This is a genomic window from Plantactinospora sp. WMMB334, from assembly GCF_049179095.1.
Lineage (GTDB): Bacteria > Actinomycetota > Actinomycetes > Mycobacteriales > Micromonosporaceae > Plantactinospora.
On sequence record NZ_JBMHME010000002.1, the window covers coordinates 4,310,553 to 4,771,925 of the forward strand.

Genomic DNA, 461,373 nt, shown 5'->3' on the forward strand with positions numbered 1-461,373 from the left:
TGGCGACCAGCAGCGCCGCCTCGTTCGCCTCGGTGCCGGAGTTGGTGAAGAAGACCCGGGCGTCCGGGATGCCGGAGAGTCCGGCGATCTTCTCGGCCAGCTCCACCTGCTGCCGGATCAGGTAGAGCGTCGAGGTGTGCACCACGCCGGTGTCGAGCTGCCGCCGCACCGCCTCGTTCACCTCGGCGATGTCGTAGCCGAGCATGTTCGTCAGCACCCCGCCGAAGAAGTCCAGGTAGCTGCGGCCCTGCGCGTCGGTGACCCGGCGCCCGGACCCTGAGACGATCTCGATCGGCTCGGCGTAGTAGAGCGGCATCCAGGACGGCAGGACGGCCCGGTGTCGCGCCAGCAGCTCCTCGGTGGTCATGCGTGGTCACACCCCTTCCCGGGTACGCGGACCACTGCACGCTCCCACCGCACCGGCACGCCGGGCAACTGCCACCCTGTCGGGCACCGGGGCCCGGACGTTGACATCCCGTCAACCGGAGGCCGACCGCTCCGGAGGTTGCTTACTATTGCGTGTGCCCAACGAGCTATTGCCCGCGCCCGGAGAGCAGCTCCGGCGGATGGCCGCCTTCTCCTTTCCGGCCCGCTCCTTCGACCCGGCCACCGGGGAGGCCGCCCTCGGCTACGCGCTGACCGGCCCGGACGGCGAGCTGCGCTTCACCGAGCGGATCACCTTCCCGCTGCCGGAGGTCCCGCCGACGCCCGCGACCCTGGCCACCTTCGAGCGGGTGCTGGAGCTGCTGCACCTGGTCGCCGGGGTGAGCTACTACAAGGCCGCCGCGCCGCCCCGGCTGGTCCTGCCGGCGCCGCTGGGCGAGGCCGCCGTCGCACTGGTCACCGCCGTCTACACCGCCGGCCTTGCCGAGTACGCCTACCGCAACGACCTGCCGCACGTGCTGGGTCTGGTCCCCGAGCTGCCGGACGGCGAGGTCACCGACCCGGTCGAGCTGGACAACTCGGACCGCCGGCCGCTGTCGACGGTCGGCGGCGGCAAGGACTCCATCGTCAGCCTGGAGGCGCTGCGCCGCGCCGGCTTCGGCCCGGTGCCCTTCTCGGTCAACCCCAACCACATCATCGTCAGCGTCGACGAGGCGTCCGGGCTGACCCCGCTGGCCGCCCGGCGCCGGCTGGACCCGGCGTTGATCGAGCTGAACGCGGCCGGGGCGCGTAACGGGCACATCCCGGTCACCGCGATCAACTCGCTGGTCGCGGTCGCCACCGCCGTGCTGCACGGGCTCGGCCCGGTGGTGATGTCGAACGAGCGCTCCGCCTCCGACCCGAATCTGCTCTGGCACGGTCACCCGGTCAACCACCAGTGGTCCAAGGGGGTGGAGGCGGAGGGGCTGCTCCGGGCGGCGCTGGCCGGGCACGCCGGGCTGACCGAGCCGTACTTCTCGCTGCTGCGCCCCCTCTCCGAGCTGCACATCGCCCGGCTCTTCGCCCAGTTCTCCCGCTACGACGACGTGGTGACGAGCTGCAACGCCGCCTTCAAGCTCCGCGACCCGAGCGACCGGTGGTGCGGCAACTGCCCGAAGTGCCGCTTCATCTTCCTGGCCCTGGCCCCGTTCATGCCCCGGGCCCGGCTGGTCCGGATCTTCGGCGCCGACCTGCTGGCCGACCCCGCGCAGGTGCCCGGCTATCTCGAGATCCTCGGCATCGACGCGCACAAGCCATTCGAGTGCGTCGGCGAGGTCGAGGAGTCGGTGGTGGCGCTCGGCCTGGTCGCCGAGCACCCGGACTGGCGGGACGCCGCAGTGGTCCGCACCCTGCTCGACGCGCTCCCGGAACAGGCGTGGACGGCCGCCAACGCCACCGACGTCTTCACCCCGACCGGCCCGCACTTCGTCCCACCGGCCTACGCCAAGGCGCTCACCGCGATCTCCTGACCCGCCCCCGCCGGCCTGAGCTCGCCCGCCCCGACGGCGTGCTCAGTCGTCCCGGACGGCGTCCAGGGCGAGCAGGGCGACGTGCAGCGACAGGCAGTCGTCGACCGAGTCCAGGTCGACCCGGAGGATCCGGGAGATCCGGGCCAGCCGCTCGTAGAAGGCCGGCCGGGACAGGTGCGCCGCCGCAGCCGCCGCCGACTTGTTCCGCCCGCTCTCCAGGTAGCCGCGGAGGGTGTCGAGCAGGTGCTCGCGCGGGTGTTCGGCGTCGTGCGCCAGCAGCGGTCCGAGTTCCCGTTCGACGAAGGTCTGCAACCTCGGTTCGTCCCGGAGCAGGTGCAGCAGCCCGGCCAGCCCGACCTGCGGCAGCCGGAACACCGGGAGGTCCCGTCGACCGCGCCGGGCGGCGTCGGCGACCTGCCGGGCCTCGATCAGCGAGCGCCGGGCCTCCCGTACGCTCGCCACGCCCGAGCCGGCCGCCACGATCACCGCCCCCGGGGCGGGGTAGGGCCGGGCGGCGTGCGGCCCGGTCACCGGTGGACTCGCGTCCGGGCGTATCCGGTCCGTGGCTGCCGGGCCCGCGTCCAGGCGTACCCGGTCCAGGGCCGCCGCGAAGGCGGCCAGGGCGGGCTCCTCCTGCCCGGCCTCCCGCAGCGCCAGCAGTGCCCCGACCGCCTGGTCGTCCAGGGTGCTGGTCAGGCCGCTCAGCTCGGCCTCCCGGAGCGCCTGGCTGACCGCCTCGGCCAGGTCCCGCAGCCGGGCCTGGCTCGCCGGGCCGGCGGCCACCGGGCCGGTCCCGCCCGGCTCGTCGGCGCGGTACCGCACCACCACCCCGACCAGGTGCCGCCGGTCCAGCGGTACGCCGAGCGCCCGGGCCCGCAGCGCCACCTCGTCGACCGGCCGGGTGTGGTCGAGCAGGGCGGTGAGCAGGGTGCGGTGGATCTGCCGCTCCAGCCCCTCGGCGTCGCGCCGGATCAGCCGGCCCAGCGCCAGGGTGGAGGCGGCCCGCTCGATCAGGATCGTCAACCGGGTCGGCGGGGCGTCCGGCGCGGCCGGCAGCTCACCGGCGGGCCAGCGCAGCAGCAACCGCCCCCAGTCCTGCCCCCGGGCGCCGACCGTGGTGCAGAGCCAGCCGGCGTCCGGGTCGTAGCCGGTCCGGCCGGTCGTCGGGCGGATCCGCCGGGAGTGCTGTTCCCAGCCCCGGAGCAGCAGCTCGGCGCTCTCCCCCGCCGGGTCGTGGCAGAGCACCTGCCGGGAGAGGTTCTCCAGCACCACCGGGCAGCCGGCCAGCTCGGCGGCCTGCCGGACCACCTCGGCCGGCTCGGCGCCCTCGACGGAGAGCTCGGTGAAGCGCTGGTGGATCTCCTCGGTGGCCCGCAGCTCGGCGAGCTGGGCGTCGACGATCAGCCCGTGCACCGCCTCGGTGATCCGGACGAAGGGCGTCACCCGGCAGAGTTCGACAAGGGGAAGCTGCCGGCGCTCGGCCGCCGCGACCATCGCCCGGGGCACCGCCGCCGGATAGCGCCGGCCCAGCTCGACCACGAGTCCGGAGACCCCGACGTCGGCCAGCTCACCGACGAAGGCGCGCAGCCCGGCGTCGTCGGCCGGCAGCCCGATCCCGGTGGTGAGGACCAGCTCACCGCCGCTGAGCAGGGCCGCGATGTCCGGCACCTCGGCGGCGTGCACCCAGCGTACGGCCCGGTCCAGCCCGGCCGCCCCGGCAACCACCCGGGGCCCGCCGTGCCGGACCGGGGCGAGAGCCAGCACCTCACGCACGGTGGGAAACACGGCCCCGACGCTACCCTCCGTGCCGCCCCTCCCCCGCCCCCGGCGGCCGCCCGATGATCAGGGAGAGTTCGGCCCGCCCCCACCGGCCGGACGCTACCCGGTCATTCGACCGGCTGCGGTGGGTCGTCGCGGGCCAGTTCCCAGAGGGCCACGGCGGCCGCCGCCGCCACGTTGAGCGAGTCGACACCCCGGCGCATCGGGATGACCACCCGGGTGTCGCTGACGGCCTGGGCGGCGGGGGTGAGACCGGCGCCCTCGGCCCCGAGCAGCAGCGCGGCCCGCTGCCGCTGCCCCGGGGTGAGCCGTTGCAGCGGCACCGCGTCCGGGGCCGGCGTCAGCGCCAGCAGCGCGAACCCGGCCGCGCGGACCTCGGCCAGCCCGGCCGGCCAGCGGTCGAACTTCGCGTACGGCACCGCGAAGACCTCGCCCATGCTGACCCGGACGCTGCGCCGGTAGAGCGGGTCGGCACAGGTCGGCGAGAGGAGCACGGCGTCGACCCCGAGCGCGGCGGCGCCCCGGAAGATCGCCCCGAGGTTGGTGTGGTTGTTGACATCCTCCAGCACCACCACCCGGCGGGCGTCGCGGAGCACCTCCGGCACGGCCGGCAGCGGGCGGCGGTGGAACGACGCGAGGACACCCCGGTGTACGTGGAAGCCGGTGGCCCGCTCCAGCACGGCCGGACGTGCGGCGTAGACGGGTGCGCCGCCGGTTGCCAGGTCGCCGAGCTGGTCGAGACGCTTCTCGTCGACGAGGAAGGAGCGCGGCCGGTAGCCGGCCCGGAGCGCCCGGCGGAGCACGAGCTCACCCTCGGCGATGAAGAGCCCGTTCGGCGGCTCCCACCGGGTACGCAGCTCGATGTCGGTCAGCGCCCGGTAGTCGGCGATCCGCGGATCGTCCGGATCGGTGATCTCGGCAACGGAAACGGCGATCGGTAGGTCGGACACGCCGCCGATTCTTCCTGGTCGTGATCCGGCCCTTGGCTCTCGGCCCAGCCCCAGCCCCAGCCCCAGCCCCAGCACCGAGCGCTATCGAGTGACCACCGCGGATCTCGTCGAGGGCTCGTCCCACTCCGCGCTGACCCGCTGCCGGCCACGCGCCGCCGCCTCCGCGCCGCCGCCTCCGACGCGGTGGATCAGAGCGGATGGCCATGACCCGGAAGCCTCACGGCCGGGTACGACAGCGTTTCCGGTGGGACCGTCGACCTGCCTGGTCAGTGACGCTTGGCGAAGGTCACGAAGGCGCGCCATGCCGGCGGGTCGAAGGTGAGCGCCGGTCCGTCCGCGTCCTTGCTGTCCCGGACGCCGACCACGCCCGGCAGGTTGCTGGCCACCTCCACGCAGTTGCCCGAGTTGCCACTGCTGCGGGTGCTCTTCCGCCAGGTCGCGCCGGTCAGCTCCATGACTTCGCCGCCTCCGAGATCAACGTGAGGGTGGCCCCGTGGGGCATCGCCTCGGCTCGCACAGACTCCCAGGTCTGCCGCACCGAGTGTACGTCCGCGGTCCGCTCCACGATCGTGCCGTGCAACTGGTTGTCCAGATAGGCCAGGTCGCCGCCCTCCGGCGGAGTGGCGATCACGAAGGCCCCGTTCAGGCCCGGGTACGCCCCGACCCCCTTCGGCACGACGTGCAGGTGGACCCTGGGCCGGGCCGCCACCTCCAGCAGGTAGCGCAACTGCTCCCGCATCACCTGCGGGCCACCGACGGGGCGCTCCAGCGCGGTGTAGTCGAGCACCGCGACGAGCTGCGGCGGCGTCTCCCGGCGCAGGATCTCCTGCCGGGCCAGCCGGGCGGCCACCTGCTGTTCCATCGCGTCGCCTACGAGCTGACTTGCCCCCTCGTGCAGCGCTCGCGCGTACGCCTCGGTCTGGAGCAACCCGGGCAGGACCATCGGCTCGAACGAGCAGAGCGCGACCGCCTCCTGTTCGATCGTCACCCACTCCCGGAACCAGGGCATCAGGCTCTCCCTGAGGACCGCCGCCCGGATCCGCCCGAGCAGCCCGTCCGTGCCCAGGGCGTCGTCACAGCGGAGCGTGAACTCCTCCCGGGGCGGTCGCCGGCACTGCTCGACGCCGGCCACCAGGGAGGCCGAATACCTGATCCGCTCCCCCAGCGCCTCCTGGGAGAGACCGGCGGCCGTACGCAGCCGGCGGAGCTCTCCGGCGAAAAGCTCCAACATGGGCGGGTGATCCATCTGTACACCTCTGCACATCGGCGGAAAACTGCTGCGCCCCTGGACCGAGCAGCACGAACGCCTTCCGACAGTAGTGGCGACATCAGCAGACTGTCACCCATGCGGGCTCGTTTCGTGCCGGAGAGGGCCGAACCGGGCTCCTGCCGAGGGGGCCGTCCGGGTCCTTCCCCGTACCCGGGGCGGCCCCCATCCAAAGCTCTCGACGGGAGTTGGCCATGACGGCTCACCGCACCGTTCCGCACGAGCCGATGCGCCCGCTCTGGCGCTGTCGGAACTGCGCCGCCGAGTGGCCGTGCCAGCCCGCCCGCCTGGCGCTGCTGAAGGAGTACGAGGACGACGTCACCGCGCTGCTGCGCTATCTCGGCGGTCAGCTGCTGGAAGCTCGTGAACAGCTCCTTCAGCTCAACCCGAACCACCCGGTCGACCTCACCGCGCGCTTCATCACCTGGGCCAGGCGAGGGGTGACGGAACCTGAGTGAGCATTGCCCCAACCCGAGGTGCGGGGCCCTGACCGGCGTCAGGGCCCCGCACCGAATACGGACGACGAGATGCGGTTGGCGGTCGTAGCGGTTGATGGTCGTAGCCGTCGGCCTCGTCGTCGGTCAGGCGACGGCGTCGACCCGCTCCGGCGCGGGCGCGGGCGCGGCGAACGCCTCGCTGGGCGGCGTCCGGAAGGCGTGGACCAGACCGGCGATCGAGAGCAGGAACAGCAGTGCGGCGCCGAGGTACATGGCCAATGCGGCCTGGCCGGCCTTGGCTCCCATCTCACTGAAGCCGTAGGAGGTCAGCAGCAGACCGCGCAGGGTCTCGCCCTTGAACACGGTGTCCCGCTGGGCGGTGACCTCGGCGAGCTGCGCCTGCAGGTCGGCCAGCGCCGGGTCGTTCGCCTGCTGCGCCGCAGCAACCTGCTCGCGCAGCTGCGTCTGCGGCTCACCCAGGTCGGCGTAGGTCCGCCCACCGGCCATGTTCTTCAGGTGCAACCCGATGTACTCGTTGGCGTAGCACTCCGCCTGCTTGCCGGTGGTGAGCTCCTGCCCCGCGTTCTCCACGAGGCACTCGACCTGCTTCTCCTCGTCGCCAAGCTGGTCCGCCGGGGTGAAGGTGATGTTCTGCGCGCCGAGTTGGTCGCGCACGTAGTTGTTGGCGAAGTTGGCGTTCGAGGTCAAGACGATCCCGATGACAAGCAGCAGGGCTGCAAGGCCAAGCCCACCGATGCTGAACAGAAGGTCCAATGTCCTGCGCTTCACGCGATGCTCCAAGAGGTCGGCAGCCCGAATATCGACACGAACATCGTGGCTTCGCCGGCCGGCCGGACGGCAGGGTCGATCTTCCGCACTCACCAGGACCTTCGGCCCCCGGACGCCCACGAGCACCGCCAGCGGCGGAGCGAGCTGCCCGACGGTGACCCGACCGAAGAGGTCCGGTCAGGACGGGGTGGGCCCGGTCGTCGCCGGGCCGAGCCCGCCCGCCGCCGGCACGACGCCGGCTGCGCCGCCACCCGAAACCTTCGCGGCCACCGCACCGGCGCTGCTCGGCCGGGTCAGCGTGGCCCGGCGGACCGCCGGCACCAGGTGCCGGGCCCGCCAGACGATCCCGATGCCGGCGGCGAGCGCGACCATCGCGCCGAGGCTGTGCAACGCCGAGGCCAGCATCCCGCCGACCCCGAGCAGCGGCGCCGCGATCATCAGCAGAACGCCGTCGGACTGGCTGAACACCCCGGACCGGTACAGCGCCAGGCCGGTCAGCCACCAACCGACGGAGTGGAGCACGGCTCCGCCGACCGCGATGACCTGACCGGCCCGACCGAACGCGGCCGTGGCCTCGGGCAACCCACCGAACGGCAGCACCAGCATCGTCCCGGCGACCGCCACCAGCAGGCCCGCCATGCCGGTAACGCGGGACCGGGTAGTGATCAGCAGGCTGGCGAGTGCCATCAGGGCGAGGAGGCCGAGCCAGAGCGCGCCGACCCAGCCGAGCAGGTGCGCCGGGCGCTGCTGGGTGCGGAACGGCACGTCACCGGCGCCGACCAACGTCACCGAACCGTACACAATGGCATAACCGGGCAGCGACCAGACGGCGAGCCGGGCGAGCCGGCGCATCGACCAGGCCCAGCTCGCGTCGCTTGCCGGTGCTGTCGCGGCGCGTTCCACCACGAACGGCAGCCGGGCGAAGCCGCCGTACGGCCACCGTCCGGAGACCGGGTCGGCGGCGTTGCCGGCGACGGGGCCAGAGGCGGGAGCAGGGGTGACTGTCCGGCTCGGGACGCCGGGCGCCCGCTCCGTGGCTGTCTGTCGCGTTGCCGGCCGGACGTCGGGCTCGGGATTCGCGGGGGGATTCGAGGGGTGTTCTTCCGGTTTCGAGGGGTGGATCACGCGCCGTCACCTCAGCTCCACGTGCTGCACGGGCGGGCGCGGACGCGTACCCCGTCGACGCCCCGCTCCTGGTCACCGCCCGTCGCTAGACCGATCGTGTCAGGTGTCGGGGGGTCACGCGGATGCTTTGCTGGAATATGCCGTGCCGGCCGGGCGCGGCCCCGGCCGGCACGGTCGTCAGCCGCGCTCCGGCTGCTGCCGGTCCACAGTAGAGTCGTTCAGCAGGTCGGCCGGCGGGACCGGTTCGGGCGCGGGCAGCCCCTGCGGGGCAGCGGCGGGCCGGGAGGTCACCTGCGCCTCCGCGGCGCGTACCTCCGCGTTGACCTCCTGGGCCGCCGCGGCGGCCGCCTCGGCCGCCTCGGCCGCCTCGCGTTCCACGGCGCCGGAGTCGACCGCGGCGTGTGGCTCGTCGCCGACCATCCGGCCCAGCCCGCCGAGCGCGCCACCGAGCCCCTCGAGTGCCTTGGTCATCTCGGCCGGCACGATCCAGACCTTGTTCGCCTGCCCGTTGGCGATCTGCGGCAGCGCCTGGAGGTATTGGTAGGCCAGCACCTTCTGGCTCGGGTTGGCCTGGTGGATGGCGTCGAAGACGGTACGGATCGCCTTCGCCTGACCCTCCGCCTGGAGAATCCGGGCCTGCCGGTCACCGTCGGCGCGGAGCACCGCCGCCTGCTTCTCGCCCTCGGCGGAGAGGATCTGCGACTGCTTGTGCCCCTCCGCGTTGAGGATGGCGGCCCGGCGGTCCCGCTCGGCGCGCATCTGCTTCTCCATCGAGTCGCGGATGCTCGGCGGCGGCTCGATCGCCTTGATCTCCACCCGGGTCACCTTGATGCCCCAGCGTCCGGTGGTCTCGTCAAGCACGCCGGAGAGGTGCCGGTTGATCTCCTCACGGCTGGTCAGCGCCCGCTCCAGGTCGAGCGAGCCGATGACGTTCCGCAGGGTGGTGACGGTCAACTGCTCGATGGCCTGAAGGAAGTTGGAGATCTCGTAGGTGGCCTTCACCGAGTCGACGACCTTGAAATAGAGCACCGTGTCGATCGAGACGACCAGGTTGTCCGAGGTGATCACCGGCTGGGGCGGGAAGCTGACCACCTGCTCCCGCATGTCGACCTTGGTCCGTACCGCGTCGATGAAGGGCACCAGGAGGTTGAGCCCGGGGTTGAGGGTGCGCTTGTACCGGCCGAGCCGCTCGACCACGTCCTCCCGCTGCTGCGGCACGATCCGCACCGCGCGCACCAGGGTGACCACCGTGATCAGTGCCACGGCGGCCAACAGCAGACCGATCACCGTATCCACGTCGAGCTCACCTCTTTTTATCTGTCTTTATCTGGTTTTATCTGTCTGTATCTGGTTGCTCATCAATTGTGAACTCGTCCTGCCACACCAGAGCCGTCACGCCCTTGACCTCGATCACCCGCACCCGCGCACCGCTCGGGATCACCTGGGTGGCGTCGTAGGAGCGGGCGGTCCAGATCTCCCCGTCGATCTTGACCACACCGCGGTCGGCGTCGACCTGCTCCAGCACCAGGGCGCTGCTGCCGGTGATGGCGTGCACCCCGAAGGGCTGCTCGTCACCGGTCAACTCCGCCGCCCGGTGCCGCTGGATGGTCGGCCGGGCGAACGCCACGGTGAGCGCCGAGACCGCAGCGAAGACGATCGCCTGGACGGCGAACGGAGCGCCGAGCGCGGCGGCACCGGCGGCGGCGAACGCCCCGACCCCGAACATGACGAGGAAGAGCGTCGTCGTGAAGATCTCGGCGATCACCAGCACGACGCCCAATACGATCCACAGGAGCGGCTCCACCCTTCGATCCTGGCACGGGTACGCACATGTCGGCGACCCACGATCGACGCGCATAAGATCTCGCATCGAGTGGGGGCGATCGGTCCCCGCCCGACCGGGGCCCGGTTCCGCCATGACCGGGGTACGGTTCCGCCCAGCCGGGGATAGGTTCCGCCCGGCCGGGGTCCGGTTCCGTCCGGCCGGGGTCCGGTTCCGTCCCGGTCGGTTCGGTTCGGATAATCCGGTCAGGTTCGGATCGTCCAGTCCGGTTCCCGTACCCGACGTTCGAGGAGGCACCCTTGGCCCCGCTGCCGCCGCAGACCGGCCTGCCGCCGGAGACCGCCCGCCGGGTCGACGCGCTCGTCGCCCGGGCCCAGGCCGTGGGCCGGGCTCCCTCGCTGATCCTCGGGGTGCTCCGGGCCCCGGCCGGCACCAGCGGTGCCGGGAGCGGACGGGACGCCGCAGCCGGCGGGCTCGTCCACGTCGCCGCCGCCGGCGAGACCCCGGCACCCGAGCCGGACACGCAGTACCGGATCGGTTCGATCACCAAGACCATGACCGCCGTCCTCCTGCTGCGCCAGCGCGATGACGGGCTGCTCGACCTCGACGACCCGCTGGAGCGGCACCTGCCCGGCACCCCGCTCGGCGCGCTCCGGGTGCGCGAACTGCTCGGCCACGCCGCCGGACTGCAACGCGAGCCGGACGGCGAGTGGTGGGAGCGGTCCGCCGGCGCCGACCTGGCGACCCTGCTGGCCGGCCTGACCGGTGCCAAACGGGCCTTCCCGCCGCACCGCACCTTCCATTACTCCAATCTGGCGTACGGGCTGCTCGGGGCGGTGCTGGAACGGTGCACCGGGGAGTCGTGGTGGAAACTCGTCCGGTCCCGCCTGCTCGATCCGCTGGGCATGACCCGCACCTCCTACCAGCCGGCGGAACCGTTCGCCCGCGGCTACGTCGTGCATCCCTGGCACGGCACGCTGCGCGAGGAGCCGCGTACCGACACCGGGGCGATGGCCCCGGCCGGGCAGCTCTGGGCCAGCCTGACCGACCTGGCACGCTGGGCCGGCTTCCTCGCCGACCCCGATCCGGAGATCCTCGCGCCGGGCACACTCGCCGAGATGTGCGTACCGGTGGCGATGGCGGATCTGGACTCCTGGACCGCCGGCTACGGGCTCGGCCTGGAACTGCACCGGGCCGGTGACCGGGTCTACACCGGGCACGGCGGCTCGATGCCCGGCTACGTGGCGACGCTCTCGGTGCACCGCGCCTCCGGCACCGGCGTGGTCGGATTCGCCAACGCGTACGGGCTGCGCAGCGGCTCCCTCCCGATGCTCGGCCGGCAGGTGCTCAGTACGGTGCTCGACGCCGAACCCGTGCCGGTCCGGCCCTGGCGACCGGCGACCGTCGTGCCGACCGGGGAGATCGCCGAGCTGACCGGCCGGTGGTGGTGGATGGGCCGGGAGTTCGAGGTGGCGTGGGAGCCGACGGCCGAGGAGCTGGTGATCAGCCAGCTACCGCTCGGCCCCGTCCCCGCCTCCCGCTTCGGCCGGGACGCCGCCGGCCGCTGGCAGGGCCGGTCCGGCTGGAACGACGGCGAGATCCTCTCGGTCCGCCGCGACCGGGCCGGTGCTGTCATCGCACTCGACATCGCCACCTTCGTCTTCACCCGGGACCCGGACCGCCTCGACTGATCCCGGGCCGCGCAGCCCGGGTCAGGGCACGACCGCGCAGCCCGGGTCAGGGCGCGGTGACGAAGTCGATCAGGCGCTCCATCGCGTTGATCAGGGGCGTCTCGACGTCGTGGAAACTGTCGACCCGGGAGAGGATCCGTCGCCACATCCCGGCCGGCTCGGCGACCCCGAGAGCCGCGCAGACACCCTCCTTCCACGACTGTCCCGGCGGCACCACCGGCCACTGCCGGATGCCGAGCGCCGCCGGCTTCACGGCCTGCCACACGTCGACGTACGGATGGCCGGTGACCAGCACGTCCGGCGAGCTGACCGCCGCGACGATCCGGCTCTCCTTCGAGCCGGGCACCAAGTGGTCGACGAGCACACCCAACCGCCGTCCCGGGCCGGGGCCGAACTCGCGGACCCGCTCGGCGAGCGCGTCGATGCCGTCCAGCGGCTCCACCACCACGCCCTCGACCCGCAGGTCGTCGCCCCAGATCCGCTCCACAAGCGCGGCGTCGTGCACGCCCTCGACCCAGATCCTGCTGGCCTTGGCCACCTGGGCGCGTACTCCGGCCACCGCGACCGAGCCGGAGGCGGTCCGCCGACGCGGTGCCGGCGCGGCCGAGGGCGCCGGCCGGCGCAGCGTCACCGGCTCGCCGTCGAGCAGGAACGCCGCCGGCAGCAGCGGGAAGTTGCGCCGCCGTCCGTGCCGGTCCTCCAGCACCACCGCGCCGGACTCGAAACCCACCACCGCGCCGCAGAACCCCGAATCGGCGTCCTCCACCACCAGGTCGGGCTCGGCCGCCACCTCGGGTACGACCCTGCGCCGCCGCCAGTCCCCGGCGAGCACGTCGTCGCCGTATCGTCTCCCCATGGTGGCGACGCTAGCCGCCACCGGCCGGCCGCCCGACGTTGACGCGCCGCCGGCTGTCACGTTGACGCGCCACGGGCCGGCACCGAGACAGCCGGCGCGGGAAGCACGTACCCTAACCGCATGTCCCCCGCAACGGGCGCGGCAACTCTCGTGGCGCGCCGGTCCAGCCGCTTCGTGGCCTGGGTACGCGCCTGGCGTGCCGGGCTGGTGCCGTACGACGAGATCGCCGACGAGATCGCCGCCGGTGAGGAACACCTCGTCGCCGACGCCCCGGGCGCCTGGACCGACGTTCCGCTGCGGGACGCGCTCTCCGCCTTCTCCAAGCTCTCGCCCGACGAGATCCGGCTGGTGCTGCCCGCCCCGGGCGACCCGCGCGGGCTGCCCGGCCCCGGCCCGTTCGCCTCGGCGGCCCTGCTCGCCGGTGAGGCGGTGGTGGCCCGGGGGCTGGGCGTGATCCCCGAGGTGCGCACGCACACCAGCGGGTCCGGCGTGACGTTCGAGACGGTGCTGTGGCGGGTCCATCCGCTGCCGGAGAGTGCACCGGCCGCCTCGCTGGCCGGCCCGTGTGCGGCCGAGGCCGAGGCCGAACTCGCGGTCTCCCTGGCGGAGGCGACCGCGGCGCTGACCCGGCTCGACGTCGCGCAGTGGCGCCCGGAGCTGGCCGGGGCGCTCGCGGCGCTGCGCCGGCCCGACAGTGGGATGGACCTGCCGCCCGGCTTCGACCCGCGCTCCCGGCGGCTCTTCGCCCGGGCCAGCGTGCTCGACCAGGTGCTCGCGCTGGCGGAGCACGTCGCGCCCGGCGGTTCGGTCAACGGATACGAGGCCCAGCAGCGCGACGCCGCGCTCCGCCCGCTCACCGCCGCCTGCCGCCGGGCGGTCGTGGCCGCCTGCAACGCCCCGCTCTCCGCCTGAGCGCCCCGGGCCCGGTCCCGGTCCGACGGGACCGTTGCCGGGTGGAATCAGATCTCGTCGATCAGGTCGGCGACCGAGGAGACGATCCGGGACGGCAGGTACGGGTAGCGCTCGGCCTCGGCCCGGGTGCTGATCCCGGTGAGCACCAGCACGGTCTGTAACCCGGCCTCCAGCCCGCAGAGGATGTCGGTGTCCATCCGGTCGCCGATCATCGCGGTCGTCTCGGAGTGCGCGTCGATGGTGTTCAGCGCCGAGCGCATCATCATCGGATTGGGTTTGCCGACGAAGTACGGCTCCACCCCGGTCGCCTTCGATATCATCGCCGCGACCGAGCCGGCGGCCGGCAGCGCGCCCTCGGTGGAAGGGCCGGTCGGATCCGGGTTGGTGCAGATGAACCGGGCCCCGCCGTCGATCAGCCGGACCGCCTTGGTGATCGCCTCGAAGCTGTAGGTCCGGGTCTCGCCCAGCACCACGTAGTCGGGGGCGAAGTCGGTCAGCACGTACCCGACGGCGTGCATCGCGGTGGTCAGCCCGGCCTCGCCGATCACGTACGCCGTGCCGCCGGGGCGCTGGTCGGCCAGGAACTGGGCGGTGGCCAGCGCCGCGGTCCAGATCGCGTGTTCGGGGACGTCGAAGCCCATCCGGTTCAGCCGGGCCTGGAGGTCGCGGGCGGTGTAGATGGAGTTGTTGGTGAGGATCAGGAACGGCTTGCCGGAGGTGCGCAGCGCGCGGACGAAATCGGGCGCGCCCGGCACCGGCTGCCCCTCGTGCACCAGTACCCCGTCCATGTCGGTGAGCCAGCTCTCCACCGGCTTCCTGTCGCTCACGCCGGGCCTCCGGGCCGGGCGGCGAGCGGGGTGTTCTCGCTCATAGCTCTCCTGTGGATGACCGGGGACGCCGGATGTTACCGGTCAGGGGCGCCGGACCGGCTGGCAGCAGCCGGCCGGACAGGTGTCCCAGGCGGGCAGCGTACCCAGCCGGCGTCGCGGGGCCGTGTCCACCGGGTTAAGCCGCTCCGTCACGAGTTCCCGGACCATCGCCACGAACCGTGGATCGGTGCCGGGGGTGGCGGCCCGGACGAAGTCGAGACCGAGCTGCTTGGCGGTCGCCGCCGCCTCGGTGTCGAGGTCCCAGACCACCTCCAGGTGGTCGGAGACGAAACCGATCGGGCTGACCACCACCGAGGTCACCCCCTCGGCCGGCAGCGCCCGCAGGTGGTCGTTGACGTCCGGCTCCAGCCACGGCACCTGCGGCGGGCCGGACCGGCTCTGCCAGACCAGGTCGTAGGGGAGGCCGGGCGCCGCCCGCTCGGCCACCAGCGCGGCGGTCTCGCGGAGCTGTGCCTCGTACCGGCCGCCCGACGGACCGGCGGAGGCGGCCATCGAGACCGGGACCGAGTGGGCGGTGAAGACCAACCGGGTGCTGTCCCGCCGGCCGGGGTCGAGGGTGGCCAGCGCGCTGGCGACCGCGTCCGCGTGCGGCTCGACGAAGCCGGGATGGTCCCAGTACTGCCGCAGCTTGTCGATCCGCGGCGCGTCCGGCCCCACCGCCGCCCGGGCGGTCGCGATGTCCTCCAGATACTGCCGGCAGGACGAGTAGCCGCCGTAGGCGCTGGTCACGAAGCCGAGCGCGGACCGGATCCCGTCGTCGCGCAGCTGACTCACCGTGTCGGCCAGCAGGGGGTGCCAGTTCCGGTTGCCCCAGTACACCGGCAGGTCGAGGTCGTGGGCGGCGAAGTCCGCCCGGATCGCGGCGAGCAGGTCGCGGCACTGCTGGTTGATCGGTGAGACGCCGCCGAAGTGCTGGTAGTGCTCGGCGACCTCGGCCAGCCGGTCCGGCGGCACGTTCCGCCCCCGGGTGACGTTGGTGAGGAAGGGCAGGACGTCGTCGGGCCGTTCCGGCCCGCCGAACGAGATCAGCACCACGGCGTCGTACGACATGCCACCATTCTCCCCGCCGCTCCGAGGTGCTTGCCGGGGGCCCTGATTGGCGGGGGCCCTTCCTATACAAAAAGCGATAAGAAGGGGCCCTTCCTTGCACTACATCGCGGCGCCGAGGGCGTGGTAGCCGCCGTCGACGTGCACGATCTCGCCGGTGGTCGCCGGGAACCAGTCGGAGAGCAGCGCCAGGCAGGCCCGCGCGGCCGGCTCCTGGTCGGTCAGCACCCAGCCCAGCGGCGCCCGCTCGGCCCAGGCGTCCTCGAACTGCTGGAAGCCGGGGATCGACCTCGCCGCCATGGTGCGCAGCGGCCCGGCCGAGACCAGGTTGCTGCGGATCCCCTTCGGGCCCAGGTGCAGCGCCAGGTAGCGGGAGGCGGACTCCAGACCGGCCTTGGCCACCCCCATCCAGTCGTACACCGGCCAGGCCTTGGTGGCGTCGAAGGTGAGCCCGACCACCGCGCCGCCCGGGCTCATCAGCGGCAGCGCGGCGACCGCGAGCGACTTGTAGGAGTACGTCGAGACCTGGACCGCGGTCGCCACGTCCTCCCAGGGCGCGTCCAGGAACCCGCCGCCGAGACAGCTCTGCGGGGCGAAGGCGATCGAGTGGACCACCCCGTCCAGCCCGTCGACGTGCTCGCGTACCCGGTCCGCCAGGCTCGCCAGGTGCGCGGGGTCGGTGACGTCGAGCTCGATCACCGGCGCGGGCTGCGGCAGCCGCTTCGCGATCCGCTCGACCAGGGACATCCGGCCGAAGCCGGTCAGTACCACGGTCGCGCCGTTCTCCTGGGCGAGCTTCGCCACCGAGAACGCGATCGACTGGTCGGTGATGACACCGGTGACGAGCAGCCGCTTGCCGGCCAGCAGTCCAGACACGTGCAGATCCTCCGTTGCCTCGTGGTCCCCGCGTCCCGTGGCCGGTCCCGGGTCCGTCCCGGCCGACCGACGGCGCCTGGGCGATTGTGCCAGTCGGTGCCCCATGCCGAGGCCGGTCGGTGCCCCACGCGGGGGCGGTCGGTGCCCCACGCGGGGGCGGTCGGTGCCCCACGCGGGGGCGGTCAGTGCCCCATGCCGAGGCCGCCGTCGACCGGGATGACCGCACCGGAGACGTAGCCGGCGGCGTCGGAGGCGAGCCAGGCCACCACCCCGGCGACCTCGTCCGGGCCGGCCATCCGGCCGGCCGGGATGGACTTGGCGATTTCCGCCCTGCGCTCCTCGGAGAGCACGGCCGTCATGTCGGTATCGATGAACCCGGGCGCGACGACGTTGGCGGTGATGTTCCGGCCGCCCAGCTCCCGGGTGATCGACCGGGCCACCCCGACCAGACCGGCCTTGCTCGCCGCGTAGTTCACCTGGCCGGCGCCGCCACTCAGCCCGACCACCGAGGAGATGAAGATCATGCGGCCCCACCGGGCCCGGAGCATCTTGGCGGAGGCCCGCTTGGCGCACCGCCAGGCGCCGGTCAGGTTGGCGTCGAGGACGCCGGTGAACTGTTCCTCGGACATCCGCAGCAGCAGCGTGTCGTCGGTCATGCCGGCGTTGGCCACCAGCACCTCGACCGGGCCCAGCTCCGCCTCGACCGCCGAGAAGGCCGCGTCGACCTGGGCGCTGTCGGTGACGTCACACCGTACGCCGAAGAGGTCGGCGGGTGGGCTGCTGCCCCGGTGGGTGACCGCGACCCGGTCGCCCTGCTTGGCGAAGGTCTGCGCGATGGCCAGGCCGATGCCCCGGTTGCCTCCGGTCACCAGCACGGTTCGGGCCACGGGTGTCCTCCTCACGGACGGTACGGATGCTATGCGGTCTGCTGCGCGGTCGGGGCCTCCCGCCCGGGTGGATCCGCCGGTCGGCAGCGCGTTGACGTGCGGTTGGAGACTAGGCGCTACCGGCAGGTAATCCGTAACCCGGGTGCCGCGTGCGCCCCCGGCGCGACCGGGCGCGGCGTGCTACCCGGGTACCCCTCGACTGCTACCCCGGTACTACCGGCCGGCCGCGACGGATCGTCCCGCAGGGGCACGACCGCTGCCCCCCGGACGCCGTACCCTGCCCCTGATGGAGATCGGCCCGGCCGGCACGCTGCGCGGCGCACTGGACGACCTGCGCCGGCTGCTGGTCGGCGCGGACTACCCGCCGTCCCCGCCGGTCGGACCGCCCGGCCGGTGGCGGCGGCGGTGGCACCGGATCCGGCCGCTCCTGACGCCGGTGCTGGTCTTCGCGACGATCGGCCTGACCATCGCCGGCGTACAGCACCTGACGGACGTCCGGGATCTGGCCACACCGGTGGCGATCGTCCTCGGCATCGCCGGGAGCCTGCCGGCCGTGCTGGCCCCGTTCCGCCCCCTGCTCGCCTGGCGGGTCGGCTACCCCCTGCTCTACCTGGGCGTGCTCGACGCGCGGCCGGACGAGGCGTGGCCGTGGAGCCCGGTGCAGATTGTCGCCTTCCTCTTCGTCCTGCTGCTGCTGGCCGGCCGGACCACGCTGGGGATCGCTGCCTGGGCGGGGCTGCTCAGCGTGGTGCCGGCGTACCTGTTCGTGCCGACGGCGGCGAACGCGCACGGCGTCGCCATCCTCTTCACCGCGGTCGTGCTCGTCGGCGATCAGGTACGCCGGCGCCGGCAGAGCCAGCGGGCCCTGGCCGAGCAGGCCGAACGGAGCGAGCTGGAGCAGGCCCGGCGCGCCGTGCTGGAGGAACGCACCCGGATAGCCCGGGAGATGCACGACGTCGTCGCGCACCACATGTCGATGATCGCCGTGCAGGCGGAGACCGCCCCCTACCGGCTGGCCGAGCTGTCCGAGCCGGCCCGCGCCGAGTTCACCGCGATCGCCGGCTCGGCCCGGGAGGCGCTGGCCGACATGCGCCGGCTGCTCGGCGTGCTGCGCAGCGAGGCGGCCGCCGCCCCGGAGACCGCGCCGCAGCCGGGCCTGGCCGACGTGCCGGAGCTGGTGGAGGCGGCCCGCCGGGCGGGCATGGCGGTGACGGTGGCGGCCGGTCCGGAGCCGGCAGCCGGCCGGGCCGTGCCCGAGGCGGTCGGGCTGGCGGCGTACCGGATCGTCCAGGAGGCCCTGGCCAACGCGGCGCGGCACGCCCCCGGCACGGCGGTGCGGGTGTCGGTGGACGCGGACGAGCAGGCCCTGAGGATCGGCGTCTGGAACGACCCGGCGGGCAGGCCCGGCCCTGGCAGGCGGGCGGAGGCCGCCGCTCCGGCCGGGCACGGCCTGACCGGGATGCGGGAGCGGGCCCGGCTGCTCGGCGGCCGGCTCCGCGCCGGACCGACAAGCGACCAGGGGTACGCGGTGACCGCCTACCTCCCCTACGACGGACCGGCGGAGGCGGCCGGATGACGATCCGGGGCCGACGGTACGGAGGTGTGGCCGGATGATCCGGGTGCTGATCGCCGACGACCAGGCGATGGTCCGGCAGGGGTTCGGGGCGCTGCTGGCGGCCCAGCCCGACCTGCTGGTGGTCGGGGACGCGGCCGACGGGCAGGAGGCGGTCGCCGCGGCCCGGCGGCTGGACCCGGACGTGGTGCTGATGGATGTCCGGATGCCGGTGCTGGACGGGCTGGCCGCCACCCGGCAGCTCCTCGGCGACCGGCGGGATTCCGACCGCCCCCGGGTGCTCATCCTGACCACGTTCGACCTCGACGACTACGTCTACGACGCACTCCGGGCCGGAGCCAGCGGCTTCCTGCTCAAGGACGCCCCCGCCGCCGACCTGGTGCACGCGGTACGGGTCGTGGCGGCCGGCGACGCGCTGCTGGCCCCGGCCGTGACCCGCCGGCTGATCGCCGAGTTCGCCGCCCGACCCGGCCGGGACCGCCCCCGGCCCACCAGCCTGGCCGGGCTCACGCCCCGGGAGACCGAGGTGCTGCGGCTCATCGCGCGGGGCCGCTCCAACAGCGAGATCGCCGAGGAGCTGGTGGTCGCCGAGCAGACCGTGAAGACCCACGTCGGGCGGATCCTCGGCAAGCTCGACCTGCGCGACCGGGCCCAGGCGGTGGTGGTCGCGTACGAGTCCGGCCTGGTCACCGCCGGCGACCACCGGTAGGCGTCGGCGCCGTCGCGATCCGCCGCCGGGGCGCCACCGTCGGAACGGCGCGCCGCCGCACTCGTAGCGCCGCCGCACTCGTACGTGGGTAGCCCGGGTAGTACCGGGGTAGGTCGCCGGAAGCCGTTCCGTGGCGTGACGCGCCGGCCCCCTCCCGCCGAGCATCCTCGGCTCGTAGCTGAGCGGAGGGAGATGGGGATGGGCCGGCGGCCGACGATGCGGGGCACGGTGACGACACGGGCTGCGGTGACGACACGGGCTGCGGTGACGACACGGGGTGCGGTGGCGGGACTGCTCGCGCTGGGGTTGGTGGTGCCACCACCCGCCGCGTCGGGCGGGACGGCGGTGGCGCCGGCCGGGTTCGTCGAGGCGTACCCGGCGGTGGCGGCGGCGATGCGCGCGGCCGGGAACCCGTACGCCCACTGGGTCGCCGCCGGCCGCACCTTCCTCGCCTTCGATCCGCGCGGTGACGGGCTCGCCGTCGAGGTGCTCGGCGATCTCCGCACCGCCGACCGGATCGCCGTACTGGTGCCCGGAGTGGACAGCACGCTGCGGGACTTCGACTCCGGGCTGGGCGGGGTACGCCGACGCGCCCCCGCCGTCCAGGCCCGGGCCCTCCACCGGGAGATCCACGCCGCCCGCCCCGGTGCGCACGTCGCGGTGCTGGCCTGGCTCGGCTACGACCCGCCGGACGGGCTGGGCCGGGCGGCCGCCCGCGCGGAGACCGCACAGGCCGGCGCGGTCGCCCTGGTCGAACTTGCCCGGACGCTGGCCCGGCACCGTCCCGACGCGACGATGACGCTGATCGGGCACAGCTACGGCGCGCTGGTGGTCGGGCTGGCCGCGCCCGCGTTGCCCGCCCAGGTGACCGATCTGGTGGCGCTGGCCGGCATCGGGATGGGCGTCGACCGGGTTGCCGGACTGCACACCGGCGCACGGGTCTGGGCCGCCGAGGCCCCGGACGACTGGATCCGACGGCTGCCTCCGGTGCGGCTCTTCGGCTTCGGGCACGGCATCCGGCCGGCCGCGCCGGCGTTCGGGGCCCGGCCGCTTCCGGTCGACGGGGTGACCGGGCACGACGGCTACCTGGCGCCGGGCAGCACGACGCTGCACGCGACGGCCCAGGTCACGCTCGGCGCGACCCGAACGGCAACGGGCGGGTCGGCGGGGGGCGCCCGATGAGCATCCTCGGCCGGAGGCGCGCCGGCAGCGCGCCGGGCCGGCCGGACCGCGGTACGGGCAGCCCGTCCCCGGACGACCGGGACCGGGCGACCGGCGGGCAGCGGCGGGAGACCGACGGGCGGGACCGGGGTATCGACGGGCTGCGGGCGTACGCGATCGGTGGTGTCGTCGTCGGACACTGGCTGGTCACCGCCCTGGTCCTCGGCGCGGACGGCGCGTTGCGCACGGCGAGTCCGCTGGCCGCCATGCCGGCGCTCGCTCCGGCGACCTGGCTCCTCCAGACGCTCGGGCTCTTCTTCTTCGTCAGCGGGTACGCCTCGGCCCGGTCGCTCGGCTCGGCAACCGCCCGCGGTCTCACCCCGGCCCGGTGGCTGCGTCGGCGCCTCGGCCGGCTGGGGCGGCCGGTGCTGTTGCTCCTCGGCGGCTGGCTGGTGGTGCTTACCTCTGCCGCCCTGCTCGGCACACCGGCGGCCACCCTGCGGACCGCCGTCACGCTGGTGGTCAGTCCACTGTGGTTCCTACTGCCGTTGGTGGCGCTGGTCGCGTCGACCGGCCCACTGGCCCGGGCACTGCACCGGTACGGACCGCTCCGGCTGGCGGCGCTGGTGGTGACGTTGGTCACGCTGAGCGACCTGGCCGGGTGGGGCGTCGACCCGTCGGACTGGCCGGTGCCGCTGCCCGGGGACGGGGCGTGGCGGGTACCGGTGGCGGTGCTGGCGGCCTGGCTGCTGCCGTACCTGCTCGGGATGGCGCTCGCCGGTGGTCGGCTCGGCGGCCGGTCCACCGCCGTCGGGCTGCTCCTGGGCGGAGCCGCCGGCATGGCCGGCCTGGCACTCGCCGGGTATCCGACCAGTGCGGTGGGGGTGCCCGGGGAGGGAATGTCCAACCTCGACCCGCCGTCCCTCTTCGCGGTCTGCCTGGCATCCGCCCAGGTCGGCGCCGCGTTGCTGGTCCGACCGGTGCTGGCCGGCGCGCTGGCCCGGCCGCGCCGGTGGGCGGTGGTACGCCGGCTCAACCGCGTCGCGATCAGCGTCTATCTCTGGCACCAGAGCATCCTGCTCGGGGTCACCGCGCTGGTCGCGCTCGCCACCGGGCTGGCCGGTGCCGGTGCCGTACCCGGGCTGCACACGGCGCCGGACGGACCCGGCTGGCTCGCTGCCCGGCTGGTCTGGCTCCCGGTGTTCGCTCTGGTCCTGACCGTGCTGCTCGGACGCGGACGGCGGCGGGCCCGGAGCGACCCGGAGCCCGCGTGACGTCCGCCCCCGGTGACCGCGCCGGAGTCGGCGGGCCGACAGTCGACACCACACCGCCGGCTGCGGCCGCTCCACCGCCCCGGTGTAGGATGGTTCAGGTTCCAGGTCCGGTCGACAGATGGAGGTGATCGCTGTGCGAGATAGCGATCCTCCCAGTCGTGGCCGGGCCTCTGGTCAGTCCGCCTGAGCCGTGACGTCTCCCGCCGACTGACCCAGTTCCCGCTCCACACCGCACCCCGGCCCCACTCCGGCCTCGCTCCGGCAGTGCCGGTCCCGGTCGTGCGTGCCGACGGCTGTCGCCGAGCCGATCGCGTGGAGTGCCCGGTCACGACTTCGTGTGCGCGTCCGCTGATCCCCGAAGACCCATCCCGTCCGGCCCTGCGCCGGCCCGGGACGTCTCAGTCGCCACCCGGAGAGCAGAATCATGCAGCGTTACGTCGCCCCGCTGGGCTTCACCCTCGCCGCGGCCTGGGTCGTGGTGCTCTTCATCCTGGTCCGCGCGACCCCGTGAGGGCCGCCCGGCACGCCGAGGGACGCCGCGCCCGTCGCTTCGTCGGCGCGGCCGGACACGGTCCAGCTAATACTCCAACGTCACTTGATCTTTCGGCTGGTGGAGTGGCCGAGTCTGCGCTGGTAGTGGGATCGTCGCGCTCGGGCTCGGGAGACGCCACTCCGTGTGGGGCCCGGTGGCGCCACCGGGCCCCCTTGCCCGATAGTGGGAGTCATGAGGTGGTTGCGGCGCTCCCGCCCTGCCTACGCGGTCCGCGGTGTCGAGCCGCAGCGCAGCAGCGACGGTTGGGACGTCTTCCCCGGCGACGCTCTGGCCGGGCTCCCCGCAGTTGCCGAGGCCGCCGCGCGCCTGCCGCAGGACCCCGTGCTGGAGGATCTGCCGGACTATCTGTCGGTCGCCACGAGAGACGGCCGGGAGTGGACCCTTGGCTTCGACGACGGCATGCTCATCGTCTTCGACCTGTCACATCCCGGCACTGACGTCTTCGAGCAGGTGCTGAAGGCCGCGCCGTGGACCGAGTCGGTCGAACGCGTCGACCGCGAGGTCTTTCTGTTCACCACGACCGGGGTACTCACCGCCGACGTGGTGCTGGCGCACTGCGTCGACGTCTGCGGCGAGGTCTTCCGCAGGCTCGGCGGTTCGTCGCCGACTTAGCATTCCACGTCACCTGATCTTTCGGTTGGTGGAGTGGTCGAGTCTGCGCTGGTAGTGGGATGCTCGGGCTCGGGATGTTCGTCGCCAGATCGACCAGTGCAGGGTGTGCGCTGGTGGGAGTGGTTGGGTGAGGATGAAGGCGTTGAGGAGTCGGCGGATCTCGGCGACGGTCAACGCGATGATCTCCGGGCCGGTGTCGGGTTGCTGCGCGGCGAGGATGGTCAGGACGGCCAGGGCGAGCATGGCCAGGGTGATGAACCGGTGCCAGCCGGTCCAGCCGCGGACCTGGTAGTGGTCCAGGCCGACCTGGCCTTTGCCGGTCTGGAACCACACCCTTCCTCGGCCTGCGCGGGCCGTCACACCTGCGCGGGCCGTCACACCAGCCGGGACGTCCAGAGCAGGCTCAGCCCGGCGGCGCAGAGCGCGAAGAGCAGCGCGATCCCGGCGTACCACTGGGTTATCTCCCGGGCCTCGGTGCGGAACCCGATCGAGCTGCCCATGTCCTGGTACACCTGCTTCAGCTCGTTGACCGAGGCCGCCTCGTAGAAGAAGCCCTGGGTCGTCTCGGCGAGTTCGGCCAGGGCGAGCCGGTCGACTGGCACCCGCTGTAGCTGGCCGCCGATGTCGACCGAGCCGGAGTCCGTGCCGAACGCGATCGTCGAGACCGGCACGTTCGCCGCCTGAGCGGCCGCACCCGCCTCCTCGATCGAGCGCCCCGAGGTGCGGTAGCCGTCGGAGAGCAGCACGATCCGGGCCGGCGGGATGCCCTGGGCGCCGTCCGCCGGCACCGACCGGATCGCCTCCAGACAGGTGAAGACCGCCTCACCGGTCGCGGTCGCCTCGGCCAGCACCAGACCGTCGATCGCCTGGATGATCGCCGGGCGGTCCTTGCCCGGCGGCACCAGCACGTTGGCGGACTTGGCGAAGGCGACAAGTCCGAGGTTGTAGCTCGGCGGCAGCTCGCCGACGAACTGCTTGGCCGCCTCCTGCGCCGCCTCCAGCCGGTTCGGCGTCACGTCGTTGGCCTCCATCGACAGCGACACGTCGATCGCCAGCATGATGGTGGCCCGCTCCAGCGGCCGTTTGACGTCCACGGCGGGCCGGGCCATCCCGGTGGCCAGGACCAGGAGGCTGAGCAGGAAGACTCCGGCGGCGGCGTGCCGGCGCCAGCCGATCCCCTTCGGCGCGAGGCTGCGCAGCAGTTCGACGTTGGTGAACCGCATCGCGTACGTGCGGCGGTGCAGTTGCCGCCAGACGTACGCCCCGGCGAGCAGCAGGACCGGCACCACCGCGAGCAGCCACCACGGTTGCAGAAAACGGATCATCGTGTCGTCCCTCCGGTACGGGCGTGGCGCTGCGCCGCGACGAAGCGCACCATGTCCAGCAGCCAGTCGGAGTCGGTACGCAGCCGCAGGTGCGCGGCTCCGGCGGCGCGCAGCTCGTGGGCGATGGCGGCGCGTTGGGCGGCCGCCGCTTCGGCGTAACGGCGCCGCAGCCGTGGATCGGCGGTCTGCACCTCGTGCAGTTCACCGGTCTCGGGGTCGACGACGGGCAGCACCCCGACGTCCGGCAGCTCCAACTCGCGCGGGTCCAGCACCTCGACGGCGAGCACCTCGTGCCGGACCCCGAGCTTGCGTACCGGGCGGCCCCACTGCTCGGGCGGGGCGAGAAAGTCGGAGATCACCACGGCCATACCCCGGCGCCGGGGCGGGCGGTTGAGGGCGTCCACCAGCCGGCCGAGATCGGTACGGCCGGGGCGGATCGGCGTGCCGGCGATGGTCCGGAGCAGTCCCTGCGCCTCCTTCCGGCCCGGCCGGGCCGGCAGCCGCAGCACCTCCGGCCCACCGAGCGCCGCCCGGCCAGGGCCGCCGAACGCCGCCCGGCCCGGCCCACCGAACGCCACCGGGCCCGGCCCGCCGGAGGCCGGTCCGATCCCGCCGCCGTCCCGGGACGGGCCGGTGCCGATCACCGCGCCGATCCGGTTGCCGCCCCGCACGGTCAGGTGGGCGATGGCCGCCGCCGCCGCGATCACGAGTTCCCGCTTGAGCCAGCGGCCGGTGCCGAAGTCGAGGCTGGCCGAGAGGTCCACCGCCAGCCAGGTCTCCAGCTCCCGGTCGGCGACCGTACGCCGCACGTGCGGCACGGTCGTCCGGGCGGTCACCGGCCAGTCCATCCGGCGTACGTCGTCGCCGGGGCGGTATTCCCTGGACTCCCCCGCCTCGGTCCCCGGCCCGGGCAGCAGCCCGAGATAGTCGCCCTGGAGCAGGCCGTCGAGTTTGCGGGTGACCAGCAGCTGCAGGCGGGAGAGTACGGCCTCGGCCCGGGCCGGGTTGGTGTCGGTCACCGCCGTCATGCCGGCGGGTGCCCGGGCCACGCCGGACCGCCCGCGCCGCCGGGCGCGGGACCGGGAGCGAGGCCCGGTGCCGGACCGGCCGGCGGTGCCGGGCTGGCGTTCTGCCGGGGGGCGACCGTCGGCAGCGGGATGGTGGACATCACCCGGTCGACCACGTGGTCGGCGGGGATGTTGTCGGCCAGCGCGTCGTAGCTGAGCACCAGCCGGTGTCGCAGGATGTCCGGGGCGATGTCCTGCACGTCCTGCGGCAGCGCGTAGTCGCGGCCACGCATCAGGGCGAGTGCCCGGGTCGCCCGGACGATGCCCAGCGAGGCGCGCGGACTGGCGCCGTACTGGATGAGCTGGGCCACGTCCGGCATGCCGTGCTCGGCCGGCGCACGGGTGGCCAGCACCACCCGCACCGCGTAGTCGACCAGGGCGTTGTGCACGAACACCTTGTCGGCCTTCTGTTGCAGCCCGACGAGCTCCAGCGGGGTGAAGACCGATGCCGGCTCGGGAGGGCTGACCCCCATCCGGTAGACGATCTCGCGTTCTTCGGCGTCGGTGGGATATCCGACGAGGATCTTCATCAGGAAGCGGTCCCGCTGCGCCTCGGGAAGCGGATAGACGCCCTCCTGCTCGATCGGGTTCTGGGTGGCCATCACCAGGAAGGGGTTCGGCACCCGGTGCGTCTGGCCGCCGATCGACACCTGCTGCTCGGACATCACCTCGAGCAGTGCCGACTGCACCTTGGCCGGTGCCCGGTTGATCTCGTCGGCGAGGAGGAAGTTCACGAAGACCGGCCCGAGTTCGACGTCGAACTTCTCGCTCGACTGTCGATAGATCCGGGTGCCGACGATGTCGGCCGGGACCAGGTCCGGAGTGAACTGCACCCGGGCGAAGGTGCCGCCGACCACCCGGGCCAGGGTCTCCACCGCGAGGGTCTTGGCCACCCCCGGAACCCCTTCGAGCAGACAGTGTCCCCGGGCCAGCAGGGCGACGAACATCCGCTCCACCATCCGGTCCTGCCCGACGATCACCCGCTTGACCTCGAAGAGCGCGCGTTCGAGCAGGGTGGCGTCCTCGGCCGGGGTACTGTCCCCGCCGGGGACGGCGACGCCCGGCTCGGGCGACTTCGGGGTGTCGGGCGTCGTCGGCTGGGCCACCGGTCCTCCACAGCAGGTTCACGGGATCAACGGGTCGGCGCGAAGCCGACGACCCCAAGCGTCGCATGTCCGGCTGATCGACCGCGAAGCGGAACGGGATTTGCCGCTCCCGGCCGACCGGCCGGGCCATCTGGTCACCCGCAATCCGCGAAACGGCCGAGGGCGGGTAGACATAGGGGGGTTTTCTCCGGGTACGATGCAGCGGATCGCCGGGCGGCTCCCCCCGTGGCCGCCCGGCGGTCTATCTACCCGGGCCCGCTCGGCACACGCGGCCACCCGTGCGCCCCGCACGCGAAGCGCCAATCGAGCCGGCGCTGTCCCCCCGCCCCGGGCGATCTCCGCCCCCGCGGGCCCGGCGCCGTCGGCTCGCCGCCGTAGACTCGCCGCCGTGAGCGACGGGTTCCCCACCGTCGGCGGCCCTCCGCCGGTCGACGGTCCGCACCGGATCTGTTCGGCGCGCGGCTGCCGGGCGCCGGCCGCCTGGGCCCTGCACTGGAACAATCCCCGGCTGCACACCGCCGAGCGGCGCAAGACGTGGCTCGCCTGTCCCGAGCACCGACGGTCGCTCGGCGACTTCCTCGGCGCGCGGGGGTTCCTGCGCGAGGTAACACCCGCCGACGGATCGCCTACGCTCGACACGTGAGCGAGCGAGGCGGCGACGGCAGCGGACACGGCGACCACCCACCGACCGGCGCCCCACCGGCAACCCCCCAGCCACCAACCGGCGCCCGGCCGGCGCCCGGCGGCGGGGCACCGGCCGGCGGCGCGGCGACCGGGCCGGCCGATCCGCTGGAGCCGTGGCCGGAGACCGTACACTGGCAGCCGGTCTCCTCGGATCTGATCAAGGTCGAGGCGCTGCGACTCGGCATCGGGGTGCTGGTCGTCCTCGCCGGACTCGGGCTGGGGCTCGCGCTCACCGGTCACTGGTTCTTCGGCCTCGCGCTCGGCGTGGTGGTCCTGTTGACCCTCTGGCGGCTGACGGTGATCGTCCGTGCCGTCCGGGCCTGGGGATACGCCGAACGCGACAACGACCTGCTCGTCCGGCACGGCCTGCTGGTGCGGCGGCTGTCGATCGTGCCCTACGCCCGGATGCAGTTCGTCGACGTCACCGCCGGACCGCTGGAGCGCGCCTTCGACCTGGCCACCGTGCAACTGCACACCGCCGCCGCGGCGAGCGACGCCCGGGTCCCCGGGCTGCGCCCGGCCGAGGCGTCCCGGCTGCGTGACCGGCTCACCGCGCTCGGCGAGGATCGGGCGGAGGGTCTGTGACGCCCGGAGAGGTCACCGAGCCACGGAAGCGGCTGCACCCGCTGAGCCCGCTGCTGCACGGGGCCAAGTCCCTGGCCGTGATCGTCGCCGCGCTCTCCTGGTCGACCCTGTCCCGGGTCGGGCCGGGCTTCTTCGCCCTGCTGGTGGCGGTGCTGCTGGTCGGGGCGCTCGCGCTCTCCGTGATCAGTTGGTACAACACCGGCTACCACGTGGTCGGGCGGGAGTTGCGGATCCACGAGGGCCTGCTGTGGCGGCGCACCCGGGCCATCCCGCTGGAGCGGTTGCAGTCCGTCGAGGTGGTCCGGCCGCTGCTGGCGCAGCTCAGCGGGCTCGCCGAGCTGCGCCTGGAGGTGGTCGGCGGCGGCAAGACGGAGGCGCCGCTGGCGTACGTCACCGTGGCCGACGCGGTGTCCCTGCGTGACCGGCTGCTGGCGCTGGCCGGCCGGGCGCCGGCCGGGGCTCCCGGCACCCTCACCGGAGAGCCCGGTCCCGGCCCGGTCGCGCCCGGTCAGCCCGGTGCGGCCGGGCCGGTCCAGCCCAACGCGCCCGTGCCGGGCCGGCCCGGTGCACCGTGGGCGGCCGGTGTCGCCGCGCCGCCGCCCGGCCGGCACCTGCACGCGGTCGCCAACCAGGACCTGCTGGTCAGCCAGCTCCTCACACCGCAGGCATTCCTGCTGCCGTTCGGTGTCGCGTTCGTGCTGACCCAGTTCTTCACCGAGGGCTCGTGGTCGTTCATCGCGGTCGCGAGCACCCTCACCGCGATGGCCGGGGTGATCCTCCAGCCGATCCGGCGGGTGCTCGACGACTGGAACTTCCGGCTGGCCCGCGACGAGTCCGCGCTGCGCGTCCGGCACGGCCTGCTGGAGACCCGGGCCCAGACCGTCCCGCTGGACCGGTTGCAGGCGATCGGGGTCACCTGGCCGCTGTTGTGGCGGATGAAGGGCTGGCTGCGGATGCGGCTCTCGGTCGCCGGGTACGCCAGCGCCGAGCTGGACCAGCGGAGCCACCCGGACCGGTTGCTGCCGGTCGGCGACGTGGCGACCGCACAGATGGTCATGTCCGAGGTGCTGCCCGGGGTGTCGATCACCGGCGCCCTCACCCCGCCACCGGCCCGGGCCCGCTGGGTGCACCCGTTGGCCCGTACCGCGCTCGGCGCCGGGCTCTCCGCGCGGGTCTTCGCGGTCCGCTCCGGGCTGCTGACCCGGGAACTCCTCGTCGTGCCGTACGCCCGGATCCAGAGCGTGCGGGTCGTGCAGGGTCCGGTGCAGCGGCGGCTGCGGCTGGCCACCGTCTACGCCGACACGGCCGGCGGACCCGCCGCGGCCGCCCGGGACCGCGACCTGCACGAGGCGTGGGCGCTGGCGGCCGAGCTCACCGCCCGGGCCCGGGCCGCCCGGGTCAGCGGCCGAGGCTGACCCGGCGCTGCGGAGCCGGATCCGGCTCCCGACCCGTCTCGCCCTCCGGCCGGCCGCCGGGAGGGTCCGCCGGACCAGCGGCGCTGTCGGGAGTCCCGGCCGAACCGGCAGCTCCGTCGGGTGTCCCGGCCGGACCGGCGACGCCGTCGGGGGTGCCCGCCGGAGCAGCGGCGGCGTCGGGCTCCGGGCGGCGGGCCCGCCAGGCCGCCCACCAGCGTTCGGCGAGCCCGACGACCAGGAAGGTCAGTCCGACGTACGCCCAACCGACCAGCACGTCGATCACGTAGTGCTCGCCCGCGTAGACCAGGGTGAAGGTCATCGCCAGCGGGTAGCAGAGCAGCAGTGGCCACCAGCGTCGCCGGGTCGCACCGAGGAAGAAGACCACCACGAAAAGGGCCCAGGCGGTGTGCAGCGAGGGCATCGCGGCGACCGGGTTGGCGGCGATCTGGCCGGCGTTGAGCAGGTTGCCGGCGCCGTGCATGCCGAACTCCCGCCACCCCCGGGTGGAGATCCGGGCGACCTCCTCCAGCATCCCGTACTGCGCGGCCCACCAGGGCGGAGCGGCCGGGTAGATGAAGTAGGTGACCAGGCCGCTGGCGCAGAGGAAGCCCCAGCGACGCATGAAGGCTCCCCACTGCCGCCGGGAACGCAGCCAGAGCACCACCGCGGCGGCCAGGGTGACCACGAAATGCGAGAAGTAGACCCAGCTGACCAGCACGTCCCACCAGTGGATGCCGTCCGGGTCGTAGAGGTGCTGTTGCAGCCAGACGGTCGGGACCTGCCCGTCCATCGCCCAGCCGAACATCCAGCGGTCGGCGACGATCAGCTCCATGGCGTGCGGCGTCGCCCCGTTGTCCGCGAACCCCCGGGAGAGGTTGTAGAGGGCCAGCAGCACCACGACCGGCAGCCAGTCCCGGGCGAACCCGAGATGCGCCCGCCAGGGCCGGTCGCTGCGCCAGGCAACGGTGGCGGCCCAGAGCCAGGCGAAGGCGTACAGCGGGTCCGTGGGGAGACCGATCAGCAGCCATGCCGCGACGAAGGCCACCGTCCAGATCGACATGCCGACGACCCGGCGGCGCCGGCTCTCCGGGGTGGGCGGGCCGGGCGGTGGTGTGCGCGAGGTGTCGGTGGCGGTAACGAGCATCGCTGTCCAGGTTAACGGCGGCGGTACGGCGCGCGACGGGAGGGACGCGGGGACCGCGCCGGTACGGGTGTCGGCCCCGCTCGACTAGCAACTCACTTGCTAGATTAACAACTCGGTTGCTAGATTTCCCGGCATGTCGGTCTCCCGGATCCTGCTCGGTCTTCTCGAACCGCGCTCCCAACACGGCTACGTGCTCCGCCGGCGCTACGACGAGTGGTTCGGCACCAGCCGTCCACTGAAGTCGGCGCAGGTCTACGCCACCCTGGGCCGGTTGGACCGGGACGGGCTGATCGAGCTGGCCGGCGTGGCCAGCGGGGTCGGCCCGGACCGTCGGGTCTACGCCATCACCGAGGCGGGCGTCGGCGAACTCGGCCGCTGGCTCGACGAGCCGGAGGTGCCGGAGGTGACCGCCAGCCGGCGGGTGCTCTTCGCCAAGGTGCTGATCGCCCTCTCCAGCGGCCGCCCGGCCGAGCCGATGCTCGACCGGCAGCGCCAGGCACATCTGGCCCGGATGCGGGAGCTGCGCGCCCAGCGGCAGGCCGGCGACCTGCTCGGGCAGCTCGACGCGGACTTCGAGATGTACCACCTCGACGCCGACCTCAAGTGGATCGACGGCGCCGCCGCCCGGCTCGCCCGGCTCGCCTCGCTGGTGACCCGCGCCGACGGCGAGAGGGAACTCCGATGATCCTCCAGGGCAGCGACCTGGCTCTCCACTTCGGCCGGACCGTCGCGCTCGACGGCGCCGACGTGACGGTCTCCCCCGGCGAGATCGTCGCCGTGATGGGACCCTCCGGGTCCGGCAAGTCGACCCTGTTGCACGTGCTCGCCGGCATCCTCCGCCCCGAGCGGGGCGAGGTACGCCTCGACGCGGCACGCATCGACAACCTCTCCGACAGCCGGCGCAGCCGCCTGCGCCTGCGCTCCTTCGGCTTCGTCCTCCAGTTCGGAGACCTGGTCCCCGAGCTCTCCCTGCGGGAGAACGTCGCACTGCCGCTGCGCCTGCTCGGCGCCTCCCGGGCGCAGGCCCGGCGCCGGGGCACGGAACTCCTCGGCCAGCTCGGCGTCGCCGAGCTGGCCGACCGGCGCCCGGGGCAGGTCTCCGGCGGCGAGGCGCAGCGCGCGGCGGTCGCCCGGGCGCTGGCGCACCGGCCCGCCGTGATCTTCGCCGACGAGCCCACCGGAGCGCTGGACAGCGCCGCCGGGGAGGTGGTGCTGGACGCCCTGACCGGGCTCGCCCGCCAGGAGGGGAGCGCGGTCGTGATGGTCACCCACGAGGCCCGGGTGGCGGCGTACGCCGACCGCACCGTCTTCCTCCGCGACGGGCGGGTCGCCGCGTGACGGCGCGGGAGGAGCCGCAGCAGAGGCGGCCGGGGATCGGGCGGTGGATCTGGCTGGGGCTGCGGCTGTCGATCGGCTCCGGGCGGGGCGGGCTGTTGCGTACCGCGCTGATGTCGTCCGGCGCGGCGCTCGGCATCCTGCTCGTGCTCGCGTCACTCGCCACGGTCTCGGTCGCCGGCGCCCAGCACGAGCGGGCCGAGGCACGCACCCCGGTCCGGGACGCCTCCGGGTCCAGCCCGGCCACGCTCCGGATCCACGCCATCGAGGACGCGATCGGCGGGCGGGTGCTCCGGCGTACCGCCGTGGTGGGTGCCACCGCGACCAGCCCGCGCCCGCCCGGGGTGGTCGCACTGCCCCGGCCCGGGGAGATCGTGGTCTCACCGGCGCTGCGTGACCTGCTCGCCACCGACGCGCGGGCGGCCGGCCGCTTTCCGCAGCGGGTGGTCGGCACGATCGGTCCGGCCGGTCTGCTCTCGCCGGACGAGCTGATGGCCTACGTCGGCGCCGCACCGGCAGCGGTACCGGCCGACGACGCGGTGTTCGAGGAGCACCAGCCGGTCACCGCCTTCGGCGGTCCGCTGCGGTACGCCCTCGGCGGGGCCGGCTCCGGCCCGGACGTCTTCACCCCGGCCCGGATCCTGGCCGGTGCCTTCGGGCTCTTCGTGCTGGTGCCGTTCGGCGTCTTCCTGGCCACCTGCGCCCGGCTGTCGGCCTCCACCCGGGACCGCCGGATCGCCGCGCTGCGCCTGCTCGGCGTCTCGGCCCGGCAGGCGACCCTGGTCAACGCCGTGGAGACCGGCGTGGTCACCCTCGGCGGTGCGCTGCTCGGCCTCGCCGGCTACGCCCTGCTCGCGCCGATCTCCGAGGGCTGGCGGATCGGCCGGCTGCACTGGTACGCCAGCGACCTCGCCGTGCCGCTCCCGGTGATCGTGGCAATGGTCGCCGTCACCGTCGGGTACGCGGTCGCCATCGGCGTGCTGGCCACCCGTCCGGCCCGGGTCAACCCCCTGGCGGTACGCCGGGGCGCTCCACAACGCCGGCCCGCCGCCTGGCGGGTGCTCCCGCTCCTCGCCGGCCTCGGCGGCGCGCTGCTGGCCGGCTGGCACGGCGGCGACGCACCCGGCCGGACCCACGCCCTGCTCTTCGCCGGTGCCATGCTGCTCACCGGGCTGGCCCTGCCGCTCGCCCTGCCCACCCTCGGGTACGCCGCCGCCACACTGCTGGCCCGGCTGCCGCGCATCCCGGTCTGGCTGGAACTGGCCGCCGCCCGGCTGCGGCACGCACCCGCGGTCGCGCCCCGGCTGGTCGCCGCCTTCACCGTGCTGATCTACGTGGCCGGACTCGGTTCGCTCGCCATCGGCCTGGTCGTCAACGACCGTGAACTCAACCCGGCCGGCGACCCGACCGGCGCCCGGATATACCAGGTGCTCGGCCCCGACCCGGCACCCGCCGCCGAGCTGCGGCGGATTCCGGGGGTACGGATCGCCGAGCTGAGCAGCATCCGGGCCACCGTGGCGGGCGAGCGGGACTACGTGCTGCTCGGCGGCTGCGCGGAACTCACCGCCGTGTACACCCTCGATCCGGGCGAGTCCTGCCGGGACGGCGAAACCTACCGGCTGGTGCAGGAGCTCGCCGGTGGGCAGGCGCCGCTGCCGCGGCCGGGGACCGAGGTGGTCGCCGAGGGCGGCGCCCGGATCCCGGTCCCCGACCAGACCCTGCACATCTCCATGCGGTTCGGGATCGGCATGGGCGGAAGTCTGCTGGTCACCCGGCAGGCGCCCGTCGCCGCCGCCCTGCGGGCACCGGAGACCCCACCGCCCTTCCTGGTCACCGCCGACCTGGCGACCACCGACCGCGTCGCGCAGCAGCTGGCCGTCGACTCGCCGACCAGCTATCTCAGCGGCGACCTCGGGGCACGGCAGGGCTTCGATCCCGAACTCCTGGTGACCGTCCTGGTCACCGGACTCACCCTGAGCTTCGTCCTCGGCATCGGCGCGTTCGCCGCCGCCGCGATCGACCGGACGATGGAGCGGCGCCGCGACAACGCCACGCTGGCCGTCGTCGGCACCAGCCCGCGCACGATCACCGCCGGCGAGGTCGGCTTCGGTACGCTGCCGCTGGTCATCGGTCTCGGCCTGGCCAGTCTGGCCACGGTCACCATCGCCGCCGTACTGGCCGGGCTGCTCGGCCTCGACCGGGCCGGGGTGTTCGACCGGATCGCGCCCACGCTCTGGCTGACCGGCGGCGCGCTGGCGGTCGGGCTGGTGCTGATCGCGGTACCGGCCTGGGCGACCCAGCGGATCAGCGCCGAACAGCTCCGCCGACCGTGACTGTGTCCGATAGCCGTCCGGCGTGTCGCCGCGTGTCGACAACGCCGGCCGGTGGAACATCTACGCTCTTCCCATGGATCAGCAGCATCCGGCGGAGCGGGCGCCGGAGTCGGTGTCCGGGCCGGAGCACCCGCAGGGCGGCACGGCCGCGACCGAGCCGCAGAGTGTGTTTCCACCGGGCCTGAGCGCCCGGGTCGAGCTGACCGTCACCGACGTCGACACCGCGCAGGCGGTCGGCTCCGGCGACGTGCCGGTGCTGGGCACGCCGAGGGTGCTGGCATTGGCCGAGGCTGCCACCGTCGCCGCCACCGCGAGCCGGCTGCCGGCCGGGATGACCACCGTCGGGATGCGGGTGGAACTCGACCACCGGGTGCCGACCCCGGTCGGCCGGACCGCCGTGGCGCAGGCCCGGCTCGCCAAGGTCGACGGCCGGCGGCTGCTCTTCGAGGTGGCCGTCACCGAGGGGACGACGACGGTGGCGGAGGGCCGGGTGGAGCGGGTCCTGGTCGACCGGCACCGGTTCGTGGAGCGGGCGCTCCGCACGCCATGACCACGACCGTCGCCTTCACCGAGATCGCCGACCGGGTGTACGTGCTGCGCCAGCGGACGCTGGACGTCAACGTGACCCTGGTGGTCGGCGACGGCGCGGCGCTGCTGGTGGACACCCTCTCCACCGCGGGCCAGGCCGCCGAGCTGCTCGGCGCGCTCCGGGAACTCACCGCCGACCCGCTGATCGTGGTCAACACGCACCACCACTTCGACCACTGCTTCGGCAACGCCGCACTGGCCGCCGACGGTCCGGTGCCGATCTACGCCCACGACGAGGCCGCCCGGCTGCTCCGCGAACAGCCCGCCCTGCTGCGCCGGCAGGCGTACGACGAGGTGCTGCCGGCCGATCCCGGGCTCGCCGCCGAGCTGGCCCGGACCACCATCCTCGCCCCCACCCATCCGGTGCGGAAGGAGGCCACCGTGGACGTCGGCGGCCGGACGGTGCTGCTGCGCCACCTCGGCCGGGGGCACACCGAGGGCGACCTGGTGGTGCAGGTGCCGGACGCGGACGTGCTGGTCGCCGGGGACCTGATCGAGGAGAGCGGCCCACCCGCCTTCGACGACGCCTTCCCGCTGGAGTGGGTGGAGACCGTCGCCGCGCTGCTGGACTGCCTCACCCCGGCGACCGTGATCGTGCCTGGGCACGGCGCGGTGGTCGGCACCGACTTCGTCCGCGTGCAGCACGACGACCTGGCCACGATGAGCTGGCTGATCCGCAACGGGGACGCCGACCGGGCACCGGCCGAACGGGTCGCCCAGCGTACGCCCTTCGGCCCGGAGGCCGGGCTCGCCGCCGTCCAGCGCGGCTATGCCGAGCTACGCGGCGACGCCTGACCCTGCGCCGTCCGACCCGGGCAGCGGAGCGCGGGCGGTCAGCCGGGGAAGCGGAGCGCGACCTGGGCCCGGGTGGGCATCGCGACCGCGCCGCCGGGTGACTCGCAGACCAGGCCGGCGACCTGCAGGGCGTACCGGACCCGGTCGGACCAGCCGGCCGGCTCCGGCGGTACGCCGTCGGTGAGCAGGTCGGCGACGAGCGCCGCCATCACCGAGTCGCCCGCTCCGGTCGCGTCGACGGCCCGCACCGCCGGCGCCGGCAGGCTGACCCGGGTACCGCCGGCATCGGCCGAGACCAGCGCGCCGCGCGCGCCGAGGGTGACCACGACGGTGCCGGCGCCGAGGTCGTGCAGCCGTCCCGCGGCGGCCTCGGCTGAGCTGTCGGCGTAGAGCACCTCGGCGTCGGCCAGGCTCAGCTTGACCAGGTCGGCGGAGGCGACGAAGCCGGCCACCACCTCCCGGAGCCCGGTCACCGCGGCCCGGTCCGGCAGCAGCCGGGGCCGGACGTTGGGGTCGAAGACCCGCAGGCCGGTGGTGAGCGACCAGGCCCGTCGGGCGGCGGCGAGCACCGGCGGGCAGAGCAGCACGATCGACCCGGCATAGAGCACCGAGGCGCCCTCGACCAGCGGTACGTCGAGATCCTCCGGCCCGAGCAGCCCGTAGGAGAGCGGTTCGCCGTAGAACCGGAAGTCCGGTTCCGCCCCGGCGAAGGTGGCCACCGCCAGCGCGGTCGGCACGGGACGGACCACGACGCCCCGCCGGCCGACTCCGGCGGCGGTCAGGAAGCCGGCGATCCGCCCGGCGAGTACGTCGTCACCGAGCGAGCCGACGAACTCCACCTCCCCGCCCAGCCGGGCCACTCCGACGGCGACGTTCAGCGGCGCGCCGCCGATCGCCTGCCGGTAGACGGGCTGCCCGTCGTGCTCGCCGTCCAGCAGGTCGACCAGGGCCTCCCCCAGCACCACCGCGTATCCCATCAGAGCCTCCTGGAGCAGCACCGGCCTTCTCCTGACCCTGGCACACCGGATTTCCGTCGTGTCCGGCGGGCAGCTGACCGGCAGGTGGGCGTCTCGAACGGCCGTCCCGCCCGGAAGCATTTCATCGAGGGTTTCCTATTGCATCGGGCCGGGTTCCGTGATGCGATTGCCGGTACCGAGCCAGTGCGGGGGCTGACGCGCTGTGCCGGGTGCCGGCAGGGGCCACGCGAAGGGCACACATCCGTGATCGGACTGTGCGCCGTGTCGCCCGTATGCCATCCGGCAGATCACAGCCCACCACCTCTGGCGGGGGCGGACCGGCGATACCGCAACCAGTGTCGGAAGCGGGCGTCCGCCGTGTCGCGGGTCCCCCGCAGGTCATCCGCAGCGTGACTCGGCTGCGGCACCGCCCCCAGAAGGAGAACTCGGTGAAACGTCTACGCAGGATCGCGGTGCTCGGCGCCGTGGCCGCGCTCACCGCCGGTGTCATCACGGTGGTCAATCCCTCTCCCGCCGCCGCGCACGGTGCCGCCATGGCGCCGGGCAGCCGCACCTACCTCTGCTGGAGAGACGGACTCAGCCAGACCGGCCAGATCATTCCGCAGAACCCGGCCTGTTCGGCGGCGGTCGCGCAGAGCGGGGCCAACTCGCTCTACAACTGGTTCAGCGTGCTCCGCTCGGACGCGGGCGGGCGGACCACGGGGTTCATCTCGGACGGTCAGCTCTGCAGCGGCGGCAACAGCAGCTTCAGCGGCTTCAACCTGGCCCGCAACGACTGGCCGCTGACCCACCTCACCGCCGGTGCCAACTTCAACTTCAAATACAGCAACTGGGCCCACCACCCGGGCACGTTCTACTTCTACGTGACCCGGGACGGCTTCAGCCCGACCAGGGCGCTGGCCTGGGGCGACCTGGAGTCGACGCCGTTCCTGACCGTGACCAACCCGCCGCAGAACGGCGCGGTCGGCACCAACGAGGGTCACTACTACTTCAGCGGGCGGCTGCCGAGCGGTAAGAGCGGCCGGCACATCATCTACTCCCGCTGGGTCCGCTCGGACAGTCAGGAAAACTTCTTCGGCTGCTCGGACGTGGTCTTCGACGGCGGCAACGGCGAGGTGACCGGGCTCGGCCCCGGCAGCAACCCGCCGCCGACCAACCCGCCGCCGACCAACCCGCCGCCGACCAACCCGCCGACCGGCAACCCGACCAACCCGCCGACCGGCAACCCGGGCACCGGCGCCTGCACCGCCACGTACCGGTCGACCGGTAGCTGGAGCGGCGGCTTCCAGGCCGAGGTGACGGTACGCAACAGCGGCACCGCCGCCCTGAGCGGCTGGACCGCCCGGTGGACCTGGGCGAACGGTGAGACCATCGGCAGCCTGTGGAACGGCACGCACACCCAGAGCGGCAGCACGGTCACCGTCCGGAACGCCGGGCACAACGGCAGCCTCGCCCCGGGTGCCTCCGCCAGCTTCGGTTTCGTCGGCAGCGGCAACACCAGTGGCACACCGACGCTGACCTGCACCAGCCCGTAACACCACCACCGCACACCGCAGCGGGCCCGGCGTCGGCGGCGCCGGGCCCGTTCGCGTCCGCCGCGGCTGCCCGCGACGCGACGGCCCACCCGCCGCGCCGCGACACGCGCCGCCGCTAGCGCACCATCGAGCCGACGACCGGCTTGGTGAGCAGGGCGGACTGGTTGCGTGCGATGCCGGGGTCGAGGGTGCGGGCCACGAAGATGGCATGCCAGACGCAGAAGATCAACACGGTCCAGATCTTGCGGGAGTGGTCGGCCTCGCCCCGCCGGTGCTCCTCGAGCAGTCGCATCGCGTACGAGAGGTCGAGCAGGTCACCGGCGCCGGAGATCGAGAAGATGTGCCGGGCCCACTCGTACATCTCGCCGGCCAGCCAGACCCGGGTCGGGGTGGGGAAGCCGAGCTTGCGCCGGTTGACGATGGCCGGCGGGACGACGCCCTGCAACGCCTGCCGCATCGCGTACTTCGTCGCGTCCGAGCGGGGCGGCAGCTTCAGCTCCACCGGGATGCCGGCGGCGACCTCGAAGACCTCGCGGTCGAGGAAGGGCACCCGCACCTCCAGGGAGTGCGCCATCGAGATCCGGTCCGCCTTGACCAGGATGTCGCCGCGCAGCCAGGTGTAGAGGTCGACGTACTGCATCTTGGTGACGTCGTCCAGCTCGGTGCACTCGGCGTAGATCGGCGCGGTCACGTCGGTGTAGCGCACCCCCGGGTCGTAGCGGCGGAGCAGCTGCTCCTTCTCCTCCTCGGTGAACATCCGGGCGTTGCCGTAGTAGCGCTGCTCGATGGGGGTGGTGCCGCGCTCCAGGAAGCTCTTGCCCTTGACCCCCTGCGGGATCGCCCTGGAGACCGCGCGCAGCCCCTTCTGCATCCCGCCGGGCAGGCCGTTGACGGTGCCGAGCGAGAGCGGCTCCCGATAGATCGTGTACCCGCCGAAGAACTCGTCCGCGCCCTCGCCGGAGAGCACCACCGTGACATGCTCGGCGGCCTTCTTGGCGACGAAGTAGAGCGGCACCAGGGCCGGATCGGCGACCGGGTCGTCGAGATGCCAGACGATCTTGGGCAGCGCCTCCATCATGTCCCTAGGCCCGATCTTGGTCGGGATGGTGGTGACCCCGAGATGCCGGGCCGAGTCCTGGGCGACCTCGATCTCGGAGTAGCCGTCGACGTCGTAGCCGACGGTGAAGGTGAGGATGTTCGGGTTGAACTCGCGGGCCAGCGCCACCACCGCGGTCGAGTCGATGCCGCTGGAGAGGAAGCAGCCCACCGGCACGTCGGCCCGCATGTGCATCCGGACGCTCTCCCGCAGCGTCTCCCGGATCCGGTCGTAGAGCTTCTGCGGCTCCGGCACGGGCGCCGGGCGGAAGACCGGCCGGTACCAGCGACGTACCTCGATCTGCCGGCCGGGGGTCCAGGTCAGGTACTCCCCCGAGCCGATCCGGCTGATCCCCTGGTGCAGGGTGCCGGGCTCCGGGACGTACTGCAACGTCAGGTAGTGCGAGAGGTTGGCGGTGTCCACCCCGGCGTCGCCGGCGTGCGCGGCCGGCGCGAACGGCAGCAGCGCCTTCTTCTCCGAGGCCAGGTAGACGCCGTCGCGGGTCTGGAGGTAGTGCAGCGGCTTGATCCCGAAGTAGTCCCGGGCGCCGAAGGCGCGGCGCTGCTGCCGGTCCCAGATCACGAACGCGAACATCCCGCGCAGCCGGGTGAGCACCTGCTCGCCCCAGTAGTGGAAGCCGGCGACGATCACCTCGCCGTCGCCCTGGGTGGCGAACTGGGCGCCGTAGTCCCGGGCCAGCTCCTCACGCAGCTCGAGGTAGTTGTAGATCTCACCGTTGAAGGTCAGCAGGTAGCGGCCGTTCGCGTACGGCAGCGGCTCGTGGCTGAGCGCCACGTCGATGATCGACAGCCGCTTGTGCGCGAAGACGGCGTCGGTGTACCCCTCCGGGGTGGAAATCACCTCTACGCCGGTCTCGTCCGGTCCCCGGTGGTGCAGGCATTCCAACGCACCGGCCAGGGCGTCCTGATGTGCGCCGGCGTTGCCGTGCGCGCTGAAGAAGGCCAGGAGTCCGCACATGGCGGTCATCTTTCCACGCGGACCGGGCCGCTGTGCCGGCACCGCCACCGAGACCGATCCGCCCCCCGCACGGTACGGTCGGAGCACCGCAGCAGCACGGACCGGGTCAGCCGGACGAGGGAGGAGCGGCGATGTCAGACGAGCGCACCGACATCACGGCGGAACCGGCGGTGACGGAGCCGGCCCGGACCGAGCCGGCCCGGACCGAGTCGCACGACCCCGACTTTCCGGAGAAGTTCCTCGAGTTCATGCGGCAGGGCTGGCGGGACAGCACGCTGCCGGTCGGCCCCCGGCCGGAGGTGCCGAACCACGCCAAGCGCCGGGCCGCGCTCTCGGCCGCCCTTTCCGGCGAGACCCTGGTGATCCCGACCGGCCCGGAGAAGGTACGCGCCAACGACACCGCCTACCGCTTCCGCCCCGGCAGCGACTTCGTCTACCTGACCGGTGACCACGACCCGGACGGCGTGCTGGTGATGCGCCCGAACGGCTCCGGCCACGACGCCGTGCTCTACGTGCGGCCCCGCTCGCCCCGGGACAACGACGAGTTCTTCCGCAGCCGCGACGGCGAGCTCTGGGTCGGCCGCCGGCACACCCTGGCGGAGAAGTCGACCGAGCTGGGCGTCGAGACCGCACCGCTGGCCGACCTGCCGGCCGCGCTCGCCGACTGTGCGCCGGGGCGGACCCGGGTGCTGCGCGGGCTGGACCCGTCGGTCGACGGCGCGGTGCGGCCGTACGAGCCGCCGAAGCGTGCCGCGGCGGAGGGCTCCGGCGACCGGCCGGCCCCGCTCGGCCGGGACCGTGAGCTGGCCGCGCTGCTGGCCGAGCAGAAGCTGGTCAAGGACGAGTGGGAGATCGCCCAGCTCCAGGACGCGATCGACGCCACCGTACGCGGTTTCGAGGACGTCGCCCGGGTGCTGCCGGCCGACCGGCCGGTGCGCGAACGGCTGCTGGACGGGGTCTTCGGGCTGCGCGCCCGGCACGACGGCTACGACGTCGGCTACAACTCGATCGTCGGGGCCGGCGAGCACGCCACGATCCTGCACTGGATCCGCAACACCGGTGTCACCCGTCCGGGTGAGCTGCTGCTGATGGACATGGGCGTGGAGGGCCGCCACCTCTACACCGCCGACGTGACCCGGGTGCTGCCGGTCTCCGGCACCTTCACCCCGCTGCAACGCCAGGTCTACGACATCGTGTACGCCGCGCAGCAGGCCGGCATCGACGTCATCCGGCCCGGGGTGAGCTTCAAGGACGTGCACCGCACCTGCATGCGGGTGCTCGCCGAAGGGCTCGCCGACCTGGGGCTGCTGCCGGTCGGCGTGGACGAGGCGATGGACGAGCAGTCGATGGTCTACCGGCGGTGGACGCTGCACGGCTTCGGGCACATGCTCGGGATCGACGTGCACGACTGCGCCAACGCGCGCAAGGAGAACTACCGGGACGGCACCCTCGGCGAGGGGTACGTGCTCACCGTCGAGCCGGGGCTCTACTTCCAGCCGGAGGACGACCTAGTGCCGGCGGAGCTGCGCGGGATCGGCGTCCGGATCGAGGACGACGTCCTGGTGACGGCGGACGGCGCGGTCAACCTCTCGGCCGGGCTCCCGCGCCGGGCCGACGAGGTGGAGGAGTGGCTGGCGGCCCAGCGCGCCGCCGGCTTCCGGCTCCCCGGGTAGACCCGTCCATCGCTCACGTTCGCTGTCGGCAGACTGCGACGGTACGATGGCGCTGCGTCGTCACACCCGGAGAGCAGGAGAGGTGTGGTGCCCGGAAACAACCTCGGCGAGCCGCCCCGCGCACCGACCAAGAGTCTGCTCAGGCTGGTGTTCGCGCTCGCCGGGGTGGTCGCCTTCGTCTGCGGCTATATCGGGCTCGCCCAGCACATCGGCCGGATCGGCGGCTACGGCGACACCCCGTTCGACCTGTTCTACTACGATCTGCAGCTCTTCGTGCTCGGCTCCCCGCCGCTGGACGAGGGCGGGCCGTTCCCGCCCCTGCTGGACGTCGCCCGGTTCGCGGCGCCGGCCGTCACCGCGTACGCCGTGGTGGAGGCCTGCCGGCTGCTCTTCGCCACCGAGCTGCGCCGGCTGCGCGACCGCAATGCCCGGGGCCACGTCATCGTCTGCGGCGACGGGCTGGTGGCGGACACCCTGGCCCGGCGGCTCCAGGCGGCCGGCCGCCGGGTGGTGACGGTCCGCTCCGAGAGCGCCACGCCGGCCGGCTCCGGCGGCGTGGCCCGGGCCGCGCGGGATCCGAGCGTGCTGCGTGGCGCCGGCATCGGGCGGGCTCGGGCGGTCTACGCCTGCACCGACGACAGCGCCACCAACGCGGCGATCGGGCTGGCCGCGGCCCGGCACGGCCGCTCGCCGCTGGCCGTCTACGCCCAGGTCGCCGACCCCGAGCTCTGCCTGGCGTTGCAGGCCCGGCATCTCGGGTTGGCCCGGCAGCCCGGCGCCCGGCTGGACTTTTTCAACATCGACGACCTGGCGGCCCGGAAGCTCTTCGCCGAGGATCCGCTGACCGCCGTCGACGGGCGTCCGCCCCGGGTGGTGGTGCTCGGCGCGACCGCGTTCGGCCGGGCGGTCCTGGTCGAGCTCGCCCGGCGGTGGCGGGTACGCGATCCGCACGGCGCCCGGCTGGTCCCGCTGATCCTGGTCGACGAGGCGGCGACCGACGCGGCGGCGCAGCTCACCAACAGGTACCCGTTCCTGTCCCGGGTCTGCCGGATCATCCCGCTCGACGGCGGCCTCGGTGATCTGCTGGCCAGGCTCCCCCGCGACTTCCCGCTGCCGCCGGACCGGGTCTTCATCTGCTACGACGACGAGGAGCAGGCGCTGAAGACCGCGCTCACCGCCGAGCAGCTCTGGCACGGCGGCCCCGGGTCGATGGTGGTCCGGCTGGACCGGCTGGCCAACCTGCGGGAGGCGTTCGGCAGCGAGCACGGCATCAACCTGCTCGACGACCTCTCCGGCGCGCTCCGCCTCTACGGCGTGGTGCACGCGGCCTGCGACCCGGCGCTGATCGGGGACGACCTGGTGGAGCGGCTGGCCAGGGTGATCCACGAGAGTTACCTGGTGGCCCGGCGCCGGCACGGCGAGCGGCCCGGCGGCAATCCCGCGCTGGTGCCCTGGGAGGAACTGCCGGAGTCGCTGCGTCGGGCCAACCGGGCCCAGGCCAAGGACATCGGCCGGAAGCTGCGGGAACTCGGCTGTGCCCTGTCGCCCCGGGTCGGGCCCGGTGACGAGCACGCCCTGGCGGAGCCGGAGGTCGACCGGCTCGCCAACCTGGAGCATCAGCGATGGCTGGCCGAGCGGGTGGCGAACGGCTGGCGGTACGCACCGGACCGGGACGACGATCGCCGCCTGCACCCGGCGTTGAGCCGCTGGGAGGATCTACGCGAGGATCTACGGGAACGCAACCACGAGGCGGTCCGGGAACTGCCGGTCATCCTGGCCGACGCGGGCTTCAGGATCGTCCGCGTCGGGCACGCGTAACCACGAACGGACGGTGCTCGATGACCCGAATCGGCGTCACTGGGCATGTGGTGCTCGCCGACGGAACCGCGGAGTTGGTCTACCGCCGACTCGTCGAGGAGCTGCGCCCGTACGTCGGTCCGGAGCTGCACGGTGTCACCTGTCTCGCCGACGGTGCGGACCAGATCTTCGCGCGGGCGGTGCTCGCCTGCGGCGGCAGCTACGAGGCGGTGATCCCGGCCCGGGACTACCGGCTGCGGGCGGTACGCGCGCACAACCTGACGGCGTTCGACGACCTTCTGGGCAGGGCGAGCGCGGTGTCGTACATGCCGTTTCCGCGATCGGGACGGGACGCGTACCTGGCCGCGAGCCTGGAGATGCTGCGCCGCTGCGATCGCCTCTTCGCCGTCTGGGACGGATGCCCGTCGGCGGACATAGGAGACACCGCGGACGTGGTCCGAGCCGCCCAGGATCATCACCTGCCGGTCACCGTGCTCTGGCCGACCGGGGCGCGGCGGCACTGACCGGACGGCGGCGCAGGCCCGACAGCACGGCCCGGACGAGAACGCCCGGCCGGTCCGGGCAGGCCCGACTCCCGATGCCCGCCATCGACGTCCACTCCTAGACTCGGCTCCGTGCCCGAACCCCAGCGGATGCGGATTCCGGTCTTCGTCTCCACCCCGACCGCCCTCTCCGACGACCAGTTGGCCTCCCGGAGTTTCGTGGAGAAGGCCCTGCGTCGCAGCGGGCTGGAGCCACGGACGCTCGGTGCGACCGACTATCCGAACGACTTCCCGCTGAAGGAGGTCCACGCGATCGGCCGGCACTGTTCGGGCGGGGTGATCCTGGGCTTCGAGCAGATCCGGGTGACCGCCGGGATCAACAAGCCCGGCACGCCGAAGGAGCAGAAGATCACCGAGCCGCTCGGCATCCCGACGCCGTGGAACCAGCTGGAGGCGGGGCTGCTGTTCGGGCTCGGCCTCCCGTTGATCATCTTTCGCGAGCAGGGTGTCTCCGGTGGCATCTTCGACACCGGCGTCACCGACGTCTTCCTCCAGCCGATGCCGGACGGCAGCCCGCGCGGCGCCGCCGGGCGGAACGGATTCGACCAGGTTCTCGAGAAGTGGCGGGCGGCGGTGGTCAACCACTACTACCGGGACCTGCGCTGAGGGCGCCCCGGCCGCGCACCGCCGACGGCGACCCCGCCGTCGCGGTCACCGCCGGCTGACGGCGTCGTTGCCGGTGAGCAGGGCGCGGGCCAGCGGGGTGAGGGTGTGGTGCGCCGCCTTGCCGTGCCGGGTGGTCCGCAGCAGTCCGGCGTCGCGGAGCACGCTGGCGTGCTGTGACGCCGACGGTGTGCTGATCCCGGCCCGCCGCGCCAGGTCGGTGGTGTTGGCGCCGACCAGCGCGGCCCGGAGCACCGCCGCCCGGGAGCGGCCGAGCAGCGCGGTCAGCGGGTCGTCGGTGGTCGCGCCGGCACCCAGCGCGTACGCCGGGATGGGCCGGTGCCCCGGAGCACGACCGCCGAGGCCCCGGGGGCGGCGTACCGGATAGGCCAGCACCACCGACTCGCTCTGGCCGCCGACCCAGAGCTGGCGGGCGAAGACCGACGGCACCAGCAGCAGGCCGGCGCCGTTCGGCCGCAGGTCGAGGTCGGCGGTGGAGACGACCGAGAGCACCGGGTTGCGCCAGGTCGCCCACGGGTCGAACATCGCCAGCAGGGCCTCCACGCCACCGGTGGCCAGCGCCCGGCTGCGCTCGTTGACGTCGAGCCGGACCACCGACTCCCAGGCGGTCAGTTCGGTGGCGACCCGACGGTCGTGGTAGCTGCGTACGGCCGCCGCCAGGCTCCGGGCACGGCGCACGGAGGTGGTGACCAGCCAGGCCAGCGCGCCCTCCAGAGTACGGGCCGCCGACAGCGGCGCGAGCAGGTCGGCCGAGCCCGCCGTGCCGGCCGGTGCCGTGGCCGGCTCCCGACGCCCGCCCGGTCCGGTGCCGGCGACGCCACCCAGCTCACGCAGCCAGCGGGCCAGTTCCGCCCCGCTCACCGTGTCCGCAAGGGACGACGGCGCTCCGTCCACCACCGACCTGGGCGCTCCGTCCACCACCGACCTGGGCGGTCCGTCCGCCGGTGCCGGGGGCGGTCCGCTTGCCGGCGCCACGGGTGGCAGCTCCGTGGGCGGGCGGGCGAGGCTGACGAAGACCTCGTAGAGCGGCAGCGGCGCGGGCGCGATCCGGGTCCGGGCGATGTCCTCGGGGCCCAACCAGATCCGGATCATCACCACCTCCACGCCTCGTCCCCGCGCCGTTTCCGGCTGTGTCTGGTCACGAAACGCGGTGGCCCCGCCGCGTCGTTGTCGGCTCTCCGGTCGGTTTGGACCCAGTCAAAAGCATTGCCGGAACGGCCTGGTCGGCTCGTAACTGGGAGGCGGGAGCCGGCCGGTGACGGCCCGGCCCGGCCGGGCGTACGACGGTGTCGTCCGGTGAGGTCGCGCCGCCGGCGAGGTCCCGGTAGGGCGCCGATACCGAGGAGGCTTCATGCGGGTGTCCAGACGGATGACCTGGGGCGCGGCGGCAGCCGTGGCGGTCGTGCTCGCCACGACGGCGTGCAGCGGCGACGGCGGGGGCTCGGAGACTCCGGACGGCGACGCCGTGATCCGGATCGGGATCGCCGAGCCGCAGCACATGATCCCCTCGAACGCCACCGAGAGCGCCGGTGCCCAGGTGCTGGCCGCCCTCTACACCCCGCTCGTCGAGTTCGACGCCGAGCGGAAGCCGGTCGAGGTGGCCGCCGAGTCGATCGAGTCGGCGGACAACGTCCTGTGGACGGTGAAGCTGAAGGGCGGCTACACCTTCCACAACGGCGAGCCGGTCACCGCCGACAGCTACATCACCGCGTGGAACCACGCGGCGTACGGGCCGAACGGCAACGGCGGGGCATACTTCTTCGGCCAGATCGAGGGGTACGACGACCTGCAGTCGACCGACCCGGACGGTGAGGAGGGCCCGCAGAAGGCACCCGAGCCGAAGGCGAAGACGCTGACCGGGCTGAACAAGGTCGACGACCTCACCTTCACCGTCACCCTCTCCGGGCCGTTCGCGGAGTTCGAGTCGGTACTCGGCTACCACGTCTTCTCGCCGCTGCCGGCCGCCGCCTGGGCCTCCGACGGGGTGTTGAAGGAGGGCTTCGAGGAGGCGCCGATCGGCAACGGCCCGTTCAGGATGAAGGGCACCTGGCAGCACGACAGCCGGATCGAGGTCGAGCGCTACGACGCCCACCCCGGCCCGAAACCGAAGATCGGCGGCGTGGTCTTCCAGATCTACCAGCAGGTGACGACCGACTACGCGGACCTGCTCGCCGGCAACAACGACGTGACCCGGCAGGTGCCGACGGAGAGTCTGGGCAGCGCGCCGACCGACCTCGGCGACCGGTTCAGGAAGAGCCCGCTCTCGTCCTTCCAGTTCCTCGCCTTCCCCACCTTCCAGCCCGAGTTCGCCAGGGCGGAGGTACGCCGGGCCATCTCGATGGCGATCGACCGCGACGAGATCGTGCGGACCATCTTCAAGGACTCGCAGACCTCGGCCCGGTCCTTCGTCTCCCCGCTGCTGGCCGGCGCCCGCCCGGACACCTGCGGCGAGCCCTGCCAGTTCGACCCGGCACGGGCGAAGACCGACTACCAGGCGGCCGGCGGCCCGGCCCGGTTGCAGATCTCCTACAACGGCGACGGCGGCCACAAGGACTGGGTGGAGGCGACCTGCAACCAGCTCAAGAACAACCTCGGGGTGGAGTGCGCCAGCACCCCGGAGGCGAAGTTCGCCGACCTGCTGAACAAGGTGGAGGCGAAGACCCCGGTCGGGATGTTCCGGATGGGCTGGTCGATGGATTACCCGTCGATGCAGAACTACCTCGGACCGATCTACACCACCAAGGGGTCGTCCAACTACTACGGCTTCAGCAATGCCGAGTTCGACCGGCTGGTCGAGGAGGGCGAGCGGGCGCCGAACCAGGAGGAGGCGATCAAGAAGTACCAGGAGGCGGAGCAGATTCTGGCCCGGGAGATGCCGGTGATCCCGCTGCGCTTCGGCCAGAACAACTACGGGCACTCCACCCGGGTCGGCAACGTCGAACTCGACGCGCAGGGCCAGGTCGACCTGCTGAAGATCGAGGTGACCGGCTGAGGGTCACGGTGCCGGGCTGACGATCGGGGTCGCCGGCTGACGGGGGCGGCCGGCGGAGGTGGTCCCGATCCGGCTGACGCCGTCGAGATCGCTCCGCCGGCCCGGTGCCGCCGCGTCCGCGATCGTCAGTCCGTCACCGGAAGTCCGTGCCGGTGCGCTATGGCCGCAGCCTCCGTCCGGCTGGACGCATGCAGTTTGGTCAGGATGTTGGAGACGTGGTTGCTCGTCGTCTTCTGCGAGATGTAGAGCTGATCCGCGATGCGGCGGTTGCTGTACCCGCGGGCGACCAGTCGCAGCACCTCGGCCTCGCGCGGGGTGAGCCCGAAGGAGGCGAGGTCGTCGGCGGGCGGCGCGGCCGGCGACGTGACGGCCGTCCGGATCGGTGCCCCGGAGTCGCCGGTCAGCGCGGCGATGTCCGAGAGGATCGGGGCGGCCCCGAGCGAGCTGGCGATGTCGTACGCCCGGGCCAGCCGCTCGACCGCCACCTCGCGACGCCCGTGCCGGCCGAGCAGGGCCCTGCCCTCCCCGAGGAGTGCGACCGCGAGCTCGTAGGGGCGGCTCAGCGGCGCGAAGGCGGCGACGGTGGCCGCCCACCGTTCCGGGTCGTCCGTCCCCTCCGCCCGACGCACCTCGGCCCGCAACAGCGCCTCGAACGCGCGGGAGACCGGAAACACGACCTCCAGCCGTCCGGCGGCCCGCCGCACCGCATCCAGAACCCGCACCGATCGCTCTCCGGGGGCGGACGAGGACGACCGGGCATCCGCCTCCATCGCGGCGGCGGCGCAGAGCATCGGCAGCGCGTACCGGACCGGCCCGGCCGTCAAACCGTCGGCGTCGGCGCGGAGGAACTCCTCCCGGGCGGCGTCGAGGCGGCCCTGCCGGGCGCTGACCACCATGCTGTGGTGGCCGAGGGAGATCAGCAGCTGCGGTTGGACGTCCCTGCTGCCCAGCAGCTCCCGAGCGAGTGCCACCTGCCCGGCGGCCCGCTCGACGTCCCCGCGGACCAGCAGGCCGTACGCGCGGTGCCCCGCGACGGTGCCGCGGGTCCTGTACGACCGGGCCACCGCCGCCGCCCGGTCGAGTTCCGCTGCCGATTCCGGCCAGTGGCCGATCGAGAACAGGGACAGCGCCAGGTTGATCCGTACCCAGGCCTCGGTGTCGGCCATGCCGAGCGCCCGGCACACCTCGATGCCGTGCCGGGCCGTGGTGATCGCCTCGTCGGATCGCCCCATCCCCTCCAGGACCCACGGCAGGTTCTGGTTCACCCGCCCGATGATGTCGGCCATGCCGAGCGTCTCGGCCCGTTGTCGTACCTCGTAGAGCTCGGCGACGCTGTCGCCGGCCAGGTCGGACTCCGCGCCGAGCGAGGATCGGGTGATCCGGGCCCGCAGCTCCGTCTCCTCGGTACCGACGCGGGTCGCGCACACCACCGCCCGCTCGGCGATCGCGAGGCTCTCCCGGCCCGGCCGGTGCCGCGCGCTCCAGTTCGCGACGTACGTCAGCAGGGTGGCGTGCATCGAGGAGGGCGGCAGGCCACGGAGGAGTTCCTCCGCCGTCTGCAGCTCCTGCCACCCGTCCCCCAGGTTCAGGTCGTGCACGAGTTGTGACCGGCGGACCCAGAACCACGCGGCGTGCAGTGGTCGGGTCCCCGGGCCGGCCGACAGCGACTCCAACGCGTTGCGGGTCAGGTGCAGCGCCCGGTCGAGGCTGCCGCTGCACCGGGCGGCGTCGACGGCGGTGGCGAGCAGGTCCAGCCGGTCCGGTCCGGCGCCGACCGGCAGCGGGTCGCCGGGCGGATATCCGGCCGGCAGGCGTACGGCGGGCAGGGTCGCGCGCACGTCGTCCGATACCTGGTCCCACAGCTCGAGGGCGCGTTCCAGCAGCTGTTGCTGCTCGGCGGCGGCGTACCGGCTTCCCGCGGTGTCGGCCGCGACGACGCTCATCCGCAGCGCCTTGACGGTGTCGTGCGCGGCGTACCAGTGCTGGGCGAGGCGACCGGTGAGTTCCGCGGCGGGGACGAGCGAGGCGTCGGCCTCCAACGCCTCGGCGTACTGTCGGTTGATCCGGGCCCGCTCACCCGGCACGAGGCTGTCGCTGACGGCCTCCCGCGCCAGCGAGTGGCGGAACCGGTACTCCGTGCCGCTCGGCTCGGCGACCAGGATCTGGGCGAGCGTGATCGCCCGCAGTCCTTCGATCAACTCGTCCTCGGCGAGGCCGGCCACGGCCCGCAGCAACGGGTAGCCGACCAGGCCGCCGCTCTGCGAGGCCACCTGGGCGATCCGCTGGCTCGTCTCCGGCAGCGCCTCCAACCGGGTCAGCAGTACGTCCCGCAGGTCGTCCAGCCGCATCCCCGCCCGTTCCCGGTGCAGCCGGGCCAGTTCCTCCACGAAGAACGCGTTTCCGTCGGAGCGGAGGAAGATCTCGTTGAGCATGGCCGGATCCGGCGGAGCGCCGAGGAGGCTGTCGAGCTGCCTGGTCACCTCGACCCGGTCGAACCGGGGCACGTCGATCCGGCGTACCGACCGCAGCCGGTCCATCTCGGCCAGGAAGGGGCGCAGTGGATGACGGCGGTGGATGTCGTCGGAGCGGTAGGTGGCGATGATCATGAGCCGGCCGCCGCAGGAGGTGCGCACCAGATACTCCAGCAGGTGGCGGGTTGAGGCGTCGGCCCAGTGCACGTCCTCGATGATCAGCACGAGCAGTCGCTGGGCGGCGAGCCGCGCCAGGATCCGGGCAATGAGCTCGAACAGCCGTGGCGCGTCGTCCTGGTGCCGGTCGGGCGTGCCCGCGGGCACGTCCAGGCCCGGCACGATCCGCGCGAGCAGCGCCTCCTGGCCCCGGCCCGCCGCGTCCACCTCGTCGGGCAGGCGCTGCCACAGCGAGCGTAGGGCCGCGGTGAACGGCGCGAAGGGAAAGGCATCGCCGCCGAGCTCGACGCATCCGCCGGCAATGGTCACGGCCCGCCCGGGATCGAGCGTACGGACGAACTCCTCCACCAGTCGGGTCTTGCCCACCCCCGCCTCGCCCCGCACGAGAACGGACCTGCTCTCGCCCCGCTCCGTGACCTCCGCCGCCCGCCGCAGCTCCGCCAACTCCGCCGTCCGGCCGACGAAAACGGAACTGACCGGGGCATTTTCCACGACCCAAGAATGGCATAGCCCAAAGCGACACGGTCCAGGAACAGTGTCGAAGTCCACTCCCCCGGAATCCCGCCCCGGATCCGGGTAACGCCGCCGCCGGATCGCGGTATGACCGGCGGGAAGCTCTCCTCGCTCTCGCCCGGCGCGTCTCCTGGGGATTATGTCCCGGCCGCCCTGCCGCTGCCGCGCGGAGCAGGGTGCCCTCCGTCACGGACAGCTGGGAATTCTTCCCGATGTCGGGATTCCGAATGCCGACGACGATCGATCAGGCGCCGGTTCACGAGCCCGTCGCCGGGGCTCTCTCCGCAAACCCAACTCCGGGTCACGAGCCGGCCGATTCTGAAGGAGGACCCACGTGTCTGACGACGTCAACATCGCCGTCATCTACTACTCGTCCACCGGCACGGTGCACCAGCTTGCCGAGGCCGTCGTCGCCGGTGCCGCCGAGGCCGGAGCCACCGTGCGACTGCTGCGGGTCGCCGAGCTCGCGCCCGAGGAGGTGGTCGCGAGCAGCGCGCCGTGGGCCGCCCACACGGCGGCGACCGCACACGTCCCGGTGGCCACGCCGGAGGACGTCCAGTGGGCCGACGGCATCGTGTTCGGGTCTCCCACCCGATTCGGAAACGTCGCCAGTCAGCTCAAGCAGTTCCTGGACACCCTCGGCGGACTGTGGGGCCGGGGAAGCCTGGCCGACAAGATCTACAGCGGGTTCACCTCCACGTCCCAACTGCACGGCGGTCAGGAATCCACCCTGCTGGCGCTCTACAACTCCGTGTACCACTTCGGCGGGATCGTGGTCCCGCCGGGCTTCGCGGACCCGATCAAGTTCGTCGACGGTAATCCCTACGGCACCTCGCACGTCGTCGGTGGCCAGGGGGAGATCCCGGTCGACGAGACCGCCCGGTCCGCCGGTGTCTTCCAGGGCAGGCGGGTCGCGGACGTCACCAGGGCGCTGAAGGCGGGGCGGCGCGCCTAGCAACCGCGGACAGGCGGCGATGCCGCCGGACGTCCCCGGCGTGGTCGCGTGGAACAGGTCCACGGCGATCGAGGAATTCGACAAGGGAGTCAGAGCAATGTCCGATTTTCCGACACACGACGGCCGGGTTGCCGTGGTCACCGGGGCCGGGCGGGGCATCGGTCAGGCCATAGCCCGGCGTCTCGGCGAGCGTGGCGCGACGATCGTCGCGATCGACCTGAAGCAGCCGGACGAGACGGTGAGCCAGCTCACCGGGAACGGCCGGACGGCGATCGGTCTGACCGCCGACGTCTCCGACCCGGAGCAGACCGCCGCGGCCGGCGCCGAGATCGCCCGCCGGTTCGGACGGGCCGACATCCTGGTCAACAACGCCGGCATCTTCCCGTTCTGGGACATCGAGGAGCTCGACTACGACAGGTGGCGGCGGGTGCTCGCGGTCAACCTCGACTCGCAGTTCCTGATGGTCAAGGCCGTCCTGCCGACGATGAAGAAGGGCGGTTGGGGCCGGATCGTGAACCTGACCTCGAACTCGATCGTGACCGCCGCTCCCGGCCTGTCGCACTACATGGCGAGCAAGATGGGCAACATCGGGTTCAGCCGGGGCCTGGCCAACGACCTCGCCCCGTTCGGCATCACCGTCAACGCGGTCGGCCCGACCCTGACCCTCACCCCGGGGGTACGCGAGGTCCACCCGCCGGAGCACCTCGAGGCGGCGGCCCAGGCCCAGGCGATCAAGCGCAACGGCCAGCCGGACGACGTGGTCGGCACGATCGCCTTCCTGACCAGCGACGACGCCGCGTTCGTCACCGGCCAGACGATCATGGCCGACGGCGGATACGCCCGCTGACCGCCCGCCGGGGCCCGAATCGGCAGTCCACATACGAGAAAAGAGATGGAAAACATGCGTAACGTCAAGCGCGCCGTGCTGGTCAAGCCGGGTTCGCCCCTGGAGATCTGGGAGCGTCCCACCCCGTCCGCGTCCAGCCGCGACGTCATCGTGTCCGTGCAGATGTCCGGAGTCTGCGGCACGGACCACCACCTCCAGTCCGGTGACATCGAACTTCCCAACCCGATGGTCCTCGGGCACGAGGCCATCGGCCGCATCGAGGAACTCGGCCCGGACATCACCACCGACAGCGCCGGCGAGCCGGTCGCGGTCGGCGACACCATCTACTGGCAGCCGGCGCAGCCGTGCTACCGCTGCTACTACTGCACCGTCCTCGAAGACGTGTCGATGTGCCCCAACCTGGTCACGTTCCAGCTGCACCAGCACGCCGACAAGCCGCCGGTGGGGACGTACACGCAGTACGCCTGGCTGCCGGACCGTACGGCGTTCTTCAAGGTTCCGGCGGACGTCCCGGCCGAGGCGCTCATCGCGTTCGGTTGCGCCATGCCCACGGTGCTGCACGCGCTCAACCGGCTGGGCGGCATCCGGTACGGGCAGAACGTCGTCGTGCAGGGATCCGGGCCGGTCGGCCTCGCCGCCACGCTCCTGGCGCACCTCGCCGGTGCCGGCACCGTCACGGTCCTCGGCGCCCCGCCGAACCGGCTCGCGATGGCCAGCAGGCTCGGGGCGACGAGCACGATCGACGTGACCAGCACCGACGAGCGCGACCGGGCGGCCGCGGTACGGGAGATCACGGACGGGCGCGGCGCCGACGTCATCATCGAGGCCGCCGGCAGGGTACCGGCGTTCACCGAGGGTCTGCCGCTCGTCGCTCCCGACGGTACGTACGTCATCATCGGCCTCTGGTCCGCGCCGGGCACGTCGCCGGTCGAGCCGCGCTATCTCAACAACCACAACATCAGCGTCATCGGCTCGGCGTACACGACGCCGCGGCACATGTACGACACCGTCCGGATCACCCGCGCGGCCCACCAGCGGTTCCCGCTCGCCGAGATGGTCACGCACCGCTTCTCGCTCGACCAGGCCCAGGACGCGATCGACGCCGTCGGGCGCGGCGAGCCGCTCAAGGCCGTGATCGTGCCGTAACGGCCGGAGCCGTCGCGCCGGTGGCGCGGCAGCCCGCTCGGCTACCCGGGCGCGACGTGTCGTCGCGCCCGGGCCGATCGCGTCGTGGGCGACGACGCCGAGGCGACCGGCGTGCCACCGCTGCCGGAGATGCCGGAGCTCTATCGCATCTGGTGGCACCTGTGCGACATCGCGATCGGGGCGAGCCGGATCCGCGCCCCGCACACCGGCGCCGAGAGCCGACGACGAGTCCTTCGACATCCTCCGCAACGTGCTCGACCACATCAGCACCCGCCCGGCGCCGACCCGATGATCAGGTAGCGTCCGGCCTGCTGGGGCCGGCCGGACGCTACCTGACATGTGCCGCCGGAGGGTGCTGCGTGGCGTCAGGCGGTCGGTTCGACGTAGACGGCGAGGGTGCGGGGCGGGACGGTGAGGGTGCCGGTGGAGGTGTCGAAGGACGCGGTCCGGAGTAGCGGGTCCGCCGAGGAGCGCAGCACCGGATGCAGCGCCACGTCCGCGCCGCGCAGCGCGGGGACCGTCTGGGTGGCCGCCGCCGGGGTGGCGTTGAAGACCACCGTCACCGAGCGCCAGCGCCGGTCGAGGCCGGTGCCGTCCAGCGTCATCGTCAGCACCCCGGGCGTCTCGGCCGCCCCGGAGAGCGGGAACGACACCCGGCGCTGCACCTGCGCCGCGTCGGCGAGGCCGAAGACCGGCGACGACGCGCGCACCCGCAGCAGTTCGCGGTAGCGCTCCTCGGCCAGCGCGATCGCCGCACAGTCCGGCACCAGCGCCGGGTCGGCCAGCAGCGGCCGGGCGTACGGCCACTTGTCAGCGTTGTCTTCCGCCGGTGGCAGGCCCGCCCCGAACCCGTTCCCCTGCGCGCAGTCCCAGCGGATCTGGTTGAACCAGTCGCCGCTGTTGTAGGAGTTGCGGTCCAGCGACTTCGAGCGCAGCCGCTCGCTGCCGGCGGTGACGAAACCGGTCCCCTGGCTCAGCACCGCGGCGCCCAGCGAGAGCACCTGCATCCGCGCCCGGTCCACCGCCGCCGTTTCGGCCGGCAGCTTGTAGGCCAGCGCGTCGTAGAGGATCTCGTTGTCGTGCGCGTCCACATAGCTGACGGCTTCGCCGGGTGCGGCGGTGTAGCCGGCCGGGGCGCCGTTGTAGTCGACGTCCGCCCCGGTCACCGTCTCCCCCGACGACGCGACGAAGCGATAGCCCGCGAGGTTGCCGGTCAGGCCCACCTTGATCTGGTCGTGCTGGTGCAGCAGCCGGGCCCGCTGCTCGGCGGGGGTGCCGTTCACCGGGTCGCCGTTCGGGTCGGTGAAGAGCCCGGAGCCGAAGCCCTGCCGCCGGGGGTTGGCGTCGAAGGGGCCGCCGCCGCGTACCGCGTCGCGCAGCCGGTCGTTGAAGGTGCCGATCCCGGTGCCGGCCATGTTCGCCTGGGTGGCCTGGACGAAGCGGACGTCGCCGGTCACCTCGCCGAAGTCCCAACCCTCGCCGTAGAGCAGGATCGCCCGCCCGTCGACACCGTCCCGGGCCACCGTCAGCCTGTCCAGTGCGGCCCGGACCGCCAGGATGTTGGCCTTCGGGTGGTGGCCCATCAGGTCGAACCGGAACCCGTCGACCTTGTATGCCTTCGCCCAGGTGACGACCGAGTCGACCACGAGCCTGCCCATCATGGCGTGCTCGGGGGCGGTGTTGGCGCAGCAGGTGGAGGTGGCGACCGCACCGTCGTCGAGCAGCCGGTGGTAGTAGCCGGGGACGACCTGGTCCAGCACCGACTTCGGGTCGGTGCCGGCGGCCGAGGTGTGGTTGTAGACCACGTCCAGCACCACCCGCAGCCCGGCCGCGTTCACCCCGGCGACCATCTGCCGGAACTCGACGGTCCGCCGGTCCGGGTCGACCGCGTAGCCGCCCTCCGGGACGGTGTAGTGCAGCGGGTCGTACCCCCAGTTGTAGCCGTCGGTGTCCCGGACCGCGCCGACGCACTCCTGCTGGCGCTCGGAGTCCGGTGGCAGCGCCGCCAGGTCGCAGGGCGGCTCGGCCTGGTCGGCCCGGCGCTCCGGGATGGTGGCGAAGTCGAAGGTCGGCAGCAGGTGCAGGTGGCTGACCCCGGCGGAGGCCAGCGACCGCAGGTGCCGCATCCCGGTGCTGGCCGGGTCGGTGAAGCCGAGGTAGGTCCCCCGGCGCTCCGCCGGCACCGACACGTCGGCGATCGAGAAGTCCCGGACCGAGACCTCCTGGATCTGGGTACGCGTCGGCGGCACCGCCGCCGGCTTGCGCAGCCCCGCCCAGCCGGCGGGGGCGAGGGCCGGGTCGGCCAGGTCGACGATCCGGCTGTGCGTGGAGTCGGCGGTCAGCGCCAGCGCGTACGGGTCGGTGACCGAGGCGGTGACGACCCGCTGGGCGGCCGGCTGCCAGACCTGTACCCGATAGCGGTAGTAGCGACCGAGCCAGCTCCGGTCACCGCGCACCGACCAGACGCCGGTGCGGTCGTCACGGCGCATCGCCACGATCCTCGGCGTCGCCGAGGGCGAGTCGGAGAGTTCGAGGGCGACGGTGCGGGCGGTCGGTGCCCAGACCGAGAGGGTGGGGCGTCCCCGCTCGACGGCCGGGCCGAGCCGGGCGGCGGTGGCCGGGGCGTAGAGGTCGTCGAGGACGCCGGGCAGCTGCACCCCGGTCGCGCCGAGCAGTGCTCCAACGTGGTCCCGCTCGGTCAGCACGAGCTGGCCGCGCAGCGCCGCCGGCACCCGCGCCAGGTCGCGCCGGTCCAGGTGCAGGGCGGTGTACTGCCACAGGTGCGGGAACCGCGCCCGCTGCGCCTCCGTCGGCCCGTCCGGCGCCGCCCGCAACGGCAGTTCGGCGTACGTGCCGACGAGCTCGCCGTCGACGACCGTCAAGCCGCCGGCCGGGGCGCTGACCAGGTCGTACCGCCGGCCGTCGGTCGGCTGCCCGGGTGGGCGGAGCACGGTGGTGCGGTCGATCCAGTGTGCCCGCTGCTTCGTGATGTCCAGGTCGGGCGCGGAGCTGCCGGTTGCCGGCAGCAGCCGGCCGGGGGTGCCGGCGAGCAGCCAGGTCTCCCGGCCGGCGCTGGCGAAGTCGAGGCGCTGGTCGTCGGGAAGGTCCTTGGTGTCGCCGTGGTGGACGATGTAGCTGAGCCCGGTCGCCCCGGCGGCCAGCGGCACCCGGAAGGTGATCCCGAACTCGTCCCGGCCGGCCGGCGGCAGCGGGTCGGCCCAGTCGGTCGGGGTGGCCGCACCGTCCCAGACGTGCAGCCCCCAGCCGTCGTAGTCGCCGTCCGCCCGGCGGTAGTGCAACACCGCCGTACCCTCGTCGACGGGTGGGTCAGGCTCCCCGGTGGCCGCCTGGCGGCTCGGATAGACGGTCGGGTCGCCCTGCTTGAGCCAGACCTCGCCGGTCTGCCGCACGTCGACGGTGCGGTCCGCCGGCACGTCCTTGTTGCCGGCGGCGTCCACCACCAGGAAGCCGACGCCGGCCGCGCCCGGCTTCAGCCTGACCCAGGCGAACCGGCCGTAGGAGTCCTCCCCGGCGAACGGCTGCCCGGTCGGCCACGGCGTCTGGTACGCCGGGTCGATGTCTCCCCAGGCGTGGAGCTGCCAGTCCGGATAGCCGCCGGCCGGCCGCTGGTAGTGCACCACCAGCCAGTCCCGGGCGTCCGCCCGGGGCGGCGTGCCCACCACCGCCGTCGACCTGGCCGTGGCGGTACGCCCGGACGAGTCCCGCACCACCGCCTTGTACTCGATCCGGGCGCCGCCCGGCAACCCGGCCAGGTCGTGGTACACCCGGTACGGCACCGACCCGCCCTGGTTGCGGGCCTGGCCGAGCAGCGTCCACGGGCCGCCGTCGACCCGGGCCGCGACCGTGACGGTGCCGAGCGGATCCCCGGTGACCTGGGCGACCACCCCGGCCCGGGTCGGCACGGCGGCGTCCGGCGCCGGGTCGGTGATCCGGACGGTGGGGCCGGTCGAGGGTCGGGCGATCGGGGCGGCGGCCCGGAGCACGACGGCGCCCAGCGGCGGCACGGTGATCGTCAGCCTGCCGTCCGGGCCGGCCGTGGCGGTGGCGTCCGTGCCGTAGACCCCGCCGAACCGGGACCCGGGCGACCAGGTGTCGACGGTGACGGTCCGGGTGCTCGGGGCGTTGTTGACGGCGGCGACGTACTCGACCCGGTCGGCGGGGGCGATCCGGGAGAAGGCGAAGACGCCGGGACCGTCGGCGGCATAGCGGGTGACCTGGATGCCGTCGCGCAGCGCCGGATGCGCCCGGCGGAGCGCGCCGAGCCCGGCGATCGTCCGGTAGAGCGGGTGGGTCGGGTCGTACTGGTCGACGGCGTGGCTGCGGTCGGTGCCGAGCAGGTCGTCGTCGAGGTAGTCCGGGGTGCGGGAGGCGAACATGTCCTGCCGGGCGTCCCTGTCGCCGCCCGGCCCGGTGAAGCCCTGCTCGTCACCGGAGTAGACGATCGGCTGTCCCCGGGTCAGGAACATCAGCTCGTGCGCGAGCTGGTCCCGACGCAGGTGGCTGGCGGGGTCGGTGTCGCCGTTCGCGATGAACGACCCGATCCGGCCCATGTCGTGGTTGCCGAGAAAGGTCGGCAGCCGGCCGGCGGAGGTGTCCCGGGCGGTGTAGAGGTCGTCGGCGGCGAAGCCGTCGGCCAGCGCCCTGGCCGAGCCGCCGCCGCTGGCCACGTAGCCCCGGGCCGCACTCTGGAAGGTGAAGTCGAGGGTGGCCGGCAGCCCGCCCCGGCGGACGTAGGTCGAGGTGACCTCGGGGTTGGCGTCGTAGACCTCGCCGAACATGAAGAAGTCCGGCTTGCCGGCCCGCTGTGCGGCGCGCTCGACCCCGGCCCGGAACTGCGGCCAGAACTCCAGGTTGACGTGCTTGGCGGTGTCCAGCCGGAAGCCGTCGACGCCGAGCCCGGTGACCCAGTCGGCGAAGATCTTCGTCATCCCCCGGACCACCTCGGGGCGCTCGGTCCAGAGGTCGTCGAGGCCGACGAAGTCACCGTACTCGCTGTTCTCGCCGACGAATGTCGAGTCGCCCCGGTTGTGGTACATGGTCGGGTCGTTCAGCCAGGCCGGCACCTTGACCCGCCGGTCCGCCGGGCTGGCGAAGGTCGGGGTGTAGGGGAAGGAGCCGGCGGCGTCGACCGCCGGGAAGTCGCGGCCGCCGTCGGCGTAGTTGCGGTCCTCGAAGGGCCGCCCCTGCGCGTCCCGGTACGGCCGGTCCGCCTTCTCCCGGTAGGAGGTCTCGCCTCCGGCGTATTGGATCACGTCGGCGGTGTGGTTGACGATGACGTCCAGATAGATCTTGATGCCCCGCCGGTGCGCCTCCCGGACCAGCCTCCGCAGCTCCTCGTTGGTGCCGAAGTGCGGGTCGACCCGGGTGAAGTCGGTGATCCAGTAGCCGTGGTAGCCGGCCGAGGCGTCCGCGCCGCTGCCCTGCACCGGGCGGTTGACGAAGACCGGGGCCAGCCAGATCGCGGTGGTGCCCAGCCCCTGGATGTAGTCCAGCCTGTCGAGCAGGCCGCGCAGGTCGCCGCCGTGGTAGAAGCCCTTGTCGGTCGGGTCGTGCCCGGTGCGCAGCCGGTCGCCGGTCAGCCCGCCGCGGTCGTTGCCCGGATCGCCGTTGGCGAACCGGTCCGGCAGCACGAAATAGAACTGTTCCGCCCGGCCGGTGTCGGCGGCGGCCGCGTCGAGCAGGTCACCGGGCGACGGCTCCGTCCTCCACTCTGCGGCGCCAGCGGCTGCCATCCGCCGCGCCACGTCACCGGCGGCCGGGCTCGCCGGCAGCGCCGCACCGGCCGCCGTGTGCCGCTCCGGTCCGGTGGGGACGGTGCCGCCGGCCAGGGCGGGCGTGAGGACGGCGGCGAGGACCAGCAGGACGGTACGCGGCACGGGCAGCGGCTTCATCGACGGCCTTCCTCGGGTCGCTGAACTGCCCGCACGCTAGTCCTTTGCGGAAAGTTTATGCAAGACCTTGCAGGACAAGCGTCCGCCATCCATCATCTTGCGCAAGACGCGGCGCCGACCGCCGGGAGACCGCCGAGCTGGCAGGACGGCCGGTCAGCGGATCTCGCAGGGCCGGCCGTTGACCGTGCAGCTGATCGGCCGCTCGCCGTTCCCCCACCGGTCGAGGTGGAACCGCAGCGGATCGGAGCGGTTGCCCTGCAGGGGTGCCCCGCTGCGGAAGACGTACCGGCTGCCGTCGCGGTCCACCGAGGGGCGGGGCGCACCCTCGACCCAGAAGGCGCGCAGGCCGTGCACCTCGGACCGGAATCGCAGCTCCACTCTCCACGATTGTGCCGAGCCGCCGTCGTTACGGATGAAGACCTCGGCGATGAACGAGTCGCGGTAGTCGGCGAGCACCCGGTAGCGACCGGTCAGCGGAGGCTGCGGCGGCGGCTTCGGCGCGGCGGTGGTCGACCGGGGCGGTGACGCGGTGGTCCGGGTGGGGGTGGCCCGGGACTCCTCCTCCTTGTCGCCGCCGCCCTGCCGGTCCGCGGCGGACGTCGGTTGGTGGGAACCGCTCGCCGACGATCTGGCCGGGCTCGGCGCGTCGTCGCCGGAGGCCGCCGAGGACGGCGTGGTGCCCGGCGCGAACGGCCAGGCCGGGTCGGGCGCGCCGGAGCTGTGCCGGGAGCCGCCGGTGAGGTATCCGGTGGTGAGGGCGAAGAGCACGATCATGACCAGGACGCCGGCCAGCACCACGACCCACGGCGCCGCCGGGAGCACCCGCGGGCGGGTCGGTTCGGGCGTGCTCACCGAGCCGGGATCCGGACCGGGATCTCGTTGCCGAGTCTCCGTCCGGCCAGCAGCCTCAGGTCGTCGCCGCTCCAGAACCGGCCGGGGTCGTACCAGTTGGGTCGGCGACCGGCCGGGAGCAGTCCCATCGCCTGGTAGGTGGCGGCGACCACCTCGGCGCAGTACGCCGTCTCCAGGGTGCTCTCGTTCGGGCGGCGGCGCGGCGCGGGCGTCCGGCCGCGCAGCCACCGCCAGGCGAGCTGGGCGGTGGACGGGAAGGGAGTTCCGTCCAGGCGGGCGATGGTACGCAGCACCCCGTTCTCCATCTCGTCGTCGGCCGGCGGTTCGAGTTGCCGCAACCAGGCGCGCTGACCGTACCGGACTCCCCAGACCCGGACCGCGTCACGCAGGTCGTGCAGCTGCACCCCCCGGTGGTGGCCGCCCGACCACATGTCGGGCAGCGACCGGCCGAGTTCGGCGTGCCACATTAACGGCGGCAGGTCCTCGATGACCACGGACATTCCGACATGGTTCACCGGGCTGTTCGTGGTCAACTGGATCGCCCGATCCGGCACACTGCGCCCCCGGAAGACCCAGACGTCGCCGGTACGGGTCAGCTCGACCGCCTCGTCGAGACCGAGCCCGCCGGCTGCGCCGAGCCCGCCGGTGCCGCTGGTCTCGCCGCGCTCCTCGGCCATGCACCCACCTCGGTCCGCCAGTCCGCCTGGGTCTGGCGACTACCCTAGGCGGATGCGGTGGTGGAAGGTAATCGGCGTGGCGAGTGTCGTCGGGGTGGCAGCCACCGGGGTGGTGCTGGCCCGTGCCGAGCGGCGCCGCCGGGCGTACACCCCGGAGCAGATCCGGGACCGGTTGCGGGAGCGGCACGCCGAGGCGATCGGCGCGGCCGAGACCGACGCCGCCCGGCCCGACGGCCCAAACAAATCCCAAACCTCACAGTAAGTACGGCCACCACCCCGCACGGTTGCGGGTTCCCGGACGAGTCACCATTATCGATGGATGGCGGCGCCTCGGCCGGACCCGGCACGGGTGGGTGGGGGTAGCGCCCCGGACCCACCCGAGGTCGTCGGTTTCGGCGCGCTCAACGTCGACTACATCGCGAGCGCGTCACGGCTCTCGCAGCGGATGGCGGAACGGATCACCGAATCCGTGGCGCGATTCGAGTGGAATCGCGAGGGCCCGGTAGACGAGGACGTCATCGACGAGGCGATCCAGCATCTCGGGGTCGCCTCGCTCGGATACTCCCTCGGCGGTTCGGCCTGGCTGACCATTTTCGCCCTGGCCCAGATGGGAGTCAGTCTCCGGCTCGGCTACGTCGGGGTGGTCGGCCGGGTGGAGGCACCCGGGCTGTCCTTCATCAGCCAGATGGACGAACTGAAGATCGACCATCGCTGGGTCAGCCAGCGACCGGACCGGGTCAGCGGGCTGTGTCTGTCCTACATCGACGACACCGACCGGGTCATGCTCACCCATCCTGGCGCGAACTTCGAGATGTGCGGCTTCATCCGGGAGAACATCGACGAACTGGCCGCATATCTCGCCGCCGCCCGCTATGTCCACGTCACGTCGTTTCTCGACGAGGAGACCCCGCCGCAGGTGCTGGCGGTGTTGACCCTGGCCAAGCGCATCAACCCGAAACTCTGCCTGAGTTTCGATCCGGGCTTCGACTGGGCCGAACATCCCAGCGCGGCAATCGAAGGGATTCTCCGTCTCACCGACCTGTTGTTCCTCAACTACCGCGAGTTCAAGGCCCTGGGTCGTTACGTGTACGGCGAGCCGGACGATCTCATCGCCAGCAAGACGCTGGCGCGCTGCGGGCCGGGGTGCACCGTATTCGTCACCAAGCGCTATGACGTGATCGAGGTCTTCCGGGCCGTGCCGGCGGGTGTACGCGCGTCCCGGTTCCAGTTGCAGCGGCCGGTACGGGAGACCGATCTCGAGGACGCGACCGGGGCCGGCGACGTGTTCGCGGCGGGCGTGCTCTCCGCGCTGGCGTCCCGGCGCCTCCAGATCGGGTTGGGGGCGTTCGTCGGGCTCAGCCTCGCCCGGCAGAAGGCGCGACACCGGACTCCGCTGGGCGACGATTCCGGAATGCCCGACCTCAGCAAGGGCTTCCTGCAGAAGACGGAGCGGCTGGGCAGGAGCCGACCCGGGCCACCCGGCGTCTTCATCGCGCACGACGACCATCCGCAGTGGAGGGTGGTACGCCGCTTCATCGAACAGGACTGCGGGCTCTCCACATACGAGTTGAGGTCGTCGGATGTCGACCAGCACAACCTGGCCGATCTGATGCGCCAGACGCTGGCCCGGTGCAGTTTCGCCGTCTGCCTGCTCAGCGCCGGGGGCGCCGACGGGGGTCGTGCTCCGGCCGACCAGAACATTGTTCACCAGGCCGGCATCTTCCAGGGGCGTTACGGCTTCGGGCGAGTCGCGATACTTGCCGAAGAGGGCTGCGATACGTTTTCGAACATCGCGGGCCTGATCCGTATGGACTTCCCTCCCGGCCGGATAACCAGCACGTTCCTCGAGCTGGAACGCATGTTGCGGCGCGAGGGCCTGATGCGGCGATGGGGTGGCAGACGTGACAGATTCTCCAATTCACATTGACGATTGTGCCGATGTTGAGGGTTTTACCCTTGATGTCGTCGGCGTTGGTGCACTGAATCTCGACTACCTGGTCAGTGTCCCACCGGCGGTCGGCTCGGGTCCGCCACGACCGCTGATGGAACGACTCTCCCGACTTGTGGAGCGGGACGGGCCGCCGATCGAGGCGGGCACGGAGCGGGCCGTCGACGCGGAGACCATCCACGCCGCGATCGAGACCGCCGGCTTCGCCCGTCCGGAGAACCCGCTCGGCGGCACGTCGTTCAGCCTCGGTGGATCGGCCTTCAACGCGATCTTCGCGATCGCGCAGACCCAGGTGGGGCTCCGGCTCGGGTATGTGGGGGTGGCGGGGCGGGTGCCGGTGATCGGGCTCTCCACCATGGCGCAGTTCGAGGCGCTCGGCATCGACCACCGCTTCGTCTTCCAGGACACCGAGCACCTCTGCGGCATCTGCCTCTCGCTCGCCGAGGACGGCGACCGGACCCTGCTGACCCACTCCGGCGCCAACGAGTTCCTCGCCGACCACCTGGACCGGGACTTCGGCCGGGTGGTCGCCTATCTGGCCAGCGCCCGCGTGGTGCATGTGACCTCCTTCCTGGACGACCGGACCCCGGGGCGACTGCTCCAGGTGCTGCGGGCGGTGAAGGAGACCGCCAGCGGCACGGCGATCTGCTTCGACCCGGGCCACGTCTGGAGCGCGTCACCCACCGACGAGATCGAGGCGCTGCTCGGACTGAGCGACTACCTGCTGGTCAACTACCGCGAGTTCCGGACGCTCGGCGGGCATGTCGAGGACGAGGCGGACGAGAGCGTCGCCGCACGGCTGGTCGCCAGGACCGCTGGCGGGCAGGGCGTGGTGGTGGTCAAGCTGCCCACCGGGATCTGGTCCCACCGGCGGGAGAACGGCAAGCTGGTGAGCGACTTCTACGCACAGGCGCAGGTGGCACCGGCGGAGATCAAGGATGCCACCGGAGCCGGGGACGTCTTCGCCGCCGGCCTGCTGATCGTGCTGACCAGCGACAGACTGCAGGTCGAGCTGGGCTCGTTGCTCGGGATGCGGCTGGCCCGGCACAAGCTGCGGCACGTCGGCAGCGCCGGTCACGCCCAGTTCGCCGAGGTGACCAAGGAGTTCATCCGCTCGCTGGCCGACGGGCGCCGGACGGCGGGGTTGCCCAACGGCGTCTTCATCGCGCACGGGGCGCACCCGGAGTGGCTGGCCGTGCAGCGCTTCATCGAGGAGCGGTTCGAGCTGCCGGTGTACTCGTTCGAGAGCGGGTCCTGGGGCGGACGCCAGGTGACCGAGGCCCTCGCCGACTATCTCGAACGGTGCGGGTTCGCGATCTGCGTCCTGACGGCGGAGGACTTCACCGGGGACGGCCGGCGGCTGGCCCGACACAACGTGGTGCACGAGGTCGGACTCTTCCAGGGGCGGCACGGCTTCGACCGGGTGATGGTTCTGGTCGAGGAGGGCTGCGACTTCGTGCCCCAGGCGGCCCAGCCGTACACGATCTCGTTTCCGCGCAACGGCATCAGCCGCACCTTCTACCAGCTCGACGAGATGATCCGGGCACAGGGTTCGGCTCCGTGGGACGCTGACACCCACCGGGCTCCGGCCCGGCGTCCGGGACGGGCTTGCGCTTATAGCAAGACGGACGTACGGTTTTGTTGGACAGGGACGCAGATTGGTAAGGGTTACCTGAGCCAGCAGCCCCGGTAGTGGGTAGGAAAGACTTGCTCAGGACTACGCCCGGGCACCCGCCGGTCGCCGGTCGGTGCCGCGCGACCGGTCGGCACGGACCGGGACGAAGACAGCGTGAAGGAGTACGACGTGGCGAGCCTCGACACCTTCGGTGCGAAGAGCCAGCTGCGCGTCGCAGACGCGAGCTACGAGATTTTCAAGATCAATACGGTACCCGGGCACGAACGCCTGCCGTACAGCCTGAAGATTCTGCTGGAGAACCTGCTCCGCACCGAGGACGGCGCGAACATCACCGCCGAGCACATCCGGCAGCTGGGCGACTGGGACCCGAACGCCGACCCCAGCGTGGAGATCCAGTTCACCCCGGCCCGGGTGCTGATGCAGGACTTCACCGGTGTGCCCTGCGTGGTCGACCTGGCCACCATGCGTGAGGCGGTCCGCGAACTCGGCGGCGACCCCACCAGGGTCAACCCGCTCGCGCCGGCCGAGCTGGTGATCGACCACTCGGTCATCGCCGACCTCTTCGGCCGCCAGGACGCCTTCACCCGCAACGTCGAGCTGGAGTACGGCCGCAACAGGGAGCGCTACCAGTTCCTCCGCTGGGGCCAGAACGCCTTCAACGAGTTCAAGGTCGTCCCGCCCGGCACCGGCATCGTGCACCAGGTCAACATCGAGTACCTGGCCCGCACGATCATGGAGCGCAACGGCCAGGCGTACCCGGACACCGTGGTCGGCACCGACTCGCACACCACCATGGTCAACGGGCTCGGCGTGCTCGGCTGGGGCGTCGGCGGCATCGAGGCCGAGGCCGCGATGCTCGGCCAGCCGGTCAGCATGCTCATCCCGCGCGTCGTCGGCTTCAAGCTGCACGGCGAGATGCCGGCCGGCACCACCGCCACCGACCTGGTGCTGACCATCACCGAGATGCTGCGCAAGCACGGCGTGGTCGGCAAGTTCGTCGAGTTCTACGGTCCCGGCGTCGGCGCGGTGCCGCTGGCCAACCGGGCCACCATCGGCAACATGTCACCGGAGTACGGCTCCACCGTCGCGATCTTCCCGATCGACGAGGAGACCGTCCGCTACCTGAGGCTGACCGGACGCAGCGAGCAGCAGGTGGCGCTCGTCGAGGCGTACGCCAGGGAACAGGGCATGTGGCACGACCCGGCCGCCGAGCCCGACTACAGCGAGCGGCTCGAGCTCGACCTCGGCAGCATCGAGCCGTCGCTGGCCGGCCCGAAGCGCCCGCAGGACCGGGTGCCGCTCGGCAACGCCAAGACGCTGTTCCGGTCCGCGCTCGTCGACTACGTCGGGGACGGCGCCGACGGCGCGCACGGCCCGGCCGACGAGGCGAGCGAGGAGTCCTTCCCGGCGAGCGACCCGCCGGCCAACGACACCAACGACCCGGCCGACGCGCCGCGCGACCTGGTCTCGGCGGCGACCGGGGCGAAGGGCCGGGCCAGCAACCCGATCCGGATCACCGGTGACGACGGCGTCGAATACGAGCTCGACCACGGCGCCGTGGTGATCGCCGCGATCACCTCCTGCACCAACACCTCCAACCCGCAGGTGATGATCGGCGCGGCCCTGCTGGCCCGCAACGCCGTCGACCGGGGGCTGTCCCGCAAGCCGTGGGTGAAGACCACCCTCGCCCCCGGCTCCAAGGTGGTGATGGACTACTACGAGCGGGCCGGCCTCACCCCCTACCTGGAGAAGCTCGGCTTCCACCTGGTCGGCTACGGCTGCACCACCTGCATCGGCAACTCCGGCCCGCTGCCCGAGGAGGTCTCGGCGGCGGTCAACGAGCACGACCTGTCGGTGGTCTCGGTGCTCAGCGGCAACCGGAACTTCGAGGGCCGGATCAATCCGGACGTCAAGATGAACTACCTGGCGTCCCCGCCGCTGGTGGTCGCGTACGCGCTCGCCGGCACGATGGACATCGACCTGGCCAACGAGCCGATCGACACCGGCGCTGACGGGCAGCCGGTCTACCTGCGGGACATCTGGCCCAGCACCGCCGAGATCGACGACGTGATCGCGAACGCGCTGCGCAGCGAGATGTTCACCAAGGACTACTCCGACGTCTTCGCCGGGGACGAGCAGTGGCGCTCGCTGCCCACCCCGGAGGGCGACACCTTCGCCTGGGACGCCGGGTCGACCTACGTCCGCAAGCCCCCGTACTTCGAGGGGATGGGGCGCCAGCCGGCGCCGGTCGCCGACATCGGTTCCGCCCGGGTACTGGCCAAGCTCGGTGACTCGGTCACCACCGACCACATCTCGCCGGCCGGCTCGATCAAGCCCGACTCCCCGGCCGGGAAATACCTGGCCGACCACGGCGTGGCCCGGCACGAGTTCAACTCGTACGGCTCGCGGCGCGGCAACCACGAGGTCATGATCCGGGGCACCTTCGCCAACATCCGGCTACGCAACCAACTCGTGCCGGGTGTCGAGGGTGGGTTCACCGTCAACCACCTGACCGGCGAGCAGACCTCGATCTACGACGCCTCGGTGGCGTACCAGGAGGCGGGCGTCCCGCTGGTGATCCTGGCCGGCACGGAATACGGCTCCGGCTCGTCCCGGGACTGGGCGGCGAAGGGCACCATGCTGCTCGGCGTCCGGGCGGTGATCGCCCAGTCCTACGAGCGGATCCACCGGTCGAACCTGATCGGGATGGGCGTGCTGCCGCTGCAGTACCCGGCCGGCAGCGACGCGGCATCGCTCGGGTTGACCGGCACCGAGACGTTCTCGATCAGCGGGGTGACCGCGCTCAACGAGGGCCGGATCCCGCGTACCGTCCGGGTCACCACCGACACCGGCGTCGAGTTCGACGCGGTGGTCCGGATCGACACCCCTGGCGAGGCCGACTACTACCGGCACGGCGGCATCCTGCAGTACGTGCTGCGCAAGATGCTCACCAGCTGAGCCCCGCACCCTCCGTTCCGATCCCGGGCCGGGCCGGTCGCCGAGCGGCACCGTCCCGGCCCGGTTCCGCGACCGCGGTGCCGTACCGTTGCACCATCCACCAGTGGAAAGACCGGGAGGAGCCGTCCATGGGGCACGATCTGGTCCGACCGACCGGCATGCCGGGGGCGTTCGCGTCCGCGCTGGCGGCCCACCCTGGCCGATCGCTGCTCACCTACCACGACGGCGCCACCGGGGAGCACACCGAACTCTCCGCCGAGGCGCTGGGGCAGTGGGTCGCCCGCACCGCGAACCTGCTGGTCCGGGGCTGCGGGCTGGGCGTCGGCGCCCGGGCGGCGGTGCTGTTGCCGCCACACTGGCAGACCGCCGCCGTCCTGCTCGGCACCTGGTCCGCCGGGGTGTCGGTGAGCTTTCACGGCGCGGCGACGGCCGGGCTGCCCCGACTCGGCCCCGGCGTCGAGGAGCCGTTCGACGTGACGTACGCCGCGCTGCCCCGGATCGACGACTGGCTCGACCAGGTGCCCGAGGCGCACCACCGGTTCGCGCTCGGTCTCGCCCGGGACGCCGCGCCGCTGCCCGAGCCGCCGGCCGGTTACCGGGACTACCTCACCGAGGTACGCCGGCACGACGCCGACCTGCGGCCGTACGTCCCGCTCCGGCCGGACGACGCGGCCAGTGTCGACGGCACCAGCTACGCGGACTGGGGCCGGCTGGCCCGGGAGCTGGCCGACCTCTTCGGGCTCCGCCCCGACGACCGGGTGCTGGTCGACGCGGCCGAGCACGAGCACCCGGTGAAGTGGCTGCTGGCACCGCTGGCGGCCGGTGCCTCGGTGGTGCTCTGCGCCAACCTCGACTCCCACGCGGTGCGGGAGCGCGGCGCGGCCGAACGGGTGACCCGGGTGCTGTGACCGGCACCGTGCTCACGGTGCGGTGGAGGTGTCCGGCAGCAGGCTGGTGGCGCCCGGCACGTACGGGTCGAGCAGGTGCGTGGCGAGCACGATCCGCTGCCACCGGCTCACCGGGGTCCCGCTCGAATCGGCGAGCCGGACCACCGCCCGCCAGTCCCGGGAGCAGCGGTCGCGGATCCGGGCGATCGCCGAGAGCAGTTCCCGGGCCGGTGCGTCCGGTCGGCCCTGCATGCGCGTCCGCGCCGCGTCGGCCAGCTCCTCGAGCGTGCGGTCGAGTTCGAGGTCGACGGCGGGGGTGGCCGCCTCCAACCGGTCGACCAGGGCGAACGCCTCGGACCGGCGGTCCGCGCCGGCCGAGGCGTCCAGGGTCCGCCGGTAGAGCGTGGCCCGGGTCTCGTGGTTGCAGAGCACTGCCAGCTCCCGCAGCAGGTCGGCCGGCTCGTCGGCGGCGTGCACCAGGTTGAGCTGGTAGTTGAAGCTGCCGACGTCGTGCCGGAGCTGGCCCGGGCGGCAGCGGACCGGGTCCGCCGGTCCCTTGGCCGCACTGAGCACCAGCGAGGCCGGTTGGGGTCGGCCGGGCAGGGCGAGCAGCAGGAGCAGGCACTCGCATGCCGTGACGTAGAGGTCGGCGGCGTCCCGCCGGTCCCGGCTGGCGGCGTTGAGGCCGTACTGCCAGAGTGCCCGTACGCCGTGCCGGTCGATCGTCACCGTCGCGGCCCAGACGATGCTGAAGCCGTACGCCAGCACCCAGCGCAGCGCCGGGCCGAGCCGGCGGCTGACGACGGCGTCCGGTTTCAGCAGCAGCAGTGCGTGGTCGTGACAGAACTCCTCGATCCGGCCACCACCGACGGCGACCAGGTCCTCGAAGCTCTCCCGGAAGTAGGTGTCGACCGCGTAGAGGGACCGCTTCCGGGGAAGCGTCGTCAGGAAGGCGGGAATCTCCTGGGCGCCGGGGGTGGCCATCGTGGATCACTCACGCAGTTCCGCGGCTCGGCGGCGAACCTCTCCCGGGCTGAGGATCTCACCGTCGAGCACCACGCCGACGAAGCTGTCCAGCGGGATGTGCTCGAAGACGGGCGCGCCGAGCCGGGCGAAGACGGGTTCCGGGACGAGCTTCAGCGCGGTGGTGACGATCAGGGTCGGCAGCCGCTCGGCCAGCTCCCGGGTGCCCCGGATGTTGAGTACGGTGCCCGGGCCGATCGCGTCGGCGCCGGCCAGCGCCACCACCGGCTCACCGGTGCGCATCGACTCCGGCAGCTGGGCCAGGATCTGCTTGACGATCGAGCTGCTCGGCGCGCACGTGACCGGGCCGCCGTGCTCGCCGACCCAGCCGAGCCCCGCCTTCACGGTCTTCTCCACCGCGTGGTCGAGCTCGGCCCGGATCCGGCGGAGCGACTCGGCCGGTTCGTCCGAGCGGACCGCGTTGGCGATGTGCCACATCGGCGCGTAGCCGGGCAGCTCGGCGGTCAGGAACTCCGTCGCATCGGCTGCCGCGGCGGGATCGTCGATCAGCTCCAGCAGGCCCTCGATCACCAGCCGGGCAACTCCGGTGGCCCCGGCCGTGGTGACCGTGACGGCCTCCCGGAGCGATGTCGGCAACGAAGCTTGGTCCATGATGCGGGCTCTTTCCGTTCCGGGTCTGGTCCCCTGAGGACAGGACTACCTACCCGGCATCGAGAATGCCCGATTGATGGGCTTCTCGGCACCGAGTTTGGTAGTTCATATCAAACGGACATGCCCATCGGAGTGAAATGACCAAATGGCAGCACCGGTCACCGCCCGGTGACGCGCGGTGCCGCCATGAGCCGACCGAGAGCGGGCACCCGCAGGGCGGGCCGACAGTGCGGTGCCCGCAGGGCGGGCCGACAGTACCGTGCGCCCGGGTGGGGCTGCGCGGGGGCGACGGAGACGGCGGACGGCCGGGACCCACCTCCCGGCCGTCCGCCCCGGCTGGCCACAACCTGACCGGTCACTCACGAGACCCGGTCAGGCGGGGGATCGGGTCAGCCGGAGTTCCTTCCGGTGCCGGCACCGGCCCGGAGCGAGGTGGGCGGTGGTGACCGGAGCAGGATGGTAAGGAAAGCGCTTTCCTAGAACCACCATAGGAACCGTCGAGAGCTGTGTCAACGACTACGTCCCGGCCCGGCGGTACGCCGGCACGTGCCGGCCGTCACCGGCGGATGGTGGGCGGCACGTGCGGCACTGTGCCAGGATCTTGGGCATGGACGACAGGACCATTCTGAGCCGGATCTCCGAGCTGGTCGACGAGGAGCACCGGCTCCGCACCCACGCCCAGCAGGTCGAGAACTCCACCGACGAGGACCGGACGCGGCTGCGGGACCTCGAGGAGTCGCTCGACCAGTGCTGGGATCTGCTCCGCCGCCGCCGGGCCGCCCGGCAGGCCGGCAACGACCCGGACACCACCGGCGTGCGCAGCGTGAACGAGGTCGAGAAATACCTCCAGTGACCGGTTGACCCCGGCTACCGCAGCCCCGCCTCCCGGAGCAGCTGCCCGGTCAGCGCGGCCGGGTCGACCAGGTCACCGGGAAGTCCTCGCGCCACGAACCAGTCCGCCACCACCCGTACGTCCCGGGCCAGGAACTCCGGCCCGCCCGGGTTGGCGACCACGTCCACGACCTGCGGCAGGTCGATCAGCACCAGCCGCTCCCCCTGCACCAGCAGGTTGTACGGCGACAGGTCGCCGTGCGCCAGCCCGGCCCGGGCCAGCACCACCAGCGCGTCCACGAGCTGGTCCCAGAGCCGGCGCAACAGCGTGGGACCGGGACGGAGCTGTGCCAGGCGCGGCGCCGCCTCTCCCTCGACCGGGTCACCGACGAATTCGAGCAGCAGCTCGGTGCCGATCAGTTGCACCGGATACGGCACCGCGATGCTGCCCAGCTCCCGCCCCACCTGCCAGAGCCGGGTCAGGGCGGCGAACTCGGCGGCCGCCCACTGTCCGGCGATCATCTGCCGGCCGAACGCGGTGCGCCCGGCCATCGCCCGGTTCTCCCGGGACCGGCGTACCCGGCGCCCTTCGAGATAGCCGGCGTCGCGGTGGAAGAGTCGGTGGTCCGGGTCGCGGTAACGCTTGGCGGCGAGCAGGCAACTCCGGTCGGTCTCCGGGACGGCCCGGCGGACCAGGTGCACGTCCGCCTCCTTACCGGTCTTGAGCACGCCCAGCTCGGTATCGGTGGCGGCGAGTTCGGTGACCAGCCACTCGGGGTGCGGCTCGGGCCCGTGCACCGCCTGGTCCCAGCTCGACCAGCGGTCACCGACCTCCGGAACGTCGGTGTCGGCGTTGGTGTCGAACGCGGGCGCCGTCGCGTGCCGCGTCCGTTTCAGAAACCGCGGCTCGTCGTCGTCGAACCGGCGGGCGGCACGGCGACCGCCACGGGGGTGGCGGGCCGAACCCGAACTGTCGTCGTGATCGTGTGACACGTGGTCGTGTGGCACTGGAGTATTCCTCTGGTCGAGTCGGAAGAAGACAGGCGAGAGCGCAGCGCGAAGACAGCCACAGCCATCCCTCCTTCCACTCGGCCGGGCGGACGCCCGGGAACGACTCCGTCGGCACATGCTCGCCAACCCCGCTTCCCGGCGTCAACCGAATAACCGCCGCCGGGTAACGGCCGCGGGCCACCGGCCGGAGATGCACGCAGAAGGGACCCGTCGGGGTGGGGACCCGGGGGACGGGGTGGGGAGAGCCGCTCAGGCGGCGAGCACCGTGGCGACGGCGGCGATCAGCCCGTCCACGGTCCTGGTCGGGGCGTACCGGCGCTCCATCCAGCGGCGGCCCCGATGCAGCCAGACGCTCGGCAGCCCCACCGCGGCCGCGCCGCCGATGTCCGCCTCCGGGCTGTCGCCCACCATCCATGCCCCGCGCAGCCGCATCCGGACCCGTTCGGCGGCGAGCGCGAAGATCCGGGGATTCGGCTTGCTGACCCCGACCTGCTCGGAGATCACCCAGTCCGCCAGATAGCGGTCCAGGCCGGTACGCCTGATCTTCATCTCCTGTAGCCGCTCGCTGCCGTTGGTGACCGCCACCGGCACCCAGCCGGCGTCGTCGGCGATCCGCAGTGCACAGGCGATCAGCGGGTCCAGCCGGGTGTACTCCACCACTCCCTCGTGCAGCGCCTCGACCAGATCGATGGAGGGGATCCGGAGCCGATAGCGGTCGCGGATCGCATCCGCCACGTCCCAGCGATTGGTCAGGCCGTCGGCATCCACCGACAGGAGCCAGTCGATGTCGCTCTCCGGTGCGCCGATCTCGTCCAGGAATCCCTGCGCCCAGGTCCGGAACGGCCCCGCCCGGTCGAGCAGAGTGTTGTCCAGATCAAGGAGCAACAGCGGCACTTGCGCACAGTACGGGACGCACCCGGTCGGACAACAGTCCCAGCATGTAAACAACCCGGGTTGTCCGGGCTGACAAGCAGTGGTCAACCGGTCAACAGTGTCCGTACGCCACCCTGGTCCGGCAGGCGGTCGACGAGCATCCGGTGCGCGTCGCGTACCCGATGGAGCTCGGCCGGGTCGAACCGCTCGACGACGACGGCCTCACCCGAGTCCGCGGCCCGGTGCAGTGTCCGCCCCTCCGGATCGTAGATCGCCGCACCGCCGTTGAACCGCCACGGCGGCGCCCCGCCGACGGCGTTGGCGAAGGCGACGTAGATGGTGTTGTCCAGTGCACGGGCCCGGTAGTAGAGGTCGCGGCGGTGTTCGGAGCCGACCAGGTAGCCGCTCGGGCAGAGGTAGCCGTGTGCCCCGTCGGCCGCGGCCGCCCGCGCGTGCTCCGGAAAACACGCGTCGTAGCAGACCCCGAGGCCGAGCCGCCAACCGTCGACCAGCAGCGTCGCGCCGCAGCGCCCCGGCGTGAACAACGCGTTCTCGTCCGGCCCCCAGAGATGCTGCTTGGCGTATCCGGCGCCGACCCGGCCGGCGGCCTCGACAAGCAACGACGAGCAGGTCCGCCGGCCGTCCGGATGGCGGACCGCCGCACCGATCACCACCACCACGCGGCGCTCCCGGGCCACCTCGCGCAGCGGATCGAGTCGGGGATCCGCGACCCGGCCCGCGCCGTCGGCGACCACGTCCGCACCGGCCGGATCGGCGGCCAGGGTCGGCGGATGGTAAGCCGGCAGGAAGAGCTCCGGCAGTACGACCACCCGGGCGCCGCTGGCGGCGGCCCGCTCGACGAGCCGGGCGGCCGAGCGGGCGTTGCCGGCCACGTCACCGGGGACCGGTCCGGCCTGGACCGCGGCGACGGAGAGCGGCGCCGCGGGCAGCCCGGCGGTGGGGTTGGTCACGGCCGCGATGATAGCGGCCCCCGGCCACCGCGCCGATCTTGCCAAAGCGCCACCGGGGAGGACAATCGGCGCGTGCCCGACGCCTTCTATCAGCCCACCGACGATCCCGGACGGTTCGTCGCCACCGGCTCCACCGAGGGGCCGTGGAGCAACGAGCTGCAACACGCGGGACCGCCGTGCGCGCTGCTGGTCCGAGCCGTGGAGCAGGTGCCCGGCTCCGTGGAGGGGCCGGCCCAGGTCGCCCGGCTGACGGTGGAGATCCTCGGCGGGGTGCCGGTCGGCGAGGTCACGGTCCGGGCCTCGCTGACCCGCCCCGGACGCTCGGTCGAGCTGGTCGAGGCCGACATGCACGCCGCCGGGCGCCCGGTGCTACGGGCCCGGGTCTGGCGGGTGCGGCGTACGCCGGTCGGGCTGCCCGCCGAGGCGCTCACCGACCCGGTCCCGCCACCGCCGCGGCCGGCGACCCCGTCCCGGTTCACCGAGCCGCGCTGGCAGGTCGGTTACCTGCGGGCGATCGACTGGCGGTTCGTCGACGGCCACTTCGAGCGGCCCGGCCCGGCGTCGGCCTGGGCGCGGCAGCGGATCCCGCTGGTGGCCGGGGAGGAACCGAGTCCGCTGCAGCGGGTCGCCCTGGTCGCCGACTCCGGCAACGGGCTGAGCCGGCTGCTGGACATGGAGCGGTGGTGGTTCATCAACACCGAGCTGACCGTGCACCTGCACCGGCAGCCGGTCGACGACTGGGTGCACGTGCAGGCCCACACCGTGCTGGACGAGCACGGCTCCGGTCTGGCCCGCACGGTGCTCTCCGACGTCACCGGCCCGCTCGGCCAGGGCGCCCAGGCCCTGATGGTGGGTCGCCGCCCCGGCTGAGCGGCTCCGGCCCAGCGGCTCCGGCCGAAGCGCGCCGGCTCAGTGGCCCCGGCTTGGCGGCCCGGGCCGAGCCGCGCGCGGTGGGGGAAACCCAAGACGTACGTACGGATTGCACAGCCGGTCGTCGCCTGGCACCATCGGGTGGTGCCCAGGGTAAGTCAGAACCAGCTCGATGCCCGCCGCCAGGAGATTCTCGGCGCGGCCCGGGCCTGCTTCGCCCGGCACGGTTACGAGGGCGCGACCGTACGCCGACTCGAAGAGGCGACCGGGCTTTCCCGGGGAGCCATCTTCCACCACTTCCGCGACAAGGACTCGCTCTTCCTCGCGGTCGCCGAGGACGACGCCGCCGCGATGGTCGCCACGGTGGCCCGCAACGGCCTGGTGCAGGTCATGCGCGACCTGCTGGCCGGCGCCGCCTCGCCGGACACCACCGGCTGGCTCGGCAGTCAACTCGAGGTGTCCCGGCGGCTGCGCACCGACCCGGCGTTCGCCAGGCGCTGGGCGGAGCGCTCGGCGAGCCTGGCCGAGGCCACCCGGGAGCGGCTGGCGCGGCAGCGGGACGCCGGAGTGCTGCGCGACGACGTGCCGATCGAGACGCTGGCCCGGTTCCTGGAGCTGGCCTACGACGGCCTGGTGCTGCAACTGGCGATGGCCCGCCCGGCCGGCGACCTCGGCCCGGTGCTCGACCTCGTCGAGGAGGCGGTCCGCCGGCCGGGCCGCTGACCCGGGCCGGGCCACTGACCTGCTCCGGCCACTGACCTGGGCCGGATCGCGGAGCTGGCGTGCCGGATCCACAATGGTGGTCCCGATCCGCACGGTTGGAGTGACCCGATGGACGTGTTGGTGGGAGCGAGAAGACCGGAACCCGACTACGGCGTGGGGATCGGCTGGCGACCGGAGATCGCCGGATTCGTGGCGGACCTGCCCGGCCTGCGGTTCGTCGAGGTGATCGCGGAGTCGATACCGGCGGCCGGACCACCGCCGGCCCTGGTCGAGCTGCGCCGGCGCGGCGTCGCGGTCGTACCGCACGGGGTGCGGCTCTCGCTCGGCGGTGCCGAGCCGGTCGAGCCGGCCCGGGTCCGGCAGTTCGCCCGGGCCGCCGAGCTGCTGGAGGCGCCGATGGCCAGCGAGCACATCGCGTTCGTCCGGGCCGGCGGGGTGGAGGCGGGACATCTGCTGCCGCTGCCGCGTACCCGGGAAGCCGTCGACGCGGTGGTCGGGAACGTTGCCCGGGTACGTGCCGAACTGGCCGTGCCGCTCGCCCTGGAGCCGATCGCCGCCATCTTCGACTGGCCGGACGACGATCTGGACGAGGCGGACTTCCTCACCGAGATCCTCGACCGCACCGACGCGCTGCTGCTGCTCGACGTCGCCAACGTGTACGCCAACGCCCGCAACCGGGGCAGCGATCCGCTCGACCTGCTCGACCGGCTGCCGCTGGAGCGGGTCGGCTACGTACACGTCGCGGGCGGGGCGGTCGACGACGGGATCTACCACGACACGCACTCCGATCCGGTGCCGCGGGAGGTGCTCGACCTGGTTGCCGAGGTCTCCGCCCGGCGCCGGCCACCCGCGCTGCTGTTGGAGCGCGACGGGCGCTATCCACCGGCCGCCACCCTGCACGCCGAGCTCGACGCGATCGCCACCGCCTCCGGCTATCCTCCGGTCACCCCGCGATGACCGGAGGCACGACCAGCGGGACGCGGTCCGGCGGAACCGGGCCAGGCGGAACCGGGCCAGGCGGAACCGGGCCAGGCGGAACCGGGCCAGGCGGAACCGAATTCGGTGGGACGCTGGCAGAGCGGCAGAGCGCGCTGGTGGCCGCACTGGTCGCGGGCGCGCCACTGCCGCCCGGCTTCGACGCCCGGCTGGCCGGCGTGACCCGCGCCGCGCTGCTGGGGAAGCGGGCCGGCGAGGTCGCCCGGCACTGGCCGCTGCTCGCCGCCGGCCTCGGCGCGCGCTGGCCCGGCGAGTTCGCGGGATGGGCGGCCGATCGCCCGACCGCGGGCTCGATCCGGGACGGCTGGGACCTGGCCCGGAGGCTCGCGGCCGAGGGCGGGCTGCCGGCTGCCGCCGCCGAGGAGCTGGCCGTCCGGGACGCGGCCTGGCGCTACGACGGCCGGAACGCGCCCCGGCGTCGCCGGCTGCCGGCGCTGCGCCGCACCGGGAACATCCTGGTGACGCAGATCGCCGGCCGGATCCGGATCTGGGTCCTGCCCTTCCCCTGGAAGGCGAAGATCGACTCCCCGCCGGCCACACCATAGAATTTCCTCCATGGACCTCGGACTCGCGGACCGGGTGTACGTGCTGACCGGCGCCTCGAAGGGACTCGGCTTCGCCACCGCTCGCGCCCTGGTGGCCGACGGCGCCCGGGTGGTGCTCTCGGCCCGGGATCCCGACCGGGTCACCGCGGCGGCGGAGCAGCTCGGCCGGGACGACCGGGTGATCGGACTCGCGGCCGACCTGGCCGACCCGGACACCTCGACACGGTTGGTCGAGACCGCCCTGGAGCACTTCGGTCAGCTCGACGGCGCGCTCGTCTCGGTCGGCGGACCGCCCCGGGGCACCGCCGCCCAGGCCACCGACGCACAGTGGCGCGCCTCCTTCGAGACCATCTTCCTCGGCACGGTCCGGACCGCCCGCACGATCGCGGCGGCGCTCCCGGACGGTGGCGCCATCGGCCTGGTGCTCTCCAACTCGGTCCGGGCGCCGATCCCGGGACTCGGCGTCTCCAACGGGCTGCGGCCGGGGCTGGCCGGGGTGGCCAAGGACATGGCCGACGAGTACGGCCCGCGCGGCGTGCGGGTGGTCAGCCTGCTGCCCGGCCGGCTCCTCACCGACCGCAACCACGAACTCCTCGCCGCCAGCGACGACCCGGAACGGGCCCGGGCCGAGATCGAGGCGGAGATCCCGCTGCGCAGGATGGGCGACCCGGAGGAGTTCGGCCGGGTGGCCGCGTTCGTGCTCTCCCCCGCCGCCAGCTACCTGACCGGCGTCGCCATCCCGGTCGACGGCGGGGCCCTACGCGGCATCTGAGGCTTCCGCCGATCCGCTCGCCCGTCGACCCGACCCACTGACCGGCTGACCCGCCGTTCGCGCCTTCGGTGGGCCCGCTGGTTCCCTCGTCGACCGGGATAGAGTTGCCAACCGTCGACACGTGGCGGTGGGCGACATCGACCTGCTGGCTCCGGCGGTTGCCGCCGCCGCTGCGCTCTGCCGTCCGATGACGGTCACGACGGTGGTACTGGTGGTGATATGGGCAGTCCGACGACGCCGACAGGGCTGGCGGCCCCGCGACCGCGCGGGTTCCGGCCGACCCCGGCCGAGGTCGCGGCGGCGGCCGACCGGCTGCTCTCCGACCTGATCGGCCCCGACCTCGACGTGCTCTTCTGCGGCATCAACCCGGGCCTCTACTCGGCGGCCACCGGGTGGCACTTCGCCCGCCCGGGCAACCGGTTCTGGCCGGCCCTGCATCGGGGCGGCTTCACCCCGCACCAGGTCGACCCGGCCGACCAGGCCGAGCTGCTCGGCTACGGTCTCGGCATCACCAACCTGGCACCCCGGGCCACTGCTCGGGCCGACGAACTGCGCCGGGACGAGCTCGCCGAGGGCGGCCGGCAACTGCTCCGCAAGGTCCGGCGCCACCGGCCGCGCTGGGTGGCGGTGCTCGGCGTTACCGCGTACCGGACGGCGTTCGTCCGGCCGTCGGCGGCGATCGGCCGACAGCCGGAGACGATCGGGAGTGCTCGGCTGTGGGTGCTGCCGAACCCGAGCGGGCTCAACGCCCACTTCACGGCGGCCGGACTCGCTGCCGAGTTCGCGGCGCTACGCGCGGCGGTCCTCGACGGCGGGAACGGCTCGGATCCCCGCCGGGGCGCCGGTCAGACCGGGTCGTAGTCCGGGCGGGGCATCGTGATCACCGGCTCCGCGCCCACCGCGTCGACGTACGGGGCCGGGGAGTCGGCGACCGCGAACTGCGTCCGGTACAGCTCGGCGTAGAGGCCGCCCGCGGCGACCAGCTCGTCGTGCCGGCCCTGCTCGACGATCCGTCCGTCGTCCAGCACCAGGATCTGGTCGGCCTCCCGTACGGTCGAGAGCCGGTGCGCGATCACCAGCGCGGTACGCCCGCTGAGCGCCACCGAGAGCGCCCGCTGCACCGCCGCCTCCGACTCGGAGTCGAGGTGTGCGGTGGCCTCGTCGAGGATGACGATCGACGGGGCCTTGAGCAGCAGCCGGGCGATGGCGAGGCGCTGCTTCTCACCACCGGAGAAGCGGTAGCCCCGCTCGCCGACGATCGTGTCGAGCCCGTCCGGCAGCCCTCTGACCAGGTCCTCCACCTGGGCACCGCGCAGGGCGGCCCAGAGTTCGTCGTCGGTCGCGTCCGGCTTGGCGTAGCGGAGGTTCTCGGCGATCGTCTCGTGGAACAGGTGGGAGTCCTGCGTCACCACCCCGATGGTGTCGCGCAGCGAATCCAGGGTGGCGTCCCGGACGTCGACGCCGCCGACCCGCACCGCACCCTCGGTCACGTCGTAGATCCGGGAAACCAGCATCGAGGTGGTGGACTTGCCGGCACCGGAGGGGCCGACCAGCGCCACCATCTGGCCCGGCTCGACGGTGAAGGAGACCCCGCGCAGTACCGGCTCGGAGGCCGTGCGGTCGAGTGTGGCCACGTCCTCCAGCGAGGCGAGCGACACCTCGGCGGCGGTCGGATAGCGGAACCGGACGTCGTCGAACTCCAGCCGCCCGGCACCGCGCGGGATGGCCACCGCGCCCGGTTTCTCGGCGATGGCCGGGCTGAGGTCGAGGACCTCGAAGACCCGGTCGAACGAGACGAGTGCGCTCATCACGTCCACCCGGACGTTCGAGAGCGCGGTCAGCGGACCGTAGAGGCGGGTGAGCAGCAGGGCGAGCGTCACGACCGTGCCGGCGCTGACGTCGCCACGAACGGCCAGCCAGCCGCCGAGGCCGTAGGTGAGGGCCTGGGCGAGCGAGGCCACCAGCAGCATGGCGACGAAGAAGGTGCGGGAGTACATCGCCGACTGGATGCCGATGTCGCGGACCCGTTCCGCCCGGTCGCCGAAGCGCCGCGCCTCCACGTCCGGCCGGCCGAAGAGCTTGACCAGCAGCGCCCCGGCCACCCCGAACCGCTCGGTCATGGTGGCGTTCATCTTGGCGTCGAGGTCGTACGACTCCCGGGTGATCTCCGCCAGCCGGTGACCGACCCGGCGGGCCGGGATGATGAAGATCGGCAGGAGCACCAGGGAGAGCACGGTGATCTGCCACGAGAGCGTCAGCATGACGGCCGCGGTGAGCACCAGCTGGATGATGTTGCTGACGACCCCGGAGAGGGTGCTGGTGAAGGCCCGCTGCGCGCCCGTCACGTCGTTGTTGAGCCGGCTGACCAGCGCGCCGGTCTGGGTACGGGTGAAGAACTGCAACGGCATCCGCTGGACGTGGTCGTAGACCCGGGTCCGCAGGTTGAGGATGATCCCCTCGCCGATCCGGGCCGAATACCAGCGCTGGGCCAGCGAGAGCAGCGCGTCGGCGACCGCGAGACCGGCGATGATCAGGGCCAGCCGGACGACCAGGCCGCCGGCGTCGGCACCGCCGCCTGAGATGGCGTTGATCACGTCACCGGCGAGGACCGGCGTGGCGACACCGATGATGGCGGCGAGGATGACGGTGACCAGGAACACCGCGATGTCCCGCCGGTAGGGTCGGGCGAACTCGACGACCCGCCGGACGCTGCGCCGGCTCACCCGATGCCCGGTCACCTCGTCGCGGTTACGCAACGAGCGCAGCATGCTCCAACCGCCCATGCTGGCACCGGCGCCCATCGGGTTCACCACCCGCAACCTCCCCGTCGTCCATGACGACTACGACAACCGGAGCGGCGGCCCGAATCTTCCCGATTGGCGCTCCCGGTCGTCCGGCCCTGCCCGCTGATCGCCCTGCCCGCTGATCGCCCTGCCGTTCAGCGGAGATCATCCGGCGGATGACGTGTCGTCGGCGTCCAGCCTATTCGCCGGCTCCGACAGGTTTCCCGCTCCCGGCCGCAGCGGAGTCTCCCACCCGCCGACGCCGACGGACATTCCTTCTCGCCGGCGCCGGCGGACATTCCTTCTCTCCGACGCCGACGGACGTTCCTTCTCTCCGACGCCGGCGGACGTTCCTTCTCTCCGACGCCGGCGGAGTGGGCCTACTCGCCGACGCCGGCCAGGTCGCGGAAGCGGCGGGTCTGCGCCTCGCGCTCGGCCCGCTGCTGGTCCGCCGGGGAACGGCCGGATGCCCCGGCCAGCAGGGCCTTGATCTCCACCACCGCGTCCCGGCTCCCGTTCAGGATCGCCGCGGCCAGGTCCTGGACCGCCGCATCGAGATCCGCCGGTGGCACGACCACGGTCGCCAGGCCGAGCCGCTCGGCCTCGGGGGCGTCGATCCGCCGGCCGGTCACGCAGATTTCCAGGGCCCGGGCGTAGCCGACCAGTTCCACCAGCCGCCCGGTGCCGGCGAGGTCGGGCACCAGGCCCAGGGTCACCTCGGCCATCGTGAAGGTGGCGTCCGTGGTCAGCACCCGGAGGTCACAGGCCAGCGCGAGCTGGAACCCGGCGCCGATGGCGTGCCCCTGGACCGCCGCGATGGAGATCAGGTCGGGACGGTGCAACCAGGTGAAGCCGGCCTGGAGGCCGGCGATCCGCTCGGCGCATTCCTCGGGGGGCAGCGCGGCCATCTCCGCCAGCGAGTCCCCGGCGCCGGAGCGTCCCGAGACCACGGAGAGGTCGAGCCCGGCGGAGAAGGCCCGACCCTCGCCCCGTACCACCACGATGCGTACGTCTCCCGGAAGCTCCCGGGAGAAGTCGTACATCGCCCGCCACATCTGCGGCGTCTGTGCGTTGAGTACGTCGGGCCGGCACAACGTCACTGTCGCGACCGGCCCGTCGCAATTCAGTCGTACGCCCGGGGTCACGAATGACTCCGCAGGCGTTCGGCTCCGGACCAGGCTGTTGAGCGGGTCACGCCTTCTTCCGACGACGAGCGCCGCCACGCTGACGAAGCTGTACACCAGACTCGGTGAGCACCCGGTGGATGAACCCGTAGGAACGGCCGGTCGAGGCCGCCAGGGCGCGGATGCTTTCGCCGGAGGTATACCGCTTGACCAGGTCCTTGGCGAGCGTCTGGCGCTCGGCTCCGACGATCCGGCGACCCTTCTCAGTGCTGGTGGCTGTGCCGGTGGCTGCCATGTTGATTCCTCACGTCCCAGACTGTGCGGTTCGATACGGTCCCACCTATTAGACCGCCTCGAACGATCATGCGCTAGATATCAACTCTTCGCCAACCGACACGCACAGCAGTGTCAGTTTCCCGATTGAGTGATTGCGCCAACGAGGCCGTCCACTCCCGGACGCCATGGGTTTCCACCCCGCCCCAACAGGGATTTCACGGCGCGGGGCCCTGCGGGCCCGCCCGGGCCATGCGGCCCACCGGCCCTCGGTTGAGTTTCCTTCCACCTCAGCCGAGTTCAGCTTCATCATTCGGCGAGTTTCGTTCCGTCGTCGTCAAGTTTCGGCTCTCGTCTCGCCGGGTTTCGGTGACCGCTCGATTCGGTCGGACGGGATTCGCAAAATGGTGTTCGACCGCTGAACTGTCACATGTATGAGACCAAGTCCGCAGCGAGGCACCGCAGCGGGCTCCTCCGCCGCGGCATCGTGATCCGAGACATTGTCAGGCGAGTTCCACGAGCTCGAGCAGGTCGTCGCTCCAGGCGTCCTCGTCGCCGTCGGGAAGCAGGATCGCCCGATCGGGCTTGAGCGCGAGCACCGCCCCCGGATCGTGGGTTACCAGCACGATCGCCCCGGGATAGCGGGCGATCGCGTCGAGCACCTGCTCCCGGCTCACCGGGTCGAGGTTGTTGGTCGGCTCGTCCAGCAGCAGCACGTTGGCGCCCGAGCAGACCAGGGTGGCCAGCGCGAGCCGGGTCTTCTCGCCGCCGGAGAGCACTCCGGCCGGCTTGTCGACGTCGTCACCGGAGAAGAGGAACGCCCCGAGGATCTTGCGCAGCTCGGTGTCCGACTGCTCGCTGGCGGCGCTGCGCATGTGGTCCAGCACGCTGCGCTCCACGTCGAGCGTCTCGTGCTCCTGCGCGTAGTAGCCCAGCCGCAGTCCGTGGCCGGGCCGGACCTCGCCGGTGTCCGGCTCCAGCAGCCCGCCGAGAATGCGCAGCAGGGTCGTCTTGCCGGCACCGTTGAGCCCGAGGATCGCCACCCGGGAGCCCCGGTCGACGGCGACGTTGACGTCGGTGAAGATCTCCAGGGAACCGTACGACTTGGAGAGCCCGGTGGCGGTCAGCGGTGTCTTGCCGCACGGCGCCGGGCTGGGGAACCTGACCTTTGCCACCTTGTCGGCGACCCGGGCATCCTCCAACCCGGAGAGGAGCTTCTCGGCCCGCCGGGCCATGTTCTGCGCGGCCACCGTCTTCGTCGCCTTGGCCCGCATCTTGTCGGCCTGGGCCATCAGCGCGCCGGCCTTCTTCTCGGCGTTGGCCCGTTCCCGGCGGCGGCGCCGCTCGTCGGTCTCCCGCTGCTCCAGGTATTTCTGCCAGCCGACGTTGTAGACGTCCACCACCGCGCGCGTCGCGTCGAGGAACCAGACCTTGTTGACCACGGCCTCCAGCAGCGAGGCGTCGTGACTGATCACGATGAGGCCGCCCTTGTGCGCGGCGAGGAAGCCGCGCAGCCAGGTGATCGAGTCGGCGTCGAGGTGGTTGGTGGGCTCGTCGAGCAGCAGGATCCCGCCGCCGCCCTCGGCGGCGTCCCGGAACAGGATCCGGGCCAGCTCGACGCGGCGGCGCTGGCCGCCGGAGAGGGTGCCGATGGTCTGTGCGAGGACCCGGTCCGGCAGGCCGAGGTTGGCGCAGATCCGGGCCGCCTCGGCCTCGGCGGCGTACCCGCCGAGCGAGGCGAACTGGTCCTCCAGGGCGCCGTACCGGCGGACCAGCCGGTCGTCCTCGGCGCTGTCCGCGAGCCGCTGCTCGATCTCCTTCATCTGGGCCATCAGCACGTCGAGGCCCCGGGCGGAGAGCACCCTGTCCCGGGCGGTGACCCCCAGGTCGCCGGTGCGCGGGTCCTGTGGCAGGTAGCCGACCGGGCTGCGCCGGTCGATCTGCCCGGCGTAGGGCTGGCCCTCGCCGGCCAGCACCTTCAGCGTGGTGGTCTTGCCGGCGCCGTTGCGGCCGACCAGGCCGATCCGGTCGCCGGGCTGGACCCGGAGCGTGGTGTCGGACAGCAGGATCCGGGCGCCGGCACGAAGCTCCAGACCGGTGGCAGTGATCATGTCGGAGAACTCGCTCTCGGGGTTGAAGGCTGACTCAGGGCACACGAACGAGCCGGCGGTCCACAGATCCGTCGGCTGCGGGGCGTTCAGCCTTCGCAGAGCAGCACGGTCCGATTGTACCGGGCGCCCCGACGCACCGGCGCCGGATTACCGATCAAGATCACCGGGTATCGACACCGGCGACATCGAGCGACGAGACAGACATCGAGCGACGAGACAGTCGGCGCCATACGGGCGACGAACAGACGGATACCCGGGGACGCCCGGCGACCAGGCGCTCGACCAGGGATTCGACGATCGGAGCGATCGGGGAACGGCATGGAACTCAACGACGACGCACGGATCGACACCAGCCAGATCGAGGACCGGCGGGGCTCTGGCGGCGGGCGGGCCGGGATCCCGATCCCGATCGGCGGTGGCCGGGGCGGGATCGTCGGCCTGGTCATCTTCGTCCTGATCACCCTGGTCGGCGGCGGTTTCGGCGTCAGCCAGCTCACCGGCGGCGACGGTGAACAGCAGGGCGACAACACCGCCCTGGAGCAGCGCTGTGCGGCGTCCGACGCGCTCCAGCAGCTCGACTGCCGCAACACGCTCTTCGTCAACTCCATCCAGGCGTACTGGGAGCGGGCCCTGCCGGAGCACTTCGACCGCCCCTACGAGGAGTCCGACACCGTCTTCTTCGAGCAGGCGGTCAGCAGCGGGTGCGGGCAGGCCGACTCGGGGGGCGGGCCGTTCTACTGCCCGCTCGACGACAAGATCTACATCGACCTGAGCTTCTACCGGGTACTCGCCGAACAGCTCGGCGCCCCGGGCGAGTTCGCCCAGCCCTATGTGCTGGCGCACGAGTACGGCCACCACGTGCAGGACCTGCTCGGCACCGAGCAGCGGGTACGCGACCAGCGGCAGGCCGAGCCCGGCGAGGCCAACCGGCTCTCGGTGCTGCTCGAACTCCAGGCGGACTGCTACGCCGGAGCCTGGGCCCGCAACGCCACCGGCACCGCCGACGATCGGGGTGTGAAGATCTTCACCAGCCTCACCGAGCAGGACATCCAGGAGGGCCTGGACACGGCGGCGGCGATCGGCGACGACGCGATCCAGCAGAAGTCCGGCGGCCGGATCGACGAGTCGCAGTTCACCCACGGCAGTTCAGCGGACCGGCAGAAGTGGTTCGGCACCGGCTACTCCAGCGGTGACCCGACCGACTGCGACACCTTCGGCGCCGCCCGCTGACCGCCGCCGCCCGCGGCCCGTCGCCCACGGCCCGCCGCCCGCTGACCGGACCCGCTGACCGCCGCGGCCCGCTGGCGACACCGGTCGACCCGGCGAGCCGTCAGGGGACGGGATCGCGGACCAGCACGCGTACCGTCCGGGCGGCGACAATCGCCTCGACCAGCACGGCGTGCCGGGGCTCGGGCACGTCCAGCAGGCGTTCGGCTCGCAGCGCCGCCACCGACGCCAGCCGGCGGTCGGCCAGGATCGCGTCCACCGCACGCCGGTCGCCGCCGGCCACCAGCGCGGCGAGCCGACCGGCCTCGGGCAGCAGCAACCGGACGGCCAGTTCCGCCCCGTCCGCGACGGCGGCCTTCGCCTGGTTCTCCCGACGACGGGCGAAGCGTTGCTGGGACCAGCCACCGGCGGCGGTGCGCCCCTGGACGTACCGGCTGTCCACCTTGGAGACGACGAGCCGGTCACCGTCGGCCACCCCGACCGCCACCGCTCCCTTGCGGGCCAGCAGCAGGCCCAGCCGCCGGGGTGCCGTGACGGCGGAGAGGAAGGCCGGCAGGTCGGTCGCGGCTGGCGCGCCCGGCGGCGGAGAGAGCACCGCGACGGTGCCGTCCGGTGCGCTGAGCCGGAGGCCCTCCGGTCCGGCGGTGACCTGCGGCGGCCCGCCGTGCCGCTCGGCAAAGCCGTCGAGCCAGCGGGTGAGCCGGGCCGGCGCCACGTCCACCCACCGGCCGCCACCGGCAGCGGGTCGGCTGTTCATCACGGAACGGTACGACACCGGGATCGGTCCGGCGGCACGACGGGTCGGCTCCGCACGACCGAACCGCCTACCCGGCCCGAACCGAGCAGCAGCACCCCGGTCGGCACGGAGCAGCAGCACCCCGGCCCGAGCCGAGCGGGCAGGCACCCCGGTCTCGGCTCGACGGCGGCAGTCCCGGACACGCTCGGCGGCAGCAGCGCGGCTCACCCCAGGAGCACCTTCAGGGCGAGCACCGTGATCAGCGCGCTGGAGGCGAGGGCGGTGCCCAGCCGGCCCCGGGGTCCGGAAAGCATCCGGCCGACCAGCGAGCCACCGGAGGCGATCAGCAGCTGCCAGCTCGCCGAGGCGGCGAACGCGGCGACGACGAAGAGCAGCTCGCCGCTTGCCGGCCACTCCTGCGCGGCCCGCCGGCCGAGCACCAGGGCGGCGAAGTAGAGGATCGTCATCGGGTTCAACAGGGTGAGCGCCAGCAGGCCGGCGTACGCCCGGGCCGGCGTGCCCAGGCTCCGGCCGGTCCTGGCCGCCCGCGCCGGATCCGCCCGGTGCCGCAGCGCGCTCCAGGCGCCCGCCCCGGCCAGCGCCAGCAGTACGCCGACGGCGATCCAGCGCAGCGCTCCGGCGACCGGCTCGACCAGCCCGGCCAGCGCGGCCCCGCCGAGCACGGCGATCCCCGCGTACAGGCCGTCGGCCGTGGCGACGCCGAGTGCGGCGGCCGCCCCGACCCGGATCGAGGTCCGAGCGGTCAACCCGAGCACGAGGATCGCGATGGCACCTACCGGTACGGCGACGCCGTACCCGGCGAGCAGGCCGGCGACGATGGCGTCGGTCATGACCGTGTCGGGGTGACCGTGGCCGGCCCGGTGCACCAGCGCTGTCGCCGGGTGGCCCGAACGGCCACGACGGCGGTTGCGACGGTCCACAGGGTAGGCGCGATCACGCGACGATTCTGGACCGGAACCGGCCGTTCCGCGACGGAATATCCGCGTGACGCGCGGGTGTGCGCCGGCCCACCGAGCCGATTCGAACCCATCTTTGCTGATCCAGGGCTATCTATCGACCACTCCGAGTGGTTACCATCCGGTAGCCGAAGGTCTCTCATGTTCGTCCGTACCGGCGGAAGGATTCCCGATGGCTCACCGTCCCCGTCGTCGCGCCGCCGCCGGGGTCGCGGTGCTCAGCGCGGCCGTGCTCGCGCTGACCGCCGCCCCCGCACCCGCCGCCCCACCCGCCAGCACCCGCACCGCCCACGCCAGCACGCTCACCGCCACCCTGACCGCCCACGCCGGCACGCTCACCGCCGCCTTCGCGGCCGGCGACCACTGCCTCGGTGAGTGCGCCGACATCCTGCCCCCCGGCCAGAACGGCAACGCCACCCTGGTGGAGATCCTCGCCAACCAGACGCTGGGCGTACTCCCCCGGCACGCCGGCGACCAGCTCGACCGCTACGCCCGCCTGGTCTACGGGTACGCGGGGCTGCGCGAGGAGCAGCTCGGCGAGTTCTTCAACGACGCGTCCTTCGGGGTGCCGCCCGGCCAGGCCGAACGCACCTACTCACCCCGCTCCGACGTCACCGTCGTCCGGGACCGGGCGACCGGCATCCCGCACGTCACCGGCACCACCCGGGCCGGCACCGTCTACGGCGCCGGATACGTCGGGGCGGAGGACCGGCTCTTCACCATGGACCTGCTCCGGCACGTCGGTCGGGGCACGCTCACCTCCTTCGCCGGCGGCGCACCGGGCAACCGGGCCCTGGAGCAGAGCGTCTGGCGGAACTCGCCGTATACGGACGCGGAGCTGGCGGCCCAGGTCGAGGCGCTGCGCGAGCGCGGGCCCCGGGGCGAACAGCTCTACGACGACGTCCGCGAGTACATCGCCGGGATCAACGCCTACATCCGGCACTGCATGGCCAACCGCAACTGTCCCGGCGAGTACGTCCTGGCCGGACACCTGGACGCGATCACCAACGAGGGCGGGCCGGAGCCGTTCGAGATGACCGACCTGATCGCGATCTCGGGTGTGATCGGCGGGTTGTTCGGCGGCGGTGGCGGCCACGAGATGCAGTCCGCGCTGGTCCGGATCGCCGCCCGGGCCCGCTACGGCCCGGTCGAGGGGGACCGGGTGTGGACGGCGTTCCGGATGCGGAACAACCCGGAAACGGTGTTGACCCTGCACGACGGGCAGAGCTTCCCGTACGGCGATGCCGACCCGGACGCGCCGAGCGTCGTGCTGCCGGACGCCGGCTCGGTCCGGGTCGAACCGGTCACCGAGAACCCGACCGGCTCGGCCCGGCGCTCCACCGGCGGAGCGTCCGAACTGGCCGCCGCGCTCTCCGGGCTGACCATCACCCCCAGGGGCATGTCCAATGCCGCCGTGATCTCCGGGGCGCACTCCGCCACCGGCCATCCGATCGCCGTCTTCGGCCCGCAGACCGGATACTTCGCGCCGCAACTGCTGATGATGCAGGAGTTGCAGGGGCCGGGGATCAGCGCCCGGGGCGCCGCCTTCGCCGGGGTCAACCTCTACGTGCTGCTCGGCCGGGGCCAGGATTATGCCTGGAGCGCCACCTCGGCCACCCAGGACATCACCGACACCTACGCCGTGCCGCTCTGCACGACCGACGGCAGCGCGCCGACGCTGGCCAGCGACCATTACCGGTACCGGGGCGAGTGCCTGCCGATGGAGGAGATCGCGCACGTCAACTCGTGGCGGCCGACATTGGCGGACGACACGGCGGCCGGCTCGTACACGCTTGTCGCCAGGCGCACGAAACTCGGGCTGGTGGCCTGGCGGGGCACCGTGGCCGGGGCGCCGCACGCCTTCACCCAGCTCCGCTCGACGTACCGGCACGAGGCCGACTCGGCGATCGGGTTCCAGATCTTCAACGACCCCGCCGCGATGGGCGACGCCGGCCGGTTCACCGCCGCGGCCGCCGAGATCGGGTACGCTTTCAACTGGTTCTACGTCAACTCGCGCCAGGCGGCGTACTACAACTCCGGGCTCAATCCGATCCGGGCCGCCGGCGCCAACCCTCATCTGCCGATGCGGGCCGAACCGGCGTACGAGTGGCAGGGCTTCGACCCGGAGACCAACAAAGCCGACTACCACCCGGCGTCGGCGCACCCGAACTCGGTCGACCAGGACTACTACGTGAGCTGGAACAACAAGCAGGCCGCCGACTACAGCGCGGCGGACGGCAACTTCAGCTTCGGCCCGGTGCACCGGGGCGACCTGCTGGACCGGCCGATCCGGGCGGCGATCGAGGCCGGGCAGAAGTTCGACCGCGCCTCGCTGACCGCCCTGGTGCAGCGGGCCGGCCTGACCGACCTGCGCGGGATCGAGGTGCTGGACGAGCTGCTCCGGGTGCTGGAGAGCCAACCGATCACCGACGCCGCCCTGGCCGGGATGGTCGACCGGCTCAGGGCATGGCGGCAGGTCGGGGCGCTGCGGGTGGAGACGGCGGAGGGCTCGGAGACCTACCAGCACGCCGAGGCGATCCGGATCTTCGACGCCTGGTGGCCGCTGCTGGTCCGGGGCCAGTTCGCCGGGCCGCTCGGCACCGACCTCTACGGCGCGCTGGTGAACGCGATGCAGATCAACGAGTCACCCTCCGGGCACCAGCAGGGCGACGCCTCGGACCTGCCCGGTTCGGCCGCCGCCGGCCAGACCCACAAGGGGTCGTCGTTCCAGCAGGGTTGGTGGGGCTATGTCGACGCCGACCTGCGGGCGGTGCTGGGCGAGCCGGTCTCCGGTGGGCTCGGCCGGACCTACTGCGGCGACGGAGACCTGGCGGCCTGCCGGCAGATCCTGCTGGACACGCTGCGCACCGCCGCCGGCACCCCGGCCGCCGAGGTCTACCCCGGTGACGAGTACTGCGCGGCCGGCGACCAGTGGTGCGCGGACGCCATCGTGCACTCCCCGCTCGGCGGCATCCGGCAGGACATCATCGCCTGGCAGAACCGGCCCACGTACCAGCAGGTGGTCTCCTTCCCGGCCGGACGCGGCGACGACCTGACGAACCTGGCCCTGGGCCGGCCGGTGAAGGCGTCGAGCACCCAGCTCGGCCGGCCGGCGGCCCGGGCGGTCGACGGCGACCTCGACACCCGTTGGGCGAGCTCCTGGTCGGACAACCAGTCGATCACCGTCGATCTCGGCGCCGTCCGGCAGGTGAGTCGGGTGGTGCTGCGCTGGGAGGCGGCGTACGCGCGGTCGTACCGGATCGAGGTCTCCACCGACGGCACCACCTGGCGCACCGTCTGGTCGACCACGGCCGGCGACGGCAACACCGACACCGTCGCCTTCCCGACAACCTCCGCCCACCACCTCCGCCTACACGCCCTCACCCGCGCCACCCCCTACGGCATCTCCCTCTGGGAACTCGAGGCATACCCGCACTGAGTTACCGCGTAGATCTTGACGATCTGTTGTCGTTCCCGCGACAACAGATCGTCAAGATCTCCTACTCATCGGGCCATGGGCGCCAGCCGGCGGCGGTGAGGGCGCGGCGGAGTTGCTCGGCGACCTCGGCGGGGCGGTGACGGATCTGAGCGGCGGAGAAGCGCAGCACCCGGTCGCCGTCGAGCCACACCTCGTTCTGCCGGCGCATGTCCGCCTCCCAGTGGCGTACGTCCATGTGGTGCGCACCGTCCACCTCCACGTGCAGCCGCCACCGCCGCCAGCACGCGTCCAGATAACGCATCCGACCGGCGGCATCCCGGCGCCGCTCCTGGAGGTCGGGCCGGGGCAGCCGGTAGCGGCGGCAGAGCCGGACGAAGTCGATCTCGGAGAGCGCCTCCGCGCCGCCCTGCGCGTCCCGGGCCGTCTCCAGCACCAACGCGCGGCGGCGTGCCCGGGGCAGCACCCCGGCCACCTCGACGATCTCCTCGGGGCGTACCAGGCGTTGCTGGCAACCTGCCGCGATCATCGACCGCGCCTCGTCGTCGCTGCGCGCCCAGCCGGCCGCGTCCACCAGGGAGCGGGCGGTACCGGTCCGGGTCGGACGTGCCGCCTGCACCTGATCCGGCGGCAGCGACCTGGTCCGGTGCACCCGCACTCCGGGCATCCCGGGCTCGAGCCGGCGGCGGGCGGTCGAGGTGCTGTGCCCGTCCGGAACGAGTACGTCGATCGGCTCCCGCCGGAAGCCCCGCAGCCCCGCCTCGGCCGCCGCGGTGAGGCCGGCCAGCACCGCGTCCGCGCCGACCGAGAGCACCGCCACCCAGAGCTGTTGTGGCCGGGTCAGCTCACCGGGATGCGCCACCAGTACGCCGCGACACCACCGCCGCCACCGCCCTGTCGCCAACAGGTGCCGCACCCTGCCCGGCGAGAGCGCCCGGCTGGCCTGCGCCCAGCTCACCACCTGCGACTGGTTGAACAGCAACCAGTCCAACTCGCTGTCGTCGTCCCCCGGCATCCGCACCCGGAAAGCTCAGCCGAGATCTTGACGATCTGTTGTCGCGGGAACGACAACAGATCGTCAAGATTCACGACATCCGCGAAGCGCCCAGCGCGGCGCGGGCGCGGCGCGGGCGCGGCGCCGCGCGGGCGCGGGCGCGGGCGCGGGGCGGGTGGGTCAGACGTTGAAGCCGAGGGTGCGGAGTTGGTCGCGGCCCTCGTCGGTGATCTTGTCGGGGCCCCACGGCGGCATCCAGACCCAGTTGATCCGGAGGTCGGAGACGATGCCGCCGCCCGGTCCGGTGGTCAGGGCCTGCCGGGCCTGGTCCTCGATCACGTCGGTCAGCGGGCAGGCCGCCGAGGTCAGCGTCATGTCCAGGGTCGCCACGTTCTCGTCGTCGACGTGGACGCCGTAGACCAGGCCCAGGTCGACCACGTTGATGCCGAGCTCGGGATCGACGACGTCCCTCATCGCCTCCTCGACGTCGGCGACCGCCGCCCTGCCGGCCGCACCGGCCGCCCCGGCCGCACCAGCCGACCCCGCCGCAGCGGCCGACCCCGCCGCACCGGCCGACCCCACTGCGCCGGTCGGCTCCACGGCACCGGCCGGCGGGGTCACCGCCGTCGACGCGGCCGTCGTGTCCTGATCGGTCATGCCGTCTTCACCTCGTTCCGCTCGTTACTCTCTCCGGCACCGGCCTCGACAACACCCATCCCGGCCCGGGCCGCGGCGTCCTTGAACGCCATCCACGGCAGCAGCGCGCACTTCACCCGGGCCGGATAGCGGGCCACCCCGGCGAACGCCACCGCGTCGCCGAGCAGTCCCTCGTCCGGGGTGACCTGCCCGCGCCCCGACATCAGCTCCACGAAGGCGGCGTGCACCTCGAACGCCTCGCTGCTCTCCCTGCCGGTGAGCAGCTCGTGCAGCACGCTCGCCGACGCCTGGCTGATCGAGCAACCCAGGCCGTCGTACGAGACGTCACTGAGAGTGTCGCCGTCCAGGGTGACCCGGACGGTCACCTCGTCCCCGCAGGTCGGGTTGACGTGGTGCGCCTCGGCGGCGTACGGCTCGCGCAGCCCGCGCCCGTGCGGATGCTTGTAGTGGTCCAGGATTATCTCCTGGTAGAGCTGGTCGACCTGCATCACCCGAACACCTTCCGTACCTGTTCCAGCCCCCGTACCAGGGCGTCGACCTCGCTGGTCGTGGTGTACAGGTAGAACGACGCGCGGGTTGTCGCCGGTACGCCGAACCGCACGCACACCGGTCGCGCACAGTGATGACCGACCCGCACCTCGACGCCCTCGGCGTCCAGGATCTGGCCCACGTCGTGCGGGTGGACGCCCTCCAGCGCGAACGAGATCGTCCCGCCCCGGCCGACCGGCAGCTCCGGGCCGAAGACCCGCAGCCCCGGAACCGTCCCGAGGGCGTCCAGCGCGTACGCGGTCAGTTCCCGCTCGTGCCACTGGATCGCCCGCATGTCGAGCCCGGTCAGGTAGTCCACCGCCGCGCCCAGCGCCACCGCCTCGGCGATCGGCGGTGTGCCCGCCTCGAACCGGGCCGGCGGCGGCGCGTACGTCGAGCCGGCCATGCTCACCGTCTCGATCATCGAACCACCGCCGAAGACCGGCGGCATCGCGGCGAGCAGCTCGGCCCGGCCCCAGAGCACCCCGATCCCGCTCGGCCCGCACATCTTGTGCCCGGTGAAGGCGATGAAGTCGGCGTCCAGGTCGACCACGTCGACCGGCAGGTGCGGCACCGACTGCGAGCAGTCGAGCAGCAGCAGCGCGCCGACCTGGCGGACCCGTTCGGTGATCCGGGCGGTGGCGTTGATCGTGCCGAGGATGTTGGACATGTGCACGATCGAGACGAGCCTGGTCCGCTCGTTGACCAGCTCGTCCAGCCCGGACTCGTCGAGCCGGCCGCCGTCGGTGACCGGGAACCAGCGCAGCGTGGCGCCGGTCCGCTCGCAGAGGAGCTGCCACGGCACGATGTTGGAGTGGTGCTCCATCTCGGAGATCACGATCTCGTCGCCGGGGCCGAGCCGGAACCGCGGGTCGCCGGCCGGGCCGCCGAGCGAGGCGTTGGAGAAGGCGTACGCCACCAGGTTGATCGCCTCGGTGGAGTTCTTGGTGAAGACCACCTCGTCGGCGCTGGGCGCGTTGACGAAGGCCGCCACCTTCGCCCGCGCGCCCTCGTACGCCTCGGTCGCCTCGGTGCCGACCGTGTGCACCGAGCGGGAGACGTTGCCGTTGTGCCGCTCGTAGTGCTCGCGCAGCGCGTCCAGCACCTGCCGGGGCTTCTGCGACGTGTTCGCGCTGTCGAGGTAGACCATCGGGTGGCCGTTGACCTCGCGCCCCAGGATCGGGAAGTCGGCGCGTACCGCCTCGACGTCGTAGCGCGGCACGTCGTCGTACTGTGGCATCCCCGGTGGGATCGCGATGGTGGTCATCTCGACGGTGCCCTTCCGGTCTCTCAGGCCCGGGCCACGCCGGCGCCGGCGACGTAGCGCTCGTAGCCCTCGGCCTCCAGCTTCTCGGCCAGCTCGGGGCCGCCCTCCTCGACGATCCGGCCGGCGACGAAGACGTGCACGAAGTCCGGCCTGATGTAGCGGAGGATCCGGGTGTAGTGGGTGATCAGCAGCAGGCCGGTCTCTCCGGTCTCGCGGACCCGGTTGACGCCCTCGCTGACGACGCGCAGCGCGTCGATGTCGAGGCCGGAGTCGGTCTCGTCGAGGATCGCCACCTTCGGCTTGAGCAGCTCGAGCTGGACGATCTCGTGCCGCTTCTTCTCGCCGCCGGAGAAGCCCTCGTTGACGTTGCGCTGGGCGAACGCCGGGTCCATCTGCAGCCGCTCCATCGCGCCGCGCAGCTCGCCGGCCCAGGTGCGCAGCTTCGGCGCCTCGCCGTCGATCGCGGTCTTCGCGGTACGCAGGAAGTTCGCCACCGACACGCCGGGCACCTCGACCGGGTACTGCATGGCGAGGAAGAGGCCGGCGCGGGCCCGCTCGTCCACGGCCATCGAGAGCACGTCGGCGCCGTCCAGCAGCACCTCGCCGCCGGTGATCTCGTATTTCGGGTGGCCGGCGATCGAGTACGCCAGGGTCGACTTGCCGGACCCGTTCGGGCCCATGATGGCGTGCGTCTCCCCCGCCCGCACGGTGAGGTCGACCCCGGCCAGGATCGGCTTCAGCTCGCCCTCGGGCAGCCGGACCGACACCTGCAGGTCACGGATCTCCAGAACGCTCATGGTGCGGCAACTCCATTGCTCGGTGTGAGACTCAGGTAGACGTCGCCGTCGCGGATCTCGACGGGGTAGACGGGTACGGGTTCGGTGGCGGGCAGCCCGGTCGGCTCGCCGGTACGCAGGTCGAAGCGGGAGCCGTGCAGCCAGCACTCCAGGGTGCAGCCGTCGATCTCGCCCTCGGAGAGCGGCACGGCGGCGTGCGAGCACTCGTCGTATACGGCGTAGAAGTTGCCGTCCTCCGCGTGTACGACGGCGACCTCGGTCCCCTCCACCTCGGCCTGGATCGCGGTGCCCTTCGGCACGTCCTCGGTCGAACAGATCCGGATCATCAGGCCCCGGCCCTCGTCAGCCCTGCTTCAGCATCGACCAGCCGCGCCTCGATCTGGTCGCCGAGCCGCTGCCGCAGCTCCTCGGCCGGGATCTTCTGCAACAGCTCGGCGAAGAAGCCGCGCACCACCAGCCGGCGCGCCTCCTCCTCCGGGATCCCCCGGGCCATCAGGTAGAAGAGCTGCTCGTCGTCGAAGCGCCCGGTCGCGCTGGCGTGCCCGGCGCCGGCCACCTCACCGGTCTCGATCTCCAGGTTGGGCACCGAGTCGGCGCGGGCGCCGTCGGTCAGCACCAGGTTGCGGTTGATCTCGTAGGTGTCGGTGCCGGTCGCCTCGGCCCGGATCAGCACGTCGCCGACCCAGACGGTGTGCGCGCTGGCGCCCTGGAGCGCGCCCCGGTAGCCGACGTAGCTGCGACAGTCCGGCACGCTGTGGTCGACCATCTGCCGGTGCTCCAGGTGCTGCCCGGCGTCGGCGAAGTAGAGGCCGTAGAGCTCGGCCTCGCCGCCCCGGCCGGTGTATTCCACGCTTGTGTACTGCCGGACCAGGTCGCCGCCGAGGCTCACCTGGATGTGCGTCACCTTGGCGTCCCGGCCGAGCCGGACCTTGAGGTGCTGGGCCTGGACGGCGTCCGGGGCCCAGTCGGCGACGGTGACCAGGGTCAGCTTCGCGCCCTCGTCGACGACCACCTCGACGTTGTCGGCCAGGGTGACCGAACCGGTCTGCTCCAGCACCAGCGTCACCTCGGCGAAGCGGCCGACGTCGACGAAGGTGTGCCCGAACGAGGCGCCGTCGGCACCCTGCCCGACCAGCCGGAGGGTCACCGGCTCGGCCGGCCGGGTCTCCGGGGCCACCGCGAGCACCACCGCCTCGCCGGTCCGGCCGTGGGCCAGCGCGCTGATCCGGTCGAACGGGGTCAGCACGCTACCGATCCGGGCGTCACCCTCGTGCACGCCGCCGAAGGTCACCCCGTCCGGCAGCGCGGTGACCTCGTAGCGCAGCCGCCCGGCGACCGGGGTGAACCTGTCGTCGGCGAGGCCGCGCAGCCGCTTCAGCGGGGTGAACCGCCACTCCTCCTCCATGCCGGTCAGGGCCGGGAAGTCGCGGACGTCGTACGAGCGGAGCGTCTGCGCCTTGGTCTGCGCGACCGGTACGGCGGGCGCCTGGCGCGCTCCGGGCGCCTCGGGCGCGAATGCTTCGGTAGTCATCTCTTCCTTGGCCTTGTCTGCGAGAGCCGGGGGGCGGGATCGGGCGTCGGCGTCAGCCGACCGCGCCCTCCATCTGCAGCTCGATCAGCCGGTTGAGCTCCAGGGCGTACTCCATCGGGAGTTCCTTGGCGATCGGCTCGATGAAGCCGCGCACGATCATCGCCATCGCCTCGTCCTCGGTCAGGCCCCGGCTCATCAGGTAGAAGAGCTGGTCCTCGCTGACCTTGGAGACGGTCGCCTCGTGCCCCATCGCCACGTCGTCCTCGCGGATGTCGACGTAGGGGTAGGTGTCCGACCGGGAGATGGTGTCGACAAGCAGCGCGTCGCACTTGACGGTGCTCCTGCTGTGGTGCGAGCCCTCCAGCACCTGGACCAGGCCCCGGTAGGAGGTCCGGCCACCGCCCCGGGCGATCGACTTGGAGACGATCGTGCTGGAGGTGTGCGGCGCGGCGTGCACCATCTTGGCGCCCGCGTCCTGGTGCTGGCCCTCGCCGGCCATCGCCACCGAGAGCACCTCGCCCTTGGCGTGCTCGCCGGTCATCCAGACCGCCGGGTATTTCATCGTCACCTTGGAGCCGATGTTGCCGTCGATCCACTCCATGGTCGCGCCCTCGTGGCAGACCGCCCGCTTGGTGACCAGGTTGTAGACGTTGTTCGACCAGTTCTGGATGGTGGTGTAGCGGCAGCGGGCGTTCTTCTTCACGACGATCTCGACGACCGCGCTGTGCAGCGAGTCGGAGGAGTAGATCGGCGCGGTGCAGCCCTCGACGTAGTGCACGTACGCGCCCTCGTCGACGATGATCAGCGTCCGCTCGAACTGCCCCATGTTCTCGGTGTTGATCCGGAAGTACGCCTGGAGCGGGATCTCCACGTGCACGCCCTTCGGCACGTAGATGAACGAGCCGCCGGACCAGACCGAGGTGTTCAGCGCGGCGAACTTGTTGTCACCGACCGGGATCACGGTGCCGAAGTATTCCTTGAAGAGGTCCTCGTGCTCCTTGAGCGCGGTGTCGGTGTCCAGGAAGACGACGCCCTGCTCCTCCAGGTCCTCGCGGATCTTGTGGTAGACCACCTCGGACTCGTACTGGGCGGCGACGCCGGCGATCAGCCGCTGCTTCTCGGCCTCCGGGATGCCCAGCTTGTCGTAGGTGTTCTTGATGTCCTGCGGGAGGTCGTCCCAGCTCGCGGCCTGCTTCTCGGTCGAGCGGACGAAGTATTTGATGTTGTCGAAGTCGATCCCGCCGAGGTCGGCGCCCCAGTTCGGCATCGGCTTGCGGCCGAAGAGCCGCAGCCCCTTGAGCCGCAGGTCGAGCATCCAGGCGGGCTCGTTCTTCTTGGCGGAGATGTCCCGGACCACCGCCTCGTTCAGGCCACGCTGGGCGGCGGCACCGGCGATGTCGGAGTCGGCCCAGCCGTACTCGTAACGGCCCAGGGCGGCGAGCTGCTCCTCCTGCGTCATGGGCTGGACGATCTGGTCGGTCATCTATCTGTCCTCACACTGCTGACGGAAGGTTTGGGCTGGGCCGGGATGTGCGTGGTGCACACCCCGTCGCCGTGGGCGATGGTGGCGAGGCGCTGCACGTGGGTGCCGATCAGGCGGGAGATGACCGCCGTCTCGGCCTCGCACAGCTGGGGAAACTCCGCGGCCACGTGGACCACCGGGCAGTGGTGCTGGCAGAGCTGGCCACCGGAGGCGATCGTGGACGCGTTGGCAGCGTAGCCCTCCGCGGTCAGCGCCCCGGCGAGCGCCTCGGCCCTGGCCAGCGGATCGTCGCCGGCATCCTCCAGGGCCGCCCGGCAGCGGGCCTCCAGCGACGCGACCTGTTCGGCGGCGAAGGCGTCGACCGCGTCCGGCCCGCCGTGCCGGAAGATCCAGCGGAGCGCGGCGGTGGCCATCCCGTCGTAGGTGTGCGTGCCGCAGCGCCGCCGGCCGGAGTCGGTGAGCCGGAAGATCCTGGCGGGCCGGCCACGGCCCCGCTGGCCGTGCACGACCTGGTCGCGGGCGACCACGTCGCCGTCGGCGAGCATCGCGTCGAGGTGCCGGCGGATCGCCGCCGGGCTGAGCCCCAGCTCCGCGCCGAGCTGTGCGGCGGTGGCCGCACCGTGCTCCAGCAGCAGCTGGGTCACCCGGTCCCGGGTCGGTCGGCCGTCCGGACCGGCGACCCCGGTGGGGACGGTCGCAGCGGCGGGCACGGCGGAGCGGGCGACCGGACCGGTCACCCGTTCCTGCTCCGAGTACGCCGCCAGGTTTTTCACTACGCCAACGTTACGTATTTCGTCCAAGATCCGCAAACCCGGGCCCCGGTGATCCGGACCACCGGACGGCGGATGCGCCGTCCAGCATGATCACATTTGCACGTACGATGGCCGGCGTGAGCCGATTCGGCGAATTTTCTGGCAAACCCACCCTATCGCGACTCGCCCTCGCCTCGGTGGTGGGCAACGTGCTGATCGTCGGGACCGGCGGGGCCGTCCGGCTGACCAAATCCGGGCTCGGCTGCCCGACCTGGCCCCGCTGCACCGACGAGTCGTACGTGACGACCGCCGAGATGGGCCTGCACGGGATGATCGAGTTCGGCAACCGGCTGCTCACCTTCGTGCTCGCCGCCGTGGTGATCGCCGGGGTGATCGCCGCCTGGCAGCAGCGCCCGGCCCGCCGAGGGCTCCGGCTGCTCAGCGTCGGCGCCGCGTTCGGCATCCCGGCGCAGGCGGTCATCGGCGGGATCACCGTGCTCACCGACCTGAACCCGTGGGTGGTCGGGCTGCACTTCCTCGCCTCGATGGCGGTGATCGCCGCCGCGTACGCGTTCTGGCGCCGGACCCTCGGGTCGGACGGGCCGGCCCAACCGACCGTGCCGACCCCGCTGCGTACGCTCGCCCGGCTCACCGCGGTGGTCACGGCGGCCGTGCTGGTGGTCGGCACCTGGGTGACCGGCAGCGGCCCGCACTCCGGCGACTCCGGCGCGGCCCGCAACGGCCTGGATCCGGAGAGCATCTCCCAGGTGCACGCCGACACCGTCTTCCTGCTGCTGGGCCTCTCGGTCGCGATCTGGTTCGCGTTCCGCGCGGTCTCCGCGCCACCGGCCGCGATCCGCGCCGCCGGCCTGCTGATCCTCGCCGAGCTCGGCCAGGGTGTGATCGGCTTCGTGCAGTACCTCACCGGCCTGCCGGTGGCGCTGGTCGGCGCGCACATGCTCGGCTCCTGCCTGGTCTGGCTCGCCGCTCTGGCGGTGCTCTGGTCGACCCGCGAACGCACCGCCGCCGCCACCCTCCCGCCCACCCCCACCGACACCCGCCAGCTGGAACGGGTGTAAGGAAGGGCCCCCGCTTATCGTTTTCTGTTGTAGCGGGGGCCCTTCCTAACCGTTCAGCCGAGCCGGGCGGCGATGGCGTCGGCGAACCGGCCCGGTGCGGCCGGGTCGTGGGCCAGGAAGAGGGAGGGCTCGGTGAGCTCCACCTCGACCAGCACCGGGGCGCCGTCCGGCCCGGGGATCAGGTCGACCCGGGCGTAGAGCGGGCGCGCCGTCCCGCCGGGCAGCGCCGCCAGCACCCGCCCGGCGACCGCGAGCTCGGCGTCGGCGGGCGTACGCGGGGCGATCTGCTCCGGCCGGAACAGCCCGTCGACACCGTGGTCCGGACCGACCAGCATCGGCCCCTTGCGGATCGCGTGACTGAACCGCAGTCCGTCGGGGCCGGACCGCAGTCCGTCCGGGCCGGCGACGAAGAGCAGGGCGGTCTCCCCGGCGGTGTCGACGGCGCTCAGATACGGCTGCACCATGACCCACCGGCCGGCCGCCTGGAGCCGCTTCACGTGTGCGGTGGCGAGTTCCCGGTGTTCGGCGTCGGCGAGGTCGTAACGGCCGGTGTCCAGGCTGCCCGCGCCGACGACGGGCTTGACGACGTACTCGCCGTGCCGCGCCGGGAGGCTCCAGTCCGCGTGGGGATCCAGCCAGTCGGTCGGCACCGTCGGCACCCCGACCCCGGCGAGCTCCCGCAGATAGCGCTTGTCGGTGTTCCAGCGCACCAGATCGGCGGGATTGGCCAGCCGGGGCACGCGCTCGGCCCAGGCGACGAACTCGGCCCGCCGGGGCGGGTAGTCCCAGGGCGAGCGGAGCATCGCCAGCCGGTAGCCGGCCCAGTCCACGGCCGGGTCGTCCCAGACGACCGCGTCGACCCGGATGCCGCGCTCGGCCAGCGGCGCCAGCAACAACCGGTCGTCGGGGTCGAGTCCGGGTAGTTCGGCACAGGTGATGAGAGCGACCCGGGGCTCGTCGCCCCGGGTCGCGCGGATGTTATCGGACAAAATTCATCAACGAGCCAGGGTACGCCGAGACATCGACCGCCATAGGTCGTGACTCGGACGCATCTGGTCCATCAGTTCCCGCTCCCATTCGTTCTCCACGGCGACCCCCGCCTTGGCGCAGGCCAGTCGCGCGACGTCCGTGCTGTCTGCGAACTGGTCAGCCCACGCGCCGTCCTCCCCCACCAGGACAATGCGCGCGCCCCGCTTGCCGACGTACTCGATGACCGCCTTCGCGCCGCCGTGACCGGCGGCAAACGACTGGATGCCGGCGACCAGACCGTTGGGGGTCTGACCCGCTACGGTCTGCTCGGCCGTCGGCGTCGTATCGGAACCATCTGCCATAACGCGAAGCCTAAGCAGACTTCTGCATGAACGAGGGGCAGCTACCGATAATTTGTGATGCCGATTACGGTGAGGTTTACCGAAAGGGCTGGCGGCCTTTGGGTGATTTTTCGGATATAGATGTGATCAATTCACAACCGATATTCACGTTATAGCTCGACAAACGGGATGAAGGGGATAAACGGTCACAAAGTGACCGCCGACCTCGGTCCTGCCGGGTACGCCATGCCGGTCAGAGCAGCGCGTCGACGGCGACCGCGACGAAGACCAGCGTCAGATACGTGATGGACCAGTGGAACAGCCGCATCGGCTTCACCCGCTCACCCCGACCGGCCCGCTGGCGCAACCGGTGCGCCTCGGCGACGAAGACCCCGCCCGTCACCAGAGCGGTGATCCCGTAGACCGGGCCCATGCCCAGCGGCCAGACCAGCACCGAGGCCAGCACCGTCAGCCAGGTGTAGACCACGATCTCCGCCGAGACCCGGCGGATCGACGCCACCACCGGCAGCATCGGGATGCCGGCCCGGGCGTAGTCGTCCCTGAACTTGATCGCCAGCGCGTAGAAGTGCGGCAGTTGCCAGAAGAAGACCACCGCGAAGAGTCCCCAGGCGGCCGGCGCCAGCGAACCGGTGACCGCCGCCCAGCCGATCAGCACCGGGGCCGAGCCGCAGATGCCGCCCCAGAAGGTGTTCTGCCAGGTGGTCCGCTTCAACCACATGGTGTAGACGAGGTCGTAGTAGACGATGGCGCCCAGGGTCAGGCCGGTGGCCAGCCAGTTGGTGAAGACCGCCATCAGGATCACCGAGACCGCCGCCAGGACCAGCCCGAAGACCAGCGCGTTGCGGGGGGCCACGGTGTGCGTGGGCAGCGGACGGCGCTTGGTCCGCTTCATCACCTGGTCGATGTCGCGGTCGATGTAGCAGTTCAGCGCGTTGGCGGCTCCCGCGGCCAGGGATCCGCCGACCAGGACCACCGCGACCAGCCCGAGCGGGGGCAGCCCGTCGGCGGCCAGCATCATCGTCGGCACCGTGGAGATCAGCAGCAGCTCGACGATCCGTGGCTTGGTCAGCGCGACGTAGGCCCGGACCCGGGCCGCGACGTCGCTACGCCGAGCCACCTCGCCCGGGGTCCCCGCAGCCGGGACACCGCCGGTCACGGGGCGCTCGGTGATCATGCTCACGGATTGCCACCTCCGGCGTCGGGCACAGACTGGTCGCTGCGGAAAACAGCTCGGGCCGGCGGATGGCCCGGAGCCAGCACGCCGACCGACAGCCTACGCGTCGTCGTTTTCGCTGCCCGGGCGACCCTTCTCCGGTGCGAACGATCACACTTCCGGCGAACCGCACCACCAGCCCCGAGGTGCGGAGGTACGGCGAGCGACGGACCTGTTCAGCTGCCGGACACCCGACCAGGCGAGGATCCAGACACCACCGGGGGATCCGGTGAACGTTTATGGACGCCGCACTAGGGTCATCAGTGAGGGTTCCGCCCATCCACGCCGAGGAGCACACGATCGTGGCCGACAGTCGACGCGAGCAGACCGCGCTGACCTGGTCCGATCTCGACCGGCGCGCCGACGGCACCGGCGAGTCGGCCGGCCCGGCGATCCAGGTGGGCGAGATCACCGGCGGACCACCGGCAACCAAGGGAGCGTTGCAGTCATGACGGACCGATTGGGCGAGTTGACCGCCGCAGGCGTGGCGGTCTGGCTCGACGACCTTTCCCGGGTACGGCTGAGTTCGGGCAACCTGGACCAGTTGCGCAGGGAGAAGCACCTCGTCGGGGTGACCACCAACCCGACCATCTTCGCCAAGGCGCTCAGCGACGCCGACGAATACAACTGGCAGCTACGGGACCTGGCCGTGCGCGGGGTCGACGTCGACGAGGCGGTACGCGCGCTCACCACGTACGACGTGCGGTGGGCCTGTGACGTGATGCGTCCGGCGTACGACGGCAGTGCCGGGGTGGACGGCCGGGTCTCGATCGAGGTGGACCCCCGGCTGGCGTACCGGAGCGAGCCGACGCTGGCCGAGGCGAAGGCGCTGTGGTGGCTGGTCGACCGGCCGAACCTCTTCATCAAGATCCCGGCGACCGAGGCGGGGCTGCCGGCCATCACCGCGACCCTGGCCGAGGGGATCAGCGTGAACGTCACCCTGATCTTCGGGCTGGACCGCTACTCGGCGGTGATGGAGGCGTTCCTGGCCGGCCTGGAGCAGGCGAAGGCGAACGGGCACGACCTGTCGACGATCGCCTCGGTCGCCTCCTTCTTCGTCTCCCGGGTCGACACCGAGGTCGACAAGCGGCTGGACAAGCTCGGCGCGGGCGGCCGGCCGGACCTGGCGGCGCTGAAGGGCAGGGCCGCGGTCGCCAACGCGCAACTGGCGTACGAGCGCTACTCCGAGGTCTTCTCCTCCGACCGGTGGCAGGCGCTCGCCGACGCCGGTGCCCACCCGCAGCGCCCGCTCTGGGCCTCCACCTCCACCAAGAACCCCGAATACCGCGACGTCATCTACGTCGAGGAGCTGATCGCGCCCGGCACCGTCAACACGATGCCGGAGCCGGTGATCGACGCCTACGCCGACCACGGCGAGACGCGGCCCGACACGGTCACCGGCGCCTACGCCGAGGCCCGCGAGGTCCTCGACGGGCTGACCGCCGCCGGCATCGACTTCGACGACGTCATCGCCACCCTGGAGCGGGAGGGCGTGGAGAAGTTCGAGGCCAGCTGGCTGGAGCTGCTGGACGGGGTACGCAAGTCGCTGGAGTCGGCCGCGGAGGGCTCCGGAAAGCCGAACCGGGCCGCCGAGGAGAACGCCGAGGCCGCCGGCCGGGCCGGAGGCAACGCATGAGCGACCGCAACCCCGAGGACCTGCTGGAGGGCGGCTGCGAGGCGGCGGCCGGGCTCGCCGTCCACGGTGCGGAGGCGGTCGACGCCACCGCACCGGCCTCGGCCCGGGCCGCGCTGCTGGCCGAGGACGTGCCGGCCCGGCTGGTCGCCAAGGACGCCACGCTCTGGGGTCCGGAGGCGCAGGACGAGGCGGCGATCCGGCTCGGCTGGGTGGACACCTTCCGGCGCAGCCGGGAGCTCCTCCCCCAGCTCGCCGAGCTCAGGGCCGAACTGGCCGACCTCGACCACGTGGTACTGGCCGGAATGGGTGGCTCCTCCCTGGCCCCCGAGGTGATCACCCGTACCCTCGGGAAGTCCCTGACCGTGCTCGACACCACGGATCCGGGGCAGGTCCGGTCGGCGATCGCCGACCGGCTGGACCGGACCGTGGTGGTGGTCTCCAGCAAGTCCGGCTCGACGGTGGAGACCGACAGCCACCGCCGGGCCTACTGGCAGGCGTTCCTCGACGCCGGGCTCAGCGAGGCCGAGGCCGGCCGGCGCTTCGTCATCGTCACCGACCCCGGCTCGCCGCTGGCGGAGACCGCCGCCGAGATGGGTGCCTTCGTGGTGTTGGCCGACCCGGACGTCGGTGGGCGCTACTCCGCGCTGACCGCGTTCGGGCTGGTGCCGTCGGCGCTGGCCGGCGTCGAGGTGGTCGAGCTGCTCGACCAGGCCGAGGAGCTGCTCGGCGCGCTCGGCGGCCCGCGGGACAACCCGGGGCTGGCGCTCGGCGCCGCGCTCGGCGCCGCCGCCACCACCGGCCGGGACAAGGTCGCGCTGGTCCCGGACGGCACCGGCATCGACGGTCTCGGCGACTGGGCCGAGCAGTTGATCGCCGAGTCCACCGGCAAGAACGGCATCGGCATCCTGCCGGTGGTGGTCGAGGACCCGGGCAGCCCGGGTGCGACCGGGCCGGACGTGCTGACCGTCACCTACGGCGGCGGGCTCGCCGCCGGTGCCGTGCCGGGCAACGGCGTCCGGCCCGACCTGGCGGTCAACGGCCCGCTCGGCGCGCAGTTCCTCGCTTGGGAGTACGCCACCGCGGTCGCCGGGGTGGTGCTCGGGATCGACCCGTTCAACCAGCCGAACGTGACCGAGTCCAAGGAGAACACCAACCGGCTGCTCGGCTCCGGGCTGCCGATCGAGTCGCCGACCTTCGTCGACGCCGGTGTCGAGGGGTACTGGTTCCCGGGCGGGCCGCAACAGGGCGACCCGCTCCCCGGCGATCTGGCCGGTGCGCTGCGGCTGCTGCTGGACGGGCTCGGCGGGGACGGCTACCTCGCCGTCATGGCCTACCTGGACCGGTTCGCCGACGCCAAGACCGCGCAGGTGCGCCCCGGTCTCGCCGCCGCCTCCGGCCGGCCGGTCACCTTCGGCTGGGGGCCCCGGTTCCTGCACTCGACCGGGCAGTACCACAAGGGCGGGCCGCAGCTCGGCTCGTACCTGCAGATCACCGGGGACGTGGCCGAGGACCTGCCGGTGCCCGGCAGGGCGTACTCCTTCGGGCAGTTGCAGGCGGCGCAGGCCGCGGGCGACCGCGAGGCCCTCGCCCAGCGCGGCCGGCCGGTGCTCCGGCTGCACCTGACCGACCGGGCCGCCGGAATTCCACACCTGCTCGACGCGGTACGGGGACTGCGGAGTTGACCACCACCGGGCATGCTGACAGTGACCGACTGAGCGAGGAGGGGGAGCCGTGAATCCGCTGCGCGACCCGCAGGACCGGCGGTTACCGCGGATCCCGGAGCCGTGCGCACTGGTGATCTTCGGCGTCACCGGGGACCTGGCCCGCAAGAAACTGCTGCCCGCCGTCTACGACCTGGCCAACCGAGGGCTGCTGCCCCCGGGTTTCGTGGTGCTCGGGTTCGCCCGTCGCGACTGGGGCGACGGCGACTTCGAGTCGATGGCCCGGGACGCGGCACAGGCACACGCCCGGACGCCCTGGCGGGAAGAGGTCTGGGGCCGGCTGGCCGGCAACATCAAGTTCGTCGGCGGCGCCTTCGACGACGACGCCGCCTTCGACAAGCTGGCCACCTGCCTGGACGAGCTGCGGGAGAGCCACGGCATCGGCGGCAACGCCGCGTTCTACTTCTCCATCCCGCCGGCCGCGTTTCCGACCGTGCTCAAGCAGCTCGCCCGGACCGGCATGGCCGACAACGACAAGTGCGGCGGCTGGCGGCGGGTGGTGGTGGAGAAGCCGTTCGGCCACGACCTGCCCTCGGCGAAGGCGCTCAACGACCTGGTCGACGACGTCTTCACCCGGGACGACGTCTTCCGGATCGACCACTACCTGGGCAAGGAGACCGTTCAGAACATCCTCGCCCTGCGCTTCGCCAACAGCCTCTTCGAGCCGCTCTGGAACTCCAAGTACGTCGACTCGGTGCAGATCACGATGGCCGAGGACGTCGGGATCGGCACCCGGGCCGGCTTCTACGACGCCACCGGCACCGCCCGGGACGTGCTCCAGAACCACCTGCTGCAACTGCTCGCCCTGGTGGCGATGGAGGAGCCGACCAGCTTCGACGCCAGCGAGATCCGGGCCGAGAAGCTGAAGGTGCTCCGCGCGATCACCCTGCCGAAGGACGTGCAGAGCGGCACGGTACGCGGGCAGTACCTGCCGGGCTGGGTGGCCGGCAAGCGTGCGGTCGGCTACCTCGACGAGGAGGGCGTGCCGGCCGACTCCACCACCGAGACCTACGTGGCGGTCCGGCTCGGCATCCAGAACCGGCGCTGGGCCGGGGTGCCGTTCTACATCCGGGCCGGCAAGCGGTTGCCGCGCCGGGTGACCGAGGTCGCCATCATGTTCAAGAAGGCGCCGCACCTGCCGTTCAACCCCGCCGACATGGAGATGCTCGGCAACAACCAGCTCGTCATCCGGGTCCAGCCGGACGAGGGCGTGGTGCTGAAGTTCGGCTCCAAGGTTCCGGGCACCACCATGGAGGTCCGGGACATCGCGATGGATTTCCAGTACGGCGAGGCCTTCACCGAGTCCAGCCCCGAGGCGTACGAGCGGCTGGTGCTCGACGTGCTGATCGGTGACCGGACGCTCTTCCCGGACGCCGCCGAGGTGGAGCAGAGCTGGCAGGTGATCGATCCGCTGGAGGATTCCTGGGAGGGCGTCCGGCCGGAGCCGTACCGGGCCGGCGAGTGGGGTCCACGGGCCGCGGACAAGCTGCTGGCCCGCGAGGGCCGGGCGTGGCGGCGGGCGTGACTCCCGGAGCACCGACAACGACAGCACCCCGGAGCACCACAACAACGACAGCACCCCGGAGCATCGCAACAACGACAGCAACCAGGAGGCACCGTTGATCGGCTTGTGGGACACCACCGGTAACGAGGTGGTGAAGGCCCTGGCCGCCGAGCGGCGCAGTGCGGGCGGCGTGGCCAGCGGGATGGCGCTGACGCTGATCGTCGTGGTGGACGAGGCCCGGGTCCGGGAGGCCGAGGCGGCGGTGACGATCGCCTCGGCCGCACACCCGTGCCGGATGGTGGTGGTGGTCCGCTCCGACATCGAGCGCGACCGCAACCGGCTCGACGCCGAGATCGTCGTCGGTGGCCGGCTCGGCCCCGGCGAGGCGGTGGTGACCCGGATGTACGGCCGGCTCGCCCTGCACGCCGAGTCGGTGGTGATGCCGCTGCTCGTACCCGACGTGCCGGTGGTGACCTGGTGGCACGGCGAGCCGCCGACCGAGATCGCCAACGACTTTCTCGGCGTGGTGGCTGACCGGCGGATCACCGACTGCGCGCAGGCGCCCGATCCGGTGGAGGCGCTGCGGCAGCGGGCCCGGGACTACGCGCCCGGCGACACCGACCTTGCCTGGACCCGGATCACCCCGTGGCGCACCCTGGTCGCCGGGGCGTTCGACACCACCGAGGGCAGCCAGGTCACCTCGGCGACGGTGGTGGCACCGCACACCGATCCGACCGCGGCGCTGATGATCGGCTGGCTCAGGTCCCGGCTGGGTCTGCACCCGCACTGGGAGCACACCAGTGAGTTTCCCCGGATGCGCGCGGTCGAGCTGAGCTGCGCCAACGGTGAGCAGGTCGTGCTGACCCGGGACGACAACCGGGCGACGTTCCGGCGTACCGGGCAGGCCGACCGGCAGCTTCCGCTGGTCCGCCGCCCGCTCGGTGACGAGCTCGCCGAGGAGCTGCGCAGGCTCGACCCCGACCAGATCTACGCCGAGGCGCTCGGCGCCGCCGCCGGGGTCGCCGGTCTGCAGGCCCGGCCGGCGCAGCGGGTGCACGTCTGGAAGGACCCGACGAAGCAGCCTCAGGGCGTCGCGTGACCGGGACCGCGGTGGTGGTGCACGCCGACCCGGAGCTGCTGGCGCAGGCGGTCGCGGCCCGACTGCTGGTCCGGCTGATCGACGCCCAGGCGGAGCGGGGGGAGGCAGGTGTCGTGCTGACCGGGGGCCGGATCGCCGCCGCCGTCTACCGGGCGGTCCGGGAGCTGCCGGCCCGGGACGCGGTCGACTGGTCCCGGGTCGACGTCTGGTGGGGCGACGAGCGCTTCCTCCCCGCCGGAGACCCGGACCGGAACGAGACCCAGGCCCGGGAGGCACTGCTCGACGCGCTGCCGCTGGCCCCGGAGCGGGTGCACCCGATGCCCGCCTCCGACGGCCCGGACGGCCCCGACCCCGAGGCGGCGGCGGCGCGCTACGCGGCCACCCTCGCCGCGGCGGCCGGGGCGGGCACGCCCACGCTGCCCTGTTTCGACGTGCTGATGCTCGGGGTGGGCGAGGACGGTCATGTCGCCTCGCTCTTTCCCGGGCATCCGGCCGGCGGCGAGAGCCGCCCGGTGAGCGCGGTCCGGGGCAGCCCCAAGCCGCCACCGGTGCGGATCACCCTGACCCGGCCGGCGATCAACCTCGCCGAGGAGGTCTGGCTGATCGCCAGCGGCACCGACAAGGCGCGAGCGGTCGGCATGGCGCTGCACGGCGCCGGGCCGGAGCAGGTGCCGGCGGCGGGTGTCGCGGGGGTGCGACGGACCCGGTGGCTGTTGGACCGGGCGGCGGCCGCCGAGGTGAAGCCGAGCTTCTAGGCCGGCTCAGGTGACGCCGGATTTCCAGGTGGGCGCGCCGCGGCGGCTCTAGATCGACTCGCCGCGGCGGCGGGCCCGGAGGGCGGCCAGCGCCTCGGCGAGCAGCGCCTCGCCGTCCGCCTCGCTGCGCCGCTCCTTCACGTACGCCAGATGCGACTTGTACGGCTCGGTCCGCGCCCGCCCCGGCGGGTTGTGCGCGTCCTGCCCGGCCGGCTGGCCGCAGTGCGGGCAGTCCCAGGTCTCCGGAATCTCGGCCTCGGCGGCCAGCAGGATCTTCAGCATGTGTCCCTTGCCGCACCAGTAGGTGACCGGGCGGCGGGGGGCGGGTTCGCATCGTTCGGTCGGGCGGGCCGGACCGGCACCGACCCGACTGCCACGGATGGCGCTGCCACTTGGCACGGCTCTTCGCTCCGTTCGTCAGAGGGGGGTCCCATCAGGGCATGACAAACTGCGCGCGGCCCACGTTAGCGGACCGCGCGCGGTTTGTACGCCCTGGTTCGTGGTGCACCCGAGGTTTGTCAGGTGGTCTCGGCGAGCCGCAGCCAGAGACCCAGCCCGACGATGCAGGCGAACCAGACAAGACCCACCAGAACGGTGTATCGGTCGAGGTTCTTCTCGGCCACCGAGGAGCCGGCCAGGCTGGAGCTGACCCCTCCGCCGAACATGCTGGACATGCCGCCGCCCTTGCCCCGGTGCAGCAGGATCAACAGGACGAGCAGCACGCTCGTGATCACCAGCAACACGATCAACGTGTATGCGAACCAGATCGGCATGGCAGGGGTCAGTCCTCTCAGCTACGCGGGGCCCGTCAAGGATAGCGACCTGTCAACGGGTGATGTGCTCCGGGAACCGGCAGATCTGCGCGAACTCCTCGGCGTCCAGGCTCGCCCCGCCGACCAGTGCGCCGTCGACGTCCGGTTGCGCCATGATCGCCGCGATGTTGGCCGCCTTCACCGAGCCGCCGTAGAGGATCCGGATCCCGTCGGCGGTCTCCTGGCCGTGCCGCTCGGCGAGGCGCTGCCGGATCGCCCCACAGACCTCCTGGGCGTTCTCCGGGGTCGCGGTCTTGCCGGTGCCGATCGCCCAGACCGGCTCGTACGCGACGACCACCTTCGCCACCTGCTCGGCGCTCAGCCCGGCCAGTGAGCCGTCGAGCTGGTCGCGGACGTACGCCACCTGGCCCTCCTGCTCGCGGATGTCCAGCCCTTCGCCGACGCAGAGGATCGGGGTCAGCTCGTTTGCCAGCGCCGCCTTGACCTTGGCGTTGACCAGCGCGTCGTCCTCGTGGTGGTAGGTCCGCCGCTCGGAGTGGCCGACCACCACGTAGCCGCAGCCCAGCGCGGTCAGCAGCGGGCCGGAGATGTCCCCGGTGTACGCCCCGCCCTGGTGCGGCGAGAGGTCCTGCGCGCCGTACCCGATCATCAGCTTGTCGCCGTCGACCGCCGTCTGCACGGTGCGCAGGTCGGTGTAGGGCGGCAGCACCACCGTCTCGACCTCGGTCAACTGCTTCTCGTTGAGGCTCGCGGCGAGCTTCTGGATCAGCAGGTTGGCGTCCCGGTGGTTGAGGTTCATCTTCCAGTTGCCGGCCATCAGCGGGCGGCGGGCGGGTGCGGGGGTGGCCACTACTGCTCCAGAGCGACGATGCCGGGGAGGGCCTTACCCTCCAGGTATTCCAGCGAGGCGCCCCCGCCGGTGGAGATGTGCCCGAACGACGACTCGTCCAGACCGAGCGCGCGGACCGCCGCGGCGGAGTCGCCGCCGCCGACCACGGTGAAGCCCTTCACCGTGGTGATCGACTCGGCGATCCCCCGGGTACCGGCGGCGAACGGGGCCAGCTCGAAGACGCCCATCGGGCCGTTCCAGAAGACCGTACGGGCGGTGCCGATCGCCTCGGCGAACTCGGAGACCGTCCGGGGGCCGATGTCCAGGCCGAGCCGGTCGGCCGGGATCGCGGTCACCGGCACCGTGTCGTACGCCGCCTCGGCGCTGAACTCGGTCGCCGCCACCACGTCCACCGGCAGTACGATCCGCCCCTCGCCCCGGGCCAGCAGGTCCCGGCAGGTGTCGAGCATCTCCTCCTCGAGCAGCGACTTCCCCACCTCGTGCCCCTGGGCGCGCAGGAAGGTGAAGCACATGCCGCCACCGATCAGCAGCTTGTCGACGGTCGGGAGCAGCGCCTCGATCACGGCGAGCTTGTCGGAGACCTTGGAGCCGCCGAGCACCACCACGTAGGGGCGGTCCGGCTCGTGCCGCAGCCGGGCCAGCACCTCCACCTCGCGCAGCACCAGCCGGCCGGCGACGTGCGGCAGCCGGGCCGGCACGTCGTGCACGCTGGCGTGCCTGCGGTGCACGGCGCCGAACGCGTCGTCGACGTACGCCTCCGCGAACGCGGCGAGCTGGTCGGCGAAGGCACCCCGCTCGGTCTCGTCCTTGCTGGTCTCGCCGGCGTTGAAGCGCAGGTTCTCCAGCAGTGCGACCTGCCCCGCGCCGAGTTGCTCGACCGCCTTGCGGGCCGACTCGCCGACCGTGTCGGTGGCGAAGGCCACCTCGGCGCCGAGCAGCTCACCGAGGCGGTCGGCGACCGGGGCGAGGCTGTATTTCGGGTCGGGCGCGCCCTTGGGGCGGCCCAGGTGCGAGCAGACCACCACGGCGGCCCCGGCGTCCCGCAGCGCGGTAAGCGTCGGCAGCACGGCCCGGATCCGGCCATCGTCCGTGATCTGCCCGGTCTCCTTGTCGAGGGGCACGTTCAGGTCGGCGCGCACCAGCACGCGCCGACCCGAGACCCCCTCGGCGAGCAGATCGTCGAGGTTGCGGATGCTCACAGCCCGGCACCGACCAGCTTGACCAGGTCGACGAGGCGGTTCGAGTAGCCCCACTCGTTGTCGTACCAGCCGACGACCTTGACCTGGTCGCCGATCACCTTGGTCAGGCCGGAGTCGAAGATGCAGGAGGCCGGGTCGGTGACGATGTCGCTGGAGACGATCTCGTCCTCGGTGTAGGTGAGGATGCCCTTCAGCGGGCCCTCGGCGGCGGCCTTCATCGCGGCGTTGACCTCCTCGACCGAGGTCTCCCGGCCGGCGGTGATCGTCAGGTCGGTGGCCGAGCCGGTCGGGATCGGCACCCGCAGCGCGAAGCCGTCGAGCTTGCCCTTGAGGTCGGGCAGGACCAGCCCGATCGCCTTGGCGGCACCGGTCGAGGTCGGCACGATGTTCAGCGCGGCGGCCCGGGCGCGGCGGAGGTCCTTGTGCGGGCCATCCTGGAGGTTCTGGTCCTGGGTGTACGCGTGGATGGTCGTCATCAGGCCGCGCTCGATCCCGAACGTGTCCTGCAGCACCTTGGCCATCGGCGCGAGGCAGTTGGTGGTGCAGGAGGCGTTGGAGATGATGCTGTGCTTGGCCGGGTCGTAGGACTGGTGGTTGACCCCCATCACGACCGTGACGTCCTCGTTCTTGGCCGGCGCCGAGATGATGACCTTCTTGGCGCCGCCGTCGATGTGTGCCTTCGCCTTGGTGGCGTCGGTGAAGAAGCCTGTCGACTCGATCACCACGTCGGCGCCGAGGTCGCCCCAGGGCAGCTTGCCCGGGTCCTTCTCGGCGAAGACCTTGATGCTGTGCCCACCGACGCTGATCTCGTCGGCGCTGGCCTTGACCTCCTGCGGCAGCCGGCCGAGGATGCTGTCGTACTTGACCAGGTGCGCCAGCGTGGCGTTGTCGGTCAGGTCGTTCGCGCCGACCACCTCGACGTCGGCGCCCGACGCGAGCACCGCGCGGAAGAAGTTGCGGCCGATCCGGCCGAATCCGTTGATGCCAACCCGGATGGTCACTGGGTCCATCTCCTCGTGTTCTGGTTCGCCGCCGACTGACCGTGCGGCGGCGAGGATGGGTGCGCCGACCGTTGGAGCCGGCCGCTGGATGTCACCCCGGCCGTCTCACCGCGAACCATGGGCGGTCAGCACGGCGGAGAAGGCCGGTCCCGGCCCCGTCGCCGTACGCTGCGACCTTATCCGAGCGCGCCGCCCCGCGTTGCGTCGGGGCACAATCCGGCCAATCGACTTCACCGGCGGGTGTGTGACGCCGCCCCGGCCCGGATCAGACCGCCAGCATGTCCGGGGTGACCGCCGCCTCGGTGTCCGGGATGCCCAGGTCACGGGCGCGCTTGTCGGCCAGCGCCAGCAGCCGGCGGATCCGGCCGGCGATGGCGTCCTTGGTCAGCGGCGGGTCGGCCAGCGCGCCCAGCTCCTCAAGGGACGCCTGCCGGTGCTCCAGCCGCAGCCGGCCGGCCGAGGTGAGGTGGTTGGGGGCGTCCTCGGCGAGGATCTCCAGGGCCCGGGTCACCCGGGCGGCGGCGGCGACCGCGGCCCGGGCGGAGCGGCGCAGGTTGGCGTCGTCGAAGTTGGCCAGCCGGTTGGCGGTGGCGCGCACCTCGCGGCGTACCCGGCGCTCCTCCCAGGAGAGCACGCTGGAGTGGGCACCGATCCGGGTGAGCAGTGCCGCGATCGCGTCGCCGTCCTTGACCACCACCCGGTCCACACCGCGCACCTCGCGGTATTTGGCGGTGATGCCGATCCGGCGGGCCGCGCCGACCAGGGCGAGTGCGGTCTCCGGGCCGGGGCAGGTGATTTCCAGCGCGCTGGAGCGGCCTGGCTCGGTCAGCGAGCCGTGCGCCATGAAGGCGCCCCGCCAGGCCGACACCGCGCAGCAGACGTTCGCCGAGACCACGTGCGGAGGCAGTCCGCGTACGGGCCGGCCACGCACGTCGAGCAGGCCGGTCTGCCGGGCCAGCGCCTCGCCGTCCTTGACCACCCGGACGATGTAGTGGCTGCCCTTGCGCAGCCCGCCGGAGGCGAGGACGTGGATCTCGCTCGAATATCCGTAGACCTCGGCGATCTCCCGGCGGAGCCGGCGGGCCACCGCGCCGGTGTCGAGCTCGGCCTCGACCACCACCCGGCCGGAGACGATGTGCAGTCCGCCCGCGAAGCGCAGCAGGGCGGCCATCTCCGCCCGCCGGCAGCAGGGCTTGGGCACGTCCACCCGGCTCAGCTCGTCCTTGACCGCAGCCGTCATCGCCATCTTGTCGTCACCTCGGAGGCCGGTCCCGGCGCGTGCCGGTGATTGCTGGGTGCTTCGTCGTCGTTCGTGGATACTCAACGGTGATTCGTAGGTGCTTAACGATCGGCGCCCAGGAGAGGCACCAGTGCGGCGCCGAGCGCTGCCGGATCGTGCTGGGGACCACCGTCCGGCACGGCCACCGGGGCGAGCACCAGCCGCGCACCCAGCGATTCTGCCGCACGGTGCACCGGTTCGGGGTCACCCACCGCCTTTCCGTCCGCCAGCACCATGTCCACGGTGAGGCCGGGCAGATACCAGCCGAGTGCCGCCAGGTGGTCGGCGAGGGAGAGGCCGAGCGTCTCCGCCTCGTTGGCGAGGTTGAGCGTGACCAGCCGGCGGGCCGGGCTGGCGACGATCGCGGCGGCCAGCTCCGGCACCAGCAGATGCGGGATCACGCTTGTGTACCAGCTCCCCGGTCCGAAGATCAGCCAGTCGGCCTCGCCCACCGCCGCCACCGCCTGCGGGCAGGCTGCCGGGTCCTCCGGGGTGAGCCGGACCAGCTCGACACGGCCGTCGGTGACCGCCACCGCGTGCTGGCCGCGCACGGTCTGCACCGCACTGGGCCGGCGCGGGTCGGCGCCGCGTACCCGGGCCTCGATGCCTACCGACTGGCAGGCCATCGGCAGCACCCGGCCGATCGCGCCGAGCATCGCGCCGGCGTGGTCGAGCGCGGCCACCGGGTCGCCGAGCAGCTCCATCAGCCCGCAGAGCACCAGGTTGCCGACGGCGTGCCCGGCCAGCGGGTCCGGCCGGGGGCCGCCACCGGCGAAGCGGTGCTGGAACAGCTCCGCGCTGCGCCGGGTGCCGGGTTCGTCGGCGGCCAGCGCGGCGAGCGCCTGCCGCAGGTCACCGGGGGGCAGGGCACCGCGCTCCAGCCGCAGCCGTCCGCTCGATCCACCGTCGTCGCCGACCGTCACCACCGCGGTGATTTCCAGGTCCAGCTCCGGCGCGCAGCGGCGCAGCGCGCGCAGCGACGCCGCCAGGCCGTGCCCGCCGCCGAACGCGACGACCCGGCGCCTCACTCGCGCCCCAGGTCGCGGTGGTGCGCGGTGGCGGCCAGCCGGGCCTGGCGCAGCCGGGCGGCGAGCTCCTCGGAGATCGCCACGCTGCGGTGTTTGCCGCCGGTGCAGCCCACCGCCACGGTCAGGTAGCGCTTGCCCTCCCGTTCGAAGCCGGGCGCCGTGGCGTTGATCAAGCGGGCGTACGTCTCGACGAAGGTCACCGCGCCGCGCTGGCCGAGCACGTACCGGCTGACGTCCTCGTCCCGACCGGTGTGCTCACGCAGCTCCGGCACCCAGTAGGGGTTGGGCAGGAAGCGGGCGTCGAGCACGAAGTCGGCGTCGGGCGGGAGGCCGTACTTGAAGCCGAAGGAGAGCACGGTGACCCGGAGCCGGCGGGCGTCCTCGCCGCCGAAAAGCTCCTCCACCCGGCTGCGGAGCTGGTTCACGTTCAGGTGCGAGGTGTCGATGATCACGTCGGCCTGGTCGCGGGCCTCCTCCAGCAGCCCACGCTCGACGGCGATGCCGTCGGCGAGCCGGCCGTCGCCCTGCAGCGGATGCGAGCGCCGGACGCTCTCGAAGCGGCGGATCAGCACCTCGTCGTCGGCGTCCACGAAGACCACCCGGGGCTGGAAGCCACGCTCCTTGAGCGCCCGGATCGCCCCGGCGAGGTCGGTGGAGAAGGCCCGGCTGCGCACGTCGAGCACCATCGCGGTCTTCCGGGCCGCCCCGCCGGCCTTGAAGGCCAGCTCGGCCATGTCGAGCATGAGCGCCTGGGGCAGGTTGTCCACCACGTAGAAGCCGACGTTCTCCAGGGCCCGGGCGACGGTGCTGCGCCCACCGCCGGAAACGCCGGTGACCACCACCAGGGTGGTGTCCGACCGGGTCGGTTCCGGCCCGGCCGGGACCTGCTCCGGGGCTGCCCCGTCCGGTGACGGTTGCGCCTCGTGGTCCCGCTCCGTCGGCGACCCGTCCGTCGCCACCCGCGTCTCGCTCATGTTTCCACCCCCCAGCCGCACCGCCTGCCGGATCGACGGTACGCGCCCGCGGGCGTGTACCCGAGGGTCGACCACCCGGCGAGGTTTGGAGACGTAATCTACCCGGCCGTCGGAATCTCCCGAGCCACCGGCCCGGCCCGGTCGCCGGAGACAGTTGCTAAAGAAATCTTTCTAGAGATAGCTTTAGGGTATGTCGTCCAGGCCCGAGGTCCGACTGACCGACGCCCGAGCCCTCCGGGGCTATGCGCACCCCCTCCGGCTGGCCCTGGTCGGGCTGCTGCGCCGGGAGGGTCCACTGACCGCCACCCAGGCCGCCGAGCGGCTCGACGAGAGCGTGCCGAGCTGCTCCTACCACCTGCGACAGCTCGCCAGGTACGGCCTGGCCGAGCGGGTCGAGGGTGCCGACGCCCGGGAGCGGCCATGGCGGGCGACCGCCCAGGTCACCTCCTGGGACGACCTATCCGACGACCCGGATGCCCGGGTGGCGGCCAACGAGCTCAACGCGATCATCCTGGACCACTACGTCGCACGGGCCCGGACCCACCTGGCGCGCCGGGCGGACGAGCCGGCGCAGTGGCGGGCCGTGCTCGGCTTCGGCGACGCCCTGGTGCACGTGACCGCCGCCGAGCTGGCCGAGCTCTCCCAGCGGATCGAGGCGCTGCTCGCCGAGTACGACGAGCGGCTGACCGACCCGGCGACCCGACCGGAGGGCTCGCGGCCGGTCGGCGTCATCCAGCTGCTGGTCCCCACCGATCCGCCACCACCGTCGGCCGCACGATGACCGGCGGCCCGCCGCGACCCGAGGCGACGCGATGACCGGCACACTGCCCCGGCCGGCGGCCGGGCGCACCCGGCGCTGGCTGCCCGAGCTGCTCCGTCAGGCACCGTTCCGGCGGTACTGGTCGGCGCAGACCGTGTCGCTCCTCGGCGACCAGATCTCCGCGATCGCCCTGCCCCTGTTGGCGGTGCTCGGCACCGGAGCCGGTCCGGCCGAGATGGGCTACCTGACCGCCGCCGCGCTGATCCCGAACCTGCTCTTCTCGCTGCTCCTCGGCGCCTGGGTCGACCGCTACCCGCACAAGCGGCGGGTGATGGTCCTCGCCGACCTCGGCCGGGCGGTGCTGCTGGCGGCCGTGCCGGTGGCGTACCTCGTCGGGGTGCTCTCCCTCGGGCAGCTCTACCTGGTCGCCTTCCTGACCGGCACCCTGGCCGTGCTCTTCGAGGTCGCGCACGGCGCGCTCTTCGTCTCGCTGGTGCCCCGGCGGGACTACGTCGACGCGAACGCGCTGACCAACGGCAGCCGGGCGATGTCGTACGTCGCCGGGCCGAGCGCGGGCGGGCTGCTGGTGCAGACCCTCAGCGCGCCGGTCGCGCTGCTCGCCGACGCGCTGTCGTACCTGGTCTCCGCGCTCTTCCTGGCCCGGGTCCGGCCGGTGCCGGCGCCGGAGCCGCCCCCGGCCGACGGCGGCGGGCTCGGCATCGGCCAGGGCCTCCGGTTCGTCGCCCGCTCCCGGATCCTCCGGGCGGTGCTGCTCGGCACCACCACGCTCAACCTCTTCAACTACATGTTCGCCGCGCTCTTCGTGCTCTACGTCAGCACGGAGCTGGGGCTCTCCCCCGGGCTGCTGGGCCTGGTGATCGGTGTCGGCTCGGTCGGTGCGCTGCTCGGCGCGGCGGTCACCGGCCGACTCGTCCGGCGGTTCGGCATCGGCCGGACCGCGCTGGTCGGCTTCGTGCTCTTCCCGGCCCCGCTGGTGCTGGTGCCGCTGGCCGGCGGGCCGACCCCGGTGGTCGTGGGCGCGCTCGTCGTCGCGGAGTTCCTCTCCGGGCTCGGCGTGATGGTGCTGGACATCACCGTCGGTTCGCTCCAGGTCGCGGTCACCCCGGAGCGGCTGCTGGCCCGGGTCACCGGCGCCAAGCGGACCGTCAACTACGGCATCCGGCCGATCGGCGCCGTCCTCGGCGGCAGCCTCGGCGCGGCGATCGGGGTGCGGCCCACGCTCTGGATCGCCACCGTCGGTGCGGTCGCCGGGCTGCTCTGGCTGCTGCCCACCCCGATCCCGGGGATGCGTGAGCTGCCCGAACCCGACACCTCCGCGGCCGCCTGACCGGCGGCGACACCCCTACGGTTGCCCGGGCCGGGGCCGGCAGACGCGCTGCACGAGGTCCCGCCACCCCTCCGTGAGCTGCCGTTCCGCGTGCCGGACCTCGGCCGCCGAGACGTAGAGCAGCAGGGGCCCGTCGAGAGCCGCGGTGAGCTGGATGGCGAGCAGGTCGAGATCGGCCGGGCCGAGGTCGATCCGGCCCAGGAGCATCCGGATGTGGGTCTGGGACATCGGGGTCTGCGCCCCGGCGGGGATGGGCTGGCGGCTGTCGAGCGCCGCGCGGGCGATCTCGTGGTACTCCAGCATGAATCGGATCCGCGCCCGGCCGTACGCGATCAGGCGGTCGAGCGGGGCGGCGCCCGGACCCAGCGGCGGCGGCCCGGCGAGCACCTCCGCCTGGAAGGCGCGTTCGCCGTCGTCCAGCAGTGCCTGGAAGACGCCGGCCCGGGTGCCGAACCGGCGGAACACCGTGCCCTTGCCGAGCCCGGAGCGCTCGGCCAGGGAGTCCATGGTCAGCCGGTCGGCACCCTCGGCGAGCATCTCGCGGGCGGTGGCGAGCAGATGCTGCCGGTTGCGCGCCGCGTCGGCACGTTCCGGGCGTGGTGTGCCCCACGACACGTCGACCCTTCGCACCGCCTCACCCTACCGACGGAAATATAAGCGGGGTAAAGTCCGCTTATGCCTGTCGGAGTTCGACTCCGCAGGCGCGATCCGGCGTCGCGGACCGCCATCCGTCACGCACAACCCAGAGCAACCAGGAGAGTCCCCGTGACCACGACCGATCCTTCGAAGCGCTTCACCACCCTGCCCGACGACGCGACGCTCTCCGCGACGGTTGTCGCACTGGAGGAGCACGGGTTCAGCGTCGAGGTCGTCGACGACCTCGACGCCGCCCGCAAGGCCGTGCTGGCCCGCATCCCGTACGGCTCGTCGGTGATGACGAACACGTCGATGACGCTTACCGACACGGGCATCGAGGACGCCGTCAACGGCGACGGGCCGTACGAGTCGGCCCGCCGGAAGATGCTCGAGCTGGACTTCCAGACCCAGGCGCAGGAGATGAAGGTGATCTCCGGCCAGAGCGACTACGCCCTGGGCAGCGTGCACGCCATCACCCGGGACGGGACGCTGGTGATCGCGTCGGCCTCCGGCAGCCAGCTCGCCGCGTACGCCTGGGGCGCGGCCAACGTGATCTTCGTGGCCGGCGCACAGAAGCTCGTCCCCACCCTGGAGACCGCCCGCGAACGGGTCTACCAGCACAGCCTGAAACTCGAGGACGTCCGGGCGCAGGCCGTCTACGGGCAGCACAGCAGCGTCGGAAAGATCCTGGAGATCCACCAGGAGCTGCCCGGACGCATCCACGTCGTGCTGATCCGGCAGGTGGTCGGCTACTGAGCTGAGCCGGCACGTCGTCGGCTACCGAGCCGGCCGGAACCGGATACGAGAAAGGCCGCGGCGGTGACATCGTCGTCACCGCCGCGGCCGGCGTTCCCGCGTCGATCCGGTCAGCTGCGGGCCCAGGCGTCCGCGACGAGGTCGGCGGCCTGGTTCTCCCACTTGGCGTACGCGTCGGGGTAGGCGGAGACCTGCACCTTCTGCGCGGCCACGGTCAGCGGCAGCTCATGCCAGCCGTCGACCTGCCGCAGACCCTTCAGGAACGCGGTCGTGGCGTACTCGGGGTCGGTGATCTGCTCCACCGTGCCCCAACCCGACGACGGCCGCTGCTGGAACAGGCCCTGCGAGTCGTGGTCGTTGCGGGCACCGAGGTGGCCCAGGTTCTCCAGCTTCGACTCCTGCAGCGACGTGCCGACCGCGATCACGGCGGCCCGCTCGTCCAGACCGGCCTTCCTGGTGGCCTTCACGATCTCCTTGACGTTGTCGGCCTGCTCGTCGGAGATGTCGATCCGCGACTGGGCACCCTGCACACCGTGCGGGACGAGCTTGTCCCGGGACGGCTTGCCCTTGCCGTCCTGATGGTCGCGGTCGGCCATCACCGAGTACGACGCCGGGGTGCCGACGTGCTCGGCGGTGGTCTGCGCGGCGATGGCCGGGGCGGCCACGGCGCCGGTCACGAACGCCAGGCCGGCCACGCCCAGTCCGGTCCTACGGATGATCGGAGTCTGCTCGATGGCCGGGAGCCATCGGCTGAACAGCTTCGTGTTCATGATGGTCTGCCTTCCATTCGGGGATGAACACCCCACGGGGGACGCGAGGTGTCAATGGATGTCCCGAGGCCGTGGTGGCCTCCAGGGACGAAGATCCGCCCGGCTTACACGGTGAGGTGCTCGCGTGCTCGTGCTCGGGCGAACGCTATATGTAACGACCGCCGCCCCCGGATCATTCCCGGAGGGCTGCCTAAGCTAGCTGGTCAATGGCGGTCCCACTCGGTCGCACACTGTTGTAACGACCGATGGGGGGTCACCATTCCGGCTGGGTACAGTTGAGCATGAACCGAAGCGGATATCCGGCCCATATCACCCAGCGAGGCCACTTCCGGGGTGCCGGTAGGGATCCGCAGCCGCCCATCCAGCCACGCGGCGGTCGAGCTGGCGCCGTGCGCGCGGGCCAGATTCCGACCGTCGACCTCGCCGACCCTGATCGCCCGTCGTGGGTCGTACGGCAGCCGCCAAGGCCACACTGCCCTGGCTGATGGCACCGCGCCATGGTTCGCGCCATAGTCGTCCCCGCGCCCGGACACGAGCGACGTCTGCGCTCAGCGGCTGAGCCGCGCTAGCTCGGCAACGCCATCCGGGCCGAGGTGCGGAAGATACTCCTCTGGCGAGTCGAGGCACGAGCTGAACTCGGCCGCCGTAATGACCTCCAGCAACCGGTCCCGCAGGTCGTCCGGATCGGGGCGCAACGCCGCGCAGAGCCGGAGGTGGGCCGCGCGGACGGCGGCACCGATCTCCTCCGCTTCGTCGTCATAGCCGGCACGTGCGTCGGAGAGCTCAAAGGCCAGGCCGTCCCAGACCTCGGCGGCGTGCTCGGCCACGGCGAGGGCTCCGTCGGTGGCCGAGCGCTGAACGAGAAGTTCCAGCTCGTCCACGATCCATTGACCGGCCTTCACAACATCGTGCAGATCCCACTCGCCCACCATCGCGTCGTTCGCGAAGTTGTCGATGGCGCGTCGGACGTTGGCCAACTCCTCGTCGGTCGGTGCTCCCAGCCGTCCGGCGTAGGTCAGCAGTCGGGCCGCCAGGCGGCGGTCCTCCGCCGCGTGCTCGGCAACCAGCATGGCCAGCCGCCTGGCCGGTAAGGTGGCCGCGATCTCGGCCAGTCGGCGCACCTCGGGGTCGCTGCCGATCTGTGACGGCGGGGTGGCTGCCGACAGCCACACGAAGTCGTCCCGGAGGGCACCGAGGGTCAGCGCCACGGCGTGCACACAGAGCTCGTCGGGGTCGGTCTGGTCAGCACCGCAGTCGCACTCGGTGGTGAACTTGCCGCCGACCACTCCCACCCACACCTCGATCCCGGGTTCGCTGCCCCGGTCGAGCAGGCAGCACGCCCCACCGCCGAACGGCGTGATCTCCCCCAGTTGGCCCGACTCCAGCAACGTCTCCGCCTCCTGGAAGGTCGAGGATGTTGCAGCGTCACGGATCGCATCGATGGTCAGTCGCACAGCCACGCGGTACATCTAACGGGATGCGCCCACCGGCCGACGCCCCGGGGCTCGGGGCGGCACCAGAAGAGATGGGGCGGCACCAGAAGAGATCCTGACAAGACGGCTCAACTTGCCGCGATGCGGCGCAGAGCGGCTCCGTTGACCAACTCCGGGCGGTCCGAGGGAAAAACGATGTAGTGTGCCAGCGCTTGGAGAAGCAGAGCCGGATCGGCGGCAAGCCAGCGACCGCTGATGGTGTCGAAGGGGGACAGCGCCTGCGGGCCAGTTGTAGATCGACCGAGGTAGTTCCGGGTCCTGGTCGCCGGCGAGCCGATCGTGCGGACAAAGATGACCGGCGAGTGAGACCAGAGGGCCGCCACGTCAACGACCGCGTCCCACGGCACGAAATGCGTGAAGGTCAGTCCTCGGTGGTGAAACCCGTCCGGGCCGATGACGACCCGACCAGGCGCGAGCTTGAGGAACACCGTGAGAAACGCAGCCATGAAGAGTGCCAGAACGCCGAAAGCGCCTGCAATGACGTATCCCTGGGTGGTGGCCTGGCCAGCGGCGACGACACCCATGAGGAAGAGCGCCACGGTCGTCATGGCCAGAAAGGCGCCGAGCAGATAGGTGGGCGCCGCTCCGTAGCGGAATACCACACCCTCACGTTCTTGGAGTACGCCGGTGGTGTCGCTGCGATGCCGGCCGCCACGATAGGAGTACAGGCTGAGCGCGGCCAGGTGCCCGACGTAGATTGCGATTGCTCCGAAGATGACGGCGCCGACCGTGTCGCCGTGGCTCAGTTGCAGAACAGCCCCGGCAGCCATTGCTGCAGTCACCAGGCCCAAAAAGAGAGTGCCAAACAGCAACAAGCCCGAGCGGCGCTGTCCAGTCCATTCGGTGGGCCACGTGGATGCGTACGGCAGACTTCCCATCAGAATATGGCGTCCCATGCCTTCTTCGCACCGCTGCCGAGCGCGTCGCCTACCTCACCGACCGCATTGCCAGCGGCGGTCTCCACGACTGGTTGTTGAGGTAGCGCGACTGCGCGGTGCCGCCGGGAGTCTTGAGGTAATGGTCGGCAAGTCGCTTCGAGTCGTCGAACAGCGCGGCCGCCTGCGCCTTCAAGATACTGTGTATGCCAGCAGCGCCAGCTGTCCATCGCGGGTCTGCCGTAGGTCCACATTCAACTGCTGGTCCTCAGCCTGCGCCGGAGCGCATGGCACATAGACGACCGGCGGGACCACCACTTGAGGCGAAGGTGGAGGCAGCGCCTGGGCGGACGGCCAGCTGACTGCGTCAGGCCGTGGCGTCCTCACCATGCACAGCAGTCTATACACGGAGTTCGACCAACTTGCGTCCCGACGCGGAGCCGTCACAGTTCCGAACGTCCCGCGATCTCAGGATTGCAGGAGTTGGTGCGCCAGGGCCGCCACGGCCCCCGACCCGACCGTCAACGACTCTCCGTGGCCTGCGCTGGGTTCAGCGCCGCGACGATCGCCTCCGCCGTGCGCCGGCCGACGCCCGGCACCTCGGCGATCTCGTCCACGGTGGCGGCCGAGAGCCGCTTCACCGAGCCGAAGTGCCGCAGCAGCGCCTTGCGGCGTACCTCGCCGAGGCCGGTGACCTGGTCGAGGCCGGAGACCGTCATCCGCTTCGAGCGCCGCTCCCGGTGGAACGTGATGGCGAACCGGTGCGCCTCGTCCCGCAGCCGTTGCAGCAGGTAGAGCCCCTCGGAGGCGCGGGGCAGGATCACCGGGAACTCGTCGCCGGGCAGCCAGACCTCCTCCAGCCGCTTGGCCAGCCCGCAGAGCGCGATGTCATCGATGCCCAGCTCGGCCAGGACCTGCGCCGCCGCCGCGACCTGCGGTTGCCCGCCGTCCACCACCACCAACTGCGGCGGGTACGCGAACCGGCGCGGCCGACCCGTCGTCGGGTCGATGCCCGGCCGGTCCGGGTCGGCGGCCATCTCGTCGCCGATCTCCCCGGTCTCGCCCCGCGCCTGCAGGTAGCGGGCGAAGCGCCGCCGCAGCACCTCGGAGAGCGCCGAGAGGTCGTCGGTGGCGCCACGCACCACGAAGCGCCGGTATTCGCTCTTGCGGGCCAGGCCGTCCTCGAAGACGACCATGCTGGCCACCACGTCGGTGCCCTGGATCTGCGAGACGTCGTAACACTCGATGCGCAGCGGTGCGCTCCGCAGCCCGAGCGCCTCGGTGAGCTCGTCCAGCGCCTCGCTGCGGGTGGTCAGGTCGCCGGCCCGGCGCAGCTTGTGCCGGGTCAGCACCTCTCCGGCGTTGCGGGCCACCGTCTCCAGCAGGGCCCTCTTGTCGCCGCGCTGCGGCACCCGCAGCGTCACCCGGCTGCCCCGGCGGGCCGACAGCCAGTCGGCCAGCGCCTCCGCGTCGGCCGGCAGCGCCGGCACCAGCAGCTCGCGGGGCACGTCGCCCTCGCCCTCCGCACCGCCGTAGACCTGCGAGCAGAAGTGGTGCACGAGATCGCCGGTGGTCAGCTCCTCGACCTTCTCCACGATCCAGCCGCGCTGGCCGCGCACCCGGCCGTCGCGGACGTGGAAGACCTGGACCGCCGCCTCCAGCGGGTCTTCGGCAAAGGCGACCACGTCGGCGTCGGTGCCGTCGCCGAAGACCACGGTCTGCTTCTCCATCGCCCGGCGCAGGGCCGCGATGTCGTCGCGGAGCCGGGCCGCCAGCTCGAACTCCAGCGCCTCGCTGGCCTGGCGCATCTCGCGTTCGAGCCGGCGGACCATCTGGTCGGTGCGGCCGGCCATGAAGTCGCAGAACTCGTCGACGATCCGGCGGTGCTCCGGCGCCGAGACCCGCCCGACGCAGGGCGCCGAGCACTTGCCGATGTCACCGAGCAGGCACGGCCGGCCGATCTGGGCCTGCCGCCGGAACACCCCGGCCGAGCAGGTCCGCGCCGGGAAGACCCGGAGCAGCAGGTCCAGCGTCTCGCGGATCGCCCAGGCGTGCGAGTACGGCCCGAAGTAGCGCACCCCCCTGCGCTTGGCGCCCCGCATCACCTGGAGCCGGGGGAACTCCTCGTCGAGGGTGACCGCGAGATAGGGGTAGGACTTGTCGTCGCGGTAGCGCACGTTGAACCGGGGGTCGTACTGCTTGATCCAGTTGTATTCGAGCTGGAGCGCCTCGACCTCGGTGCCGACGGTGACCCAGTCCACGCTGCCGGCGGTGGTGACCATCTGCTGGGTGCGCTGGTGCAGGTTCCACAGGTCACCGAAGTAGGAGTTGAGCCGGCTGCGCAGGTTTTTCGCCTTGCCGACATAGATCACCCGGCCACTGGGATCGGCGAAGCGGTAGACCCCGGGCGCCTCGGGGATCGTGCCCGGAGCCGGGCGGTAGGTAGCGGGATCGGGCACGGCGCCAAGCCTAATCCCCGGCTGGGACAACGCCCGGCGCTGCGGCGGCGAACGGCCGGCCGCAGCGCCGGGCGCCCCGGCTCGTGCAGGCCACGACGACCGTCGTCAGGCGGGACGATGCTCGTCGGGGCGGGACGCTGCCTCGTCAGGCCAGGACGATGTTGTCCCCGTCGACCGCGATCTTCTGCTCGGGCAGCGGTTTGGGGGCCGGGCCACCCTTGACCGACCCGTCGGCGACGGAGAACTTGCTGAAGTGGCAGCTGCAGTTGATCGTGCCGCCGTCGACACCGGTCACCGGGCACTGCTGGTGGGTGCAGATGGAGCTGAATGCCTTGAACTCGCCCTCGGTCGGCTGGGTGACCACGACCTGCTGCTCCGCGAAGATCTTGCCGCCGCCGACCGGGATGTCGCTCTTCTTGGCGAGCGCGGCACCGCCGCCACCCTCGGCCGGGGCGCCCGCCGAACCGCTGGGAGCCGGCGCGCCGCCGGCCGACGGGCTGCTTCCGGTGCCGTCGAGGGCGTCGTCGTCGCCGGTGCCGCAGGCGGCCAGGACCACGGATACGCCAACCGCGCCCGCACCCGCCAACAGCGCCCGGCGGGTCTGCGTACCCGGCCCGGTCAGTTCGTCACTCATTCCTCGCCTTCCTGTTCGGCGCCGCGCCCCTCGTCGTCCGCGGCCACGCCGGAGAACACGGATAAACCCACCAACCGGTTCAATCCGCCGGTGTCAGGAGGCTCCGGTGCGGCGGCGTCCCGCCGGGCCGGCCTTCGCGGTCGCCGCCTTCGCGGTCGCCGCCGTCGCGCCGGCCCGGGTCGTGCCACCCCGCACCGTACCGCCGCTCGCCTGGCCCGTGTCGGCCTTCGCGGCACCGCCGTTCGCCCTGCCGGCGGCGCCGCCACCGCCCTTGCCCGTGCCGCCGTTGGCCTTCGCCGTGCCGCCGTTGCCCTTGGCCGTGCCGGACGTGCCGGCGCTGGCCTTGGCCGTGCCGCCGTTGGCCCTGCTGGAGGTGCCGCCGTTGGCCTTTGCCGCGCGGGAGGTGGCGGCGCTCGCGCCCCGGGGCGGGCCGGTCAGCCCCAGCACCGGCCGGAGGAACTGGCCGGTGTGGCTCTCCGGCACCTCGGCCAGCTCCTCGGGGGTGCCGGCGGCCAGCACCGTGCCGCCCCGGTGCCCGCCCTCCGGGCCCATGTCGACGAGCCAGTCGGCGGTCTTGATCACATCCAGGTTGTGCTCGATGACGATCACCGTGTTGCCCTTGTCGACCAGGCTGTCCAGCACCCCGAGCAGCTTGCGGATGTCCTCGAAGTGCAGGCCGGTGGTGGGCTCGTCGAGCACGTAGACGGTGCGTCCGGTGGAGCGCTTCTGCAGCTCGGAGGCGAGCTTGACCCGCTGCGCCTCGCCGCCGGAGAGCGTCGGCGCCGGCTGGCCGAGCCGGACGTAGCCGAGGCCGACGTCGACCAGGGTCTTCAGGTGCCGGTGGATCGCCGGGATCGCCGAGAAGAAGTCGGCCGCCTCCTCGATCGGCATCTCCAGGATGTCGGAGACCGTCCGCCCCTTGTAGTGCACCTCCAGGGTCTCCCGGTTGTAACGGGCACCCTTGCAGACCTCGCACGGGACGTAGACGTCCGGCAGGAAGTTCATCTCGATCTTGATCGTGCCGTCGCCGCTGCACGCCTCGCAGCGGCCGCCCTTGACGTTGAACGAGAACCGGCCCGGACCGTACCCCCGGACCTTCGCCTCGGTGGTCTCGGCGAAGAGCTTGCGGACGTGGTCCCAGACCCCGGTGTAGGTCGCGGGGTTGGACCTCGGGGTACGCCCGATCGGCGACTGGTCCACCCCGACCACCTTGTCGACGTGCTCGATGCCGCTGATCCGGGTGTGCCGGCCCGGCACCAGCCGGGCGCCGTTGATCTGGTTGGCCAGCACCGCGTAGAGGATGTCGTTGACCAGGGTCGACTTGCCGGAGCCGCTGACCCCGGTGACCGCGATGAACTGGCCGAGCGGGAACGGCACGGTGAGGTTGCGCAGGTTGTGCTCGCGGGCGCCCTGCACCACCAGCTCCCGGCCCGGGGTCTGCGGCCGACGCCCCTTCGGGGTCGGGATCGACCTGCGCCCGGAGAGGTACGCCCCGGTCACCGACTCGGTGTTGGCCAGCAGGTCCGGCACCGAGCCGCTGTGCACGATCTTGCCGCCGTGCTCGCCGGCCCCCGGCCCGATGTCGACGATCCAGTCGGCCGTCCGGATGGTGTCCTCGTCGTGCTCCACGACGATGAGCGTGTTGCCCAGGCCCTTGAGCCGGACCAGCGTCTCGATCAGCCGGTGGTTGTCCCGCTGGTGCAGCCCGATCGAGGGCTCGTCGAGCACGTAGAGGACGCCGACCAGGCCGGAGCCGATCTGGGTGGCGAGCCGGATCCGCTGCGCCTCGCCGCCGGAGAGGGTGCCGGCCGGCCGGTCCAGCGAGAGGTAGTCGAGGCCGACGTCGACCAGGAAACGGAGCCGGGCGTTGATCTCCTTGAGCACCCGCTCGGCGATCAGCTTCTGCCGGTCGGTGAGGGTCATCCCGCCGAGCAGCTCGGCGCACTCGCCGACCGAGAGCGCACAGACCTCGGCGATGTTCCGCCCGCCCAGGGTGACCGCCAGCACCTCCGGCTTGAGCCGGCTGCCCCGGCAGACCGGGCAGGGCACGTCCCGCATGTAGCCCTCGTACTTGTCGCGGGACCAGTCCGACTCGGTGTCGTTGTGCCGGCGCTCGATCCACTGCACCACGCCCTCGAAGCCGGTGTAGTAGGAGCGCTCGCGGCCGTATTTGTTGCGGTAGCGGACGTGCACCTGGTCGCCGGAGCCGTGCAGGATCGTCTTCTGCGCCCGGGACGGCAGCGCCCGCCACGGGGTGTCGAGGTCGAAGTGCTCCGCCTCGCCGAGCGCCTGCAACAACCGCAGGAAGTATTCCTGGGTCTGCCCACCGGACCAGGGCTGGACCGCGCCCTCCCGCAGCGTCCGCTCCGCGTCCGGTACGACGAGCTCGGCGTCGACCTCCTTCTTGGTGCCCAGGCCCGTGCACTCGGGACAGGCACCGTAGGGGGCGTTGAAGGAGAAGACCCTCGGCTCCAGGTCCTCGATCGCCAGCGGGTGGTCGTTGGGGCAGGCCAGGTGCTCGGAGTAGCGCCGCTCGCGCTGCGGATCGTCCTCGGGCAGGTCGACGAAGTCGAGCAGGACCAGGCCGCCGGCCAGGGCGAGCGCCGACTCGACCGAGTCGGTGAGCCGCTGCTTGGCGCCGGCCTTGACGGTGAGCCGGTCGACCACCACCTCGATGGTGTGCTTCTCCTGCTTCTTCAGCTTCGGCGGCTCGGTGAGCGGATGGACCACCCCGTCGACCCGGGCCCGGGCGTAGCCCTTGGACTGGAGCTCGGCGAAGAGGTCGACGTATTCCCCCTTGCGGCCGCGCACCACCGGGGCCAGCACCATGAACCGGGTGCCCTCCTCCATCGCCAGCACCCGGTCGACGATCTGCTGTGGGCTCTGCCTGGAGATCCGCTCGCCGCAGACCGGGCAGTGCGGCTCGCCGACCCGGGCGAAGAGCAGCCGGAGGTAGTCGTAGACCTCGGTGATGGTGCCGACGGTGGAGCGCGGGTTGCGGGAGGTGGACTTCTGGTCGATCGAGACCGCCGGGCTCAGCCCCTCGATGAAGTCGACGTCCGGCTTGTCCATCTGGCCGAGGAACTGCCGGGCGTACGACGAGAGCGACTCGACGTACCGCCGCTGGCCCTCGGCGAAGATCGTGTCGAAGGCGAGGCTGGATTTACCGGAGCCGGAGAGCCCGGTGAAGACGATCATGGCGTCACGTGGCAGGTCGAGGCTGACGTCGCGGAGGTTGTGCTCACGCGCGCCACGGATGATCAGTCGGTCGGCCACTGTCCGCGCACTCCAGGGAGGAAGAGTCTGTTCTGTCCGATTTGCCGGCGCAGAAATGCGCCTCGGCAACTCTAGCCCCGGCGTGTGACAGTTTCCCGCGCCCCGCAGACCTCCACTGGTCGAAGGCCCGCCCTGGACCACCGGGGGAAGAGGGTCCAGGGCGGGCCGGTCTGCCGGCGAGGTGTCCCGTACCTCGCAGCGGGGCGGACGGACAGTTGGTCAATGGCGCCGTCGGGGCACCCAGTGGACGATCTGCCCCACGATCAGTGCGGGGTGTGTCTCGGGCAGTGCCTGCAGGGCGCGGGTGAGATGCACGCCGAGATACATCAGCAGAGCCGTGCGGTCACCCCCGAAACTCTTCAGCAACCGCACCCGGGCGTCCGCGCACGGCCACGGGTGCTCGCACGCCCGACACCCGTACCGCTCGTCCGGTGCGTGTTCACCCGGTGCACCCGGCGCCCGAGCCGCTGCCGCACGCCGTCGTGCCATGTGCCGCTCCCAGCGCACCCACGGCCCGATCACCGCTCACACCCGCTCACCACGCCGGGCGCGGTGCTGCTGCGCCGGGGTCAGGGTGCCCGGCCGACCGTTGCTCAACTGCGAGCGGGTCGGCGCGTCCCACCCGGGCCGCCGATTCCGGACCCGCGCCGGTGACGGCGGTGACGGTGACGGCGGTGACGGCGGTGTGGCGTCCGACAGGGCACGGATCTCGGCCGCCTCCTCCTCGGTCAGCTCGGCCGAGCGAGGGGTGTCCCAGCAGTCCCGGTGCACCAGCGGCGCGGATGGAAGGTAGGGCTGCGGGACCAGCAGCATCGAGTCCGGGCAGATCCACCGGTGGCCGCACCGGCAATAGAGCCAGAGCCGCCACCATGCCCGGCGGTGTTGGAGCGCCATTTCGCGAAAGTGTCTCATCTTGCCTCCCGTCGGCGGAACCTTTGAAATCCACCCTGGACGGGAATCCCCCATTAGCGGAAGATTGACGGCGGCGAGTAAAAGGGGAAAAGATTCGTTGATCCTTAGTCAGGAGTACTAAGTGAACGACCTACGGAAAATCCTCCGAGAACAGCGGGCCAAGCACCGGATGACGCAACAGAAGTGCGGCGCGGCGATCAAGGTGAGTGGATCGTTGATCGCCCAGATCGAGACCGGCCGCCTCATCCCGCAGGACGACACGGCACAGGCCCTTGACGACCTGTTCGGGACCGGTGACGAGATCCAGCGGGCCACCGCTGCGGCCCGGGACGACGCGCGCCCCACCTGGCTGCGCCCGTGGACCGAGCATGAGCGCCAGGCAACCCTGCTCAGGACGTGGGAGCCAAACCTCATCCCGGGGCTCCTCCAGACGGAGGCATACACCCGCCTGGTCTGCGCGGGTGGCCGACTGTCCGAGAAGGCCACCGAGAACACGATCCAGGTCCGGCGGGACCGCCAGGCCGCGACCGTCGGCCGGCCGGAGGATCCGCCGATGTTGTCCGCCGTCATCGGCGAGGCCGCGCTGAGGTGCGGGCCGCCCGATGTCCTCAAGGAGCAGCTTCAACACCTGCTCGACGCGAGCCACCTTCCCCACGTGCAGATCCTGGTCCTACCGTCGTCGGCCGGCATCCATGCCGGCCTGGCCGGGGCATTCGTGCTCGCCACCCTTGCCGGTCGAGGGCGGGCCGCTTACGCCGACGACCAGTTGCGGGGCCGGGTTGTCACGGAGAGGGCGGATCTGGACCGTCTAGAGTTGGCGTGGGAGATCGTGACCGGTCTTGCCCTACCCGTCCAGCAGTCAAGAGATCTCATCATGAAAGCGATCAACGATCATGACTGAACCGAACTGGCACAAGTCCAGCCGTAGCAGCAGCAACCAGGGCAACTGCGTGGAGGTGGCCGACAACCTTCCCGGCCGGGTGCTGGTCCGCGACACCAAGGACCGCGACGGCGGAACCCTCACCTTCGCCCCGGACGCCTGGCGCGCCTTCGTCGGCACGGTCAGCCGGCACCCCTGACACCCCGCAACCACAGCACCAGCGGCCCCGCTGCCCCGACCGACCGGGCAGCGGGGCCGCTCTGCCCGTAGTGAGCCTGAGTGTGATTTCGCCCTGCGGCATAAGATCGAGACGGACGCACTCACCGTGACCGAGTGCGCCACGCCGGCACCAACGGCCGGTGATGTGACGACGGCAACGGTCGTGCCGTACAGCATTCCGCAGCATGTCTGAACTAGCGGATCACTGGTTCCGGCCGCTGCCCCGGCTCCGCTGCTCCTTGCGAATCCGCTTCCATTTGTGCCGCTCCTCCGCCGCCAGCCGGGCGTCCCGGCGGCGCGTCTCGTAGGCGACCTCCCGCTGGAGTTTCTGCCAACTCTCCCAGCGGCGCGGGCTCAGCTCGCCTGCCTGCAACGCCGCCTCGACCGTGCAGCCCGGCTCGCCCCGGTGCCCGCAGTCGGCGAACCGGCAGGCCGCGACGAGTTCCGCCACGTCGGCGAAGGCCCTGTCCAACCCGGCCGCCGCGTCGAGCAGGCCGACCGCCCGCACCCCCGGGGTGTCCAGCACCGCACCCCCACCCGGGATCGGGATCAGTTGCCGGTGCGTGGTGGTGTGCCGGCCCTTGCCGTCCACGCCGCGCACGCCCTGCGTGGTCATCACCGTCGCGCCGGCCAGGGCGTTCACCAGGGTCGACTTGCCGGCACCGGAGGGCCCGAGCAACGCCAGCGTACGGCCGGCGGCGACGCACGGCCGCAGCCGGTCCAGCCCCGTCCCGCGCTGGGCGCTCACCGGCAGCACCTCGACCCCGGGTGCCGCCCGGGCGAGGTCGGCGGCCACCGCCGCCGGATCGGCGACCAGGTCGCACTTGGTGAGCACCACCAGCGGGGTCGCGCCGGACTCCCAGGCCAGCGCGAGCAGCCGCTCGATCCGGCCCACGTCCGGCGCCGGATGCAGCGGCTCGATCACCGCCACCGCGTCCGCGTTGGCCGCCAGCACCTGCCCGGTCGAGTCCTTGTCGGCGGTACGCCGCACGATCGCGGTACGCCTGGGCAGCACCGTCTCCACGGTCAACCGCTGGTCCGGCCAGTTCCGGACCAGCACCCAGTCGCCGGCGCAGGGCAGCTCGACGGCGTCCCGGGAGGCCGCGACCAGCACCCCGCCGCCGAGGCTGGCCCGGAGCGTGCCGTGGGCGCCGAGCACCGTACAGATTCCCCGGTCGGCCCGGACCACCCGGCCCGGCCGGAGGTCGTCGCCGCGGTCCGGATACGCCGCGGCCAGCGAGGCGTCCCAGCCGAGGGACGCGAGATCGAAGCTCATGCCAACTCTTGTCGTAGGAGGGGGATTCCAGGAGCGGAATCGGAGGTGGATTCCAGAAGCGGGATCAGCGGTGGATCCCAGGAGCGGAATCAGCGGTGCGTTCCCGAAGTGGAAACGGTGGCCCCAGGCACTGCGACCGGCATGTCTCCCACCTCCTCACGGCTTGCGGCTGCGATCTCGACGGTAGGTGCTGACGGGACCACACCGAAAGCCAATTCCGGGCCGGCTCGTCCGGCCGAGGCGTCCGGGTCCGTCCGGTCGACGACCGCTATCGTCGTAAGCCGTGACACTCGACCCGCTCGCGTTGCTGCCCGAGGTCGACCGGGCGACGGACCGGCTGCTGCGGACCGTCGACGGGCTCGACGACGCGGCGATCGGCGAGCCATCCCTGCTGCCCGGCTGGACCCGGGGACACGTGCTCAGCCACCTCGCCCGCAATGCCGACAGCATGGTCAACCTGCTGACCTCGGCGCGTACCGGCGAGGACATCCCGCAGTACCCGAGCCCGACGGCCCGGGACGCGGACATCGCGGCCGGCGCACCGCGGCCGGCCGCCGACCAGCTCGCCGACCTGCGGGTTAGCGCGGAGCGGTTCGCCGAGGCCGCCCGGGCGTTGCCGGCGGCGGCCTGGGCGGCCGAGGTCCGGACCTTCCGCGGACACCTGCCGGCGGCCATCCTGACCTGGCGCCGGCTGCGCGAGGTGGAGATACACCACGTGGATCTCGCCGCCGGTTACCGGTCCGCCGACTGGCCGGACGCGTTCGCCCAGCGGCTGCTGCACGAGGTGGCCCACGACCTGGCCCACCGCGCCGAGCCGCTCGCCCTGACCCTGCACCCGACGGAGTCCGGGCAGCCCCTGATCCTCGGCAACGGCAACGGCAACGAGGGTAAGTCGTCCGGCGGCGACCCGGAACCTGGCGGCGTCGCCGGGCCGGAGCCGCGCACCGTCGCCGGCCCGGCACACGAACTGGCCGGCTGGCTGACCGGCCGGAGCACCGGGGCCGGTCTGGCGGTCACTCCCGCCGGACCGCTACCCGCGCCGCCGCCCTGGATGTGAGCTCCCCGACCCGACCGGAGGCAACCGAAGAATGAGCTACACCGGAAACGTCGTCTCCGACGGCCCACCCGACGTACGCGAGCTGAACGGCCTGACCGTCAGCAAGCTCTCGGTCGGCCCGATGGACAACAACGCGTACCTGCTGCGCTGCACCACCACCGGCGAGCAGGTGCTGATCGACGCCGCCAACGAGGCGCCCCGGCTGCTGGAACTGGTCGGTGACGGCGGCTTGGCGGCGGTGGTCACCACCCACCGGCACATGGATCACTGGGTGGCGCTGGAGGAGGTGGTCGCCGCCACCGGAGCCCGGTCCCTGGTGCACGAGGCGGACGCGGACGGGCTGCCTATCCCCTCCGAGCCGCTCGCCGACGGCGGCCGGATCCCGGTCGGCGACCGGGAACTCGAGGTGATCCACATCGTCGGGCACACTCCGGGCTCGGTCGCGCTGCTCTACCGGGACGGGGCCGACGGGACCCACCTCTTCACCGGCGACTCGCTCTTTCCCGGCGGCGTCGGCAACACCGAGCGGGATCCGGTGCGGTTCGATTCCCTGATCAACGATGTGGAGCGGAAGCTCTTCGACCGGCTGCCCGACGAGACCTGGTTCTATCCGGGGCACGGCCGGGACAGCACCCTCGGCGCCGAGCGCCCGTCGCTGCCGGAGTGGCGCGCCCGGGGCTGGTGAACCCGACGCTCCCGGGGCGCTCCGGCAGGTCGGCGCGCCCCGGGTTGCTTGGCACGGTTGGCTAATGGATGTAGCTTTTAGGCTATGACTAACGTCCACCATCTCCGCCGGCCCGAGGGGCACATCGCGTACGAGCTGTGGGACGGCGCCGGTCCCCTGGTGATCTGCACACCCGGGATGGGTGAGCTGCGCCAGTCGTACCGGCTGCTGGTGCCGAAACTGGTCGAGGCGGGCTACCGGGTGGCGGTCATGGACATCCGGGGGCACGGCGACAGCGACCCGACCTTTTCCGCGTACGACGATGTCGCCCTCGCCAGCGATCTGCTGGCGCTCGTCGACGAACTCGGCGGGCCGGCGTTCCTCGTGGGGAACTCGATGGGGTCCGGTGCCGCCGTGATCGCCGCCGCCGACGCCCCGGCCAAGGTACGCGGGCTCGCCCTGCTCGCTCCCTTCGTCCGGCAGCCCGCCGGCGCCGCCCTGCTGGGCCTGCTCTTCCGGCTCATGCTCCTCAAGCCCTGGGGCCCGGCGGCCTTCCTCGGCTACTACCCGAAGTGGGTGCCCGGCACCAAGCCCGAGGGGTACGCCGAGCACCTGGCCCGGGTCCGCGACAACCTGCACCGCCCCGGGCACTGGCGGGCCTTCGTGCGGACCACCCGCACCTCGCACGAGCCGGCCCGCCGCCGGCTGCCCGAGGTCTCCGCCCCGACGGTGGTGGTGATGGGCACCGCCGACGTGGACTGGAAGGACCCGGCCGCCGAGGCCCACTGGATCGGCGAGCAACTGGGCGCCGAGGTGGTCATGGTCCCCGACGTGGGCCACCACCCCCAGGCCCAGGCACCCGATGCGGTCGCCGCCGCCGTGGGCCGCCTGGTCGAACGGGCCTCCTGAGCCGCGCCATCGCCCCGGCGAACGCCGAATTCCCGCCGCCGATCCGGTAGGGGTGCGGGGAAACGGAAAAAGATGTTGCTCCGGGCCGGGGGCGACCCCTACCGTAGTTGTCACAGCGATCGACAAGGCGACACGATCGACAAAGCGACACCGAATCGACAGGGAGCATCCGATGTTGTGGCAGTCCCCATCGCGAGCGTGGCGGCTATGGCCCTACGCCCCGACGGGCCACGCCATGCCCGGGTGCTCCGTCCACCGTGGCGGCGAACGTGCCGAGCTGGGCGGCTGGCGGACGTAACGCGACTCCATTCGCGTCCACGCCGCCCTCCCAAATCGGGACCGGGCGGCGTTTCTTTTCATGCGTTCCTTTCTGACCCACGCGTCTCCGGTCGTCCCTTGCTTCTCCCCCGACCTCGGCCGGCGGGACCGGCACCACGTTGAAAACTCCACTGTGGATAGCATTTGTCGATGCCCGGCGGGCGGCCTTTTCGCGCGCCGGGCGGGCGGATCCGGGGCGAGGGAGACGGCTGACCCGCCTGTTTTGGGAACAGGAGACACCGAGTTCGATTCTCGGGTCCCGGACGATCGGGGGCACCGCCACCCCCGGCCTCGGACCGTTGGAGTAGTGGTTATCTCGCCAGGCTCTCAACCTGGAGAAGGCCGGTTCGATTCCGGCACGGTCTACGTTTTCCACGCGGCTGTAGCGCAGTTGGCAGCGCGCCACCTTGCCATGGTGGAGGTCCCGGGTTCAAATCCCGGTAGCCGCTCTTCCCCGCCGGTCGCCATCATTCCCGGATCGTCCAACGGCAGGACGCCTGACTCTGGATCAGAAAATCGAGGTTCGAATCCTTGTCCGGGAGCGCGACGCCCTCGTGGCCCAATTGGTAGAGGCACCAGGTCGAGAGCCTGGTCATCGTGCGCGTTCGAGTCGCGCCGAGGGCACTTCCGGGGTGGGTGCTGGTGCACAGCGTTGCCTTGCAAGCTGCGCGTGCGCGGTTCGATCCCGCGTCACTCCACGCATGACAGATGCCCGGGTAGCCCAACGGCAGAGGCCGCCGGCTCAGAACCGGTGTGTTGCAGGTTCGACTCCTGCTCCGGGTACGTTCCCCGCGTCGGCGGCGCGGGTTTCGAAGAATGGTGAGCCCTTGTAGCTCAGCGGACAGAGCGGCGGCCTACGAAGCCGTGTCGAGCGGAGGTTCGAATCCTCCCAGGGGTACGACAGGGTCGCCCCACCCGGCGACGACCGCTATCGTCTGCGCGACCAGACCGAAAGGACCATGGTGCCGAACCCGACCGAACTGCACAAGATCAACGCGTTGGTGCAGGGCTTCAAGCCGCAGGCCAAGCGGGAACTCACGGACGCGCACCGGCGTACCCAGAAGGCGCCTCCGCTCTCCGGCATCTCCCGGACCTACCAGCCGTTCGCCGACGACATCCGCGAGCAGTTGCCGCCGGAGTCGACCCGGGTGCAGTACACCGTCCAGGAGGTCCTGGACGACGTCGCCGCCACCATGGGGCGGCTCTTCGACCTCCAGTTCCTCCAGGACACCGGCAACGCAGGCGCCGGTGCGGACGTGGTGGTCGACGGTCGCACCCTGATCCGGCAGGCACCCGTCACCTACCTGCTCTTCCTGGAGAAGCAGCTCGTCGACCTACGCACCTTCGTCGACGCGCTGGCCACCCTGGACGCGGCCGAGAAGTGGGAGTACGACGCCGACCGCGCCTGCTACGCGAGTACGCCGAGCCAGACCCAGAAGATGCGCAAGGTGCACCGCAACCACGTGAAGGCCGAGGCGACCGAGAAGCACCCGGCGCAGGTCGAGGTCTACACCGAAGACGTGCCGGTGGGCACCTGGACCACGGTGAAGCTCTCCGGCGCCCTGCCGGCCGAGCGGGTCAAAGTGCTGCGCGGCCGGGTCGACAAGCTGCTGGAGGCGGTGAAGGTGGCCCGCGAGGAGGCGAACAGCACCACCGTCGAAGACCGCACTGTCGGCGACGACGTCTTCGGCTACCTCTTCGGCTAGGACATGATCGACTACCTGTCCAGGTAGTCTTCCAGACACCCCCGTGGAGCGGGGGGTGGCGCGCGACGCGCCGAGACTGAGGCTGATTCGTCAGGCTCAACATGGTGACGGTTCCAGTGGAGGTTCGAGTCCTCCCCTCGGCACTGCGGGCCGAGGTAGCCCAACGGGCAGAGGCAGACCGGCACCAGGCAGGCTGAGACTATCGCTCCAGGCTCAGCACCCCCACCCATCGCCAGACCTACCGACCCCGACAATCTCGACGAGATGCTGGTTCGAGTCCAGTCTGCCGCTCTCCTGCGGCGGTCGCTTAATGGCAAAGCACGTCGACCGCAGACTGATCGTGGGTCTTAAACGCCGCTGGCGTGTGAACGGGTGGACCTCCAGGACCCCCGGGGCAGGGCATACCCCGGGGGTCCGCCACACGTCCGCGCCGCTGGCTCGATGCTGGGGAGCACCACACAGCAATGCGTGATCGGGTTCGAATCCCGTCCATCACCTCGCGCGTCGTGGGCGGCTGGTCGCCCGGCGGTCCGTAAAACCGTTGCTTCGGCATGCCTGGTTCGAGTCCGGGGACGCGCACCTGCCCTCGTAGCTCAGCGGAGAGAGCGCGGCGTTCCGAGCGCCGAGGCCGCTGGTTCGATCCCAGCCGGGGGCGCCGGCCCGATGCTATCCACCGTGGATGCCGTGGGCGCGGGCGTTGGCTGCTCGGCCGCCACTCATGATGGCGGTGTGCCCGGTTCGACACCGGGGCCCACGACTCGCCGGCCGGCGATGATCGGACACTGACGGGGGGCGCCGGCCGGCACCCACCCCCTACGGGGCTCAGGGTCGGTCGCGCCGGGCGGCGCGCCAGCCGCGTACGCCGAGCAGGGCGACCGCGGTGCCGATCGCCAGGGAGCCCACGATCAGCAGCGCGTGCACCCACAGGAAGCTCGTCGGGCTGCCCTGGCCGATCTCCCCGGTCGACCAGGCTCGCGCGTCGTTCCAGATCGCGACGGCGAACCGGGGCCAGATCGCCCAGGTCCAGACGCCGACCAGGATCAGGAACACCGACCAGCGCCGCGACAACACCATGGCAGGCCAGTATGCCAGCCGGGCGGCCCGGCCCGGGCCGGGCCCGGGGTGACGCCGGCCGGTCGCCCTCGCCCGGCCGGCGTCACCCGGTCACCCCCCGACCGCCGGAACCCGCCCGGTCAGCCCCGGATCGTCGAGGCGAGTCGGCGGCGCACGCCCAGCAGCACGAGCCCACCGAAGATCATCCCGAAGCCCACGGTGCCCAGCATGGGGAGGGACTCGCCCGGCAGGAGCCCGCCGACGGAGCGGCCCAGGACGCCGAGCAGCATGTAGAGCCCGGCCCAGGCCACCGCGCCGACCACCGCGAAGCCCAGGAACCGGCGGTACGGCATCCGCAGCCCACCGGCGGCGAGCGGCAGCAGCGCGTTCAGCACCGGCAGGAAGGGTGCCACCATCACCATCCGGCCCCCGCCGCTGCCGAGGATCCGCTCGGCGGCCGACCAGCGTGCCTCCCCGATCCACGCCCCGGCGCGGCTGCGCCGCAGTCGGGCGCCGAACCGCCGGCCGGCGAAGAAGGTGAGCGACCAGCCGCCGAGGCAGCCGCCGATCACCGCCAGGAGAGCACTCACGCTGGCCGGCCGACCGACCCCCACCGCGGCGAGCACCGCGACGTCGCCGGGCACCAGCACCCCGAAGAGCGGAATCGCGTCGAGCAGCATGACCGCACCGAGCACCGCCAGGAAGATTCCCGACGGCAACTCCCCCACCTGCGCCAGCCAGTCCGCCACGTCAGGAACGGTACGGGCCGGCAGCGACCCGGACATCCGGGGCGAGCCCTGGTAAGGGCCGCCGTGGACCCTGAGACGGTCTAGGGGTGACTCCGCCGCTCGGTGTACCCCGCCGTCCCACCCCGGGTGGGCCGGAGGTTCGCACTACTCCCGACTTCCGCCCGCACCGGGTATCCCGGGAGGCTACTGTCGGTGACGTACAGGGGGTGCGCCGCGCACCGGGCGTGCCGTAAGGAGACACCCATGGCAAGCGGAACCGTCAAGTGGTTCAACTCGGAAAAGGGCTTCGGCTTCATCGAGCAGGACGGCGGGGGGCCGGACGTCTTCGTCCACTACTCCGCCATCGCGACCTCGGGCTTCCGGGAACTCAACGAGGGGCAGAAGGTCGACTTCGACGTCACCCAGAGCGAAAAGGGGCCGCAGGCGGCTAACGTCCAGCCGCACTGACGAGGCCGGACCGTGCCGGAGGGGGCGGCGCCGCCGCATCGTACGACTCGGGCAGGTCACGGCGTCCGCGCAACGGACCGACCAGCAGGATCAGCCCGGTCAGTGCCAGACCGCTGGTGATCACCCACATCGCCGGGCGGAGGCCGAGCGCCGTACCGAGGGCGCCGCCGAGCACGGCGCCGAGCGGGATGGTGCCGTAGTTGACCACCTGCATGGTCACGACGACCCTGCCGAGCAGCGGGTGTGGCACGTACGCCTGGCGGAAGCCGCCCTTGAGCACGTTGCCGACGACCACCCCGGCGCCGATCGCCACGCCGGCCACGACCGGCAGGGCGAGCCGGGCGCCCGGTGCGGTCAGCGGGACCAGCAGCCCGAACGGTGCGGCCCCGATCTCGCAGAACAGCAGCGCCCGGGCACTGCCGAGACGCCGGGACAGCGGGGTGGCGGCCGTGGCGCCGAGCACTCCGCCGAGGCTCATCAGGGCGATCAGGCCGCCGACGGCGCCCGGACCGATCCCGACCTCGCGGACCAGGAAGACGACCAGGATCGACTGGTATCCGATCAGACCGAGGTTGCTGACGGCGCCGAAGACGGTGAGCACCCGCAGGTAGGGATAGTTTCGCGTTCCCCTCCGGCAGGTCCTGCCGGGCCAGCAGGGTGGCAGGTAGACCTGGTAGGCGGTCTTGAAGAAGACGCTGACCGTGCCACCGGCCAGCGCGACGGCCAGCAGGTGCCCGACGGTCAGCAGGCCGAGCCAGCCGGCCACCGGCACGCTGAGGAAGAGCGCCGCGGCGACCAGGTCGCAGGTGACCATCACCGGCCGGCGGGGCAGCCGGTCCACCCAGGCGCCGGCCGGAAGCCCGACCAGCAGCCAGGGCAGCCAGGCGGCGGCGGTCAGCAGCGCCACCTGGAAGGTGCCGGCGCCGAGGACGGCGACCGCCGTCAGCGGCAGCGCGACGCTGGTGACGCTGGCGCCGAAACTGCTGCCGGCCTGGCCGAGCCAGAGCAGCCTGAAGTCCCGGTGCCGGTGCAGTCTCATCCGCACTCCCGCACGGCCCGCCGGCCCCGGGACAGCCCCCGGGCCGGCCTGGTCGGATCGGCGCCGCTGCCCGGTCACGGCCGTGCCGGGACGCCGTGGGCGAAGAAGAAGACGGGGTCGCGACGCTGCCCGTCCTCCGGCGGCTCGCGGTCGCCCCAACGCGACAGCAGGGCGAGCAGCTCGGTCTCGAGGTCGGCCAGTTCCGCCGGGGTGAGCCGCAGCCAGCGGTCGGTCGAGAACGGCGCCCCGTCCCAGGCCGCGCGCTCGTCGTCACCCGCGGCATGCCAGTCGCGGACCAGGCCGACCTGGCGGTCGAGGTTGAGCGAGGCGGCGGCCTGCTGCACGGCCTGCGCCGCCGGGTCGTCGGCGAAGTCGGCACTGGACCAGCGCAGCCCGGCCGAGACCAGCCGCCACCACCGCTCCCGGCGGTCCCGGGCCAGCTCCGGGGCCTCCCGCACCAGGTCGGCGGCGGCGAGGACCCTGAGGTGGTGGCTGACGTTCGCCACGGCCTGCCCGCTCCGCTCGGCCAGGCTGCTGACCGTGGCCGGGCCGTAGACCTTGAGCACGTCCATCAGCCGGCGGCGCAGCGGATGGGACATCGCGGCCAGGACCCGGGAGTCGGTGACCTGGCGAACCTCTCTCGTCATGCGGCCAGCGTGCCATCCGCAACAGCAGTTGTGCAAGAGCTATTGCACAATCTGTCCTGCGGACAACGTCGCACTCCCCCGGTGACGCCACGTCCCGTCGGCAGCCGGTTGTCGGGGGTCCTCTCTAGACTCCGGCGTCATGGCGATGGTGAGTTTCGTCGACGAGACGACGTCGGGTGAGCGCAGTTCCGCGTGGCACCTGGAGATCTTCGAGGAGCGCCTGCCGCTGCGGGAGGTGATCCGTCGCCGTGTCTTCCAGGAGGTCGCCGAGCACAACGCCAAGGGCGGCGACGTCTTCCGTGGGCTGGTGCAGCCGACCGACACCGAGCGGACGCTCAACGGCTTCAAGCTCCGCCAGCCGCGCCGGGTCGACCCGGAGGAGCAGGCGGCCCGCGCCCTGGATGCCTTCTCCCGCAACGGTTTCGTCGTCCTCGTCGACGACCGTCAGGTCGAGGAGCTGGATGCGCCCGTCGAGCTGACCCTCGGCACCGAGATCACCTTTCTCAAGCTCGTGCCGCTGGTCGGTGGCTGATGCCGACGTCGACACTCCCGCCCGGCCAGGCCGAGCGGCTGGCAGGGCTCGCCCACAGCGGTGACGTCGAGGCCCTCGCCGACGAGGTGCTGGCATACACGGCCGGCTACACCGGCGACTGGGGCCGCGAGAGCCGGGAGGTGACCGACGCGCTCGATCTTGTCGCGCCCGAGCACCGGCCCGGGCTGCTGATGGCGATCCTCGAACGCTGCTGCCGGGTCACCGACACCGAGCAGCGCCGGGTCACCAACGACCTGCTGAAGATCCTGGTCAAGCCCTACGGCAGGGCCACGACGGCCGACTCGGCCGCGGTCGCGCTCGCCTTCGCCGCCCGGCACACCAGCTACTTCGGCGGCGCCGAGCAGCGGCATATGGCCGAGCTCCTGCTCGACGCCGCCCGGCCGCTGCCGCCCGAGGTCGTGGCCATGATGCGCCGCACCGCCGTGCACGGCTACTGGGACTCGCCCGGCCAGCTCACACCCCTGCTGGACCGGCTCGACGCTCCGCCGCTCAACCCGGGCGAGGCGTGGGCCGACCGGGCCCTGGCCGACGTCGCGTCGCTCGCCCCCGAGGAGGCCGGTCGATGGCTGGCGCTGCTCCGGCACGCGGCGACCGCGACGAGCGCCAGACCGGCGCCGAAGTGGGAGGCGACCGGCCGCAGGCTGCTCGCCGAGCTGACCGACCCCGGTGACCGGCTGCGGAGCTGGCTCGCGCTGGTCGGGCGCCCGCGCACCATCCGCCTCAACCGCACCCAGTGGGAGTACGACGTCAACGAGGCGTTCGACCAGTTCAACAGCACGCCGCTGCGCGGGCTGGTCTGGCTGGCCGCCTTCCTGCCCGACCATCCCGAGACGCCCCGCCTGCTCGGCGCGCTCGTCGAGACGTCGCTGCGCAAGGTCGCGGGCCTCGGCCCGCGCAACCCCAAGGTCGCCAACGCCGGCGTCCACGCGCTGTCGCGCATCCCGACCGAGGACGCCCTCGCCCAGATCGCCCGGCTCGCCGCCCGGGTCACCTACAAGGGCACGCTCAAGGAGGTGACCGCGGCACTCGACGCCCGGGCGGCGGCGCTGGGCCTGACCCGCGACGAGGTCGAGGAGCTGGCCGTCCCGGCGTACGGGCTGACCGAGGTGGGCAGGCGGGTCGACCACTTCGGCGACGCCTCGGCAACCCTCGACGCCACCTCCGGCACGGTCACCGTCACCTGGCGCAACGCCGGCGGCAGGGTCGTCAGGTCGGTCCCCGCCTCGGTGCGCTCCGGACACCCCGAGCAGCTCGCCGAGTTCAAGGCCGCCGTCAAGGACGTCGAGAAGATGCTCTCGGCCCAGGCGGAGCGCCTCGACCGCCAGTTCCTCGCCGCCCGGGTCTGGCCGTTCGAGGCGTGGCGGGCCCGCTACCTCGACCATCCCCTGGTCGGCACGCTGGCCCGCCGGCTGATCTGGCTCGTCGACGACGTGCCCTGCGGCTACCACGACGACGCGCTGCGGACGCACGACGGCGCGGAGATCACGGCCGGCGGGACGGTGCGGCTCTGGCACCCGATCGGCCGTGAGATCGACGAGGTGGTCGCGTGGCGCGGCTGGCTGGAGACCAGGCGGGTGACCCAGCCGTTCAAGCAGGCGCACCGCGAGGTCTACCTGCTGACCGCCGCCGAGGAGAACACCCGGGTCTACTCCAACCGGTACGCGGCGCACGTCCTGCGCCAGCACCAGTTCCACGCGCTGACCTCGGCCCGGGGCTGGCGCAACAGGCTGCGGATGATGGTCGACGACTCCTACGAGCCGGCCACCCGCGAGCTGCCGCAGTGGGGGCTGCGCGCCGAGTTCTGGATCGAGGGCGTCGGCGACGACTGGGACGCCGACGTCACCGAATCCGGGGCGTACCTGCGGATCGCGACCGACCAGGTCCGGTTCTATCCGATCGGCGCGCCGGAGAACTACGCGCACGCCGGTGGCGGCGGTTACGAGCAGTGGGTGCACCAGGACGCACCGCCGACCGAGCCGCTGCCGCTGGCCGAGATCCCACCGCTGGTCCTCAGCGAGGTGCTCCGGGACGTGGACCTCTTCGTCGGCGTCGCCAGCGTCGGCAACGACCCGACCTGGCAGGACGGCGGTCCCGAAGGGCGGTTCCGGGAATACTGGGCCTCCTACAGCTTCGGCGAGCTCAGCGGCACCGCGCAGACCCGCCGGGACATCCTCGGGCGCCTCGTCCCCCGGCTGGCCGTCGCCGACCGGGCCACGGTCGAGGGCCGGTTCCTCGTGGTCCGGGGCGACCTGCGCACCTACAAGATCCACCTCGGTTCGGGCAACATCCTGATGAGCCCGAACGACCAATACCTCTGCATCGTGCCCAGGCAGTCGGCCGGCTCCTCGACCGGTGGCGTCTTCCTCCCGTTCGAGGGAGACCGGGTGCTCGCCGTCATCCTCAGCAAGGCGCTCATGCTGGCGAAGGACACCGAGATCACCGATCCCACCATCACGAGCCAGCTACGGCGCTGACCCCCGACCGCCCGCGACGCGTGCTTCGGCTGATAGCGGAAGCGCCCGCCCCGGTCTGCCCGGCGGACCTAGCGTGAGGGCATGGAGAAGCTCGCCCTGGTCGTCGGCGCCACCGGCCAGGTCGGCCGGGCTGCCGTCCGCGCCCTGGTCGCCGATGGCTGGCACGTCCGGGCCGCCGCCCGTGGCCTGCGGGCCGGGGCTCCCTGGCCGCCGGGGTGGAACGTCGAGCTGGTGTCGCTGGACCGCGAGGACGACGCCGGGCTGGCCGCCGCGGTCGGCGACGGTTGCGACGTCCTCGTCGACACGGTCGCCTTCGACGCCCGGCACGCCCGCCAACTGCTCCGGCTCGCCGACCGGATCGGCTCGGCGGTGGTGGTCTCCAGCGCCGCCGTCTACCTGGACGACGCGGGGCGGGGGTTCGGTGCCGAGGGGGTCCGGTTCCCGGTGCCGATCGCCGAGACCCAGCCGACCGTCGCGCCACTCGGCCCGGACACCCACGCGCCCGGCGACGACGGCCCGGACAAGCGGGGCACGGACGAGAAGGGCCGGGAGGAGAAGGGCCGGGCCGGCCGCCGGGGCGAGGACGGCTACGCCGCCGGCAAGGCCGCCCTCGAACGCGAGCTGCTGGCCGCCGGGGCGGTGCTGCCGACCACCGTACTGCGGGCGGGTGCGATCCACGGGGCACACACCGTGCACCCGCGCGAGTGGCACTTCGTCAAACGCGCGCTGGACCGCCGGCCGGTACGGGTGCTGTCGTACCGGGGGGAGAGCCGGTTCCACCCGGTCTCCACCGCCAACCTGGCCGAGCTGATCCGGCTCGCCGCCCGGGAGCCGGGAGCCCGGGTGCTCAACGCCGGTGATCCCGAGCCGCCGACCGTACGGGAGATCGGGGCCGCCGTGCACGCCGTGCTCGACCACGACGCGGAGGACGTGCTGATCGACGGCCCCTCCCCGGTGCCGCCGGTCGGCGAGACGCCGTGGTCGACCCGGCATCCGGTGGTGCTCGACACGGGACTGGCGCAGCGCCAGCTCGGCTACCGCCCGGTGACCGGCTATCTCGACTCCCTGCCGGAGACCGTGCGGTGGCTGGTGGACGCCGCACGGGGGCGGGACTGGCGGGTCGTCTTCCCCGACCTGGCCCGGAACTACCGCACCGACTACTTCGACTACCTCGCCGAGGACGCCTGGCTGCGCCGCCGTCATCGCTGACCGGGCCGCCCGGCGCCGGGTCAGGCCGGCGCGCTGAGTTTGGCCACCAGGTCGTCGATCCGGTCGCCGAACGCCGCCCGCAGCGCGGTCGCCGCGTCGTCGAGGTCCTTCGAGCCGAGGCCGTTGAGCACGCCGTCGATGATCTGTTGCTCGTTGACCCAGTCCATGCCCAGCATGTTCATCTGGTTGGCCTTGACCTCGGTGAGCATCCCCTCGATGTTGTAGAAGTGCTGGCGGATGTCGGTACGGCCGCTGCCGTCCGGCTTCTGCGCACCCTGCCAGAGGATGTAGTTGACGTCCTTGGCGTACTTGAGCAACTGCTCCTGCTCCTGATCGGAGAGTGCCGGCATGATGTTCTCCTCTCCCGGCGAGGCGGCGACGTCCCGCCGAAACTGGTCCATGTTGAAGCTCGGGTCGGTCTTGACGCTGGAATGCCCGTAGCCGCCCGGCTGGTGCTCCTTGTGCCCGCCGATCCCCCAGCCGGTGCGCTTGCGCAGCGCCGCGACGCCGCGCACGTACGAGTCGTACTGCCGGTCGGTCCAGGGCTCGCCGAGGGCGTGCTGCGCCTCGATGCCGATCAGGCCGGAGTTGCCGACTCCCTTGAACGGCCCGGCCCACCCGACCCGTACGTGGTTGCACCGCCCGGAGGCGATGACGTGCCAGTGCCCGGTGCGGGAGAGGTAGAGCTGGGCGATCGGCGGCGGGGCCGTCGCCGACCCGTTCAGCAGGACGTAGATCTCGCCGGCGTCGGTGGAGTGCAGCGAGCCGCGGGTCTCGTGGATGATGATCCCGTGTGGATCGAACGAGGTCGAGCCGCGGCTGCGCCAGCCGCCGACCTCGTGCACGGTGAGCCCGGCGGAGCGGAGCACATCGGCGAGCCAGAGCAGTCGCATGGATCAGCCCTCCCTACTCGGAGGTAGGTCTTCACTACTGACCGTATCTGCGCCATCGACCGGAGTCCAGTCGTCCGATCTGCCAATCTCGCCAAAAGCAAAGGTCAACCCGCCCGTGGGCGAGTTGACCTTTCAACCGACCGGACGACTCAGAACGCCAGACACTCACACTCCGTCATGAGCGCGCGGACGTTGCGGACGTACTGCGGGTTGGGGATCTTCAACCCGTCGTCGGTCACCACCGCGCCCGGCCCGAAGTTGTACGCCGAGATCACCGCGTTCAGCAGGCAGGAGTTGAGCTCGCTCGTGCAGTCGTCGGCGGAGACCCCGTAGTCGCTGTCGAAGAAGGCGTCGCCGACGTACTTGATCAGCCAGGCCAGGTAGTTGGCGCCGAGCGTGGCGTTGTCCCGGTAGGCGTCGATGTCGTACGACTTGTCGAAACGCTGGTTGACGAAGTCGGCGGTGTCCGGCATCACCTGCATCAACCCCACCCCGCCGTCGCAGGCGATGATGTTCGACTGCCAGCCGCTCTCCTGCCACGCGGTCGCCTTGACGAGGTCGACCGGCACCCGGATGCTCGGCGCCGAGTTGGGCCAGTAGATCCGGCCGGCCGCGTCGGTCAGCGCCTCCTTGACCTGCGCCCGGCTGGCCTGGGTGCCCTCGTAGCGCGGCTTGGTGCAACTGGCCGGGGGCTTCGGTGGCGGCGGGGGCAGCTTGGTCTCGGTCGGCGGCTTCGGCGTCCTGCGCGGCCCCGGCTTCTTCTTGACCGGGGTGCGGCTCGGGGTCGCCGACGGCGTCGGGCGGGCGCCGAGCCCGGCCACCGCCGGAGGCTCCGGCTCGGCCGTCGCCCCGCTCTCCTGCTCCGGCCCGGCGCCGTCGACCGGGTCGGCACCGGCCGCCACCGTGGTCGTGGAGCCGTCCCCACCCGGCTCGCCGTTGGCACAGGCGACCGCCGTGGCGAGCAGCAGAGCCGCCGCTCCCAGCACGAGTCCGGCCCGGCGCACCCGCTGCGTCATCGCGTCCCCCCAGAATGTCACGGCGCACCATAACAGGCAGACCGGCGACTCAGGGGGCATCGACCGGCCGGGTGGCCGAAGCCGTCCGCTCCGCCGTACCCCCCACCGGTAGCTCCCACCCCACCGACGTCGGCTCCGCGCTCCCGGCCGTCGGCAGAGGTCGTCTCCCGGCCGTCGGCAGGGGTACGGTCGCCGTGCCGGCGGCGCGTACCGCACGGTCCCGGGTGGCCCAGGCCACCATGAAGACGGCGGTCCAGAGCACGCCGAGCAGCACCGAGGTCACCGTCTCGCTCGCCGAACTCCAGCCGACGTAGAGCCGGGCCGCCCCGACGGTCACCACCCCGACCGCCGCCACCGTCCAGGCCGTCACCGCCATCGGCCAACGACTCTGCCGGGCCAGCAGCCAGGCCAGCGTGCAGAGGCTGGCGGCGACCACCGCGTTCTGGGCCGGCAGCAGCCGCACCGGCACGCCGCTGGTCGGGCCGGTGACGTCGGTGACCAGGAGCAGCACCAGCAGCGGCACGAAGGCACCGGCCGTGCCGAGCACACTGAGCAGGTCGACCCGCCACGGCCGGGTCCGCCAGCCGACCACCCCGGCGACCAGCGCCACCACCAGGATCAACACCGGTCCGCGCAGCGCACCGATGGCGCCGTGCGCCAGCTCGGCGACCCCGTCGGTACGCCGGGCGGCGAACCACTCCGCGATCGTGCTGTCGACCACCGACAGCCCGCTGTGCCGCACCACCAGGTCGAGCAGCCAGGCCAGGGTGAGCCCGGTCACGAAGAGCAGCGCCAACCCGGCGACCAGGTTGGCCAGCAGCGTCCACCCCGGTCCGATGTGCAGGGAGAGGACGAAGAAGAGCACCCCGTACCGCCGGGCCAGCCAGCGCAGCGGAGGCCGGGTGACGGCCCGGGTCAGCAGCGACCGCACCGGGTCCGGGTTGCGCCCGAGCCAGCGCCCGACCAGCACGATCGCCACGATGAAGACGATCAGCAGCAGCACCGCACCGGTCGCCCTGCCGAGATGGTGGGAGACGGTCTCATACGACTCACCAGCCAGATAGCCGGCCAGCACGGAGCCGCCGACCCAGCTCAGCACCCCGACCAGGTTCCACGGTGCGAACCGCCGGTACGGCATCCCGGCGCTGCCGGCGAGCCGGGGCACCAGGGTCCGGGCGAAGGCCACCCAGCGGGCCGCCAGGACCCCCCGCCCGCCGAGCCGGCCCAGCATCGCGTCGGCCTTCGCCCAGCGGTGTGCCCCGACCCGGCTCCCCCACCGGCCCACCCTCAGCCGGGGGCCGTGCCGCCGGCCGCTGCGGAACGCCAGCGCGTCACCGAACGCCGCCGCGACAATCATGATCACCACCGCCGGCCCGAGCCGGAGCATCCCGGTGTAGGCGAGGAAGCCGACCAGCAGCAGCGTCGCCTCGGCCGGCATCACCAGGCCGACGATCAGCGCCGTCTCGGCGCAGACCAGCAGCGCCGCGGTCAGGTAGACCAGTACCGGCGGCAACTCCCGCACCACCGTCAACACATCCTGCACGGCGACCCCCCGAACACCCGGGCCAGCATGCCAGCCCGGTGCTGGCCCGGCACAGTCATTCCCGCCGGGTGCCGGGTCAGGTCAGGGGGAACCCGGACGCCGACCCGGATCGCGCAGGCGGGAGGATGGAGGGCATGCAGACCCGCGGGGACCTTCGTAACGTCGCAATCATCGCCCACGTCGACCACGGCAAGACCACGCTTGTCGACGCCATGCTGCGGCAGTCCGGGGCCTTCTCCGCCCGGTCCGAGCCGGCCGACCGGGTGATGGACTCCATGGACCTGGAGCGGGAGAAGGGCATCACCATCCTGGCCAAGAACACCGCCGTGCGTTACCTGCCGCCCGACGGTGCCGACCCGGTGACGATCAACATCATCGACACTCCCGGGCACGCCGACTTCGGCGGCGAGGTGGAACGCGGGCTGACCATGGTCGACGGGGTGCTGCTGCTGGTGGACGCCAGCGAGGGCCCGCTGCCGCAGACCCGGTTCGTGCTCCGCAAGGCGCTCCGGGCCCGGCTGCCGATCATCCTCGTGATCAACAAGGTGGACCGGCCGGACGCGCGGATCAAGGAGGTGGTCGACGACACCTACGAGCTCTTCCTGGACCTCGACGCGGACGCCGAGCAGATCGACTTTCCGATCATCTACGCCTGCGCCCGGGACGGCATCGCCTCGCTGACCCAGCCCGCCGACGGCAGCGTGCCGGGCGACAGCAGCTCGCTGGAGCCGCTCTTCCGCAGCCTGCTCGACACGATCCCGCCGCCGGCCTACGACGAGAACGCCCCGCTGCAGGCCCACGTGACCAACCTGGACGCCTCGCCGTTCCTCGGCCGGCTGGCGCTGTGCCGGGTCCGCCAGGGCAGCATCACCAAGGGCGAGACCGTGGCCTGGTGCCGCACCGACGGCAGCGTGCAGCGGGTCCGGGTCTCCGAGCTGCTGATGACCGAGGCGCTGGAGCGCAAGCCGGCGACCTCGGCCGGGCCGGGCGACATCATCGCGGTCGCCGGCATCCCGGAGATCATGATCGGTGAGACCCTGACCGACCTGGAGGACCCCCGACCGCTGCCGCTGATCACCGTCGACGAGCCGGCCATCTCGATGACCATCGGCACCAACACCTCGCCGCTGGTCGGCCGGGTCAAGGGTGCCAAGGTCACCGCGCGGATGGTCAAGGACCGGCTGGACCGGGAGCTGATCGGCAACGTCTCGCTCCGGGTCCTCCCCACCGACCGGCCGGACGCCTGGGAGGTGCAGGGCCGGGGCGAGCTGGCGCTCGCCATCCTGGTCGAGCAGATGCGCCGCGAGTCGTACGAGCTGACCGTCGGCAAGCCGCAGGTGGTGACCCGGGAGATCGACGGGAGGACCTGCGAGCCGGTGGAGCGGCTCACCATCGACGCCCCGGAGGAGTACCTCGGCGCCATCACCCAGCTCCTCGCCACCCGCAAGGGCCGGATGGAGCAGCTGGTCAACCACGGCACCGGCTGGATCCGGATGGAGTGGCTGGTCCCGGCCCGGGGGCTGATCGGCTTCCGCACCGAGTTTCTCACCGACACCCGGGGCACCGGCATCCTGCACCACGTCTTCGAGTCCTACGAGCCCTGGTTCGGCGAGCTGCGCACCCGCAACACCGGCTCGCTGGTGGCCGACCGCTCCGGGGTGGCGACCGCGTTCGCCATGCTCAACCTCCAGGAGCGGGGCACCCTCTTCGTCGAGCCCGCCACCGAGGTCTACGAGGGGATGCTGGTCGGCGAGAACTCCCGCTCCGACGACATGGACGTCAACATCACCAAGGAGAAGAAGCTCACCAACATGCGCTCCTCGACCAGCGAGGAGACCGAGAAGCTGATCCCGCCGCGCAAACTCTCCCTGGAGCAGGCCCTGGAGTTCTGCCGCGAGGACGAGTGCGTCGAGGTCACGCCGACGGCGATCCGGCTCCGCAAGGTGGTGCTCGACGCGCCGTCCCGGGCCAGGGCCGCCGCCAGGCGCAAGCACGCCAACTGAGCCCGGCCGTACGCTGCGCAGATGCCCTGGGACGTCCTTGACGCCGAGCTGGCCGCCGTGCCCGGCACGGTCTCGGTGTACGCCGGCGGGCTCGGCCGCCGCCCCGCCTACACCCGGCTGCCGGACGCGCCGCACTACGCGGCCAGCACGATGAAGGTGGCGGTGCTGGCCGCGCTGCACCGGGCCGCCGAGGCCGGCGAGGTGCGGCTCGGCGCGGCGGTGCCGGTGGTCAACGAGTTCGAGTCCGCCCTGCCGGGCGCGGGTCGGTTCGCCTGCGCGCCGGACTACGACAACGACGAGGCGGTGTGGGACCGGCTCGGCGGCACCGCGGCACTGGGCTGGCTCGCCGAACGGATGATCGTGCGCTCCAGCAACCTCGCCACCAACCTGGTGCTCGGGCACGTCGGGCTCCCCGCCGTGGCCGAGGTCTGGGCGGCCAGCGGTGCCCGGCACAGCCGTACCGACCGGGGCATCGAGGACTTCGCCGCCCGGGACGCCGGGCTCGACAACCAGGTCACCGCCGCCGACCTGGCCCGACTGTTCGGCTCGATCGCCCGGTCCCGGCTCGCCTCCCCCGGTGCCTGCGCCGGCATGCTCGACGTGCTGCTCGCCCAGGAACGCTCGGAGGAGCTGGCCGCGGGGCTGCCGCCGGGGACCCGGATCGCGCACAAGGACGGCTGGGTACGCGGCGTCCGGCACGGTGCCGGCGTGGTCTTCCCGGACGACGCACCCCCGTACGCCGTGGTGGTCTGCACCAGCGCACCGCCGGGCGGGCGGGGCGAACCGGACGACGAGGAGCGCGACGAGCGGGCCCGGCGGCTGGTCACCCGGATCTCGGCCGTGGTCTGGGCGGCCCGGCATCGTCTGGGGACCGTCGGCTGAGCCCACGGTCGATATCGTGCCTACATGTCGATCGCCTCGGTACGCACCCACCGGATCTCCGCTCCGCTGCACACCCCGTTCGTGACGGCGCTGCGTCGCACCTCCACAGTAGAGACCCTCGTGGTGGAGCTGGTCGACACCGACGGCCGTTCCGGGTTCGGTGAGGCACCCCAGGTGTGGCAGGTGACCGGGGCGTCGATCGGCGGGGCCCGGGCCTGTGTCGAGGAGGTGTTCGCGCCCCTGCTCACCCGGCGCGACCCGGACGACCTGGTGGCGCGCTGTGCGGAGCTGCGCCGGGCGGTGGTCGGCAACGAGGCGGCGAAGGCGGCAGCGGACGTGGCCCTGCACGACCTGGCCGCCCGCCGGCTCGGTGTGCCCCTGGTCCGGCTGCTCGGCGGCACGTCCCGCCGGGTGGCCACCGACGTCACCCTCTCGGCCGGCGACGCGGTCGAGTTGGCCGGGGCGGCGAAACAGCGGATCGCCGACGGTTTCGACGTACTCAAGGTCAAGGTCGGCACCGACGCGGCGGGCGACCTGGCCCGGGTCCGCGCGGTGCGGGCCGCCGCCGGGCCGCAGGCCCGGATCCGGCTCGACGCCAACCAGGGCTGGACACCCCGGGAGGCGGTCCGGGTGATCCGCGGCATCGAGGACGCCGGGCTCGGCGTGGAGCTGGTCGAGCAGCCGGTGCACGCCCGGGACGTCGCCGGGATGGCCTGGGTGGCCGACCGGGTGGACGTGCCGATCCTGGCCGACGAGACGGTCTACGGGGTGCGCGACCTGGTCGAGGTGATCCAGCGCCGGGCCGCCGACATGGTGAACGTCAAGCTGGCCAAGTGCGGCGGGCTCGGGCCGGCCCGCACCCTGCTGGAGCTCGCCACCGAGCACGGCCTGGGCACGGTGGTCGGTTCCATGATGGAGAGCCAGGTCGGGCTCGGCGCGGCCGCCAGCCTGGTCGCCGCGGTCGGCACCAGCGCCGTCTCCGATCTCGACGCCGCCTGGTGGCTGGCCTGGTCGCCGGTGCAGGGCGGCATCCGGTACGAGAACGCCACCGTCGTGCTGCCGGACACGCCCGGCCTGGGCGTCGCCGGCCTGCACCGTGCCCCGCCGGCCCAGCCCTGACCCGGCACGCGGTCGGCGGAGGTGTGGGCCCGTCGCCGGTCATGTAGGCAACATTCAGCTCACCATTGCAGGACGGCGCTAACTTTCATATGGTTCGGGCGGGAAGCGGCAAGGACGGATGGTGCTGAAATGGTGCTGCGCTCGGGGCACGAGGCCGTTGTCCGGGTCGCCGTCGCCACCCTCTGGGCCCGGCCCGAGGCCGTCCGCCCGGTGGACGGGCCAGCGCTGTCCCGCCGGACCGACATCGCCGGTTGGATCTCCGGGATGACCGCCGACCAGCGGGTCGGCGACTGCGTGCTCAGTCAGCTGCTCCTCGGCGAGCGGGTGCTGGTCGAGGAGGTCCGCCCGGACGGCTGGGTCCGGCTGGTCGCGGTCGAACAGCCGGCCGCCAAGCTCGATCCCCGCGGCTATCCCGGCTGGCTGCCGCGCGACCAACTCGCCGAGCCCACCGAGCGGGCTCCGGGGCGGCCGGACCTGGTCGTGGCGGCCACGGTGACCCGGCTGCACGCCGCACCGGTCGGCCCGGTGGTGCTGCCCGGGGTCATCCTGGGCACCCGACTGACCGCCGCCGGGCCGGCACGCGACGGCTGGCGGCCGGTCCGGGTGCCCGACCACGGGCAGCCGCTCTGGGTCCTCGACACCCACCTCGCGCCGCTGCCGAGCCGCCCGCCCAGCGCGACCGAGGTGCTCACGGTGGCCAGCCGGCTGCGCAACGTCGTCTACGTCTGGGGCGGTGTCTCGGCGTACGGGATCGACTGCTCGGGCCTGGTGCACCTGGCCTGGCGACGGTTCGGCGTACGGCTGCCCCGGGACGCCGACGACCAGGCGGCCGCGACCGTGCCGCTGCCGCTCGGTGCGGAACGCCCGGGGGACCTCTACTTCTTCGCCCGGCCCGGCCGGCGCGTCCACCACATCGGCATCGTCACCGCCCGCCCCGGGCCGGGGAGCGACAGGCGCATGTTGCACGCCTGCTACACGCAGCGGCGGGTCCTGGAGGAACCGATGCCCGCCGACCGGGCCGCGACACTGGTCGGCGCGCACCGGGTCACATTCTGACCCGCCGCTGCGGCCTGTCGTCCCCGATCCGTCAGGCGACCGGCAGCTTGTCGCCCGACCGGCTGTCGCGGCTGGACTTGATCAAACTGGCGACGGTGGCGATCGCCAGCGTGCCGAGAATGACGGTGAGGGAGAGCCAGATCGGGATGTGCGGAGCCCAACCGATCGGCTCGCCGCCGTTGAGGAACGGCAGGTTGTTGCCGGCCAGCGCCTCCAGCACCAGCTTGACGCCGATGAAGCCGAGCACCACGGCGAGCCCGATGTTGAGGTAGACCAGCCGGTCGAGCAGCCCGCCGAGCAGGAAGTAGAGCTGGCGCAGCCCCATCAGCGCGAAGACGTTGGCGGTGAAGACCAGGTACGGCTCCTGGGTGATCCCGAAGATCGCCGGGATCGAGTCGAGCGCGAAGACCAGGTCGGTGGTGCCGATCGCGATCATCACGATCAGCATCGGGGTGAAGAGCCGACGGCCGTTCTCGCGCACCGTGAGTCGGCTACCGGAGAAGTCCCGGGAGACGGGCAGGGCGCGCCGGCTCCACCGGATCAGCACGTTCTCCTTGAAGTCGTCCTCGGTCGGCTCACCCTGGCGGAAGAAGTTGATCGCCGTGTAGATCAGGAAGGCGCCGAAGATGTAGAAGACCCAGGAGAACTGGTTGATCAGGGCCGCACCGGCCGCGATGAAGCCACCGCGCATCACCAGCGCCAGCACGATGCCGATCAGCAGCACCTTCTGCTGGTACTGCCGGGGCACCCCGAACCGGGACATGATGATCACGAAGACGAAGAGGTTGTCCACCGAGAGGCTGTACTCGGTGAGCCAACCGGTGTAGAACTCCCCGGCGACGGTGAAGTTGGTGGTCAGGGCCAGGCCGACCCCGAAGATCAGGGCCAGGCCGACGTAGAAGGTGACCCAGAGACTCGACTCCCGCAGGCTCGGCTCGTGCGGCCGTCGGCCGATGATCATGAGATCGAGGACCAGGATCGCCGTCAACACGACCAGTGAGATGACCCAGACCCAGGCGGACACGTTCAACGCTCTCCTCCGGCAGGCACGCGGCACCGCCGTCGGCACGCAGGACGCGCCTCAGGCGGTGTAGACGGTGGTGACTGTCGGAGGTCTCTTCCGCCACCGCCGTGCGAGCCGCTGCGACGACAACCTACGGTGCCGGGTCCTCCGGCCGGCTGGGCCGGCCGACGACCGTGTTGACGACACCGTCGCGAAGGAATACTCCCCTCCTACGACGCCATTGTTCACTATTCCCCGCCGGTTGCGCATCTCCCCCTACCGGAGGCGACGCCGACAACCGGCCGTACCCATCCTAGGAACCTAGGTGCTATACCGGGGTGATATCGGGTCGGCGAGGGACCAACCCGCCGCAAGCACCTCGTCACACGCCCGCACCGCCGTGCCGAGCCGGTCCGGCAGCGGGCCGGTGAGTTCGATCACTGGCGCCCCGGATTCCGCCAGCACCGCCCGGAACCGCTCGGTCATCCACCCCCGCAGGTGCGCGCCGTCCCGCAGCCCGTCGTCGCTGAACGGCACCCCCCGGTGGTCGGTCAGCAGATAGAGGTCGGGCCGGCGGGCGGCCGCCCGGACCCGCGGCGAGGACGAGCCGAGATAACGCTCCTCCCAGACCGCGGTGGCCCGCGCGTCGGTGTCGCAGAACAGCAGCGGACCGCTGCGCCGGGCGGCCGCGTCCTCGGCGGCCTGCTGCTCCCGGACCACCGTCTCGAAGTCCACCCGCTCCCACCGCACGTCGAAGATCGTCGCCCCCGGCTCGGTACGCCGCAGCCGGGCCAGCTTCGCGGCGGTCAGCTCCCGGCCGTACTCCGGAACCCAGCGGGTCCGGTAGTGCCCGGCCAACGCCCGCGCCACCGTGGTCGTCCCGGTCGACTCGGCGCCGACCACGACGATCCGGCGGACGAACCAGGCCCGGACCGGCGGGGCGAGCATCGCCCAGTGCCGCACCGGATCGGCCCGCACCGCCGTCCCCGAGACCGGCACCGCCACCCGGGAGGGATCGACGCAGACGTCCACCGCGCCGAACCGGCGGGCCAGCTCGGCGCCGTACGCCTCCGAGGAGAAGACGGCGTCCACCCGGTCGTCCCCGAGCGCTGCCCGGAACACCGCACAGTGCGCCTCCCAGACCGCCGGGTCGGTGTAGTCGATCGGATGGTCGTCGTAGCGACCGACGAACCGGACGTGCGGCTCCGTCGCGTGCATCTCGCGCAACCACTCCAGCCGCAGCGGCAGCGGGATCGACTCCCGGCGGGACGGCGCCACCACCACGGTGACGGCGGCACACCGCCGGGCCGCCTCGCTGATCAGTGCGTGGTGCCCGGCGTGCGGCGGATAGAACTTCCCCACCAGCAGTCCGTGCCCGAACTCCGGCCGCCGGTCCGGAGCTGCCGCCGGAACGTGCCCGGGACCATGCCCCGGCACGGCTGCCGGAACGTGCTCGGATCCGTGCCCCGGCACGGCGGCCGGAACGTGCCCGGAGCGCTGCCCCGTCACGGAGTGGCGGGCGCCGGGCCCGGCGCGACCGGACGGGCGGCGGCCGAGAGCCGGCGCAGGTCGGCCCGCCAGTTCCGCAACCCGAAAACGCAGAGCCCGAGGAAGACGATGTACAGCCCGCCGGTGAGATAGAGCCCCTTGTAGGCGTAGAGCGGGATGTAGACGAGGTCCGCGGTGATCCAGATCCACCAGCTCTCCACCCGCTTGCGGCACTGGCCGTACGTCGCCATCAGCGACAGTGCGGTGGTCACCGCGTCCGGGAACGGCACGGTGGAGTCGGTCGCCCGGTCCAGCAGCAGCCAGAGCAGCAGGGTCAGCGCCGCACCGGCGGCGACCAGCACCATCCACTCCCGACGGCCGGTGCGGGCGACCACCAGCCGGCTGCGCCGCTCACCGCCGAAGAGCCACGCCCACCAGCCGTAGAGGCCGAGCCCGACGTAGACGATCTGGAGCCCGGCGTCCGCGTAGAGACCCGCGGTCCAGAAGAGCACCATCAGCAGCAGCACGTTGGCGATGCCGATCGGCCAGTTCCACATCTTCTGCCGGGCCAGCAGCCAGACGTTGAGCACGCCGGTCGCGAAGCCGAGCAGTTCGGCGCGGCTGGTCGGCGTACCCGCCACGGTGAACGCCGTACCGGTCAGCCAGTCGAGCATGGGCGCACCTCCCGCAAGATCCTCCGGAGTTCCTACCGTAGGTATCGGCGGGCGGGACGGGTATACCCCGATCGACCAGCCCGGACCCGCCCGTGCCATGCTCCCCGCATGGTTCTGGAGGTTGCGCTGATCGACGTGGTGGCCGGTCAGGAGGAGACGTTCGCCGAGGCGTACGCCAAGGGCCACGCCACCTTGGCCGGCACGCCCGGCTGCCGGTCGATCCGGATGACCCGGGGAGTCGAGTCGCCGTCCCGGTTCGTGCTGCTTGTGGAGTGGGACTCGATCGAGGCACACCTGGAGAACTTCCGGGCCACCGAGCGGTTCACCACCTGGCGTTCACTGATCGGCCCGTACTTCGCCGCGCCGCCGGTCGTCGAGCACTTCACCGACGTGCCGCCGCCGGCCTGACCTGTGGCATCGGGCGGGGTCACCCGTCGGTGCCGGGCCAGTCGCCGGGCTTGCCCCAGTCACCGGGTTCGATGACGAACTGTCCGTACGGGACGGTCCACACCACCTCGTGGCCGAGCCGGTGACCGCTCTGCCCCTCCTCGCCGTACGCCGTGCCGTGGTCGGAGCAGAGCAGCACCAGGCAGGGCCGGTCGCGCGAGGTGGCCAGCGCGAAGAGCCGCCCGATGTGCCGGTCGACGTACTCCAGCGCGGCGGCGTGACTCTCCCGGCTGTCCCGGTCGGCACCCGCCAGGTAGTGGCGGTTCGGCTGGTGGATCGCGGCGACGTTGACGAAGAGGAAGAGCGGCCGGTCCTCCGGCACCGTGGGCAGCACCGTGGCGATCCGGTCGAGTTGCGCCTCGAAGCACCGCGGCGAGGAGACCCCGAACTCGGGCTCCCAGTGCGCCTCGGCGAAGAGCGCCGGCAGCACGCCGCCGAGCGGCGACCGCCCGTTGAAGAAGCCGACGCCGCCGACGCAGACGGTGTGGTAGCCGGCCGCCCCGAGCCCGTGGACCACGTCCGGGGCGTCGAAGGTCCAGGTCTGCTCGCCGGTGGTCTCGCTGCCCGGCGCGGCGGCGGCGAAGAGCCGGGGGTGTGGACCGGGCGCGGTGGGTGTGGGCAGGAAGCCGGCGAAGAACGCCTGGTGCGCCGCGTAGGTGAAGCTCGCCGGGCTGTGCCGCCGCTCCCAGACGCCGCCGGGCAGGGCGCGGACCAGGTTCGGCGTACGCCCGGAGTCGGCCAACTCGGCGGCCACGTCGTAGCGGAGTGTGTCCAGGGTGACGAACAACAGGTCGTGGCTACCGATCAGCTCCTTCATGCCACCCTCCACCTCTCTCGGTCACGTCTGCGGCCTCCATGCTGCCCGCTGGCACCGGCATCCGCCCGCCCGGCCCCGTGCCCGGTCCGCCTCCGCCGGCCGGAACGGTTGTCCGGGGTGCCGGCGATTGCCGGCGGGCACTGCCGGTCATCCGTCGATCATGCCAGTCACGTGTCGACGGTCACGTACCACCCGGCATCGGCGCAGGCGTCGACGATCGGTCGGGATGGGACGGACGCCGGCGCGCGGGGTGAGTGGGGCCGACCCGACGACGCCGCCCGGCTGGTCGAGTTTCTCTGCTCGCCGGACGGCCGCTGGATCACCGGCCAGGTCATCGACTCCGAGGGCGGCTTCGACCGGCACGCCCGACCGCCACCCCGGCCGGGATCAGGTGACCCCGGCCGCGTCCATGCCGCGCAGTTCCTTCTTCAGCTCGGAGACCTCGTCCCGGATCCGGGCGGCGAGCTCGAACTGCAACTCCCGGGCGGCGGCCAGCATCTGGTCGTTGAGCTCCTGGATGAGCTGGGCCAGCTCGGCCCGGGCCATCCCCTCCCGGGCCGGCGCGGTGCCGATCCGGCCCCGGCTCCGGGTCTCCTTGACCGGCGCCTTGCCCCGGGACATCTGCCGGACCGCGCCGCCGACCCGGGTGGTGGTCCCCTCGGTGTCCTCGGCCTCCCGGTAGATGTCGTCGAGGATGTCGTGGATCTTCTTGCGCAGCGGCTCCGGGCTGATCCCGTTGGCCTCGTTGTGTGCCACCTGCTTGGCCCGACGCCGGTTGGTCTCCTCGATCGCCTCGGCCATCGACGGGGTCATCTTGTCGGCGTACATGTGGACCTGGCCGGAGACGTTGCGCGCGGCCCGGCCGATGGTCTGGATCAGCGAGCGGCCGCTGCGCAGGAAGCCTTCCTTGTCGGCGTCGAGGATCGCCACCAGCGACACCTCGGGCAGGTCCAGCCCTTCGCGGAGCAGGTTGATCCCGACCAGGACGTCGTAGTCGCCCTTGCGCAGCTCGCGCAGCAGCTCCACCCGGCGCAGCGTGTCGACCTCGGAGTGCAGGTAGCGGACCCGGATGCCGTGCTCCAGCAGATAGTCGGAGAGGTCCTCGGCCATCTTCTTGGTCAGCGTGGTGACCAGCACCCGCTCGTCCCGCTCGGTGCGCAGCTTGATCTCGTGCATCAGGTCGTCGATCTGCCCCTTGGTGGGCTTGACCACCACCTCGGGGTCGACCAGGCCGGTCGGCCGGATCACCTGCTCGACCACCTCGCCCTGGGCCTGCTCCAGCTCCCACGGCCCGGGGGTGGCGGAAAGGAAGACCATCTGGCCGACCCGGTCCAGGAACTCGTCGAAGCGCAACGGCCGGTTGTCGGCGGCGCTTGGCAACCGGAAGCCGTGGTCGATCAGCATCCGCTTGCGGGAGGCGTCGCCCTCGTACATCCCACCGATCTGGGGGATCGTGACGTGCGACTCGTCGATGACGGTGAGGTAGTCGTCGGGGAAGTAGTCGAGCAGGCAGTGCGGCGCGCTGCCGGGCGAGCGGCCGTCGATGTGCATCGAGTAGTTCTCGATGCCGGAGCAGAAGCCGACCTGACGCATCATCTCCACGTCGTAGCTGGTGCGCATCCGCAGCCGCTGCGCCTCCAGCAGCTTGCCCTGCCGCTCCAGCTCGGCCAGCCGCTCGGTCAGCTCGGCCTCGATGCCGGCGAGTGCCCGCTCCATCCGCTCCGGGCCGGCGGTGTAGTGGGTGGCCGGGAAGATCAGCAGGTGGTCGACCTCCCGGACCACCTCGCCGGTCAACGGGTGCAGGTAGTAGAGCTTCTCCACCTCGTCGCCGAAGAACTCGATCCGCAGGGCCAGTTCCTCGTACGCCGGGATGATCTCCAGCGTGTCGCCACGGACCCGGAAGGTCCCCCGGTTGAACGCCATGTCGTTGCGGGTGTACTGCACGTCGACCAGCCGGCGGAGCAGCTTGTCCCGCTCGACCTCCTGGCCGACCTGGATCCGCACCGACCGGTCCAGGTATTCCTGCGGGGTGCCCAGGCCGTAGATCGCCGAGACGGTGGCGACGACCACCACGTCCCGGCGGGTCAGCAGGGACATCGTGGTGGCGTGCCGCAGCCGCTCGACCTCCTCGTTGATCGAGGAGTCCTTCTCGATGTAGGTGTCGGTCTGCGGGATGTACGCCTCGGGCTGGTAGTAGTCGTAGTAGGAGACGAAGTATTCGACGGCGTTGTGCGGCAGCAGCTCGCTGAACTCCTTGGCGAGCTGCGCGCAGAGGGTCTTGTTGGGCGCCAGCACCAGGGTCGGGCGCTGCAACCGCTCGATCAACCAGGCCGCCGTCGCGCTCTTGCCCGTGCCGGTGGCGCCGAGCAGCACGCTGTGCCGCTCACCCCGGCGCACCCGGCGCTCCAGGTCGTCGATGGCGGTCGGCTGGTCGCCCGAGGGCTGAAACTCGGAGACCACCTGGAAGCGACCGTCGAGCCGCGGAATGTCGAGCGCCATGACTTCAACCGTACGCCGACGGTGTGACACGCCACCGCGCCACGGTGGGTACACGATCGGCTTCAATATGGTCATTGTGTGGCAAAGATCACCGCGCTACCGTTTGAGGGTAGGCCGCTCGCGGCGGCCGACCGGGTCTGCGACACCAGCCGCCACACCGGCGGGGTCGCATCCGGCGCAGGGGTTGCAGCCCCGGCTCAGGCCGGCGAGCGCACCGATGCGGTCGCGCGGAAGCGCAGACCGGCCGCCGCGAGCGCCCTTTGCCGTCCGCCTACCCCGCCCCCTGATCCGCCCGCCCTGCTCGGGGCGAGCCGCTCCTCCCCCGGGTCGGTCTGTCCCTCCCCCCGGGTCGGCCGTCCCCTCCTTGGTCCTGCTACGTCCCGTCTTCGGGTGGTGGCGGCTGCCAGCCGGTGGCCGCCGCCCACTCCTCGGCGTAGCGGTGCTCCAGGTCGAACCACGGCTCCTTGGCCTCGGCGTAGGCGTCGATGTCCGGGTCCGCCGCCGCCAACCGTCGCTTGAGGGCGAGGTAGTCGGCCCGGCGGCCCGGATCGGCGCGCAGATGGTCACGCATCAGCAGGGCGTACCGCCAGCCGGGCGAGCCGATCTCGCGGACGTGCAGGTTGACCAGCCGGCCCGGATCCGCACCGCCGTGCAGCCGCTTGTCCCAGCGGGCGATGCCGCCTGGATGGCGGGCGTTGTCCCACCACTGCCCCGGACAGCGGGGAAACCCGGCGTCGGCGAGCCGGTCGGCCAGCGCGTCCGCCCCGGCCAGCGACGGGACTCCCAACTGCACGTCGATCACGTCCTTGGCGGGCAGTCCGGGCACGGCGGTCGACCCGACGTGGTCGAGACGGAGTTCACCCATGCCGACGGCGTGCCTGATCCGGGCGGCGAGCCGCCGGTACTGCGCCGGCCAGCCCGGGTCGGGCTCGACCAGGCGGGCCTCGCCGGCCCGTACCGCCCGGCGCTCGCGGAGGTTCCGTTCGTACGGCGTCAGCCTCTCCCGCCACAGCACGTCCAGCGCCGCGTGCAGCTCGGCGAGGTCACCGTCGTTCTCCAGCAGCACGTCGGCGGCGGCCGCGCGCCGCTCGTCACCGGTCTGGGCCCGGATCCGCTGCGCCGCCTGCTCGGCGGTCATCCCCCGGGTCCGGACCAGCCGCTCGATCCGGGTCGCCTCGGCCGCCCGCACCACCAGCACCAGGTGGTACGTCGGCGCGAGTCCCACCTCGACCAGCAGCGGTACGTCGTTGACCACGACCGCGTCCGGTGCCGCCCCGGCGGTCAGCTCGGCGCTGCGGCGGCGTACCCGCGGGTGGACGATCGCCTCCAGCCGGGCCCGCGCGGCCGGATCGGCGAAGACGATCTCGCCCAGTGCGGCCCGGTCCAGCCTGCCGTCCGGCCCGCGAACGCGCTGCCCGAAGGCGGCCACCACCTCCCACAACCCGTCCGTGCCCGGCTCGACCACCTCGCGGGCGATCCGGTCGGAATCGACGACCACGGCACCGAGGCTGGCCAGCCGGGCGGCGACGACGCTCTTGCCCGAACCGATCCCACCGGTGAGTCCGACGTTCAACACCGGACCAGTCAACCCGATCCGCGCCCGGCCGGACAGGGAGGGAGCGGTCTGGTCGGGAGTGCCTGGTCGGCTGGGAGTGCCTGGTCGGCCGGAGAGTGCCTGTCCGGCCGGAGACGACCCGTCCGGCCGGGGACGACCCGTGTCGTTGCACGGAACGGGAGGACCCGCCTGTGCGAACGGAAGGCCCGCTTCCCGGACCCGGGTCGCACCGGATCTGGGAAGCGGGCCTGGAGTTGCGTGGGCCGGCCGCGACCGGCCGACCGGGCCGGCCGGCCCGGCTGGGCTACTTGCCGCCGGCGAGCTTCTCCCGCAGCGCGGCGAGCGCCTCGTCGGTGGCGAGCGTGCCGGACGGCTCCTCCGCCTGGCGCGCCGGAGCGGCGCTGGCAGAGGTGGTGGTGCCGCCGCCACCAGCGCTGGGGCCACCGGTCGCAGCCGCCGGGTTGGCAGCCGCCTCGGCGTCGGCAGCGCGGGAGTTCTGCACCTGCTTGGTGTGCGCCTCCCAGCGGGTGCGCGCCTCGGCGTACTGCGTCTCCCAGGTCTCCCGCTGCTTGTCGAAGCCCTCGAGCCACTCCCCGGTCTCCGGGTCGAAGCCCTCGGGGTAGATGTAGTTGCCCTCGTTGTCGTAGGTCGCGGTCATCCCGTAGAGGGTCGGGTCGAAGTGCTCCTCGCCCTCGACGAAGCCCTCGTTGGCCTGCTTGAGCGAGAGCGAGATCCGCCGACGCTCGAGGTCGATGTCGATGACCTTGACCATCACCTCGGAGCCGACCTGGACGACCTGCTCCGGGATCTCGACGTGCCGCTCGGCCAGCTCGGAGATGTGCACCAGGCCCTCGATGCCGTCGTCGACCCGGACGAACGCACCGAACGGCACCAGCTTGGTGACCTTACCGGGCACGATCTGCTGGATGGCGTGGGTCCGGGCGAACTGCCGCCACGGGTCCTCCTGGGTCGCCTTCAGCGACAGCGAGACCCGCTCGCGGTCGAGGTCGACGTCGAGCACCTCGACCTCGACCTCCTGGCCGACCTCGACGACCTCGGACGGGTGGTCGATGTGCTTCCAGGAGAGCTCGGAGACGTGCACCAGACCGTCCACGCCACCGAGGTCGACGAAGGCGCCGAAGTTGACGATCGACGAGACGACGCCCTTGCGGACCTGGCCCTTCTGCAGCTTGTTGAGGAACTCGGTGCGCACCTCGGACTGGGTCTGCTCCAGCCAGGCCCGGCGGGACAGCACCACGTTGTTGCGGTTCTTGTCCAGCTCGATGATCTTGGCTTCGAGCTCACGGCCGACGTACGGCTGGAGGTCCCGCACCCGGCGCATCTCGACCAGGGACGCGGGCAGGAAGCCGCGCAGCCCGATGTCCAGGATGAGGCCGCCCTTGACCACCTCGATGACGGACCCGCGGACGACACCGTCCTCGTCCTTGATCTTCTCGATCGTGCCCCAGGCGCGCTCGTACTGCGCCCGCTTCTTCGAGAGGATCAGGCGCCCCTCCTTGTCCTCCTTCTGGAGGACCAGGGCCTCGATGTGATCCCCGACCGACACCACCTCGGCGGGGTCGACGTCGTGCTTGATCGACAACTCGCGCGAGGGGATGACGCCCTCGGTCTTGTAGCCGATGTCGAGCAGGACCTCGTCCCGATCGACCTTGACGACGGTGCCTTCGACAATGTCGCCGTCGTTGAAGTACTTGATGGTCTCGTCGATGGCGGCGAGGAAAGCTTCCTCGGAACCGAGGTCGTCGACGGTGACCTTGGTGGCGCTCGAGGGGGCCTCGATGCTGCTCGTCATGTGGGCGGTTGCTCCGGTCGGATGGATGTCACAGCAGGTTTGTGTCGCGGTGACCCTTTACGCCTGCGGACCCGTCGCCGGGCACACCGGGCGATCGCTGCTCCGATCGCTAGAGTGTCTCCGACGACCGCGGACCTTCTCCCTGCCGAGGCACACGATCCGCGAGCGCATCGAACAGCTTACCGTGCGCATTACCACAGCATGCAAGCCCTCCCCGCACGGGATGAGATCCGCAGTCCACTGCTCGGGAAGAGACTCCGCGCGGCGCCGTCGACCGACCCACTAGCGTGGCACAGTGCCCGAGAACAACCTGCCCGGCCTCCTGCCGCCCGATCTCGTCGACGAGCCGCCCGGGGTGCTCCGGCGCCGGGTCGGCGACGCGGAGAGCCGGCGGGCCAACCGCCGATGGTGGGACGCGGACGCCGACGACTACCAGGCCGAACACGGCGCCTTCCTCGGTGACGTGGACTTCGTCTGGTGTCCGGAAGGGCTGCGCGAGGCCGACGCCCGGCTCCTCGGCGAGCTGCCCGGCCGGCGGGTCCTCGAACTCGGCTGCGGTGCCGCCTCGGCGGCTCGCTGGCTGGCGACCGAGGGCGCCCGACCGGTCGGGCTGGACCTCTCCGCCGGCATGTTGCGGCACGCCGCGCGCGGTGCCGCCACCTCCGGGGTACGCGTGCCGCTGGTCCAGGCCGACGCCCTCGCCCTGCCGTTCCGGGCCGGCAGCTTCGACATCGTCTGTACGGCGTTCGGCGCGATCCCGTTCGTGGCCGACTCGGCAGCGGCGCTCCGCGAGGTCTTCCGGGTGCTCCGCCCCGGCGGCCGGTGGGTGTTCTCGGTCACCCATCCCATGCGGTGGATCTTCCTGGACGACCCGGGCGAGGGCGGCCTGACCGCCGTGCACTCCTACTTCGACCGCCGCCCCTACGTCGAGCAGGACGAGGCCGGCACCCCGAGCTACGTGGAGCAGCACCGCACCCTCGGCGACCGGGTACGCGAGATCGTCGGCGCCGGTTTCGTGCTGCGCGACGTGGTGGAGCCGGAGTGGCCGGCCGGGCACGAGCAGGTCTGGGGGCAGTGGAGCCCGCTGCGCGGCCGGCTCTTCCCCGGCACCGCCATCTTCGTCTGCGACAAACCAGACTCGGTCAGCGACAAACCGGACGGCGAGTCCGTCCGGCATCGGTCCGGCTCAGTATGCTGAGCCGGTGAGCGCCGAGCCGGTATCCGAGACGCCCGGGCCGTGGCAGCCGGACCCGGTCCGGCAGCGCCAGGCCGGCTACACGCTGGAAGACCTGCTGCACCTGCCGCCGGACGCCCCCCGGGTCGAACTCGTCGACGGAGTCATCCACGTGGTCCCCTCCCCCACCCTGGGCCATCAAGACATCTCATATCTGCTCCGGCGCTGGCTGGGCGACCACGCCCCCGAGCACCTGCGGGTCGCCCAGGCCGTCGGGGTGGCCCTGGGCACCGATTTCACCCGGGAGCCGGACGTGCTGGTCTACCGGGCGGAGGTGCCGGCCGACCGGCACTTCCTGCTTCCGCACGAGGTGGTGCTCGCCGTCGAGGTCGTCTCGCCCGGCACCCGCCGCACCGACCGGTTCAGCAAGCCCGCCGAGTACGCCGCCGCCGGCATCCCCGGCTACTGGCGGGTGGAGCAGGACCCCGTCCGGGTGTACGCGTACCGTCTCGCCGACCGGCCCGGCCGGAGCGGCAACCGGGAGTACGAACTGCTCGCCGAGGCCGCCGACGTGCTGGAGCTGACCCAGCCGTTCCCGGTCACGCTGCCGGTCGCCGACATCACCCCGTAAGTCCGGTTCCGACCCGGCCCCGGCAGGTCCGCGCTGGTTACCGGCCCTGGTCGGCCGGGTAGACCGCCGTATGCCGGAGCGGAGAAAACTGCGGAAGGGCGACCGGGTGAGCTGGCGCAGTCACGGCTCCAGCGCGCACGGCACCGTCCAGGAGGAGATCACCGAACGGACGTACGCCGCGAAGCGTACGGTCGCCGCGTCGAAGGAGGACCCGCAGTACCGGGTCCGTACCGACGAGGGTCGGGACGCGGTGCACAAGCCGGAGGCACTCTTCGATGACTAGCCGGGAGGTTCGATGAGTGGCCGGGAGGACGGCCGGGACACCGTCCGGGAGTTCCGCGACGCCGTCAACATGAACCCGGGCGAGCTGGACAAGTGGCTGACCAGCGACGACTCGAAGTCGGCCGGCTGGCGCAAGGGACGCGGCGAGTCCGTCGGGCACGAGTCCGGCCGGCGGATCGTCGACCTGCTGCGCAAGCGGACCAACCAGTTCACCGAGCGCGACCTGGCGCACATGCGCAAGGTGGTCGGGTACGTCCGCCGGCACATGGCCCAGCGACCGGCCGGCGACGTACGGAACACCAGGTGGCGCTTTTCGCTGATGAACTGGGGCCACGACCCGCTGAAGGCACCCCTGCCCGCGGTGGGCGGCCCGTCCCGCACGGCGCAGCAACGGCACCGGGCCGCCGAGCGCCCGTCGAGCCGGAACCGCCGGTAGCCGCCCCCGGCACGGTCCCGCGTCGCGTCGCCAGCAGCCGGCGCGGTGTCGTCGCCGACGACCGTCTCGGTGCCGTGGCCAGCAGCCGCCGCGACGCCGTGGCCGGCGACCGGCGACCGGCGCGGCCAGCAGCCGATCCGGCTGGGCAGCCGGTGCGGCGTCAGTGGTCGGCGCTGTTCCAGTCGGCGCCGACGCCGACGGAGACCTCCAGCGGCACGGCCAGCGGATAGGCGGCGCCCATCTCTCGCCGGACCAGCGCTTCGAGGTCGGCCCGCTCGCCGGGCGCCACCTCGAAGACGAGCTCGTCGTGCACCTGGAGCAGCATCCGGGAGCGCAGGTCGGCGGCGCGCAGCGCGGTGTCGACGTGCAGCATCGCCACCTTGATGATGTCGGCGGCCGAACCCTGGATCGGGGCGTTCAGCGCCATCCGCTCGGCCATCTCCCGCCGCTGCCGGTTGTCGCTGACCAGGTCGGGCAGGTAGCGGCGGCGGCCGAGGATCGTCTCGGTGTAGCCGTCCTTGACCGCCTGGCGGACCACCGACTGGAGGTAGTCGCGGACACCGCCGAAGCGGCTGAAGTATTCCTCCATCAGGCCCCGGGCCTCGTCGGCGGCGATGCCGAGCTGCTGGCCGAGGCCGAACGCGCTGAGCCCGTACGCGAGGCCGTAGTTCATCGCCTTGATCTTGCGCCGCTGGTCCGGGGTGACCTCGGCCACCGGGACGGCGAAGACCGAGGAGGCGGTGGCGGCGTGGAAGTCGGCGCCGGAGTTGAACGCCTCGATCAGTGCGGCGTCGCCGGAGAGGTGCGCCATGATCCGCATCTCGATCTGGCTGTAGTCGGCGGTGAGCAGGCAGTCGTAGCCCGGACCGACCACGAAGGCGCGGCGGATCCGGCGCCCCTCCTCGGTGCGGATCGGGATGTTCTGCAGGTTGGGGTCGGTCGAGGAGAGCCGGCCGGTCGCCGCCACCGTCTGGTGGAAGGTGGTGTGGATCCGCGCGTCGTCGGAGACCGACTTGAGCAGGCCGTCGACGGTGGACTTGAGCCGGGCCACGTCCCGGTGCCGGAGCAGGTGCTCCAGCAGCGGGTGCGGCTGCTGCGCGTAGAGCCACTGCAGGGCGTCGGCGTCGGTGGTGTAACCGGTCTTGATCTTCTTGGTCTTGGGGAGGCCCAGCTCGGTGAAGAGGATCTCCTGCAACTGCTTGGGCGAGCCGAGGTTGAACTCCCGCCCGATCACCCCGTACGCCGCCTGGGCCACCGCCTTCACCTCGCCGGCGAAGTGCGCCTCCAGCTCCGACAGGTAGTCGGTGTCGGCGGCGATGCCGGTCCGCTCCATCGCGCCCAGCACCTCGACCAGCGGCTGCTCGACCTCGCGGAGCAGCCCGGCGGAGTGCTCGCCGCCCCGGGACAGCTCGGTGTCGAGGGCCTCGGCGAGGTCGAGGGTGGCCCGGGCCCGAAGCATCAGGTTCTGTTCGACCTCGCCGTCGTCGCCCAACCCGGCGAGGGTGAGCTGGCCGGTCTCCGGCGCGTCGACCTTCAGCTCCCGGTGCAGGTAGCGCAGGGCGAGGTCGGTCAGGTCGTAGGAGCGCTGGTCGGGCCGGACCAGATAGGCGGCGAGCGCGGTGTCCCGGGCCACTCCGCGCAGGGCCCAGCCGTGCGCGGCGAAGGCCAGCAGCGCCGGTTTGCTGTCGTGCAGCACCTTGGGCCGCTCCGGATCGGCGAGCCACCCGGCCACCGCGGCCTCGTCGGCCTGCTCCAGCCCGGCCGGGTCGAACCAGCCGGCCGCCCCGGCCGCGGTGGCCAGCGCGACACCGGTCAGCGAGCCGGTGCCCCGGCCGAACGAGCCGGCGGCCGCGACCCCGACCGGGGTGCCGGGCGGGGTGTGCTCGGCCAGCCAGCCGGTCACCTCGCCCGGCCCGAGGAGCTTGCCGGCCAGGTCGAACCCGGCCTCGGCCTCCGGCTCCACCGCGTCGAGGTACTGGTAGAGGCGGTCGCGGAGAATCCGGAACTCCAGGGCGTCGAAGACCTGGTGCACCGCCTCACGGTCCCACCCCGGCCAGCGGGTCTCCTCGGCCCGCAGCGGCAGCTCGAGATCGGCGACCAGGTAGTTGATCTCGTAGTTGCGGATCACGTCGGCGAGCCGCTCGCGCAGGCTGTCACCGGCCTTGCCCTTGATCTCGTCGGCCCGGGCGATCACACCCTCGACGCCGCCGTATTGAAGGATCCACTTCGCGGCGGTCTTCGGGCCCACCCCCGGCACACCCGGAAGGTTGTCGCTGGTCTCGCCGACAAGCGCCGCCAGGTCGCGGTATTGCGCCGGGCCGACCCCGTAGCGGGCGGTGACCGCCGCCGGATCCATCCGGGCCAGGTCGGAGACGCCCTTGCGGGGGTAGAGCACGGTGATCCGGTCGTCGACGAGCTGGAACGCGTCCCGGTCACCGGTGCAGATCAGCACCTCCATCCCGGCGTCGCGGCCCTGGCAGGCCAGTGTGGCGAGCACGTCGTCGGCCTCGTAACCCGGCTTCTCCACCGTCGGCACCCGCAGCGCGGCGAGCACCTCCTTGACCAGGCTGACCTGGCCGGCGAACTCGCCCGGTGTCTCGGAGCGGCCGGCCTTGTAGTCGGCGTAGCGCTCGGTGCGGAACGAGCGCCGGGAGACGTCGAAGGCCACCACGATGTGCGTGGGGTGCTCGTCGCGGAGCACGTTGATCAGCATTGAGGTGAAGCCGTAGACCGCGTTGGTGGGCTGCCCGGTCGTGGTGGAGAAGTTTTCCACCGGCAGGGCGAAGAACGCCCGGTATGCGAGCGAATGACCGTCGAGCAGCAGCAGGCGCGGCGTGGAGGCTGTCACGATAGGCGACTCTAGTCCGCACCCCCGACAGCGCGACGACCGCCGGGCCGGCCGCGTCCGCAGCGTGCCACGGCGTGCCGGAGGCCGCTGCGGACGCGCCGGGCCCCGGTCCGGAGAACCGGACCGGGGCCTGGCGACACGGGTTCAGGCGACCCCGAGGTACGCCTCCTTGACCGCGGGATCGTGCAGGAGGTCCTGGCCGCTGCCCTCCTTGACGATCCGACCGGTCTCCAGCACGTAGCCCCGGTGTGCCCGGGAGAGCGCCTGCTGGGCGTTCTGCTCCACCAGCAGGATCGTGGTGCCCTGCTGGTTGATCTCCGTCACGATGTCGAAGATCTGCTTGATCACCAGCGGGGCCAGCCCCATCGAGGGCTCGTCCAGCAGCAACAGTTTCGGCCGGCTCATCAGGGCCCGCCCCACCGCCAGCATCTGCTGCTCACCGCCGGAGAGGGTGCCGCCGGCCTGCTTGCGCCGCTCGGCGAGCCGGGGGAACAGCCCGAAGACCCGCTCCAGGTCGGCGGCGATCCCGGCGGCGTCCCGCCGGGTGTACGCCCCCATGTCCAGGTTCTCCAGCACGCTCATGCCGGGGAAGATCTGCCGGCCCTCCGGGGACTGGCAGAGCCCTCGACCCACCCGCAGGTCCGCCCGGAGCCGGCTGATGTCCTCGCCGGCGAACCGGATCGCGCCGCCGGCGAGCCCCCGGATCCCGGAGATGGCCCGCATCGTGGTCGTCTTGCCCGCGCCGTTGGCCCCGATGAGTGCGACGATCTCGCCCTCGTCGACGTGCAGGCTGATCCCGTGCAGGGCCTCGATCCGGCCGTACGCCACGGTGACGTTCTCGAGTTCAAGCAGCATCGACGGGCTCCCCCAGGTAGGCGGCGATCACCTGCGGGTCCCGGCTGACCTCGCTCGGCGCACCCTCGGCGATCTTGGTGCCGAACTCCAGCACCACGACCCGGTCGGTCACGCCCATCACCAGCCGCATGTCGTGCTCGATCAGCAGCACGGTGTGGCCACGGTCGCGGATCCTCCGGATCAGCGCCAGCAACTGCTCCTTCTCCGCCGGGTTGAACCCGGCGGCCGGCTCGTCCAGACAGATCAGCTTGGGCTCGGTGGCCAGCGCCCGGGCGATCTCCAGGCGGCGCTGGTCGCCGTAGGGCAGGTTCCGGGCCAGCTCGTTGGCCCGACCGTCGATCCCCACGAACTCGAGCAGGTCCAGCGACTTCTTCACCGCCGACCGCTCCTCCAGGATGTGCCGGGAGAGCCCGAAGATCCGGGCGGAGTTCCGGCGCAGCCGCTGCCACGCCCGCAGCACCCCACCCTCGGCGGTGACCTGCGGCAGCTCCTCCGGCTTGGGCTTCATCCGGTAGAGCCGGAAGAGGGCGCCCGGCACGCTCGTCCTGTGCCGGGAGTCAGTCCCGACCATGACGTTCTCCAGCGCGGTCATCTCGGGGAAGAGCCGGATGTTCTGGAAGGTACGCGAGATGCCCATCCGGCTGATCTCCGGCGGCTTCCGGCCGCTGACCCGGGCACCGTCGAACCGCACCATGCCGGAGGTCGGCTTGAAGACCCCGGTCATGACGTTGAAGCAGGTGGTCTTGCCGGCACCATTGGGCCCGATCAACCCGAGGATCTCGCCCTGGTAGATCTGGAAGCTGACGTCGTTGAGCGCGACCACACCGCCGAAGCGGAGCACGACGTGGTCGATCTCGAGTAGCAGCCTGCGCGGCCCGGGCTGGCGCGGGACCACCGACTCCCGGGCCTCGTTCGAGGTCGTCTCAGACACTGACCTTCGCCTCCTTCGCCCGGTCCTGCAACTCGCGGGCGCGCCGCCGGCTCGGGATCAAGCCCTGTGGCCGCAGCACCATCACGAGCACCATCGCCATTCCGAACGCCAGCCAACGGTAGTCGGCCACGAATCGGAACCGCTCGGGCAGATACGCCAGCAGCACCGCGCCGAAGGCGACGCCGACCATGTTGCCCGAGCCGCCGACCACCACCATCGCGACGAAGAGGATCGAGAGTTGGGCGTTGAACTGAGTGGGGTCGATGAAGGCGTTCCGGCTGGCGAAGAGGAACCCGGAGAGCCCGCCGAGCGCCGCGCCGATGGCGAAGGCCCAGAGCTTGAACTTGAACGGGTACACCCCCATCACAGCGGCGGCGTCCTCGTCCTCCCGGATCGCCAGCCAGGAGCGGCCGACCCGGCTGTTCTCCAGCCTCCGGACGGCGAAGACCATCAGCAGCACGACGGTGATCGCCAGCCAGTACCAGGGCTTGAGGTCCTGGAGGCCGAAGATGTTGTTGTCGGCCGCCGGCGGGCCCTGCGGACCGGGAATCGCGGAGATCCCGACCGGGCCGTTGGTGACGTCCTCCAGGTTGCGGGCGAGGATCCGGATGATCTCGCCGAACCCGAGCGTGACGATGGCCAGGTAGTCACCGCGGAGCCGCAGGGTCGGCCAGCCGAGGAGCACCCCGGAGACCAGGCTGAGCGCGATGGCGATCGGAATGCAGGCCGCCCATGCAACCGCCCAGGTCGGTGGGAGGTCGAAGGTCCGCTGCAACCACTGCACGACCGGCGAGTTCGTCGAGCCGAAGAGCGCCACACTGTAGGCGCCGATCGCGTAGAACCCGATGTAGCCCAGGTCGAGCAGGCCGGCCAACCCCACGACCACGTTCAGGCCGATGGCGACCAGCACGTAGATGGCGCAGGTGAAGAGCACCCCGGCCCAACTGTTGCCACCGACGATGTAGTCGGTGCGCAGCCAGGTCAGTCCGGGGATGCCCAGGTAGGGCAGGTAGTAGAGGAAGGCGACGAACGCGACGAATCCGACGGCACGCTGCCAGGGCGGGAGGCCCGCCCAGCGGTCGGCCACCCCGCCGACGGCGGCGCGGCGGCGGGCCTCGGCGGCCCGGACCTTTTCCATCATGCGCGGGCCCTCCCCAGTGACTCGCCGAGCAGACCGGTCGGCCGGAACATCAGCACGACGATGAGGACCACGAAGGCCACCACGTCCTCCCAGGCCGAGGTGTAGAGGGTGGCGGCGTAGACCTCGACCAGGCCCAGGAAGAGGCCGCCGAGCAGGGCTCCCCGCAGGTTGCCGATCCCGCCGAGCACCGCCGCGGTGAACGCCTTGAGCCCGAGGACGAAGCCGAGGCTGCTCTGTGTGAAGCCGAAGCGGACGCTCCAGAGCAGCGCGGCGGCACCCGCCATCACGCCGCCCAGGACGAAGATGAGCATGATGACGCGGTCCTGGTTGACCCCCATCAGGGCGGCGGTCTCCGGATTCTGGGCCACCGCCCGCACGCCGCGGCCGTAGCGGGTGCGGTTGATGAACCAGTCGAGCACGGCCATCATCACCAGGGCGGAGACGAGGACCAGCGCCTGCACGTTGGTGATCGCGGTGTCACCGAGGCTGAACAGCGGCTTCTGCTCGATGAGCGTCGGCATACCGACGATCTGACGCTCCCGCCCGAAGAGCGTGGGGAAGATGCCGCCGACGAGCCGGGGCAGCAGCAGGCCGAGGATCTCCACCAGGACCAGCGACAACCCGATCGCGGTGATGAGGAAGACCAGGGGTGGTGCGTTGCGGCGGCGCAGCGGTCGGTAGGCGACGCGTTCCAGCGCCAGCGCGGTGCCGCCGGAGAAGATCGCGGCGGCGATCAGACCGATCAACAGGAAGAGGATGACCTGCCCGACCGGCGGCCGGTCCTGCAGGCCGAACGCGGTCCAGGCACCGAGGACCCCGAAGGTGCCCACCACGAAGACCTCGGAGTGGGCGAAGTTGATGAGCCGGAGTACGCCGTAGACCAGGGTGTAGCCGAGCGCGATCAGGGCGTAGATGGCGCCCTTGGAGAGGCCGTCGACGGTGTGCTGACCGAGGTGGCCGAATAGTTCATCGAAGTTCACAAAGGCTCCTTGCATCGAGCGCGGCCGGGGGGTTCACCCCCGGCCGCCCTCAAAGACCCGGTCAGCTGAGCTTGAGCTCCTGCAGCGCGGTGATCTGCTTGTCCTTGATCTCGTACGCCCAGATCACGACCTTGCTCGGGTCGACATCGCCCTTGTCGTCGAACTTGATGTACTTCGACACGCCCTGCTTGTCGTAGGACTTCACGAACGCCAGGATGTCGGCCCGGCTCTGCTTGCCCGCCTCGAACGCGTCCAGGTAGACCTTGGCTGCGTCGAAGCCCTCCGCACCGTAGGAGCCCGGCGGGATGCCGTACTCCTTCTGGTAGTCAGCGGAGAAGGTGCCGCCGGCCTTGTCGGCGGGGAGGCACGGGCAGGTGATGATCGCGCCCTCGGCGCCGCCGGCCGCGCCCTCGGCGAACGCCGGGTCGTAGAGGCCGTCCGGACCGATGAACTTGGCGGTCACGCCGGCGGCGCGCATCTGCCGGACCAGCGGGGCGGCCTCACGGGTGTAGCCGCCGTAGAACAGGTAGTCGGCGCTGGCGCTCTTGATCTTGGAGATGGTGGCGTCGAACTGCGACTGCCGCTCCTGGATCTTGTCGGTGGCCGCCACCAGCGGGCCGAGCGCCTTGCCGAGCTCGGCGGTGATGCCGGCACCGTACGCGCTGCCGTCGTCGACGACGAAGACCTTCTGCGCGTTCTGAGCCTTGAGGTAGGTCGCCACCGCGGCGGCCTGGGTGCCGTCGTGGCCGACGACCCGGAAGAACGAGGTGTTGCCCTTCTGGGTCAGGTCGATCCGGGTGGCCGACGGGCTCACCATCGCCAGGTTGGCGCCCTGGTAGACCGGCATGGTCGCGTCGGTCTCGCCGGAGAAGTGCCCACCGATCACGCCGAGGAACGACGAGTCACCCGCGATCTGGCTGGCGAACGGGGTCGCCACCGCGGGGTCGCCCTGGGTGTCGAACTCCTGGAGGGTGACCTGGCAGTCCGGCTTCGCCGCGTTGTGCTGCTTGACGGCGAGCTTGGCGCCGTTCAGCGACGGGATCACCAGACCCGCGTTGTCGCCGGTGAACGCACCGAAGATCGCGATCTTGCCGCCACAGGCCTCGGCCTCGGTGCTGCCACCGCCGCCCGAGTCCTGGCAGCCGGCCGCGGCAACCATGACCGCCGCCAGGGCGGTGGTGCTCAGCGCCCGTACATACTTACGCCTCACGGCTCTTTGACCTCCTCGAAGTGCGGGCGACATCTGTCTGGTGGCGGGTCGGCCGAATCGGCACACCCCGCCGTCGGACGGAAAGCCTCCACCCGCGTTACGGCTCGTGATGGCGGAGCGTACCGAGGCTCATTCGGTGAAGGAAAGGTCTGACGGCGGGGCTTGCCAAACCGTTACGAACACGTGCGTCCCCATGACCACGCCCGTAACAAGCGGGTCCGGCTACACCCCTTATCCGACCTCTCGTCCGTCTTCGACCGGCGCCGGGTCAGGAACCGGAGGGGAGCCGGGCGGCCCAGAGGGTGCTCTCGCGGCCGTCGTCGACCGCGAGCACCACGCGGTCGGCCAGGGCCACGACGCTGGCGTCCCGGCCCGCGCCGACCGGCATCGGCGCCGGCCCGGTCACCGGACGCCAGGAGCGGCCGCCGTCGCCGCCGGCCCAGAGCGTGTACGACGTCCCGTCGGAGACGGCGGCGAGCACACCGTCCCCGGTCACCGTCAACGCACCCACCAGCGGTACGCCGGCAGGACCGCGCGCCCCGAACGAGCCGGCCAGCTCCCAGCCCCCGGCCACCCGCCGCCAGACGCCGAAGTCCCGCCCCCGCAGCCCCACCGCCAGCGGCGTGCCGTCGCACACCACGACCCGCTGGAGCTCCTCGTACTCCCCGGTCGCCGGCACCGGCTCCCGCCGCCAGGCGCGGCCGTCCGGCGAGGCCCAGGCGAGCGGGTCACGGTCGATCCGGCCGGCCGGCGGCAGGATCCCGCCGACCATCAGCCAGCCCTGTGCGGTGGCGGTCGCGTCAAAGGCCCAGGTCGTGCCCCGGGCATCGGTGGCGAGCTCGGGTGCGCCCTCCATGATCTCGAACTCACCGGCATCGGGAGAAAGCCAGGCCGCCGCGCCACTGGACCGGTTGCCCGTGATCAGGTAGCCGGCCGGCCCGGCGACCAACCGGGCCACGTTCACCGCCGTCGGCCCGCCGTACAGCTCGAACCGGGCCTCGATCTCGACCAGGGAGCCGTCCGGCCGCTGCTGCCAGCTGCTCGCCCGCGGATTGCCGTGCGCACCGCCCGGCTTGTCGCCGAGCACCGCCAGCCGCCCGTTCGTGCAGGCCGCCGAGTAGAGGACGCTGCGCCGGCCGTAGTAGCTCTTCGGCGTGAGCGGGATCGCCGCCCAGGCGCTCCCGTCCGAGCTCGCCCACGCCGCGGGCCGGGTCTCACCCGCGCCGGCGCCGACCCCGCCGACCACGTACCACCGGCCGGCGCAGCCGGTGACGTCGCGGACCAGGAGCCGGCCGGGGGCACCGGCCGGCGCGGGCAGGGCCAGCCGCTGCCACCGCGGCCGGACGGGCTCGGGCGCCGGCTCCGGCGGCCGGCCCTGACAGCCGGCGCCGAGCAGTAGGGCCACGAGGAGCGTCGCGCCGAAGGGACGCCGCCCGGAGATCATCGACCGATTGTAGGCCCGGGCTCAGCCCGGCTCGGTCGGCTCCGCGCCCGTCCCCTCGGCCAGGATCCGCTCGGCCACCTCACGCATCGTCATCCGGTGGTCCATGGCGGTGCGCTGGATCCACTTGAACGCCTGCGGCTCGGTCATCCCGTACGTGGTCATCAGCGCACCCTTGGCCCGCTCGACGATCTTGCGAATCTCCAGGCGGTCGGTCAGGCCGGCCACCTCGGCCTCCAGGGCGGCGATCTCCGAGTAGCGGGAGAGGGCGATCTCGATCGCCGGCACCAGGTCGCTCTTCTGGAACGGCTTCACCAGGTACGCCATCGCGCCGGCCGCCCGTGCCCGCTCGACCAGGTCCCGCTGGCTGAACGCGGTGAGAATGACCACCGGGGCGATCCGGCCACCGGCGATCCGCTCGGCGGCGGCCAGTCCATCCATGATGGGCATCTTGATGTCGAGGATGACGAGATCGGGCTTCAACTCCTCGGCGAGGCGCACCGCCGTCTCGCCGTCACCCGCCTCCCCCACCACGTCGTAGCCCTCCTCGACCAGCATCTCGGCCAGGTCCAGCCGGATGAGCGCCTCGTCCTCGGCGATCAACACCCGCCTACGCTCGGCACCAGCCTGAATGTCGGCCACGAGCTCCTACCCCCAACTACGTTTCCGACACCTGCCCAGCCGGGTGTCGCCGCCCTCAGCGTAGTGGGTAGTCTTGTCGACGCCAGGCCCCTGTAGCCCAACCGGCAGAGGCGCGATTCTCAAAAGATCGACAGTGTGGGTTCGAATCCCACCGGGGGCACGCTCAGCATCACGACACGCCCAGCATCACGAATGGTCGGCCCGACGGCGCCAGCATCCCGGCCCCGCCGAAGGGCCGGCGAGCGCGGAAGCCGACGGCGCGCCGATCCGATCACGGCGGTCGACAGCGGTAAACGGAAACCGGCGTCGCCGCCTCGACCGCGACCGCCGCCGCGCGGCGGGCTGGCAGAGGCCGCAGACCGTCCAATTCACCGCCTCGACACTCACCGGACGCAACGCGATAACCTTTTACCACCACGCTGGTCACCCGCGTGAGATCGACACCGTCACCAGCCGTCAACCGGTAGCGCCTGCCGCTCCGGGCGCGCGTGATGATTGGTACATTCTCAACCGTGCATACGGTGACCCGGTCCGCGACTCCGGATTCTGACCGATGTCTCGGGAAGCAGAATCGTGCCCACTGAACCGGCCACGGACGCCCCCGACCCGCTTCGCCACCTGCTCCACGGACCGCCGGATCTGGCCCGGTCCCTCCGCCCGCCACTCTGGCTCGGGATCGGCTGCCTTGCCGTTGTCATGGTGGTTGCCGCGATCGCGATCCCGCCGCTGATCCATCCCGGCGACGACCGGCAGTCCGGCTCCCAGGCGCCACCGGCCACAGCGGACGCCTCGACCGGGTCAACGCCGCCGACCGCCCACGCCTCGCCCTCCGCGGTCCCGACCGCGAGCACAGGTGTCCCGGCGTCGGCACCCGCGCACGCACCTCCGACGGACGCGCCGGCCGCGCCAGGCGCACCGACCGCGCCACGGGACGGAGCCCCGCGTACCACGACGCCGAAGACCGCGGCATCGAAGACCACGGGCACGAAATCGAGCCCGTCGACGGGATCCGGCACGGTCAGCGTCCAGGCGGAGAACTCCACCAACGCGATAACCGGCGGCGCCGCCGTCGCCGCCTGCTCCGCCTGCGACGGCGGCGCCCGCGTGCGCTATCTCGGCCACGTCACCGTCTACCTGACCGTGCCCACCGCCGGCACCCGGACCGTCACCGTCACATACGAGGTCGACGGCCAACGGGAAATCAAGGTGACCGTCAACAACGCCGCCCCTCGCGTCTTCACCGTCACCGGAACCAGCTGGGACATCCCGAAAACCTTCCGGTTCACCGCCGCGATCTCCGCAGGGCGGAATGCGATATCGTTCTACAACGACGCCGGCGGCTCGCCTGACATCGACAAGGTCACCATCAGTTGACCGGAAACCGATGAGCCGGTTCGTCGCCCACGCCGCCGTATGCCGGGCTCTCCTGCTCGGGCGCCTCGCTCTGACGTTCGCCGCGGTCGGCGTCGGGGTCAGACTGACCGACGACGTCTGGCGGAGTCTCGGCCCGCTGGCCGTCGTCGGCGTGGCCACAGCGGCACAGGTCACGGTGCTGACCCGCTGGCCGGCGGCGGTCCGGTGGCGGCTGGGCACCCTCCTCGTCGACGCGGCGCTGATGATCGGGATCCTTCTGCTCAGTCAGGGAGGGGTCGCCTACTTCTGCTATGCGGCCGGCCACGCCGCGCTGACCGGCGCGCTGCTCGGCATCCACGGACTGCTGCTCTGGGTCGCCAACGCGGGGCTCGGACTGGCCGTGGCAACAGAGTTGCTGCGAGCCGCTGGTGCGGGAGGCGACACGTCGGTCGCGGCACCGTTCGTACTCGCCTTCCCCATGGTCAACATCGTCTGCGGGCTCGGTGCCGCGGTCATGACCGCGGCACTCGCCGGATACATCGACGCCTCGGTCACCACGGTCGCCACCGCCCAGTACGCGGCGGCCGCCTCGGAACGCACCCGGCTGGCGCGGGAACTGCACGACTCGGTGGCGAAGACGCTGCGCGGGGTCTCCTTCGCCGCGGTTGCCCTGCCCGCCCTGCTGCGCCGCCAGCCGGACCTGGCCGAGCAGCTCGCCACCACCGTCTCCGAGGGGGCGGACACCGCCGTACGCGAGGCCCGGGAGCTGCTCGCCGGGTTGCGCCGGGACGTGCCCGACCGACCGTTCCCGGAGGTCGTCCAGGGCATCTGCCGGACCTGGTCGGACAGTGCCGGCGTCCCGGTACGGGTCAGCGGTGACCCGATCGACCTACCACTGGCGGCCCGGTACGAACTCACGCAGATTCTCAACGAGGCACTGCACAACGTGGCTCGGCACGCCAACGCCACTTCGGTGCAGGTCGATCTCCATCAGCCGGAGGGGGCCGTGGAACTCACCATCCGGGACAACGGCACGGGCTTCCAGATGCCCGGGGAGCTGACCGAACTCTCCAACTCCGGCAACTTCGGGATCATCGGGATGACCGAGCGCGCCCAGGCGGTCGGCGGGAGCCTGCACGTCCAATCGGCCGTCGGAGTGGGTACCACACTGGTGGCCCGGGTCCCGCTGCCCGGCAGCGCCAATCTCGCGGCCGACCGGTCGGGGCGGGCGATGTCCCCGTGATCGACCTCGTGATCGTCGATGACAATCCCATCGTGCGGGTAGCCATCCGCGGCTACCTCGCCAGTGCCGAAGACGTACGGGTGGTCGGTGAGGCCGCCGACGGGCGGACCGCGGTGACCGTGGCGCAACGACTGCGCCCGCACGTGACCCTGCTCGACCACCGCATGCCGATCGCCGACGGTCTGAGTGTCGTCACCCAACTCGCCGAACACACCGGCGTGCTCGTCCTGACCAGCGACACCGCAGAGGAACTCATCGCCTCGATGCTGCGCGGCGGCGCCCGTGGCTACCTCGTGCACGGCGAGTTCGACCCGCCGGAGCTGCTCCGCGCCATCCGCGCGGTCGCCTCCGGCCAGGGCTGGCTGTCGCCCCGGGGCGCCTCGGTCACCATCTCGGCACTGCGCGACCAGGCGGCTCGCGAACGGGACAAGGCCGGCCGCGCCGACCGACTCCGGCTGGTGCGGCAGGAGTTCGGCCTGACCCCACGGGAACAGGATGTCATCGAACTGCTCTGCGCCGGGCACTCGAACGCGGCGATCGCCCGCCGTCTGCTGCTGACCGAGAAGACGGTGAAGAACCACCTGAACCACATCTTCACGAAGCTGCGGGTCGCCAACCGTACCGAGGCGGTACTGCGCTGGTCGGGCCGGGAGTAGCGGCCCCGGCCGGTGGCCCGGCCACCACCTCGTCGACGAGTACGACGGGCGTGGACGGCGCCGGGCTGAACGCGCCGGGCCGACCCGCCGTTGTGTTGACCGGGGATCAAATCGTCCAGCGGCTTCGACACGAACGGAACGGGCACCGGATGGAAGACCAGTGAGCGACGGGACGGCCGGCGCAACGGGCAGCCGCCGCGGCGACCCCTCCGGTTCGACCGGCACCGCGATCAGCGTGTTGCTCGCGCATCCGAGCGCGGCCGAGCGGGCGGCGATCCGTGCCGTGCTCGACTCCGCCGACCAGATGCGGGTGGTCGCGCTCACCGGCGACGGCTGCGAGGCCCTGGCCCTGGCCCGTCGGCTGCGACCGACCGTGACGTTGCTGGACGATCGGGTCGCCGCACCCGACGGCACCGATCTCGTGAGCGCCCTCGCCCGGCGTTCGTCGGTGATCGCGCTGACCGGTACGACCGAACATCACGTGATAAGGGCGATGCTCTGCTCGCCGGTGCAGGGGTGCCTCGTCTACGGCCAGTTCGAGCCCGCAGACCTGCTGGGCGCGGTGCGGGCCGTGGCCGGCGGGCTGGCCTGGCTGTCGCCGGTGGCGGTGGCGGCCGTCATCTGGTCGCTGCGCGAACCCGCCCTGCCGGCGAAGGCGGGCCCGTGCCCGGAGGCCGGGCGCGCCCCCTCCGCCGAGCGTCACGATCCCGGTGCGCCGGCTCCGGCGAGGATCCCGCGCGCCGCGCGCAACGCGTAGAAGGAACGCGACCGCACGGTGCCCTCGGGGATGCCGATCCGCGTCGCCGCCTGGGCCACCGACGCATCGTCGTAGTAGAGCTCGACCAGCACGGTTCTGTGCTCGGGGGTCAGCTTGCGCAGGGCGTCGTGCAGGACGATCCTGTCGGGGAGCCAGTCGACGGCGTCGTCCGGTGCACAGGCCCAACTGGTGTCCACTCCGAGCACCTCCGGCCTGGCCTGGCGGGCGCGGGCCAGGTCGATCGCGAGATGCCGGGCCACGATGAACAGCCATCGGCGGATCGCGGACGCCTCGGTGGGCAGCTCCGCCAGCTTGCGCCAGGCCCGCAACATCGTCTCCTGCAACAGGTCCTCGGCCGTCTCGGCCTGGCCGCGGGTCAGCCGCAGCAGGAAGTAGTACAGCGGTTGCGAGTTCGCCTGAAAGACCTCGAGCATGCGCCGTTCAAGGGTGCTGTCCGCCCCGGGCCGCTCGGCCGCGCACACGTCGGTGTTCATCGCCATCGTCCCTCCGGCGTGGAAACCCTGTTTCGCCAGGCACGCTACTGACGCATCACGCCGGGATTCCTGAGTCGAAGGACTCAGTGGGGCCCGGGTCCGGGCCCGGGCGCGGCCGGTGGTATCGGGCGCCCGGGTCGATCGGTGTGACCGCCTGCGGTGCGGAGCACCTCGGCCGGCGTCGTCGGCGAGTCGCTCACCGTGCGCCAACCGAACCGGCCGGCCACCAGCACCCGCACCACCCTGACCCGCTCGTACTCGCCGCCCGGCAGCAGCATCTCCACCCCGGCCGCGCGCAGCGCCGGTGCGGTGGAGCGGACCTGCGCCAGTCGGGACAGCTGGGCGGCGGTGGCGCGCACGTCGACGGCGCGCCGCCACGGCACCCGCAGCTCCAGCAGTCGACGGCCGGCCCGGACCCTCGGCCGCCGGCGGAGCAGCACCAGCGCGCGGTGCGAGGGGACGACCGTCGGGCCGGGCAGCATCGCGTACGCGATCGCCTCGGACTGCCAGGGCCATCGCGAGAGATCGTTGGGCAGGCCCTCGATGCCGTGTTCCGCCCCGGAGCACCGCAGCGCCAGGGCGGGTTCACCGGGGAACGTGCCGCGGATCGCGAACCGTCCGGACGCCTCGACGCCGCAGCTCGCGACCAGCCGCGTTCGGCCCAGCAGGCCGCCGGGCAACAGGTAGGTCTCCGCGCGATCGGCGAGCAGCGCCTGGACCGCCGGCGGTTCGTGAACGTTGATCGACGACATGTCCACCGCGCCGCCGGGGGCGACCCGTACCCGCAGCACCTGCTCACCGCCGGCCAGCGTGCCCGGAGCGGGTGGCCTGAGCGTGCCGACGAGGAACAGGTGTGGCGTGGGTACTCCTCGGTCGACGGCCTCCGCCGGTGGGCACGGGCTCACCACGTACAGCTCGACCGGCTCGGTGTTCACCCTGGGCCGATCGGCGAGCCAGTCGATACCGTGCGGCATCCTGCGCCGGGACGTGGCCAGCGCGGGCGTCGGACTGACCTGGACGTCGGCCCCGCCGGCCGCGACCTCGGGCTCGCTGGCCGCAACCTCGGCCCCGCCGGCCGCGACCTCGGGCTCGCTGGTCGCAACCTCGGGTCCGCCGACCGCAATGCCGGGCCGGGTGGTCGCAACCTCGGGTCGGGTGGACGTCGGGGGCGTCGGCGGTGCGGCCGGTGCCGGACGCCCGGGCCGGATCACCGGTCCGGCAGCGTGCCGCGGATCCTCCGGCGACGCTTCCGGGATCCCTCCCGCGCCCGCCGGGTCCAGCCCGGACCGGTCGGCGGAGACGAGCACTCCGTCCTCGCTGTGCCACCGTCGCGTCTCGCTGTGCCATCGTCGCGGCGATCCGCTCGGGTCCAACCGCTGCCAACCGACCGGCCGGCCGTGCCGGTCCACGGCCCGCGCGGCACCGCCGACGATGTCGAAGTCGGCGTCCGGCGGCAGCACCCACACCTGCGCGCGGAGCCCGTCGACGAGCCGGCTGCCGTGATAGCGCATTCCGGAGGCGGCCGACTCGGGATACCTGGCGAGCAGCAGCAGGTCCTCGCCCTGCCAGCCGGCGGACCGCAGCATCAGTTGCAGCGCCCGTGGACCAAGCGCGTGCGGGCCGGTGCCGGCGTACTGCGCGGCCCACCGGCCGTCGGCCAGGACCGTCAGGTCGATGCGGAAGAGCCCGTGCTGGGCCTTCAGGCGCGCGTAGCGCGGTGCCGTCGAGCGCTCCCGATCCCGCTCGACGCTGACCAGCGGAACGCCCGGATAGGTGCTGACGACCTTTTCGACCGGTGACAGCCGCCCGTCCTGATCGGACTCGAAGCGGGGCGACCCGGCGGCCGGCGGCGCGTACGCACGCCACGTCGCCGGCCCGCCGGTCCGATCCACAGCGCTGAGATCGCGGCAGCTCTCCAGGATCTCCGTCAGCGCGTTCCGCTCCGGCGCCCAGACGATCGCTCCGGTGTTCTCGGCGAAGGCCGCCAGATTCCCGTCCAGCAACGCCTGCTCGTCGCCGTCGAACGGCCAGCGGATCCACATCCGGACCTCGGCGCCGTAGAGCGGAATCTCGGAGAGGGCGGCGGCGAGCCGGCGGCCGCCGACCGTCTGGTACGCGCCGGTGTAGTCACCGATCACGAACCCGCCCCCGCGAACGACGGCCCCGATCGTGGTCAACTCCGGATGCCCCGCCGCGAGATCGGCCGCGGCGGCGCGCCGCGCCACGAAGTCCGCCCGGGTCGCCAACGTTACCCCGCCGGGCAACGGCGCCGCGACGATCCCGGTGCGCGGCCGGAGCACGCCGCCGGCCGTCTCGTACCAGCCGGGCAGGCCGGTGGCCATGGCCGGCGGCTGGACGACCAGCCAGTCGACCGGCCGGCCCGTGACGGTGTCGACGAGGGTCGGTTCCTGCCGGGCACCGTGACCGTGGCGCAGGTCGCTCCGGGCAGGACTGATGTGCACGTCCCGGCCGAGCACCCCGGCCAGTTCGGCGAAGAGCCGCCGGTGCTCGGCGGCGTTGCCCATCATGACCCGTACGTCGTCCCCGGCCCCACCGCCGCGCCGGACGATATCGGCCAGCGCCGTCGCGTCCAGGGGGGTGGCCGGATCGCGGGCAGCGACCAGCCGGTTGTCCGCGTCGGTTCGCAACCAGAGATCGAAGAGTCCGTCGAGGCGCTGGTACTCCTGACGCTCGATGCCCCTCGTCGTCGTCGGCGCGTGCGACCGGACGCCCGCCATGGCGCCGAGGCCGTTGTTCATCGCGGTCCGCTCGTCTGCATATCCCTGCAACGAAGGATGGGCCCGATCTTCTCAATCGGCGGGTCGAGCGCGAGATTCGGCGCTTGCTGAACGCGATCGGCCCGGCGTCCGTCGTGACGGCGATGCCGATGTGAAGAAGGGTACGGACACTGTGCGAACCATCTCGTCTCAACGCCTGAGCCGATTGTTCGGCCGGCTCCGCGATCGGCGCGGCCAGCGATTCGGCTGGTTGGGGCGCCCCGCGGTGACCAGCGTCATCGTGGCCCTCGCGATCCTCTCCGCCGTCGCCGCCAGCATCGGCTGGGGCATCTCGGTTGCGGACGAGAGCGACCTCACCGGGCGTCCCGTTCCGGACGACCAGATGACCGCCATCGTCACCGCCGCCCGGTCGTGCCCGATGCTGACTCCCGCACGCCTCGCCGGCCAGCTGATGGTCGAGTCCGGATTGAACTCCTCCGCCACGGGCACCGTGTCCGGTGGCCGCGGCATCGCCGGACTCGACGACGGTGACTGGGAGAAGTGGGCTCCCTGGCCCAGGGCGCGGCGTGCGGACACCTCAGCCAACATCTTCGCGCTCGCCCACCAGGTGTGCGATTTCAGCGGGCAGGTGCGGTTGGCCGAGGTGCCCGGCGAGCAGTGGCGGCTCTCCCTTGCCGCGTTCCGGTCGGGTCTGGAGGCGGTCCGGACCGCCGGTGGGGTTCCCGAGTCGGCCATCGAATACGTCGACAAGGCCGGCCGGTACGCCAACTACTACGCCAAGCTGCCGCAGTTCGGCGACCCCCGGGCCGCCCAGCTCGCCCCCACCGGATCGCCGGCCAGCGTCAAACCCCTGCCCGACACGTACGTCCAGCCCGTCGTCGCCGCCGGCAAGGTCTGCCGGCAGCTCTCCCCGGCAGCCGCGGCCGCGGTGCTCATGGCCGCGTCCCAGCTCAACCCCAATCTGCTCGGCCCCGACGGCGAACAGGGCATCGCCCAGTTCCGGGCCGACCTCTGGCAGCGCTACGGGCCGCGGAACGCCTCGGCCTGGGACCCCGCCGCCGCCATCCCGGCGATGGGGGCAGCCCTCTGCGGGATGCTCAAGGAACTTTCCGGTCTGGAGGGTGATCCGTACCTCCTCGCCCTCGCGGCGTTCCGCACCGGACCGGACGCCGTCCGCCAGACCGGCGGCACACCCGACGCGGCTACGCAGACGTTCCTCCGCGACGTCGCGTCCTACACGTCCTACTACGCGCTCGACACCCGCCTCACCACCAAACCCGTCGCGCCCCCGGCCGCCGTCCCACCGCGAGCACCCACCTCTGCGCCGTCGGCACCGCCCCAGGCCGTCCAGGGCACGAAGCCAACGGCACCGGACAAGAAGCCGGCGCCGCGCGACAACCAGCCTCCGGTCAAGGCCAAGGGCGCCCAGCACAGCTACGGCCCCTACTTCATCCACAACAGCGCGACCGACCTGTGCGCCGATCTTCCCGGCTTCGAGCGGGCGCGGTTGGACGGGCCGGTCAATCAGTACCGATGCGCCAAGACCGGTACGGACAATCAGGAGTTCGAGTTCGTCCCGCGCCGTGTCGACGGCGAGGGCTACCAGCTGTACTGGATCCGGAACATCGACAATCAGTACTGCTTCGATCCCCCGGGGCGTGGTTCGGTGCCGTCCGGCGCCACGGTCAGCGTGACCAACTGCATCGACCCCAACGACAACCAGCTCTTCCGCCTGGAGCCGACGCTCACCTCGCGCGGCTTTCAGTATTACTGGCTCCGTAACGCCGCCAGCGGTCTCTGCCTGGATGTCCCGGGCAACTCGGTCACCCGCGAGGTCCGTCTGGAACTCTCCATCTGCCGGCACCCCGACGACCAGGACTGGGCTCTCGTGGAGAAGGCGGAATGGTGAGGCGGGCCGGGTGTGTGCCCGTAGCGCACCTGGCGACCGACAACCTGACCTGTCTGACCTGTCCTGACCTGTCTGACCTGTCTGACCGGCTGACCGGCTGACCCCCGGTGTCCGCGGCCCGGCGGGGATCCGTTCCGATCCCCGCCGGGTCGACGTCTGTCGCAACAAGTCCGGCCCTGCTGGAACCCGCCCGGCCGTTTCCCAGCTCGCCCGCAGCCCGGTGGAGCGACGTCGCGCCAGCCCGGCCTCGGAGCGGATCGCAGGCCGGGTTGCGGTGTTGCAAGAGGGGTCCCGGTCGCGCCGACCCTGAATGGGGTTCGATCGCCCCCGATCACGCCGGACCAGGGGGCTGCACAACGGCGAGAGGTCCCCCGACCGCGCCCGGGTACTCCGAGCGGTCGGGGGGACCGTGTCTGCCGAGCGCTGCGCGATCGCCTACCGGCGCGGCCGACCGGCCGGCTCGCTCTGCGCCGTTGGTCCCGGTGCCGACGACTCGTCGGGATCATCCGACGCCAGGTCGCTGCCCCGAGCCCAACGACGCGCCCGCAGCAGCAGCAACGCGACCGCTGCGAGCAGGATGAAGACCACCACCATGATCGCCACCGTGCGGGCCAGGCCGCCACCGCCACCGCCACCGTCCGGTGGCGCGGCGGCCACCTCACCCTCGATCGTCGCGCTCACCGCCGCAGCCGGCTTGATCATCCCCCAGCCGTACTGCTTGTCGGGCGGTTCCGCCCCCATCCGCTCGGCGGTCACCTCGATGCGGTGCTTGACCTGTGTGGCGTTGAGCTCCGGATAGGCGGAGCGCACCAGACTGGCCTGGCCGGCCACGAAGGCCACCGCGTACTGCGAGCCGCTCATGTTCACCGTGCCGTTGCCGTTGATGCCGAGACTCGCCACGTCGGCACCGGGCGCGACGACATCCACCGTGGACTCCTCGTACTGCGCGACGAGCTTGCCGTCCGGCCCGATGCCACCAACGGAGAGCAACGCGCCAGGGGCGCCGGCACCCTCGGGCGGCTCCGGCACCGTCACCGGCTCGGTGGGGGCGGGGGCGACGATGAGCACGTCCTGGGTGAGCGCCCTGGACACCGCGGCGGAGACTTCCGGCTCGGTCAGGCTGACGAAGGAACCGACGGCGATCACCGACGCTCCGGTGGAGACGGCTACCTCGATCGCGTTCGCCGCGTCGGTCGCCTTGGCCGTCGCGCCCTTGGTCACCACGCGGATCGGCAGGACGGTGGCGTCCGGAGCCATACCACTGGGCATGTCGGGTTGATCGGAGTTGCCGGCGATGATGCCGGCCATCGCCGTACCGGAACCGAGGCAGTCGGAGTCGCCGTGGCCGTTGCCGGTGGTGACGTCCGCGCCAACGGCGACCCGCCCGCTGAGCTGCGGCAGGCTCGCGTCGACACCCGAGTCGACCACGGCCACCATGACACCGTCGCCACGGGACCTCTCCCACGCGTGGCCCGGCGCGAGTTGCTGCTGTGCCCAGGTCGACTGCTTGTTGGCGATGGTCTTGCCGCCACAGTTCGTCGGCCGGGAGCCGTCGCCCGACCTCGTCGACGGTTTACTGGCGTTGCGTGGGTCGGTGGCACCGCCCCGAGGACCACCGCGACCGTCCGGAGTCGACGCCGACCCACCAGAGGTCGCCGGTTTCTCCGATGTCACCGGGTTGCCCGATGTCGCCGGCTTGTTGGACGTCGGCCGGTCCGACGTGCCCGGATTGTGCGTCGCCGGCAGAAGACCGTACCGGATGCCGTCACCGACCGCGTCCCACGGTAGGACGAGCACCCAGCCGGCGCGCAGGCTCCGCGGATCGGTGAGTCCCGTGCCGTCCGCCTGGGGGCGCCCCGCGTTGAGCGCGTAGATCTCGGCCGACCGTTCCGCGTTGCCGAGGAACCGTACGGCGATGTCGGTCAGGTCCTCCGGCCCCCCTTGGTTCGAGGCGGCCACCGTGTAGTACTTCACGTAGCCGGACGTGGTCGTCCCCGGTTCCGCGGTCGACACCCCGACCGTGGCAGCCTGCACCAGTCCGCAGGCCAGCAGGAGCACCACGAACAGCCGGTACAGGGTCTTGAGTCTCGCCGGCACCGCCAGCCTCCTTCGCGTAACCGCGTGCGCCCGCGTCGGGCGTCGACCTGACGACGAATCCCTGCCCCGTCGCGTTCAAGCGATCCGCGCCGGAAGCCGAGATCCACGCCGGGGCGTCGGGACCTGTGCCGGCAGGTCGAGATGCGCGTCGCGCGCTCAGCCGGCCTCGTCACCGAGCCGGATCGACCACCGTCCGCCCGGCACCGACCCGAGGAGCACCGGCACGGCATGCCCCTCGGTCGCCCTGGCGAGCTGGCGGACGGTCGCCGCTGGCTCGGGCAGTCCGGTGCAGAGCAACACGTACGGCTCCGGGCGCGGATCGCCGGGCGTCGGCAGCGCCGGAACGCGGTCCAGCCGGCGGATGCCCGGATCGGCTTCGTCGCCGACGGCATCGCCGAGGGCATCGCCGACGGCAGCCAGGCCGACGCCGGCATCGCGCAGTTGCCGGGCGCACGTTGCCGCGTACCGGCGGCAGGCGTCGTCCGACCCGACGATGGTCAGGACGTCCGGGGTGCGGGCGAGATCGACACGGAGTCGCCACCGACCCTTGCGCCCCAGCACCAGCGGCACGGTGGCCGGTGGTGGCTCTTCCCCGTCCGCCAGCCAGGCGTACGCGGGCGTGCCACGCCCGGCCGCCGCACCGGAGAGCCGCACCTGCACCTCGCCGTGCTCGGTGAGGAGCGTCTCGCACACGTCGGGTGTCCGGTCGCTCTCGCCGGGCAGCACGGGACGTTGCTCGGCTGGGTGCTTTACGCCGGGCGCGCCGCCCGCGGCCGGCGCCGTGGCCGCCGCACCGCCGGTCGTCGCCGTGACCCGGTCGCCGCTGGCCGGTAGGTCGGCCCTGTCGGACGGATCGTCCGGCAGCGGTATGTCGACGAGCCGACGCCCGCCGGCCGAGGCGGTCACGGAGACGGAGGCGGGCGCGGAGACGGGCGCGGAGACGGAGGCGGGCGCGGAGACGGGCGCGGAGACGGAGGCGGGCGCGGAGACGGGCGCGGAGACGGAGGCGGGCGCGGAGACGGGCGCGGGGGCGGACACGGGGGCGGGATCCTTGCCGGACACCTCCGGCGGGCCGGGTGCGGCGACGGCGGCCGGCTCGGCGGGGGCCGCCGGCGGCGGATCCCCGGGCTCGATGACCGGTCCGGACGTCGTACGCGCGGCCGGCGCGGCACGGCGGGCACCACCGTGCAGGATACGCAGCGCGAGGATGAGCAGCAGGAGCGTGACCGCGAAGCCGCCGACCCGCAGCAGGGTGGCGTCGACCCCGGGGTTGCCGGGTCCCGCCGCCGGTCGCGGCGTCGGCGGACCGCCGGTCGGCGACGCGCCGGGCACCGACGTGGGAATCGGCCCGGTGCGTACCCCGGGGCCCTTCGCATCCGCCGGCAGCACCAGCACCCAGCCGGGCCGTACCGTCATGGCGTCGGTCAGGACGCCGCCGTCGGGTTGGCGCCGGTCGCGGTTGAGCTCGACGATCTCGCGGTACCGGTTGCCGTTACCCAGCGTCTTGAGCGCGATGGCGTAGACATGCTCGCGCTGGCCGTTCACCGGCTCACCCACCACGTAGTACCTGCCGGTGGCCGGCGGGGCGGCGAGTGCCTGCGGCGCGCCGGAGAGCGGACAGACCAGGACCCCGAGCACCGCGCCGGCGACCGCGCAGAGCACGAGCGCCAGCCGAGCCACCATCTCACCTCCACGACGATCCGTAGGGCGGACTTCCGGCGCCACGGTCGGCCCGGCCGGGCCGCCGCCCGGCTTCCGGCCAGTCAAGCAGGACAGCCCCGACGACGCAGCGCCCTTTTTCGGGTGTCCCTTGCAGGGTCGGTCCGGAGCACCGGTGAACCAGATGCGCGTGCCCTTCGTAGGAGCGGACGACCCCCACGCCGGGAGCGGCCCGGTGGGTGGTCGCAACGAGATCGACGGATTGCAGGGCGCCGCCAGCGAGCAGGACCGGCGACGCCCACGAGGAAGGGAGCCGGCCATGCAGCCGCAGCAGGGGCCGTTCGGCCTGGAGAACCTGGTCCGGCAGACCCGGGAGATGCAGGAGCAGATGCAGCAGGTGCAGGCGCGGCTGCTCGCCGCGGAGGTGACCGGAACCTCTGGTGACGGACTGGTCAGTATCACCCTCACCGCCCATGGCGAAGTGCGGCAGGTCCTCGTCGATCCCAGCCTGGCCGACCCCGCGCGGCTTCCGGTGCTGGAGGAGCTACTGGCCGAGGCCTTCACCCGCGCGAACGAATCGATGCGACGCCTGACCGAGGACGGGGTGCGCCCACTGATGGAGAACCTGGCCGGGCTCACCAACCAGCTACCGGACCGCCTGCCGGAGTGACCGCGCGCCCGCGACCGCCGGCCCGGGACCGGCGGTCGCCGGTGCTGCTCAGAGCTGGTGGCAGGTCAGAGCTGGTGGCAGGTCAGGATGAGGGTGGCCAGCTCGCCGAGTTCGGCACTGCGGTCCGGGTACCGGCTGTTCATGATGTCGCGCAGGTGGCGAGCCCAGTTGACCCGTTCCTGCTCGCCGCGCAGGTACATCCGGTTGTTCACGATGACCTGCCGGGCCGCTGCGGGGACGCCGCCCGCCGGCCCCGGCTCCCCGGCGGGCCGGTCCAGCGTCATCCGTAGCGCCTCCAGCACCGCCGCGTTGGCGCCGTGTGCCGGGTCCCCGTCCGCCCCGTTGGCCAACTCCACCAGCGAGCCCAGCGGCACGTCCGCGCCGGAGAGCAGCGGCGCGACCAACAGGTCGCGGCGGGCCTGGGGGTCCGGTTCGGTCAGGTAGTCGAACGGGAGTTCCGGCTGCCCCCGCTCGGCCAGGGTGAGGATCGACCGGTACGCGGCCACGTTGTCGCCGGCACGGTCCCCGGCGGCGGCGAGATCCGGGGCGGGCTGCCGGTGCAGGATCCGGTCGAGCGCGGCGCGGTTCTCCGGCCGGAGCAGCTCGCCCCGGCGGTCCCGGAAGATCTCCCGTTTCCGGGTCCAGCTCTGCGCCGCGAGCCACTCGTGCAGCTCGTCGGAGGGCACGTCACCGTACGCCTGCCCGGCCCCCCTGCCGGCGGCGATCTCCAGCGCGGCGCCCACGGTCTTCACCAGCGCGGGCTCGACGTTCCCCGGCACGCGTACCTCCCAGAGCCAGTCGAAGCCCCGCAGCAGGAGCGCACCGGCGTCCGGTCCGGCAGGCGTGTCGTCGGCGACCCGGCGGACGGCCGGCACGCCATACCTGGCGAGCAGCGAATCGTCGTCGGCGTCGGGCGCGTCGACGAAGACCACCGCCGGCCGCACGCCCAGCTCGTAATACGCCTCGAGAACCCCGTGCAGGCTGCTCCGGATGGCCTCGGCAGGCCCGGCGCGCCGGCCCAACACGATCACCGGGAGCTCGCGCGGGGCCGCCGCCGGACCCGCATCCGTGCCGGACTCGGCGCGGGCCGTCTGCAGCCGCTGGGCGGCGATGGCGACCGGGGCCAGCAGACCCTCGTCCGGCCTCGGCCCCACCAGCACCAGACCCTCGTGCAGGGTGGCACCTCGGGGCAGGCGGACCCGCCGACCCGAGGTGTCCGGCCCCGGCACCGGACCCGCGGGCCCGGCCTGGACAGGGGCACCCGAAAGATGCACGGGACGCATCAGCTCACCGAGCCGCCACTCCCCTTCCGGCCCGCCGGCGGATCCGTCGGGTGCCAGCCCCAGGCGCTCCAGCACGTCGGCCGGCAACCGGACGACCTCCAGGCGCGGGCCGGCCTCCCCGCCGTATTGCAGGATCCGGTCCGTGACGGTGGTCAGCCGGTCGCGCAGCCTCGGTTCGTCGAGGAAGACGTCGAACAGTGCCCGCCACACGGCGTCCGGGTCGGCGAAGCCGTTGACCACCGGCGCGACCTCGGTCAGCCGGAGATCCCCCTCCCGGTTGTAGAGATCCCGGACCAGCTTCGCGGCCAGCCGGTAGAGCACCCGCGGCTCTTCGTCGGCGGTGAACCGGCGGACCGGCGCCAGGATGCTCCTGCTGATCCAACTGTTGGCGGAGCCCATCGTCAGCCGGTTCAGGTGCGGAAGCCGTTCGCCCTCCTCGGAGACCAGGTGGCCCGCTCGGTCGCGGATGGCCCAGCGGAGCTGCCACAGGGTCCACGGCCCGGTACGCCAGAACACCGACCGGCGGCGGACGTTCATCCCACGGGCGCCGGCCAGTTCCCGGGCGCCTTCCGGCCCGGCGAAGAGGCCCCAGACGTCCGTCATGATCGATCGCTGTGGCTGCCGGTAGTTGAACTCGATCACGTCAAGGGCGGTGTCGACGACCGGATGGTTCCGCGCGGCCATGATCGCCGAGTTGTTGTACGTCTCCCCGTCGACGTCCCGGTGCACCGCCCACCCGTAGCGGTCGAACAGCGTTCTGAGCTCGGCGAGGAGAGCCGCCGCGTCGTCGTCCCGGATCCGGTTGTCGCCGTCGCTGTAGAAGCCGCCGAAGCGTTTGAGGATCTCCCACCGCAGGATGTCGGCGGCCGCCCCGAATCCCTCCGGCACCTGCTTGGCCATCTCCTGGCGGTAGAACCGGTCGGACCGCATCGGCGCGTCGCGGTGGAACACCTCGTCCACCAGGATGAGCCGGATCCCGCTCTCCCGCGCCCAGCGGAGCGTCTCCGGATCCGGCGGCTCGCTGATCCACAAGCTGACGACCACGCCGAACGGTGCCAGTTGGCCAGCCAACCGCGCCGCGTTGTCCATGAACGCCTCCCGGTCACCGCCGTCGCGTACCAGCGGTGAACCGAGCCAGATCAGCGGCATGTGCAGCGGCATCTCCTGCACACCATCGCCGTCCGGCCGGGTCCAGACCGGCATCGTGGTCGGCGGCCGACCGCCCGGCTCGCCCCGCCAGGCCAGGTCGGCCCGGTCGAAGAAGCCGCCCAGCTGATCCGTCGCCAGGCTTCCCGGTCGCACGTCGCGGAGAAGGTCGGGTGGGGGTGGGGGCACCCGCACCCGGAAGTAGTCGGGTCCCAGCCTGCCACTTTCCGGGGTGGCAGGGTCCATCCTGGACCGGAGCAGACGTGCCAGCCGTTCGCGTGGGTCGGCGCCCGGTGGCTCGATGGCAGCGTCGTCCGTACCGCCCCGGGGCGAGCCGGGGTCGGATGGCTGGGTCGGCTCGTCGACATCCACCACCACGATGGTCGGCACCTCGGGCGGTGGCGGGTCGACCATGGTCACCTCGGGCGGTGGCGGGTCGACCATGCTCACGAGGAGCCCGGGCGCACGGTCGCGGGGGTCGGGCGGATCGGCCGGGTTGAAGCCCGGCGCCGAGACGTTCGGGGTCACCGATCCCACGTAGGGCCGTGCCACGGCGACGAGCTGTGCGAGCTCCGCCGGGGTGAGCCCGTGCGCCGCCTCGTCCCGCATCAGGCCCTCGTCCGGTGCCGGGCGCCGCCAGCGCCGCCGGTCGGCGCCGTCGCGCGGCGGCAGGTTCTCCGGTGCCGGGTGCCGGAGGCCGAGCGAATGCGCCACCTCGTGTGCGTACGCCTCGGGCGTCGCTCCCGGCGACCACCGCAGCTGGTTCATCCTCGCGGGATCCCCCGGCACCACCTCGATCACCTGGTGCGCCTGGTCCGCCGCGTCGACAAAATTCAACTCGACCCGGAGCACCGGCGAGGTCCCGTCCACCCGCAGCCGGTGCCGGGGCGCGTTGAAGACCCGTTCCACCCCGGCGACGGCCGTCCGGCGTACCGCGGCCAGCTCGGCCGGCCGGGCGCCCTCGCCCGGCCGGAGGTGCACCTTCAGCTGCACCGTCCACTGTTCCCGGGTCGCCGACAGGCGGTAACGCACGACGGTCCGTTCGCCGCTGCCGGATGGGCGGCGCAGCGACGGGCGGCCCTGCGGTCCCTGCGGGGGCGTGAACTCCCAGGGGATCGGCCTGTCCAGCGTCCCCGGCAGCGGCTCCCACAGGTCGGTGTCGATCTCGACCACCCGCGGCACGGGCGGCTTCCCGAGCGCCGGCAGATAGCCGGTCCGGTCGCCGTCGCGGACCTGGACGAGGATCTTGAGATCCTCCTCCGGCTCCCCAGGCCCGTCCTCCGGCTCCCCAGGCCCGTCGTCCGGCTCCGCGTGCCTGGCGAGACGGCCGTCGGGGTGCAGCACCGCGACGTTCAATCGGAACGCGAGCACCGCCAGTTGCAGGGCGATCTGCCCGGCGACACCGCCGGTGTGGCCGAGCTTCGGCAGGTCGCGGAGCACCTCCTTGGCCCGCTTGGCGTCGATACCGAAGGCCGCGTAATGCTCCGGGCGCGCGGCGACGTCGCCGGCGAAGAAGTCGGTGAGGTACCGCCGGACCGCCGCGACCATCGGAGCTCCCGGTTCGTCGACCGTCGAAATCCCGGCCGCGGGGGCGGTCGGAGTGCCGGCCGCGAGGGCTGTCCGGATCTCGTCACCGGCGACGGCCAGCAGTGAGTGGAAGAGGCCGTCGCCGTCGAGCGGCTCCCCGGCGGCGGTGGAGCGCGACCCCGGTGGCTCGGCGGGGACCGTCCGGCCGGCGGCGCGCAGGGCGGCGTGCTGCGCGACCGTCATCGGTGGACGGCCGGTGGACGGCTCATCGAACAGCTTGCCGAGCGGCCGGAGGCCGGTGACCGCGCTCTGCTCGGACCACCGGTCGGTGTCGTCCGGGTCCGGCGTGACGACCACGGCGGCCGGACCGGCGGCGAGTCGCGCGGCCACGGACAGCCCGTCGGGGCCGGGTGTGGTGGCGCGTGGATCGGTCAGGACCACCATGGTCGGGCCGTTCAGGCCGGCCACTGCCGCCGAGAGCTCGGCGAACGTCATCGGCGCGCCGAGCGCGCCGACGGTCTGCTCCACCGGGTCAACGGAACCGGGTATCACCAGGGTCCGCCCGGCAGCCGCGCCGGGCAGACCGTAGCGCAGCTGTGCCGCCGTGAGGTTGGCCCGCATCACCTCGTCGGCCCCTGCCGCGTGGGGCAGGACGAACAGGTCGGAACCGAAGGGGATCGGAACCGGGCGGCGGGGGCGGGAGTCGGCGCCGTGCCCGGCGACCCAGGGCCGGCTCTCGGCCGGCAGGGCGTCGACGATCGCCCTGACCCGACGCTGCACTCCGGCGGGCACCGGCAGGCCGGGGAGCCCGAGGACAAATCCCGGGCCGGATCCGGCGGACGCGCCGTACGGCAGCACGGGCCCGGTGACATCCGGATCGGGTCGTGCTGGCCGGACCCACACCACCCTCGGGGCGTCCGGACCGCCGTCCTCCAGTTGGGTCTCCTCGACGATCCAGTCGTCGTCATCTTCCAGCTCGAGCCGGAACTGGCCGGGCTGCGGTGTCCCGGCGAGATCGTAGGGGGTGCCCGGGGGCGCGGCACCCGGATAACCGAGGTACGAGTGGCTCAGCAGCGGGAGGGTTCGCCTGGCTATCCTGTCGACCGGCACGATTGGCCCGTCGGGTGGCGGCTCACCGTCCAGCCGGCGGCTGGGCAGGGAGAGCACGCCCCGGGTGCCGTCCAGCAGCCGAGTGGCGTGGTCCGCAAGCTCGGCCGGGGTCAGCTGCGGGCCGCGACGCGGGAGCCGGACCAGCGGTACGTCGTCGGTAAGCGTCTCGACGTGCGCGATGTACGGCTGGAGCACGGTGAGGTCGGTGACCGACGGGTCGACCAGCAGCGTCTCGTGACCCGGCCGGGGTGCCACCCGGTCCAGCGCGGTCGGGGAGGCCACCGGAGCGTCGCCGCGGTAGTAGACCCATCCGGCCCGGACACGCGCGAGCCCATATCCCTCGGCCACCGCGCCACGCCGAATTTCCAGCTGCGCCTGTCGCGTCCGCTGTGCCGCTGCCTCTCGGCGTGCCCATACACGGGCGTTGCGCACGATGTGGAAGCGGCGCTCGGGAGACTGACCGAGACCCGAGCCGCGCCCAGCCAGCGTCGCTTCCTCTTTCGGTGTCAACGGCCCGCCCAGCCGGACAAGTCGCAGCCGGTCCGCCTCGGTGATCCGGCTCCATCGCCCGGTGACCCGACCGTTCCGGAGACCGGCCTCCGTCAGGCCGTAGGGGTTGAGCCCCTGCCCGATCCTTTCCAACTGTGACCGCAGTTCGGCGATGTCCGCCTGCCGTAGCGCGCGCCCGGCACTCGACAGGGTCGCGTCCGGGCGGTCGGCCCGGGCGGCCAGCAGCCGGTCCAACCGTGCCTGCGCCCGCGCCCCGAACGCCCGGTACGCCAGCACCACCGCGCCCCGCTCTGCCGGGCTCAGCCCCGCCCCGACCCTCCGCCCAGCCATGATCTGCGTTTCGGCCTCCGTCAGCGACGCCGGCCAGTCGCGTGTGCGCAAGGTCGCCACGATCTCGACCTGCCGCTGCAACGGCACGCCCCGGCCGAACCCCTCTCCGGCGAAGATCCGCGACTCGCCGGTGGTCAGATCCCCTCGCTTCAGGTCCAGCCACACCTGCAGCCGCACCACCTCAGTCCGCCGTACCTCCCGGTCCCCCTCCGAGAAGCGCAATGCCTCGATCCGAGCCGCCAACTCCGCCTCAGACAAACCACGCGGATCATCGGCGACCTCTCGCGCCGCGTTATCCGGCTGCTTGCCCGAAGACGCGTTCCTGGCAGAAGACGTGCGCTTCCCACCAGAAGTCGTCGATCGCTCGGGATCCAGCTCCAACCTGGCCAGAAACGCCGAACCGTCCGCCGCCAACCCGGCCCGCGCCCACTCGATCCGCTGACGCAACACCTGCAACTCATACTGCTGCTCCGCACTCGGAGACTCCCCAAACTCCACCCTCAACCGATCCAACTCACCCACCAACCGCCGCACACCATCACGCAACAACAACACAATCTCGCCACGCCGCTGCACCGGAACACCCCGACCAAGCCCCACACCCGCCAAAATCCCCGCCTCCGCCTCCGAAAACTCACCACCCCGCCGCAACCTCAACCACACACCCAACCGCTCAATCTCAGCCTGCCAAACCCCCCGATCCCCCTCCACCACCTCCCGACCCCCCGACACCACCCGCCGACTCTGCAACTCACCAGGAACCGCATCCAACAACCGCAACGTCTCAATCCGAGCCACCAACTCCGCCTCAGACAAACCACGCGGATCATCGACAACCTCCCGCGCCGCCTTATCCGGCTGCTGACCCGAAGACAACTCCTTGACCGCCGACCCAACCGCCTCCCGCTGCTCCGGCTCCAACCTGGCCAGGAATTGGCTGCCATCGGGTGCTCGACCCGCACCCATCCGCGCCAATTGCCGATGCAGCTCGGCGATCTGGATTTCCTGTCGCACCACCGCAAGTGGGTCCGATTCGGCTACCGGATTCGCCAACAACGTGTTCAGCGTGTATTCGGTGCGCCACCGCCGCGACCGCAGTTCGAACAGGGCGTCCGCGCGCCGCTGCGGCGGCACGCCGTGCCCGAGTCCATGCCCCGCGCGAATCGCCTGATCGTGCTCTGTCAACGGCGCCGTCTGGGCCAGCAGCCGGGCGTACTCCAGCCGCCGCGCCTGTCGTGCCGTCTCGTCTCCACGCAGCGCCAGCACCACCTCCGGCCGTTCGTTCTCCGGCCAGCCCTGCCCGGGGCCCCGCCCGGCCAACACCTCCGCCTCCGCCTCGGTGACCAGCCCCAGCCGGTCCCGGTGCCGGGGGACGTCCAACCGCCGCGCACGCTCCTCCCCTTCCGACCAGCTCGGCACGAGCGCGTCCAGCCTCCGCAGGGTCTCCATCCGGCGGCGCGCGCGGTCGACCAACGCCGTCCAATCCGCGCCATCCATTGCGGAACTCGCTGGTGGGTCCGTGCCACGGCCGCCCGCGGCGTGCTGTGTCTCCACCGGCGCCGAGGCCGCCGCCAGCCATTCCCGGGCGCGTACGGTCTGCCGCTCGGTCGTCCGGGTCTGCGGGGTCACCCCGGTCGGCGGCTCGCCCGTGATGCCGCCCTCGACGAGCGGGTTCGTCGGCACCGGCGTACCCGCCGTGATCACCGCCTCCAGGGCCGCGGCCCGCCGTTCGCCGAGGGCGTCCCGGGCCGGCGGCACCGGAGTCGCTCCGGCCCCCCAGTCTCCAGCGGGTGCCGGTCGCGTCGCCCACACCGGGGTCCCGGCCGGGGCCGTCCGTTCACTCGTCGGTGCCACCGGCCGCTGCTCGGTGACCGGCTCACCGGGGATGCGGACACCGGTGGAATCGTCGGTACGGCTGGTGCCTCCGCGCCGGTCAAGCGCCTCTTGCTGGCGCTTGCGCATCGCGTCCAGCTCGACCGGGTCGGTCGGGGTACGGTCCACAGTGGGTCGTGGAGCTGGCCGCTGGACGGGCGTACCGGCGGTCGACGGCTGCCCGTCCCGGGCCCAGGCGGGATTGTCGACGACCGGCTCCCAGTACCGGTCCGGGCGTTCGGTCGTCGTCCTGGACCCGGAGGTCTCGGGCCGCCGGGACGCGAGTCCGGCGCCGTCGGCTCCACCCGGGCCATCCGTACGCCGGGCACCGCTGCCCACCGACTCCCCGGCCGGCTCGGGTGGTGGCTTCGGTGTCCGGGCCGGTGTCTCGGCGCGCGGCGCGGCGCCCTTCGTCGCGGGAGCGCCGGCCGGTGCCGCGGTCTCCGCCGGCCTGCCGTCCAGCCGCCGCCCGGGCCCGGACCAGGCAGATCCGCCGCCGGTCGCCTTCCCCGATCCCGAGGCTCCGGCCTCGACCGGTACGTCCGGTGTGCCGCTGGGCCTGCCCCGGCTGGTGAACGGGACGAAGTCGTCCATGGCGTTGGCCAGGCCCCGCTTTCCGGTGGCCGGATGGTCGCCGTGTCCGTCCGCCGGATGGTCGCCATGTCCGTCCGGTGGCCGGCCGACGGCGTGGCCGTTGCCGGTGAAGTTGCCGCGCGGCGTCGTCCTGGCTGTGGTCGGCTCCGGCACACCCAGCCGGTAACCGTCGTCAGGAGTCAACTTGAGCGGCTTTCCACCGGGCGCCGTGACCTGCACACTCCAGGTGTTCTTGTACCGCTCCCAGTAGTAGGCGTCGGCACCCTCCGGGCCGCCGCCCGGCCCTTCCCGGGCCGGCGGGGCCGTCGGGTCCGGCAGCCGCTTCCACCGGTCCGGCGGGTTCGCGGGGTCGGCCCCGGCATGCCGGCCGGCGACGGCACCCGGAGGTAGCTGCACCCACGCGTGGCCATCCACGTCGCGGATCCGGGCCGGGAACTCCCGGGCGCCAGGGCCGGCGGGCCCGGTCTGCGGTGCGGGCCGAGGATTGTCGCCGACCTGGAGGAACCGGCCGTCGAGATCCTTGAGCAGGTACCACTTGGCACCGAACTGATTCTCCACCGACCGCCAGTACCAGTTCGCCGGCCAGCTCCGCTCGGCTGGGGAGGGTGTCTCCGGCAGTCGCCCGGCGTGGCCGTGACCCGACCGCTGGGCCTGCTCCGGCGACGGCGCCTTCCGCACCGGCGGCCGGAGGACCAGGGTCTGCTCGGGTAACGACGGCACGTCCGCCCCGCCCACCGTGCGCCCCTCCAACCGGTACGGCACCTCGCGGAGCCCGGCGGCGGAGAGGCCCTCGGTGAGGTGGTCCAGGCGTTGCCGCACCCCGTCCGGCAGCGCGCCGGTGGACCGGTCGATTGCGAACGTGCCCGGCACGCCGGCCTGGTTGCGCCGGACCTCCACGGACCAGTCGGCACCGAGGCGGTATCCGCCCGAGCTGCCCGGTTCGAGCCCGAAGTGCTCCGGCGGTGCGGACTCGTGCATCCGGGCGGTGGGCCAGACGCGGACGGTGGAGGCGAACGCCGTCGGTACCCGCGCGCTGTTCGGGCCGTACCCGGTCATGCGCCCGTCGTTCACCCCGCGCGCCCAGGCGGCCGGCATCTCGACGACGACGTCGAGCGCGTCGGCGAACCGGGCGCCCGATCGCGGCTCGTCACCCCCGTGCCGGGGCTGCGGCTCGTCACCCCCCTGCCGGGGCTGCGGCGCGTCGCCTGCGTGCCGGAGGTCGAGCAGGATGTGCCGGCGGGCGGCCGAGGGCAGGTCGCCCAGGTACCAGTCGAGGACGTCGGGGTCGATCCTGCCGCCGACGACGACCCGTACCGTGTCCTGCTCGGCCGACGGCGCGGTCAGCGCGTGGTCGTACGCCCGGCCGCGCGGTCCCCCGCCGACGTGTAGATAGACGGTGGACGGGGTGACGGCCACCGCCTCCCCCGCGCGCAGCGGCGCCCGCCCGGTGATCGTCTCGACCACCCGTCCGGGTGCCCACCCGCCGTGCGACCGCAGCGCCTCCGTCACCACCGGGTGCATCTCGGTGACCAGGTCGTCGAGGGTGTGCGCGGAGAGCCGGCCCCGCAGCCCGGCGGGTTCCCCGCCGAAGGTGTCGTCGTAACGGCGCAACCACTCCCGGGCGAAGTCGTCGGCCAGGGTCCGGCTGGCCGCCGCCGATCCGTCGACGGTACGCAGCAGTTCGGCGTACCGCCGTCCGGCCTGCTCGACCGCGACGGCCAGCCGCTCCTCGTAGCGGACCCGCGCGGACATTTCGGAGCGCAGCGTCTCGGCCTCGTGGCTGACCCGGTCGACCGCCCGGCCCACCGCCGCCGCCGAGTAGCCGTCGGCGGTCAGCTCCGGCCGCTGCGCCGCGTCGACGTCCCGCAGCCGCTGCTGGAGTTCCCGCACCATCCGATCGACGCCGGCGGGCGACAGCGCGGCGGCGGAGTCCCGCGCCGTCGCGATCAGGTCGGCCACCGCCGAGTCCACGATGGTGTCGACGAGCCTGCCGTATGCCGCCTTGTCCCGCGCCCCGGCGCCGCCATGGGTCTGTTCGAACCGGTCGAGATGCTCGTCGGCGATCCGCCGGGCCGTGGCGTCCAGGTCGCCCCGGATCGGGGCGCGGTCGACGCCGCCGTAGTCGAGGGACCATCGGTGCCGCAGCCAGGTCTCCACCGCGCGCTGCCGCACCTCCGCGCTGATCGCCGGATGCAGGTCGTCCACCTGCTGGCGAAGCTCGCGCACCGGTACGGCGTCCCGGTCGGACGTCGCCTGCCTGGCCCATCCGGTGACGCGTGCGGCGGCGCGCTCGACGGCGCCCTCGATGGTCGGTCCGGACTCGGAGGCCAGCCGGAGGTACTGGCCGAGGCGCCGGTGCAGGGCGGCGTCGGCGGCGTCCCACTCGGCACGGTGCGCCGGGTCGAGCGCGTCGCCCCGCCCCGGCGTCCCGTCGCCGCGCAACGGCCGCGCCCCGACCAGCTCGTCGGCGGTCATCTGGACGTCCCGGACGAAGGCGCGCACGCCGGCGGCGATGTCGTGCTCGGCCACGCCGCGCTGCCGGGCCTGCCGCGCCGCCTCGGTCACCGCTGTGTCGTGCCGTCCGATCTCATGACGGTGGAAGCCGTCGAGCCGCAGCTGCGCCCGCAGCGTGGCGTACCCCTGCTCCCACTCCCCGGCCGCGCGTTGCCAGGCGGGCGAGCCGGCGGGCGCGTCGGTGCGCAGCACCGGGGCCCAGGTGCTCTCGAAGAGCCGCTGCGCGTCGGCGACGAACCGGCCGCGCCAGCGCACCAGCTCGGCGGTGGGCAACTCGCCGAGGGATCCGAACCGGGGAGCGCCGTCGCCGGACCGCAGGTCACGCAGCGTACCGGTGCGGTCGACCTCCCGGGCGAAATCGGCCGCGAAGTCCGGCCGCCGGGCCTGCACGGTGCCGGCGGTCCGGACCCGAGTCTCGTACGACCCGACCAGCTCGTCGGCGCGTGGTGCGAAGCGGACGGCGCTCTCGTGCAGGTCCAGCTCCGGAGGGACGAAATCCGCGCTCCGCTCGGGTGCCGGCGGCTGGGCCCGCCCGGCGCGTTCGCCGTCACCGTCACCGGTCTTCGGCGCCGGTCGGGCGTCCGCGTCGTGGGAGATGCCGCCGTAGCCCTCCGGCACCAGGTGGGTGTCGTCCCGGCCGAGCGGCGCCGTCCCGGTGGGCACGACGGCGTCGGCCGAGTCCTTGTGCATCGGCCCGTCCCACTGCCGGTCCGGCCGTAGCTGCGCGATCTCGTCGAGCCGGGCGGCGAAGCGGTTCTCGTGGGCGGCCTCGTGACCGAGCCAGCGCCCGCTCTCCGCCTCGTTCATCCCGTGCAGCCGCTGGTATTCCCCGACGTAGTCGTCGCGGAAGCGTTGGGCGAGCGCCTCGTAGGTGGCGTCGGCCAGCCGGAACGCCTTGGCCTTGCCGGTGCCCATCACCGCGTCGAACTCGCCCGCCGCGGCACCGGCCAGGTCGCCGAAGCGCTGCTCCTGGGCGATCCGCTGGCGCAGTGCGGTCGCCGTTTCGTCCAGCCGGGCATGCCAGGTCCGCATCTGGCTCGCGGTGGCGTTCTCGTGCCGGCGGGCGAAGGTGCCCGCCTCGCCGGACCAGAGCTGCGATCTGGCCTGCCGCAGGCTGATCTCCAGCACCGCCTGTACCCGGCCCGCCTGGGCGGCGGTCAGTGCGGAGGCCGCGGCTCCGGTCTCCGGCTCACCGGCGACCTTGGCGAACATGTCCGCCTTGACCTGGGCGAGGGCGAGGTCGTCGGCGAGCCGCTCGCGGGCCCCGACCATCCGACTGAGCCAGGCGTCCCGTGGGTGGACGTTCGCCCCCGCGCCGCGCACGGCGCCCTCGTGGCCCTCCCGAGCGGCCCGGAAGAAGTCCGCGCCCGGCAGGTCGAGGTCACGGCCGGACAGCACCCGGCCCTCGGGGCCGCGCGCGCCCTCGTACCGCGCCAGGGTGTGCGCGAACATCTCCGCCGCGTCGGCCCGGACCTGCGGGTCGGCGATCCGCTGCAGCTCCCGCCAGGCGCTCTCGCGTCCGGCCCACGCCTCGGGCACCGGTTCGCGCGTGTCCGGTCCCCGGTCGACACCGCCGGCCGGAAGGCCCGCGGCCCTGTTCCGGACGATGTCCGCGAACCGCTCGGGCAGCGCCGCGGCCCGGGCCGTGACGAGTTCGGTCATCGCCGCCGGGTCGAGCGGCGGGCGCCCGGCGCGGCCCCAGGCGTGCTCGCGGATGAGTGCGATGTCCGGTTGGTACTCGCCGGTGCGGATCGCCTCGACGTCGGCGGCGGAGAGCCGGCCGGCCTCCTCCGGATGCGCCTCGCGCCAGTTGCGCACCGTGCGGTCGAAGATCGCGTCCGGGTCGTCGCCGCGCAGCAGCAGCTCCTGCTCCACCCGGGCACGCTGCGCGGCAAGCTCGGTGAGTTCCGGCTTTTTCGCCTGCCACCGCTGGTGCAGCTCCCGCTCGGCCCTGCCGGCCCTGCCAGCCTGCTCGCCCACTGCCGGCGGCTCGATCGACGCGTCGCGTCCCGGCCGTGCCCCGGCCAGCTCGGGTGGCGGGGATGCCCCGGCGAGGCGGGCCGCACGCAGCTCGTACATCCACTCGGGCAGGTCGCGCGCCGCCTGGTCCACCCGGTCACGCCAGGCGTTGAGGCGGCCGGCATCGCTGATCTCGGTGGGGCGGGAGAGTTCACCGGGCCCGTCGCCCCAGACGGCGCGGTGGTCCGCCGCCAACCGCTCGCCGAGCCGGTTGCGGACGGCCTGCAGCTCGGCGGGGGTGAGTGCCAGATCACCGGCACGCCGCGCGTCGCCGAACCGGGCGAGCTGGGCGCGCTGTTCGGCGGCGAAGAGCCGCTCGGCGGCCTGGACCAGTGTCAGGTCGTCGGCGAGGCGGGACGCCTCCGGGCGCAGCTTCGTCGCCGTGGCGTCGCGTACGTCGTCGAACCGGGCCCGATCGCCCAGCGCCTGCCACGTCTCCTCGTAGACCCGGCCGGCCCTCGCCTCGAATCCCTCCCGGAATGCGGTGAGCTTCGCCACCGGCAGATGGTCGGTGGAGCCGAGCCTGCCGACGGCGCCGTCGAACAGCTCGGCGACGTCGCCGCCGATCCGCCCGGTCGGACGGCTGGCGGAGATGCGCCCGTCGAGCCCGTCCGCCCAGGCGCGGCCGAGCGTGGCGAGCGCCTCCGGTGACCGGTCCGTGGCGTCCAGCATCCGGTTGCGGAAGTCGTCGAACGCCTCGCCCCGAAGCCGCGCGAGCCGGCCCGGCGCCGCGGCGTCGCCGGTCAGCCTGTCGAGTCTGGTGGTGAGCTGATGCTCCATCGTGGCGTACGCGGACTCCACCAGGGTCTCCTGGCGCACCCGCTCGGAGTAGCCCTGCCGGAGCCGCTCCTGGTGCTCCTCGAACGCCTGCCGGGCCTCCGGTGACGACCCGCGTTGACCTGCCCCCCGGCCGGGTGTCCCGTCGTAGGCGCGGCCGACCGCGGCCACGTGGTCGCCGCGGGCCCGGTCCAGGGCGGTCGCCGAGGGGCGTGGTTGCGCAGGGTCGTCCGGTGTCGCCGCGGCGATGCGCGCATTCTCCTGCCGCGCCCAGTCGCCGGCACGGCCGGTGTGAACCTCGCGCCGCGCGGCGTCGGCGAGCCGGTCCCGGGTGGCCTGGGCGATCGCGTCCAGCCGGTCGGCCAGGGCAGCGCCGGCGACCGGGGGGTCACCATCCGCGCTGTCCCGCCAGGCCCGCAGCTCGGCGGCCACCTTCAGCTCGAAGTCGGCCCGGATCGCCTGCGGGGTCTGCTCCGCCGACGAGGCGCGCTCCACCGCCGGGGCCCGCTCCACCGCCGGGGCCCGCTCCACCTGCGAGGGCGCTTTGCCCCCCGGGCGCTGGGAGGGTCCGCCGTGCGCGGCACGTGCCTCGGCCGCCATGCCGTCGAACCGGTCCGCGAAGGAGACCAGGCGGGCGGCCTCGCCGGTCCGGGTGCGGAGCCCGGCACTCCAGTTCTCCCCGATCTCCCTGATCAACGAGGACGGCGCGGCCGGGCCGGCCGCGTGGATGGCCGCGCGCAGGTCACGGGCGGCCTCGGCACGCACCGTCGACGCCCAGCCGTCGAGATCGCCGCGCGCGGCGAGGGCCTTGTCGAGCGCGGGACGTCTGGCGGCCAGCTCGGCCTCGTACCGCTGCTCCAGGCGCAGCCGGTCGGCAAACCCGTCCGCCAGGCCGTCAAGGCGGTCACGCACGCCGGGCGGCAGGGCACCGGCCGAGCGCACCTCCACCGCCGCGCCCCCGACATCCCGCAGCAGCTCGGCGCGGCTGCGGGCGAAGCCCTCGGCCGAGGGCATCCGGCCCGGCTCGGTGCGCTGGAGCTGGGCGTACCGGGCATCCGCCCACCGGCCGACATCGTCGACGAGGGTGTCCCGGGCGGCCCGGGACGTCGGTGCGCCGCTGCGGGCGGCAAGGTCGTCGGCGAGCCGGCCGATCTCCGGCTCCATCCGGCGCAACCACTGGGCGCGCACGTCCGCGGTCCGGGTGTCTGGGCCGAGGCGTTCCCACGCCGCCTCGTAGGCGGCGATCCCGCGCCGGCGGAACTCCGCCTCGACGCCGAGGATGTCCCGGTCGCCGGGGTGCGGGCCGGCTCCGGTGTCCCGGGCCCTGAACTCCGCCATCCCCCGGTCGAACATGCCCCGCAGCTCCGCGTGCAGCCTGGTCGCCACGGAGGCGGGCCCCCAGGCGCCGTCCTGGAGCCGCCGCACCACCTCCCGACGGATGCTCTGGAGTGTCTCGGGCGAGGGGTCCGGACCGGCGGTGAGGATCCTGGTACGAAGTTCGTGGAACGCCTCGCCGCGGATCCGCGCCGAGTCCGGCGCCGCCTCGTCGAATCGGCTCGCCAGCGCGGCGTACTCCCGCTCGACCAGACGCTCCCGATCGAGGCGCGCCCGGTAGCCTTCGGTGATTTCCTGGCGGCGGGCGGCGCTCGGCCTGCCGTCCGCGGACAGCTCCGCGATCTCGTCCAGGTGGTCGCCCCGCGCCCGGGCGTACCCCTCCGGCGACAGTGGCTGCTGTCCGGGTGCCGTGCCGCCGCGATGCTGCCGCTCGACAGCGGCCAGCCAGTCTGCCTCGATGCCGTGGAACCGGTTGCCGAGATTGGTGATCGCGGCGGCCCGGTCGAGCCGCCCCGGCAGGCCGGCCAGCCACTGTTCGCGGATCTCGCGCAGCAGCCCGGGAGGGGCGTCGGGGCCGGCGGCCCGGACCGCCGCCCGAAAGTCCGCCTCCGCCTCGCCCCGGACCGCCGCGTCCCACGGCCGCCACACGACGCTGTCCCGCACCTTGGCGAGCTCGGTCTCGGCCAGACTCTCGGCACGTAGCCGGCCGAAGAAGTCGTCCCGGACGGCGTGCAACTGCCCGCGTATCCGGGCCGAGTCGGGCGAGCCCGGTTGCAGCTCACCCGCGTTCTTCGGTATCCGGCTCAGCAGCTCGGCCCTGACCCGGTCGTAGCCCTCCGGCGACAGCCGGCCCTCAACCCGCCGGAAGGTCGCGACCTGTGCGTCCGCCCACCGCTGCACGCCCAGGGACAGGTCGAGGTCGTCGAGGATGTTGTCCCGGATGGTGGGCAGCTGGTCGCCCAGGCCGGCCCGATCGGCGTCGACGACCTGCTGGCGGAAGCTGGCGAATGTTCTTTCCTTCGACGCCGCCACCCGGGCCGCCTGCTCGCCGCCCGCGCTGGCGGCGTACCCGTCGAACTCCCGCGCGACGGACTGGAACTCCTGCTCGATACGCGCCTCGCGGTCGAGCCGGCCGGAGTACCCGTCGAGTAGCCGCCGCTGCTCCGCCAGCAGTTCCGCATCCCGACTCCCGTCGCCGGCGCGTTCCCGGCCGGGGTCGCCGTCCGGGCCGTACCGCCGCCGTACGGCCTCGGCGAGGTCCGCCCTGAAGTCTTCGGCGACCCGCCGGTACCCCGCCGCGGAGAGTGTGCCGGGATGCTGCGTACGGTGCTTGTGACCCAGCGCGGCCGCGTCCAGGCTCGCCTGCTCCAGCTGGTTGTGGCGGGCGGCCTCCGCTCCGGCCCGGCCACGCAGACCGCCGGCGTCCCGGCCGGCGCCGTCCGGCGACCGCTCCCCGGGACGCGCCCCGCCGGGCGGTTCGGCGGTGACGGCGGGCGGTGGCGTATCCGCCCCGCCAGCGCGGTTGACGTGGGGGGCGGTGCTGCTCGGCACGCGCGACGACGCCTCCACGGCCGGGATTCCGTCCGGCTTGCTGGTGCCGGCGGCGGTCCTGGCCACCGGGTTCGGTGCCTGCCCCGCAGGCGACGCGGCGCGCACGCCGCTCCCCTCGGACGCGCCTGCGGGCCGGGCGAGTTGGGCCGGGTCGGTGCCTCCGGACCGCTGGGCGTGGACACCGGGCCGCTCCGCAGCGAGACCGGGCCGCTCCGCGGCGAGACCGGGCCGCTCGGCGGAGAGTTCGAGGCGCTCGGCCGGGGGACGGGGGCGGGAAGCCGGCGGCATCTGTCCACCGGCCTCCTGCTGGCCGGGCACCGGCTGCGCGGCAGGACGTTGCGACGCGGTTTCGAGACCGGCCCGCGCCCCGATGGGGTCGCTCGACGACTGGAAGTTCGGATGCCCGGCGTCCCGCAGTTGCCCCCTTGCCTCCCGGTAGAACTCGGTGTCGGCCGAGTCGACGCTCCGGCGGCCCGGAGATCCGCCCCGGTCGCCGTCGAGGTCGGCCCGCTCGAACACGGCGGAATCCGCGTCTGCCGGTTGCGGTGCTTTGGCGGTACGGGGGGCAGCGGGGTTCGTGACGTCGGACGACGACCGGAGCGGGCTACCGCTCTCCGGCCCCGAGCGCGGCGAACCCGGCGGACTCACCTCCGGCGACAACCGCGACACACCACCGTCCACACTCGAACGCGGCGAACCCGGCGGACTCACCTCCGGCGACACCGGCAGACCCTGCTGTCCCCGACCCGGCGACGGCGGCGGGTCGACCGCCGGCCCGCTCGCACCGACCCTCGAGCCCGGTCCTCCACCCGGGCGGCCGGCCGGTGACTCGGCGGTCAGCTGGTTGACGCTGTCGGGTGCGTGGGGTTGTGCGCCCAGGTTGGCGGGGCGGAGGGGGGTGGCGGAGGCGGGCGGGTCGACAGCGACACGGTCGCCGCCGGCGAGGCGGGCGCCCGGCGAGTTGCCGGTCCCCTGCTGGCTTCGGGGCGGAGGGCCCTCCGTCCCGGCAGTGGACCTCAACGGGACAGGAGGGTCGGTCAGCGCGCTGTCCGGAACGCGTTGGCCGATACCGGCGCCCGGCGCGCGCGTGCCCGGCGGGGTGGTGGGCGGGGGCCCGGTGGTTCCGACGCTCTCGGTGCCACCCGGCGCAGACTCGGAATGCCGCCCGGGATAGTCGCCGGTCCGGCCGAGGTTCGTGGTCGCCTCGATCTCCGGCGCCGCTCTGACCGGCGATGGGGGCGGCTGCGAGCCGTCCCCGCCGGCTCTTGTCGGGCCCGGCTGCTCCGTCAGCCGGACTGGCCGCACGCTCGTCTGCCCACCGGGCGCGTTCGACCCGTCCGCCGAGCCCGGCCTGGGCGCGCCGACCCGGATGCCGCCCGGCAGATTGTTGATGCCCGGCAGGTCGAAATGCGCGTTACCGTGCCGGCCGCCACCCTTGCTGATGCGGTCGATGGGCCGGTTGCCACCGAAGGCGAATCCCGCCGCCCCGCCCACCAGGATGTTGAGCAGCTCCATCGTCGGATCCGGGTGGAACGGCACCCCCATGCCGGCGCTCACGCCGCCCTGGATGCCGAAACTGATGCCGGTCGCCCAGACCATGCCGTTGACGATCGAGCCGATGGCGCTCGCCGCACCCCTGATCACGGGGAAATAGGTGACGAGTGACGCGATGAGGTCACCGACGATGTTCATCACCCGGAAGATCGCGTTGAATGCGCTGGACAGCCAGGCCAGCCGGGTCGATGCCGACAGGATGGCGATCAGCGGGCCGGCGGCCGCCATCAGGAGTACGCCGGCCGCACCGAGGACAGCCATGATGATGTTCATGAGCTCCTCGGCCTTTTTCTGCCGGATCGCTTCGCGGACCCCTTCGGCCATGCCGTGCAGCGACTCCGCCATGGCCGAGCACGACGACACCACGTCGTCGATCCGCCGATCGATCTGGGTGGCGATCCGATCCGACTGCACGGCGGTCTCGCCGGTCCAGTTCGCCTGCCTGGCCTGGTTGGTGGCTCTCTTCAGCTCGGCGAGACGCTCCCCGTAGGCGGACCACCGGTTGGCCAGCTCATCGATCTTGTCCGGGTCCGGGAATTCCGCCGCGTCGGCCACGCCTCCCACCTCCCGACCCGCGGGGCCCTGCCGCAGTTTTCCCCTCGTCCAGCGCATACCTGCGGATCCCGAGAGCCTGGCGATCCGTCAGGCCGACCCGGCGCATCTCGCCGCAACGTCGGGGACGACTCGCGACGTAGGCCCTGGGCCGACGCTACGGCCGCGCCCGCTCCCCGAGAAGATCCACGTTCGTCCGCCGGCCGGTCCCAGAAAAGGGACGTTGCCCGGGGGGTGGGCCCGCGCCACCGTGAACGTGCGGGATCAGCGGACCGCCGCCTGGCGATCGACACGATCCACGCGCGAGGGAAAGGTTCTACCGAAAGGAGGCGCCGATGGCGGATCCGGAAGAGATCACACCACCGCCACCGAATGTGACACCGCCGACGCTGGGCATCCAGACGACCTGGGAGAGGGATCCCGGCCCGGAGCCGAGATGGTTCTCCGGTCCGAAGATCACGGTTCAGGATCCGGTGACGACCGGTGGCGGCGGCGAGGCGCCGGAGGCCGTCCCGGACGTCAGGGCGTTCGAGGTCAGCACCGGCGACATCGAGGACCGGGTGATCGCGATGGTCAGCGAGGCCGAGGGGCAGGTGCGGGACTACAACGAATTCAAGGCCTACGTCGCCGCCCGGCAGGGCTGGATCTTCAGTGTCGGCGACGAGAGCGCGATCGGTGCGGACGGTGACCCGTACGCCAACGAGGATTCCGGCTACTTCCCGCACATGGTCAGCGGTATGCAGCAGCCGCAGCCCGCACCCGACGATCACAACGGTGAGTACTACGGCGCCTCCCGGGAGCAGGTCACCCAGATCAACACGTACATGAACAACCTGCTGATGGCGTGCGCTGACGTGATCCATCTGGTCGGCCAGTATGCGCTCGCGGTCGACAACGCCGGCCAGATCTACGCCAACGTGGACTACGCGTCGAAGTTCCCGGACCCGCCGGCGCTCACGCCGATCATGTAGCCGCGCCGGGGTCGGAGGGGCCGTCGTGGGGTGCCGGGAGACCACCCGCGACGGCTTCCCGGGTCCCGCGGCGTCGTGGCCCACGTCCGTCAGTTGCGAAGCTGTCAGTTGCGACGCTGTCAGTCGACCAGACCGCGACCCATCGCGCTGAGTTCGCTGAACACGCCGTAGACGCCCATCGCCAGCGGCGCGACCGCGAGGCCGCAGAGCATGCCGACGACGTCGACGACCGACCGGCGGCCCGCCGCGGCGGCACCGCCCAGCGACACGTCCCTGGTCGCGTCGCTGAGCGGTAGTTGGACCAGCGTGAGCAGCAGGCCGGTGCCGAGCACCAGCAGCCCGCCGGCGGGCAGTGCGATGGCGGTGACGTCCGGCCCGCCCAGCCGGCCGGCGAGCGCGCCGAGCACCGCGAAGAGCCCGACGAAGCCGCCCGCGCCGAGCGTGACGGCCTCGCTGCCGAACCCGGCCTGCTTGGTCCGGATCAGCAGCCCGGTGCTGGCCACGGCGGCCAACGTGAGCCCCCACCAGCTTCCGGAGAACGCCAGCACCGGCAGGGTGACGGCGAGCGCGAGGATCGGGCCGGCGATGACGACCGTGAGCACCCGCCGGGCGCGGACCAGCAGCACGGTCACCGCCTGCGCCATCGGCGCACCCGCCTTCGGTTTCGGCGGCCGGGACGCCCACGCCGAGATGCTGGCGGCGATCCATTTCGCGCCGGCCAGCAGGGCGACCGCCGCGACCGTGACCGCGGCCGCCGCCTCGGCGCCGGTGACCCGCAGCGTCAGGAAGAGTGGCAGCAGCAGCGTGCCGACCAGGAGCTGGAGTTCGATGGCGAACAGGATGATCTCGGGAGTGGTGGCGAGTGCCATCACGACACCGACGTGCGCGCCGACGATCAGCCCGACCCACCACAGACCGCCGTCCAGCATCGACATCAGGAGCAGACCTGCCACGGCCATGCAGAGCGCGGAGGTCAGGGACATGACCAGGCAGAGCGCCGGCGGTACCGCCGAGCGCCGCTGCCGCACGGCCCAGGAGATGCCGAGCAGCACCAGCGCCGTGCCGGTCAGGCTGATGGCCGCCGTGATGCCGGGATGGAGCCTCAGCAGCACGAGCCCGCTCGCGGCGAGCCAGGCCAGGGAGAGAGCGATGACGATGAGTCCGCGCGGCGGCTCGCGGCGGCGGTAGCCGGCAGTCTCGTCGGCGACCAGTTCCTCGATGTCCTCGATGGCCGGCTCGCCGCCCGGGTCGCCGGCGATGTCGACGAGGTAGAGCACCGCCCCGTCGACGACGCCGGCGTCGGCGAGCGAGTGCTCCAGGGCCAGCGGGCCTCCGCTGGCGGGTGCGAGGGACCAGGCGGGTGGAAAGACGTCGTGGCTGTCCTGGCCACACAGATCGGCTAGGCGGGCCGCGTACTCGCCGACGGGCGCGCCGGCCGGAAGGGCGACGTCGACCCGCTTCCGGGAGCCGACCACCGTCACCAGGCTGCGCTGGTCGGACATCTCGTCAGTGCCTCCACGTCTGGGTGTTGGCGAGCTCGGCCTCGCGGTAGTTGTCGTAGTTGACCCGGAGCGCGTGCGCGATCATGCCCAGCACGCCCTCCGGGCCGAAGAGCCCGTCCGCGGCCATGTTCCAGGCCAGGCGCTGGTCCTCGAAGTACGTGGACGCCTCGCCGGTCCAGCTGGCCGCGATCGGTGCGAGTTTGCCCTCGAGGATGGTGAGCTGCTCGATGATCGATTCAGCGGTGCCGTTGATGTACGGGCCGGCACCTTCCAGACTCTCCGGGACGACCATCCGGGTGTTGTAGATGTCGGGCATGGCGGGTTTCCTCTCGGGCCTGGGCGGCGGGTGGGTGTCGACGGACGGCGTTACAGGTAGACACCGGGGATCTCGTTGTTGACGGTGACCAGGTTCTGCGCCGCGAAGTCCTCGACGTCGACGTAGTTGTTGAAGGTGCCGCGCAGCCCGGCGCCGATGTTCAGCAGCGCGTTGTGCAGCATGGTGCCGAACACGTCGAAGTCGTGCATGACGGAGTCGAAGTTCTGGGCCGCGACGCCTTCCCACTCCTCGCGCAACGAGACGACGTACTGCCGTACCTGCGCGAGTTGCTGGTCGATCTCGGACCCGGCCGTGTCACAGTCGGTGGCGGCGGTGGAGATATACTCCGGTGTTACCTGAAATGCCACGATGTCTCCCTGGTCTAGCTTTCCCGGACGTTCTGGCTGTCCTTCATGCGGGCCTGTTCAGAGCGCTCCGGCTCGCTCCGGCGGATCGACTGCCTCCGGCGTGGGCAGCATCGCAGGCCGGCCGGGGACCGCGACAGTGACAGATTCCGGTGTCCCCGCGGCAGCGGCGGTCGGGGTGCCGGCTCATGACCCGCTCGATGCGGTCACCGCGGAGTCGGCTGTGACCAGCGGTTCCTCCTCCTCGTCCGCACCAGCGGGCCCGTCGATCGCGATCTGTACCATCCGGGTCGGGAGCCCTCGGCGTACCAGGGCCCCACGCCCGGGGATGCGCGACGCCGCCTTCTCGGTGCCGAGCAGCGCCCCCTCGCGCGGGTCGCCGGAGAGGATCAGCCCGCCGCCGCCGAGCTCCTTGACCCGGCCGTAGAGCGCGTCGCCGACCTGGGTCCGGCCGCTGCCCGAGACCCGGCGGGCGACCACGACGTGGAAGCCGATGTCGCGGGCGTGCGGGATGAACTCCACCAGGGGCTGCAGCGGCGACTGCGCCCCGCCGCCGACCAGGTCGTAGTCGTCGACGACGAGATAGATCTCCGGCCCCTCCCACCAGCTACGGGCCCGCAGCTCCTCGGCGGTGACCGTCGGTGGCGGCATCCGTTCCCGCAGTTTCTCGGCCACCTGCTGCGCGTAGGCGCGGGCGGTCTGCGCGTCCGCGGCGTACGCGCCGAGGTGGCTTGCCGGGACGATGCCGAGCAGCGACCGCCGGTAGTCGACCAGCACCACCCGCGCCTCCCAGCCGGTCTGCCGGTCGACCAGGTTGCGCAGCCAGGTCTGCAGGAACGCACTCTTACCGGCGCCCGTGTCGCCGAGGACCAGGAAGTGCGGGTCGCCCGTGACGAGGTCGAGGCTGACCGGGGCGATCTCCGGCTCGCCGATGCCGACCGGGATCGCCGTCGGCGCCGTCTCGTCCGCCAGCAGGTCGTGCCGCGAGATCCGCTGCGGCAGCATCCGTACCGGCGGTGCGGGCCGGCCGAGCCAGGCGGGGGCGACCTTCGCCAGGATGTCCTGCTGGGCCTCGCGGAGCCCTTCGTCGGTGTCCCGGCCGTCGACGCGCGGCAGCACCACCTGGCCGTAGACGCCGGGCGGGCAGAGCAGCCGGCCCGGGACGCCGGACGGCATCGCCTGCGCCATCCGGCGGTTGATGTCCGACTCGTTGTGGTCGTTGAGCCGCAGCTCCAGGCGGGTACCGATGCTCTCGCGCAGCGCCGGCCGGATCTCCATCCAGCGGTTGGTGGCGAGCACCAGGTGGACGCCGACGCCGAGGCCCCGGGAGGAGATCTCGACGAGCAGCGGATCCAGGTTCTCGATCTCGGTACGCAGCGCGCCCCAGTTGTCGACGACGAGGAAGACGTCGGCGGCACGCAGCCCGTCCGGCAACCGCCCCGAGTCACGTCGCGCCCGGAACTCGTCGACCGAGCCGATGCCGAGCTCCCGGAAGAGCTTCTCCCGGCCGGCGATGAGCGACCGGGTGTCGGCGAGCATCCGACCGATCATCTCGTGGTCCATCCGGCCGGCCACGCCGCCGACGTGCGGGGTCGCCGCGAACGGATGCAGCGTCTCGCCACCGAAGTCGATGCAGTAGAACTGCGCCTCGGCCGGGGTGTGGGTGAGGATCGTCGAGAGCATCAGGCTGCGCAGCAGGGTGCTGCGGCCGGAGCGGGGGGCGCCGACGATGGCGAGACTGCCGTGCGGCCCGCCGAACTCGATCAGCAGCGGCTCCTGTGCCTGCTGCGACGGCAGGTCCACCACCCCGATCGGGACGCGCAACTGACCCGCCACCGGCCACATGTTCGCCGACAGGCCGCGTCCGGACTCGACGGCGACCTGCCCGAGCAGCGAATCCAGCGGTACGGCGCGCGGCAGCGGCGGCAACCACACCTGCCGTGCGGGCGTACCACGGTTGCTGAGCCGCTCGACGATGACGCTCAGTTCGGTGGGCCCGTCCGCGGCGTCGACCTGCTTCTCCTCGGCCTCCGCCGCGGAGAGGTCTGCCTTGCCGAGCCCGCGCAGGTCGTATGTCGTGATCGAGGTGGGAGTCTCCGGTACGCGCTCCTCCGGGGCGACGAACGGTGCGGAGACGTGTGCCACCCGGAACCGCCGGTAGATCGACTCGTCGACCTTCAGGTACGCCGAACCCGGCACCGGTGGCAGCCGGTACGCGTCACTCGTGCCGATGACGGTACGGCTCTCCTGGGCGCTGAAGGTACGCAGGCAGATCCGGTACGACAGGTGCGAGTCGAGCCCGCGCAGCCGGCCCTCCTCCAGCCGCTGGGTGGAGAAGAGCAGGTGCATGCCGAGACTCCGGCCGACCCGTCCGATCTGCACGAAGAGGTCGACGAACTCGGGGTGCGCGGAGAGCAGCTCGGCGAACTCGTCGATGATGATGAGCAGATACGGCATCGGCTCCAGCGGGTCGCCGTGTGGGCCGGGTTCGCCGAGCGCGCGCTTGCGGTGGTAGTCCCGGATCGAGTCGACGTTGCCGGCGGCCCGCAGCAGCTGCTGCCGGTGGTGCTGCTCGCCGACGAGCGCCGACCGTACCCGGTCGATCAGCGCCGCGTCGTCGGCCAGGTTTGTGATCATGCCTGCCACGTGCGGCAGCTCGGCGAGGGGGGCGAACGTCGCGCCACCCTTGAAGTCGACGACGACGAGACTGAGCAGTTCCGGCGAATGGGTCACGGTGAGCCCGGCGACCAGCGTCCGCAGCAGCTCGCTCTTGCCGGAGCCGGTCGCGCCGACGATGAGGCCGTGCGGCCCGGAACCGCCCTGCGCGGACTCCTTGATGTCCAGCACGACGGTATGACCGTCGCCGTCCGTGCCGATCGGCACCTTCAGCAGCCGGTCGGGACGCATGCCGTCCCAGAGCGAGCTGAGCGTGCCGTCGACGCCGCGCCCGCCCAGCAGCGTCTCCAGCAGCGACACCGTCCGGGCGAGCACCTGCTCCTGCTCGTCGGTGAGCATGAGCGGGGTGAGCGCGCGGGCGATGAGCTCCGCCATCGCCGGACCGAGCAGGTCCGCCGACGGGTGGTCGGCGGAGGTCCCGCCGGCACCGGTACGCCCGGTGATGCGCAACCCACCGTCGTCGGCGGTGGCCACCCGCAGATCGACCCGGCCCGGCTCGTCGGCCTCCCGCTGACCGAGGAAGACCAGCGTGATGCCGAGCTGTGGCCCGGCGGCCTCGAGCAGCGACCGCAGCAGCGGCGAGCGCCCCCACTCCGACACCGGGTCGAAGGCGGTGAAGAGCACGACGAGGCGCTGCTGCTGCGGCGCCGCGCCGCGGTCGAAACTCGCCTGGACCCGCCGCGCCGCGAGCCGTTCGGCGCGCCGGCGCAGCTCCCGCTCCAGAAAGTCGGCCAGTCCGCCGGGTTGGGTGGTGATCAGCGGAAGCGTCCTCGACCCGCGCCGCGACTCGGGTTCGAAGGTGTGCGGCAGCCACTTGGCCCATTCCCAGGCCGCCTCGTCCGGCGCGTCGATCGCCACCAGCACGTCGTCCGGGGCGTGCATGACCGCGAGCTGGCAGAGCATCGCCCGGGCCACGGCCGCCGCCTGGTCCGGCGCGCCGACGAAACTGATCACGCCCGCCGTACCGAGGTCGATGGTGACCGGCTGCCGGCCGACCTTGCCCAGCGCGTCGACGAGCCGGCGGGCCGCCCGCATGGACTCCCAGTCGTAGTCGGCGAGCGGGTCCAGCCGGGTACCGATCTGCAGCGGCGTGGCGAGTTCGGCATCACCCAGGCCGATCCGGACATGCAGGAAGTCGGGGTCGGACTGCCGGCGCTCCCACACCCGGCGGCCGTTGTTGGCGATGGCCAGCAGCCGGTCCGGCTCCGGATGCGCCCACGCCCCCAACATGCGCTGGGTCGAGGCGACCTGCCGGGCGCTGGTGCGCACGTCCATCAGCAGCGCGCGGTAGCGGGCGCGCTGGCGCAGCAGCGACCGGCGCTCGTTGTGCTTGTTCTGGATCCGGAACGCGATCGTGGCCGCGAACGAGACCACCGCGAAGATGATGGCGAGCGCGATCAGCATGGGCCGGCCGTACGACACCATGTAGGCCGCGATGCCGAGACTGCTCAGCAGCGGCAGCAGGAGGCTGAGCAGGGCGGCGTTGCTCGGCTTCAGCTCCGGTGGAGCCGGCAGCACCACCTTGTCGGCGGGGGCCGGCGGCGGGAGGAACCGGGCCGGACGGTGGAACGAGATGCGGGACACCAGATGCTCCTAATGCGCGCCGGCCAGGTCCGGCAGGTCCTGGGGTTCGAGCGCGGTCAGCTGCGCGGTGGTCGGCGCGGCCAGATCGGCGATCCGCGCGGCGTGCCGCTCGGTCATCCGCTGGAACACGCTGCGGGCGAAGCGGCCGTTACCGAACCCCTCCCCCCGATCCGCGACGTCGATGTGGCGGCGCAGCCCTTCGACCGCCTCGACAGTGAGGTGGTAGTCGTGGTCGGTGGCCAGATGCTGCACGATCCGCACCAACTCGTCGGTGGTGTAGTCGTCGAAGGTGAGCGTGCGGGAGAACCGTGACGCCAGTCCGGGGTTGGTGTTGACGAACCGGCTCATCTCATACGGGTATCCGGCGACGATGACGACGACCTCCTCGCGGTGGTCCTCCATCAGCTTCACGAGCGTGGCGATGGCCTCGTGACCGAAGTCCATGCTGTTGCCGTCGGGCACCAGGGCGTACGCCTCGTCGATGAAGAGCACCCCCTGCAACGCCCGCCGGAACGCGGCCTGCGTCTTCGGCGCGGTGTGCCCGACGTACTCGCCGACCAGCGCGGAGCGGTCCGTCTCCACCAGGTGGCCGCTGCCGAGCATGCCGAGGGCCCGCAGGATGCGCCCGTAGAGCCGGGCGACCGTGGTCTTGCCCGTGCCGGGGTTTCCGGCGAACACCAGGTGGCGGGAGAGCGGCGGTGGGCTCAGTCCCGCCTCGCGCCGCCGCTGCACCATCTGCACCAGCTTCACGAGCGAGCCGACGTCCTGCTTGACCTTCTCCAGCCCGACCAGCCGGTCGAGCTGCGCCAGCAGGTCCGGCAGCTCCTGGGCGGCGGCCGGGTCCGGCTTCGCCGCCGGCACGTCAGCCGGGGCTCCGCCGGCCGGGGCGTACCCGGCGACCGCCCGCCGTACCCGCGGGTTGCCCCCGTCGGCCGGCATGGTGGCGGTGCCGACGGTCGCGCTGGTGCACTCCTCGAAGGTCGGCGCCGCGCCGTCGACGAGCGTCAGGTCCTCGTCGACGTCGTGGACGTGGCACCGGCGCAGCACCGGCGCCGCCCCGGCCCCGACGTGCAGCGCCGGGTAGCCGGTGGCGGAGATGTCGACATCCTCGACGGTCCCCCGGGCGTCGTCGCCCAGATACACCCCGTTCTTCTTGCAGTTCGTCACCACACAGCCCCGGATCGACGGATCCGCGCCGGCCCACACCACGACCCCGGTCCCGCCGCAGCGCTCGATCTCGCAACCGTCGACGAGCGGCGCGGCGCCACTGTCGACGAAGACGCCCGCGCCACCGCATGCGGTGATCGTGGTGTGCCGTACCGTCGGGGCGCTCTCCTTCGCCATCTCGACGCCGGTCTGCCCGATGTCCCTGATCACGCAGTGCTCCACCAGCGCGCGGTGCGGGGTGTCCAGGCGTACCCCGACCTCGTTCTCGGCGACCGTGACATGGCGCAGGTGGACGTCGCCGGTGTCCTCCACCGTCACGCCGCGTTGCCGGGCACGCTCGATCCGGCCGCCGTCGACCCGGGCCATCGCGCCACCGGTCACCCGGACACCACACTCCGGTGTGTCGGTGATCGCGCAGCCCGCGAGCCCGGCGACCGCCGCACCACCGAGATGGACAGCGGTGTACGCCGTCTGCCGCACGGTCGTGTCGCGCAGCACCGAGCGGGACTTCTCCGCCAGGTAGATGCCGTTGGCCCCGGTCTCCGCGACCATACAACCGTCGATGCGGGCCTGCACGCTGCCGAGCAGCGCGACACCGGTGCTGCGGGTCCGGGCCACCTGGGTGCCGGTCATCGCCAGGCGCACCTCGCCGGTCGCGATCACGCCGGCGTCGGTGACCGTGTCGATCCGGCAGTCCCGCAGATCGGCGTGTGCGGCACCGGCGAGGCGGATGGCGGTTCCGCCGGTCCTGTCGAACGCGCAGCGCTCCAGGCGGAGACCGCCGGACTCGTCCGCACCGGGCTGCGGCGCCTGCACCGCCGGCCGAACCGGCAGCGGGTCCGGCCACCAGGTGGTGGCGAACGGTGCGCTGCCCTCCGCCCGCACCGCGTCGCCGTCGTTGTCGAAGAACTGGCTGTCCCGCGCCACCGCCGACGCGTCACCCTCGACGAGCAGCGCCGCGGTGGCACTGTGCGACAGCTCGACCCGGTCCAGAGTGGCAGAGGCATTGTCGCGCAGGTGCAGGCCCGCGGCGCTCACGTCGCGCACCGCCACGCCGGAAAGCTCCGCGCTGGCACCTCCGCGGAGCACGACGCCGGCACCGTCCACCTCGTGGACCATGCCGCCCACGAGCCGGGCGCGCGCCGAGTCCGCCACGTCGACCCCGGCGCCGGAGCTTCCGCCGACGGTGCAGTCGCGCAGGGTGACGGTCGCCCGGCCGATGACCTCCAGGTAGCCGCCCCGGACCTCGCAGTTGTCGAGCGACAGGGCGCCGGAGGCGACGGTCACCGCCGGCCGGCTGCGCTTCGCGGCCGTCAGATGCAGACCCTGCACGGTCGGGGCGCCGCCCCGGACCACGAGCGCCGGTCCCTCGGCGGCGGCGATCTCCACCCGGCCGCCGGTCTCGGCGACGATCCGCACGGTCCGCTCGACGACCACACTCTCCCCGTAGCGGCCGGGAGCCACCGACACGACAGCGCCGTCCCCCGCGGCCCGGATCGCCGACCCGATGGTCCGGTGCCGGCCCCAGCCCTTCGCACCGACCCGCTCGATGCGGGCCGGGACGGTTCCGGCGCCCCCGTGCGCCGTCACTTGTCCGCCAGCCCGCACGTGATCCGCACCTGGGAGACGATCAACCGCTCGCGGCCGTCCTCGGGCGCACCGCGGGTGCTCAGGCGTACGGTGAACTTGCCGTTCGTGACCGGAAACGCGCCGGCCTCCAGCCAGGCCCCGGACTTCGCGGCCTGGTTCAGTTGAAACGTGCCGTGGGACGCGCCGTCACGGCCGGCGGTAACCGTGAAGTGGGCCTTGGCCGCCGGCAGGATCCCCTTGTCGGTGATCTTCGGGGCGTACACCGCCACCGCACACCGGTCGACCCCGGTGCCTGGAAGGAACGCCCAGACCAGCGACTGCGACGCGTCGTCGAAGTTCGGATCCCCGGTCATCGGCACCGCGGTGAACGACCCCCGGCAGCCGTTTCCCGACCAGGCACCGCTGCGCAGCGTTACCCACTGCGGAGTACGGCCCCGGGCCTCGAAGGTGTGGTCCTCCGCGCTGCGGCATTCCCAGCCGGTCACCGCGACGTACGAGGACGGCCCGGACGGCTTCGCCTGCGCGGAGCCGGCCGGCTTCCGCCCGCTGGTGAAGAGTCCCATCACCAGCCCGAAGAGCAGCGCAACGATGGCCGCCGTGGAGGCCACGAGCAGGGCGGTGTGTGGCCGGGCGACCGGGCGGTCCGGGCTGGGTCGAGCGCGCGCCTGCTCAACGAACGCGCGGACGAACTCCAGGCGTTCCGCATGCGGTGACCCGGGTGGGCCGTCCGGACGCCCGGCGGGCGACGGCCACACCGTCGGCACGTCGATGCCGCCCACGCCGTCCCGCCGCGCATCGCCGGGCCGGTCACCTTCCGGTCGCGTGTCGCCGGGCCGGTCACCCTCGGGCCGTACGTCGTCCCGCCGCACCTCGTCCCGCCGCACCTCGTCCCGCCGCACGTCGTCACGCCGCCGGGAACCTGCGGCCGTCACTGGACATATGGCCGAGTTCGATTGCCATCCGGGTCAGTTCGGCCTTGTTGCCGGCGTTCAGCTTCGCCCGGATCCGCTTCGCGTACGTGTTCACCGTCGCCTCGGTGAGCCCCATCCGACCGGCGATCTGGGCGTGCGTCAGGCCGCGGGCGATCCAGCGCAGCGTCTCCACCTCGCGGGGAGCCAGTCCGGCCGCATCGACGTTGACGTTGCGCACCAGGTCGGCCTGGAACCGGTCGGCAAGTTCCGGACAGACGTAGAAGCCACCCTGGCCGACGGTGACCAGTGCGGCAACGATGATCTGCCCGTCCGAGTGGCTGGCGACGTAGCCGCGGACGCCGGCACGCAACACCGCGCCGAAGGTGAGCGGCCGGTCCCACGACGAGCTGACGACGACTGGCCCGCGTCCCGCCAGCGTCTCGATGGCGGACAGCGCCGGGCCGCCGGGCCGCAGCGAGACGTCGAGAATGGCGACGTCGAACGCCACGTCCGCACGATCCAGATCCTCCACACACCGCACCGACGTGGCGACGGAGAGCCCCGAGGTCTCGGAGACGAACTTCTCCAGGCCGGCACGTTTCACCGGATGATCATCGATGATCGCGATGCTGAGCATCTGCTCCTCCTGGTCAGGGCCGAACACCAAAGCAGTGCTCGTGACGCGGCGTCCGCCCAGGCACCAAGACCTGGGCTCCCTGTCAACGGAGTGGTCCGCCGATCTGTTCAAAGCGGCACCGGGAGTTTGCCCTGCGATCACTTCGGCGTCAGATTGTCCGCGTTCTGCGTCTCCGCCCTGACATAGGTCTCGTGAGTGGCCCGCAGCTTGGTGACGGCCGCCTCCAGCACGTTGAGCAGGTTGTCCCCGGCGGTGCTCAGCACGGCCGCGTACGCCTGGAAGCTCCCTCCGGCCGGGCTCTTCCAGTAGGTCTCGATGGACTGCACCGCGGTCCTGAGGTTCCCCAGCTCCGACTCGATGTCCTGGCGTCTCTGCTCGGTCAGGTCGGCCGCCGCGGCCAACTTGGGGATCTCCACAGAGAAGGTGTAATGGCCACCGTCAGGACCGGGCCGGAAGCCGTCGATGGGCTCTCCGTCCTCGTCGAACCTGATCCAGTCGTCTTCCCCGAACACCCACTTGACGTCACCGTCCGGCAAATACTCGATGTCGAAGAAGCGCTGGGTGTTCGCGTCGTACCCGCGTTTGAAGAAGCCGGCCCGGAACTGGTCGAAGATGAGGTCGTCTCCGATAGTCATCTTGATCGGATCGCCGTTGGGGTCGTACTCGGTCACCTGATTGCCGACCACGACCTTGAATCCATTGTCGTGCGTGTTGTAGGTAATGACGATATCCCCACCGCCGCTCGTCTTACCCAGGGTGGGTCGCCCGTCCTCGTCGAACACGGTGAAAATCGAGTTGTCGCTGCTCTTCATCCAGTAGGGATCATCATCGTCGTCATAACGAATGATGGCACCCGAACCGTAGACTATCTCCGACGTACCGTTCGCACCGTACGTGATCGCAATAGACTCACCCGAAGCCGTCCTACCCGACTTCGGACTACCATCCACCTCACCACCAACATAAAACTCAGTAAACGTCGTCCCGTCAGCAGTCCTCATCCAGAAGGGATCGTCATCCTTGTCCAAACGAACGACAGCACCCGAACCGTAAACTACCTCCGACGCACCATCAAGTTGTTGTTTGATCGAGATAGAGTCACCGTCTGCGGTCGCACCTTCCTTCGGAGCACCGTTCGTATGGAAATCGGTAAAAGTTGTCCCGTCGGCAGTCCTCATCCAGTAGGGGTCATCATGGGAATCCATGCGGACAAGAGCTCCGGAACCATATGAGATCTCCGAACTGCCATCGGCATTGCGCCCGATCCGTATGGAATCGCCATCTGCGGCCCGCCCCGCCTTGGGAGTTCCGTTGCCGTAGAATTCATTGAACGTAGAATTGTCGACGGTCCTCATCCAGTAGGGGTCATCATTCGCATCATAACGAATGAGGGCACCCGACCCGAATGCGAACGCCGACGTCCCGTCCTCATGGTACGTGATCGAAATGGGGTCGCCATCCGCGGTCGTACCCTCTGTCGGTCTATGATCCTCGTCGAAAGCCGTGAAGACGGTGTTGTCAGGGAGCTCCTGCCGAATCGGCACCTCGCCCTGACCGTACTCGACAACCGTTCCGCTCTCGTATCGATGCACAGTCCGTTGAGGCGTCGGATACTCGATAGAAAAAGCTCCCGTTTCAGGTGAAAATCCTTCTGTGGGCCGCTTGTCACCATCGAAGCCGGAATAGACACCACCATCCGACAGCGTCTGCCGAACCGGATCACCGTCACGGTCGAACTCCACCACCGTCCCATCCGCATACCGCACCCACGACCCACCACCACCGCCGCCGTCGTCGTCGTACCCAATCGAAAACCGCTGACCATCAGCAACCCCAACCGTGGGACGGCCCTCACCATCGAAGCTCGAATAGACACCACCGTCCGACAGCGTTTGCCGAACCGGATCACCGTCACGGTCGAACTCCACCACCGTCCCATCCGCATACCGCACCCACGACCCACCACCGTCGTCGTACTGGATAGCGAAACTCACACCATCAGCGACCCCAAGCGTGGGACGACCCTCACCATCGAAGCCGGAATAGACACCACCGTCCGACAACGTCTGCCGAACCGGATCACCGTCACGGTCGAACTCCACCACCGTCCCATCCGCATACCGCACCCACGACCCACCACCGTCGTCGTACTGGATAGCGAAACTCACACCATCAGCGACCCCAAGCGTGGGACGACCCTCACCATCGAAGCTCGAATAGACACCACCGTCCGACAACGTCTGCCGAACCGGATCACCGTCCCGGTCGAACTCCACCACCGTCCCATCCGCATACCGCACCCACGACCCACCACCGTCGTCGTACTGGATAGCAAAACTCACACCATCAGCGACCCCAAGCGTGGGACGACCCTCACCATCGAAGCTCGAATAGACACCACCGTCCGACAACGTCTGCCGAACCGGATCACCGTCCCGGTCGAACTCCACCACCGTCCCATCCGCATACCGCACCCACGACCCACCACCGTCGTCGTACTGGATAGCGATACTCACACCATCAGCGACCCCAAGCGTGGGACGACCCTCACCATCGAAGCTCGAATAGACACCACCGTCCGACAACGTCTGCCGAACCGGATCACCGTCACGGTCGAACTCCACCACCGTCCCATCCGCATACCGCACCCACGACCCACCACCACCGCCGTCGTCGTACCCAATCGAAAACCGCTGACCATCAGCAACCCCAACCGTGGGACGGCCCTCACCATCGAAGCTCGAATAGACACCACCGTCCGACAACGTCTGCCGAACCGGATCACCGTCCCGGTCGAACTCCACCACCGTCCCATCCGCATACCGCACCCACGACCCACCACCGTCGTCGTACTGGATAGCAAAACTCACACCATCAGCGACCCCAAGCGTGGGACGACCCTCACCATCGAAGCCGGAATAGACACCACCGTCCGACAACGTCTGCCGAACCGGATCACCGTCACGGTCGAACTCCACCACCGTCCCATCCGCATACCGCACCCACGACCCACCACCGTCGTCGTACTGGATAGCGAAACTCACACCATCAGCGACCCCAAGCGTGGGACGGCCCTCACCATCGAAGCTCGAATAGACACCACCGTCCGACAACGTCTGCCGAACCGGATCACCGTCACGGTCGAACTCCACCACCGTCCCATCCGCATACCGCACCCACGACCCACCACCACCGCCGTCGTCGTACCCAATCGAAAACCGCTGACCATCAGCAACCCCAACCGTGGGACGGCCCTCACCATCGAAGCTCGAATAGACACCACCGTCCGACAACGTCTGCCGAACCGGATCACCGTCACGGTCGAACTCCACCACCGTCCCATCCGCATACCGCACCCACGACCCACCACCGTCGTCGTACTGGATAGCGAAACTCACACCATCAGCGACCCCAAGCGTGGGACGACCCTCACCATCGAAGCTCGAATACACACCACCGTCCGACAACGTCTGCCGAACCGGATCACCGTCCCGGTCGAACTCCACCACCGTCCCATCCGCATACCGCACCCACGACCCACCACCGTCGTCGTACTGGATAGCGAAACTCACACCATCAGCGACCCCAACCGTCGGACGACCCTCACCATCAAAACCCGAATACACACCACCGTCCGACAACGTCTGCCGAACCGGATCACCCGCCCGGTCAAACTCCACCACCGTCCCATCCGCATACCGCACCCACGACCCACCACCGTCGTCGTACTGGATAGCGAAACTCACACCATCAGCGACCCCAACCGTCGGACGACCCTCACCATCAAAACCCGAATACACACCACCGTCCGACAACGTCTGCCGAACCGGATCACCCGCCCGGTCAAACTCCACCACCGTCCCATCCGCATACCGCACCCACGACCCACCACCGTCGTCGTACTGGATAGCGAAACTCACACCATCAGCGACCCCAACCGTCGGACGACCCTCACCATCAAAACCCGAATACACACCACCGTCCGACAACGTCTGCCGAACCGGATCACCCGCCCGGTCAAACTCCACCACCGTCCCATCCGCATACCGCACCCACGACCCACCACCGTCGTCGTACTGGATAGCGAAACTCACACCATCAGCGACCCCAACCGTCGGACGACCCTCACCATCAAAACCCGAATACACACCACCGTCCGACAACGTCTGCCGAACCGGATCACCCGCCCGGTCAAACTCCACCACCGTCCCATCCGCATACCGCACCCACGACCCACCACCACCACCGCCGTCGTCGTACCCAATCGAAAACCGCTGACCATCAGCAACCCCAACCGTGGGACGGCCCTCACCATCGAAGCCCGAATAGACACCACCGTCCGACAACGTCTGCCGAACCGGATCACCCGCCCGGTCGAACTCCACCACCGTCCCATCCGCATACCGCACCCACGACCCACCACCGTCGTCGTACTCGATGGTGAAGTTGTTGTCGTCGGTCCTGCCCGCTAGTGGCCGACCCTGGGCATCGAAGCCGTTATAGACAGTGCCCTCGCCAGTGTCCTGCCAAATGAGATTGCCGCCGGCGCCAAAGTGGGCGGAGGAGCCATTCGCGTAGTGGACGGTCGAGCTGTTGTCGGACTGATACGAGATGGTGAAACCGGCGCCTTCGGCCAGTCCGGACTGCGGCCTACCCAGAGAATCGAAGGCCGCATACTCGACGCCGTCCGCAGTCGTCTGCCGGACAATGCTGCCGCTTGCGTCATGTTCGGTGGACGAACCGTCATCGTAACTGGTGACGGTACTGCCGTCGGCACGGTAGCTGATGGCGAAGTGGAGGCCGCCCGTAGTTCCCTCATGAGGGCGACCGAGCGAATCAAACGATTCATAGACGGTGCCGTCGGCGGCCTCTTGTCGGAGACCGGCGCCGTCCGGGGCGTATTCAGCGCTGGCGGCGTCTTCGGCCGTTGATCGTTCATTGTCGTCCTTCGCGTAGGTTACGGTGAACTGCGATGCCTCGGTGTAGCCGGACACCGGACGGTTATCCGCGTCGAACGCCGAGAAGACCGTGCCGTTGGGCATCGCCTGCCGGACAAGGTTGCCGTCGACATCGAACTCGGCGACCGTGCCGTCGACGTATCTGGTGATGGACCCGACGCCGGCCTGGTGGCTCGGGCCTTCGTCGCCCTGCACCGACACGCGCTCGGGAGTGCCAGAGTTGCTCATCTTCACACCACTCTCGTCGCGGGCGGAGATCGTCGGATTGGTTGCTGGTCGAGATCCTCCGCGCCCCACCGGAATCGGGAGCTCCCGAGCTGCTGGTTGGCTGCCGCCTCGGAGCACAGACCTCGGGCTGGTGGAGGGTATCGGTGGTCCGAGGGGCGGTCGCAAGCCCTCGTACGGGGATCTCCGAAACCAACGGTGCGGAGCACCCGCCGGAGGGGCGCCTGTCACGGGTAGAACCGGCGCCTCGGCGGCCGCCGTCACGACACGTCGTGACACCGGATTGGGGACGTTGACACGCGCCCTCGGGCCTGGGAAGGCTACTGGTGGCGTGGTGTCCCCTATCGGCAGACGGCGGTCAGGGACGAGATGAGGAGTCCACCTTGGTCAACAAGGCCGACTACAACAACGAAAATGTCACGCTCGCGGTAACTCCGGTCGAACTATTCGAGCTGGGCAAGAGGATCGAGTCAATCAGCGTGACGATCGCCGACCACTTCCTCGCCATCCACAACGAATGGAAGGCGCTGGCACTTGGTTGGTCCGGGAGGAGCCAGGAGGAGAGCGACGCCTTCGCGAAGGACCACAAGCTCGCGATGGACGACTTCTTCGGGGAAGAGGGAGCTGACACCGACCCCGAGAAGAAGCAGGGTGTGGTCAACCGGGTCGCCGGCGGGGTGCAGGGCGCCGGAGACGCGTATGCGCAGAGTGAGGTCAGCCTCTTCTACGGGTTCAAGTGGTTCGCCGACTCGCTGGAGTTCCCCGACCAGGAACTGAACACCTCGATCCGGGAGCACGCGCACGTCGAGCCACCGGCCGAGGGACCCGAACCCAAGGTTGGCGAGCGGGACTTCACCAGCCCGCCGGTCAGCGAGAAGACCTCGGGCGCTCCCACGCCCTGGTTCGAGGAGGGTGCGGAGGTCCAGGGCACCTGGACATGGATCGAGCCGGCCGAGGGACCCCAGGACAAGAGGATCACTGTCGAGGATGGCGCCATCTGGACCGGCCGCGAGGGTGACGGTGTCACCGTCGAGTGGGTCGACGACGAGGAGTGACCGAGCCTGCGTCCGTGCGGGACGCGAATGGGGTCAGGGACAGTCGGCGACGTAGATGGCCACCTCGTTCAGCGCCGCACGGTGCTCGGGCATCTGCTCCACCAGCTCCTTCAGTGTGCTGAGGAGGTCGTTGCGCCCACTACGCGGCAGGTAGGCCGAGTGGCGGAAGATCTCCTTCCGTACGCTCTCCGGGCTGGCTCCTTCGATGCGCTGACCGATGGCACTGAGGATCGCCCGGCTCGCGCCGTCGTCCGTGGTGCCACGGGTGATCGAGGCCATGTCCTCGAACGCGGTCCTGCGCGCCTCGGGCTCCTTGGCGGCCAGAGTGGGCACGGCAGAGAGGATCTTCCCGAATCGACTGGCGGCGTCGGCGCCCAGGTAGTCGAACGCGGCATCGACGAGGTCGGGGTTTCTCTCGGTCATCCGCAGGAACGCGTCGTGGGCGGCGAAGACGTCCCGCTGCACCCCGAGGCCCTCGATCTGCGGACGGAGATGCCGCAGTGCCGTGCCGTGTTCGGTCAGCTCGGCCCGGAGCGCCGTGGTGTTCTCCAGCGGCACCGACAGGTACGACAACAGGCGTGCGGGCGGTCGCCGGAGGTCAGCCGGTGGCCGCTGGCCGGTCGCCGCCCGCAGCAGCGCGCCAGTGACGTCCTTCTGCGGCGGTACGTCCACCCTGCGGCCCTGCGGCCCGCGTGCCTCCCACAGGTTGTCGAGGTTGAGGCTGAGGCCACCACCCTGCATCGGGCCGCCGCCGGCGGCGCCGACGGTCCGCCGCAGCAGCGGAACGTGGTAGCGGTCGAGAACGTCCAGGACGTTCTGGTCGACGTCGCCGGTGGCGACCACCGCCGGTAGGGCGTCGCTGCCGAGGTACTGGAACAGCCGCATCTCGAGGTTGAGCAGCTCCCTTCGACCGGGCCGCGCGGACGGTCTTCCCGGCTGTTTACCGGTACCGCCGCCGATCACGATCACGTCCAGTTCACCGTCCCGGGCCGCCGTCGTCACCTGCTCCAGGAGCCGCTTGGGTACGGAGTTGAACTCGCCGATCAGCTCCACCGCGTGCGCACCGTCGCGACCCACCTGGCGGTGCAGCCGCACGCCGGACGGCGGAGCGGCCGGCCGCTGCCGCGCCGCGGGGTCGACCGGCCGGGAAGCCCCGAGGTCGCGCAGCACGGTGAGGATCTCGGCGTCGCCGCTCAGCTGTGCCAACTGGATCTGGCCGGGATCCTGCGGAAACACGGCCGCCCGGCCGGCGCCGAGGTCGAGGAACGCGACGCCGTGCGCGTCGTGCACCCCCAGGTAGACGCTGGTGGCGCCGTCCGGGCCGTCCACCGCGACCAGCGCGTACGCACCGGGATCGGTCGCCGCCATCCGGGCGAGCAGTTCGCCGTAGCCACCGACCCGGGTGACCGGCGTGCCCGTACGGGCCAGGTCGTCGGGGACGAGCGGCCGGCCGAACTCGCGCAGCGGGCGCGCATGTGCCCGGTCCGTGAGGCTGGCCGGCAGGCCGAGGCGCACCTGCCCGTCGTCGAACACCATCCGCCCGGGTGGATACGGGTGACCGAGCACCTCCGCCACGATCTCGTCGTCGAGGCCCGCGTAAGGGTCCGGCGCCCAGTGCCGTCCGGGCACGACCCCGATGATGTACGCATCCTCGACGGACGGGACGAGCCGCATCTCCCGGTCGAAGGCGAGGATCCGGTTCGGGTTGACGGACGGGCGTTCCCCGGCATCGTCCGACCGCAGGTCGGCCGCTGTGACGTACACCGGTAGTCCGATGGCGTCGGCCCGGGCGGCGGCGTCCGCGAGACTGAGCCCGTGCTCCCCGAGGGGGCGCTCCACCATGCGCTCCAGCGCCACCGGCGGGATTCCCCGCAGGAACTGGTACAACAGCGTCCGGGCCCGTCTGGCGGTCGCCGTGCCGGCCTCGCCGGCCGTGCGGATCCCGTCCTGCCAGTGCACCGCCGCCGGCGCAAGCTCGTGCGCCGCGTCGATCATGCCGTCGCCCAGCGACAGATAGGTGATCCCGTCGATGCCCGGCAGGTCGTTTGCCTCGGCGAGCAGCGGGCCGCCGTCGCCGCCGACCTGCGGGTTGACCTGGAGGTGTACGCCGGTGTTGGTCGGGACCACGTGGTCGAGGCAGATCGCATCCATGATGCGTGGTGTGAGCGGAATGGTCACCGGGAGCCTCCGGGCAGCGGGTCGAACGGGTCAGCGGGTCGAACGGGGCGGTGGGTCGAACGGGTCAGCAGTTGGACAGCAGATAGGCGAAGGTCTCGGTCAGCGCCGCGCGCGCCTGCCCGGCCGCGGCACCGGAGGAGCCCAGTCGCTTCTTCAGGTCGTCGAGCCGGGGCACCAACGCGGCCCGGTCCACCGGATCGACACAGTCGGGGTTCTTTCCGCTGGCCGGGCCCCGGGACGCCGTCACCCTGCCGACCTTCGACAGGATGGCCCTGATCTCGTCGTTCTCCTTCGGATCCTCGACCACCACCGCGTCGTCGAGCTGCAGCAGCTCGGTCAACGCCTCGAAGACCGTCGCGTGTGCCTTGTCGGTCCGGGTCACGGCCGCCGCCCTGACCAGGGTGAGCGCCTGGGCATGGGTGAACTCGCCGGCCAGCATCAGCTGCCACAACAGGCCGTCCATCGGGAACCGCTCCTTGCGCGTGCCCCGGGCGCTGAGGTAGTCGTACACGAAGGTCACCGGAACGGGCCCGTTCCGTGCGGGATCGTAGTTGGGCTCCAGTTCCAGCACCGTCGTCGCCTTCGGGGTGAGCCGCGCCGTCGGGAACGTCTCGGCACGCGCCGCCACCTCGAGGATGGTCAGGAAGGGCGACAGCCGTGGGATCTCCGGATGCGCCGCCACCAGCTCGCGGAGCGCGGCCACGATCTCCGGCCGCCGCAGTTCCGCGTCGTGCTGCCGGTGATACGCCTCCGCCTCGCCCCAGTCACGGATCTTCAACCACCGCAGCAGCACCGGTGGAAGCGCCGCACCCACCGGCGGGGTCGGCAGCGCGCCCGCGGTTTCGAACAGCACCCGCTCCGGCGCGGCCGCCATCCGTACCGGCTGGCCGTCCGCGGCCCGCAGTTCCCACACCATGTCCCAACCGGCCGTTCTCTGCTGGATGGTAACCGGCTGGTATCTGGCCCGGATCTCTGCCAACGCCTCCTCCGCCTGCCTCGTGCCGGCCGTGACCAGCAGCACCGGAGCCTCCCCGAAGGACCGGTACTCGCGCAGTGCGCCGTCCAGCTCCTGGATCGCCTTCATCCCGGATGTCCCGCTCAGGTCGACCGCCACCACCGGTCGGCCGGCGCCGCCCGCCTGCTCCCTGATCTGGTCGAGCAGCTTTCCGGCCCCGGAGCCGGCCCACTCGCCGAGCACCCGCACCTCCACCGGTGGTCGCGGCGCGGGCGCCGGCGGGCCGGTCGGGTGTGCCGGTTTCTGCCTGGTGGCGATGCCGGCGAACAGGTTCGACAGGTGCGGCGCGAGCTTGATGATCTGGTCCACCGCCTGGTCGATGGTGAACAGCAGCATCGTGAACTCGGTGCGCGCCACATCGTCGTCGAGCATCTTGGCGCGGGTGGCGAGCCGCGCCAGCCCTTCGGTGGCGGTCCGCCAGACGGGCCGGGCGGCGCGGGCCTGGTCGGTGTCCTGCGCGATGACCGCCATAACCTGGGGGGCGGCCTCGGTCAGCACGTCCCGCAGCTGGCCGATCCGCTCCGGCAGCGTTCCAGCGCCGTCGAACCACGCGAATGGCGCGGGCACGAGCGGCGGACTGCTCCACGTGACGGCCGCCCTGTTGATGTCCAGCTGCTGTGCCGGCGGGTCGATCGGCCACCAGCCCTGATATGTTCCATACACCGTGTGCCGCCGCCAGAGCTGCCCGCTGGCGTCCAGTGCCACGTTGGGATCCTGGGTGGGTGTCAGGTTGCCGTGAGCCTGGCTGAGGAACTGAGCGGCGGCGCGCACCCCGCCCTGCCATCGGGCCGACCACTCCTTTGCCGCCCTCGCCGCCTCCCGGGCGTCCTGGGTCATCCGAAGCGTCGACTCGAACTGTGCGTCGGTGCCGTCGAGCGTCACGAGGAACTCGACGGCGTCGGGACGGGTCGGGTCGTCGCGGCTCACCTGATGCCGCCGCTCGAACGCGAAGGTCTGGTTCATGCCCGGAGGTGGCGGTCGCAGCGGCAGCGTCGCCACCCTTCCGAAGATGTCGGCGTGTTCCGTACCGAGCACCCAGTCCTGCCGGAAGACGTGCCGCAGCACCTGCCGGACGCTGATGGGTCTCCCGAGCGCGCTCTCGAACTCCTTGTCGATCCATCGCCCGCCCGGTGGTGCGATGTCGGCCAGGCCGGCGTCACGCTCCTCGGCAAAGGTGACCAGCGATTCGACGATGGTGTCCGCGTTGTCCCGGATGTAGTTGCGGGCGTCATCGGGCAGTGCCGCGATATACGAGGTCAGCTCGTGCCGGCTGAGGGCCAGAACCGCATTCTTGGTATGACTGAAAAGATACCGATCCTGGTAGGACAGGAGCAGCACGTGGGTCAGCACCGTCGCCAGCGCGCCCTCCATCGCCAGTGCCTCCTCGCTCTGAAGGAGTTCCCGTACGTCCGCGTCGGTGAGCGGGCCCTGCGACAGCGAGCGTAGGAAGCTCGCCGACACCGACCTGGCGAAGCCGAGGACGAGATCGAGCAGGACACCCAGGTTGCGTGTCTGCGCCGAGGCGGTGCCAGCCTCCTGCCGGTCGGCGCGCAGGAATGTGGTCAACCCCGCGAGTTCCACGTCGGCCGTCGACTGGTAGTAGACGTGCGCCGGCAGGAAGTGGTGCGAAAAGTCGAGCGGCTCTGTTGCCGCCGCGTAGATCTCGACGTCGCCCGGCGTCAGCAGTGCCTGCCGGATCAGTTGGGCGGCCCAGGCCCGCTCCCCACCGCTCTGCTGCTCCTGGGCCCACCACGCCTCGATGACGTGTCCGGTCTGCTCCACGCCCGGACGCATCGCCTGGCCGAGAGTCAACCGTTGGCTGCCAGCCCATTGCAACCAGCGCATCATGGCCTTGTTGATCTGATGATTCTGGGCGGCCGTGTAAGGGACGGAGCCGACCTCCTCCGGAAGCACCGCACCCGGGGCTCCTATCACCTCCACGATGCTCCAGGACTCCATGGCGTCAACGGGGTCAGCGGCGATGCCAGCATGGCGGGGGGTGGGATACCAGCGGCCCGAGCGACCTCTCGTCGCGAGCTTCGCGTCACTCGAGAGGGTGAGGCCGAGCGACACCACCCGGGCAAGCTTGACCCCCTGCCATCTGAAGTCGTAGGGCTGGTCCGGCGGATTGAAGGGGCGGCCGGCTCCCAGCCGCACCATGCCCTCCAGTTCTTCGCCGATCAGGCCCGGCTCGCCGGGCCCCGGCGTGGGGTCCACCAGCGCCTGCCCCAGACGGTCCTCAGGAGTGGACCGGCCCGGACCGGCGATCACCTGGCCGGACCGCATGTCGTACTGCCGCAGCGCCCCGTCGGCGTCGACCACCAGTCGGACGTTTCCCTGCAACGCCGGCGGCAGTCGCCCACCGCCCCGCAGCGCCGCCCCACCGGCCCGCAACGTAGCCAGGTCGAACTCGACGGCCCGCCGGTCACTCCCGCCCGGCGCCGGCGCCGCCTGCTGCGTCTCGAACAGCACGAACCGCTCTTCCGAGAGCCGGTGGACCAGGACCATGTGCGGGGCGACATTCACCGGCTCCGGCGCGTGCCGTGGTCGCGCCGACGGGAGTGGCCGCACCCACACCGGAATCAGCGCCCCCACCGCCAGGTGCGCGAGCCGGCCCACCCCACCCTCCGGGCCGAACCATCCGCCGAACAACGCCGCCACCGCGTCCCGGCCGCGGACACCCTCCTCAGCTACCGCCGACCGCCGCCCGCCCGGCGCCGGACGTGGGGTACCCCGCAGACCGAGGCCGCGAAGGACCAGCCCCACCCGATCCGCGCAATCCGAAGCACCGTCCCAATCCGGCAATCCGCCGATCTTCGACAGGACCCGGTCGACCGCGGTTCCGGGCGTCTCCGGCGATGCCTGCGCGGGGGGTGGCGGCTGGGGTGATGCCGGCACCGGGGGTGGCGACTGCGGTGAACTGCCCTGGGCCGGTGCGGTGGCGGCGCTGGTGCGGTGGCCTCCGGTCGCCTCGGTCGGGCGATCAGGCGGCGAACCGTCCGACCGGGTCGCCCAGGGCGCGGCGCGGGCCCCGAAGAGCACCTCACCGGCCTCAACCGCGCCGAGGTGGCTGGGCGTGCGCCGACCGACCGCCGCGAGATAATCGACCGACGCGGCCAGCTCGTAGACCTGGACTGCCAGCTCGGTGGCGAGGTTTCGGATCGGCTCCTCATGATCAGCGGCCTGGTCGTGCAGGGCGACGGCTGCCGCGGTGGCCGCAGCGGTCAGCGCGTCCATGGCCAGGTCCTCGATTGTCGACAGGTCACCTGCGAACCGGCCGGCGTTCGTGAACCGGTCCGCCGGAAGGCGGCTACGCCCCCGATAACCGTCGACATATGTGCGGAGCCGCTGTTCGGCCGTGGCGAGGATGCCGAGGGCCGCCGTGATGTCGAGCGGCACGGTCCGGCCCGGGACCCGGGCAGCGATGGTGGCCGCCGACCTGGCGTGACCGGCCACGGTCACGATCCGATCCGCGTACTGCTCGACCCGGTCGGCGAGATCGGGCACATCGTCGCGGACGTCCTTGGAATGGGACAGCACCTCCAGGGCTGCCCGCGTCGCGCGGAGATCGAGCTGCGCGGTTCGGAGCTCCGCTGCCGCCTGGACGATATGGCCGACGGGCCGCACCACCTCGCGCAGCGGGCCGGCGTCGACCATCCGGTCGACCTGCTGCAGGATGGCGGTGACGATGCCTCGCATCCATTGTTCGACGCTCCGTGCATCCTCGTCGGCTGTCCGGAGGCTGGCTGCCAGCCGGTGCTGGAACTTCTGGCTCGCCAGGGTCGCGTGGTTGTTGAACGAGCCTGGTGCAACGCCCTCGCCGCCGAAACCGGGCCCGCCACGGGACGCCAGCCACAGCGCCCACCGCAAGCCGGACAGCTTCGACCCGTGCTCGTCGAGCCACGGCCGCCGCCAGTCGCGCCACACCAGATAGTCGGCCACGACACGGCGGACCAGTTTCTCGGCCCTGGACAGTTGCGCGGGGATTCCAGGGCTGCTGTCCAGCGATCCGCGCAGCGGCGACAGGAGCCGGGGGTCGGCACCGAACTGGCCGGCCGCCCAGACCAGCTCGGCCGGCGACTCCAGCGCCAGCCGGTAGGCGGACCAGGTCAGGTCCTTCGGCACCCGGCCGGTTGCGCCGACCAGGGTCACCAGATTCTTGACCGCACTGCCAGTCAGTCCCGACCTGGCGACCAGCGCCAGCAGTTCGGTGAGGTTCACCATCGGCGAACGGACGGCGGCCCGGACCGCCGCGACATTGACATCCAGCTGGCTCGCAACCGAGATGATCTCCGCTTCGGAATAGGGACCGGGCAGCTGCGCCCGGAGCGCGGCATCGGGCCCGCGCGGCGCCGCCACCCGCGACCCGGCGGCGCCCGGGTCCGACGGGTCCCGCAGGGTGAGCGCCGTCATCAGGGCGGCAACCTCGTCCCGCGGCACGTCTCCCACGAACTCGTAGAGCAGCCACTCGCCGTAGTCCGACGGGAGCAGCAGCATCGCCAGATCCGAGACCGGGAAGCCGAGCCGGGCGCTCAACGTGACGAACCGGGTCTGCTGCTGGGCCGTGTCCAACCCGTCCGCGACAAGCTGGCGTCGCATCTCGGCCGCCACCTGCTCGACCGGCAGCCGGGCCGCGATCTCCCGAACCCGGTCACCCAGCCCCAGCGCCAGATCCAACGGCCGCATCCCGAGCCCGTCCGCCACCGTCCGGACGTCCGCCGGGCCGGAGACTCCCAGGTGGGCGGCGACCGAGGCCAGGTCCACCTGCTCGCCGGTCATCAGGCTCTTCCGCAGGCGCGCGCCCTGCAGCGCCTTCGTGGCGGATTCTGCCGGCAGCGCGTCCAGCAGCTCGAACGAGACACCGAGGCGGCGCAGCTCCCCGAAAAGCGGCAGGTCGCCGGCTTCCAACCCCAGCCGGGGTACGAGGTCGAGCATCAGCACGAGATCGCTGCTGGTCCAGACACCGATGGGGTTCAGGCGGCGGACCAGAGCGGCACTCCAGGTCCTGTAGTTGTCGGTCGCCGCCGTCGACGTCCCAGCCACCCCGGCCAGGACGTCGCCGACGGGGAGGAGCCGTTGCGGATCCACACCCAGCTCACTCGCCACCGCGAACAGCGGCCTCGGGTCGATGCCGATCAGCTGCGCGTAGCGGGGAAGGTCGTCCGGTACCCGCTCCACGACGGCGGCCCACCTGACCAGTCGGCGCATGCCGTCGGTGCCCTCGACGCCGACGTCTCGGGCCAGCCGCTCCAACCGGCGGGGATCGAAGTCCGGGCCGATGGCACCGAGAACCCGGGCAATCTCGTCGGTCGCGAGACCGTTGGCGATCAGCCAGGACCGGTCACCGTCCCGCCCCTGCCAGGTGTGCGGCGCCGGCTCCAGACCGAACTGCTCCCGGGACTGCGCGAGCACGACGGGATCCACGAGCAGCTCCGCTACGCCGGCCAGCCGGAAGGCGAGCTCCACCGGCCGGCCGTTGGCCGCTCCGGTGTTGATCCGCAGGTGCAGGAGCATGCTCGCCCGGACCCGCGCCCGCCGGCCGTCGGCGGTCCGGGTGAAGCCGACCACCGACGCGTCGTACAGTGCCTGGTCGAGCTGGACACCCGCTGGCGGGCGCTCGGCCTGTGCCGGCGGCAGCGACGGCGGCGGCAGCGCGTCCCGCAGCAGCAACGAGGGCACCGACAGCGCGTCCAGCAGCTCCGCGCGCACGCCCACCGGCAGGTCATGGTCGGACACCTCCCGCTCGACCAGGTCCCGCAGCCGGGCGACGGAGATCTCGTCCAGGTCGTCGAGCACCACGCTGCCGTCGCGGCGTGCCTCGGCCGGGAAGTCGATCGGCCGCAGGCTGGGCAGCCCGGCCAGGGTGGCGGCCGCCGACCCGGCCGCCTGCACCGAGGTGACCCGCAGGTGGCGGGCCGGAAACTGCACCTTCTCCTGCAACGCGGTCACGCGCGGCTGTCCGGAACCGCCGGTGACCCGCACCTCAAGATCCACCGTGTAGTCGGCCACGTCGTCGCCCCCACCACCCGGCTGTGCCAGGTAGAGGATCGGGCCGCGCTGCGCCCGGATCACCAGCTGCCGGTCCGCACCGACGGCCTCCAGCACCAGACCCGCGTCGCTGAGCGCTCGAGGCAGATGCCGCGGCAGGGTGTAGGAGCCGAGGAACTCCTCAAGGGTCGCCGGCGCGGTCTGCTCGCCCCGGATCCGCCACTGCGTGACCCGGCGGGGTGCCACCGCCCTGGCCGTGTCCAGCACCGACCTGTTTCCGTGCGCGGGCGTGACGCTGACCGTCCGCGCGTCGTGCGGGATCGCCTCCCGCGACAACCGTGGCGGGCGACGTTCGGTGGCGACGCCGGTCGCCTGCGGTGCAGCCGCCCGCAACAGCTCGTCGACGGCCGGCGGCGCCGGATTCGTGCTCCCGTCCTCCGCCAGCCGCGATCGGACCAGGTCGTATTCCCGCGCTGCCTGGACGAAGCCGTCCCAGACCCGCTGGCGCGACTGCTCGGTCAGGCCGCCGAGGGAGGCCCGCAGTTCGTCCAGCCGGGCGGTGACGCCGGCCAGCGCCGCCTTCGCCTCCGTAGCGGCTCGGTCCGCCGCGGCGACCCGCGGCTCCAGCACGCCCATCGTCCACTGCCGGTAGCGCGCCGAGAAGAGAGCCACCGCCGCCGAAACACCCGCCACCGACGGCGGCGCCACCTCGGGCAGCGACATGACCCAGACCTGCACGTCGGTCGACTGCCCGGAACCTTCGCCAGGCCCGGCCGGCTGGTCGGTCGGCCTACCGGCGGCGACCTCAGCCAGTTCGGCCCGCGCCTGGCGGGTCGCCGGATCGTCGTCTCCGAGCATCCGCCGGTAGCCGGCCACCACGCGGCCGAGCAGGGCGATGGCCCGGTCCGGGTCGCCGGTCCTGTGGTGGACGGCGGCCACGAACCTCGTCGCATCGAGTATCCCCCGGTCGTCCGGGTGGGCCGATGCGCCGTCGAGCAGCCGGTCCAGCTTGCCGAGCACCAGGTGCGTGGTCAGGTGCTGAGTGCCCCACGCCTGCCGGTAGCCCTCCAGGGTCTGCGCGAGCAGGCGCATGGCCGCCGCCAGACTCCCGGCTCCGACGGGTGTGATCGCTTCGGACGCCGTACCCGGCAACGGGACACGCCCCTGTTCGGGATGCGAGCGGTAGCGTGTGCCGTCGGGTGCGGTGTAGTCGGCGGCGAGTCCGGGGCCGGGCCCGTGGGCCAGGTCGGGTCCCTGTCGCAGCGCCAGCTCGGCGACCTCGTCGACGCGCCGCAACGCCCTGGTCAACAGCCGCGGGTTCAGCACCGGCCCCAGCGAGTCGTCGACCTCGTTGTCGAAGGTGACCAGCCGCCACCCGAGTCCGGCGACCATGAGCCCCTGCCAATGGCGGTCGGAGAGGAGCAGCGGAGGGGCCGGCGCCGCCGGCTGGACGCCGTCACCGGGCCGGTAGGCGTCGTCGCGTCCTCGATGGCCGTCGTCGGGCGCGACCAGCGGATGGAGCATGGACAGCCGGTGCCGCCGGCGCAGCTCGTGCAGTCGGCGATGGTGGCCGGCGACGACGAAGAGCGCCTGGCGGGCCAGCTCGGGGCGCTCCCGCAGCAGGTTGTCCAGGCGGTCGACGGCGGCATCGTCGACCTCCTGCCGGGATACGGTGCCGGCAGGTCCGGACTGAGGGCTGGCCGCGACGACGACGATCGGGCGCCTCTGCGCCAGCGCCACCTGATGCAATCCGTCGAGCAGCGCGGGTGGCGGGCCGGGGCTGCTGGAGAGGTAGTCGACCACACCGGGCGCTGTCCCGGCCCGCTCCGCCCAGGCCTGGCCGTCGGCGTACCGTAGCGCCGGGGGGACGACCAGCGTCCGCTCGTACTCCTCGGCGCTGACCTTGATCAGGTCCTGGTGAAACGCCCAGCCGTCCTCTTCGGTCATGAACTCCAGGCCGACACCACGGGCCTCGCCGACGAGGTGTTCCGTCAGCAGCTGCCCGCCCGCGATATCCGGACCTGCCACCTCGGTGATCGGCCCGAAGAATGCCCGGTGGTTGACGGCCGGTACGTCCTCCCGGAGCCCGCTCAGCACAAAGTCACGCAGTGGGACGGTGTTGAGGCCACTGTTGGTCATGATGGTCGTGTCGTCGGTCAGCTCGAATCGCGGGTCGTTCCTGGAGAGGAAGAAGTTGATCCTCACGTTGGACCACTGCCTGAACTCCTTCCAGATCACGTCGGCGTGTTCGGCCAGGAACGCGCGGACGGCCGGCGGGTAGCTCTGCAACATGTCGGCGAACTGGAGCCGTGCGACAAAGGCGAGGTACTGCTTTGGCACACCCCTCGGTATGCCCTGTGCTTTCGCCCACGCGGCCGCGAAGGCGTGGTGCATCAGCCAGCCGACATGCCCACTGATCATCGCGGTTGCGGTGCTGTCGTCCGGTGTTGCCTGCTCCGGCGTCCCGCCCCGGGTCCGGGACCACTCCCGATAGCGGGCCGCGATGCGGTCGGCCGACCAGAGGCTGTCTTCGAGACTTGCCCTGGTCGCCGCGCCCCGTGTCTCGTCGCGCCACACCCGCGGCAGCAGGTGCCCGAGAAGTCGCCGCAAACCGGCAGGGACCACCCCGACGGTCCAGTGGAAGCGGGAGCCCTGGGGCGGGCCGACCGGCCCCCGGGCCAACCGGGCCATCTCGCCGAGCACGCTGAAGTCCAGACCGAGGCCGTCGAAGAGCGTGGGCATCGGTGTCACGTCCTGCGGACCGACGGTGGCGCTGCGCCGGGACATCTCCGCGTAGGCGTCGTAGATGAGCTTCGGCTCGGGTCGGGTCACCTCGTGGACGTGCGAGCGGGCGACCCCGCTGACCCGCTCCACGACGGACACCCCCCGTAGCTCGCCCGTGCCGCCCGCAACCCGCGCGGCTTCGCTGCTCCGGTAGAACCGGCCGCCGGGGCCGGTATAGAGGGGCACCCGCTCGTTTTCGAGCACGAACAGTCCGTCCTGACGCCGCGCCAGTTGGCCCTTTCGGCCGGGCGGCTGCATCGGACCTTGCGGCGTCTCCAGCAGGACGACGAAATCACGCTGTTCGTCCTCGTTGCCGGTGCCCTGGTAGTGCAAGCGGCGGTCGACAAGAGCGTCGATGTCCCGCGGCGGCGGCGCGGCGGTCACCGAGGCGGGGATCGGCAGTGGCGCCCCCGCACCGTCGTAGAGGCGGACCCGCAGATCGAACTCGCGGGCGGTGGGAGCGCCGCGCGGATCACGCCGATCCCCGGTCTCCAGCAGCTCACGCGCCGGCCAGGTCCCCGCGGGCAGCAGCCGTAGCCCACCCTCCCCCGAGTGCCGCGGGTCTATCCAGCGGGCCTGCCCCTTGTGGTGCAGCACCACGTAGGCGTGCCCGATCCGGCCCGGCCAGGCCTGCACGACGAAGGCGCTGCTCCCGGGCCGCTGCTCCACCAGGCGGTGCAGTTCCGCGAGATCGTTCATCAGCGGCCACGTCTCCGGCCTGCCCCACTCCCGCCACAGCACGTCGGTGACGTCCCCGTCATCGCGGGTCCGGTCGCTGCGCAGCCCGCCGGGAAACCGGATCTCCCGGGCGGCGGCCATCGCGATCACGCAGTACTGCTCGTCGGTCAGCGCACCCTGCCGGGCCCAGTGGGCCACCTGGCGGGGGATCCCGTTCACCACCGCCACCGGATCCGGCGGAACCGCCGCGGCGCCGACTCCGGGGCGCAGCAGCCGGTCCGCCCGCTGCCCCCGCGCGGCCGGCGGCGGCACCTCCGGCAACGGCGACAGCTCCGGCGACGGCGGCTCGACATCCTCGGCATCGCCTGCTTCGGCCAGCCGCCGGGCCTTCCACCCCAGCTCGTACATCTGCGTCACGTGCTCGACCCGAGCTCCGCCCGCCGCCTCGTACGCCGTGCCGAAGGCGTCCTGCAGCGCGCTGATCTCGCCCGGGCTCAGCCCCAGCCGCTCACCGTGCACGCCGAGCTTCGCGGGAAAGGTGGAGACGTCCCGTTGCGGCATGCCAATGGGCCGGCCCTCCTCGTCCAGCGAGAAGTGCAGCCGGGACAGGTCGATGAGGGTCACGGTGCCGGTCTGCGGGTCCCACACCACGTTGCCGGGATGGAAGTCTCCGTGCACCATCGCCGCCGGGCCGGGCTCGCTCTTCACCCGGGTGATCGCGTCCTCCGCACGCCCGGCGAGCGCGGCGGCGGGTTCGGACGTGGTGCGAGCTGGCAGCCGCGCGATCTGCCTACGGATCCAGTCCGCCTGCTCCGCCAGGTAGGTGTCGTGCACCCGGGTGCCTGCCATGCCCGGCGCCCCACTCGCGTGCAGGTGTGCCATGGCGGCGCCGGTGGCCTCGACGGCCCGTCCGAGCCGCGCGAGGTGGTCGGCGCGGTCCGCCGTGGTCACCCTGCCGGCGATGTCGATCAACTCGTCCAGCGTCTGCCCGGCGGCACGGGACTCCACCAGCAGCCCGGCCGGAGCGCCGTTCAGCCGCCCCGCACCCACCGCGAGCACCTCCGGCACGCGAAATCCGGTGATTTCCGGGCCGGAGAGCCGCTCCAACGCGGAAAGCTCCTCCACCAGTTCCGTCATCGTGGGGAAGACCTTGACTATCGCCGTACGCGTGCCGGCCGGATCGAAGGCCCGGTAGACCATTGCTCCGGAGCCGGTCTCCAGACCCTGCCCGGCGATCGGGGAGAGCTGGGCGTCCGGCCAACCCAGCGCGTTGCGGGTGAACGTCTGCAGGCCCGGCACGTCGGAGCTGGGAACCGGCGGCAGGAGCGCGGCGACCCGGTCGACCGCCTCCGGGTCCGTCTTGCCTTGCGGGGTACGGGCGCCCACCGCCGCGCGCAGCACCACCTGGACCTCGGCGGCTCCCGGGCGTCCGGGCGTCGTCACCGACTTCGGCAGCGACGGCGCGACGGGGTGTGCCACGGGCGGCGCGACAGGGTCCGTCACCGGCGGCGCGACAGGCTCGTGCACCCGCGGCGCAAGCCGCCCTGTCAGCGGCGGCGGCGCGACGGGCGGCTGCCGGTTGCCGGAATCGTCGCGGAGGTCGGTCGGCGGGCCCGGCAGGGCGGGCAGCGTGAAGCGCGTCCGCCCGGGCTGCTGCAGGAGCGCGTGGACCCGGTATCTCGCCGAACCCCGCTCTGTGGTCCACGTTTGGATGGCCCAGTCGAGGATCTCGGCGAGCCGCGCTGGATCGCTGGCCTGGTCGGGATGGATGGTCAGCCGGTGGGTTTCGTCGCGGTGTGTGCCGTTGATGGCGTGCCGCAGGTCGTCCGGCGCCAGCTCCAGTCCCGCGCGCGCGTCGGCGCCCGGCGCGGCAGTGGCGACCTTCAGGGCGAACCGATGGGCGTCCGCCGGGAACACCTTGACGAGTGCGTCCTGTCGCACGTCGATGACGCGTCCGGCCAACCGCGGGTCGTTGACCGCTTCCCAGAGCCGGGCGGTGAGCGGATCCGCCTCCCGCGCCTCGCGCAGCGCCGCGCTCAACGGGTCATCCGAATCGGCCGCGCTCAACGGGTCATCCGGATCGGCCAGCCGGGTGCCCCGCAGTTGGGCCAGCAGGCTGCCGCCGCCCACCCGGCGATATCCGTGCCGGCTCCCGAGCTCACTGACCACCGCCGCCCAGCGGTGGCCGGCGGTGTCCTGTTCGGCCCGCAGCCCGAGCGAGTCGAGCAGCAGCACCACCCGCTTGCCGACCAGCTCCGGGACCAGGTCGGCGCGCGCGTTGCGCAGCGGATCGTACGCGTGCTCCAGTAGCTGGACCCAGGTGTGCAGCCGGTCGACGGCCCTGCGGTCGCGAACGCTCAGCCGCACCGGGTTCTGCGGTGCCGGGCCGCGCCCCAACGCGGGTGGCCGTTGCCAGTGCACCACGGAACCCGTCCGCACGGACACGCGGTTGGTGGCCCGGCCGTAGCCGATCAACCGGCGGGCCAGCGAGCGGGGCATGGCCGCAACCGTGCCGAAAACCCCCTGGTCCAGCGGCGTCGGCACCGGCTTGATCGCCTCTTGCGTCGCCTTCGCTCGGGCGATGAGCTGGCGGACCTCCGTGGCCAGCTCCGCCTTGGTGAGCGTGAGCCGCCGGGTCTCGGCGAGTGCCGACGTGATCCGGGCGGTCTGCGCGAACAACGGGGCCGAGACCCGCAGTGCGTTCTCGGCGAGGCCCGTGGTCAGCTTGGCGAAACCGCCGATGCCGACCACCGCGCCCACCACCGGACCGAGCGGGAGTGCGGTGGAGACGGCACCGGCGATGACCATGTGGGCAGCCAGGGACGGCAGATGCTTGTAGAGGATCTGCAGCAGCCCGGAGACCTCGGCCGGACGTCCGGCCCCGATGTTGGCCCGACGCTGCGCCAACGCCGCAGCCAGCCGGGGCCAGCCGAGCTGGATCAGCATGTTGTAGCGACTGGGATCGGCCGGTTCGTCGATCGCCACCGGGCGCGGCACCTGGGGATCTCTTCCCTCGCTCAGCAGGTAGGTGGCCGCCCGGTCGACATACTGCAACTGGTTGAGGGCGTCCCAGCTCGCCACCGCCATCAGGTCTCTGAACTCGTGCTGCTTGAGGCCGCTCCACCCCGCCCCGTAGACCAGACCGCTGCCCCCGGCGGCCGCCATGTTCAGCGTCATCAGATCCACCACGGCCGCGGCCAGGAAGCCCAGCACGAACGACGGAACCTGCATCGAGGCGTGCTGCCCACCCACCCGGATGGCGTTGTGCAGGTGACTCGGCCGACCGTCGACCACGCCACGCGTGAAGAGGTCGTAGGTCTCCTCCAGGGCTGACCGGCGGAACGGCGTACGGCGCCGCTCCACCATCCGCCCGACCAGGTTGCCGACCTCGGCGGTTATCCCCGACATCATGTCGGCGACATCAGCGCGAACCTGTTCCAGTTCGGCCCGTAGCACGCCTTCGACCCTGAACTCGCCCGAGACCTGGGCCGACGCCTCGACCCGGTTCATGAGTTCCCGGATCCGGTAGTAGGCGCTTTCCGCGAAGTCGTTGCGCAGCTTGTCATAGGTGCGGGACTGCTCGTACTTGTACCGCTCCGCGGCGACCTTCTCCGGGTAGTCGAAAATGTGGTCGAGTTCGGCCGCGCCGAGGTTCGCCGCCACGGTCAGCGCCAGCGCTTTCCCACCGGTCACGCCGCCTTGGTCGGCGGCCATCAGCACGAACAGCGCCGCCAGCGACTGCGCCAACCCCGACGGAGACCGCTTCGTGAGGTTCGGCATCGGCGACCAGCTCCAGGCCGGCCTGGAGAACTCCTCGTCGTCCAGGTGCATGTCCGGCTTGGCCAACTGGTCCTTCGGCGGCTCATTGCTGCCTTTCATCGCCTCGTTCGCCGCGTCCGACATCGCCTGCGGCATCGTGGCCGCCGCCTGGCTGACCGCGCTGGTGGCAATGAGGTGGGAGGGCCGGCCGGCCACCAGCCCCGCCCCGACGGTGGTCAGGATCGCCATCGGGGACGCACCCACCCGCCGGACCGCGTGCACCACCACGCCAGGCTTGTCGGAGACCGGTGCCGCCGGTTTCGCCGCCGACACCCGGAGCGCGGCCGCCGCCCGCAGTTCGCCGGCGACATCGGCCGGCAGTCCGGGATCCTCGGCCAGCTGGCGGAGCGCGGCCCGTACCTCGGCCAGCATCTTGTCGAAGATCTCGATCTGGAACGAGGTACGCCCGGTCGTCCGGCGCGCCCAACGCGACGCCTTCCGCAGTTGGCGGGTCAGCCAGGTCGCGGTGCCGTCCCGCAGGTCGAGCAGTGCTTCGTGCTCGGCGAGCCGCTGTCTGGCCAGCACCACGACGTCGTCGGACGACCGGCCCTGCCGGACCGCCAGCCACCCCGCCAGTGTCCCGGCCATCCCGATCCGCAGCGCGGCATCTCCGGCGTCCCGCCGCACCTCCAGCATCCACCGGCCGTCGTCCGCCGGCGCGTCGTCCAGGACGACGGACTGGAAGCGGGGCCAGTCGGCACCGGAGACCACCTTGATCTGGAACTCGACGATCTCCTCGCCGTCGACGGCAGGGGCGCGGTCGCTGGCCGGGTCCGCCGCCGCCGGATCGCTGGCCGGGCCGGCCGGTGGGGAGGCCGGCCGTAACCGCAGCACGTCGAGGTCACCGGCCGCGGTCAGCCCGGTGCCGTGCAGCTCGGGTGAGGACATGGCGAACACGGCCGCCGCGGTCGCCACCGCCTTGACGAGGTTCGACTGGTCCGTGTCCGCGCGCGCGGTCAGCACCAGTTCCCGCACCAGCTTCGCCGACGACGTCGACAGACCGGCCGTGCGCATCCAGCGCCACAGCGCCTCGGCCCGCAGCGGGCCGCCGTCCTGGTCGCGCAGCACGCCCAGGGCCGCCAGCTTCCGCACCACGCCGGCCTCCAGGGCGGCGATCACCTCGGCCGGGGTCTCGGCCGGCAGGGACTCCATGCGCCCGAGCCGGTAGGCCAGGCTCGCCAACCGCCCGAGATCTCCGGGGCCGAACGAGAACCGCTTCCGGGCCTCGGTTCCGGGGCCGAACCCGTCGCGCGGCGTCGCGTACCGGAGGACCTGCCCGAAGCGCGAGAGCCGCGACCCCCGCTCCACGCCGAACCGGGTGCCCGCCCACAACAACCATCCGGCCAGCTCGTCCGGGGCCAGCCCCGGCGGCACCCGCAGCACCGCCTCCGGCGTCCGTCCGCGCACCGCGTCCCGTGCGCTGTCGTGGGGGAGCAGCAGCGCCGGCGTGCTGTACGCGGTGTCCGCCTCCACCCGGACGTCCAACGACCGTCCCTGGTGCGTGAAGCGCACCACACCCGGCCGAGCCTCGACGACCGACTCCACCCGGGCGAGTCGGCTCGTCCCGGTGGGCTCGCGCCGCCGGGTGTCGCGCGCCGGTGGGTCGGACTCCGCAGGTGCCTGCGGCCACACGTCCCGGATCTCCCGCACCGCCGCGGCCACCCAGGCGTCCAGGATGCCGAGGAACGGCTGCGCCACCCCGACGAACCGGTCGAGGTCCGCCCGCGTCGGGCCATCCGCCGCCAGGTGCTCGATGCCGAGCTGCGCGGCGACCTGCCGGGCGTACTCCAGCGGCGACCGCCCCGGCAGCCAGTCGGTGAGCGTCATCGCCGCGCCGTCCTGGACCGCGCCGCCGACGGTGGCCACCAGGTGCGCCTGATCGGCCGAGTCGACGAACTCCACGCCGACCCGCAGCACCGGCCCTGCCGCGTCGCGCGACAGCCGGTGCTCCGGAGCATTGAACGCCGCCTCGACGCCGGCCACCGTGTCGTGGCGGATCTCCCGTAGCTGCTCCGCGGTGGTTCCGGTACCGGCAACGAGGTGGACCCTGACCAGCGCGGTCCACTGCTCGCGGCCCACCGACAGTTGATAGCGCGTGGTGGTGCGTCCCTCGGAGCTGACCGTCACCTCCCGGATCGGCGGCGGCTCCGCCGAGGGCCGCCGTCCGCCGGTGGCCGGTCCGGCGACGACGCTGCGCCCGGCCTCGGTGCTGCGCCCGGGGACGACGCTGCGCCCGGCCTCGGTGCTGCGCCCGGCGTCGATGCCCGGTGGCCCCAGCCGCAGGCCGTCACCGCCCGGATCGACGGAGCGGAAACCGTCGAACTCGACGTCGCGACCGACCTCCGTCGAGGTGAGGTCGTTGAGGGTGTCCCACCCCCCGCCCACACCGTCGGGGTGGAAGAGCATCCAGGCGCGCCCGCCCTCGCCAGCGGAGCTGCCCCGGGCCCGGGTGATCAGCTGGCCGCCCAGCCCGTCCTCGCTCCGCAGGGCGGGCTCGATCGGCTCGGCGGGCACGATCAGGTCGTCCCGGGACGCCAGCACGGTCCCGTCACGTGCGGTGGCGTAACCCTGCACCCCGGCCGGGTCGAATTCACCGACCTCGCAGGCCAGTAGGGCCACGTCGGGCGGCAGGTCCGCGGTGACCATCGCCAACTGCTCCACCGTCAGCAGCACCTCGAAGGTCTGCTGGTCGCGGCGCACCGGTACCCGCACGAAGCCACCGGCCCCACCGGCACCGTGCACCACCACCGCCGGCAGATCGCCGGGCGGTAGCCAGTTCCGGCCGGTCGAACCCCGCTGCCACGTCGCCGACGACTCCGGGTCCTGGACGCCCGGCGAGACCCGGTGCCAGTCCTCGGGCGACAACAGCGCCAGCACCGGACGGCCGGAGACCGAGCTCCGCCGGATGATCAGCTCGGCGCCGTCGGCCAGGAAGCCACCCAGCCCGTTGGGCACGAGTTCCCGTACCGGCCGCGGCGGGGGCGGCGCGGTCTCCACCCGTTCGCCGGTTTCGAGATCCTTCAGGACCTGCTTGAGGGTTCCCACCCGGACCGGCATGTTCAGCTGCCGGCCGAGGCGGCGGGCGACGTTGGTCAGCCAGTGCACCGGATCGTCGCCCGGCTGCGTAGGTCGGACCGCCTTGCTCATGTAGCGGCCGGACTTGTCGTTGATCTGCGCACCGCCCGTTGCCGGGTCGTAGTGGATCTCACCGCTGACCAGTCCGGGCGACGCCGTCATGGGCCCGCCGGGCTCACGCTGGCCCGCGCTGACGGTGGGGTGCCCCTGTGCGTCCAGGGCCTGCACCACGTCCTCGTAGGTCAACCCCGGGTACGCCTGCGACCAGCCCGCGCGCAGGGCCTCCAACTGCCCCCGGCGGACGAGGCTGACGAGCTGCTCGCTGCCGATCCAGATCTCGCCACCCGGAGTCACCAGGTAGTGCCACTCGCCGTCCGGCTGGTCCTCCAGCATGTACGGCTGGAAGTCGGACATGCGCATCAGCAGCGGGTTCAGCCGGACCGGAACGTCCATGGGACGGCCCCGGACATCGACGTTCGCGTTGCGGACGTCCCCTCCCCCGGCCTGCTCCGCCCGCTTCAGGAGTTCGTCCGCCCGCTCCGGGTCCTGCGGCATGAACAGCGGGTTGTATCGGGCCGGTGTGCCGTCCGGCCGGGCGGGGGTCTGCGGCGGAAGGAGCTGAGGGTCCCCGCTCGTGCCGAAGACGTCGCGTTCGAGCGCCTTCACCCCCTTGGGCCAGACCTCGCGGCCGTACTCGCGGGTCAGGTCGACCGCGCGCCGCAGCAGCTCGTCGACGTCGCCGGTGAAAACCCGCAGAATGGCTGACAGCTCCAGCTCCGGGTCGTGGTGGAAACGCTGCCACCAGGACCGGAAACCGGCCGGGTCGGGGGCGGAGAGCGCGGCCTGTCCCTCGGCCAGCCCGGCGGCCAGCCGGTCCGCGAACTCCGCCCGGTACGCACCGATCGCCGACACCGTCTCCAGCCCCGCCCGGTACGCCCGGACCGAGTCGGCCCAGTCCGCCAGCGCCTGCCGCAGCTGGGTCCGCTCGACGTCTGCCACCTGTCCCGCCGCCAGCCCCCGCTGCAACGACCGCACCGCGAGCGCGACGGCGCCGCGATGCGCCGGCCAGTCCAGCGGCACGTCGAGGCGCTGGAGCCGGCCCGGCTCCGGACCCACCGGCGCGTCGTACGGCACGTCGGTGCCGAACCGTACCGACCGGATGCCCAGCTCCGTGGAGACGCGCGTGACCTCGTCCACCGCCCCGATCACGGTGGTGTCGGACTCGCCGCGCAGCCGCTCCAGCAGAGCGTCAAGGTCGTCCTGCGCAGCCAGGTCGACACCGCGCGCCGAGGCGGCGTCCCGCAGCGCGAAGAGCTCCGGTGACCGCTGCCGCAGGTCACCGCCGGGCTCCGGTCCGACCAGCAGCACCCGGGCGTCCGGATGCTGCCCGCGCAACCCGTCCACGAAGGCGGCCAGCACGCTCGCCGGTATCGCCGGGCCGGTCCGGGCGGCAAGGCCGCCCCGGAGCGCGGTCGAGACCAGGAAGACCGGCTCACCCGACGGAAGGCCCAGCTCGGCCACCAGGTCCGCGGCCGGCGGTCGCGGCTGGGTCTCCGTCCGCCGGGCCGCGCCGGGTTCCGCGTCGCCGACTGCCTGGCGCCGCGGTGCCGCCGTCGACGTGCCGGCGCTGGCCGGCGCCGCGCTGCCCAGACCGTCCACGGTGGTCCGCCGGCCCGCCGGATCCACCATCAGCACCGTGACGTCGCGGGACCGCAGCTCCGCCAGCTGTCCGGCGCCCGCCGTCAGGTCGATGGCCCGGAGCGCTCCCTCGCCGTCGACCTGCGCGTCAGCCCACCACAGCCGGCCGTCGTGCGAGACCAGCCACCGCGCCGCACCGGTCGGGCGCAGCACCAGCGCGGCCGAACCGGGCGTCCGCAGCAGTGCCGCCGTCAGCGCCTCCGGCTCGATCCGCTGGGCCGGGTCCGGTCCGCCCCAGCGGCGTACCAGCTCCGGCACGTCGACCGGCAGGACCCCGCGGGCCAGCGCCGGCAGGTCGGCACCGATCGACGGGCCGAACAGCGCCAGGCCCACGGCGAGCGGGTACATCGCACCCCACACCACGTCCCCGGGCGCGTACGGCGGCACCAGCAGCTCGTCACGGATCCGCGACGCCTCCGCGAGCAGCGTCGTCAACCTGTCCCACGGCCCCCTCGCCGGGTCCGACGTCAAGCCGACCGCCGCGCGCACCGTCTCCCGCGCCGCGGCCAGCCCGCGCGGCAGGCCCCACACCGCCACCGGCCGGTCCGGGTTCTCCCGCCCCCGGGCGTCCACCGCCACCATTCGTGGTGACATCGGTAGCGACGCGTCGTACGTGCCGTGCCGCGGCAGGCCCAGCAGGTCCGCGGCCTTCAACCAGTCCCCGAGGGCTGCCGGGTCGGCCGCCACCGTCCGGGCGTCGGGGACCGTCCGCAGGATCAGCCGGTCACGCACCGCCGCCGGCATGTGGCGCAACGTCTTCCGGACCGTCGCGATCACCGTCGGATCCCGCAGGACCTGCTCGGCCATCACGACCGTCGTCGTCCCTGTTTCCTGCGGCGACCGGGGCACCGACCGGGCACGCAGTAGCGCGGCTGTGTCCACCGGCTCCGACATCGGCCCGGGATGCAGGAAGACCCCCGCCGGTATCGGGATGAACCGACCGTCGTTGCAGATCAGCATGAGGACATTGCTGTCGACCACGTCGTACCCCTAGTCGGCGCCGGTAGCTGTTTGCCGCAACGCTGGAGCCTTCACTACGTGACAGCCGCCCGACCCGTTCAACCGGGCCGCGGCCGAGCTACGCGCCGGCCCGGTCATCCACGCACCGTCCAGGGACACTCCGCCGCCCGGTCGACCCGTGCCGAGCCCGTCAGCGCAGGCCGAGCCCGTCAGCGCACCTCGAACTCGTGGAGCGAGTACCCGTACCCGTCGGCAGCGCGGGCGGTGCCCAGCATCCTGACGTACCGGGCCGGCGTCCGGGTGACGGCGATCGTGGCGGCGCCGCCGGCGCCACGGCTGGTCGCGTACACCGTCCGCCAGGCCCGCCCGTCGAGGGAGACCTCGACGCGGTACGCGGTCGCGTAGGCCCGCTCCCACAACACCCGGACCTGGGTCACCTGCCACACCGCGCCCAGGTCGACGGCGAGCCACTGGGGGTCCGACTCGAAGGCACTGCTCCACCGGGTGTCCGGGTCCCCGTCGTTGGCGTACGCCACGGCGAAGGTGCCCGGAGGTTCGACACTGGACGCGGTGGCGGTGCCGCCGAGCGCCAGGTTGCGTCCGGAGCTGTTCACCAGCCCCGGCATGACGGAGCGTGTGGCGGGTGGCGGTGCCTGCTGCGGGCCGGTCGGCGCCGTGGGCGGTGCCTGCTGCGGGCCCACCGGCGCGGTGAGCCGGCCTCCTTGACCGGGCGCCTGCCCCGGGACGACCGGTGGTCCCGCCGCGCCGGGTCCGGCGGTGCCGCTCGGCTGGCCACCGGCAGCGGGTACTGATGCGCCGGCAGCGGGTGGGCTGCCGTTGTCCGGGGTCGGGAGCGGCCAGGGCGGCGGCGCCTCGGACGGCGGCGCTGCCGTGCCGGACACCGCCGACCCGGCCGCCGTTCTGCGGCCGGACGTCTGGTTCAGTGCGTAGCCGGTCACGGTCGCCACCGCTGCCAGCACCACGAGCACCGAGATCGCCGCCAGGACCGGCGTCGGCAGCCGGCGTACCCGGATCCGGTGCGGCGCCGCCGGCGGTGGCCCGGCCGCCGGTGCCGACCGCGGTGGCAGCGCCGGCCCGTACGGTCCGGACCCGTCCAGCGGCGCCCTGTCCGGCCGCGCCCCGTCCCGAGGGTCGTCGTCGGGCGACGCGGGCAGGTCGGTCGCGACGAGGGGAAGCTCGGCCGTGGACTCGTCGGGTGGGTCCGCACGCCGGGTCGCTGCGGGCGCCGCGAACGGCGGGGGCACGGGTACCGGAACCATGCGTGACAGCGCCGCCGCCCGGGGCGCCGGGGTGGTGGCCATCGCGGACTCCGGCCCGGGTGGCGCCGCTGCCGGCCGCGCCGCGGGCCGGCGCCGGACCTTCGACGCCGCGGGCCGGGGCGGGGCCTTCGACGCCGCGGGCCGGGGCGGGGCCTTCGACGCCGCAGGCCGGATGGTCGCGGTCGCTTCGCCGCCGGCGCCTCGCGGCGGCAGGCCACGCAGCGGCATCGCCCGCTGGAAATCGGAATCCGGCTCGTCCCGGGCGCCGGCGTCGAGTTGCGGCTCGTCGTCTGCGGTGACGCTCACCGTCGCCGCGACGGCGAACGGCTCGGGTGCCAGCTCCACCCGCCGGCGGGTCTCGACCGGAAGCCGGCCGACGAGCGCGCCCAGCAGCGGCAGCACTTCGTGCCCCGGAGGCTCACCCGGCACGCCGACGAAGATCCGCAGCTTCGACGGGACCCAGGGATGGCCGCGGACCACCTCCGCACCCCCGTCCAGCAGCGGTGGGCGCACCCACAGACCGGACTGCGTCACCTCCGCCACCCACTGCTCATTGAGCCGGAAAACGTGCTCGTCGACCCGCGGGAACCCGTCAAGCGCACGGCCCGTACCGGTCGGCTCCGCCGGTCCGGTGGATCGGAAGATCAGGCTGGTCGGCAGGGACTCCCACCGCCGCGTCCCCGACCCGTCGACCGCGACGCTGACCAACTGCCCGTCGTCGGCCAGCGCCGGCACGCCGGTGCAGACCAGGACCGGATGCTCCTCGTCGCGTGCCAGGCTGACCGCCGCCGCGACCGTGCTCGCCGCCGGCCCGTACGGCGCGAGCCGGAGGCGGTGACGCAGTGACGACGGCAGCGCCCGGACGACCGCGAGGATGGCCTCCTCAGACACCTCCGGATCATCCGGACGGCCGACCAACAGGACGGGGCGCTCCGCATCGAGCGGTACACCGTAGGCGGGATCGTCCAGTTCGGGCGGTGGCGCGCCCGGAACCTCCGGGCAGAGCCACATCCCCGCCGGAATCGGCCGCAGGACCGTGCCGCCCCGCGCGTCGGGGCCTCCGGGCACGCACAACCCGTCGATATCCGCTTCCCACTCGGGCCGGGGGGTACGGCGCCCGTCCGGTGCGGAGGCACCGGACGCCTCGTAACGCAGCCACCCGTCCACGGCGAACAGCGAGCCCCCGGGGACCAGGAGCACGTCCCCGCGCGGCGCGATGACGGTCGCGGTCAACTCGCGGGCGAGACGCGCGGCCAGACCGAGGTCGGACGCGCCCGCCCCGGCGACGGCGAGCCGGCCCCGGCTGCCGGGCGGCGCCGCGATGGGCAGCACCGCCTCGACCGTCGACCAGTCGTCGCGACCGTCGAGCTCGCCGATCACCGTCACGACATCCGGTTCCCCTGGCACCTCGGCCGCCATCGCCGTGATCGCCCCGTCGGGATCGGCACCCAGCACCGCCACCCGGTCGCCCGCCCAGTGCAGCGCGGAGCCGAGACGGCGCCATCGCCCGCTCCCGGTGAGCCAACCGACCGAAGCGCCCTCGCGCGGCAGCTCACCAGAGCCCTCGCGCGGCAGCTCGCCAGAGCCCTCGCGCGGCAGCTCAGCGGAGCCCTCGCGCGGCAGCTCGCCAGCGCCTCCGGGCGACAGTTCGCCGTCTGACACGGTGTCAACAACTCGCTCTGCCGGATGAAGGGCGTCTTGGGCCCTTGCCGAACGCCGGCGCTCAGGCTCACCAGTCACGTCCACACAACGCCTACCGCCGGTGTCCTGTTCAGCGAGAACCTGCCGCATCGCCGTCGCCTGGCCCGTGGTGACAGATCACGACCGCCACAGCCGGCCGTCGACGGCACCTTCATGAGAGCCAGCCGGGGCGGACCAGGCCGGCCTCGTAGGCGAAGACCACGAGCTGTGCCCGGTCCCGGGCGCCGAGCTTGACCATCGCGCGGGAGACGTGGGTCTTGGCGGTCGCCGGGCTGACCACCAGCCTGGCGGCGATCTCGTCGTTGGAGAGGCCGGTGCCGGCCAGCGCGACGACCTCCCGCTCCCGCTCGGTGAGCTCGGCCAGCTTCCGGGGCGGTGCCGGAGCGGCGGTCCGGGCCGCGAACTGCTCGATCACCCGGCGGGTGACGCTCGGTGAGAGCAGTCCTTCACCGGCCGCGACGACCCGGACGCCACGGATGAACTCCGCCGGATCGGTACTTTTCACCAGGAAGCCAGCGGCACCGGCGCGCAGCGCCTCGGCGACGTACTCGTCCAGTTCGAAGGTGGTGAGGACCACGATGCGGACCCCGGCGAGTGCGGGGTCGGCGGCGATCTGCCGGGTCGCGGCCAGACCGTCCACGCCCGGCATCCGGATGTCCATCAGGACGACGTCGGGGCGGAGCTGTCGGGCCAGCCGGACGGCGTGCGCGCCGTCGCTCGCCTCGCCGGCCACCGCGATGTCCGGCTCGGCGTCCAGCAGCGCCCGGAAACCGGCCCGGACCAGGGCCTGGTCGTCGACGAGCAGCACCCGGATCACGGGGTGGACTCCGGGCCGACGGGGAGGCTGGCCCGCACCCGCCAGCCGCCGCCCTCCGGTGCCGGGCCGGCGGTCAGCGTCCCGCCGAGCGCGGCGGCCCGCTCGCGCATGCCGGTGATCCCGTTGCCGGCCGCGGCCTCCGCCGGCTCCCGCGTCCCGCCGTCGTCGTCGACCCGGACCACCAGCTCCTCCGGTGTGTATTCGATGGTGATGGTGGCGGTGGCGCCCGGGCCGGCGTGCCGGCGGACGTTGGTCAGCGCCTCCTGGACGATCCGGTACGCCGCCCGGTCGGTCCCGGCGGGCAGCGGCCGGGGTTCGCCCCGGACCACGGTCCGGACCGGCAGCCCGGCGTCGCCGGTCAGCCCGTCGAGCCGGTCCAGCCCCGGTGCCGGCGCCCGGGGCGCGGCGGCGCCGCTGGTCGAGTAGAGCGTGTTGAGCACCGACTGGACCTCGCGCAGCGCCTCGGCGCTGGCCCGCTGGATCGTGTCGAGGGCGACCCGGGCCTGGTCCGGCTGCCGGCCCATCAGGTGCAGGCCCACACCCGCCCGGACGTTGATCAACGAGAGGTGGTGCCCGAGTACGTCGTGCAGCTCGGCGGCGATCCGCAGCCGTTCCTCGCTGGCGCGCCGGCGTTGCCGCTCCTCGTTGAGGCGCCACTGCTCCCGCATCGCCCGCTGGACACTCCGGACCGCCGGGGTGCCGAGTTCGGTGAGCAGGGCCAGGCCGGCGAGAAGCGCCGCCACGACGAGGGCGGCGTCCAGGGTGGCACCGCGCAGCAGCACCCAGCCGGCGTACCCGGCGGCGGCGGAGCCCCAGGCCAGCCAGCGATGCCCGGCACTGATCAGGGCGGAGGCCGCGATCACCGGCGCCAGGAAGGTCACCCCGGGCGGCAGGCCGAGCAGATGGTACGCCAGGGTCGCGCCGGCGACGATCAGGAAGTTCCGCCGGGGGAACCGGTGCCGGTCGGCAAGCGCCAGTCCACCGAGGACGAGCAGCGCGTACCCGACGAAGCCCACCTCGGCCGGCTGCCCAGGGGCGAGGATCGCGGTGCCGGCGGGCTGTGCCAGTGCGGTCAGCACCGCCAGGCCGGGACCGGGACGCGGCCCCGGGCCGTGGCTGGACCGGGTCATACCAGAACTGTAGGCGAGCGGCGCCCCGATCGACCCTGGCCGAGGGGAGGCAGTTCGGCTACGCCGGGCGTGGTACGCCGTACCCGCGCATACCACCCGGGGAGCATCCGCGATGCCCCCGCCGACCCGACGCGCCTCCCCCACCGCGACCGACACGCTCTGTCCATGACGACCAACATGGGCCGTGCGGCCTTGAAGGAGCCAACGATGAGGGCGATCGTCCAGGACAGGTACGGCGCTGCCGACTCGCTCCGCCTCGCCGAGGTCGCCCGGCCGGTGGCCGCCGACGACCAGGTGCTGGTACGCGTGCACGCGGCCGCCGTCAACGCGTACGACTGGCACGCGATGCGCGGCGACCCGTACATCGCACGCCTGTCCTTCGGGCTGGGCGCCGGACCCAGGGCGAGGATCCGGGGCCGGGACTTCGCCGGGCGGGTGGAGGCGGTCGGCCGGAACGTGACGCGGCTGCGTGCCGGCGACGCGGTGTACGGCGACCTCGGCCCGGTCGACGGGGCTTTCGCCGAATATGTCCGTGTCCGGGAGGAACTGGTCGAGCGGATGCCGGCCGGCCTGACCTTCGCGCAGGCGGCGGCGATGCCGGTGGCGGGCAGCACCGCCCTGATCTGCCTGCGTGACGCGGCCCGACTCCAACCGGGGCAGCGCCTGCTGGTCAACGGTGCCTCGGGTGGGGTGGGCACCTTCGCCGTACAGCTCGGCAGGGCCTTCGGCGCACAGGTGACCGGGGTCTGCGGCACCCGCAACCTGGAACTCGTCTCGGGGCTCGGCGCCGACGAGGTCGTCGACTACACCCGCGACGACTTCACCCGTGGCGGACGCCGCTACGACGTCCTGCTCGACCTCGTCGGGAACCGGTCGTTGACCGACCTCCGGCGCGTGCTGGCCCCCGGGGGGACGCTCGTGCTCTCCGGGGGCGGCGTCTCCGGGGGCGGCAGTCTTTTCGGTCCGATGTCGCTGCTCGTCCGCGGGCGCCTGCTCGCCCGCCTGGTCCGCCACCGGCTGGTGGTGCCGAGCACGGTTCCCAGCCGGGAGAACCTGGTCGCCCTGCGGGAGTTCGCCGAGGCGGGACAGGTGGTGCCGGCCATCGACCGGAGCTATCCGCTCGACAGGGCGCCGGAGGCCATCCGGTACCTGGAGATCGAGCACGCCCGCGCAAAGGTCGTCATCACCGGCTGACCGGCGGGATCACCGGCCGGTCGGCGGGATGACGGGCTGACCGGCCTACTGCGCCGACGGCGCGATCGGTCAGTTCCTCGGGCTCCGGGACCGGCCGGGTGCCCTGTTGCGGCGCGGCGCGGTGGCCGTACCCCCCGGGCCACCGCGAGCCCGCTCCCGCTGCCGGTCACCGGCGGCGATGGCCGTGCCGACCCGGCCCTGGACCGGCGTCGCGGCGAGGTGGTCGAGCGCCCGCCGCCGGTCCGGGAACGTGGGGAAGAGCCCGTCGATGCGCATGGTGTGCAGCACGGTGACGATGTAGCGCGACGGTGCCGCCAGGTAGAGCACCCCGCCGGAGCGCTTGATATGGCGATAGGCCCGCACCAGGCCGCCCAGGCCGGCGGAGTCGAGCATCGCCACGTCGCTCAGGTCGAGCACGACCGCTCGCCGTACCGCCCCGGCGGCCATCAGCGCCTGGCGGAGCATTTCCGCGCCCAGCAGGTCGATGTCCCCGCCGAACCACACCACGGCGGCGGCCGGCTCGTAGTCGACCCGCAGCCCCCGCGCCCCGGGCAGCGGCACCGCCGGATCGGCGAACTCGGGGCGCTGCAGGATTCGGCTGGCCGCGCAGGCGGGGCAGCGGTGCGGTCCCGCGGCGAAGGGCGAACCGGTCCAGCCGTGTTCGGCGGTCAGCCGCCAGACCGCCTCGCTGATCTGGACCCGCTGGTCCGCGCTGACGGTGACGCCGCCGCAGTGGTCGCAGATCAGCTTCACCGTGTTGCTCTCCACACCGGATACGACGGTCATCTCGGACCTCCAGGGCACGGGCGTGCAGACCCGGTGCATGGCAGGGCCGGCTCGAACCGACCCCGGCCCTGCCATGCACCTCTATGGGGGGAGGAAGGCATTTCCTGACAGCGGCGGCGCTGTGCTACCGCACCGCTCGGGAGGCGGCGGCGTCGCCCGGCACGGTCGAACGCTCCGCCGCCACCGGATGAGCCGTTGTACTCGGGTGAGCCGTTGCGCCCGGGTGGTCCGCCGTGCTCGGCTGAGCCGCTGTGTCCGGGCGATCGGCGACGGTGTGATGGCCGGTCGACGTGTGGTGATCCGCTGCCGTCCGCTGCTCGGCCGGCCCGGGGTCGACGGTCAGCACCTGATCCACCCGGGCTATCTCCAGCAGTCGCCGCAGCCGCGGCGAGGGTGCGCGCAGCGCGAGCGAACTGCCGATCCGCCGGCTGCGGCGATGCAGGTCGAGCAGGAGGGCGATCCCGGCCGCGTCGGCGTAGTGGCACTGCGCCACGTCCAACACGACCCGGGTGGAACCGCGCCGGAGGGCGGCGTCGACGGCCGCGTCGAGTCCGGGGACCGCCGAGCGGTCCAGCCGGCCGGTGACGACCACCTCGGCCCGGACCGCAGCGGTGCCCCGGGCCGGAGGTGGCGCGCTCAACTCGTCGTCGTCTCCGTACATCCGGCACCTCCCCGGCCCCTCGCAATCGGCATCCCCAGCATGGAGCGGGGTTGTCTCGGTATCTCCGCAGCCGTATGACGGTTTTATGACGCCGCGGCCCCCGGGATGTCACGCAGGATTTCCCTGACGCTGTACGGAGCGCGCATCATGGCGGCATGACAGGTGTGCTGGTGATCGACGACGACGACCGGATCAGGCTGTCACTGACCCTCGCGCTGCAGGACGAGGGTTACACCGTCCGCGCGGCGGCCTCCGCGGAGGAGGGCATCGCCGAGCAGCGCCGCCGACCCGCCGAGACCGTCCTGGTCGACCTGATGCTACCCGGCATCGACGGCTACGAGTGCATCCGTGAGCTGCGCCGTAACGACGGCGTGCCGATCGTGGTGGTCAGCGCCCGCGACGACACCCACGACATCGTCGCCGCCCTGGAGGCGGGTGCCGACGACTACCTGGTGAAGCCCGTGGCGGTCAAGGAGCTGACGGCGCGGCTGCGGGCCCTGCGGCGACGGACCCGGTCGGCGCTGGCGGTGCCGGGGTTGAGCTTCGGCGACCTGGAGGTGGTACCCGAAGCCGGTGAGGTCCGGCTGGCCGGTGAGCCGGTCGCGGTGACCCGTACCGAGTTCCGGCTGCTCTGCGAGCTGGCCTACCACGCCGGCCGGGTGCTCAGCCGCCAGCAGTTGCTCGAACGCGTCTGGGACTACACGGTGGGTGACGAGCGCCTCGTCGACGTCCACGTGGGCCGGCTACGGCAGAAGATCGAGATGGATCCGGCCGTACCCCGGCACCTGGTCACCGTACGCGGCCTGGGCTACCGGCTCCAGCGGTGAGGCGGGCCGGCCTGCGCGCCCGGGTCACCGCCGGCTTCACCGTGGGCGCGCTGATCCTGTCGGCGATGATGGCCCTGGTGTCGTACCACCTCACCCGGGACGCGCTGCTCGACGAACGGGAGCGCACCGCCGTCCGGGCCGCCTACCTGGAGGCCGCCGTCGTCCGGGCGCGCCTCGGCACCGAGCGGCCGGACATCGTCGAGATCCTGCGATCGCTTGACACCGGCCAGGATCGGCGCGCCGTCCTGTGGCGCAACGGGACGTGGTATGCCCGCAACGCCGACGCCGGCACCACCGAGGCGATCCCGGAGCCGCTGCAGCAGTCGGTGCGCGACGGCCGGCCGGCCATCCAGCGGGTGCGGGCCCAGGGACAGCCCGCCGTCGTGGTCGGGGTGCCGCTCTCCGACACGACCGCGTTCTACCACGTCGACCACCTGCACGAGCTGGAACACACCCTCCAGGTGCTCGGCCTCGTGCTGACCCTGGTCGCGGTCATCACGGCCGCCGCCGGCGCCGGGATCGGCTGGTACAGCACCCGCTACACGATGCGCCCGATCATCCTGGTCGCCGGCGCGGCGCAGGAGATCGCCAAGGGGGATCTCGGTGCCCGGCTCGACCCGGCCACCGAGCCGGACCTCGCGAAGCTCACCACGTCCTTCAACGACATGGTCGACCAGCTCGCCCAGCGGATCGAACGGGACCGCAGGTTCGCCGCCGACGTCAGCCACGAGCTGCGGTCGCCGTTGCAGACCCTCGCGGCGGCGGCGAGCGTGCTCGGCCGCCGGCGGGACCACCTCGACGAGCGCAGCGCCACCGCCGCCGGGCTGGTCGCCGACGAGGTGGACCGGTTCCAGCGGCTCGTCAACGACCTGCTGGAACTGGCCCGCACCGACCAGCCCGCCGACCGGGGGCCGGTGGACGTCGTCAACCTCGCCCGCCAGGTGTGCCGGTCGCGGCAGCTACCCGAGACGCTGCTCGAACGGCGGGACCTCGACGACCGGGTGTGGGTGGTCGACCGACGCCGGGTCGAGCAGGTGCTGGGTAACCTGGTCGACAACGCGAGCCGGCACGGCGGGGGCGCGTCCGCGATCCGGCTGGGCCGGTCCGCCGGGATGTACTACATCGAGGTCGACGACGAAGGCCCCGGCGTCGGCACCGACGACAAGCAGGTGATCTTCGACCGGTTCGTCCGCGGCCGGACCGCCACCACGCGCGGCGACACCGAGGGGACCGGGCTCGGGCTCGCCATCGTGGCGCAGCACACGGCCGCGCATGGCGGGCGGGTCGCCGTACTCGACCGGCCGGGCGGTGGTGCCCGGTTCCGGGTGGAACTACCGGAGGATCCGCGATGAACCGGCGACGGCGGGTGACACCGCTTCTTCTCCTTCCGGTCCTGCTCGGCCTGGTCGCCGGCTGCCAGGTGCCGGCCGAGGAGACACCTCGATCGATCGATTCGCCTCCCGGAGCCACGGGTGAGGCGACCCGGGCGACCCCGCAGCCCACCCGGTCCGGCCTGGTGGTCGAGCGGCTGTACTACCTCCGCGACGACAAGCTGGTGCCGGTCACACGCCGGCTGCCGGGCCCGCTGCCGGTCGAGGCACACCTGGAGCTGCTCCTCGCCGGCCCGGCAGAGGCCGAGCAGCTCGCCGGCCTGACCAGCGCGGTGACCGGATCGGACGCGGTCCTCGGGGTGGAGGTGTCGCAGGGCGAGGCCGTGGTCGAGGTCGGCGCCGGCCTCGCCGGGACCGGGCGCAACGACGAGATGCTCGCGTTCGGACAGATCGTCCAGACCCTGACGACGCGCCCGGACATCGATCGGGTGACCTTCCGGCAGGGCGGTGAGCACCTCGGCATCCCCCGCGCCGACGGCGCGCTCTCCCGGGCGCCGTTGACGGCGCGGGACTACTCCGACCTCACCGTGCCGGGCTGAGGCGACCCCTCGGCCTGGGGCGACCCCTCGGCCGGTTCGTCGGGGAGCGGACCGGCCACCGGACCGGCGGGGGTGGACTGCGCGCCGCCGAGCTGCCGGAGCACCTGCCGCATGTATTCCAGCGCCCCCTGGTCGTCGAGCGCGGGCGCCGGGCGCGGCAGGTCGCCGAGGCCGGCCCTGACCTCGGCGACCTGGCTCGCCCAGGCCGGCGCGTCGAGCAGGCCCGACGCGTCGAGATAGTCCAGCACCCGGGCGGCCTCGCCCGGGCGGTCGAGCTTCGCCATCATGTTGACGAACTCGACGGCCGCCACGCAGGCGCCGTGCATGTTGCCGGTGCCGAGCAGCTCCGCCACGTACCCGCCGAGGGTGCGCAACGCCAGCGACCGGTCACCGCGCCGGAAGTGCGTACGGGCCTCGACCGGCTTGTTCGGCGAGGGGGTGCCGTCGGGGACCCGCACACCGACCGCGGCGTCGAACAGCGATCCGGGGTGGCGGCCCGGACAGCTGGGGCGGGCCGGCGGCGCCACCGCCCGCCGACTCGTCGGCAGCCCCGCCAACCGCCCGGTCGGCCGCACCGCCAGCCGGCCGCTAGGCGCGCCGCCTGGCGACCGGCACGGCGTCATGAATGGTGATGTCGTGTCCCTCCGAGGTCCGTGGCGGAGCGGGGTCGGGTCTCGGCGGCCGGCACCGTCCAGGCGGTCGGGTCGAACCCGGCCGCCACCTCCTCGGCGGTGAACATCATGTCCGGGACGTGCATCCGGTGCGCCGAAATCCGCTGGGGCGCCTCTCAGCCGGCCTCGGAGGACCTCGTCCGTACCTCCTCCCGGTACGCCTCGACGGCGTGCCGGGTCTCCTCGGCGACCAGGTCGGCGTTTATCGCCGCCCCGGCCATCAGCCCGGCGGCGGCGGACGAGATCACCTGGGCGCGTACGTCCGCCACGTTGCCGGCGACCCAGACCCCTGGCACCGACGTGGCACCGTCCGGGCCGGCGGGGATCTGGCTGCCGACGACGTGTCCGGCCATCTCCACGTCGACCGGCTTGATCCCGAGAGTCTCCAGCACGCCGCCCCGGGCGGTGAACCGGGGCGCGACCACCACCGCGTCGAGCGCGACGGTCTCGCCCGAGGCCAGGCGTACCCCGGTGAGGGTGTCGCCGGTCACCTCCAGGCCGGCGACCCGGCCGGGCACCACGGCGATGCCGCGTGCCGCGAGCTGTTCGGCACCGGCCGCGTCCGGCTCCGGTGTCTCGTGGGTCAACAGCATCACCTGCGCGCTCAACTGCCGCCACAGGCTCGCCTGGTGCAGCGACATCGGACTGGTCGCCAGTACGCCGATCCGGCGGTCCCGCATCTCCCAGCCGTGGCAGTACGGGCAGTGCAGCACGTCCCGCCCCCACCGCTGCGCCAGCCCCGGCACGTCGGGCAGCTCGTCGACCAGGCCGGTCGTCACCAGCAGCCGCCGTGCCCGCAACTCCACTCCGCCGTCCAGGGTCAGCCGGAACCCGTCGCCGTCCCGCGCCGCGGTCTCGACCCGACCGGCGAGGAACTCCCCGCCGTACCCGGTCAGCTCGGCACGCCCGGCCGCCGCCAGCTCCCCCGGTGGCGTACCCTCGCGGCCCAGATAGTTGTGCACCCCGTCGGCGGGTGCGTTGCGCGGCTGCCCGGCGTCCACCACCAGCACCGAGCGGCGGGAGCGGGCCAGCGCCACGGCTCCACTCAGCCCGGCGGCGCCCCCGCCGACCACGACCACGTCGTACGTCCTGTCCACGCTGCGCTTCCCCTCGTCGGATCTGTTGGGTCCACGGTGCGGCGCGGCGGGGAAGGTGGCAACTATTCTTGCTGTTATGGCAAACGACGAGTTCCCGCTGACCTCGGTGGGTCCCCGGCTGCGGTCGTTGCGCCAGCAGCGGGGCAGCACGCTGACCCAGCTCGCCGAGGTCACCGGCATCTCGGTCAGCACCCTCTCCCGGCTGGAGTCGGGCGGCCGCCGGCCCACCCTGGAGCTGCTGCTGCCGCTCGCCCGGGCCTTCCAGGTCTCCCTCGACGAACTTGTCGACGCGCCCGCCACGGCCGACCCGCGGGTGCACCCCCGCCCGATCGTCCAGCACGGCGTCACGTTCCTCCCGCTGACCCGCCGGCCGGGCGGTGTGCAGGCGTTCAAGCAGATCCTCCCGCCGCACACCCCGACAGGCGAGACGGAGTTGCAGACGCACGAGGGTTACGAGTGGCTCTACGTGCTCTCCGGACGCCTGCGCCTGCGGCTCGGCGTGCACGACCTGATCCTGACCCCGGGCGAGGTCGCCGAGTTCGACACCCGGCTGCCGCACCACGTCAGCAACCCCGGCCCGGGGGTCGCGGAGGCGCTCAATCTCTTCGGCCCGCAGGGCGAACGCCTGCACGTCCGGGCCCGTCCCGCCGCACACTGACCCACCCGATCCGCAGGTCGGGCGGAAGAAATCCGGCCCGTCGCCGGTTGCCGCAGGGTGTGATCACCGTACCGCTGTCTGTCCTTGACCTCGCACCGGTCGCCGCCGGCACCACCGCCGGCGCGGCCCTGCGGCACACCACCGAGCTGGCCCGGCGCACCGAGGAACTCGGCTACCACCGCTTCTGGGTGGCCGAGCACCACAACATGCCGGCGATCGCGAGTTCCGCCCCGGCCGTGCTCATCGCCCACGTCGCGGCGGCCACCTCGACCATCCGGGTCGGGTCCGGCGGGGTGATGCTGCCCAACCACGCGCCGCTGGTGGTGGCCGAGCAGTTCGGCACGCTGGAGGCACTGCACCCCGGCCGGATCGACCTCGGCATCGGCCGGGCGCCCGGCACCGACCAGCCGACCGCGCTGGCGCTGCGCCGCACCATGGCCGGGCTCTCCGCCGAGAACTTCCCGGAAGAGCTGGACGACCTGGTCAACTACTTCACCGGCGAACGGACCGGGCCGATCACCGCCACCCCCGGCCACGGCGACCGGCCGGCGATCTGGCTGCTCGGCTCCAGCGGGTTCAGCGCCCGGCTCGCCGGGCTGCTCGGCCTGCCGTTCTCCTTCGCGCACCACTTCAGCGCCGCCAACACGCTGCCCGCGCTGGCCCTCTACCGGCAGAGCTTCCGTCCCTCGCGCTGGCTGGAGCGGCCGTACGCGATGGTGGCGGTCAACGCGGTCTGTGCCGAGGACGACGAGCGGGCGGAGTGGCTCTCCGGGCCGGCCTCGCTGTCGTTCCTGCGGCTGCGTACCGGCCGGCCGGCGCCGCTGTCCAGCCCGGAGGAGGCGGCGGCGTACCCCTACACCGAGGTGGAGCGCCAGTTCGTCGCCGAGCGGCGGGCGGGGCAGGCGCTCGGCTCGCCCGAGACGGTCCGCCGGCAACTGACCGAGCTGCTGACCCGGACCGAGGCGGACGAGCTGATGCTCACCACGATGGTCTACGACATCGCCGACCGGGTGCGCTCGTACGAGCTGATCGCCGAGAAGGTCGCCGGCGGCCTGCGGCGACCGGAGTGAGCAGTGCTGCGGCGACCGGAGTGAGCAGTGCTGCGGCGACCGGAGTGAGCAGTGCCGTGCCGGCCGGAGTGAGCGGCGTCACGGCCTCCGGGAGGCGCGAAACACACTCTTCACTCCAGCGTCATCGACGCGCACCGGAACCCGCCTAATGTTTTCCCCGGTGGTGGTTCGACAAGCGCGATCGGGACGGGTCGCGTGATGTCGCGGTGTGTGCCGCACCGGCACGCGGGGAGATGAGCGACCCCGCGGGCCGGTGCGGCTTCGCGTTTCGGCGCCGCCCTCTGCGGCCGACACCGGGCAGCCTGTGCGGCTACCGCAGATAGATCGACGGGTTGGGCGGCGTGGACATGCCGTTGCCGATGAAGAAGCTCGGATGCGGCGGCTGGTTGTAGGCGGTGTTCTGCCAGGCGATCGCCACCCGATACATCGGGTCGTGCATCAAAGTGAAAATCCGGGTGCTGGTCTGCGTCGGAGTGCTGTAGATCCGCAGCGCGGAATTGTCACTCGTCCGCCAGATCACCTCCTCGCGCCAGTCGCCGAGAATGTCCGCGGAGAGCGCCGGAGTGGCCTTGGTGCCGTTGTTCGACGCCACCCCGCTGCCGGTGAGCAGCCGGGTGTCCGAGCCGGTGCCGTACTTGTCGATCCGGGTCTGGTCGAGCAGTTCCCGGACGGGGTCGCCGTCCCACCAGATCAGGAAATTCGCCGAGGAGGGCTTGCGGCCCACGTTCGCGCCGGACGGGCTGCGCAACCCGTCGGCCGCCGACGACCAGGACTCCGCCCCCGGGCTGCCGGCGTAGATGTCGCCGGAGACGCCCCGGCCGTTGTCCCCGGCCGGCGACGTCGACCAGTAGACCTGCCCGGTACGCGCGCTGGCGAACCAGGACGACGGCTTCGAGGAGTCCTCGCTGACCTTGAAGTACTCCAGCCCGGAGCGACCGGGGTCGAGGTCGCCGAGGTGGGCCGCGTCGCCGTGCCCGTGCCCGGTGTTCCAGAGCGGGGACCCGTTGTCGTTGACCGCCATCGCGCCGTAGAGGATCTCGTCCCGGCCGTCGGCGTCCACGTCGCCGATGGTCAGCGCGTGGTTTCCCTGCCCGGCGTACTGCGAGCCGGCCGAGTTGGAGTCGAAGGTCCAGCGCCGGGTGAGCGAGCCGTTGCGGAAGTCCCAGGCGACGATGACGCTCCGGGTGTAGTAGCCGCGCGCCATGACCAGCGAGGGCCGCTGCCCGTCCAGGTACGCCGTGCCGGCGAGGAACCGGTCGACCCGGTTGCCGTAGTTGTCGCCCCAGGAGGAGACGTTGCCCCGGGCCGGCTCGTAGTTGACCGTGGAGCGGACCGCACCGGTCTGCCCGTCGAACATGGTCAGGAACTCCGGCCCGGCCAGCACGTAGCCGCTGGAGTTGCGGTGGTCGGCCGAGGCGGAGCCGATCACCTGGCCGGTGCCGGAGCGGCTGCCGTCGGCCGTCTTCATCGCCACCTCGGCGCGGCCGTCGCCGTCGTAGTCGTAGACCTGGAACTGGGTGTAGTGCGCGCCGGCCCGGATGTTGCGCCCCAGGTCGATCCGCCACAGCCGGGTGCCGGTCAGGGTGTACGCGTCGACGTAGACGTTTCCGGTGTAGCCGGACTGCGAGTTGTCCTTGGCGTTGGACGGATCCCACTTGAGGACGATCTCGTACCGGCCGTCGCCGTCCAGGTCGCCGACGGAGGCGTCGTTCGCCGCGTAGCTGTACGACTCGCCGGAGGGCGTCGTGCCGCCCGGCGGCACCTGGAGCCGTACGTCGAGATAGCCGTTGCCGAACTGGAGGGCCGGTGCCGAGGCGGCCTGCTCGGTCCCGTTCACCACCGCCCGGACGGTGTAGGCCGAGCCGGCGGCGGCGCCGGAGTCGAGGTAGTTGGTGGCGCCGGTGATCGGGGTCGAGTTGACCCGCGTCGAGCCGCGGTAGAGGTTGAACGAGACGCCGGAGGTCTCGGTGCCGAGCAGCCGCCAGGAGACCAGGTTGGCGCTGCCGGAGCGGACACTGGCCAGACCCCGGTCGAGGTCCTCCATCTGCTTCGCCCCGGCCGGCGGGTTCGTCGGCGGGGTGGTCGGCGGCGGGGTGGTGACCGGTGGCGTGGTCGCCGGTGGGGTGGTCGCGGGCGGGGTCGTGGCCGGCGGGGTGCCGGTCGGTGGGCCGCCCGGCGTGGTCGGTGCCACCGAGCCGGTGCAGGTGGTGCCGTTCATCGCGAAGCTCGCCGGCACCGGGTTGCTGCCGTTCCAGGATCCGTTGAAGCCGAACGACGTGCTGGCGTTGGTGGCGAGCGAGCCGTTGTAACTGACGTTGCTGGCGGTGACCTGGCTGCCGCTCTGGCTGACGGTGGCGTTCCAGACCTGGGTGACCTGCTGCCCGGCCGCGTAGCTCCAGGTCAGCGTCCAACCGGTGACCGGGTCGCCGAGGTTGGTGAGGCTGACGCTGGCGCCGAAGCCGCCCTGCCACTGGTTGGTCACCTGGTAGTCGACCCGGCAGCCGGCGGCGGCGGCCGAGGCGACCACGGTGACGGTCCCGGTCGTGGTCAGGACGGCCGCGGCGGTGGCGGCGAGCAGGGTTCTGCGATGGCGCGAGATGCGCATGATCAACTCCGTCGAGGCGGGGCGCGGTGCCGAGCCACCTCGGCCCGGCCGTGGCGGCGGTGCCGTGCCGGCCCTGCCCGGGGCCGGCGGGGGGACCCGGACCGCGCGAGGGGTGGCCGGGAACGGAACGGTTCACCGGCGCATGAGAACGGGGTACGGCTTCCAGCGCACCTGCGATGCTAGGGCAAACGCTTTCCCGGAGACAACATCGAGCACTGCTGATTCCGGCCGCCATCGGAGATGCTGGTCGTCGACCACCAGACGGTCACTTGTCGACCACGGGCTCCCAGGTCACCCCGGTGACCAGTACCGTCGGCTCGGACTTCGTCATGTCGGGCATCTCGTCCACCCGCATCATCGCCCGCCGCCCGTGCGGAGTCTTTATGCAGACGAACGCTCCCGGGTGCACCTGATCCCAGGTCAGCGCGGGCGACCAGGCCCGGTGCCGCTGGCAGGTGGGGAAGGACCGGGAAACGCCGTCTCCCAGCACGGCGAGCTGGGTGCCCTCGCGGCCGACGACACCGCTGCCCACGAAGGTGAGTTCACTGCCGTCACCGTTCGGCCGGCCGCCGTACCCGTCGGCCGACCGCCAGCCGTACGGGCTGTCCAGTTGGGTCCCGTACGAGTCCAGTTCCAGCCGCGTGGTGCCGTTGCTGAGCACGTCGACGTCCGAATCGTCGAACGCCGGCAGACCCGGCGCACCGCCCCCGGTCGGCGGCGCCGCGCTCGCCGCCGCGCCGGTCGCCGGGGGTTCGGTCTGCGGCGCCTCGGTCGGCGGGCCGGCAACCGGGGAGCCGGTGGCCGACGGGCTGGCGCTGCTCGCAGCGATGGGCCCGGCACCGTCCCCGGGTCCTCCGGGGCGGGTCAACGCCCAGACGAGCAGCACGATCAGCAGCAGGACGAGCAGGAGCACCCCGGCGATCGTGAACGGGTGTGACCAGGCGGCGACCAGACGGCCGTCGCCCGGCCGGGGCAGCGGGCGCGCCTCGACGACCACCGGTGGGCGTTCCCGGCGCACGGCCGCGCCAGGACTCCCCGGCGGCTGCGGTGGCTGCGGACGTCCCTGCCCGTACGGCGCGACGTCGCCACCCGCCCCGCGACGCGAATCCTCCTCGGCACCACCGCCGGCCGTACGCCGCTCTTCCGGAGGGGGTCCGGAACCGTCGCCGTGGCTGGACATGTCTCCATGATGCGACGCCCGTCAACCGGCCATCGCGACGCTTTCACCATGGTCCCGGGCGGGGCTACCCGCGCCGGCCCTTCGCTACGCTCACCCGATGCGCTCGACCGACATCGAGATCCGGCCCTCCGACATCGAGATCCGGCCCATCCGGGCGGACGACCTGGCCGAGGCCGGCGAGCTGGGCCGGTTGGCCTTTGGCGGCGCCCCGTCCGACGCCCCACCGCCCCGACAGCCCCGGCCCGGCACCACCGGCTACGGCGCGTTCGATCCGGCCGGCCGGCTCGTCGGTAAGGCGATCGACCTGCACCACGAGCAGTGGTGGGCCGGCCGTCGGGTGCCCGCCGCGGACGTCGGCGGGGTGGCGGTGCTGCCGGAGGCGCGCGGCCGGGGCGTCGCCCTGGCGCTGCTCCGCGAGCTGCTCCGCGGTGCCCGGGAGCGGGGTGCCGCGATCAGCGCCCTCTATCCCACGGTGGTCGCACCGTACCGCCGCGCCGGCTGGGAGGTGGCCGGTGCCCTGCGCGCCGTCGACCTGCCGACCGTGGCGCTGCCCCGGCACCGGCCGGCACCCGGGCTGACCGTCCGCCCCGGCGGCCCCGCCGACCTCGACGCGGCGCTCGACCTCTACGAGTCGATCGTCCGGCACCGCTGCGGTCCGCTCACCCGGCGGGGCGGAGTCTTCGCGCCGGACGAGCCACCGACCGCCCTGCCGGACGGGGTGGACGGGCTCACCCTGGTCGAGCAGGAGGGGCGCCTGACCGGGTACGCGAGCTGGCAGCGCGGTCGCGGCTACGACCACACCTCGGTGCTGACCGTGCACGACGTGCTCGCCGGCACGCCGGAGGCGGCCCGGGAACTGGTCGGCGTACTGGCCGGTTGGCAGAGCGTGGCCCCGACCGTCCGGCTCTGGGCGCTCGGCCCCGGCGCGGTCGCCGCGCAGCTGCCGCTGGCCCAGGCCCGCCAGCACGAGCAGCGGATCTGGATGCACCGACCGGTCGACGTGGTCCGCGCCGTGACCGCCCGGGGTTGGCCGGCTCAGCTGCGCGGTGGCGTCGAGTTCACCCTGACCGACGAGATCGCGCCGTGGAACGCGGGCACCTGGCGGCTGGAGGTCGAGGGCGGAGCCGCCGGGCTGCACCGGCTGCCCGACAACCCGTCGGCACCGCAGCTCTCGGTACGCGGCTTCGCCCTCCTCTACACCGGCGCCGCCGGCAGCTACGCGGTGGCCGAGGCCGGGCTGCTGCACTGCCCCGCCGGCACCGACCCGAGCGGACTCGACCTGCTGGCCGCCGGTCCCCCGGCCAGCCTGCTCGACTACTTCTAGGCCCTCCGCTTCCGGGCCCTCCGGGGACTTTTGTCGAGTACGCCAAAAGTTGGTGCTTCCGCGACGAAACATCTAGACATCCAAACGTAACGATCGTAGGGTTTGCCTCGCCAGGCAGCGGCGTGCCCGGCCACCTACCGGACGTAACGGCATCGTCCCGTTGGTCGCCACGGCGCGCCGCCGAGCGGTCCGCCGTGCCCCTGACGGCGCGATGTCGGTCTGCTCACCCCTGGGAGGAAACGTGTTCCGACCAACCCGACGAGCGCGTACGCCGATTGTCGGCGCGGTTGCCACCGCGCTCGCCCTCACGGCCGTACAGCTACCGGCCGGCGGCGCCACGGCCGCGCCCCCGCCACAGGAGCCCGGAGTGACGCTGCGGGTCTTCGACCTGCAGGTGCCGCTGAACAACCTCTGCACCCTCAAGGCCGCGCAGACGCCCAACGTGGACAAGCTGATGCCGGTGGTCAACTGGACGACCGCTGCCGACTTCGGCTTCGAGAACTACTTCCTGGCACAGGCCCTGGGCAACATCACCATCTCCCAGGCCGGCAGCTACACCTTCCGGCTGATCAGCGACGACGGGTCCCGACTCCTGATCGACGACGCCGTCGTGATCGACCACGACGGGCTGCACGGGCCCGATCCGAAGGACGGCACCGTCGAGCTCGGCACCGGCTACCACTCGCTGCGGATCGACCACTTCGAGCGCGACGGCGGCCAGCAGTTGACGTTGCAGTGGCGTACCCCCGGCTCGTCGTCGTTCGTGACCGTGCCCAACTCGGTACTGAGCACCGACGCCGGTGTCGTCCGGGTGACCGCGCCGGGCAAGAAGGAGTGCGAGGCCAGCGGTGACGCGCCCGGTGACGGGCTGCCGCTGACCTCGGTACATCCCAACTACACGCTGACCAACCTGCGGCCCAGCGGGTTCGAGCCGGCGGTCACCGGCTTCGACTGGCTTCCGGACGGGCGGCTCGCGGTGCTCACCTGGGGCGGATCGCTGAACACCGCCGGCGAGGTCTGGCTGCTGGGCAACGTCACCGGCAACACCGGCCCGGCCCAGGTGACCCGGACCCGGATCGCCAGCGGCCTCCGGGAGCCGATGGGCATCAAGGTGGTCGACGGCAAGCTGTACGTGTCGGAGAAGCACCGCCTGACGGAGCTTAACGACACCAACGGCGACGGTGTGACCGACAACTACCGCACCGTGGCGACCTGGCCGTTCGGCGAGAACTTCCACGAGTTCGCCTTCGGGCTCCTCTACGCCGACGGGTTCTTCTACCTGAACCTCTCGGTGTCGATCAACTACGGTGGCGCCACCACCGACCCGCAGCCGGTCGGCAACCGCGGCACCACCATCAGGGTCAACCGGACGACCGGCGCGGTCTCCTACATCGCGGGCGGGCTGCGTACCCCGCACGGCATCGGCTGGGGACCGGAGGGCGGGCTCTTCGTCACCGACAACCAGGGCGGCTACCAGCCGGCGTCCAAGCTGCTGCACATCAAGCAGGACCGGTTCTTCAACCACTACCTCAACCCGGCCGGGCCGTTCGACAACAACCCGGTGACCCAGCCGGTCATCTGGTTCCCGCAGAACGAGATCGGCAACTCGCCGAGCACCCCGGTGATGATGACCCAGGGCGTCTTCGCCGGGCAGATGGCGATCGGCGACGTGACCTACGGCGGCCTGCAGCGGGCGTACCTGGAGAAGGTAAACGGGGAATACCAGGGCGCGCTGTTCCGGATGACCCAGGGGCTGGAGGCCGGCGTCTCCGAGGTCAGCGTCGGCCCGGACGGCGCCCTCTACACCGGCGGCCTGCACGGCGGCGGAAACTGGGGCCAGGAGGGCAAGCTCGATCACGGCCTGCAGAAGATCGCCGCGAACGGCGCCAACACCTTCGACATGCTGGCGGTGCGGGCCCGGTCGAACGGCTTCGAGATCGAGTACACCAAGCCGCTCTCCAGCGCGACCGCGACCGCGCTCGCCTCGAAATACCGGGTGAAGCAGTGGCGGTACGTCCCGACCGCCGCCTACGGCGGCCCGAAGGTGGACGAGGAGACACTCTCGGTCTCCTCGGCGACGCTCTCGGCCGACGGCAAGAAGGTCACCCTGGTCGTCAACGGGCTCAAGGCCGGCCGGGTGGTACACGTCCGCTCGCCCCGGCCGTTCAGCGCGAGCGACGGCCAGGCGCTCTGGAGCACCGAGGTCTGGTACACCCTCAACGCCATTCCCGGGCAGGTGCCACCGGTCAACCTCGCCCTGGGCCGGCCGGCCACGGCCGACAGCTCCTGCTCGGCGACCGAGGGGCCGGCGAAGGCCGTGAACGGGACCACCACCTCGGGCAACCTCGACAAGTGGTGCTCCCTGGGGTCCAACCGGTGGTTGCAGGTGGACCTCGGTTCGACCCAGAGCATCAACCGGGCGGTCGTCCAGCACGCCGGTGCCGGCGGCGAGGCCACGGCCTGGAACACCCGGGACTTCACCATCCAGGCCAGCACCAACGGCACCTCCTGGAACACCGTCGCGACCGTCACCGGCAACACCGCCAACACCACCACGCACACCTTCGCGGCGACCCAGGCCAGATACGTCCGCCTCGCCGTCACCACACCCACCAACGACGGCAGCAACGCGGCCCGGATCTACGAGTTCGAGGTCTACGGCGGCACCGCCCCGCCGTCGGCCAACCTCGCGCTCGGGCGGCCGGCGACGGCGGACAGCTCCTGTTCCGGCACCGAGGGGCCGGCGCAGGCGGTCAACGGCAGCGTGACCGGCGGCAACAGCGACAAGTGGTGCTCGGTCGGCGCCACCAGGTGGTTGCAGGTCGACCTGGGCAGCGCCCGGAGCGTGCACCGGTTCGTGGTCCGGCACGCCGGTGCCGGCGGCGAGGCCACGGCCTGGAACACCCGGGACTTCACCATCCAGGCCAGCACCAACGGCACCTCCTGGAACACCGTCGTCACCGTCACCGGCAACACCGCGAACGTCACCACGCACGACATCGCGGCCACCCAGGCCAGATACCTGCGGCTGAACGTGACCGCGCCGACCAGCACCACCGACAGCGCGGCCCGGATCTACGAGTTCGAGGTGTACGGACCGGCCGGCAGCCCCGGCCGGATCACGCTCTTCGACGGCACCAACATGGACAACTTCCAGCAGCCCAACGGGGCCAACCCGACCTGGCCGCTGGGGAACGGCGGCGTGGAGGTGCTCGGTGGCGACATCCGCAGCCGGCAGAGCTTCGGCGACTTCAAGCTGCACGTCGAGTTCTGGCTGCCGAACCTGCCGTCGGACGTCACCGGGCAGGCCCGGGCCAACAGCGGCATCTACCTCCAGGACCGGTACGAGTTGCAGGTGCTCGACTCGTACGGCGACACCACCCCGGCCAGCAACGAGTGCGGTGCCATCTACGAGAAGCTGGCACCGAGGGTGAACGCGGCGACCGCTCCGGAGACCTGGCAGACCTACGACGTGACGTTCCGGGCCGCCCGGTTCGCCGCGTCGGGGGCCAAGACGGAGAACGCCCGCGTCACCGTGGTGTGGAACGGCGTCACCGTGCACGACAACGCCGAGATCAACGGGCCGACCGGCGGCGGGGCGGCGGAGGGGCCCTCGGTGGGTCCGATCCGTCTCCAGGACCACGGCGACCCGGGCCCCAACCTCTACTACCGGAACATCTGGGTCGAGCCGCTCGGCTAACTGTTTCCGACCGCACACGGCTTCTTCCGACCGCACACGGCTGTTTCTGACCGGACCCGGTTCTGACCGGACCCGGCTGATCCCGTCGGGCCCGCTGCGCCGGGCGGCGCACCCCCGCCGCCCGGCGCAGCAGCGCCGGGCGGCGTGCGGGGCGTCGGGTCAGTTGGCGCCGGAGCTGGTCAGCATCGGGATCAGCGCCAGCCCACCGCAGCAGATCACACCGACCACGCCGAGGGTGATCAGCAGGACGCTGTAGTTCGACCACATGCCGAACCTGGTCACGTCCGTGCCCTGGCCGTCGTACACCCGGTTGCGCCAGCCGCCGAACCGGAACGAGAGCTGATGCCCGGCGTTCGGCTGCACAGCCACTTTGGTGGTGATCATCGGGATGCCGAAGAGGTCGGTGAAGCGGACGTCGTGCTCGCCCGCCGGGACCGCGATGTGGAAGGTCCCCTCGGCCATCCCGGAGACCTCGCGCCCGTCGACCCTCAGCTTGCAGGTGGAGGGGGCGGGCACCAGGTACGGCCCCCGGTTGGCCGAGACGATCAGTGCGCCCCAACCGGGCGGCAGCGCGACCGGATGCGGATGGGCGGCCAGCGCCATGCCCGGGGGTGGGACCGAGGGGTACGACATCGGAGCATCCTGGCACAACCCGACGTCGACGCTCCACCCTGGACCACCGGCCCCAGGGTGGACGGAACGGGCCGGTCACCTCCTCGACGACCTGTCCGAGCAGCGGTCGTACACAGGCCCAGGAGCTGGGCAGAGAGCCCCCGGGTGCCGGGTCCCGTCGCGATACATACTGATGTTCGTTTATGTATGTTCTCGGACGAGTCGGTTCGAAATGTGGCGTCCAGGTTCACGGTCGATTACCAAGGTGTTACCGGAACTGCCGAGACCCGCCGTCCGGAACGTGGGCCGTCCGGCTGACCGGTGACATCAGTCGCATGAGCCGGCGATGTATTCGGGCGGCGTCAGCAGAACCCGCTCCTCCATCGGTTGCGCCGGCAGGAAGGGGAAGGACATGAAAAGAGACGGGCGAGTGACCGCGGCCCCGGCGTCCCGGGCCAGAAGACGGCCCACGGTGCGGCAACCGGGCCGACGAACACGCCGAGCACGGTCGGCGGTCGTCGCGATGATCCGGACGGTCGGAGCCGGGCTGACCCTCACCCTTCTGCTCGCGTCTGCCGCGGTGCTCGCCCCACCGCCGGCGCACGCGGCCACCTGGGAGACACTCATCAACGGGGCGTCCTTCGCCGACCGCAACGCGCTCATGGCGGAGTGGAACTTCCGCTATCCCTGGGGCTCCGACCACAACGGCAGCGCCCGGATGTACGCCAGCGCCACCGACAACAGCCACGTCTACCTCTCGCCCAGCGGTCAGCTCAACATCAAGGCCACCCGCATTACCGGCAACGAGGGCAACAGCTCGGCCGACCCGCACCTGCCGATCCGCTACCACTCCGGCGCGATCCACGCCAAGGACCAGGTGCTGGTGAACGACCAGTTTCCCAACTACGAGGTGCGGGGCGAATTCCAGGCACCGTCGGCGCGTGGCACCTGGCCCGCGTTCTGGCTGACCGGCGCCAACAGTTGGCCGCCGGAGAGCGACATCCTGGAGTACAAGGGCGACGCCCGGAACTGGTTCAACACCTACGACGGGTCGTGGGAGAGCACGATCGTCGGGGTGTCGAACCCGGGCGCCTGGCACGAGTACCGGGTCTGGATCGCCAAGGTCAACGCCACCGATGTGGACATCCACTACTACCTCGACGGGCAGTGGAAGGGCCAGCACCGGGGCAGCAACTTCGTCGGCAGGCGGATGTGGCTGATCATCAACCTCCAGATGGAAGGTTCGTCCGGCTCGCCGGGACCCGGCGCGGAGACCTTCTACCGCGCCCGCAACGTGGTCATGGGCCGCACCCGCGCCTGACGCCCTCCCCCCGGGCCGGTGGGGCGCCTCCCACCGGCGCCCCATATCAAGGAGACACCATGAAGCTCTGGAAAGCACGGACGACGACACGTCTTCGCCTGCTGGTCGCGATGGCCGGTGCTGTCGCGCTCACCCTCGGCGGCCTCGCGCTGCCGCAGCCCGCGTCCGGCGCCACCACGCTGATCTACACGACGTTCAAGGGTGACGGGGCGGCGGACCAGGAGTTGTGGGTCTATCAGTCGACCAACGGCGGCACCAGCTACAGCGTCCTCCACGACACGAACTTCCGCGGCCCGACAGGGGTGCTCCGGGACCCGAGCATCCTCAAGCGTGGCAGCACGTACTACGTCGCGTACACCTGGCAGTCCTGGACGACGAACTCGACCTACTTCGCCGTCGCGCGCAGCACCGACCTGCGGAACTGGACGAACATCGCCACCGTCCCGTCGGGCATCGCCAGCACCCGGAACGTCTGGGCGCCGGAGTTCTACGTCGAGGGCAGCACAGTTCGGGTCATCGTGAGCGTCCGGCAGACGACGAACTCGAGCGGTTTCCGGCCGTACGTCTACACGGCCCAGAACGCCGACCTCACGTCGTGGAGCGGCCCGCAGCAGATGGGTGGTCTCGGCTACAACTACATCGACACCTATGTCGTGAAGTCCGGCAACACATACCACGCCTTCACCAAGAACGAGAGCACGAAGTACATCGAGCGGTGGACCAGCAACAGCCTGACCGGCGGCTGGGCCCGGCAGGGCACCCTGTGGAGCTCCGGCTACGAGGGTCCGTCGCTCGTGCGGCTGGACAACGGCCAGTACCGGATCTACGTCGACAAGTACACAAACGGCGGTATCTGGACGGCGACGAGCGCGAACCTCAGCTCCTGGACGGGCCTGAGCTCGGTGGGCTGCTCGGGCTGCCGTCACGGCACGGCCATCCCGAGGTGAGCCGACGAGTCGCAGCCGTCCGGGCGACTCGTGGACGTCCCGCGGCGCCGGTCCGGTGACCGCGAGTGGGCGCCGCCGCTCCCGCCAGCAGTGGCGGGAGCGGCGGCCTCAGACGTCGGCGGCCGGACCGGACATCCGCCTGTCACGCGTCCGATCGCCGTCCCGGGTCCGCGTCGGCGGTCTCCCGGAGCACCGCGCAGCCGCCGGCCGGCAACCGCACCGGGTCGGCGTAGTCGCCGGTGAGCAGGTCCACACCGCAGACCGGCACCGTCTGCGCCTCGGCGCTGTGGTTCAGCAGGAAGAGCCAACTCCGCTCGGCCGTGCCCCGGCGTACCGCCTCCACCCCGGCCGGTGCCGTCGGGCAGGTCGGTGCCGCACCGGCCGCCTCCGCCACCCGGGCCAGCAGGTCGCGGTACGCGTCGACGTCGAGCCGGGTGGAGAGGTACCAGGCCACGCCGTCGCCGTGGTCGTGTCTGGTCAGGGCCGGCTCCCCGTCGAGCAGCCCGCCGGCGTAGGACACCGAGGGAGTCGCTCCGGTGAGGCGCACCGTCTCGGCCCAGAGGCGGCCGGTGGTGCCGTCGGAGAGCGGCAGCCGGGTCGCCGGGTCGAGCGGATGGAACTCCTCCACCCGCACCCCGAGCACCTCGCGCAGCGCCCCGGGATAGCCGCCGGTCCGGACCCGGGCGTGTTCGTCGGCGATCCCGCTGAAGTAGCTGACCAGCAGGTGGCCGCCGGCCGCCACGTAGTCGTGGATCCGGGCGGCGTACCGGTCCGGGAGCAGGTAGAGCGCGGGCAGCACCAGCAGGGCGTACCCGAGGAGATCGTCGTCCTCGGCGACGAAGTCGACGGTGTGGCCGGCCCGGGACAGTGCCCGGTGCGCCGCCGACACCTCGGCGAGGTAGTCGAGCTGCCCGGACGGCAGCACGGTGGACTGCAACGCCCACCGGGAGGCGGCGTCCCAGGCGATCGCGACCGGGGCGCGGACCGTCCCGGCGTCCACCTCGGCCAGCCGGTCGAGCACGCGGCCGAGCGAGACCGCCTCCCGGAACGCCCGGCTGTCCGGGCCGGCGTGCGGCACCAGCGCGGAGTGGAAGACCTCGGCGCCACCCCGGGAGGCCCGCCACTGGAAGAACATCGCGCCCCGGGAGCCCCGGGCGACGTGGGCGAGGCTGTGCCGGATCATCCGGCCCGGCTCCTTGGCGTGCATCCGGCCCGGGGTGAGGATCAGGTTCGGCGCGCTCTCCATCAGCAGCCAGGCCGGGCCGCCGGAGCCGTCCACGCCCGCCGGCTCGACCGCGCCGCCCCGCCCGCCCTGACCGGCGAGCCCGATGTCCCCGGTCGCACCGACCTGGCCGGCCCGAGCGGTACGCCGGAGCCGCTCCCCGCGCCGGGCCCAGGAGCGGGCCAGGTCGGCCGCGAGGGCGGTCTGCTCCTCCGCGCCCGGCCCCGCCTCCGCCGGATAGTGGTCGATCGCCACCAGGTCCACCTCGGCCGCCCACCGCGCGTGGTCCACCGGCACCCAGCCGCCGAGGACGTGATTGGTGGTCACCGGCACGTCCGGGGTGGCGGCCCGGAGCAGGTCCCGCTGCTCGACGTACGCCCCGAGCAGCTCGTCGGAGACGAACCGGCGGAAGTCCAGCAGGTGGCCGGGATTGCCGAGGTACCGGGTGGCCCGGGGCGGCCGGATCTGCTCCCAGTCCGAGTAGTGCTGGCTCCAGAAGCTGCCGGTCCACGCCTCGGCGAGCCGGTCGAGGTCGCCGTAACGGGCCCGCAGCCAGGCCCGGAAGGCGACGGCGACGTGCTCGCAGTGGCAGGTGGTGCCGTACTCGTTGTGCACGTGCCAGAGTGCGAGCGCCGGATGGTCGCGGTAGCGGTCGGCCAGCGCCCCGGCGATTCCCCGGGCCGCCGCCCGGTAGGCCGGGGCGCTCGCGCAGTAGGTGTCCCGGCTGCCGTGGCTGAGCCGTGTCCCGTCGGCGGTGACCGGGAGCGCGTCCGGGTGCCGGAGTGAGAACCACGGTGGCGGGGACGCGGTCGGGGTCGCCAGCGCCACCCGGATGCCGCCGTCGTAGAGCAGGTCGAGGACCCGGTCCAGCCAGTCGAAGTCGTAGCGGCCGGGCTGCGGCTCCAGCCGGGACCAGGCGAAGACCCCGACGGTGACCAGGTTGACCCGGGCCCGGCGCATCAGCTCGACGTCGGCCGGCCAGACCTCCGCCGGCCACTGCTCGGGGTTGTAGTCACCGCCGTAGCAGAGCCCGGTCAGACCCTTCGGCCAACGCACCCGACCGCCCTTCCCGGCAGAGTCCGCGCCGACGCGCACCCGCCGTTGCCCTTTGTTTGGGCTCCAGCCAAAGTAGGGCGGGTGGATTCCGCTGTCAACGGCCTCACCCCCGGGCGGGCCCGAGCGACGACCGGGGAGGCCGCCCGGCGCACATATCGACTGCGGTCACGCCGTTGACAGTTTGTTGGGTTACCAAAGAAACTAACGGAGTCCATCGCGCCAGCCGGCGACCGTCGCCGGCGGCGGCGCGCAGGATCCGCGCACCAGGAGCCGAGGAGACCGCATGCCGTACCGCCCGCCCCTGGTGCCGCACGAGACCTTCGTCGCCGACCCGCCCGACCTGCCGGTCCGGGCCCCCGGCGAGCACGGGCTCTCCGCGCTGACCCGGGCCGAGGTGCTGGGCACGGACGGCCAGGGCGTGACCCTCAAGGCCGGCACCTCGGACGGTGGCTCACTCGCGGTCCGGATCAGCGCCGCGGGCGAGGGCGTGATCCGGGTACGCCTCAGCGAGGACCCCCTGGCCCGGGGCCGCGCCAGCCGGGCACTGCCCCTCGTGCACCCGCAGCCCCACCGGGCCGAGGTGAGGATCGACGGCGACCGGGTACGCGTCGACGCCGGTGCGGTCGTCGCCGACCTGAGTCTCGACCCGTGGCACCTGCGTTTCCTCGACCCGACCGGCGCGGTGCTGGTCAGCCAGAGCCGGGGCGAGCAGGACATCAGCGGGCGGCTGCGCACCCTGCCGTTCGGCCGGTCGCTTGTCGACGGCGCGGTCGTCGCGTACCACGAGAGTTTCCTGGCCCCCGGCGACGAACGGTTCGTCGGGCTCGGCGAGAAGTTCACCCCGCTGGACAAGCGCGGCCAGCGCGCCCTGATGTGGAACTACGACGCCTTCGGCAGCGAGTCGGACCGCTCGCACAAGAACGTCCCGCTCTATCTCTCCGACCGGGGCTACGGCATCCTGGTCGACAGCGGCATGCCTGTCGAGTTCGACATGTGCCAGTCCACGCACAGCTGCGTGCAGATCCTGGTGCCGGACGACCTGATCGATTACTACGTGCTCGCCGGCCCCACCCCGGAACGGATCCTCGACCGCTACGACCGGCTGACCAGCCGGCCGGCGCTGCCGCCGAAGTGGGCGTTCGGCACCTGGATCTCCTCCGGATTCTTCCGGGACAGCCAGCAGCGGGTGCTGGAACGGGCGCGGCGGATCCGGGAGCGCGGCATCCCCTGCGACGTGCTGCACCTGGACTGCTACTGGCAGGTCGCCGGGGCCTGGTCCGACCTGCGCTGGGACGCCGAGGAGTTCCCCGACCCGGCCGGCATGCTGGCGACCCTGGCCGAGCAGGGCTTCCGGGTCAGCCTCTGGATGAACCCGTACATCATGACCGGCAGCCCGCGCTACGCCGAGGCGGCCGCGGCCGGCCACTTCCTCCGCCGCGCCGACGGCTCGGTCTACGTCGCCGACACCTGGCACGGCAGTCACCCGGCCGGCGGGATCGTCGACTTCACCAACCCGGCCGCGGTCGACTGGTTCGCCGGCCTGCTCCGGCCCCTGCTGGAGCAGGGCGTCGCCGTCTTCAAGACCGACTTCGCCGAGGGGGTGCCGGCGGACGCGGTGGCACAGAACGGGATGACCGGCGTCGAACTGCACAACGTCTACACGCTGCTCTTCAACGACGTCGTCTCGGCGGTGACCCGGGAGGTCGCCGGGCACGGCACGGTCTGGGCACGCTCGTCGTACCTGGGCGGGCAGCGGCACAGCGCACAGTGGAGCGGGGACGTCAACACGACGTACCCGGCGATGGCCAGCACGCTGCGCGGCGGGCTGAGCCACGGCCTCTCCGGGGTGCCGTTCTGGAGCCACGACACCGGCGGGTTCCACGGCACGCCGACGCCGGACCTCTACGTACGCTGGACGCAGTTCGGGGCGCTCTCCCCGCTGGTCCGGCTGCACGGCACCACGAGCCGGCTGCCCTGGGAGTTTCCGGCCGAGGCCGAGCGGCTGGCGGTGGCGGCGCTGCGGCTGCGCTATCGGCTGATGCCGTACCTCTACTCCGCCGCCGTCGCGGCGGCCCGGACCGGCGCACCGATGATGCGGGCCCTGCTTGTCGACTCCCCCGACGACCCGGCCGCCTGGACGGCGGAGCTGGAATACCGACTCGGCCCGGACCTGCTGGTGGCGCCGATGACCAATCCGGAGAACCAGCGCCACCTCTACCTGCCGGCCGGGGACTGGGTGGACTTCTGGACCGGCGAGACGCACACCGGAGGCCGGCACCTCCGGGTGCGTACGCCGCTGCACCAGGTCCCGCTCTTCGTCCGGTACGGCGCGCTGATCCCGGTCATGCCCCCCGCCGACCGGGTCGGCGACGCGCCGTTCAGCGACGTCACCGTGCTGAGCTTCGGCGCCACCGACGGCGGCACGGTGGTGCACGACGTCGACGGCGACACCACGATCCGGGCCAGCCGCACCGGCGACGAGTTCCGGGTGGAGGTCGACGGCCCGCTTCCGGTCACCGGCCTGGCCCTCGCTCCCGTCGCCGGCGCCCGACTCCCCCGACGGCTGCTCCTCGGCGACACCGCCACCGCCGCGGTGCCGCTGGACGGACTACCCGCCGTGCGTGGGTGAAGATCGGGGCGGGGTGCCCAGGTGGGGGGCGCCCCGTCCCCCTGCAAGGAAGGGCCCCCGCATATCGTTTTCTGTTGTAGCGGGGGCCCTTCCTTGCACCTCAGCCCTTGACGGCGCCGATGATGACGCCCTTGACGAAGTGGCGCTGCACGAACGGATAGACCAGGACGATCGGCGAGACGGTGACCACGACCACGGCCATCTTGATGGCCAGGGTCGGGGGCATCGAGACGCCGAGCGTGCCGGCGTTGTTCGGCGACTGGCCGGCCAGGATGAAGCTCTGCAACACCCGCTGGATCGGGAACTTCGCGTTGTCGTCGATGTAGAGCAGCGCGTTGAACCAGACGTTCCAGTACCCGACCGCGTAGAAGAGCCCGACCACGGCGATCACCGCCCGGGAGAGCGGCAGCACGATCCGGGCCAGGATCCGGAACTCGCCGGCACCGTCGATGCGCGCGCTGTCCAGCAGCTCCGCCGGGATGTTCTGGAAGAAGGCCCGGATCACCACCAGGTTGAAGACGCTGATCGCGGTGGGCAGGATCAGCGCCCAGATCTGGTTCTTCAGCCCGAGGCCGGTGACCACGAGATAGCTCGGCACCATGCCGGGATAGATCAGGAAGGTGAGCAGGAAATAGAAGAGCAGCCCCCGGTGCGCCACCGAGCCGGGCCGGGACAGCCCGTACGCGGCAAGCACGGTCAGCACCAGGCTCACCGCCGTGCCGACCACCGTGATGACGGTGCTCATCCAGAGCGCCTGGGTGACCAGCCCACCGGCGAAGATCGCCCGGTACGCCGAGAGGTCCAGCTCCCTCGGCACCACCACCAGCCCGCCGGCCTCGTTGATCGTCTCCCGGGAGGCGAGGCTGGTCACCAGCACCACCCAGAGCGGGATCAGCACGGCGAGCACCACGCCGGTCAGTACGCCGCCCCGGACGACCCGGCCGGCCGCGCTCGGCGGCTCCTCCCAGGCCGGGCGGCGGTTGCGCCCACGGGCACGCCGGGGCGGAGCCGCCCGCAGGGGATTCGTCACGGTCATGATCGCGAATACACTCCCCGCTCGCCGAGTGCGTGGGCGAACCGGTTGGCGGCCAGGATCAGTACCAGCCCGACCACCGCCTTGAAGAGCCCGGCCGCCGCACCGTAGCCGTAGTTTCCGGTGGTGATGGAGTTGTAGTAGACAAAGGTGTCCAGCACCTCGGCGGCCTGCCGCCCCACCGCGTCGCGCTGCAGCATGAACTGCTCGAAGCCGACCGAGAGCGCGTCACCGAGCCGCAGGATGAGCAGCAGGACGATCACCGGCCGCAGACCGGGCAGGGTGACGTGCCAGAGCCGCCGCCACCGGCTCGCCCCGTCCACCGCCGACGCCTCGTAGAGGTTCGGGTCGATGGTGGAGAGCGCGGCGAGGAAAACGATCGTGCCCCAGCCGACGTCCTTCCAGACCGTCTCGGCGGTGACCAGCACGATGAAGGTGTCCGGGTTGGCCATGATGTTCCATGGCTCCAGCCCGGCGTCGCGCATCTCCTGGGCGAGCAGCCCCGCTCCACCGAACATCTGCACGAAGAAGGTGACCACCAGCACCCAGCTGAAGAAGTGCGGAAGATAGACGACGGTCTGCACGAACCCCCGCAGCCTCGGCGAGAGGATGTTGTGCAGCATGATCGCCAGCACGATCGGCAGCGGGAAGTAGAAGACCAACTGGAACGCGGTGATCGTCAGGGTGTTGCGCAGCGCGTCCCAGAACGCCGGGTCACCGAGGAGCGCCTCGAAGTGGGCGGTCCCGATCCACGGGCTCTGCAGGAACGCGGCCAGCGGCGTCTCCCCGGCGTACGGGTTGTAGTCCTTGAAGGCGACGACGTTGCCGAGCGTCGGCAGGTAGTGGAAGACCAGCAGCAGCAACCCGGCGGGCGCGACCATCGCCAGCAGCGGCCAGTCGCGGCGCAGCCGGGCCCGCAGCGGCGCCCGCCCGGCCGGCCGACCCCGCCGCTCCGGCCGCCCGCGTCGGGCAGGCTCGGGGCCGCGGGCCGGAGTCCCCTCCGGTCCGCCCCGGCCGTCGTCGCCGGTCCGGGCCGGCATTTCACGGGTACGGCTGCCCACGCCGGGGGCGCCGGTCTGGTCGACCCGGTCGCCGGTACCACCCGCCCGGGCCGTCCCACGGATGGTCATCGTCCGGCGTCGGCGAGCGCCTTGGCCCGGAAGTCGCGGGCCTCGTCACCACCGCCGTTCCGCCACTCCGTGATGATCGCGTCGAGGTCGCTGATCGGCCGGCGCCCGCGCAGCAGGTCGGTGATCTTGTCGTCGGTCGGCACCAGGCTCGCCTTGTAGCGGGCCGGCATCTCCAGTTTCAGTCCCGCCCACGGGTTCTTCTCCAGGTATTTCACCATCTCGTTGGAGTAGGTGAGCGCGTCGCGGACATAGTTCGGGGTCTGCGGGTAGGGCTGCACCACCGGGCTGCGCCCGCTGATGAAGAAGTACTGGTTGACGATCTCCTTGAAGCCGAGGTCGGTCTTGACCGGGCCGGTGGCGGTGCGGTTGTGGTGCTTGCCCTCCACCCCGTACTCACGCAGGACGAACTCCTGGGTCCCGAACGGCGCGGAGCACCAGTTGATCACCCGGAGCAGTTCCTCGACCCGTTCCCTGCCCAGTCCCTTCTTGACGAAGGTGTACGAGATCGGGTTGTCGTCGCCCCAGACCAGCGGGTCACCGCCGGTGGCCGAGAAGATCGGTACGGGCTGGATGTTGAAGCCGGGTGTGATCCGCTGCTGCTCGGCCTGCATCGGCTGCCAGGCGCCGGGACCGTCCTGGAAGAAGAGGATCTTGCCGCCCGCAACGAGTTGCTTGGCGTCGGCGCCCTTGCTGGCCACCAGGTCCGGGTGCACCAGGCCGGCCTGGTAGACCTTGGCCATGAACTCGACGGACTGCCGGAACTCGGCGGTCTCGTACTTGAATTCCGGAGTACCGTCCGGCTTGAGCCGCCACCCCTCGTCGGCGCCCGGGACCTTGTGGAACATCTGCACCATGGCGAAGATGTCGTTGAACGCCCAGACCCCCCTGGCCGGGTCGGTCACCTGCTTGCCGATCTCGAAGAGCTCGTCGATCGTCTTCGGGTGGCTGAGGCCGGCCGTGTCGAGCAGGTCCTTGCGGTAGAGGAGCGCCCACGGGAAGGGGCCGTCCTTGGGGCAGGGCACCGCCATCAGCCGCTCGTTCCAGAACGAGTTCCGCCACGCCCCGGCCGGGAAGGTGGCCAGCATCGGGTACGGGTCGATCCCGGCACCCTTGAGGTGGTCGGTGAGATCCTCGAAGAGCGCGGCGGTCGCGTCGGCGAACCGGGGCAGCTTGGCGACCTCCCACCCCGGTACGCAGAGCAGGTCCGGCACGTCCCTGGCGCCGAGCATCGCGCCCAGCTTCTCGGCGTAGAGGTTGCCGTCCTGGACGCTGAAGTTGACCTCGATGCCCAGCTCCGCGTTGACCGCGGCCAGGTACTGACTCTGACCCAGCCCGGGCGGAGCCGGCCCCCACGCCGGGGTCATCGCGTTGATCCGCTGGCCGCTGCTGCCGGGCTTGTCGGTGATGGCGTCCACCAGGGTGCCGGGAAACTCCGTGTAGCCGTCCGGCACCGGGCGGGTGCCGACGATGCTCGGCCTGGGGATGCCGGGCGGCAGATCCTTCTGGTGGGGCAGCAGGCCGGCGAGCTTGTCCAGGTCCTGCGCGTCACTGGTGGACGCCACCTCGCCGCCGCAGCCGGCGAGCAGGCCGCTGCCGGCGGTCGCCGCGGCGCCGAGGCCCAGCAGGCTCAGGAAGTTCCTACGGTTCGTGGCGCTGCCCGGGCCGGATGGTTCCACGGGGCGCTCCCTTCCATGTCGGCGAACGGTCTCCCCGCGAGGCGGGCCGGGCGGGAAACTCGTTCGGTCGCGGTGTGGGTATGGGGTAGAGTTAGTTAGTCTGTTGACTAAACAAAAGTAATCGACGGTGACCGGTGCCACAAGACGCCGGAACTCCGCCGCGACGGGGCGAGCGTGGCCCGGGAGGTGGCGGTGCGGCATGATGGGCGCGTCGTCGGCAACCGGAGCACACCGGTCCGGAGACCGATACGCGGGGAGCGGGGCTGATCTTGTTCACGACGCAGACCGGGCCGCAGCCGGCCGATCTCGCCGACGTACGCGCCACCAACCTCGCCGTCGTGCTGCGTTTCGTCCGCGCCCACGCCCCCTGCTCGCGCGCTGACATCGCGGCCAGCACCGGACTGAACAAGGCGACCGTCTCCAGCCTGGTCGCCGAGCTGCTCGACCGGCGCCTGATCCGGGAGACCGGCCTGGCGGAGAACCGGATCGGCCGTCCCGCCACGATGCTGGTGATCGACGGCGCCCCGTACGCGGCGATCGGCATCGAGGTGAGCATCGATGAGCTGACCGTGGTCGCCGTCGACCTCGCCGGCACCGAACTCCTCTCGTGGCGCCGGGCGTTCGACGGATCCGCCGCCTCCCCCGGTCGGGCGGTCAGCGCGATCGCGGCGCTCGCCAACCGCGCCGTCAACCGGGTCCGCAACCAGCGACGCGAGGTGCTCGGCCTGACCGTCGCGGTCCCGGGCCTGGTCGATGCCAGCGGCACCGTCCGGCTCGCCACGACGCTCGGCTGGCGCGACCTCCCCCTCGGCGCCGACCTGCGACGCGCCCTGCGGGATCCCGCCTTCGAGGTGGTGGTGGAGAACGACGCCAACCTCGCCGCGCTGGCCGAATACCGGCACGGGCCGTACGCCGGCACCGCCAACCTGGTGCACCTGACCGGCGGCGCCGGGCTCGGCGCGGGCGTGGTGGCCGACGGCCGGCTGCTGCGCGGCGGGCGCGGGTTCGCCGGCGAGCTGGGACACGTGCCGGTCGTGCCGGACGGGCCGCTCTGCCCCTGCGGCCGGCGCGGCTGCCTGGAGGTGGTGGCCGGCGTTCCGGCGCTGATCCGGCGGGCCCTGCCGGACGCCGCCGAGGACGGCCCGGTCACCGACTTCGCACCGGAGGTCGACCGGATCCGGACGAAGGCCCGCCGGGGTGACCTGCCCACCCTCGACGCGCTCGCCGAGATCGGCCGGCACCTGGGCCACGGCGCGGCGCTGCTGGCCAACCTGGTCAACCCCGAGGTCGTGCTGCTGGGTGGATACTTCGCCACCCTGGCCCCGTGGCTGCTCCCCGCCGCCGAGGCCGAACTGCTCGCCCGCACGCTGGCACCGGAGGCCGGCGGTGCCCGGCTGCTCGCCTCGGCCCTCGGCACCGGCGCCGCCGCGGCCGGCGGCGCGGCCCGGACGCTGGAGACCGTGGACGCGGGCCGGCTACCGCTGCGCCCGCCGGGCCGGAGCACCGCCCGGGACCCCGGCCCCGCCGCGCGGGTGACCCGGAAGTCCCCCGTCCGGTCCAGCGTCTCCCCTGCGGAGCGCGACCCGGACCCGACCGGCGGCGACGCGGGAACGGGCGGCGCGGACGCGGGTACGGGCGGCGCCGATGCGGACTTGACCGGCGCCGAGCCGGCCACGTTCGGTCCGAGGGCTGCCGCCGCGAAGCCGCAGCCGGCCGACGCCACCCGCTGACCAGCGCCGACATCGTCGTTCCCGGCACCTCACCAAGGCCCGACAGTTCCACGCCGTTCAATCCGTCCGGCACAACCCCTTGACCCGTACGGCGGCTGGTGGAAACCTCGAACTGCTCCTCCGTATCCAGCGGGAAAACGCTATCCACGGTGGAGCGTTCTTTTCCCGGCCGTCGAAGCGCTTCGAGCTTCCCGGGCTGGCGGCCGGGGCACCGCTGATCCATCCCCGCCTCGCAGGATTCGAAGCGCTTCGACGATCGACCACCACCACGGTTCGCGCCGCCTCCGGTTCGCGCCACCCCGGTCGGGCACCGCCGCAGCGCCAGTCGAAGATCATGGAAGGTGATCGACCATGAGCGGCACGACGCTCCGCGATCCAGACACGACGTTCCGCGACCCCGACCAGCCGCTCGACGTACGGGTCGCCGACCTGCTCGACCGGCTCACCCTGGCCGAGAAGATCGCGCTGCTGCACCAGCACCAGGCTCCGGTGCCCCGGCTCGGGCTGCCCGCCTTCCGCACCGGCACCGAGGCGCTGCACGGGCTGGCCTGGCTCGGCCCCGCCACCGTCTTTCCGCAGGCGCTGGGGCTGGGCAGCACCTGGAACCCCGAGCTGATCCGGGCCGTCGGCGACGCCGTCGGCGACGAGGTGCGGGGCCTGCACCAGAAGGACCCGACCCGGGTCGGGCTCAACGTCTGGGCCCCGGTGGTCAACCCGCTCCGCGACCCCCGGTGGGGCCGCAACGAGGAGGGCTACGCCGAGGATCCGTGGTTGACCAGTTGGCTCGGCACCGCGTACGCCCGAGGGCTGCGCGGCGACCATCCCGACTACCTGAAGACCGCGCCGACGCTGAAGCACTTCCTCGGCTACAACAACGAGACCGACCGCTGCACCACCTCCAGCAACCTGCCGCCCCGGGTGCTGCACGAATACGAGCTGCCGGCGTTCCGGGCCCCGATCGCCACCGGCGCCGCGGTGGCGGTGATGGCCTCGTACAACCTGGTCAACGGCAGGCCGGCGCACCTGAGCCCGTTGATCCGGGCCGAGCTGCGCCGGTGGACCAGCGACGAGATCCTGGTGGTCGGCGACGCCGGAGCGGTCTCCAACATCGCCGGTGCGCAGGGTTACCGGCCCGACCATCCCAGCGGCTACGCGGCCGCGCTGCGGGCCGGCGTCGACAGCTTCACCGAGGACAACGAGGACTCCGCGCCGACCGTCGAGCGGGTGACCGAGGCGCTGCGGCGCGGGCTGCTCGACGAGTCCGACGTGGACACTGCCGTCCGGCACATCCTGAGCGTCCGGTTCCGGCTCGGCGACTTCGATCCGCCGGAGCGGAACCCGTACACGGCGGTCACCGCCGACGTGATCAACTGCCCGGCACACCAGGAACTCGCCCGGGAGGCGGCCCGGCAGTCCATCGTGCTGCTGCGCAACGTGGCCCGGCCCGGCCTCGGGACGCTGCTGCCGCTGGACCCTGCGCGGATCGGCCGGCTGGCCGTACTCGGCCCGCTCGCCGACACCCTCTACGAGGACTGGTACAGCGGCACCCTGCCGTACGCGATCACCGCCCGCGACGGGCTGGCCGCCCGGTTCGCGGCGGCGCGAGCCGACTACCACTGCGGCGCCGACCGGATCGCGCTGCGTACCGCCGACGGCTACGTCCGGGCCGGTGCCGACCCCAACGGCGCCGCGCTGCGCCTGGCCCCCCTGACCTCGGGCGGCGCGGCCGGCCCGACGGAAGACGGCGGCCGGCCCGCCGGCCCGCCCGCAACGGAGGGCGGCCGGGCCGACGGCCCGCTCCCGCCCGACAGCCCGCTCCCGCCCGACGGCCCGCTCCCGCCCGACAGCCCGCTCCCGCCCGACAGCCCGCTCCCGCCCGACAGCCCGCCTCCGCCCGACAGCCCGGCTCCGCCCCTCCGCTCCGAGCGGCCGGCGTTCGACGCCGACGGCGGCCGGCCCGACGGTCCCGTTCCGCAGGGCAGCCCGGTTCCGCCGGAGGGCTGGTTCGAGGTGTTCGACTGGGGCCGGGACGTGGTGGCGCTGCGCAGCGTCGCCAACGGCCGGCATGTCGGCGCCGACGAGGCGGAGGGCCTGCTGGTCAACGACCGGCCGGGCCCGGGAGGCTGGGTGGTCCGGGAGACGTTCCGGCTGGTAGAGCGGCCCACCGGCGACCGGGTGATGCACCACCCCGCCAGCGACCGGTACGTCCGGGTAGGTCCCGACGGGCTGCTCCGGGCCGACGCGACCGACCCCGCCGACGGCACCGGCTTCACCGTCGAACCCGTCCGCGACGGTGCCGCCGAGGCAGCCGCGCTGGCCCGGGACGCCGACGTCGCGGTGGTGGTGCTCGGCAACCATCCGATGGTCTGCGGGCGGGAGACCGAGGACCGGACCGACCTGGCGCTGCCGGCCGCACAGGAGGCACTGCTCCGCGCCGTGTACGCGGCCAACCCGCACACCGTGCTGGTGGTCAGCAGCAGCTACCCGTACGCGCTGACCTGGGCCGACGAGCACGTGCCCGCGATCCTGTGGTCGGCGCACGGTGGCCAGGAGTACGGCGCCGCGCTGGCGGACGTCGTCGCCGGGGACGCCGACCCGGCCGGCCGGCTGACCCAGACCTGGTACCGCGACGCGGCCGAGCTGCCCGACCTGTTCGACTACGACGTGATAGCCACCGACACGACGTACCTCTACCATCGGGGCACCCCGCTCTACCCGTTCGGCCACGGGCTGAGCTACGCCGAGTTCACCTACTCTGACCTGCGACTCAGCGCATACGACATGGACGCCGCCGGAGAGATCGAGGTCAGCGTGCGGGTGACGAACGTCGGTTCACGGCAGGGTGACGAGGTGGTGCAGCTCTACACCCGGCAGCGGCGTTCCCGGGTGAAGCAGCCGCTGCGGCAGCTCCGCGGCTTCGCCCGGGTGAGCCTCGCCCCGGGCGACCGGACCACCGTGCGGCTGCGGCTGCGCGCCGCCGAATTCGCGCACTGGGACGTGGCCAGCGGCCGGTACGTGGTGGAGGACGCCCGGCACACCGTCGCGGTCGGCCGGTCGAGCGCAGATCTCGTACTCACCGCCACCCTGGCGGTACACGGTGAACCGGTCCGCCCCCGGGAGCCGCTCGCCGGCCCGCTCCGCGCGGTCGACCACGACGAGTACTCCGGCACCGAGCCGCTGCCGGAGGGGCCGGACGGTGCCGCCGTGGTCGCGCGGGAGGCCGGTGGCTGGATCCGGTTCTCCCGGGTCGACGTCGCCGGGATACGGGGCGTGGCCGCCCGGGCGGGCGGCAGCCGGCCGCTGCCGGAGGGTGCCCGACTCGTGCTCCGGCTGGACGATCCGGTACGGGGGCCGATCGCCGGCACGATCGCCGTCCCGCCGATCGGCGATGGCGACGGCCCGACCGGCGGCCGGGACCGGCGGCCCAGCCGCGAGGTGGCCGGCGACTGGCACGGCGAGGTGAGCGGGGTACGGGATCTGTATCTGCTCTTCGACATCGCCGGAGCCACGGTGAGCTCGCTGACCTTCCGAGCCGCGCCGGACGCCGACCCCACCGGAGGGGACGCCGACCCCACCGGAGGGGACGCCGACCCCACCGGAGTGGACGGCGACGCCGCTGGAGCGGGCGGCGACGGGCCCGGAGTGGACGGCGACGCGAGCGCGTCGGGAGACGGAGGCGCCTAGTGTCCGAATCGTCGCGTCCCACCTCGCGACCCTCGCCCTGGCCGGTGCCCGGCGGACCGGCGAAACGGGCGGACATGGTGACCATCGCCGACGTGGCGCGGCACGCCGGAGTCGCGGTCAGCACCGTCTCGTACGTCCTCAGCGGCAAGCGCGCCATCTCGGCCTCCACCCGGGAACGGGTGCTGGCCAGCGTACGCAGCCTCGGCTACCACCCGAATGCCGGTGCCCGGGCGCTGGCCAGCAAGCGGGCGAACGTCATCGCCCTGGTGCTGCCGCTGCGCTCCGGCATGCACCTGCCGGTGCTTATGCAGTTCGCCACCGCCGTGGTGACCACGGCCCGACAGTTCGACCACGACGTGCTGCTGATGACCGCGGACGAGGGCCCGGACGGGCTGCGCCGGATCGCCGCCAGCGCGATGGTCGACGGCATCGTCCTGATGGACGTCGAGATGCACGACGACCGGGTGCCGCTGCTGCGCAACCTGGAACGCCCCAGCGTGCTTATCGGTTTTCCGGCCGATCCGGCCGGACTGACCTGTGTGGACCTGGACTTCCACCGGGCCGGCGAGGCGTGTGTCGAGCACCTGGCCGGGCTCGGCCACCGCCGCGTCGCCCTGCTCGGCGCGCCTGCGGTGGTCTACGACCGGGACACCGGCTTCGCCCACCGCACCCGGGCCGGTTTCGCCGAGACGGCGCGGCGGCGCGGGATCGCGGCGACCGCCCAACCCTGCGAGGAGAGTTTCGACGCGGTCGTCCGGGAGCTGACCGGGCTGCTGGCCCGGCACCCGGACCTGACCGCGCTGGTGGTGCACAACGAGGCGGCGGTCGGGCAGGTGCTCGCCGCGCTGCCGGCGCTCGGCCGGCGGGTTCCCGACGAGATGTCGGTGGTGGCGATCTGCCCGGACGAGGTCGCCGAGCGGGCCAACCCGCCGCTCACCTCGGTGCTGATTCCGGCCGAGGAGGTGGGGCGGCAGGCGGTGGCGCTGCTGATGCGCAAGCTGGCTGACCAGTCCGTCCCGGAGGGCACCCTGCTGCCACCCCGGCTGACGATCCGGGCCAGCACCGCACCCCCGCCGGCCCGCACCGCACCCCCGCCCGTCAGCACCCCACCCCCGCCCCTCAGCACCCCACCCCCGCCCCTCAGCACCCCATCCCCGCCGATCGGCACCGAAACCCCACCGGCCGACACCCAAACCCCACCGGTCAGCGCCGAATCCCCACCGGCCGGCACCGAGACCCCACCGGCCGGAGCCTCGGCCGCAACGGCCGGTGCCGCCTCCGGCCCGGCGGCACGCGCCGGGCCACAACCTTCTTGACCGGCACCGCTTCTTGATCGACACCTGCGGGCCTGGTCCACTCGTCGTCATGGCCAACCACATAACCCCGGACGAGTTCCGGCGACACGGGCACGCGGTCGTCGACTGGATCGCCGACTACTGGTCCGGGCTGGACAGCTTGCCGGTCACCTCCGCCGACCCGCCCGGCACGGTCGCGGCGCAGCTGCCGGCCCGGCCGCCCGAGCGGGGTGAGCCGCTCGACCGGCTCCTCGCCGACCTGGACACCGTGATCACGCCCGGCCTCACCCACTGGCAGCACCCCCGGTTCTTCGGCTACTTCCCGGCGAACACCTCCGGACCGAGCGTGCTCGGCGATCTGGTCAGCGCCGGCCTCGGGGTGCAGGGCATGCTCTGGTCGACCGGACCAGCCTGCACCGAGGTCGAGACGGTGGTGCTGGACTGGCTGGCCGAACTGCTCGACCTGCCGGCCCGGTTCCGCTCCACCGGCAGCGGCGGCGGGGTCATCCAGGACTCCGCCTCCTCGGCCATCCTGATCGCCGTACTGGCCGCGCTGCACCGGGCCGGCGGCGGGCGCTGGCGGGAGCACGGGGTGGATCGGCCGTACCGGGTCTACACCTCCGGTCAGGGCCACTCGGCGATCGAGAAGGCGGTCCGGATCGCCGGCCTCGGCGACGCGGGGCTGCGTACGGTGGCGGTCGATCCACAGACCCTGGCGCTGGACCCGGCGGCGCTGCGTACCGCGATCGAGGCGGACCGGGCCGCCGGGCTGGTTCCGGCGGCGGTGGTGGCGACGATCGGCACCACCTCGACCACCGCGGTCGACCCGGTGCCCGCGATCGGCGAGCTGTGCCGGGAGTACGGGCTCTGGCTGCACGTCGACGCCGCGTACGCCGGAGCCGCCGCGATCTGCCCCGAACTGCGGCACACCCACGCCGGGCTGGAACACGCCGACTCGTACTGCTTCGACCCGCACAAGTGGCTGCTCACCGGCTTCGACTGCGACGCGTTCTGGGTCGCGGACCGGGCCGAACTGATCACGGCCCTGACCGTGCTGCCGGAGTACCTGCGCAACGCGGCGACCGAGTCGGGTGCCGTGCTCGACTACCGCGACTGGCAGGTGCCGCTGGGGCGGCGGTTCCGGGCCCTGAAACTGTGGTTCGTGCTTCGCTGGTACGGGGCGGAGGGGCTGCGCGCGCACATCCGGGACACGATCGCGCTGGCGGACGGGTTCGCCGCCCGGGTCGAGGCCGACCGGCGGTTCGAGCTGGTCGGGGCACACCCGTTCACGCTGGTCTGCTTCCGGCTCCGCTCCGCAGGCGACACGGCGGACGCGGACGCAGACGCGGTGAACGCCGAACTGCTGGCCCGGGTCAACGCGACCGGCCGGGCGTACCTGACACACACCCGGGTGGGCGGTCGCTACACGCTGCGGCTGGCGGTCGGCTCGCCGTACACCGGCCGGGAGCACGTGACGCAGACCTGGCAGTTGCTCGCCGACACCGCCACCGAGCTGAAGCGTTAGGAAGGGCCCCCGCTACAACAGAAAACGATAAGCGGGGGCCCTTCCTTACAGCTCAGGCGCGCAGGGCGGCGAGGAACCACTCGAACGTCGGCGCCTGGGGCGGGAACGGTGGCCGGTCGTTGAGCACCCCGAGCAGCTGCCAGTACCGCTCCACCCGGGGGTCGGTGAAGGTCTCCACCTGGTCGGCGAGCCGGGCCCGCTCGTCGGCCGGCATCTCCGGGTCGACGATCCGGTCCAGGATCGCCCGGCCCTCGGCGGAGTCGGGCGCGATCCCGTCCGCCACCGCCGCGCCCGCCTGCGCGAGCACGACCTGCGGGTCGTACGGTGGCGGCCCGGCCCGGCCCGCCGACTGCGCACCGGCCGCCGCCATCTGCCGGACCCGCTGCCCGAAGTCGGGGTCGGAGACGAGCTCGGCGAGTGCGAGCCAGGCGTCCACCTGCTCCGGGCTCGGATCGTCGGGCAGCTTCGCCGGCATCTGCCGCATCGCCTCGGCGATCCTCGCACCGGGCTCGTACGGGTCGATTCCGGCGAAGGTGCGCTCCACGAAGTCGTCGATCATCCGCTGCCGCTCCTCTGCGGAGAGCCGGGCCAGCTTGTTCATCACTCTCATCTCCTCGGTCGTGCTGTTCCGTCGCGCGACCGACCGCAGCACGGCCCGGCGTAGCTGGAGCGTGCGGATCTCCGTGTCCAGGGCGTCCGCGTGCGCCCGGGCGACATCGGCCAGGGTGCTCTGCCGGCTCAGGATCCGCTGCACGGTCTCGAGGTCGAGCCCGAGTTCGCGCAGCGTGCGGACCAGGTCCAGCCGGGCCACCGCCCCGGTGTCGTACAACCGGTAGCCACCCGCGGACCGTCCGGTCGGCGGAATGACGTCGATGTCCGACCAGAACCGGATGGTCCGCACCGGCAGGCCGGTACGTCGGGCGAGCTGTCCGATGGTGAACAGCTCGGTGCGGTCGTTCACGGAACGAGCATCAACCTTCCAGCCGCTGGAGACTCAAGCCCATTATTTCGCCGGCGTCGACCCCGTGCGCGCCGGCCCGGCGCGGACGACGGCGTGCCGGACCGGCGGGCCGGTGTCAGATCCAGGCGGCGGGGTTGGCAACCAGGTCCTGGACCCGGTCCGGCAGCTTGCCGTTCGCCACGTCGGCGAAGGTGACCAGTTCGAGGATCTCCCGCTCGCTGGCCCGCAGGGCGATCCAGACCTCCTGGAGTGCCCGCGCCGCGCCGGAGTAGCCGATCTCCTCCGGGCGCTGACCCCGGATGTTGGCCAGCGGGCCGTCGATCACCCGGATCACCTCGGCAAGCGAGATCTCCGCCGCCGGGCGGGCCAGCCAGTAGCCGCCCTCGGGGCCACGCTGGGCGTGCACGATGCCGCTCCGGCGCAGTTGCAGCAGGATGCTCTCCAGGAACTTCGGCGGGATGTGCTGGGCCCGGGCGATCTGCTCGGCCGTCAGCGGTGTCGGACGCCGCCCGGCCGGACCGGCCCCGGTGGGGTGGGTGCGGCCACCGGCCGACGGACCCGGCTGCGGGCCGCCGCCCTGCTCCGCCCGTGCGGCTATCTCGGCAACGGCCCGCAGCGCGTAGTCGACGCGGGCGGAGAGTCGCATGTCGTACAGGTTACCGCCACGGTCAGGCACCGATCCGGCGGAGCAGCCCTTCCTGCACGGCGCTGGCGATCTGCCGGCCGTCGACGGTGAACATCCGGCCGGTGGCGAGGCCGCGCCCGCCGGAGGCGGACGGGCTCCAGCAGTCGTAGAGGAACCAGTCGTCGGCCCGGAACGGGCGGTGGAACCAGAGCGCGTGGTCGAGGCTGGCTCCCACCACCCCGCCCGGTCCCCACACCTCGCCGTGCACCGAGAGCACCGAGTCGAGCAGGGTCAGGTCGGAGGCGAAGGTGAGCGCGCAGGCGTGCAGCAGCGGGTCGTCCGGCAGCTTGCCGTCGATGCGCATCCAGACCCGCTGGTGCGGGTCGGCGGGCCGGTCGCCGGGGCGGACCCAGCCGGGTTCGCCGACGTACCGGACGTCGATCGGGCGCGGGATCATCGCCCAGATGCCCAGCCGCTCCGGATAGCGGGCCAGCCGGTCGGTCATGGTCGGCAGCGTCTCCGGCAGCGGCACGTTCACCGGTGCCGGCGCCTGGTGGTCGAGCCCCTCCTCCTGGCGGTGGAAGGAGGCCGACATGAAGAAGATCGGCTTGTCGTGCTGGAGCGCCACCGAGCGGCGTACCGAGAACGAGCGGCCGTCCCGGACGTTCTCCACCTGGTATTCGATCGGCTCGGCCGGGTCGCCGGGCCGGACGAAGTAGCCGTGCAGGGAGTGCACGAACCGGGACGGGTCGACCGTCCGGCCGGCGGCGACCAGGGCCTGACCGGCGACCTGGCCACCGTAGACCCGTTGCGGGCCGACCGGCGGGCTCACCCCCCGGAAGGTCATCTCGTCGAGCTGGCGCAGGTCGAGCACGTCCAACAGCTGGTCGACCGCCGCCTGCCCGACGATCGCCTCGCTCGACGCGCCGGGCTGCTCGTCGGGCTCTCCGGAACTCACTGTGCGGTCCGGGCCACCGCCGTCGGGTCGACAAGCGAGCCGAGCTGGTGCACCCGCAGGGTGTTGGTGGAGCCGGGGGTGCCGGATGGGGTGCCGGCCACGATCACCACGTAGTCGCCCGGGTTGGCGTGGCTGAGCCCGATCAGCGCCTGGTCGACCTGCCGGAACATGTCATCGGTGTGCTGCACGAACGGCATCAGGAAGGTCTGCACACCCCAGGAGAGGGCGAGCTGGTCGCGGACCTCGGGCACCGGGGTGAAGGCGAGCAGCGGCAGGTCGCAGTGCAGCCGGGAGAGCCGCCGCACGGTGTCGCCGGTCTGCGAGAACGCCACGAGCGCCTTCGCGCCGATCGCCTTGGCGATCTGGGAGGCGGCGACGGTCAGCGCGCCGCCGTGGGTACGCGGGTCGTGCTGGAGCCGGGGCACGGCGATCGACCCGGCCTCGGTGGTCGTGACGATCTTGGCCATGGTGCTGACGGTGAGCACCGGATACTTGCCGACGCTGGTCTCACCGGAGAGCATCACCGCGTCCGCGCCGTCGAGCACCGCGTTGGCGACGTCGGAGGCCTCGGCGCGGGTCGGCCGGGAGTTCTCGATCATCGAGTCGAGCATCTGGGTGGCGACGATGACCGGTTTGGCGTTCTCCCGGCAGAGCTGCACGGCCCGCTTCTGCACCAGCGGCACCTGGTCGAGCGGCAGCTCGACGCCGAGGTCGCCGCGGGCCACCATGATCCCGTCGAAGGCGTTGACGATCTCCTCCAGGTGGGTCACCGCCTCCGGCTTCTCCACCTTCGCCGTCACCGGCCGGTGCACTCCGACCTCGTGCATGATGTGGTGCGCCAGCTTGATGTCCTCGGGCGAACGGACGAACGACATCGCCACCATGTCGACACCGAGCCCGAGCGCGAAGCGCAGGTCCTCGGTGTCCTTGTCCGACATCGCCGGGACGCTGACCGCGACGTTCGGCAGGGACACGCCCTTGTTGTTGGAGACCGCACCGCCCTCGGTGACCAGCACCCGGATGTCGTTGCCCCGCACCTCGCTGACCTCGACCGCGACCCGGCCGTCGTCGATCAGCAGCCGGTCACCCGGCCGCACCTCGTACGGCAGCTTGTCGTAGGTGCAGGAGACCCGCTCGCGGGTGCCGAGGATGGCGTCACCGGTGATCACCACCGAGTCGCCGGTGCGCCACTCGTGCGGCCCGTCGGCGAACCGGCCGAGCCGGATCTTCGGCCCCTGCAGGTCGGCGAGGACCGCGACGGCGCGACCGGTCGTCCGGGCGGCCTCCCGGACCAGGTGGTAGACCTGCTCGTGGTCGGCATGGCTGCCGTGGCTGAAGTTGAGCCGGGCTACGTCCATGCCCGCCTCGACGAGCCCGCGGATGCGCTCCGGTGAGGAGGTCGCGGGTCCAAGCGTGCAGACGATCTTCGCGCGGCGTGTCACGGCCATCAGGCTAGTCTCTCTCTCGGATCGGCCCGCCGGACCCTCGGGACACCGAACAGTTGGCCAACGTCACGCGGCTGGATGGTGACCGGCGGGTCGTCACACCGGGACGTTGCGGGCGGGCGTCAGCGACCGCGCGGCGCCGAGCCTACTCCCGCCGCGCCAGCCACGTTCCCCCGGCCGGGATGGTCCGGGGTCGGTCCGGGGTCGGTGCGTGGGCGGCCTGCGGCACCCGAGCAGAAGTCTACGCCGCCGGTGGTCAGTTCACCTCGACGTGATCTTGCTGTTATCGCCACGATATCGGCCGGGTCGACAGTCAGGGCTCGATGTCATTGATCAACAACTGACCGATCGACAAACTGGCCGATCAACAACTGACCGATCGACAAACTGGCCGATCGACAACTGGCCGATCGACAAACTCGACCGATCGACAAACCGACCGGAACGTCGCGAGGAGCGCCATGGCACCCAGTCCGCCCACCGACGCCGAACTCGACACCATGATCCGCGCCCGGCTGGCCAGCCTGGGCATCGACCTCGACCAGCTGCCACCCGGCACCGCCGCCGACCCGGAGACCGGATCCCCCGGGCGGGACTCCGTACTCGCCTCGCTGCGCTCCTTCGTCCGGAACACCGTGGCCGAGCTCGCGGCGTACCAGCTGCCGGCCCCCGCCGCCGGCACCGACCCGGCGCTGGCCCGGGCGCTCTCCCAGCAGGCGGCCCCGATGCTCTATCCCTCGATCAGCATGGAATGGCGACGGTGATAGGTCCCAGCTTCCCTTCCCGGACGCCCGCCGACATCGACGACGCTCGGGTGCCCGCCGGCACCGACACCTGGACGCCGGCCGGCGCCGGGGCCCGGACGCCCGCCGACGTCGCGCCCCAGGACCGGGCCGTCGAGCGCCGCGCGTTCCTGGCCCGTGCCACCGCGCTGGCCGCCGTCGGTGCGGTCGGCGCGGCCGGTGGCGCCGCCGCCCTGCCCGCGCCGGCCGGCGCCCGGCAGACACCCGCCTTCCTCCCCGGACACGGCCCCGGGCACGGCTCCGGCTCCGGACACGGCGGCTCCGGCCGGCCGAACCCCGCCCTGGACCGGCCGGAGGCCTACCGCCGGCCCCGGCCCGAGGCGCTGGCCGACCCGACCGAGCTGACCATCGCCGAGGCGGCCTGGCTGATCCGGGCCCGCCGGCTCGCCCCGGAGGAACTGGTCGAGGCGTACCTGGCCCGGATCGGGGCGTACGAGGGCGTGTACCAGGCGTTCAACCTGGTGCTCGCGGACGCCGCGCTGGCCGCCGCCCGCGCCGCCGCCCGGCGACCGCACTCCGGCGCCCTGCACGGCATCCCGCTGGCGATCAAGGACAACTACTACACCGCCGGGGTGCCGACCACCGCCAACTCCCACCTCTTCCGGGACTTCGTGCCGCCGTACGACGCGACCTCGGTCGCCCGGCTCAAGGCGGCCGGGGCGATCGTGCTCGGCAAGACCCAGATGGGACCGCTGGCCACCACCCGCGCCACCACCCCGGCCGGGGTAATCACCACCGTGAACGCCTGGACGCCGACCGACCCCGGGACCAACCCCGGCGGGTCGTCGACCGGTACCGCCACCGCGGTCGCCGGCCGGCTGGCGACCTCGGGAACCGGCACCCAGACCGGCGGCTCGATCACCGCGCCGTCGAACGCGCAGAACCTGACCGGGCTCAAGCCGACCATGGGCCGGGTCCCGCTGACCGGCATCATCCCGCTCACCTACACCCGGGACCATCCCGGCCCGCTGGCCAGGGACGCCCGGGACGCCGCGATCATGCTCACCGCGATGGCCGGCGAGGACCCGGCCGACCCGCGCAGCCAGGGCCTGCCGCCGGTCCCCAGGCTGATCGAGGCGGCCACCCCGGTCCACACCGGACGGCGGGTCAGGCTGCGCTGGCGTACCCAAATCGGCGTCCTGCCCGGCTACGCCGACGGCACGTCGGTGACCGCGTTGGCCCGGCAGGCATTCCTGGCCGAACTTGCGACGATCTCCGGCGCGACCCTGGTCGACGTGGCGCTGCCGGCCGAGTGGGGCCTGCTGACCGGTGGCAGCTTCAACAACGTCCGGCTGCCGGAGCGCAGCGAGCCGTTCATGCCCTATCTCCGGAGCGACCTGCGCGGCTTCGGGGTGTCGGTGACGAGCTGGTTGCAGGGGGCGCTGCTCGGCGGCAACGAGTTCCTGACCGGTCAGCGGGCCAAGCTGCTGCTGCTGGAGCGGGTGCTGGACGGGATCTTCGACGACTGTGACGTGGTGGTGCAGACCGGGCCGGTGCCGTTCGACATCCTCGGCCTGCCGGAGATCGCCTTCCCGATCGGCTTCACCGCGGCCGGGGTGCCGATCGGCACCATACTCGGCGGCCTGCCGTACGGGGAGGAGCGGCTGCTCTCGGTGGTGGCGGCGTACCAGGAGGTCACCGACTGGCACTGGCGCCGGCCGGCCGACCCGCCGGCACCGGCGGCGGACGCCCGGGCCGCCCGCGGCACGCTGGCGGCACCGGCACCGGACGAGTCCCGGGGCCGGCTCACCGCCGAGCAGGTTGCCGAACTGACCCAGTAGGCGCCGGATCGGGTACGCGGACGCGCGGCAGGCCCTCGGCCGGCAGGCCCGCAGCTGGCAGGCCCGCAGCTGGCAGGCCCTCGGCTTTCGTGTCGAGGGCCCGCCGGCCCGGCCCGTCCGAGGTGGGTAGGCCGGCGGAGGCCAGCAGGGCCAGCTTGTCCGCGTCGCCGGAGCCGGTGTCCGGGTGGTACACGACGAGCATGAGGCCGTCGGCTCCGCCTATACCCAGCCGTTCCCGGTTGAGCGTCAGTTCTCCGATCTGCGGGTGATTGAGCCTGATCGGCGTTCCGCGCTGCCCGCGTACCTCGTGGCGGGCCCAGAGCTGGCGGAATCGGGGACTGGCCAGGGAGAGTTCTCCGGTGAGCTCGATGAAGCGGGGATCGTCGACGTCGTTGCCGACGGCCTGTCGCAGGTTCGCGACGAAGCATTCCGTGATGTCCTGCCAGTCCGGATGCAGGGCCTGCTCGGCCGGGTCCAGGAACATGTCTCTGAGTTGATTGCCCCCGACGGCGAGGCGGGGAGAGAGCGCCCTGGCGAGACCGTTCGAGGCCAGGATGTCGAAGTACCGGCCCTCGATGAAGGCGGGCTGGAACAGGGAGTCCAGGAGCTTGAGCGCGCCGGGCGGCGGGGTCTCCCTGCGCGGTCGGGCCCTGCGCCGCCGGGGCGTCTCCGAGACCAGTCTCCGCAGATGGGCGACATGGTCGTCGTCGAGGTGGAGCACCCGGGCGATCGACTCGAGTACCTGCATGGACGGGTTGCGATCGCGGCCCCGCTCCAACCGGAGGTAGTAGTCGGCGCTGATGCCCGCGAGCATGGCCACCTCCTCGCGCCGCAGCCCGGGCACCCGCCGCACACCGACGTCGGGGATGCCCGCCTGCTCGGGTGTCACCAGCTCGCGCCGGGCACGCAGGTACGCACCGAGGGCGTTCGTCGTCCCGCTCACGACGCCAGCCCAAGGATCCGCGGGGCGGCGAGCGGGGGGCCTGTCACACCCCAGGCTGGAGGGGACTCTGGTCGAGGCGGGTAGCTGCGCATAGCGTCTCCAACGGTCCGCCCGGACCGAATATTTCGGAGGGAAACGCATGACCGTCACACTGATAACCGGGGCCAACAAGGGCCTCGGTTTCGAGACCGCAAAACAGCTCCTGGAACTGGGACACGTCGTCTACGTCGGTGCGCGTGACGCCGAGCGGGGCGAGAAGGCCGCGGCAACGCTCGGCGCGCGATTCGTGCAGCTCGACGTGACCGATGACACATCGGTGGAGAACGCGCTGGCCGCGATCGATTCGGCCGAGGGCCGGCTCGACGTGCTGGTGCACAACGCGGGCGTTCTCGGAAACGAAGCCCTCGACGGACCCACGGCGCTGCGGGTCTTCGACACCAACGCGGTGGGAATCGTCCGCGTGACGGAGGCGGCTCTTCCCCTGCTCCGCAGATCCTCGAACCCCATTGTGGTCACCGTCTCGAGCAGCGCCGGATCGTTCTGGGCGGTCAACAACCCCGACCGGCCGGAGTACCACCTGCCGCTCGCGCTCTACTCGGCGTCCAAGGCGGCGGCGACCATGCTGACGATCCTGTACGCGAAGTCCCAGCCGGGCATCAAGTTCAACGCCCTTGAACCCGGCACCACCGCCACCGACATGACCGCGGCCTTCGGAATCGGAAGGCCGCCGGCGGAGAGCGCCAGAACCGTCGTGCGGCTGGCGACTCTCGACGCGGACGGGCCGACGGGGACCTTCCGGGACGAAGCCGGGGAGTTGCCCTGGTAGAGACGGCGGACCGAAGAGGCGACCCGCGCCACACACCTTGACGTTCATCGATATGAGTCCTACCTTCGCCCCGGGAACACCGCAGCGGCGGAGGGGACGGCGGGATGCGAGCGCGCAGCTGGACGGCGACGGCGGTGGCCGTCGTACTGGTCGGTGGCGGCGGATGTGCGACGGAGCCGGCGGCGGCGACCACCACCGGGACCAGCGGCGACGGCCGGGCCATCCACCTGGACCGGTCCTACTCGCCGCAGGAGCGCGCCGTCGACCTGGTCTCCCGAATGACGCTGGCGGAGAAGGCCGCCCAGATGGTCAGCAGCCAGTCGGCGGCGCTGCCCCGGCTCGGCATCGAAGCCTACGGCTGGTGGAACGAGGCCGCGCACGGCGTCGCCCGGGAGGGCACCCTGCACAACGCCAACCCACCGATCCTGGTCAACACCACCTCCTATCCCGTCGACCTGTCGCTCGGCGCCACCTGGAACCCGGAGCTGGTCCACCGGGAGGCGACGCTGATCTCGGACGAGGCCCGCGAGGTGGTCCGGGACAACCGGCTCGACCTGAACTTCTACTCCCCCACCGTCAACCTGGCCCGGGATCCGCGCTGGGGCCGCAACGACGAGGCGTTCAGCGAGGACCCGCTGCTCACCGCCGCGCTCGCCGCCCAGTTCGTGAACGGGATGGAGGGCAAGGACCGGACCGGCCGGATGCTGCCGGAAAGCCGCGGCTACCTGAAGACCAGCACCACGCTCAAGCACTACGCCGCGAACAACAGCGAGTTCGACCGGCTGCGCGGCAGCGCCGACATGGACGACCGGACGCTGCGCGAGTACTACACCGCGCAGTTCCGGGAGATCGTCGGGCGCAGCTCACCGGCGTCCATCATGACCTCGTACAACCGGGTCAACGGGGTGCCGACCTCGGCCAGCGGCTATCTGATGGAGGAGCTGGCCCGGCAGACGTTCGGCTTCGACGGCTTCTTCACCTCCGACTGCGACTCGATCCGGGAGATCCAGCACGGCCACCGCTGGCAGCCGCCGGGCCACCCGGCCCCGCTGGACCACATCGAACGGCACGCCTGGGCCAACGCGGCCGGCGAGGACCTGAACTGCCAGCAGGGCTACCACGACGAGTGGAGCTATGCGAACACCATCCCGGCGGCCATCGCGCGGGGCATCGACACCCCGTACGGCCGCTACACCGAGGAGCACGTGGACGCCTCGCTGGTCCGGCTGCTGACCACCCGGATCCGGCTCGGCGAGTTCGACCCGCCGGGGGACGTACCGTGGGTGACCGCGGCCCGGTCCCGGGTCGCACCCGGCAGCTGGACGAACTCCGACGCCAACGGGGCCGTCACGCAGACGGCGGAGCGGCTCCGGACGGCCCGTGAGGTCGGCGCCGAGAGCATCGTGCTGCTGAAGAACCGGCCCGCACCGGTCGCCCGGACCGGTGGGGGCAGTCGTGCCGCGCTGCTGCCGCTGCGGGTCCCGGCCACCGGGGGGTACCGGGTGGCGGTGATCGGCCACTACGCCAACCCGCCCAGCATGTATCTCGGCGGCTATTCCAGCATCCAGGCCAGCGCCGGGCAGGCCAACGAGGTCAACGGATACCAGGGCCTGCGCGCGGCGATCCGGCGGATCAACCCGGCCGCCGTCGTCGACCACCTGCCCGGGATCACCCCCGGCAGCCTGGCCGAGGTGGACCCGGCCGCCGTGGCGGCCGCCGCCGGCTACGACGCGGTGATCGTGTACGCCGGCACCGACGACCGGCACTCCCGGGAGGACGTCGACCGGGCCACCCTGGCGCTGCCCGGCGCGCAGGCGTCCCTGATCAGCCAGGTGGCGGCCCGCAACCCGAACACCGTCGTCTACCTGGAGACGGCCGGGCAGGTCGACGTCGGCGGTTTCGAGGCTGCGGTGCCGGCGATCCTGTGGAGCTCGTACAACGGGCAGCGCAAGGGCGAGGCGCTCGCCGACGTGCTGCTCGGGGCGCGCAACCCGAGCGGGCACCTGCCGTTCACCTGGTACCGGGACGCGAGCCAGCTCCCGCCGATCGACGACTACCGGATCCGGGACGGTGCCGGGCACCCCGGCCGGACGTACATGTACTTCGACGGGGAGATCTCGTATCCGTTCGGCCACGGCCTCGGCTACAGCGGGTTCGGCTACTCGCGGCTGCGGGTGGACCGGCGGACCGTGGACCCGAACGGCACGGTCCGGGTCGGCGTCGACGTCACCAACACCGGTCGGGTGGCGGGCGCCGAGGTGGTCCAGCTCTACGTCTCCACGCCGGGCGCACCGGCCGCGAAGGAGCGGCCCGACAGGCGGCTTGCCGGCTTCGAGAAGATCTCGCTGCGCCCGGGGCAGACCCGGCGGGTGGAGTTCGTCGTACGCGTGGCCGACCTCGCCTTCTTCGACGAGCGCGCCGGCCGCTACGTCGTCGACTCCGGGGCGTACGCCTTCCAGGTCGGCCGCTCCAGCGCGGACGCCGACCCCCGGCTGCGCGCCGGGGTGACCGTCCGGGGTGCCCTGCGCCCGGCGCTGTCGGTGGTCACCGCCAGCGCGCCGACGCTGGTCTCCCCCGGCACCGTGCTCGCCCCGAGGCTGACGATCGCGCTGACCGACGACACCCGGTACGGCCACCGTGTCGAGGGTGCCGGCACGCCGCTGCCGCCCGGCGCGACCGTGCGGTACCGGAGCAACCGCCCGCAGGTGGTGTCGGTGGGCCGGTCGGGTGCGATCCGGGCGGTGGCCACCGGAGTCGCCACGATCACCGCGACGGTCGACTATCGGGGCGTCCGCCGGTCCACCGAGTTCGCCGTCGGGGTGCGGTAGGGCGGCACCGACGGTACGCGGCGACACAGCAAGGACATCGTTGGCTTATATAAGATACTCCTGATACTCTCCCTTCCGACCACAGCGAGAGGTCACCATGAGGGAGTGACGGTGGACATCGTCGACGAGATCAACGCCATCCACCGGAGGGTGGGCCGGGCGGAGACGCCGGCCGGCGAGGCGCGGACCGTGCTGCTGCGCCGGACCTACGACACCTCCGTGGACGACCTCTGGGACGCGGTCACCAACCCCGAGCGGCTGCCCCGGTGGTTCGCGCCGGTCAGCGGGGAGTTGAAACCCGGCGGCCGCTACCAGGTCGAGGGGAACGCGGGCGGCGAGATCATCCGCTGCGAGCCGCCCCGCCTGGTCAGGCTGACCTGGATCTTCGGCGAGCCCGTCGAGGGCGGGTTCAGCGAGGTCGAGGTGCGGCTGCACGGCGACGGCGCCGAGCGGGCCACCCTTGAGCTCGAACACGTCGCCGTCATCGACCCGGAACGGTGGACCGAGTACGGTCCGGGCGCGGTCGGCGTCGGCTGGGACCTGTCGCTGCTCGGCCTGGGCCTCCATCTGGGCGGTGACGCGATCGACGACCCGAACGCCTGGGGCGAGGCCCGGGAGGCCCGGGAGTTCATGACGCTGAGCAGCAACGCGTGGGGTGCGGCGGCGGTGGCCGGCGGCGAGCACCCGGACCCGGTCGCGGCGATGGTCGCCAACACCACCCGGTTCTACGCCCCGGACCTGCCGGCCGGCCCGAACGCACCCTGAGCCGGGCCGGCAGAAGGATCTACGGTCCGGGCCGTACCTGTTCGAAGTGGAACTCCCGGATGAAGCAGTCCCGGGGCTGTCCGACCGCGAACAGCACGCACTCCACGACCGACCGCGCGGTGAGCGGCGCGCCGAACCCGCGCGGCCCGTCGTCCTGGACGAAGTCCGGTGGGTAGAGCGAGATGATCCGGATCCCCTCGGCGCGCAGCCGGTGCGACAGGATGCCGGCGAAGCCGGCCTGGGCGTGCTTGGCCGCGTAGTACGCCGGATGCGCCTCGGAGCGGTGGTGGCCGACCTCGCCGCAGGCGGAGACCAGGTTGACGACGTCGGGCCGGTCCGAGGCGCGGAGCAGCGGCAACAGGTGCCGGGTCAGCAGGATCGTGCCGGTCGCCGCACCGGCGATGGTGCCGACGATGTCGTCGTCGGAGGCGTCGTCGAGGCCCGCACCGGGCAGGTAGGCGGCACCGTTGTTGACCAGGACGTCGATCCGGTCGGTCCGGGCGCCGAGCGCCGCCGCGAACCCGCGTACCGAATCGGGGTCGGCCAGGTCGCAGGCGAACGCCTCGGCCGTGCCGGCGCCGATCGTCTCGGCGGTCCGGGCGGCCGCCGCCGGGTCCCGGGCCGAGACCGTGACGTGCGCGCCGCGCGCGGCGAACGCCAGCGCCAGGGTACGGCCGGTGTCCCGGCCAGCACCGGTGACGACGACCCGCAGCCCGTCGAAGATCATCGGGCCAGTACACCTCCTCAACCACACGTCAGGTCAACCGTGCCGTGACGATCCGCACGAGTTACCGTCCTCGCCCGATGCGATGGCCGGACACAGCCCGGCTACGAGGCGCTGTTCCACGGGCGGCTGTTCCCGTTTCGCGGGAGTCGGGCAGATGGGGTGGGTGCCACCGCCAGGTGGGGTTGCTGTCTGGGTCGATGCCCTTGCGCCACAGGGCCGAAGGCGTCAGCCGGATCATGGTGGTCAACGCCCGGTAGGTGGCGTGTGAGGTCGTGCGGCGGCCGTCGGCGCGGGCTCCGCGGGCAGTGTTCTGCGTGCGGGGGCGGCGTTCGGTGTCGTAGCGCCGCAGCGCCGCCTGGAGGGTCGGCTCGGCGGAGAGTGCGGCGGCCAGGACGACGGCGTCCTCTATGCTCTGGCCCGCGCCTTGGCCGCGGTCGGGGCTCATCGCGTGGGCGGCGTCGCCGAGCAGTGCCACCCGGCCGTTGATGTAAGTCGGCAGCGGGTCGAGGTCGCGGATGTCGATGTGGATCACAGCGTCGGCGGGGGTGGCGTTGACGAGCGCCGGGATCGGGTCGTGCCAGTCCCGGATATGGCGAGCCACCTCGGTCTTCTCGTGTTCGTAACGAACTTCTGGCTGGTCGGCGGTGGTGATGTGGGCCCAGTAGGCGCGGGCACGGGAGAGCGGGTGGATGAGGAAGTAGGCGCCGGGGCCGAGCGTGACGCTGCCCGGTAGGCCGTCGAACGGGGCGATGCCGAGCCAGGCGGTGCGACCGAGGAACCTCGGTGGGGGCGTATCCGGCCAGAGCAGCCGTCGTGTGATGCTGCCGATGCCGTCGGCCGCGACGACCAGGTCGGCGCTCAGTTCGCCGCCGGAGTAGTCGACCGTGGCGGACGTGCCGTCCTGCCGGATGGTGGTCACCTCGGCCCCGGTGCGGACCCAGCCGTCCGGGATCGCGTCGAGCAGTACCCGGTGCAGGTCGGCGCGGTGGAAGGCGAGCAGCGCAGCCGGGTCGTCGGGACGGGCGCGTTGCAGATGGCGGCCGTCGGCGGTGCGCAGGTTGCCGGTCGCGTGGGTGGGAACGCCGGCTTGGCGTGCCTGCTCGCCGACGCCGAGTTCGTCCAGGGTGCGCAGCGCGTTGGGGGCTTGGGACATGCCGGCGCCGATCTCGCCGAGCTCACTCGCGCGTTCCAGGACCGTGGCGTGCCAGCCGATCCGGTGCAGGGCCAGCGCGGTGGCCAGGCCGCCGATGCCGGCACCGATCACAATGGCGTGGCGGGTCATGGGTCCTCCGTTTCGATGGGTGGGGCGTTGTCGAAGACCTTGGCCATCCAGGCGAAGGTCGTGTGTGCCTGGCGGACGCGCGCGGTCTTGACGTCGTCGGGGCCGAGCAGGTCGAGGCCCTGGCGGGTGATGTCGAGGAAGGAGGCGATCCCGGCGATCTGTCGCCGGACCACCGCCTGCCAGGCGTCGTCGGCCATCCGGTAGTACATGGTGCGATCTCCTGGCCTGGTGCGCCAGGTGAGGAACCCCATGCTGGTCAGCAGCCGCAGGTTCATGGTCAAAGAGGCGCGGCTGGCGCCGATGGCGGCGCTGATCTGACCGGCTGACTGCTCCGGCGGATCGCTGACCATCAGCCAGCCCAGGATCCGCCCGGCGATCGGTGGCACGCCGTCACGCGCCAGGTACATGGCTACCTGCTCGACCCATCCCAGCAACCGCTCGTCTTCAGCCACCGGCCCCCCTTTCCGTACATTTCAGTATGAGCTAAATTCCGTGTAACACAATCAGGGTGAGCCGGGAAGTCTGGTCGGCCCGCGGCTTCGGCCGCGGAGAACAAGGAGGACTTCTCCATGTCCACCACCTGGCTACTACGCAGCGGTGTCGCCGCAGGCGTCCTGATCCCGGTCGTGTTGTGGATCGACGGCGCGACCCGTCCGGGCTACAGCCTGTGGCACCACGGCGCCAGCCAACTCGGCACCGGTGACCGCGCCTGGCTACAAACGATCAACTTCCTACTCGGTGCCGTGCTGCTGGGCCTGTTCGCCATCGGCCTGCGCCGAGCACTGAACCCGGGCCACGGCGCCAGGTGGGCACCAATACTGGTGGCTACCGCCGCCGCCGGTCTCGCCGTGGCCGGGCTGGTGCCCACCGACCCAGCCCTCGGCTACCCACCGGGCCAGCCGGAAGGTCTCACCAACGCCGGACGCATCCACCAGATCGCCGGGCTCGCGCTGTTCGCCGGCCTCAGCGCAGCCGCGTTCGTCCTCGCCGGCCGCCTGCGCGAGGTCAGCCAGGGCTGGACCCGCTACCTGCGAACCTCCGGCGTACTCGTCATCATCTTCGCCTTCGCCGCCGGCATCGCCTACCGCCTCGACACGCTCGGCATCTGGCGACCCGCCCCAGCCGGCCTACTCGAACACCTCTCCCTCCTTACCGGATTCCTCTGGATCATCGCGGTGGCCGCGTGCCTGCTACGCCGCCCCGCCGGACGGCGAGGCGAGGGCCAGGTCACCGCCGCCGATACAAAGTGATCCGAGCGGCGTCGCGCCGCGGCGTCCGAGGATCGCGCCGAGGTCGAGCGGCCATGCCCGTACCGCGCACAGCGCTGCCCGAGTCGCAAAGCAGCCGAGTCAACCGCGCCATCAGGAATCGGCCGTGGCCGCATCGGATGGCACCCGCTGCGTTGGCAGAACGGGATTGAGCCGGACGGAGCCAGCGACCTTCTGCCGGTAGATCTCCTGCGTGGCGCGGTCCCAAGGGATGCACCAGCGTCCGCTGGGACCGCGGTGGTCGGGTACCTGGCCGAGGCGCAGCCAGTTGTGGACGGCGTCGGCTGGGATACCGAGCTCGGCGGCGGCCTGCTTGACTTTGACCTCGCCGTCCTGGACGGCGACGGCGCGCGGCCCGAAGATCTTGGAGGCGTCGCGGACCCGGCGACGCCTCCGGCGGTGAACGGCTTGCCGTTGCCGGTCACCAGACCGGCGACGTTGAGCATGTCGGCGAGCTCGGCGCTGGTGTGCGTGGCACCGTGGCGGCGGATCACCTCCAACGCCGCGTCCGAGGTCCGGCCGGGGCCGGGGCGAACGACGGTCAGCTCGTCGGTGGCGCCGGTGTGCCAGCGCACCCCAATCCGCATGGTCTTCGTGTCCGGCTCGGGCAGCAGCGCGACGTCGGCAACCAGCGAGCGCAGCAGAGTCCGAAGAGTACCTCGACTGACGAGCCGTGTAGGGCACAGGTTCCGATGGTCGGACGCAGCGCGGGAGGTATCGGCCGATGCCTGATGTGGGCGACACCGTTGCGATCCTCGCCCGACGCGGTGGTCGGGCGCAGCTCCAAAGTCCGGGCCGCCGGATTGCTCAACGGACAGAACGTTGCGATCCTCGCCCGACGCGGTGGTCGGGCGCAGCTTCTCGTGCTCACCATGAGCGGCGTCGCCGTCGGTGTTGCGATCCTCGCCCGACGCGGTGGTCGGGCGCAGCCGACACGTGTACCCGCTCGGTCACCGCCATCACGGCGTTGCGATCCTCGCCCGGTCCGGAGACCGGGTGCAGGGCCAGTTCCTCGACATCGGCACCGGGCTACCGACATTGTTGCGATCCTCGCCCGGTCCGGAGACCGGGTGCAGGCATCCCGCACTGCTGACGTACCGGTCCGCCAACGCTCTGTTGCGATCCTCGCCCGGTCCGGAGACCGGGTGCAGGGGGGTTCACGACCTGCGAAAGCATAGCCAGGAAGTCCGTTCCGCGATCGATAACCCATCCCTTATGCCCGATAAGGCCAGGAAGTTCGCCTCGGAACCCCACGCTGAGAGCAGCGCCACCGGCGGTTCCTAGATCAACTAACATCGACAGAACCCGTCATCGAGGGCTGACTCTTGGTGGCAGGTCCGGTACGGTCAGCGCTGGTACCGAGTGGGGCACTGGGGGCGATTACGGCGATGGCGTCTGTGGAAGAAGTCAAGGTTGGAGTGGCCAGGTTTGGCGACGAGGCTGGCAAGCAGATTGGACAGATCCGCGCTCTGACCGGTTCACTGGAGCAGACGTCGTCTATGCTGCGCACGATCACGAGCGGCACCAGCCATGCAGCCGTTGCGGATGCACTGACCCGGCTCGAACAGGCCAAGCAACGCCTGGCCGAGGCCGCCACCCTAACTCAAGGCGCCGTCGAGACCACGCGCAACTACGCTGCCACCTTCTGAGCCGAGGGGTCCACATGCCACGCGTAATCGTGCCTGTCGGGCTTTCGATGGGACCTCGCTATCGGTACGTCCGCCCTCCGGACCCACGGCCCGAGTGCTATGAAATCCACCTCGGCGACGATCTCGTCGAGCTCACTGAGGATGAGACTGCCGTCTGGGCAGCAGCCTTCATCGACGCCGACCGGCACTCCAAACTTGGCGTCAACCGCAAGTCATTGATCCGTATGCTGGAGAACGCTCCTAGGCCAGAACCGAGGGCCGCCGAGATCGTGGAAGATCTGATCAGCCGCGGCCTACTCCTGGAGTACGACCCGGAGGGCGACGTCCAGGAAGTCTTCCGCCGACACAAGCTCCTGCCACTTGGCGAAGGACTCGGCTCGACACCCGAGGAGCCCCACCTTCATCGCATCGGCCATCAGGGCAACCCCAAAGTCGCTGTGCCCATCCAGGTCTACACCCAGTGGTCTTACGCATACTTGCATCCCAACCTCTGGGAGGCATGCGTGTACTATGCGGACGAGTCGGAGGAGGCGTCGGCCGGGGAGGACGTCCTGAATCTCACTCCCGGCGAGGTGGCCCGCGACGTGGCTCTCAACCTGCCGATGATGATCGCAACCAGTTGTGCCTTTCTCGATCCCGTCGTCGCGGCATGAGATACGGCCGCAAGCAACGACGGGAACAGAAGAAGGAGCGACCGTTCGCTCGGCGACTGAAGTACGAGAGCGCCAAGGAAGGGCTCGGCAAGCTTGTCGAGTGGGGCAGCGCGGGGATCGGCATGATGCTGGGGGTAGCCGCCACCCGGCTGGGGTTACCGATCTCGCCTGCCGTCGCGACGACCGGCGGCGCCATCCTGGGCGGTCTGCTCGGGTCCCAAGGCAAGGCTTACATAGTCGCGCGTCTTGATTACCTGAGAGAAACTCGCGCCCAACGGAAGCCTCAGGCAGCAGCCGAAGCTACCACCACAGACGAGGGCGGCGACAAAGTTCCGGCAAAACCTCGCGGCGACCCGCCGAAGCCGCCTCCCAAGCCCTTCACTGTAGGGGCGTTTCGGCGTGCCGCTCGGGTGCCGCACCGCAAAATCGTCAGGGGTCGGACCGATTCAAGCAGCGTTGCGAGCCAGGTGATTTCTGGGCTGGAGAAGGCGATCGATCAGCTCGAACAAGCTGCCAAGCAGGCCCAACAGCTTGGCGTAGACGTATGGGCCAGTCACAACAGGTTATCGGCAACCCTCGCTGGCGGCCGACCCGAGGTCGTCAGGCACACCCACGACCGCCTGACCACCGCTCGACATCATGTTCAGGATTCGGTCAATCTGCTCCGCCAGGCAGCCGAGAGGCTACGCGAGTACCGCTCAGCCATCTGAGCCCTTACTTCTCGGCAACGTAGACCCCGACGCCTGGGACCCCTACCACCAGCCCTTCGGCCTTCAGAGTGAGCATGGCGTTCCGCACGACGATCGAGGAGACGCCGTAGATATCGCAGAGCTGCGATGTTGAGGGCAGTTTGTCTCCTGGCGACAGCTCACCCGACTCGATCTGTCTACGGATGCGTTCGGCGAGTTCGACCCACTTCGGGCTCGGTGGCATGGTGGTACTCCCTGGTCAGCACCACCATTTGATCACTCATCACCTGCTATCGCAAGTGATAGCTTGACTGCGATAGCTTGTTATCCTAGGCTCCGAACTGATCGGCTCCCTGGTCAGCACCCTTGGGGCTGGTTGTCCCGCACAGAGCCCGGCCGGCCTCTCTCCCGGTCGGCCGGGTGCCCCCACCTGCCCATGCACACCCGCCGGCCATCCCCATCCAGACGGGAGGCACCAATGGACCCCGCACCACCCCACCCCCGGACCGCCCGATGACCCCCCTCTCGCAGACCGGGTACGCGACCTTCGCGCGTACCCGGATGGACGAGGCGCGGCGGGCGGTGCTCGGGCACGCCGTCTGCGCGTACACCGGGGTCTGTCTCGGGTGCGGGCGGCCCGGCCCCTGCGCGACCCTGCTGGCCGCGCGCCGGACCCTGGCGCACCACACCCAGCGGACCGTCAACCAACGCCCGCACCACTACGGGCACCGCCAGCTTCCGATGATGACCGGAGACGTGCGCGCACCGGTGCCGAGTGACGAGCTGCGGGCCGCCTGCCTGGCCGTCGAGTCCGCGCTCGACCGGGCCGACCAGCACGTCGCCGGGGTCGGGCACCCGCTCCCCTCCGCCGGACTCGCCCGCTGGGAGGACGCGCTCACCGACGCCTGGTCGGCGCTGCACCTCGTGCACGGTGGCATCGCCGAGGCGCGGACGCTGCCCGGCAGCACTCCGGCGAGCGTCCGGGACGTCGTCGACGGCTTGGCGCTCGCCCGCGCGGACGCCGAGCGGGCCGGTGCCGCGGCCGGGCGGGTCCGGCGGCAGCTCGCCGCCGCCGAGGACCGGCTGCGCCGGACCAGTGTCGACCCGCCGGCCCGGGTCGCGGCCGATCGGTGGCGCACCGCCGCCGCCCGGCTCGACCTGGTCACCGCCCGGCTGGCGATCGGCGCCCGCGCCCTCGACCGGTACGCCGCCGCGCTCGCCGGCACCACCAGCCAGCTGATCCGGCCGCCGGCAACCGTGCCGCCGCACGGGCCGACGGTCGCGGCCGGGGCGCGGACGGCCGGGGCGGTGCTGCTGACCGTGCACCCGTGGAGCGGCTGGCGGGGCTTCCTGGCCCGCGCACGCCGGCAGCGTCAGATCGACCGGGAACGCGCCGACCTGCGGAGCGACCTGTGGTGAGCCGCCACACCGCCCCGAGCCGCTACACCGCCCCGCTGCGGGATCTTGCCAGCGGCCGGCCGCGTGACTACCAGCACCGGATCGACCGGTTCGACGAGCCGGACTGGCGACGCTACGGCCTGCTGGTCGAGACCGCGTTCCGGCTCGCCGTCGGGCGGCGGTTCCGGCCGGCTGGGCGGGACCGGGCGCCGGTGATCCGGTTCGTGGCGAGCGTCCGGGAGCGCTACGACCATACCGGCTACGACCTGGACCCGAGGCTGGCCGAGTCGCTGCTCTGGGCGACCCTGGCCGGCGAGCCGACCCCCGACCCGCTGCTCGCCAGGACGCACACCGCGCAGACGCTGCTGCTCATCGGCCTGCTCGACGACGAGGGCCTGTCCCGCGCCGAGCTGGACCGCTTCCTCGCCGAAGCCGAGGGAACGGCCGAAGCCGAGGACGCTGCCGAAGCCGGGGGAACCGCCGAATCCGAGGGAACCGCTGGAGCCGAAGCCGGGGGGACCGCCGAAGCCGAGGGAGGTGTGGCGGACAGCGACGCGAGCGACCCCGCAGCCGAGGTGGCGGCCGAGGAGGGCGGCTCGGCCGCTCCCGGCCCCGCGCCTACTGGTTGCTGACGACGACGTTGTCGAAGGCGGCGGCCGCGTTGTAGACGCGCACGCCCGACCTGCCGGACGCGAACGCGGTGTCGGTGACCGAGATCCTCGGTGTGGTCAGGTCGTCGACATACACCCTGATCGAGGAGCCGTTGGCCACCACGCGCAGGTGGTACCGCTGGCCGGTGGCGACCGGCAGCGGCGCCGAGCCGAGCGGCGTCCAGTTGTTGTCGGCCCGGCCGAGGATCACCCGCCCGGCCGGGGTGATCCCGGCGTAGTAGCCGCGGTAGGCGTCGGTGCCGGTCGCCACGCTGGAGGCCCGGAACACCAGCCCGGCGTCACCGCGGCCCGAGGTGACCGTGACGTCGAGGTCGTAGGTCGCGTTCGCGTGGTTGTCGTCGAGCAGCGACTTGCCGCCGTAGGAGGCGGTCGTCCGGTACTGGCCGCCGCTGACCGACCAGGCCCCGCCGTACGTCTGCCAGCCGAGCGCGTTGCCGTCGGCGAAGTTGTCCTTCACGAGCATCGTGACCCGCTGGATCGTGCCGTCGGCGTTGAAGTTCATCCTGTCGTACGCGACCTGCCGCGCGTTGCCGTCGGTCTGCGAGAGCGGCCGGCGGTGGTAGAAGATGTACCAGGTGTCGGTGCCGGGGATGTTCAGCACCGAGTTGTGCCCGGCGCCCCGCGCCACCGCCGGATCCTGGGCCAGCACCTTGTCGAGACGGGTGAAGGGGCCGGTGGGCGAGTCGGCCATCGCGTACGCCACCGAGTAGTTCGGCCCGGTCCAGCCGCCCTCCGACCACATCAGGTAATACCTGCCGTTCCGCTTGAACATCTGCGAGCCCTCGACGTACCCGCTCGGAGTGATCTCCTGGTAGGTCGTGCCGTCGGCGAAGGTGCCCAGGCTGGTCATGTCGGGGTTCAGCTTGGCGACGTTGGCGTGCCCCCAGCCGCCGTAGTAGATGTACGCCTGCCCGTCGTCGTCGATGAAGACGTCCTGGTCGATCGGCTGGGCGCCGTTGACGAACTGCGCGATCAACGGCCGCCCGATCGCGTCGGTGTAGGGTCCCTCCGGCCGGTCGGCGACAGCCACCCCGATGCCACCGAGCGCGCTGTTGCTCTGGATGTCGTTGGCCGCGAAGTACAGGTAGTACCTGCCGTTGCGGGCGATCGGGGCGGGCGCCCAGACGGCGTACCGCGCCCAGCTCACGTTGGCGGTGGTGAGGACGTTCGGGTGCCTGGTCCAGGTGACCAGGTCGGTCGAGGAGAAGGCGTCCAGATAGGTCTGTTCCGCGTACGGTCGGGAGGCGGTCGGGAAGACGTAGAAGCGGTTGCCGTAGATCGCCACGTCGGGGTCGGCGTACCACCCGGCGACGATCGGGTTGCCCGCCTCGGCGGTGGTGTAGTCGGGTAGCGCGGCGGAGGCCGGAGCTGCCGGCGCGGTGGCGGCGAGCACCCCCCCGACGGCGACGACGGCAGCGACAGCGGTGGCGGCTTTACCGAGGGTCCCTCCAGGCATCCACATTTAATAATGTTTTCTGTTTCTGCCTGATGTCGTCAAGTGTCGATTCGCGCCGCCGGTAGCCGGGTGCCGTGGACCGGGACTGTCAGACCAGGTAGTAGCCGAGGAAGGCGACCGGGGCGGCGAGGAAGCAGATCAGGAAGCCGAGCCGGGCGTACCGGGCGGGACGGCCGACGATCATCCTCGGCTTGCCCCAGACGCTGAGCACGAGATAGCCGACGAAGAAGGCCATCGTCGGCAGCCCGGCGCAGCTCCACGAGAAGACCGCGAGGGTGCCGGCGTCGAAGCCCTTGTTCCGGGTCACCTCGGCGACGGTGAGCACGATCCAGATGATCACCGTGAGCACCCCGGCACAGATCAGGTAGACCGTCGTCGCCCGGGCAAGCGGTGACATCGACGGAAAGAGCGGCGCCTGCTGCGCCATCGTCTCCGTCTGCACGATCATCACGTCGGCACCGTCGGCCGACTGCCGGGCCAACTCCAGCTCCCGCACCGGGTCCACCGGCCGGGCCGGTGGCCCCCCGGCCGCACCGGTGCCGGCCGTCGCCGCGTCGAAGGGAAGCCGCGGGCCGGGGACCGCACCGGCCCCCGCGCCGGAGGCCGGGGTCGCCGGCAGCGCGCGCCGCGCCGGACCGGCCGGCAGTTCCGGGTACGCCGCCGCGCCGCTCACCGGCTCGACCCCACTCCCCTGCTCACCGCCACCCGCAGGGGTGCCGAATCCGGTCGGCCGGTAGACGTGCCGCTGCGGACCGGGTGCGTCGGATCCGCTCGGCGGAAACGGCGGGCTCGGCGGAGACGTCGGCGAGCTCGGAGGCGGCGAGCTCGGAGGCGGCGGGCCGAGTGGTTCGGGGTGGTCCGGTCCGGCGTACTGGGCAGGGACGCTGGGCTGACCGGGTGCCCCGGGCGGCGGATAACCGCCCACCGGAGGCGGTGACGGCCAGGACGGCGGAGGCGGCGGAGGCATGGGCGGGCCGGGCTGCGGGGCGGGCGGCGGAATCGACCTGCCGATCATCTGGCCGAGCGCCGTCAACCGCTGCTGCTGCACGCCGAGCCGCTGGTCGAGCCGGTCGGCGGCGGCGGCCGTGCTGCCGCGCGCCTCGGCGAGCTGGGCGGCGCTGCGTTCACCACTGCGCCGCAGCTCGTGCAGGTGCCGGGCCAGAGCCGCGTACTCGGCAAAGCTCGCCACCTCAGCTCCCCTCCTCGTCGTCGTGCTCGTGACCGGCCCGGACAAACGGCACGATCAGGCGCACCCGCTGGTCGTGCCGGTCCACCAGCAGGGCCCGGTTCGGCCTCGGGGTGTAGGCGAGGTCGTTGACCCCGAGATACATCCCCAGCTCCCCACCGGGCACATTCAGCGCCACCAGGCAGGCGACGTCGTCCCGGTTGCCCGAACCGCCGATGTCGTCGGAGAGGCGGCGCAGCCCGCGCCACCAGCCGAGCAGGTGCACCCCGTAGGCCGGGCCCTGCCGGAGCATCGCCTGCAGGTCGTCCAGCCCGGACTTGAAGTGCTCGTCCCGGACCCCGAGGACGCCGCTGGCACCGTCCATGCCGTACCCGATCAGGAAGGTCCGGGAGGCGGGCGGCCCGTCGGCCGGCTGGGCGGCGAGCTTGCGCAGCTCGTCGCGGAGCCCGGCGGCGTCGAGCCGGTCGACCGGATGCCCCGCCCCGGTCAGCTCGGCGATCGTCGTCTCGGCGATCTCGTCGGCGACCGCGACCAGCGGGGCGACCAGGAAGCGGGCGCTGCCTGGGGCGTGCTGCCGGGCCAGGCTGACCGTGGCGGCGTGCAGCACGCTCGCCCCGACCGGGGAGGTGCCGACCACCGCCAGGTGCCGGCCCGGTGTCGCGTCCAGCGCGAACATCGCCGAGGTCAGGTCCACGTCGACGGTACGGCCGACAAGCGCCAGCGGCCGCCGTCCACCCGGGACCAGTCCCCGGTACGTCGGATCGTCCTCGACGTGCGCCGACTCGTACCCCTTGAAGACCGCCGGTGGCCGCGAGCCCGGCCTGCGGGCCTGCCACAGCTCGTGCCGCAGCTGTGCCACCTCGGCGGCGCTGGCGTGCGCGTCCGGAAACCGGACCACGGTGTTGGCGGCGGCGAGCCCGGCGGCCGGGTTGATGATCGCCGAGCCGATCGGCAGCGCCCCGGCGGCGTCGTTGAGGTGGTCCAGCACTCCGCCGCCGCCAGGCAGGGCCACCCGGAGCGGGAACTGCCCGAAGATCGAGTCGGTCTTTCCGTAGAGCGCCTCGATCCCGGTCATGCTCTGGCTCGCCAGCACCAGGTGGATGCCGTAGGACCGGCCCTTGCGGGCCAACTCCTCCAGCAGCGCCACCGCCTCCCTCGCCACCGCGTCGTTGCCGGCGAAGAGCACGTGGAACTCGTCGATCACCGCCACGATCCGGGGCAGCGGCCGGGCGCCGTCCCGGGGCAGGTCGGCCAGCTTCGTCACACCGTGCCGCTTCAGCGCCGACGCCCTGCGGTTCAGCTCGCGGCGCAGCTCGCGCAGGACGGCGACGCCGTACTCCCGGTCGGACTCGATGCCGACCGCCCGCGCGTGCGGGATCCAGGACGGGTCGCGGCCGGTCGGCACGAACTCGGTGAAGCTGACCCCCTCCTTGAAGTCGAGCAGATAGAGGGAGAGTTCGTCCGGCGAATAGCGGGCGGCGAGTCCGTAGAGGACGTCGAGCAGGAAGACGGTCTTGCCGGCACCGGTCCGGCCGCCGACCAGCCAGTGTGGGGTCTGGTCGTCGAAGGCGCAGATCACCGGCTCCCGGCCGGCGCGGCCGATCACCGCGCGCAGCCCGTTGCCGGAGGACTCCGCCCAGGGGCGGGCCGGCAGCAGGTCGGTGAACTCCAGCGTCGACTCCCGCCGGTAGATCTCGCCGAGCCGGTCGGCGAGCGCCGCGACCGCGCCGGCCGGCGGCTCGCCGTCCAGGCGTACCGGGGCGGCCAGGCCGGAGCCGTCGGAGCTGAACGGGTGGCCGGGCGGGTCGCCGATCCAGGCGTACCCCTGCGGGTCGAGCCGGACCTGCGTGGTGCCGCCCAGCGGGGCCAGGGCGGGCCCGGCGTGCCGCGGCGGATATCCGGCGGCGAGCACGCAGACCCCGGCGGTCGGGCCGGCGTGGGTGAGTGCGGCGAGCCGCCCCAGCTCCCGCCCCTGCGGCAGCGAGGCGGCGACCAGGAGCAGGAGTTCCGGCGTACCGGAGGTGGCGGCCTGCTGGGCGGCGCGGGCGTGCCGTTCGGCGGCGTCGAGGGTCGCGGAGATCTCCGCCTCGGTGGTGGCCGGCGGCGGTATCGCCCCGGCCTCGATCAGCACCCGCAGCGGCAGGAAGGTGGCGCCGAGCGCCGCGCTGTCCAGGGCGGCGACCCGGACCGCGCCGGGCGGCGCGGCGGCGAGCAGCCGGACCACCAGGGTACGCAGCAGCGCCGCGACCCGCCCGTCCCGGGCGTCGGCGTCGATCGCCAGGTGGGTGCCGCCGCTCAGCGGTACGACCGCCGGAAAGTCCCCGTCCACCGTGGTCGCCACGCCGAGCCGCATCGGCAGCGGGCCGGCGAAGAACCGGGCCGGCTCCGGCTCACGGCTGACCGCCTCGCCGACCCGGCGCAGCCGGGCCACGATGTCGCCGGTCTCGCCGGTGTCGGCCGGCGGCCGGAGTTGGGCCAGCGCGTGCCGGGCCGCGTCCAGGTGTGCCCGGGCCTGCCGGTGGGCGGCCACCGCCCGCCCGAATGTGGCTGCGAGTCCCACCCTGCCCCCAAGCGTCGGTACGCGTAGTCACCGGAACACTAACCGAAGCCGGCACCGGAACGAACCAGCCCGCCCCCGCGTCAGCGTGCCAGCCGCTGAGCGGCGCTCGCCGGGTTGAGTGTGTCGCGTCGCCCGCGTCGCCCGCGTCGCCCGCGTCGCCCGCGTCGCCCGCGTCGCCCGCGTCGGTCGCGTCGGTCGCGTCGGTCGCGTCGGTCGCGTCGGTCGCGTCGGTCGCGTCGGTCGCGTCGGTCGCGTCGGTCGATTGTGTCGGGAAGGCGGTGTTGACGGATTGGCGGCAGCCCGCCCGGTCGGTGACGGCCAAGGTCGTCCGCCGTGCGCCGTTCCTTCCCCCTCCCTCACCCACCCCGCCGCGCCGAGATCTCGCCGCGCCGGCCCGAGCGGTCCATCCCCGCCGACGACGCCGACGAGTTGACCTGGCTGCTCTTCCGGCAGGCGGACGTGCTCACCGGCACGCAGGCCCGCGATCATCTCGGCGCCTCCGCGCTCCGGCACCGGGTACGCAGCGGCCGCTGGCGACAGGTGCACCGCAACGTCTACGTCACCCACAGCGGCCCGGTCGACGCCGAACAGCGCCTGTGGATCGCCGTGCTCGGCTGCGGGAAGGGCTCGGTGCTGGCCGGCCTGACGGCGGCGCTCAGGTGTGGCCTGCGGGGAGTACGCAGCGACAGCATCCACATCCTCCGGCCGGGTCGGCTGCGCAGCATCACGCCGCCGACCGGCGTGCTCGTCCGGCGTACCGAGACGTTGGGCGGAGACGACGTGAACGGGCGAGGGTTGCCGCCGCACACCACAAACGCCAGATCACTGGTTGACGCCGCCGCCTGGGCACGCAGCGACGACGAGGCGCGGATGCTGATCGCGGCCGGCTTCCAGCAGCGGCTGGTCGGCGCGGACGACATCCACCAGGTGGTCTACCGGCTACCGACGCTGCGGCGCCGCGCGCTCATCCTCAGCACCGCGAACGACGCCCGGGGCGGGTCGGAGTCACTGCCGGAGCTGCGCTATCTGCGAGCGGCGCGCCAAGCCGGGCTCCCGGAGCCGAGCCGTCAGCACCGGCGCCGCGACTCGGCGGGCAGGGTGCGCTATCTCGACGTCTACTACGAGCAGTGGGGCGTACACGTAGAGATCGACGGCGGCCAGCATCTGGACGTACGCCGGCAGTGGGCGGACATGAAGAGGCAGAACGAGGTGTGGATCGCCGGCGACCGCATACTCCGCTTCCCCTCCTGGCTCGTCCGCGACCACCCCCACAAGGTCATCACCCAAGTCCGCCAAGCCCTCCTAACCGCCGGCTGGCGCCCCTGACATACGTCAAGATCGCAGATCTTGGAAGCGGAGGGTCATGATAGCGACCATCTCGTTCCAAGATCTGCGATCTTGACTTGTAGAGCGTCAGGCTAGTGCGGGGATCGGGGCGCGGCGCGGCGGGGCGCGGCGGGTGGGAGTGGGCGGGGGTGGGGTCGGGTTGAGGGATGGCGGGGCGGGGTTGGCGGGGTGGGAGGATGTTTCACGACAGCGGACTGTCGCTGCGCTGCGCGCAGATCGGCCGGGTACCGTGCGGACTGGCCCCCGCCTGGGACCGCGACCGCCTGTCGGCGGAGACGATCGCCCTGCTCCGCGACCACCGCGACCTGGTACGCGAGCTCCTGGTCTCGGCGGTGCTGCCGTTCGAGGAGGCGCCGGACCTGCTGATGGGGCTGGCCACCGGCGACCGGCACGAGACGCAGGCGGTTCTGGCCACCTGACCCCCGGTCTCCGGGCGAGCCCGCGCCCCACCTCCGGGGGCCGATGGGTCGCGGCTACCTCGGGGTAACCTGGATCGCCGGGCGGGGATCGTCCGGACCGGGCGGCCGGGCGAAGCTGAGCAGTGTGTCCGGACCGTCGACGGTCAGCGTGACGGCGCTGCCGTCGGCGAGCAGCCGGCCCCGGCCGGTGAGGTGGACGCCGTTGAGTCGGACCCGTTCCGTGCCGACCGGCCCGTCGAGGATGACGTTCACGCTTCCGTCCGGGCCGGCGGTGAAGTGCGCCCCCTCGGTCTCGGCCCGGGTCCAGGGGCGGGTGTCGTAGACCGCCGCGCCGTTGCGGTCGAGCCACCGGCCGAAGCCGGCCAGCCGGCTGAGCTGCTCCGGCGGCATGGTCCCCTCGCCACCGGCGGGTCCGACGTTGAGCAGCAGGTTTCCGTTCTTGGCCAGGGCGTCGACGAAGTCGGGCAGCAGGGTGCCGGTGAAGGAGGCGTAGTCGGCGTCGGTCTCGTTGCGGTTGAAGCCGTACGAGTTGCCGATGGCCCTGGTCATCTCCCACTTCTTCGCCTGCACGGTGTCGTATTTCGTGTATTCGGGAGTGGTGAAGTCGCTGTGCGGCACGGTCGGCGGCTTGACGTTCTCGACGAAGTCGGGGTCGTCGCCGATCGCCCACGTCATCACCTGGTCGAAGCCGGCCCGGCCGCGTCGGGTCCCCAGGAGCCAGCGCCAGAGCGAGTCGGTCTGCCAGCGGTCGTTCACCACACCGTCGGGCACGGTGTGGTAGTAGTCGGCGAAGAGGCTGAACAGCCGATCCTCCCCGGTCGGCCAGGAGATGTCGTTCCAGAGCAGGTCGGGCCGGTAGCGCCTGATCAGTTCGCGGAGTTGCGCGTCGGCGTAGTCGGCGTAGCCGTCGCCGTAGCGGGCGTAGGTGTAGTCGCCGAGCGTGCGCACCACCTCGTGCTGGAAGGTCCAGTCCACGCCGCCGGAGTAGTAGATGCCGAAGCGCATACCCTGGGCGCGTACGGCGGCGGCGAGTTCTCCGACGATGTCACGCTCGCTGTGCCAGCCGGGACGGTGCGGGTTGACCACCTCGGTCGGCCAGAGCGGGTACCCGTCGTGGTACTTGGCGACCAGTACGACGTACCGGGCTCCGGAGTCGCGGAACGTCCTGGCCCAGGCGTGCGGGTCCCACCGCGTCAGTCCCGCATCGAAGATCGTCTTGAACTCCTCGTACGCCAGGTCTCCGTAGGTCGCCCGGTGGTAGTCGGCGGTCGGCGTCCCCGGAACCCGCATCGCGTTGTGGTAGTCCTCCGCGTACGGGTGCACCAGCATCGCCCGGTCGTAGTCGGTGCGCAGCACCTCGGCGAAGGTGCCGGTCGGGGCGAAACCCGGCACCGAGAACAGTCCCCAGTGGACGAAGATCCCGAACTTGGCGTCCGAGAACCAGTCGGGGACCGGGTGCGCGTTCAGGGAGTCCCGGGTCGCCTCGTACGGGCCATCGGTGGTCATCCGCGCCTTCCGGTCGTCCCGCCAGGCGTAGATCTTCGCCGCGATCGGTGGCGTGGCCACCAGCACCGCCAGCACGACCAGCACTACCAGCAGTTTCCTGCGATGTCGGCGGATGAAGCCTCGCACGACGCACCTCCCCAGGTAGCAATACAAACGTATGGCCAAGCATGCTGCACCGACACGGGGTTTGCAAGTCGAGCGTATTGCGACCAGAATCGGGCCATGCCGAGGAAGGTCGACCACGAGCAGCGCCGCCGCCGGATAGCCGAGGCGGTGTGGGTGATCGTCGCGCTGCGCGGTCTGGCGGCCGTCAGCCTGCGCGACGTCGCCGCCGAGGCGGGCATCTCACTCGGGCAGGTGCAGCACTACTTCAAGACCAAGGACCAGGTCCTCCGGTACGCCGGCCAACGCCTCGTCGAGCTGGCCGGCGAGGAACTGCGGCGCAGCCTGGCGGCCCGGCCCGAGCCACCGTCCCCGCGCGGCACCATCCGGGCGGTCGCCGAGCAGACCGTGCCGGCGACCCCGGAGCGCCGGGCCGGCGCCGCGGTCTGGTACGCCTTCGTCACCCGGGCGGTCACCGCACCGGAACCCGCCGCGCTGATCCGGGACGCCTGGGCCGGCACCCATGCCCTGATCACCGAGGCGTTGCGTGCGGCGCAGCGGGCCGGGCAGCTCGACCACCGGCTCGACCCGGCGCTGTCGGCCGCGACCCTGCAGACCGTCATCGACGGCCTCGTGCCGCAGGTGCTGGTCGGGCACCGCACCCCCGCCGAGGCGCTCTCCGTGGTCGACCACCACCTCGACCTGGTCTTCTCCACACCCACCTGATCTCTCCCCGTCCGGGAGAGCGGCGTGCGGTAGCGTCGGGGCCGTGGCGGCGCGGGACTGGCACGACTGGCACAGGGCGTACGCGGAGCCGGCCTCGTTCCTGAGCCGCCGGCTGGCCGTGGTGCAGGATCGGATCCGCGAGTTTCTCGACCGGGCCGCGCCCGGGCCGTTGCGGGTGGTCAGCCTCTGTGCCGGCCAGGGGCGGGACCTGCTGGAGACACTCGGCACGCACCCCCGCCGGACGGACGTGACCGCAAGACTGGTCGAGCTGGACCCGCGCAACGCGGCGGTGGCCGCCGACACCGCCCGTGCGGCCGGACTGGACGGCGTCGAGGTGGCGATCGGGGATGCCGCACTCGTCGACCGGTACGCCGACCTGGTCCCGGCCGACCTCGTCCTGGTCTGCGGCGTCTTCGGCAACATCGGCGACGACGACGTACGCCGCACCGTCGGATACTGCGCCCAGCTCTGCGCCACGGGCGGCACGGTGGTGTGGACCCGGCACCGCGACGAACCCGACCTGGTGCCCCGGATCTGCGACTGGTTCGCCGCCGAAGGGTTCACGCTGAGCTGGATCTCCGACAAGGCCGCCGGCTTCGGGGTCGGTGTGCACCGGTTCGCCGGACCGCCCCGGCCGCTCGACCGGGGCGCCCGGATGTTCACCTTCGTCGCCGACCCGCCACCCCGACCCCGGGCATAGCCCGCGGGGCGGGTCGGGTCAGCCGGTGCGGGTCGGGACCGCCAGCGGCTGTGCGGAGGGCGCCACCGGAGCCGGTAGCTGGCTGGCACCGCCGAGGTAGCGGTGGATCGCGGCCGCGGCGGCCCGGCCCTCGGCGATCGCCCAGACGATCAGCGAGGCCCCCCGGTGCATGTCACCGGCGACGAAGACGCCGGGGGTGCCGGCCTGCCACTCGGGGTCGGCGTCGATCGCGCCGCGCCGGTTGCGGGTCACGCCGAGCTGGTCGAGCAGCGGCTGCTCCTCGGTCCCCTCGAAGCCGATCGCCAGCAGCACCAGGTCGGCCGGAAGCTCGCGTTCGGTGCCGGGGACCGTGGTCAGGATCCGCTGGCCGTCCCGCTTCTCGACGGTCACCTCGGCGATCCGGACCGCGCGGACCTGGCCGGTGCCGTCGTCGACGAACTCCTGCACCGCGACCGCGAAGACCCGCTCGCCGCCCTCCTCGTGTGCCGGGTACTCGCGCAGCACCCACGGCCAGGTCGGCCACGGGTCGCGGGCCTCGTCGCGCTCGTGCGGCGGTCGTGGGTAGAGGTCGAGCTGGTGTACGCCGGCCGCGCCCTGCCGGTGCGCCACCCCGAGGCAGTCGGCGGCGGTGTCGCCGCCACCGATGATCACCACGTGCTTCCCGGCGGCGTCGATCGGGGTCGACGACTCGCGACCGTTCACCACCCGGTTCGCCGCCACCAGGTGCCGCATGGCCTGGTGCACGCCGCGCAGCGACCGGCCCGGCGTCGCCGGGGTGTCCCGGCCGGCGAGCGCGCCGCAGGCCAGCAGCACGGCGTCGTGCTCGGCCCGGAGCTGCTCGGCGGTGACGTCGACCCCGACGTTCACCCCGGCCCGGAACCGGACGCCCTCGGCGGCGAGCTGGTCGAGTCGCCGGTCGATGTGCTCCTTCTCCAGCTTGAAGTCGGGGATGCCGTAGCGGAGCAGGCCGCCGATCGCGTCGTCCCGCTCGTACACCGTCACCGCGTGCCCCGCCCGGGCGAGCTGCTGCGCGGCGGCGAGCCCGGCCGGGCCGGAGCCGACCACCGCGACGGAGCGGCCGGAGGGTGCCGGCACGGTCTGCGGAGCCACCAGCTCCAGGTCGAAGGCCCGGTTGATGATCTCGACCTCGACCTGCTTGATCGTGACCGGCGCACCGCCGTTGATCCCGAGTACGCAGGCCGCCTCGCAGGGCGCCGGGCAGAGCCGCCCGGTGAACTCCGGGAAGTTGTTGGTGGCGTGCAGCGACTCGATCGCGGTCGCCCAGTTGCCGGTCCGGACCAGGTCGTTCCAGTCCGGGATGCGGTTGCCCAGCGGGCAGCCGTCGTGGCAGAACGGGATGCCGCAGTCCATGCACCGGGTCGCCTGGTCGCGGATCAGCGCGTCGCCGGCCGAGGGGTAGACCTCCCGCCAGTCGGTGATCCGCACCGGCACCGGGCGGCGGGCCGGCAGCTTCCGGTCGTGCTTGAGGAATCCGCTCGGGTCAGGCACGGGCCACCTCCTGGGACGGGCGCGAGCCGGGTGCGACCGGACGGGCCGGGGAGACGGGCTCGGCCCGGCCGGCCGGCGAGGGGCCGGCGGCGGGCGGTGCCGCCTCGGCGGGCTGGGCGGACTCGGCGGGCTGGGCGGACTCGGCGGGCTGGGCGGACTCGGCCGGCTGGGCCGGTGCGGCGGCGGCCGGTGCGGCGAGGGCGCCCATCACCGCCTCGTCCACGTCCCGCCCCTCGGCCTGTGCGGTCCGCATGATCTCCATGACCCGGCGGTAGTCCCGGGGCACCACGGCGGTGAACTCCTGCACCGCCTCGGGCCAGCGCTTGAGCAGCCCCTCCGCCACCGACGAGTCGGTCTCGGCGAAGTGCCGCTGCACCAGGTCGTAGAGGGTGACCCGCTCGTCGTCGGTGAGCGGGGCCAGGTCGACCAGCTCCGGGTTGACCCGGCGCCGGTCGAGCTGCCAGACGAAGGCGAGACCGCCGGACATGCCGGCGGCGAAGTTCCGGCCGGTGCCGCCGAGCACCACCACGATGCCGCCGGTCATGTACTCGCAGCCGTGGTCGCCCACCCCCTCGACCACGGCGACCGCGCCGGAGTTGCGGACCGCGAACCGCTCGCCGACCCGGCCGCGCAGGAAGAGCTCACCGCCGGTGGCGCCGTACAGGATGGTGTTGCCGGCGATGATCTGGTCCTCGGCCCGGCCGTTCGGGCCGGGTGGCGAGTCGAGCCCGCCGGCGAAGGGCGCGTCCGGGTGCGGGCGGACCACGATCCGGCCGCCGGAGAGTCCCTTGCCGACGTAGTCGTTGGCGTCGCCGGCCAGCCGCAGCGTCACGCCGCTGGGCAGGAAGGCGCCGAACGACTGGCCGGCGGTGCCGGTGAGGTCGAACTCGACGGTGTCGGCGGGCAGGCCGGCACCGCCGAACCGCCGGGTGACCGCGCCGCCGAGCATCGCGCCGACGCTGCGGTGCTCGTTGCGGACCGCGACCTGGGCCCGGACCCGGGGCGGCTGCTCGGTCCCGGCGGCGCCGAGGACCGGCTCGGCGAGGGCGAGCAGGTCGTTGTCGAGCGAGCGGTCCAGCCCGTGGTCCTGGGCGCGTACACCGCGTCGGGCGGCGCCGGCCGGCAGCTCCGGCACGTGCAGCACCGGCCGCAGGTCGAGCCCGTGCGCCTTCCAGTGGTCGAGCGCCGGGGCGAAGTCGAGCAGCTCGGTGGCGCCGATCGCCTCCTCCAGCGACCGGAAGCCCAGCTCGGCGAGGTAGCCCCGGACCTCCTCGGCGAGGAAGAGAAAGAAGTTCTCCACGAACTCGGGGCGGCCGGTGTAGCGCTCGCGGAGCACCGGGTTCTGGGTGGCGATGCCGACCGGGCAGGTGTCCAGGTGGCAGACCCGCATCATGACGCAGCCGGCGACGATCAGCGGGGCGGTGGCGAAGCCGTACTCCTCGGCGCCGAGCAGCGCCGCGACGACGATGTCGCGGCCGGTCTTGAGCTGGCCGTCGACCTGCACGGTGACCCGGTCGCGGAGCTTGTTGAGCAGCAGCGTCTGCTGTGCCTCGGCCAGGCCCAGCTCCCAGGGGGTGCCGGCGTGCTTGAGCGAGTTGAGCGGGGAGGCGCCGGTGCCGCCGTCGTGCCCGGAGATCAGGATGACGTCGGCCTTGAGCTTGGCGACGCCGGCCGCGACCGTGCCGACCCCGACCTCGCTGACCAGCTTGACGTGAATCCGGGCGGCCGGGTTCACGCTCTTGAGGTCGTGCACGAGCTGGGCCAGGTCCTCGATCGAGTAGATGTCGTGGTGCGGCGGCGGCGAGATCAGCCCGACGCCGGGGGTGGCGTGCCGGGTGCGGGCGATCCACGGCCAGACCTTGTTGCCGGGGAGCTGGCCGCCCTCGCCGGGCTTGGCGCCCTGGGCCATCTTGATCTGGATGTCGTCGGCGTTGACCAGATATTCGCTGGTCACCCCGAACCGGCCGCTGGCGACCTGCTTGACGGCGGAACGCCGGGTCGGGTCGTAGAGGCGTTCGACGTCCTCACCGCCCTCGCCGGTGTTGGACTTGCCGCCGAGGGCGTTCATCGCGACCGCGAGGGTCTCGTGCGCCTCGGCGGAGATCGACCCGTACGACATGGCGCCGGTGGCGAACCGCCTGACGATCTCGCCGGCCGGCTCGACCTCGTCGATCGGGACCGGCGGCCGGAGCCCGGTGCGGAGCCGGAAGAGGCCGCGCAGCGAGCCGGCCCGCTCGGCGAGCGCGTCGACCTTGGCGGTGTACTCCCGGAAGACGTCGTACTGCCGGCTGCGGGTGGCGTGCTGGAGCAGGAAGACCGTCTCCGGGTTGAACAGGTGCAGTTCGCCCTCGCGGCGCCACTGGTACTCGCCGCCGACCTCGAGCGGCCGGTGGGCGAGCTGGGCGGTGTTCTCGGCGTACGCCCGGGAGTGCCGGGCGGCGACCTCGGCGTGGATCTCGGCCAGTCCGACCCCGCCGATCCTGCCCGGGGTGCCGGCGAAGTAGCGCTGCACGAACCGGTTGTCCAGGCCGACCGCCTCGAAGACCTGGGCACCGCAGTACGACGAGACCGTCGAGATGCCCATCTTCGACATGATTTTGAGCACGCCCTTGCCGAGCGCCCTGACGTAGTTGCGGATCGCCGTCGCCGGCTCCACCCCGGTCAGCGCACCCGTGTTGATCAAATCCTCGACCGACTCGAAGGCGAGGTAGGGGTTGACCGCCGCCGCGCCGTAGCCGATCAGCAGGGCGGTGTGGTGCACCTCGCGGCAGTCGCCGGACTCCACGATCAGCGCCGCCTGGGTGCGGGTCTGCTCCCGCACCAGGTGCTGGTGGACGGCGGCGGTGAGCAGCAGCGACGGGATCGGCGCCAGGTCGGCGGTGGAGTCCCGGTCGGAGAGGACCAGGATGCGTACGCCGTCCTCGATCGCCTCGGAGACGTGCCGGCAGATCTCGGTCAGCCGGGCCTTCAACCCGGCCGCGCCGTCCCGCACCCGGTAGAGCCCGGAGACCCGAACCCCCTTGAAGCCGGGCAGGTCGCCGTCGGCGTCGATCTTGAGGATCTTGGCCAGCTCGTCGTTGTCGATCACCGGATAGGGGAGGACGACCTGCCGGCAGCTCGCCGGGGTCGGGTCGAGCAGGTTGCCCTCCGGCCCGATGGTCGCCTGCAGGCTGGTCACCAACTCCTCCCGGATGGCGTCCAGCGGCGGGTTGGTGACCTGGGCGAAGAGCTGGTGGAAGTAGTCGTAGAGCAGCCGGGGCCGGGTGGAGAGCGGCGAGATCGGGGTGTCGGTGCCCATCGAGCCGACCGGCTCGGCACCGGCGCGGGCCATCGGCCCGAGCAGGATCTTCAGCTCCTCCTCGGTGTAGCCGAAGGTCTGCTGCCGGCGCCGGACGGACTGGTGGCCGTAGACGGTGTGCCGGCGCGGCGGCAGGTCGGCGAGGTCGATCAGGCCGGCGTGCAGCCAGTCGTCGTACGGGTGCTCGGCGGCGAGCCCGGACTTGATCTCGTCGTCCAGCACGATCCGCCCGGCGGCGGTGTCGACCAGGAACATCCGGCCCGGCTGGAGCCGCCCCTTGGCGACCACGCCCGCCGGGTCGAGGTCCAGCACCCCGGCCTCGCTGCCGAGCACCACCAGGCCGCCGGAGGTGAGCCACCAGCGGCCCGGCCGCAGGCCGTTGCGGTCGAGCACCGCACCGACCAGCGAGCCGTCGGTGAAGGCGACCGAGGCCGGCCCGTCCCACGGCTCCATCAGGCTGGCGTGGAAGCGGTAGAAGGCCCGCTTCGCCGGGGTCATGTCGGGGTCGTTCTCCCACGCCTCCGGGATCATCATCAGCACCGCGTGCGGCAGGCTCCGCCCGGCCAGGTGCAGCAGCTCGAGGACCTCGTCGAAGTTGGCCGAGTCGGAGGCGGCCGGGGTGCAGATCGGGAAGAGCCGCTTGATGTTGCCCGGGATGTCCGGGCTGGCCAGCAGCGCCTCCCGGGCCTGCATCCAGTTCTTGTTGCCCCGGATGGTGTTGATCTCGCCGTTGTGCGCGATGAACCGGTAGGGGTGGGCCAGCGGCCAGGACGGGAAGGTGTTGGTGGAGAACCTGGAGTGGACCAGGGCGATCGCGCTGGCCACCCGGGGGTCGGTCAGGTCCGGGAAGAACTCGGGGAGCTGGTCGGGGGTGAGCATCCCCTTGTAGACCATGGTCCGGGCCGAGAGCGACGGGAAGTACGCCGGCACCCCGCGCTCGGCGGCCTCCCGCTCGGCCTGCTTGCGTACGCAGAAGGCGACCCGGTCCAGGTCGAGGCCGGTCAGCGGCGCACCGGCCCGCCCGCCCGGCGAGTCGGTCAGCCGGTGCGCGGCCAGGAAGACCTGCCGGATCATCGGCCGGGCGGCCAGCGCGGTCTCGCCGAGGTCGTCGGCGCGGACCGGCACGTCCCGCCAGCCGAGAATCTCGGCCCCCTCGACCAGGGCGTACTTCTCCAGCACGGTCCGGGCGCGGGCCTCGTCGGCCGGATCGGTCGGTAGGAAGACCAGACCGGTGGCGTACTGCCCGGCCGGCGGGAGCGGGAAGTCGACGACATCGCGGAGGAACGCGTCCGGCACCTGGAGCATGATCCCGGCGCCGTCCCCGGTGTTCTGCTCGGCGCCCCGGGCGCCCCGGTGGTCGAGCCGGCAGAGCGCGGCGAGCCCCTTCGCGACGACGTCGTGGGAGCGGCGGCCGTGCAGGTCGGCGACGAACGCCACCCCGCAGGCGTCCCGCTCGGTGGCCGGGTCGTAGAGCCCCTGCGGCTCCGGCGTCCGGCCCGTCGCGGCGGCGCCCGAGGAGGCGCGGCCGGGGCCGGTCGGTGCGGAGTCGGCACCCGCCGACGAGGAGAGGTGCGGTTCCTGGGGGTACGGAAAGACCACCGGGGCTCCTGTCGTCATTCACGTTCAATCATTAGGTCGGGACGACGTCGGCCCTGTGCTGGGTCTCTCGAGTCTACGTTAGGGGCCGGCGGGGTCCAGCATCCGTGCTGATCACAGGCAGCGGAATTGATCACATGTCCCGGATCCCGTACGTGTACGCTCCCCCGGTGGCATCTGTACGAGACGAGCCGTTTGACCGGTTGGAACGCTTTTACGATGCGGTGCCGCGTGACGGGGCACACACCGAAGACTTTGGCGGGCTGATCCTGTTCGTCCGGGACGGCGCGGGATGGCCATTCTACGCCCGCCCCCGGCTGGACGCCACGGAGCCGCCCTCCGCCGCCGACGTGACCGCCGTCCGCCAGCGGCAGCGCGAGCTGGGCCTGCCGGAGGTTTTCGAGTGGGTGCACGAGAACAACCCGGAACTGCTCGCGGTGGCCCGGTCCGCCGGGCTGACGGTGCTGGAGGCACCCCTGATGGTGCTCGACCCGGCCGCCCTTCCCCCGCCCGGCGACCTCGCGGGCGCGCCGGTCCGGATCCTGGATCCCGGCGCGCCGACGTTCGCCGCCGACGTGGCAGCCCGGCGCGCGGTCGCCGCGGTCGGCTTCGCCACCCCCGGCACCGAGGTCGGCGCGGCCGGCCCGGCCGCCCGGGACACCGCCCTGGTCGAACTGCCGGTGGACTCCCTCGAGGAGGAGCGCAGCCGCACCGCCGCCGGCCGCCGCATCTCCGCCCTCGTCGAGTCGCCGGATCAGGGCGCCATCGCCAGCGGCATGGCGCTGCGCGAGGGGGACGTCGCCGAGATCGCCGGCATCGCCACGCTGCCCAGCGCCCGCCGCCGGGGCCTGGGCGCGGCCGTCACCGCCGCGCTCGCCCGCCGCCTGCTCGACGACGGCACGAACCTGATCTTCCTCTCCGCCGGCAGCGAGGAGATCGCCCGGGTCTACCTGCGGGTCGGCTTCCGCCGCATCGGCACCGCCTGCCTCGCCGAACCGTAAGGAAGGGCCCCTTCTTATCGCTTTCTGTAGAAGAAGGGCCCCCGCCTAACCTCTCAACCGTCGAGGGTTGCTCAAGACATCCTCAAGATCATTGCTTCGCCGCAGCATCCGGGATCATGATGGCCCGCAGTGCTGTCCTCCGACTCCTCCCCCTAGGAGTTCACATGCGAATAAGGAAGCCGACGGTAGCCGTACTCTCCACATTGCTCGTCGCCGCGCTCGGCGCCGTCACCGCCCCGTCGGTGGCGCTGGGCCAGCCGATCTCGGCGGTGCCGGGCACCACGGCAGCCGAACCGCACCAGGTGACCGGACTCACCGTCACCCCGGCCGACGGGTACGCCACCGTCGCCTGGACGCCGGTCCCCGACGCCACGGACTACCAGATCGAACGCACCCCGGTCGACGCCGCCGGCGTCGCCACCGGTCCAGGAGTGATCACCGGCATCTGGCGACCGAACCGCCAGGTCGACAACGAGTCGCCGACCTTCGCCGACGCCGGCTTCGACCCCGGTCTGCGGTTCCAGTGGCGGGTACGGGCCCGGATCGGCACCGAGGAGCAGCCCTACTCCGCACCGGTCACCGGCACCACGCTGCCGCCCTGGGGCGACCCGGCCGTGCCGGGCGAGAGCCTGCGCACCCAGTGGGAGACCACCAAGGCCGCGCAGTACACCGGCGACGTCGACGAGTACGCCTACACCGCCGAGATCGACAGGCTCAGCGACCGGGTCCGGGTGGTGGAGCTCGGCCGTACGGTGCTGGGCCGGCCGATCAACATGTTCGTGATCGGGTATCCCACCCCGCCGGCCACCCCGGCGGCGGTCGCCGCGACCTCGCCGCTGGCGATCAACTGCAACGTGCACGGCAACGAGCCCGGCGACCGCGAAGCCTGCCTGGTGCTCGCCCGCAAGCTGGCGTTCGGCCGGGACGCCCGCACCCTCGACCTGCTGAGGCACACCACCGTGCTGATCGTGCCGACGATCAACGGCGACGGCCGGGCCGCCAACACCCGGGGCAACTCGACCGGGCAGGACCTCAACCGCGACTACTCGCTGATCCGGCAGCCGGAGACCACCGCGTACGTGAAGATGCTCCGCGACTACCGGCCGGTCGCCGGCTACGACGGGCACGAGTACGGCAACTCCCAGGCAGGCGACCTGCCGATGCTGCCACCCCGGCACCAGAACGTGGCGCAGCAGATCTTCGACACGTCGCTGGACATGATCGAGGGCCACATGTACGTCGAGGGCGCGAAGGACGGCTGGTGGGCCTGCCCGTACGGCTGCCAGGGCGGCAGCGGCGTCGGGCTGGGCGAGGAGACGATCCTGCGCAACACCCTCGGGTTGAAGAACACGGTCAACTCGCTGCTGGAGCTGCGCAGCTCCGGCGGGCAGACCCGGCCGGACGAGGGAAACTCGGCCAACAACCGGCGGCGCAAGACCTACTCGGCGCTCTGGACGTTCAGCCAGTTCCTCGACTACCACCGGGCCAAGCTGCCGGCGATCACGAGGGCCCGGAGCGAGGCGATCGAGTTCCAGGCATCGAACACCGGCCGGCTGGTCTTCCGGGGCTCCCGGCCGATCCCGCAGCATCCGGCGCCACACCCGGGCGAGGCGGGACCCCGCGACGACCTGCCGGTGCCGGAGATGATCCTGGACGACGCGCCGTGTGCGTACCGGCTCACCGAGGAGCAGTATCACGGCGCCCGCACCGACGGGCCGGGCGGGACCGGCGCGACGGTCGCGCAGCGGATCGCCGCGCACGGTTGGAAGGTGGTCCGGGGCGCCGAGGGGTACTACGTACCGCTGGCCCAGCCGGAGCGGGGCCTGATCCCGCTACTGCTGGACGCCCAGGGTGCAGAGGAGTTGGTCGGCGGCGAGCGGGTCTACCCGACCCGTACCGGGCGGCACAACGGCCCGCTGACCATCTCGGGCTTCGCCTGCCTCTCGGACGCGACGGTGAACGGCCCGGTCACCGTCCGGCCCGGCGCCATCCTCGTGGCGACCGGCACGACGATCAGCGGTCCGGTCAGCGCGGCCGGTGCCGCCGGCGTCTTCCTCGCCGACAGCACGGTGCGCGGCCCGGTCTCGGTCACCGGCACCACCGGCGCGGTCTCGCTGATCGACAACACGGTCTCGGGCCCGGTCTCGCTGGCGGCGAACGCCACCGGCAGCGGCCCGGCGCTGGTCGCCGGCAACGCGGTGAGCGGCCCGCTGAGCTGCGTGGTCAACAGCCCGGCACCGACCAACCTCGAGGTCGCCAACTCGGTGACGGGCCCGAAGGCGGGCCAGTGCGCGGCGCTGTGATGCGCGGCGACTAGTCGGTCACACCATTCGCCGTAGCGGCGGGCGGGTCGCCGACGCCCCGCCCGCCGCTACGGTCCCGCCGTCGCCCCGTCCCCGCGATCATCCGTCCCCGCTCATCTGTGGCGCAGCCGGCCCATCCGTCGCCCATCCGTCGCGAAGCCGCCTATCCGTCGCGAAGCCGCCCATCCGTCGCGAAGCCGCCTATCGTCGCGAAGCCGCCTATCCGTCGCGAAGCCGCCCATCCGTCGCGAAGCCGCCCATCCGTCATGGAGCCGCATCCGTCGCGAAGCCGCCCATCCGTGTGGAGCCGCCCGTCGCGAAGCCGCCCGTCCGTCCTGGAGCCGCTCAGCTGTCGTGGAGGTTGTCGTGTCCGAGCAGTCCATTCCGTTCCCGGCGCCCACCGCTGCCGGTCCACCGGCCGCCGGCCGGGCCGGCCGGAGCCGGCTCCGGGTCGCGTTGCTGGTCGCCACGACCGCGCTGCTGGCCTCCACCGCCGCCGGCTGCACCGGCGAGGCAGCGGGCCAGCAGGGCGCTCCGGCGGCGGGCTCCGGCGAGGCCGCCGGCTCCGGTGATGCGGCGAACTCCGGCGTGACCGGTCCACTCTGCGCCGCGCTGCCCTCCGGCACCGATCCCGGCAACCCGGCGGCGCTCGCCGGTCAGCCCGCCGACGTGGCGTTGCGGTGGATACCCGTGCTGACCCGCTTCGAGGCGGCGGTACGCGCGGCCGACATCTCGGCCGAGCTGCGCTCCCCCGCCGGAGTGACCATCCTGGCCCCGACCGACGACGCGTTCACCCGGAAGTTCTCCGAGGAGAACCTCGACGACCTGCTGATCCACCGCCGGGACGAGCTGCGTGCCCTGCTCCGGGCGCACCTGGTGGCCGGGGCGCACCCGCTGGCCGAGTTGGTCGCCACCGGCTCCATCCGCACACTCGACGGCAGCGCGGTCACGGTCGGCGCGGCCGGGCCGATGGCCCGCTTCGGCGACCAGGTGCAGAGCGTCTGTGCCGACTACCGGGTCGCGGGCGGGCGGATCCACATCGTCAACGGTGTACTCGGCAACCTGCCGACCACCGCCGATCCGCACGCCGACTCCGGCCACTGAGCGCCCCGGGCCACCGATCGTCGACGAGCCCACCGATCGGCGCAGACCGGCGCAGATTGGCCGCAGACCGGCGCAGACCGGCGCAGACCGGATCAGGCAGGGGGCCTGTCGGCCAGGACGGTGTCCAGCGGGGCCTCCTGGCCGTACCGGTGGGCCACGGCGAAGCCGCTCCCGCCGCCGGAGGTCCAGAGCTGCCACACCGGGGCGTCCAACTGCGCGCGCAGGGCCCGCTCGGTCGCCTCGGTGTCCGCCCGCTCGCACGCCGGCACCGGAGCGCCGATCTCCGTACGGATCCGGTCGGCCGCACCGAGCAGCCAGGCGCCGCGAACCGGATCACCCTCCTGCCGGGCCACCTCGGCCAGGGCCTCCAGCACACTGGCGGTACGCCACCGGTCGCCGACCTGCCGGTGCGCGGCGAGGCTGAGCCTCAGGTGCCGGGCGGCCCGCCGGATGTGCCCGCCGCGCAGTTCGACCAGGCCGCGCAGGTTGTGCGCCCAGCCGACCCCCTCCGGGAAACCCATTGTGGAGTATCGCCGCAGCGCCACGTCCAGCAGCGACGACGCCCGGTCGATGTCACCCCGGTAGAGCGCGACCGCGCCGAGGTTCATCAGCGCACTTGCCGCCGCCAGCACGTCGCCCAGCCGCTCGTGCCGGCGCAGGCTCGCCCACAACCGCGAGTCGGCCCGGTCCAGGTCCCCGGAGAGCCAGGCAGTGAAGCCGCGCAGCTCGGTGGTCTGTGCCTCGCCCCACTCGTCGGCGCAGTCGGCGAAGATGGCGCCGGCCGCGGCCAGGTGACGGGCGGACTCGGCGTAGCGGGCCTGCTCCCGCGCCACCGAACCGAGAATCTGCTCCACCTGCCCCTCAACCTGCCGGTTTCCGGTGACCTGGCAGGCGGCCCGGGCCAGCTCCGCGTGCCGGATCGCCGCCGGATAGTCGCAGACCAGCATCGCCAGCATGGCGGCACCGATGCCGGCCCGGGAACGCAGCCCGGCCGGAGCGTCCGGATGCCGGGCCAGCGCCCCGGCCAGCCAGTCGTGCCCCTCGCGGTAGTTTCCCTCCAGCCGGCAGTACATTGCCAGCGCGGCGGCGAGCCGCAGGTCACCGTAGGCAGGGCCGGCGGCACCCGCCTCGGCCAGCCAGGCCATCGCGGACCGCAGGTTGGGCTCCTCGGCGCGCAGCCGGGCCAGCCACCCGTCCCGGTCGGCGCCGCGCAGCCGGGCATCGGCCCGCTGGGCCAGGGTCAGGCAGTACGCCGCCAGCGCGTGCCGGGTGGTCGACTCGGCACCGGAGCCGACCAGCCGGGCCAACGCGTGCCGCCGGATCGGTTCCAGCATCCGGTAGCGAACCCGCCCGTCCCCGACCGACCCGCTCGACCCCGCCAGCCCGCCAGACCCCGCCAGCCCGCCAGACCCCGCCAGCCCGCCAGACCCGGCCAGCCCGCCCGACCCGGCCGGGTCCGACGCCCCGATCCCCGCGTCCACAGACTCTCCGGACGCGGCGTCCTCCCCGGACGCGGCGTCGGGTAGCGGTTCCACCAGGGACGCCTCGACGAGCGCGACGAGCGCGCCCGGTGCGGTTGGTCCGCCGATCGCGCGCGCCACCTCGGCGTCGAAGCCGCCCGCACAGATCGAGAGCCGGTCGAACAGCCGGCAGGCGTCGGCGTCCAGCAGGGCCAGGCTGGACTCCACCGCGACCGTCACGTTGCGGTGCCGGTCCGGCGGCCTCGGATCCGGGTTGCGGAGCAGCCCCAGGTCGATCGTCAACCGTGCGATGATCTCGTCGACCGTGAGCATCGGGGTACGCGCCGCAGCCAGCTCGATCGCCAGCGGCAGCCCGTCCAGGTCGGCGCAGAGCCGGACGACCGCGTCGGCGCTGCTCTCCGGCAGCGGGCGGCCGGAGAACTCGCGGGCCCGTTCGAGAAAGAGTCGGGTCGCCGGATGTGCGGCCAGTGCGGCGAGGCTGTGCCCGGCCTCCCCCTCCGGTACGGCGAGCGCCGGCACCCGGATCCGCGACTCGGCGGGCAACCGCAGCGGTACCCGGCTGGTCGCCAGCACGCGCAACTCCGGGCAGTGTGACAGCAGCCGGTCCACCAGCTCGGCGCAGCCGGCGACCAGGTGTTCGCAGTTATCGAGCACGAGCAGTGCCCGGACCGGGCCGAGGTCGGCGGCGAGCGCCTCGACGGTGTCCCGCCCCACGTCCGGTACGCCGAGCGCGGCGGCCACCGCCTGCGGCACCCGTACCGGGCTCTCCACGGCGGTCAGGTCGACGAACCAGACCTGCCGGTCGGAGAATGCCCCGGCCACGGCGACGGCCAGCCGGGTCTTGCCCGACCCACCCGGACCGGTGAGCGTCACCAGGCGCTGCTCGGCCAGCCGGGCGGCGACGACGCCGAGCAGCTCGTCGCGGCCGAGCAGGGCGGTGAGCGGGACCGGAAGCCGGGCGGCCGAGCGTGGCCGGGGCACCGGCGGATCGGGAGTGATCTCCGGCGTGGACGCCGGCCGGTGACCGCTCACCCAGTCCTCGGGCAGTTCGCCGACCTGCACCGCATCGGCGAGTACGCACACCCGGCCGGCCGGCTCGACGCCCAACTGCTCCAGGAAGACCTCCCGGGCCCGCCGTTGGACCTCGGCGACGGCCCGGCGCCCCCGGTCGAGATAGGAGGCGACGAGCAGCAGCTCCCACAGGCGGGCCCGCAGTGGGTGGACCGCCAGCGCCCCGGTCAGCTCGGCGACCCCGGCCCGGCCCACCTTGGCGGCGCTGGCCCCGGCGGCCACCACGGCCCGGTCGGCAACCGGACCACCGGCGGCACGGTGCGCCGCCACGGCGAGCCGTAGCGCGCATTCCCAGCGGTCCTCGAAGGCGTCGATCCGGGCCTGCCGCAGCCGGCCCAGTTCGACGGCTGCCCAGCCGGACGGGCAGAGCCGGTAGGTGTCGTCCGCCTCGTCGGCGCCGGTCGGGCCGGCCGGTTCGGGCCAGATCGCCAGCGCGTCCTGGAAGAGTCGGCCGGCGACGTGCAGGTCGCCGGAGGCCATCCGGCGGCGGGCCTGCGCGAGCATCTGGACGAACCGGGAGGCGTCGATCCGGCTGCTCGCCATCCGCAGCAGGTAACCGGCGGAGTGGATCTCCAGCGTGCCCGGCGAACCACACTCGGCCAATGCGTGGGCCAGCAGCGCCGCCGGCCGCTCCAGAGGGCGGCCGGCGGTCCGGGACAGCGCGTCGGCACCGGCGAGCGCGGCCAGCAGCTCCGCATCCGGGACGGGCCGGTTGGGTCGCAGCGCCAGCAGCCCGAGCAGCGGACCGGATCCGCCCGGCAGGGCGACCGGCCCTCCGGGGCCGATCAGCCGCACCTGCCCGAGCAGCCGTACCTCGCCCGGGGCGTCCGGCCGCCTCTCCGTCCTGGCCTGCTGATCAGGCACGCTGTGCCGCAACTGGGAGCCCTCACCTTCGCTCCCGGGTAGTGTGCGCGACGCGACGCGGGGCGGGGCATCCTCCCGACCGGTCGGTTAGCCGACGAACCGGAGGGTCCGGCGCGACCCGCTCGGGCAGCGGTCCGCTTCGATTCGGAGATCGTCGGGTCAACCGGGTCCGGCTCCACAACCGATGATCCGGCGCCGGTCATCCGGCGGCCGATCCCCCGTCGATCACTCCGGTGGCCGCCACTGGGCCGCCGCACTGGCCGCGCTCCCCAGCAGCCGAGGGGTGATCGTGCCGAGGGCGGCGTCCCGGGCGCGCAGCGCCAGCCGTCCCCGGGCCTGCAACACCGCCGACATCCGGCGGGTCTGCCGGACCACGGTCACGGTCCGGGGCCGGCGGAGCCGGCTGTACGACTCGACCGCCTCGCGCAGCGGCACGCCGGGGATCGCCTCACGGACCAGCGAGCGCAGCGTGGCGGCGTCCTCGAGCGCGAGGCAGGCGCCCTGGCCCAGGTGGTGCGGCATGGCGTGCGCGGAGTCGCCGAGCAGCACCACCCCACCGGTGCCGGCCGGGAAGCCGTAGCTGCGGGGCAGCGGGCGTAGCTCGCGTACCTCCTGCTGGACCAGGTCCTCCGGCTCGGTGGCGGCGAGCAGGTCACCGATCGGGGCCGGCCAGTTCGCGAACCAGCGGCGGAGCAGGCCGAGTTGGGTGGCCGGCGACTCCGGGCGGGACGCGCCGGCCGCCGTCGCCACCCAGTAGATCCCGCCCCGGGTGGAGGCACCCGACGAGCCGCGGTCGCCGAGCGAGACCGCGACGAACCGGTAACCGGCGCCGAGCGTCTCGCCGTCGACCGGACGGTCGGGCGGCAACTGTGGTGCGCGGTACCAGGGGATCACCGCCCGCCACGCGGCGCAGCCGGAGCTGACCACGGCCGCCTCCGGCGCCAGCCGGCGGCGTACCGCGCTGTCGATGCCGTCGGCGGCGACCACCAGGTCGGCCTCGTAGCTGCCGCGTCCGTCGCCGACGGCAGGGCGGTCGCCGTCGGCGAACCGGACGGTGCGGACCTCGAAGCCCGTCCGGATCTCCACCCGGTCGCCGAGGCCGGCGACCAGCGCGTCGTGCAGGTCCTCCCGGTGTACGACGACCGGCGCGCGTTCGGCGAGCCCGGGGCGGGGCTGCACCAGCCAGTGCCCGTCGGGGCGCCGGACGCCGACGTCCGGCAGCGGAGTCGCGATCGCCGCCAGTCCGTCGCCGAGGCCGAGGGCGCGCAGTGCGCGTACGCCGTTGGGCCAGAGCACCAGCGCGGTCCGGTCGGCGCGTACCCGGTCGTCCCGTTCCAGCAGGGTCACCTGCCAACCGGAGCGGGCCAGCGCACCCGCGGTCGCCAACCCGCCGATCCCGGCACCCACCACCACGGCCGTACGCATCGGGTCGGCTCCTCCGCTCAACGGTCCCGGTCGGCGGTCCCTGGCACGACACCGGCGTCGGCCGGATCCGTGCCGGCGTCGGCTGCCGGCTGTCCGGCGGTCGCGGCCGACCGCGCGCCGGCCTCCCCGCCGTCGCCGACACGGTCCGCCCCGACACCGTCCGCCCCCGGCTGCCCGGAGTCGGCGTCGGGCCCTGCCGGCTCGGCGTCGGGCCCTGCCGGCTCGGCGTCGGGCCCTGCGGAGTCGGCGTCGGGCTGACCGGTCGAGCCCGGTTCCGCCGTCCCGCTGTCAACCCGGTCATCGAGCTCACTGTCGAGCCGGTCATCGAGCTGGTCGTCGAGCCGGTCATCGAGTTGGTCGTCGAGCCGGTCATCGAGCCGGTCATCGAGCTGGTCGTCGAGCTCACCATCCGGCCGGTCGTCCGGCGGGAGCTCGCCGGTGGCCTGGAAGCGCCGGAACTCCTCCTCGGTCACCACCCGGTAGGCGCTGGGCGCGCCGACGGCGGCCGGCTCCCGGGAGACGTCGACCTGGGAGACGTCGCTGGTGGCGGCACCCTCGACGGGCGGTGCGGTCGCGCCGCCGACCGGTACGAGGTACTCCTGCGGGCCGCGCACCCGCACGAAGTAGACAAGCGCGCCGAGGAAGACCACGGCGGCCGTCCAGACGTTGAGCCGGGCCCCGAGGATCTCGTTCGCCTCGTCCGTGCGCATCATCTCGATCCAGAACCGTCCGGCGGTGTAGCCCATCACGTAGAGGGCGAACGCCCGGCCCCGACCGAGCTTCAGCCGCCGGTCCAGGAAGAAGACCAGGCCGGCGACACCGACGTTCCAGATCGCCTCGTAGAGGAAGGTCGGGTGGTAGAGGCCCGGTTCGAGCACCGGGTTGCCGCTGTCGTCGCGCAGCGCGTGCCCGGGATTCGTCGGGTCCATCCGGTGGATCTCCAGACCCCATGGCAGCGTGGTCTGCCCGCCGTACAGCTCGTTGTTGAACCAGTTGCCGACCCGCCCGACGGCCTGGGCCAGCGGCAGGCCGGGGGCGAGGGCGTCGGCGACCACGGTCAGCGGCAGGCCGAGCTGCCGGGCGGCGAGCCAGGCGCCGACGGCACCACCCGCGACCGCGCCCCAGATGCCGAGACCGCCCTCCCAGATGTAGAACGCCCTGACCGGATCACCGCCCTCGCCGAAGTAGCCGGCCGGAGAGCTGATCACGTGGTAGATCCGGGCGCCTACGATGCCGAACGGGACCGCCCAGACGGCGATGTCCAGCACCGCCCAGGGCGCGACACCGCGGCGGCGCAGCCGCAGCTCGGTCACCACGCAGGCGACCACGATGCCGAGCACGATGCAGAGTGCGTACGCCCGGATCGGCACCGGTCCGAGCTGCCAGACGGCGGTGGCGGGACTCGGCAGGGCCGCCTGAGGAGAGAGCGAGGCGAGGGTCACGGATGCACAGGCTACCGTCGTCCCCCCCGCGAGCGGCACCCCGGCCCGGGGTGAAAGGAAGGGCCCCTTCTTATCGCTTTTTGCATAAGAAGGGGCCCTTCCTAACCGTTCAGCGGGAGATGGCGCGGACTCCCCCGGCAAGTTCGCTGCTCAGGGCGCCGAGCGCGGAGAGCCCGGCCGCCTCGTCGGGGGCGTCCAGCAGGCAGCGGATCAGGGCGCTGCCGACGATGACGCCGTCGGCGTACCGGCCGACCTCGGCGGCCTGCGCGCCCGTGCCGACCCCCAGCCCCACCCCGACCGGCAGCCCGCTGACCGCCCGGACCCGGCCGACCAGCGTCGGCGCGGCGTCCGAGGTCTTCTCCCGGGCCCCGGTAACCCCCATCAGGGCGGTGGCGTAGACGAAGCCCCGGCAGTGGGCCAGGGTCAGCGCCAGCCGCCGATCGGTGGAGGAGGGCGCGACCAGGAACGTCCGGTCCAGCCCGTACGCGTCAGAGGCGGCCAGCCACTCGCCGGCCTCCTCCGGGATCAGGTCCGGGGTGATCAGGCCGGTGCCGCCGGCGGCGGCGAGGTCCCGGGCGAAGGCGTCGACGCCGTAGCGCTCGACAGGGCTCCAGTAGGTCATCGTGACCACCGGTGCGCCGGTCGACGCCACCGCCTCGATGGCCCGCAGCGTGTCGGCGGTGCGTACGCCCCCGGCCAGCGCGATGTCGCTGGCCCGCTGGATGACGGGCCCGTCCATGACCGGGTCGGAGTACGGGATCTCGACCTCGATCACGTCGACCCCGGCGTCGACCATGGCCCGCATCGCGGCGATGCTGCCGTCCACGGTCGGAAACCCGGCCGGCATGCAGCCGATCAGCAGCGCCCGCCCCTCGGCCCGGGCCTTCTCGAAGGCGACGGCGATGCTCCGGTCGGAGCCGGCCGCACCGCCGCCCGCCGGAGCGGCCCCGCTGCTGCCGGCGGAAGCAGCCCCGCCGCCCGCCGGAGCAGCCCCGCTGCTCGGGTCGGTGGTGGCAGCCCCGCTGCTCGGGTCGGTGGTGGCGGTCATCTCGCTCACCTCCGCTGCTCGTCGAGGATGCCGAAATACTCCCCGGCGGTGTGTACGTCCTTGTCGCCCCGGCCGGAGAGGTTGACCACGATGGTCGGCTCGCGGCCCAGCTCGGCGGCGAGCTCAGGGATGATCTTCAGTGTGCCGGCGAGCGCGTGTGCGCTCTCGATCGCCGGGATGATCCCCTCGGTCCGGCAGAGCAGCTGGAACGCCTCCATCGCCTCCGCGTCGGTGACCGGGGCGTACCGGGCCCTGCCGGCGTCGTGCAGCCAGGCGTGCTCGGGGCCGACCCCGGGATAGTCCAGCCCGGCCGAGATCGAGTGCGACTCGACGGTCTGCCCGTCGGCGTCCTGGAGCACGTAGGTGCGGGCACCGTGCAGCACCCCGGAGGAGCCGCCGGTGATGCTCGCCGCGTGCCGTCCGGTGTCGATCCCGTCGCCGCCGGCCTCGAAGCCGTAGAGCCGGACCCCGTCGTCGGGGACGAAGGCGTGGAAGATGCCGAGCGCGTTGGAGCCGCCGCCGACGCAGGCGGTGACCGCGTCCGGCAGCGCCCCGGTCAGCTCCAGGCACTGCTGCCGGGCCTCCACCCCGATGCCCCGGACGAACTCCCGGACCATCGCCGGGAAGGGGTGCGGGCCGGCGGTGGTGCCGATCAGGTAGTGCGTCCGGTCGACGTTGGCGACCCAGTCCCGCAGCGCCTCGTTCATCGCGTCCTTGAGGGTGCGGGAGCCGGCGGTGACCGGGACGACGGTCGCGCCGAGCATCCGCATCCGGGCGACGTTCAGGGCCTGCCGCTGGGTGTCCAGCTCGCCCATGTAGACCACGCACTCCAGGTCGAGGTACGCGGCAGCCGTCGCGCTCGCCACCCCGTGCTGTCCGGCGCCGGTCTCGGCGATCACCCGGGGCTTGCCCATCCGCTTGGTGAGCAGTGCCTGGCCGAGCACGTTGCGGATCTTGTGCGCGCCGGTGTGGTTGAGGTCCTCACGCTTGAGCAGGATCCGGGCCCCGACCCGGGCGGAGAGCCGCTCGGCCCGGTAGAGCAGGGACGGCACGTCGGCGTACTCGCGCAGCAGCGCCGTGAACTCGGTCTGGAAGGAGTCGTCGGTCAGCGCCTTCCGGTACGCCACGTCCAGCTCGTCGAGCGCGGCCACCAGGGCCTCGGGGACGAAGCGGCCGCCGTATCGGCCGAAGTGTCCGGCGCCGTCGGGCAGCAACGCCTCGCCGCCCTGCGGGACGGGGCCGGTGGGCCCGCTCATCGGACCGGCCTCGGCGTGGCGGGGTGGTTACCGGCGTTGACCAGCTCGGCCACTGCCTCGCGAGGGCTCTTCTGGGTGACCAGCCCCTCGCCGACCAGGACGGCGTCGGCGCCGGCCGAGGCGTACCGGATGAGGTCGTGCGGGCCGCGCACGCCGGACTCGGCGATCTTGACGACTTTGTTCGGCAGTCCGGGCGCGATCCGCTCGAAGACCGACCGGTCGACCTCAAGGGTACGGAGGTTACGGGCGTTCACCCCGATCACCCGGGCACCGGCTTCCAGGGCGCGGTCCGCCTCCTCCTCGTCGTGCACCTCGACCAGAGCGGTCATGCCCAGCGACTCGATCCGCTCCAGGAGGCCGACCAGCACGTTCTGCTCCAGGGCGGCGACGATCAACAGCACCAGGTCGGCGCCGTGCGCCCGGGCCTCGTGCACCTGGTAGCTGGAGACGACGAAGTCCTTGCGGAGCACGGGGATGTCCACCGCGCTCCGGACCGCCGCCAGATCGTCGAGCGACCCGCCGAACCAGCGCCCCTCGGTGAGTACGCTGATGCAGCGCGCCCCGCCGGCGGCGTAGTCACCGGCCAGGTCGGCCGGGTCGGCGATCTCGGCGAGCTGCCCCTTGGACGGTGAGGAGCGCTTCACCTCGGCGATCACCCCCACGCCCGGGCGGCGCAGTGCCGCGTACGCGTCCCGGGGCGGCGCGGCGGCCGCCGCGAGTTCCTTGATCTGCTCCAGCGGGACCTGTTCTTGCCGGCGTGCGATGTCCTCGCGGACCCCTGCGAGGATCTCGTCGAGCACATTGGTGGACGACGCCGATCCGGCTCCGTCCTCCGCCGCGTGCGGATGCTCAGCAGTCACCAACGGACTCCCCTCTCCGGGTGTCATGGGCCGATGCTAGGCGCCGCCACGGGGCGGACGCCGCCGGGGGTATGGCCTGCTTCACGAGATGGGCTGGGGCATAATGGCCGCCCCTGTGAGCGAAATGTCACAGTGCGCCATCGAAAGATCGGCCCCGGGGCCGCCCGGTCCGGGGGCGTAGCGGCGGCAGGCCGCGGCAGGCGGGTGCCGGCTTCCACGAGGCGGCCGGCGGCTGTGACGAGGATCAAGGAAGCCCGATGCGACGCACCGGGTTGTCTCCGTTGGTGAACCGGCCAGGAGGCGAACCGTCGATCCGGGGTTACCGACCGGAAACACCAGGTGGGCACCATCAACGTCGGGCACACTGGTCGCGGGGCCCCCGCCGACCAGTCGGATCGACTTCCGTGCGGGGAAAGACATGAGCGCTGCGAAGCCTGGCTCGAGCATCGGCCTGACCAACATCCCCCGGGCCGTACTCTCCGTTGCGGCCGGCGTGGTCCACAACGTGGAACGGGTGGTGGTCGGCGACGCCCGGGTCCGTACCGCCCGGGGCAACGCCTGGGAGGCGATCTGCGCCGACCGGGATCGCGCGCACCGGCGCGACGAGATCCGTGCCCTGGTGGCAACGCTCACCGCCCCGCCGGCAGCCACGCTCGCAGCACCGGCGGCATCGGGTACGCCCGCGGCACACGCAGCGTCGGCGGCACACGCACGACCGGTGGCCTCCGTGCGGCCGGTGTCGGCCGGGAATGCCGAGGCCGTCACCATGACGGGCACCACCACCATGACGGGCCCAGTCACCACGACCGGCGCCAGCACCACGACCGGCGCCATCGCCACAACCGGCACCACCGCCACAACCGGCACCACCGCCACAACCGGCACCACCGCCACAACCGGCACCACAACCGGCACCACCGCCACAACCGGCACCACGACCGGCACCATCGCGCCGACCGGCTCGGCCGCCCGGGGCGGTGCGGGCCGACGGGGCCGCGCCGTCGGCGTCGATCGGCGATCGGGGTCGGCCAGCGACGTCGCGACGCGACCCGGATCGACCGTCCGACGGCAGCCGGTCCGCTGATCCCCCGGGACCGCCGCTGACCGATCGATCTCCGGATCCGCCGCCGACCGACGCGTCCGTTGGCGAACCACTCCGAGACCGCAGCCGAGTGACGCGCCCGGCCGCAGATCACCCGGCCGCCGCAGATCACCCGGCCGCCGCAGATCACCCGGCCGCCGCTGACCGTCCGGATCGTCCTGGGTCGGCTGCGGACCCGCAGCCGGTCAGCCGGCCGTCGGGTCCTCGCCCCGGTCCAGCGCGTCCCAGGCGGCGGTCGTGTGCCGGCCGTCGAGCCGGCCGTCGGTGGCGGGCCGGCCGGCTGCTCCGGTGTCGGCTGTCGTGCCGTCCCGGCCCGCACCGGCCCGATGCCCCCGCTCGTAGCGGGCGCCCATCACCGGCCAGCCACCGCCCCGGACGGCGGTGAATCCACCGGCCGTGGCGGCCAGCAGGCCACCGAGTACGCAGAGCAGCGGCCAGCCGGCACGTACGTCACCGCCGGTGCCGAATCCGCCGTACGCGGCACCGAACGCTATTCCCGCACCGATCACCGCCAGCACTCCGCCGACCAGCCGACGCCCCGCCCCCCGGGCGGCGAGCACGGCCCCGGCTGCGGCGAGGCCGACCAGGGCCAGTGCCGGAAGCCAGGGCAGCAGATCCGACCCGCTCCGGGTCAGCCGATCCGGTGGCAACGGTGCCGGTCGGGCGGTCAGTTCGACCGACCAGGTCCGGGTCGCCGCGAAGACCGCCAGGCCGGCGCCGAGCAGGCAGAGCAGCACGGCGTACGCCAACTCCCGCCGGCCCGTCGCCGGAGTCGGAACTGCCACCGGCCCTTCCTCGGTCCTCACCGGGCCGGCCGCAGGGTCTCGGCCGCCGCGATCGCGGCCAGGACGGCGGCCGCCTTGCTGCGGGTCTCCCGGTCCTCGGCCGCAGGGTCGGAGTCGGCGACGATGCCGGCGCCGGCCTGCACGTACGCCCGCCCGCGCCGGATCAGCGCGGTCCGGATCGCGATCGCCATGTCGAGGTCACCACCGAAGCCGAAGTAGCCGACCGTCCCGCCGTACAGCCCGCGGCGGGTCGGTTCCAGTTCCTCGATGATCTCCATCGCCCGTACCTTGGGTGCGCCGGAGAGCGTTCCGGCCGGAAACGTGGCCGCCAGCGCGTCGAACGCGGTCCGGTCGTCGCGCAGCGTCCCCACCACTGTCGAGACGATGTGCATCACGTGGCTGTACCGCTCGATGGTGGCGAACTCCGGCACCTCGACCGTGCCCGGCCGGCAGACCCGGCCAAGGTCGTTGCGGCCCAGATCGACCAGCATCACGTGCTCGGCCCGTTCCTTCGGGTCGGTGATCAGCTCGGTGGCCAGCCGGCCGTCCTCGGCCGGGCTGTTCCCCCGGGGCCGGGTGCCGGCGATCGGGTGCAGCATCGCCCGCCGCTGACCGTCGTCGCCGGTGGTGACCTTCAGGTGTGCCTCGGGGGACGATCCGACGATGTCGAAGTCGTCGAAGCGGAGCAGATACATGTACGGGCTCGGGTTGGTGGTCCGCAGCACCCGATAGACGTCGAGCGGGTCGGCCCGGGTGTCCCGCTCGAAGCGCTGGGCCAGCACGATCTGGAAGCACTCGCCGGCCCGGATCGCCTCCTTCGCCGCCTCGACCGCCTTCGGGTACTCCCCCTCGGCCGTCCGGCAGACCACCTCGCCCGGTGAGGGCCGGTCGACGGTTGCGATCATCGGTGGGATCGGCCGGGAGAGCGCGCTGGTCATCGCGTCCAGCCGGCCGACCGCCTGGTGGTACGCCGCCGTCACCCGGGCATCCCGGTCCGCCGCCAGCCGGGTCTCCCGCTCCGCTGTCGGGCGGGTGTCCTGGCCCGCCGTGAGCCCGGTGTCCCCGTCCGCGGTCTCGTCGCCGCCGATGTCGGAGCCGTCGGGCAGAGCCGGCAGGAGCGCGTTCGCCACCAGGATGGCGGAGCCGTCGAAGTGGTCCAGCACGACCAGGTCGGTGGCGAGCATCATGCCCAGCTCGGGCAGGCGCAGGTCGTCCTCGGTCAGTGACGGGAGCCGCTCGATCCGCCGCACGATGTCGTAGCCGAGGTAGCCCACCATCCCGCCGGAGAGCGGCGGCAGCGGCCCGTGTTCCGGGCCGACCGGGCCGACCGGGCCGACCGGGCCGGCGGCGGCAGGACCGGTCAGCGCGGCGACGGTCGCCCGCAGCACCCCCACCGGGTCGCCTCCGCTCGGCACCCCGGCCGGGGGTACGCCGAGCCAGTGCGCCCGACCGTCCCGCTCGACCAGCGTGGCACTGCTGCGTACGCCGATGAAGGAGTAGCGCGACCAGGCGATCCCGGCCGCGCCGGCGCCCTGTTCCGCGGACTCGAGCAGGAAGGTCCCGGGGCCGCCGGCCAGCTTGCGGTAGACCCCGACCGGGGTCTCCCCGTCTGCGAGCAGCCGACGGACCACCGGCACCACCCGCCGGGTCCGGGCCAGTTCCCGGAAGGTCGCCTCGTCCGGGCTCACCGCTCCGGTCGTCATCGGCTCACCGCCCCGGTCGCAGCGTCACGGCCGCCTCCGGCCGTGTCTCGGTCAGGTCCTCCGGCCGTGTCTCGGTCACATCCTCCGGCCGCGTCTCGGTCACGTCGACGGCCCGGCGGAGTCGGGAGCCGCCCCGGGAGCCGCCCCGGGAGCCGCCCCGGTGACCGGGAGCGGGTCGGAGAAGCAGGTCCAGTCACCGGTGTGACAGGCGGCGCCCACCTGGTCGACGCTGACCAGCACGGCGTCGCCGTCGCAGTCGAGCGCGACCGAGCGGACGTACTGGTGGTGGCCGGAGGTCTCGCCCTTTACCCAGTATTCCTGGCGGCTGCGCGACCAGTAGGTGGCCCGGCCGGTGGTGAGGGTCCGGTGCAGCGCCTCGTCGTCCATCCAGGCCATCATCAGCACGTCACCGGAGTCGTCTGCCCGGACCACCGCGGCGACGAGTCCGTCGGGGTTGCGGCGCAGCCGCGCGGCGACCGCCGGGTCGAGGGCCGAGGGCCGCGCGGGGCCGGGCGCGGTCGCCGGGGAGAGATCGGGTACGGGCATAGTTCCCGATTGTTTCGCACGTGGGACGGGAACCGCCCACCCCTCCCCGCTCCCGTCCCGCACAGTGGCCCACGTCACGCCGTCGCGCCCCCGGGTAGATCTCTCCGGGTCCGCCGCCACCTGGCCGCCCACCGGCCCTCGCGTCCCGGACCGGCCGGCGGTCTGCTGCCGGCTGGCCGGTTCGCCCCGGTCCGGACAGGCCGGTTGGCTGACGGCCCGGTCCGGACAGGCCGGTTGACTGACGGCCCGGTCCGAATGGGCCAGTTGGCTGACGTACCGGTCCAGCCGACCGTCGTCGAGGGCTGCGGCGAGGTCGGTGCCGACCACCCTGGCCAGCTCCTCGGCGTACGGGCGGGCCAACGCCACCGTGCCGGCCACCAGCCGGTGCGCGGCGGCGTGCAGCCGGGGCAGGGTGTCAGGGTGCAGCCCCAGACAGGTGAGCATGTCGTCGCGGTAGCCGTCCGGCGCGACCGGCAGCTCCAGTACGGCGGCCAGGGCGTCCCGCCGGCTGGCGACGGTGACCTCCGGGTTCGCCAGCCGGAGTACCGACGGGCACCGCCGGGCCAGTTCGGCCGCGGCGAGCCGGGCGTCGTACTCGGCGCCGATCGCGCACGCTCCGCCGACCTTGCCGAGCGCGGCGACCAGTTCCTCCAGATCGGGGTCGGCCGGCCGCTGGCGGATCTCGGTCACCTCGACCGACGCCCGCCAGTCGTTGTGTGCCCAGAGTAACCGTGCGGGCGCGGCGACCGGCAGCCCGAAGGACCATTCGGCGGGCCGGTCGAGCCGGGCGAGCCAGGATCGGACGTCCCGTACGGCGACGGACAGGTGGGTGAGCCGATTGCCTCCCTCCACCAGATACGCCGGGTACGCGGCATATGGCGCCCCGCTGACCAGGACATCGATGTCCACGTCGCTGTACGGGGTGGCGGCGCCCCGGGCATAGCTGCCACGCAGCAGCACGGCCACCACGGGCGGGCCGGGCATCTGGCGCAGCCGGTCCGTCCAGGCGTCGAAAAACCCGGGCTGCAGTAACGGACCGTGATCCACGGCGCCATCGTGCCGCAGCTCCGATCATGACGCAACGCCCGATCGCGCGTCGCATGGGCGTTTCGTCCGTTATTTACCGAGAAATCGCATTGACGGTGCCGGGTACCGTTCACCCGCCGCCGCCCCGACCGGCATCGCGGCGGAGAGCCGGGCCACCTGATCGCCGGTGAGCTGCAGGTCGGCGGCGGCGGCGTTCTCCTCCAGGTAGCGGACCCGCTTGGTCCCGGGGATCGGCAGCACGTCCTCGCCCTGGGCGAGCAGCCAGGCCAGCGCCGCCTGGGCCGGCGTACAGCCGATCTCGGCGGCCACCGCACCGACCCGGGCCACCAACTCCAGGTTGGGACCGAGGTTCTCCTCGGCGAACCGGGGTGCCCGGCTCCGGAAGTCGTCGGTGCCGAGTTGCTCCCGACCACTGATCGTCCCGGTCAGCAGCCCACGCCCCACCGGTGAGTACGCCACCAGCGCCACACCCAGCTCCCGGCAGGTCGCCAGCATCTCCCGCTCGACGTCCCGGGTGAAGAGCGAGTACTCCATCTGCACCGCCGCCACCGGATGGACGACGTGCGCCGCCCGCAGCGTCGCCGGGCTGACCTCGGAGAGCCCGATGAACCGGACCTTCCCGTCGACGACGAGTTCCGCCATCGCTCCGACGGTCTCCTCGATCGGCGTCTCCGGGTCGCGCCGGTGCAGGTAGTAGAGATCGATGGTCTCCACCCCGAGCCGGACCAGCGAGGCGTCGCAGGCCGCGCGGGCCCAGGCCGCGCTGCTGTCGACGTACACCCCTGGGGCGCTGGTGTCGTTGCCCCCGCCGCGGAACCGGTTGCCGAACTTGGTCGCCAGGAACACCTCGGCGCGGCGCTTGCGGACGACCGGGCCGAGCAGTTCCTCGTTGTGCCCCCGGCCGTACATGTCGGCGGTGTCCAGGTGGTTGACGCCCAGGTCGAGGGCGCGGTGCAGGGTACGCACGGACTCCTCGTCGTCCCTGGTCCCGTACGCCATGCTCATTCCCATACAGCCGAGCCCGACCGCCGAGACCGCCGGTCCGATCGCTCCGAGCCTGCGCTCACGCATCACCGCACTCCGTCCACCCGTCCGTTCCGTCAGCACACCCGGGCGTTCCGCCGCCCACCCGTGCGTCCCATGGTCCACCCCGCCCCCGCCGGTCTACTACCCGACCGCCGGGCACCGGGAAACGAGGGGGTGATTGTCAGGCGGTCCCGACGTGGACTAGCGTTGATTTCAACAGCCGTTGAATTTATCGAAGGAGGGGTCCATGGAGACGGCGATCGAGGTCCGCGACCTCGTCGTGCGGCGCGGAAAGCGGCCGGTCCTGCACGGCGTCAGCTGCACCGTCCCCCGCGGCACCGTCACCGGCCTGCTCGGCCCGAGCGGCAGCGGCAAGACGACTCTGCTCCGGGCCATCGTGGGCGTGCAGGTCGTCGCCGAGGGCTCGGTCACCGTGCTCGGCCAGCCGGCGGGGGTGCGCGGGCTGCGGCACCGCGTCGGCTATCTGACCCAGTCGCCGAGCGTCTACCCGGACCTGACCGTCCGGGAGAACACCCGGTATTTCGGCCGGCTCTACGCCCTGGGCCGGCACGACGCCGACCGGGCCGTCGCCGATGTCGGCCTGGCCGACGCCGCCGACCAACTCGTCGGGACCCTCTCCGGTGGCCAGCGCAGCCGGGCCTCACTCGCCTGTGCACTCGTCGGGCGCCCCGAGGTGGTGATCCTGGACGAACCGACCGTCGGCCAGGATCCGGTGCTCCGGGCCGAGCTGTGGGACAGGTTCCACGGGATGGCCGCTGAGGGCACCACGCTGCTCGTCTCCAGCCACGTCATGGACGAGGCAGCCCGATGCGATCGACTGATGCTGATCCGGGAGGGCCGGCTGATCGCCGACGACACCCTGCCGGCGGTACGTGCGGCGGCCGGCACCGACGACCTGGAGGAGGCGTTCCTGCGCCTCATCCGGGCGAACGCCCGGGACGGCACCGCCGCCGGGCCCGCCGGGACGACCGACGCGTCGTTCCGGACGATCGACGGATCGGCTCCGACGGCCGACGGATCGGCTCCGACGATCGACGGACCGGCCCCGACGGCCGACGGATTGGCTCCGACGGCCGACGGATTGGCTCCGACGGCCGACGGGGGGTCCGGGCGATGAACCCACGGATCCTCCTCGCCACCACCGGTCGCATCCTCCGCCAACTGCGACACGACCGGCGCACCGTGGCGATGCTGCTGGTGGTGCCGACGCTGCTGCTGGCGCTGCTCTACTACATGTTCGGCGACCAACCGTCGCCTCCGGGGCAGCCGGGCATGTTCGACCGGATCGCACTGGTCATGCTCGGCATCTTCCCCTTCGTCATCATGTTCCTCGTCACCAGCATCGCGATGCTGCGCGAGCGCACCTCCGGCACGCTCGAACGGCTGCTCACCACCCCGGCCGGCAAACTCGACCTGCTCTTCGGCTACGGGCTCGCGTTCGGGCTGGCCGCCGCGGTCCAGGCGGGGATCGCGGCCGGGGCGGCGTACTGGCTCTTCGGCCTCTCCACCGCCGGCAACGCCGGGCTGGTGGTGCTGATCGCGGTGCTGGACGCCGTGCTGGGGGTGGCGCTGGGCCTGTTCTGCAGTGCCTTCGCCCAGACCGAGTTCCAGGCCGTACAGTTCATGCCGGTCGTGGTGATCCCGCAGATCCTGCTCTGCGGTCTGTTCGTCGTCCGCGACCAGATGGCCGGCTGGCTACAGGCGATCAGCGACGCGCTGCCCCTGTCGTACGCGGTCGAGGCCCTGCAACAGGTCGGCGCGCACGCCGAGCCGACCGGCACGATGTGGCGGGACGTGACGGTGGTCGCGGCGGCGGTGGTGGTGGCCCTGGTGCTCGCCGCGGCGACGCTGCGGCGGCGCACCGGCTGACGGCCGGCGCCAGCGGCGACGGTCGCCGCGCCGGCCGGGTGCCCCGGATCCGGGGCCCCGCTGGCGGCGCGTGGGAACGAGTACGAGGACGGCGATGGCACGACGGAGCGGACGGCGGCCGGGTAATCCCGACACCCGGCAGGCGATCCTCAGTGCCGCCCGGGAGGCGTTCGCCGAACGCGGCTTCGACCACGCCTCGATCCGAGCGATCGCGACGAGCGCCGGCGTCGATCCGGCCCTGATCCACCACTACTTCGGCACCAAGGACGGGCTCTTCATGGCCACCATCGACATCCCGATCGACCCGCAGGAGCTGCTGCCGCAGGTCGTCGCCGGCGGGCTGGACGGGGTTGGTGAACGGCTGGTCCGGACCTTCCTGCGGGTCTGGGACTCCCCCGCCGGCACGGCCGGCGTCGCGCTGTTCCGGTCCGCGATGAACAACGAGTGGACCGCGCGCCTGCTCCGCGAGTTCATGGAGACCCAGGTACTCCGCCGGGCGACCGGGATGCTCGAGATCGACCCGGCCGAGGCGCCGCTCCGCTCGTCGCTGGTCGCCACCCAGATGGCCGGAATGGTGCTCGTCCGCTACATCCTGCGGCTGGAGCCGCTCGCCTCGGCCCCAGCGGACGTCGTGGTCGCGGCCGTCGGCCCGACCGTGCAGCGCTACCTCGCCGGGGACCTGGCCGGACTCGCCGACCGGCGGTGAGTTCGGCGGAACACCGGTGGCCGGCCGTGCCCCACCGGCCTGACCCGCGGCAGCCGTCGCCGGGTGTCGTACGGCTACCGTTCCAACCACGCCTGGTCGGGTGAGCCGGCGGCCGGCCATCCCTGCTCCGCCGCACCGGCGGCCGGCCGCTGCGCGCCGGTCGGGCTGGCAGCGACGGTCGGCCAGCCCGGCTCGGAATGCTGCGGGTGGTGCCGCCGCCGGCAGAGGACCGGGTGCAGCAGCTCGGCCAGCTCGGCCTGGTTGGCGAGCGGACGGGGGAAGGCGAGCCGGGCCCGGCAGCGGGTGCTGCGGCCGCCGAGCGCCACCACCATGCCGTACCGGTCGAGCCGGACCACCCGGGGCGGCGGCTCGTCCGGGCCGGCCGGCGGCACGATGTCGCCGAGTTGGCGCCGGAGGAACGCGGCGATCTCCGGTCCGTGGTGGTCCGCGAGGTCGGCGAGCAGGTCCCGCTCCATCGGATGCAGCGGGTCCGGCTCGGCCGCCGCGTATTCGGCCGGTTCGACGTCCAGCACCGTGCCGGCGCGTTCCAGCCGGATCTCCACCGGCTCGAAGCGGTAGAGCGTGAAGCACCCGCCGACGTCCAGCAGGTCGCCGGTCGGCACCACGTCGGCGAAGTCGACCGCCGCCCGCCGCGCCTCGGCACCGGAGAGCGGTTCCGGCCAGCCGGAGATCCAGACCCGGCCGAGCGGGGGTGCCCCGGCGCCCGGCGGCAGGTCGCGTACGTCCAGCACCAGCGCGGTGGCCCGGCCCGCCCCGGTGGGCCGGAGCGCGGCGGCCAGGTCGCTGACGATCGAGACGAGCAGCAGCATCCGGCCGGACGGGTCGGTGGCATGCCGGACCTGGTGCGGGCCGGGCCGGTACGCGACCTGGGCGGTGCCGGCGAGCCGGCCGGCGGCCAGGGTACGGGCCACCTCCGCGGGGCTGGGCTGCATGACGTCGACCTCCAGCAGAAGTTAGCCTGACCTTAGTAAGGCGAGGCTAACTTATACCGGAGGTGCCGTCCATGTGCCCGAGTGGTTAGGCGGGGGCCCTTCTACAACAGAAAGCGATAATGCGGGGCCCTTCCTTACCGGGTCTGCTCCAGCCAGGAGGCGTAGAGGAGGGCGTAGACGGAGTCCGGGTCGGCCAGTAGCTCCTCGTGCGGGCCGCGTTGCACGATCCGGCCCCGGTCCACCACGATCACCTCGTCGGCGGCCTGCGCGGTGGAGAGCCGGTGCGCGATGGCCACCGTGGTCCGGCCCCGGGTCACCGCGTCGAGGGTGCGCTGGAGGCGTACCTCGGTGGCCGGGTCGACGGCGCTGGTCGCCTCGTCCAGCACCAGCAGGTCCGGGTCGGCGACGTACGCCCTGGCCAGCGCCACCAACTGCCGCTCGCCCACGCTGAGCGCCTCGCCGCGCTCCCCCACCGGGGTCGCCAGCCCGGCCGGCAGTCCGTCGACCCAGTCGCCGAGGCCGAGCTCGGTGCAGGCGAGCGCGATCTCCTCGTCGGTCAGCTCCGGCCGGCCGAACCGGACGTTCTCCGCGACGGTGGAGTCGAAGAGGAAGCCGTCCTGCGGCACCATCACCACCCGGGACCGCAGCGAGCCGAACCTGACCCGGTCCAGCGGCACCCCGGAGAGCAGCACCGCCCCGGCGGACGGGTCCATCAGCCGGGTGAGCAGTTTGGCGAAGGTGGTCTTGCCGCTGCCGGTCTCGCCCACCACCGCGACCCGGGTCTTGGCCGGGATGTCCACGTTGATGTCGACAAGCACCGGCGGGCCGCCGGGATAGCGGTAGTCGACGTGGGCGAAGCGGATGTCGATCGGTCCGGCCGGCAGGTCGACACCCTGCTCACCGGGGTCCGCCACGTCCGGCGCCACGTCCAGCACGTCGAGCACGCGTCGCCAGCCCGCGACCGCGTTCTGCGCCTCGTTCAGCACCTCGGTGGCGATCTGCACCGGCTGGATGAAGAGGGTGACCAGGAAGAGGAAGGCGGTGAGTTCGCCGATTCCGAGCGATCCGTCGACGCCCAGCCGCACGCCGAGCACCACCACCCCGGCCAGGGCCAGCCCGGCGGCGATCTCCCCGGTCGAGAAGCCGATCACGCTGGTCCGGATCGCCCGCTGCTGGGCCCGGCGCTGATCGTCGATGGTCCGGTCCAGCCGGGCGGCGGTCCGGCCGGCGACACCGTACGCGCGGATCACGGGCGCGCCCACCACGCTCTCGGAGATCGCCGCCAGCATCGCGCCCATGCGCTGCCGGACCACCCCGTACGCGGTGGCGAGCCGCCGCTGGAAGTTCCGGATCACCAGCGCGGCCGGTACGAACGCGGCGAAGACCACCAGGGTCAACTGCCACGAGTAGACCGCCATCACGATGGTGGTCACCACCAGCTGGCCGATGTTGACCAGCAGGATCACGCCGCCCCACTGGAGGAACTGGGTGATCTGGTCCACGTCGCTGGTGACCCGGGAGACCAGCGAGCCGCGCCGCTCCGCCTGCTGGTGCAGGGTCGAGAGGTCGTGCACGTGCCGGAACGCCCGGACCCGCACCCCGGCCAGCGCCGTCTCGCTGACCGTGAAGAGCCGGCGCATCATCAGGTAGCCGCAGATGGTGGTCACCACCAGGACCGCCGCGGTGGCCGCCACCACCAGCCCGACCACGCCCAGGTCCGGGCCGCCCGGGGCGCGCAGCCCGCGGTCGATGCCCTGCTGGATCGCCACCGGTACGGCGGCCCGGCCGAGCATCGACACCAGGGCCAGCCCGAGCGTGCCGGCGAGTCCGGTGCGCAGTTCGGGTGAGAGCGCCAGGCCCCGGCGCAGCGTTCCCCAGGCACTCTCCGACCGCTCGGGCACGGCGTCGACCACCGTGCTGCCGCTCATGCCGCCACCTCGCCGCTGCCCGCACCGTCGCGGGGGCATCCGTTCACACGTCCACCTCTTCGCCTCGCCGGGTCGCCGAGTTCTCGTACGCCCGATCCCGCTCCCGTTCCGCCTCGGCCCGTTCGTACGCGGTGACCAGCGCGGCGTACCCCGGAGTGGTACGCAGCAGGGTGGTGTGGGTGCCCCGGCCGACCACCCGGCCGTGCTCGATGTAGACCACCTCGTCGGCAAGGGCGATGGTCGCCCGTCGGTACGCCACCACCAGGATCGACGCCGCCGGCTCGGCACCGCCCGGGTCCCGACCCTCCCGTCCGTCCCGCCCGTCCGCCGAGGACGGCGTGCGGTCACCGCGGAGTGCGGCCAGGATCGCCGCCTCCACCCTCGGGTCCACGGCGCTGGTGGCGTCGTCCAGCACCAGCAGGCGGGGCCGCCCGGCGAGTGCCCGGGCCAGGGTGAGCCGCTGCCGCTGGCCGCCGGAGAGTGCCGCGCCACGCTCGCCGACCAGGGTGTCCAGCGCCTCCGGCAGGGCCGCCACGAAGCCGTCCGCCTCGGCCAGCCGCAGGGCGGCCCAGACGTCGTCGTCGGTGATGCCGTCCCGGTCCAGCGTCACGTTGGCCCGGATGGTGTCGTCGAAGACGAACGGCACCTGGGCCACCAACGCGGTGGTACCGGCCAGCGAGGCGGCGGTGAGGGACCGTAGGTCGACCCCGTCCACGGTCACCGTGCCGGCGTCGGGGTCGACGAGCCGGACCGCGAGGGAGACGATCGTCGACTTGCCGGAGCCGGTGGGCCCGACCAGCGCGACCGTCCGGCCGGCCGGCACGGTGAACGACACGTCGTGCAGCACCGGCACCGGAGCCGGGGTCACCGGCCCGGCCGCCGCCGTGGGGTCGACACCGCCCGGTGCCGGAGACACCCCACCGGCCGGAACCGAGCCGGAGCCGACCGGAACGGAACCCGCCGGTGCCGAGCCGGCCGGGCCGGTCGCCAGCACGGGCTCGGATATCCGGCTCCCGGCCGGGGAATCGGCCGGCTCGGGTACCCCGGTCGGGCGGGGAGCCGCCTCCGGCTCGGTCACGAGTGCCGCCTCGCCCGGTACGGTGGCCGGCGGCGGTTCGGCCGGGGCGTACCCGAAGGTGACCCGGTCGAAGACGAGGGTGGCCGGCCGCCCCTCCCGGGCGTCCAGTGTGCTGTCGCCGTACGGCATCTCGCCGGTCGCGGTGAGCACGGCCTGCAACCGCTCCCAGCCCGCGACGCTGCGCGGCAGCTCGGCGAGGACCCAGCCGATCGCCCGGACCGGGAAGGCCAGCACGGTGAAGAGGAATGCCACGCTGACGAGTTCGGTGATGCTGACCGCGCCCTGGCTCAGTCGGGCCGTGCCGACCAGCAGCACGGCCAGGGTGCCGAGGCTGGGCAGGGTCTCCAGCATCGGGTCGAAGGTGCCACGGAGCCGGCCCACCGAGATCAGTGCGTCCCGCAGCTCGCCGGCCTGGGCCGCGAACCGGGTCGTCTCCCGGGCCTCCTGACCCATGGTCTTGACCACCAGGGCCCCGTCGAAGCTCTCGTGCGCGATCGCACTCACCTGGGCGCGCATCTGCTGGGCCCGGGCCTGCCGGGGTGCCATGCGTCGGGAGTAGACGACGTTGAGCGCGAAGAGCGCGGGGAAAATCGCCACCCCGACCAGCGCGAGTACCCAGTCGGTGACGAAGAGCGAGCCCATCGCCGCCACCAGCATCACCAGGGTGCCGACCGCGAAGGGCAGCGGCGCGATCGGGAACCAGGCCGCCTCGACGTCGGAGTTGGCGTTGGAGAGCAGCGTGCCGGTGGCGTGCCGGTGGTGCCAGGCCAGCGGCAGCTCCAGGTAGCGGCGGGTGATCCGGCGCCGGTAGCTGGCCTGCAACCGGTACTGCATGAAGCCGGCGCCGAGCCGGCGGCCGAACATCCCGAGCACCCGGCCGAGGCTGACCGCGAACAGCGCGGCGGCGGCCGCCAGCACGGCGGCCAGCTCGATCCGGCCACGCTCCAGCGACGGCACCACCACGTTGCCGACGACGGCACCCACGACGTACGCGCTCGCGATGATCAACAGGCTGTAGAGAACACTGCCGCCGACCGCCACCGCGAAGATCCGTGGCTCCTCCCGGACCGCGTGACCGAGGACCCGGATTCCCCTGAGAAGTATGTCCCGGCTCGTCTTGCCCGCCACGCTCTCCCCCGCCGTAAGCCTGCTGCCTCCAGCTCATCCTTACTGATCAGGGCGAGGGATGACGAACCGATTGGCGTGGGTGATACCGACTCGGCCCTGATTGTGTCTGCTGTCACAGCCTGTTCCCGCTGCCGGCGGCCCGCACCGTGCCGGTCGGCCGGATCTCGTACCACCCGGTCGGCCGGATCAGGATTACGATCAAGACATGCCCCGCTACGCGGATACGGAGCGCCAGTCGCTGGCCGATCTCCTCCATGCGCTCGGGCCGGACGCGCCCACGATCATTCCCGAATGGGCCACCCGGGATCTCGCCGCCCACCTGGTGATCCGGGAGCGCCGGCCGGACGCGGCGGCCGGGCTCATGCTCCCGCCGCTGCGCGGACACCTGGCGCGGGTGCAGGCGACCGTGGCCGGCAAGCCGTTTCCGGCCCTGGTCGACCTGGTCCGGCATCCGCCACGATGGAGCCCGCTGGCCCTGCCGCCCGTCGCCGAGCTGGCCAACCTGGTGGAGTTCTTCGTGCACCACGAGGACGTCCGGCGGGCCCGTCCCGACTGGCAGCCCCGGGAGCTGCCGGCCGGCCAGCAGGCCGCGCTGTGGAGGCGCGTCCCGACGCTGGCCCGGATGTCGCTGCGCCGATTTCCGGCCACCCTGCTGATCCAGGCGCCCGAGCACGGCGAGATTGGTGCCGGAGCCGGCGGCGAGCAGGTCAGGATGGTCGGGTCACCGGGCGAGCTGATGATGTTCCTCTTCGGCCGCCAGCGTGTCGCCCGGGTCCAGCTCGTCGGTCCGCCCGCCCTCACCGACCGGCTCCGCACCGCCAGGCTGGGCGTCTGACCGCCGGGGCGGCCGGACGTGCCGATGCGCGCCCTCGCCCTGGCGTCCCTGACCAGGCCGCCCTTTCCGGTGCGGGTCAACGAGCATGTCGGGCAGGTCAGCCCGGAGTCGAGCCGGTGGGCCGCCGAACTCGGCCTGGTCGGCAGCTCCGCCGCGGCCCGCCGACTGGACCGGTCGAACGCCGCCGACCTGGCCGGCCGGACCTGCCCGGACGCCCGGCCGGAGCAGCTCCGGCTCCTCTCCGACCTCTTCACCTGGCTCTTCGCCTTCGACGACCGCTGCGACGAGGACGGCCTCGGCGACGACCCGGCCCGGCTCGCCCCGGTGGTCGGGCGGCTGCTCGACGTGCTCGACCTGCGCGGCGGGCCGGCGCCGCCGGAGCTGGCCGCCGTCGCCGGCCCGACCGCCGCCGGCCTGCACGACCTCTGCCACCGGGTACGCGCCCAGGACTCCCCGCGGATCCTGCTCCGGTTCGCCGGCCAGATGCGGGACTACCTGCTGGCGCTGCTCTGGGAGGCGGCGAACCGGGAGCGGCACCGGGTCCCGGCGGTGGCCGAATATCTCCAGATGCGCCGGCACACCGGCGGGGTACGCCCCAGTTTCACCCTGACCGACCTGGCCTACGGCGGGCTGGCCGAGGCGACCTGCCGGGCCGACCTCGACGCCGCCAGCCTGGACGACCTCGCCACCGACCTGGTCTGCTGGTGCAACGACGTCTTCTCCTACGCCAAGGAGCGCCGGCAGGGCCGGGACGGGCACAACCTGATCGTCGTACTGGCCCGGGAGGGTGGGCGGGAGGAGCGGGCGGCACTGCTCGACGCGGCCCGGCGGTTCAACGCGGGGCTGCGGGCGTACCTGCGGCTGGAGTCCGCGGTGCTGGCCGGCGGCGGCACCGACGCCCACCGGTTCGTCACCGCGCGGCGGGCCTGGATCCGGGGCAGCTACGACTGGTCGCTGGCGGCGGCCCGCTACCGGTGACCACCGCCGCGCCGCCCCGACGGAGGTCACCGGCCGGGCGGTGGGGACGCGCCGACCCGGCCCGAGGTCGCGTCGATCAACGTCCGCCGCACCGGGCCGGGCCGGGCGGCGCCGGCCACGCAGGGACCCCGGTGTCCCTCGCGTTCGCCGCAGCGGCCGGAGCCGAAGAGCAGCCGGTCGCAGAAGACCCGGTACCGCTCGTGCTGCGCGTCCTCGGCCGAGACCGTCACCTCACCGGCGTCGAGTTCCGGGAGGAAGGCGAGCGACTCGGCCAGCAACGCGGCGAGTTCGGTGGCGGCGTCCAGCGTGGATACGGCAACCGGAAGGTGGATGACGTGGCCCGGTGCCGGCTCGCCGGGCCCGGCATCTCCGGCGAAGGGACTGCTCTGGCCCATGGTTGATCACCCTTACCCGTGCTCGATGGCCTCCCGGCCCCTGGTCACGCGGCGTCCCCCTCGCCGACCGGGCCGACGAGTGGATAGCTTAGAGAGGGTGCCGGGCATTTCGTCGGTTTGCCACTCGGATCGCGCGAGACCGTCCCAGCGGCGGCGAGGACGGCAGATAGCCGACGAGGGCGGCAGATATCGGATCGCGCGGTCCGATCGGCGCGGCCACCGGGCCGATCGGTACTAGCCGTGGCGTGGGCAGACGAAATACCGTACGGTAACCGCGATTTAACGTGATCACCGTCACGCGACGATATCCGGAGGCTCCCCCCGCCATGGCTCTTGACGTCCCCTACCGGTCCATCCCCGACATGTTCCTGAAGCGTGTCTCGGCCACCCCCGACCGGGACGCGTTTGCCCACCCCGCACCCGACGACTCCGGTCCGGTCTGGCTGAGCTGGGCGCAGGTCGGCCAGCGGGCGAAGGCGATCGCCGCCGGGCTGCGCGGCCTCGGCATCGGCGCCGAGGACCGGGTGGCGATCCTGGCCAACACCCGGCTCGACTGGGTCCTCGCCGACCTCGGCGTCATGTGCGCCGGCGGTGCGACCACCACGGTCTATCCGACCACCGAGCCCGAGGACACCGTCTTCATCCTCTCCGACTCCGGCTCGAAGGTGCTGATCGCCGAGAACGCCGACCAGGCGGCCAAGATCGCTGGAGCGGAGCTGCCGGGGCTGACCCACGTCGTACTGATCGACGGGCCGGCCGCGCCGGACGCCACCCCGCCGCAGCTCACCCTGGCCGATCTGGAGGTGCAGGGCGCGCTGGCCCTGGAGAGCGACCCGGAGCAGATCGACCGGGTGGTCGCCGGGATCGACCAGGACCACCTGGCGACCCTGATCTACACCTCCGGCACCACCGGGCGGCCCAAGGGGGTCGAGCTGCTGCACGCCGGGTGGTGCTGGGAGGGCATCGCCCAGGGGCAGCTCGGGCTCCTGCTCCCCGAGGACCTGCAGTATCTCTGGCTGCCGCTGTCGCACTCGTTCGGCAAGACGCTGATCTGCGGCATCATCCACGTCGGCGTACCCACCTACGTCGACGGCCGACTCGACCGGCTCGTCGAGCTGCTCGCCGTGATCAGGCCGACCCTGATGTGCGGTGCCCCCCGGATCTTCGAGAAGGTCTACAACCGGGCGGTCACCACCGCGCAGAACGCGGGCGGCGCCAAGGCCAGGATCTTCGCCTGGGCGGTGCAGACCGGCAAGCGCAAGGTGAGCCTGGAGCAGGAGGGCAGGCCGGTCTCGGCCGGGCTCCGGATCCAGTACGGGCTCGCCGAGCGGCTGGTCTTCAGCAAGCTCCAGGCCCGGCTGGGCGGCCGGATCCGGGTACTGGTCTCCGGCGCCGCGCCGCTGAGCCGGGAGATCGCGCACTTCTTCGCCGCGGCCGGGCTGCCCATCTCCGAGGGGTACGGCCTCACCGAGACCAGCGCCGGCAACTTCGTCAACCGCCCGGGCGCTCTCAAGATCGGTACGGTCGGCAGGGCCCTGGGTGACCTCGAGTGCCGGCTCGACTCCGACGGCGAGATCCTGCTCCGCGGCATGCCGGTGATGCGCGGCTACCACAACCTGCCGGCCGAGACGTCCGAGGCGTTCACCCCGGACGGCTTCTTCCGGACCGGCGACATCGGCGAGCTCGACGAGGACGGCTACCTCAGGATCACCGACCGGAAGAAGGACCTGGTCAAGACCTCCGGCGGCAAGTACATCTCGCCGTCGTTGATCGAGGGCAGGTTCAAGGCGCTCTGCCCGTACACCTCGCAGGTGGTGGTGGTCGGGCAGGCCCGCAACTACTGCACGATGCTGGTCACCCTGGACGAGGACGCGATGACGACCTGGGCCGCCGGCGGTCCGCTGGAGGGTCGGCCGTACGCCGAGATCGTCGGCTCGCCCGAGGTGCGGGCCATGGTCGACGGCTACGTCGCCGAGCTGAACGAGAAGCTCAACCGCTGGGAGACGATCAAGAAGGTCACGGTGCTGACCCGTGACCTGACCGTCGAGGACGGCGAGTTGACGCCCTCGATGAAGATCAAGCGCGGCGCCGTGGAGCAGAGCTTCAAGGGCGAGATCGACGGGATGTACCAGGGCACTCTCGCCCAGATCTGATCGCGGTCCGCGGGGACGCCCCGCCCGGAGTGCCGGGAGGACCGGCGGTGCCCCCGCCGGTCCTCGACCACGCACCGCCGGGACGCCCTCGCCCGGTCGCTACCCGACGGCTCTACCCGACTACGCAGGGCAGATGGACTCGGAGCGGCTTCACCCGGGCGTCACCGGGGTAAGAGCAGAGTGCAGGTGCACGACGGGCCGATCCGGTGGCCCGGTCGTGCGGCGGGACGTGGGGACGAGGGGGTTCCGGTGATGGTGGCCACGGTGGCAGCTCACGTGGAGACCGGCGCCTTGGTGATCACGATGGCGGGCCGGTGGAGCGTTGCACAGGCGTACACGCTGCAGCGGGCGATCGCGCGGTGCGCCGCGCACCACCCGCCGTACGTGGCCGTGGACTGCACCCGGATCGCCCCGGACAAGCTGCTGCCGACCCTGCTTCCGGCGCTGGTGATGCTCCGGGAGTCGTGCCGGCGTGGCATCACCGTGCTGGTCTGCGCGCCGGCCTCGGCGCTGACCGTCCTGCTCCGCCGCCTGCCGACCCGGCGGGTCCAGCTCTACCCCCGGCTCACCGAGGCGCTCACCCGGGTCCGGCCCTACTCCGTCCCGGCCCACCTCCGGCGGGTCCACCGGCGGCTGGCGCCGGTGCCGCAGGCGGTGAGCACGGCCCGGGGGCTGGTCCGGGAGTGCTGCGAGCGGTGGCGACTGGCGGAGATCGCCGACGATGCCCAGCTCGTCGCCTCCGAACTGGTGGCGAACGCCGTCGAGCACGCCGGCACCGAGATCGACCTGACCCTCTGCCACCACGGGCAGCGGCTGCGCATCGCGGTCGCCGACCGGCACCCCGGCGTGCCGGCGCTGCCCCGGCGCGACCCGGCCGGCATCTCCGACGATCCACACCAGCCGCTGGCCGTACGCGGTCGCGGGCTCGCCATGGTGACCCGGTCCGCCAACAGCTGGGGCGTCCTGCACGGCTCCGACGGAAAGATCGTCTGGGCCAGCCTGGCGGCGCAGCCGGCGTCCCGGTTGCGCCTCGCCGGCCTGGTCGGCCTCCCCCGGGCCGGCTACCCGGCCTGAGCCGACGCTCAGGCGATCACGACCAGCTTTCGCCGCTCAGGCGATCACGACCGGCTCCTGCCAGAGCGGGCGCCGCGCCCGGTCGATGTCGTAGCGGACTGCCGCGATCCGGCGTACCGCCTCGGTCAGGTCGGCGGCGGGCAGCGTGAACGGCAGTCGGAGGAAGCGTTCCAGGGTGCCGTCGAGGCCGAACCTCGGGCCGGGCGCGAGGCGTACCCCGACCTCCTCGGCGGCCCGGGCGAGCGCGCTGGCGACCGGGCCGTCGAGCTCCGCCCAGAGGGTCACCCCGCCCGCCGGGACCCGGACCCGCCAGGCGGGCAGTTCCGCGCGGAGCGCGGCGAGCAGGGCGTCGCGCTGGGCGGTCAGCTGTGCCCGCCGGGCCGCCACGATCGCCTCTGCGTCGGCGAGCAGCCGCACCGCGACGAGCTGGTCCAGCACCGGGCCGGCCATGTCGACCCCGACCCGCGCCGCCGCGAGTCGCTGCACCTGGGGTGCGGCGGCACGGATCCAGCCGATCCGCAGGCCGCCCCAGTACGGCTTGCTCATCCCGCCGATGGTGACCACCCGGGAGTGCCGGTCGAAGGCGGCGGTCGGCGGCGGCACCTCGGTGCCGTCCAGCGGCAGGTCGACGAAGGACTCGTCGACCACCAGGTCGGTGCCGCTGGCATGCGCGGTCGCCACCACCCGCTCGCGCAGCCCGGTGGGCATCAGGTGCCCGGTCGGGTTCTGGAACTCCGGGATCAGGTAGGCGAGCCGGGGGCGGGTCTGCCGGAGGCTGCCCAGCAGCAGGTCGGCGTCCCAGCCCGTACCCTCGGTGGAGAGCCCGTGGGTGGCGATCCGCGCCCGGCGCGCGGCGAGCGCGGCGAGCGCGTTGGGGTAGGTCGGTGATTCCACCAGTACGCTGCCGCCGGTCGGCAGCGCGAGCCGGAGCACCAGGTCCAGGGCGTGCTGCACACCGTTGGTCACCATGATCTGCTCAGGGCTGGTGACCAGGCCACGCGCGGTGTACGACCGGGCGACCGCCGTGCGCAGCTCGAGTATCCCGGTGGGGTGGTAGCCGGCGCCGCCGAGGTATCGCGGCAGCTCCTCGGCGGCGGCCCGGGCGGCCGGGGCCAGCTCCGCCGGAGCGGCCAGCGCGGCACAGCCGAGATCGATCATGTCCAGGTCGTCCTGCGGCGTCCAGAGCCCCGAGCTGGCCACCCGGTGCCCGCCGGGCAGCGTGGTCCAGCTGCCGGCCCCTCGGCGGCTGGTCAGGTGCCCGCTCTCCCGCAGTTCGCGGTAGGCGGCGGTGACGGTGGTCCGGCTGACCAGCAGCGCCTCGGCCAGCTCCCGCTCGGCCGGCAGCCGTACGCCCAGTGGCAGCCGGCCGTCGGCGAGCAGTCCGCGCACCGCACCGGCCAACGCGATGTAGTCGGGGCTGCGCCGCCGCCCCGGAAGTGCGTGCCACTGCCCGAGCATCCGGGCGAGCTGTGCCCCGCGGACCAGGCTCGTCATAGCCACCTCACCCCGATTGGCCCTTCATGGCTGCCGGATTGGACCTCAGAGTGGCATGCATGGCAAAGATTGGCAAGCATGGCCGGAGCCGAACCGGCCGGGGCGATCGGCTCGTCCGGCGTCTCGGCCAGCTCTACGCCGGCCTGGTGCTCTACGGCGTCAGCATGGCCCTGATGGTCGAGGCGGGGCTCGGGCTCGACCCCTGGGACGTCTTCCACCAGGGGCTGTCCCGGATCACCGGTGTCTCGTTCGGCGTCGTGACCATCGCCGTCGGCGCACTCGTGCTGCTGCTCTGGATCCCGCTGCGCCAGCGGCCCGGCCTCGGCACGATCAGCAACGTCGTCGTCATCGGCCTCGCCGTCGACGCGGCCCTGGCCCTGCTTCCGACCGCGCAGCCCCTGCCCACCCGGACCGGGTTCCTGGTCGCCGGCATCCTGCTCAACGGCATGGCGACCGGCCTCTACATCGGAGCGCGTTTCGGGCCGGGGCCGCGCGACGGCCTGATGACCGGCTACGTCGCCCGGCACCCCCACCGGTCGCTCCGGCTGGTCCGCACGGTGATCGAGGTGACGGTACTGGCGATCGGCTTCGCCCTCGGCGGCCGGGTCGGGATCGGCACCCTGGCGTACGCGCTGGCGATCGGCCCCCTGGCGCACGTCTTCATTCCGCTCTTCACCGTCGCGCCGTCACCGACCCACCCCCGGCCGGTGCACCTCTCCGCGCCCACCTGACCGGCCCGGACGCGTCAGTCGTACGGAACCGGACCGTCCCTCGTGGAGCGTCGATCGTCCGGGATCTGCGGAACGGACCGGATCCGCGGAATGAACCGGTGCACAACGGTTCCGTCGGCTGCCGTGGCACGGCATCATTTCCCCATGGGGGATGAGGGATGGCGTTGGTCCGACGCTTGGATCTTCGTGTCACTGATCATCGCGGGTGGTGCCGGCCGGCACCGGCGGTCGAGCAGCACCCGCCGGCCGGAGGGCGTCCGGCTCGCCGACGTGCTCTCCACCGCCGATCATCTCAACCGGGCCCTTCCGGCCCGGCACGAGATCGAGGCCGCGGTGCGCCGCCTGGTGGGCGCCGGCCTGATCACCGTCTCGGACGGCTGGTTCCGGGTCACCACCGCCGGTGAGCACCTCTGGCGGACCCGGCCGCACGGTGGCCTGGCCACCACCGTCGAGACCGTGCACGGGGTGCTGACCCGCCGGCACTCCCCCGGCAACCACGACTGGCAGCTCGCCGAGGACGAACACGCGGCGGCGGTGCAGGAATACGCCGCCCGGTTCACCCTGCCGATGCCGCGCCGCTCGCCGGAGAACGGCGGATAGCCCGCCGGGCAGGATCGGAACGGCGGGATCGGGACACCCGGTCAGCGGACGGGGTGGCCCGCACCGCGCAGCGCGGTCTTGACGTCACCGACGCTGAGCTCACCGAAGTGGAAGACGCTGGCCGCGAGGACCGCGTCCGCGCCGGCCGCCACCGCCGGTGGGAAGTGCGCGACCGCACCGGCACCGCCGCTGGCCACCACCGGCACGTCGACCACCCGGCGCACCGCGCCGATCAGCTCCAGGTCGAATCCGGCCTTGGTGCCGTCCGCGTCCATCGAGTTGAGCAGGATCTCCCCGGCCCCCCGCTCGGCGGCCCGGGCGGCCCAGTCCACCGCGTCGATCCCGGTGCCCCGCCGGCCGCCGTGGGTGGTCACCTCGAAGCCGCTCGCGGTGGTGCTGCCGGCCGGGGTACGCCGCACGTCGAGCGAGAGCACCAGCACCTGCCGGCCGAACCGCTCGGCGATCTCGGAGATCAGCTCCGGCCGGGCGATCGCGGCGGTGTTCACGCCCACCTTGTCGGCACCGGCCCGGAGCAGCACGTCGACATCCTCGACCCGGCGCACTCCGCCGCCGACGGTGAGCGGGATGAAGACCGTCTCGGCGGTGCGGCGTACCACGTCGAGCATGGTGCCGCGGTTGTCGGAGGAGGCGGTGACGTCGAGGAAGGTCAGCTCGTCGGCGCCGGCCCCGTCGTACGCCGCCGCCAGCTCGACCGGGTCGCCCGCGTCCCGCAGGTCGACGAAGTTGACACCCTTGACCACCCGCCCCGCGTCCACGTCGAGACAGGGGATCACCCGCACCGCCACCGTCATGGGCCGAGCCTAACCCGCGCCCGCGCGGCGACGCCCGTCACTTCTCCCGCAGCACGGCGAGCGCCTCGGCGACGGTGAAGGCGCCGGCGTAGAGCGCCTTGCCGGCGATCACACCCTCCACCCCGAGCGGCTCCAGCCCGGCGAGCGCCCGCAGGTCCGCCAGGGTCGAGACCCCGCCGGAGGCGATCACCGGGGCATCGGTACGGGCGCAGACCTCCCGCAGCAGGTCGAGATTGGGGCCGCGCATCGTGCCGTCCTTGGTGATGTCGGTCACCACATAGCGGGCCGCACCGGCCTTGTCCAGCCGCTCCAGCACCTCGAAGAGGTCGCCGCCGTCCCGGGTCCAGCCCCGGGCCGCGAGGGTGCGCCCCCGCACGTCCAGCCCGATCGCCACCCGGTCGCCGTACTCGCCGACCACCCGGTCGCACCACTGCGGGTCCTCCAGCGCGGCGGTGCCGATGTTGACCCGGGCCGCCCCGGTGCCGAGCGCCGCCCGCAGCGACTCGTCGTCCCGGATCCCACCGGAGAGTTCGACCCGTACGTCGAGCCGGCGGACCAGCTCGGCGAGGAGTGCGGCGTTGGAGCCCCGGCCGAACGCGGCGTCGAGATCGACCAGGTGGATCCAGCCGGCGCCGTCCCGCTGCCAGGCCAGTGCCGCCTCCAGCGGGTCGCCGTAGCCGGTCTCACTGCCGGCGGCGCCCTGGACCAGACGGACGGCCTGGCCGTCCGCGACGTCGACAGCGGGAAGCAGGGTCAGGCTCAACGTGCTCTCCTCGGTTGGCGGAAGCGGAGTCGGTCGGCGGCAGCCGGGCTCGGCGGGTTCATCGGGCCGGGTTCAGGTCCGGCGGCCCAACGCGATCACCACGACCGCCGGCAGCACCAGCAGCAGCAGCGCGATCAGCCCGAGCCGCAGGGCCAGGTCGTCGACGAGCAGCCAGATGACGATCACCGCCGCCAGGGAGAGCACGACCACGCCGGCCCGCTCGCCCCGGCTGCGCCGGGCGAAGAGCCGCCCGGTGCGCCGGTCCGGCAGTCGCGGGCCGAGCCGGCGCAGCAGGGCCCGGCGGCGCTGGCGGCGGGCCACCGCCCGGGCCCGGGCGGCGCGCTCCCGCTCCGCCTCCGCCAGCCGGAGCGCCCGGCGCCGCGCCCGTTCCTTGCTCACCGGGAAGCGCCTTCCGACCGGGCCGGCAGCTCCGTCCGGCACGCCCGGGGAGAAGCCGTCCGGCGCGCCCGGGGAGAGGCCGTCCGGCGTGCCGGGCGAGAAGCCGTCCGGCGTGCCGGGCGAGAAGCCGGCCGGCGTGCCGGGCGAGAAGCCGGCCGGCGTGCCGGGGCGGGCGGGGCGGCGTTCACAGGGTGGCCAGCCAGTTCTGCAACAGGACGCGGCCGGACTCGGCGGACTTCTCCGGGTGGAACTGGGCGGCCGAGAGCGGGCCGCGCTCCACCGCCGCCACGAACCGCCCGCCATGCTCGGCGGTGGTCGCCAGCGCACCGGACGCGGCGAGCGCCGCGACGTCGGTCGGGGCGTAGGAGTGCACGAAGTAGAAGCGGGCCCCGGGCGGCAGGCCGGCGAAGAGCCGGGAGCCGGGCGGGGGCGCGACGGTGTTCCAGCCCATGTGCGGCACCCGCCGGGCGGCCAGCCCGGTCACGCCGCCGGGGAGCAGGCCCAGCCCCTTGCTGACCACGCCGTGCTCCTCGCCGTACTCGAAGAGGATCTGCATGCCGACGCAGATCCCCAGCACCGGCCGACCCGCCGCCACCCGCTCGGCGATCACCGGCCCGGCCCGCAGCGCCTCGATCCCGGCCATGCAGGCGGCGAAGGCACCCACCCCGGGCACCACCAGGCCGTCGGCAGCGGCGGCCACGTCGAGGTCGTCGGTGACCGTCACCTCGGCGCCGGCCCGGGCCACGGCGCGCTGCGCCGAGCGCAGGTTGCCGGAACCGTAGTCCAGCACCACCACCCGGGGCATCAGCCGTCTCCGGGAAGCAACCAGAGCACCCCGCCGACCGCGGCCAGCAGGGCGAGCACCGCCATCAGGCCGATGACGGCCCCGGACGAGCCCTGACGCCGCATCGACCAGAGCCCGCCGATGAGCACACCGGAGAGCGCGAACAACGCCACCGGCAGCAGAGAACTCACCGAACGAACAATAGTCGGCACGTCCGGCCTGACGAAATCCGACCCTGAGGGGACAGGGCGCACTCCTACCCCGCCGATATCATCGCTCTCATTCGATCCGGAGCGGACGTGTCCGCCGCCGAAGAGGAGACCCGGCAGTTGTCCCCCTCAGAAGCTGAGATCCGTGCGCTGCTCGCCGATCCCGACGAGGCGCTGCGGCGCTGGTACGCCCAGTACCTCGCCGCCGAGGAGGAGCCGGACCTCATCCTGGCCGGCGGCGGGCGCCCCGGCCAGCTCGGTGAGTTCTTCGACGGATGGCTGAAGGAGTCCCGTGACCGCCTCCGGGTGGTGCTCTGCGAACGGCTCCGCTACGCCCGGTTCAGCGAACGCGGCAAGCAACTGGGTGAGGTGGCGCTCGTCGGCCTGGTCGCGACCCTGCTGACCGACGTCGCGGCGGAACTCGTCATCGACCCGCTGAGCACCGCCGCCGTGCTGGTGATCCGGCGGCAGCTCGACACGATCTGCCCACCGGGCGCGGCCACCCCGAGCTGATGACCGACCGGGCCTCGGCACTGAGCGGCTTCCTGGCCGAGGCGGTCCGCGAGAGTGTCGTCCGGCTCCGCGTCCCCGGCTCCGACGAGGGCGTCTTCACCGGCTTCTTCGTCTCACCCGCCGGGCACCTGGTCACCGCCTTCCACGCCGTCAAGGCGCACCTGCACCGCACGCCCGGCAGCTTCCCGCTCGACGTGCACTTCGCCTCCGGCGGGCCCGCCACGTCGGCGGTCTCCGCCCGGCACGAGCCCCGCTGGGCCGACCGGGACGCGGACTGGGCGCTGCTGCGCCTCAACCTCGAACCGCCCGGCTACCTGCCGCTCGCCGAACCGGACGCGCTCACCGGGCCCGGCGCCGACTGCGCACCGGTGCGGGTCTACGGCTTCACCGTCGCCGACCAGGGGCGCACCGGGCTCGGCGCGCTCAGCGGCGAGTTCCTCCGCACCGTCCCCGAACGCCGCCGCTTCCGGATCGCCTTCTCCGTGCGCAGCCGGGGGCAGAGCGGTGGGCCCGTGGTCGACCTGCGCAGCCACACGGTCGTCGGCTCGGTGGTGGGCTTCCGCGAGGACGAGCGGCTGACCGCCGACGCCGCGCTCATCGACCGGGGCGTGCTGGCCGGCACCGGAGTCGCCGTCGACCTGGCCGAGCTGGCCCGGCAGTGGCGCCGACGCGCGGTGTCGCACCTGGCGACGGCGAACCCGGAGCTGTCCCGGCTGGCCGCCGCGACCGCACCGCCACCACTGCCCGAGGTCTACCTGGCCGACCGGGACACCGTGCGGCAGCTGCGGGACCGGCTGCTCGGCCCCACCGAGTCCGCCGTCGTGCTGCACGGCCCCTCCGGCAGCGGCAAAACCATGATCGCCGCCGAGTTGGTGGCCGGCCTGCGCGACTCCGGACGGGTCGACTCCGTCTACTGGTACGACTTCGAACCGCCCCCCAACCGCACCATCGAGCGGCTGCTGCGCAGGCTCGCCCTGCACCTGCTCGAACACCAGGGCGCGATCGAACCGATCGAGACCGTCATCGACGACACCTTCCTCCGCGACCCGCGACCCGCGGTCCGGGCCACCATCGAGGCCGTACGGGCCGGCCGGCACCTGCTGGTCTTCGACAACGCGCACTTCCCGCGCCGGGACGGGCAGCAGGAGATCGTCGACCTGCTCGACCAGCTGCTCTGGGCCGCCGGCCAGGGCCGCTCCCTGGTCGTGCTCACCTCGTGGGACCGACTCGCCCCGGAGCTGACCGCCCCGGTGACCGGGACGACCGGACTGAGCCCCGACGAGGTCACCGACTTCGTCCGGCTGCACGGCCTGACCGTCTCCGGCCGGGCGCTGGACTGGATCGGCGCGCTCGGCGAGGACATCACCTGCGTCGAGCAGTTCATCCGCAGCGCGGAGTGGCGGCGGGCGGTGGAGCGCGGCGACCTCGACCCGGCCGAGCCGGAGGACCTGCACCAGCACTGGCTGAACCGCTATCTCGCCCAGGTGTCACCGGCGGCCCGGCAGGTGCTGCTGGCCCTCGCGGTGATCGCCGCGCCGACCACCCGGTCCACGGTGGAGCACGCGGCGAACACCCCGGAGTTCTCCCGCACCCTCCAGACGCTGCGGCACAGCCCGCCGCTGGTCCGCAGCGCCGAGGGCCGGCTCTACCTGCACTCCAACGTCGCCCGGTCGGTGCTGGCCACCACCGACCGGATCACCCTGACCGAGGTCCGGCACCGGGCCGCGACGCAGTTGCGGGAGACCGGCCAGTTTCTCTCCGCCGCACGGGTGCTGCTGGACGCCGACGACGTCGGCGCGGCGATCGAGCTGATGTTCACCCACCGGGAGGACATCCTCGCCAGGGGTGGTGGCAACGCCATGCGCGGGCTGACCCGGCGGGTGCTCGACCGGGGCCGGGTCGAACCGGACTGGCTGCCCCGGCTGCACGCGGTGATCGCGAGCTGCGAGAGCATCCGCGGCGACTACGCGCGGGCCGCACACCACTGGAAGGTCGCGGTCGCCGGCCGGCAGGGCACCCTGGACGCGGCGGTCATGCACAACCGGCGCGCCGACAGCCTGCGCATGGGGAGCCGCTATCCGGAGGCGGCCGAGGAATACGCCGAGGCCGCCCGGTCGGCTCGGGCACAGCCCGGTGCCGAGGCGGCCCGGGAACTGGGTCGGGCCCAGCTCGGCCTGGCGAAGCTGGACCGGCTGCACGCCGACTACCGCCGCTCGCGTGAGCGCTACGAGCAGGCCAGGCAGGCGTTCGCGGACATCTTCGACGACAGCGGCACGATCGAGGCGGTGTACGGGCTCGGCGAGGTGTCCCGGCTGCTGGAGGAGTGGCCGGCCGCGCTGGCCGCGTACCGCCGGTCGCTCTCGCTGGCCGAGGCCCGGGACAATCCCGAACGCCAGGCGTACGCGCTCTGGGGGATCGGCGAGGTGCTCCGGTTGACCGGAGAGTTCGCCGAGGCCGAACGGCAGCACACCGCCGGACTCGACCTGTGCCTGCGGGTCGGCGACACCCGCAGCGAGGGCTGGGCGCTGCTCGGGCTGGCCGAGACGTACCGGGCATCGTCCCGCAACGGCCGGGCGCGGGACTCGTACCTGGCGGCGGTGGAACGATTCGAGAGCACCGCCAGCGAGACGGAGCAGGCGCACGCGCTGGTCGGGCTCGCCGAGGCGAAGCGGCAGGACGGGGAGACGGACCTGGCGCTCTACGGCCGGGTGCGGGCCACCTACGAGGCGAAGCAGCTCCGGCACAGCACGGTGCAGTGCTATCTGGCGATGGCGATGGCGCTGCGGGCGACCGGACGGCCGGGCGCGGCCGCCCGGCTGCTCGGCAAGGCCCGGCGGCTGGCCACCCGGCACCACCTGGAGGCCGAACTGCGCCGGATCGGACCGCTCGCCAGGAACCGTGCGGCACGGCCGCCGATCGTCTTCAACTACCCGTAGCCCCGACTCCGTCCCCCGGGAACCGGACGGGACTCGTCAGCTCTCCGCCGCCCGGGTCCGGGCCGCCGCCCGGTCCACCACGAACTGCGCGGCGGAGGCGTGTGCGGGGAAGCCCTCGTAGGTCGCCAGCGTCACCGCCGTCGGACCCACCGCCGCCACCCCCTCGTCGGAGACGTAGGCGAAGGACGAGCGTTTCATGAAGTCGATCGTCCCGACGCAGGACTGGCTGCGCGCCGTGCCGCCGGTCGGCAGGATCGCGTTCACCCCGACGGCGAAGTTGCCGAACGGGATGGAGGTGTTCTCCCCGAGCAGGATCTCACCGGCGTTGGTGAGCTTCGGCAGCAGTTCGAACGGATTCGCCACCAGCACCCGCAGGTGCTCCGGCGCGTACTCGTTGACGAACCGGACCGACGCGGCGAGGTCGGTGGTGAGCACGATGCCGCCGTAGCCGGCGAGCACCGCCGTGCAGAACTGCCGGCGCTGCTCGGGCAGCGCGTCCACCAGGTCGGGGAGCAGCTTCTCGACCGCGTCGGCCAGCGCCGCCGAGTGGGTGACCAGCAGGGCTGCCGAGTTGCTGCCGTGTTCCGCCTCCACCAGCAGCTCGCGGGCGGCGATCTCCGGATCGGCCGCGCCGTCGCAGAGCACCACCGACTCGCTCGGGCCGGCCGGCAGGCCCGGGTCGACCTCGCCGTAGACGAGCCGCTTGGCGGTCGAGACGTACTCGTTGCCGGGGCCGACGATCTTCTCGACCCGGCGTACCGTCTCCGTGCCGTAGGCGAACGCGGCGATGGCCTGGGCGCCGCCCATCTTGTAGATGGTGCGCACCCCGCAGAGCGACGCCGCGACCAGGGAGGCGGCGTCGACGGTGCCGTCCGGGCCGGGTGGGGTGCAGACCGCGACCTCCGGCACCCCGGCGATCACGGCCGGCGCGCAGAGCATCGTCATCACCGACGGGAAGGAGCCCTTGCCCCGGGGGACGTAGAGGCCGACCGAGGTGATCGGGGTCCACCGCTCGCCGACGAGGACGCCCGGCCGCACCTCCTGCATCCAGGATGCCTGCGGCAGCTGCGCCTCGTGGTGGTGCCGGATGTTGGCGATCGCGCCGGCCAGCGCCTCCCGCACCGCCGGGCTGACCGCCGCCTCGGCCGCCTCGAACTCCTCGTCGGTGACCTTCAGCGTCTCCGTCGACAGGGTGACCCCGTCCAGCCGGGCGGTCTGCGCCAGCAGCCCGGCGTCGCCGCGGTCGCGGACGTCCGCGACGATGGCCCGGACGTCCGCCTCGACCGAGCTGTAGTCGGCCCGTACGCGCTGCATCAGCACCCGCCGCTCCGACTCGGAGAGCTTCTCCAGGGGGTACCGGTTGACCTGCAGTGTCACTGCTTCGCCTCCATGCCGCCCGGGGCGGGCAGCAGCTCACGATAGACGTCCATGAACGTTGTCATCTCTGCCGGTGTGCCGAGGTTCATCCGGAACGTCCCGGCCAACGCGGGCGGGGTCATCCGGCGGACCAGGATCCCGGCCGCCCGCAGTCGCTCCATCGTCTCGGCGCACCGACCCGGCCGGACCAGGAGAAAATTGGCCGCGCCCGGCCAGACCGGGACGCCGTGCTCCCGGAAGAAGTCCCGCACCGCCGGCTTGGTCCGGTGCATCGTCTCGGCCACCGACGCCCGCATCTCGTCGACCCGCTCCAGCTGGGCCAGCGCGGCGACCACGGCGAGCGCGTTCACGTCGAAGGGATTGCGGATCTTGACGAGCTGGTCGACCACCTCCGGCCGGGCCAGCACGTAGCCCAACCGGAGCCCGGCCATCGCGAACGCCTTGGAGAAGGTACGCAGCACCACCAGGTTGGGGTAGCGCTCGATCAGCGGCGCGACGGTGACCCCGGTGAACTCGGCGTACGCCTCGTCGACCACGACCGGGGTCTCGGGATGCGCCTCGACGGTCTCGACGATGAACTCCACGTCCACCGGGGTGCCGGTCGGGTTATTCGGGTTGACGAAGACGATCAGATCCGGCCCGGCGGTCGCGGCGGCCCGGAACTCGGCATAGGGAAACTCCAGGTCCGGGCCGTAGGGCACGCCGAGCACCTCCGCGCCGAGCAGCCCCGCCGAATGGCCGAAGATCACGAACTCGGGGCGCGCGACAAGCATCGTCGCGCCCGGCGCCAGGAAGGCCCGCAGGCAGACGTCGATGGCCTGGTCGGAGCCGTTGGTCGGCAGGATCCAGCCCGCCGGCAGCCCGGTGTAGCCGGCCAGCGCCGCCACCAGCCGCGGATATTCCGGATAGCCGTGCACGCCGTGTCGCTGGATGTGCGCCACCAGCGCCTCGGCGACCGCCGGCGAGAGCGGCGCCGTCGCCTCGTTGCGGTCCAGCCGGATCAGTCCCGCGCGATCCTGCCCCGACCAGTCCGGCACGTACGCGGTGGCCTGCCGCACCGCCGCCGGGAAGCGCAGCCCGGCCGGGCTTCCGGTCCGGGTCACGCCGCCTCCCCGCCCCGCCGGCTCATGCCGCCCTGTTGGCTCATGCCAGGCAGCCGGCTCATGCCAGCGTCGCCTTGACGCCCGGGGCCAGGGCCCTGCGGTACGGGTTGACCGAGAGCAGCTCCCGGGTGGCCTCGCCGAGCGCCGGGAAGACCTCCGGCCAGCCCTGCTCGGCGCCGACCCCGGGTGCCACGTGCACCATCACGCTCGCCTGCAGGCCACCGGCGAACCCGTCCACGAAGTCGTCGAGGTCCTCGCTGAAGAGGTCGCCGCAGAGGGTGTGGCCGATCAGGAACGAACGCCGGAACGACGGGTAGTCCTCGCCGAACGGGACGTACTTCCAGAACTTCCGCCCCTCCATGCTCAGCCCGACCCGGACCGGCCGCGCCACGTCGTCGACGTCCCGCACGTTGGAGCCGGCCCCGTAGATGCCGAGCTCGCTCATCCGTTCGATGGCCATCCCGCGCAGGGCCCGGCCGAGCCCGAGCCCGACGTCCTCGGTCACCACGTGGCTGGAGCTGAGCCGGCTGGCGTGGAAGCCGACGGTGAGCCGCAGGCCGGCCGCGTGGGCGTACGAGTCGAGCAGCCCGGCCAGGCCGGTCACGCTCACCGAGTCGGCCACGTCGATGCTGACCTCCGCCCCCGGCTCGGCGTCGCCGGCCAGCCGCACGTCGATGGTGACCACGCTCTCGGCGGTCTCCCGACGCAGCCGGGCCGCCACCGGAGAGAGGGTCTCGACGGACCAGCCGCGTTCGACGGCGCGGCCGGCCGGCTCGACCGCCGCCCCGGTGGCCGGCGGCGTTTCCGGCAGCGCCGGCTCGGCGACCGGCGGGGTGTACATCCGGTCCAGCGCGATGCCGACCGCCCGGTAGACGCCCTCCCAGGTGTGGTGCGGGTCCTCGAAGCCGCCGACGGTGACGGCGATGTCGAGCCCGGCGGCCCGGCCGAGCGCGTCCAGCATCTCGACGAGCGGCCCGCCCCGGGCGAGCTGCTCGCAGCGTACGGAGAGGAACCAGTCCAGGTCGAGCTGGGCGGAGGCGGAGAACCGGGCCCCGGCCCGCGCCGCGTCGGCCCGGAGCCGGACCTCGGCACTGCCGTCGTCGATCATGCCGAGCGCGGCCGAGCTGTCGCGCAGCCGTGGCATCCGGGCGATCTCCCGGCCGAGCGCGCCGCCCAGCTCGACCCAGTCGTCGCTGGTCCAGCGCAGCTCGATCGAGCAGCCCAACCGCCACGCGATGTGCTCGACCATGTGGCTGACGAAGTCGTTGGGGGTGTCGAGGACCTTGTTGGTGATCCCCTCCCGGCCCAGCCGGACCCGGCGTGGCCCGAGGCTGGTGTAGCAGGTGACGGCGTGCCCGGAGGCGGCCAGCTCGGCGAAGGTCGCCGAGCCGGTGGCCACCCCGACGGCGTGGCAGCCGGCGGCGCTGGCCGACTCCAGCCCGAGCACGGAGTCCTCGACGGCGACGCAGGAGGAGGGCGGGCAGTCCAGCCGGGCCGCGGCGGCGAGGTACGGATCCGGCGCCGGCTTCTTCCGCAGCCCCTCCTCGTCGTTGCCGACCACCTCGTCGACCCCGTCGAGCAGGCCGGCGGCGGAGAGCAGCTGGGCCACGTCGGCGCGGGGGTTGTTGGAGACCACCGCGATCCGCAGCCCGGCCGCCCGGGCGTCCCGGAGCAGCTCGGGAACGCCGGCGTGCACCACCGGGGTGACGAGTCGACGCTCCTTCTCGTGCCGGGCGACCAGATCGGCCAGGGCGTCGTCGGTCAGGTCGAGCCCGACATCCCGGGTGACCCGGGCCCAGAAATCCGGCAGCGCGTAGGCGAAATGGCGGCGGATGACCTCTCTCGGGACCGCGACGTCGGCATGCGGACGCAGCAGCGTCTCCACCAGGTCGTAGTCCATCGTGAGGGTGTCGATCAGGACTCCGTCGAGATCGAGCAGCAGGGCACGGGTATCGTCCGGCACCACCAGGCCATCAGCCAACAGCATGGTCGTCATCGTATCCAGCGGGGCCGGTGCCGCGACGGCGGCGTCTGCGGACTGGGACGCGCCGCGCGGTGCGGCCGGACCGACCGGCCTGATCATCCAGCACGTCCCGCCCGAACGGCGGGGTGCGGGCGGCAACGTTCCCGACGTACCTTTTTCGCACATCCGCTTCGTTCGCACATCCGCTCCGGCGCGTTCGCACATCCGCATGGTGAGCGCGCGTGACCAGAGGACGGCAGGACGGGTCGCATGGATTTCGACCGACCGACCATCCAGCCCGGCCAGATGCGGGACATCGCCGCGTTCTACGGCATGGTGGAGCCGCTGGAGACCGAATACCTCGGCGGAATTCCCAACGTCACCTACCGGGTGGCCTCGGCCGACCGGGTGCTCGCGATCCGAATCTGCAACAACGGTTACACGTCCCCCGAGCACCTGCACTGCGAGCTGACGGTGCTGCGCTTTCTGCGGGAGCGCGGATTCGAGTACTCCCCGGTTCCCGTGCCCGGCGTCGACGGCGAGCTGGTGCAGCACTGGCAGGGCTACCGGGTGGTGGCGAGCCGGTTCATCGAGGGCGTCGCGGGCGACAGGACGCCGCTCGGCCCGGACCAGTGCGCCCAGATCGGTGCCGCCGTCGCCCGGCTCGGCGCCGCGCTGGCCGGGCTGGAGCACGGGCTGCCGGCGGCGGAGTCCTTCCGGTCCCGCTCGGTCCGGCTGCTCGACGGCTTCCCGGACCGGGCGGCGGCGCTGGGCTGGCCGGGCGACCTGGCCCGGATACCGTCGCGGTTCGACCGGGCCATGCGGGTCCTGGAGACGGCCGGGCCGGCCGGCTGGTACCCGGCCATCCACGCCGACATCTGGCCGCCGAACACCATCTACCGGGACGGCGTCCTGGCCGGCGTGATCGACTTCGACGATCTCTCCTTCGGCCCGCCGGTGCTGGACATCGCGGCCGTACTCTGCGAATTCGCCTTTCCGCAGCCGGACCGGCTGGACGAGCCGCTGGCCGCGGCGGCGCTCGCCGGCTTCCGGTCGGCGGGTGGCGCACCCGGTCCGGCAGGGGCCGACCCGGGTGAGATCCTCGGCAACGCCATCGAGGCGCTCTGCGTCTCCTGGCTGGGTGCCAACGCCCTGCACGGAGTGGGGTACGCCGAGTCCCGCTCGCTGCTCGAACGGCTCGACCTGCTCGCCGACCCGGCCGGGCGGGCGGACCTGGTGGCACGCCTCGCGCAGCTGTGGCGGCGCGCCGGGACCGGACACCCTCCGGGCGGGACCGGGCCGCACACCCGGTTCCCGCGCGGCGCTGCGGATCCGGAACGTTCCGCCGATCCGGAACCCGCTGCGGATCCGGACCGTTCCACCGATCCGGAACGCTCTGCCGATCCGGAACGCTCTGCCGATCCGGAACGCTCTGCCGATCCGGAACGCTCTGCCGATCCGGAACGCTCTGCCGATCCGGAACGCTCTGCCGATCCGGAACGCTCTGCCAATCCGGACCGTTCGAGCGTGTGAACCGGTCGCGGCCGAGCGTACGATGAGCCGACCGGCGCGGGCCGGCGGCCCCGTCCCGTCGCGCCACCGCCCGGCGGAGGTCGCCATGGCTGACAGCCTGAGGACGTACGACCGGGAAGCGGTGGGCGAGATCGTGCCGGCCCTCACCGAGCTCTACGCCGAGGTGTACGCCGAACCGCCCTACCACGAGGGCGCCGAACAGGTCCGCGACTTCCAGGTCAGGTTCGCCGAGCACCGCGGCGAGCCGGCGTTCCGGCTCGCCGCCGTGTGGCAGGGCGAGCTGTTGATCGGCTACCTCTACGGCTTCCGGCTGGAGGTCGACTCGCCGCTCTGGGACGACCTGCTGATCCGGCCGGCCGGCGGGCTGGTCCGACCGGCCGGCGGGCGAACGGATCCGCCGGCGCGCCAGCCCACCGCCTACGTCAGCGAGTTGCTGGTCCGGGCCGGGTCCCGGCGCCGGGGCGTGGCCCGCCGGTTGCACGACACCTTCGTCGCCGAGCGCCGGGAGGGCCGGGTGGCGCTGCTCGCACACCCAAAGGCCGGGCCGGCCCAGGCGGCGTACTCGGCGTGGGGCTGGAAGCGGGTCGGCTACGGGCGGCCCTTCCCGGGGGCGGGCGAGTACGACACCCTGATGCTCTTCCTCTCCTGATCGGCCCGGGTAGGCTCGACCGGTGGGTGCGCGGCTGCCGGTTTTTCCGCTCGGGACGGTGCTCTTTCCCGGCCTTGTCCTACCGTTGCACATCTTCGAGGCGCGCTATCTCGACCTGATGCGCCACCTGCGGGGCCTGCCGGAGGGCACCCCCCGGGAGTTCGGCGTGGTCGCCATCCGCAGTGGCGGCTCGGCGGCGGTGGCCACCCGCCCCGACCCGGAGTCCCGGCCGGATCAGGAGTCCCGGGCCGCGCAGGAGTCGCGGCCGGAGCAGCCGGAGCTGACCGACCGGCGCCCGGACGGCTCGCCGGTCACCCTGCACGACGTCGGCTGCACGGCGGAACTCCGCCAGGTGACCGAGTTGCCCGACGGCCGACTGGACGTGGTCACCGTCGGCCGCCGCCGTTTCCGGATCGCCGGTGTCGAGGAGGGGCCGACGCCCTACCTGACCGCCGAGGTGGAGTGGCTGCCCGAGCCGGTCGGGCAGGAACAGCTCGCCGACCTGCTCGCGCCCCGGGTGCTCGCCGTCTTCCGGCGCTACCTCACGCTGGTCCGCGACGACCCGGAGGAGATCTCCGAGCAGATGCCGGACGACCCGACCGTGCTGTCGCACCTGGTGGCGGCGACCGCCGCGCTCACCCTGACCGATCGGCAGCGGCTGCTGGCGACGCCCGACACTGCCGGCCGGTTGAGGGCGGAGCTCGGGCTGCTCAATCGCGAGGCGGCTCTGCTGCGTCAGGTGCGGGCGGTGCCGGTGCCGCTGGCGGAGCTGGCGGTGCCGGCAAGTCCCAACTGACCGGCTCGGGCGCCGGCTCGGTCTCGGGCCGCAGTCCCGGATAGCGGGACCAGCCGGCCAGCAGGGTGTACATCACCGCCGCGCCGAACGCCGGCACCAGCAGGCTCCCGATGGCGGGAAGGAACCCGAGCAGCAGGTCGTACTCCCCGCCGTACAGGTCCGGCGGCTTGCTGAAGGTCGCCCCGGGCGGAGCGCCGGCCAGCAGCCGCTGGTAGTCACCGAGGCCGATCTGCCGGCCGAGCTGCCAGGCCAGTACGGCGGCACCGAGCATGCCGAGCACCACCACCAGCATGCCGACCGGGCCCCGCTGCCGGCGCAGCACCAGCCACATCACGATCGCGGCCAGCACGCCGAGCCCGAAGCCGAGCAGGCTGAACCAGCCGTCGGCGGCGATGAACTCCTCCGGCTGCGGTACGGCCAGCAGCGCCCCGTCCTCGCTCTGCACCACCGGCACGCCGGGCGACACGGCCCACCAGACCAGGCCGAACGGAACCCCCAACAAGATCAACCCGAGCAGCGCGCCGACGCCGACCAGCACGTCCCGACGCCGTCGACCGGCCGGATCGCCGCTCTCCGGAGGCGGGACGACGGGGTGCCCGAGCGGAGCCGGCCCGGGGGCGTCCGAGGGCCCGGGGGCCTCCGGGGGCCCGGAGGCGTCCGAGGGCCCGGAGGCGTCCGACGGCCCGGAGACCTCCGGGGGCCCGGAGACCTCCGGGGGCCCGGAGGCGTCCGACGGCCCGGAGACCTCCGGGGGCCCGGAGACCTCCGGGGGCCCGGAGACCTCCGGGGGCCCGGAGACCTCCGACGGCCCGGAGACCTCCGACGGCCCGGAGACCTCCGACGGCCCGGAGACCTCCGACGGCCCGGAGGCGTCCGAGGGTCCGGAGGCGTCCGACGGCACCGAGCCGTACGAGCCGTCCGGCGTTTCCGGCGGCACCCCGACGCCCACCGGTCCGGTGCCGGGTGCGGAGGGCGGCGCCGGTGGAGTCGAGGTCGACGAGGGGCGGTCGTCGTCGCCCACGCCGGACGTGCCGTCGGGGCGGGAGGTTGCCGGACTCACCCGATGATCCTCTCAGGCCCGGCACGGCGCCGGCGGCCCGGTATCAGGAAACCGCCCAACCCGGCCCCGGGTCAGCACGACGTGCTCACAGACTCTCGCGCCAGCCGGCCGCCTCGAGTGCGGCGCGCACCTGCGCCACCACATACTCCGGCTTGCGGCGCACGTCAAAGGCGGTGAAGCGCAGAATGCGGTCGCCGGCTACCCAGATCTCGTTCTGGCGACGCAGGTCCGCGGCCCAGTGTCGGGCGTCCATGTGGTGTGCGCCGTCGACCTCGGCGTGCAGCCGCCACCGCCGCCAGTAGGCGTCGAGATAGCGGATCCGACCGCTCGCGTCCGTACGGCGCTCCTGCTGATCCGGCACCGGCAACCGGTGACGGCGGCAGAGCCGGACGAAGTCGATCTCGGAGAGCGCCTCCGCTCCGCCCGCGACGTCTGCCATCGTTCGCCGCATCAGCGCCCGGCGCCGCAGGCGAGGCATCCGCTCGAGCACCGCGTCGATCTCGGCCGGCGTGACCCGGCGTTGCTGGCAACCGGCGGCCAGGATCACCTGTGCCTCGTCATCGGTGCGCGCCCACTGCGCCGCGTCGACGAGGGCACGGGCCATCGTCGTGCGATCCGGCCGGCCCCGCTGACGGTCGGCGTCCGGCAGGTGCCGGGTCCGGCGTACGCGTACGGCCGGCAGGCCCAGTGGCAACCGGCGGAGCAGGTTCGGCGCCCCCTTGCCGTACGGGACAAGCACGTCGACCACGTCGCTACGCCACGTCCCACGTAGCCCTCCCGCGCGGGCCGACGCCAGACCGGCGAGAAGCGCGCCGTCGCCGGCGGCGAGCACCGCCACCCACCACTGCTGCTCCCGCGTGACCTGGCCGCCGTGCGTGATCAGCAGATTGTGTGCGATCCGACGCCAGCGACCCGTGTGCAGCAGGTGCCGCACCTTCGACGGAGTCAACTCCGCAACTGCCTGCCCCCAGGTAACAACCCCCGCCTGCTCAAACAACAACCACTCGAGCCCGCTGCTCCCATCCCCCGGCACCCGCACGCGTAGAGACAACCACGCTTCGTGCGTCGTGGTTGTCGCTATCACGACATCCACGACGCACAGACCATCTCGGCCTCAGCCGGCGACGGCGCTGGGGCCTAGGAGGGCCTTGAGGTCGGCCATGAGGGCGGTGGTGGGGGCTACCCGCAGTGGGCTGAGTCGTAGCAGGGTGGCGCGGGAGCCGTTGACGAGCTTGACGTGCACCTCCGCCGAGCCGGGATGGCTGGTCAGCACCTCGCGGAGGCGTTCGACCAACGGCGGGGTGCAGCGGGACGGCGGCAGGGCCAGCACCACCGGCTTGACCTCGTCGGCGGCGGTGATGTCCGGCATCGACAGATCCATCGCCATCAGCCGGGGCTGGTCGTCGCGACGGTCGACCCGGCCCTTGACCACCACGATGGCGTCCTCGGCGATGTACTGCCCGACCAGCTCGTAGGTGTTGGGGAAGAAGAGCACCTCGACCGCGCCGCCGAGGTCCTCCAGGGTGGCCGAGGCCCACGCCCGGCCCTGCTTGGTGATCCGGCGCTGCACCCCGGAGAGGATGCCGGCCAGGTTGACCACCTGCCCGTCGGCGACGCCGCCCTCCTCGGCGAGCGCCGCGATCGACATGTCGGCGGCGGCGGCGAGGACGTGCTCGACGCCGAAGAGCGGGTGGTCGGAGACGTAGAGGCCGAGCATCTCCCGCTCGAAGGTGAGCAGGTCGGTCTTGTCCCACTCGCCGGCCGGAATGGAGGGGGTCACCACCATGCCGCCGCCCGACCCGCCGTCGGCATTGCCACCACCGCCGCCGAAGGCGTCGCCGAAGAGGTCGTACTGGCCGACCGCCTCGTTGCGCTTGAGCGCGATGAACGAGTCGATCGCGTCGGTGTGCACGGCGAGCAGCCCCTTGCGGGTGTGCCCGAGCGAGTCGAAGGCGCCGGCCTTGATCAGCGATTCGACGGTCTTCTTGTTGCAGGCGACCGCGTCGACCTTGCGCAGGTAGTCGTAGAAGTCGGTGAAGTTGCCCTTCTCCTTGCGGGAGCGCCGGATCGACTCCACCACGTTCGTGCCGACGTTGCGGACGGCGGCCAGCCCGAACCGGATGTCGGTGCCGACGGCGGCGAACCGGGCGTTGGACTCGTTGACGTCCGGCGGCAGCACCTTGATGCCCATCCGCCGGCACTCGGCCAGGTAGACCGCGGACTTGTCCTTGTCGTCGCCGACCGAGGTGAGCAGCGCGGACATGTATTCGGCCGGATAGTTCGCCTTCAGGTAGGCGGTCCAGTAGGAGACCACGCCGTACGCCGCGCTGTGCGCCTTGTTGAAGGCGTAGTCGGAGAACGGGACCAGGATGTCCCAGAGCGTCTTGATCGCCGCGTCGCTGTAGCCGTTTTCCTTCATGCCGGCGGCGAAGGGGGCGAACTCCTTGTCGAGGATCTCCTTTTTCTTCTTGCCCATCGCCCGGCGCAGCAGATCGGCCTTGCCGAGCGAGTAGCCCGCCACCTTCTGCGCGATCGCCATCACCTGCTCCTGATAGACGATCAGGCCGTAGGTGTCACCGAGGATGTCCTGCAACGACTCGGCGAGCTCGGGGTGGATCGGCACCACCGGCTTGCGGTTGTTCTTGCGGTCGGCGTACTCGTTGTGCGCGTTCGCGCCCATCGGGCCGGGCCGGTAGAGCGCGCCGACCGCCGAGATGTCCTCGAAGTTGTCCGGTGCCATCGAGCGCAGCAGCGCCCGCATCGGGCCGCCGTCGAACTGGAACACCCCCAGGGTGTCACCCCGGGAGAGCAGCGCGTACGTCGCCTTGTCGTCCAGCGGCAGGTCCTCCAGGACCAGGTCCTCGCCCCGGTTCTCCCGGATCGCCTCCAGCGCGTCGTCCATGATGGTCAGGTTGCGCAGGCCCAGGAAGTCCATCTTGAGCAGGCCGATGGTCTCGCAGGCACCCATGTCCCACTGGGTGATGATCGAGCCGTCCTGCTCCCGCTTCTGGATCGGTAGCACGTCCACCAACGGGTCCCGGGAGAGGATCACCCCGGCCGCGTGCACCCCCCACTGCCGCTTCAGCCCCTCCAGGCCCTTCGCGGTGTCGACGACCTTGCGCACCTCGCCGTCGCCGTCGTAGAGCTGCCGGAACTCGGCCGCCTCCGGATAGCGCTGGTGGCTGGGGTCGAAGATGCCGCCGAGCGGGATGTCCTTGCCCATCACCGCCGGGGGCATCGCCTTGGTGATCCGGTCGCCCATCGCGAACGGGTAGCCGAGCACCCGGGCCGCGTCCTTGATCGCCGCCTTGGCCTTGATCGTCCCGTACGTGATGATCTGCGCGACCCGCTCCTCGCCGTACTTCTCGGTGGCGTACCGGATCATGTCACCGCGCCTACGCTCGTCGAAGTCCATGTCGATGTCCGGCATCGACACGCGATCGGGGTTGAGGAAGCGCTCGAAGAGCAGGCCGTGCGCCATCGGGTCCAGTTCGGTGATGCCCAACGCGTACGCGATGATCGCACCCGCCGCCGAGCCACGCCCCGGCCCGACCCGGATCCCCTCCCGCTTCGCGTACGCGACCAGGTCCGCGACCACCAGGAAGTAGCCCGGGAAGCCCATCTTGAGGATGACGTCGAGCTCGTACTCCGCCTGCTGGCGCCGGTCCTCCGGCACCCCGCCCGGGAAACGCCGCTCCAGCCCGCGCAGCACCTCCTTGCGCAGGAACGTCTCCTCGGTCTCTCCCGCCGGCACCGGGAACTGCGGCATCAGGTTGCGCGGCGCGAAGAGCTCCGAGTAGTCACCGATCCGCTCGGCGATCTCCAGCGTGCTGTCGCAGGCCCCCGGCACCTCCGCGTCCCAGAGCGCCCGCATCTCGGCCGGCGACTTCAGGTAGAAGTCCCGGGCGTCGAACTTGAACCGCTTCGGGTCGGCCAGCGTCGACCCCGACTGCACGCAGAGCAGCACCTCGTGCGCGTCGGCGTCCCTGTCGTAGGTGTAGTGCAGGTCGTTGGTGGCCACCGGCTTGAGGTTGAGCTTCTTGCCGAGCCGGATCAGGTCCTGCCGGATCCGGGTCTCGATGTCGAGCCCGTGGTCCATCACCTCGAGGTAGTAGTTGTCCGCCCCGAAGATGTCCCGGAACTCCGCCGCCGACTCGCACGCCTTGTCGAAGTTGCCGATCCGCAGCCAGGTCTGCACCTCGCCGGAGGGGCAGCCGGTGGTGGCGATGATCCCCTTCCCGTACTGGTGCAACAGCTCCCGGTCGGCCCGGGGCTTGAAGTAGTAACCCTCCAGGCTGGCCCGGGACTGCAACCGGAACAGGTTGCGCAGCCCGTCGGCGTCCGCCGCCAGCATGGTCATGTGGGTGTACGCCCCACCGCCGGAGACGTCGTTCTCGCCGCCGTCCGCCCACCGCACCCGGGTCCGGTCCCGCCGGTCCGTACCGGGCGTGACGTACATCTCGGAGCCGACGATGGGCTTCACCCCGGCCGCCGTCGCCTGCTTGTGGAAGTCGTACGCCCCGAAGAGGTTGCCGTGGTCGGTCATGGCCAGCGCCGGCATGCCGAGCCGGTTGGTCTCGGCGAACAACTCCTTGAGTCGGGCCGCCCCGTCGAGCATCGAATACTCGGTGTGCACGTGCAGGTGCACGAACGAGTCAGACACCCTGGGCCCCCTTCCCTCACGCGGCTGCCCGCCGGCCCGCCGAGTCGGCGGCGGCTGCCGGTCAGCCAGCGACGCATCCCCCAACGGCACCGTGCGGCGGCTGTCGCGCGCGGGCCGGACGGCACGATCCGTGCCCCGACGGCGGGACGCACCTCCCACGGCGCGACCGCCGGCACCCGAGCCTAGTCCCCGCTCCCCCCGGTCTCCAGGCTTGACACTCCCCCGGCGACCTGCCCCACATCCCAGCGCGCACAGCTGTTAGGAGGGGGCCCTTTTGCGACAGAAAGCGATAAGCGGGGGCCCTTCCTTACACCTCAGCGGGCGAAGGGTTCCAGCATCATCGAGGCGGCCCGGAGCCAGGCGTCGCGGGTCTCCTGCGCCAGGTGGGCGTGCTCGATCGAGGAGCCGGTCTCCAGCGCCGGGTCGTAGGGGACCACGGCGACCGCCCGGGTGCGGGTCGCGAAGTGCCGCTTCAGGTCGTCGAGCAGGGGCGAGCGGCCCGGGGTCGGGCAGGAGAGCAGGGTGACGGCGTTCTCCGCCAACTCGCTCATGCCGATGTCGTGCAGCAGGTCGAGCATCCAGTCGGCGGTGAAGGCGGCGTCCTCCCGGGGCACCGTGGTGACCACCAGCTGGTCGGCCGCGCGCAGCACGGTCTGCCAGTTGGAACTCTCCACGTTGTTGCCGGTGTCCACGCAGATCACCTCGTGGGTGCGGCGGAGCAGCTCCAGCACCCGCCGGACGGTGTGCTGGTCGAGGCGCTGGGCGAACCGGGGGCTCTCCTCGCCGGCCAGCACGTCGTACGAGCCGTCGGAGGCGTGCCGCAGGTAGTCGTCGAGCCGCTCGACGAGCTGGTTGTCGGGCAGCGCCTCGGTCTCGATCAGGTCGGCGACCAGGTGCCGGATCGTCCGGGCGTGCCTGGCGCTTCCCGCCCGCAGGCCGAGGGTGCCGCGCAGTTCGTTGTCGTCCCAGGCGAGCACGCCACGGCCGCGTACGCTGCCCACCGTCGCCGCGGCGAGCACCGTGGCCGTGGTCTTGTGCACGCCGCCCTTGGGGTTGGCGAAGGCGAGCACCCGGGGCGAGCCCATGTCGCGGCGGAGCACGTTGCGGGCCCGCTCCACCTCGGGGTCGGCCGACCGCTGCTGCCGGGACGGATAGGGGTCGAGGCTCGACCGTCGGGAGACCGTGGCGTACCCGACGTCCACCGGTGGCTGGCCGACGGCCGGCGGAGGTCCGGGCGGCGGGCCCGCCGGCAGCGGCGGGGCCGGAGCCGGCGGTGGCGCCAGCGAGGCGCGGGGTGCCGGGATCGACCGGCCGGTGGCGGCGGGCGGCACCGGCCGCGGCGGCGGGGCGCCGGCGACGCCCGGATCCGGGTGCCGGGCCGGTGGCGGCGGGCCGGGCAGCGCCGGACGCGGTGCCGGCACCACCGGCGGCGGCATCGCCGACGGCGGCATCGCCGGCGGCGGCATCGCCGGCGGCGGCATCGCCGACGGCGGCTGGTAACCGCTGCCGAGTGCCGAGTAACGGGACTCGGCCGGGAAGCCGGGGTCCACCGGCTCCGGCCGGTAGCCGGGCTCGGGCCGGTAGCCGCCCGCCGGATAGTCGGTCTCGCGCCGGCCGGCGGCCGGCCGGTGGTCGTGGCCGGGCCGGAAGCCCGGCTCGGCCGGATACCCCGGATCGGGCCGGTAGCCGGACTCGGCCGGGCGCCCGGGGCCGAAGCCGGGATCGGAACGGTAGCCGTTGTCCAGGGCGGCGTAGCGGGATTCACCCGGATGCGCCGGTGGGGCGCGATGCTCGGTGCCGCCGCCGTACCCCTCCGGCGGCAGGTAGGACCCGGCCGGGTAACCGGGACCGGCCCCCCGGGGGTCCGGCTCCGGCCGACCGGGATAGCCGGCGGACCGGCCGCCGCTCCGGCCGCCCTCTGCCGGCGCCTCCGGCACCGGTCGCCCGTCCCTCGACCGCTCGTCGAGAACCCGCTGCTCATCGGTGCGGCCGCCGTGCAGGGCCCGGTCGAGCAGCGCCCGCCAACGCGGCGCTGATTCCGCCGGCCGGCTCCAGCCGGTCTCGGTGCCGTCCACGGCTCGCCCCTCCCAGCACCATCGGTCCCCGCCCTGACAGGCTACGAAGCAAACCCTATTCGGACCACACGGGGTACCGCACCCACCACCGTCGGCGTGCCCACCGCCGACCGGAGGTCTCCGCTGTCGACCACCGTCACGTCCCGCCGGTCGTCGGCCCGCTGGCGGGCGGGTCGGCCGGTGACGCCGTGCCGGGTGGCGACCGGTCCGACGGTATCTCGGCCGGCGCCGATCCGTCGGTGGGATCGGGCTCCGGCGGAGGATCGAGCGTCGGTGTCTCCACCACGGGCGGCGGATCCGTCGCACCGGGAGCGGCCGGACCGGTGGTCACGGCGACGGGCGGCTCGGCCGGCAGGTCGGCCGATGGACCGGCCGGCGGACCGGCGGAGCTGGGCGCGGTGTCCGGCGCACGTCCGGCACCCGGCCCGGCGGTGCTCTCGGTGCCGTCCACCGGCGGCATGCTCGCGTCGGCCGGCGGGCGGGCGACATCGTCCTGCTCGGGCAGCGGCGGGGTGAGGACGGTACGGTCCAACCGCTGCACCTCGGGCGCCGGGTCCACGGCCCGCACCTCGGGACGGGCCTCGATCCGGGCCAGCGCGGCGGGGTCGCCGCGCACCACGGCGGCGTAGACGCACGAGCACCCGGCCCGGTACGCGGTCGCCTCCTCGTCGGCGACCCGGGCCCCACTGGCGTAGAACGTCCGCAGGTCCCGCTCGCGGGCACCGTCGCCGGTGACCGCCGCGGCCCGCTCCTGGTAGTCCCGGGCCTCCCGGTCCTTCCGCTCCGCCACCTGCGACATCCCGGCCACCACGTCGTCCGGGAGGCGCATGGCCGGGATGCGCACGATCTCGGTCTGGGTGCCGGGGCGCCAGAGCCGGGCGACCACCTCCGAGACGGAGACCCCGGCCAGCACCGGGGTCAACCGGTCCGGCGCCAGATAGGCCGAGAGGGTCACCAGGGCGTACGTCGGCCGTGCCGGCTCGGACGTCGCGCCCGCGGCGACCAGGGCCCGCAACTCGCCACGGGCGGATTCGAGATAGCCGGGAATCGACTCGCCCTGCACCACCCCGACCCGGGTCACCTCGCCGACGGTCGGATCGCCGACCGGCTGCCGGTCCGCCGCCCAGACCGCGGTGATCAACACGGCCGCCGAGCTGAGCAGCGCCACCGTGGTCAGCAGCCGGAGCCGGAGCCGGCCGTGCCCGAGCCGGGCCATCCCCCGGGCCAGGGGTGGCAACAGTCGGCTGTCCAACTGTCGCAACAGGTCGCCGAGGCGCACGGACGAACTCCCCCTCGTCGGGTGATCCCTGCCGGTCGGTCAGTCGCGCAGGATGCGGAGTGCAACTTCCAGGTCGTCAGGGTAGTCGCTGACGAACCGGACCTGCTCGCCCGTACGGGGGTGTGCGAAGGCCAACTCGCGGGCGTGCAACCACTGACGGGTGAGGCCGAGCCGGGCCGACAGGGTGGGATCGGCGCCGTATGTCAGATCACCGACACAGGGATGCCGCAGGGTGGAGAGGTGCACCCGGATCTGGTGGGTACGCCCGGTCTCCAGCCGCACGTCGAGCAGGCTCGCCGCCGGAAACGCCTCCAGGGTGTCGTAGTGGGTGATGCTCGGCTTACCGCCGGCCACCACCGCCCAGCGGTAGTCGTGGCTCGGGTGCCGGTCGATCGGTGCGTCGACCGTGCCGCGCAGCGGGTCGAGGTGGCCCTGCACCACCGCGTGGTAGCGCTTCTCCACCTCCCGCTCCTTGAAGGCCCGCTTGAGCAGGCTGTACGCCTGCTCGCTCTTGGCCACCACCATCACCCCCGTGGTGCCGACGTCGAGCCGGTGCACCACACCCTGGCGCTCGGCGGCTCCGCTTGTCGCGATGGTGTGGCCCAGCGCGGCCAGCCCGCCGATCACGGTCGGGCCGGTCCAGCCAGGGCTCGGATGCGCCGCCACCCCGACCGGCTTGTCGACCACCACGATGTCGTCGTCGGAGTGCACGATGCGCAGCCCGGGCACCGTCTCCGGGATGACCGTCGGCGCCGTGGGCGGGGCGGGCAGCAGCACCTCCAGCCAGGAGCCGGCGGAGACCCGGTCGGACTTGGGCCGTGCGGCGCCGTCCACCAGGGCGTCACCGGCCTCGACCAGGGTTGCCGCCGCCGTGCGGGAGAGGCCGAAGAGCCGGGAGACGGCCTGGTCCAGTCGCATGCCGTCGAGCCCGTCGGGCACCGGCAGGGAGCGACGCTCGCCCGCGGGCCGGCGCGGGCCCGCGTCCGGAACCGAGGTCACGGGCGGTCCCGCCGCTCGCTGTCGTCGTCGGCACCGCCGGCCGGTGGCGTGCCGGGGTCGTCGCTCCCGCTCGGGCCGGCGGACGTCGGCCGGGAACCCAGCCGGGTGCCGTCCCGCTGCCGGCCGGTCAACTCCAGCAGCACGGCGAGGACGACCCCGCTCACCAGGGCGCTGTCCGCCAGGTTGAAGATCGGCCAGACCTGCCCGTACGGGTCGAAGAGGCTGACCATGTCGACCACGTGCCCGACGAGGACGCCGGGTGCCCGGAAGATCCGGTCGGTCAGGTTGCCGAGCGCACCGCCGAGCACCAGCCCGAGCGAGATCGCCCAGGGCAGCGAGCGCAGCCGCAGCGCCATCCAGCCGATCCAGCCGATCACGCCCGCCGTGACCAGTGGAAAGACCCAGGTGTGGTCGGAGGCGAGGCTGAACGCCGCTCCACTGTTGCGGGTCAGGCTCAGATAGACGGCGCCGCCGAGCAGGCGTACCGGCTCCCGGTCCGTCAGGGTCGCCAGGGCGAGGTGCTTGGTGCCCAGGTCGGCGAGCCAGGCCAGGACGGCGGTGGCCAACAGCACCGTGACGGCCAGTCGTCGGGTGCGCGCCGGGCCGGGGCGATCCGGGCCTGAGCCGGTGGGCCGGGTGGCGGCGGCCGATCCGTCGTCGCCGGCCGTCCGCTCGTCGATGGTCGCCCGCTCGTCGTCGATGTTCAGCAGGAGTCCCTTCCTCCGTCCGTCACCCGGCAGGGCTCATCGGCGCTCCTCCAGCTGCTTGCACGAGACGCACAGCGTGGCGGACGGGAACGCGGCCAGCCGTTCCACCGGGATCGGATTGCCGCACCGCTCGCACCAGCCGTAGCCGCCCTCGTCAAGCCGCTCCAGGGCCCGCTCCACCTGGGTGATGCGCTCCAAGATGCTGTTGGCGAGGGAGATCTCCTGCTCCCGCTCGAACGTCTTGGTGCCGGTGTCGGCCTGGTCGTCTCCGGCCGAGTCGGTCAACCGGTCGCGCTGCAGCTCGGTGATCTCGCTCAGCGTCTGATCGTACTCGCTGCGGAGTTCGTCGCGGCGGGCCGCCAGCGCGGCCCGGATCTTGTCGGTCTCCGCGGCGCTGCGCGTGGCCTTCGGTGCCGACTTGCGTCCGGCGGTCCTGGTCTCTGCTGGCTTAGCCATCGTCGCTCCCTCGGCCGCGGACCCCGCGGCGATCGGCCGTGCCTGGACAGGAACCTCCGACGCTCGCGGAACGGTCCGGCGGGTCCTGCGCGGTGCGGTCGCTCGGACGGGCGCGACCGGTCGGGTGGTGCCGGCGGCGGAGATCGGTGTCGGCGGCACCGGAAGGCGCCGGAGGCCGCTGCCGCGCGGCGGTGTGGGGCCGCCGGATCGCGTCGGGCGCAGGCGTGGGTCCGAATTTTCCGGCCCTCCCGCCTCCGACCCTCGCCCGTCCGGCCACGACGTCCCCCAATTGCAAAACGGGCGCGGCGGGACGCCGCGCACTCCGGAGGTTGGCAAGAATACGGAACGTACAGACGTCCGACAACATGCCGCACCGATGTTACGCATTTCAGCCCGAAATAAACCACAAACCGGGCGAAACGAACGATAGCATCACTTATTCGTATCTGCGCCGTACTCCCCGAACCAGCGGGCCAGCCGCCCGCGCCGGTTGACCGCCCGCAGCCGGCGCTCGGCCTCGTCCCGGACCCGGGCGGTCGCCACGATCAGCAGGCTGTCCCCCACCTTGAGCCGGGTGTCCGGCCCGGGGACGAACCCGACACCGTCCCGGGAGACCAGGGTCACCGAGGCGCCGACCGGCAACCGCAGCTCGTCCAGGTGCACCCCGACCAGCCGGGAACCCGGTGGGATCTCCAGCTGCAACAGGTCCGCCTGCATCCGCTCCAGCGGCGCGGTCTCCACCCGCAACTCGGTCAGCTCGGCCGGAGCGGCGATCCGCAACCGCCGGGCCACCGGAGCCAGGGTGCCGGCCTGGACCAGCGTGAAGATCACCACGAGCACGAAGACCGTGTCGAAGAGCCGGCCGGCACCGGGCAGTCCCTCGGAGAGCGGGATCGTGGCCAGCACGATCGGCACCGCCCCGCGCAGCCCGGCCCAGGAGAGGAACGCCTGCTCCCGCAGCCGCACCCGGAAGCCGGCCACGCTGACCAGCACCGACAGGGGGCGGGCCAGGAAGAGCAGCGCCAGCCCGGTGACCACGGCCGGCAGCAGGGCGTGCTCCAGCTGCCCCGGCGAGCTGAGCAGGCCGAGCAGCACGAAGAGGCCGATCTGGGCGATCCAGGCCAGCCCGTCGGCGAAACCGAGGATCGCCTGCCGGTGCGGCAGCCGGGAGTTGCCGAGCACCACCCCGGCCACGTAGACGGCGATGAACCCGGAGGCGTGCGAGACGGTACCCACCCCGTACGCCAACACGGTGAAGCCGACCGCGGCGATCGGATAGAGCCCGGAGGAGGGCAGGGCGGCCCTGCGGAGCGTCCACCGTCCGAGCATCCCGACCCCGAAGCCCAGCACGGCACCCGCGACCAACTCGTAGCCGACCAGCAGCACCTCGTGCCACCAGACGTGACCGGCCAGCGACGAGGTGGAGAGGAGCACGACGAGCAGCACCACCGGGGCGTCGTTCATCCCCGACTCGGCCTCCAGGGTGGTGACCAGTCGGCGCGGCAGCCGCAGCCAGCGCAGCGTGGCGAAGACCGCCGCCGCGTCGGTGGAGGAGAGCACCGCGCCGTAGAGGAACGCGAGCCGCCAGTCCAGGCCGAGCAGGAGGTGCACCACCACCCCGACCACCCCGATGCTGACCACCACGCCCACCGTGGCCAGCGTCGCGGCCATCCCGAGCACCGGGCGCAGCGTGCTCCACCGCGCGGTCAGGCCACCCTCGGCGATGATCACGATCAGCGCGCAGAAGCCGAGCGCCCGGGTCAGCTCGACGTCGTCGAAGCGGATCCCGAGCCCGGACTCGCCGATCGCCACCCCGATGGCGAGATAGACCAGCAGGCTGGGCAGGCCGAGCCGGGTGGAGAGCCGGACCGCGCCGATGGCGACGAGCAGCACCGCCGCGCCGATCAACAGGGCGGAATCGAGCCGATCGGTCACGACCGCCACGCACGGAACAGGCCCGTCGCCGTACGGGTCCGGGCCGTCACCGCGCGGGTCCGTCGCGCAGTTCGCGTACCCGCGCGTCGATCTCGGGGCCGTGGCCGTCCACCTGGAAGAGCTTGTCCCGGCTGGCCGCCCCGGTGCGCAGGCTGACCGCCGCCGGTCGCAGCCGCAGCGCCTCGGCGAGTGCGCGCCGGGCCGCCTCGGTCGCCCGGCCGTCCGCCGCCGGTGGATGCACCGCGATCACCAGTGCCGGACCGTGCGGCCCGTCGAAGCGGCCACCGACCCGGGCCCGGGACGCCCCCGGCTTGACCCGGACCGCGACCGTCCTCGCTCCGGGCGCCGTCACAGTGTCCGGGCCGGTTCACAGGGGTGCTGCCGCGCACCGGCCGGAACTCTCCGCACCTCCGGTACGTCGACAGCTTCCGGTACGTCGACAGCCGCCGGCGCCGCCGCGCGGTCAGCCCGGGCGCGCATCGCTGAGCAGGGCGGTGTCCGGCTCGCATCGCCCGCACGGGGTGAAGCCGAGCTCCACGGCCTCGCTCACCGGAAGCGGTTCGCTCTCCCGTCCGGCCAGATGTGCACAGTCCGCCAGGTGGTAGCGCGGCCGGCCGTCGACCACGTACACGTCCTCCAGCAGGCCGGCGACCAGCGCGGCGTCGGCCTCGGAGACCGGCTGGGGCGCCGGCTCGTCCGCCGGGACCTCGTCCGGCTCGCCCCGCCCGGCCGGAGCGGCGGGCGGCTCCGGCGAGTCGGCTGGTTGCCGCCAGCCGGTGTCGTCGGCGCCGGCCCGGGTGGCCTGGGCGGGGATGGTGGCCTCGACGGGCTCGGTCAGCACCGGTCCGCCGCCCGCCGGGAACGGTTCGGCCGCCCCCTCCCGGCTGTTGCCCGCCAGGCGGGGGTCGGTCGGGGGCATCCGGGTGCTGGTCGGTGGCTGGCGCCGGCGCGGCTCGCCGCCCGCCCCGCCGCCACCGGGTGCGATCAGCCCGTTGTCAGCGGGCCCCTCGGGAGCGAAGCCCGCCGCGCCCCGGAACCCGGCGGCCTGGCGGGCGCCCACCACCAGCGCGACGGCGGCCAGCAGGCTGACCGCGATCGAGCTGATCAGCAGGCCGCTCGACCCGCTGGCCAGGCCGAGCACGAGCAGCGCGACGGCGGCGAGGATGAGCACCAGACTGCCGACTATCACGGCTCACTCCCGACGCATCGGTTCCGGTTCGTCCGCCCGCGCTGGTCCCCGCGGGGATCAGCGCCCGGTCTCCAGCGCGCTGGAGCGCCCGCCCCCGCCGTACGAGTTCGCCAGCCCGGCGGTGGCGAGGCCGGGAGTGCTGCCACCGGACCGATTGCCGTCGGTCCGGGTCATCTCCACCTCAAGGCCCTGGCCACGACCGTCGAGATCGCGCAGCTGGCTCTCCAGGTATGCCTTGAGCCGGGTGCGGTACTCCCGCTCGAACTGCTTGAGCTCCTCGATGTGCTTCTGCAGCGCGGTCCGCTTGGCGTCCAGGCCGCCCATCGCCTCCTGGTGCCGCTGGCGGGCGTCCCGCTCCAGCGCGTCGGCCTTGGCCCGCGCCTCACGGGTCACCTCCTCGGCCTTGGTGCGCGCCTCGGAGAGGAGCTGGTCCGCCTCGCGGCGCGCGTCGGAGACGTGGTCGTCGGCCGTCCGCTGCGCCATCATCAGCACCCGGAGCGCCTGCTGCTCGCCGTCGGGGCCGCCCGGCACCGGGCCGACCTGGGCCCGGACCTGCTCCAGCTCGGCCTGCATCGCCCGGGCGGCCTGCTCGGCCGCGGCCTTGTCGCGCTGCACCCGGTCGAGCTGTGCCTTGACGTCGCTGAGCTCGGCGGCCAGTCGTGGGTCGGGGCCCGGGCCGGCTGGCGCGCCGCCACGGCCACCGCGCTCCACCTGGGCACGCAGCTCGTTGTTCTCCTCGATCAGACGGGCGAGCTCGCGCTCGACCTCGTCCAGAAACGCGTCGACTTCCTCCTCGTCATACCCCCGCTTGCCGATAGGCGGCTTCTTGAAGGCGACGTTGTGGACGTCGGCCGGGGTCAGCGGCATCGAAACTCCTCGGGTCAGTTGCGGCCGCGCGGCACGCTGGTCACCAGGTTGTTGACCTGATGATCAACGGCCCTAACACGAATCTCATCAGCACGAACAGGATAACCAGGAGCACAAGGGAGGCCAGGTCGATGCTCACGGTACCAATTCGCAATGGCGGGATCACACGCCTCAACGCCTTGAGGGGCGGATCAGTGACGCTCCACACCGATTCCATTCCCGCCGCCGCCCCCCGGCCGGGTTGCCAGCGGCGGCCGTACTGCAAGACGGCACTTAGGACAAACCGGGCCAAAAGCACCAGGAGGAAGACGTAGACAACCAGGTACAGGACCTGAAACAGGATGGGCAGAAACACGGCAGGCGGATCCCTCGGTCGGGCTAGCTCAGGCTGAAAAACCCACCCTCAGCGATCTTGGCCTTGTCCTCCGCGGTGACCTGGACGTTAGCCGGTGAGAGTAGGAACACCCGGTTGGTCACGCGCTCGATCGTACCCCGCAGGCCGAACGCGAGACCGGCCGCGAAATCGACCAATCGGCGGGCATCCGCCTCATCCATCTCGGTGAGGTTGATGATCACCGGCACGCCGTCCCGGAAATGCTCCCCGATGGTGCGCCCCTCCCGGTAGGTGGTGACGTGCAGCGTGGTGATCTGGTAGCGCTGCTCCGGCTGCTCGACGGGGACCGGCCGCTCGCGCAGCGGTGCCTGCGGCGCCAGGGCGAGGTTGTCCCGGGTCTGGTAGGTCAGCCCGGACGAGGACTCGGCGCTGCTCGGTCGGCTGATCGACCGTACGCTCGAACGCTCCGTGCGGTCACTCCGCTCCGGACGGTCACCGTCGGCGTGGTCGCGCTCGGCGGTGCGGCCGACCGTACGCTCGGCGAGCCGGCTCCGCTCGCCGGCCCGGGGTCGGGGCGGCGGCGGGTCGTCCTGCTCCTCGTCCTCGTCGGCGAACTCGTCGGCGTACCGGCTCTGCCGGTAGCGCGACTCGCGGTAGCCACCCTTGTCGTAGCCACCGTCGTCGTAGGCCCGCTCGTCGTCCTCCTCGACGAGCCCGAGCCAGACCCCCGCCTTGCGCAGTGCACCCATCCCGCGCCCCTCCGTCCGCCGTGCGACACACACCCCCCGTGCCGTGTCCCCTGTCACGCGCGTGAACACTGCAGTGCCCACCGGCCTGAGGCGGCAACCCCTGGCCCGACCGTGAAACCGGTCTCACCCCGACCCCCACCAGGTGGGGATGTCGCCTCAAACAACACTGATGTAGTTTGGTGTCCGGTTGCCAGGCTACCGCAGCGTGCTACGCATTCCGAGCAACGCGCTGCCGATCCGTACATGTGTCGCGCCGTAGGCGATCGCCGCCTCCAGGTCACCACTCATCCCCGCCGAGACGACCATCGCACCCGGATGCTCGGCCCGTAACCCGGCCGCGACCTCCGCCAACGTCGCGAACGCCGGCTCCGGGTCGGCGCCGAGCGGCGCCACCGCCATCACCCCGGCCAGCCGCAGCGAGTCCTGGCCGGCGACGGCCGCCGCCACCTCGGCCACCCTCCGGCCCGGATCGCCGCCGGTGACGAGTGCGCCACCCCGGTCGGCGGCGCCGTCCAGGTTGACCTGGACCAGCACCTCCAGCGGGTGCTGCCGCTGCCGCCGTGCGGCCTCGGCGAGGGCGCCGGCCAGGCGTACGCTGTCCACCGAGTGGACCAGGTCGGCGTAGCGGACCACCGAGCGGGCCTTGTTGCGCTGGAGCTGCCCGACGAAGTGCCACCGCACCCGGGCACCGGCCGCCGCCACCTTGGCCGCCTTCGGTGCCGCCTCCTGGTCGCGGTTCTCGCCGACGTCCCGCACGCCGAGCCCGGCCAGCAGCGCCACGTCGCCGGCCGGGTAGGTCTTGGTGACCGCGACCATGGTGACGCCGGCCGGGTCGCGGCCGGCCGAGGCGCAGGCGGCGTCGATCCGGGCGCGCACCCGGGCCAGGTTGGCCGCGAGCTCGGCCCGGCGGGCGTCCGGCGCAGGGAGGGGTGGCTCGGTCATTCGGTGACGTCGGTCCTCTGGTGGCGTCGGTTGCTCGGCGGGTGGTTCCTCGTCGCCGGGTGGTTCCTCGTCGCCGGGCTGGTCCGCTGGCGGCTGGCTGGTCCGCTGGCGGCTCAGGAACCGTTCTTCAGGAAGTCCGGCACGTCCACGTCGTCGAAGAGCACCCGGCGCGGGGCCTGTACCGGCGGCGGGGGCGACGGCGAGACCGGCGCGACGTGCGGCGGTGACGGTGGGTTGACCTTGCGGGCCGGGTCGACCGGCTTGTAGGCCGGCGCGCCACCGTCGAAGCCGGCGGCGATCACGGTCACCCGCACCTCGTCGCCGAGCGCGTCGTCGATCACCGCGCCGAAGATGATGTTCGCGTCCGGATGCGCGGCGTCGGTGACCAGCTGCGCCGCATCGTTGATCTCGAAGAGGCCGAGGTCGGAGCCGCCGGCGATGGAGAGCAGCACGCCCCGGGCGCCGTCCATGCTCTGCTCCAGCAGCGGGCTGGAGATCGCCGCCTCGGCCGCCTCGACCGCCCGGTTGTCCCCCCGGGCGCTGCCGATGCCCATCAGCGCGCTGCCGGCACCGCTCATCACGCTCTTGACGTCGGCGAAGTCCAGGTTGATCAGACCCGGAGTGGTGATCAGGTCGGTGATCCCCTGCACACCGGAGAGGAGCACCTGGTCGGCCTGGCGGAAGGCGTCCATCATGCTGATGCCCCGGTCGCCGAGGGCGAGCAGCCGGTCGTTCGGGATGACGATCAGCGTGTCGCACTGGTTGCGCAGCTCGTCGATGCCGGCCTCGGCCTGCACCTGCCGCCGCTTGCCCTCGAAGGAGAACGGGCGGGTCACCACGCCGATGGTCAGCGCGCCCAGCTTGCGGGCGATGTTGGCCACCACGGGCGCGCCGCCGGTGCCGGTGCCGCCGCCCTCGCCGCAGGTGACGAAGACCATGTCGGCGCCCTTGAGCACCTCCTCGATCTCGTCGCGGTGATCCTCGGCGGCGTTCTTGCCGACGTCCGGGTTGGCGCCCGCGCCCAGCCCTCGGGTCAGCTCCCGACCCACGTCGAGCTTGACGTCGGCGTCGCTCATCAGCAGGGCCTGCGCATCTGTGTTGATCGCGATGAACTCGACGCCCTTGAGCCCGACCTCGATCATCCGGTTGACGGCGTTGACGCCGCCGCCGCCGATGCCGACGACCTTGATGACCGCCAGGTAGTTGTGCGGAGGTGTCATCGCCGGTCCTTCCCTTCGATCTCGGCGGCCGCCACCCCGCCCGGCGATCCGGCCGGAGCGAGGCCGACAACCATCCCGTACGAGGAGGCGAAGGGTAACCCTCACCCTCTACTAGAGGCTTACAGTTATGTCAACCATTGATCCTCTCGGGGCAAGGTATGCGGACGCGCGGCCGAACCCAAGGACCTGCGCGGCGTGTCGGCACGCCCACCGAAAACGACACGGTCGACCGGACCGGCCGGGACGCCACCGCACCGACCGGGTGGTTGGTCCGCCCGGATCAGCGGATCGTCACCACGTCCGGCGTCCGCACGTCGATGGTCTCCCCCTCGCGGGCCAGCAACGAGGTCGCCACCTGGGCCTTGGTGTCGCTACGCGAGGCGTCGCCCCAGAGCACCGTACGGCCGCCGCGCAGCTTGACGACGATCCGGGCCGGACCCTCCACCACCAGCTCGGCGAGGCGCTCCCGCAGCTCCGGGGTGAGCGCGGCGAGCACCTCCAGCGCGCCCCTGGTCGCGGCGTCGTCCGGACCGGGCGTGCCGAGCCGGGCCAGCGGCAGCCCGCCCGGACGGTCGGCACGGGTCTGGAAGACCACTCCGGAGGCGTCGACCACCAGGTAGCGCCGGTTCTGCGGCACCACCGCCACCGGGGTCCGCTCCACCACCTCGACCCGCAGCGTGTTCGGCCACTGCCGGGAGACCGTCACCCGGGCCACCGGGGGCAGCTCGGCGACCCGGGCCCGGACCCCGCCGAGGTCGATCCGGGCCAGCGGCACGCCCTCGGTCACCCGTACCGCCTGGCGCACCTGGTCGTCGGTGACCAGCTCGGTGCCGACCACCCGCAGCGTGCGGAAGCCGAAGACCGAGGTGCCGTAGACGATCCCGGCGCCGGCCAGGGTGAGCACGAGCACCCCGGCGAGCAGCGTCCACGGCAGCGCGGCGCGCAACCGCCGCTGCCGGGCCCGGCGGGTGAACCGGCGTACCGACGGGGGCACCGCGTCGGTGCCGGCCCGGACCAGCCGCCAGCCCCGGTCGCCGCCGCGCCCCGTGCCGGTACGTCCCGCCCCGGACCGGGTGGTGCCGGCGCCGGGACCACCCGGAGCAGCCCGGCCGGACCGGCCCGCGCCGCGTCCACCGGCACCCCGGGCAGCCGGTGGGCCGCCGCGCCGACCGCCCGGAGCCGGACCCCCGGCCCGGCCGCGCGGCGCGCCCGGGCTCATCCGGCGTCGCTGGCCGCCCCGGCGCCACCCGGCGCCCGGGTGGGACCGGCCGCCGGTTCGGGGGTTGAGTCGCCGGCCAGCGCGTCGAGCAGCTCGTCGCCCATCAGCGAGATCGGCGGCGCGCCCATGGTCACCACCACGTCACCCCGGCGGGCCCGACGGACCACCTCGGCCGGTACGTCCTCCCAGGAGGGCAGGAAGATCTTCCTGTCGGCGGGCAGGTCGACCGCCTCGGTGAGCGCGGCACCGCCCTCGCCGGGGGCCCGCACCTCGCCCGGCCCGAAGACCTCCAACACCACCACCTCGTCGGCGATGGCGAGCGCGGTGGCCAGCTCGGCCTGGAGATCCCTGGTCCGGTACACCCGGTACGGCTGGAAGACTACGATCAGCCGGCCGTCCCCGGCCACCTCACGCAGGGTCTTCAGGGCGGCGGTCATCGAGGTGGGGTGGTAGGCGTACTCGTCGTAGACCTGGACGCCGGCCACCACGCCCTTGCGCTCGAAGCGGCGGCGCACCCCGGGGAAGGAGGCGAGCGTCGAGGTCACCGAGTCGATCCCGAGCCCGAGCCGGGCCGCGGTGAGCACCGCCGAGGCGCTGTTCAGCCCGAGGTGCGCACCGGGCACCGGCAACCGGATCTCGCCGAGCGACTCCCCGTCCAGGAGGGCGAGATAGCGTACGCCGCCGGCCGACGAGACCAGCTCGGTCAACCGCAGGTCGGCGTCGGCGGAGGTGCCGTAGGTGTAGACGGTCCGCCCCTCGGCGCGCAGCGTCTCGGCCATCCGGCGGGTGCCCGGGTCGTCGGCGCAGGTCACCACGAACCCCTCCGGGTCGGTCAACCGGGCGAAGTCGGCGAAGGCCTCCTCCAGCCCGGCGTAGTCGCCGTAGGTGTTGAGGTGGTCCTCGTCGATGTTGGTGACGATCGAGACGTAGGGCCGGTAGAGCAGGAAGGAACGGTCGCTCTCGTCGGCCTCGGCGACGAAGTATTCCCCACTGCCGTGGTGGGCGTTCGAACCCACCTCGGAGATCTCGCCGCCGATCACGAACGACGGGTCCTGGCCGGCGTGCTGGAGGATCAGGGTCACCATCGAGGTGGTGGTGGTCTTGCCGTGGGTGCCGGCGACCGCGATCGTGCGCCGCCCGGTCATCGCGGCGGCCAGCGCCTCCGACCGGTGCAGCACCCGCAGCCCGCGCTCCCGCGCGGTGACCAGCTCCAGATGGTCCTGCGGAATCGCGCTGGAGTAGACGACGGTGTCGACGCCGTCCAGGTTGGCCGGGGCGTGACTCATGTGGATCGTGCCACCCAGCGCCCGGAGCCCGGCCAGCGCCGGCCACTCCCGCAGCTCGCTGCCGGAGACCCGCAGGCCCCGGGTGAGCAGCAGCCGGGCCAGCCCGCTCATGCCGACCCCGCCCACCCCGATCAGGTGGATGCTGCCCAGGTCTTCGGCGGCCAGCGTGCCGGCCGGGCTGAACTGCGCGGTGTTCATGACACCAGCCTTCCACTCGGTGACCGTCCGGTCTGCGGGTTGCCGTCGACGACCGACGACGATCCTCCGGTCGGGGCGGTCGGGCCGCCGGTCGGCGGCACCGGGGCGATCGGGCCAGCGGTCGGCGTCACCGGGCCACCGCCTCGTAGACGAAGTCGAGCAGCGCCTCGTCGCCGTCGCGCCGGCCGTACGCCGCCGCGGCGGTGCCCATCGCGGCCAGCCGGTGCGGGTCGCGGATCAGCGGGATGACGTTCCGCTCCACCCAGGCGGCGGTCATCTCGGCGTCGTCGACAAGCAGGCCGCCGCCGGCCTCGACCACCGGCAGGGCGTTGCGCTTCTGCTCCTGGTTGCTGTGCGGGTACGGCACGTAGACCGTGGGCAGCCCGATCGCCGCGACCTCCGCACAGGTCATCGCGCCGCCCCGGCCCAGCATCAGGTCGGCGGCGGCGTAACCCAGCTCCATCTGGGAGAGGTAGGGCAGGGTCACGTACGGCACCGGAAGGTCGGGCGGGACGGTGACCGGCTCGTTGCGGGCGCCGATCACGTGCAGCACCTGCACCCCGGCGGCGGCAAGCGACTTGGCCGCACCGGCGACCGCCAGGTTGATCGAGCGGGCGCCCTGCGAACCGCCGGCCACGAAGAGGGTCGGCAGCTCCGGGTGCAGGCCGAACTGCGCCCGGGCGGCGGCCCGGTCCGCGGCCCGGTCGAGGGTGGCGATGCCGCGCCGCAGCGGCACCCCGACCACCCGGGCGCCGCGCAGCGCCTCGGCCTGGGCCGGCTGGTGCGGAAACCCGACCGCCACGTGCTTGCTGAACTTCATGCCGAGCCGGTTGGCCACCCCCGGCGGCACGTTGACCTCGTGGATCACGATCGGCAGCTCCCGGCGCCACGCCGCGAGGTACGCCGGCACCGAGACGTAGCCGCCGAACCCGATGACGACGTTGGCGTCCACCTCGTCGATCACCTTTCCGGCGGCCCGGGCGGCTTTCCACATCCGGTCCGGCGTACGCATCAGGTCCATGTTGACCGACCTCGGGAGCTGATATGCCGGGATCTGCCGCAGATCGTAGCCGTGCGGCGGAATCAGCTCGTTTTCCAGCCCCTTCGGGGTGCCGACGCAGGTGATCCGTACTCCGGGGTCGTGCCGGCGCAGGCAGTCGGCGAAGGCCAGCAACGGGTAGATGTGCCCACCCGTGCCTCCTCCCGCTAGCACCACCGACCGCAGCGGACCCATCAGCGTCTCCTCTCGCTCGCCGTACCGGCGCGCCCTCGTCTCGCCCGGGCACCCGCCGGCCCGGTCTCGGTCTCCCGCCGCCGTCCCGTCCCGGAGGGTGGTTCCCCGGCGGCCGGAGGAAGCTTCCCACGGCGGCGCGCCGAGGGAAGCGGCGGCAACGGGGCCCAGAGTAGCCGTACCCATCGGGGCGCCGGACGGGCATGCAGGGCCCGCGCCGCGTCCGGTTCGGCGCGGGCGAACGAGGCGAGCATGCCGACCGCGGCCAGGGTCACCACCAGGGCACTGCCGCCGTCGGAGATGAACGGCAGCGGCAGCCCGGTGATCGGCAGCAGCCCGACCACCCCACCGATGTTGATCGTCGCCTGGCTGACCAGCCAGACGGTGGCGGAGGCGGCGGCGAGCCGGCGGAACGGGTCGGCGACCCGGCGGGCGATCCGCAGCCCGGTGTACGCCAGCACGGCGAAGAGGGTCAGCACCACCGCGCAGCCCACCACGCCCAGGTCCTCGGCGAGGATGGCGAAGATGAAGTCGTTGTGCGCCTCGGGCAGCCAGTTCCACTTGAGGCTGCTCTTACCCAGCCCCACCCCGAACCAGCCGCCGTTGTCGATCGCGTACCTCGCCTGGAGGTATTGATAGCAGTCGGTAAGGCCGCACTCGTCCGGCGGCGGCGGGTCGAAGAACATGGTGAGCCGGGCCAGCCGGTAGTTCTCGGCGTCCTCGTCGCCGGAGCCGGCACCGATCGAGGCGGCGGCGACCAGCAGCCCGACGCCGACCAGGCCGAAGACGGTGAGGGTGGCGAAGACCCGCTTGCGGATGCCGGCCGTCCAGAGCAGCCCGACCACGACCGCGAGCAGGCAGAGCATGGTGCCCAGGTCGTTGTAGCCGACCAGCAGGAAGAGCAGGCCCACCACCGGGAAGAGCGGGGTGGCCAGCTCCCGCCACCAGCCCAGCGCGGCGCCCTTGCGGGCGATCATGTCGGCGCCCCAGAGCACCAGGCCGAACTTTGCCAGCTCCGAGGGCTGCACCTGGATGGGGCCGATGTAGAGCCAGAGCAGCCGGGCCTCCAGCGGGCCGAGCGTGGCGTCCGCCTTGCCGTTGAGCTTGTCCCAGAGGTGCAGGGTGTCGAGCACCACCAGCAGCACCACGGCGACGCCGAGGGTCGGCAGCCCGACGGCCCGGAAGGTCCTGGCCGGCAGCCGCTGGCAGATCCAGAAGGCGACCAGCCCGATCAGGGCGAAGAGCGCCTGCTTGGCGAGGGCGGCGAAGGCATTGCCGTCGGCGGCGTACGCCCGGACACTGGTCGCCGAGAAGACCATCGTCAGCCCGATCAGCAGCAACAGCCCCGAGCTGGAGATGAGCAGGTAGTAGGAGGCGAGCGGCCGGGCCAGCAGCCCGCGCAGCACGGCGAGCCCACCGGCCACGTCGACCCCGGCCGGTGGCGCGGCTTCACCCGGCTGCGGGCCGCCTCCCCCGGCCGGTTTGGTGCCGCCGGCGGTGTCGCTACGGGCGCCGCCGCGGCGCGCGGGCGGGTCGGCGGAGCGCCCGGAGCCTCTCCCCGCGCCACCGTCCCGGGACTCGCCGGTGCCGGCGGGCCGGCCTGGCTGCTCGTCGATCACCGCGCCGCGCCTCCGTCCTCCCCCATCCGCCCATCATCGACGCTGGTCCGGCCGCCCCGACGCAGGCGACCACCCGGCGTGTCGCCCAAACCAACCCCGGCGTGTCCCCTCCCCCCTCTCCCCCACCCCCCACCCACCCACCCCTCCTCCCCACCCACCCCCCTCCACGTCAAGATCGCAGATCTTGGAAGGAGATGGTCGCTATCACGACCTTCCGCTTCCAAGATCTGCGATCTTGGCTGGCGAGCGTGGGGGTGGGGGTTGGGGGGGATTTGGGGGTGGGGGTGGGGGTGGGGGGGATTTGGGGGTGGGGGGCTAGACGAGTAGTTCCGATGTCAGGGGTCGATGTCTGGGCATGAAGAGAGGGCATCCAAGATCATGTTGTGACGCAAGACCTGGACACCCTCCTGACCGCACTGTACGTGAAGATCGACGACAGCATCCGCACGCCCCGGTGGCGGGGTCGGCCACCGCTGCTGACCGACTCCGAGCTGGTGTGCCTGGCCGTGGCGCAAGTGCTGCTCGGCGCCCGCTCGGAGGCGCACTGGATCCGCTACGCCCGTATCCATCTGGCCGGCATGTTCCCCTACCTGCCGCAGCGGCCGGGTTACAACAAGCGGTTACGCGCCGCGCTGCCGCTGATCAAGCGAGTGATCAGGGATCTGGCCCGGGACAGTGACTTCTGGTTCGACAACCACTGGATCGTCGACTCCACCCCGGTCCCGTGCGGCATGTCCCGCCCGACCGTGCACCGCTCGGACCTGGCCGGCTGGGCCGGATACGGCTACTGCGCCTCACATTCCCAGTTCTTCTGGGGACTGCGGCTGTACCTGGTGTGCACCCCGACCGGGATGCCGATCCTGTGGGCCCTCGCGAACCCGAAAATCGGCGAACGGGAGGTCCTGGCCACGATGCTGCAGGCCGAGGCCGGTGTCGTCGCCGAGCACGACAGGATCCTGCTGATCTCGGACAAGGGCTTCGCCTCCAGGCCGTTCGAGCGGCAGCTGGCCGAACAGGGCATCGAACTGCTGCGCCCCGCCCGCAAGAAGGAGAAGGCCCGCTACGGCGAACCGATGCTCAAGAAGGTCCGCCAGCTCATCGAGTCCGTCAACGACACCCTCAAAGGCCAACTCGACCTGGAAGAACACGGCGGACGCACCTTCACCGGTGTAGCCGTGCGGGTGGCTCAGCGTCTCCTGGCCATGGCCGCCGCGATCTGGCACAACAACAAGACAGGAGCACCCGTCACCCGGTCACTGATCGCCTACGACCACTGACCGGGATTCGGAACTACTCGTCTAGGTGACGGCGGTGAGGAATTCGCTGTAGAAGAGGCCGAGGGCGATGGCCACGCCGATGCCGGCGATGATCCAGAATCGGACGACGATGTTGACCTCACTCCATCCGGCCAACTCGAAGTGGTGTTGCAGGGGCGACATCCGGAAGACCCGCTTGCCGGTGGTCCGGAACGAGATGATCTGGATGACCACCGACATCGTGATGATCACGAAGAGCCCGCCGAGGATCAGCAGCAGCAGCAGGGTCCGGGTGGCCATCGCCATTCCGGCGATCAGTCCGCCGAGCCCGAGCGCCCCGGTGTCGCCCATGAAGATCCGTGCCGGTGACGTGTTCCACCAGAGGAAGCCGACGCATGCCCCGGCCGCCGCCCCGGCGATCAGGGCGATCTCCAGCGGGTCCCGCACCTCGTAGCAGTACGCACCGCCCCGGGCGTAGTCGGTGTCCGCGCACCAGTGCCGGTACTGCCAGAACGCGATCAGGGCGTACGCGGCGAGCACCATCACCGAGGCACCGGTGGCCAGCCCGTCCAGCCCGTCGGTCAGGTTCACCCCGTTGGTCGTCGCCATCACCACGAAGATGAAGATGACGACCGAGGCGACCTTGCCGACCTCCAGCGCGTTGATGTCCCGGATGAAGGAGAGCGCGGTGCTGCCGACCGTCACGTCCGCGGTGCTGGGGAAGTAGAGGGCGATCACCCCGAAGACCGCACCGACGAGTATCTGCCCGAGCAGCTTGCCCCGCTTGTTCAGCCCGGCGCTGTTGCGCTTGCGCACCTTGAGGAAGTCGTCGAGGAAGCCGACGGCGCCGGAGAAGACCATCAGGCCCAGCAGCACCAGTGCGGTGATGGTCGGGGTGACCTGCGCGATCTGCGCCTCGGGCAGGGTGGTCAGCGCGAGGTGCCCCGCGACGTACGCGAGCACCGTGGCCACGATGAAGACCACGCCGCCCATCGTCGGTGTGCCCTTCTTGCCCTGGTGCATCACCGGGCCCTCGGCGCGGATCGGCTGCCCGGCCTTGAGCCGGGTGAAGACCTTGATCGCGACCGGTGTGACGAAGAGCGAGATCAGGAACGCCACGAAGATGGCGACGATGACCGCCCTCACGCCGGAACGCCTTCCGTCGCGCCGCAGACCGCGACCACGCGCGTGGCGACCGGGCTCCGGGAGCCGTCGACCGCCGCGACCGGGCCGCTCATCGGGACCCGTCCCCGGACCCGACGGCCTCGGCGCGCAGCGCGTCGGCCACCTCCCAGGTGCGGTAGCGCGAGCCCTTCACCAGCACGACGTCGTCCGGCCGCAACTCGCGGCGCAGCGTCTCGACCGCCGCCGCCTGATCGGTAACCAGCACCGACTCTCCTCCCCAATGTGCCATCGCCACCGCGCCGTCGTGGATCGGCGCGGCCGGCTCACCGACCACGATCAGCCGGTCGATGCCCAACTCGGCCGCGAGCCGGCCGACCTGCTCGTGCCCGTCCCGTTCGAAATCGCCCAGCTCGGCCATGTAGCCGAGCACCGCGAAGGTGCGCCGCCGCGCCCCCATCCCGGCCAGCGCCCGCAGCGCCGCCGAGGTCGAGGCCGGGTTGGCGTTGTACGAGTCGTCGATCACCGTCACCCCGTCGGTGCGGTCGAAGACGTCCATCCGGCGGGTCGAGGGCAGGCCGAGCGCGCCGAGCGCCTCGGCGAGGGTGGCCAGCGGCATGCCGAGTTCCCGGGCCACCGCGGCGGCGGCGAGCGAGTTGCCGACCTGGTGCCGCCCGCTGATCCCGAGCCGGACCGCCGCCCGCCCCTCCGGGGTGACCAGGGTGTACGACGCCCGCCCCCGGTCGTCCAGGTCGACCTCCTCGGCCCGGATCTCGGCGTCGGCGGCCTCGCCCACCAGCACGGTTTGGGCGGCGGTGCGGGCCGCCATGGCGCGTACCCGGTCGTCGTCGGCGTTGAGCACCGCGAGCCCGTCGGCCGGCAGCCCTTCGACCAGTTCGCCCTTTGCCTGCGCGATCGCCTCCTGCGAGCCGAACTCGCCGATGTGCGAGACCCCGACGTTGAGCACCACGGCGATCCGGGGCGGCGCGAGCTCGCAGAGGTAGCGGATGTGTCCGATCCCCCGGGCGCCCTTCTCCAGCACCAGGAACCGGGTGTCGGCGTCGGCCTGCAACGCGGTGTACGGGTGCCCCAGCTCGTTGTTGAACGACCCCGGCGGCGCCACGGTGCGGCCGAGCCTGGTGGTGAGCTGTGCGACCAGGTCCTTGGTGGTGGTCTTGCCGGAGGATCCGGTCAGCCCGATCACGGTCAGCTCGGGAAGCCGGTCCAGCACCGCCCGGGCCAGTCGGCCCATCGCCGCGCGGGCGTCGTCGACCAGCACCATCGGCACCCCGTCGACGGCCCGGGAGCCGAGCACCGCGACCGCGCCGGCCTCGGCGACCGCCGCCGCCGCGAAGTCGTGGCCGTCCACCTTCTCACCGGGGAACGCCACGAAGAGCCCGCCGGGGCGCACCTTGCGGGAGTCGAACTCGACCGGGCCGGTGACCCGGGCCGCCGGGTCGGCACCGGCCAGCCGGCCGTCGACCGCGGTGGCCACCTCGGCCAGCGTGAGCGGGATCATCGGCGCCCCACCAGGTTGCCGAACCGGGCGGCGAGCGCGGCGGCCAGCTCGACCCGGTCGTCGAACGGATGTGTCCGGCCGGCGATCTCCTGGCCGCGCTCGTGCCCCTTGCCGAGCACCGCGACCACGTCACCGGGCTCGGCGAGCCGGACCGCCTCGTCGATCGCGGCCCGGCGTCCGGCCACCTCCACCACCCGGGCCACCCCGCCGCCGTGCTCCCCGCCGGCCTGCTCCGCCCCGCGCCGCACCTCGGCCCGGATCACCGCCGGGTCCTCGCTGCGCGGGTTGTCGTCGGTGACCACCACCAGGTCGGCACCGGCCGACGCGGCGGCACCCATCAACGACCGCTTGCCGTGGTCCCGGTCACCGCCGGAGCCGAGTACGCAGATCAGCCGGTTGCCGGCGGTGGTCAGGTCGCGCAGCGCGGTCAGCGCGGCGACGACCGCGTCCGGGGTGTGTGCGAAGTCGACCACCCCGCGCACCGGGCCGGGGGCCTCGACCAGCTCCAGCCGTCCGGGCACCCCGGGACAGGCGGCCACGCCGCTGGCCGCGACCGCCGGGTCGACCCCGGCACCGACCAGCGTGGCGATCGCCAGCAGGGCGTTGGCCACGTTGTGCCGGCCGGGCAGTGCCACCCCGGCCGGCACCGCCACGCCACCCGGCCCGTGCGCGGTGAAGGTCTGGGTGTAGCCGGAGTCGCGGACGTCGCCGGCCCACCAGATGGCGGCCGGGTCGCCCGCCGCCGAGTAGCTGACGGTGCCCGGCCTGCGGAGCGGCACCAGCGCCGGGTCGTCGTGGTTGAGCACCTCGACGTCGCAGCGGCCGTCGAAGAGTCGCGCCTTGGCGGCGAAGTAGTCGGCGACATCGGCGTGGAAGTCCAGGTGGTCGTGGCCGAAGTTGGTGTAGCCGCCGACGGTGAACCGGACCCCGCCGACCCGCCCCATCGCCAGGGCGTGGCTGGAGACCTCCATCGCCACCGCGGTGACGCCGCGCTCCCGGGCGGCGGCGAGCATGGCGTGCAGGTCGGTGGCTTCCGGGGTGGTCCGGACGCTGGCCACCACCAGGTCGCCGAGCCGGCACTCCACGGTGCCGATCAGCCCGGTGCGGTGGCCGGCGGCGCGCAGCCCCGACTCGATCAGGTAGGTGGTGCTGGTCTTGCCCGCGGTGCCGGTGATGCCGATGACCGTCAGCCCGGCGGTCGGGTCACCGTAAACGGCACCGGCCACCTCGCCGAGCACCGCGCGCGGATCCGCCACCACCAGGGCGGGCAGTCCGGCCTCGGCCGCTGCCGCGGCGCCGGCCGGGTCGGTCAACACCGCGACCGCGCCGGCCTGTGCCGCCGCGACCACGAACTCGGCACCGTGCCGGCGGGCGCCGGGGAGCGCCGCGTAGAGGTCGCCGGGGCGGACGTCGCCGCTGGCGTGGGTCACCCCGGTGACCGTCACCTCCCCGGCGGGAAGCGTCGGGTCGGCGGCGGTGACCGTCGGGTCGGCGGCATCCGGGTGCGTGTCGGCGGCGGCAACTCGCGCGGCGAGATCGGCGAGCCGGACCGGCGTCACGGCGCGGGGACGGGGATTGCCGGGCACGGCGTCAGACCCTACCCCGTCGCGGGGTCCGCCCCGCACAGCCGCCCCGGTGGTTTGCCCGCACCTCCCGATGATGTCCCGTTTCGGCTGCTCATCGCGGATAGACCACGAACTTCGGCGGCGCGGCGCCGGTCGCGGGCACCCGATAGTGACGGAGCACGTACTCCATCATCTCCTTGAAGGCCGGCGCGGAGACGTCCCCGCCCCCGCCCGACGGGGTGTACGCGAAGACCGCGACCACGTAACGCGGATCGTCGGCCTGGTCCATCCCGATGAACGAGGCGACCTCGCCGGGCGCGTAGCGGCCGTCCACCACCCGTGACCCGGTGCCGGTCTTGCCGGCGATCCGGTAACCGCTGATCGCCGCCTGGCTGGCGGTGCCGCCCTCGATCGTGACCGGCGCCTCCAGCAGGGTACGCAGCGCGGCGGCGGTCTCCGGGCGGAGCACCTGCCGGGTCTCCGGTGCCGGTACGGGCTTCCGCTTCCCGTCCGGGCCGATGATCTCGCGTACGAGGTGGGGCCGCACCCAGGTGCCGTCGTTGGCGATCGCCGCGTAGACGGCCGCCATCTGCAGCGGCGTGACGTCGACGCTGTGCCCGATCGGCACCGACCCGTACGACGAGCCGCTGTATTCGGACGGCTTCAGCACCCGCCCGGAGGCCTCGCCCGGCACTCCCTCTCCGGTCGGCCGGCCCAGCCCGAACCGGAGCTGGTAGTCGTGGAGTTTCTCCGTGCCGAGCCGGTCGGCGATCCGGATCGTGCCGACGTTGGAGGAGAAGCCGAGCATGCCGGCGACGCTCAGCTTCCGACCCTGGGCGTTGTGGGTGTCCCGGAAGACCTGGTCACCCTTGCGGATGCTGTACGGGGTCGGCCAGGCGGTCTCCGGGGTGATCACCCCCTCCTCCAGCCCGGCGCCGAAGACGATGGCCTTGTGTATCGACCCCGGGTCGACGACGAAGCTGGTGGCGGTGTCGTTGCGGTCGCTCGGGTCGTACCTGCCCCAGTCGGCCGCGTCGTAGGTCGGGTAGCTGGCCTGGCTGAGCACCTCGCCGGAGCGCACGTCGAGCACCACGGCCGCCCCGATGGTGCCGTTGACCTGCTCCATCCGCTTGGCGAGGATCCGCTGCACCATGTATTGCAGGTCCCGGTCGATGGTGAGCTGCAGCGAACTGCCGGGGCGGGCCTCGACGACCCTGCTGTGCCCGCCGGGAATCTCCGCGGCCAGGTCGCCGTTGCCGACCTCGTACTCCCGCTCGCCGTTGACCCCGCGCAGCAGCTCGTCGTAGCGGGCCTCGATCCCCTCCAGGCCGACCAGGTCCTGGCTGGTGAAGCCGATCAGGTTGGCGGCGAGGTCGCCGCCGGGGACCTCGCGCCGCTCGTCCCGCCCGGTGCCGATGCCGGCCAGGTTGAGTTCCATGATCTTCTCGGCGGTGTTGATCTCGACGCCGCGGGCCAGGTATTCGAACTGCGACGGGCGCCCGTCCGGCCGCTTCCGCTTCCGCATCTCGTCGGTCAGTTTCGAGGCCGGGATGCCGAGCAGCGGCGAGAGTGCCGCGGCGGTCGTGGCCGGATCCTCGACCTTCTCCGGGTCGGCGTAGACGTAGCGGGCCTCGACGCTCTGCGCCAGCGCCGCGCCGGAGCGGTCGTAGATGGCGCCCCGGGGCGCCGGCAGGACGACGGTGCGCAGCCGGTCGGCGACGCCGCCGCCCGCATACTCCGGTGCCTCCACCACCTGGAGCGCGACCAGCCGGATGCCGATGGTGGTGAACATGGCGAGCGCGATCAGCGTGCCGAGCCGCAGCCGCCGGTGCGCGTCGGCGAGCCGGGGTGGCCGGCGCGGTCGCCGGACCGGCCGCCGGGCGGGCGATCCGCCGCTCCGGCCCGCGCCCTCGGCCGGTCGCCGGGCAGGCTTTGCGACGTCGCCGCCGTCCCGGAGCGGGCGCGCCGTTATGGTGCGGCCGGCGCCGGTCGGGACGGCCCGCCGGGCGGTCCGGGCCCCTCCGGAACGACCGCCGTCGAGCACCTGCAACGCCGGCCGGAACGGGTCCGCCGACCGGCCGGTCCGGGGGGTACGCCGGCTCCGGGCGGCTGCGTCGGCGGCCCCGCCGGCCACCCCGGTCGTACGCCGGAGCCCGGGATCGTCCCGCACCGTGCGGCCGCGCGGGGTGTACGCCCGGGCGTCGGAGATGCCGCCGAGGCCGGAACCGGAGCGGGGCGACTGGCCGGAACCACCGCGGCCGCCCTGTCCGCCGCCGGACCGGCCGGCGGTCCCGGAACGGCCGGCCTGGCCGGAGCCGCGATCACCGGAGTCCCGGCCGGCACGCGACGAGCCGCGCCGGGACACCGAAGCGTCCCGGCGCGGCTCGTCGGACCGCGAGGTCACCGGATCATCCCCCGGTGCCCTGCTGGCTGGTGATCGCCGGCTCACCGCCGGCCGGCTGTGGCACTCCGATCACCCGGCCGTCCGGCAGCCGGATGAAGGCCGGCGACCCCGAGTCGACCAGACCCAGCTTGCGGGCCCGGGCCGCCAGGTTGCCCGGCACCTCCGCCTCGGCGATCTTCTGCTCCAGCTCCTGCTGCTGGATGTTCAACGTGGACTGCTGCTGCTGCAGCCGCTCCAGCCGGAACGCGTTCTCGTTGACCTTGCTGTTGACCACCAGGATGCCGAGCATCCCGCCGACCACCAGCACCAGGATCAGCGCCGCGAAGGAGACCCTCGGCCGGGCCACCGGCAGTGGTGGCGCCGCCCGGAGCCGCGTGCGCCGGGCCGGAGCCGCCGGCTCCGGTGCACCCTCCGGCCGCTCGTCGGAGCTGTCCCAGACCCGCAGGCCCCGGGCGGACTCCGCCGGCTCCTCCCAGTCCTGCTCGCGCAGGGCGGCACTGCCCTGCGTCGGATACCGTCGCGCCCCCCGGACGCGGGACTCCGGCGCCGGGTTCGACCGGTCGCCATCCACCCGCCGCGCCCGCTGCACCGTGGTCCGGCCCCCCGACCGCGGTGCGCGCTGCTGCGCGCCGCGCGTCGCGTCGGGCTGTTCCCGGCGCTCGCGCTTGTTGACGTTCATCTTCCCTCCCCCTGTACCGTCGTGCCGCCGCCGTCGGTTGCCGGCTGCGGCGTATTCCGTGGTACTCCACCGGATCCACCCGATGCCCCCGCACCGGGCGGATCCGTCACCCCGACGGCTCGGCCGGGCCGTTCGCGGACGGCCCGCCGCTCCGTCGTCGTGCTCGTACCGCCGTCGGGTCCGATCCGCTCCGCCGCCCGCAGCCGCACCGAGGCGGCCCTCGGGTTGGCACCGACCTCCGCCTCGCCCGGCAGCTCAGCTCCCCTGCTGAGCAGCCGCAGCGTCGGTCCGGTCCCGGGCAGTTCGACCGGCAGGTCGACCGGCCCGGTGCTGCGGGAGCGGCTGGCGAACACCTGCTTGGTGATCCGGTCCTCCAGCGAGTGGTAGGACAGCACCACCACGCGGCCGCCCTCGGACAGCGCGTCCAGGGCGGCCGGCAGCGCCGTTTCCAGCGCCGCCAGCTCTCGGTTTACCTCGATCCGTAAAGCCTGAAACGTCCTCTTGGCCGGATGTCCCCCGGTACGCCGGGCTGGTGCCGGTATGGCCTCCCTGACCAGCTCGGCGAGCCGGGCCGACGAGGTGAGCCGGGAGCGTTCCCGTTCCCGGACGATCGCCGAGGCGATCCGCCCGGCGAACCGCTCCTCGCCGTAGACCCGGAGCACCCGGGCCAGCTCGCCGTGCGAGTAGGTGTTGACCACCTCCTCGGCGGTCGTGCCGGCGGACTGGTCCATCCGCATGTCCAGCGGCGCGTCCTGGGCGTAGGCGAACCCGCGGTCGGGCGCGTCGAGTTGGAGCGAGGAGACGCCGAGGTCGAAGAGGATGCCGTCCACCTGGTCGTGACCGAGCCGCGCCAGCACCTCGGGCAGCTCGTCGTAGACCGCGTGCACCAGGTGCGTCCGGTCGGCGTACCGGTCGAGTCGGGCCCGTGCGTGGGCCAGCGCCTCGGTGTCCCGGTCGAGTCCGACCAGGACGGTACGCGGATGCGCGGCGAGCACCGCCTCGGCGTGCCCGGCCAGCCCGAGGGTGGCGTCCACGTACACGGTCGGCCGGTCGGCCCGGTCCAGCGCGGGGGCGAGCAGCTCGAGACATCGCTCAAGCAGCACCGGCACGTGCGTACCGCGTAGCTCCCCCATGTCGACCCCCAGTGACCGCTGTCCCGTCCGGACGTGCCCGGTGTTTCTCGCTCGTCATACCGCCAGATCCCCATCCGCTCTGCCCCCCGGGCCGACCTTCGGACCGTCGGAGGATCGCGCCTGGCACCGGGGAAGAGGCGCCAGGAACCTGGAGCGGGTGGAGATCTCGCAGTACGTCGGGCGTTGGCACGCGCCGCCCTACAGTCCGCCCGGCAGCACCCCCTCCTCGATGTCGGCGAAGTCCTCTTCGCTCTCCGCGAGGTAGGTCTCCCAGGACCGCTTGTCCCAGATCTCCACCCGGGTGCTCGCGCCGATCACCACCAGCTCCCTGTCCAACGCCGCGTATTCCCGCAGGTGGATCGGGATGGTCACCCGACCCTGCTTGTCCGGGATCTCGTCGTGGGCACTGGCGAAGAAGACCCGGCCGTAGGCCCGGGCCGCCTTGTGCGTCATCGGCTGCTCGCGCAACTGCCCGGCGATGCGCTGGAACTCGGGCATCGGGAAGACGTAGAGGCAGCGCTCCTGCCCTTTGGTGATCACGACACCTCCCGCCAGCTCATCCCGGAACTTGGCCGGAAGGATCAGCCGGCCCTTCTCGTCCAGGCGCGGGGTGTGCGTGCCGAGAAACACCGGCCCAACCCCCTCGCCCTTCCAGCGGCGTTCGCGGCGCCGCTGCCCCCCGGGCCGGCGGGCCCTCCTGGCCCCCCATCGCGCCCCACTCTACTCCACTTCCCTCCACCCGCAACCGGAATCGCCCGGAAAGACCGACTGTCTCCCGGGTGAATCCGCACGTCAGAGCGGGTGGTCGTCGGTGGAGGGAAACGGGGACCCCGGCGCCCGGGTCCGTTATCCGACAGCGGTACGCCGGAAGTCGGCCACCAGGAAATAAGCGTGTATTTCCGACTCATCGGGCGCTGTAACCGGCCCGAATCATGGGGGCGGGGAGGGAAGTGGAGGAAAAATTCGCGGCGCCGCCGGGCGCCTCGGCCGCACCGGGTCGCGGACGGCAACGGGCCGGACGACAGCGGGTTCAGCCCGGTCCCGGCCACCGGGCCGCGATCTCCAGGGCGGCGCGGACCGGATCGCCGCCCCACCGGCTGGGGAAGGCGTCCGCGACCACCCAGCCGGCCCGGACGAGCGCACCGTGCCGGGCGATGTGTGCCACCGGGCCGGCCGGGTGCACGGCACAGCTCAGCCCGATCGCCGCCGCACCCGCACCGACGCAGAGATCCACGGTCCAGCGCCCGACCGGGTAGCGGCGGCGCACCGGTAGCCCCAGCCGGGTCAGCTCCGCCGCCAGCGCGGCCGGCCAGCCGACCGGCTCCGCCCCGACCGCCTCACCCGGACCGACGGCGGACGAACCGATGGCGGGCGGGTCGGCGGCGAACAGACCGACGGCGGACGCGTCGGCAGCGAACGGACCGACGGCCGGCGCGTCGGCAGCGAACGGACCGACGGCCGGCGCGTCGGCAGCGAACGAACCGACGGCCGGCGCGTCGGCGGCGGACGTACCGGAGACAGGCGGACCGGCGGCGGACGGAGTCGGGACGGTCACCGGCTCACCGCGCGGGCCCGGCGGCGAGCCGGCGTGCCGCAGGTAGTCGCCGATCAGGCCGTTCGGCTCCGGTTGCGAGGTCAGCACCACCATCCGGCGCCGCGCCCGGGTCACCATCACGTTGAACAGATTCGGATCGGTAATGAAGCGCAACCGTCCGGCGGGAACCGGGTCGGTCACCGCCAGCGACACCACCACGGTCTCCGCCTCGCTGCCCTGGAACGAGTGGACCGTGCCGACCCGCAGCCCGAGACGCTCGATCTCGGTCACCGGGAACGCCGCGACCAGCGCCGCCTCCAGGGCGTCGGCCTGGGCCCGGAACGGGGTGATCACGCCGATCCCGGTCCGGCCCGCCTCGGCCAGCCGGCGTACCTCGGCGACGGCCGCCGCGATCTCGGCCCGGTTCACCCCCGCCTCGGTCCTGGCGGCCGGCACCGGCACGACGTCGATCACGTCCGCCGTCTCGTTGCCGGGGTGGCGGGTGGCGACCGCGATCCGGTCGCCGTAGAAGCGGTGCGCCGAGAACTCGATCAGGTGCGGCGCGCACCGGTAGTGCTCGTCGAGCCAGGTGACCGGGGCGGCGCCGGCGGCCAGGTCGAAGGCGCTGACCCGACGGACGTCCACCCGGTTGTCCAGGCCGTGCCGGTCCAGGGTCGCCGCCACGTCGACGTCGGCGACGAACGAGACGAACCGGAGCTGCCGCGGATCGCCGACCACCAGCGCCCGCCGGGCCCGGGCCAGGGCGGGCGCCGCCCGGATCTGGTCGGTGTGCGACGCCTCGTCCATGATCACCAGGTCGAAGAGCCCGGCGATCGGGGGCAGCAGGTCCTCGACGTCGGTGACCGTGCCGACCCAGAGCGGCAGGGCGCGGACCAGGGACTCCCCGCTCAGCTCGGCGAGGAGTTCGCGCCGCCGGTTGCGGCCCGCCCGCAGCGCCCCGCCCAGCGCGGCGGCGCTGCGGCGACCGGCGGAGTCCCAGCGGTCCGGGCCACGGCTACGGTGCCGCATCGCGCTGCCCAACGCCGCCGACCACCGCTGCCGGGCCTGTGCCAGCTCGGTCCAGAACGGAGCCGTGTCGGCGCCGCCGACCGTCGCCAACCGGGCCGCCGCGACCTCCGCCCGGGCCGCCGCGATCGCCGCCTCGATCCGGTCCAGCGGCACCGTGGCTGCGGCGCCGAGCCGGCGCCGCAGCCGGCGGCCGGGCGGCCCCGGCAGCAGCCGGCGCCACCGGGCGCCGGCCGAGGCCCGGAGCCGGCCGGCGGCCCGGGCCGCCCAGGCCAGGTCGGCACCGGGCTCGAAGGCACCCGGTACGTCGAGGCGGAGCCCGCCGATCACCGGTGCCCAGTGCCGGACGGACCCGGCCAGCATCTCCAGGTCGAGCAGCTCGGTGAGGTGCCCCGTCACCCGCTCGACCGTGGCGGCCGCCTCGGCGACGGCGGCCCGGTCGGCGTCCAGGGTCGCCGCCGTCACCTCCGGTTCGGTGCCGAGCGGTTCGGCGCCGAGTTCGAGGGAGGCGGCGAGCGCGGCCCGGCGCTCCGCGTCGCCGAAGAGCACCGGCCGCGGCCCCGGATAGCGTTCCAGCAACTCGCCGAGCACGTCGGCGGCGTGCGTGGACTGGGTGACCACCAGGACGCTTCCGCCCCGGTCGACCACGTCCAGCGCGGCGGCCACCACCGCGTGGCTCTTGCCGTTGCCCGGCGGACCGGAGACCACGGTCACCGGCTGCCGCCGGACCCGGCGTACCACCTCGGCCTGCGCCTCGTTGAGCGGCAGCGGCGAGTCGACCGGCTCGGCGGCACCGGCAGGGTCGGTGGAGTCGTTCCGGCCGTCCGGGCTGCCGGTGCCGTAGAGCACGGCCAGGGCGGTGGAGTCGACCTCCGGGTGGGCCGCCCAGGCACGCAGCCGGTCACCGAGGGCCACCCCGGCGACGTCGCGCACCCCGAAGAGCACCGCCGAGACGTAGAGCACCGGCGCGCGGGCCGGAAAGCTCGCCCGACCGGTACGCCGGGTCCGGTCGACCTCGCGTACCGGCAGGCCGGCCGCCGTGGCGACGGTGCGCAACCACGCCTCGGCACCCGTACTCGCCAGCCAGTCGGGCGCGCCGAGACCCGGCGCCGCCTCCAGCCGGGCGGCCAGGTCCCGCTCCTCGACCAGCGGCGTGACCTCCAGGTCGCCCGCCGGGACGACCCGGTATCCGCGCAGGGTCCGCTCCAGCCGGACCGGCTCGTGCAGCAGCGGCACCCGCACCTTCCGGGTGCCGCCCTCCGTCTCGACCACCCCGCCGACGAGTCCCCAGCCACGGCGTAGCGTCCGCTCGTCGCGGTGCAGCAGGTCGGCCGCTGCCAGCCGGTCCACCTCACGGGACCGGCGGCAGGAACGCGGGTCGGCCAGCCAGATCAGCGGCTGGCCGGGACGGGTGACGTCGAGGATCCGCTCGGGGGCGGCCGGCGCGAGGTCGGCGAGGGCCCGCAGCACGGTGGCGACGGAGGGGCTCATCGGCCGCCGAGCGTAGCAACACCGCTGCCACCCGCTACCCGGACGGAACGCGGGCCCGCACCGGTACTTCGTGCGACGGTCGCCACCCCGGCGCCGTCCGGTAACCTCGCTCGCGTGACGGACGGGAAGATGCCTCTCCGGGCAAAGGTGGCCAGTTCGGTGTCGCGCACCGCCGCGGCCCTCTCCCGGGCGGCCGGGCGGGGTGACGGCTCGGTGATCGGCGGGTGGATCGGTCTCAAGATCGATCCGGACCTCCTGGCCCACCTGGCGTCGGGCCGGGCCATCGCGCTCATTTCCGGGACCAACGGCAAGACGACCACCACCCGGCTGACCGCGGCGGCGGTGGGCGTACTCGGCCGGGTGGCGACCAACTCGTTCGGGGCGAACATGCCCACCGGACACACCTCGGCGCTGGCCAAGGCCGGCACCACCCCGTACGCGGTGCTCGAGGTCGACGAGCACTATCTGGCCCAGGTGCTGGAGTCCACCGAGCCCCGGGTGGTGGCGCTGCTCAACCTCTCCCGCGACCAGCTCGACCGGGCCAAGGAAGTGGCGATGATGGCCCAGCTCTGGCGGGCCGCACTGGTCCGGCATCCCTCGGTGCGGGTGGTCGCCAACGCCGACGACCCGATGGTGGTCTGGGCGGCGATGCCGCCACCGGACCGCAGCCCGCAGGTGGCGTCGCCGGTGGTGACCTGGTTCAGCGCCGGGCAGCGCTGGCACGACGACTCGTGGGTCTGCCCCGAGTGCGGCGCCCCGATCGAGCGGATGGCGGACCAGTGGTGGTGCACCGGCTGCCCGCTGCGCCGGCCGGAGCCACAGTGGGTGGTCGAGGACGACGGCGTGGTCGACCCGGCCGGCGACTGGCACAAGATCGTGCTGCAGCTACCCGGCCGGGTCAACCTCGGCAACGCGGCGACCGCGCTGGCCGTCGCCGCCGAGTTCGGCGTACGCCCGACCGACGCGGTCTCCCGGCTCGGCGGGGTCGCCTCGGTCGCCGGCCGGTACGCCCAGGTGGTCAGGGACGGCCGCACCATCCGGCTGCTGCTGGCGAAGAACCCGGCGAGCTGGCTGGAGGCGTTCGACATGGCCGACGAGGCGCCGACACTGCTGTCGATCAACGCGCGGGACCCGGACGGCCTGGACACCTCGTGGCTCTTCGACGTGGACTTCTCCCCGCTACGCGGCCGCCAGGTGCTGATCACCGGCGACCGGGCGTACGACCTCGCCGTCCGGTTGGACGTCAACGACGTGCCGTTCCAGCACGTGCGGACCTTTACCGAAGCGATCACGGTCGTCCCGCCGGGACGGCTCGAGGTCATCGCCAACTACACGGCGTTCCAGGACATCCGAGCGGAGTTGGACCGTGTCAACTGATCCCGCCTACCGCATGCCCGGCCCGACCGGCGGGGAGAGCAACCTGCGCATCGTCTGGATCTTCCCGGACCTGCTCTCCACCTACGGCGACCGGGGAAACCTGCTGATCCTGGCCCGCCGGGCCCAGCAGCGCGGGATGCCGGTGGAGATCCTCGAGATCCGCTCCGACCAGCCGCTGCCGGTCTCGGCCGACATCTACCTGCTCGGCGGCGGCGAGGACGGCCCGCAGGCGCTGGGCGCGCAGCGGCTGATCGCGGACGGCGGGCTGCGCCGGGCCGCCGACCAGGGATCGGTGATCTTCGCGGTCTGCGCCGGCTACCAGTTGCTGGGCGGCTCGTTCTTCGCCAAGGGCACCAAGTGCGCCGGCCTGGACCTGCTCGACCTGCACTCCGACCGGGGGCCGAGCCGGGCCGTCGGCGAACTCGCCGGCGACATCGACCCCCGGCTGGGGCTGCCGCCGCTGAGCGGCTTCGAGAACCACGGCGGCCGGACCCACCTCGGCGCCGGGGTCTCCCCGCTGGCCCGGGTCAGCAGCGGGGTCGGCAACGACGGCAGCACCGAGGGGGCGTGGCGGGGCAAGCTGCTCGGGACGTATTCACACGGTCCGGCGCTGGCCCGCAACCCCGCACTGGCGGACCTGCTGCTGCGCTGGGCGATCGGGGTGCAGCAGTTGCCGCCGCTGGACGACACCTGGTCGGACCGGCTCCGGCACGAACGCAGCGCGGCCCTGGCCGCCGCCCGGCAGTGATCGCCGCCCGGCAGTGATCGGCCGCGTCCGGCGCCTGCTGTGGCGGCCGTCGGTCGCGCGGTTCACCGTACTGCTCCTGCTGCTCGGCCTCTGCGGGCTGGGCCTGCTGCTGCTTCCCCGCCCGGACGTGGCCGAGCTGCCCCGGCTCGCCGACGGGCTCGGCCCGCTGGCCCCGGTGGCGGCGATCGGCGTCGGCGCGCTGCTGCTGGTGGCGCTGGTGCCCCGGACCGCGATAACGGTCGCCTGGGGCGCCATCTTCGGACCGCTCTCCGGTGCCGGCTACACGCTGGCCGCCGCGCTGCTCGCCGCCGGTGCCGGGTTCGCGGTCGGCCGGCTGCTCGGCCGCGAGTTCGTGGCGGAGCGGGTACGCGGCCGGCTCGCCCGGCTCGACCGCTGGTTCGCCCGGCAGAGCCTGCTCGGGGTGATCACCGTCCGACTGATCCCGCTCGGCGGGTTCGGGCTGATCAGCTACGGCTATGGCACCACCGGCGCCCGGCTGGGACCGTTCCTGCTGGGCAGCGTCCTGGCCGCGACCCCGTCCGCGTTCGGGTACGCCGCGGTGGGTGCGGCGGTGGTCTCCCCGACCGGGATCAACTGGCTGGCGGTCAGCCCCGGCGCTCTCGGGCTGGTCGCCACCGCCGTGCTGGCGGCCCGCTGGTGGCGGGCGGAACGGGTCGGCGCGGCCTGAATCGACGTGACCGCCACCTTCGGGCGACACGGGTCGAGACGGTGGGGCGCGGGCAGGTGTGATTTGAGGGTATTTACGTCATAAGTAGCGATCGGCGATACGCTGGGGTGGCCGCCCGAGCAGACGCCGGGGCAGTCGCACACCGGAGTTCAGCGAGGTGACCGGGTGAAGTCGTACGCCGAGACGGCCGGCGCGGTGGAGACCGCCGACACCGCCGTGGTACGCGGCCCGAACGCGGTCGTCGTGCGGCTCTCCGTCAACGGCACCCTCCGCAGCCTCCTGGTCGAGCCCAGGGTCAGCCTGCTGGACGCGCTCCGGGACCGGCTCGACCTCACCGGCAGCAAGAAGGGCTGCAACCAGGGCGCCTGCGGCGCCTGCACGGTCTGGGTCGACAAGCGGCGGGTGCTGGCCTGCCTCACCCTCGCCATCGCCTGCGAGACCCGCGAGGTGACCACGATCGAGGGACTCGCCGAGGACGGGACGCCGCATCCGATGCAACAGGCGTTCGTGCACCAGGACGCCTTCCAGTGCGGATACTGCACCCCCGGTCAGATCATGTCGGCGGTGGCGTTCCTGGCCGAGGGGCACGCCGCCGACGACGCCGACATCCGGGAGTGGATGAGCGGCAACCTCTGCCGCTGCGGGGCGTACCCGAACATCCGGGCCGCGATCCGGCAGGTCCGGGACGAGGCCCGGAGCGGAGGACCGGATGCGGCCGCTTAGCTACTCCCGGGTGGCGGACGTCGCCACCGCGATCGGCACCGTCACCGCCGACCCGGAGAGCACCTTCCTGGCCGGCGGCACCAACGAGGTCGACCTGCAACGCGTCTACGTGGCCCGGTCCCGCCGGCTGGTCGACATCAACGACCTTCCGCTACGCCAGGTCGACGAACTCCCCGGCGGTGGGGTACGGATCGGCGCCGTCGCCCGGATGAGCGACGTGGCCCAGGCCCTGCCGGTCCGGCGCCGGTTCCCGATGATCACCCAGGCCCTGCTCTCGGGCGCCTCCCCGCAGTTGCGCAACATGGCGTCGATCGGCGGCAACCTGATGCAGCGGACCCGCTGCGGCTACTTCCGGGACGTGGCAGCGCCGTGCAACAAGCGTGAGCCGGGCACCGGCTGCACCGCGCTGACCGGCGTCAACCGGGGCCACGCCGTCCTCGGCACCAGCCCGCACTGCATCGCCACCCACCCGTCGGACCTGGCCGTCGCCCTGGTCGCGCTGGACGCCGTGGTGCTCACCCAGGGGCCACGCGGGCACGGCCAGCTCCTCGCCGACGACTTCTTCCTGCTCCCCGGCGACAGTCCCGACCGCGAGCACGCGATCGCACACGGCGAACTGGTGGTCGCCGTCGAGGTCCCGCCGCTGCCGATGGCCAGTACGTCCATCTATCTGAAGGTGCGGGAGCGGGAGTCGTACGAGTTCGCGCTCGCCTCGGCGGCGGTCGCCGTCGCGCTCGACGCCGGAGTGATCACCGACGTACGGCTGGCGCTCGGTGGCGTCGCGACCAAGCCCTGGCGGGCCCGGCGGGCCGAGTCGGTGCTGGTCGGCGCCCCGGCAACCGTCGAGACGTTCCGGGCGGCGGCCGACGCGGAGCTGGCCGGCGCGGTCCCGCACGGGATGAACGAATACAAGATCGAGCTGGCCCGGCGCACCCTTGTCCGGGCGCTGCGGACGGTCACCGGCGACGCCCGCATGGTCAGCGACGACGGGAACCCACCATGAGCGGAGCAGCATCGTGAGTCCGGTACTCGGCGCCGCCGTCGAACGGGTGGACGGCCTGGCGAAGACCACCGGCACCGCCCGGTACTCCGGCGAACTGAACCTGCCGAACCTCGCCCACGCGGTGCTGGTCGGTGCCCGGGTGCCGAGCGGCCGGATCATCGGGATCGACTGCCGCCGGGCCAGCGTCGCCGACGGCGTGCACGCGGTGCTGACCCATCTCGACCTGCCCCGGGTGGCAGTCCGGCCGAGGCTCTTTCCGGGACTGTTCGGGCTGGTGGCGCACGGGCAGAGCTTCTTCCCGATGCAGGACGACGTGGTGCACTACGCCGGCCAGCCGGTGGCGATGGTGGTCGCCGACACGATCGAGCGGGCCGAGCACGCGGCCACCCTGGTCGAGGTCAGCTATGCCGAGACGCCCTCGGTGACCCTGCTCGACCAGGCACGCGACCAGGCGTACGAGCCGGAGAAGATCTTCGGCGGGATGCTGCCGGGGCGCGGCCCCACCCGGGGCGACCCGGAGGCCGGGCTGCGGGACGCGGCGGTCAGGCTCGACGCCACATACCGGTACGCGCCCAACCACCACAACCCGATCGAGCCCTCCACCACCACCGCCGTCTGGGACGACCGCGACCGGCTGACCCTCTACGACGCGACCCAGGGCCCGACCGCGACCCAGCTCTCGGTCGCCGAACTCCTCGGGCTCGCGCCGACCAGGATCCGCGTGGTCAGCCACTTCGTCGGCGGCAGCTTCGGCGCGAAGGCGCTGATCTGGGCGCACCCCACCCTGGCCGCGCTCGCCGCCCGGCAGGTCGGCCGGCCGGTCCGGCTGGTGCTGAGCCGCGACCAGATGTTCCACTCCTGCGGACACCGGGAGGAGCAGGAGCAGGAGATCAGCCTCGGCACCGACCCCGACGGCAACCTGCTGGCGCTGCGGCACGACAAACTCTCGCTGACCTCGCACTACGACGACTGGGCCGAGCCCTCCCTGGAAACCCCGGCCGTGCTCTACGCCAGCCCCAGCTACGCCGGCGGCTACCGGCTGGTCCGGGGCAACACCATCAGCCCGACCTTCACCCGCGCCCCGGGCGCGGCCACCGGGATGTTCGGGCTGGAGTCGGCGATGGACGAGCTCGCCTGCGAGCTGGGAGTCGACCCGCTGCAACTGCGGCTGCGCAACCACGCCGACGTCGATCCGAGCAGCGGCAACCCGTGGTCGAGCAAGGGGCTCAAGGAGTGCTACCAGCGCGGCGCCGAGTTGTTCGGGTGGGCAGGGCGCGACCCCCGACCCGGGCAGCGGCGGGACGGTGACTGGCTGATCGGCACCGGCATGGCCAGCGCCGCCTACCCGATCGCCGCACCGATGAACCCGCAGCGGGCCCGGGCCCGGCTCTACCGCGACGGCAGCGCCGTCGTCGAGGCCGGCATCGCCGAGTTCGGCACCGGCGCACCCACCGCGATGACCCAGGTCGCGGCGGACGCCCTCGGACTGCCCTTCGACCGGGTACGGTTCGTCGGCGGCAGCAGCGACCTGCCGAACATCGCCGCGGCGGTCGGCTCGGCCGGGGCCAGCTCGACCAGTTCCGCCGTACACCTCGCCTGCACCGCGCTGCGCGACCAGCTCGTGGCCCAGGCGGTGGCCGACGCCGGATCGCCGCTGCACGGCGCCGACCCGGACGGGATCGTCGTCCGCGACGGCCGGATGTGCCGGCGGGACTCCCCGGAGGTCGGCGAGAGCTACGTCGAGCTGCTCCAGCGCAACCACCTGCCGGACGTCGAGACGCTCGGCAGCTGGCAGCCGCCCCCACCGGACGGCGGCGGGTACGGCCTGCACACCTTCGGTGCCCAGTTCGCCGAGGTGGCCGTCGACGCCGACCTCGGGCTGGTCCGGCTACGCCGGCTGGTCGGCGTCTTCGCGCCGGGCCGGGTCCTCAACCGGCGGACCACGCACAGCCAGCTCCTCGGCGGGATGATCTGGGGGCTGGGCCAGGCGCTGCTGGAGGCGACCCGGATGGACCCGCACACCGGGCGGTGGGCGAACGCCAGCCTCGCCGACTACCTGGTGCCGGTGAACGCGGACGCCCCGGACATCGTCGTCGACACCATCGAGGTCGCCGACCCGGTCGTCAACCCGCTGGGAGTGAAGGGGGTCGGCGAGATCGGGGTGGTCGGCACCGCCGCCGCGATCGCCAACGCCGTGCACCACGCCACCGGCCGCCGGATCCGCGACCTCCCGATCACCGTCGAAGCACTGCTGTAGTGCAAGGAAGGGCCCCTTCTTATCGTTTTCAGTTGTAGAAGGGCCCCCTCCTAACACCGCGCTCCGCTCAGGCGACGACGCTGACCATCCGGCCGGGGATCACGATCACCTTTCGGGGTTCGCGGCCGGCCAGCTGGTCGGCGACCGCCGCCAGCGCCGCCGCCCGGACCGCCGGCTCGGCCGCCTCCGCCGGCACCTCCACCCGGCCCCGGACCTTGCCGTTGACCTGCACCGGGTACGTCACCGTCTCGGCGACCAGCAGGCTCGGGTCGGCCTCCGGGAAGGGTTCGTACGCCAGCGACCCGGTGTGCCCCAGCCGCGCCCACAGCTCCTCCGCCAGGTGCGGGGCGAACGGCGACAGCATCAGCAGCAGCGGCTCGGCCACCTCGCGCGGGGTCGCCGCCAGCCGGGTCAGCCCGTTGGTCAGCTCGATCAGCTTGGCGATCGCGGTGTTCAGCCGGATGCCGTCCAGGTCGGCGCGGACCCCGTCCACGATCCGGTGCAGCAGCCGGCGGGTCTCCTCGTCGGCCGGCGCGTCCGTGACCCGCAGCTCGCCGGTCTGCTCGTCGACGATCGTCCGCCAGACCCGTTGCAGGAACCGGTAGGCCCCGACCACTGCCCGGGTCTCCCAGGGCCGGGAGACGTCCAGCGGGCCCATCGACATCTCGTAGACCCGGAACGTGTCGGCGCCGTACGCCTCGCACATCTCGTCCGGGGTCACCACGTTCCGCAGCGACTTGCCCATCTTGCCGTAGACCCGGGTGACCTGCTGGTCGCCGAGGTAGTAACGGCCGTCGACCTCCTCCACCTCGGCGGCCTCGACGTAGCCACCCCGGTCGTTCTGGAAGGCGTACGCCTGGATCATGCCCTGGTTGTACAGCCGCCGGTACGGCTCGAAGGAGGAGACATGGCCCAGGTCGAACAGGACCTTGTGCCAGAAGCGGGCGTACAGCAGGTGCAGCACGGCGTGCTCCTGGCCGCCGACGTACAGGTCGACGCCGCCGCAGTCGCCCGGCGCCTGCGGGCCCATCCAGTAGCGCTCGTTGGCCGGGTCGACGAAGCGGTCGGTGTTGGTCGGGTCCAGGTAGCGCAGCTCGTACCAGCAGGAGCCGGCCCACTGCGGCATCACGTTGGTCTCCCGGGTGTAGCGTCTCGGCCCGTCGCCCAGGTCCAGCTCGACCTCGACCCAGTCCTTGCGCCGGGACAGCGGCGTCTCCGGCTCGGAGTCGGCGTCGTCCGGGTCGAAGGTGCGCGGCGCGAAGTCGTCCACCTCGGGCAGTTCGACCGGCAGCATCGACTCGGGCAGCGCGGCCGGGTTGCCCTGCTCGTCGTAGACGATCGGGAACGGCTCGCCCCAGTAGCGCTGCCGGCTGAACAGCCAGTCCCGCAGCCGGTAGGTGACCGCGCCGGAGCCGTGCCCGTGCGCCTCCAGCCACTCGACGATCCTGGCCTTGGCGTCGGCGACGGTCAGCCCGTCCAGGTCCGGGCCGCCCGCCGGCGCGGCGCTGTTGATCGCCGGACCCTCACCGGGGTACGCCCTGCCGTCGAAGCCCTCCGGCGGCTGCACGGTGCGGACGATCGGCAGGTCGAAGACCTCGGCGAACTCCCAGTCCCGCTCGTCCTGCCCGGGGACGGCCATGATCGCACCGGTGCCGTAGCCGGCCAGCACGTAGTCGGCGACGAAGATCGGGATCTGCGCGCCGTTCACCGGGTTGGTGGCGTACGCCCCGACGAAGACGCCGGTCTTCTCCCGGTTCTCCGCCTGCCGCTCGACGTCGGTCTTTGCCGAGGCCGCCGTCCGGTAGGTCGCCACCGCGGCCCGGGGGGTCGGCTGCCCGCCGGTCCAGACCTCCTTCGTCCCCGCCGGCCAGGCGTCGCCGACCAGCGCCTCGACCAGCGGATGCTCCGGCGCCAGCACCAGGTAGGTGGCGCCGAAGACGGTGTCCGGCCGGGTGGTGAAGACCCGGATCGGCGCGGCGGCGGTCGGGAACTCGATGTGCGCGCCGGTCGACCGGCCGATCCAGTTCCGCTGCTGCAGCTTGATCGGCTCGGGCCAGTCCAGCGCCTCCAGGTCCTCGATCAGCCGGTCGGCGTACGCGGTGATCCGCATCATCCACTGCTTCAGGCTGCGCTTGAAGACCGGGAAGTTGCCCCGGTCGGAGCGGCCGTCCGGGGTGACCTCCTCGTTCGCCAGCACCGTGCCCAGCCCCGGGCACCAGTTGACCGGCGCCTCGGAGACGTACGCCAGCCGGTGGTCGTCGACGATCCGGCGCCGCTCGTCCGCGGACAGCCCGGCCCAGGGGCGGCCGTCCGGGGTGGGCCGGGTGCCGGCCTCGAACTCGCCGACCAGCTCCGCGATCGGCCGGGCCCGTCGGGCGGAGGTGTCGTACCAGGAGTTGAAGACCTGCAGGAAGATCCACTGCGTCCAGCGGTAGTAGGCGGTGTCGATCGTCGCCACCGAGCGCCGGTCGTCGTGCCCCAGCCCCAGCCGGCGCAGTTGTGACCGGTAGTAGCCGATGTTCGCCTCGGTGGTGGTCCGCGGGTGGGTGCCGGTCTGCACCGCGTACTGCTCGGCGGGCAGCCCGAAGGCGTCGAAGCCCATGGTGTGCAGCACGTTGCGCCCGGCCATCCGCTGGTAGCGGGCGTAGCAGTCGGTGCCGATGTAGCCCAGCGGATGCCCGACGTGCAGCCCCGCCCCCGACGGGTAGGGGAACATGTCCAGCACGAACAGCTTCTCGGCGTCCGCCCGGGGGTGGCCGGGGTCGGCCAGCGGGCCGGTCGGGTTCGGCGCCCGGAAGGTGCCCCGCTCGGCCCACCGGTCCTGCCAGCGGATCTCGATCTCGCCGGCCAGCTCGGCGGTGTACCGGAACGGCGGGATGTCCGCCGCCGGCTCCGCTGCCTCGGTCGTCATGTCGTCCTCTCCTCGCTACGTCCGTCGTCGCTCGCCCTGGTCGACCGGGCTGGCTGGGCATCAGGATTCGGGTTCGTGGGCCGGGTCCGTTCTCCGGGCACAAAAAAGCCCCTCACACAGGAGGGGTAGCCGTGCTGTCGCTCTCTGTCGCGTCAGCACGGCTCGCTAAGGAGCAGGTGGACCCGTGACATGCGCTCATCGTACCCCGGCCCCGCTCGGCCCGTCGCACCCGTATGCCCGGGGAGGATCCGACCTCCGGGCACCCGGGTGTGCTCGGGTGTGCTCGGCTCCGCCGAGGAATACGGTTAGCCTGAAGTGATGCGGGTGATCCGGTTACTCCGGACGGACGTACTCTCCCGCGAACCATCGGACCACCCCAGCGACTCTTACAAGCGGTGGCCGTGACCGACGAGGAGGAGGCCCGTGACTTCACAGACCTGGGACGAGCTGGGTGGGACGCTGCCGAGCGACCAGTTCCGCGCCGCCAGCGACGCGATCGTGGCCAACATCGAGGAGGTCATCGAGGGCAAGACGGCCACGGTCCGGCTGGCGCTCGCCGTCCTGCTGGCCGAGGGTCACCTGCTGATCGAGGACGTGCCGGGCGTCGGCAAGACCAAGCTGGCCAAGGCGCTCGCCCGGTCGATCGACTGTTCGGTCCGGCGCATCCAGTTCACCCCCGACCTGCTGCCCAGTGACGTGACCGGGGTCAGCGTCTACAACCAGGAGACCCACGACTTCGAGTTCCGCCCCGGGGCGGTCTTCGCCAACCTGGTGGTCGGCGACGAGATCAACCGGGCCTCCCCGAAGACCCAGTCCGCGCTGCTGGAGTGCATGGAGGAGCGGCAGGTCACCGTCGATGGCGTCACCTACGAGCTACAGACGCCGTTCATGGTCATCGCCACCCAGAACCCGATCGAGATGGAGGGGACCTATCCGCTGCCGGAGGCGCAGCGCGACCGGTTCACCGCCCGGATCGCGATGGGTTACCCCGACTCCGGCGCCGAGCTGGCCATGCTGGACGTGCACGGCGGCCGGGACCCGCTCCAGGAGCTCCGCCCGGTCTCCGACGCCGCCACCGTGCGCAAGCTGATCGCCACGGTACGCGACGTGCACGTCGCCGACGCGGTCAAGCAGTACGCCGTCGACCTGGTCACCGCCACCCGGGAAGCCCCCGACCTGCGGCTCGGCGCCTCCCCCCGGGCCACCCTGCAACTGCTGCGCACCGCCCGGGCGGTGGCCGCCCTGGAGGGGCGCGACTACGTGCTCCCCGACGACCTGCAGGCGCTCGCCGTGCCGGTGCTCGCGCACCGGGTGCTCTCCACCGCCGACGCGCAGCTCTCCCGGCGCACCACCGACGCGATCATCTCCGAGCTGGTGCACCGGCTGCCGTTGCCGCACGAGCGGCAGCGCTCGCCGTACGACACCCGGCCCTCCTCCGGCGACGGCACCGGACGCTCCGAGTACGAGCCGCGGAGGCGGTGACGGTGCGCGAGGCGCTGCAGGGGCTCACCACCCGGGGGCGGTCCTTCCTGGCCGCCGCCGTGGCGGCGGCGATCTCCGCGCTGATCCTCGGCGAGAAGGACCTGCTCCGGGTGGCGGTCCTGCTCGGCGTCCTGCCGCTGCTCGCCGCGCTCTACGTCGGGCGCAGCCGCTACAAGCTCGCCTGCAGCCGCTCGCTGGAGCCGCACCGGGTGCCGGTCGGGGCGAGTTCCCGGGTGGTGCTCCGGTTACAGAACATGTCCCGGCTCCCCACCGGGACTCTGCTGCTGGAGGACCGGCTGCCGTACGCCCTCGGCAGCCGTCCCCGGGTGGTGCTGGAACGGCTCGGCGCGCACCAGGCCAGCTCGGTGGCGTACACGGTCCGGGCCGACGTGCGCGGCCGCTACGAGGTCGGCCCGCTGGTGATCCGGCTGACCGACCCGTTCGGGCTCTGCGAGCTGACCCGGGCCTTCCCCAGCGTCGACCCGCTCACCGTCATCCCCCAGGTCACCCCGCTCCCCTCGGTCCGGGTGGCCGGCGAGTACGCGGGCACCGGGGAGAGCCGGGCCCGGTCGGTGGCGGTGCACGGCGAGGACGACGCGGCGACCCGGGAATACCGCCGCGGCGACGACCTGCGCCGGGTGCACTGGAAGTCGACCGCCCGCACCGGCGAGCTGATGGTGCGCCGCGAGGAGCAGCCCTGGGAGAGCCGGGCCACGGTGGTGCTGGACACCCGGGCGTTCGCGCACCGGGGCGAGGGGCCGACCGCGAGCTTCGAGTGGGCGGTCTCGGCGGTGGCCAGCATCGCCGTGCACCTGCGGCAGGCCGGCTACAAGCTGCGGCTGGTCAGCGACTCCGGCATCGACGCGAACGCCAACGACGCCGGCGGCGAGGGGCTGCTGCTGGACTACCTCGCCGACGTCCGGCTCAGCCAGCGCGGCGACGTGGCGACGCTCGTCGAGCGGGTCCGGCAGCGCTCCGACGGCGGGCTCGTCATCGCCCTGCTCGGCACGCTCACCGCCGCCGAGGCGGACCTGCTGGCCGGGCTGCGCGGCAACGGCGTGACCTGCATCGCCTTCCTGGTGGACAGTTCGACCTGGCTCAACCTCACCCCACAGGCCAGGGAGGAGGCGAACCGCGCCCACGGCGCCGCGGCGCTCGGGCTGATGCAGAGCGGCTGGCGGGTGGTCGGGGTCGAGCACGGCAGCAAGCTGCCGGCGCTCTGGCCGCAGGCCGCCCGGGGCTCGCAGGGTTTCGCCTGGCGGGCCGCGCTCGCCGAGACGGTCGCCGGCGGGGTGCGGTGACCAAGGACGGAGAGGACCGATGAGGGGACGCCGACACCTGGGATTCGTGGCGGCCGCCGCCACCCTGCTCGCCGCCGCCCCGATGTCCACCATCTACGACCGGTGGACCTGGCTGGTGCAGTGCGCGGTCGTCGTCGGCCTGGTCGCCGGCGCGGCCACCCTGGCCAGGTGGTGGCGGGCACCGGTCTGGGCCCAGGCGCTCGCCATGGCCACGGCACTGCTGTTCGGGCTGACCTGGATCTTCCCGAGCGGGCAGGAACTGATGGCGCTGCTGCCCACGCCGGCCACCCTCACCCACTTCGCCTCGCTGCTGGCCAGCTCGGGCGAGGACATGCGGGCGTACGGGGTGCCGGTGGAGGATCTCGACTCGCTGCTCTTCCTCACCGCGCTCGGCGTCGGTGGGGTGGCGGTCGTGGTGGACGTGCTCACCGTCGGGATGCGCCGCCCCGCCCTGGCCGGGCTGCCGATGCTGGCGATCTACTCGGTGCCGGTGGCGGTGCACGTCGACAGCGTCTCGGCGGTGCCGTTCGTGATCGGGGCCGCCGGCTTCCTCTGGCTGCTCGCCGCCGACAACGTCGACCGGGTCCGCCACTTCGGGCGCCGATTCACCGGCGACGGCCGGGACGTGGATGTCTGGGAGCCGTCGCCGCTGGCCGCCGCCGGCCGCCGGTTGGCGGTCATCGGGGTCGCGGTCGCCGTACTGCTGCCGCTGGCCGTACCGGGGATGACCTCGGGACTGCTCAGCCAGTTCGGCAGCGGTGGCAGCGGCGACGGCAGCGGCCGGCCCGGCGCGGGCGGCTCGCCGGGCAGGGTCAACCTCTTCGCCCAGCTCAGCGGCGAGCTGAATCGCTCCGAGCAGCGCGACATGGTCAAGGTGACGACGAACGACCCGGACCCGTTCTATCTGCGCTTCGCGGTCGCCGACGACTTCGAGCGCACCGGCTTCGGGCCGCGTTCCCCGGAGGGGACGCCGGTGACCCAGGGACTGCCGGTCCCCCGCGAGCTGAGCCGGAGCGAGGACCGGGGGATCAGCCGGACCCAGTACGAGGCCCAGGTCGAGATCGTCGACTTCGTCATGCCGTTCCTGCCGGTCTACACCGCGCCGGTGACCACCCGCGGCATCGACGGGAACTGGCGCTACGACCCGACCATGCAGGTCGTCTACTCGGAGCGGGCGTCGTCGCGGGGCCGGAACTACTCCTTCGACTTCGTCCGGTCGGAATACACCCCGGCCGCGCTCGCGGCGGCGCCGACCCTGGCGCCGGAGCACGCGTTCCGGAAGCTCTACACGACGGTCGAGCCGGTGCGGGAGGTCGAGGAACTCGTCGAGCGGCTGACCGCCGGCAAGCGCAACGACTACGAGCGGGTCCGGGCCATCTACGACCACTTCTCCCGGAAGAACGGCTTCAGCTACGCCCTCAACACCGAGGGTGGGACCAGTGGGCAGGACATCGTCAACTTCCTCACCAACAAGGTCGGCTTCTGCCAGCAGTACGCCGCCGCGATGACCTGGCTGGTCCGCGAGGCCGGTGTCCCGGCCCGGGTGGCCTTCGGCTTCACCAGCGCCAACCGGTCCGGCAACACCTACACGTTGACCAACAACAACCTGCACGCCTGGACCGAGGTCTACTTCACCGGGGTCGGCTGGGTGCCGTTCGACGCCACCCCGGCGGCCAGCGTCACCGGCTCGGTCCGGTCCGGCTGGGCGCCGGATCCGGACGCGCCGGAGGAGAGCGCGACCACCCCGACGACGCCGGGCGGCCAGGGCGCCGACCCGTCGGCCGGGCCGGAATCGCCGGACGGCTCGGATCGCGAACTCGATGAGGCCTTCGACGGCGGTGCCGGGATCGCTCCGGCGGGCGGCCCGCGGTGGCCGCTCTGGGTGCTCGCCGGTGCCGTGCTGCTGGTGCTGCTGCTCGCCGTCCCCGCCCTCCGGCGGGTGCTGCTGCGCCGCCGCCGGCAGACCCGGGCCGCCGCCGCGGCCAGCACCCTGGCGTCGGTGGCGGCGGACGGGAGCGCGGCGCCCGGGGTGGCCCGGGTGATGCTCAGCGACTCCGAGCTCGCCCGGGCCCGGGCCGACGCGCACGCCGCCTGGGACGAACTGGTCGACACCCTTGTCGACTTCCGGGTCACGGTGGATCCGGCGGAGACGCCCCGGGCCACCGCCGAACGGCTGGCCCGGGAGGACCTGTCCGCGAGCAACGCCGAGGAGGCGGTACGCCTGCTCGCCCGCGCCGAGGAGCGGGCCCGGTACGCCCGGGAGCCGCTGCGGCACGGTCCGCTCGGCGACGCCCTCCGCTCGGTACGCCGGGCGCTGCGCGCCGGAGCCGATCGGCGTACCCGGCTGGTGGCGTCGACCCTGCCGCCCTCGGTGCTGCTCCGCTGGCGCTTGGCGGTCATGGATGCCTCGGCCGGCTTCGTCGGGCTGAGCGGCCGGTTCCGCGAGCGGATGCTGCGGTTCAGCCCCCGGCGCGTCCTGGCCGGCCGCCCGTCCCGCTGAACGGGTGGACAGACGGACCCGCCCTCGCGACCTGCGGGGCCGGGTCCCTCCGTCTTGCCACTGACCGGGGACGGTCCTTGCCACTGACCGGGACGCGGGAAGCCGGCAACCCGACCGGGACGCAAACGGCCGGCGGAGACGCACCGCCGGCAGCAGCTATCGGGGCATGGGGAATTGCCGCTGGTCGCCGGGAACGCTCCCGGCGGTACCGTCAGCGGGGCGGGCGGGCCCCACGGACGGGAAACGGTCAGCGGTGGCCTTCCGGCCGCTGACGCCACCTCTCCTCGAGTCGGTCGATCAACGACAGGCGTCGCCCACTGCGGACGCGGCGGCTGGTGGTGCCGCCGACCACGTGCAGGTCCGGTGACTGCGCCTTGCGCTGCGACAGCATCGCGAAGGCGGCCGCACCGAGCATCACTACGAAACCCGCCACTCCGAGCAGCGGAGTTTTGCTCACCGTGCCATAAACGACCAATGCAAGGCCAGCGATGATCACGCTGACCGCGACGAGCAGGCGACGCCGCGCGTGGAAACGCGGATCGCTGGCGCGCACAGCCGAGGCGAACTTTGGGTCCTCGGCAAGCGACTGCTCGATCTGTTCGAACAGCCGCTGCTCGTGCTCCGAGAGCGGCACGGCACTCCTCCCCGGTCACGTTGGTCGGTCCGGTCGGACCGACAGACCGTGGCAGCCCAACCGGCTGCTTACCCGCCAGTCTACGAGGGGGGTCGCGGGTCGGAAAGCGGGACGACCCATGGCCGGGCCTGATTTTCCGTCCGCCGCAGGTCGCCGCGCCCCAACAGGCTCGCGGGACGCACCATGGAACGCCCGAATCGGGCAGCGGCGGCATCGGCGGCCGCCTCCGCGTCCCGCCAGCCGTGTTCGGGCGCGTCGAGCGCGAGCTGCCGGGGTGTCTGGTCGCCGTCGCTGAGCCCCTCGACCCGTACGCCGATCAGCCGGATCCGGTCACCCGGGGCGAGGGCGTCGAACAACGCCCAGGCGGTGTCGAACACCTCCCGGGTGCTGTCGGTCGCCCCCGTGAGGGTGCGGGACCGGTTGACCGTCCGGAAGTCGGCGAACCGGACCTTGATCGACACCGTCCGCCCCACCTGCCCGGCCCGGCGCAGCCGGACCCCGACCTTGTCGGCGAGCGCGAGCAGCGCCCGGCGGATCGCCTCCGGCTCGGCCAGGTCGGTGTCGAAGGTGACCTCGGCGCCGATCGACTTCTCCGCGTGCTCCGGGCTGACCCGGCGCGGATCCCGCCCCCAGGCCAGCTCGTGCAGGTGGGTGGCGGCCGCCTCGCCCACGCCGGTGCGGAGCAGCCCGATCGGCGCCTCGGCGATGTCCCGGACCGTCCGCAGGCCGAGCCGGCGCAGCGTCTCGGCCGCCCGCTCCCCCACCCCCCAGAGCGCCTCGACCGGCAGCGGATGCAGGAAGTCGAGCACCTGGCCGGCGGGAACCACGATCATCCCGTCCGGCTTGGCCCGAGTGGAGCCGAGCTTGGCCACGAACTTGGTCGGCGCCACCCCGACCGAGCAGGTCAGCTGCTCCTGCTCGGCGACCCGGGCCCGGATCAGCCGGGCGATCCCGGCCGGCGGACCGAGCAGCTTGCGCGCCCCGGCCACGTCGAGGAACGCCTCGTCCAGCGAGAGTGGCTCCACCAGCGGGGTCACGTCGCGGAAGATCTCCATCACCGCCCGGGAGGCGGCCGTGTACTGCGCGAAGTCGGGCGGCAGGAAGACCGCCGACGGGCAGAGCGCCCGGGCCCGCATCGCCGGCATGGCGCTGCGCACGCCGTACGCCCGAGCCTCGTAGCTGGCCGAGCTGACCACGCCGCGTGCGCCGACCCCGCCGACCACGACGGGCCGGCCGCGCAGCTCGGGCCGGCGGCGGACCTCGACCGCGACGAAGAAGGCGTCCATGTCGACGTGCAGGATCGGCGAGCCGGAGTCGTCGGCGTCCGCACCGAAACGCGGATCACTACCACGTGGCACGGACTGGCTGCGACCCATACCGGCAGGCTAACCCGGGGGTACGACGTCCGCGCCGCCCGGGAACGACCCCACGTCCGGGCTGGCCCGCGGCGGGAAACCGGCTGGGGTGGCGGTCGAGGTTGTTGCGGTCATCGAGGATCAGGGCGGCGATGCAGACACTTACCGCGGACGATGACCGCGCGCGGCCTGTCGAGTTGGTCGAGGTCGCTCCGGGGATCGGCGTCGAAGACGACCGCATCGGCCGGGGCTCCCTCCACCAGGCCGGGCAGACCGAGATAGGACCTGGCCGTCCAGGAGGCGGCGGCGATCGCCTCGTGTGGTGACACGCCGGCGACCACCAGAGTGCGGATCTCATTGACGATGCCGCCGTGTGGGCGTGAGTCCGTACCCGCCAGCACGGTGACGCCGGCCTCGACGGCGGCAGCCGTGAGCCGGCCGTGCACGCTCGCTCCCGACACGTACCACCGCTTGCGTGAGCTGTCCGGCTCGGCGGAGATCCGCCGCAGGGAAGCCGTGATCACCGAGAGTGTCGGCGTCAGCGCGATGCCCTGCTCGGCCATGCGTGGCAGCAACGTGGGGTCCAACCCCATGCCGTGTTCCACCGAGTCCACCCCGGCCTCGACCGCGACCGTGCCACCGGCGGAGTGCTGTGAGTGCACCGCAAGACGCCCGCCCACCGCGTGTACGTGAGCGACAGCCTCGCGCAGTACCTCCACCGGCATGACGTCGTCACCGAAACGCCAATCGATCACGATTTTCGCCCACCCGGTACGAGCCGCCTGCTCGGCCGCGACGGCGGGCAACTCGGCCGGCTCCGGACGGCGGCCCCAGCCCTCGAAGAACTGTCCGTGCTGAGCGATCCACGGACCAGCATGGAAGGCTCGTGGGCTGTCGTCCGCGAGACCGAACCAGTCAGGCGGATCGCCCGCAAGACCGGGAGCCCGGATGAGCGCGACTCCCGACGCCAGATGCGCCCGAAGATCCTCCCGCAGGACATCGGGATCCAGTGGTCGTCCCGGTGCCTCCGCTCCTGGATGCGTGTGCGCGTCGACCAATCCGGGCAACAACCAGCCTTCGGCTACCAGCTCGGCGCCGGCGACCGGATCCGAGGTCCATCTGTCGCCGTCGGCATAAAGGTCGACCGGTTCCGCCTCGGGAAGCGCGAAACCACGGACCCGCAGTACCGCCACCAGCCCACCCCCGCGCCCGAGTCCCAGCCGACCCGGGCGGCATGCTCGACACGCCGTCCGGCGCATTCGAGGCTACCGAGTCACGACCTTCCCGGCCATGACGCGACAACGGACCGACGAGAGCTAGCTCCGGGGCGAGGGTACGACCAGCAGCGGGATCGTCATCTCGGTCGCCGTGCACGAGCCGTGGTACGCGACAAGCGTCGTCTCAATCGGATTGTGCGTCTTCGAGGCGAGCACCACCGTCGGTCCCAGGCAGGCCACCACCACGTCACCGATGCGCGGCAGATGAGCCTCGGGCACCGGCCCGAACCAGCCGGCCGAGACCGCCTCCTCCCGGGTCGCCACCCAGGCCTGCTCGCCGAGCACCTCCGACCAGGCGGCCACCACGTCGGCGGTCGCCCCGGGCAGGGTGTGCAGGTAGCGGACCCGGGCCTCGCCGGCCACCACCCGGATCCCGGCCCGCAGCCGGGGGTCGGTGTCCAGGTCGTACCGCCCCTGCGCCGGGATGTCGAGCTGGCCGTGGTCGGCGGTGACCAGCAGCGCCGCGTCCGGCGGCAACCCGTCGACCAGCCGGGCGAGCAGTCCGTCGACCTCGGCGACGGCGGTGCGCCAGTCGGTCGAGTCGATGCCGCTGAGGTGGCCGTGCCGGTCCACGTCCGGGTGGTAGCCGTAGACCAGGGTCGGCCCGTCCCCGGCGGTGAGCGCGCCGAGCATCCCGGTGGCCAGCGCGTCGACGTCCTCCGCGCCCCGGTACACCCGATTCCGGTACGCCGCCACGCTCAGCCCGGTCTCCGCCAGCGCCGGCCGGCTCACCACGGTCACCGCCACCCCGGCCGCCTCGGCCCGCTGCAACTGGGTCGGCAGCGGCTGCCACCGGCGCGGATCGGGACTCTCCCCGACACCGGCGGGCGCCCCACCGGCGCTGGCAGACCCCCCACCAGCGCTGGCAGACGGCCCACCAGCGCTGGCAGACCCCCCACCGGCGCTGGCAGACGGCCCGCCGGCACCGGTGGGTGGCCAGGAGCCGCTCGGGCGGTCGCCGCCGACCGGCGAACCCGGACCGCCGCCGGGGAAGTCCGGGCCGTCGACCGGCGACCCGGGCCAGTCGATGTGCGTGAGCACCCGGTCGGTGCCGGGCACGTTCACCCGGAAACCGAGCACGCCGTGCGCGCCGGGCGCGGCCCCGGTGCCGAGGCTGACCAGACTGGTCGGGGTGGTGGAGGGGAAACCGCAGGTGAGCGGGCGGCCGAACCGGGCGGCCAGGTCGGTCAGCACCGGCGCGTGCGGGGCGGCGACCGGCAGCTGGTACCAGCCGAGCCCGTCGACCAGCAGCACCGCGATCCGGCGTACGCCCGGCAGCCGGTCGGCCAGCCGCAGCGGGTCGCCCGCCGCCGGGTCGTTCGCCGGTACGCCGAGCACGGAGAGCGCGCTCGGCAGCACGTCGGCGAGACTGCCGCCGACGTAGTCCGGCCGGACCAGGGCGAGCGGGTCGGCCGGGCTCGTCATGCCGGGCGGCGGGCGAAGAGGTGCAACTGGGCGGCGATGTCCCGGTACGGCGGCTGGGCCGCCGCGGCCAGCTCCAGGTCGAGCAGGGCCGCCGGATCCGCCTCGGCGGCCACCGGCGGGATCAGGTCGGCGAAGACGCGTACGCCATGGGTCCGCTCGACCGCCAGCCCGGCGGCCGTCAGCAGCGCGGCGGCGCTGTCGGCGTCGTAACGCCGCCGCAGGGTGTCCCGGGGCCCGGCGTGCCCGTCCGGGTCACGCAGCAGCGCGGCGGCGACGTCGAGGTGGCCGTTCGTGACCCGGCTCAGCACCGCGGCGGCCCGGTTCGCCACCAGTACGCTGGCCGCACCGCCCGGCCGCAGCGCGGTGCGGATCGCCCCGACCACCCCGGCCGGATCGTCGACGACCTCCAGCACGGCGTGGCAGAGCACCAGGTCGGCACCGGCCGGCTCGACGAGGCCGGCGAGGGCGTCGCCGTCGCCCTGCACCGCGCGTACCCGGTCGGCGACCCCGGCCTCGGCGGCCCGCCGGGTCAGCGCGGCGAGCGCGTCGGGGCTGGCGTCGACCACCGTCACCCGGTGGCCCGCCTCGGCCAGCGGCACCGCGAACCCGCCGGTCCCACCGCCGACATCGAGCACGGTGAGCGCCCGCTCCCGCTGCCGGTCGAGCTCACGGCGCAGCACGGCCCAGACCACGGCGGTACGCGGGCCGGTCGCCGGGTTGGCGGGACGGCTGCGAGTTGACTCCACCCTTCGCTCCACCCGACGAGCCTAAGGCACCCCGGGGCAGCCGGGCACGCCGGCGCCAACGGTGTTAGGAGGGGGCCCTTCTACAACAGAAAGCGATAAGCGGGGGCCCTTCCTTACACCCCTCAGCGGAAGTCGCGGGAGGTGGGGGTGACGGGTGGGGTGATCGCGTCGAGCCGGTCGGCGACCAGGTTGGTCACCCCGTCGTGCCGCTCCAGCCGGCCCCGCACGAGCAGTGCGTTGCTGGTCCGGGCCACCGTGCGGTAGCGCTGCCAGAGCCCGGGTGAGCAGGTGACGTTGAGCATGCCGGTCTCGTCCTCCAGGTTGACGAAGGTGACCCCGGCGGCGGTGGCCGGACGCTGCCGGTGGGTGACGATGCCACCGACCCGGATCCGGGTGCCGGGCTCGATCCGGGTCAGCCGGGCGATCGGCACCGCACCGGACGCGTCGAGCTGGGCCCGGACGAACCGGACCGGATGGCTCTCCGGGGAGAGGCCGGTGGCCCAGACGTCCGCGACCAGCCGGTCGACGGCGTCCATCCCGGGCAGGGTCGGCGCCGCCGCCCCGGCGATGGTGCCGGGCAGCCGGCCCGGCTTCTCCTGCGCCGCCGCACCGGCCGTCCAGAGCGCCTCCCGCCGGGTCAGCCCGAAGCAGGCGAAGGCGTCCGCGGTGGCCAGCGCCTCCAGTTGCGCGGCGGTCAGCCCGACCCGGCGGGCCAGGTCCGCCATGTCCCGGTACGCCCCGTGCGCGCCCCGCTCCCGTTCGATCTTCTCGGCCAGGTCGTCGCCGAGGGTACGCACCCCGGAGAGCCCGAGCCGGACCGCCGGGCCGCCCAGCCCCCACCGGTGCGGCGGTTCACCCGGTGCGCTCCCCCACCGGGTCTGGGGGGTCGACTCCAGGATGGCCTTGGCACCGCTGGCGTTGATGTCCGGGCGGCGTACCTCGACGCCGTGCCGGCGGGCGTCGTCGACAAGGGTCTGCGGCGAGTAGAAGCCCATCGGCTGGGTGTTCAGCAGCGCGGCCAGGAACGGGCCCGGGTGATAGCGCTTGAGCCAGGAGCTGGCGTAGACCAGGTAGGCGAAGCTCATCGCGTGGCTCTCCGGGAAGCCGTAGCTGGCGAAGGCGGAGAGCTTGAGATAGACGTCGTCGGCGACCTCGCCGGTGATGCCCCGCTCGGCCATCCCGGCGTAGAGCCGGTCGCGGATCTGCGCCATCCGCTCGGCGGAGCGCTTCGCGCCCATCGCCCGGCGCAGCTCGTCGGCGCCACCGGCGTCGAAACCGGCCAGGTCGATCGCGAGCTGCATCAGCTGCTCCTGGAAGAGCGGCACCCCGAGGGTCTTCTCCAGCGCGTTGCGCATCAGCGGGTGCGGGAAGGTGACCGGGTCCAACCCGTTCTTGCGCCGGATGTACGGGTGCACCGAGCCGCCCTGGATCGGGCCGGGCCGGATCAGCGCCACCTCGACCACCAGGTCGTAGAAGCACTCCGGTTTCAGCCGCGGCAGGGTGGCCATCTGCGCCCGGCTCTCCACCTGGAACACCCCGACCGAGTCGGCCCGGCACAGCATGTCGTAGACCTCGGGGTCGTCCAGGGACATCGCACCCAGGTCGAGGGTCGACTCGATCATGTCGTACGCGTAGTGCAACGCGGAGAGCATGCCGAGGCCGAGCAGGTCGAACTTGACCAGCCCGACGCTGGCGCAGTCGTCCTTGTCCCACTGCAGCACGGTGCGGCCCGGCATCCGCCCCCACTCGACCGGGCACACCTCGATCACCGGCCGGTCGCAGATCACCATCCCGCCGGAGTGGATGCCGAGGTGCCGTGGAAAGCCCGCCCCCCTCCCCGAGCCGCCAGCCAACTCGTTGGCGTACGCGACGACCTGCTCGGGGATGCCGTCCACGTCGACCGCCGCCACGCTCCCCCACCGGTCGATCTGCCTGCTCCAGGCGTCCTGCTGCCCGGGAGAGAAGCCGAACGCCCTGGCCACGTCCCGCACCGCCGACCTCGGCCGGTACGAGATGACGTTGGCGACCTGGGCGGTGTGTTCCCGGCCGTACCTGGTGTAGACGTGCTGGATCACCTCCTCCCGGCGGTCGGACTCGATGTCGACGTCGATGTCGGGCGGACCGTCCCGCTCCGGGGCGAGGAAGCGCTCGAAGAGGAGCTGGTGCCGGACCGCGTCCACGTTGGTGATCCAGAGCGCGTAGCAGACCGCCGAGTTCGCCGCCGAGCCCCGGCCCTGGCAGTAGATGTCGTTGTCCCGGCAGAATTTCACGATGTCGTAGACCACCAGGAAATAGCCGGGAAAGCCGAGCGCCTCGATCATCCCCAGCTCGTGGTCGAGCTGCCGGTACGCCTCCGGGTGCGCGTCCCGGGGGCCGTAGCGGTGCAGCGCGCCGGTCATGGTCAGCTCGCGCAGCCAGCTCATCTCGGTGTGCCCGGGCGGCACCGGGTAGTCCGGCAGCCTCGGCGCCACCAGGTCGAGATCGAAGGCGAGCTCGGCGCCGAACTCGGCGGCCCGGGCCACCGCGCCGGGATAGGCGGCGAACCGGGCCGCCATCTCAGCCCCGCTGCGCAGGTGGGCGGTGCCGGCGGCGGGGAGCCAGCCGTCGATCTCGTCCAGGCTGCGCCGGGCGCGTACCGCCGCCACCGTGGTGGCCAGCCGGCGCCGGGACGGGGTGGCGTAGTGCACGTTGTTGGTGGCCACGGTGGGCAGCCCGGCACCGGCGGCCAGCTCGGCGAGGGCGTCGTTGCGGTCGCCGTCGTACGGGTCGCCGTGGTCGGTCAGCTCCACCGCCACCGTCTCCGCCCCGAACAGCGCGGTCAACCGGTCCAGCTCCCGGGCCGCCGCCTCGACCCCCTCGGTGAGCAGCGCAGCCGGCACCGCCCCCTTCCGGCAGCCGGTCAGCACGAGAACGTGGTCCCTCAGCTCCCCGGCGACCTCTTCCAGCTCGCCGTAGACCGGACGGCCCTTCTCACCGCCGCGCAGTTGCGCCCGGGCGATGGTGCGGGCCAGCCGGGCGTACCCCTCGGGGCCGTGCGCGAGCACCAGCAGGTGCCGGCCGAGCGGGTCCGGTTCGCCGTTCTGCGGGCCGGGCAGCCCGAGCGAGACCTCGGCCCCGAAAATGGTGGGCAGCCGCAGCGCCCGGGCCGCCTCGGCGAACCGCACCACCCCGTAGAACCCGTCGTGGTCGGTCACCGCCAGCGCGGTCAGCCCCAGCCGGGTCGCCTCCTCGGCCAGCTCCTCCGGGTGGCTGGCCCCGTCGAGGAAGCTGAAGTTGGTGTGTGCGTGCAGTTCGGCGTACGGCACCGCACCCTCGGCCGGGGCGGGCAGCTCCGGCGGGGTGTAGCCGGGGCGCTTTCGGGCCCAGGCCGGGGAGTCCCCGCCGTCGGCGTCGACCGCGAGCGGGTCCACCACGTGCAGGTGCCCGCCCCGGCGGGGCGGGCGTCCGGAGAGCGTTCGTTCCAGCTCCGACCAGGGCATGTCGGGGTTGTGGAAACTCATCGGGTCGCCGCCCCGGCCCCGGTCACAGCCCGGCCCCGGTCACAGCCGACCCCGGCCACGGCCCGGCCCTAGTCATAGATCGCCTCCACCCACCAGTGCCCACCGGCGAGGGAGAGCAGCATCGCGGCGCCGTCGGCCAGCTCCACCTGGAACCGGGCCCGCCGGCTGGCCTCGGCCGGAGCCCACCAGCGTTCGTCGACCGGCCAGGGCCCGGCCCAGGCGACGATCTCACCGGCCCAGACCGCGGCCCCGCCGGTGGCCCCGCCGGCCCCGCCGGTGGCCCCGCCGGCCCCGCCGGTGGCCCCGCCGGCCCCGCCGGTGGCCCCGCCGGTGGCCCCGCCGGTGACCGCGCCGGCCCGAGCGGCGGCCTCACCGGCCCGGACAGCGGCCTCAGCAACCCGAGCGGTGACCTCACCCGTCCCAGCTCTGGCCCCGCCCGTCCGGGCGGCGGCGCCGGCCGGACCGGCGCCGGCCGGCGCGCCGATCTCCAACCGGGCCGGCGGTGCACTCACCTCCAGGCGGGCGGTGACCCGGACCGGTTCACCGGCGGCGTCGAGGACGGCCGCCGGCATCGGCTCGGGCAGTACGACGGCGGGGGCCGGTGCCGGCAGTCGGCCCGGCCAGGGCGGTGCCGGCGGCCGGAGCGGAACCCGTTCGTCGCCCCACGGCACGAACCGGACCTGCTCGACCGGGGAACGTCCGCCACCGAGCACGGCGGTGACCACCGCGTCGGGGCCGAGCAGTCCCTGCACCCGGCTCAGGGCCCGGCGTGCCCGCTCGCGTTCCTCTCCGGTCTCGCCCCAGAGCCCCGGTTGCAGGCCGAGGTGGGTCAGTATCCCCTCGGGTACCAGCCGCAGCCGGATGATCCCGGCGGTCGGCCGGGCCGGACCGGGCCGGCCGGCCCCGGGCCGCCGGCTGGTCCCGGAGAGCCAGCCGTCGAGCTGCCAGCGCACCCGGTCGGCGATCGCCGCCGCGGTCAGCAGGCCGTCGTGCCGCCAGACCCGGTGCAGTTCCTGGCCGTGCGCGGTGACCGCCTCGATGCCGAGCCGGGTGCAGGCCAGGGCGTGCCCGGCGAGCCTGTCGTGCAGCCGCTCGGCGAGCGCCCGGGCGGCGAACGCGGCGGCGTCGACCCGGTCCAGTGGCTCGTCGTACGTCTCGGTCACCGCCAGGTCGGGCGGCGGGCGCCGGACCGCGAGCAGCCGGTGGTCCCGGCCACTCGCCAGCCGGTGCGCCAGCGCCCCGTCGAAACCGAACCGGGCCAGTACGTCCCCGGCGGGCAGCGCCGCGAAGTCGCCCAGGGTCCGCAGGCCGAGCCGGCGCAGCAGGTCGACCAGGTGCGGCCGGCCCAGCGCCGCGATCGGCAGGCCGGCGAGGAACTCCGGGGTGCCGCCGGGCGGCACGATCCGCCCGGTCCGGGCGGCCAGTCCGGCGGCGAAGATCCCGTCGGCGACGCCGAGCTGGATCTCCACCTCGCAGGTCTGGGCGACGTGTTCGACGATCCGTTCGGCGGCCCGCTCCTCGCCGCCGAAGTAGCGGGCCGGCCCCCGGGCGGCGACCCCGCACATCCCCGGACGGATCACCTCGACCCCGGCGACGACCTCCTCGACAGCGGCGACCACCGGCTCGAAGGCGCGGGCGTCCCGACCGGGGTCGTGCTCCACGGTGGTCAGGTGCGGGCAGCGGCTCTGCGCCTCCCGCCTGCGCAGCCCCGGGCGCACCCCGTCGGCGCGGGCGGCCGTGGAACAGGCGACCACCCGGTTGGCGTGCAGCACCGCGACCGGGGCGGCGGCGGAGACCCCGTCGACGATGTCGGCCGCGACCACCGGCCAGTCGGGGCACCAGACCAGCATGGCGCGTGCGGCGGCGCGCTGCGGCGACACGTCGATCCACACCTCCTTGACCTGCAGTTGAGCCGATCTTAGAACGTGTGTTCGAGTCATGTTGTCCCGACCCGCCATCCCGGACCGGTCCACGGCACCAGCCCTCCGCCGCCCACGGCGGGCCACCACGGGTTGCCCGGGTGGGATAGCGTGTCGCCCGTTCTATGGGGAGATCCCAACAACTCGGGGAAGGCTGTCACTTGTCACGTTGGAAGAACGCCGCGGTCCTGACGATCTCCGCGCTCACGGCCCTGGCGTTGACCGCCTGCGGTTCGGGCACGGACGCGCCGGGCGAGTCGAAGCAGCCGAGCGTACTGGAGCAGCTCGCCAGCGACCTCAAGGGTTCGCTGCAGAAGGTGGTCGACAAGACCGGCACGACCGATTCCGTGACCATGACCATGGAGGGCACGGCGGCCGGCGAAAAAATCAAGATGCAGGGCTCCCTGGACCTGCGCGACCCGGTCAAGGCGGAGATGACGATGGAGGGCCCCGACGGCGCTCCAACGACCATCCGGATGATCGGCGCCGTCATCTATGTCGAGGTGCCCGAGGCGGACCGCGCGGACCTGGACGGGAAGCGCTGGTTCAAGATGGACCTGAGCGCCGCCGGCGCCCAGGCGGGGATGGACTACGCCAAGCAGCTCGAGGACGTCGACCCGACCAAGCAGGTCAAGACGCTGCTGGCGACCGAGGGGACCACCGTCGTCGGTGAGGAGACCCTGAACGGGGTGCCCACGGTCCACTACACCGTCACCGCCCCGGTGGCGACCTATCTCGGGCAGCTCGAGTCCGACGCGCGCAAGACGGTCGAGCAGGAGCTGACCAAGAACGGCGTCAAGGAGGTCAAGATCGACCTCTGGGTCGACGAGCAGTACCTGCCGCGCCGGGCGCACATGGTGATGGGCACGATGAGCGACATGACGATCGACTACACCGACTACGGCAAGCCGGTGAACATCGAGACTCCGGCCGCGTCGGAGACCGCCGACTTCGCCGAGATGCTGAAGGATCTCCAGGGCCTCACCGGCTGAGCCGGTCACCCGGGCTTCCCGCCGTGTTCCGCCCCGCTCCAGAGCTTGTCGAGGAGCGGACGGGACACGGCGGAGGCCGGGCGCGGAACGTCACCACGTCCGGACGACGGTGAGTGAGCTCCGCCGCGCGGTGGGCCTGACCGGAGCCGGCACCGGCGCCGCCGGCACCACTGCTTCCGGTCGCCCCGGTGGCGCTGGCATCCGGCGGTCACCCGGCAGCCACACCCGGATCTCCTTGGGGCGTACGGCCGCGCCACGCCCCCGGGCCGAAATGGTCACCTCCCGCCGCCGTAACCTGCCGCGCCCCTGCTCCAGCCCCTCCCACCGGCCGTGCAGCACCTGGAGGGTGAGGTCGGCTCCGGTCCAGCGGCCGTACGGCACGAAGACGCTGCCGCGCTGCCGGGCCCGGGCGGCGAGCCGGTCGGCGACCGAGGCGGAGACCGCGCCGGGTACCGCCGCGACCACGACGTCAACCCCGTCGATCAGGGCGGCGACCACGCTCGCCCACTCCGGGCCGGGATGGGGGACGAGGGCGAGCCGGTCCAACGCGATGCCGAGTTCGGCGGCGGCAACCGCGCCGAGCGTGGGCATCCCCACCACGGCACACCAGGCGCCGCCCCGGGATGCCTCGACGAGCAGCGCCAACATCAGCGAGGTGCCACCGCTGGAACCGGGGCGGCCGACCGCCACCGTGCTGCCACGCCGTAACCCCCGCTGGGGCAACAGCCCGGCCAGTTCCGACAGCACCGGCAGGGTCCGGTGCGGATCGGTCGTCGCCGGGTCGCTCGCCGGTCGCACCAGCCCGGCCAGGGCGGTGGAACCACGCACCATCCGCCCCGCCATCGTGACTGCCCCCGTGTTCCCGTAGCCCGCCGTGTTCCCGTAGCCCGCCGTGTTCCCGTAGCCCGCCGTGTTCCCGTAGCCCGCCGTGTTCCCGTAGCCCGCCGTGTTCCCGTAGCCCGCCGTGTTCCCGTTGGCAGCGTTTCCCGGGTCGGCCGGTTGGTTTCCCGTGTCCGTGGTCGGCGGTTGTCTCAGGCGGCGGCCGTGCCGTCGAGCACCGGTTGGTGCGCCACCCCGAGCGCCACCTCGATCACCGCGACGAACTGCTCGGCGGCGCGGAGCAGGTCGTCGGCCTCCCGGGCGCTCACCACCCGGGGAATGCCCGCCTCGGCGGCGGCCCGCTTGGTGGCGCCGGTGGCGAAATAGTTGGCCCACTCGCCCAGCTCCGGGGCGACGACCACCAGCAGCGCCCAGACGCTGGTGACCCGGTTTCGGCGGGTGGGTGCGGGACGGGCCCTGGCGGCGAGCATCGCCGCTGCCGCGCGCAGCGCGGCCAGGTGCGCGGTGGCGTACCGCAGGCCGTCGGGACGGGTCTCGGCGGCTTCCGCCAAGCCCATCCGGGCGATCGTCAGCAGTTGGGCCGGGGTGCGGTGCGGCAGCACGTGCGTCGGCACCGTCGGCGCCTGGGCCTGGCTGGTCGGCATGGGACTTGTCTCCTCCGCGTCACCCGATTCACCGCGTCACCCGGCGCCGGCCGGCATGACCGCGCTGGTCAGCGCCAACACAGCGGCGCCGGTCAGCGCCGCCGGTCAGCGCCAGCACGGCGGCCGAGGGTGACGCACCTGGTCTGGCTGGTCCGCTGCGGAGGAAGACGCAGCGGTGTGTGGCCGGCCGGATGTGGACGCTTCCCCACACCACACCCGACCGGCCGAACCTGGCGGGTTCGTCGTCCGCCGCCCGGGGGTCGTGGGCGGCGGACGACGACCTGCCTGGTGGGTCCGGACTCGCGGATCCGGATCCCGTGCGGTCCGCGAAACCGCATTCGGGGGTTACGCCGCGAACGCCACCCCCGGCATCAGCCCGAGCGTCCGACCGGCGGTGCGACTCGGCCCGGTGGTGCGGCTCGAATCGACACCCACCCAATCGAACACTCGTTCTAACTACTGGAGAGAGTACACCCCGGCACCGACAAAAACGCAAGCGTCCGCGACCACCCGGTGCGTCCGTCGGGTACGGGTCAACACCAGTTCAGCGTGGAGTTGTTCCGGGTGACGTTCCGGATGACGTTGTTGGCGCCGCCGCAGGGACTCTGGGTGATGTTGGTGTTGGTCACCGTCAGGTTCTGCAGGGTGATGTTCGAGGAGATCGGAAACTCGCTGCGCGCCGCGATCCGGACCTCGCCACCCCCGGTCACCGTCCCGGACTGCCCGGCGATGGTGACGTTGTAGCAGTTCTCGATCAGGATCGAGTTGTTGCCGGTGTTCGAGATGGTCACCCGGTCGATCACCGCGCCGCCGCTCTCCGAGACGCAGAAGATGCCGCGCCCGCCGCCCCGGGCGATCACGTTGCCGACCCGGATGTTCGTCGGGTAGCTACTGCCCACCCGACCGTTGCGGTTGGCCATCCGGAATCCCGCGTACCCGGTGCCGGCGCCGGCGTTGTCGGCGTCGACCGTGCCGACGGTGGCGTTGATGGTGTCGTTGAGCAGCAGTCCGGACCCGCCGACGCTGCGGGCGGTGACGGTGCCGACGGTCAGCCCGTCCACCCCGTACGTCTCCACGCCGTGGGTGCCGCTGCCCTGGACGTACACGGTGTCGATCCGGATGTTGCGGACCTTGACCGCCCGGTCGCCGCCGTGGTTGTCGATCCGCACCCCGAGGCCGCCGGAGAGCCGCATGTCGATCTGGCCCAGCGTCAGGTTGTTGACGTTGCGCATGAAGATGCCGTAGAGCGGCGACCCGGTCAGGTTGAGGTGCTGCACCTCGATGTCGGTGGCGCCCCGGGCGTAGACCGGGGCCTGGTCGCCGGAGCCGGAACCGGTCACGTTGATCGTGCCGCAGACGTCCAGGACCGTGTAGCTCGGCAGTGAGATCCGGGAGTTGGCGCTCACCGAACCCGAACCCCGGACGACCACCCGCTGCTTCGAGGTACGCCCCGACGACAGGCTGTTCACCGCGGCCTGCACCGCGGAACGCATGTCACTGCCGGTGTAGACGGTGCTGCCACCGTTGCGGGCGGTCCAGGTGCTGCCGTTCAGCACCGCCTCGGCGTTGAACGAGCCGCTGCCGCAGCCGTTGCCGCTGCCGCCGTCGCCGCCGCCGCCGCCGGAGCCGACCCGGATCATCTGCCACTGCTGGTTGTAGCCGTCCAGGTCCTGATACTGGGCGATGATCCCGCCGTCGGCGGTGGACCACTCCCAGACGTCCAGCGCCTTGCCGCTGTGCCGGCTGATCAGGCGCACGTGCCCACCCTCGGAGTCGGCGACCCCGAAGTGCTGGCGGGTGGTGCCGTTGTCGGCGTTCTGGATCAACTGGGTGCCGTCGGAGGTGTTCGGCATCTCCAGGAACTTGCCGCTGTGCCGGGACCTGATCTTGTAGTAGCCGTTGCCCGCGCCGACGAACTGCCACTGCTGCTGGTTGCCGTCGTTGCGGGCCCACTGCACGATCGGCGCGCCGTCGTTGGTGGCGAAGTCGTAGAGGTCGAGCGCCTTGCCGCTGTGTCGGGAGACGAACACGTAGTAGGCGCCGGTGTCGATGGTGGCCGCCGCCGCGGGCGGCGCGCCGACCGCGGTGCCGGCGCCGGCCAGCGCCGTGGTGAGCGCCAACGCCAGGCCGGCTCGCCAGCGGCGTCGTCGTGACCGGCGGTCGGGTGGCGTCCGGTCGGTGGTGGTGAGCGTCATGGGTCCTCCTGAGCTGGGAACGGTGGCCGGGAAAGCCCCGCGACCGGTGGCCGGGAACCGGGCGCCGGGCGGCGGCCCGCACGCGGCTCACCAGGACACCCACCGAGCGTCGCTCGATCGGTCGGCTCGTCCTGGCTGGGTGGCTGCCAGATCTTGATTACCTGTTGCTGCTCTGACGACAACAACTCGTCAAGATCTTCGATGGCACCTGGCATGGCGGGGACGGTGGGACGGGGTGGGTCGGAAAGGGCTTTCCTGTTGTCGGTAACGTATCGAATCGTTTCAATCAAGTCAACGCCGTCGATGGATGTCGGCCTGGTCCGTCTCCGCACGACAGGTTGGGTGCGTAATGACCAAAAGGTGTTCGGCTCCTGACCGCCGGCCGGCTACCCTCTCCCGGTGACCACTCGCAGGCCGGCTCTCGGCGTACTCCTGGTGCTCTCCTCGGCGGTGCTCTTCGCCGTCAACGGCACCGTCTCCAAGCTGGTTCTCCGGGCCGGCGTCGACGCCGCGCAGCTGACCCTGATCCGGGCCGCCGGGGCGTTCGCCGGCCTGCTCGCCCTGAGCCTGCTGCTCCGACCGGGTGCCCGGCGGCTCCGGGTCACCGCAGCCCAACTGCCGCTGCTGATCGCCTACGGACTGGCCGGGTTCTTCCTGACCCCGATGCTCTACTTCGTGGCCATCTCCCGGCTGCCGGTCGGCATCGCGCTGCTCTTCGAATACACGGCCCCGCTGCTCGTCGCGCTCTGGGCCCGCTTCGGCCAGCGCCAACGGGTACGCCCCCGGCTCTGGGGCGGGCTGGCCCTCAGCCTCGTCGGCCTGGCCTGCGTGGCCGAGGTCTGGGGAGAACTCACCCTGGACGGCCTCGGGGTGCTCGCCGGCCTCGCCGCCGCCGTCATGCTGGCCGGCTACTACGTGCTCGGCGCCCGGGGCGTCCGGGAGCACGACACGCTCTCCCTGACCACCTGGGCGTTCGGCGCCGCGGCCGTGGCCGGCCTGCTCACCCGGGCCGTCACCGACGGCACCGGGGGCTGGGCGCCGCTGGGCGGGACCAGCGGCGGCGTCCCGGTCGCGCTGCTCTGCGGGTACGTCGTCCTGCTCGGCTCGATCCTGCCCTTCCTGCTGGTGGCGGCCGCGTTGCGGCACCTACCGGCGACCAGCGTCGGGATCCTCGGCATGACCGAACCGGTGCTCGCCGCCACGGTCGCCTGGCTCGCCCTCGGTGCCGGCGAGGTGCTCAACGCCGCCCAACTCGGCGGCGGCCTGCTGGTGCTGGTCGGGGTAGCGCTCGCCGAGACGGCCCGGATCGCCGAACCCTCCACCGGGCCGCCGGCGGATCCACCGCCCGCGCTCGCTCCCGACGTGCTCGCGACGCCCCGCTGACCTCCCGGTGCCCGGGGCAGCTGCGAGACCGCCGGAAGGCAAGATAGAGGTCATGCAGCCACATCCGAACGTGCGGGCGGTGCAGGACGCGTTGGAGAACGCGGGCGGGCGCGACGGTTCCGGTGCACCCAGCCGGGTCCGGATCCTGCCCGAGGCCGTGCACACCGCCGCCGCTGCCGCGGCGGCCCTCGGAGTCGAGGTCGGCCAGATCGCCAACTCCCTGATCTTCGACGCGGGCGGCGAGCCGCTGCTGGTGCTCACCTCGGGCGCGCACCGGGTGGACACCGCCCGGGTCGCCGCGGGCCTCGGGCTGACCGCCCTCACGCGGGCCACCCCGGAGTTCGTCCGGGAGCACACCGGCCAGCCGATCGGCGGAGTCGCCCCGCTCGGGCATCCGAAGCCGATCCGTACCCTGATCGACACCGCGCTCGCCGACCACCCGGAGATCTGGGCGGCCGGTGGCGTGCCCCGGGCCGTCTTTCCGACCACCTCCGCCGAGCTGCTGCGGATCACCGCCGGCAGCATCGCCGAGGTGGCGTGAGCGGGCCGGACCGTGTTGCGGCCGGACGGGGCGGGCCCGAACCGTCCGGCGACCCGCCGCCGGCACGGCTCAGGCCCGAACCGTCCGGCGACGCGCCGCCGGCACGGCTGGTCACCCTGCACGTCTGGCGGGTGCCGCCGCGCGGCCTGGCCCGGGCACTGACCCGGATGGCCGTCGACCGGCGCCGGCTGCGGGCGCTTCCCGGCGTACGCTTCGGCAAGCTGCTCGGCACCGGGACGGGCGACGGCTTCGGGCCGACCGACGCCGACCTGACCCGTTGGGCCGCGCTGGTCGTCTGGGCCGACCCGGAGCGGGCCGCCGCCTTCGACGAGAGCCCGGTCGGGCGGGCCTGGCGCCGCGTCGCGGTGGCCGGTGCCCGGCTCGACCTGCGCCCCCTGGCCAGCCGGGGCCAATGGTCCGGAGTCGAGCCCTTCGGCGTGCCCCGCTCCCCCACGGAGGGCCGCCCGGCGGGCACGGGCACTGGCCGCCCGGCGGGCACCGCCCCGGGCGGCCCGGCGGGCACGGGCACCGCCCCGGGCGGCCCGGCGGGCACGGGCACCGCCCCGGGCGGCCCGGCGGGCACGGGCACCGCCCCGGGCGGGCCGGCGGGCACGGGCACCGCCCCGGGCGGGCCGGCGGGCACGGGCACCGCCCCGGGCGGGCCGGCGGGCACGGGCACCGCCCCGGGCGGGCCGGCAGCGGGTGCCGGGACGACAACCGCACGGGATGCGCCCGTGCTGGCGCTCACCCGGGCCCGGCTGCGACCGTCGCGGGCCGGCATCTTCTGGCGGGCCGTCCCGCCGGTGGTCGCCGCGCTGCACGAGGCACCCGGCCTGCTGGCCCGGTTCGGCGTCGGGGAGGCGCCGCTCGGCTGGCAGGGCACGGTCAGCGTGTGGCGGAACGCGACGTACCTGCGCCGGTTCGCGTACCGTTCCCCCGAGCACCGCGCGGCGATCGACCGCACGTCCAGCGCACGCTGGTACGCCGAGGAACTGTTCGCGCGGTTCGAGGTACGCGATCTCGCCGGTGACCCGACCGTGCTCGGCTGGGTCGCGTCCGGCGACGACCGGGAGCCCGGCACCGGCAGGTAGTGAGGAGCGGACGACCATGAGGCTGGTGCCGTGGAAACCGGACGATCTCGCCCGGCGGCTCGACGACGTGGTGGCGGTCTACGGCGAGGCGATGGGTTACCGGTCCGAGCTGCTGGAGGCACGGCGCGGCTACATCGCGACCCACGTACGCCGATCCGGGTTCCGCGCGGTCGCCACCCTCACCACCAACGGTCACCTGGTCGGCTTCGGCTACGGCTACCTCTCCGCCCCCGGCCAGTGGTGGCACGACCAGGTCTACAACGCCCTGCCCGGCGACGCCCGCAAGACCTGGTTCACGGACTGCTTCGAGGTGGTCGAGCTGCACGTCCGGCCCGCCGCCCAGGGGCACCAACTCGGCGCCCGGCAGCTCCGCGCCCTGCTCGGCATGGCCGAGGGAAGCACCACGCTGCTCTCCACCCCGGAGGCCGACGAGCAGACATCCCGGGCCTGGCGGCTCTACCGGCGCTTCGGTTTCGTCGACGTACTACGCGACTTCCGCTTCCCCGGTGACGAGCGGGCCTTCGCGGTCCTCGGCCGGGACCTGCCGCTCACCCTACCGGAGCGATGACCGCCGACCGGACCGCCGACCGGACCGCCGACCGGAGCGCCGACCGCGGCCCCGCCGGACACGGCCCCGCCGGACACGGCCCCGCCGGACACGGCCCCGCCGGACACGGCCCCGCCGGACACGGCCCCGCCGGACACGGCCCCGCCGGACACGGCCCCGCCGGACGGCTGAGCTGGCTGCTGCTCGGCGTACTGGTGCTGGCCCAGATCGGCTATCCGCTCACCGGGGGCGCCGATCGGGCCCGGCTGACCGTCGCCACGGTCTGCCTCGGCTATCTGCTGTCGGTCGGTCATGCCCTGCTCAGCCGGGGTCTCCGGGTCGCCACCGGGCTGGTGCTGGTCACCACCGGCGGTGGACTGGCGGTCGAGGTGCTCGGGGTGGCCACCGGTGTGCCGTTCGGTGGGTACGCCTACTCCGGCGAGCTGGGCCCGAAACTCGCCGGGGTGCCGCTGGTGATCCCACTGGCCTGGACCTGGATGGCCTGGCCCGCCTGGCTGGCGGCGGTCCGGCTGACCCGGTCGGGAACGGGTCGGGTCGCCCTGGCCGCCGTCGGGCTGGCCGGCTGGGACCTCTTCCTCGACCCGCAGATGGTCGCCGAGGGCTACTGGAGCTGGCAGGACCCGCACCCGGCCCTGCCCGGGGTGCCGGGCGTACCGGTCGGCAACTACCTCGGCTGGCTGCTCTTCGCCGTACTGCTGATGGCGCTGCTCGGGCCGGTCGCCGGCCGGGCCGCCGCCGCGCCGGCCGGTCCCCGGGACGACGCGCCCATGTACGCCCTCTACCTCTGGACCTACCTCGGCAGCATCGTCGCGCACGCGGTCTTCCTCGGCCTGCCCGCCTCAGCCGGTTGGGGCGCCCTGGCCATGGCCGCCGTCGCCCTCCCCCTCGCCTGCAAGGAGGGGGCCCTTCTACAACAGAAAACGATAAGAAGGGGCCCTTCCTTACACCCCGACCGGCCGGCGGGATGAGCGGCGGCCCGGTCGCCGCCTGGGGGGTGGCGGTTGCCGTCGGCGTGCTCACCGGACACACCTGGTGCAACGCCGGCCGCTGGCTACGCCGCCCTCCCTCCGGACCCGTCCGTGCCGGCGAACCGGTCGCGGTGCTGCTGCCGGTACGCGACGAGGCGACCCGGGTCGTGTCGTGCCTGCGGGCGCTGCTCGCCCAGCGGGGCGTACCCGAGTTGGAGATCGTGGTGCTCGACGACGGTTCGACCGACGGCACCGCCGAGGTGGTCCGGGCGGTCGCGGCCGGGGATCCCCGGGTACGCCTGCTCGACGGCGCGCCGCTGCCACCGGGCTGGCTCGGCAAGCCGCACGCCTGCCAGCAGCTCGCCGACCGGGCCGGGCCGGACGCGACCGTACTGGTCTTCGTGGACGCCGACGTGACGCTCGCCCCGTCCGCCGTCGCCGCCGCCGTGCACACGCTCCGGTCGGCCTCGGCGGTGCTGCTCTCGCCGTACCCCCGGATCGTCGCCGGCTCGCCGGCGCAGCGGCTGGTCCAGCCGCTGTTGCAGTGGCTCTGGCTGACCTTCCTGCCGCTGCCGGCGATGGAGCGTTCGCGCCGGCCGAGCCTGGCCGCGGCCGGCGGCCAGTTCCTGGTGCTGGATCGGGCCGGTTACCGGCGGGCCGGCGGGCATGCGGCGGTCCGGGACCGGATCCTCGAGGACATCGAGCTGGCCCGGGCGGTGAAGCGCTCCGGCGGCCGGATCGCGCTCGCCGACGGCTCCGGGCTGGCCGACTGCCGGATGTACGGTTCCTGGGCCGAGCTGCGGGACGGCTACGCCAAGTCGCTCTGGGCGGCGTTCGGCCCGCCGGCCGGGGCCGCCGTCGTGGTGTCCCTGCTGCTCGTGCTCTATGTCCTGCCGCCGCTGCTCGCCGTCGCCGGGGTGCTGGCCGGCGCGCCGACGGTGGCCCTGGCCGGCCTGCTCGGTTACCTGCTCGGGGTGGCCGGTCGCCTGGTCAGCGCCGCGTCGACCGGCGGCCGCGGCTGGCCCGACGCTTTGGCACATCCGTTGTCGGTCGTGGTCCTCGGTTGGCTCACGTTCCGGTCGTACCATCTGCGGAGGCGGGGGCGGCTGCGCTGGCGGGGCCGACCGGTGCGCTGAGCGCGGTGGGGGCCGCGACGGCACGCACGTAGCCGGCGGCGGGTGTGCACCCGCGCAGCTCCGGCCACCGGTACGGCGACGGCGGTTGACCGGAACGAGGGGGCTGACACGTGAGTCGGGTGGTCGTCATCGGCGCGGGCGTGGGCGGTTTGGCCGCTGCGGCCCGATTAGCGGCACTCGGCCACGAGGTCACCGTCTACGAGCGGTCCGATGTGGTCGGTGGCAAACTCGGCCGGTACACCCGGGAGACACCGGTCGGGACGTTCCGCTTCGACACCGGCCCGAGCCTCTTCACCCTGCCGCAGGTCTTCGTCGACCTCTTCGAGGCGACCGGCGCCAAGCTGGACGAGTACCTCGACCTGGCGCCGCTCGACCCGATCGTCCGGCACGTCTTCCCGCCCGCCGCCGGGTCGACGACGCCGGGGCCCGCCACCCGGCCCGGGAGCGCCGCCGAGCCCGGGAGCGCCGCCGAGCCGGGGGCCGCCGCCGGTGCGGGGACGGTGCTGGACTCGTGTGCCGATCCGGCGGTCTTCGCCGAGCGGATCGCCGAGGGGTTCGGTGCCGGGGCCGCCGACGACTGGCGCCGGCTCTGGCGCCGCGCCGAGCGGATCTGGACGGCCTCCTGGCGGGACGTGCTACGCCGGCCCGTCGACTCGGCCCGGGACCTGGCGGGGCTCTCCTGGCGCCTCGGTGACCTGGCCGCGATCGCCCCCGGCGGTACGCTGCGCGGCCTCGGCCGGCGTTACCTGCGCGACCCCCGGCTCCGGATGATGCTGGACCGGTACGCCACCTACACCGGCACCGATCCGCGCCGGGCACCGGCCGCGCTCGCCGCGATCCCGTACGCCGAGCTGACCTTCGGCGGGTGGTATCCGCGCGGCGGGCTCGGCACCCTCGCCGACGCACTGCTCTCCCGCTGTCTCGACCTGGGTGTGGTGGTGGCGACCGGCAGCACCGTCACCGGCATCGAGGCGGCCGGCGGCCGGGTCCACGGGGTACGCCTGGCCGGCGCCGTCGCCCCGGTCCCGGCGGAGATCGTGGTGGCGAACACCGACGCGCTCACCCTCTACCGGGAGCTGCTGCCGGCCCCCGACCGGCTGGCCGGGCTGACCGAGCGCAGCCTGGCCGGCTTCGTGCTGCTGCTCGGGGTACGCGGCGAGACCGGCCTGGCGCATCACAACGTCTTCTTTCCGGCCGACTACGACGCCGAGTTCGACGCGGTCTTCGGCGACCCGGGCCGGGGCGTACCGGCCCGGCCGGTGGCCGACCCGACGGTCTTCGTCAGCGTGCCCGACGATCCCCTGGTGCGGCCGGCCGGGCACGAGGCGTGGTTCGTGCTGGTCAACGCGCCCCGGCAGGCACGGTCGCTGGGCGGGATCGACTGGCGCCGGCCGGGCCTGGCGGACGCCTATGCCGACCGGGTGCTGGCGGTACTGGCCGAACGCGGCGTCGACGTGCGGGACCGGCTGGTCTTCCGCGAGCTGCGTACCCCGGCCGACCTGGCCGGGACGGCGGGCGCGCCGGGCGGGGCGATCCACGGCAGTGTCGGCGGGCTGCTGCGACCGGCAAACCGGGGGCCGGCCCGTGGCCTGTTCCTGGTCGGTGGCTCCACCCATCCCGGCGGTGGCCTGCCGATGGTGACGCTCTCCGCGCAGATCGTCGCGGACGAGATCGGCCCGGCCTGACCCGGCCGGCCGCCCCTGGCTAGCCGGGGCGCGGCGGCTGCCGGTAGGTGATCCGGCGGATCAGCACCTCGAACGGCCCGCGATGCCCGGTCCGCCGCATCCGGTCGGCCAACACCACGCTGCCCAGCCAGGTCGTGACGGCCAGCAACGCCGTACCGGCAACGGTGAGGGTGCCGGAGAGGTCGAGCAGGAACGGGGTGAAGGTGACGGCCCAGACGACGGACTGGGCCAGATAGCAGGTCATCGACCGCTGGCCGGCGGCGGCGACCGCGTCGACCACCGGTCGCGGATGCCGCACCTCGAGCCGGGCGGCGAGCAGCGAGAGCAGGGCGGCGTACCCGAGGCCGCCGAGGATCCCCGTCGCGTCGTGCAGCGGACCCAGCAGTTCGAGCGCCGCCCGGTCCGGTACGGGCAACGCACCGGCGAGTACCAGCGAGATCGGCTGGGCGCCGAGCAGCGCGGCGCCGATCCCGACCGCCGCCGTGACGCGCAGCAGTCCACGGTGTCGTTGCGGCCGCTCCAGGATGCGCCGACGCCCCGCCCAGAGGCCAAGCAGGAAGGGGCAGACGAAGCCGAGCGGTCCGAGCAGCGCGACGTAGAGGGAGACGGGGACGCGGTGGACGACGGCGGAAAGCGGATCCGGCGGAAGCATCGAGATGTGCGGCGGTTCGCTGCTGATCGTCAGGGAGCCACCGCCCGGCAGGGTGTGGAGCAGGAAGAAGACGAGGGCCGTCACCAGCAGCCAGCGGTCCTTCCAGCGCACCGACCAGGCGCCGGCGAAGAGCAGTACGCCGTACGCCGCCAGGATGTCACCGACGTAGAGCAGCACCGCGTGCAGGAAGCCCACGACCACCAGCACCAGGCTGCGTCGCCACAGCAGCCGACGTACGGCCCGGGGCCCGAGTGCCTCCTGCCGGCGGGCGATCCGGGCGACCCCGTACCCGAAGAGGAGCCCGAACATCGGGAACGCCCGGCCGTCGACGACGGTCGCGATCAGCCAGGTCACGACCCGGTCGACGGCAGAACCGTCCTGCGGGTAGCCGCCGAGCACCGACGTGCCACGCAGGAAGTAGTGGGAGTTGGCCAGGGCGATGAACAACAGCATGAACCCACGGGCCAGGTCGGGCCCCAGGGCGCGGGTCGACACCGGGCCCGGTCGGGGCGGATCCGGCTGAGGTGGTCGGGCCCGACTCGCCGTCGTCGGGCCGGTCGCGGGCTGCCCCGTGGCACCTCGCTCGCGCGGTGCTGTCATGCCCACCAGCACACCAGGCGCCGGTGCCGGGCCTCATCGTGCTTCGGTCGGTATCGGATCGACCAAAGTCGGTGCTCCGCTCGTCACTCGGGCGGTTCGCGGCGGCTCAGTTCCACTCCGGTCGGCTCGCGGCGGGCCAACTCCTTACCGGGAAGATCGTCGCCGGTCGGCCCCTCCCCCGCCGGCTCCTCCCCGATCGGCTGCCGGCCGGAGGGCTCCGCGCCGACCGGTCGATCCGGGGCCGACGGCCTGCCGATCGGGGCACCGCCGCTCGTCCCGCGGCCGGTCGGCTCCCTGCCGGCCATCTCCCTGCCGGTGTCCAGTGACCGGCGTACCGCGGAGAGCAACTGGACCATGCCGAAGAAACCGAGCAGCACCCAGATCGCGGTGGCCAGCGTGATCGTGCCGGCCGCCAGCTCCGGCATGACCAGGTGGGCCAGCGCGGCCACCAGCAGCCCGACCACGGCGACACTGACCCGGCTCGGCCGCTCCCCCACGGTGACGGTGCCGATCTCCTTCATCCCCGCCGACACGGAGCGGGCCCGGGTATACTCGTGCAGCCAGGAGAGTGCCCCGGCCGCCGCCACCAGCTCGCCCGGCGCACCCAGCAGCCAGAAGGCGACCAGCCAGGTGACCTCGCCGATCCGGTCGGCCAACGAGTCGTAGACGTAGCCGAGCCGGGTGGTCCGGCCGGTGACCACGGCGACGGCGCCGTCGATGCTGTCCGCCACGGCCGCGAGCAGCACGAGCCCGGCCGCCACCAGCGGCCCGACCGGTCCGGGCGGCGCCCAGGCGACCGCGATCGGTACGCCGATGCAGAGCAGCACCCCCAGCACCGTCACCGCGGTCGGCGAGACGTGCAGCCGGGCGAGAAAATATCCCAGCAGGTACGACATCCGCAGCCATCGGCGCACCGACGTGGTCGCCATCCGGGGGTCGAAGCCGCCGTGCAGCCGCGCCCACTTGTTGGCGTATTCGTCCCACGTCAACCGGTTGCCCACGCTGGCTCAACCGCCGTACGGCGACCCGGGTCGCGCCGGGCAGCGGTGCCGCACCCGGCAGCGGTGCTGGACGCCGCCGCACGGGCCCTGGACCGGCTCGGGTCGCACCGGCTCAGGCCCCGACGCCGGCCTGGAGGCTCTGCCAGACCTCGCGGGTCGCCGTCGACCGGTTGAGCGTGATGAAGTGGATCCCCGGCACGCCCTCGTCGAGCAGTCGGCGACACATTTCGCTCGCCTGCTGGACGCCGAGTCGCCGGACCGCCTCCGGATCGTCGGCGATCCGGTCGAACTGTGCGGCCAGCGCGGGCGGAAACGGCGCCCCGGAGAGCTGCTGGGAACGCTCGATCGTGCTGAGCTGGGTGACCGGCATGACGCCGGGCAGGATCGGGGTGTCGCAGCCGGCCGCCACGACCCGGTCGCGCAGTCGGAGGTAGTCGTCCGCGTCGAAGAACATCTGGGTGATCGCGAAATCCGCCCCGGCCCGGCACTTCTGGATGAAATACCTCGTGTCTGTGGTGATGTCCGGCGAACGGGGATGCTTGTAGGGGAACGCGGCCACCCCGACACTGAAGTCGCCCGCCTCGCGGACCAGCCGGACCAGGTCCTCCGCGTAGAGCACCCCGGCCGGATGCCGCACCCACTCGCCCATCGGATTGCCGGGCGGGTCGCCGCGCACCGCGAGCACGTTGCGCACCCCGGCACTGGCCAGCCGGCCGATCACGTTGCGCAGCTCGGCGACCGAGTGGTTGACCGCCGTCAGGTGCGCCATCGGCAGCAGGGTCGTCTCGGTCGCGACCCGCTCGGTCACCGCGACGGTGGTGTCCCGGGTCGTGCCGCCGGCCCCGTAGGTGATCGAGACGAACGAGGGGCGCAGCGACTCCAGCTCCCGGATGGCCTGCCAGAGCAGCACCTCGCCCTTCTCGGTCTTGGGTGGGAAGAACTCGAAGGAGAAGGTCGGCTCGGGACCACGGACGAGGTCCCCGATCGACGGTCGCGAGTCGGGAAGGACGGAGGGAAGACCGAGCGCCACAGGGCGACTCTACCGGTCGAGCCGGCCGGGTTTCGGGCCATTCCGTCCCGTTCGGGGCGTGGAATCCGCTCTTCCGTCCCATTCACCGGTCACCGTCACGACCGTCGGGGCCCCGGCAGGCGGCGAGCAGGCCGCGTACGGCGATCTGCCGTCCGGAGCAGGGCCACGGATCGGCGCAGGCGCGGCAGATGTACGGCCCGAAGGGCCCGGTGGAGGCGACCGGTCCGGTGGGTGGGTTGGCGTCGTGCCCGGTCGATGGGCTGGCGGGAAGGTCTGCCGGGTCGGCGGGTGGGTCGGCAGGGCCGGCGGGGTCGGCGGGGTCGGCAGGGTCGGCGGGGTCGGCAGGGTCGGCGGGGTCGGCAGGGTCGGCGGGGTCGGCGGGCAGTGGACTGTGGTCGCGGTGGAGGCGTAGCGCCAGCCGCCAGGCCATCGGATGCACCACCTCCGGCGGCGGCTCGTCGGGTGGGTTCTCCGGGTCGAACGGCAACTCGCTGGGCATGGCGGCACTCCTCGACGCGTCGATCGAATCGAACCGGCCCGGTGCCGGCCGACGCCTGGCAGGCGTACCGGTCGGTCGTGGCCGTTGCCGTTGATCGAACGGCGGATCGGGCCGGCGGGGAGGAGCCAGCGGGGAGGGGCCAGCCGTCTGGCCCCGGGGGCCCGGGGCGGTCGGGCTCCGGTGCCGGCGTCGATCATCACCAGCCCCGGCGTCTGCGTCGCATTCACCGCCAGTACCGCCCAGAGGGCCCAGGTGATGTCCGGGCTACGGCAGGGGTTGAACGGTACGAACTGGACATGTCCCCCGACGCTGGGCCGAGGCCGTGGCGGCGTGACCCGGGATGATCCCGATCCGCCCCTGAACCCGCACCCCGAGTCCGAGGCCGTTCCACCCGCCAGCCAGACCGGTGCCGCTCTTGGACCTTGACGACTTGTTGCACCTGGAACGACAAGAAGTCGTCACGATCTACTCGGGCACGTCGTCCTGCTCGGCGTACTCTGCCGTTACGCGTGTTCGCCTTCGAGATCCTTACGGCGCTTCTCGGGCCATGCGAACGCCAAGGAAGTCGGCAACCTCAGCCATCGCCATCACTTCCTCGGTCACTGGCAGACCTTCCGACGGACCGCCCTTCACGACACGTGGATGCCTCCCCCGCGCCGAGTCGTAATGTGCAGTGGGACGGTTGGGCATGCCGGGCGACCCTTCGGGCACGGCTGCTGCCGAGAGCCGAATTCCGGGCGCCACCGGTGGGGCTGGGCTGGCCGTCTACATGGCGGCGCGGTTGATGGTTGCGCTGCAAGATCTGTGCCAGCTCAGCCCGCAGCCCGCCGCCGGAGAACCCCCGCCGTAGAGGAAGGCGCGCGCACCGGAGGCACGGCGACGGAAGCAGAACGTCGTACCCGGACGGTAGGAATTGACCTGCGCAGCGGGGGCGGTTCGCCGGCTCCCGGGGGGTCGTGCGCGGGGGTCAGCAGCAGGTTCGTCATCATCACGCGCCGAAGGACTGCCATGCCCCGAGTCGAGCACGGACCATACGACGTCGTCCCCGGTCGGTGCACCGCACCGGGCGCACTCGGCGCGCTCCTGACCGAGCTGCGGCTGGCTCGGGGCTGGAGCCAACTCCGGGTCGCCGAACAGCTCTGCGCCGCCTCCGGCGTGCCGACGGTCAGCCGGCACGAGGTGTCCCGCTGGGAACGCCAGCAGCGGATACCCGGCCAGTTCTGGCTCGGCTGGCTGGCGGCCGTACTCGATGTGCCGGCCGCCGATCTGCAGGTCGCCGCCGCCGCGAGCCGGTCCGTGACGGCCGGCGGCGGAGGCGGGGGCGAGGGAGGTGACGGGACGGCACGGGCCCGGCGGGAATTGTTGGCCTCGGCACACGCCTGGCTCGCCGACCCCGACGGGCCGGTCGGCCCGGGGTGGACGGTCCGGGGCGGGCCGGAGACGGGCGACGCCCCCGTGCCCGAGGTGCCGCTCGACGCGACCGGTGTCGCCCGACTGCGTCGGCTCGACGACGTGGTCGCCGGACGCGACCTGCTGTCGTCTCCCGCCGGCCGGCTCGCTTTGGCCACAATCGAGCGGCTCACCCGGGCAGCCATGCGCGACCGGCGTGGGCTGGTGCTGCTGGCCGAGGCGGCGCAGCTCACCGGTTGGCTGCACGCCGACGCGGGCGACCTCGGCGCCACACTCCGCGCCTACCGGCTGGCCCTGACCGCCGCAGCCCGGGCCGGCGACCGGAGCCTCGGCGGATACCTTCTCGGCTCGGCGAGTCACCTGCTCAGCACCTTCGGCGACCCTCGGGGTGGGCTGCTGCTCGCCCGTACCGGATATCTCGGCGCCCGGCGCGCCGCACCGGCCGGGGTGCGGGCGGTGCTGCTGCACCGGATCGCGCTCGCCGCGGCGCTCTGCGGCCGGCACCGGACCGGGCAGGCGGCGCTGGACGCCGCCGAACGGGCGGCCGGGCGGCACGAGCCGGACCGGGGGCCAGGCTGGCTCTACTGGCTCGACGGACGCGAACTCGCCGCGATGACCGGTCGCTGCCTCGCCGCGCTGCACCGCCCGCTGCGCGCCGAAGCGCTGCTGCGCGCCGCCCTGACCCGGTCGGGCCAGCCCAGGACGGCGGCGGTCTACGGCGCCTGGCTGGCCCGCGCCCACCTCGAACTCGGCGAGCTGGAGCGGGCCGCCGAGGTGGCGGACACCGCGCTGCTCGACGCCGTACGGTCCGGATCGGCTCGGGCGGCGGCGGAACTTGCCGGTACCGGGCGGCGGCTCGCGGCGTACCGGGCCGAGCCGGCGGTCCGGCGGTACGCGACGCTGGCCGCCGCCGCGCACCACTACCTGCCACCGGCGCCCTCGATCGGCCCTGCCGGATGACGCCCGACCCGTCTGCCGAACGACGCCCGACCCGCCTGCCGGATGACGCCCGACCCGCCTGCCGAACGACGCCCGACCCGTCTGCCGGCCGGCCACGCCCCGCCAGACCCGGCCCGCCACGCTGATCACGCCGGAGGTGTCGGTCCGGCGCCCCTGACGTGTGCCGCCGGGTCGCGGGACGGAACGGCGAGGCCGTGTCGAGCAACCGGTTGGTCGATCCACTAGCGTCATGGCGTGACCGATTCCACCCCCGCGTCGCCAGTCGACCGCGCTGACCTCCGTCGGCGGGTCGACGGGTCGCTGACCCGGTTCCTCGCCAGACAGCGCGCCTGGATGACCGGCGTCGACGACGCTCTCGGCCCGGTCGCGGAGACGCTGGAGGGGTTCGTACTCGGTGGTGGCAAGCGGCTCCGGCCGGCCTTCGCCTACTGGGGCTACCGGGGTGCGGGCGGGCCGGACGGCGACGACATCGTCAGCGGGCTGGCCGCGCTGGAGCTCGTGCAGGCGAGTGCCCTGATCCACGACGACCTGATGGACCGCTCCGACACCCGACGCGGCGAGCCTTCGATCCACCGGCGGTTCGCCGCCCGGCACCGGGCGGCCGGCTGGGCCGGCGAACCGGACGGGTTCGGCGAGTCGAGCGCCATCCTGCTCGGCGACCTCTGCCTGGTCTGGTCCGACGAGATGCTGCACGGCAGCGGCATCGATCCGGTCGTGGTGGGCCGGGCCCGGCCGATCTTCGACGAGATGCGTGCCGAGGTCACCATCGGGCAGTACCTGGACGTGCTCACCCAGGTCACCGGGGACACCTCGGTCGACCGGGCGAGCAAGGTGGCCAGGTACAAGTCCGCCAAGTACACCGTCGAACGACCGCTGCTGTTCGGCGCCGCGCTCGCCGACGCGCCCGCCGGGCTGCGGACCGCCTATTCCGGGTACGGGTTGCCGCTGGGCGAGGCGTTCCAGCTCCGGGACGACGTACTCGGCGTCTTCGGCGATCCGGGCCAGACCGGTAAACCGGCCGGGGACGACCTGCGGGAGGGCAAACGTACCTATCTGGTGGCGGCGGCCTTCGAGACGACCGACCCGGCCGGCCGGGAGGTGCTCTCCCGGCGACTCGGGGACCCGGGGCTCGACCCCGCCGGAGTCGACGAGCTACGCGGGATCATCACCGACAGCGGGGCGCTGGACCGCACCGAGCGACGGATCGCCGCCCTCACCGACGCGGCGCTGACCGCGCTGACCGACGCCGACCTGGAGGCCGAGGCCCGCGAGGTGCTCGTGGATCTCGCGGTAGTGGCCACCAGGCGCAAAGACTGAACGACCGGGTACGGGAACCTTCCCTTTTTCGCCCTCCCCAGGCAGAAGGACCCGCCCGCCAAGCCGCCGGCCCGGATGCTGGTCTGGTGCGACCCGGCGAGGACCTGCCCGACATGACCAACGTGCTGACATGCCTGACGTGCTGACATGCCTGACGTGCTGACATGCCTGACGTGCTGACATGCCTGACGTGACCGCCGGTCGGACCGACCGGCTTGGGGCGGGCCGACCGGGCGGGCTCCGCACGCTCCGGCTGGCCGGCCTCGGCGCCGGTGTGGTCCTGGCGGCCGGTGCGTACGGGGCGGGGGCGCTGCCGACCGGCGGTACCGGAGCGGCGCAGGTGCCGG

General features: G+C 72.7%; 337 protein-coding genes, 11 tRNA genes and 14 pseudogenes (2 of these 362 running past the window's edge). 159 read left to right on the forward strand and 203 right to left on the reverse strand.

The genetic code is table 11. From position 1 onward, the window contains the following. Positions 1-367, reverse strand: the 5' end (the start) of a protein-coding gene (locus ACN27G_RS18455; RefSeq protein WP_421494041.1) for an aspartate aminotransferase family protein. Its footprint begins 920 nt before the window's first position; only the first 367 of its 1,287 coding nucleotides appear in the window; the start codon lies at positions 365-367; its stop codon lies beyond the left edge, outside the window. Positions 368-566: 199 nt separating this feature from the next. On the opposite strand from ACN27G_RS18455, the gene ACN27G_RS18460 reads away from it, so the two are divergent. Beyond that, positions 567-1,892, forward strand: a complete 1,326-nt coding sequence (locus ACN27G_RS18460; RefSeq protein WP_421497369.1) for a hypothetical protein — start codon at positions 567-569, stop codon at positions 1,890-1,892. A 42-nt stretch (positions 1,893-1,934) separates the two neighbouring features. On the opposite strand, the gene ACN27G_RS18465 is transcribed toward ACN27G_RS18460, so the two are convergent. From ACN27G_RS18465 to ACN27G_RS18480, 4 genes are all read right to left on the reverse strand, one after another. Beyond that, positions 1,935-3,677, reverse strand: a complete 1,743-nt coding sequence (locus tag ACN27G_RS18465; protein WP_421494042.1) for a PucR family transcriptional regulator — start codon at positions 3,675-3,677, stop codon at positions 1,935-1,937. A 101-nt stretch (positions 3,678-3,778) separates the two neighbouring features. Beyond that, positions 3,779-4,630 (reverse strand): TrmH family RNA methyltransferase, encoded by an 852-nt coding sequence (locus ACN27G_RS18470; RefSeq protein WP_421497370.1) that lies wholly within the window; start codon positions 4,628-4,630, stop codon positions 3,779-3,781. Between the two features lie 257 nt (positions 4,631-4,887). Beyond that, positions 4,888-5,076, reverse strand: coding sequence for a DUF397 domain-containing protein (locus ACN27G_RS18475; RefSeq protein ID WP_421494043.1), 189 nt, complete (start codon positions 5,074-5,076; stop codon positions 4,888-4,890). Next, positions 5,067-5,867 (reverse strand): helix-turn-helix domain-containing protein, encoded by an 801-nt coding sequence (locus ACN27G_RS18480; RefSeq protein ID WP_421494044.1) that lies wholly within the window; start codon positions 5,865-5,867, stop codon positions 5,067-5,069. Before ACN27G_RS18480 ends, ACN27G_RS18475 begins: the two co-directional genes overlap by 10 nt. Positions 5,868-6,082: 215 nt before the next feature. Here ACN27G_RS18480 and ACN27G_RS18485 point away from each other — a divergent pair, with 215 nt between their 5' ends. After that, on the forward strand, positions 6,083-6,346 hold the full coding sequence (locus ACN27G_RS18485) for a flavin reductase (RefSeq protein ID WP_421494045.1): 264 nt from the start codon (positions 6,083-6,085) through the stop codon (positions 6,344-6,346). A gap of 123 nt (positions 6,347-6,469) precedes the next feature. Here ACN27G_RS18485 and ACN27G_RS18490 read toward each other — a convergent pair whose 3' ends face one another. The 4 genes from ACN27G_RS18490 to ACN27G_RS18505 form a co-directional block, all read right to left on the reverse strand. Continuing rightward, on the reverse strand, positions 6,470-7,114 hold the full coding sequence (locus ACN27G_RS18490; RefSeq protein WP_421494046.1) for a hypothetical protein: 645 nt from the start codon (positions 7,112-7,114) through the stop codon (positions 6,470-6,472). Between the two features lie 177 nt (positions 7,115-7,291). After that, the gene (locus ACN27G_RS18495) at positions 7,292-8,239 is read right to left on the reverse strand and encodes a hypothetical protein (RefSeq protein WP_421494047.1); all 948 of its coding nucleotides are present in this window, start codon (positions 8,237-8,239) and stop codon (positions 7,292-7,294) included. Between the two features lie 177 nt (positions 8,240-8,416). Continuing rightward, on the reverse strand, positions 8,417-9,535 hold the full coding sequence (locus ACN27G_RS18500; protein WP_421494048.1) for an SPFH domain-containing protein: 1,119 nt from the start codon (positions 9,533-9,535) through the stop codon (positions 8,417-8,419). Between the two features lie 37 nt (positions 9,536-9,572). Beyond that, positions 9,573-10,043 carry an NfeD family protein gene (locus ACN27G_RS18505; protein ID WP_421494049.1) on the reverse strand — a complete coding sequence of 157 codons (471 nt, stop codon included), beginning with the start codon at positions 10,041-10,043 and terminating at the stop codon, positions 9,573-9,575. Positions 10,044-10,330: 287 nt separating this feature from the next. Between ACN27G_RS18505 and ACN27G_RS18510 the strand changes: the two genes are divergently transcribed. Beyond that, a complete protein-coding gene (locus tag ACN27G_RS18510; protein ID WP_421497371.1) occupies positions 10,331-11,713 on the forward strand; it encodes a serine hydrolase domain-containing protein in 1,383 nt (460 codons plus the stop codon). 46 nt (positions 11,714-11,759) lie between these two features. Here ACN27G_RS18510 and ACN27G_RS18515 read toward each other — a convergent pair whose 3' ends face one another. Further along, positions 11,760-12,569 carry a DUF3097 domain-containing protein gene (locus tag ACN27G_RS18515; protein WP_421494050.1) on the reverse strand — a complete coding sequence of 270 codons (810 nt, stop codon included), beginning with the start codon at positions 12,567-12,569 and terminating at the stop codon, positions 11,760-11,762. A 120-nt stretch (positions 12,570-12,689) separates the two neighbouring features. On the opposite strand from ACN27G_RS18515, the gene ACN27G_RS18520 reads away from it, so the two are divergent. Continuing rightward, positions 12,690-13,481, forward strand: a complete 792-nt coding sequence (locus ACN27G_RS18520) for a hypothetical protein (protein ID WP_421494051.1) — start codon at positions 12,690-12,692, stop codon at positions 13,479-13,481. A 47-nt stretch (positions 13,482-13,528) separates the two neighbouring features. On the opposite strand, the gene ACN27G_RS18525 is transcribed toward ACN27G_RS18520, so the two are convergent. The 4 genes from ACN27G_RS18525 to fabG all read right to left on the reverse strand — a co-directional run bounded on the left by ACN27G_RS18525 (position 13,529) and on the right by fabG (position 17,181). Next, the gene (locus ACN27G_RS18525; RefSeq protein ID WP_421494052.1) at positions 13,529-14,308 is read right to left on the reverse strand and encodes an HAD-IIA family hydrolase; all 780 of its coding nucleotides are present in this window, start codon (positions 14,306-14,308) and stop codon (positions 13,529-13,531) included. Between the two features lie 84 nt (positions 14,309-14,392). Beyond that, the gene (locus ACN27G_RS18530) at positions 14,393-15,421 is read right to left on the reverse strand and encodes a ferrochelatase (protein WP_421494053.1); all 1,029 of its coding nucleotides are present in this window, start codon (positions 15,419-15,421) and stop codon (positions 14,393-14,395) included. Between the two features lie 99 nt (positions 15,422-15,520). Continuing rightward, on the reverse strand, positions 15,521-16,294 hold the full coding sequence (gene fabI / locus ACN27G_RS18535; RefSeq protein WP_421494054.1) for an enoyl-ACP reductase FabI: 774 nt from the start codon (positions 16,292-16,294) through the stop codon (positions 15,521-15,523). A 182-nt stretch (positions 16,295-16,476) separates the two neighbouring features. Then, positions 16,477-17,181 (reverse strand): 3-oxoacyl-ACP reductase FabG, encoded by a 705-nt coding sequence (fabG, locus tag ACN27G_RS18540; RefSeq protein ID WP_421494055.1) that lies wholly within the window; start codon positions 17,179-17,181, stop codon positions 16,477-16,479. Positions 17,182-17,467: 286 nt separating this feature from the next. On the opposite strand from fabG, the gene ACN27G_RS18545 reads away from it, so the two are divergent. From ACN27G_RS18545 to ACN27G_RS18565, 5 genes are all read left to right on the forward strand, one after another. Next, positions 17,468-18,757, forward strand: a complete 1,290-nt coding sequence (locus ACN27G_RS18545; RefSeq protein WP_421494056.1) for a sensor histidine kinase — start codon at positions 17,468-17,470, stop codon at positions 18,755-18,757. Between the two features lie 34 nt (positions 18,758-18,791). Next, the gene (locus tag ACN27G_RS18550) at positions 18,792-19,463 is read left to right on the forward strand and encodes a response regulator (protein ID WP_421494057.1); all 672 of its coding nucleotides are present in this window, start codon (positions 18,792-18,794) and stop codon (positions 19,461-19,463) included. A gap of 264 nt (positions 19,464-19,727) precedes the next feature. Further along, positions 19,728-20,645 (forward strand): alpha/beta hydrolase, encoded by a 918-nt coding sequence (locus tag ACN27G_RS18555; protein ID WP_421494058.1) that lies wholly within the window; start codon positions 19,728-19,730, stop codon positions 20,643-20,645. Beyond that, on the forward strand, positions 20,642-21,898 hold the full coding sequence (locus tag ACN27G_RS18560; RefSeq protein WP_421494059.1) for an acyltransferase family protein: 1,257 nt from the start codon (positions 20,642-20,644) through the stop codon (positions 21,896-21,898). Before ACN27G_RS18555 ends, ACN27G_RS18560 begins: the two co-directional genes overlap by 4 nt. A 724-nt stretch (positions 21,899-22,622) precedes the next feature. Beyond that, the gene (locus ACN27G_RS18565) at positions 22,623-23,063 is read left to right on the forward strand and encodes a hypothetical protein (protein ID WP_421494060.1); all 441 of its coding nucleotides are present in this window, start codon (positions 22,623-22,625) and stop codon (positions 23,061-23,063) included. A 9-nt stretch (positions 23,064-23,072) separates the two neighbouring features. On the opposite strand, the pseudogene ACN27G_RS18570 reads toward ACN27G_RS18565, so the two are convergent. The 4 genes and pseudogenes from ACN27G_RS18570 to ACN27G_RS18585 all read right to left on the reverse strand — a co-directional run. After that, positions 23,073-23,390: pseudogene (locus ACN27G_RS18570) on the reverse strand (IS701 family transposase); the annotation flags it as partial. Between the two features lie 47 nt (positions 23,391-23,437). Then, positions 23,438-24,388: a VWA domain-containing protein gene (locus ACN27G_RS18575; protein ID WP_421494061.1), complete on the reverse strand. Its 951-nt coding sequence runs from the start codon at positions 24,386-24,388 to the stop codon at positions 23,438-23,440. Continuing rightward, positions 24,385-25,416, reverse strand: a complete 1,032-nt coding sequence (locus ACN27G_RS18580) for a DUF58 domain-containing protein (protein WP_421497372.1) — start codon at positions 25,414-25,416, stop codon at positions 24,385-24,387. Before ACN27G_RS18580 ends, ACN27G_RS18575 begins: the two co-directional genes overlap by 4 nt. Beyond that, positions 25,413-26,561, reverse strand: coding sequence for an AAA family ATPase (locus tag ACN27G_RS18585; protein ID WP_421494062.1), 1,149 nt, complete (start codon positions 26,559-26,561; stop codon positions 25,413-25,415). The genes ACN27G_RS18580 and ACN27G_RS18585 overlap by 4 nt, the downstream gene beginning before the upstream one ends. Positions 26,562-26,949: 388 nt before the next feature. On the opposite strand from ACN27G_RS18585, the gene ACN27G_RS18590 reads away from it, so the two are divergent. The 3 genes from ACN27G_RS18590 to ACN27G_RS18600 are packed head-to-tail and all read left to right on the forward strand — an operon-like array spanning position 26,950 to position 29,245. Further along, complete coding sequence (locus tag ACN27G_RS18590; protein WP_421494063.1) at positions 26,950-27,204, forward strand: hypothetical protein; 255 nt, start codon at positions 26,950-26,952, stop codon at positions 27,202-27,204. Then, on the forward strand, positions 27,201-27,830 hold the full coding sequence (locus tag ACN27G_RS18595) for a PH domain-containing protein (RefSeq protein ID WP_421494064.1): 630 nt from the start codon (positions 27,201-27,203) through the stop codon (positions 27,828-27,830). The genes ACN27G_RS18590 and ACN27G_RS18595 overlap by 4 nt, the downstream gene beginning before the upstream one ends. Further along, positions 27,827-29,245, forward strand: coding sequence for a PH domain-containing protein (locus tag ACN27G_RS18600; protein WP_421494065.1), 1,419 nt, complete (start codon positions 27,827-27,829; stop codon positions 29,243-29,245). The genes ACN27G_RS18595 and ACN27G_RS18600 overlap by 4 nt, the downstream gene beginning before the upstream one ends. Here ACN27G_RS18600 and ACN27G_RS18605 read toward each other — a convergent pair. Continuing rightward, positions 29,229-30,389: a phosphatase PAP2 family protein gene (locus ACN27G_RS18605; RefSeq protein ID WP_421494066.1), complete on the reverse strand. Its 1,161-nt coding sequence runs from the start codon at positions 30,387-30,389 to the stop codon at positions 29,229-29,231. The two genes, ACN27G_RS18600 and ACN27G_RS18605, sit on opposite strands and share 17 nt — an antisense overlap. 133 nt (positions 30,390-30,522) lie before the next feature. Between ACN27G_RS18605 and ACN27G_RS18610 the strand changes: the two genes are divergently transcribed. The 5 genes from ACN27G_RS18610 to ACN27G_RS18630 all read left to right on the forward strand — a co-directional run bounded on the left by ACN27G_RS18610 (position 30,523) and on the right by ACN27G_RS18630 (position 35,440). Further along, positions 30,523-31,074 carry a PadR family transcriptional regulator gene (locus ACN27G_RS18610; RefSeq protein ID WP_421494067.1) on the forward strand — a complete coding sequence of 184 codons (552 nt, stop codon included), beginning with the start codon at positions 30,523-30,525 and terminating at the stop codon, positions 31,072-31,074. Further along, positions 31,071-31,727 (forward strand): ABC transporter ATP-binding protein, encoded by a 657-nt coding sequence (locus tag ACN27G_RS18615; protein WP_421494068.1) that lies wholly within the window; start codon positions 31,071-31,073, stop codon positions 31,725-31,727. Before ACN27G_RS18610 ends, ACN27G_RS18615 begins: the two co-directional genes overlap by 4 nt. Beyond that, a complete protein-coding gene (locus ACN27G_RS18620) occupies positions 31,724-34,057 on the forward strand; it encodes an FtsX-like permease family protein (RefSeq protein ID WP_421494069.1) in 2,334 nt (777 codons plus the stop codon). The genes ACN27G_RS18615 and ACN27G_RS18620 overlap by 4 nt, the downstream gene beginning before the upstream one ends. A gap of 73 nt (positions 34,058-34,130) precedes the next feature. Next, complete coding sequence (locus tag ACN27G_RS18625; RefSeq protein WP_421494070.1) at positions 34,131-34,607, forward strand: thioesterase family protein; 477 nt, start codon at positions 34,131-34,133, stop codon at positions 34,605-34,607. Beyond that, positions 34,604-35,440: an MBL fold metallo-hydrolase gene (locus ACN27G_RS18630; protein ID WP_421494071.1), complete on the forward strand. Its 837-nt coding sequence runs from the start codon at positions 34,604-34,606 to the stop codon at positions 35,438-35,440. The genes ACN27G_RS18625 and ACN27G_RS18630 overlap by 4 nt, the downstream gene beginning before the upstream one ends. 38 nt (positions 35,441-35,478) lie before the next feature. On the opposite strand, the gene ACN27G_RS18635 is transcribed toward ACN27G_RS18630, so the two are convergent. Next, positions 35,479-36,417 carry a PfkB family carbohydrate kinase gene (locus ACN27G_RS18635; RefSeq protein WP_421497373.1) on the reverse strand — a complete coding sequence of 313 codons (939 nt, stop codon included), beginning with the start codon at positions 36,415-36,417 and terminating at the stop codon, positions 35,479-35,481. A gap of 428 nt (positions 36,418-36,845) precedes the next feature. Between ACN27G_RS18635 and ACN27G_RS18640 the strand changes: the two genes are divergently transcribed. Next, complete coding sequence (locus ACN27G_RS18640; protein WP_421494072.1) at positions 36,846-37,952, forward strand: lytic polysaccharide monooxygenase auxiliary activity family 9 protein; 1,107 nt, start codon at positions 36,846-36,848, stop codon at positions 37,950-37,952. A 115-nt stretch (positions 37,953-38,067) separates the two neighbouring features. Here the strand turns inward: ACN27G_RS18640 and asnB are convergent, their stop codons facing one another. After that, positions 38,068-40,026 carry an asparagine synthase (glutamine-hydrolyzing) gene (gene asnB / locus ACN27G_RS18645; protein WP_421494073.1) on the reverse strand — a complete coding sequence of 653 codons (1,959 nt, stop codon included), beginning with the start codon at positions 40,024-40,026 and terminating at the stop codon, positions 38,068-38,070. A gap of 248 nt (positions 40,027-40,274) precedes the next feature. Here asnB and ACN27G_RS18650 point away from each other — a divergent pair, with 248 nt between their 5' ends. The 4 genes from ACN27G_RS18650 (at position 40,275) to ACN27G_RS18665 (ending at position 44,665) form a co-directional block, all read left to right on the forward strand. After that, on the forward strand, positions 40,275-41,699 hold the full coding sequence (locus ACN27G_RS18650) for an aminopeptidase P family protein (protein WP_421497374.1): 1,425 nt from the start codon (positions 40,275-40,277) through the stop codon (positions 41,697-41,699). A gap of 87 nt (positions 41,700-41,786) precedes the next feature. Beyond that, positions 41,787-43,517, forward strand: a complete 1,731-nt coding sequence (locus ACN27G_RS18655) for a RyR domain-containing protein (protein ID WP_421494074.1) — start codon at positions 41,787-41,789, stop codon at positions 43,515-43,517. A 20-nt stretch (positions 43,518-43,537) separates the two neighbouring features. After that, a complete protein-coding gene (locus ACN27G_RS18660; protein WP_421494075.1) occupies positions 43,538-44,020 on the forward strand; it encodes a hypothetical protein in 483 nt (160 codons plus the stop codon). 111 nt (positions 44,021-44,131) lie between these two features. Continuing rightward, positions 44,132-44,665: a hypothetical protein gene (locus ACN27G_RS18665; RefSeq protein ID WP_421494076.1), complete on the forward strand. Its 534-nt coding sequence runs from the start codon at positions 44,132-44,134 to the stop codon at positions 44,663-44,665. Between the two features lie 45 nt (positions 44,666-44,710). Here ACN27G_RS18665 and ACN27G_RS18670 read toward each other — a convergent pair whose 3' ends face one another. Beyond that, positions 44,711-45,775 (reverse strand): ArsR/SmtB family transcription factor, encoded by a 1,065-nt coding sequence (locus ACN27G_RS18670; RefSeq protein ID WP_421494077.1) that lies wholly within the window; start codon positions 45,773-45,775, stop codon positions 44,711-44,713. A gap of 259 nt (positions 45,776-46,034) precedes the next feature. Between ACN27G_RS18670 and ACN27G_RS18675 the strand changes: the two genes are divergently transcribed. Then, positions 46,035-47,675 (forward strand): peptide ABC transporter substrate-binding protein, encoded by a 1,641-nt coding sequence (locus ACN27G_RS18675; RefSeq protein WP_421494078.1) that lies wholly within the window; start codon positions 46,035-46,037, stop codon positions 47,673-47,675. Positions 47,676-47,800: 125 nt separating this feature from the next. Here the strand turns inward: ACN27G_RS18675 and ACN27G_RS18680 are convergent, their stop codons facing one another. Beyond that, positions 47,801-50,815, reverse strand: a complete 3,015-nt coding sequence (locus ACN27G_RS18680) for a helix-turn-helix transcriptional regulator (protein ID WP_421494079.1) — start codon at positions 50,813-50,815, stop codon at positions 47,801-47,803. 355 nt (positions 50,816-51,170) lie between these two features. Between ACN27G_RS18680 and wrbA the strand changes: the two genes are divergently transcribed. The 3 genes from wrbA (at position 51,171) to ACN27G_RS18695 (ending at position 53,784) form a co-directional block, all read left to right on the forward strand. Continuing rightward, positions 51,171-51,791, forward strand: coding sequence for an NAD(P)H:quinone oxidoreductase (wrbA, locus tag ACN27G_RS18685; protein ID WP_421494080.1), 621 nt, complete (start codon positions 51,171-51,173; stop codon positions 51,789-51,791). Positions 51,792-51,888: 97 nt separating this feature from the next. Next, positions 51,889-52,638 (forward strand): SDR family NAD(P)-dependent oxidoreductase, encoded by a 750-nt coding sequence (locus ACN27G_RS18690; protein ID WP_421494081.1) that lies wholly within the window; start codon positions 51,889-51,891, stop codon positions 52,636-52,638. A gap of 45 nt (positions 52,639-52,683) precedes the next feature. After that, positions 52,684-53,784 (forward strand): zinc-binding dehydrogenase, encoded by a 1,101-nt coding sequence (locus ACN27G_RS18695; protein ID WP_421494082.1) that lies wholly within the window; start codon positions 52,684-52,686, stop codon positions 53,782-53,784. Between the two features lie 365 nt (positions 53,785-54,149). Here the strand turns inward: ACN27G_RS18695 and pulA are convergent, their stop codons facing one another. The 3 genes from pulA to ACN27G_RS18710 all read right to left on the reverse strand — a co-directional run bounded on the left by pulA (position 54,150) and on the right by ACN27G_RS18710 (position 61,225). After that, on the reverse strand, positions 54,150-59,696 hold the full coding sequence (gene pulA, locus ACN27G_RS18700) for a pullulanase-type alpha-1,6-glucosidase (RefSeq protein WP_421494083.1): 5,547 nt from the start codon (positions 59,694-59,696) through the stop codon (positions 54,150-54,152). A 153-nt stretch (positions 59,697-59,849) separates the two neighbouring features. Then, a complete protein-coding gene (locus ACN27G_RS18705; RefSeq protein WP_421494084.1) occupies positions 59,850-60,548 on the reverse strand; it encodes a hypothetical protein in 699 nt (232 codons plus the stop codon). Next, the gene (locus tag ACN27G_RS18710) at positions 60,545-61,225 is read right to left on the reverse strand and encodes a hypothetical protein (RefSeq protein ID WP_421494085.1); all 681 of its coding nucleotides are present in this window, start codon (positions 61,223-61,225) and stop codon (positions 60,545-60,547) included. The genes ACN27G_RS18705 and ACN27G_RS18710 overlap by 4 nt, the downstream gene beginning before the upstream one ends. Before the next feature lie 52 nt (positions 61,226-61,277). Between ACN27G_RS18710 and ACN27G_RS18715 the strand changes: the two genes are divergently transcribed. The 5 genes from ACN27G_RS18715 to ACN27G_RS18735 all read left to right on the forward strand — a co-directional run bounded on the left by ACN27G_RS18715 (position 61,278) and on the right by ACN27G_RS18735 (position 68,675). Further along, positions 61,278-61,487, forward strand: a complete 210-nt coding sequence (locus ACN27G_RS18715) for a hypothetical protein (protein WP_421494086.1) — start codon at positions 61,278-61,280, stop codon at positions 61,485-61,487. A gap of 57 nt (positions 61,488-61,544) precedes the next feature. Continuing rightward, positions 61,545-63,152: a PfkB family carbohydrate kinase gene (locus ACN27G_RS18720; RefSeq protein ID WP_421494087.1), complete on the forward strand. Its 1,608-nt coding sequence runs from the start codon at positions 61,545-61,547 to the stop codon at positions 63,150-63,152. A 115-nt stretch (positions 63,153-63,267) separates the two neighbouring features. Beyond that, positions 63,268-64,866, forward strand: a complete 1,599-nt coding sequence (locus ACN27G_RS18725) for a PfkB family carbohydrate kinase (RefSeq protein WP_421494088.1) — start codon at positions 63,268-63,270, stop codon at positions 64,864-64,866. 96 nt (positions 64,867-64,962) lie between these two features. Next, complete coding sequence (locus tag ACN27G_RS18730; RefSeq protein WP_421494089.1) at positions 64,963-67,767, forward strand: aconitate hydratase; 2,805 nt, start codon at positions 64,963-64,965, stop codon at positions 67,765-67,767. Between the two features lie 128 nt (positions 67,768-67,895). Then, on the forward strand, positions 67,896-68,675 hold the full coding sequence (locus ACN27G_RS18735) for a TIGR03089 family protein (RefSeq protein WP_421494090.1): 780 nt from the start codon (positions 67,896-67,898) through the stop codon (positions 68,673-68,675). A gap of 12 nt (positions 68,676-68,687) precedes the next feature. Here the strand turns inward: ACN27G_RS18735 and ACN27G_RS18740 are convergent, their stop codons facing one another. Further along, positions 68,688-69,638 carry a nucleoside-diphosphate kinase gene (locus tag ACN27G_RS18740; RefSeq protein WP_421494091.1) on the reverse strand — a complete coding sequence of 317 codons (951 nt, stop codon included), beginning with the start codon at positions 69,636-69,638 and terminating at the stop codon, positions 68,688-68,690. A 6-nt stretch (positions 69,639-69,644) separates the two neighbouring features. Next, positions 69,645-70,289: a hypothetical protein gene (locus ACN27G_RS18745; protein ID WP_421494092.1), complete on the reverse strand. Its 645-nt coding sequence runs from the start codon at positions 70,287-70,289 to the stop codon at positions 69,645-69,647. A gap of 607 nt (positions 70,290-70,896) precedes the next feature. On the opposite strand from ACN27G_RS18745, the gene ACN27G_RS18750 reads away from it, so the two are divergent. Continuing rightward, a complete protein-coding gene (locus ACN27G_RS18750) occupies positions 70,897-71,142 on the forward strand; it encodes a DUF2630 family protein (RefSeq protein WP_421494093.1) in 246 nt (81 codons plus the stop codon). Positions 71,143-71,156: 14 nt separating this feature from the next. On the opposite strand, the gene ACN27G_RS18755 is transcribed toward ACN27G_RS18750, so the two are convergent. From ACN27G_RS18755 to ACN27G_RS18765, 3 genes are all read right to left on the reverse strand, one after another. Then, on the reverse strand, positions 71,157-72,113 hold the full coding sequence (locus ACN27G_RS18755) for a serine protein kinase RIO (protein WP_421497375.1): 957 nt from the start codon (positions 72,111-72,113) through the stop codon (positions 71,157-71,159). A 267-nt stretch (positions 72,114-72,380) separates the two neighbouring features. Further along, positions 72,381-73,025, reverse strand: a complete 645-nt coding sequence (locus ACN27G_RS18760; RefSeq protein WP_421494094.1) for an HAD family hydrolase — start codon at positions 73,023-73,025, stop codon at positions 72,381-72,383. A gap of 83 nt (positions 73,026-73,108) precedes the next feature. Continuing rightward, the gene (locus tag ACN27G_RS18765) at positions 73,109-73,975 is read right to left on the reverse strand and encodes a carbon-nitrogen hydrolase family protein (protein WP_421494095.1); all 867 of its coding nucleotides are present in this window, start codon (positions 73,973-73,975) and stop codon (positions 73,109-73,111) included. A 72-nt stretch (positions 73,976-74,047) separates the two neighbouring features. On the opposite strand from ACN27G_RS18765, the gene ACN27G_RS18770 reads away from it, so the two are divergent. From ACN27G_RS18770 to mug, 6 genes are all read left to right on the forward strand, one after another. After that, positions 74,048-74,845, forward strand: coding sequence for a thioesterase family protein (locus tag ACN27G_RS18770; protein WP_421494096.1), 798 nt, complete (start codon positions 74,048-74,050; stop codon positions 74,843-74,845). Between the two features lie 144 nt (positions 74,846-74,989). Then, positions 74,990-75,568 (forward strand): TetR/AcrR family transcriptional regulator, encoded by a 579-nt coding sequence (locus ACN27G_RS18775; protein ID WP_421494097.1) that lies wholly within the window; start codon positions 74,990-74,992, stop codon positions 75,566-75,568. Between the two features lie 108 nt (positions 75,569-75,676). Beyond that, positions 75,677-76,525, forward strand: a complete 849-nt coding sequence (locus tag ACN27G_RS18780; protein WP_421494098.1) for a DUF692 domain-containing protein — start codon at positions 75,677-75,679, stop codon at positions 76,523-76,525. Positions 76,526-76,638: 113 nt separating this feature from the next. Then, positions 76,639-77,109, forward strand: a complete 471-nt coding sequence (locus ACN27G_RS18785; protein ID WP_421497376.1) for a hypothetical protein — start codon at positions 76,639-76,641, stop codon at positions 77,107-77,109. A gap of 10 nt (positions 77,110-77,119) precedes the next feature. Then, positions 77,120-77,881 (forward strand): SDR family oxidoreductase, encoded by a 762-nt coding sequence (locus ACN27G_RS18790; RefSeq protein WP_421494099.1) that lies wholly within the window; start codon positions 77,120-77,122, stop codon positions 77,879-77,881. Positions 77,882-78,100: 219 nt separating this feature from the next. Further along, the gene (gene mug / locus ACN27G_RS18795) at positions 78,101-78,742 is read left to right on the forward strand and encodes a G/U mismatch-specific DNA glycosylase (RefSeq protein WP_421494100.1); all 642 of its coding nucleotides are present in this window, start codon (positions 78,101-78,103) and stop codon (positions 78,740-78,742) included. Here mug and ACN27G_RS18800 read toward each other — a convergent pair. The 4 genes from ACN27G_RS18800 to ACN27G_RS18815 all read right to left on the reverse strand — a co-directional run bounded on the left by ACN27G_RS18800 (position 78,727) and on the right by ACN27G_RS18815 (position 84,172). Next, positions 78,727-80,682, reverse strand: a complete 1,956-nt coding sequence (locus ACN27G_RS18800; RefSeq protein WP_421497377.1) for an ABC transporter ATP-binding protein — start codon at positions 80,680-80,682, stop codon at positions 78,727-78,729. The two genes, mug and ACN27G_RS18800, sit on opposite strands and share 16 nt — an antisense overlap. Positions 80,683-81,044: 362 nt before the next feature. Further along, a complete protein-coding gene (locus tag ACN27G_RS18805; protein ID WP_421494101.1) occupies positions 81,045-81,809 on the reverse strand; it encodes an enoyl-CoA hydratase/isomerase family protein in 765 nt (254 codons plus the stop codon). 46 nt (positions 81,810-81,855) lie between these two features. Continuing rightward, positions 81,856-82,083 (reverse strand): helix-turn-helix domain-containing protein, encoded by a 228-nt coding sequence (locus tag ACN27G_RS18810; RefSeq protein ID WP_007462679.1) that lies wholly within the window; start codon positions 82,081-82,083, stop codon positions 81,856-81,858. A 481-nt stretch (positions 82,084-82,564) separates the two neighbouring features. Further along, positions 82,565-84,172: an ABC-F family ATP-binding cassette domain-containing protein gene (locus ACN27G_RS18815; protein WP_421494102.1), complete on the reverse strand. Its 1,608-nt coding sequence runs from the start codon at positions 84,170-84,172 to the stop codon at positions 82,565-82,567. Between the two features lie 318 nt (positions 84,173-84,490). Between ACN27G_RS18815 and ACN27G_RS18820 the strand changes: the two genes are divergently transcribed. Next, positions 84,491-85,402, forward strand: a complete 912-nt coding sequence (locus ACN27G_RS18820; protein ID WP_421494103.1) for a neutral zinc metallopeptidase — start codon at positions 84,491-84,493, stop codon at positions 85,400-85,402. A 100-nt stretch (positions 85,403-85,502) separates the two neighbouring features. On the opposite strand, the gene ACN27G_RS18825 is transcribed toward ACN27G_RS18820, so the two are convergent. Both ACN27G_RS18825 and ACN27G_RS18830 read right to left on the reverse strand, forming a co-directional pair. After that, positions 85,503-86,156, reverse strand: a complete 654-nt coding sequence (locus tag ACN27G_RS18825) for an acVLRF1 family peptidyl-tRNA hydrolase (protein WP_421494104.1) — start codon at positions 86,154-86,156, stop codon at positions 85,503-85,505. A gap of 203 nt (positions 86,157-86,359) precedes the next feature. Continuing rightward, on the reverse strand, positions 86,360-86,986 hold the full coding sequence (locus tag ACN27G_RS18830) for a LysE family transporter (RefSeq protein ID WP_421494105.1): 627 nt from the start codon (positions 86,984-86,986) through the stop codon (positions 86,360-86,362). A gap of 298 nt (positions 86,987-87,284) precedes the next feature. On the opposite strand from ACN27G_RS18830, the gene ACN27G_RS18835 reads away from it, so the two are divergent. Continuing rightward, complete coding sequence (locus ACN27G_RS18835) at positions 87,285-90,551, forward strand: penicillin acylase family protein (protein WP_421494106.1); 3,267 nt, start codon at positions 87,285-87,287, stop codon at positions 90,549-90,551. 61 nt (positions 90,552-90,612) lie between these two features. On the opposite strand, the gene ACN27G_RS18840 is transcribed toward ACN27G_RS18835, so the two are convergent. From ACN27G_RS18840 to ACN27G_RS18880, 9 genes are all read right to left on the reverse strand, one after another. Beyond that, on the reverse strand, positions 90,613-91,563 hold the full coding sequence (locus ACN27G_RS18840) for a DUF559 domain-containing protein (RefSeq protein WP_421497378.1): 951 nt from the start codon (positions 91,561-91,563) through the stop codon (positions 90,613-90,615). Between the two features lie 159 nt (positions 91,564-91,722). Continuing rightward, positions 91,723-92,199, reverse strand: a complete 477-nt coding sequence (locus ACN27G_RS18845; RefSeq protein WP_421494107.1) for a metal-sulfur cluster assembly factor — start codon at positions 92,197-92,199, stop codon at positions 91,723-91,725. After that, positions 92,196-92,687 carry a Fe-S cluster assembly sulfur transfer protein SufU gene (gene sufU, locus ACN27G_RS18850; protein WP_421497379.1) on the reverse strand — a complete coding sequence of 164 codons (492 nt, stop codon included), beginning with the start codon at positions 92,685-92,687 and terminating at the stop codon, positions 92,196-92,198. Before sufU ends, ACN27G_RS18845 begins: the two co-directional genes overlap by 4 nt. After that, entirely contained in the window at positions 92,687-93,994 is a 1,308-nt protein-coding gene (locus tag ACN27G_RS18855) for a cysteine desulfurase (protein ID WP_421494108.1), read from the reverse strand. The genes sufU and ACN27G_RS18855 overlap by 1 nt, the downstream gene beginning before the upstream one ends. Positions 93,995-94,017: 23 nt before the next feature. Next, positions 94,018-94,791, reverse strand: a complete 774-nt coding sequence (gene sufC / locus ACN27G_RS18860; RefSeq protein ID WP_421494109.1) for a Fe-S cluster assembly ATPase SufC — start codon at positions 94,789-94,791, stop codon at positions 94,018-94,020. Beyond that, positions 94,788-95,117, reverse strand: a complete 330-nt coding sequence (locus tag ACN27G_RS18865) for a non-heme iron oxygenase ferredoxin subunit (protein WP_421494110.1) — start codon at positions 95,115-95,117, stop codon at positions 94,788-94,790. The genes sufC and ACN27G_RS18865 overlap by 4 nt, the downstream gene beginning before the upstream one ends. Further along, positions 95,117-96,322 (reverse strand): Fe-S cluster assembly protein SufD, encoded by a 1,206-nt coding sequence (gene sufD / locus ACN27G_RS18870; RefSeq protein WP_421494111.1) that lies wholly within the window; start codon positions 96,320-96,322, stop codon positions 95,117-95,119. The genes ACN27G_RS18865 and sufD overlap by 1 nt, the downstream gene beginning before the upstream one ends. A 52-nt stretch (positions 96,323-96,374) precedes the next feature. Next, the gene (gene sufB, locus ACN27G_RS18875; RefSeq protein ID WP_421494112.1) at positions 96,375-97,805 is read right to left on the reverse strand and encodes a Fe-S cluster assembly protein SufB; all 1,431 of its coding nucleotides are present in this window, start codon (positions 97,803-97,805) and stop codon (positions 96,375-96,377) included. Beyond that, positions 97,802-98,515 carry a helix-turn-helix transcriptional regulator gene (locus tag ACN27G_RS18880; protein WP_421497380.1) on the reverse strand — a complete coding sequence of 238 codons (714 nt, stop codon included), beginning with the start codon at positions 98,513-98,515 and terminating at the stop codon, positions 97,802-97,804. The genes sufB and ACN27G_RS18880 overlap by 4 nt, the downstream gene beginning before the upstream one ends. A 170-nt stretch (positions 98,516-98,685) precedes the next feature. Here ACN27G_RS18880 and ACN27G_RS18885 point away from each other — a divergent pair, with 170 nt between their 5' ends. Continuing rightward, positions 98,686-99,636, forward strand: a complete 951-nt coding sequence (locus ACN27G_RS18885) for a COX15/CtaA family protein (RefSeq protein WP_421494113.1) — start codon at positions 98,686-98,688, stop codon at positions 99,634-99,636. Between the two features lie 53 nt (positions 99,637-99,689). Here the strand turns inward: ACN27G_RS18885 and ACN27G_RS18890 are convergent, their stop codons facing one another. The 3 genes from ACN27G_RS18890 to ACN27G_RS18900 form a co-directional block, all read right to left on the reverse strand. Further along, complete coding sequence (locus tag ACN27G_RS18890; protein WP_421497381.1) at positions 99,690-100,628, reverse strand: ATP-grasp domain-containing protein; 939 nt, start codon at positions 100,626-100,628, stop codon at positions 99,690-99,692. A 3-nt stretch (positions 100,629-100,631) separates the two neighbouring features. Next, on the reverse strand, positions 100,632-100,967 hold the full coding sequence (locus tag ACN27G_RS18895) for a hypothetical protein (RefSeq protein WP_421494114.1): 336 nt from the start codon (positions 100,965-100,967) through the stop codon (positions 100,632-100,634). Between the two features lie 232 nt (positions 100,968-101,199). Then, the gene (locus ACN27G_RS18900; RefSeq protein ID WP_421494115.1) at positions 101,200-102,147 is read right to left on the reverse strand and encodes a heme o synthase; all 948 of its coding nucleotides are present in this window, start codon (positions 102,145-102,147) and stop codon (positions 101,200-101,202) included. Positions 102,148-102,443: 296 nt separating this feature from the next. On the opposite strand from ACN27G_RS18900, the gene ACN27G_RS18905 reads away from it, so the two are divergent. The 6 genes from ACN27G_RS18905 (at position 102,444) to pgl (ending at position 108,895) form a co-directional block, all read left to right on the forward strand. Then, positions 102,444-102,632, forward strand: a complete 189-nt coding sequence (locus ACN27G_RS18905) for a hypothetical protein (protein ID WP_421494116.1) — start codon at positions 102,444-102,446, stop codon at positions 102,630-102,632. After that, positions 102,629-103,816: a transaldolase gene (gene tal, locus ACN27G_RS18910; protein WP_421494117.1), complete on the forward strand. Its 1,188-nt coding sequence runs from the start codon at positions 102,629-102,631 to the stop codon at positions 103,814-103,816. The genes ACN27G_RS18905 and tal overlap by 4 nt, the downstream gene beginning before the upstream one ends. Further along, positions 103,813-105,498, forward strand: coding sequence for a glucose-6-phosphate isomerase (locus tag ACN27G_RS18915; RefSeq protein ID WP_421494118.1), 1,686 nt, complete (start codon positions 103,813-103,815; stop codon positions 105,496-105,498). The genes tal and ACN27G_RS18915 overlap by 4 nt, the downstream gene beginning before the upstream one ends. Before the next feature lie 49 nt (positions 105,499-105,547). After that, positions 105,548-107,062 (forward strand): glucose-6-phosphate dehydrogenase, encoded by a 1,515-nt coding sequence (gene zwf / locus ACN27G_RS18920; protein ID WP_421494119.1) that lies wholly within the window; start codon positions 105,548-105,550, stop codon positions 107,060-107,062. 94 nt (positions 107,063-107,156) lie between these two features. Further along, a complete protein-coding gene (locus tag ACN27G_RS18925) occupies positions 107,157-108,140 on the forward strand; it encodes a glucose-6-phosphate dehydrogenase assembly protein OpcA (protein ID WP_421494120.1) in 984 nt (327 codons plus the stop codon). Continuing rightward, a complete protein-coding gene (gene pgl / locus ACN27G_RS18930) occupies positions 108,137-108,895 on the forward strand; it encodes a 6-phosphogluconolactonase (RefSeq protein ID WP_421494121.1) in 759 nt (252 codons plus the stop codon). The genes ACN27G_RS18925 and pgl overlap by 4 nt, the downstream gene beginning before the upstream one ends. A 48-nt stretch (positions 108,896-108,943) precedes the next feature. On the opposite strand, the gene ACN27G_RS18935 is transcribed toward pgl, so the two are convergent. From ACN27G_RS18935 to rapZ, 8 genes are all read right to left on the reverse strand, one after another. Continuing rightward, positions 108,944-109,294, reverse strand: coding sequence for an RNA polymerase-binding protein RbpA (locus tag ACN27G_RS18935; protein ID WP_421494122.1), 351 nt, complete (start codon positions 109,292-109,294; stop codon positions 108,944-108,946). 119 nt (positions 109,295-109,413) lie between these two features. After that, positions 109,414-109,668: a preprotein translocase subunit SecG gene (gene secG, locus ACN27G_RS18940; protein WP_421494123.1), complete on the reverse strand. Its 255-nt coding sequence runs from the start codon at positions 109,666-109,668 to the stop codon at positions 109,414-109,416. Positions 109,669-109,720: 52 nt separating this feature from the next. Then, entirely contained in the window at positions 109,721-110,485 is a 765-nt protein-coding gene (tpiA, locus tag ACN27G_RS18945; protein WP_421497382.1) for a triose-phosphate isomerase, read from the reverse strand. A 32-nt stretch (positions 110,486-110,517) separates the two neighbouring features. Beyond that, positions 110,518-111,717 carry a phosphoglycerate kinase gene (locus ACN27G_RS18950; RefSeq protein WP_421494124.1) on the reverse strand — a complete coding sequence of 400 codons (1,200 nt, stop codon included), beginning with the start codon at positions 111,715-111,717 and terminating at the stop codon, positions 110,518-110,520. Continuing rightward, the gene (gene gap / locus ACN27G_RS18955) at positions 111,714-112,718 is read right to left on the reverse strand and encodes a type I glyceraldehyde-3-phosphate dehydrogenase (RefSeq protein ID WP_421494125.1); all 1,005 of its coding nucleotides are present in this window, start codon (positions 112,716-112,718) and stop codon (positions 111,714-111,716) included. Before gap ends, ACN27G_RS18950 begins: the two co-directional genes overlap by 4 nt. Positions 112,719-112,983: 265 nt before the next feature. Then, positions 112,984-113,964, reverse strand: coding sequence for a DNA-binding protein WhiA (gene whiA / locus ACN27G_RS18960; protein ID WP_421494126.1), 981 nt, complete (start codon positions 113,962-113,964; stop codon positions 112,984-112,986). A 95-nt stretch (positions 113,965-114,059) separates the two neighbouring features. After that, the gene (locus tag ACN27G_RS18965; protein ID WP_421494127.1) at positions 114,060-115,025 is read right to left on the reverse strand and encodes a gluconeogenesis factor YvcK family protein; all 966 of its coding nucleotides are present in this window, start codon (positions 115,023-115,025) and stop codon (positions 114,060-114,062) included. Beyond that, positions 115,022-115,999: an RNase adapter RapZ gene (gene rapZ, locus ACN27G_RS18970; RefSeq protein WP_421494128.1), complete on the reverse strand. Its 978-nt coding sequence runs from the start codon at positions 115,997-115,999 to the stop codon at positions 115,022-115,024. The genes ACN27G_RS18965 and rapZ overlap by 4 nt, the downstream gene beginning before the upstream one ends. A gap of 190 nt (positions 116,000-116,189) precedes the next feature. Here rapZ and ACN27G_RS18975 point away from each other — a divergent pair, with 190 nt between their 5' ends. Both ACN27G_RS18975 and ACN27G_RS18980 read left to right on the forward strand, forming a co-directional pair. After that, a complete protein-coding gene (locus ACN27G_RS18975) occupies positions 116,190-116,780 on the forward strand; it encodes a winged helix-turn-helix domain-containing protein (RefSeq protein WP_421494129.1) in 591 nt (196 codons plus the stop codon). Positions 116,781-116,811: 31 nt separating this feature from the next. Further along, on the forward strand, positions 116,812-118,107 hold the full coding sequence (locus ACN27G_RS18980; protein ID WP_421494130.1) for an MFS transporter: 1,296 nt from the start codon (positions 116,812-116,814) through the stop codon (positions 118,105-118,107). 15 nt (positions 118,108-118,122) lie between these two features. Here the strand turns inward: ACN27G_RS18980 and ACN27G_RS18985 are convergent, their stop codons facing one another. Further along, on the reverse strand, positions 118,123-118,737 hold the full coding sequence (locus ACN27G_RS18985; RefSeq protein ID WP_421494131.1) for a TetR/AcrR family transcriptional regulator: 615 nt from the start codon (positions 118,735-118,737) through the stop codon (positions 118,123-118,125). A 135-nt stretch (positions 118,738-118,872) separates the two neighbouring features. Here ACN27G_RS18985 and ACN27G_RS18990 point away from each other — a divergent pair, with 135 nt between their 5' ends. Beyond that, complete coding sequence (locus tag ACN27G_RS18990) at positions 118,873-119,499, forward strand: LUD domain-containing protein (RefSeq protein ID WP_421494132.1); 627 nt, start codon at positions 118,873-118,875, stop codon at positions 119,497-119,499. A 110-nt stretch (positions 119,500-119,609) separates the two neighbouring features. On the opposite strand, the gene ACN27G_RS18995 is transcribed toward ACN27G_RS18990, so the two are convergent. From ACN27G_RS18995 to ACN27G_RS19035, 9 genes and pseudogenes are all read right to left on the reverse strand, one after another. Then, a complete protein-coding gene (locus ACN27G_RS18995; protein WP_421494133.1) occupies positions 119,610-120,269 on the reverse strand; it encodes a hypothetical protein in 660 nt (219 codons plus the stop codon). 548 nt (positions 120,270-120,817) lie between these two features. After that, entirely contained in the window at positions 120,818-121,729 is a 912-nt protein-coding gene (locus tag ACN27G_RS19000; protein ID WP_421494134.1) for a hypothetical protein, read from the reverse strand. A 101-nt stretch (positions 121,730-121,830) separates the two neighbouring features. Then, positions 121,831-122,640 carry a hypothetical protein gene (locus ACN27G_RS19005; protein WP_421494135.1) on the reverse strand — a complete coding sequence of 270 codons (810 nt, stop codon included), beginning with the start codon at positions 122,638-122,640 and terminating at the stop codon, positions 121,831-121,833. Positions 122,641-122,689: 49 nt separating this feature from the next. Beyond that, positions 122,690-122,833 carry a hypothetical protein gene (locus ACN27G_RS19010; protein WP_421494136.1) on the reverse strand — a complete coding sequence of 48 codons (144 nt, stop codon included), beginning with the start codon at positions 122,831-122,833 and terminating at the stop codon, positions 122,690-122,692. Positions 122,834-123,158: 325 nt separating this feature from the next. Then, complete coding sequence (uvrC, locus tag ACN27G_RS19015) at positions 123,159-125,096, reverse strand: excinuclease ABC subunit UvrC (protein WP_421494137.1); 1,938 nt, start codon at positions 125,094-125,096, stop codon at positions 123,159-123,161. 145 nt (positions 125,097-125,241) lie between these two features. After that, positions 125,242-125,730 carry a Rieske (2Fe-2S) protein gene (locus ACN27G_RS19020; protein WP_421494138.1) on the reverse strand — a complete coding sequence of 163 codons (489 nt, stop codon included), beginning with the start codon at positions 125,728-125,730 and terminating at the stop codon, positions 125,242-125,244. 336 nt (positions 125,731-126,066) lie between these two features. Beyond that, positions 126,067-129,006 (reverse strand): annotated as a pseudogene (uvrA, locus tag ACN27G_RS19025) (excinuclease ABC subunit UvrA); the annotation flags it as partial. A gap of 219 nt (positions 129,007-129,225) precedes the next feature. Beyond that, positions 129,226-129,378, reverse strand: coding sequence for a hypothetical protein (locus ACN27G_RS19030; protein WP_421494139.1), 153 nt, complete (start codon positions 129,376-129,378; stop codon positions 129,226-129,228). 153 nt (positions 129,379-129,531) lie between these two features. Then, positions 129,532-129,918: a hypothetical protein gene (locus ACN27G_RS19035; RefSeq protein ID WP_421494140.1), complete on the reverse strand. Its 387-nt coding sequence runs from the start codon at positions 129,916-129,918 to the stop codon at positions 129,532-129,534. A 121-nt stretch (positions 129,919-130,039) separates the two neighbouring features. Between ACN27G_RS19035 and ACN27G_RS19040 the strand changes: the two genes are divergently transcribed. Together ACN27G_RS19040 and ACN27G_RS19045 are read left to right on the forward strand one after the other, a co-directional pair. Next, positions 130,040-130,819 (forward strand): helix-turn-helix domain-containing protein, encoded by a 780-nt coding sequence (locus ACN27G_RS19040; RefSeq protein ID WP_421494141.1) that lies wholly within the window; start codon positions 130,040-130,042, stop codon positions 130,817-130,819. Beyond that, on the forward strand, positions 130,812-130,997 hold the full coding sequence (locus tag ACN27G_RS19045; RefSeq protein ID WP_421494142.1) for a DUF397 domain-containing protein: 186 nt from the start codon (positions 130,812-130,814) through the stop codon (positions 130,995-130,997). Before ACN27G_RS19040 ends, ACN27G_RS19045 begins: the two co-directional genes overlap by 8 nt. 222 nt (positions 130,998-131,219) lie before the next feature. On the opposite strand, the gene rsgA is transcribed toward ACN27G_RS19045, so the two are convergent. After that, positions 131,220-132,293, reverse strand: coding sequence for a ribosome small subunit-dependent GTPase A (gene rsgA / locus ACN27G_RS19050; RefSeq protein ID WP_421494143.1), 1,074 nt, complete (start codon positions 132,291-132,293; stop codon positions 131,220-131,222). Positions 132,294-132,576: 283 nt separating this feature from the next. Here rsgA and ACN27G_RS19055 point away from each other — a divergent pair, with 283 nt between their 5' ends. The 14 genes from ACN27G_RS19055 (at position 132,577) to ACN27G_RS19120 (ending at position 137,602) form a co-directional block, all read left to right on the forward strand. Continuing rightward, positions 132,577-133,350 (forward strand): maleylpyruvate isomerase family mycothiol-dependent enzyme, encoded by a 774-nt coding sequence (locus tag ACN27G_RS19055; protein ID WP_421494144.1) that lies wholly within the window; start codon positions 132,577-132,579, stop codon positions 133,348-133,350. Between the two features lie 31 nt (positions 133,351-133,381). Beyond that, positions 133,382-134,035 (forward strand): MBL fold metallo-hydrolase, encoded by a 654-nt coding sequence (locus ACN27G_RS19060; RefSeq protein ID WP_421494145.1) that lies wholly within the window; start codon positions 133,382-133,384, stop codon positions 134,033-134,035. 84 nt (positions 134,036-134,119) lie between these two features. After that, the gene (locus ACN27G_RS19065; protein ID WP_421494146.1) at positions 134,120-134,923 is read left to right on the forward strand and encodes an alpha/beta fold hydrolase; all 804 of its coding nucleotides are present in this window, start codon (positions 134,120-134,122) and stop codon (positions 134,921-134,923) included. A 509-nt stretch (positions 134,924-135,432) separates the two neighbouring features. Then, positions 135,433-135,505 (forward strand) — tRNA-Pro (locus tag ACN27G_RS19070). Between the two features lie 29 nt (positions 135,506-135,534). Then, a tRNA-Glu gene (locus ACN27G_RS19075) sits at positions 135,535-135,607 on the forward strand. 10 nt (positions 135,608-135,617) lie between these two features. Next, a tRNA-Gly gene (locus tag ACN27G_RS19080) sits at positions 135,618-135,690 on the forward strand. Between the two features lie 22 nt (positions 135,691-135,712). Next, positions 135,713-135,783 (forward strand) — tRNA-Gln (locus ACN27G_RS19085). Between the two features lie 6 nt (positions 135,784-135,789). Further along, positions 135,790-135,865: transfer RNA gene (locus tag ACN27G_RS19090), tRNA-Leu, on the forward strand. A 5-nt stretch (positions 135,866-135,870) separates the two neighbouring features. After that, positions 135,871-135,939 (forward strand) — tRNA-Ala (locus ACN27G_RS19095). Between the two features lie 12 nt (positions 135,940-135,951). Continuing rightward, positions 135,952-136,024 (forward strand) — tRNA-Leu (locus tag ACN27G_RS19100). Positions 136,025-136,064: 40 nt separating this feature from the next. After that, positions 136,065-136,139 (forward strand) — tRNA-Arg (locus ACN27G_RS19105). A 64-nt stretch (positions 136,140-136,203) separates the two neighbouring features. After that, positions 136,204-136,947 carry a hypothetical protein gene (locus ACN27G_RS19110; RefSeq protein WP_421494147.1) on the forward strand — a complete coding sequence of 248 codons (744 nt, stop codon included), beginning with the start codon at positions 136,204-136,206 and terminating at the stop codon, positions 136,945-136,947. A 499-nt stretch (positions 136,948-137,446) separates the two neighbouring features. Further along, positions 137,447-137,526: transfer RNA gene (locus ACN27G_RS19115), tRNA-Tyr, on the forward strand. A 3-nt stretch (positions 137,527-137,529) separates the two neighbouring features. Next, positions 137,530-137,602: transfer RNA gene (locus ACN27G_RS19120), tRNA-Arg, on the forward strand. Positions 137,603-137,769: 167 nt separating this feature from the next. Here ACN27G_RS19120 and ACN27G_RS19125 read toward each other — a convergent pair. Together ACN27G_RS19125 and ACN27G_RS19130 are read right to left on the reverse strand one after the other, a co-directional pair. After that, the gene (locus ACN27G_RS19125) at positions 137,770-138,021 is read right to left on the reverse strand and encodes an SCO4848 family membrane protein (protein WP_421494148.1); all 252 of its coding nucleotides are present in this window, start codon (positions 138,019-138,021) and stop codon (positions 137,770-137,772) included. A gap of 119 nt (positions 138,022-138,140) precedes the next feature. Continuing rightward, a complete protein-coding gene (locus tag ACN27G_RS19130; RefSeq protein ID WP_421494149.1) occupies positions 138,141-138,749 on the reverse strand; it encodes a DedA family protein in 609 nt (202 codons plus the stop codon). A 243-nt stretch (positions 138,750-138,992) separates the two neighbouring features. Here ACN27G_RS19130 and ACN27G_RS19135 point away from each other — a divergent pair, with 243 nt between their 5' ends. Continuing rightward, on the forward strand, positions 138,993-139,196 hold the full coding sequence (locus ACN27G_RS19135) for a cold-shock protein (RefSeq protein ID WP_421494150.1): 204 nt from the start codon (positions 138,993-138,995) through the stop codon (positions 139,194-139,196). Here ACN27G_RS19135 and ACN27G_RS19140 read toward each other — a convergent pair. Both ACN27G_RS19140 and ACN27G_RS19145 read right to left on the reverse strand, forming a co-directional pair. Beyond that, entirely contained in the window at positions 139,177-140,235 is a 1,059-nt protein-coding gene (locus tag ACN27G_RS19140; RefSeq protein WP_421494151.1) for an MFS transporter, read from the reverse strand. The genes ACN27G_RS19135 and ACN27G_RS19140 overlap by 20 nt on opposite strands. A gap of 74 nt (positions 140,236-140,309) precedes the next feature. After that, positions 140,310-140,882 carry an ArsR/SmtB family transcription factor gene (locus tag ACN27G_RS19145; RefSeq protein WP_421494152.1) on the reverse strand — a complete coding sequence of 191 codons (573 nt, stop codon included), beginning with the start codon at positions 140,880-140,882 and terminating at the stop codon, positions 140,310-140,312. A 139-nt stretch (positions 140,883-141,021) separates the two neighbouring features. On the opposite strand from ACN27G_RS19145, the gene ACN27G_RS19150 reads away from it, so the two are divergent. The 3 genes from ACN27G_RS19150 (at position 141,022) to ACN27G_RS19160 (ending at position 145,118) form a co-directional block, all read left to right on the forward strand. Further along, the gene (locus ACN27G_RS19150) at positions 141,022-141,414 is read left to right on the forward strand and encodes a hypothetical protein (RefSeq protein WP_421494153.1); all 393 of its coding nucleotides are present in this window, start codon (positions 141,022-141,024) and stop codon (positions 141,412-141,414) included. Beyond that, positions 141,414-143,909 carry a DUF4132 domain-containing protein gene (locus tag ACN27G_RS19155; protein ID WP_421494154.1) on the forward strand — a complete coding sequence of 832 codons (2,496 nt, stop codon included), beginning with the start codon at positions 141,414-141,416 and terminating at the stop codon, positions 143,907-143,909. Before ACN27G_RS19150 ends, ACN27G_RS19155 begins: the two co-directional genes overlap by 1 nt. Positions 143,910-143,990: 81 nt before the next feature. Then, complete coding sequence (locus ACN27G_RS19160; protein WP_421494155.1) at positions 143,991-145,118, forward strand: NAD-dependent epimerase/dehydratase family protein; 1,128 nt, start codon at positions 143,991-143,993, stop codon at positions 145,116-145,118. Between the two features lie 20 nt (positions 145,119-145,138). On the opposite strand, the gene ACN27G_RS19165 is transcribed toward ACN27G_RS19160, so the two are convergent. From ACN27G_RS19165 to ACN27G_RS19175, 3 genes are all read right to left on the reverse strand, one after another. After that, entirely contained in the window at positions 145,139-146,011 is an 873-nt protein-coding gene (locus ACN27G_RS19165; RefSeq protein WP_421494156.1) for an N-acetylmuramoyl-L-alanine amidase, read from the reverse strand. Between the two features lie 149 nt (positions 146,012-146,160). Beyond that, entirely contained in the window at positions 146,161-147,027 is an 867-nt protein-coding gene (locus ACN27G_RS19170; protein ID WP_421497383.1) for a lytic transglycosylase domain-containing protein, read from the reverse strand. Positions 147,028-147,076: 49 nt separating this feature from the next. Then, the gene (locus ACN27G_RS19175) at positions 147,077-148,570 is read right to left on the reverse strand and encodes a DedA family protein (RefSeq protein WP_421494157.1); all 1,494 of its coding nucleotides are present in this window, start codon (positions 148,568-148,570) and stop codon (positions 147,077-147,079) included. A gap of 134 nt (positions 148,571-148,704) precedes the next feature. Here ACN27G_RS19175 and typA point away from each other — a divergent pair, with 134 nt between their 5' ends. The 4 genes from typA to ACN27G_RS19195 all read left to right on the forward strand — a co-directional run bounded on the left by typA (position 148,705) and on the right by ACN27G_RS19195 (position 153,630). Beyond that, positions 148,705-150,573, forward strand: coding sequence for a translational GTPase TypA (typA, locus tag ACN27G_RS19180; RefSeq protein ID WP_421494158.1), 1,869 nt, complete (start codon positions 148,705-148,707; stop codon positions 150,571-150,573). A 21-nt stretch (positions 150,574-150,594) separates the two neighbouring features. Then, a complete protein-coding gene (locus ACN27G_RS19185) occupies positions 150,595-151,455 on the forward strand; it encodes a serine hydrolase (protein WP_421494159.1) in 861 nt (286 codons plus the stop codon). A 24-nt stretch (positions 151,456-151,479) separates the two neighbouring features. Further along, positions 151,480-152,574, forward strand: a complete 1,095-nt coding sequence (locus ACN27G_RS19190; protein ID WP_421494160.1) for a mandelate racemase/muconate lactonizing enzyme family protein — start codon at positions 151,480-151,482, stop codon at positions 152,572-152,574. A gap of 129 nt (positions 152,575-152,703) precedes the next feature. Continuing rightward, positions 152,704-153,630, forward strand: coding sequence for an NlpC/P60 family protein (locus ACN27G_RS19195; RefSeq protein ID WP_421494161.1), 927 nt, complete (start codon positions 152,704-152,706; stop codon positions 153,628-153,630). A 31-nt stretch (positions 153,631-153,661) separates the two neighbouring features. Here ACN27G_RS19195 and ACN27G_RS19200 read toward each other — a convergent pair whose 3' ends face one another. From ACN27G_RS19200 to pnuC, 3 genes are all read right to left on the reverse strand, one after another. Beyond that, entirely contained in the window at positions 153,662-154,660 is a 999-nt protein-coding gene (locus tag ACN27G_RS19200; protein ID WP_421494162.1) for a TerC family protein, read from the reverse strand. Between the two features lie 294 nt (positions 154,661-154,954). Beyond that, entirely contained in the window at positions 154,955-155,995 is a 1,041-nt protein-coding gene (locus tag ACN27G_RS19205; RefSeq protein ID WP_421494163.1) for an AAA family ATPase, read from the reverse strand. A 143-nt stretch (positions 155,996-156,138) separates the two neighbouring features. Beyond that, positions 156,139-156,795, reverse strand: a complete 657-nt coding sequence (gene pnuC / locus ACN27G_RS19210; RefSeq protein WP_421494164.1) for a nicotinamide riboside transporter PnuC — start codon at positions 156,793-156,795, stop codon at positions 156,139-156,141. 108 nt (positions 156,796-156,903) lie between these two features. Here pnuC and ACN27G_RS19215 point away from each other — a divergent pair, with 108 nt between their 5' ends. Beyond that, positions 156,904-157,203, forward strand: a complete 300-nt coding sequence (locus ACN27G_RS19215) for an antibiotic biosynthesis monooxygenase family protein (protein WP_421494165.1) — start codon at positions 156,904-156,906, stop codon at positions 157,201-157,203. 19 nt (positions 157,204-157,222) lie between these two features. Here ACN27G_RS19215 and ACN27G_RS19220 read toward each other — a convergent pair whose 3' ends face one another. From ACN27G_RS19220 to rpsA, 4 genes are all read right to left on the reverse strand, one after another. Beyond that, entirely contained in the window at positions 157,223-158,059 is an 837-nt protein-coding gene (locus ACN27G_RS19220) for an STM4013/SEN3800 family hydrolase (protein ID WP_421494166.1), read from the reverse strand. A gap of 387 nt (positions 158,060-158,446) precedes the next feature. Beyond that, a complete protein-coding gene (gene uvrB / locus ACN27G_RS19225; RefSeq protein WP_421494167.1) occupies positions 158,447-160,558 on the reverse strand; it encodes an excinuclease ABC subunit UvrB in 2,112 nt (703 codons plus the stop codon). A 373-nt stretch (positions 160,559-160,931) separates the two neighbouring features. Beyond that, positions 160,932-162,134, reverse strand: coding sequence for a dephospho-CoA kinase (gene coaE / locus ACN27G_RS19230; RefSeq protein WP_421494168.1), 1,203 nt, complete (start codon positions 162,132-162,134; stop codon positions 160,932-160,934). Between the two features lie 283 nt (positions 162,135-162,417). After that, positions 162,418-163,926, reverse strand: a complete 1,509-nt coding sequence (rpsA, locus tag ACN27G_RS19235; RefSeq protein ID WP_421494169.1) for a 30S ribosomal protein S1 — start codon at positions 163,924-163,926, stop codon at positions 162,418-162,420. A gap of 295 nt (positions 163,927-164,221) precedes the next feature. Between rpsA and ACN27G_RS19240 the strand changes: the two genes are divergently transcribed. The 4 genes from ACN27G_RS19240 (at position 164,222) to ACN27G_RS19255 (ending at position 166,449) form a co-directional block, all read left to right on the forward strand. Beyond that, positions 164,222-165,124 carry a class I SAM-dependent methyltransferase gene (locus tag ACN27G_RS19240; protein ID WP_421494170.1) on the forward strand — a complete coding sequence of 301 codons (903 nt, stop codon included), beginning with the start codon at positions 164,222-164,224 and terminating at the stop codon, positions 165,122-165,124. 4 nt (positions 165,125-165,128) lie between these two features. Further along, the gene (locus ACN27G_RS19245) at positions 165,129-165,731 is read left to right on the forward strand and encodes a Uma2 family endonuclease (protein ID WP_421494171.1); all 603 of its coding nucleotides are present in this window, start codon (positions 165,129-165,131) and stop codon (positions 165,729-165,731) included. Positions 165,732-165,837: 106 nt separating this feature from the next. After that, positions 165,838-166,014: a DUF2945 domain-containing protein gene (locus ACN27G_RS19250; protein ID WP_421494172.1), complete on the forward strand. Its 177-nt coding sequence runs from the start codon at positions 165,838-165,840 to the stop codon at positions 166,012-166,014. A gap of 12 nt (positions 166,015-166,026) precedes the next feature. Next, positions 166,027-166,449 carry a DUF3140 domain-containing protein gene (locus ACN27G_RS19255; RefSeq protein WP_421494173.1) on the forward strand — a complete coding sequence of 141 codons (423 nt, stop codon included), beginning with the start codon at positions 166,027-166,029 and terminating at the stop codon, positions 166,447-166,449. 160 nt (positions 166,450-166,609) lie between these two features. Here the strand turns inward: ACN27G_RS19255 and polA are convergent, their stop codons facing one another. The 8 genes from polA to ACN27G_RS19295 form a co-directional block, all read right to left on the reverse strand. Beyond that, entirely contained in the window at positions 166,610-169,297 is a 2,688-nt protein-coding gene (gene polA, locus ACN27G_RS19260; RefSeq protein ID WP_421494174.1) for a DNA polymerase I, read from the reverse strand. A gap of 144 nt (positions 169,298-169,441) precedes the next feature. Next, entirely contained in the window at positions 169,442-170,152 is a 711-nt protein-coding gene (locus tag ACN27G_RS19265; RefSeq protein ID WP_421494175.1) for an ABC transporter ATP-binding protein, read from the reverse strand. Next, the gene (locus ACN27G_RS19270; protein ID WP_421497384.1) at positions 170,142-171,047 is read right to left on the reverse strand and encodes an ABC transporter ATP-binding protein; all 906 of its coding nucleotides are present in this window, start codon (positions 171,045-171,047) and stop codon (positions 170,142-170,144) included. The genes ACN27G_RS19265 and ACN27G_RS19270 overlap by 11 nt, the downstream gene beginning before the upstream one ends. A gap of 28 nt (positions 171,048-171,075) precedes the next feature. Next, positions 171,076-172,224 carry a branched-chain amino acid ABC transporter permease gene (locus tag ACN27G_RS19275; RefSeq protein ID WP_421494176.1) on the reverse strand — a complete coding sequence of 383 codons (1,149 nt, stop codon included), beginning with the start codon at positions 172,222-172,224 and terminating at the stop codon, positions 171,076-171,078. Next, positions 172,221-173,204: a branched-chain amino acid ABC transporter permease gene (locus ACN27G_RS19280; RefSeq protein WP_421494177.1), complete on the reverse strand. Its 984-nt coding sequence runs from the start codon at positions 173,202-173,204 to the stop codon at positions 172,221-172,223. The genes ACN27G_RS19275 and ACN27G_RS19280 overlap by 4 nt, the downstream gene beginning before the upstream one ends. 61 nt (positions 173,205-173,265) lie before the next feature. Then, positions 173,266-174,414, reverse strand: coding sequence for a branched-chain amino acid ABC transporter substrate-binding protein (locus ACN27G_RS19285; RefSeq protein ID WP_421494178.1), 1,149 nt, complete (start codon positions 174,412-174,414; stop codon positions 173,266-173,268). A 268-nt stretch (positions 174,415-174,682) separates the two neighbouring features. Beyond that, positions 174,683-175,858, reverse strand: a complete 1,176-nt coding sequence (locus ACN27G_RS19290; RefSeq protein WP_421494179.1) for a hypothetical protein — start codon at positions 175,856-175,858, stop codon at positions 174,683-174,685. 21 nt (positions 175,859-175,879) lie between these two features. Next, a complete protein-coding gene (locus ACN27G_RS19295; RefSeq protein WP_421494180.1) occupies positions 175,880-176,497 on the reverse strand; it encodes an ANTAR domain-containing response regulator in 618 nt (205 codons plus the stop codon). Between the two features lie 86 nt (positions 176,498-176,583). On the opposite strand from ACN27G_RS19295, the gene ACN27G_RS19300 reads away from it, so the two are divergent. The 5 genes from ACN27G_RS19300 to ACN27G_RS19320 all read left to right on the forward strand — a co-directional run bounded on the left by ACN27G_RS19300 (position 176,584) and on the right by ACN27G_RS19320 (position 180,506). Beyond that, positions 176,584-176,657: transfer RNA gene (locus ACN27G_RS19300), tRNA-Leu, on the forward strand. A 413-nt stretch (positions 176,658-177,070) separates the two neighbouring features. Next, entirely contained in the window at positions 177,071-177,871 is an 801-nt protein-coding gene (locus ACN27G_RS19305; protein WP_421494181.1) for a hypothetical protein, read from the forward strand. A 10-nt stretch (positions 177,872-177,881) separates the two neighbouring features. Further along, positions 177,882-179,093 carry a sensor histidine kinase gene (locus tag ACN27G_RS19310; protein ID WP_421494182.1) on the forward strand — a complete coding sequence of 404 codons (1,212 nt, stop codon included), beginning with the start codon at positions 177,882-177,884 and terminating at the stop codon, positions 179,091-179,093. 8 nt (positions 179,094-179,101) lie between these two features. Next, on the forward strand, positions 179,102-179,749 hold the full coding sequence (locus tag ACN27G_RS19315) for a LuxR C-terminal-related transcriptional regulator (RefSeq protein ID WP_421497385.1): 648 nt from the start codon (positions 179,102-179,104) through the stop codon (positions 179,747-179,749). A 160-nt stretch (positions 179,750-179,909) separates the two neighbouring features. After that, positions 179,910-180,506 carry a hypothetical protein gene (locus tag ACN27G_RS19320; protein ID WP_421494183.1) on the forward strand — a complete coding sequence of 199 codons (597 nt, stop codon included), beginning with the start codon at positions 179,910-179,912 and terminating at the stop codon, positions 180,504-180,506. Here the strand turns inward: ACN27G_RS19320 and ACN27G_RS19325 are convergent. Both ACN27G_RS19325 and ACN27G_RS19330 read right to left on the reverse strand, forming a co-directional pair. Next, positions 180,449-181,000: a sigma-70 family RNA polymerase sigma factor gene (locus ACN27G_RS19325; protein ID WP_421494184.1), complete on the reverse strand. Its 552-nt coding sequence runs from the start codon at positions 180,998-181,000 to the stop codon at positions 180,449-180,451. The two genes, ACN27G_RS19320 and ACN27G_RS19325, sit on opposite strands and share 58 nt — an antisense overlap. 83 nt (positions 181,001-181,083) lie before the next feature. After that, a complete protein-coding gene (locus ACN27G_RS19330; RefSeq protein WP_421494185.1) occupies positions 181,084-183,789 on the reverse strand; it encodes a hypothetical protein in 2,706 nt (901 codons plus the stop codon). A gap of 214 nt (positions 183,790-184,003) precedes the next feature. Here ACN27G_RS19330 and ACN27G_RS19335 point away from each other — a divergent pair, with 214 nt between their 5' ends. Then, positions 184,004-185,647, forward strand: coding sequence for an RICIN domain-containing protein (locus ACN27G_RS19335; protein ID WP_421494186.1), 1,644 nt, complete (start codon positions 184,004-184,006; stop codon positions 185,645-185,647). 435 nt (positions 185,648-186,082) lie between these two features. Here the strand turns inward: ACN27G_RS19335 and ACN27G_RS19340 are convergent, their stop codons facing one another. Then, a complete protein-coding gene (locus tag ACN27G_RS19340; protein ID WP_421494187.1) occupies positions 186,083-187,744 on the reverse strand; it encodes a S8 family serine peptidase in 1,662 nt (553 codons plus the stop codon). Positions 187,745-187,900: 156 nt separating this feature from the next. After that, positions 187,901-189,427, reverse strand: coding sequence for a hypothetical protein (locus ACN27G_RS19345; RefSeq protein ID WP_421494188.1), 1,527 nt, complete (start codon positions 189,425-189,427; stop codon positions 187,901-187,903). A gap of 295 nt (positions 189,428-189,722) precedes the next feature. On the opposite strand from ACN27G_RS19345, the gene ACN27G_RS19350 reads away from it, so the two are divergent. Then, complete coding sequence (locus ACN27G_RS19350) at positions 189,723-190,073, forward strand: YbaB/EbfC family nucleoid-associated protein (protein WP_421494189.1); 351 nt, start codon at positions 189,723-189,725, stop codon at positions 190,071-190,073. Between the two features lie 65 nt (positions 190,074-190,138). On the opposite strand, the gene ACN27G_RS19355 is transcribed toward ACN27G_RS19350, so the two are convergent. Then, positions 190,139-208,750, reverse strand: a complete 18,612-nt coding sequence (locus ACN27G_RS19355) for a hypothetical protein (protein WP_421494190.1) — start codon at positions 208,748-208,750, stop codon at positions 190,139-190,141. Positions 208,751-209,082: 332 nt separating this feature from the next. Between ACN27G_RS19355 and ACN27G_RS19360 the strand changes: the two genes are divergently transcribed. Beyond that, positions 209,083-209,718: a hypothetical protein gene (locus ACN27G_RS19360; RefSeq protein ID WP_421494191.1), complete on the forward strand. Its 636-nt coding sequence runs from the start codon at positions 209,083-209,085 to the stop codon at positions 209,716-209,718. A gap of 119 nt (positions 209,719-209,837) precedes the next feature. On the opposite strand, the gene ACN27G_RS19365 is transcribed toward ACN27G_RS19360, so the two are convergent. From ACN27G_RS19365 to ACN27G_RS19400, 8 genes are all read right to left on the reverse strand, one after another. Further along, positions 209,838-211,220 (reverse strand): EsaB/YukD family protein, encoded by a 1,383-nt coding sequence (locus tag ACN27G_RS19365; RefSeq protein ID WP_421494192.1) that lies wholly within the window; start codon positions 211,218-211,220, stop codon positions 209,838-209,840. Positions 211,221-211,224: 4 nt separating this feature from the next. Then, positions 211,225-211,536, reverse strand: coding sequence for a WXG100 family type VII secretion target (locus tag ACN27G_RS19370; protein WP_421494193.1), 312 nt, complete (start codon positions 211,534-211,536; stop codon positions 211,225-211,227). Positions 211,537-211,586: 50 nt separating this feature from the next. Further along, complete coding sequence (locus ACN27G_RS19375; RefSeq protein WP_421494194.1) at positions 211,587-211,904, reverse strand: WXG100 family type VII secretion target; 318 nt, start codon at positions 211,902-211,904, stop codon at positions 211,587-211,589. 183 nt (positions 211,905-212,087) lie between these two features. Next, positions 212,088-216,161, reverse strand: coding sequence for a type VII secretion protein EccCa (gene eccCa, locus ACN27G_RS19380; protein WP_421494195.1), 4,074 nt, complete (start codon positions 216,159-216,161; stop codon positions 212,088-212,090). 9 nt (positions 216,162-216,170) lie between these two features. Continuing rightward, positions 216,171-218,918: a right-handed parallel beta-helix repeat-containing protein gene (locus ACN27G_RS19385; RefSeq protein ID WP_421494196.1), complete on the reverse strand. Its 2,748-nt coding sequence runs from the start codon at positions 218,916-218,918 to the stop codon at positions 216,171-216,173. Then, complete coding sequence (locus ACN27G_RS19390; protein ID WP_421494197.1) at positions 218,915-219,850, reverse strand: hypothetical protein; 936 nt, start codon at positions 219,848-219,850, stop codon at positions 218,915-218,917. Before ACN27G_RS19390 ends, ACN27G_RS19385 begins: the two co-directional genes overlap by 4 nt. After that, on the reverse strand, positions 219,822-220,466 hold the full coding sequence (locus ACN27G_RS19395) for a LuxR C-terminal-related transcriptional regulator (RefSeq protein WP_421494198.1): 645 nt from the start codon (positions 220,464-220,466) through the stop codon (positions 219,822-219,824). Before ACN27G_RS19395 ends, ACN27G_RS19390 begins: the two co-directional genes overlap by 29 nt. A gap of 137 nt (positions 220,467-220,603) precedes the next feature. Then, positions 220,604-225,658 carry a hypothetical protein gene (locus ACN27G_RS19400; protein ID WP_421494199.1) on the reverse strand — a complete coding sequence of 1,685 codons (5,055 nt, stop codon included), beginning with the start codon at positions 225,656-225,658 and terminating at the stop codon, positions 220,604-220,606. Between the two features lie 374 nt (positions 225,659-226,032). On the opposite strand from ACN27G_RS19400, the gene ACN27G_RS19405 reads away from it, so the two are divergent. Continuing rightward, positions 226,033-226,704: a hypothetical protein gene (locus tag ACN27G_RS19405; RefSeq protein WP_421494200.1), complete on the forward strand. Its 672-nt coding sequence runs from the start codon at positions 226,033-226,035 to the stop codon at positions 226,702-226,704. A 33-nt stretch (positions 226,705-226,737) separates the two neighbouring features. Here the strand turns inward: ACN27G_RS19405 and ACN27G_RS19410 are convergent, their stop codons facing one another. From ACN27G_RS19410 to ACN27G_RS19430, 5 genes are all read right to left on the reverse strand, one after another. Then, the gene (locus ACN27G_RS19410) at positions 226,738-228,882 is read right to left on the reverse strand and encodes a hypothetical protein (protein ID WP_421494201.1); all 2,145 of its coding nucleotides are present in this window, start codon (positions 228,880-228,882) and stop codon (positions 226,738-226,740) included. Between the two features lie 64 nt (positions 228,883-228,946). Beyond that, on the reverse strand, positions 228,947-248,920 hold the full coding sequence (locus ACN27G_RS19415) for a hypothetical protein (RefSeq protein ID WP_421494202.1): 19,974 nt from the start codon (positions 248,918-248,920) through the stop codon (positions 228,947-228,949). Between the two features lie 188 nt (positions 248,921-249,108). Further along, complete coding sequence (locus ACN27G_RS19420; RefSeq protein ID WP_421494203.1) at positions 249,109-251,841, reverse strand: discoidin domain-containing protein; 2,733 nt, start codon at positions 251,839-251,841, stop codon at positions 249,109-249,111. Between the two features lie 190 nt (positions 251,842-252,031). Continuing rightward, positions 252,032-252,697: a response regulator transcription factor gene (locus ACN27G_RS19425; RefSeq protein WP_421494204.1), complete on the reverse strand. Its 666-nt coding sequence runs from the start codon at positions 252,695-252,697 to the stop codon at positions 252,032-252,034. After that, on the reverse strand, positions 252,694-253,827 hold the full coding sequence (locus ACN27G_RS19430; protein ID WP_421494205.1) for a sensor histidine kinase: 1,134 nt from the start codon (positions 253,825-253,827) through the stop codon (positions 252,694-252,696). Before ACN27G_RS19430 ends, ACN27G_RS19425 begins: the two co-directional genes overlap by 4 nt. 207 nt (positions 253,828-254,034) lie before the next feature. Here ACN27G_RS19430 and ACN27G_RS19435 point away from each other — a divergent pair, with 207 nt between their 5' ends. After that, positions 254,035-255,021 (forward strand): NAD(P)-dependent alcohol dehydrogenase, encoded by a 987-nt coding sequence (locus ACN27G_RS19435; RefSeq protein ID WP_421494206.1) that lies wholly within the window; start codon positions 254,035-254,037, stop codon positions 255,019-255,021. 69 nt (positions 255,022-255,090) lie between these two features. Here ACN27G_RS19435 and ACN27G_RS19440 read toward each other — a convergent pair whose 3' ends face one another. After that, the gene (locus ACN27G_RS19440; RefSeq protein ID WP_421494207.1) at positions 255,091-255,807 is read right to left on the reverse strand and encodes an STAS domain-containing protein; all 717 of its coding nucleotides are present in this window, start codon (positions 255,805-255,807) and stop codon (positions 255,091-255,093) included. Between the two features lie 124 nt (positions 255,808-255,931). Further along, on the reverse strand, positions 255,932-256,468 hold the full coding sequence (locus tag ACN27G_RS19445; RefSeq protein ID WP_421494208.1) for an STAS domain-containing protein: 537 nt from the start codon (positions 256,466-256,468) through the stop codon (positions 255,932-255,934). Positions 256,469-256,623: 155 nt separating this feature from the next. Here ACN27G_RS19445 and ACN27G_RS19450 point away from each other — a divergent pair, with 155 nt between their 5' ends. Genes ACN27G_RS19450 through ACN27G_RS19460 form a run of 3 tightly spaced genes read left to right on the forward strand, consistent with a single transcriptional unit; the run spans position 256,624 to position 259,225 of the window. Next, positions 256,624-257,295 (forward strand): response regulator transcription factor, encoded by a 672-nt coding sequence (locus tag ACN27G_RS19450; protein ID WP_421494209.1) that lies wholly within the window; start codon positions 256,624-256,626, stop codon positions 257,293-257,295. Beyond that, a complete protein-coding gene (locus ACN27G_RS19455; RefSeq protein WP_421494210.1) occupies positions 257,292-258,647 on the forward strand; it encodes a sensor histidine kinase in 1,356 nt (451 codons plus the stop codon). The genes ACN27G_RS19450 and ACN27G_RS19455 overlap by 4 nt, the downstream gene beginning before the upstream one ends. Next, complete coding sequence (locus ACN27G_RS19460) at positions 258,644-259,225, forward strand: GerMN domain-containing protein (RefSeq protein WP_421494211.1); 582 nt, start codon at positions 258,644-258,646, stop codon at positions 259,223-259,225. The genes ACN27G_RS19455 and ACN27G_RS19460 overlap by 4 nt, the downstream gene beginning before the upstream one ends. Here ACN27G_RS19460 and ACN27G_RS19465 read toward each other — a convergent pair. Both ACN27G_RS19465 and ACN27G_RS19470 read right to left on the reverse strand, forming a co-directional pair. Continuing rightward, the gene (locus tag ACN27G_RS19465; RefSeq protein WP_421494212.1) at positions 259,198-259,752 is read right to left on the reverse strand and encodes a hypothetical protein; all 555 of its coding nucleotides are present in this window, start codon (positions 259,750-259,752) and stop codon (positions 259,198-259,200) included. The genes ACN27G_RS19460 and ACN27G_RS19465 overlap by 28 nt on opposite strands. A gap of 260 nt (positions 259,753-260,012) precedes the next feature. Continuing rightward, a complete protein-coding gene (locus ACN27G_RS19470) occupies positions 260,013-260,993 on the reverse strand; it encodes an NAD(P)/FAD-dependent oxidoreductase (RefSeq protein ID WP_421494213.1) in 981 nt (326 codons plus the stop codon). 76 nt (positions 260,994-261,069) lie between these two features. Between ACN27G_RS19470 and ACN27G_RS19475 the strand changes: the two genes are divergently transcribed. Together ACN27G_RS19475 and ACN27G_RS19480 are read left to right on the forward strand one after the other, a co-directional pair. Continuing rightward, complete coding sequence (locus tag ACN27G_RS19475) at positions 261,070-261,651, forward strand: helix-turn-helix domain-containing protein (protein WP_421494214.1); 582 nt, start codon at positions 261,070-261,072, stop codon at positions 261,649-261,651. Positions 261,652-261,710: 59 nt separating this feature from the next. Beyond that, positions 261,711-262,721 (forward strand): LLM class flavin-dependent oxidoreductase, encoded by a 1,011-nt coding sequence (locus tag ACN27G_RS19480; RefSeq protein ID WP_421497386.1) that lies wholly within the window; start codon positions 261,711-261,713, stop codon positions 262,719-262,721. Between the two features lie 310 nt (positions 262,722-263,031). Here ACN27G_RS19480 and ACN27G_RS19485 read toward each other — a convergent pair whose 3' ends face one another. Both ACN27G_RS19485 and ACN27G_RS19490 read right to left on the reverse strand, forming a co-directional pair. Then, the gene (locus ACN27G_RS19485; protein ID WP_421494215.1) at positions 263,032-265,326 is read right to left on the reverse strand and encodes a cellulose binding domain-containing protein; all 2,295 of its coding nucleotides are present in this window, start codon (positions 265,324-265,326) and stop codon (positions 263,032-263,034) included. Positions 265,327-265,591: 265 nt separating this feature from the next. Continuing rightward, on the reverse strand, positions 265,592-266,506 hold the full coding sequence (locus ACN27G_RS19490; RefSeq protein WP_421494216.1) for a hypothetical protein: 915 nt from the start codon (positions 266,504-266,506) through the stop codon (positions 265,592-265,594). Between the two features lie 133 nt (positions 266,507-266,639). Here ACN27G_RS19490 and ACN27G_RS19495 point away from each other — a divergent pair, with 133 nt between their 5' ends. Together ACN27G_RS19495 and ACN27G_RS19500 are read left to right on the forward strand one after the other, a co-directional pair. After that, a complete protein-coding gene (locus tag ACN27G_RS19495; RefSeq protein ID WP_421497387.1) occupies positions 266,640-267,830 on the forward strand; it encodes a GNAT family N-acetyltransferase in 1,191 nt (396 codons plus the stop codon). Positions 267,831-268,071: 241 nt separating this feature from the next. Continuing rightward, entirely contained in the window at positions 268,072-271,530 is a 3,459-nt protein-coding gene (locus ACN27G_RS19500) for a discoidin domain-containing protein (RefSeq protein ID WP_421494217.1), read from the forward strand. A gap of 159 nt (positions 271,531-271,689) precedes the next feature. Here ACN27G_RS19500 and ACN27G_RS19505 read toward each other — a convergent pair whose 3' ends face one another. After that, entirely contained in the window at positions 271,690-272,163 is a 474-nt protein-coding gene (locus ACN27G_RS19505; RefSeq protein WP_421494218.1) for a hypothetical protein, read from the reverse strand. Positions 272,164-272,665: 502 nt separating this feature from the next. Here ACN27G_RS19505 and ACN27G_RS19510 point away from each other — a divergent pair. Then, entirely contained in the window at positions 272,666-273,463 is a 798-nt protein-coding gene (locus ACN27G_RS19510; protein ID WP_421494219.1) for a hypothetical protein, read from the forward strand. A gap of 59 nt (positions 273,464-273,522) precedes the next feature. After that, positions 273,523-274,410 carry a glycoside hydrolase family 43 protein gene (locus ACN27G_RS19515; protein ID WP_421494220.1) on the forward strand — a complete coding sequence of 296 codons (888 nt, stop codon included), beginning with the start codon at positions 273,523-273,525 and terminating at the stop codon, positions 274,408-274,410. 142 nt (positions 274,411-274,552) lie between these two features. Here ACN27G_RS19515 and ACN27G_RS19520 read toward each other — a convergent pair whose 3' ends face one another. Further along, a complete protein-coding gene (locus ACN27G_RS19520; protein WP_421494221.1) occupies positions 274,553-276,688 on the reverse strand; it encodes a beta-galactosidase in 2,136 nt (711 codons plus the stop codon). A gap of 283 nt (positions 276,689-276,971) precedes the next feature. On the opposite strand from ACN27G_RS19520, the gene ACN27G_RS19525 reads away from it, so the two are divergent. Beyond that, positions 276,972-279,317, forward strand: a complete 2,346-nt coding sequence (locus ACN27G_RS19525) for a TIM-barrel domain-containing protein (RefSeq protein ID WP_421494222.1) — start codon at positions 276,972-276,974, stop codon at positions 279,315-279,317. 100 nt (positions 279,318-279,417) lie between these two features. Here ACN27G_RS19525 and ACN27G_RS19530 read toward each other — a convergent pair whose 3' ends face one another. The 3 genes from ACN27G_RS19530 to ACN27G_RS19540 all read right to left on the reverse strand — a co-directional run bounded on the left by ACN27G_RS19530 (position 279,418) and on the right by ACN27G_RS19540 (position 283,156). Then, on the reverse strand, positions 279,418-280,353 hold the full coding sequence (locus ACN27G_RS19530) for a carbohydrate ABC transporter permease (protein ID WP_421494223.1): 936 nt from the start codon (positions 280,351-280,353) through the stop codon (positions 279,418-279,420). Continuing rightward, positions 280,350-281,390: an ABC transporter permease gene (locus tag ACN27G_RS19535; RefSeq protein WP_421497388.1), complete on the reverse strand. Its 1,041-nt coding sequence runs from the start codon at positions 281,388-281,390 to the stop codon at positions 280,350-280,352. The genes ACN27G_RS19530 and ACN27G_RS19535 overlap by 4 nt, the downstream gene beginning before the upstream one ends. Positions 281,391-281,476: 86 nt before the next feature. After that, on the reverse strand, positions 281,477-283,156 hold the full coding sequence (locus ACN27G_RS19540) for an extracellular solute-binding protein (RefSeq protein ID WP_421494224.1): 1,680 nt from the start codon (positions 283,154-283,156) through the stop codon (positions 281,477-281,479). 269 nt (positions 283,157-283,425) lie between these two features. On the opposite strand from ACN27G_RS19540, the gene ACN27G_RS19545 reads away from it, so the two are divergent. The 4 genes from ACN27G_RS19545 to ACN27G_RS19560 all read left to right on the forward strand — a co-directional run bounded on the left by ACN27G_RS19545 (position 283,426) and on the right by ACN27G_RS19560 (position 291,390). Further along, on the forward strand, positions 283,426-284,886 hold the full coding sequence (locus ACN27G_RS19545; RefSeq protein ID WP_421494225.1) for an ROK family transcriptional regulator: 1,461 nt from the start codon (positions 283,426-283,428) through the stop codon (positions 284,884-284,886). A gap of 351 nt (positions 284,887-285,237) precedes the next feature. Next, positions 285,238-288,570 carry a glycoside hydrolase family 3 C-terminal domain-containing protein gene (locus ACN27G_RS19550; RefSeq protein ID WP_421494226.1) on the forward strand — a complete coding sequence of 1,111 codons (3,333 nt, stop codon included), beginning with the start codon at positions 285,238-285,240 and terminating at the stop codon, positions 288,568-288,570. Between the two features lie 74 nt (positions 288,571-288,644). Then, a complete protein-coding gene (locus ACN27G_RS19555; RefSeq protein WP_421494227.1) occupies positions 288,645-289,886 on the forward strand; it encodes a LacI family DNA-binding transcriptional regulator in 1,242 nt (413 codons plus the stop codon). 49 nt (positions 289,887-289,935) lie between these two features. Next, the gene (locus tag ACN27G_RS19560) at positions 289,936-291,390 is read left to right on the forward strand and encodes a pyridoxal-dependent decarboxylase (protein ID WP_421494228.1); all 1,455 of its coding nucleotides are present in this window, start codon (positions 289,936-289,938) and stop codon (positions 291,388-291,390) included. A 52-nt stretch (positions 291,391-291,442) separates the two neighbouring features. On the opposite strand, the gene ACN27G_RS19565 is transcribed toward ACN27G_RS19560, so the two are convergent. The 4 genes from ACN27G_RS19565 to pyk form a co-directional block, all read right to left on the reverse strand. After that, positions 291,443-292,351 (reverse strand): MerR family transcriptional regulator, encoded by a 909-nt coding sequence (locus ACN27G_RS19565; RefSeq protein ID WP_421494229.1) that lies wholly within the window; start codon positions 292,349-292,351, stop codon positions 291,443-291,445. Positions 292,352-292,466: 115 nt separating this feature from the next. Continuing rightward, positions 292,467-292,997 carry an RrF2 family transcriptional regulator gene (locus ACN27G_RS19570; protein WP_421494230.1) on the reverse strand — a complete coding sequence of 177 codons (531 nt, stop codon included), beginning with the start codon at positions 292,995-292,997 and terminating at the stop codon, positions 292,467-292,469. A 22-nt stretch (positions 292,998-293,019) separates the two neighbouring features. After that, positions 293,020-293,934, reverse strand: coding sequence for an acyl-CoA thioesterase (locus ACN27G_RS19575; RefSeq protein ID WP_421494231.1), 915 nt, complete (start codon positions 293,932-293,934; stop codon positions 293,020-293,022). Beyond that, positions 293,931-295,382, reverse strand: coding sequence for a pyruvate kinase (gene pyk / locus ACN27G_RS19580; RefSeq protein ID WP_421494232.1), 1,452 nt, complete (start codon positions 295,380-295,382; stop codon positions 293,931-293,933). The genes ACN27G_RS19575 and pyk overlap by 4 nt, the downstream gene beginning before the upstream one ends. Before the next feature lie 458 nt (positions 295,383-295,840). Here pyk and ACN27G_RS19585 point away from each other — a divergent pair, with 458 nt between their 5' ends. Together ACN27G_RS19585 and ACN27G_RS19590 are read left to right on the forward strand one after the other, a co-directional pair. Further along, complete coding sequence (locus ACN27G_RS19585; protein WP_421494233.1) at positions 295,841-296,143, forward strand: hypothetical protein; 303 nt, start codon at positions 295,841-295,843, stop codon at positions 296,141-296,143. Then, positions 296,140-297,963: an amidase gene (locus ACN27G_RS19590; RefSeq protein ID WP_421494234.1), complete on the forward strand. Its 1,824-nt coding sequence runs from the start codon at positions 296,140-296,142 to the stop codon at positions 297,961-297,963. The genes ACN27G_RS19585 and ACN27G_RS19590 overlap by 4 nt, the downstream gene beginning before the upstream one ends. On the opposite strand, the gene ACN27G_RS19595 is transcribed toward ACN27G_RS19590, so the two are convergent. Continuing rightward, positions 297,929-298,906 (reverse strand): helix-turn-helix domain-containing protein, encoded by a 978-nt coding sequence (locus ACN27G_RS19595; protein WP_421494235.1) that lies wholly within the window; start codon positions 298,904-298,906, stop codon positions 297,929-297,931. The genes ACN27G_RS19590 and ACN27G_RS19595 overlap by 35 nt on opposite strands. A gap of 139 nt (positions 298,907-299,045) precedes the next feature. Between ACN27G_RS19595 and ACN27G_RS19600 the strand changes: the two genes are divergently transcribed. From ACN27G_RS19600 to ACN27G_RS19610, 3 genes are all read left to right on the forward strand, one after another. Continuing rightward, the gene (locus tag ACN27G_RS19600) at positions 299,046-299,732 is read left to right on the forward strand and encodes an SDR family NAD(P)-dependent oxidoreductase (protein WP_421494236.1); all 687 of its coding nucleotides are present in this window, start codon (positions 299,046-299,048) and stop codon (positions 299,730-299,732) included. A gap of 104 nt (positions 299,733-299,836) precedes the next feature. Continuing rightward, positions 299,837-302,560 carry a glycoside hydrolase family 3 C-terminal domain-containing protein gene (locus ACN27G_RS19605; protein WP_421494237.1) on the forward strand — a complete coding sequence of 908 codons (2,724 nt, stop codon included), beginning with the start codon at positions 299,837-299,839 and terminating at the stop codon, positions 302,558-302,560. A gap of 105 nt (positions 302,561-302,665) precedes the next feature. Further along, positions 302,666-303,325: an SRPBCC family protein gene (locus ACN27G_RS19610; protein WP_421494238.1), complete on the forward strand. Its 660-nt coding sequence runs from the start codon at positions 302,666-302,668 to the stop codon at positions 303,323-303,325. Positions 303,326-303,344: 19 nt separating this feature from the next. On the opposite strand, the gene ACN27G_RS19615 is transcribed toward ACN27G_RS19610, so the two are convergent. The 3 genes from ACN27G_RS19615 to ACN27G_RS19625 form a co-directional block, all read right to left on the reverse strand. Continuing rightward, positions 303,345-304,052, reverse strand: a complete 708-nt coding sequence (locus tag ACN27G_RS19615) for an SDR family oxidoreductase (protein ID WP_421494239.1) — start codon at positions 304,050-304,052, stop codon at positions 303,345-303,347. Positions 304,053-304,113: 61 nt separating this feature from the next. Further along, positions 304,114-305,334, reverse strand: a complete 1,221-nt coding sequence (locus ACN27G_RS19620; RefSeq protein WP_421494240.1) for an FAD-dependent monooxygenase — start codon at positions 305,332-305,334, stop codon at positions 304,114-304,116. Next, positions 305,331-305,786 (reverse strand): GbsR/MarR family transcriptional regulator, encoded by a 456-nt coding sequence (locus ACN27G_RS19625; RefSeq protein ID WP_421494241.1) that lies wholly within the window; start codon positions 305,784-305,786, stop codon positions 305,331-305,333. Before ACN27G_RS19625 ends, ACN27G_RS19620 begins: the two co-directional genes overlap by 4 nt. 117 nt (positions 305,787-305,903) lie before the next feature. Between ACN27G_RS19625 and ACN27G_RS19630 the strand changes: the two genes are divergently transcribed. The 5 genes from ACN27G_RS19630 (at position 305,904) to ACN27G_RS19650 (ending at position 309,614) form a co-directional block, all read left to right on the forward strand. Beyond that, entirely contained in the window at positions 305,904-306,584 is a 681-nt protein-coding gene (locus tag ACN27G_RS19630; protein ID WP_421494242.1) for a DUF998 domain-containing protein, read from the forward strand. A gap of 255 nt (positions 306,585-306,839) precedes the next feature. Further along, entirely contained in the window at positions 306,840-307,334 is a 495-nt protein-coding gene (locus ACN27G_RS19635) for a hypothetical protein (RefSeq protein ID WP_421494243.1), read from the forward strand. Positions 307,335-307,990: 656 nt separating this feature from the next. Then, on the forward strand, positions 307,991-308,251 hold the full coding sequence (locus ACN27G_RS19640; RefSeq protein WP_421494244.1) for a hypothetical protein: 261 nt from the start codon (positions 307,991-307,993) through the stop codon (positions 308,249-308,251). A 14-nt stretch (positions 308,252-308,265) separates the two neighbouring features. Next, complete coding sequence (locus ACN27G_RS19645; RefSeq protein WP_421494245.1) at positions 308,266-308,904, forward strand: hypothetical protein; 639 nt, start codon at positions 308,266-308,268, stop codon at positions 308,902-308,904. Further along, positions 308,901-309,614, forward strand: a complete 714-nt coding sequence (locus tag ACN27G_RS19650; protein ID WP_421494246.1) for a hypothetical protein — start codon at positions 308,901-308,903, stop codon at positions 309,612-309,614. The genes ACN27G_RS19645 and ACN27G_RS19650 overlap by 4 nt, the downstream gene beginning before the upstream one ends. Positions 309,615-309,618: 4 nt before the next feature. Here ACN27G_RS19650 and ACN27G_RS19655 read toward each other — a convergent pair whose 3' ends face one another. Beyond that, the gene (locus ACN27G_RS19655; RefSeq protein ID WP_421494247.1) at positions 309,619-309,837 is read right to left on the reverse strand and encodes a winged helix-turn-helix domain-containing protein; all 219 of its coding nucleotides are present in this window, start codon (positions 309,835-309,837) and stop codon (positions 309,619-309,621) included. A 269-nt stretch (positions 309,838-310,106) separates the two neighbouring features. Here ACN27G_RS19655 and ACN27G_RS19660 point away from each other — a divergent pair, with 269 nt between their 5' ends. Both ACN27G_RS19660 and ACN27G_RS19665 read left to right on the forward strand, forming a co-directional pair. Further along, positions 310,107-311,012, forward strand: coding sequence for a hypothetical protein (locus ACN27G_RS19660; RefSeq protein WP_421494248.1), 906 nt, complete (start codon positions 310,107-310,109; stop codon positions 311,010-311,012). Then, positions 311,009-311,623: a hypothetical protein gene (locus ACN27G_RS19665; RefSeq protein ID WP_421494249.1), complete on the forward strand. Its 615-nt coding sequence runs from the start codon at positions 311,009-311,011 to the stop codon at positions 311,621-311,623. Before ACN27G_RS19660 ends, ACN27G_RS19665 begins: the two co-directional genes overlap by 4 nt. On the opposite strand, the gene ACN27G_RS19670 is transcribed toward ACN27G_RS19665, so the two are convergent. From ACN27G_RS19670 to ACN27G_RS19680, 3 genes are all read right to left on the reverse strand, one after another. Next, positions 311,610-313,118: a family 43 glycosylhydrolase gene (locus ACN27G_RS19670; protein WP_421494250.1), complete on the reverse strand. Its 1,509-nt coding sequence runs from the start codon at positions 313,116-313,118 to the stop codon at positions 311,610-311,612. The two genes, ACN27G_RS19665 and ACN27G_RS19670, sit on opposite strands and share 14 nt — an antisense overlap. Before the next feature lie 88 nt (positions 313,119-313,206). Next, positions 313,207-314,307, reverse strand: a complete 1,101-nt coding sequence (locus ACN27G_RS19675) for a hypothetical protein (protein WP_421494251.1) — start codon at positions 314,305-314,307, stop codon at positions 313,207-313,209. 1 nt (position 314,308) lies between these two features. Beyond that, positions 314,309-316,864 (reverse strand): FtsK/SpoIIIE domain-containing protein, encoded by a 2,556-nt coding sequence (locus ACN27G_RS19680; protein WP_421494252.1) that lies wholly within the window; start codon positions 316,862-316,864, stop codon positions 314,309-314,311. Positions 316,865-317,197: 333 nt separating this feature from the next. On the opposite strand from ACN27G_RS19680, the gene ACN27G_RS19685 reads away from it, so the two are divergent. Together ACN27G_RS19685 and ACN27G_RS19690 are read left to right on the forward strand one after the other, a co-directional pair. After that, the gene (locus ACN27G_RS19685) at positions 317,198-318,190 is read left to right on the forward strand and encodes a hypothetical protein (protein WP_421494253.1); all 993 of its coding nucleotides are present in this window, start codon (positions 317,198-317,200) and stop codon (positions 318,188-318,190) included. Positions 318,191-318,387: 197 nt separating this feature from the next. Next, entirely contained in the window at positions 318,388-318,630 is a 243-nt protein-coding gene (locus ACN27G_RS19690) for a hypothetical protein (RefSeq protein WP_421494254.1), read from the forward strand. A gap of 54 nt (positions 318,631-318,684) precedes the next feature. On the opposite strand, the gene ACN27G_RS19695 is transcribed toward ACN27G_RS19690, so the two are convergent. Further along, entirely contained in the window at positions 318,685-320,262 is a 1,578-nt protein-coding gene (locus ACN27G_RS19695) for an alpha-L-fucosidase (RefSeq protein WP_421494255.1), read from the reverse strand. A 96-nt stretch (positions 320,263-320,358) separates the two neighbouring features. Here ACN27G_RS19695 and ACN27G_RS19700 point away from each other — a divergent pair, with 96 nt between their 5' ends. Together ACN27G_RS19700 and ACN27G_RS19705 are read left to right on the forward strand one after the other, a co-directional pair. Further along, positions 320,359-320,964, forward strand: a complete 606-nt coding sequence (locus tag ACN27G_RS19700) for a TetR/AcrR family transcriptional regulator (RefSeq protein ID WP_421494256.1) — start codon at positions 320,359-320,361, stop codon at positions 320,962-320,964. Between the two features lie 43 nt (positions 320,965-321,007). Continuing rightward, positions 321,008-321,664 (forward strand): class I SAM-dependent methyltransferase family protein, encoded by a 657-nt coding sequence (locus ACN27G_RS19705; protein ID WP_421494257.1) that lies wholly within the window; start codon positions 321,008-321,010, stop codon positions 321,662-321,664. An 18-nt stretch (positions 321,665-321,682) separates the two neighbouring features. Here ACN27G_RS19705 and ACN27G_RS19710 read toward each other — a convergent pair whose 3' ends face one another. After that, complete coding sequence (locus ACN27G_RS19710; RefSeq protein WP_421494258.1) at positions 321,683-323,173, reverse strand: glutamate synthase subunit beta; 1,491 nt, start codon at positions 323,171-323,173, stop codon at positions 321,683-321,685. A 97-nt stretch (positions 323,174-323,270) separates the two neighbouring features. Next, positions 323,271-327,908, reverse strand: a pseudogene (gene gltB, locus ACN27G_RS19715) (glutamate synthase large subunit); the annotation flags it as partial. Positions 327,909-328,237: 329 nt separating this feature from the next. Here gltB and ACN27G_RS19720 point away from each other — a divergent pair. From ACN27G_RS19720 to ACN27G_RS19730, 3 genes are all read left to right on the forward strand, one after another. Next, positions 328,238-329,068 (forward strand): GNAT family N-acetyltransferase, encoded by an 831-nt coding sequence (locus ACN27G_RS19720; RefSeq protein ID WP_421494259.1) that lies wholly within the window; start codon positions 328,238-328,240, stop codon positions 329,066-329,068. Between the two features lie 164 nt (positions 329,069-329,232). After that, on the forward strand, positions 329,233-331,371 hold the full coding sequence (locus tag ACN27G_RS19725; protein ID WP_421494260.1) for a M14 family zinc carboxypeptidase: 2,139 nt from the start codon (positions 329,233-329,235) through the stop codon (positions 331,369-331,371). Positions 331,372-331,737: 366 nt separating this feature from the next. After that, entirely contained in the window at positions 331,738-332,475 is a 738-nt protein-coding gene (locus ACN27G_RS19730) for a fasciclin domain-containing protein (protein WP_421494261.1), read from the forward strand. 92 nt (positions 332,476-332,567) lie between these two features. Here the strand turns inward: ACN27G_RS19730 and ACN27G_RS19735 are convergent, their stop codons facing one another. From ACN27G_RS19735 to trpC, 6 genes and pseudogenes are all read right to left on the reverse strand, one after another. Continuing rightward, positions 332,568-335,891, reverse strand: coding sequence for an ATP-binding protein (locus ACN27G_RS19735; RefSeq protein ID WP_421494262.1), 3,324 nt, complete (start codon positions 335,889-335,891; stop codon positions 332,568-332,570). 225 nt (positions 335,892-336,116) lie between these two features. Next, positions 336,117-337,316, reverse strand: a complete 1,200-nt coding sequence (locus tag ACN27G_RS19740; RefSeq protein ID WP_421494263.1) for an FAD-dependent oxidoreductase — start codon at positions 337,314-337,316, stop codon at positions 336,117-336,119. Positions 337,317-337,693: 377 nt separating this feature from the next. Continuing rightward, positions 337,694-338,758 (reverse strand): annotated as a pseudogene (gene lgt / locus ACN27G_RS19745) (prolipoprotein diacylglyceryl transferase); the annotation flags it as partial. A 109-nt stretch (positions 338,759-338,867) separates the two neighbouring features. Beyond that, positions 338,868-339,806 carry a tryptophan synthase subunit alpha gene (gene trpA, locus ACN27G_RS19750; protein ID WP_421494264.1) on the reverse strand — a complete coding sequence of 313 codons (939 nt, stop codon included), beginning with the start codon at positions 339,804-339,806 and terminating at the stop codon, positions 338,868-338,870. A gap of 5 nt (positions 339,807-339,811) precedes the next feature. Then, complete coding sequence (gene trpB / locus ACN27G_RS19755; protein ID WP_421494265.1) at positions 339,812-341,062, reverse strand: tryptophan synthase subunit beta; 1,251 nt, start codon at positions 341,060-341,062, stop codon at positions 339,812-339,814. After that, entirely contained in the window at positions 341,059-341,862 is an 804-nt protein-coding gene (gene trpC, locus ACN27G_RS19760; RefSeq protein WP_421497389.1) for an indole-3-glycerol phosphate synthase TrpC, read from the reverse strand. Before trpC ends, trpB begins: the two co-directional genes overlap by 4 nt. Positions 341,863-342,340: 478 nt before the next feature. On the opposite strand from trpC, the pseudogene ACN27G_RS19765 reads away from it, so the two are divergent. Further along, positions 342,341-342,571 (forward strand): annotated as a pseudogene (locus ACN27G_RS19765) (hypothetical protein); the annotation flags it as partial. Between the two features lie 638 nt (positions 342,572-343,209). Here ACN27G_RS19765 and ACN27G_RS19770 read toward each other — a convergent pair. The 5 genes and pseudogenes from ACN27G_RS19770 to ACN27G_RS19790 form a co-directional block, all read right to left on the reverse strand. Then, positions 343,210-343,809 carry a Trp biosynthesis-associated membrane protein gene (locus tag ACN27G_RS19770; RefSeq protein ID WP_421494266.1) on the reverse strand — a complete coding sequence of 200 codons (600 nt, stop codon included), beginning with the start codon at positions 343,807-343,809 and terminating at the stop codon, positions 343,210-343,212. Between the two features lie 17 nt (positions 343,810-343,826). Beyond that, complete coding sequence (locus ACN27G_RS19775) at positions 343,827-345,512, reverse strand: anthranilate synthase component I (protein WP_421494267.1); 1,686 nt, start codon at positions 345,510-345,512, stop codon at positions 343,827-343,829. A gap of 99 nt (positions 345,513-345,611) precedes the next feature. Then, positions 345,612-346,058 (reverse strand): phosphoribosyl-AMP cyclohydrolase, encoded by a 447-nt coding sequence (gene hisI, locus ACN27G_RS19780; RefSeq protein ID WP_421497390.1) that lies wholly within the window; start codon positions 346,056-346,058, stop codon positions 345,612-345,614. 360 nt (positions 346,059-346,418) lie between these two features. Further along, positions 346,419-347,042, reverse strand: a pseudogene (locus ACN27G_RS19785) (nucleotidyltransferase domain-containing protein); the annotation flags it as partial. 132 nt (positions 347,043-347,174) lie between these two features. Beyond that, entirely contained in the window at positions 347,175-348,176 is a 1,002-nt protein-coding gene (locus ACN27G_RS19790) for an aldo/keto reductase (protein ID WP_421494268.1), read from the reverse strand. Between the two features lie 202 nt (positions 348,177-348,378). On the opposite strand from ACN27G_RS19790, the pseudogene ACN27G_RS19795 reads away from it, so the two are divergent. From ACN27G_RS19795 to ACN27G_RS19805, 3 genes and pseudogenes are all read left to right on the forward strand, one after another. After that, positions 348,379-349,092 (forward strand): annotated as a pseudogene (locus ACN27G_RS19795) (ABC transporter ATP-binding protein); the annotation flags it as partial. A 173-nt stretch (positions 349,093-349,265) separates the two neighbouring features. After that, entirely contained in the window at positions 349,266-350,021 is a 756-nt protein-coding gene (locus tag ACN27G_RS19800; RefSeq protein ID WP_421494269.1) for an ABC transporter permease, read from the forward strand. 94 nt (positions 350,022-350,115) lie between these two features. Continuing rightward, a complete protein-coding gene (locus ACN27G_RS19805; protein WP_421494270.1) occupies positions 350,116-350,727 on the forward strand; it encodes a TetR family transcriptional regulator in 612 nt (203 codons plus the stop codon). Between the two features lie 74 nt (positions 350,728-350,801). Here ACN27G_RS19805 and ACN27G_RS19810 read toward each other — a convergent pair whose 3' ends face one another. The 4 genes and pseudogenes from ACN27G_RS19810 to ACN27G_RS19825 all read right to left on the reverse strand — a co-directional run. Next, on the reverse strand, positions 350,802-351,680 hold the full coding sequence (locus ACN27G_RS19810; protein ID WP_421494271.1) for a DUF2470 domain-containing protein: 879 nt from the start codon (positions 351,678-351,680) through the stop codon (positions 350,802-350,804). A 134-nt stretch (positions 351,681-351,814) separates the two neighbouring features. Continuing rightward, on the reverse strand, positions 351,815-353,608 hold the full coding sequence (locus tag ACN27G_RS19815; RefSeq protein WP_421494272.1) for an ABC transporter ATP-binding protein: 1,794 nt from the start codon (positions 353,606-353,608) through the stop codon (positions 351,815-351,817). A gap of 43 nt (positions 353,609-353,651) precedes the next feature. Then, positions 353,652-354,461: pseudogene (locus ACN27G_RS19820) on the reverse strand (ABC transporter ATP-binding protein); the annotation flags it as partial. Positions 354,462-354,698: 237 nt separating this feature from the next. Continuing rightward, positions 354,699-355,814, reverse strand: a pseudogene (locus ACN27G_RS19825) (ABC transporter transmembrane domain-containing protein); the annotation flags it as partial. Between the two features lie 205 nt (positions 355,815-356,019). Here ACN27G_RS19825 and ACN27G_RS19830 point away from each other — a divergent pair. Both ACN27G_RS19830 and ACN27G_RS19835 read left to right on the forward strand, forming a co-directional pair. Further along, a complete protein-coding gene (locus ACN27G_RS19830) occupies positions 356,020-356,649 on the forward strand; it encodes a TIGR03085 family metal-binding protein (RefSeq protein WP_421494273.1) in 630 nt (209 codons plus the stop codon). 24 nt (positions 356,650-356,673) lie between these two features. Further along, the gene (locus tag ACN27G_RS19835) at positions 356,674-357,627 is read left to right on the forward strand and encodes a terpene synthase family protein (RefSeq protein WP_421494274.1); all 954 of its coding nucleotides are present in this window, start codon (positions 356,674-356,676) and stop codon (positions 357,625-357,627) included. Between the two features lie 26 nt (positions 357,628-357,653). Here ACN27G_RS19835 and ACN27G_RS19840 read toward each other — a convergent pair whose 3' ends face one another. Next, a complete protein-coding gene (locus tag ACN27G_RS19840) occupies positions 357,654-358,022 on the reverse strand; it encodes a hypothetical protein (protein ID WP_421494275.1) in 369 nt (122 codons plus the stop codon). Positions 358,023-358,348: 326 nt separating this feature from the next. Here ACN27G_RS19840 and ACN27G_RS19845 point away from each other — a divergent pair, with 326 nt between their 5' ends. After that, positions 358,349-360,175 carry an AMP-dependent synthetase/ligase gene (locus ACN27G_RS19845; RefSeq protein WP_421494276.1) on the forward strand — a complete coding sequence of 609 codons (1,827 nt, stop codon included), beginning with the start codon at positions 358,349-358,351 and terminating at the stop codon, positions 360,173-360,175. A 264-nt stretch (positions 360,176-360,439) separates the two neighbouring features. Next, a complete protein-coding gene (locus tag ACN27G_RS19850; protein WP_421494277.1) occupies positions 360,440-361,249 on the forward strand; it encodes an ATP-binding protein in 810 nt (269 codons plus the stop codon). A 36-nt stretch (positions 361,250-361,285) separates the two neighbouring features. On the opposite strand, the gene ACN27G_RS19855 is transcribed toward ACN27G_RS19850, so the two are convergent. After that, complete coding sequence (locus ACN27G_RS19855; protein ID WP_421494278.1) at positions 361,286-362,743, reverse strand: PLP-dependent aminotransferase family protein; 1,458 nt, start codon at positions 362,741-362,743, stop codon at positions 361,286-361,288. Positions 362,744-362,802: 59 nt separating this feature from the next. On the opposite strand from ACN27G_RS19855, the gene ACN27G_RS19860 reads away from it, so the two are divergent. Further along, positions 362,803-363,474 (forward strand): YczE/YyaS/YitT family protein, encoded by a 672-nt coding sequence (locus ACN27G_RS19860; protein ID WP_421494279.1) that lies wholly within the window; start codon positions 362,803-362,805, stop codon positions 363,472-363,474. Positions 363,475-363,618: 144 nt separating this feature from the next. After that, positions 363,619-364,074, forward strand: coding sequence for a hypothetical protein (locus ACN27G_RS19865; protein WP_421494280.1), 456 nt, complete (start codon positions 363,619-363,621; stop codon positions 364,072-364,074). Positions 364,075-364,115: 41 nt separating this feature from the next. Here ACN27G_RS19865 and hisF read toward each other — a convergent pair whose 3' ends face one another. The 5 genes from hisF to ACN27G_RS19890 all read right to left on the reverse strand — a co-directional run bounded on the left by hisF (position 364,116) and on the right by ACN27G_RS19890 (position 367,023). Further along, the gene (gene hisF / locus ACN27G_RS19870) at positions 364,116-364,886 is read right to left on the reverse strand and encodes an imidazole glycerol phosphate synthase subunit HisF (protein WP_421494281.1); all 771 of its coding nucleotides are present in this window, start codon (positions 364,884-364,886) and stop codon (positions 364,116-364,118) included. 37 nt (positions 364,887-364,923) lie between these two features. Continuing rightward, complete coding sequence (gene priA / locus ACN27G_RS19875) at positions 364,924-365,649, reverse strand: bifunctional 1-(5-phosphoribosyl)-5-((5-phosphoribosylamino)methylideneamino)imidazole-4-carboxamide isomerase/phosphoribosylanthranilate isomerase PriA (RefSeq protein WP_421494282.1); 726 nt, start codon at positions 365,647-365,649, stop codon at positions 364,924-364,926. Between the two features lie 72 nt (positions 365,650-365,721). Next, on the reverse strand, positions 365,722-366,048 hold the full coding sequence (locus ACN27G_RS19880; RefSeq protein ID WP_421494283.1) for a hypothetical protein: 327 nt from the start codon (positions 366,046-366,048) through the stop codon (positions 365,722-365,724). A 184-nt stretch (positions 366,049-366,232) separates the two neighbouring features. After that, positions 366,233-366,853: an imidazole glycerol phosphate synthase subunit HisH gene (gene hisH, locus ACN27G_RS19885; RefSeq protein ID WP_421494284.1), complete on the reverse strand. Its 621-nt coding sequence runs from the start codon at positions 366,851-366,853 to the stop codon at positions 366,233-366,235. Beyond that, entirely contained in the window at positions 366,853-367,023 is a 171-nt protein-coding gene (locus tag ACN27G_RS19890; RefSeq protein WP_421494285.1) for a hypothetical protein, read from the reverse strand. The genes hisH and ACN27G_RS19890 overlap by 1 nt, the downstream gene beginning before the upstream one ends. A 108-nt stretch (positions 367,024-367,131) precedes the next feature. Here ACN27G_RS19890 and ACN27G_RS19895 point away from each other — a divergent pair, with 108 nt between their 5' ends. Both ACN27G_RS19895 and ACN27G_RS19900 read left to right on the forward strand, forming a co-directional pair. Continuing rightward, a complete protein-coding gene (locus ACN27G_RS19895; protein ID WP_421494286.1) occupies positions 367,132-367,554 on the forward strand; it encodes a hypothetical protein in 423 nt (140 codons plus the stop codon). Beyond that, entirely contained in the window at positions 367,554-370,490 is a 2,937-nt protein-coding gene (locus ACN27G_RS19900; protein WP_421494287.1) for a tetratricopeptide repeat protein, read from the forward strand. Before ACN27G_RS19895 ends, ACN27G_RS19900 begins: the two co-directional genes overlap by 1 nt. Positions 370,491-370,526: 36 nt before the next feature. Here ACN27G_RS19900 and hisD read toward each other — a convergent pair whose 3' ends face one another. From hisD to ACN27G_RS19915, 3 genes are read right to left on the reverse strand one after another with little or no spacing between them, the layout of a single operon-like run. Beyond that, entirely contained in the window at positions 370,527-371,867 is a 1,341-nt protein-coding gene (gene hisD / locus ACN27G_RS19905) for a histidinol dehydrogenase (RefSeq protein ID WP_421494288.1), read from the reverse strand. After that, complete coding sequence (locus tag ACN27G_RS19910; protein WP_421494289.1) at positions 371,864-372,970, reverse strand: pyridoxal phosphate-dependent aminotransferase; 1,107 nt, start codon at positions 372,968-372,970, stop codon at positions 371,864-371,866. The genes hisD and ACN27G_RS19910 overlap by 4 nt, the downstream gene beginning before the upstream one ends. A gap of 58 nt (positions 372,971-373,028) precedes the next feature. Further along, positions 373,029-374,957 carry an HAD-IA family hydrolase gene (locus ACN27G_RS19915; RefSeq protein WP_421494290.1) on the reverse strand — a complete coding sequence of 643 codons (1,929 nt, stop codon included), beginning with the start codon at positions 374,955-374,957 and terminating at the stop codon, positions 373,029-373,031. Positions 374,958-375,203: 246 nt separating this feature from the next. Here ACN27G_RS19915 and ACN27G_RS19920 point away from each other — a divergent pair, with 246 nt between their 5' ends. From ACN27G_RS19920 to ACN27G_RS19930, 3 genes are all read left to right on the forward strand, one after another. Further along, a complete protein-coding gene (locus ACN27G_RS19920; RefSeq protein WP_421494291.1) occupies positions 375,204-376,466 on the forward strand; it encodes a phosphotransferase in 1,263 nt (420 codons plus the stop codon). Between the two features lie 85 nt (positions 376,467-376,551). Continuing rightward, a complete protein-coding gene (locus ACN27G_RS19925; protein ID WP_421494292.1) occupies positions 376,552-377,115 on the forward strand; it encodes a hypothetical protein in 564 nt (187 codons plus the stop codon). Between the two features lie 22 nt (positions 377,116-377,137). Beyond that, entirely contained in the window at positions 377,138-377,911 is a 774-nt protein-coding gene (locus tag ACN27G_RS19930) for an LON peptidase substrate-binding domain-containing protein (RefSeq protein ID WP_421494293.1), read from the forward strand. Here ACN27G_RS19930 and ACN27G_RS19935 read toward each other — a convergent pair. The 20 genes from ACN27G_RS19935 to ACN27G_RS20030 all read right to left on the reverse strand — a co-directional run bounded on the left by ACN27G_RS19935 (position 377,826) and on the right by ACN27G_RS20030 (position 401,744). Then, positions 377,826-378,971 (reverse strand): DUF2567 domain-containing protein, encoded by a 1,146-nt coding sequence (locus ACN27G_RS19935; protein WP_421494294.1) that lies wholly within the window; start codon positions 378,969-378,971, stop codon positions 377,826-377,828. The two genes, ACN27G_RS19930 and ACN27G_RS19935, sit on opposite strands and share 86 nt — an antisense overlap. An 85-nt stretch (positions 378,972-379,056) precedes the next feature. Continuing rightward, the gene (locus ACN27G_RS19940) at positions 379,057-379,920 is read right to left on the reverse strand and encodes an endonuclease domain-containing protein (protein WP_421494295.1); all 864 of its coding nucleotides are present in this window, start codon (positions 379,918-379,920) and stop codon (positions 379,057-379,059) included. Between the two features lie 165 nt (positions 379,921-380,085). Continuing rightward, a complete protein-coding gene (gene dnaE / locus ACN27G_RS19945) occupies positions 380,086-383,634 on the reverse strand; it encodes a DNA polymerase III subunit alpha (protein WP_421494296.1) in 3,549 nt (1,182 codons plus the stop codon). Positions 383,635-383,948: 314 nt separating this feature from the next. Further along, positions 383,949-385,709: an ATPase gene (locus ACN27G_RS19950; RefSeq protein WP_421494297.1), complete on the reverse strand. Its 1,761-nt coding sequence runs from the start codon at positions 385,707-385,709 to the stop codon at positions 383,949-383,951. Positions 385,710-385,845: 136 nt separating this feature from the next. Next, the gene (locus ACN27G_RS19955; RefSeq protein WP_421494298.1) at positions 385,846-386,988 is read right to left on the reverse strand and encodes a hypothetical protein; all 1,143 of its coding nucleotides are present in this window, start codon (positions 386,986-386,988) and stop codon (positions 385,846-385,848) included. A gap of 39 nt (positions 386,989-387,027) precedes the next feature. After that, complete coding sequence (locus tag ACN27G_RS19960) at positions 387,028-387,906, reverse strand: RluA family pseudouridine synthase (RefSeq protein WP_421497391.1); 879 nt, start codon at positions 387,904-387,906, stop codon at positions 387,028-387,030. Positions 387,907-387,983: 77 nt separating this feature from the next. Next, complete coding sequence (lspA, locus tag ACN27G_RS19965) at positions 387,984-388,688, reverse strand: signal peptidase II (RefSeq protein ID WP_421497392.1); 705 nt, start codon at positions 388,686-388,688, stop codon at positions 387,984-387,986. Between the two features lie 42 nt (positions 388,689-388,730). Further along, complete coding sequence (locus tag ACN27G_RS19970; RefSeq protein ID WP_421494299.1) at positions 388,731-389,150, reverse strand: TraR/DksA family transcriptional regulator; 420 nt, start codon at positions 389,148-389,150, stop codon at positions 388,731-388,733. 432 nt (positions 389,151-389,582) lie between these two features. Further along, positions 389,583-391,085 (reverse strand): potassium/proton antiporter, encoded by a 1,503-nt coding sequence (locus tag ACN27G_RS19975; protein ID WP_421494300.1) that lies wholly within the window; start codon positions 391,083-391,085, stop codon positions 389,583-389,585. Between the two features lie 46 nt (positions 391,086-391,131). Beyond that, positions 391,132-391,437, reverse strand: a complete 306-nt coding sequence (locus ACN27G_RS19980; protein WP_421494301.1) for a DUF167 domain-containing protein — start codon at positions 391,435-391,437, stop codon at positions 391,132-391,134. Positions 391,438-391,548: 111 nt separating this feature from the next. Then, entirely contained in the window at positions 391,549-392,274 is a 726-nt protein-coding gene (locus tag ACN27G_RS19985; protein ID WP_421494302.1) for a hypothetical protein, read from the reverse strand. Positions 392,275-392,331: 57 nt separating this feature from the next. Further along, on the reverse strand, positions 392,332-393,141 hold the full coding sequence (locus ACN27G_RS19990; RefSeq protein ID WP_421494303.1) for a DivIVA domain-containing protein: 810 nt from the start codon (positions 393,139-393,141) through the stop codon (positions 392,332-392,334). Between the two features lie 40 nt (positions 393,142-393,181). After that, the gene (locus ACN27G_RS19995) at positions 393,182-393,490 is read right to left on the reverse strand and encodes a YggT family protein (RefSeq protein WP_421497393.1); all 309 of its coding nucleotides are present in this window, start codon (positions 393,488-393,490) and stop codon (positions 393,182-393,184) included. 29 nt (positions 393,491-393,519) lie between these two features. Beyond that, positions 393,520-394,224: a cell division protein SepF gene (locus ACN27G_RS20000; protein WP_421494304.1), complete on the reverse strand. Its 705-nt coding sequence runs from the start codon at positions 394,222-394,224 to the stop codon at positions 393,520-393,522. Between the two features lie 195 nt (positions 394,225-394,419). After that, the gene (locus ACN27G_RS20005) at positions 394,420-395,166 is read right to left on the reverse strand and encodes a YggS family pyridoxal phosphate-dependent enzyme (RefSeq protein ID WP_421494305.1); all 747 of its coding nucleotides are present in this window, start codon (positions 395,164-395,166) and stop codon (positions 394,420-394,422) included. A gap of 113 nt (positions 395,167-395,279) precedes the next feature. Next, positions 395,280-396,386 carry a cell division protein FtsZ gene (gene ftsZ, locus ACN27G_RS20010; RefSeq protein WP_421494306.1) on the reverse strand — a complete coding sequence of 369 codons (1,107 nt, stop codon included), beginning with the start codon at positions 396,384-396,386 and terminating at the stop codon, positions 395,280-395,282. 280 nt (positions 396,387-396,666) lie between these two features. Then, the gene (locus ACN27G_RS20015) at positions 396,667-397,605 is read right to left on the reverse strand and encodes a cell division protein FtsQ/DivIB (protein ID WP_421494307.1); all 939 of its coding nucleotides are present in this window, start codon (positions 397,603-397,605) and stop codon (positions 396,667-396,669) included. Continuing rightward, positions 397,602-399,089, reverse strand: coding sequence for a UDP-N-acetylmuramate--L-alanine ligase (gene murC, locus ACN27G_RS20020; protein WP_421494308.1), 1,488 nt, complete (start codon positions 399,087-399,089; stop codon positions 397,602-397,604). The genes ACN27G_RS20015 and murC overlap by 4 nt, the downstream gene beginning before the upstream one ends. 127 nt (positions 399,090-399,216) lie before the next feature. Further along, on the reverse strand, positions 399,217-400,323 hold the full coding sequence (murG, locus tag ACN27G_RS20025; RefSeq protein WP_421494309.1) for an undecaprenyldiphospho-muramoylpentapeptide beta-N-acetylglucosaminyltransferase: 1,107 nt from the start codon (positions 400,321-400,323) through the stop codon (positions 399,217-399,219). Then, the gene (locus ACN27G_RS20030; protein ID WP_421497394.1) at positions 400,323-401,744 is read right to left on the reverse strand and encodes an FtsW/RodA/SpoVE family cell cycle protein; all 1,422 of its coding nucleotides are present in this window, start codon (positions 401,742-401,744) and stop codon (positions 400,323-400,325) included. The genes murG and ACN27G_RS20030 overlap by 1 nt, the downstream gene beginning before the upstream one ends. A 578-nt stretch (positions 401,745-402,322) precedes the next feature. Between ACN27G_RS20030 and ACN27G_RS20035 the strand changes: the two genes are divergently transcribed. Beyond that, complete coding sequence (locus ACN27G_RS20035; protein WP_421494310.1) at positions 402,323-403,216, forward strand: IS982 family transposase; 894 nt, start codon at positions 402,323-402,325, stop codon at positions 403,214-403,216. Positions 403,217-403,237: 21 nt separating this feature from the next. Here ACN27G_RS20035 and mraY read toward each other — a convergent pair whose 3' ends face one another. The 8 genes from mraY to ACN27G_RS20075 all read right to left on the reverse strand — a co-directional run bounded on the left by mraY (position 403,238) and on the right by ACN27G_RS20075 (position 415,668). Further along, positions 403,238-404,341, reverse strand: coding sequence for a phospho-N-acetylmuramoyl-pentapeptide-transferase (mraY, locus tag ACN27G_RS20040; protein WP_421494311.1), 1,104 nt, complete (start codon positions 404,339-404,341; stop codon positions 403,238-403,240). A gap of 88 nt (positions 404,342-404,429) precedes the next feature. Then, the gene (locus tag ACN27G_RS20045) at positions 404,430-405,836 is read right to left on the reverse strand and encodes a UDP-N-acetylmuramoyl-tripeptide--D-alanyl-D-alanine ligase (RefSeq protein WP_421494312.1); all 1,407 of its coding nucleotides are present in this window, start codon (positions 405,834-405,836) and stop codon (positions 404,430-404,432) included. After that, on the reverse strand, positions 405,833-407,461 hold the full coding sequence (locus ACN27G_RS20050) for a UDP-N-acetylmuramoyl-L-alanyl-D-glutamate--2,6-diaminopimelate ligase (RefSeq protein WP_421494313.1): 1,629 nt from the start codon (positions 407,459-407,461) through the stop codon (positions 405,833-405,835). Before ACN27G_RS20050 ends, ACN27G_RS20045 begins: the two co-directional genes overlap by 4 nt. A 52-nt stretch (positions 407,462-407,513) precedes the next feature. Continuing rightward, entirely contained in the window at positions 407,514-409,805 is a 2,292-nt protein-coding gene (locus tag ACN27G_RS20055; protein WP_421494314.1) for a peptidoglycan D,D-transpeptidase FtsI family protein, read from the reverse strand. A gap of 4 nt (positions 409,806-409,809) precedes the next feature. Further along, a complete protein-coding gene (locus ACN27G_RS20060) occupies positions 409,810-410,484 on the reverse strand; it encodes a hypothetical protein (RefSeq protein WP_421494315.1) in 675 nt (224 codons plus the stop codon). After that, the gene (rsmH, locus tag ACN27G_RS20065; RefSeq protein WP_421494316.1) at positions 410,481-411,617 is read right to left on the reverse strand and encodes a 16S rRNA (cytosine(1402)-N(4))-methyltransferase RsmH; all 1,137 of its coding nucleotides are present in this window, start codon (positions 411,615-411,617) and stop codon (positions 410,481-410,483) included. Before rsmH ends, ACN27G_RS20060 begins: the two co-directional genes overlap by 4 nt. Before the next feature lie 198 nt (positions 411,618-411,815). Then, positions 411,816-412,247 carry a division/cell wall cluster transcriptional repressor MraZ gene (gene mraZ / locus ACN27G_RS20070; protein ID WP_421494317.1) on the reverse strand — a complete coding sequence of 144 codons (432 nt, stop codon included), beginning with the start codon at positions 412,245-412,247 and terminating at the stop codon, positions 411,816-411,818. Positions 412,248-412,647: 400 nt separating this feature from the next. Beyond that, on the reverse strand, positions 412,648-415,668 hold the full coding sequence (locus ACN27G_RS20075; RefSeq protein ID WP_421494318.1) for an AAA domain-containing protein: 3,021 nt from the start codon (positions 415,666-415,668) through the stop codon (positions 412,648-412,650). Between the two features lie 129 nt (positions 415,669-415,797). On the opposite strand from ACN27G_RS20075, the gene ACN27G_RS20080 reads away from it, so the two are divergent. The 6 genes from ACN27G_RS20080 to ACN27G_RS20105 all read left to right on the forward strand — a co-directional run bounded on the left by ACN27G_RS20080 (position 415,798) and on the right by ACN27G_RS20105 (position 422,464). Beyond that, positions 415,798-417,045, forward strand: a complete 1,248-nt coding sequence (locus ACN27G_RS20080; RefSeq protein WP_421497395.1) for a MurT ligase domain-containing protein — start codon at positions 415,798-415,800, stop codon at positions 417,043-417,045. Positions 417,046-417,058: 13 nt separating this feature from the next. After that, positions 417,059-417,793 (forward strand): type 1 glutamine amidotransferase, encoded by a 735-nt coding sequence (locus ACN27G_RS20085; protein WP_421497396.1) that lies wholly within the window; start codon positions 417,059-417,061, stop codon positions 417,791-417,793. A 13-nt stretch (positions 417,794-417,806) separates the two neighbouring features. Further along, a complete protein-coding gene (locus tag ACN27G_RS20090; RefSeq protein ID WP_421494319.1) occupies positions 417,807-418,481 on the forward strand; it encodes a TVP38/TMEM64 family protein in 675 nt (224 codons plus the stop codon). Positions 418,482-418,697: 216 nt separating this feature from the next. Then, positions 418,698-419,204: a (2Fe-2S)-binding protein gene (locus ACN27G_RS20095; RefSeq protein WP_421497397.1), complete on the forward strand. Its 507-nt coding sequence runs from the start codon at positions 418,698-418,700 to the stop codon at positions 419,202-419,204. Then, a complete protein-coding gene (locus ACN27G_RS20100; RefSeq protein WP_421494320.1) occupies positions 419,191-420,207 on the forward strand; it encodes an FAD binding domain-containing protein in 1,017 nt (338 codons plus the stop codon). The genes ACN27G_RS20095 and ACN27G_RS20100 overlap by 14 nt, the downstream gene beginning before the upstream one ends. A 13-nt stretch (positions 420,208-420,220) precedes the next feature. Further along, complete coding sequence (locus tag ACN27G_RS20105; protein WP_421494321.1) at positions 420,221-422,464, forward strand: xanthine dehydrogenase family protein molybdopterin-binding subunit; 2,244 nt, start codon at positions 420,221-420,223, stop codon at positions 422,462-422,464. A gap of 67 nt (positions 422,465-422,531) precedes the next feature. On the opposite strand, the gene leuS is transcribed toward ACN27G_RS20105, so the two are convergent. Beyond that, positions 422,532-425,375, reverse strand: coding sequence for a leucine--tRNA ligase (gene leuS, locus ACN27G_RS20110; protein ID WP_421494322.1), 2,844 nt, complete (start codon positions 425,373-425,375; stop codon positions 422,532-422,534). A 423-nt stretch (positions 425,376-425,798) separates the two neighbouring features. Between leuS and ACN27G_RS20115 the strand changes: the two genes are divergently transcribed. From ACN27G_RS20115 to ACN27G_RS20125, 3 genes are read left to right on the forward strand one after another with little or no spacing between them, the layout of a single operon-like run. Beyond that, entirely contained in the window at positions 425,799-426,857 is a 1,059-nt protein-coding gene (locus tag ACN27G_RS20115) for an AAA family ATPase (RefSeq protein ID WP_421494323.1), read from the forward strand. Positions 426,858-426,859: 2 nt separating this feature from the next. After that, positions 426,860-428,158, forward strand: coding sequence for a DUF58 domain-containing protein (locus ACN27G_RS20120; protein ID WP_421494324.1), 1,299 nt, complete (start codon positions 426,860-426,862; stop codon positions 428,156-428,158). 19 nt (positions 428,159-428,177) lie between these two features. Further along, complete coding sequence (locus tag ACN27G_RS20125) at positions 428,178-430,658, forward strand: transglutaminase TgpA family protein (RefSeq protein ID WP_421494325.1); 2,481 nt, start codon at positions 428,178-428,180, stop codon at positions 430,656-430,658. A gap of 247 nt (positions 430,659-430,905) precedes the next feature. On the opposite strand, the gene ACN27G_RS20130 is transcribed toward ACN27G_RS20125, so the two are convergent. From ACN27G_RS20130 to ACN27G_RS20165, 8 genes and pseudogenes are all read right to left on the reverse strand, one after another. Next, positions 430,906-431,292, reverse strand: a complete 387-nt coding sequence (locus ACN27G_RS20130) for a DUF3040 domain-containing protein (protein WP_101367165.1) — start codon at positions 431,290-431,292, stop codon at positions 430,906-430,908. An 80-nt stretch (positions 431,293-431,372) separates the two neighbouring features. Continuing rightward, complete coding sequence (locus ACN27G_RS20135; RefSeq protein WP_421494326.1) at positions 431,373-432,668, reverse strand: DNA polymerase IV; 1,296 nt, start codon at positions 432,666-432,668, stop codon at positions 431,373-431,375. 110 nt (positions 432,669-432,778) lie between these two features. After that, on the reverse strand, positions 432,779-433,840 hold the full coding sequence (locus ACN27G_RS20140) for an amidohydrolase family protein (protein WP_421494327.1): 1,062 nt from the start codon (positions 433,838-433,840) through the stop codon (positions 432,779-432,781). Between the two features lie 123 nt (positions 433,841-433,963). Further along, positions 433,964-434,965: an alkaline phosphatase family protein gene (locus tag ACN27G_RS20145; protein ID WP_421497398.1), complete on the reverse strand. Its 1,002-nt coding sequence runs from the start codon at positions 434,963-434,965 to the stop codon at positions 433,964-433,966. Next, positions 434,939-435,202: pseudogene (locus ACN27G_RS20150) on the reverse strand (alkaline phosphatase family protein); the annotation flags it as partial. The gene ACN27G_RS20145 and the pseudogene ACN27G_RS20150, both read right to left, overlap by 27 nt. A 143-nt stretch (positions 435,203-435,345) precedes the next feature. Further along, a complete protein-coding gene (locus tag ACN27G_RS20155; protein WP_421494328.1) occupies positions 435,346-436,107 on the reverse strand; it encodes a methyltransferase domain-containing protein in 762 nt (253 codons plus the stop codon). A gap of 110 nt (positions 436,108-436,217) precedes the next feature. Next, the gene (locus ACN27G_RS20160) at positions 436,218-439,595 is read right to left on the reverse strand and encodes an error-prone DNA polymerase (protein WP_421494329.1); all 3,378 of its coding nucleotides are present in this window, start codon (positions 439,593-439,595) and stop codon (positions 436,218-436,220) included. Positions 439,596-439,663: 68 nt separating this feature from the next. Beyond that, positions 439,664-441,445: pseudogene (locus tag ACN27G_RS20165) on the reverse strand (DNA polymerase Y family protein). 230 nt (positions 441,446-441,675) lie between these two features. Here ACN27G_RS20165 and ACN27G_RS20170 point away from each other — a divergent pair. Next, positions 441,676-442,506, forward strand: coding sequence for a hypothetical protein (locus tag ACN27G_RS20170; RefSeq protein WP_421494330.1), 831 nt, complete (start codon positions 441,676-441,678; stop codon positions 442,504-442,506). Positions 442,507-442,596: 90 nt separating this feature from the next. Here the strand turns inward: ACN27G_RS20170 and ACN27G_RS20175 are convergent, their stop codons facing one another. From ACN27G_RS20175 to ACN27G_RS20185, 3 genes are all read right to left on the reverse strand, one after another. Then, complete coding sequence (locus tag ACN27G_RS20175) at positions 442,597-443,349, reverse strand: hypothetical protein (RefSeq protein WP_421494331.1); 753 nt, start codon at positions 443,347-443,349, stop codon at positions 442,597-442,599. Positions 443,350-443,537: 188 nt separating this feature from the next. Continuing rightward, the gene (locus tag ACN27G_RS20180) at positions 443,538-443,990 is read right to left on the reverse strand and encodes an SAV_6107 family HEPN domain-containing protein (protein WP_421494332.1); all 453 of its coding nucleotides are present in this window, start codon (positions 443,988-443,990) and stop codon (positions 443,538-443,540) included. A gap of 533 nt (positions 443,991-444,523) precedes the next feature. Further along, positions 444,524-446,185 carry an RICIN domain-containing protein gene (locus ACN27G_RS20185; protein ID WP_421494333.1) on the reverse strand — a complete coding sequence of 554 codons (1,662 nt, stop codon included), beginning with the start codon at positions 446,183-446,185 and terminating at the stop codon, positions 444,524-444,526. Between the two features lie 399 nt (positions 446,186-446,584). Between ACN27G_RS20185 and ACN27G_RS20190 the strand changes: the two genes are divergently transcribed. The 8 genes and pseudogenes from ACN27G_RS20190 to ACN27G_RS20225 all read left to right on the forward strand — a co-directional run bounded on the left by ACN27G_RS20190 (position 446,585) and on the right by ACN27G_RS20225 (position 453,557). Further along, the gene (locus ACN27G_RS20190) at positions 446,585-447,568 is read left to right on the forward strand and encodes an EamA family transporter (protein ID WP_421494334.1); all 984 of its coding nucleotides are present in this window, start codon (positions 446,585-446,587) and stop codon (positions 447,566-447,568) included. A gap of 52 nt (positions 447,569-447,620) precedes the next feature. Further along, positions 447,621-448,109, forward strand: a complete 489-nt coding sequence (locus ACN27G_RS20195) for a YbaK/EbsC family protein (protein ID WP_421494335.1) — start codon at positions 447,621-447,623, stop codon at positions 448,107-448,109. A gap of 167 nt (positions 448,110-448,276) precedes the next feature. Beyond that, a pseudogene (locus ACN27G_RS20200) lies at positions 448,277-448,552 on the forward strand (monooxygenase); the annotation flags it as partial. A 231-nt stretch (positions 448,553-448,783) separates the two neighbouring features. Next, a pseudogene (locus tag ACN27G_RS20205) lies at positions 448,784-449,200 on the forward strand (hypothetical protein); the annotation flags it as partial. Positions 449,201-449,216: 16 nt separating this feature from the next. Then, positions 449,217-449,768: a GNAT family N-acetyltransferase gene (locus tag ACN27G_RS20210; RefSeq protein WP_421494336.1), complete on the forward strand. Its 552-nt coding sequence runs from the start codon at positions 449,217-449,219 to the stop codon at positions 449,766-449,768. Then, entirely contained in the window at positions 449,765-450,736 is a 972-nt protein-coding gene (locus tag ACN27G_RS20215) for a carotenoid biosynthesis protein (RefSeq protein ID WP_421494337.1), read from the forward strand. The genes ACN27G_RS20210 and ACN27G_RS20215 overlap by 4 nt, the downstream gene beginning before the upstream one ends. After that, positions 450,733-451,872, forward strand: a complete 1,140-nt coding sequence (locus tag ACN27G_RS20220) for a glycosyltransferase family 2 protein (protein WP_421494338.1) — start codon at positions 450,733-450,735, stop codon at positions 451,870-451,872. Before ACN27G_RS20215 ends, ACN27G_RS20220 begins: the two co-directional genes overlap by 4 nt. A 110-nt stretch (positions 451,873-451,982) precedes the next feature. Continuing rightward, entirely contained in the window at positions 451,983-453,557 is a 1,575-nt protein-coding gene (locus ACN27G_RS20225; protein WP_421494339.1) for a phytoene desaturase family protein, read from the forward strand. A 19-nt stretch (positions 453,558-453,576) separates the two neighbouring features. On the opposite strand, the gene ACN27G_RS20230 is transcribed toward ACN27G_RS20225, so the two are convergent. The 4 genes and pseudogenes from ACN27G_RS20230 to ACN27G_RS20245 form a co-directional block, all read right to left on the reverse strand. Beyond that, positions 453,577-454,662 (reverse strand): DUF418 domain-containing protein, encoded by a 1,086-nt coding sequence (locus ACN27G_RS20230; protein ID WP_421494340.1) that lies wholly within the window; start codon positions 454,660-454,662, stop codon positions 453,577-453,579. A gap of 467 nt (positions 454,663-455,129) precedes the next feature. Continuing rightward, a pseudogene (locus tag ACN27G_RS20235) lies at positions 455,130-455,810 on the reverse strand (CDP-alcohol phosphatidyltransferase family protein); the annotation flags it as partial. 112 nt (positions 455,811-455,922) lie between these two features. Further along, on the reverse strand, positions 455,923-456,840 hold the full coding sequence (gene metF / locus ACN27G_RS20240; RefSeq protein WP_421494341.1) for a methylenetetrahydrofolate reductase [NAD(P)H]: 918 nt from the start codon (positions 456,838-456,840) through the stop codon (positions 455,923-455,925). Positions 456,841-456,922: 82 nt separating this feature from the next. Next, the gene (locus ACN27G_RS20245) at positions 456,923-457,339 is read right to left on the reverse strand and encodes a hypothetical protein (RefSeq protein ID WP_421494342.1); all 417 of its coding nucleotides are present in this window, start codon (positions 457,337-457,339) and stop codon (positions 456,923-456,925) included. Between the two features lie 1,008 nt (positions 457,340-458,347). Between ACN27G_RS20245 and ACN27G_RS20250 the strand changes: the two genes are divergently transcribed. The 3 genes from ACN27G_RS20250 to mptB form a co-directional block, all read left to right on the forward strand. Then, positions 458,348-459,709, forward strand: coding sequence for a transcriptional regulator (locus ACN27G_RS20250; RefSeq protein WP_421494343.1), 1,362 nt, complete (start codon positions 458,348-458,350; stop codon positions 459,707-459,709). Between the two features lie 234 nt (positions 459,710-459,943). Continuing rightward, the gene (locus ACN27G_RS20255; protein WP_421494344.1) at positions 459,944-461,026 is read left to right on the forward strand and encodes a polyprenyl synthetase family protein; all 1,083 of its coding nucleotides are present in this window, start codon (positions 459,944-459,946) and stop codon (positions 461,024-461,026) included. 181 nt (positions 461,027-461,207) lie between these two features. Continuing rightward, on the forward strand, positions 461,208-461,373 hold the 5' end (the start) of the coding sequence (mptB, locus tag ACN27G_RS20260; protein WP_421494345.1) for a polyprenol phosphomannose-dependent alpha 1,6 mannosyltransferase MptB. It continues 1,610 nt past the right edge of the window; only the first 166 of its 1,776 coding nucleotides appear in the window; it begins with the start codon at positions 461,208-461,210; its stop codon lies beyond the right edge, outside the window.

Bases quoted from the DNA above. Each gene is read 5' to 3' on its own strand.
- ACN27G_RS18460 (WP_421497369.1), top strand. From the start codon at position 567: ATGGCCGCCTTCTCCTTTCCGGCCCGCTCCTTCGACCCGGCCACCGGG.
- ACN27G_RS18475 (WP_421494043.1), bottom strand. From the start codon at position 5,076: ATGGAGCTGACCGGCGCGACCTGGCGGAAGAGCACCCGCAGCAGTGGC.
- ACN27G_RS18480 (WP_421494044.1), bottom strand. From the start codon at position 5,867: ATGGATCACCCGCCCATGTTGGAGCTTTTCGCCGGAGAGCTCCGCCGG.
- ACN27G_RS18485 (WP_421494045.1), top strand. From the start codon at position 6,083: ATGACGGCTCACCGCACCGTTCCGCACGAGCCGATGCGCCCGCTCTGG.
- ACN27G_RS18515 (WP_421494050.1), bottom strand. From the start codon at position 12,569: ATGGGGAGACGATACGGCGACGACGTGCTCGCCGGGGACTGGCGGCGG.
- ACN27G_RS18520 (WP_421494051.1), top strand. From the start codon at position 12,690: ATGTCCCCCGCAACGGGCGCGGCAACTCTCGTGGCGCGCCGGTCCAGC.
- ACN27G_RS18530 (WP_421494053.1), bottom strand. From the start codon at position 15,421: ATGTCGTACGACGCCGTGGTGCTGATCTCGTTCGGCGGGCCGGAACGG.
- ACN27G_RS18545 (WP_421494056.1), top strand. From the start codon at position 17,468: ATGGAGATCGGCCCGGCCGGCACGCTGCGCGGCGCACTGGACGACCTG.
- ACN27G_RS18550 (WP_421494057.1), top strand. From the start codon at position 18,792: ATGATCCGGGTGCTGATCGCCGACGACCAGGCGATGGTCCGGCAGGGG.
- ACN27G_RS18560 (WP_421494059.1), top strand. From the start codon at position 20,642: ATGAGCATCCTCGGCCGGAGGCGCGCCGGCAGCGCGCCGGGCCGGCCG.
- ACN27G_RS18565 (WP_421494060.1), top strand. From the start codon at position 22,623: ATGAGGTGGTTGCGGCGCTCCCGCCCTGCCTACGCGGTCCGCGGTGTC.
- ACN27G_RS18575 (WP_421494061.1), bottom strand. From the start codon at position 24,388: ATGATCCGTTTTCTGCAACCGTGGTGGCTGCTCGCGGTGGTGCCGGTC.
- ACN27G_RS18580 (WP_421497372.1), bottom strand. From the start codon at position 25,416: ATGACGGCGGTGACCGACACCAACCCGGCCCGGGCCGAGGCCGTACTC.
- ACN27G_RS18605 (WP_421494066.1), bottom strand. From the start codon at position 30,389: ATGCTCGTTACCGCCACCGACACCTCGCGCACACCACCGCCCGGCCCG.
- ACN27G_RS18610 (WP_421494067.1), top strand. From the start codon at position 30,523: ATGTCGGTCTCCCGGATCCTGCTCGGTCTTCTCGAACCGCGCTCCCAA.
- ACN27G_RS18615 (WP_421494068.1), top strand. From the start codon at position 31,071: ATGATCCTCCAGGGCAGCGACCTGGCTCTCCACTTCGGCCGGACCGTC.
- ACN27G_RS18625 (WP_421494070.1), top strand. From the start codon at position 34,131: ATGGATCAGCAGCATCCGGCGGAGCGGGCGCCGGAGTCGGTGTCCGGG.
- ACN27G_RS18630 (WP_421494071.1), top strand. From the start codon at position 34,604: ATGACCACGACCGTCGCCTTCACCGAGATCGCCGACCGGGTGTACGTG.
- ACN27G_RS18635 (WP_421497373.1), bottom strand. From the start codon at position 36,417: ATGGGATACGCGGTGGTGCTGGGGGAGGCCCTGGTCGACCTGCTGGAC.
- asnB (WP_421494073.1), bottom strand. From the start codon at position 40,026: ATGTGCGGACTCCTGGCCTTCTTCAGCGCGCACGGCAACGCCGGCGCA.
- ACN27G_RS18650 (WP_421497374.1), top strand. From the start codon at position 40,275: ATGCGGCAGGGCTGGCGGGACAGCACGCTGCCGGTCGGCCCCCGGCCG.
- ACN27G_RS18660 (WP_421494075.1), top strand. From the start codon at position 43,538: ATGACCCGAATCGGCGTCACTGGGCATGTGGTGCTCGCCGACGGAACC.
- ACN27G_RS18670 (WP_421494077.1), bottom strand. From the start codon at position 45,775: ATGATCCGGATCTGGTTGGGCCCCGAGGACATCGCCCGGACCCGGATC.
- ACN27G_RS18675 (WP_421494078.1), top strand. From the start codon at position 46,035: ATGCGGGTGTCCAGACGGATGACCTGGGGCGCGGCGGCAGCCGTGGCG.
- ACN27G_RS18690 (WP_421494081.1), top strand. From the start codon at position 51,889: ATGTCCGATTTTCCGACACACGACGGCCGGGTTGCCGTGGTCACCGGG.
- ACN27G_RS18695 (WP_421494082.1), top strand. From the start codon at position 52,684: ATGGAAAACATGCGTAACGTCAAGCGCGCCGTGCTGGTCAAGCCGGGT.
- pulA (WP_421494083.1), bottom strand. From the start codon at position 59,696: ATGAAGCCGCTGCCCGTGCCGCGTACCGTCCTGCTGGTCCTCGCCGCC.
- ACN27G_RS18710 (WP_421494085.1), bottom strand. From the start codon at position 61,225: ATGGCCGAGGAGCGCGGCGAGACCAGCGGCACCGGCGGGCTCGGCGCA.
- ACN27G_RS18715 (WP_421494086.1), top strand. From the start codon at position 61,278: ATGCGGTGGTGGAAGGTAATCGGCGTGGCGAGTGTCGTCGGGGTGGCA.
- ACN27G_RS18720 (WP_421494087.1), top strand. From the start codon at position 61,545: ATGGCGGCGCCTCGGCCGGACCCGGCACGGGTGGGTGGGGGTAGCGCC.
- ACN27G_RS18725 (WP_421494088.1), top strand. From the start codon at position 63,268: ATGGAACGACTCTCCCGACTTGTGGAGCGGGACGGGCCGCCGATCGAG.
- ACN27G_RS18735 (WP_421494090.1), top strand. From the start codon at position 67,896: ATGGGGCACGATCTGGTCCGACCGACCGGCATGCCGGGGGCGTTCGCG.
- ACN27G_RS18740 (WP_421494091.1), bottom strand. From the start codon at position 69,638: ATGGCCACCCCCGGCGCCCAGGAGATTCCCGCCTTCCTGACGACGCTT.
- ACN27G_RS18745 (WP_421494092.1), bottom strand. From the start codon at position 70,289: ATGGACCAAGCTTCGTTGCCGACATCGCTCCGGGAGGCCGTCACGGTC.
- ACN27G_RS18750 (WP_421494093.1), top strand. From the start codon at position 70,897: ATGGACGACAGGACCATTCTGAGCCGGATCTCCGAGCTGGTCGACGAG.
- ACN27G_RS18780 (WP_421494098.1), top strand. From the start codon at position 75,677: ATGGACGTGTTGGTGGGAGCGAGAAGACCGGAACCCGACTACGGCGTG.
- ACN27G_RS18790 (WP_421494099.1), top strand. From the start codon at position 77,120: ATGGACCTCGGACTCGCGGACCGGGTGTACGTGCTGACCGGCGCCTCG.
- mug (WP_421494100.1), top strand. From the start codon at position 78,101: ATGGGCAGTCCGACGACGCCGACAGGGCTGGCGGCCCCGCGACCGCGC.
- ACN27G_RS18800 (WP_421497377.1), bottom strand. From the start codon at position 80,682: ATGGGCGCCGGTGCCAGCATGGGCGGTTGGAGCATGCTGCGCTCGTTG.
- ACN27G_RS18810 (WP_007462679.1), bottom strand. From the start codon at position 82,083: ATGGCAGCCACCGGCACAGCCACCAGCACTGAGAAGGGTCGCCGGATC.
- ACN27G_RS18815 (WP_421494102.1), bottom strand. From the start codon at position 84,172: ATGATCACTGCCACCGGTCTGGAGCTTCGTGCCGGCGCCCGGATCCTG.
- ACN27G_RS18820 (WP_421494103.1), top strand. From the start codon at position 84,491: ATGGAACTCAACGACGACGCACGGATCGACACCAGCCAGATCGAGGAC.
- ACN27G_RS18825 (WP_421494104.1), bottom strand. From the start codon at position 86,156: ATGAACAGCCGACCCGCTGCCGGTGGCGGCCGGTGGGTGGACGTGGCG.
- ACN27G_RS18830 (WP_421494105.1), bottom strand. From the start codon at position 86,986: ATGACCGACGCCATCGTCGCCGGCCTGCTCGCCGGGTACGGCGTCGCC.
- ACN27G_RS18835 (WP_421494106.1), top strand. From the start codon at position 87,285: ATGGCTCACCGTCCCCGTCGTCGCGCCGCCGCCGGGGTCGCGGTGCTC.
- ACN27G_RS18840 (WP_421497378.1), bottom strand. From the start codon at position 91,563: ATGCCGGGGGACGACGACAGCGAGTTGGACTGGTTGCTGTTCAACCAG.
- ACN27G_RS18845 (WP_421494107.1), bottom strand. From the start codon at position 92,199: ATGACCGATCAGGACACGACGGCCGCGTCGACGGCGGTGACCCCGCCG.
- sufU (WP_421497379.1), bottom strand. From the start codon at position 92,687: ATGCAGGTCGACCAGCTCTACCAGGAGATAATCCTGGACCACTACAAG.
- ACN27G_RS18855 (WP_421494108.1), bottom strand. From the start codon at position 93,994: ATGACCACCATCGCGATCCCACCGGGGATGCCACAGTACGACGACGTG.
- sufC (WP_421494109.1), bottom strand. From the start codon at position 94,791: ATGAGCGTTCTGGAGATCCGTGACCTGCAGGTGTCGGTCCGGCTGCCC.
- ACN27G_RS18865 (WP_421494110.1), bottom strand. From the start codon at position 95,117: ATGATCCGGATCTGTTCGACCGAGGACGTGCCGAAGGGCACCGCGATC.
- sufD (WP_421494111.1), bottom strand. From the start codon at position 96,322: ATGACTACCGAAGCATTCGCGCCCGAGGCGCCCGGAGCGCGCCAGGCG.
- sufB (WP_421494112.1), bottom strand. From the start codon at position 97,805: ATGACCGACCAGATCGTCCAGCCCATGACGCAGGAGGAGCAGCTCGCC.
- ACN27G_RS18885 (WP_421494113.1), top strand. From the start codon at position 98,686: ATGGCCGGCGTGAGCCGATTCGGCGAATTTTCTGGCAAACCCACCCTA.
- ACN27G_RS18895 (WP_421494114.1), bottom strand. From the start codon at position 100,967: ATGGCAGATGGTTCCGATACGACGCCGACGGCCGAGCAGACCGTAGCG.
- tal (WP_421494117.1), top strand. From the start codon at position 102,629: ATGACGGACCGATTGGGCGAGTTGACCGCCGCAGGCGTGGCGGTCTGG.
- ACN27G_RS18915 (WP_421494118.1), top strand. From the start codon at position 103,813: ATGAGCGACCGCAACCCCGAGGACCTGCTGGAGGGCGGCTGCGAGGCG.
- secG (WP_421494123.1), bottom strand. From the start codon at position 109,668: ATGCCGATCTGGTTCGCATACACGTTGATCGTGTTGCTGGTGATCACG.
- tpiA (WP_421497382.1), bottom strand. From the start codon at position 110,485: ATGGCCGGCAACTGGAAGATGAACCTCAACCACCGGGACGCCAACCTG.
- whiA (WP_421494126.1), bottom strand. From the start codon at position 113,964: ATGGCGATGACGGCTGCGGTCAAGGACGAGCTGAGCCGGGTGGACGTG.
- rapZ (WP_421494128.1), bottom strand. From the start codon at position 115,999: ATGAGCGAGACGCGGGTGGCGACGGACGGGTCGCCGACGGAGCGGGAC.
- ACN27G_RS18975 (WP_421494129.1), top strand. From the start codon at position 116,190: ATGTCGTCCAGGCCCGAGGTCCGACTGACCGACGCCCGAGCCCTCCGG.
- ACN27G_RS18980 (WP_421494130.1), top strand. From the start codon at position 116,812: ATGACCGGCACACTGCCCCGGCCGGCGGCCGGGCGCACCCGGCGCTGG.
- ACN27G_RS18995 (WP_421494133.1), bottom strand. From the start codon at position 120,269: ATGAACACGAAGCTGTTCAGCCGATGGCTCCCGGCCATCGAGCAGACT.
- ACN27G_RS19005 (WP_421494135.1), bottom strand. From the start codon at position 122,640: ATGGGAAGTCTGCCGTACGCATCCACGTGGCCCACCGAATGGACTGGA.
- ACN27G_RS19020 (WP_421494138.1), bottom strand. From the start codon at position 125,730: ATGAGTGACGAACTGACCGGGCCGGGTACGCAGACCCGCCGGGCGCTG.
- ACN27G_RS19035 (WP_421494140.1), bottom strand. From the start codon at position 129,918: ATGAGACACTTTCGCGAAATGGCGCTCCAACACCGCCGGGCATGGTGG.
- ACN27G_RS19045 (WP_421494142.1), top strand. From the start codon at position 130,812: ATGACTGAACCGAACTGGCACAAGTCCAGCCGTAGCAGCAGCAACCAG.
- rsgA (WP_421494143.1), bottom strand. From the start codon at position 132,293: ATGAGCTTCGATCTCGCGTCCCTCGGCTGGGACGCCTCGCTGGCCGCG.
- ACN27G_RS19060 (WP_421494145.1), top strand. From the start codon at position 133,382: ATGAGCTACACCGGAAACGTCGTCTCCGACGGCCCACCCGACGTACGC.
- ACN27G_RS19065 (WP_421494146.1), top strand. From the start codon at position 134,120: ATGACTAACGTCCACCATCTCCGCCGGCCCGAGGGGCACATCGCGTAC.
- ACN27G_RS19125 (WP_421494148.1), bottom strand. From the start codon at position 138,021: ATGGTGTTGTCGCGGCGCTGGTCGGTGTTCCTGATCCTGGTCGGCGTC.
- ACN27G_RS19135 (WP_421494150.1), top strand. From the start codon at position 138,993: ATGGCAAGCGGAACCGTCAAGTGGTTCAACTCGGAAAAGGGCTTCGGC.
- ACN27G_RS19140 (WP_421494151.1), bottom strand. From the start codon at position 140,235: ATGAGACTGCACCGGCACCGGGACTTCAGGCTGCTCTGGCTCGGCCAG.
- ACN27G_RS19145 (WP_421494152.1), bottom strand. From the start codon at position 140,882: ATGACGAGAGAGGTTCGCCAGGTCACCGACTCCCGGGTCCTGGCCGCG.
- ACN27G_RS19150 (WP_421494153.1), top strand. From the start codon at position 141,022: ATGGCGATGGTGAGTTTCGTCGACGAGACGACGTCGGGTGAGCGCAGT.
- ACN27G_RS19155 (WP_421494154.1), top strand. From the start codon at position 141,414: ATGCCGACGTCGACACTCCCGCCCGGCCAGGCCGAGCGGCTGGCAGGG.
- ACN27G_RS19160 (WP_421494155.1), top strand. From the start codon at position 143,991: ATGGAGAAGCTCGCCCTGGTCGTCGGCGCCACCGGCCAGGTCGGCCGG.
- ACN27G_RS19165 (WP_421494156.1), bottom strand. From the start codon at position 146,011: ATGCGACTGCTCTGGCTCGCCGATGTGCTCCGCTCCGCCGGGCTCACC.
- ACN27G_RS19170 (WP_421497383.1), bottom strand. From the start codon at position 147,027: ATGACGCAGCGGGTGCGCCGGGCCGGACTCGTGCTGGGAGCGGCGGCT.
- typA (WP_421494158.1), top strand. From the start codon at position 148,705: ATGCAGACCCGCGGGGACCTTCGTAACGTCGCAATCATCGCCCACGTC.
- ACN27G_RS19185 (WP_421494159.1), top strand. From the start codon at position 150,595: ATGCCCTGGGACGTCCTTGACGCCGAGCTGGCCGCCGTGCCCGGCACG.
- ACN27G_RS19190 (WP_421494160.1), top strand. From the start codon at position 151,480: ATGTCGATCGCCTCGGTACGCACCCACCGGATCTCCGCTCCGCTGCAC.
- ACN27G_RS19195 (WP_421494161.1), top strand. From the start codon at position 152,704: ATGGTGCTGCGCTCGGGGCACGAGGCCGTTGTCCGGGTCGCCGTCGCC.
- pnuC (WP_421494164.1), bottom strand. From the start codon at position 156,795: ATGCTCGACTGGCTGACCGGTACGGCGTTCACCGTGGCGGGTACGCCG.
- ACN27G_RS19215 (WP_421494165.1), top strand. From the start codon at position 156,904: ATGGTTCTGGAGGTTGCGCTGATCGACGTGGTGGCCGGTCAGGAGGAG.
- ACN27G_RS19220 (WP_421494166.1), bottom strand. From the start codon at position 158,059: ATGAAGGAGCTGATCGGTAGCCACGACCTGTTGTTCGTCACCCTGGAC.
- uvrB (WP_421494167.1), bottom strand. From the start codon at position 160,558: ATGGCGCTCGACATTCCGCGGCTCGACGGTCGCTTCCAGGTGGTCTCC.
- rpsA (WP_421494169.1), bottom strand. From the start codon at position 163,926: ATGACGAGCAGCATCGAGGCCCCCTCGAGCGCCACCAAGGTCACCGTC.
- ACN27G_RS19255 (WP_421494173.1), top strand. From the start codon at position 166,027: ATGAGTGGCCGGGAGGACGGCCGGGACACCGTCCGGGAGTTCCGCGAC.
- ACN27G_RS19265 (WP_421494175.1), bottom strand. From the start codon at position 170,152: ATGCTGCTTGAACTCGAGAACGTCACCGTGGCGTACGGCCGGATCGAG.
- ACN27G_RS19275 (WP_421494176.1), bottom strand. From the start codon at position 172,224: ATGATGGAAAAGGTCCGGGCCGCCGAGGCCCGCCGCCGCGCCGCCGTC.
- ACN27G_RS19290 (WP_421494179.1), bottom strand. From the start codon at position 175,858: ATGATCTCCGGGCGGCGTCCCTTCGGCGCGACGCTCCTCGTGGCCCTA.
- ACN27G_RS19310 (WP_421494182.1), top strand. From the start codon at position 177,882: ATGAGCCGGTTCGTCGCCCACGCCGCCGTATGCCGGGCTCTCCTGCTC.
- ACN27G_RS19325 (WP_421494184.1), bottom strand. From the start codon at position 181,000: ATGAACACCGACGTGTGCGCGGCCGAGCGGCCCGGGGCGGACAGCACC.
- ACN27G_RS19345 (WP_421494188.1), bottom strand. From the start codon at position 189,427: ATGGTGGCTCGGCTGGCGCTCGTGCTCTGCGCGGTCGCCGGCGCGGTG.
- ACN27G_RS19350 (WP_421494189.1), top strand. From the start codon at position 189,723: ATGCAGCCGCAGCAGGGGCCGTTCGGCCTGGAGAACCTGGTCCGGCAG.
- ACN27G_RS19360 (WP_421494191.1), top strand. From the start codon at position 209,083: ATGGCGGATCCGGAAGAGATCACACCACCGCCACCGAATGTGACACCG.
- ACN27G_RS19365 (WP_421494192.1), bottom strand. From the start codon at position 211,220: ATGTCCGACCAGCGCAGCCTGGTGACGGTGGTCGGCTCCCGGAAGCGG.
- ACN27G_RS19370 (WP_421494193.1), bottom strand. From the start codon at position 211,536: ATGCCCGACATCTACAACACCCGGATGGTCGTCCCGGAGAGTCTGGAA.
- ACN27G_RS19395 (WP_421494198.1), bottom strand. From the start codon at position 220,466: ATGCTCAGCATCGCGATCATCGATGATCATCCGGTGAAACGTGCCGGC.
- ACN27G_RS19430 (WP_421494205.1), bottom strand. From the start codon at position 253,827: ATGACCCGGTCCAGCCACGGCCCGGGGCCGCGTCCCGGTCCCGGCCTG.
- ACN27G_RS19435 (WP_421494206.1), top strand. From the start codon at position 254,035: ATGAGGGCGATCGTCCAGGACAGGTACGGCGCTGCCGACTCGCTCCGC.
- ACN27G_RS19440 (WP_421494207.1), bottom strand. From the start codon at position 255,807: ATGACCGTCGTATCCGGTGTGGAGAGCAACACGGTGAAGCTGATCTGC.
- ACN27G_RS19445 (WP_421494208.1), bottom strand. From the start codon at position 256,468: ATGTACGGAGACGACGACGAGTTGAGCGCGCCACCTCCGGCCCGGGGC.
- ACN27G_RS19450 (WP_421494209.1), top strand. From the start codon at position 256,624: ATGACAGGTGTGCTGGTGATCGACGACGACGACCGGATCAGGCTGTCA.
- ACN27G_RS19460 (WP_421494211.1), top strand. From the start codon at position 258,644: ATGAACCGGCGACGGCGGGTGACACCGCTTCTTCTCCTTCCGGTCCTG.
- ACN27G_RS19475 (WP_421494214.1), top strand. From the start codon at position 261,070: ATGGCAAACGACGAGTTCCCGCTGACCTCGGTGGGTCCCCGGCTGCGG.
- ACN27G_RS19485 (WP_421494215.1), bottom strand. From the start codon at position 265,326: ATGCGCATCTCGCGCCATCGCAGAACCCTGCTCGCCGCCACCGCCGCG.
- ACN27G_RS19490 (WP_421494216.1), bottom strand. From the start codon at position 266,506: ATGTCCAGCCACGGCGACGGTTCCGGACCCCCTCCGGAAGAGCGGCGT.
- ACN27G_RS19505 (WP_421494218.1), bottom strand. From the start codon at position 272,163: ATGTCGTACCCCTCGGTCCCACCCCCGGGCATGGCGCTGGCCGCCCAT.
- ACN27G_RS19510 (WP_421494219.1), top strand. From the start codon at position 272,666: ATGATCCGGACGGTCGGAGCCGGGCTGACCCTCACCCTTCTGCTCGCG.
- ACN27G_RS19515 (WP_421494220.1), top strand. From the start codon at position 273,523: ATGAAGCTCTGGAAAGCACGGACGACGACACGTCTTCGCCTGCTGGTC.
- ACN27G_RS19525 (WP_421494222.1), top strand. From the start codon at position 276,972: ATGCCGTACCGCCCGCCCCTGGTGCCGCACGAGACCTTCGTCGCCGAC.
- ACN27G_RS19530 (WP_421494223.1), bottom strand. From the start codon at position 280,353: ATGACCGTGACGAATCCCCTGCGGGCGGCTCCGCCCCGGCGTGCCCGT.
- ACN27G_RS19535 (WP_421497388.1), bottom strand. From the start codon at position 281,390: ATGCCGGCCCGGACCGGCGACGACGGCCGGGGCGGACCGGAGGGGACT.
- ACN27G_RS19550 (WP_421494226.1), top strand. From the start codon at position 285,238: ATGAGCGGCACGACGCTCCGCGATCCAGACACGACGTTCCGCGACCCC.
- ACN27G_RS19555 (WP_421494227.1), top strand. From the start codon at position 288,645: ATGGTGACCATCGCCGACGTGGCGCGGCACGCCGGAGTCGCGGTCAGC.
- ACN27G_RS19560 (WP_421494228.1), top strand. From the start codon at position 289,936: ATGGCCAACCACATAACCCCGGACGAGTTCCGGCGACACGGGCACGCG.
- ACN27G_RS19570 (WP_421494230.1), bottom strand. From the start codon at position 292,997: ATGCGACTCTCCGCCCGCGTCGACTACGCGCTGCGGGCCGTTGCCGAG.
- pyk (WP_421494232.1), bottom strand. From the start codon at position 295,382: ATGGCCGTGACACGCCGCGCGAAGATCGTCTGCACGCTTGGACCCGCG.
- ACN27G_RS19585 (WP_421494233.1), top strand. From the start codon at position 295,841: ATGGCACCCAGTCCGCCCACCGACGCCGAACTCGACACCATGATCCGC.
- ACN27G_RS19600 (WP_421494236.1), top strand. From the start codon at position 299,046: ATGACCGTCACACTGATAACCGGGGCCAACAAGGGCCTCGGTTTCGAG.
- ACN27G_RS19605 (WP_421494237.1), top strand. From the start codon at position 299,837: ATGCGAGCGCGCAGCTGGACGGCGACGGCGGTGGCCGTCGTACTGGTC.
- ACN27G_RS19615 (WP_421494239.1), bottom strand. From the start codon at position 304,052: ATGATCTTCGACGGGCTGCGGGTCGTCGTCACCGGTGCTGGCCGGGAC.
- ACN27G_RS19620 (WP_421494240.1), bottom strand. From the start codon at position 305,334: ATGACCCGCCACGCCATTGTGATCGGTGCCGGCATCGGCGGCCTGGCC.
- ACN27G_RS19630 (WP_421494242.1), top strand. From the start codon at position 305,904: ATGTCCACCACCTGGCTACTACGCAGCGGTGTCGCCGCAGGCGTCCTG.
- ACN27G_RS19640 (WP_421494244.1), top strand. From the start codon at position 307,991: ATGGCGTCTGTGGAAGAAGTCAAGGTTGGAGTGGCCAGGTTTGGCGAC.
- ACN27G_RS19645 (WP_421494245.1), top strand. From the start codon at position 308,266: ATGCCACGCGTAATCGTGCCTGTCGGGCTTTCGATGGGACCTCGCTAT.
- ACN27G_RS19650 (WP_421494246.1), top strand. From the start codon at position 308,901: ATGAGATACGGCCGCAAGCAACGACGGGAACAGAAGAAGGAGCGACCG.
- ACN27G_RS19655 (WP_421494247.1), bottom strand. From the start codon at position 309,837: ATGCCACCGAGCCCGAAGTGGGTCGAACTCGCCGAACGCATCCGTAGA.
- ACN27G_RS19660 (WP_421494248.1), top strand. From the start codon at position 310,107: ATGACCCCCCTCTCGCAGACCGGGTACGCGACCTTCGCGCGTACCCGG.
- ACN27G_RS19670 (WP_421494250.1), bottom strand. From the start codon at position 313,118: ATGCCTGGAGGGACCCTCGGTAAAGCCGCCACCGCTGTCGCTGCCGTC.
- ACN27G_RS19690 (WP_421494254.1), top strand. From the start codon at position 318,388: ATGTTTCACGACAGCGGACTGTCGCTGCGCTGCGCGCAGATCGGCCGG.
- ACN27G_RS19700 (WP_421494256.1), top strand. From the start codon at position 320,359: ATGCCGAGGAAGGTCGACCACGAGCAGCGCCGCCGCCGGATAGCCGAG.
- ACN27G_RS19725 (WP_421494260.1), top strand. From the start codon at position 329,233: ATGCGAATAAGGAAGCCGACGGTAGCCGTACTCTCCACATTGCTCGTC.
- ACN27G_RS19740 (WP_421494263.1), bottom strand. From the start codon at position 337,316: ATGCGTACGGCCGTGGTGGTGGGTGCCGGGATCGGCGGGTTGGCGACC.
- trpA (WP_421494264.1), bottom strand. From the start codon at position 339,806: ATGACCGCCACCACCGACCCGAGCAGCGGGGCTGCCACCACCGACCCG.
- trpB (WP_421494265.1), bottom strand. From the start codon at position 341,062: ATGAGCGGGCCCACCGGCCCCGTCCCGCAGGGCGGCGAGGCGTTGCTG.
- ACN27G_RS19775 (WP_421494267.1), bottom strand. From the start codon at position 345,512: ATGACGACCGGAGCGGTGAGCCCGGACGAGGCGACCTTCCGGGAACTG.
- hisI (WP_421497390.1), bottom strand. From the start codon at position 346,058: ATGCCCGTACCCGATCTCTCCCCGGCGACCGCGCCCGGCCCCGCGCGG.
- ACN27G_RS19790 (WP_421494268.1), bottom strand. From the start codon at position 348,176: ATGCGTGAGCGCAGGCTCGGAGCGATCGGACCGGCGGTCTCGGCGGTC.
- ACN27G_RS19800 (WP_421494269.1), top strand. From the start codon at position 349,266: ATGAACCCACGGATCCTCCTCGCCACCACCGGTCGCATCCTCCGCCAA.
- ACN27G_RS19805 (WP_421494270.1), top strand. From the start codon at position 350,116: ATGGCACGACGGAGCGGACGGCGGCCGGGTAATCCCGACACCCGGCAG.
- ACN27G_RS19810 (WP_421494271.1), bottom strand. From the start codon at position 351,680: ATGCAGCCCAGCCCCGCGGAGGTGGCCCGTACCCTGGCCGCCGGCCGG.
- ACN27G_RS19815 (WP_421494272.1), bottom strand. From the start codon at position 353,608: ATGAGCGGCAGCACGGTGGTCGACGCCGTGCCCGAGCGGTCGGAGAGT.
- ACN27G_RS19830 (WP_421494273.1), top strand. From the start codon at position 356,020: ATGCCCCGCTACGCGGATACGGAGCGCCAGTCGCTGGCCGATCTCCTC.
- ACN27G_RS19835 (WP_421494274.1), top strand. From the start codon at position 356,674: ATGCGCGCCCTCGCCCTGGCGTCCCTGACCAGGCCGCCCTTTCCGGTG.
- ACN27G_RS19840 (WP_421494275.1), bottom strand. From the start codon at position 358,022: ATGGGCCAGAGCAGTCCCTTCGCCGGAGATGCCGGGCCCGGCGAGCCG.
- ACN27G_RS19845 (WP_421494276.1), top strand. From the start codon at position 358,349: ATGGCTCTTGACGTCCCCTACCGGTCCATCCCCGACATGTTCCTGAAG.
- ACN27G_RS19855 (WP_421494278.1), bottom strand. From the start codon at position 362,743: ATGACGAGCCTGGTCCGCGGGGCACAGCTCGCCCGGATGCTCGGGCAG.
- ACN27G_RS19860 (WP_421494279.1), top strand. From the start codon at position 362,803: ATGGCAAAGATTGGCAAGCATGGCCGGAGCCGAACCGGCCGGGGCGAT.
- ACN27G_RS19865 (WP_421494280.1), top strand. From the start codon at position 363,619: ATGGGGGATGAGGGATGGCGTTGGTCCGACGCTTGGATCTTCGTGTCA.
- hisF (WP_421494281.1), bottom strand. From the start codon at position 364,886: ATGACGGTGGCGGTGCGGGTGATCCCCTGTCTCGACGTGGACGCGGGG.
- hisH (WP_421494284.1), bottom strand. From the start codon at position 366,853: ATGCCCCGGGTGGTGGTGCTGGACTACGGTTCCGGCAACCTGCGCTCG.
- ACN27G_RS19900 (WP_421494287.1), top strand. From the start codon at position 367,554: ATGACCGACCGGGCCTCGGCACTGAGCGGCTTCCTGGCCGAGGCGGTC.
- ACN27G_RS19915 (WP_421494290.1), bottom strand. From the start codon at position 374,957: ATGCTGTTGGCTGATGGCCTGGTGGTGCCGGACGATACCCGTGCCCTG.
- ACN27G_RS19920 (WP_421494291.1), top strand. From the start codon at position 375,204: ATGGATTTCGACCGACCGACCATCCAGCCCGGCCAGATGCGGGACATC.
- ACN27G_RS19925 (WP_421494292.1), top strand. From the start codon at position 376,552: ATGGCTGACAGCCTGAGGACGTACGACCGGGAAGCGGTGGGCGAGATC.
- ACN27G_RS19960 (WP_421497391.1), bottom strand. From the start codon at position 387,906: ATGCGACTGGACCAGGCCGTCTCCCGGCTCTTCGGCCTCTCCCGCACG.
- ACN27G_RS19970 (WP_421494299.1), bottom strand. From the start codon at position 389,150: ATGGCTAAGCCAGCAGAGACCAGGACCGCCGGACGCAAGTCGGCACCG.
- ACN27G_RS19990 (WP_421494303.1), bottom strand. From the start codon at position 393,141: ATGCCGCTGACCCCGGCCGACGTCCACAACGTCGCCTTCAAGAAGCCG.
- ACN27G_RS20000 (WP_421494304.1), bottom strand. From the start codon at position 394,224: ATGGGTGCACTGCGCAAGGCGGGGGTCTGGCTCGGGCTCGTCGAGGAG.
- ACN27G_RS20005 (WP_421494305.1), bottom strand. From the start codon at position 395,166: ATGACCGAGCCACCCCTCCCTGCGCCGGACGCCCGCCGGGCCGAGCTC.
- ftsZ (WP_421494306.1), bottom strand. From the start codon at position 396,386: ATGACACCTCCGCACAACTACCTGGCGGTCATCAAGGTCGTCGGCATC.
- ACN27G_RS20015 (WP_421494307.1), bottom strand. From the start codon at position 397,605: ATGAGCCCGGGCGCGCCGCGCGGCCGGGCCGGGGGTCCGGCTCCGGGC.
- murC (WP_421494308.1), bottom strand. From the start codon at position 399,089: ATGAACACCGCGCAGTTCAGCCCGGCCGGCACGCTGGCCGCCGAAGAC.
- murG (WP_421494309.1), bottom strand. From the start codon at position 400,323: ATGGGTCCGCTGCGGTCGGTGGTGCTAGCGGGAGGAGGCACGGGTGGG.
- ACN27G_RS20045 (WP_421494312.1), bottom strand. From the start codon at position 405,836: ATGATCCCGCTCACGCTGGCCGAGGTGGCCACCGCGGTCGACGGCCGG.
- ACN27G_RS20060 (WP_421494315.1), bottom strand. From the start codon at position 410,484: ATGAACGTCAACAAGCGCGAGCGCCGGGAACAGCCCGACGCGACGCGC.
- rsmH (WP_421494316.1), bottom strand. From the start codon at position 411,617: ATGGGGGAGCTACGCGGTACGCACGTGCCGGTGCTGCTTGAGCGATGT.
- ACN27G_RS20075 (WP_421494318.1), bottom strand. From the start codon at position 415,668: ATGAGCCCCTCCGTCGCCACCGTGCTGCGGGCCCTCGCCGACCTCGCG.
- ACN27G_RS20080 (WP_421497395.1), top strand. From the start codon at position 415,798: ATGCCTCTCCGGGCAAAGGTGGCCAGTTCGGTGTCGCGCACCGCCGCG.
- ACN27G_RS20085 (WP_421497396.1), top strand. From the start codon at position 417,059: ATGCCCGGCCCGACCGGCGGGGAGAGCAACCTGCGCATCGTCTGGATC.
- ACN27G_RS20100 (WP_421494320.1), top strand. From the start codon at position 419,191: ATGCGGCCGCTTAGCTACTCCCGGGTGGCGGACGTCGCCACCGCGATC.
- leuS (WP_421494322.1), bottom strand. From the start codon at position 425,375: ATGACGACCGAGGCAGCGGAGCCGGCGGCGGACATCCCGCCGTTCCGG.
- ACN27G_RS20125 (WP_421494325.1), top strand. From the start codon at position 428,178: ATGAGGGGACGCCGACACCTGGGATTCGTGGCGGCCGCCGCCACCCTG.
- ACN27G_RS20135 (WP_421494326.1), bottom strand. From the start codon at position 432,668: ATGGGTCGCAGCCAGTCCGTGCCACGTGGTAGTGATCCGCGTTTCGGT.
- ACN27G_RS20160 (WP_421494329.1), bottom strand. From the start codon at position 439,595: ATGAGTTTCCACAACCCCGACATGCCCTGGTCGGAGCTGGAACGAACG.
- ACN27G_RS20175 (WP_421494331.1), bottom strand. From the start codon at position 443,349: ATGGCGGGGCGGATGGTGCGTGGTTCCACCGCCCTGGCCGGGCTGGTG.
- ACN27G_RS20180 (WP_421494332.1), bottom strand. From the start codon at position 443,990: ATGCCGACCAGCCAGGCCCAGGCGCCGACGGTGCCGACGCACGTGCTG.
- ACN27G_RS20185 (WP_421494333.1), bottom strand. From the start codon at position 446,185: ATGACGCTCACCACCACCGACCGGACGCCACCCGACCGCCGGTCACGA.
- ACN27G_RS20195 (WP_421494335.1), top strand. From the start codon at position 447,621: ATGCAGCCACATCCGAACGTGCGGGCGGTGCAGGACGCGTTGGAGAAC.
- ACN27G_RS20210 (WP_421494336.1), top strand. From the start codon at position 449,217: ATGAGGCTGGTGCCGTGGAAACCGGACGATCTCGCCCGGCGGCTCGAC.
- ACN27G_RS20215 (WP_421494337.1), top strand. From the start codon at position 449,765: ATGACCGCCGACCGGACCGCCGACCGGACCGCCGACCGGAGCGCCGAC.
- ACN27G_RS20220 (WP_421494338.1), top strand. From the start codon at position 450,733: ATGAGCGGCGGCCCGGTCGCCGCCTGGGGGGTGGCGGTTGCCGTCGGC.
- ACN27G_RS20230 (WP_421494340.1), bottom strand. From the start codon at position 454,662: ATGCTGTTGTTCATCGCCCTGGCCAACTCCCACTACTTCCTGCGTGGC.
- ACN27G_RS20245 (WP_421494342.1), bottom strand. From the start codon at position 457,339: ATGCCCAGCGAGTTGCCGTTCGACCCGGAGAACCCACCCGACGAGCCG.
- ACN27G_RS20250 (WP_421494343.1), top strand. From the start codon at position 458,348: ATGCCCCGAGTCGAGCACGGACCATACGACGTCGTCCCCGGTCGGTGC.